The sequence below is a fragment of the Clostridium sp. LS3 genome (assembly GCF_055330225.1).
The window spans coordinates 117,843-579,215 of record NZ_CM143921.1 but is presented as its reverse complement, the minus strand read 5'-3'; the positions used below and the strand labels follow the sequence as shown (position 1 = coordinate 579,215).

General features: G+C 29.4%; 425 protein-coding genes, 17 tRNA genes, 3 rRNA genes, 3 pseudogenes, 6 riboswitches and 5 other annotated features (1 of these 459 cut by a window edge). Of the genes and pseudogenes, 53 read left to right on the top strand and 395 right to left on the bottom strand.

Going from position 1 to position 461,373, the window contains the following annotated elements; genetic code table 11:
• Window positions 1-204 precede the first annotated feature (204 nt).
• From ACZJV1_RS02780 to ACZJV1_RS02740, 9 genes are all read right to left on the bottom strand, one after another.
• The gene (locus ACZJV1_RS02780; protein WP_463651339.1) at window positions 205-1,374 is read right to left on the bottom strand and encodes a M20 metallopeptidase family protein; all 1,170 of its coding nucleotides are present in this window, start codon (window positions 1,372-1,374) and stop codon (window positions 205-207) included.
• 83 nt (window positions 1,375-1,457) lie between these two features.
• On the bottom strand, window positions 1,458-2,279 hold the full coding sequence (locus ACZJV1_RS02775) for a MetQ/NlpA family ABC transporter substrate-binding protein (protein ID WP_463651338.1): 822 nt from the start codon (window positions 2,277-2,279) through the stop codon (window positions 1,458-1,460).
• A 51-nt stretch (window positions 2,280-2,330) separates the two neighbouring features.
• Window positions 2,331-3,011: a methionine ABC transporter permease gene (locus tag ACZJV1_RS02770; RefSeq protein ID WP_463651337.1), complete on the bottom strand. Its 681-nt coding sequence runs from the start codon at window positions 3,009-3,011 to the stop codon at window positions 2,331-2,333.
• Entirely contained in the window at window positions 2,980-4,038 is a 1,059-nt protein-coding gene (locus ACZJV1_RS02765) for a methionine ABC transporter ATP-binding protein (RefSeq protein ID WP_463651336.1), read from the bottom strand. The genes ACZJV1_RS02770 and ACZJV1_RS02765 overlap by 32 nt, the downstream gene beginning before the upstream one ends.
• Before the next feature lie 88 nt (window positions 4,039-4,126).
• A riboswitch (SAM riboswitch) is annotated at window positions 4,127-4,250 on the bottom strand.
• 200 nt (window positions 4,251-4,450) lie between these two features.
• Window positions 4,451-5,389, bottom strand: coding sequence for a type I phosphomannose isomerase catalytic subunit (locus ACZJV1_RS02760; protein WP_411169747.1), 939 nt, complete (start codon window positions 5,387-5,389; stop codon window positions 4,451-4,453).
• Between the two features lie 147 nt (window positions 5,390-5,536).
• Complete coding sequence (locus ACZJV1_RS02755; RefSeq protein WP_460286060.1) at window positions 5,537-6,295, bottom strand: HAD-IIB family hydrolase; 759 nt, start codon at window positions 6,293-6,295, stop codon at window positions 5,537-5,539.
• Window positions 6,296-6,435: 140 nt separating this feature from the next.
• A complete protein-coding gene (locus tag ACZJV1_RS02750) occupies window positions 6,436-6,885 on the bottom strand; it encodes a PTS sugar transporter subunit IIA (RefSeq protein ID WP_460286059.1) in 450 nt (149 codons plus the stop codon).
• A 116-nt stretch (window positions 6,886-7,001) separates the two neighbouring features.
• Window positions 7,002-8,414 (bottom strand): PTS fructose transporter subunit IIC, encoded by a 1,413-nt coding sequence (locus ACZJV1_RS02745; protein WP_460286058.1) that lies wholly within the window; start codon window positions 8,412-8,414, stop codon window positions 7,002-7,004.
• A 115-nt stretch (window positions 8,415-8,529) separates the two neighbouring features.
• Entirely contained in the window at window positions 8,530-10,470 is a 1,941-nt protein-coding gene (locus ACZJV1_RS02740) for a BglG family transcription antiterminator (protein ID WP_411169743.1), read from the bottom strand.
• A gap of 223 nt (window positions 10,471-10,693) precedes the next feature.
• On the opposite strand from ACZJV1_RS02740, the gene ACZJV1_RS02735 reads away from it, so the two are divergent.
• The 3 genes from ACZJV1_RS02735 to ACZJV1_RS02725 all read left to right on the top strand — a co-directional run bounded on the left by ACZJV1_RS02735 (window position 10,694) and on the right by ACZJV1_RS02725 (window position 13,018).
• Window positions 10,694-10,909 carry a hypothetical protein gene (locus ACZJV1_RS02735; protein ID WP_411169742.1) on the top strand — a complete coding sequence of 72 codons (216 nt, stop codon included), beginning with the start codon at window positions 10,694-10,696 and terminating at the stop codon, window positions 10,907-10,909.
• A gap of 20 nt (window positions 10,910-10,929) precedes the next feature.
• Entirely contained in the window at window positions 10,930-11,088 is a 159-nt protein-coding gene (locus ACZJV1_RS02730) for a hypothetical protein (RefSeq protein WP_411169741.1), read from the top strand.
• A gap of 154 nt (window positions 11,089-11,242) precedes the next feature.
• Window positions 11,243-13,018, top strand: a complete 1,776-nt coding sequence (locus ACZJV1_RS02725; protein ID WP_460286057.1) for a methyl-accepting chemotaxis protein — start codon at window positions 11,243-11,245, stop codon at window positions 13,016-13,018.
• Window positions 13,019-13,228: 210 nt separating this feature from the next.
• Here the strand turns inward: ACZJV1_RS02725 and ACZJV1_RS02720 are convergent, their stop codons facing one another.
• From ACZJV1_RS02720 to ACZJV1_RS02700, 5 genes are all read right to left on the bottom strand, one after another.
• A complete protein-coding gene (locus ACZJV1_RS02720; RefSeq protein ID WP_460286056.1) occupies window positions 13,229-13,594 on the bottom strand; it encodes a hypothetical protein in 366 nt (121 codons plus the stop codon).
• A 134-nt stretch (window positions 13,595-13,728) separates the two neighbouring features.
• Window positions 13,729-15,096, bottom strand: a complete 1,368-nt coding sequence (locus ACZJV1_RS02715; protein WP_460286055.1) for a sensor histidine kinase — start codon at window positions 15,094-15,096, stop codon at window positions 13,729-13,731.
• Window positions 15,096-15,764, bottom strand: coding sequence for a response regulator transcription factor (locus ACZJV1_RS02710; protein ID WP_463651335.1), 669 nt, complete (start codon window positions 15,762-15,764; stop codon window positions 15,096-15,098). The genes ACZJV1_RS02715 and ACZJV1_RS02710 overlap by 1 nt, the downstream gene beginning before the upstream one ends.
• Before the next feature lie 232 nt (window positions 15,765-15,996).
• Window positions 15,997-16,452: a hypothetical protein gene (locus ACZJV1_RS02705; protein WP_463651334.1), complete on the bottom strand. Its 456-nt coding sequence runs from the start codon at window positions 16,450-16,452 to the stop codon at window positions 15,997-15,999.
• 255 nt (window positions 16,453-16,707) lie between these two features.
• Entirely contained in the window at window positions 16,708-17,052 is a 345-nt protein-coding gene (locus ACZJV1_RS02700; RefSeq protein ID WP_411169736.1) for a cupin domain-containing protein, read from the bottom strand.
• Between the two features lie 311 nt (window positions 17,053-17,363).
• Between ACZJV1_RS02700 and ACZJV1_RS02695 the strand changes: the two genes are divergently transcribed.
• Window positions 17,364-18,668: an alkaline phosphatase family protein gene (locus ACZJV1_RS02695; RefSeq protein ID WP_463651333.1), complete on the top strand. Its 1,305-nt coding sequence runs from the start codon at window positions 17,364-17,366 to the stop codon at window positions 18,666-18,668.
• 237 nt (window positions 18,669-18,905) lie between these two features.
• Entirely contained in the window at window positions 18,906-20,201 is a 1,296-nt protein-coding gene (locus ACZJV1_RS02690; RefSeq protein WP_463651332.1) for an MFS transporter, read from the top strand.
• Window positions 20,202-20,489: 288 nt separating this feature from the next.
• Here the strand turns inward: ACZJV1_RS02690 and ACZJV1_RS02685 are convergent, their stop codons facing one another.
• The 15 genes from ACZJV1_RS02685 to ACZJV1_RS02615 all read right to left on the bottom strand — a co-directional run bounded on the left by ACZJV1_RS02685 (window position 20,490) and on the right by ACZJV1_RS02615 (window position 46,172).
• Window positions 20,490-22,742, bottom strand: coding sequence for a YhgE/Pip family protein (locus ACZJV1_RS02685; RefSeq protein WP_463651331.1), 2,253 nt, complete (start codon window positions 22,740-22,742; stop codon window positions 20,490-20,492).
• A gap of 380 nt (window positions 22,743-23,122) precedes the next feature.
• A complete protein-coding gene (locus ACZJV1_RS02680) occupies window positions 23,123-23,686 on the bottom strand; it encodes a sugar O-acetyltransferase (protein ID WP_460286050.1) in 564 nt (187 codons plus the stop codon).
• Between the two features lie 32 nt (window positions 23,687-23,718).
• On the bottom strand, window positions 23,719-24,294 hold the full coding sequence (locus ACZJV1_RS02675; protein ID WP_411169731.1) for a TetR/AcrR family transcriptional regulator: 576 nt from the start codon (window positions 24,292-24,294) through the stop codon (window positions 23,719-23,721).
• Between the two features lie 16 nt (window positions 24,295-24,310).
• Window positions 24,311-24,763, bottom strand: a complete 453-nt coding sequence (locus ACZJV1_RS02670; protein WP_411169730.1) for a methylglyoxal synthase — start codon at window positions 24,761-24,763, stop codon at window positions 24,311-24,313.
• Between the two features lie 278 nt (window positions 24,764-25,041).
• Complete coding sequence (locus ACZJV1_RS02665; protein WP_463651330.1) at window positions 25,042-33,603, bottom strand: GH36-type glycosyl hydrolase domain-containing protein; 8,562 nt, start codon at window positions 33,601-33,603, stop codon at window positions 25,042-25,044.
• Between the two features lie 320 nt (window positions 33,604-33,923).
• Window positions 33,924-34,772, bottom strand: a complete 849-nt coding sequence (locus ACZJV1_RS02660) for a MurR/RpiR family transcriptional regulator (RefSeq protein ID WP_411169728.1) — start codon at window positions 34,770-34,772, stop codon at window positions 33,924-33,926.
• A 26-nt stretch (window positions 34,773-34,798) separates the two neighbouring features.
• A complete protein-coding gene (locus ACZJV1_RS02655) occupies window positions 34,799-35,878 on the bottom strand; it encodes a DUF871 domain-containing protein (protein WP_460286048.1) in 1,080 nt (359 codons plus the stop codon).
• Window positions 35,879-36,021: 143 nt separating this feature from the next.
• Window positions 36,022-36,852: an alpha/beta hydrolase gene (locus tag ACZJV1_RS02650; protein ID WP_463651329.1), complete on the bottom strand. Its 831-nt coding sequence runs from the start codon at window positions 36,850-36,852 to the stop codon at window positions 36,022-36,024.
• A gap of 117 nt (window positions 36,853-36,969) precedes the next feature.
• Window positions 36,970-38,331, bottom strand: a complete 1,362-nt coding sequence (locus tag ACZJV1_RS02645) for a PTS transporter subunit EIIC (RefSeq protein ID WP_460286046.1) — start codon at window positions 38,329-38,331, stop codon at window positions 36,970-36,972.
• Between the two features lie 86 nt (window positions 38,332-38,417).
• Complete coding sequence (gene murQ / locus ACZJV1_RS02640) at window positions 38,418-39,323, bottom strand: N-acetylmuramic acid 6-phosphate etherase (protein WP_460286044.1); 906 nt, start codon at window positions 39,321-39,323, stop codon at window positions 38,418-38,420.
• Between the two features lie 318 nt (window positions 39,324-39,641).
• A complete protein-coding gene (locus ACZJV1_RS02635) occupies window positions 39,642-40,952 on the bottom strand; it encodes a 2-hydroxycarboxylate transporter family protein (protein WP_463651328.1) in 1,311 nt (436 codons plus the stop codon).
• A gap of 21 nt (window positions 40,953-40,973) precedes the next feature.
• Window positions 40,974-42,146 carry an NAD(P)-dependent malic enzyme gene (locus ACZJV1_RS02630; protein ID WP_460286042.1) on the bottom strand — a complete coding sequence of 391 codons (1,173 nt, stop codon included), beginning with the start codon at window positions 42,144-42,146 and terminating at the stop codon, window positions 40,974-40,976.
• 324 nt (window positions 42,147-42,470) lie between these two features.
• Window positions 42,471-43,145, bottom strand: coding sequence for a response regulator (locus ACZJV1_RS02625; protein ID WP_460286041.1), 675 nt, complete (start codon window positions 43,143-43,145; stop codon window positions 42,471-42,473).
• Between the two features lies 1 nt (window position 43,146).
• Window positions 43,147-44,748 carry an ATP-binding protein gene (locus ACZJV1_RS02620; protein WP_460286040.1) on the bottom strand — a complete coding sequence of 534 codons (1,602 nt, stop codon included), beginning with the start codon at window positions 44,746-44,748 and terminating at the stop codon, window positions 43,147-43,149.
• Window positions 44,749-44,876: 128 nt separating this feature from the next.
• Window positions 44,877-46,172, bottom strand: coding sequence for a M18 family aminopeptidase (locus tag ACZJV1_RS02615; protein WP_463651327.1), 1,296 nt, complete (start codon window positions 46,170-46,172; stop codon window positions 44,877-44,879).
• Between the two features lie 178 nt (window positions 46,173-46,350).
• On the opposite strand from ACZJV1_RS02615, the gene ACZJV1_RS02610 reads away from it, so the two are divergent.
• On the top strand, window positions 46,351-47,529 hold the full coding sequence (locus ACZJV1_RS02610) for a cation diffusion facilitator family transporter (protein ID WP_411169718.1): 1,179 nt from the start codon (window positions 46,351-46,353) through the stop codon (window positions 47,527-47,529).
• An 83-nt stretch (window positions 47,530-47,612) separates the two neighbouring features.
• Here ACZJV1_RS02610 and ACZJV1_RS02605 read toward each other — a convergent pair whose 3' ends face one another.
• From ACZJV1_RS02605 to ACZJV1_RS02560, 10 genes are all read right to left on the bottom strand, one after another.
• Complete coding sequence (locus ACZJV1_RS02605) at window positions 47,613-48,569, bottom strand: N-acetylglucosamine kinase (RefSeq protein ID WP_463651326.1); 957 nt, start codon at window positions 48,567-48,569, stop codon at window positions 47,613-47,615.
• 14 nt (window positions 48,570-48,583) lie between these two features.
• A complete protein-coding gene (locus ACZJV1_RS02600) occupies window positions 48,584-49,678 on the bottom strand; it encodes a DUF871 domain-containing protein (RefSeq protein ID WP_463651325.1) in 1,095 nt (364 codons plus the stop codon).
• Window positions 49,679-49,747: 69 nt separating this feature from the next.
• Window positions 49,748-51,085, bottom strand: a complete 1,338-nt coding sequence (locus ACZJV1_RS02595; protein WP_460286036.1) for a PTS sugar transporter subunit IIC — start codon at window positions 51,083-51,085, stop codon at window positions 49,748-49,750.
• A 67-nt stretch (window positions 51,086-51,152) separates the two neighbouring features.
• Window positions 51,153-51,461 carry a PTS sugar transporter subunit IIB gene (locus ACZJV1_RS02590; RefSeq protein ID WP_322412841.1) on the bottom strand — a complete coding sequence of 103 codons (309 nt, stop codon included), beginning with the start codon at window positions 51,459-51,461 and terminating at the stop codon, window positions 51,153-51,155.
• A 154-nt stretch (window positions 51,462-51,615) separates the two neighbouring features.
• Window positions 51,616-51,948 carry a hypothetical protein gene (locus ACZJV1_RS02585; protein ID WP_411169714.1) on the bottom strand — a complete coding sequence of 111 codons (333 nt, stop codon included), beginning with the start codon at window positions 51,946-51,948 and terminating at the stop codon, window positions 51,616-51,618.
• 47 nt (window positions 51,949-51,995) lie between these two features.
• On the bottom strand, window positions 51,996-52,313 hold the full coding sequence (locus ACZJV1_RS02580) for a PTS lactose/cellobiose transporter subunit IIA (protein ID WP_322388348.1): 318 nt from the start codon (window positions 52,311-52,313) through the stop codon (window positions 51,996-51,998).
• Between the two features lie 174 nt (window positions 52,314-52,487).
• Window positions 52,488-54,995: a tetratricopeptide repeat protein gene (locus tag ACZJV1_RS02575; protein WP_463651324.1), complete on the bottom strand. Its 2,508-nt coding sequence runs from the start codon at window positions 54,993-54,995 to the stop codon at window positions 52,488-52,490.
• Between the two features lie 341 nt (window positions 54,996-55,336).
• A complete protein-coding gene (locus tag ACZJV1_RS02570; protein ID WP_460286034.1) occupies window positions 55,337-56,059 on the bottom strand; it encodes an amino acid ABC transporter ATP-binding protein in 723 nt (240 codons plus the stop codon).
• Complete coding sequence (locus ACZJV1_RS02565) at window positions 56,046-56,693, bottom strand: amino acid ABC transporter permease (RefSeq protein ID WP_460286508.1); 648 nt, start codon at window positions 56,691-56,693, stop codon at window positions 56,046-56,048. Before ACZJV1_RS02565 ends, ACZJV1_RS02570 begins: the two co-directional genes overlap by 14 nt.
• 167 nt (window positions 56,694-56,860) lie before the next feature.
• Window positions 56,861-57,682 (bottom strand): ABC transporter substrate-binding protein, encoded by an 822-nt coding sequence (locus ACZJV1_RS02560; protein ID WP_460286033.1) that lies wholly within the window; start codon window positions 57,680-57,682, stop codon window positions 56,861-56,863.
• 438 nt (window positions 57,683-58,120) lie between these two features.
• Between ACZJV1_RS02560 and ACZJV1_RS02555 the strand changes: the two genes are divergently transcribed.
• Window positions 58,121-59,209: a PRK06851 family protein gene (locus tag ACZJV1_RS02555; protein WP_460286032.1), complete on the top strand. Its 1,089-nt coding sequence runs from the start codon at window positions 58,121-58,123 to the stop codon at window positions 59,207-59,209.
• Window positions 59,210-59,277: 68 nt separating this feature from the next.
• Here the strand turns inward: ACZJV1_RS02555 and ACZJV1_RS02550 are convergent, their stop codons facing one another.
• The 42 genes from ACZJV1_RS02550 to nagA form a co-directional block, all read right to left on the bottom strand.
• Entirely contained in the window at window positions 59,278-59,562 is a 285-nt protein-coding gene (locus ACZJV1_RS02550; RefSeq protein WP_463651323.1) for a hypothetical protein, read from the bottom strand.
• Window positions 59,563-59,568: 6 nt separating this feature from the next.
• Complete coding sequence (gene ligA, locus ACZJV1_RS02545; protein ID WP_463651322.1) at window positions 59,569-61,560, bottom strand: NAD-dependent DNA ligase LigA; 1,992 nt, start codon at window positions 61,558-61,560, stop codon at window positions 59,569-59,571.
• 200 nt (window positions 61,561-61,760) lie between these two features.
• Window positions 61,761-63,986 (bottom strand): DNA helicase PcrA, encoded by a 2,226-nt coding sequence (pcrA, locus tag ACZJV1_RS02540; RefSeq protein ID WP_463651321.1) that lies wholly within the window; start codon window positions 63,984-63,986, stop codon window positions 61,761-61,763.
• Between the two features lie 212 nt (window positions 63,987-64,198).
• Window positions 64,199-65,020 (bottom strand): DUF5692 family protein, encoded by an 822-nt coding sequence (locus tag ACZJV1_RS02535; protein WP_411169706.1) that lies wholly within the window; start codon window positions 65,018-65,020, stop codon window positions 64,199-64,201.
• Window positions 65,021-65,528: 508 nt separating this feature from the next.
• Window positions 65,529-66,245: a pseudouridine synthase gene (locus ACZJV1_RS02530; RefSeq protein ID WP_463651320.1), complete on the bottom strand. Its 717-nt coding sequence runs from the start codon at window positions 66,243-66,245 to the stop codon at window positions 65,529-65,531.
• Between the two features lie 257 nt (window positions 66,246-66,502).
• Window positions 66,503-67,249, bottom strand: coding sequence for a lytic transglycosylase domain-containing protein (locus ACZJV1_RS02525; RefSeq protein ID WP_463651319.1), 747 nt, complete (start codon window positions 67,247-67,249; stop codon window positions 66,503-66,505).
• Window positions 67,250-67,306: 57 nt separating this feature from the next.
• The gene (locus ACZJV1_RS02520) at window positions 67,307-69,358 is read right to left on the bottom strand and encodes a triple tyrosine motif-containing protein (protein ID WP_463651318.1); all 2,052 of its coding nucleotides are present in this window, start codon (window positions 69,356-69,358) and stop codon (window positions 67,307-67,309) included.
• A gap of 127 nt (window positions 69,359-69,485) precedes the next feature.
• Window positions 69,486-69,929, bottom strand: coding sequence for a YaiI/YqxD family protein (locus ACZJV1_RS02515; RefSeq protein WP_411169702.1), 444 nt, complete (start codon window positions 69,927-69,929; stop codon window positions 69,486-69,488).
• Window positions 69,929-71,281 (bottom strand): glucose-6-phosphate isomerase, encoded by a 1,353-nt coding sequence (locus ACZJV1_RS02510; protein ID WP_411169701.1) that lies wholly within the window; start codon window positions 71,279-71,281, stop codon window positions 69,929-69,931. Before ACZJV1_RS02510 ends, ACZJV1_RS02515 begins: the two co-directional genes overlap by 1 nt.
• A 338-nt stretch (window positions 71,282-71,619) precedes the next feature.
• Complete coding sequence (locus ACZJV1_RS02505; protein WP_463651317.1) at window positions 71,620-72,432, bottom strand: peptidoglycan recognition protein family protein; 813 nt, start codon at window positions 72,430-72,432, stop codon at window positions 71,620-71,622.
• A 437-nt stretch (window positions 72,433-72,869) separates the two neighbouring features.
• Window positions 72,870-73,211 carry a YmaF family protein gene (locus tag ACZJV1_RS02500; RefSeq protein ID WP_411170651.1) on the bottom strand — a complete coding sequence of 114 codons (342 nt, stop codon included), beginning with the start codon at window positions 73,209-73,211 and terminating at the stop codon, window positions 72,870-72,872.
• Window positions 73,212-73,735: 524 nt separating this feature from the next.
• The gene (gene gltS / locus ACZJV1_RS02495) at window positions 73,736-74,932 is read right to left on the bottom strand and encodes a sodium/glutamate symporter (protein WP_463651316.1); all 1,197 of its coding nucleotides are present in this window, start codon (window positions 74,930-74,932) and stop codon (window positions 73,736-73,738) included.
• Between the two features lie 275 nt (window positions 74,933-75,207).
• Window positions 75,208-76,749, bottom strand: a complete 1,542-nt coding sequence (gene guaA, locus ACZJV1_RS02490) for a glutamine-hydrolyzing GMP synthase (protein WP_463651315.1) — start codon at window positions 76,747-76,749, stop codon at window positions 75,208-75,210.
• A 189-nt stretch (window positions 76,750-76,938) separates the two neighbouring features.
• Window positions 76,939-78,387 carry an IMP dehydrogenase gene (gene guaB, locus ACZJV1_RS02485; RefSeq protein ID WP_463651314.1) on the bottom strand — a complete coding sequence of 483 codons (1,449 nt, stop codon included), beginning with the start codon at window positions 78,385-78,387 and terminating at the stop codon, window positions 76,939-76,941.
• Between the two features lie 158 nt (window positions 78,388-78,545).
• A riboswitch (purine riboswitch) is annotated at window positions 78,546-78,643 on the bottom strand.
• Between the two features lie 177 nt (window positions 78,644-78,820).
• Window positions 78,821-79,531 carry a response regulator gene (locus tag ACZJV1_RS02480; protein WP_463651313.1) on the bottom strand — a complete coding sequence of 237 codons (711 nt, stop codon included), beginning with the start codon at window positions 79,529-79,531 and terminating at the stop codon, window positions 78,821-78,823.
• Window positions 79,506-82,211: a DUF4118 domain-containing protein gene (locus ACZJV1_RS02475; RefSeq protein WP_463651312.1), complete on the bottom strand. Its 2,706-nt coding sequence runs from the start codon at window positions 82,209-82,211 to the stop codon at window positions 79,506-79,508. Before ACZJV1_RS02475 ends, ACZJV1_RS02480 begins: the two co-directional genes overlap by 26 nt.
• A gap of 12 nt (window positions 82,212-82,223) precedes the next feature.
• Complete coding sequence (gene kdpC, locus ACZJV1_RS02470) at window positions 82,224-82,817, bottom strand: potassium-transporting ATPase subunit KdpC (protein ID WP_463651311.1); 594 nt, start codon at window positions 82,815-82,817, stop codon at window positions 82,224-82,226.
• A gap of 12 nt (window positions 82,818-82,829) precedes the next feature.
• Window positions 82,830-84,896, bottom strand: a complete 2,067-nt coding sequence (kdpB, locus tag ACZJV1_RS02465; protein ID WP_463651310.1) for a potassium-transporting ATPase subunit KdpB — start codon at window positions 84,894-84,896, stop codon at window positions 82,830-82,832.
• 12 nt (window positions 84,897-84,908) lie between these two features.
• Entirely contained in the window at window positions 84,909-86,648 is a 1,740-nt protein-coding gene (gene kdpA, locus ACZJV1_RS02460; RefSeq protein WP_460286014.1) for a potassium-transporting ATPase subunit KdpA, read from the bottom strand.
• Window positions 86,649-87,006: 358 nt separating this feature from the next.
• Window positions 87,007-89,799, bottom strand: a complete 2,793-nt coding sequence (locus ACZJV1_RS02455) for a VWA domain-containing protein (RefSeq protein WP_463651309.1) — start codon at window positions 89,797-89,799, stop codon at window positions 87,007-87,009.
• Between the two features lie 14 nt (window positions 89,800-89,813).
• Entirely contained in the window at window positions 89,814-90,419 is a 606-nt protein-coding gene (locus tag ACZJV1_RS02450; protein ID WP_463651308.1) for a PilW family protein, read from the bottom strand.
• Between the two features lie 14 nt (window positions 90,420-90,433).
• Window positions 90,434-92,497 carry a hypothetical protein gene (locus ACZJV1_RS02445; RefSeq protein ID WP_463651307.1) on the bottom strand — a complete coding sequence of 688 codons (2,064 nt, stop codon included), beginning with the start codon at window positions 92,495-92,497 and terminating at the stop codon, window positions 90,434-90,436.
• A gap of 22 nt (window positions 92,498-92,519) precedes the next feature.
• On the bottom strand, window positions 92,520-93,434 hold the full coding sequence (locus ACZJV1_RS02440; protein WP_463651306.1) for a type IV pilus modification PilV family protein: 915 nt from the start codon (window positions 93,432-93,434) through the stop codon (window positions 92,520-92,522).
• A gap of 9 nt (window positions 93,435-93,443) precedes the next feature.
• Complete coding sequence (locus tag ACZJV1_RS02435) at window positions 93,444-94,715, bottom strand: hypothetical protein (protein WP_463651305.1); 1,272 nt, start codon at window positions 94,713-94,715, stop codon at window positions 93,444-93,446.
• Window position 94,716: 1 nt separating this feature from the next.
• Window positions 94,717-95,265, bottom strand: coding sequence for a PilN domain-containing protein (locus tag ACZJV1_RS02430; RefSeq protein WP_463651304.1), 549 nt, complete (start codon window positions 95,263-95,265; stop codon window positions 94,717-94,719).
• Window positions 95,266-95,278: 13 nt separating this feature from the next.
• Entirely contained in the window at window positions 95,279-96,484 is a 1,206-nt protein-coding gene (gene pilM, locus ACZJV1_RS02425) for a type IV pilus assembly protein PilM (protein WP_463651303.1), read from the bottom strand.
• A 97-nt stretch (window positions 96,485-96,581) separates the two neighbouring features.
• Window positions 96,582-96,998, bottom strand: a complete 417-nt coding sequence (locus ACZJV1_RS02420) for a prepilin-type N-terminal cleavage/methylation domain-containing protein (RefSeq protein WP_463651302.1) — start codon at window positions 96,996-96,998, stop codon at window positions 96,582-96,584.
• Window positions 96,999-97,294: 296 nt separating this feature from the next.
• Window positions 97,295-98,497, bottom strand: a complete 1,203-nt coding sequence (locus ACZJV1_RS02415; protein WP_463651301.1) for a type II secretion system F family protein — start codon at window positions 98,495-98,497, stop codon at window positions 97,295-97,297.
• Between the two features lie 16 nt (window positions 98,498-98,513).
• Window positions 98,514-100,205, bottom strand: a complete 1,692-nt coding sequence (locus ACZJV1_RS02410; protein ID WP_463651300.1) for a GspE/PulE family protein — start codon at window positions 100,203-100,205, stop codon at window positions 98,514-98,516.
• 128 nt (window positions 100,206-100,333) lie between these two features.
• Window positions 100,334-101,083, bottom strand: a complete 750-nt coding sequence (locus ACZJV1_RS02405) for a prepilin peptidase (protein ID WP_463651299.1) — start codon at window positions 101,081-101,083, stop codon at window positions 100,334-100,336.
• Between the two features lie 124 nt (window positions 101,084-101,207).
• Complete coding sequence (locus ACZJV1_RS02400; RefSeq protein WP_463651298.1) at window positions 101,208-101,624, bottom strand: type IV pilin protein; 417 nt, start codon at window positions 101,622-101,624, stop codon at window positions 101,208-101,210.
• Window positions 101,625-101,891: 267 nt separating this feature from the next.
• Window positions 101,892-103,517, bottom strand: coding sequence for a chaperonin GroEL (groL, locus tag ACZJV1_RS02395; protein WP_463651297.1), 1,626 nt, complete (start codon window positions 103,515-103,517; stop codon window positions 101,892-101,894).
• 14 nt (window positions 103,518-103,531) lie between these two features.
• Window positions 103,532-103,816 (bottom strand): co-chaperone GroES, encoded by a 285-nt coding sequence (gene groES, locus ACZJV1_RS02390; protein ID WP_322389777.1) that lies wholly within the window; start codon window positions 103,814-103,816, stop codon window positions 103,532-103,534.
• 563 nt (window positions 103,817-104,379) lie between these two features.
• The gene (locus tag ACZJV1_RS02385; protein WP_460286000.1) at window positions 104,380-105,870 is read right to left on the bottom strand and encodes a 4Fe-4S dicluster domain-containing protein; all 1,491 of its coding nucleotides are present in this window, start codon (window positions 105,868-105,870) and stop codon (window positions 104,380-104,382) included.
• A 177-nt stretch (window positions 105,871-106,047) separates the two neighbouring features.
• Window positions 106,048-107,361 carry a class II D-tagatose-bisphosphate aldolase non-catalytic subunit gene (locus tag ACZJV1_RS02380; RefSeq protein WP_463651296.1) on the bottom strand — a complete coding sequence of 438 codons (1,314 nt, stop codon included), beginning with the start codon at window positions 107,359-107,361 and terminating at the stop codon, window positions 106,048-106,050.
• Window positions 107,362-107,487: 126 nt separating this feature from the next.
• Window positions 107,488-108,345, bottom strand: coding sequence for a tagatose bisphosphate family class II aldolase (locus ACZJV1_RS02375; protein ID WP_411170650.1), 858 nt, complete (start codon window positions 108,343-108,345; stop codon window positions 107,488-107,490).
• Between the two features lie 75 nt (window positions 108,346-108,420).
• A complete protein-coding gene (locus tag ACZJV1_RS02370; protein ID WP_411169674.1) occupies window positions 108,421-109,584 on the bottom strand; it encodes an SIS domain-containing protein in 1,164 nt (387 codons plus the stop codon).
• 61 nt (window positions 109,585-109,645) lie between these two features.
• Complete coding sequence (locus ACZJV1_RS02365; RefSeq protein WP_460289083.1) at window positions 109,646-110,374, bottom strand: GntR family transcriptional regulator; 729 nt, start codon at window positions 110,372-110,374, stop codon at window positions 109,646-109,648.
• Between the two features lie 300 nt (window positions 110,375-110,674).
• Window positions 110,675-115,984, bottom strand: a complete 5,310-nt coding sequence (locus ACZJV1_RS02360; RefSeq protein ID WP_463651295.1) for a discoidin domain-containing protein — start codon at window positions 115,982-115,984, stop codon at window positions 110,675-110,677.
• Between the two features lie 160 nt (window positions 115,985-116,144).
• Window positions 116,145-122,798: a discoidin domain-containing protein gene (locus ACZJV1_RS02355; protein ID WP_463651294.1), complete on the bottom strand. Its 6,654-nt coding sequence runs from the start codon at window positions 122,796-122,798 to the stop codon at window positions 116,145-116,147.
• A gap of 698 nt (window positions 122,799-123,496) precedes the next feature.
• Window positions 123,497-124,027 carry a hypothetical protein gene (locus ACZJV1_RS02350; RefSeq protein ID WP_463651293.1) on the bottom strand — a complete coding sequence of 177 codons (531 nt, stop codon included), beginning with the start codon at window positions 124,025-124,027 and terminating at the stop codon, window positions 123,497-123,499.
• Window positions 124,027-125,166, bottom strand: a complete 1,140-nt coding sequence (gene nagA / locus ACZJV1_RS02345; RefSeq protein WP_463651292.1) for an N-acetylglucosamine-6-phosphate deacetylase — start codon at window positions 125,164-125,166, stop codon at window positions 124,027-124,029. The genes ACZJV1_RS02350 and nagA overlap by 1 nt, the downstream gene beginning before the upstream one ends.
• 171 nt (window positions 125,167-125,337) lie before the next feature.
• Here nagA and agaF point away from each other — a divergent pair, with 171 nt between their 5' ends.
• Together agaF and yajC are read left to right on the top strand one after the other, a co-directional pair.
• Window positions 125,338-125,769 carry a PTS galactosamine/N-acetylgalactosamine transporter subunit IIA gene (agaF, locus tag ACZJV1_RS02340; RefSeq protein ID WP_463651291.1) on the top strand — a complete coding sequence of 144 codons (432 nt, stop codon included), beginning with the start codon at window positions 125,338-125,340 and terminating at the stop codon, window positions 125,767-125,769.
• 2 nt (window positions 125,770-125,771) lie between these two features.
• Entirely contained in the window at window positions 125,772-126,050 is a 279-nt protein-coding gene (yajC, locus tag ACZJV1_RS02335; RefSeq protein WP_463651290.1) for a preprotein translocase subunit YajC, read from the top strand.
• A gap of 36 nt (window positions 126,051-126,086) precedes the next feature.
• Here yajC and ACZJV1_RS02330 read toward each other — a convergent pair whose 3' ends face one another.
• Complete coding sequence (locus tag ACZJV1_RS02330) at window positions 126,087-127,256, bottom strand: helix-turn-helix domain-containing protein (RefSeq protein WP_463651289.1); 1,170 nt, start codon at window positions 127,254-127,256, stop codon at window positions 126,087-126,089.
• A 377-nt stretch (window positions 127,257-127,633) separates the two neighbouring features.
• Here ACZJV1_RS02330 and agaV point away from each other — a divergent pair, with 377 nt between their 5' ends.
• From agaV to ACZJV1_RS02315, 3 genes are read left to right on the top strand one after another with little or no spacing between them, the layout of a single operon-like run.
• Window positions 127,634-128,110 carry a PTS N-acetylgalactosamine transporter subunit IIB gene (gene agaV / locus ACZJV1_RS02325; RefSeq protein WP_463651288.1) on the top strand — a complete coding sequence of 159 codons (477 nt, stop codon included), beginning with the start codon at window positions 127,634-127,636 and terminating at the stop codon, window positions 128,108-128,110.
• A gap of 19 nt (window positions 128,111-128,129) precedes the next feature.
• Window positions 128,130-128,942, top strand: a complete 813-nt coding sequence (locus tag ACZJV1_RS02320; protein ID WP_463651287.1) for a PTS mannose/fructose/sorbose/N-acetylgalactosamine transporter subunit IIC — start codon at window positions 128,130-128,132, stop codon at window positions 128,940-128,942.
• The gene (locus ACZJV1_RS02315) at window positions 128,932-129,759 is read left to right on the top strand and encodes a PTS system mannose/fructose/sorbose family transporter subunit IID (RefSeq protein WP_463652137.1); all 828 of its coding nucleotides are present in this window, start codon (window positions 128,932-128,934) and stop codon (window positions 129,757-129,759) included. The genes ACZJV1_RS02320 and ACZJV1_RS02315 overlap by 11 nt, the downstream gene beginning before the upstream one ends.
• A gap of 174 nt (window positions 129,760-129,933) precedes the next feature.
• Here the strand turns inward: ACZJV1_RS02315 and ACZJV1_RS02310 are convergent, their stop codons facing one another.
• Complete coding sequence (locus ACZJV1_RS02310) at window positions 129,934-130,887, bottom strand: N-acetylglucosamine kinase (protein ID WP_463651286.1); 954 nt, start codon at window positions 130,885-130,887, stop codon at window positions 129,934-129,936.
• 375 nt (window positions 130,888-131,262) lie between these two features.
• Between ACZJV1_RS02310 and ACZJV1_RS02305 the strand changes: the two genes are divergently transcribed.
• Complete coding sequence (locus tag ACZJV1_RS02305; protein ID WP_460289071.1) at window positions 131,263-131,958, top strand: YetF domain-containing protein; 696 nt, start codon at window positions 131,263-131,265, stop codon at window positions 131,956-131,958.
• A 49-nt stretch (window positions 131,959-132,007) separates the two neighbouring features.
• Here the strand turns inward: ACZJV1_RS02305 and ACZJV1_RS02300 are convergent, their stop codons facing one another.
• From ACZJV1_RS02300 to ACZJV1_RS02215, 18 genes and pseudogenes are all read right to left on the bottom strand, one after another.
• Window positions 132,008-132,949: a DNA-3-methyladenine glycosylase family protein gene (locus ACZJV1_RS02300; protein ID WP_411169661.1), complete on the bottom strand. Its 942-nt coding sequence runs from the start codon at window positions 132,947-132,949 to the stop codon at window positions 132,008-132,010.
• 235 nt (window positions 132,950-133,184) lie between these two features.
• Window positions 133,185-134,528, bottom strand: coding sequence for a magnesium transporter (gene mgtE, locus ACZJV1_RS02295; protein WP_463651285.1), 1,344 nt, complete (start codon window positions 134,526-134,528; stop codon window positions 133,185-133,187).
• 183 nt (window positions 134,529-134,711) lie between these two features.
• A riboswitch (M-box (ykoK) riboswitch) is annotated at window positions 134,712-134,874 on the bottom strand.
• A gap of 198 nt (window positions 134,875-135,072) precedes the next feature.
• Window positions 135,073-135,915: a 3-hydroxybutyryl-CoA dehydrogenase gene (locus ACZJV1_RS02290; protein ID WP_463651284.1), complete on the bottom strand. Its 843-nt coding sequence runs from the start codon at window positions 135,913-135,915 to the stop codon at window positions 135,073-135,075.
• Window positions 135,916-136,058: 143 nt separating this feature from the next.
• The gene (locus tag ACZJV1_RS02285; protein ID WP_463651283.1) at window positions 136,059-137,066 is read right to left on the bottom strand and encodes an electron transfer flavoprotein subunit alpha/FixB family protein; all 1,008 of its coding nucleotides are present in this window, start codon (window positions 137,064-137,066) and stop codon (window positions 136,059-136,061) included.
• Between the two features lie 21 nt (window positions 137,067-137,087).
• The gene (locus tag ACZJV1_RS02280) at window positions 137,088-137,867 is read right to left on the bottom strand and encodes an electron transfer flavoprotein subunit beta (protein WP_411169657.1); all 780 of its coding nucleotides are present in this window, start codon (window positions 137,865-137,867) and stop codon (window positions 137,088-137,090) included.
• A gap of 17 nt (window positions 137,868-137,884) precedes the next feature.
• Window positions 137,885-139,024 (bottom strand): acyl-CoA dehydrogenase, encoded by a 1,140-nt coding sequence (locus ACZJV1_RS02275; protein ID WP_460289067.1) that lies wholly within the window; start codon window positions 139,022-139,024, stop codon window positions 137,885-137,887.
• Between the two features lie 108 nt (window positions 139,025-139,132).
• Window positions 139,133-139,915, bottom strand: a complete 783-nt coding sequence (locus tag ACZJV1_RS02270; protein WP_463651282.1) for a short-chain-enoyl-CoA hydratase — start codon at window positions 139,913-139,915, stop codon at window positions 139,133-139,135.
• A gap of 288 nt (window positions 139,916-140,203) precedes the next feature.
• The gene (locus ACZJV1_RS02265; protein WP_460289065.1) at window positions 140,204-140,845 is read right to left on the bottom strand and encodes a redox-sensing transcriptional repressor Rex; all 642 of its coding nucleotides are present in this window, start codon (window positions 140,843-140,845) and stop codon (window positions 140,204-140,206) included.
• Between the two features lie 415 nt (window positions 140,846-141,260).
• Window positions 141,261-143,516, bottom strand: a complete 2,256-nt coding sequence (locus ACZJV1_RS02260; protein WP_463651281.1) for a heavy metal translocating P-type ATPase — start codon at window positions 143,514-143,516, stop codon at window positions 141,261-141,263.
• Window positions 143,517-143,532: 16 nt separating this feature from the next.
• Window positions 143,533-143,892 (bottom strand): ArsR/SmtB family transcription factor, encoded by a 360-nt coding sequence (locus ACZJV1_RS02255; RefSeq protein ID WP_411169652.1) that lies wholly within the window; start codon window positions 143,890-143,892, stop codon window positions 143,533-143,535.
• Window positions 143,893-144,079: 187 nt separating this feature from the next.
• Window positions 144,080-144,673: a zinc dependent phospholipase C family protein gene (locus tag ACZJV1_RS02250; protein ID WP_463651280.1), complete on the bottom strand. Its 594-nt coding sequence runs from the start codon at window positions 144,671-144,673 to the stop codon at window positions 144,080-144,082.
• A 160-nt stretch (window positions 144,674-144,833) separates the two neighbouring features.
• Complete coding sequence (locus ACZJV1_RS02245) at window positions 144,834-145,256, bottom strand: NUDIX hydrolase (protein WP_460289062.1); 423 nt, start codon at window positions 145,254-145,256, stop codon at window positions 144,834-144,836.
• Window positions 145,257-145,303: 47 nt separating this feature from the next.
• Complete coding sequence (gene ytvI / locus ACZJV1_RS02240) at window positions 145,304-146,377, bottom strand: sporulation integral membrane protein YtvI (RefSeq protein WP_463651279.1); 1,074 nt, start codon at window positions 146,375-146,377, stop codon at window positions 145,304-145,306.
• 376 nt (window positions 146,378-146,753) lie between these two features.
• Window positions 146,754-147,572: pseudogene (locus ACZJV1_RS02235) on the bottom strand (mannose-1-phosphate guanylyltransferase); the annotation flags it as partial.
• A 41-nt stretch (window positions 147,573-147,613) separates the two neighbouring features.
• Window positions 147,614-149,170, bottom strand: coding sequence for a recombinase family protein (locus tag ACZJV1_RS02230; protein WP_463651278.1), 1,557 nt, complete (start codon window positions 149,168-149,170; stop codon window positions 147,614-147,616).
• Window positions 149,163-149,333 (bottom strand): hypothetical protein, encoded by a 171-nt coding sequence (locus ACZJV1_RS02225; protein ID WP_463651277.1) that lies wholly within the window; start codon window positions 149,331-149,333, stop codon window positions 149,163-149,165. The genes ACZJV1_RS02230 and ACZJV1_RS02225 overlap by 8 nt, the downstream gene beginning before the upstream one ends.
• 305 nt (window positions 149,334-149,638) lie before the next feature.
• Complete coding sequence (locus tag ACZJV1_RS02220; RefSeq protein ID WP_463651276.1) at window positions 149,639-151,807, bottom strand: Ig-like domain-containing domain; 2,169 nt, start codon at window positions 151,805-151,807, stop codon at window positions 149,639-149,641.
• A 167-nt stretch (window positions 151,808-151,974) separates the two neighbouring features.
• Window positions 151,975-152,232, bottom strand: a pseudogene (locus ACZJV1_RS02215) (sugar phosphate nucleotidyltransferase); the annotation flags it as partial.
• 387 nt (window positions 152,233-152,619) lie between these two features.
• Here ACZJV1_RS02215 and ACZJV1_RS02210 point away from each other — a divergent pair.
• Window positions 152,620-155,283 carry a cation-translocating P-type ATPase gene (locus ACZJV1_RS02210; protein WP_463651275.1) on the top strand — a complete coding sequence of 888 codons (2,664 nt, stop codon included), beginning with the start codon at window positions 152,620-152,622 and terminating at the stop codon, window positions 155,281-155,283.
• 48 nt (window positions 155,284-155,331) lie between these two features.
• Here ACZJV1_RS02210 and ACZJV1_RS02205 read toward each other — a convergent pair whose 3' ends face one another.
• The 4 genes from ACZJV1_RS02205 to ACZJV1_RS02190 form a co-directional block, all read right to left on the bottom strand.
• Window positions 155,332-156,015 carry a DUF3298 and DUF4163 domain-containing protein gene (locus ACZJV1_RS02205; RefSeq protein WP_463651274.1) on the bottom strand — a complete coding sequence of 228 codons (684 nt, stop codon included), beginning with the start codon at window positions 156,013-156,015 and terminating at the stop codon, window positions 155,332-155,334.
• Window positions 156,016-156,341: 326 nt separating this feature from the next.
• Window positions 156,342-157,121, bottom strand: coding sequence for a 23S rRNA pseudouridine(2604) synthase RluF (gene rluF, locus ACZJV1_RS02200; RefSeq protein WP_463651273.1), 780 nt, complete (start codon window positions 157,119-157,121; stop codon window positions 156,342-156,344).
• A 22-nt stretch (window positions 157,122-157,143) separates the two neighbouring features.
• Window positions 157,144-158,139: an anti-sigma factor domain-containing protein gene (locus ACZJV1_RS02195; protein WP_463651272.1), complete on the bottom strand. Its 996-nt coding sequence runs from the start codon at window positions 158,137-158,139 to the stop codon at window positions 157,144-157,146.
• A complete protein-coding gene (locus tag ACZJV1_RS02190) occupies window positions 158,139-158,744 on the bottom strand; it encodes a sortase (RefSeq protein WP_411169643.1) in 606 nt (201 codons plus the stop codon). The genes ACZJV1_RS02195 and ACZJV1_RS02190 overlap by 1 nt, the downstream gene beginning before the upstream one ends.
• Window positions 158,745-159,310: 566 nt before the next feature.
• On the opposite strand from ACZJV1_RS02190, the gene ispF reads away from it, so the two are divergent.
• A complete protein-coding gene (ispF, locus tag ACZJV1_RS02185) occupies window positions 159,311-159,790 on the top strand; it encodes a 2-C-methyl-D-erythritol 2,4-cyclodiphosphate synthase (RefSeq protein ID WP_463651271.1) in 480 nt (159 codons plus the stop codon).
• A 104-nt stretch (window positions 159,791-159,894) separates the two neighbouring features.
• Here ispF and ACZJV1_RS02180 read toward each other — a convergent pair whose 3' ends face one another.
• The 4 genes from ACZJV1_RS02180 to ACZJV1_RS02165 all read right to left on the bottom strand — a co-directional run bounded on the left by ACZJV1_RS02180 (window position 159,895) and on the right by ACZJV1_RS02165 (window position 162,458).
• Window positions 159,895-161,172 carry a Na+/H+ antiporter NhaC family protein gene (locus tag ACZJV1_RS02180; RefSeq protein ID WP_463651270.1) on the bottom strand — a complete coding sequence of 426 codons (1,278 nt, stop codon included), beginning with the start codon at window positions 161,170-161,172 and terminating at the stop codon, window positions 159,895-159,897.
• A gap of 110 nt (window positions 161,173-161,282) precedes the next feature.
• Window positions 161,283-161,389, bottom strand: a riboswitch (SAM riboswitch).
• 178 nt (window positions 161,390-161,567) lie between these two features.
• A tRNA-Lys gene (locus ACZJV1_RS02175) sits at window positions 161,568-161,643 on the bottom strand.
• Between the two features lie 3 nt (window positions 161,644-161,646).
• Window positions 161,647-161,720, bottom strand: a tRNA-Gly gene (locus tag ACZJV1_RS02170).
• Window positions 161,721-161,783: 63 nt separating this feature from the next.
• Window positions 161,784-162,458, bottom strand: a complete 675-nt coding sequence (locus ACZJV1_RS02165) for a hypothetical protein (RefSeq protein WP_460289054.1) — start codon at window positions 162,456-162,458, stop codon at window positions 161,784-161,786.
• A 264-nt stretch (window positions 162,459-162,722) separates the two neighbouring features.
• Here ACZJV1_RS02165 and ACZJV1_RS02160 point away from each other — a divergent pair, with 264 nt between their 5' ends.
• A complete protein-coding gene (locus tag ACZJV1_RS02160; protein ID WP_411169639.1) occupies window positions 162,723-163,133 on the top strand; it encodes an HNH endonuclease signature motif containing protein in 411 nt (136 codons plus the stop codon).
• A 241-nt stretch (window positions 163,134-163,374) separates the two neighbouring features.
• Here the strand turns inward: ACZJV1_RS02160 and ACZJV1_RS02155 are convergent, their stop codons facing one another.
• From ACZJV1_RS02155 to ACZJV1_RS02130, 6 genes are all read right to left on the bottom strand, one after another.
• A complete protein-coding gene (locus tag ACZJV1_RS02155) occupies window positions 163,375-164,739 on the bottom strand; it encodes an amidohydrolase (protein ID WP_463651269.1) in 1,365 nt (454 codons plus the stop codon).
• Window positions 164,740-164,802: 63 nt separating this feature from the next.
• Window positions 164,803-166,515 carry an adenine deaminase gene (locus ACZJV1_RS02150; protein ID WP_463651268.1) on the bottom strand — a complete coding sequence of 571 codons (1,713 nt, stop codon included), beginning with the start codon at window positions 166,513-166,515 and terminating at the stop codon, window positions 164,803-164,805.
• An 18-nt stretch (window positions 166,516-166,533) separates the two neighbouring features.
• Window positions 166,534-167,580: an ABC transporter substrate-binding protein gene (locus tag ACZJV1_RS02145; protein ID WP_460289051.1), complete on the bottom strand. Its 1,047-nt coding sequence runs from the start codon at window positions 167,578-167,580 to the stop codon at window positions 166,534-166,536.
• Window positions 167,581-167,608: 28 nt separating this feature from the next.
• Window positions 167,609-168,640 carry an ABC transporter ATP-binding protein gene (locus ACZJV1_RS02140; protein ID WP_463651267.1) on the bottom strand — a complete coding sequence of 344 codons (1,032 nt, stop codon included), beginning with the start codon at window positions 168,638-168,640 and terminating at the stop codon, window positions 167,609-167,611.
• Window positions 168,641-168,675: 35 nt separating this feature from the next.
• The gene (locus tag ACZJV1_RS02135) at window positions 168,676-169,458 is read right to left on the bottom strand and encodes an ABC transporter permease (protein ID WP_463651266.1); all 783 of its coding nucleotides are present in this window, start codon (window positions 169,456-169,458) and stop codon (window positions 168,676-168,678) included.
• Window position 169,459: 1 nt separating this feature from the next.
• Window positions 169,460-170,290 carry an ABC transporter permease gene (locus ACZJV1_RS02130; protein ID WP_460289048.1) on the bottom strand — a complete coding sequence of 277 codons (831 nt, stop codon included), beginning with the start codon at window positions 170,288-170,290 and terminating at the stop codon, window positions 169,460-169,462.
• Window positions 170,291-170,641: 351 nt separating this feature from the next.
• Window positions 170,642-170,854: a binding site (T-box leader), on the top strand.
• Between the two features lie 69 nt (window positions 170,855-170,923).
• Here ACZJV1_RS02130 and thrS point away from each other — a divergent pair.
• Complete coding sequence (gene thrS, locus ACZJV1_RS02125) at window positions 170,924-172,861, top strand: threonine--tRNA ligase (protein WP_463651265.1); 1,938 nt, start codon at window positions 170,924-170,926, stop codon at window positions 172,859-172,861.
• A gap of 44 nt (window positions 172,862-172,905) precedes the next feature.
• On the opposite strand, the gene ACZJV1_RS02120 is transcribed toward thrS, so the two are convergent.
• The 6 genes and pseudogenes from ACZJV1_RS02120 to ACZJV1_RS02095 form a co-directional block, all read right to left on the bottom strand.
• Window positions 172,906-173,088, bottom strand: a complete 183-nt coding sequence (locus tag ACZJV1_RS02120; RefSeq protein ID WP_460289046.1) for a hypothetical protein — start codon at window positions 173,086-173,088, stop codon at window positions 172,906-172,908.
• A gap of 513 nt (window positions 173,089-173,601) precedes the next feature.
• On the bottom strand, window positions 173,602-174,177 hold the full coding sequence (locus ACZJV1_RS02115; RefSeq protein WP_463651264.1) for a 5-formyltetrahydrofolate cyclo-ligase: 576 nt from the start codon (window positions 174,175-174,177) through the stop codon (window positions 173,602-173,604).
• A gap of 38 nt (window positions 174,178-174,215) precedes the next feature.
• Window positions 174,216-174,482 carry a hypothetical protein gene (locus tag ACZJV1_RS02110; protein WP_463652181.1) on the bottom strand — a complete coding sequence of 89 codons (267 nt, stop codon included), beginning with the start codon at window positions 174,480-174,482 and terminating at the stop codon, window positions 174,216-174,218.
• 12 nt (window positions 174,483-174,494) lie between these two features.
• Window positions 174,495-174,629: pseudogene (locus ACZJV1_RS02105) on the bottom strand (hypothetical protein); the annotation flags it as partial.
• Window positions 174,630-174,742: 113 nt separating this feature from the next.
• The gene (locus ACZJV1_RS02100) at window positions 174,743-175,696 is read right to left on the bottom strand and encodes a metallophosphoesterase family protein (protein WP_463651263.1); all 954 of its coding nucleotides are present in this window, start codon (window positions 175,694-175,696) and stop codon (window positions 174,743-174,745) included.
• Window positions 175,697-176,068: 372 nt separating this feature from the next.
• Window positions 176,069-177,754: a PTS transporter subunit EIIC gene (locus ACZJV1_RS02095; RefSeq protein WP_463651262.1), complete on the bottom strand. Its 1,686-nt coding sequence runs from the start codon at window positions 177,752-177,754 to the stop codon at window positions 176,069-176,071.
• 773 nt (window positions 177,755-178,527) lie between these two features.
• Between ACZJV1_RS02095 and ACZJV1_RS02090 the strand changes: the two genes are divergently transcribed.
• Genes ACZJV1_RS02090 through ACZJV1_RS02075 form a run of 4 tightly spaced genes read left to right on the top strand, consistent with a single transcriptional unit; the run spans window position 178,528 to window position 181,234 of the window.
• Window positions 178,528-179,193 carry a DUF969 domain-containing protein gene (locus ACZJV1_RS02090; protein WP_460289042.1) on the top strand — a complete coding sequence of 222 codons (666 nt, stop codon included), beginning with the start codon at window positions 178,528-178,530 and terminating at the stop codon, window positions 179,191-179,193.
• A 9-nt stretch (window positions 179,194-179,202) separates the two neighbouring features.
• Window positions 179,203-180,132: a DUF979 domain-containing protein gene (locus ACZJV1_RS02085; RefSeq protein ID WP_460289041.1), complete on the top strand. Its 930-nt coding sequence runs from the start codon at window positions 179,203-179,205 to the stop codon at window positions 180,130-180,132.
• Between the two features lie 20 nt (window positions 180,133-180,152).
• On the top strand, window positions 180,153-180,794 hold the full coding sequence (gene pcp / locus ACZJV1_RS02080) for a pyroglutamyl-peptidase I (RefSeq protein ID WP_411169624.1): 642 nt from the start codon (window positions 180,153-180,155) through the stop codon (window positions 180,792-180,794).
• Window positions 180,794-181,234 carry a gamma-glutamylcyclotransferase family protein gene (locus ACZJV1_RS02075; protein ID WP_463651261.1) on the top strand — a complete coding sequence of 147 codons (441 nt, stop codon included), beginning with the start codon at window positions 180,794-180,796 and terminating at the stop codon, window positions 181,232-181,234. Before pcp ends, ACZJV1_RS02075 begins: the two co-directional genes overlap by 1 nt.
• Before the next feature lie 110 nt (window positions 181,235-181,344).
• Here ACZJV1_RS02075 and ACZJV1_RS02070 read toward each other — a convergent pair whose 3' ends face one another.
• From ACZJV1_RS02070 to ACZJV1_RS02035, 8 genes are all read right to left on the bottom strand, one after another.
• Window positions 181,345-182,046 (bottom strand): M15 family metallopeptidase, encoded by a 702-nt coding sequence (locus tag ACZJV1_RS02070; RefSeq protein WP_460289039.1) that lies wholly within the window; start codon window positions 182,044-182,046, stop codon window positions 181,345-181,347.
• A 670-nt stretch (window positions 182,047-182,716) separates the two neighbouring features.
• The gene (gene def, locus ACZJV1_RS02065) at window positions 182,717-183,169 is read right to left on the bottom strand and encodes a peptide deformylase (RefSeq protein WP_411169621.1); all 453 of its coding nucleotides are present in this window, start codon (window positions 183,167-183,169) and stop codon (window positions 182,717-182,719) included.
• On the bottom strand, window positions 183,169-183,405 hold the full coding sequence (locus ACZJV1_RS02060) for a helix-turn-helix transcriptional regulator (protein ID WP_463651260.1): 237 nt from the start codon (window positions 183,403-183,405) through the stop codon (window positions 183,169-183,171). Before ACZJV1_RS02060 ends, def begins: the two co-directional genes overlap by 1 nt.
• 147 nt (window positions 183,406-183,552) lie before the next feature.
• Window positions 183,553-184,509, bottom strand: coding sequence for a hypothetical protein (locus ACZJV1_RS02055; RefSeq protein ID WP_463651259.1), 957 nt, complete (start codon window positions 184,507-184,509; stop codon window positions 183,553-183,555).
• Between the two features lie 45 nt (window positions 184,510-184,554).
• The gene (locus tag ACZJV1_RS02050; protein ID WP_411169618.1) at window positions 184,555-185,061 is read right to left on the bottom strand and encodes a DNA topology modulation protein; all 507 of its coding nucleotides are present in this window, start codon (window positions 185,059-185,061) and stop codon (window positions 184,555-184,557) included.
• Window positions 185,062-185,218: 157 nt separating this feature from the next.
• Window positions 185,219-185,737: a GNAT family N-acetyltransferase gene (locus tag ACZJV1_RS02045; RefSeq protein WP_411169617.1), complete on the bottom strand. Its 519-nt coding sequence runs from the start codon at window positions 185,735-185,737 to the stop codon at window positions 185,219-185,221.
• A gap of 322 nt (window positions 185,738-186,059) precedes the next feature.
• Entirely contained in the window at window positions 186,060-186,452 is a 393-nt protein-coding gene (locus tag ACZJV1_RS02040; RefSeq protein ID WP_411169616.1) for a helix-turn-helix domain-containing protein, read from the bottom strand.
• Window positions 186,442-187,368 carry a lysostaphin resistance A-like protein gene (locus tag ACZJV1_RS02035; protein ID WP_463651258.1) on the bottom strand — a complete coding sequence of 309 codons (927 nt, stop codon included), beginning with the start codon at window positions 187,366-187,368 and terminating at the stop codon, window positions 186,442-186,444. Before ACZJV1_RS02035 ends, ACZJV1_RS02040 begins: the two co-directional genes overlap by 11 nt.
• A gap of 579 nt (window positions 187,369-187,947) precedes the next feature.
• On the opposite strand from ACZJV1_RS02035, the gene ACZJV1_RS02030 reads away from it, so the two are divergent.
• On the top strand, window positions 187,948-188,685 hold the full coding sequence (locus ACZJV1_RS02030; protein ID WP_460289034.1) for an NAD-dependent protein deacylase: 738 nt from the start codon (window positions 187,948-187,950) through the stop codon (window positions 188,683-188,685).
• A gap of 90 nt (window positions 188,686-188,775) precedes the next feature.
• Here the strand turns inward: ACZJV1_RS02030 and ACZJV1_RS02025 are convergent, their stop codons facing one another.
• The 9 genes from ACZJV1_RS02025 to ACZJV1_RS01985 all read right to left on the bottom strand — a co-directional run bounded on the left by ACZJV1_RS02025 (window position 188,776) and on the right by ACZJV1_RS01985 (window position 201,248).
• Entirely contained in the window at window positions 188,776-189,186 is a 411-nt protein-coding gene (locus tag ACZJV1_RS02025) for a GtrA family protein (protein WP_463651257.1), read from the bottom strand.
• A gap of 14 nt (window positions 189,187-189,200) precedes the next feature.
• Entirely contained in the window at window positions 189,201-190,160 is a 960-nt protein-coding gene (locus tag ACZJV1_RS02020) for a glycosyltransferase family 2 protein (protein WP_463651256.1), read from the bottom strand.
• A gap of 55 nt (window positions 190,161-190,215) precedes the next feature.
• The gene (locus tag ACZJV1_RS02015) at window positions 190,216-192,018 is read right to left on the bottom strand and encodes an LTA synthase family protein (protein ID WP_463651255.1); all 1,803 of its coding nucleotides are present in this window, start codon (window positions 192,016-192,018) and stop codon (window positions 190,216-190,218) included.
• Window positions 192,019-193,482, bottom strand: a complete 1,464-nt coding sequence (locus tag ACZJV1_RS02010) for a glycosyltransferase family 39 protein (RefSeq protein ID WP_463651254.1) — start codon at window positions 193,480-193,482, stop codon at window positions 192,019-192,021.
• A gap of 142 nt (window positions 193,483-193,624) precedes the next feature.
• Complete coding sequence (locus ACZJV1_RS02005) at window positions 193,625-195,130, bottom strand: glycosyltransferase family 39 protein (RefSeq protein WP_463651253.1); 1,506 nt, start codon at window positions 195,128-195,130, stop codon at window positions 193,625-193,627.
• 346 nt (window positions 195,131-195,476) lie between these two features.
• On the bottom strand, window positions 195,477-199,004 hold the full coding sequence (nifJ, locus tag ACZJV1_RS02000; protein WP_463651252.1) for a pyruvate:ferredoxin (flavodoxin) oxidoreductase: 3,528 nt from the start codon (window positions 199,002-199,004) through the stop codon (window positions 195,477-195,479).
• A 298-nt stretch (window positions 199,005-199,302) separates the two neighbouring features.
• Window positions 199,303-200,010, bottom strand: a complete 708-nt coding sequence (locus tag ACZJV1_RS01995) for a pirin family protein (RefSeq protein WP_463651251.1) — start codon at window positions 200,008-200,010, stop codon at window positions 199,303-199,305.
• Window positions 200,011-200,145: 135 nt separating this feature from the next.
• On the bottom strand, window positions 200,146-200,745 hold the full coding sequence (locus ACZJV1_RS01990; RefSeq protein ID WP_463651250.1) for a nitroreductase family protein: 600 nt from the start codon (window positions 200,743-200,745) through the stop codon (window positions 200,146-200,148).
• Window positions 200,746-200,825: 80 nt separating this feature from the next.
• On the bottom strand, window positions 200,826-201,248 hold the full coding sequence (locus ACZJV1_RS01985; protein ID WP_460289026.1) for a MarR family winged helix-turn-helix transcriptional regulator: 423 nt from the start codon (window positions 201,246-201,248) through the stop codon (window positions 200,826-200,828).
• Between the two features lie 236 nt (window positions 201,249-201,484).
• Between ACZJV1_RS01985 and ACZJV1_RS01980 the strand changes: the two genes are divergently transcribed.
• On the top strand, window positions 201,485-201,973 hold the full coding sequence (locus ACZJV1_RS01980; protein ID WP_460289025.1) for a DUF892 family protein: 489 nt from the start codon (window positions 201,485-201,487) through the stop codon (window positions 201,971-201,973).
• An 81-nt stretch (window positions 201,974-202,054) separates the two neighbouring features.
• Here ACZJV1_RS01980 and ACZJV1_RS01975 read toward each other — a convergent pair whose 3' ends face one another.
• From ACZJV1_RS01975 to ACZJV1_RS01940, 8 genes are all read right to left on the bottom strand, one after another.
• Window positions 202,055-203,107 carry a DUF4179 domain-containing protein gene (locus ACZJV1_RS01975; RefSeq protein ID WP_463651249.1) on the bottom strand — a complete coding sequence of 351 codons (1,053 nt, stop codon included), beginning with the start codon at window positions 203,105-203,107 and terminating at the stop codon, window positions 202,055-202,057.
• Window positions 203,104-203,619 carry an RNA polymerase sigma factor gene (locus ACZJV1_RS01970; RefSeq protein ID WP_463652136.1) on the bottom strand — a complete coding sequence of 172 codons (516 nt, stop codon included), beginning with the start codon at window positions 203,617-203,619 and terminating at the stop codon, window positions 203,104-203,106. The genes ACZJV1_RS01975 and ACZJV1_RS01970 overlap by 4 nt, the downstream gene beginning before the upstream one ends.
• A 372-nt stretch (window positions 203,620-203,991) precedes the next feature.
• Window positions 203,992-205,011 carry a sensor histidine kinase gene (locus tag ACZJV1_RS01965; protein WP_463651248.1) on the bottom strand — a complete coding sequence of 340 codons (1,020 nt, stop codon included), beginning with the start codon at window positions 205,009-205,011 and terminating at the stop codon, window positions 203,992-203,994.
• Entirely contained in the window at window positions 205,001-205,669 is a 669-nt protein-coding gene (locus ACZJV1_RS01960; RefSeq protein ID WP_460289086.1) for a response regulator transcription factor, read from the bottom strand. Before ACZJV1_RS01960 ends, ACZJV1_RS01965 begins: the two co-directional genes overlap by 11 nt.
• Window positions 205,670-205,683: 14 nt before the next feature.
• Window positions 205,684-207,735, bottom strand: a complete 2,052-nt coding sequence (locus ACZJV1_RS01955; protein WP_463651247.1) for an FtsX-like permease family protein — start codon at window positions 207,733-207,735, stop codon at window positions 205,684-205,686.
• Window positions 207,725-208,507, bottom strand: a complete 783-nt coding sequence (locus tag ACZJV1_RS01950; RefSeq protein ID WP_463651246.1) for an ABC transporter ATP-binding protein — start codon at window positions 208,505-208,507, stop codon at window positions 207,725-207,727. Before ACZJV1_RS01950 ends, ACZJV1_RS01955 begins: the two co-directional genes overlap by 11 nt.
• 122 nt (window positions 208,508-208,629) lie before the next feature.
• Entirely contained in the window at window positions 208,630-208,851 is a 222-nt protein-coding gene (locus ACZJV1_RS01945; protein ID WP_463651245.1) for a hypothetical protein, read from the bottom strand.
• Window positions 208,852-209,104: 253 nt separating this feature from the next.
• Window positions 209,105-209,578: a MarR family winged helix-turn-helix transcriptional regulator gene (locus ACZJV1_RS01940; protein ID WP_463651244.1), complete on the bottom strand. Its 474-nt coding sequence runs from the start codon at window positions 209,576-209,578 to the stop codon at window positions 209,105-209,107.
• 266 nt (window positions 209,579-209,844) lie between these two features.
• Between ACZJV1_RS01940 and ACZJV1_RS01935 the strand changes: the two genes are divergently transcribed.
• Together ACZJV1_RS01935 and ACZJV1_RS01930 are read left to right on the top strand one after the other, a co-directional pair.
• Window positions 209,845-210,471, top strand: coding sequence for an FMN-dependent NADH-azoreductase (locus ACZJV1_RS01935; protein WP_463651243.1), 627 nt, complete (start codon window positions 209,845-209,847; stop codon window positions 210,469-210,471).
• A gap of 164 nt (window positions 210,472-210,635) precedes the next feature.
• Window positions 210,636-211,766, top strand: coding sequence for an MFS transporter (locus ACZJV1_RS01930; protein WP_463651242.1), 1,131 nt, complete (start codon window positions 210,636-210,638; stop codon window positions 211,764-211,766).
• 88 nt (window positions 211,767-211,854) lie between these two features.
• On the opposite strand, the gene ACZJV1_RS01925 is transcribed toward ACZJV1_RS01930, so the two are convergent.
• The 7 genes from ACZJV1_RS01925 to ACZJV1_RS01895 all read right to left on the bottom strand — a co-directional run bounded on the left by ACZJV1_RS01925 (window position 211,855) and on the right by ACZJV1_RS01895 (window position 217,741).
• A complete protein-coding gene (locus tag ACZJV1_RS01925; RefSeq protein WP_460289018.1) occupies window positions 211,855-212,154 on the bottom strand; it encodes a (2Fe-2S)-binding protein in 300 nt (99 codons plus the stop codon).
• Between the two features lie 334 nt (window positions 212,155-212,488).
• The gene (locus ACZJV1_RS01920) at window positions 212,489-212,731 is read right to left on the bottom strand and encodes a hypothetical protein (protein WP_463651241.1); all 243 of its coding nucleotides are present in this window, start codon (window positions 212,729-212,731) and stop codon (window positions 212,489-212,491) included.
• Window positions 212,732-212,967: 236 nt separating this feature from the next.
• Window positions 212,968-213,753 (bottom strand): ABC transporter ATP-binding protein, encoded by a 786-nt coding sequence (locus ACZJV1_RS01915; protein WP_463651240.1) that lies wholly within the window; start codon window positions 213,751-213,753, stop codon window positions 212,968-212,970.
• A 10-nt stretch (window positions 213,754-213,763) separates the two neighbouring features.
• Window positions 213,764-214,786 (bottom strand): FecCD family ABC transporter permease, encoded by a 1,023-nt coding sequence (locus ACZJV1_RS01910; RefSeq protein WP_463651239.1) that lies wholly within the window; start codon window positions 214,784-214,786, stop codon window positions 213,764-213,766.
• On the bottom strand, window positions 214,779-215,786 hold the full coding sequence (locus ACZJV1_RS01905; protein ID WP_463651238.1) for a FecCD family ABC transporter permease: 1,008 nt from the start codon (window positions 215,784-215,786) through the stop codon (window positions 214,779-214,781). The genes ACZJV1_RS01910 and ACZJV1_RS01905 overlap by 8 nt, the downstream gene beginning before the upstream one ends.
• 54 nt (window positions 215,787-215,840) lie before the next feature.
• Window positions 215,841-216,785 carry an ABC transporter substrate-binding protein gene (locus ACZJV1_RS01900; RefSeq protein WP_463651237.1) on the bottom strand — a complete coding sequence of 315 codons (945 nt, stop codon included), beginning with the start codon at window positions 216,783-216,785 and terminating at the stop codon, window positions 215,841-215,843.
• A 110-nt stretch (window positions 216,786-216,895) separates the two neighbouring features.
• On the bottom strand, window positions 216,896-217,741 hold the full coding sequence (locus ACZJV1_RS01895; RefSeq protein ID WP_460289011.1) for a helix-turn-helix domain-containing protein: 846 nt from the start codon (window positions 217,739-217,741) through the stop codon (window positions 216,896-216,898).
• A 67-nt stretch (window positions 217,742-217,808) separates the two neighbouring features.
• Between ACZJV1_RS01895 and ACZJV1_RS01890 the strand changes: the two genes are divergently transcribed.
• Window positions 217,809-218,543, top strand: a complete 735-nt coding sequence (locus ACZJV1_RS01890; protein WP_463651236.1) for an alpha/beta hydrolase — start codon at window positions 217,809-217,811, stop codon at window positions 218,541-218,543.
• Between the two features lie 62 nt (window positions 218,544-218,605).
• On the opposite strand, the gene ACZJV1_RS01885 is transcribed toward ACZJV1_RS01890, so the two are convergent.
• From ACZJV1_RS01885 to cdaA, 18 genes are all read right to left on the bottom strand, one after another.
• Entirely contained in the window at window positions 218,606-218,770 is a 165-nt protein-coding gene (locus ACZJV1_RS01885; protein ID WP_322379274.1) for a hypothetical protein, read from the bottom strand.
• A gap of 26 nt (window positions 218,771-218,796) precedes the next feature.
• Window positions 218,797-220,623: a glutamine--fructose-6-phosphate transaminase (isomerizing) gene (glmS, locus tag ACZJV1_RS01880; protein ID WP_463651235.1), complete on the bottom strand. Its 1,827-nt coding sequence runs from the start codon at window positions 220,621-220,623 to the stop codon at window positions 218,797-218,799.
• 683 nt (window positions 220,624-221,306) lie between these two features.
• Window positions 221,307-221,567 carry a GIY-YIG nuclease family protein gene (locus ACZJV1_RS01875; RefSeq protein ID WP_411169585.1) on the bottom strand — a complete coding sequence of 87 codons (261 nt, stop codon included), beginning with the start codon at window positions 221,565-221,567 and terminating at the stop codon, window positions 221,307-221,309.
• Window positions 221,568-221,662: 95 nt separating this feature from the next.
• The gene (locus tag ACZJV1_RS01870; protein ID WP_460289008.1) at window positions 221,663-222,298 is read right to left on the bottom strand and encodes a CatA-like O-acetyltransferase; all 636 of its coding nucleotides are present in this window, start codon (window positions 222,296-222,298) and stop codon (window positions 221,663-221,665) included.
• Between the two features lie 263 nt (window positions 222,299-222,561).
• Window positions 222,562-223,014, bottom strand: coding sequence for a hypothetical protein (locus ACZJV1_RS01865; protein WP_411169583.1), 453 nt, complete (start codon window positions 223,012-223,014; stop codon window positions 222,562-222,564).
• A gap of 220 nt (window positions 223,015-223,234) precedes the next feature.
• Complete coding sequence (gene menA, locus ACZJV1_RS01860; RefSeq protein WP_463651234.1) at window positions 223,235-224,191, bottom strand: 1,4-dihydroxy-2-naphthoate polyprenyltransferase; 957 nt, start codon at window positions 224,189-224,191, stop codon at window positions 223,235-223,237.
• A gap of 79 nt (window positions 224,192-224,270) precedes the next feature.
• The gene (locus ACZJV1_RS01855) at window positions 224,271-224,690 is read right to left on the bottom strand and encodes a hypothetical protein (RefSeq protein ID WP_322412729.1); all 420 of its coding nucleotides are present in this window, start codon (window positions 224,688-224,690) and stop codon (window positions 224,271-224,273) included.
• A 71-nt stretch (window positions 224,691-224,761) separates the two neighbouring features.
• Window positions 224,762-225,538, bottom strand: a complete 777-nt coding sequence (ygiD, locus tag ACZJV1_RS01850; protein ID WP_463651233.1) for a 4,5-DOPA-extradiol-dioxygenase — start codon at window positions 225,536-225,538, stop codon at window positions 224,762-224,764.
• A 66-nt stretch (window positions 225,539-225,604) separates the two neighbouring features.
• On the bottom strand, window positions 225,605-226,228 hold the full coding sequence (locus ACZJV1_RS01845; RefSeq protein WP_463651232.1) for a DsbA family protein: 624 nt from the start codon (window positions 226,226-226,228) through the stop codon (window positions 225,605-225,607).
• A 135-nt stretch (window positions 226,229-226,363) separates the two neighbouring features.
• Complete coding sequence (locus ACZJV1_RS01840) at window positions 226,364-226,792, bottom strand: Rrf2 family transcriptional regulator (protein ID WP_463651231.1); 429 nt, start codon at window positions 226,790-226,792, stop codon at window positions 226,364-226,366.
• 117 nt (window positions 226,793-226,909) lie between these two features.
• The gene (glmM, locus tag ACZJV1_RS01835; protein ID WP_463651230.1) at window positions 226,910-228,253 is read right to left on the bottom strand and encodes a phosphoglucosamine mutase; all 1,344 of its coding nucleotides are present in this window, start codon (window positions 228,251-228,253) and stop codon (window positions 226,910-226,912) included.
• A gap of 113 nt (window positions 228,254-228,366) precedes the next feature.
• Complete coding sequence (locus ACZJV1_RS01830) at window positions 228,367-228,666, bottom strand: YerC/YecD family TrpR-related protein (protein ID WP_322389793.1); 300 nt, start codon at window positions 228,664-228,666, stop codon at window positions 228,367-228,369.
• Window positions 228,667-228,766: 100 nt separating this feature from the next.
• A complete protein-coding gene (locus ACZJV1_RS01825) occupies window positions 228,767-229,600 on the bottom strand; it encodes an AIM24 family protein (RefSeq protein WP_411169569.1) in 834 nt (277 codons plus the stop codon).
• A 151-nt stretch (window positions 229,601-229,751) separates the two neighbouring features.
• Window positions 229,752-230,822 carry a butyrate kinase gene (gene buk, locus ACZJV1_RS01820; RefSeq protein WP_463651229.1) on the bottom strand — a complete coding sequence of 357 codons (1,071 nt, stop codon included), beginning with the start codon at window positions 230,820-230,822 and terminating at the stop codon, window positions 229,752-229,754.
• Between the two features lie 25 nt (window positions 230,823-230,847).
• Complete coding sequence (gene ptb, locus ACZJV1_RS01815) at window positions 230,848-231,756, bottom strand: phosphate butyryltransferase (protein ID WP_463651228.1); 909 nt, start codon at window positions 231,754-231,756, stop codon at window positions 230,848-230,850.
• Between the two features lie 238 nt (window positions 231,757-231,994).
• Window positions 231,995-233,596 carry an NAD(P)/FAD-dependent oxidoreductase gene (locus ACZJV1_RS01810; RefSeq protein ID WP_463651227.1) on the bottom strand — a complete coding sequence of 534 codons (1,602 nt, stop codon included), beginning with the start codon at window positions 233,594-233,596 and terminating at the stop codon, window positions 231,995-231,997.
• A gap of 211 nt (window positions 233,597-233,807) precedes the next feature.
• A complete protein-coding gene (locus ACZJV1_RS01805; protein WP_463651226.1) occupies window positions 233,808-235,067 on the bottom strand; it encodes a CdaR family protein in 1,260 nt (419 codons plus the stop codon).
• Entirely contained in the window at window positions 235,040-235,891 is an 852-nt protein-coding gene (cdaA, locus tag ACZJV1_RS01800) for a diadenylate cyclase CdaA (protein WP_463651225.1), read from the bottom strand. Before cdaA ends, ACZJV1_RS01805 begins: the two co-directional genes overlap by 28 nt.
• 151 nt (window positions 235,892-236,042) lie before the next feature.
• Here cdaA and ACZJV1_RS01795 point away from each other — a divergent pair, with 151 nt between their 5' ends.
• A complete protein-coding gene (locus ACZJV1_RS01795; protein WP_463651224.1) occupies window positions 236,043-237,038 on the top strand; it encodes a hypothetical protein in 996 nt (331 codons plus the stop codon).
• Window positions 237,039-237,102: 64 nt separating this feature from the next.
• Window positions 237,103-237,693: a cell wall hydrolase gene (locus ACZJV1_RS01790; RefSeq protein WP_411169562.1), complete on the top strand. Its 591-nt coding sequence runs from the start codon at window positions 237,103-237,105 to the stop codon at window positions 237,691-237,693.
• 114 nt (window positions 237,694-237,807) lie between these two features.
• Here ACZJV1_RS01790 and iadA read toward each other — a convergent pair whose 3' ends face one another.
• The 10 genes from iadA to ACZJV1_RS01740 all read right to left on the bottom strand — a co-directional run bounded on the left by iadA (window position 237,808) and on the right by ACZJV1_RS01740 (window position 249,845).
• Complete coding sequence (iadA, locus tag ACZJV1_RS01785; RefSeq protein ID WP_463651223.1) at window positions 237,808-238,980, bottom strand: beta-aspartyl-peptidase; 1,173 nt, start codon at window positions 238,978-238,980, stop codon at window positions 237,808-237,810.
• Between the two features lie 17 nt (window positions 238,981-238,997).
• On the bottom strand, window positions 238,998-240,143 hold the full coding sequence (locus ACZJV1_RS01780) for a tetratricopeptide repeat protein (protein ID WP_463651222.1): 1,146 nt from the start codon (window positions 240,141-240,143) through the stop codon (window positions 238,998-239,000).
• A 21-nt stretch (window positions 240,144-240,164) separates the two neighbouring features.
• Entirely contained in the window at window positions 240,165-240,689 is a 525-nt protein-coding gene (locus tag ACZJV1_RS01775; protein WP_322545415.1) for a chromate transporter, read from the bottom strand.
• Window positions 240,689-241,225 (bottom strand): chromate transporter, encoded by a 537-nt coding sequence (locus ACZJV1_RS01770; protein ID WP_460288987.1) that lies wholly within the window; start codon window positions 241,223-241,225, stop codon window positions 240,689-240,691. The genes ACZJV1_RS01775 and ACZJV1_RS01770 overlap by 1 nt, the downstream gene beginning before the upstream one ends.
• Before the next feature lie 282 nt (window positions 241,226-241,507).
• Window positions 241,508-243,127, bottom strand: a complete 1,620-nt coding sequence (gene ptsP / locus ACZJV1_RS01765) for a phosphoenolpyruvate--protein phosphotransferase (RefSeq protein ID WP_463651221.1) — start codon at window positions 243,125-243,127, stop codon at window positions 241,508-241,510.
• Window positions 243,128-243,462: 335 nt separating this feature from the next.
• A complete protein-coding gene (locus ACZJV1_RS01760) occupies window positions 243,463-244,497 on the bottom strand; it encodes a ribonucleotide-diphosphate reductase subunit beta (RefSeq protein WP_463651220.1) in 1,035 nt (344 codons plus the stop codon).
• Window positions 244,498-244,524: 27 nt separating this feature from the next.
• Window positions 244,525-246,756 carry a ribonucleoside-diphosphate reductase subunit alpha gene (locus ACZJV1_RS01755; protein WP_463651219.1) on the bottom strand — a complete coding sequence of 744 codons (2,232 nt, stop codon included), beginning with the start codon at window positions 246,754-246,756 and terminating at the stop codon, window positions 244,525-244,527.
• Window positions 246,757-246,980: 224 nt separating this feature from the next.
• On the bottom strand, window positions 246,981-247,337 hold the full coding sequence (locus ACZJV1_RS01750) for a Spx/MgsR family RNA polymerase-binding regulatory protein (protein WP_411169555.1): 357 nt from the start codon (window positions 247,335-247,337) through the stop codon (window positions 246,981-246,983).
• Window positions 247,338-247,390: 53 nt separating this feature from the next.
• Entirely contained in the window at window positions 247,391-249,166 is a 1,776-nt protein-coding gene (locus tag ACZJV1_RS01745; RefSeq protein WP_463651218.1) for a sensor histidine kinase, read from the bottom strand.
• A complete protein-coding gene (locus ACZJV1_RS01740) occupies window positions 249,150-249,845 on the bottom strand; it encodes a response regulator transcription factor (RefSeq protein WP_411169553.1) in 696 nt (231 codons plus the stop codon). The genes ACZJV1_RS01745 and ACZJV1_RS01740 overlap by 17 nt, the downstream gene beginning before the upstream one ends.
• 200 nt (window positions 249,846-250,045) lie before the next feature.
• Between ACZJV1_RS01740 and ACZJV1_RS01735 the strand changes: the two genes are divergently transcribed.
• Window positions 250,046-250,906, top strand: a complete 861-nt coding sequence (locus ACZJV1_RS01735; RefSeq protein ID WP_463651217.1) for a YitT family protein — start codon at window positions 250,046-250,048, stop codon at window positions 250,904-250,906.
• A 147-nt stretch (window positions 250,907-251,053) separates the two neighbouring features.
• Here the strand turns inward: ACZJV1_RS01735 and cwlD are convergent, their stop codons facing one another.
• The 43 genes from cwlD to ACZJV1_RS01520 form a co-directional block, all read right to left on the bottom strand.
• Window positions 251,054-251,743 carry an N-acetylmuramoyl-L-alanine amidase CwlD gene (gene cwlD, locus ACZJV1_RS01730; protein WP_463651216.1) on the bottom strand — a complete coding sequence of 230 codons (690 nt, stop codon included), beginning with the start codon at window positions 251,741-251,743 and terminating at the stop codon, window positions 251,054-251,056.
• Between the two features lie 129 nt (window positions 251,744-251,872).
• Window positions 251,873-253,489 (bottom strand): Na/Pi cotransporter family protein, encoded by a 1,617-nt coding sequence (locus ACZJV1_RS01725; RefSeq protein ID WP_460288980.1) that lies wholly within the window; start codon window positions 253,487-253,489, stop codon window positions 251,873-251,875.
• 766 nt (window positions 253,490-254,255) lie between these two features.
• The gene (locus tag ACZJV1_RS01720) at window positions 254,256-255,836 is read right to left on the bottom strand and encodes a C40 family peptidase (protein ID WP_463651215.1); all 1,581 of its coding nucleotides are present in this window, start codon (window positions 255,834-255,836) and stop codon (window positions 254,256-254,258) included.
• A gap of 203 nt (window positions 255,837-256,039) precedes the next feature.
• Window positions 256,040-257,470, bottom strand: coding sequence for a triple tyrosine motif-containing protein (locus ACZJV1_RS01715; protein ID WP_463651214.1), 1,431 nt, complete (start codon window positions 257,468-257,470; stop codon window positions 256,040-256,042).
• Between the two features lie 160 nt (window positions 257,471-257,630).
• Window positions 257,631-258,467 carry an N-acetylmuramoyl-L-alanine amidase gene (locus ACZJV1_RS01710; RefSeq protein ID WP_463651213.1) on the bottom strand — a complete coding sequence of 279 codons (837 nt, stop codon included), beginning with the start codon at window positions 258,465-258,467 and terminating at the stop codon, window positions 257,631-257,633.
• A 47-nt stretch (window positions 258,468-258,514) separates the two neighbouring features.
• On the bottom strand, window positions 258,515-258,766 hold the full coding sequence (locus tag ACZJV1_RS01705; RefSeq protein WP_463651212.1) for a phage holin family protein: 252 nt from the start codon (window positions 258,764-258,766) through the stop codon (window positions 258,515-258,517).
• A 1-nt stretch (window position 258,767) separates the two neighbouring features.
• Window positions 258,768-259,052, bottom strand: a complete 285-nt coding sequence (locus ACZJV1_RS01700) for a hypothetical protein (protein ID WP_463651211.1) — start codon at window positions 259,050-259,052, stop codon at window positions 258,768-258,770.
• Window positions 259,053-259,214: 162 nt separating this feature from the next.
• Window positions 259,215-259,364 carry a hypothetical protein gene (locus tag ACZJV1_RS01695; protein ID WP_463651210.1) on the bottom strand — a complete coding sequence of 50 codons (150 nt, stop codon included), beginning with the start codon at window positions 259,362-259,364 and terminating at the stop codon, window positions 259,215-259,217.
• A gap of 3 nt (window positions 259,365-259,367) precedes the next feature.
• Window positions 259,368-259,664: a hypothetical protein gene (locus ACZJV1_RS01690; protein WP_463651209.1), complete on the bottom strand. Its 297-nt coding sequence runs from the start codon at window positions 259,662-259,664 to the stop codon at window positions 259,368-259,370.
• A gap of 12 nt (window positions 259,665-259,676) precedes the next feature.
• The gene (locus tag ACZJV1_RS01685; protein WP_463651208.1) at window positions 259,677-260,324 is read right to left on the bottom strand and encodes a gp53-like domain-containing protein; all 648 of its coding nucleotides are present in this window, start codon (window positions 260,322-260,324) and stop codon (window positions 259,677-259,679) included.
• A gap of 12 nt (window positions 260,325-260,336) precedes the next feature.
• Window positions 260,337-262,178, bottom strand: coding sequence for a Gp37-like protein (locus ACZJV1_RS01680; RefSeq protein WP_463651207.1), 1,842 nt, complete (start codon window positions 262,176-262,178; stop codon window positions 260,337-260,339).
• Window positions 262,169-262,777 carry a hypothetical protein gene (locus ACZJV1_RS01675; protein WP_463651206.1) on the bottom strand — a complete coding sequence of 203 codons (609 nt, stop codon included), beginning with the start codon at window positions 262,775-262,777 and terminating at the stop codon, window positions 262,169-262,171. Before ACZJV1_RS01675 ends, ACZJV1_RS01680 begins: the two co-directional genes overlap by 10 nt.
• 11 nt (window positions 262,778-262,788) lie before the next feature.
• On the bottom strand, window positions 262,789-263,646 hold the full coding sequence (locus ACZJV1_RS01670; protein ID WP_463651205.1) for a phage tail family protein: 858 nt from the start codon (window positions 263,644-263,646) through the stop codon (window positions 262,789-262,791).
• Between the two features lie 8 nt (window positions 263,647-263,654).
• Complete coding sequence (locus tag ACZJV1_RS01665; RefSeq protein WP_463651204.1) at window positions 263,655-265,805, bottom strand: phage tail protein; 2,151 nt, start codon at window positions 265,803-265,805, stop codon at window positions 263,655-263,657.
• A gap of 14 nt (window positions 265,806-265,819) precedes the next feature.
• A complete protein-coding gene (locus tag ACZJV1_RS01660; protein WP_463651203.1) occupies window positions 265,820-266,146 on the bottom strand; it encodes a hypothetical protein in 327 nt (108 codons plus the stop codon).
• On the bottom strand, window positions 266,104-266,436 hold the full coding sequence (locus ACZJV1_RS01655) for a hypothetical protein (RefSeq protein ID WP_463651202.1): 333 nt from the start codon (window positions 266,434-266,436) through the stop codon (window positions 266,104-266,106). Before ACZJV1_RS01655 ends, ACZJV1_RS01660 begins: the two co-directional genes overlap by 43 nt.
• A gap of 42 nt (window positions 266,437-266,478) precedes the next feature.
• Window positions 266,479-267,315 carry a chitobiase/beta-hexosaminidase C-terminal domain-containing protein gene (locus ACZJV1_RS01650; protein ID WP_463651201.1) on the bottom strand — a complete coding sequence of 279 codons (837 nt, stop codon included), beginning with the start codon at window positions 267,313-267,315 and terminating at the stop codon, window positions 266,479-266,481.
• A 4-nt stretch (window positions 267,316-267,319) separates the two neighbouring features.
• Window positions 267,320-267,688, bottom strand: coding sequence for a hypothetical protein (locus ACZJV1_RS01645; protein ID WP_463651200.1), 369 nt, complete (start codon window positions 267,686-267,688; stop codon window positions 267,320-267,322).
• Entirely contained in the window at window positions 267,678-268,124 is a 447-nt protein-coding gene (locus tag ACZJV1_RS01640; protein WP_463651199.1) for a hypothetical protein, read from the bottom strand. The genes ACZJV1_RS01645 and ACZJV1_RS01640 overlap by 11 nt, the downstream gene beginning before the upstream one ends.
• Window positions 268,111-268,425, bottom strand: coding sequence for a phage head closure protein (locus ACZJV1_RS01635; protein ID WP_463651198.1), 315 nt, complete (start codon window positions 268,423-268,425; stop codon window positions 268,111-268,113). The genes ACZJV1_RS01640 and ACZJV1_RS01635 overlap by 14 nt, the downstream gene beginning before the upstream one ends.
• A 4-nt stretch (window positions 268,426-268,429) precedes the next feature.
• Window positions 268,430-268,696, bottom strand: coding sequence for a hypothetical protein (locus tag ACZJV1_RS01630; RefSeq protein ID WP_463651197.1), 267 nt, complete (start codon window positions 268,694-268,696; stop codon window positions 268,430-268,432).
• A 9-nt stretch (window positions 268,697-268,705) separates the two neighbouring features.
• Complete coding sequence (locus ACZJV1_RS01625; protein WP_463651196.1) at window positions 268,706-269,971, bottom strand: phage major capsid protein; 1,266 nt, start codon at window positions 269,969-269,971, stop codon at window positions 268,706-268,708.
• A 22-nt stretch (window positions 269,972-269,993) separates the two neighbouring features.
• On the bottom strand, window positions 269,994-270,581 hold the full coding sequence (locus ACZJV1_RS01620) for an HK97 family phage prohead protease (RefSeq protein WP_463651195.1): 588 nt from the start codon (window positions 270,579-270,581) through the stop codon (window positions 269,994-269,996).
• A complete protein-coding gene (locus ACZJV1_RS01615) occupies window positions 270,574-271,770 on the bottom strand; it encodes a phage portal protein (protein WP_463651194.1) in 1,197 nt (398 codons plus the stop codon). Before ACZJV1_RS01615 ends, ACZJV1_RS01620 begins: the two co-directional genes overlap by 8 nt.
• A 56-nt stretch (window positions 271,771-271,826) precedes the next feature.
• Window positions 271,827-273,551, bottom strand: coding sequence for a terminase large subunit (locus ACZJV1_RS01610; protein WP_463651193.1), 1,725 nt, complete (start codon window positions 273,549-273,551; stop codon window positions 271,827-271,829).
• Window positions 273,544-273,858 (bottom strand): zinc-binding protein, encoded by a 315-nt coding sequence (locus ACZJV1_RS01605; RefSeq protein WP_463651192.1) that lies wholly within the window; start codon window positions 273,856-273,858, stop codon window positions 273,544-273,546. The genes ACZJV1_RS01610 and ACZJV1_RS01605 overlap by 8 nt, the downstream gene beginning before the upstream one ends.
• Window positions 273,859-273,988: 130 nt before the next feature.
• Window positions 273,989-274,696, bottom strand: a complete 708-nt coding sequence (locus tag ACZJV1_RS01600) for an HNH endonuclease signature motif containing protein (protein WP_463651191.1) — start codon at window positions 274,694-274,696, stop codon at window positions 273,989-273,991.
• On the bottom strand, window positions 274,696-275,172 hold the full coding sequence (locus ACZJV1_RS01595; RefSeq protein ID WP_463651190.1) for a Xaa-His dipeptidase: 477 nt from the start codon (window positions 275,170-275,172) through the stop codon (window positions 274,696-274,698). The genes ACZJV1_RS01600 and ACZJV1_RS01595 overlap by 1 nt, the downstream gene beginning before the upstream one ends.
• Before the next feature lie 272 nt (window positions 275,173-275,444).
• Window positions 275,445-276,089 (bottom strand): tyrosine-type recombinase/integrase, encoded by a 645-nt coding sequence (locus ACZJV1_RS01590; protein WP_463651189.1) that lies wholly within the window; start codon window positions 276,087-276,089, stop codon window positions 275,445-275,447.
• A complete protein-coding gene (locus ACZJV1_RS01585) occupies window positions 276,086-276,250 on the bottom strand; it encodes a hypothetical protein (protein WP_463651188.1) in 165 nt (54 codons plus the stop codon). Before ACZJV1_RS01585 ends, ACZJV1_RS01590 begins: the two co-directional genes overlap by 4 nt.
• Before the next feature lie 291 nt (window positions 276,251-276,541).
• Window positions 276,542-277,222, bottom strand: coding sequence for an Abi-alpha family protein (locus ACZJV1_RS01580; protein ID WP_463651187.1), 681 nt, complete (start codon window positions 277,220-277,222; stop codon window positions 276,542-276,544).
• 194 nt (window positions 277,223-277,416) lie between these two features.
• Window positions 277,417-277,809 (bottom strand): ArpU family phage packaging/lysis transcriptional regulator, encoded by a 393-nt coding sequence (locus ACZJV1_RS01575; protein WP_463651186.1) that lies wholly within the window; start codon window positions 277,807-277,809, stop codon window positions 277,417-277,419.
• Window positions 277,810-278,000: 191 nt separating this feature from the next.
• Window positions 278,001-278,441, bottom strand: coding sequence for a hypothetical protein (locus tag ACZJV1_RS01570; RefSeq protein ID WP_463651185.1), 441 nt, complete (start codon window positions 278,439-278,441; stop codon window positions 278,001-278,003).
• 155 nt (window positions 278,442-278,596) lie between these two features.
• Window positions 278,597-279,004 (bottom strand): single-stranded DNA-binding protein, encoded by a 408-nt coding sequence (locus ACZJV1_RS01565; protein ID WP_463652135.1) that lies wholly within the window; start codon window positions 279,002-279,004, stop codon window positions 278,597-278,599.
• 3 nt (window positions 279,005-279,007) lie between these two features.
• Window positions 279,008-279,202 (bottom strand): hypothetical protein, encoded by a 195-nt coding sequence (locus ACZJV1_RS01560; protein WP_463651184.1) that lies wholly within the window; start codon window positions 279,200-279,202, stop codon window positions 279,008-279,010.
• Window positions 279,203-279,292: 90 nt separating this feature from the next.
• Window positions 279,293-279,493 carry a hypothetical protein gene (locus tag ACZJV1_RS01555; protein WP_463651183.1) on the bottom strand — a complete coding sequence of 67 codons (201 nt, stop codon included), beginning with the start codon at window positions 279,491-279,493 and terminating at the stop codon, window positions 279,293-279,295.
• 3 nt (window positions 279,494-279,496) lie between these two features.
• Window positions 279,497-280,807: a replicative DNA helicase gene (dnaB, locus tag ACZJV1_RS01550; protein ID WP_463651182.1), complete on the bottom strand. Its 1,311-nt coding sequence runs from the start codon at window positions 280,805-280,807 to the stop codon at window positions 279,497-279,499.
• The gene (locus tag ACZJV1_RS01545; RefSeq protein WP_463651181.1) at window positions 280,808-281,620 is read right to left on the bottom strand and encodes a hypothetical protein; all 813 of its coding nucleotides are present in this window, start codon (window positions 281,618-281,620) and stop codon (window positions 280,808-280,810) included. It lies immediately after the preceding gene.
• 2 nt (window positions 281,621-281,622) lie between these two features.
• Complete coding sequence (locus ACZJV1_RS01540; RefSeq protein ID WP_463651180.1) at window positions 281,623-282,675, bottom strand: ParB/RepB/Spo0J family partition protein; 1,053 nt, start codon at window positions 282,673-282,675, stop codon at window positions 281,623-281,625.
• Window positions 282,663-283,415 carry a ParA family protein gene (locus ACZJV1_RS01535; RefSeq protein ID WP_463651179.1) on the bottom strand — a complete coding sequence of 251 codons (753 nt, stop codon included), beginning with the start codon at window positions 283,413-283,415 and terminating at the stop codon, window positions 282,663-282,665. The genes ACZJV1_RS01540 and ACZJV1_RS01535 overlap by 13 nt, the downstream gene beginning before the upstream one ends.
• A gap of 85 nt (window positions 283,416-283,500) precedes the next feature.
• A complete protein-coding gene (locus ACZJV1_RS01530) occupies window positions 283,501-283,689 on the bottom strand; it encodes a hypothetical protein (RefSeq protein WP_463651178.1) in 189 nt (62 codons plus the stop codon).
• Between the two features lie 15 nt (window positions 283,690-283,704).
• On the bottom strand, window positions 283,705-284,139 hold the full coding sequence (locus ACZJV1_RS01525; protein WP_463651177.1) for a helix-turn-helix domain-containing protein: 435 nt from the start codon (window positions 284,137-284,139) through the stop codon (window positions 283,705-283,707).
• Between the two features lie 66 nt (window positions 284,140-284,205).
• Window positions 284,206-284,412 (bottom strand): helix-turn-helix transcriptional regulator, encoded by a 207-nt coding sequence (locus ACZJV1_RS01520; RefSeq protein ID WP_463651176.1) that lies wholly within the window; start codon window positions 284,410-284,412, stop codon window positions 284,206-284,208.
• A 158-nt stretch (window positions 284,413-284,570) separates the two neighbouring features.
• Here ACZJV1_RS01520 and ACZJV1_RS01515 point away from each other — a divergent pair, with 158 nt between their 5' ends.
• The 4 genes from ACZJV1_RS01515 (at window position 284,571) to ACZJV1_RS01500 (ending at window position 287,629) form a co-directional block, all read left to right on the top strand.
• On the top strand, window positions 284,571-284,912 hold the full coding sequence (locus ACZJV1_RS01515) for a helix-turn-helix domain-containing protein (protein ID WP_463651175.1): 342 nt from the start codon (window positions 284,571-284,573) through the stop codon (window positions 284,910-284,912).
• Between the two features lie 94 nt (window positions 284,913-285,006).
• Window positions 285,007-285,909 (top strand): hypothetical protein, encoded by a 903-nt coding sequence (locus tag ACZJV1_RS01510; RefSeq protein WP_463651174.1) that lies wholly within the window; start codon window positions 285,007-285,009, stop codon window positions 285,907-285,909.
• Between the two features lie 99 nt (window positions 285,910-286,008).
• Window positions 286,009-286,506, top strand: a complete 498-nt coding sequence (locus ACZJV1_RS01505; RefSeq protein ID WP_463651173.1) for an ImmA/IrrE family metallo-endopeptidase — start codon at window positions 286,009-286,011, stop codon at window positions 286,504-286,506.
• Window positions 286,507-286,606: 100 nt separating this feature from the next.
• Complete coding sequence (locus ACZJV1_RS01500; RefSeq protein WP_463651172.1) at window positions 286,607-287,629, top strand: tyrosine-type recombinase/integrase; 1,023 nt, start codon at window positions 286,607-286,609, stop codon at window positions 287,627-287,629.
• A 43-nt stretch (window positions 287,630-287,672) separates the two neighbouring features.
• Here ACZJV1_RS01500 and ACZJV1_RS01495 read toward each other — a convergent pair whose 3' ends face one another.
• The 64 genes from ACZJV1_RS01495 to ACZJV1_RS01180 form a co-directional block, all read right to left on the bottom strand.
• Window positions 287,673-288,329 (bottom strand): hypothetical protein, encoded by a 657-nt coding sequence (locus tag ACZJV1_RS01495; RefSeq protein ID WP_463651171.1) that lies wholly within the window; start codon window positions 288,327-288,329, stop codon window positions 287,673-287,675.
• A complete protein-coding gene (locus ACZJV1_RS01490; protein ID WP_463651170.1) occupies window positions 288,322-289,518 on the bottom strand; it encodes an AAA family ATPase in 1,197 nt (398 codons plus the stop codon). The genes ACZJV1_RS01495 and ACZJV1_RS01490 overlap by 8 nt, the downstream gene beginning before the upstream one ends.
• 285 nt (window positions 289,519-289,803) lie before the next feature.
• Window positions 289,804-290,196: a 30S ribosomal protein S9 gene (gene rpsI, locus ACZJV1_RS01485; RefSeq protein WP_463651169.1), complete on the bottom strand. Its 393-nt coding sequence runs from the start codon at window positions 290,194-290,196 to the stop codon at window positions 289,804-289,806.
• A 25-nt stretch (window positions 290,197-290,221) separates the two neighbouring features.
• Entirely contained in the window at window positions 290,222-290,656 is a 435-nt protein-coding gene (rplM, locus tag ACZJV1_RS01480) for a 50S ribosomal protein L13 (protein WP_411169548.1), read from the bottom strand.
• Between the two features lie 170 nt (window positions 290,657-290,826).
• Complete coding sequence (gene truA / locus ACZJV1_RS01475; protein ID WP_463651168.1) at window positions 290,827-291,561, bottom strand: tRNA pseudouridine(38-40) synthase TruA; 735 nt, start codon at window positions 291,559-291,561, stop codon at window positions 290,827-290,829.
• Between the two features lie 27 nt (window positions 291,562-291,588).
• Window positions 291,589-292,392, bottom strand: coding sequence for an energy-coupling factor transporter transmembrane component T family protein (locus ACZJV1_RS01470; RefSeq protein WP_463651167.1), 804 nt, complete (start codon window positions 292,390-292,392; stop codon window positions 291,589-291,591).
• 11 nt (window positions 292,393-292,403) lie between these two features.
• Entirely contained in the window at window positions 292,404-293,264 is an 861-nt protein-coding gene (locus ACZJV1_RS01465; protein ID WP_463651166.1) for an energy-coupling factor transporter ATPase, read from the bottom strand.
• Window positions 293,249-294,094, bottom strand: coding sequence for an energy-coupling factor transporter ATPase (locus ACZJV1_RS01460; protein ID WP_411169544.1), 846 nt, complete (start codon window positions 294,092-294,094; stop codon window positions 293,249-293,251). Before ACZJV1_RS01460 ends, ACZJV1_RS01465 begins: the two co-directional genes overlap by 16 nt.
• A gap of 206 nt (window positions 294,095-294,300) precedes the next feature.
• Window positions 294,301-294,642, bottom strand: a complete 342-nt coding sequence (gene rplQ, locus ACZJV1_RS01455; protein ID WP_322459178.1) for a 50S ribosomal protein L17 — start codon at window positions 294,640-294,642, stop codon at window positions 294,301-294,303.
• A 14-nt stretch (window positions 294,643-294,656) separates the two neighbouring features.
• Window positions 294,657-295,604 carry a DNA-directed RNA polymerase subunit alpha gene (locus tag ACZJV1_RS01450; RefSeq protein WP_463651165.1) on the bottom strand — a complete coding sequence of 316 codons (948 nt, stop codon included), beginning with the start codon at window positions 295,602-295,604 and terminating at the stop codon, window positions 294,657-294,659.
• Window positions 295,605-295,706: 102 nt separating this feature from the next.
• Complete coding sequence (gene rpsD, locus ACZJV1_RS01445) at window positions 295,707-296,327, bottom strand: 30S ribosomal protein S4 (protein WP_411169542.1); 621 nt, start codon at window positions 296,325-296,327, stop codon at window positions 295,707-295,709.
• A 23-nt stretch (window positions 296,328-296,350) separates the two neighbouring features.
• The gene (gene rpsK / locus ACZJV1_RS01440; RefSeq protein WP_411169541.1) at window positions 296,351-296,743 is read right to left on the bottom strand and encodes a 30S ribosomal protein S11; all 393 of its coding nucleotides are present in this window, start codon (window positions 296,741-296,743) and stop codon (window positions 296,351-296,353) included.
• A 15-nt stretch (window positions 296,744-296,758) separates the two neighbouring features.
• Window positions 296,759-297,124 carry a 30S ribosomal protein S13 gene (gene rpsM, locus ACZJV1_RS01435; protein WP_317274669.1) on the bottom strand — a complete coding sequence of 122 codons (366 nt, stop codon included), beginning with the start codon at window positions 297,122-297,124 and terminating at the stop codon, window positions 296,759-296,761.
• 219 nt (window positions 297,125-297,343) lie between these two features.
• The gene (gene rpmJ, locus ACZJV1_RS01430) at window positions 297,344-297,457 is read right to left on the bottom strand and encodes a 50S ribosomal protein L36 (RefSeq protein ID WP_016205879.1); all 114 of its coding nucleotides are present in this window, start codon (window positions 297,455-297,457) and stop codon (window positions 297,344-297,346) included.
• Window positions 297,458-297,497: 40 nt separating this feature from the next.
• The gene (gene infA / locus ACZJV1_RS01425; RefSeq protein WP_322412699.1) at window positions 297,498-297,716 is read right to left on the bottom strand and encodes a translation initiation factor IF-1; all 219 of its coding nucleotides are present in this window, start codon (window positions 297,714-297,716) and stop codon (window positions 297,498-297,500) included.
• 7 nt (window positions 297,717-297,723) lie between these two features.
• Window positions 297,724-298,035, bottom strand: coding sequence for a hypothetical protein (locus ACZJV1_RS01420; protein WP_411169540.1), 312 nt, complete (start codon window positions 298,033-298,035; stop codon window positions 297,724-297,726).
• 51 nt (window positions 298,036-298,086) lie between these two features.
• A complete protein-coding gene (map, locus tag ACZJV1_RS01415) occupies window positions 298,087-298,836 on the bottom strand; it encodes a type I methionyl aminopeptidase (RefSeq protein ID WP_463651164.1) in 750 nt (249 codons plus the stop codon).
• Window positions 298,836-299,486, bottom strand: a complete 651-nt coding sequence (locus ACZJV1_RS01410; RefSeq protein WP_463651163.1) for an adenylate kinase — start codon at window positions 299,484-299,486, stop codon at window positions 298,836-298,838. Before ACZJV1_RS01410 ends, map begins: the two co-directional genes overlap by 1 nt.
• Window positions 299,487-299,508: 22 nt before the next feature.
• On the bottom strand, window positions 299,509-300,783 hold the full coding sequence (gene secY / locus ACZJV1_RS01405) for a preprotein translocase subunit SecY (protein ID WP_411169538.1): 1,275 nt from the start codon (window positions 300,781-300,783) through the stop codon (window positions 299,509-299,511).
• Window position 300,784: 1 nt separating this feature from the next.
• Window positions 300,785-301,225 (bottom strand): 50S ribosomal protein L15, encoded by a 441-nt coding sequence (gene rplO / locus ACZJV1_RS01400; protein ID WP_411169537.1) that lies wholly within the window; start codon window positions 301,223-301,225, stop codon window positions 300,785-300,787.
• Window positions 301,226-301,246: 21 nt separating this feature from the next.
• A complete protein-coding gene (rpmD, locus tag ACZJV1_RS01395; RefSeq protein ID WP_322412614.1) occupies window positions 301,247-301,426 on the bottom strand; it encodes a 50S ribosomal protein L30 in 180 nt (59 codons plus the stop codon).
• A gap of 12 nt (window positions 301,427-301,438) precedes the next feature.
• On the bottom strand, window positions 301,439-301,936 hold the full coding sequence (gene rpsE / locus ACZJV1_RS01390; RefSeq protein ID WP_411169536.1) for a 30S ribosomal protein S5: 498 nt from the start codon (window positions 301,934-301,936) through the stop codon (window positions 301,439-301,441).
• A gap of 19 nt (window positions 301,937-301,955) precedes the next feature.
• Entirely contained in the window at window positions 301,956-302,318 is a 363-nt protein-coding gene (rplR, locus tag ACZJV1_RS01385) for a 50S ribosomal protein L18 (protein WP_411169535.1), read from the bottom strand.
• A 20-nt stretch (window positions 302,319-302,338) separates the two neighbouring features.
• Window positions 302,339-302,881 (bottom strand): 50S ribosomal protein L6, encoded by a 543-nt coding sequence (gene rplF, locus ACZJV1_RS01380; RefSeq protein ID WP_411169534.1) that lies wholly within the window; start codon window positions 302,879-302,881, stop codon window positions 302,339-302,341.
• A 60-nt stretch (window positions 302,882-302,941) separates the two neighbouring features.
• Window positions 302,942-303,340, bottom strand: a complete 399-nt coding sequence (gene rpsH / locus ACZJV1_RS01375; protein WP_411169533.1) for a 30S ribosomal protein S8 — start codon at window positions 303,338-303,340, stop codon at window positions 302,942-302,944.
• Between the two features lie 31 nt (window positions 303,341-303,371).
• The gene (locus tag ACZJV1_RS01370) at window positions 303,372-303,557 is read right to left on the bottom strand and encodes a type Z 30S ribosomal protein S14 (protein ID WP_008681179.1); all 186 of its coding nucleotides are present in this window, start codon (window positions 303,555-303,557) and stop codon (window positions 303,372-303,374) included.
• A 15-nt stretch (window positions 303,558-303,572) separates the two neighbouring features.
• Window positions 303,573-304,115: a 50S ribosomal protein L5 gene (rplE, locus tag ACZJV1_RS01365; RefSeq protein WP_411169532.1), complete on the bottom strand. Its 543-nt coding sequence runs from the start codon at window positions 304,113-304,115 to the stop codon at window positions 303,573-303,575.
• A 22-nt stretch (window positions 304,116-304,137) separates the two neighbouring features.
• On the bottom strand, window positions 304,138-304,452 hold the full coding sequence (gene rplX / locus ACZJV1_RS01360) for a 50S ribosomal protein L24 (protein WP_322458564.1): 315 nt from the start codon (window positions 304,450-304,452) through the stop codon (window positions 304,138-304,140).
• Window positions 304,453-304,469: 17 nt separating this feature from the next.
• Entirely contained in the window at window positions 304,470-304,838 is a 369-nt protein-coding gene (rplN, locus tag ACZJV1_RS01355) for a 50S ribosomal protein L14 (RefSeq protein ID WP_411169531.1), read from the bottom strand.
• A gap of 28 nt (window positions 304,839-304,866) precedes the next feature.
• Window positions 304,867-305,121, bottom strand: coding sequence for a 30S ribosomal protein S17 (rpsQ, locus tag ACZJV1_RS01350; RefSeq protein WP_016205891.1), 255 nt, complete (start codon window positions 305,119-305,121; stop codon window positions 304,867-304,869).
• A 22-nt stretch (window positions 305,122-305,143) separates the two neighbouring features.
• A complete protein-coding gene (rpmC, locus tag ACZJV1_RS01345) occupies window positions 305,144-305,356 on the bottom strand; it encodes a 50S ribosomal protein L29 (protein ID WP_032117032.1) in 213 nt (70 codons plus the stop codon).
• Window positions 305,356-305,790, bottom strand: a complete 435-nt coding sequence (gene rplP, locus ACZJV1_RS01340) for a 50S ribosomal protein L16 (RefSeq protein WP_008681186.1) — start codon at window positions 305,788-305,790, stop codon at window positions 305,356-305,358. The genes rpmC and rplP overlap by 1 nt, the downstream gene beginning before the upstream one ends.
• Window positions 305,791-305,807: 17 nt before the next feature.
• On the bottom strand, window positions 305,808-306,476 hold the full coding sequence (gene rpsC / locus ACZJV1_RS01335) for a 30S ribosomal protein S3 (protein WP_411169530.1): 669 nt from the start codon (window positions 306,474-306,476) through the stop codon (window positions 305,808-305,810).
• 19 nt (window positions 306,477-306,495) lie between these two features.
• Entirely contained in the window at window positions 306,496-306,831 is a 336-nt protein-coding gene (gene rplV / locus ACZJV1_RS01330; protein WP_016205894.1) for a 50S ribosomal protein L22, read from the bottom strand.
• Between the two features lie 21 nt (window positions 306,832-306,852).
• Window positions 306,853-307,137, bottom strand: coding sequence for a 30S ribosomal protein S19 (rpsS, locus tag ACZJV1_RS01325; protein ID WP_136006846.1), 285 nt, complete (start codon window positions 307,135-307,137; stop codon window positions 306,853-306,855).
• A 68-nt stretch (window positions 307,138-307,205) separates the two neighbouring features.
• Entirely contained in the window at window positions 307,206-308,039 is an 834-nt protein-coding gene (gene rplB, locus ACZJV1_RS01320) for a 50S ribosomal protein L2 (protein ID WP_411169529.1), read from the bottom strand.
• A gap of 64 nt (window positions 308,040-308,103) precedes the next feature.
• Complete coding sequence (gene rplW / locus ACZJV1_RS01315; protein WP_411169528.1) at window positions 308,104-308,394, bottom strand: 50S ribosomal protein L23; 291 nt, start codon at window positions 308,392-308,394, stop codon at window positions 308,104-308,106.
• Complete coding sequence (rplD, locus tag ACZJV1_RS01310; RefSeq protein WP_411169527.1) at window positions 308,394-309,014, bottom strand: 50S ribosomal protein L4; 621 nt, start codon at window positions 309,012-309,014, stop codon at window positions 308,394-308,396. The genes rplW and rplD overlap by 1 nt, the downstream gene beginning before the upstream one ends.
• Window positions 309,015-309,038: 24 nt before the next feature.
• Entirely contained in the window at window positions 309,039-309,668 is a 630-nt protein-coding gene (gene rplC, locus ACZJV1_RS01305; protein WP_411169526.1) for a 50S ribosomal protein L3, read from the bottom strand.
• A 78-nt stretch (window positions 309,669-309,746) separates the two neighbouring features.
• On the bottom strand, window positions 309,747-310,055 hold the full coding sequence (gene rpsJ, locus ACZJV1_RS01300; protein ID WP_322413296.1) for a 30S ribosomal protein S10: 309 nt from the start codon (window positions 310,053-310,055) through the stop codon (window positions 309,747-309,749).
• A gap of 644 nt (window positions 310,056-310,699) precedes the next feature.
• Entirely contained in the window at window positions 310,700-311,893 is a 1,194-nt protein-coding gene (gene tuf, locus ACZJV1_RS01295; protein WP_411169517.1) for an elongation factor Tu, read from the bottom strand.
• A 187-nt stretch (window positions 311,894-312,080) separates the two neighbouring features.
• Complete coding sequence (fusA, locus tag ACZJV1_RS01290; RefSeq protein WP_411169525.1) at window positions 312,081-314,144, bottom strand: elongation factor G; 2,064 nt, start codon at window positions 314,142-314,144, stop codon at window positions 312,081-312,083.
• A 75-nt stretch (window positions 314,145-314,219) separates the two neighbouring features.
• The gene (rpsG, locus tag ACZJV1_RS01285) at window positions 314,220-314,690 is read right to left on the bottom strand and encodes a 30S ribosomal protein S7 (protein ID WP_411169524.1); all 471 of its coding nucleotides are present in this window, start codon (window positions 314,688-314,690) and stop codon (window positions 314,220-314,222) included.
• 151 nt (window positions 314,691-314,841) lie between these two features.
• Entirely contained in the window at window positions 314,842-315,222 is a 381-nt protein-coding gene (rpsL, locus tag ACZJV1_RS01280; protein ID WP_322458589.1) for a 30S ribosomal protein S12, read from the bottom strand.
• A gap of 64 nt (window positions 315,223-315,286) precedes the next feature.
• The gene (locus ACZJV1_RS01275; RefSeq protein ID WP_322458590.1) at window positions 315,287-315,526 is read right to left on the bottom strand and encodes a ribosomal L7Ae/L30e/S12e/Gadd45 family protein; all 240 of its coding nucleotides are present in this window, start codon (window positions 315,524-315,526) and stop codon (window positions 315,287-315,289) included.
• A gap of 154 nt (window positions 315,527-315,680) precedes the next feature.
• The gene (gene rpoC / locus ACZJV1_RS01270; RefSeq protein WP_411169523.1) at window positions 315,681-319,214 is read right to left on the bottom strand and encodes a DNA-directed RNA polymerase subunit beta'; all 3,534 of its coding nucleotides are present in this window, start codon (window positions 319,212-319,214) and stop codon (window positions 315,681-315,683) included.
• 21 nt (window positions 319,215-319,235) lie between these two features.
• Window positions 319,236-322,943: a DNA-directed RNA polymerase subunit beta gene (rpoB, locus tag ACZJV1_RS01265; protein WP_463651162.1), complete on the bottom strand. Its 3,708-nt coding sequence runs from the start codon at window positions 322,941-322,943 to the stop codon at window positions 319,236-319,238.
• Between the two features lie 353 nt (window positions 322,944-323,296).
• Window positions 323,297-323,662: a 50S ribosomal protein L7/L12 gene (gene rplL / locus ACZJV1_RS01260; protein WP_411169521.1), complete on the bottom strand. Its 366-nt coding sequence runs from the start codon at window positions 323,660-323,662 to the stop codon at window positions 323,297-323,299.
• Between the two features lie 31 nt (window positions 323,663-323,693).
• Window positions 323,694-324,197 (bottom strand): 50S ribosomal protein L10, encoded by a 504-nt coding sequence (rplJ, locus tag ACZJV1_RS01255; RefSeq protein WP_411169520.1) that lies wholly within the window; start codon window positions 324,195-324,197, stop codon window positions 323,694-323,696.
• A gap of 37 nt (window positions 324,198-324,234) precedes the next feature.
• Window positions 324,235-324,363, bottom strand: a sequence feature (ribosomal protein L10 leader region).
• A 42-nt stretch (window positions 324,364-324,405) separates the two neighbouring features.
• Complete coding sequence (rplA, locus tag ACZJV1_RS01250) at window positions 324,406-325,095, bottom strand: 50S ribosomal protein L1 (RefSeq protein ID WP_411169519.1); 690 nt, start codon at window positions 325,093-325,095, stop codon at window positions 324,406-324,408.
• A gap of 52 nt (window positions 325,096-325,147) precedes the next feature.
• Window positions 325,148-325,573, bottom strand: a complete 426-nt coding sequence (gene rplK / locus ACZJV1_RS01245; RefSeq protein WP_008681208.1) for a 50S ribosomal protein L11 — start codon at window positions 325,571-325,573, stop codon at window positions 325,148-325,150.
• 69 nt (window positions 325,574-325,642) lie between these two features.
• Entirely contained in the window at window positions 325,643-326,164 is a 522-nt protein-coding gene (gene nusG / locus ACZJV1_RS01240) for a transcription termination/antitermination protein NusG (RefSeq protein ID WP_460288962.1), read from the bottom strand.
• 34 nt (window positions 326,165-326,198) lie between these two features.
• On the bottom strand, window positions 326,199-326,432 hold the full coding sequence (secE, locus tag ACZJV1_RS01235; RefSeq protein ID WP_322458501.1) for a preprotein translocase subunit SecE: 234 nt from the start codon (window positions 326,430-326,432) through the stop codon (window positions 326,199-326,201).
• Between the two features lie 51 nt (window positions 326,433-326,483).
• Window positions 326,484-326,633, bottom strand: a complete 150-nt coding sequence (gene rpmG, locus ACZJV1_RS01230) for a 50S ribosomal protein L33 (RefSeq protein ID WP_008681213.1) — start codon at window positions 326,631-326,633, stop codon at window positions 326,484-326,486.
• A gap of 174 nt (window positions 326,634-326,807) precedes the next feature.
• Entirely contained in the window at window positions 326,808-328,001 is a 1,194-nt protein-coding gene (tuf, locus tag ACZJV1_RS01225; protein WP_411169517.1) for an elongation factor Tu, read from the bottom strand.
• Between the two features lie 138 nt (window positions 328,002-328,139).
• Window positions 328,140-328,215 (bottom strand) — tRNA-Thr (locus ACZJV1_RS01220).
• An 86-nt stretch (window positions 328,216-328,301) separates the two neighbouring features.
• Complete coding sequence (sigH, locus tag ACZJV1_RS01215; protein WP_463651161.1) at window positions 328,302-328,949, bottom strand: RNA polymerase sporulation sigma factor SigH; 648 nt, start codon at window positions 328,947-328,949, stop codon at window positions 328,302-328,304.
• 50 nt (window positions 328,950-328,999) lie between these two features.
• Window positions 329,000-329,512, bottom strand: coding sequence for an NYN domain-containing protein (locus tag ACZJV1_RS01210; RefSeq protein WP_411169515.1), 513 nt, complete (start codon window positions 329,510-329,512; stop codon window positions 329,000-329,002).
• A gap of 20 nt (window positions 329,513-329,532) precedes the next feature.
• Window positions 329,533-330,429, bottom strand: a complete 897-nt coding sequence (gene rlmB / locus ACZJV1_RS01205; RefSeq protein ID WP_463651160.1) for a 23S rRNA (guanosine(2251)-2'-O)-methyltransferase RlmB — start codon at window positions 330,427-330,429, stop codon at window positions 329,533-329,535.
• A gap of 40 nt (window positions 330,430-330,469) precedes the next feature.
• A complete protein-coding gene (locus ACZJV1_RS01200; RefSeq protein WP_463651159.1) occupies window positions 330,470-330,886 on the bottom strand; it encodes a Mini-ribonuclease 3 in 417 nt (138 codons plus the stop codon).
• Window positions 330,887-330,935: 49 nt separating this feature from the next.
• Window positions 330,936-332,336: a cysteine--tRNA ligase gene (gene cysS, locus ACZJV1_RS01195; RefSeq protein ID WP_463651158.1), complete on the bottom strand. Its 1,401-nt coding sequence runs from the start codon at window positions 332,334-332,336 to the stop codon at window positions 330,936-330,938.
• 11 nt (window positions 332,337-332,347) lie between these two features.
• The gene (locus ACZJV1_RS01190) at window positions 332,348-334,060 is read right to left on the bottom strand and encodes a proline--tRNA ligase (protein ID WP_460289424.1); all 1,713 of its coding nucleotides are present in this window, start codon (window positions 334,058-334,060) and stop codon (window positions 332,348-332,350) included.
• A gap of 345 nt (window positions 334,061-334,405) precedes the next feature.
• Window positions 334,406-335,074, bottom strand: a complete 669-nt coding sequence (ispD, locus tag ACZJV1_RS01185; RefSeq protein WP_463651157.1) for a 2-C-methyl-D-erythritol 4-phosphate cytidylyltransferase — start codon at window positions 335,072-335,074, stop codon at window positions 334,406-334,408.
• A 15-nt stretch (window positions 335,075-335,089) separates the two neighbouring features.
• Complete coding sequence (locus ACZJV1_RS01180) at window positions 335,090-336,181, bottom strand: PIN/TRAM domain-containing protein (protein WP_411169509.1); 1,092 nt, start codon at window positions 336,179-336,181, stop codon at window positions 335,090-335,092.
• Between the two features lie 257 nt (window positions 336,182-336,438).
• Here ACZJV1_RS01180 and ACZJV1_RS01175 point away from each other — a divergent pair, with 257 nt between their 5' ends.
• On the top strand, window positions 336,439-336,834 hold the full coding sequence (locus ACZJV1_RS01175) for a nucleoside triphosphate pyrophosphohydrolase family protein (protein WP_411169508.1): 396 nt from the start codon (window positions 336,439-336,441) through the stop codon (window positions 336,832-336,834).
• 70 nt (window positions 336,835-336,904) lie between these two features.
• Here the strand turns inward: ACZJV1_RS01175 and disA are convergent, their stop codons facing one another.
• From disA to ACZJV1_RS01155, 4 genes are all read right to left on the bottom strand, one after another.
• Entirely contained in the window at window positions 336,905-337,969 is a 1,065-nt protein-coding gene (disA, locus tag ACZJV1_RS01170; protein ID WP_411169507.1) for a DNA integrity scanning diadenylate cyclase DisA, read from the bottom strand.
• A 16-nt stretch (window positions 337,970-337,985) separates the two neighbouring features.
• Complete coding sequence (gene radA / locus ACZJV1_RS01165; RefSeq protein WP_463651156.1) at window positions 337,986-339,353, bottom strand: DNA repair protein RadA; 1,368 nt, start codon at window positions 339,351-339,353, stop codon at window positions 337,986-337,988.
• A 141-nt stretch (window positions 339,354-339,494) separates the two neighbouring features.
• Window positions 339,495-340,220, bottom strand: a complete 726-nt coding sequence (nagB, locus tag ACZJV1_RS01160) for a glucosamine-6-phosphate deaminase (RefSeq protein WP_463651155.1) — start codon at window positions 340,218-340,220, stop codon at window positions 339,495-339,497.
• Window positions 340,217-340,939, bottom strand: a complete 723-nt coding sequence (locus ACZJV1_RS01155) for a GntR family transcriptional regulator (protein ID WP_460289419.1) — start codon at window positions 340,937-340,939, stop codon at window positions 340,217-340,219. The genes nagB and ACZJV1_RS01155 overlap by 4 nt, the downstream gene beginning before the upstream one ends.
• 444 nt (window positions 340,940-341,383) lie before the next feature.
• On the opposite strand from ACZJV1_RS01155, the gene ACZJV1_RS01150 reads away from it, so the two are divergent.
• A complete protein-coding gene (locus ACZJV1_RS01150) occupies window positions 341,384-341,611 on the top strand; it encodes a glutaredoxin family protein (protein WP_411169502.1) in 228 nt (75 codons plus the stop codon).
• Between the two features lie 80 nt (window positions 341,612-341,691).
• On the opposite strand, the gene ACZJV1_RS01145 is transcribed toward ACZJV1_RS01150, so the two are convergent.
• The 5 genes from ACZJV1_RS01145 to ACZJV1_RS01125 form a co-directional block, all read right to left on the bottom strand.
• Window positions 341,692-343,152 carry an NADP-dependent glyceraldehyde-3-phosphate dehydrogenase gene (locus tag ACZJV1_RS01145; protein ID WP_463651154.1) on the bottom strand — a complete coding sequence of 487 codons (1,461 nt, stop codon included), beginning with the start codon at window positions 343,150-343,152 and terminating at the stop codon, window positions 341,692-341,694.
• Between the two features lie 8 nt (window positions 343,153-343,160).
• The gene (locus ACZJV1_RS01140; RefSeq protein ID WP_463651153.1) at window positions 343,161-343,388 is read right to left on the bottom strand and encodes a glutaredoxin family protein; all 228 of its coding nucleotides are present in this window, start codon (window positions 343,386-343,388) and stop codon (window positions 343,161-343,163) included.
• Between the two features lie 26 nt (window positions 343,389-343,414).
• A complete protein-coding gene (gene trxB, locus ACZJV1_RS01135; protein ID WP_463651152.1) occupies window positions 343,415-344,350 on the bottom strand; it encodes a thioredoxin-disulfide reductase in 936 nt (311 codons plus the stop codon).
• A 207-nt stretch (window positions 344,351-344,557) separates the two neighbouring features.
• Window positions 344,558-346,996 carry an ATP-dependent Clp protease ATP-binding subunit gene (locus ACZJV1_RS01130; RefSeq protein ID WP_463651151.1) on the bottom strand — a complete coding sequence of 813 codons (2,439 nt, stop codon included), beginning with the start codon at window positions 346,994-346,996 and terminating at the stop codon, window positions 344,558-344,560.
• Between the two features lie 66 nt (window positions 346,997-347,062).
• A complete protein-coding gene (locus ACZJV1_RS01125; RefSeq protein ID WP_411169499.1) occupies window positions 347,063-347,518 on the bottom strand; it encodes a CtsR family transcriptional regulator in 456 nt (151 codons plus the stop codon).
• Between the two features lie 158 nt (window positions 347,519-347,676).
• On the opposite strand from ACZJV1_RS01125, the gene ACZJV1_RS01120 reads away from it, so the two are divergent.
• Window positions 347,677-348,312, top strand: coding sequence for an MBL fold metallo-hydrolase (locus ACZJV1_RS01120; protein ID WP_460289416.1), 636 nt, complete (start codon window positions 347,677-347,679; stop codon window positions 348,310-348,312).
• Window positions 348,313-348,542: 230 nt separating this feature from the next.
• Here ACZJV1_RS01120 and ACZJV1_RS01115 read toward each other — a convergent pair whose 3' ends face one another.
• The 7 genes from ACZJV1_RS01115 to ACZJV1_RS01085 form a co-directional block, all read right to left on the bottom strand.
• On the bottom strand, window positions 348,543-348,713 hold the full coding sequence (locus ACZJV1_RS01115; protein ID WP_322458838.1) for a DUF362 domain-containing protein: 171 nt from the start codon (window positions 348,711-348,713) through the stop codon (window positions 348,543-348,545).
• Between the two features lie 106 nt (window positions 348,714-348,819).
• Window positions 348,820-349,023: a heavy-metal-associated domain-containing protein gene (locus tag ACZJV1_RS01110; protein ID WP_322458837.1), complete on the bottom strand. Its 204-nt coding sequence runs from the start codon at window positions 349,021-349,023 to the stop codon at window positions 348,820-348,822.
• A gap of 14 nt (window positions 349,024-349,037) precedes the next feature.
• Window positions 349,038-349,943 carry a PSP1 domain-containing protein gene (locus tag ACZJV1_RS01105; protein WP_411169497.1) on the bottom strand — a complete coding sequence of 302 codons (906 nt, stop codon included), beginning with the start codon at window positions 349,941-349,943 and terminating at the stop codon, window positions 349,038-349,040.
• Between the two features lie 2 nt (window positions 349,944-349,945).
• Complete coding sequence (locus ACZJV1_RS01100) at window positions 349,946-350,881, bottom strand: DNA polymerase III subunit delta' (protein ID WP_411169496.1); 936 nt, start codon at window positions 350,879-350,881, stop codon at window positions 349,946-349,948.
• 18 nt (window positions 350,882-350,899) lie between these two features.
• The gene (locus ACZJV1_RS01095; protein WP_322413024.1) at window positions 350,900-351,229 is read right to left on the bottom strand and encodes a cyclic-di-AMP receptor; all 330 of its coding nucleotides are present in this window, start codon (window positions 351,227-351,229) and stop codon (window positions 350,900-350,902) included.
• A 92-nt stretch (window positions 351,230-351,321) separates the two neighbouring features.
• Window positions 351,322-351,951, bottom strand: coding sequence for a dTMP kinase (tmk, locus tag ACZJV1_RS01090; RefSeq protein ID WP_460289415.1), 630 nt, complete (start codon window positions 351,949-351,951; stop codon window positions 351,322-351,324).
• Window positions 351,952-351,966: 15 nt separating this feature from the next.
• Window positions 351,967-352,176, bottom strand: a complete 210-nt coding sequence (locus ACZJV1_RS01085; protein ID WP_460289414.1) for a sigma factor G inhibitor Gin — start codon at window positions 352,174-352,176, stop codon at window positions 351,967-351,969.
• Window positions 352,177-352,321: 145 nt separating this feature from the next.
• Between ACZJV1_RS01085 and ACZJV1_RS01080 the strand changes: the two genes are divergently transcribed.
• Window positions 352,322-353,473: a zinc-binding metallopeptidase family protein gene (locus ACZJV1_RS01080; RefSeq protein WP_463651150.1), complete on the top strand. Its 1,152-nt coding sequence runs from the start codon at window positions 352,322-352,324 to the stop codon at window positions 353,471-353,473.
• Window positions 353,474-353,493: 20 nt separating this feature from the next.
• Here the strand turns inward: ACZJV1_RS01080 and ACZJV1_RS01075 are convergent, their stop codons facing one another.
• Window positions 353,494-354,012 carry a hypothetical protein gene (locus ACZJV1_RS01075; protein ID WP_460289412.1) on the bottom strand — a complete coding sequence of 173 codons (519 nt, stop codon included), beginning with the start codon at window positions 354,010-354,012 and terminating at the stop codon, window positions 353,494-353,496.
• 285 nt (window positions 354,013-354,297) lie between these two features.
• Between ACZJV1_RS01075 and ACZJV1_RS01070 the strand changes: the two genes are divergently transcribed.
• On the top strand, window positions 354,298-355,245 hold the full coding sequence (locus ACZJV1_RS01070) for a magnesium transporter CorA family protein (protein WP_460289411.1): 948 nt from the start codon (window positions 354,298-354,300) through the stop codon (window positions 355,243-355,245).
• Window positions 355,246-355,326: 81 nt separating this feature from the next.
• Window positions 355,327-356,247 (top strand): S66 peptidase family protein, encoded by a 921-nt coding sequence (locus ACZJV1_RS01065; RefSeq protein ID WP_463651149.1) that lies wholly within the window; start codon window positions 355,327-355,329, stop codon window positions 356,245-356,247.
• A 34-nt stretch (window positions 356,248-356,281) separates the two neighbouring features.
• Here ACZJV1_RS01065 and ACZJV1_RS01060 read toward each other — a convergent pair.
• The 7 genes from ACZJV1_RS01060 to ACZJV1_RS01030 form a co-directional block, all read right to left on the bottom strand.
• Window positions 356,282-356,355: transfer RNA gene (locus ACZJV1_RS01060), tRNA-Cys, on the bottom strand.
• A gap of 5 nt (window positions 356,356-356,360) precedes the next feature.
• Window positions 356,361-356,436 (bottom strand) — tRNA-Phe (locus tag ACZJV1_RS01055).
• A gap of 7 nt (window positions 356,437-356,443) precedes the next feature.
• Window positions 356,444-356,560, bottom strand: a 5S ribosomal RNA gene (gene rrf / locus ACZJV1_RS01050).
• Window positions 356,561-356,615: 55 nt separating this feature from the next.
• Window positions 356,616-359,522 (bottom strand): 23S ribosomal RNA (locus tag ACZJV1_RS01045).
• 119 nt (window positions 359,523-359,641) lie between these two features.
• A tRNA-Ile gene (locus ACZJV1_RS01040) sits at window positions 359,642-359,718 on the bottom strand.
• A 3-nt stretch (window positions 359,719-359,721) separates the two neighbouring features.
• Window positions 359,722-359,797: transfer RNA gene (locus ACZJV1_RS01035), tRNA-Ala, on the bottom strand.
• Window positions 359,798-359,901: 104 nt separating this feature from the next.
• Window positions 359,902-361,417: ribosomal RNA gene (locus ACZJV1_RS01030) — 16S ribosomal RNA — on the bottom strand.
• Together the 16S, 23S and 5S rRNA genes with 4 tRNA genes alongside form the textbook arrangement of a ribosomal RNA operon.
• Window positions 361,418-361,913: 496 nt before the next feature.
• Between ACZJV1_RS01030 and ACZJV1_RS01025 the strand changes: the two genes are divergently transcribed.
• Entirely contained in the window at window positions 361,914-362,915 is a 1,002-nt protein-coding gene (locus ACZJV1_RS01025) for a DUF5050 domain-containing protein (protein ID WP_463651148.1), read from the top strand.
• A 29-nt stretch (window positions 362,916-362,944) separates the two neighbouring features.
• On the opposite strand, the gene murD is transcribed toward ACZJV1_RS01025, so the two are convergent.
• The 40 genes from murD to purR all read right to left on the bottom strand — a co-directional run bounded on the left by murD (window position 362,945) and on the right by purR (window position 399,461).
• On the bottom strand, window positions 362,945-364,324 hold the full coding sequence (murD, locus tag ACZJV1_RS01020; protein WP_463651147.1) for a UDP-N-acetylmuramoyl-L-alanine--D-glutamate ligase: 1,380 nt from the start codon (window positions 364,322-364,324) through the stop codon (window positions 362,945-362,947).
• Between the two features lie 201 nt (window positions 364,325-364,525).
• A complete protein-coding gene (locus ACZJV1_RS01015; RefSeq protein ID WP_463651146.1) occupies window positions 364,526-365,917 on the bottom strand; it encodes a glycine--tRNA ligase in 1,392 nt (463 codons plus the stop codon).
• A gap of 43 nt (window positions 365,918-365,960) precedes the next feature.
• Window positions 365,961-366,127 (bottom strand) — a binding site (T-box leader).
• A 102-nt stretch (window positions 366,128-366,229) separates the two neighbouring features.
• A tRNA-Asn gene (locus ACZJV1_RS01010) sits at window positions 366,230-366,304 on the bottom strand.
• Between the two features lie 31 nt (window positions 366,305-366,335).
• Window positions 366,336-366,410, bottom strand: a tRNA-Asn gene (locus ACZJV1_RS01005).
• A 27-nt stretch (window positions 366,411-366,437) separates the two neighbouring features.
• Window positions 366,438-366,512 (bottom strand) — tRNA-Asn (locus ACZJV1_RS01000).
• A 138-nt stretch (window positions 366,513-366,650) separates the two neighbouring features.
• Window positions 366,651-368,156, bottom strand: a complete 1,506-nt coding sequence (lysS, locus tag ACZJV1_RS00995) for a lysine--tRNA ligase (protein WP_411169488.1) — start codon at window positions 368,154-368,156, stop codon at window positions 366,651-366,653.
• A gap of 14 nt (window positions 368,157-368,170) precedes the next feature.
• On the bottom strand, window positions 368,171-368,653 hold the full coding sequence (gene greA / locus ACZJV1_RS00990; protein WP_411169487.1) for a transcription elongation factor GreA: 483 nt from the start codon (window positions 368,651-368,653) through the stop codon (window positions 368,171-368,173).
• 208 nt (window positions 368,654-368,861) lie between these two features.
• Window positions 368,862-369,839, bottom strand: coding sequence for a tRNA dihydrouridine synthase DusB (gene dusB / locus ACZJV1_RS00985; protein WP_460288448.1), 978 nt, complete (start codon window positions 369,837-369,839; stop codon window positions 368,862-368,864).
• A gap of 6 nt (window positions 369,840-369,845) precedes the next feature.
• Window positions 369,846-370,625, bottom strand: coding sequence for a type III pantothenate kinase (locus ACZJV1_RS00980; RefSeq protein WP_463651145.1), 780 nt, complete (start codon window positions 370,623-370,625; stop codon window positions 369,846-369,848).
• 133 nt (window positions 370,626-370,758) lie between these two features.
• Window positions 370,759-372,429: a formate--tetrahydrofolate ligase gene (locus ACZJV1_RS00975; RefSeq protein WP_460288449.1), complete on the bottom strand. Its 1,671-nt coding sequence runs from the start codon at window positions 372,427-372,429 to the stop codon at window positions 370,759-370,761.
• 337 nt (window positions 372,430-372,766) lie between these two features.
• Window positions 372,767-374,569 carry an ATP-dependent zinc metalloprotease FtsH gene (gene ftsH / locus ACZJV1_RS00970; RefSeq protein WP_411169483.1) on the bottom strand — a complete coding sequence of 601 codons (1,803 nt, stop codon included), beginning with the start codon at window positions 374,567-374,569 and terminating at the stop codon, window positions 372,767-372,769.
• A 48-nt stretch (window positions 374,570-374,617) separates the two neighbouring features.
• Entirely contained in the window at window positions 374,618-375,157 is a 540-nt protein-coding gene (hpt, locus tag ACZJV1_RS00965) for a hypoxanthine phosphoribosyltransferase (RefSeq protein WP_411169482.1), read from the bottom strand.
• Between the two features lie 4 nt (window positions 375,158-375,161).
• Window positions 375,162-376,556 carry a tRNA lysidine(34) synthetase TilS gene (tilS, locus tag ACZJV1_RS00960; RefSeq protein ID WP_463651144.1) on the bottom strand — a complete coding sequence of 465 codons (1,395 nt, stop codon included), beginning with the start codon at window positions 376,554-376,556 and terminating at the stop codon, window positions 375,162-375,164.
• A gap of 158 nt (window positions 376,557-376,714) precedes the next feature.
• Window positions 376,715-379,099 carry a stage II sporulation protein E gene (spoIIE, locus tag ACZJV1_RS00955; protein ID WP_463651143.1) on the bottom strand — a complete coding sequence of 795 codons (2,385 nt, stop codon included), beginning with the start codon at window positions 379,097-379,099 and terminating at the stop codon, window positions 376,715-376,717.
• Window positions 379,100-379,602: 503 nt separating this feature from the next.
• Window positions 379,603-379,689: transfer RNA gene (locus tag ACZJV1_RS00950), tRNA-Leu, on the bottom strand.
• 5 nt (window positions 379,690-379,694) lie between these two features.
• A tRNA-Met gene (locus ACZJV1_RS00945) sits at window positions 379,695-379,771 on the bottom strand.
• Between the two features lie 6 nt (window positions 379,772-379,777).
• Window positions 379,778-379,853: transfer RNA gene (locus ACZJV1_RS00940), tRNA-Met, on the bottom strand.
• A 22-nt stretch (window positions 379,854-379,875) separates the two neighbouring features.
• Window positions 379,876-379,962: transfer RNA gene (locus ACZJV1_RS00935), tRNA-Leu, on the bottom strand.
• Between the two features lie 5 nt (window positions 379,963-379,967).
• Window positions 379,968-380,044 (bottom strand) — tRNA-Met (locus ACZJV1_RS00930).
• Between the two features lie 6 nt (window positions 380,045-380,050).
• Window positions 380,051-380,126: transfer RNA gene (locus tag ACZJV1_RS00925), tRNA-Met, on the bottom strand.
• 22 nt (window positions 380,127-380,148) lie between these two features.
• Window positions 380,149-380,235: transfer RNA gene (locus ACZJV1_RS00920), tRNA-Leu, on the bottom strand.
• Between the two features lie 187 nt (window positions 380,236-380,422).
• Window positions 380,423-380,833 carry a S1 domain-containing RNA-binding protein gene (locus tag ACZJV1_RS00915; RefSeq protein WP_460288453.1) on the bottom strand — a complete coding sequence of 137 codons (411 nt, stop codon included), beginning with the start codon at window positions 380,831-380,833 and terminating at the stop codon, window positions 380,423-380,425.
• 82 nt (window positions 380,834-380,915) lie between these two features.
• Complete coding sequence (locus ACZJV1_RS00910; RefSeq protein ID WP_322379399.1) at window positions 380,916-381,200, bottom strand: FtsB family cell division protein; 285 nt, start codon at window positions 381,198-381,200, stop codon at window positions 380,916-380,918.
• Between the two features lie 83 nt (window positions 381,201-381,283).
• Window positions 381,284-381,673 (bottom strand): spore cortex biosynthesis protein YabQ, encoded by a 390-nt coding sequence (gene yabQ, locus ACZJV1_RS00905; RefSeq protein ID WP_411169478.1) that lies wholly within the window; start codon window positions 381,671-381,673, stop codon window positions 381,284-381,286.
• Window positions 381,674-381,681: 8 nt separating this feature from the next.
• Complete coding sequence (gene yabP, locus ACZJV1_RS00900; RefSeq protein ID WP_411169477.1) at window positions 381,682-381,975, bottom strand: sporulation protein YabP; 294 nt, start codon at window positions 381,973-381,975, stop codon at window positions 381,682-381,684.
• Between the two features lie 51 nt (window positions 381,976-382,026).
• Window positions 382,027-382,287: an RNA-binding S4 domain-containing protein gene (locus ACZJV1_RS00895; protein ID WP_411169476.1), complete on the bottom strand. Its 261-nt coding sequence runs from the start codon at window positions 382,285-382,287 to the stop codon at window positions 382,027-382,029.
• Window positions 382,288-382,349: 62 nt separating this feature from the next.
• Window positions 382,350-382,625, bottom strand: coding sequence for an HU family DNA-binding protein (locus ACZJV1_RS00890; protein WP_016206851.1), 276 nt, complete (start codon window positions 382,623-382,625; stop codon window positions 382,350-382,352).
• 204 nt (window positions 382,626-382,829) lie between these two features.
• Window positions 382,830-384,302, bottom strand: a complete 1,473-nt coding sequence (yabN, locus tag ACZJV1_RS00885; protein WP_463651142.1) for a bifunctional methyltransferase/pyrophosphohydrolase YabN — start codon at window positions 384,300-384,302, stop codon at window positions 382,830-382,832.
• 15 nt (window positions 384,303-384,317) lie between these two features.
• Complete coding sequence (locus tag ACZJV1_RS00880; RefSeq protein WP_460288460.1) at window positions 384,318-385,856, bottom strand: putative polysaccharide biosynthesis protein; 1,539 nt, start codon at window positions 385,854-385,856, stop codon at window positions 384,318-384,320.
• A gap of 107 nt (window positions 385,857-385,963) precedes the next feature.
• A complete protein-coding gene (gene spoVT, locus ACZJV1_RS00875; protein WP_411169473.1) occupies window positions 385,964-386,512 on the bottom strand; it encodes a stage V sporulation protein T in 549 nt (182 codons plus the stop codon).
• A gap of 171 nt (window positions 386,513-386,683) precedes the next feature.
• On the bottom strand, window positions 386,684-387,664 hold the full coding sequence (locus ACZJV1_RS00870) for a peptidylprolyl isomerase (protein ID WP_411169472.1): 981 nt from the start codon (window positions 387,662-387,664) through the stop codon (window positions 386,684-386,686).
• 96 nt (window positions 387,665-387,760) lie between these two features.
• Window positions 387,761-391,267 (bottom strand): transcription-repair coupling factor, encoded by a 3,507-nt coding sequence (gene mfd / locus ACZJV1_RS00865; protein ID WP_460288464.1) that lies wholly within the window; start codon window positions 391,265-391,267, stop codon window positions 387,761-387,763.
• 20 nt (window positions 391,268-391,287) lie between these two features.
• Window positions 391,288-391,863, bottom strand: coding sequence for an aminoacyl-tRNA hydrolase (pth, locus tag ACZJV1_RS00860; RefSeq protein WP_411169470.1), 576 nt, complete (start codon window positions 391,861-391,863; stop codon window positions 391,288-391,290).
• Between the two features lie 117 nt (window positions 391,864-391,980).
• On the bottom strand, window positions 391,981-393,120 hold the full coding sequence (locus tag ACZJV1_RS00855; RefSeq protein WP_463651141.1) for a S1C family serine protease: 1,140 nt from the start codon (window positions 393,118-393,120) through the stop codon (window positions 391,981-391,983).
• A gap of 29 nt (window positions 393,121-393,149) precedes the next feature.
• A complete protein-coding gene (locus ACZJV1_RS00850) occupies window positions 393,150-394,571 on the bottom strand; it encodes a sensor histidine kinase (protein WP_460288468.1) in 1,422 nt (473 codons plus the stop codon).
• Window positions 394,571-395,257 carry a response regulator gene (locus ACZJV1_RS00845; RefSeq protein WP_460288470.1) on the bottom strand — a complete coding sequence of 229 codons (687 nt, stop codon included), beginning with the start codon at window positions 395,255-395,257 and terminating at the stop codon, window positions 394,571-394,573. Before ACZJV1_RS00845 ends, ACZJV1_RS00850 begins: the two co-directional genes overlap by 1 nt.
• Window positions 395,258-395,615: 358 nt before the next feature.
• Complete coding sequence (locus tag ACZJV1_RS00840) at window positions 395,616-396,575, bottom strand: ribose-phosphate diphosphokinase (RefSeq protein ID WP_411169466.1); 960 nt, start codon at window positions 396,573-396,575, stop codon at window positions 395,616-395,618.
• Window positions 396,576-396,623: 48 nt separating this feature from the next.
• The gene (gene glmU, locus ACZJV1_RS00835; RefSeq protein WP_463651140.1) at window positions 396,624-397,994 is read right to left on the bottom strand and encodes a bifunctional UDP-N-acetylglucosamine diphosphorylase/glucosamine-1-phosphate N-acetyltransferase GlmU; all 1,371 of its coding nucleotides are present in this window, start codon (window positions 397,992-397,994) and stop codon (window positions 396,624-396,626) included.
• A 233-nt stretch (window positions 397,995-398,227) separates the two neighbouring features.
• Window positions 398,228-398,512, bottom strand: a complete 285-nt coding sequence (spoVG, locus tag ACZJV1_RS00830; protein WP_322459703.1) for a septation regulator SpoVG — start codon at window positions 398,510-398,512, stop codon at window positions 398,228-398,230.
• Between the two features lie 133 nt (window positions 398,513-398,645).
• A complete protein-coding gene (purR, locus tag ACZJV1_RS00825) occupies window positions 398,646-399,461 on the bottom strand; it encodes a pur operon repressor (RefSeq protein WP_460288475.1) in 816 nt (271 codons plus the stop codon).
• A gap of 279 nt (window positions 399,462-399,740) precedes the next feature.
• On the opposite strand from purR, the gene murC reads away from it, so the two are divergent.
• The 3 genes from murC (at window position 399,741) to ACZJV1_RS00810 (ending at window position 403,488) form a co-directional block, all read left to right on the top strand.
• A complete protein-coding gene (gene murC, locus ACZJV1_RS00820; RefSeq protein ID WP_463651139.1) occupies window positions 399,741-401,114 on the top strand; it encodes a UDP-N-acetylmuramate--L-alanine ligase in 1,374 nt (457 codons plus the stop codon).
• Between the two features lie 278 nt (window positions 401,115-401,392).
• Window positions 401,393-402,211: a purine-nucleoside phosphorylase gene (locus ACZJV1_RS00815; RefSeq protein ID WP_411169462.1), complete on the top strand. Its 819-nt coding sequence runs from the start codon at window positions 401,393-401,395 to the stop codon at window positions 402,209-402,211.
• A 56-nt stretch (window positions 402,212-402,267) separates the two neighbouring features.
• Window positions 402,268-403,488 carry a NupC/NupG family nucleoside CNT transporter gene (locus ACZJV1_RS00810; protein WP_463651138.1) on the top strand — a complete coding sequence of 407 codons (1,221 nt, stop codon included), beginning with the start codon at window positions 402,268-402,270 and terminating at the stop codon, window positions 403,486-403,488.
• 83 nt (window positions 403,489-403,571) lie between these two features.
• Here ACZJV1_RS00810 and ACZJV1_RS00805 read toward each other — a convergent pair whose 3' ends face one another.
• Entirely contained in the window at window positions 403,572-404,648 is a 1,077-nt protein-coding gene (locus ACZJV1_RS00805) for a M24 family metallopeptidase (RefSeq protein WP_463651137.1), read from the bottom strand.
• A 144-nt stretch (window positions 404,649-404,792) separates the two neighbouring features.
• Here ACZJV1_RS00805 and ACZJV1_RS00800 point away from each other — a divergent pair, with 144 nt between their 5' ends.
• Window positions 404,793-405,491 (top strand): metallophosphoesterase family protein, encoded by a 699-nt coding sequence (locus ACZJV1_RS00800; RefSeq protein WP_411169459.1) that lies wholly within the window; start codon window positions 404,793-404,795, stop codon window positions 405,489-405,491.
• Window positions 405,492-405,534: 43 nt separating this feature from the next.
• Here ACZJV1_RS00800 and ACZJV1_RS00795 read toward each other — a convergent pair whose 3' ends face one another.
• Window positions 405,535-405,963 (bottom strand): cytochrome b5 domain-containing protein, encoded by a 429-nt coding sequence (locus ACZJV1_RS00795; RefSeq protein WP_463651136.1) that lies wholly within the window; start codon window positions 405,961-405,963, stop codon window positions 405,535-405,537.
• Between the two features lie 93 nt (window positions 405,964-406,056).
• Window positions 406,057-406,362 (top strand) — a binding site (T-box leader).
• 53 nt (window positions 406,363-406,415) lie between these two features.
• Between ACZJV1_RS00795 and asnS the strand changes: the two genes are divergently transcribed.
• Window positions 406,416-407,810 carry an asparagine--tRNA ligase gene (gene asnS / locus ACZJV1_RS00790; RefSeq protein WP_463651135.1) on the top strand — a complete coding sequence of 465 codons (1,395 nt, stop codon included), beginning with the start codon at window positions 406,416-406,418 and terminating at the stop codon, window positions 407,808-407,810.
• A 104-nt stretch (window positions 407,811-407,914) separates the two neighbouring features.
• Here the strand turns inward: asnS and ACZJV1_RS00785 are convergent, their stop codons facing one another.
• The 12 genes from ACZJV1_RS00785 to ACZJV1_RS00730 form a co-directional block, all read right to left on the bottom strand.
• The gene (locus ACZJV1_RS00785) at window positions 407,915-408,607 is read right to left on the bottom strand and encodes a CDGSH iron-sulfur domain-containing protein (protein WP_460288487.1); all 693 of its coding nucleotides are present in this window, start codon (window positions 408,605-408,607) and stop codon (window positions 407,915-407,917) included.
• 360 nt (window positions 408,608-408,967) lie between these two features.
• The gene (gene hypE, locus ACZJV1_RS00780) at window positions 408,968-409,972 is read right to left on the bottom strand and encodes a hydrogenase expression/formation protein HypE (RefSeq protein WP_463651134.1); all 1,005 of its coding nucleotides are present in this window, start codon (window positions 409,970-409,972) and stop codon (window positions 408,968-408,970) included.
• Between the two features lie 21 nt (window positions 409,973-409,993).
• On the bottom strand, window positions 409,994-411,022 hold the full coding sequence (gene hypD, locus ACZJV1_RS00775; RefSeq protein ID WP_463651133.1) for a hydrogenase formation protein HypD: 1,029 nt from the start codon (window positions 411,020-411,022) through the stop codon (window positions 409,994-409,996).
• On the bottom strand, window positions 411,019-411,252 hold the full coding sequence (locus ACZJV1_RS00770) for a HypC/HybG/HupF family hydrogenase formation chaperone (protein ID WP_460288492.1): 234 nt from the start codon (window positions 411,250-411,252) through the stop codon (window positions 411,019-411,021). Before ACZJV1_RS00770 ends, hypD begins: the two co-directional genes overlap by 4 nt.
• A gap of 4 nt (window positions 411,253-411,256) precedes the next feature.
• On the bottom strand, window positions 411,257-413,539 hold the full coding sequence (hypF, locus tag ACZJV1_RS00765; RefSeq protein ID WP_463651132.1) for a carbamoyltransferase HypF: 2,283 nt from the start codon (window positions 413,537-413,539) through the stop codon (window positions 411,257-411,259).
• Window positions 413,540-413,547: 8 nt separating this feature from the next.
• On the bottom strand, window positions 413,548-414,213 hold the full coding sequence (gene hypB / locus ACZJV1_RS00760) for a hydrogenase nickel incorporation protein HypB (protein WP_463651131.1): 666 nt from the start codon (window positions 414,211-414,213) through the stop codon (window positions 413,548-413,550).
• Window positions 414,173-414,457 carry a hydrogenase maturation nickel metallochaperone HypA/HybF gene (locus tag ACZJV1_RS00755; protein WP_460288495.1) on the bottom strand — a complete coding sequence of 95 codons (285 nt, stop codon included), beginning with the start codon at window positions 414,455-414,457 and terminating at the stop codon, window positions 414,173-414,175. Before ACZJV1_RS00755 ends, hypB begins: the two co-directional genes overlap by 41 nt.
• Window positions 414,450-414,929 (bottom strand): hydrogenase maturation protease, encoded by a 480-nt coding sequence (locus ACZJV1_RS00750; protein ID WP_463651130.1) that lies wholly within the window; start codon window positions 414,927-414,929, stop codon window positions 414,450-414,452. The genes ACZJV1_RS00755 and ACZJV1_RS00750 overlap by 8 nt, the downstream gene beginning before the upstream one ends.
• Window positions 414,929-416,335 carry a nickel-dependent hydrogenase large subunit gene (locus ACZJV1_RS00745; RefSeq protein WP_460288497.1) on the bottom strand — a complete coding sequence of 469 codons (1,407 nt, stop codon included), beginning with the start codon at window positions 416,333-416,335 and terminating at the stop codon, window positions 414,929-414,931. The genes ACZJV1_RS00750 and ACZJV1_RS00745 overlap by 1 nt, the downstream gene beginning before the upstream one ends.
• A 15-nt stretch (window positions 416,336-416,350) precedes the next feature.
• Complete coding sequence (locus tag ACZJV1_RS00740; protein ID WP_463652134.1) at window positions 416,351-417,166, bottom strand: hydrogenase small subunit; 816 nt, start codon at window positions 417,164-417,166, stop codon at window positions 416,351-416,353.
• Window positions 417,167-417,429: 263 nt separating this feature from the next.
• The gene (locus ACZJV1_RS00735) at window positions 417,430-418,497 is read right to left on the bottom strand and encodes an SIR2 family protein (protein WP_463651129.1); all 1,068 of its coding nucleotides are present in this window, start codon (window positions 418,495-418,497) and stop codon (window positions 417,430-417,432) included.
• A gap of 263 nt (window positions 418,498-418,760) precedes the next feature.
• Window positions 418,761-420,236, bottom strand: a complete 1,476-nt coding sequence (locus ACZJV1_RS00730) for a leucyl aminopeptidase (protein ID WP_463651128.1) — start codon at window positions 420,234-420,236, stop codon at window positions 418,761-418,763.
• A 410-nt stretch (window positions 420,237-420,646) separates the two neighbouring features.
• Between ACZJV1_RS00730 and ACZJV1_RS00725 the strand changes: the two genes are divergently transcribed.
• Window positions 420,647-422,659, top strand: coding sequence for a penicillin-binding transpeptidase domain-containing protein (locus ACZJV1_RS00725; RefSeq protein ID WP_463651127.1), 2,013 nt, complete (start codon window positions 420,647-420,649; stop codon window positions 422,657-422,659).
• 73 nt (window positions 422,660-422,732) lie between these two features.
• Here the strand turns inward: ACZJV1_RS00725 and ACZJV1_RS00720 are convergent, their stop codons facing one another.
• The 6 genes from ACZJV1_RS00720 to nrdD all read right to left on the bottom strand — a co-directional run bounded on the left by ACZJV1_RS00720 (window position 422,733) and on the right by nrdD (window position 431,153).
• A complete protein-coding gene (locus tag ACZJV1_RS00720) occupies window positions 422,733-423,305 on the bottom strand; it encodes a xanthine phosphoribosyltransferase (RefSeq protein ID WP_463651126.1) in 573 nt (190 codons plus the stop codon).
• A gap of 87 nt (window positions 423,306-423,392) precedes the next feature.
• A riboswitch (purine riboswitch) is annotated at window positions 423,393-423,494 on the bottom strand.
• A 69-nt stretch (window positions 423,495-423,563) separates the two neighbouring features.
• Window positions 423,564-424,073: an anaerobic ribonucleoside-triphosphate reductase activating protein gene (gene nrdG, locus ACZJV1_RS00715; RefSeq protein WP_463651125.1), complete on the bottom strand. Its 510-nt coding sequence runs from the start codon at window positions 424,071-424,073 to the stop codon at window positions 423,564-423,566.
• 18 nt (window positions 424,074-424,091) lie between these two features.
• Entirely contained in the window at window positions 424,092-425,369 is a 1,278-nt protein-coding gene (locus ACZJV1_RS00710) for a CapA family protein (protein WP_463651124.1), read from the bottom strand.
• A 118-nt stretch (window positions 425,370-425,487) separates the two neighbouring features.
• Window positions 425,488-427,410 (bottom strand): aconitate hydratase, encoded by a 1,923-nt coding sequence (locus ACZJV1_RS00705; RefSeq protein WP_463651123.1) that lies wholly within the window; start codon window positions 427,408-427,410, stop codon window positions 425,488-425,490.
• A 21-nt stretch (window positions 427,411-427,431) separates the two neighbouring features.
• The gene (gene nifV, locus ACZJV1_RS00700) at window positions 427,432-428,595 is read right to left on the bottom strand and encodes a homocitrate synthase (RefSeq protein ID WP_463651122.1); all 1,164 of its coding nucleotides are present in this window, start codon (window positions 428,593-428,595) and stop codon (window positions 427,432-427,434) included.
• A 440-nt stretch (window positions 428,596-429,035) separates the two neighbouring features.
• Window positions 429,036-431,153 (bottom strand): anaerobic ribonucleoside-triphosphate reductase, encoded by a 2,118-nt coding sequence (gene nrdD / locus ACZJV1_RS00695; RefSeq protein WP_463651121.1) that lies wholly within the window; start codon window positions 431,151-431,153, stop codon window positions 429,036-429,038.
• A gap of 329 nt (window positions 431,154-431,482) precedes the next feature.
• On the opposite strand from nrdD, the gene ACZJV1_RS00690 reads away from it, so the two are divergent.
• The 3 genes from ACZJV1_RS00690 to ACZJV1_RS00680 all read left to right on the top strand — a co-directional run bounded on the left by ACZJV1_RS00690 (window position 431,483) and on the right by ACZJV1_RS00680 (window position 433,069).
• Window positions 431,483-432,328 (top strand): DegV family protein, encoded by an 846-nt coding sequence (locus ACZJV1_RS00690; protein ID WP_463651120.1) that lies wholly within the window; start codon window positions 431,483-431,485, stop codon window positions 432,326-432,328.
• A 1-nt stretch (window position 432,329) separates the two neighbouring features.
• Window positions 432,330-432,791, top strand: coding sequence for a PadR family transcriptional regulator (locus tag ACZJV1_RS00685; RefSeq protein ID WP_411169445.1), 462 nt, complete (start codon window positions 432,330-432,332; stop codon window positions 432,789-432,791).
• A 77-nt stretch (window positions 432,792-432,868) separates the two neighbouring features.
• Window positions 432,869-433,069 (top strand): hypothetical protein, encoded by a 201-nt coding sequence (locus tag ACZJV1_RS00680; RefSeq protein ID WP_411169444.1) that lies wholly within the window; start codon window positions 432,869-432,871, stop codon window positions 433,067-433,069.
• Between the two features lie 175 nt (window positions 433,070-433,244).
• Here ACZJV1_RS00680 and ACZJV1_RS00675 read toward each other — a convergent pair whose 3' ends face one another.
• The 14 genes from ACZJV1_RS00675 to ACZJV1_RS00610 form a co-directional block, all read right to left on the bottom strand.
• On the bottom strand, window positions 433,245-433,433 hold the full coding sequence (locus ACZJV1_RS00675) for a ferredoxin (RefSeq protein ID WP_411169443.1): 189 nt from the start codon (window positions 433,431-433,433) through the stop codon (window positions 433,245-433,247).
• 71 nt (window positions 433,434-433,504) lie between these two features.
• Window positions 433,505-434,347: an Mrp/NBP35 family ATP-binding protein gene (locus ACZJV1_RS00670; protein ID WP_463651119.1), complete on the bottom strand. Its 843-nt coding sequence runs from the start codon at window positions 434,345-434,347 to the stop codon at window positions 433,505-433,507.
• A gap of 12 nt (window positions 434,348-434,359) precedes the next feature.
• Entirely contained in the window at window positions 434,360-435,199 is an 840-nt protein-coding gene (locus ACZJV1_RS00665; protein ID WP_463651118.1) for a hypothetical protein, read from the bottom strand.
• A gap of 138 nt (window positions 435,200-435,337) precedes the next feature.
• Window positions 435,338-435,853: a hypothetical protein gene (locus ACZJV1_RS00660; protein ID WP_463651117.1), complete on the bottom strand. Its 516-nt coding sequence runs from the start codon at window positions 435,851-435,853 to the stop codon at window positions 435,338-435,340.
• 45 nt (window positions 435,854-435,898) lie between these two features.
• Window positions 435,899-437,260 (bottom strand): hypothetical protein, encoded by a 1,362-nt coding sequence (locus ACZJV1_RS00655; RefSeq protein ID WP_463651116.1) that lies wholly within the window; start codon window positions 437,258-437,260, stop codon window positions 435,899-435,901.
• Between the two features lie 155 nt (window positions 437,261-437,415).
• Window positions 437,416-438,261, bottom strand: a complete 846-nt coding sequence (gene rsmA, locus ACZJV1_RS00650; protein WP_463651115.1) for a 16S rRNA (adenine(1518)-N(6)/adenine(1519)-N(6))-dimethyltransferase RsmA — start codon at window positions 438,259-438,261, stop codon at window positions 437,416-437,418.
• Window positions 438,261-438,815 (bottom strand): ribonuclease M5, encoded by a 555-nt coding sequence (gene rnmV / locus ACZJV1_RS00645; protein ID WP_411170647.1) that lies wholly within the window; start codon window positions 438,813-438,815, stop codon window positions 438,261-438,263. The genes rsmA and rnmV overlap by 1 nt, the downstream gene beginning before the upstream one ends.
• 143 nt (window positions 438,816-438,958) lie before the next feature.
• A complete protein-coding gene (locus ACZJV1_RS00640; RefSeq protein WP_463651114.1) occupies window positions 438,959-440,011 on the bottom strand; it encodes a 3D domain-containing protein in 1,053 nt (350 codons plus the stop codon).
• Between the two features lie 258 nt (window positions 440,012-440,269).
• Complete coding sequence (locus tag ACZJV1_RS00635) at window positions 440,270-441,055, bottom strand: TatD family hydrolase (RefSeq protein ID WP_463651113.1); 786 nt, start codon at window positions 441,053-441,055, stop codon at window positions 440,270-440,272.
• 164 nt (window positions 441,056-441,219) lie between these two features.
• Window positions 441,220-442,836, bottom strand: coding sequence for a Na/Pi cotransporter family protein (locus tag ACZJV1_RS00630; RefSeq protein ID WP_460288513.1), 1,617 nt, complete (start codon window positions 442,834-442,836; stop codon window positions 441,220-441,222).
• A gap of 325 nt (window positions 442,837-443,161) precedes the next feature.
• Window positions 443,162-444,703: a methionine--tRNA ligase gene (locus tag ACZJV1_RS00625; RefSeq protein WP_463651112.1), complete on the bottom strand. Its 1,542-nt coding sequence runs from the start codon at window positions 444,701-444,703 to the stop codon at window positions 443,162-443,164.
• 29 nt (window positions 444,704-444,732) lie between these two features.
• Window positions 444,733-444,960: a DUF2164 family protein gene (locus tag ACZJV1_RS00620; protein WP_411169434.1), complete on the bottom strand. Its 228-nt coding sequence runs from the start codon at window positions 444,958-444,960 to the stop codon at window positions 444,733-444,735.
• A 107-nt stretch (window positions 444,961-445,067) separates the two neighbouring features.
• Window positions 445,068-447,011: a methionine--tRNA ligase gene (metG, locus tag ACZJV1_RS00615; RefSeq protein WP_463651111.1), complete on the bottom strand. Its 1,944-nt coding sequence runs from the start codon at window positions 447,009-447,011 to the stop codon at window positions 445,068-445,070.
• A gap of 75 nt (window positions 447,012-447,086) precedes the next feature.
• Window positions 447,087-447,326: a binding site (T-box leader), on the bottom strand.
• Between the two features lie 54 nt (window positions 447,327-447,380).
• The gene (locus tag ACZJV1_RS00610; RefSeq protein ID WP_463651110.1) at window positions 447,381-447,722 is read right to left on the bottom strand and encodes an SdpI family protein; all 342 of its coding nucleotides are present in this window, start codon (window positions 447,720-447,722) and stop codon (window positions 447,381-447,383) included.
• Between the two features lie 251 nt (window positions 447,723-447,973).
• Between ACZJV1_RS00610 and ACZJV1_RS00605 the strand changes: the two genes are divergently transcribed.
• Both ACZJV1_RS00605 and ACZJV1_RS00600 read left to right on the top strand, forming a co-directional pair.
• Window positions 447,974-448,495, top strand: coding sequence for an FUSC family protein (locus tag ACZJV1_RS00605; RefSeq protein ID WP_463651109.1), 522 nt, complete (start codon window positions 447,974-447,976; stop codon window positions 448,493-448,495).
• A gap of 27 nt (window positions 448,496-448,522) precedes the next feature.
• Entirely contained in the window at window positions 448,523-449,014 is a 492-nt protein-coding gene (locus ACZJV1_RS00600; protein ID WP_411169431.1) for an FUSC family protein, read from the top strand.
• A gap of 57 nt (window positions 449,015-449,071) precedes the next feature.
• On the opposite strand, the gene ACZJV1_RS00595 is transcribed toward ACZJV1_RS00600, so the two are convergent.
• Window positions 449,072-450,838 (bottom strand): aminopeptidase P family protein, encoded by a 1,767-nt coding sequence (locus ACZJV1_RS00595; protein ID WP_463651108.1) that lies wholly within the window; start codon window positions 450,836-450,838, stop codon window positions 449,072-449,074.
• 167 nt (window positions 450,839-451,005) lie between these two features.
• Here ACZJV1_RS00595 and ACZJV1_RS00590 point away from each other — a divergent pair, with 167 nt between their 5' ends.
• Complete coding sequence (locus ACZJV1_RS00590; protein WP_411169429.1) at window positions 451,006-451,461, top strand: DUF5680 domain-containing protein; 456 nt, start codon at window positions 451,006-451,008, stop codon at window positions 451,459-451,461.
• Between the two features lie 133 nt (window positions 451,462-451,594).
• On the opposite strand, the gene ACZJV1_RS00585 is transcribed toward ACZJV1_RS00590, so the two are convergent.
• The 6 genes from ACZJV1_RS00585 to ACZJV1_RS00560 all read right to left on the bottom strand — a co-directional run bounded on the left by ACZJV1_RS00585 (window position 451,595) and on the right by ACZJV1_RS00560 (window position 456,945).
• A complete protein-coding gene (locus ACZJV1_RS00585; protein WP_463651107.1) occupies window positions 451,595-453,322 on the bottom strand; it encodes a Na+/H+ antiporter NhaC family protein in 1,728 nt (575 codons plus the stop codon).
• 118 nt (window positions 453,323-453,440) lie between these two features.
• Window positions 453,441-453,616: riboswitch (Lysine riboswitch) on the bottom strand.
• 85 nt (window positions 453,617-453,701) lie between these two features.
• A complete protein-coding gene (locus ACZJV1_RS00580) occupies window positions 453,702-454,934 on the bottom strand; it encodes an aminopeptidase P family protein (RefSeq protein WP_463651106.1) in 1,233 nt (410 codons plus the stop codon).
• An 18-nt stretch (window positions 454,935-454,952) separates the two neighbouring features.
• A complete protein-coding gene (locus ACZJV1_RS00575) occupies window positions 454,953-455,393 on the bottom strand; it encodes an ACT domain-containing protein (RefSeq protein WP_411169426.1) in 441 nt (146 codons plus the stop codon).
• Between the two features lie 91 nt (window positions 455,394-455,484).
• Window positions 455,485-455,697: a hypothetical protein gene (locus ACZJV1_RS00570; RefSeq protein ID WP_411169425.1), complete on the bottom strand. Its 213-nt coding sequence runs from the start codon at window positions 455,695-455,697 to the stop codon at window positions 455,485-455,487.
• Window positions 455,698-455,829: 132 nt separating this feature from the next.
• A complete protein-coding gene (locus ACZJV1_RS00565) occupies window positions 455,830-456,354 on the bottom strand; it encodes a spore maturation protein (protein ID WP_411169424.1) in 525 nt (174 codons plus the stop codon).
• A 15-nt stretch (window positions 456,355-456,369) separates the two neighbouring features.
• Window positions 456,370-456,945, bottom strand: coding sequence for a nucleoside recognition domain-containing protein (locus tag ACZJV1_RS00560; protein WP_411169423.1), 576 nt, complete (start codon window positions 456,943-456,945; stop codon window positions 456,370-456,372).
• 115 nt (window positions 456,946-457,060) lie between these two features.
• Between ACZJV1_RS00560 and ACZJV1_RS00555 the strand changes: the two genes are divergently transcribed.
• Window positions 457,061-457,246, top strand: coding sequence for a hypothetical protein (locus ACZJV1_RS00555; protein ID WP_411169422.1), 186 nt, complete (start codon window positions 457,061-457,063; stop codon window positions 457,244-457,246).
• A gap of 407 nt (window positions 457,247-457,653) precedes the next feature.
• On the opposite strand, the gene ACZJV1_RS00550 is transcribed toward ACZJV1_RS00555, so the two are convergent.
• Both ACZJV1_RS00550 and ileS read right to left on the bottom strand, forming a co-directional pair.
• Window positions 457,654-458,652 carry a LacI family DNA-binding transcriptional regulator gene (locus tag ACZJV1_RS00550; RefSeq protein ID WP_411169421.1) on the bottom strand — a complete coding sequence of 333 codons (999 nt, stop codon included), beginning with the start codon at window positions 458,650-458,652 and terminating at the stop codon, window positions 457,654-457,656.
• 177 nt (window positions 458,653-458,829) lie between these two features.
• Window positions 458,830-461,373, bottom strand: partial view of an isoleucine--tRNA ligase gene (gene ileS / locus ACZJV1_RS00545; protein WP_463651105.1) — the 3' portion only. The gene runs 567 nt beyond the window's last position; the window shows 2,544 of its 3,111 coding nt (coding positions 568-3,111); its start codon lies off the right edge, out of view; its stop codon occupies window positions 458,830-458,832.

Sequence of the window (461,373 nt, the reverse complement as noted above, 5' to 3'; positions counted from 1 at the left end):
CTAACATCTTATAATTTATTATATAGTGATATTTTTTATTTACTATTCTAATTTTTAGAAAATGAACTAGATAATTCTTAAAACGATTTTCCAAATAAAATTGCTAAAGGCTTTCTATATTAACATTTTCAAAATTTTAGACTTTTATAATTTCCTAAAAAAATTTCCCTAGGAAACAACTGTTTTGAACCTAGGGAAATTTTTTTATAATAACTTATTTAATACATAATCTACTTCTATATTTGTAACTACTAATAATCCCGCTTCATCTATATCAAATAAATCATTATGATGTGCTACAGCAGTATTTGAATTACATGAATTTTTAGTTCCCACTTGTATATAGGTACCTGGTACTTCTATTAAGAATTCTGCGAAATCATCTGCTCCTAGTTTCTTTGGATAGTTGGTTATTACATTTTCTTCTCCCACAATATTTTTTGCAATAAGAGCAACTTCCTTACTAACTCTTTCATCATTTATTAAAGGTGATGCATAATCTCTAAACTCAACTATAGCCTCTGCCCCATAGCTTTCTGCTATATTTTTCGCTATTTTTTCTACTGACTTATTTGTCTTTTCTCTTGATTCAAAAGTAAAAGCTCTCGTTGTTCCTTCTAATGTGACTTCTCCTGCTACTGTATTGTAAGTAGTTCCCCCTTTGATTAATCCAACTCCTACAACTACTGTATCAATAGGATCTGTTTGCCTACTTACTATTGATTGTAGATTTACTACTATTTGGCTAGCAATATATAAAGCATCTGTTGATAAATGAGGTGCAGATACATGACCACCTTTGCCTTTAATAGTTATCTTAAAATAATCACAAGATGCACAGCTAGGCCCACTAGTTACTGATACCTTACCTAAGTCTATTCCTGAAGCTACGTGAGCTCCTATTATTTCTTCTACTCCATCTAAGCATCCTTCTTTAAGAAATATTTTAGCTCCTTGTCCAATTTCTTCTGCTTGTTGGAAGAATAATCTTACCTCTCCTACCAGCTCCTCTTCCTTTTCTTTTAATATTTTTGCAGTTCCAAGAAGACTAGCCGTATGTCCATCATGACCACAAGCATGGTTATATCCATCATTTTCAGATTTATAGTCTTCCTTCTTTAAATCTGGAACCTTAAGAGCATCTATATCTGCTCTTACAGCTAAAATTCTATTTGATGCTTTTTTACCTTTTATTATTCCTAAAACCCCAGTTTCCCCAATTCTTTTATGTGGAATATTTAGTTTGTCTAGCTCTTCTTCTATCTTCTTTGCTGTATTATATTCTTTTAAACTTTCTTCTGGATACTTATGAAAATATCTCCTTAATCCAGTAATATAGTCCTTTTCCTTTATTACATAATCTTTTATATTCATAAAAATGGCCCCTTATATTAATCACTCACAGTATTTTACTTATTTATATTCATATTGTTATAAATAGTTTTATTCTTTAATTTCTATTTCCAAGTTGGTATATAAGCCCCTTTATATACTGCCTCTATAACCTTAGCTACTTCATCTGATCTAAATGCTTCAACAACTTTTTTATAAACTTCATTATCTTTATCTTCAGTTCTTGCAACAATTACGTTTATATAAGGATTATCACTACCTTCTTTAACTTGTTCTAAGTAAATAGAATCTTCTTTTGGATTAAGTCCTGCATCAACTGCATGTCCACCATTTATTAAAGCTGCAGCTACATCTTCTAATAATCTTGGAGTTTGAGCTGCTTCAACTTCTACAAATTTTATATTTTTAGGATTTTCAACTATATTATCTAAAGTTGGAGTGTATCCTGCTGCCTCATCTACCTTAATAACTCCTGCTGATTCTAAAACCTTTAAAGCTCTTCCTCCATTAGTTGCATCACTTGGTATAGCAATAGAATCCCCATTTTTTAGCTCATCAACAGATTTTATTTTATTTGAATATACACCAAGAGGAGCTATTAAAGTTTCTCCTATAACTGATAAATCAAATCCTCTATCTGCAATATCTTTATTTAAGTATGCATAATGTTGGAATGAGTTTAAATTTATTTCTTCATCTGCTAAAGCCTGGTTTGGTTGACTATAATCTGAGAAAGGAACAAGTTCTACAGTTATCCCTTCTTTTGCAAGATTTTTTATTACAGGTTCCCATTGATCACTGCTTTCACCAACTACTCCTACCTTAACCACTTTATTTTCTGCTTTAGATTTTCCTCCTTGGCATCCTGCTAATGAGAAAAGTAATGCCCCTGATAATATTATACTTAGTAAATTTTTAGCTTTCATATTTTACGTCCCCTTTTTATTTATTATTTATTTTTGCTTATTGCTTTAATTTTAATGTGTTGTTTTTTTAATTACTCTATCCCCTAGCCCTTGAATTATATTTACTACAATAAGTAATATTATTACTGTTACAAAGGTTATATCTATTTGATTTCTTTGATATCCATATCTAATTGCTAGATCCCCAAGACCTCCGCCACCTACTGATCCTGCCATAGCTGTTAATCCAACTAAGCTTACAAAAGTTATTGTTGTTGCTCTAATAATATTTGGTACACTTTCTTTTAGATACACTCTAAATATTATTTCTAAAGGTGATGACCCCATTGCCTCAGCTGCCTCTATCACCCCCTTATCTATTTCTGATAAAGCACTTTCTATTTGCCTTGAAAAGAAGGGTATAGTTCCTAAAACTAGTGGTACAAAAGAACCCTTTGTTCCAATTGCTGTCCCTACTATGGCCCTGGTTAATGGTATTGCTGCTGCTAATAAAATAATAAATGGTATTGATCTTGTTATATTTATTATCTTATCTAAAACATAATAAACTGGTTTATTTTCTAGTATGCTTCCCCTCTTAGTTACCACTAATATTACTCCTAATATAAGACCTATAACAAATGATATAGCTCCTGATACTAAAAGCATAATCAAGGTTTGTCCAGTTGCTTCATAAATTTCTGGTATTTTTTTTACTGCATTAGGCAATAATTTTTGTATTAAGTCTGCCATCTTTAATCACCTCAACTTCCACATTTTTTTCTTTAAGATAGTTTATAACATTATGAATCTGTTCTTCTTGACCTTTAATTATTACAATAAGTCCACCAAGTGGAGATTCTTGAATTATCTCTACATTTCCAAAGATTATATTTGCATCTACATTAAATTCTCTAGATATTATTGAAATTATTGGTTCAGTTGTACTATTTTCTAAGTATTTGAGTTTTAGTATCTTTTCATTTTCCTTAATTTCTACAACTGAAGATTTATCTTCTATTAAGTCATATATATTACTTAATAGAGAAGTACTATCTATAAAATTCTTTGTAATCTTTTCTTTAGGCTCTGAGAACACCTTAAATATATTTCCTTCTTCTACAACTCTTCCATTTTCCATAACAGCAGCTCTTGTGCATATTTCTTTAACTACTTGCATTTCATGAGTTATTATTACTATGGTTATTCCAAATTTTCTATTTACCTCTTTTAAAAGTTTTAGTATGGATTTTGTAGTTTGTGGATCTAAGGCACTGGTTGCTTCATCACAAAGTAATACTTTTGGATCATTGGCTAAAGCCCTTGCAATGCCTACCCTTTGTTTTTGTCCTCCACTTAATTGAGATGGATAAGAATTTGCCTTATCTTCTAATTCAACAAGTTTTAGTAGTGATATAACTTTATCTTTTATTTCATCTTTTGAATATTTACTTCCCTTCAAAGGATAGGCTATATTTTCAAAAACTGTTCTAGACTTCATAAGATTAAAATGCTGAAATATCATTCCTATCTTTTCTCTTTCTTCTCTAAGTTCTTTATTTGATAATGTATTAAGGTCTTTTCCATCTATAAGTACTTGCCCCTTAGTAGGTCTCTCTAAAAAGTTTATGCATCTAACTAGAGTTGATTTTCCAGCTCCACTAAAGCCTATAATTCCATAAATTTCACCTTTGTTAATGTTTAGTGTTACATCCTTTACTGCTTCTACTTTTCCACCTTCTGTATCATAAGTCTTGTACAAATTTTTTAATTCAATCATGTTCCCCCTCCTTCTACCCTAAAAAAGGTAATAAAAAAACTGCTTTCCTAAAAAATAAGAAAGCAGTGTAATACACTTCTATATTTCATTCTTATCTTTCAGACGCAGTAAACATCTGCAGGATTTAGCACCTTAAATCATAACTAATTTAAGTTCGTAATTCAGGTTGCCAGACTTCACAGGGCCAGTCCCTCCGTCTTTCTTGATAAAAATCTATTCATTTTTTTGTTTTTCATTTCTTGTTCCTCATTATATATGTATATATTTCCACTGTCAATAGTATTTTTACTTTTTTATAAAAAAGTGGACATATGTAAGAAATCCATTATATTTTGCTAAGTCATTTTAATTTAAAATAAAAAACTAAAATTAAACCTCTAAATAATTAATTACTTAGAGGTTTTTTATTTAACTATATAACTGGATAGCTCTTTAAAACTGTAACATTACCTTTTATTGAATATTCTCCTAAAGTAGCTGGGATTAAATAACTATCTCCAGTCTTTATTTTTTCTGTGAAGTCTTTTCCTTCTATTATTCCTTCTCCATCTACGCAAGTTAACATATCAAACTTTTCTATATCACTTGCATCATTGTATTGTGAATCTATAGTTATTTTTTCTATTCCAAAGTATTCATTTTTACATAGTAAGCTTTGCTTATAGCCTTCATGCTTTATTTCTTCTTTTTCACTAAGGTTTTCACATTGAAGATCAAAGTTTATAACATCTAATGCTTTTTCAACATGAATTTCTCTTGGTCTTCCATAGTCATATACTCTGTATGTTACATCACTATTTTGTTGAATCTCTGCTATTATAACACCTTCGCATATAGCATGAACTAATCCACTATTAATTAAAAAGCAATCACCTTTTTTAACTTCTATTTTATTTAAATAACTTTCCACATTATTATTTTTTATAGCTTCTTCAAATTGTTCTTTACTACAATCTTTAGTTCCCACTATTAAACAAGCACCTGGTTTAGCATCCATAACATACCAAGCTTCTGTTTTACCATAATCCCCTTCATACTTTGCAGCATATTCATCTCCTGGATGTACTTGTACTGAAAGTTTTTCTTTTGAATTAATAAGCTTTATAAGTAATGGAAATTTTTCTAAAGTAACCTTCGCTCCTACAAGTGTATGTCCATACTTTTTAATTAAATCATCGAAGCTAGTTCCTTTTAATGAACCATTTTCTACAATTCCAGTCCCATTTGGATGACATGCTATATCCCATGTTTCACCTATTTCACCTTCTGGCATATTATCTCTAAAGGATTCAAAATCTCTTCCACCCCATATTTTTTCATAATATAAATTCTCAAATCTAATTGGATACATAATCTTTCTCCTTCCTTAACAACACTTCTTAAGTAAAATATATATTTCAATATATAGATTATTAAATTAATTGATTTTTTTAAATAAAAATTAATTAATATTCTTCAATTATTCTATTTTATTTATAATATTTATTTTCTATAATATTTATAATAAATAATTTTCTATACATTCTCCTACGGAGTTAACTAAATATTTAACATGTTTCTTTAGTTCTTCTTCTACATGGTTAAATGTAAATGAATTTTTAGTTATCTTAAACATAGTTACGTCATTCCATGAATCTCCTATGGTATATAGATCTTCATTTTCTATTAATTCTTGTTCTGCTAAATATTTTACTCCACTTCCCTTTGAACATCCCACTGGAACTACATCTATATAAATATCATTTCTATATGCTACTACTGTATCACCATATTTTTCATTTATTTCATCTTTTATTTTTTCTATTTCATCCTTCTCTTTATTTGGATTATATATAGAAATTAAGCTTAGCTCCTCTTCTATTTCACATATTGAATTTACTCTTTTTTTATTTGGATATGGTAAATTATCTCCATCTGTTAATAAATATGTGTCAAATCCAGATTCTACTGAAATATATACATCATCTTCACTTATTCCATTTATTATACTTTCTATTATTTTTTTATTAATTACTTCTTGCTTTATTTTTCTTCCTAATGAATCTACTATTAATGCTCCATTTAGTAATACATAATAATTTGCAAATATCTTATAGTCATCCTTTAGCATTTCTACTCCATTGTATGGTCTTCCCGTTGAAACTACTAATAAATTCTTTTCTCTTTGAAGTCTAAGTATAAACTCTTTATCCTCAATGGTAACCTCATTATCATTTATTAATGTTCCGTCAAGATCTGTTGCTAATAATTTACTCATTTATTCCTCCATTATTATATCGATATTTTTTTAATATTTTATCACTATAATTTTATCATATAATTGAATAAATTTTCACAAATAAATTTATAGACTTAAAAGATGAAACTTTTAAGTCTATTTTATTGCTTATATTCTTTTTACATTTCAGTTCTTTGTAATAATAACTCTTCTATTACTTTTTTATCATTAGCTTTTTCTATTTCTGCTTTAAAATCATCATCCATTAAGCTTACTGCTAATATTTGAAGAATTTTTAAATGCTCATTTCCTTCACCATCTGGTACTGCTATTAAAAACACCATATTTACTGGTTCATCATCTAAGCTTTCCCATTCTATTCCTTTTTCACTTTTACCAACTATAACCGTTGGTATGTTTACCCATGGTGATTTTGCATGAGGTATCGCAACTCCATCACCTATACCTGTTGTTGATATAGCTTCTCTTCTTTTTACATCTTCAACATACTTATCAACATCTATTAATCTATCTTTTGCTAGTTGTGCTAGATGATTTATTGTTTCAAATTTTTCGTTAGTTTCTAAGTTTAAATCCATGTATTTTACATCAAATATTTTGCTATTCATTGCTATTACCTCTCTTTGAATTTTGAATTTAATATCAAGGAAATTAAAACTGTTAACTCCCTTGATATTATTTATGTTTTTACTATTTATTTTATTATAATATATTTCTTATTAATTTACTTAGCTGCTTTTCTATCTCTTAAAGATTTTAAATAGTTAACCATAAGTGCTGTTACTAATGAGCCTATCGCTATTGCAGCAAGGAACATAACTACTCCATCAACAGCTCCCATTAAAGCAACTATTGGACCTCCATGAGGTACTCTATCAGCTACTTTTGCAAACATTGCTATGTTAGCTCCAACTATTGAACCAACTATTAATGATGGAATAACTCTTAGTGGGTCAACTGATGCAAATGGTATTGCACCTTCTGTTATTCCACAAAGTCCCATTGTAAATGCAGCTTTACCTGCATCAAGCTCATCTTGACTGTAATGTTTCTTTCCTAAGAATGTTGCTAATCCCATTCCTATTGGAGGAATAGCTATTGCTGCTGCTATAGGTCCCATTATTTCTGGTCTACCTTCTGTAATCATTGCAACACCAAATAAGAATGCAACTTTATTTACTGGACCACCCATATCAAATGCAACCATTGCACCTAATACTGTAGCTAAAACTACTGAACTTGCTCCTGATAATCCTGCTAAGAAGTTAGTTAATCCTTCAAATATTGAAGTTATTGGTCCACCTAATACTAATATAAATGCCAATCCTGTAACTAATGTTGTTATTATTGGAATTATGATTATTGGCATTATTGGTTTAATCATATTTGGTACTTTTATTGATTTTAATCCTTTTGCTACATAACCTGCTAAGAAACCAGTTACTATACCACCTAAGAAACCAGCATTTGCTTCAGATCCATAGAATGAACCATTTGCTGCTATATATCCACCGATTAACCCTGGAACTAAACCTGGTCTATCTGCAATTGAATAAGCTATAAATCCTGATAAAACTGGAACCATAAATGTAAATCCTGCTCCACCTATCATTTCTATCTTTTTCCAAAATGAATCTGCTGGTATTGCTAATCCGTTTGCTGTTGGCTCTCCACCGAAAGCTAAAGCTATTGCTATTAAAAGACCTGCAACTACAACTACTGGAATCATGTAAGAAACTCCACCCATTAAGTGCTTATAGAAAGTAGGTTGCTTTGATTTCATTTCTTTCTTAGCTTCATCAACTGATTTTATTTTTGAAGACTTTTTCTTTTCAACTTTTCCATCTAAAAACATTTGAATTAAAACATCTGGCTCCTTTATAGCCTTAGCTATAGGACATTCATAAATTGCCATTCCTTCAAATCTGTCTAAGTTTACAGCTTTGTCTGCTGCTATTATAACACCATCTGCTCCTCTTATATCTTCGTCTGTTATAATATTTTCAGCTCCTGTTGACCCTTGAGTTTCTACCTTTATTTCTACTCCCATTTTCTTTGCCATCTTATTTAGCTTTTCTGCTGCTATATAAGTATGAGCAATTCCTACTGGACATGATGTAACTGCTAATAGTTTCATTTTTTATTTCCTCCTAAAACTCACTTTGAATTTTGTTTGTCATTTGATGATTTAATTATATTGCCTATGAAAACATATTCACAGTTAGATAATTGCACTTAGTAGAGGAAATTTTTTAATTAAATACTTTTATAAATTCATTAAAGCTGTTAACTTTTATTAACTCTAGTATTAAATCACTATCTATAATCTTCTTGTATATTTGCTCTAAAATTGACTTTAATAATTGTTGATCTTTTTGAGCTATACCTACCATAAATACAATTTGAACCTTTTCCTTTTCCCATGTAATTGATTTTTTTAAAATAGCTACTGATATAAATGACTTTTCTATTCCTTCTTGCATAGTATGAGGAATAGCTACTAAATCACCAATTTCAGTGCTAGCTAATTCTTCTCTTTTAAATATCTCATCTTTCACATTTTCTTTTATGTAACTTAAATCTATTAAATGGTTTGTCATCATCTCAAGTACATCATACTTATTTGCTGCATCTACCGACTTTATAAATAATTCCTCTTTAAATATATCTAATATATTTTTACCATCTAGATTTGTATTGTATATACTTTCTTCTATTAATTTCACTTCATTTTTATCTAATAAATTTTTAACATATATTACTTTCTTTGACTCTATACCTAAAGGTATTGTTGTAATTATTAGATCTACGTTTTCAAATAAGTTTTCATTGAATTCATACCAAGGAATAGTATCTACAATATCTAATTTATCTTTAAATCTATCCCCAAGCTTTACTTTTAGTAAAAGAGAAGTTCCAACTCCCGTAGTACATACAAGAATTACTCTCTTTACTTTTCCCTTTTTTCCCTTCATCCTCTCTAGGGATGCTGCAAAGTGTAAAGTCAAAAATCCAATATCATCTTCACTTAAGCTTATTCCTATACTTTTGCTAATTATTTTATTAGCTAAAACGCCTAATTCAAAAGCAAATGGATAATTATTTTTTATTGTTGAAAGCATATTATTTTCAATTTTAATTTCATATTTTGCTCTATTTATAGATGCACTTAAATGACTTCCCAAGAAACTTCTTAAAATATCGTCTTTACTTAAATCAATATAATAAACCTGATAAATTTCTTTTAATATTTCATTTATTAAATTATAATTTGCTTCTTCATTTGTTAACTTGTATTTTTCTACTTCTGTAATTATTAAATTACTTGAAATTATATATTGAGTTATATAATAAACACCACATACCTCTAATTTTATTTTTAATTTTTCTTCTAAATCACTACATATATTTTCTGCTATTTCTATTTTACTTTCTTTATTTAATGAACTGATTATTTCTTCTGTGTAATTTATGTGTTTTCCCATTAAGCTTCTAATAATCATTATATAAGTAAGATTTAATAAATTACTAAAGGCTATATCAGTTAACCTAAGCTTATACTTTAAAAGATTTTCTTTTAATATATTTTCTATAATTAATAATGTATCATTACCTACTTTTTCTTGGAAAATCTTTTTAAATTCATCAAAGAAAAATTTATTATAAGCTTTTAAATATATTGATATACATTTTCTTATATCGTCCTCTTTTCCACTTATTATTATTCCTTTATTTTTATTTTTAACAATATCAAGCTTAATTTCACTTAGTATAGTTTTGCTTAATTTAATATCGTTTTTTAAAGAAGATAAACTAATAAAAAGTTCATCAGCTAAATCTATTTGTGTAACACCATCTAAGCCTTTAATATCATTTAAAAGAAGCTTCATAACTATATATTCTGCTCTTTCTTTTATAGTTAAATTTATATAACCACCTTTTTCATCTACTTTTAAAAAATCTAAAAACTGTTTAAAATCATCTTTATCAGTTATTTCTATACTATAACCTTTACCTTTTTCGGATAAAATAAAAGCTCCGTGCTTTTTTAATACATCATTCAGCTCTTTTATATCGCTTCTTATTGTTCTCGATGAAACCCCTATTGTAGTACATAAATCTTCACCTTTAACAATTTTATTTTTGCTTATTAAGATATTAATAATTTGTTTTTGTCTTTCGCTACTTATCATAAAAAATCACCTTTTAAAATTATATACTTAGTGAAAACATATTCATATATATATAATTGCCTCATACAGAGGAAATTTCATATCTAAATTTTAAAATTTTATATATTTTTATCTGTTTTAGTTTACCCTAAATTTTATAAAATCTTTATGCATTTTTAGAAGATAATACTAGGAATTAAATAAGCTATAATTCAAATAATATAATTATAAGGAGGGATTATTTATGCCAACTAAACTAAACAATAAAAAAATTTATACACCTCATGAAAGAACAGGATATGCTCCAGAAAAACATGCTTTGATTAGCCATGGGAAAATTGAAGCACCATCAAGTCCATTACCTAGTCCAGTGGAAGATGCCATAGTTGCAAATAATATATCTAATGCGGAGTTCGATTATACAGAACAATCTAATATAGATATAGAATTAGATAAATAAATTTTAAGGAGAGATGTAGTATGTCTAACAAGAAAAAAAGCAGAACAGACGGAGTAATTCCAATGAAAAATAAAACTGTTGCAACACCTGTGAATCATAGCAATGTAGCCTCTTCATCTTATGAATATACAAGGAAACAAGAAGTAAATAAAACATCAAAAACAAATCAATTATATTAATTATTTGTACATTATTATATTAATTATTTGTACATTATTATAATATTTATATGGACAACTACTAAATTATTGGATTAATTTTCCGATAATTTAAGTAATTGTCTTTTTTGTTATTTTACTAAATAAATTTATTGTATAAATAGGAGAGAATTAAATGAGTACAGAAACTAAATTCCAACTAATTAAAAAAGAAAAAATTCCAAAAGAAAAAGTTAAAAAGGCTAATAAAAAATTACATAAAATATCTCATAAACTTATACAGTCATATGGATTAATTATAGCTTTGTTATTATTTATATGGGGACTTGGGCTCTATAATATGAATAAAGTTAATAAGGCCTCCGAAAACCTTTACTCCGATAATACTTTAGGAGTAATTTATATTAATGAATTAAGTGAAAATACTACTTATAATTATCTAAGTAGCAAATTACTACTTTCAACAACTGATGAATCAGAAAGAAAAACTTTAACTGAAAATATAGCTTATAATATTAAAAGAAACTCACAAATTGCAGAACTCTACGAAAGTTCAATTGTAAAAGAAGAAGATAAACAACGTTTTGATGAAATAGTAAAATCTTTAGATACTATTGATGATTTATCAAATAAAATAATTACATTAGTAAATGAAAATAAAATTAATGAAGCCAAAAACTTTGTATATGATTTAGATAAAACATGTGGATATTTTACAATTAAACTAGATAGATTGGTAGAATTAAATAATACATGGGCAGAAGAATCTCTAAAATCAAATAAAGATATTTATAATAGCTCATTAAGAATTACATCCATAGTTCTAATTTTATCAATAATTCTTGCTCTAGCATCTGCAATTCATATTATACTTAGAATTAGTAAGTCACTAAAGAGGATAATGTCCTTATCTAATAGACTAGCTACATATGACTTATCTGAATCTATAGTGGACAAATATAATGATGAGTTTGGAGTTATAGGTAATTCCCTTAATACAGCTCAAGAAAATTTAAAAGGAATAATTCATACTGTTATAGATAGCACTAACAAGGTTAACTTTGCTACCGAAGATTTATCTATGGCTATTGAGGAAGTTACATGTCAATTTGATCAAATAAGTGATTCTTCAAGTGAAATTAACTCTATAGTTCAAGAAACTAGTGCTATAACAGAAGAGTTATCTGCTTCTATTTTAGAAGTAAGTTCAAGCATAGATGTCCTTTCTGAAAAAGCTACTGATGGAAATATGAATTCAGAAAAGATACAAAAAAGAGCTACTAATATTAAGGAGAATACTGAATATGTAATTGAAAATACAAACAATTTATATAAAGATGTTGAAAGTGACATAAAATCTTCAATTGAAAAAGGTAAAATTGTAAATGAAATAGTTTATATGGCAAATTCTATTGAAGAAATTGCTGAACAAACTAATCTTCTCGCTTTAAATGCTGCAATAGAAGCTGCTCGTGCTGGAGAGCAAGGCAAAGGATTCGCAGTAGTGGCTGAAGAGGTAAGAAACCTTGCTGAGCAATCCAGAGCCTCAGTTCAAAATGTTAAAGATACTGTTAAACAGGTACAAATAGCTTTTAATAGTATAACTGATAGTAGTAATACTTTACTGGAATTTATGAACAATGAAATAATGAAAGAATTTAAAAACTTTATTGAAATAGGCAGTAAATATGAAAGTGATGGAGTATTTGTTAGAAAAATGAGTGAAGATATTGCATCTATGTCTGAAGAAGTATCTGCAACAATGTCTCAATTAAGTGATGCTGTTCAATCAGTTGCTTCAATGACTCAAGGCTCATCATCAAATGTTAATGCTGTTAAAGATAGCATTAACGAAACTATAGGTGCCATAACTAAAATTGCTGAAACAGCTCAAAGTCAAGCTGAGCTAGCACAAGAACTTTCAGAAACTCTAACAAAATTTAAATTCTAAAATCAATATAGAACCTTAAATATTATAATATTATACTTAATATTCTATTAATCGGAAATTAATAAGATTTTATATAATTATGATTTTTTTATTAGAAATTACACTAGGTAGTGCCATATAAAAATGATTCTACCTAGTGTAATTTTTAAATAAACCTTATTCTCTATAAACTATCAAATCATCTACATAAATATAACTAATAATTATATTCTACTTTTGCATTCCGCCTCTAAAGCCCATTCTTTGACCTGTTCCATCACAGTTTCCTCTTTTTTCACCATTTTCTAAACTTTGATTTCCAGATCCTCCTTGACAATTCCTTCTACCTAATCCTTGCCCATCAGTTCTACATTTTCCAGATCCTTCACAGCCTTCTCCATTATATGGACAATTCTCATTGTATTGGCAGTAAGTATTTGTATCTTGGCTATCTATAGTAGCTTCATCAACTTGTGTTATTGTAGTAGTATTTTCATTTGTAGTTGTTGCTGCCTCCCCATCAGCCGCAAATGCCATAGCACCAGTACCTACTGTAAGGGCTGCAATTAATGATAAAGATAAAAATATTTTTTTCATGATTATACCTCCAACTTTAATATAATTTGCCACTTAAGATTATTTTTAAAACTCTCCTCTTAAGCAACTTTAATTATATAATAAAGGTAATATTTAATAGTTTAATGATAAACTTGTGATGGATTTGTGAAAATTTATTGTATTTCTATTAGTTTCTTTGGAATAATAAAATAAAAATCACTCCCAATTCCAACTTCACTTTCAACTCCATATTTAAATCCATGAGCTAATATTATTTCTTTAGAAATAGCTAAGCCTAACCCCATTCCCCCACTTTTTTCTCCTTTATAATATCTATCCCAAATATATTTAAGTTCTTCTGAATCTATCCCTTTTCCATAGTCTCTAATAGATATTTTTATATCTTCATTTAACTCTTCTACCCTAAAAAGTACACTTCCATCCTTTTTTCCTGAATGCTTCATAGCATTAATAAAAAAATTAGATACAACTCTAAATAAATAATTCTTATCTATTAAAACAAATATATTTTTATTAATTAAATTATCATCTATTTTTAATTCTAATTTATAACCCAAATTTTCATCATTTTTCAAATAGCAAATTAATCTACTATGACTTTCTTCTATAAACTCTTTTAAGCTACATTTTGAAAGTTTAATTAATTTATTATTATCCTTTAATCTAGATAATGTTAATATTTCACCAACAAGCTCTGTTAAGTTATCCACTTCTTTAATTATATTAGAAGCATACTCATTAACCTCTTCTCCAGATACTAATCCATCTTTTATAACTTCACTATTAGCTCTAATTACACTTAAAGGAGTTTTTAAATCATGACTAACATTTGCAATAAATTCTTTTTGCATATTATCTTTTATTTCAAGTTCTTTAGCCATTTCATCTATACTATCATTTAATTCTTGAATTTCATCTCCTGTATTAACCAAAAATTCCCCTTTATATATTCCTTTTGAAATATTGCTAGCTCTTTTTTGTAAAATTATAATTGGCTTTGTAAATTTATTACCTAAATAACTAGCTATCAAAGTTGACACAATTAATGAAAATAAAAATATTGATATAAGAATTAAATTAACGCTTTTTATTAAAGATTTTGTACCTTCATAACTTTTATAAACAACTATATCTCCATAATCTGTAGTCTTTTTAAGTCCTATGTATGTATCTCCATTTCTAGACTTAAATATCTCCTTTCCTTTTATGCTTTCAAAATCTATAGATTTCATCTGAGCCATTTGTCCCATCTGACCCATTTGTCCATGCCCATTCGCTGGTCTACACATATTAGAAATTTTTCCCTCATTTATTAACACAGCTGATATATTAGCTAGATCTGTAACAGTATTATTTTGAGCTGCTTCCAAAACATATTCACTTGCTTTTTCTAAATCTTTATACTCATTATTTATATAAATCTTTGGTAAAATAAAAGAGGTTAAAAGAAATCCTACAAGTGCTACTGCTAGATTCATAGCAAATAGATACTTAACCATTCTTTCAGTTATTTTATTCATTACTCTATTGTAAGGCTATAGCCTACCCTCCATACAGTTTTTAAGTTTTCTTTAAAGAAATCTATTTTTTCTCTAAGCTTTTTAACGTGAGTATCTACAGTTCTTGTATCTCCATAAAAATCATATCCCCACACACTTACTATTAAATCTTCTCTTGTGAAAACTCTATTTTTATTCTTAATTAAAAATATCATTAAATCATATTCTTTAGGAGTTAAAATAACTTCACTCTCCTTCTCAAATACTCTTCTATTTTCTTCTTCTATTTTTAAATCATTATACTTAATATCCTTAAAGTATTCTTTCTTATCACTATTAATTCTTAATGAAACCCTTAATACCAACTCTCTCATACTCAATGGCTTAACCATATAATCATCAGCACCAAGTTCAAATCCAAAAATTCTATCCTCTTCTTCCCCCCTGGCACTAGTTATAATTACTTGTGTTTTACTATTTAAAAATTTTATTTTCTTTAAAAGATACCATCCATCCTTATTAGGTAGCATTATATCTAATACAACCAAATCATATATATTATCTTCTATTAAACCTTCAGCTATCTTCCCATCATTAGCTAAAGTAACATCATATCCTTCTCTTTCCAGGTATAACTTTATAATTTTACTAAGTTGTTTTTCATCTTCCACCACTAATATCTTTTTCATAAAATCCTCCAAGGATTAAACATAAATATATAATCCCTTTTCTTAAATATCTGAATATCCAAATTAGCTAAACATTTTATAAATATTTACCTATATATTAATCTCATATTTTATAAAGATTATCAACTATATAATTATCCACAAATATCAATTTATTTATTTTTATCTTATCTAACATATTGAAATATTATAAACTAAATTCCCATTATTATATTTAACATCTAATATAATTTTAATTTTTATATTTTATAGCTGATTTCATAGGTATGGTTTCAATTTCTTCTTTTTCTTGTCCATTAATTTTATATTTTAATTTTGCTTCTATTACTGAATTCTCTTTTATTTTTATTTTATCTATTATTCCAAATAAATCTCTTGTAATATTATTTATTTTGGGATATATGTCTCCCATTGAAACTGTTAAGGCTTGCTTACCATCTACATTAATTTCTAAATATAAATACTCTATATTTTCTATATCATGTAACGCGTTAATTTCAAATCCATCTTGAATGTATATAACTTTTCCGATAGAAACTAACGTTATATTGTTAATTTCAATATCATCACTTAATATATTTGTTTTATAAATAGCGACTCTTTCTTTTCTAAAAATTATACTAAATAAAACAGTATTCACAATTATAGAAATTACTAGCATTATTGTTAAAATTTTTTTATTTTTCATTATCCTTCCCCCATAAAATAATTCTTAATCATAGTTTTTTATACTAAACTTTATACTATTATAAATATTTAAGATAATGTTTTAGAACCTCACATTTCAGAATATATTTTCACAATAGTATCACACCTGGAAATTTATTACTATAAATACATTTCATTATTTTACACTCTCCATAAAAATCATATTTTAACAATAAAGATTAAAAGAGTAAGGATAACTAAAATATTATACTTACTCTTTTAATTTATTTTAACTTTAAGATTTATACTCTGCTCCTGCACCTACTTTAGTTACTTGAACAGCAGTCATTTTATTTTTGCTTCCGTTAGTTATTTCATGCCACTCTCCAGTAGGTATAAATACTGTGCTTCCTTCACTTACATCAAATTCATTTTCTCCAACCTTAATTTTTCCTTCTCCCTTTAGAAATATAAAAATTTGCTCTCCACTTGGATGTCTATGACTTTTCAAAACTTGTCCTGGCTTAAAAAAGTAAACTTCTGAAGTAATATCATTTCCTGTAAAAACTGGAATCTTTGGTACGACCATATCATTGTATTGTTCTAATACTCCATTTAAAAGATGATTGTTAATATCCATCTAAATAACCTCCATATTAATAAAATTTAAATTTACTTAATTTTACTTAAATTTAGTATTACTTTTTAATCAGATATTATTCTATATAAATACTAGCGTTAAATTTTAAAAATATTATTATTTGATTTTTGTAGATATATAAATATATTATTTAAATGTAACTTATCAATATTTATATTAAATTAGCTTAACTTTTTATTAAGTATTATTGGCTTATTTAACATTAATATTACATATACTTTATTATATTTTTAACTTTTATACGATATAATTAATATATAATTACTAATTAAAAGGTAGGTAAATATTAAATGAAAACTAAACATTTGATAATTCTATCCTTTGATGCTGTTTCATCTGAGGATGTAGTTAAACTAAGAGAATTTAAAAATTTTAAGTATTTAATTGAAAATGGAAGTTTAATAAATAATATTGAAAGTGTTTATCCTACTTTAACTTATCCTGCACATTCTAGTATCATAACAGGAATGTATCCTAGTAAGCATGGAATTGTTAACAATACTTTAAATAAAGCATTTGATGCTAGCCCTGACTGGTATTGGTATAGTAAATATATTAAATCAAAAACTTTATTTGAATTAGCCAGAGAAAATGACTTAACCACAGCATCATTATTATGGCCTGTAACTGGTAGAAGCAGTATAGATTATAATTTACCTGAAATTTTCTGCACTAAGCCTTGGCATAATCAATTGGTAATGTCTATCTTATCTGGCTCTTTAAAATATCAACTTGATTTAAATAAAAGGTTTGGCCATATTAGAGATGGAATTTCTCAACCTGCTCTAGATAACTTTGTTCAAGAATCTGTAAAATATACAATATTAAAATATAAGCCTAACTTAATGCTTATCCACTTTACTGATGTTGATGCTCATAGACACTACCATGGATATAATAGTGTTGAAGCGAATGAAGCTTTAAAAAGACATGACATTAGACTAGGTGAATTAATAGATACCCTAAAAGAGGCTAATATACTAAAGGATAGTACAATTGTAGCTTTAGGGGATCATAGTACTATTGATGGAAATAATATGATTAATCTTAATGTGCTACTTAAGGAAAATGGATTGCTTGAAGTTGATTCAAAAGGTAAGTTAAAAAGTTATAAGGCTATAGCTAAAAGTTGTGATGGCTCTTCTTATATTTATTTAAAAAATAGAAACGATAAAGAAATATTGAATCTTGTTTCTACTATATTAAATGACTTCAAAAATACTTCTGACTCACCTATAGAATTTATATTAAACAATGAAGAAGCTGTTAATTGTGGTGCTGATCCGGAATGTAGCTTTATGCTTGAGGCAAAAAGAGGATTTTACTTTGTTGATGAGCTTTGTGGAAATGTTGTTGAAGAAGTTAATGAATGTGATATTGGAAAATTACCTCATAGAACTAAATCTACTCACGGATACTCTCCTACTAAAGATAACTATGGAACATTTTTAGTTGCCTTTGGAAAAGGAATTAAAAAAGGTATTGTTTTAGAAAGCGGAAAAATAATAAATCATGGACCTACTTTTGCAAAATTATTAGGATTAAATTTAGTAAATACTGATGGTATGGTAGAAGATAGAATTTTAGACTTATAAAAAAGTTCACCTATGTAAATTTTGCTTATTCCGTCGCTTTGCTCCAAGTCATCGCAAAATTACATAGGTGAACTTCAAAACCGAAGGATGGAAATTATAAAAAGTTATTCACAGGGTAAACTTTTTATAATTTCCTATATAGTAAATAATTTATATTATAAATTTAATTTAGGAAAATAGATCAATTAATGTTAAGTGTATAAAAGGTTAAAATCTATAAATTATGGGGGATTAATTATGAAATATTTAACCAAACAAGAAAAAAGCTGGGCTCTTTATGACTGGGCTAATTCTGCATACTCAATGACAATAACTTCATCTATATTGCCAATGTATTTTAAGTCTGTAGCTGAGGCTGGAGGTATGTCACCATCAAATTCTACAGCTCTTTGGGGATACACAATTTCTCTTTCTACTATGGTAGTATCTCTCCTTGCCCCTATTTTAGGAACTATCGCTGATTATAAAGGAAATAAAAAGAAGTTCTTTAAGTACTTTTTCTCTATTGGTGTTATTTTCACTATACTTCTTGCATTTATTCCTGCAAACAACCCTATACTTTTACTTCTTTGCTATGGATTTACTCTTGTTGGGTTTTCAGGAACAAATATATTTTATGATGCCTTTTTAGTAGATGTATCTACTAAAGAAAGAATGGATAAGGTTTCATCCTATGGATTTGCACTTGGATATATAGGAAGTACTATTCCTTTTATAATTTCAATAGGAGTTGTTTTGCTTACCCAAATGAAGATACTACCAATTACACTTCCAGCAGCATGTAAGTTAACATTTTTAATTACAGCTATTTGGTGGCTAATATTTACTATTCCTATACTTAAAAATGTTAATCAAGTATATTATATTGAACCTGAAGATAATCCTATTTCTAATTCCTTTAAAAGACTCTTTTCAACTATAAAAGAAATTAAAAATCATAGAAATATATTTTTATTCTTAATTGCATACTTTTTCTATATTGATGGTGTAGATACTATAATAGGAATGGCTTCTTCCTATGGTACAGATCTTGGAATATCTATGATTTCTTTACTTGTAATACTTCTTATTACACAATTTGTAGCTTTTCCATTTACAATCTTATATGGTAAGATGTCAGAGAAATACGGTGGAAAAAAGCTTCTTTATATTGGAATAATAACTTATATGATAATTTGTATATATGGATATTTTATTAAAAATGCCATAGGTTTTTGGATACTTGCAATGGCTGTAGGCTCTGCTCAAGGTGGTATCCAAGCAATATCTAGATCCTTCTATGGCAAAATGGTTCCTAAAGAAAATGCTAATGAATTTTTTGGATTCTATAATATATTTGGAAAATTTGCAGCAATTATGGGGCCATTCCTTGTTGCAATAATAACTCAAGGAACAGGTCAAACTAAAAATGGTATATTGAGCTTAATAATTTTATTTTCTATAGGCTTTTTCTGTTTAACTAAAGTAAAGGATGATAAAGATATTAATAAAGATTCCATTAGTAATGTGAGAAAGCCCAATAAAAATATTTAATATGTAATACAGGTTTCAATTTAATTTATATAGTCACTATAAAAAGTTCACCTATGTAAATTTTGCTTATGACCTTGCGACCCTCCAAGTCATCGCAAAATTACATAGGTGAACTTCAAAGCTGAATAAAGGAAATTATAAAAGTTATTCACAGAGTAAACTTTTTATAATTTCCAAAGAATAAAAAAAGATGTAGAAATTATTAAAAACTTCTACATCTTTTTGTTATTCATTTCATAGTAATTATTTATTTAGTTATTACATTTTAATTTTATAATCTAGTTAATCCTATGCTGTCATTTCTGATTTTCTTCCTTCTATCTTTTCGGCTATCTTTTCTCCAACATTTTTTAGAGCTATAGACATAATTAAAAATACTACTAGTATTACGCCTAAGATTAAGAAGTCTTTTCCTATTATGCTATAGTTGATTACTTCTGCAGATATAACTTCTCTTAAAGCCTCAACTGCATAAGTAAATGGCATAAATGGATTCAATGCTTTAAAGAATCCAGGTACTACTTCTAGTGGGAATGTACCTGCACATGAAGTAAGTTGAAGTATTAGTAATACTATACCTAGTAATCTTCCTGCATCACCTAATAATGAAATTAGGAATTGAATAATTGAAATAAACACTAGCGATAAGAATATATTTGTTGCTACATAAGCAACTACATTGCTTGTCTTTAATCCAAGCATTAATACTACCACACTTACAAGCACTGCTTGTAAAACACCTACAAATGCGTAAGATAAATATTTACCTGCTACCTTATCAAACTTAGATAAATTTTCTTCATCTCTAACATTTGCTGGTATTACAAAGAACATCATTATTGCACCTATCCATAATGAAAGTGGTATAAAGTATGGTGCAAATCCTGTTCCGTAATTTGGAATTTTATTTATTGACTCTAAATTCATATTAATTGGTTCTGATACAAATTCACCCATCGTATCTGCTGGATTTACTAATCCTTTTTCCATCTCATCTGCACCTTCATTAAGCTTAGTTGCTAATTCATTACTTCCATCATGAAGCTTTGTAACTCCATCGCTTAACTCTGGTACCTTTGATGTTAATTGAGATACTCCATCATTTAATGCTTTTTGTCCACTTACTAATTGGTTTGAACCATCAGCAAGTTTAACTGAACCGCTTACTAATTCATTTGAACCATTATAAAGTGCTGTTATTCCTGAACTTAATTCTGGCATATTAGATTTTAAAGCAATAGTTCCATCATTTAATTGTGTAGCACCTGCATTTAACTTATCTAATCCAGCATTTAAGTTTCCTGTGTTATCAGCTATAGCTTTTAATCCTAATCCAAATTCACTAGTATTAGGATCTAAACTAGCGTATAACCCATTTAATCCATTATCTAATTTTGAAGCTCCTTCTATTAATTTCTTAACTTCTGGTGCACTTTCAACAGCACTAGCTTGTATTCCTTGAGTTATTTGCATTGCTTGTTGTATCAATTGATTCTTTTCATCATTATTAGTAGATTTAGATGCTCTATCTAAAAGATTTTGTATCATTGCCGTTGCTTTAGTTGAATCTGATACACCACTTACTAACTGATTAATCCCTTTATTTAGTTCATTTGCTCCTGCTTTTAATTGACCAACACCTGGATATATTTTTCCTGTATAGGCATTATATATATTTTTACTTCCATCAGCTAATTGGTTTGCTCCTGATGAAGCTTCAGAAATTCCTGCCTTTAAGTCTCCCGCTCCTTTTGCTAAAGCATTTACTCCATTACTTAGTGTTGGAACTTTTCCGTATAATTGTCCAAGTCCTGAATTTAAAGCCTTAGAACCATTTGCTGCAGCTCCAATACCATCATTAAGTGCAACTTGTCCATTTACTAGTTGACCTGAACCATCGCCTAATTTGTTTGCTCCATCAACTAATTCTGGTACTTTTTCATTCATTGTGCTTAAACCATCATTAATTTGTTTACTTCCATCAGCAGCTTGAGTTAATCCGTCCTTAGCTTCGTATAAACTATCAAATGCTACTTCTACATAATTATTTGTTATTGTTTTAGTTATATTTGCCTTAAGTTCACCTTCTACTTTTGAGTTTATTTGTGCTGCTAAGAAGTTCTTTTTATCATTTGTTATAAACTCAATCTTTGCAACCTTTGGTGCTCCATCCTTAGCTGCTATAACCTTTGATGAAAAATCCTTTGGAATAACTACTTTTGCATAGTATTCTTTACCTTCTAGGCCTTCTTTAGCATCCTCTTCAGATGTTATAACCCATCCAATTTCGTTATTTCCCCTTAATTCTTCTTCAATATCCTTACCATAGTTAACCTTGTCCCCATCTAAGATGGTACCTTCATCTTTATTTACTACCGCAACGTTGACATCACTAAGTTTTGCATATGGATCCCAGAAAGCATATAAGTATAATAATGAATATAATAGTGGTACTATAATAATTGCAATTATCGATACTCGTATGAATCGGTTTTTAAATATGCTCTTGATGTCTTCCCCTGCAATCTTTAGGAAATTCATACAATCACCCTCTGTTTAATTTTTTGTACTGATTAGTCAGTTAATCAGTATGATATATTTATACTACTTTTGTACTGGGTAGTCAATATAATTTTTGAAAATTTTTTTAGGTTTTTTCATTAATTTTTAGAATAGTATAATGAAAACATTTACCAATAAATTCGAAATAAAAAAGTGGAAATATATAAATTTGCTTCTTCCGTCGCTCCGCTCCAAGTCAACGCAAACTTACATATTTCCACTTACAAACTGAAGATAAGAAAAGTATAAAAAAAGACTAGTCTATAGCTTTAAGTGCTTATAACTAACCTTTTTAAGAAATATTTTTAAATTTTTTGTATATTTATCACTTATATTATCAATTTATTATTTTTTATTATTTATCTATTTTTTAGTTCTATGTTTTTTATTATTTTAGCCGGATTTCCTCCTACTACAACATTATCTGGAACATCTTTAGTTACGACTGATCCTGAAGCTATTACAACATTATTTCCTATTGTGACTCCTGGATTTATAGTTGAATGCCCTCCTATCCAAACATTATCTCCTATAGTAACACTTTTCCCAAATTCATATTTTAGCCTTTCATTTGGATCTATTGGATGAGTTGCTGTATATATATGTACTCCTGGTGCAATAAAGCAATTTTTACCTATCTTTATTTCACATACATCAAGCATTATACAATCAAAATTTGCATAGAATCCTTCTCCGACATGTATGTTATATCCATAATCACATTTGAAATTGGGCTCTATATAAATATTTTCTCCTGTTGAACCGAAAAGCTCCTTTAATATTTTTTTACGCTCATCCAATTCTGTTTCTATAGTTGAATTAAATAATCTAGTTAGCTTTCTGGCTCTTAATCTTCCATTTACTAATTCTTCATCATTAGGATCATACGGTAATCCTTTAAGCATTTTTTCTTTTTCTTTCATGTCATACTCTCTCCTAAATCACAATAACTATTTCAATCTCTTTTTACATTTATTCCATATTGAAAATACTTCATAAATTTCTCAACTATTTCTTCATGGTCGTATTTATCTTCATTTAAAATTTCATAAAGAGCTGAAGAAACTAATACTCCAATTAAACCGTAGCTCAAGAAAGCTGGATCATCATTTTCGATAAATCCTCCATCCATTACAGCTCTAAACTTAAGTGAACTTCTATCTATAAGAGTTTTTATTTCTTCTCTTAACATATTATTTCTATCACCAGTTCCCCAAAGCTGGCTAACTATTACCTTAAATAAATCTTTGTTTTCATAAACATATTTAAGTTGAACCTTTGCAGAAACTTTTATTATTTCATATGGATTATCAATATCCTTTGTTGCTTCTTCTATTTCTTCATTTATAAGATTTATTCCTTCTTTAATTATAAACATAAAGAGTTCTTCTTTACTTTTAAAGTGATAATACAAGCTACCCTTAGCTACTCCAGCTCTAGCTACAACTTCATCCATTGTTGCTCCAGTATAACCATAACTAGAAAAAACCTTTATAGCTGATTCAAAGATAGCTCTTTTAGTTTTATTCATTAAGATCTCCACCTTCTTAGAAATTATCTTTTCTTATTTTGTCATAATAATCTACAATATTTTTCTCATACTCTTCATTAAACCTATCTGAACTTAGAAGAAAATCTGCTGCAGATTTATTCATTGCAATTGCTACGTCATATAGTACCCCTATTCTAAGTAGTGCTTTTACATCTGGATCATGAGGTTGAGATGTTAATGGATCCCAAAAGAAAATCATTAAATCTATTTCTCCATTTACTATGGCTGCTCCAATTTGTTGATCTCCTCCCATTGGTCCACTTTCAAAACCATGTACACTTAATCCAGTTTTTTCACTAATAAGCTTAGCAGTTGTTCCAGTTCCACAAAGTATATGTTTTTCTAATAACTCTTTATTTTCATACACCCATTCAATTAAAGCAGATTTTCTATTATCATGAGCTACAAGTGCTATTTTTTTTCTTTCACCCATTTTATATTTACTCATACCTCTCCCCCTAATCAACCAAAGGTTTATTTTTATTTAAAACTAAGAATAAATTTTTATCATCTCAGTTATTACTAAAATTATACATAACTAAATATTAATTTACAATGGTATATAACTTTTAATATTTTTTAAATATTCTGTAGTTTCATTATAAAATTATAGTTTACTAATAAAAATATAACCTTCTAAAGAGTTAAAAACCTTTAAAATAAAGCTATATTACTGATAAGTAGAATTTCAGTAATATAGCTTTTTATAATTTTATATGAATTTTTTTATATTATAACTTCTATATTTAGGTTTCCTTTGTCTTTAGGAATTAAATCATCTTTTGACTTTTCTCCATTTATAATAAGACCTTTATTTTCACCTCTTTTTACTTTTATACTATATTGCTCTTTTTCATTTTTAATGTTTATTTCGTATTCATTCCACGCCTCAGGAATACATGGTTTTATTTTATATCCTTTTCCTTCTATCTTCTTTAATCCTAATATATCCTCAAGTCCTACTTTATACATCCATCCTGATGCTCCTGTATACCAGCTCCATCCACCTCTTCCACCATGAGGCTCTTTTATATACACATCTGCTGCCATTACATATGGTTCTACTTTATAGCTTCTTGCTTCAAGCTCTGTATTAGAGTGATTTATTGGATTTATCATATTGTAATATCTCCATGCTTTATCACCTAATCCAAGCTTAGTTAAGGCTAAAATAACCCATACTGCTGCATGCGTATATTGACCACCATTTTCTCTAACTCCTGGTACATAACCTTTTATATATCCTGGTTCTAAAGTAGATTTATCAAAAGGTGGTGCTAGTAATTTTATAAGCCCCTTATCCTTATCTACAAGATGTTTATCAACTGCTTCCATAGCTTCTTTTACTCTTGTAGACTTTCCTGCATTAGAAATTATTGACCAACTTTGTGCTATTGCATCTATTTTACATTCATCATTTTCCCTTGATCCAAGAGGCTTTCCATCATCAAAGTATGCTCTTCTGTACCATCCTCCATCCCAAGCATTTTTCTCTAAGTTCTCTTGTATAAAGCTTTGGAATGTATTATATTCTTCTTCTTTTTCATTGTCTTTTCTATAATTACAAATTTCTTTAAATCCATCTAATATTTTATATAAGAACCAGCCTACCCAAACGCTTTCTCCTTCTCCTTTATTTCCTACAGTGCTCATTCCATCATTCCAATCTCCACTACCCATAAGAGGAATATTATGTTTTCCAAATCTTAACCCTTTATCTATAGCTTTTAAGCAGTGTTCATATATGCTTCCATTTTTTCTTGACTGATTTACTATTGTGTACCTTTCATCTTCTCCATCTCTTAATGGTTCATCCTCTAAATAAGGTACCTCTTCATCTAAAATACTATAATCACCTGTTGACTTTATATATTCAATTGTTACATAAGGTAACCATAATAAATCATCTGAAAATCTAGTTCTTATACCAGAATTAATTATTGGATGCCACCAGTGTTGGACATCTCCTTCAATATATTGTCTTGAAGCACTCCTTAAAATTTGTTCTCTTGTTATATTTGGATCTAGTACTCCTATTGCCATTGAGTCTTGAAGTTGATCTCTAAAGCCATAGGCTCCACCACTTTGATAAAATGCTGTTCTTGATAAATATCTACAAGCTAATGTCTGGTACATAAGCCACCCATTTAACATATAATCCATAGATAAATCTGGTGTCTTTACTTGTATATTTCCTAGGAAATTTGACCAATATTCTTTTATATTAGCTAATTCTTTATGAACATTCGCCATATTGCTATATTTATTTATTTTTTCTTCGATTAATTTCTCATCCTCTTCTTCACCAAAAATTATTACAATTTCCTTTTCTTCTCCGGCATCTAAATCTATATTTAATTGAGCTGCTAAACAAGGATCATAGACACTTCCATACACATTATTTAATTTATCTAAGGATAATGCCTTAGGAGCACTTAAGTCTTCACCTACACCTATAAAACTTTTTCTATCTCCTGTAAAGCTTTGCTCTTTATCACCATTAATAGATAAATAAGCCTTTAACTTGCCAAAATATTTTGAATAAGGATTTTGGCCATATATATATTTGCCTTGGGCATGGGTGCTTATATATTTAGCACTTCCATAATTATATACACCAAGTACTAACTGAGCGTAGTAAAATATAGATAAGCTTTTATTTGCATTTGATAAATTTTTAAGAGAAACCTTGCATAATTTCAACTTTTCTTCTTGTGGACAGAAAATCTTCATTTCACCACTAATGTTATATGCAGTATGTTTAAATGTTGAAACTCCAAAGCTATGCTCAACAATATACTCTCCACCGTCTCTTATTGGCATAGGAGTAATTGTAAAATATGCTCCTGTATTGTTATCTCTTATATATAAAGCTTCTCCTGTTGGATCCACAACCCAATCATTGCTCCAAGGCGTTATTTTATTTTCCCTACTGTTTCCACACCAGGTATAAGTTGAACCCACCTCGGAAATATGGAATCCAAAATCCTTATTAGAAATTACATTTATCCATGGTGCCGGAGTGTTTTCATAATCTTTAAGTCTTATAACATAACTTTTATCGATTTTATTAAAGCCTCCATAACCATTGAAGAAATCTAATTCTTCTATGTTTAAATGTTCATCCATAAGTTCAGTATTTCTTAATTCGCCTAATTTATTCTCATTATTCTTATTAAATTTTCTTAAACCATACTCTTTTAATGCTTTATTTGAAGCCTTATCTTTTTTATTTATTTCCTTATCTACAAAGCTCTTTATATAATCACTTTCGTTTATATTTACTCTTATTCTATTAATATGTGATAACTCTTCTTTATTCTTATAATCATCATATTTGTATTCTATTGATTCTATTAATTGCTTTGCTAAAGTGCCTTCAGATGAATTTATATAAATTTTTGCTATTCCTATTATAAATCTTTTTACATTATCATCCATTGTTGATTTGTTATGAATAAAAATTCCACCTGATTTATTTAAGCTTTCTCTTTCAACAGAATTTTTCACTGTAGACATAATATTTTTTTGTAATGGTTCTTCATATGATATTTCTTCTTCATTGTAAATTATTAAATCTGATTTTATTCCTTTATTTCTAAAGTAATAATGCATATTAATAACTTGCCTTAATAAATCAATGTCGTCTTCTGTTTCTAATACTAAAAATATTATAGGTAAATCTCCTGATATTCCATAAGACCATAAATTTTCTTGATTCATACTAATATTCTTTATATAATATTCTCTATTTTTTCTTCCACTGTGTAAGTATAAAATATAAGATGCCAAGCTTTGATATATATTAGCTTGAGCAGATCTAATACCCATATGCTTAATCTCTAATTGATTAGCATAATTATAAGCTTCATATTCTTTTTCTATCCTTGGAATATCCTTATATTTTTTAATAATATCTATTACTTCTTCCTTTGATTCTCCAACTCCTGTTAAATAGTAAATCTCTTTTTCTTCTCCTGCTTTAAGAGTAACTGCGCTTCTTATACTCATTATAGGGTCTAGTACTATTCCAATTGTATTTTGAAGTGGTGTATCATTATCCATAACTTCTGGAGATTTTAAACTTCTATTTCTTCCTATAAAGTTTAGCCTTGATGTTTCATAAGTTAAGTCCCCATCTAACTCATAATTTGTAGCTACAGTATGGAATATGTATGGAGTAACTGCTCCTTTAGCTCTAGGTCTTCTATTACCTATTAAGCTTTTGGTTTCTTCATCATATTCTGTGCTTATGAAAAGATTTGAGAAACTTGGATGAACTGCATCTCCTTCAAATGATTGTAAAGTTACTTCTAAATAACTTGTTACTTCTAAGCATCTTGATTTATCACCAGTATTTTTTAATGTTAATTTCCTTATTTCTAAATTATCTTCACATGCTAAAGTGATTTCATAATTAGTTTTTATGCTTCCATCTTTTCTTTCATATTTTGCTTTATCTAGAGTAAATTCAACTAAATAATCATCATTCTCTTCCTTACAAGGTTCATAAGCAGCACTCCAGTAATCATTTGAGTTTAAGTTCTTTATATAAAAGAACATTCCACTTGAATCAGATGTACTATCACCTTTCCATCTGTATACTGTCATATCATCCTTTCTAGAATATCCACTACCACTATCTGCAATCATAGTAGAATATGTACCATTTGATAACAGTAATACTTCTGAATTTTCTCTTTTAGTTCCTTTAAATCTTCTTGGGATGAAATCTTCTTTTTCTATCTTTATATTATTTTTATTAGTAATATCTACTTCTCTTTCAAAGGTTATATTTTGAGGGACCTTTTCCTTTAGAAGAATTTCAACTGCTTTTATTTCTGGTATATTATGAAACCTCTTCTTTAATATATTATTATTTAATATATTATCTAAAGCCAAAAGGGACATTCCTAAATGGTGAACCATATAACATCTTACTTGTTTTGCTTCGTCTTTAGATTTTTCATCACTATAATCAATTGATTCTATAAACCCATATCTACCAAATGCTTTAATGTCATATAATTTTTTAAGATTCTCTATTGATCCTTTTCTATCATAAGGTAACGTCATTATTGAAGAATATGGAGATACAACAACATCTTCTTCTAGCCCTCTCTTTAAACCTATTCCAGGTACTCCAAAGGCTTTATATTGATAGTTTTGGTTTATATCAAATTCATAATAAGCTGACTCTGATATTCCCCATGGAATGTTTTTCTTTTCGCCATAATTTTTTTGAGCATTTATTACTGAGGAATATGTTAAATCCCATATAGTCTTTTTAAAACTTTTCATTATTTGGAATGGCATGAAATACTCAAACATAGTACCACTCCATGAAGCCAAGCTTTTTTCACCAAAGGCCTTTGTCATATTTCTACTTAAGTTATACCAATGTTCTTTTGGAATCTCACCTCTTGCTATAGCTAAAAATGAGGATATTCTTGCTTCTGATGCCATTAAATCATAATAAGAATTTCCTAAGGATTTTTCTTCAACATTATATCCTATAGCAAAAAGACCTCTGTTTTTGCTGTATAAGAAACTAAAGTTCATATCTTCCATTATGCTATCTATTTCTGAATAAATAAGCTTAAGTCTTTCATCAAATTCTCTTAAATTATTTATTTTTTTAGATAATATTTCTCTAAACTCTTCACCTGAAGAATTCTTTATATCTTCTAATCTATCTATTAACTCCATTAATGTTGGTGATTTATAATTTTCAAAAGAATCTATAACTATTTTTTCTATACCATCAAATATATAATCATAAAAATCTATTTTTATTTCTATTTCTTTTTTCAATTTTTTTAGCCAATAATATTCACTCTTGTCTTTTTCATTATTTTCTTTATTTTTCTCTAGTTTATCATTTACTCTCTTTAGCTCATCTAATAAAATATTTTTATAATCCTTCAAATCTATATTATCAGGTAAACCATCGTAAAATTCTTCTTTTTCATCTTTTCTAATTAAGCTATAGGTATCTTTTATTGCAAAAATTTCTTTTTCTCTAACTATTGGATCATTATTGAAATCCTTTATAGTTTCTTTAATTATCCACAGGTATCCTAAAAGATTTCCACTATCTACTGTTGATACATATCTAGGCCAAAGTGGTTCTTTTGTTTTTGTATCATACCAATTTAAGTAATGACCTTTAAACTTTTCTAAACCTCTCATACCATCTAGTATTAATTCTGTTCTATAAACAACTTCTCCTATTGATATATATCCTAAGTCATAAGCTGTTAGATTAGTAATCAATCCCATACCTATATTAGTAGGTGATGTTCTATGAGCTAATCCTTTAAATGGCTTTTCTTGATAATTGTCTGGTGCTAAATAATTATTTTCTTCGTTTATAAAATCTTCATAATAAGCCCATATTCTTCTGCTACTTTCTCTTAAAAATTCTTCATCCTCTAACTCTATTCTATCCTCTACAAATATCGCTTCTTTTGATATTTTGCATGCTATTGCAGGCGCTATAGCCCAAAGGATAAAAATTACTATTGTTGCTATTAAAACTTCTATAGAATTATCTAAACTAAGTAATAATACTACTAAAGATACGCCTACTGATATCCACATTTTTTGATAATACCACATATATGTATTTTTTACTGACTTCTCAACTCTATCAGCAGTTTTCCATTGAAGTAAATTCTTTTTAGATATAAGTAATCTATAAATTGTTCTAAATATAGCATCAAACATTAACCACGCTTGATATGGGATAAAACTTAATATCAATATTATTTGTTTTGAATTTTTAAAGGTTCCCATAAGCTTATTTTTAGGAGTTACAACAAAATCTGTTACTGTAAATACTAATGGTGTTATTAAAGCTAAGAATAGCAATATTGATATTTGCACTGCTCCATTTAATACTGTTAAGACTGCTAGTAAAGCTATTAGTAAGCTTGGTGCTAATAAACTTCTTCTAAGATTATCTATAATCTTCCACTTAGATATTGCTGATAATTTCTTTGAAAATATCCAACCTGATATTTGCCAGTCTCCTCTTACCCATCTATGAAGTCTTAAAGCACTTGAAATATAACTAGATGGATATCCATCTATAACTTCAACATCTGTTATTAGTGCACATCTTGTTAAGACACCTTCTATTAAATCGTGAGATAAAACCTTATTCTCTGGAATTTCATCTTTTAGAACATCATAGAAAGTATCTATTTCTATAATTCCCTTTCCGGTAAATATTCCTTCTCCAAAAAGATCCTGATATGTATCTGATGAAGCTGTAGAATAAGCATCTACCCCTGCTTCACCTGCAAAAACTTCTGAAAAATATGTTTTATGTTTATCTTCTAAGTGTACACCTACTTTTGGTTGCATTATTCCATACCCTCTAACTACAACCTGATTTTCTGTGCAAGGAGTATTTAATATATGGCTCATAGCTCCTATAAGTTTTTTAGCTGCTCCTATAGGTAAAAATGTATCACTATCTAAAGTTATAATATATTTTGCACTTTTTAATGAGTCTATCTTACTGCTCAGTACATTATATGTAGTTTCTTCACTACCTCTTACAAGTGCCATAAATTCCATGAGCTTTCCTCTTTTTCTTTCATAGCCCATGAAAACTCCTTCTGCCTTATTGTATAATCTCTTTCTGTTAAAGAAGAAAAATCTATCTTCTCCATCTATTGAATATTTTTTATTTAATTCTTTTGTAAACTTTATTGCTTCATCATTTATAGATTTATCTAAAGGTTCACTTTCATTATTACTGTCACATAAATCTCCAAGTAAAGCGAAAAATATATTTTTATCTCTATTAGCTAAATAATAAATTTCTAATTTTTTTAATAATTCAACTGCACCTTTTCCTGAGCTTAATATTGCAGGAATAACTACTATAGTTCTTTGACTTTCTGGAACTCCCTTTGAGTAATCCATTTTAGATATAAAGCTAACAGGAGTTACCTTTGCTATAAACCAATTAAATAATGATATTACAACCTCACTTGATGGAATTATCATCAATATAAATGCTAATATATATTGTCCTATGTTAAAGTTTAATGGTATTAAGTATGTTAATAGTAAGACTACTAAATCTATTAACATTGTTCCAAAAAATATTGTTGATAAATATGTCGCTCTTGAAATTTTTCTATCTATATTCTTATTAATATTAAACCTTTTTAATACATCCTTTATTCCTTCATCTACTATGTAATAACCTATATGCCTTTTATATGGATCCTTATCTTCAAGATACAAAGTACTAAGCTCTAACGCTGTTTTAACTAACTCTAGTTCTTTTATATCTATCTTTCTTGAAATTTCTTCTATCTTATGTCTATAATAATCTTTTGTTTCAAAGTCCATTTCTTCATAAATTTCTGCTGGGTCTTGTTGTAATATTTTCTCCACATTTGATGTTTCTGAAAAGAATCTCTTCCAATTTACAGAATCCATTATTCTTAGCGAACTTATAATCCGTCCTATTGTTGTAGCTATATTCCCTTCTCTTATATGATCTTTTATTATTTCCTTTTCAAAGCTTGTATTTTCCTTGTCCTTTAATCTATCTAGAGCAAATTTATATATTCTTTCATCATCTATTGAGTTATTTCTTAAAATATTAAAAAACTTATCTAAAAATTCTGGTGAAAATAGACCATCATGGAGAATATCCTCATCTCCCATATAATTAATTTTAGAAATATCTTTTGTAGTATCTTCTACTTCAATTGGATATTTACTTTCTAACTTAGATAATAATATATCTAACTTTTGATTATTGTAAGAATCTATAACTGTATTTGCTAAGTCCTTTGCTCCTAATCGTTGTTTTTGAAGAACTACCATATCATTGGTTATAATTGCTAAGTTTGTAATTAATGCAATTCTAAGCATTAACGGGAAAGCCCAAAGTTCTCCTATTGTAAATATTTCTCCTTGCTCATTTATAAATTTTATTATTTCACTTTCTTCTATTGTATTTTGATTTTTTTCAATATAATTTTTTGCTAAAATATATACTCTTGGATATTCTATATCTTCCATTGTAACAGTTGGTAAGTTATCAAAATAATTAATTGGTAAATTGAATTTTATTGCTTTATATTCCTTTTCTATTAAATATACATTATCTAATAACCATTCAGCTGAAGAAATTACATCTTCACCATGCTTTGCAAGCTTATTTAAATATTTATGATTATGAATTATACCTTTAAAGGCTTCATTTAACTCCATTAATACTGTTTTTCTGCCACTTTTTAAAACCTCTTCCTTCATAAATAAATACTCCTCTACTCTTTAATTTAAATAAATTTATTGTTATACTAAAATGAATTTTTCTTGTTAAAAATATACTTAAACTTATTCATTTTAGATTTTTCTATAATTTCTTTTATTAAAAAATCTTCTTTAAGAATTATACCCATAGGATAAGTTTATTATTTGCAGAATTAAGGATTTTTACTCATGAAGAAAAAGAAAGTCTAGTGAAAATTAGATAAATAAAAAAGTGGACATAAAAATTGGCTTCTGCACAATGAACTAATTTAGTTCATTGTGCAGAAGCCAATTTTATTAGTAAAGTATTTATTAACTCTTTAATTTTTTAACTCTTCTACAGCTTTTCTTGTTATTCTAAGCTTTTCTTCTACTTCTCTCAAATTATTTCTTGCCATTCCTATAAATAGCATATCTATTATTGCAAGCTGTGATATTCTTGAACTCATAGCACCTTCTCTTAAAGATTTTTCTACAAATGGGACATGTAGAACTATATCTGATATACTTGCTAATGTATTATTTATACTAGCCTTTGTAATCGATATAACAGGAACGTCACTTTTTTTAGCATTTTCAATGCATCTAATAACTTCTTTTGTTTCTCCAGAATAAGATATAGCTATTGCCACATCTCCTTTTTCCATAAGAGCAGAAGAAGTCATCTGAAGATGAGTATCAGTATGAGAAATACATCTCTTATTTATTCTACTTAACTTATAATAAAAATCCAAACCTACTAAATTAGAAACACCTACACTAAATATATATATATTTTTAGCTTTATTAAGTACATTTATAGCTTTTTCTAGTTGGTCTTCTTTTAAAGTCCCCACTGTTTGATTTACTATTGAATCTATAGATCTTTTTATTCCATGGATTATATTTTTTGTAGATAAATCACCCTCTAAATATTCAAAATCTGAAGCCTTCTCATGATTTTTTATATTTAATGACAATTGCAACTTCATTTCATTTAAAGTATCAAAACCTATTTTTTTAGAGAATCTAACAACTGTTGGAGCTGATGTATTTGTAATATCTCCAATCTCCTTTGCTGACATACCTATAATGCTTTTTTTATTACTAAGTAAATATTCAGCTATTAGCTTTTCCCTATCTGTAAAACTATCATAATTTTGTTTAATATACTGCAATACGTTCATCATTAACACCTTACTACTCTTTCATCAGCTTATTTATTGACTATATTAAAGTTAAATTTTTTACCACCATGTATATATTTTAATAAATAAATATCTTTTTGTAAAACAGAAGCTACTATATTTGTTCTAAAATCTTCACTTTGATTTATTTTTAATATTTGAAGTTCTCCCATATATCTCATATAGTTCTTATTGTCTATTGAAATATCTCCATATTCTTTACTAGTTGTATTAAAAGGTTCTATAGTGTCACCATTTAATAGCAATCTACTTTCACTTGCCCTTATAGCATCTCTAGCTTCATCTGTTCTTGCTGTATAGGTTTCACTTAGAAGTCTAATTATGACTTCACTATTAGTCTTTACATTTATATCTAATTCTATAACTTCAGGATCTAAATTTGCTAAGTCTTTTAGTTCATCTATACTTGGAAGAGAATCTCCTATAAACACTGATTTGTTTCCTAGTGCAAATAAGTGATTAGCAGCATCCCTTACCCCTACTCCTCTATGATCTTCAAGAGTTGGTAAGCCATCTTTTAATGGACTTCTTTTTCTATTATTTGACTGTACAAATGCACAAGGTTTTATTCCTCTTTTGCTAAGAATACTATTTTTATCTACCATACACTCTTCAGAAATACCTGTTCCAATTCTTGGATAAAAGTTATGCAATGCATCTACATTACTATAATTAGGAGAGTATTTATCAAGTTCATTAAAGAATTCTTCAGTTATAGTTGATGCATTTAATTGAATTTTAATTCCATATTTATTGTTACTCATTTTAGCGATTTCTTCTTCACTGTAGCCAAAGTCTATCCTTATAGTTTTAACTCCCAGATCCCTTAGTCCTTTTAAGTCCATATCTTCCAAATCTAAAAATTTAAAAGTGTTAGGTGATATATCACTTATTATATCCATGTCATAGTTTTTAGCTATATCGAAAAATTCTTTAACTTCTTTTTTCAAAACTTCATAATTAGCTTCTGGTATATGAAGAGATGTAAATATTCTAGTAAATCCAAGTTCATGTGCATCTTTTAATAATTGAATATTTTCTTCTTTAGTATTATCAAGTCCAAAATAAACTGAAAATCCATAACTCATATTAATCCTCTCCTTAATTAACTTATTTTTATAATTAATGTTATTTTTTAATGTAAATATCTCTTAAAATTAACTTATAAAAAATCAGGCATATTAAGAAACCTATCCTAATATGCCTACTATTTTATATAAATACAAACATTTTACTTATTAAAATTATTGCTTATATCATTTAGCACTTTAGGATACATTTCTCGCCATGTTGGCCAAGAGTGAGTTCCTTGATTTTGTAGCTCATATTTAACATCAAATCCAGAATCTCTAGCATAAGAAACAAAATTTTCAATATTATCATAAGATATTACTTCATCATCTTCTCCATGATATAAAAAAATATTTATATCCTTTGATTTAACTTCTCTAATTAAGTTTTTATAAGAATTTTCATAATACTTTTCTACTAATGGACTTCCATAAATGATATTATTTTCTTCTATAGTATCCCAAATAGCCGGTGACATTAATCCAACTGAATCAAATTTATTACTATTGCTTAATGCTATATTTAATGATCCAAAACCGCCCATAGAAATCCCAGCTATCGCTCTATTACTCTTATTATTTAACGTTCTATATTTAGAATCTATTAATGGAATTAAATCATTGACTATTGCACTTTTCATTTTGAATGTTGGCCCATCTACATAAAAACTATTAAATCCATCTACAAACACAACTATCATAGGTTTAATCTCTTTATTAGTTATTAAATTATCTAATATTGATTTTGAATCTATTCTAGTTTCATCAATTGTATTAGTAACATTTCCACCCCATCCATGTAAAACATAAAGTACAGGATACTTTTTATCTAAATTTTCCACATATTCTTCAGGAAGGTAAACTCCATAGTTCCAATGTATTTTCATTGTATTAGACCATTGAGTATCTGCTATTACCTGAGATGTCTTATCCTCAACTTTTATTTGATCTTCTTCTTTTACTTGTTCTTCGGCTTTTATATTATTATTCATTTCACACCTTCCTTTTTACTTTTCTTAAAGTAAAGTGTAGAAATTAAGTAATACCCAATTACCTTTAGTAACTAAGACTTACATAATATCTACACTTATTGTTTAATTATTTCTATATTATTCTACTGGATCTTCAAATCCAAGCATCTCTGTAAATAAGTATCCTGCTACATATGATGTAATTACTCCAATTAAGAATACAAACATTTTTCCATCTGCTATTAATAATGCTAGAGGTAATCCTGATACTCCCATAGCCACTGCTCCAACCTTGAAGATTGCCATTACTGCTCCACCAACTCCAGCTCCTAAACAAGCTCCTAAGAATGGTTTTCCTAGTGGTAATGTTACACCATATATTAATGGTTCCCCAATTCCTAAGAATCCTGGAACTAGTCCATTTTTAGCAGTTTTCTTTAATCTTTCATTTTTTGTTCTTCTAAGCACTGCTATAGTTGCTCCAACTTGAGCCATACCTGCTGTTGCTAATATAGGAAGTAATACTGTATATCCTGCAGTAGCTATTAAATCGGCATGTATTGGAGTTAATGCTTGGTGCATTCCTGTCATAACTAATGGTAAGAATAATGCCCCTGAAACTGCTCCTGAAATAACTGAAACAAATGTATTATCTGATGCTATTGTTTGTGCAACTACCATACCAATTGTATCTGAAATAAATCCACCTACTGGTTGAAGTATAAATAATGCTGCTAACACTGATAATGTTAAAGTTACTAAAGGTGTTACAAATAAATCTAATACATCTGGTACAAACTTTCTACAAGCTTTTTCAATGAAAACAGCTAGTAAAACTACTAATATAACTGAAATAACTCCTCCACGACCTGGTGTTAAAGCTTTTCCAAATAAATTAATATTTGCTAGTGCTCCTGATGAAAGAATACCACCTAGTACTCCACCCATCATAGGCATTTGTGAACCAAACTCTTTAGCTGCATTTACACCAACTAAAACTGATAATACTGAGAATACTCCACCACCTATAAGCCCAATTATTTGGGATGCTGTAGTTGTTTTATAAACATCACCAAAATAAACATTACAAATATTATTAACTGCAAGAACTAAACCACATGCTACGAATAAAGGTATTAATGGAATAAATATATTTCCAAGCTTTCTAAGTCCATTTTTAAAACCTGTATTATTTTTTTCTTTTAATTTTGCTTTTGTAGCTTTAAGTGCATCTTCGCCTAAAAGTATAGGCTTTCCAACAATTTTACTCACTTCATCAGTCACTTTATTAACTTTTCCTGGTCCATATATTACTTGTAGTTGACCGTCTGCTTTAACTACTCCTAAAGATCCTTCTAACTTTTTAATTTTTTCTATATCAGCCTTTGAATAATCTTTAAGTTCTAATCTACAACGAGTCATACAATTAGCTACAGACTGTATATTGTCTTTTCCACCTACTAATTCTACCAAATTTTGAGCAATTTCTTGATTTGTCATTCTCAATTCCTCCCACATTTTTTAATTTTAACTTATTCTTCTAAATACCCTTTAATTGTTGTTCTAAATACCCTTTAATTATTGCTTTAAATACCCTTTAATGCTTCAGCTATATACCCGTTTTTATCATCCAATATATTCTTAGCTTGGTTTTTATCAAGCTTTGATAATATCATAAATATTGAAAGTTTAACATCAAACTCTGTTTCATTTAATGTTTTTTCTACTTCTTCCCTATCTGCTCCAGTAGCTTCACAAACTATTTTTTTTGATCTTTCAACTAGTTTTTCATTAGTAGCTTTTACATCTACCATTAAGTTACCGTAAACTTTTCCAAGTTTTATCATGGCTCCTGTAGATAACATATTTAAAACCAACTTTTGAGCTGTTCCAGATTTTAATCTAGTTGAGCCCGTAATTACTTCAGGTCCTACTACTGGTGCTATTGAAATCTTAGCTGCTTTTGAAACTTCTGAATTTGCATTACATGTAACTGATACTGTTAAAGCACCTATTTCATTTGCATAATTTAATCCACCTATTACATAAGGTGTTCTACCTGATGCAGCTAGTCCAACTACTGTATCATTTTCGTTTAGTTTCTTTAACTTTAAATCCTCAACAGCTAATTCCTTAGAATCTTCTGCTCCTTCTTTTGCTCTAAATATAGCTTCTGTTCCCCCTGCTATAATCCCTTGAACTACTTCTTCTGAAACTCCATATGTTGGAGGACATTCAGACGCATCTAATATTCCAAGTCTTCCTGAAGTTCCAGCTCCTATATAAATTAATCTTCCTCCTTTATGCATTCCTTCTACTATTCCATTTATAGCTTCTGCTATTTTAGGTAATTCCTTTTCAACAGCTTCTGCAACTTTTTTATCTTCATCGTTAATCTTTTTAAGCATTTCTAAGGTTGAAACCTTGTCTATGTCTATGGTATTTGGGTTTCTACTCTCTGTTGTTAAATTTTCTAAGTCTATTTTATTCATATAAATACCTCCAAAATAAAGTATGCCTACCAGTGCATTTGACTACGTTTTCACTTTAATATTATATTACCATATTTGAAACAATATTTCAACGCCTTTATTCAAATTCCTTATTTCATTTCATTGGATTTGTTTTATTCTTATTAGTTATTTCATTAATTCAATATTTCTATATTAAATTTATAACTTATTACTTTATATCTTTAATTTGCAAATAATTTTGAACAGTAAAAGAGACTGTTCAAAATCAACTAACCAAGTCAATTTTATAACAGTCTCTTTTATTCTTATTATAAAATTTAAATATCTATTCTTTTACTACATAAGTATCTGCAACAGTACACTTGCTACTATTAACATCAAAGCTCCACATATACGAGTTGCTATTTGTGCAAATGGTATTAATTCCATTCTATTAGCTGCTGATAGTACTGCTACGTCTCCTGTACCTCCCATATTAGTTGTACAAAGACCTGCAGTTAGTGATGATTCTATTGGATAGAATCCAACTAGCTTTCCACCTACTCCAGCTCCTATAGTTACACCTGCAATAACTACAAATACAAGAACTAAGTATAAAGGACTTATTGATTCTGCAACGGCTTTTAAATCTATCATTGAAATACCTATTCCAACTAGAAGAGCACTTGTTAAATTTGTCATTACAAATTGTCCCCATTGCTGAGCTGCTTGCTCAAATTTCTTTGGCAATATTCCAAGTATCTTAGCTGCCGCAACACCTATTATCATCCAAGCATATGCATGAATTGAAGGAATTAACTTACCAACTATTGTACCAAAAGTAAAGAAAGTCATTGCTAATAATAATCCCATTCCTAACATTTTAAGATCTAGTTTATTCTCTGTCTTTTCTTCCAAATCTCCTGAATCACTTTTCATTAGTTTTCCATTACCAGTCCAATTTGGTTTTACTGTAGCTACTCTTCCTAATACACCAGCCATTATTATAGCCATAACATTTCCTAAGGTTGATGCAGGTATCATTACAGAAAGCATCTGTGAAACATCAGTTCCTAATGCTTGTGAATACATATTAGATAAAGGTATAACACCAGCACCCATTCCGCCACCCATCATAGGTATTGCAATAAACATTATAGCTTCTTTAAATCCATATCCTAAAAGTGCTCCAGCTGTTCCAACCAATAATAATGCAACTGTTATAGAAGCTACTGCTACTGGTAAGAATCTAACAGATGCCTTTATTAATAGTTTTCTTCCCATTCCTAATATACTACCTGTTATTAAGGCAGCTATATAAAAATTTAAAAATCCAAAATCATTCATAAAACTGTTTACATTTGATATAACGCCTTCAGGTATTAGGTTAAAAGTTACTAATGCAGCTGATGCAAATATAGCAACTATTGCACCTCCACCTAAATAAGTCCTAACAATAGGAGTCCTATTTCCTATTTCATTGAATAAAGCACCTAAAACCATCATTATAGATAGAGCTCCAACTATTCCACTTGGTAAGTACCCCATAACTGTGGCCCCTAGTATTACTGTTGCTACCCCTAAAAATGCTAGTAATGGCATTCCCATTATTTCTATTTTCTTTTTTTCAGTAGCTTGACTTGAGTTTTTATTTAATATGCCTTGCATAATATATCCCCCTAATTGTTTTTATATTCTAGCTATTCCTGTTTCTTTAGCAACTCTAGCAACCTCTTTTGCCACAACTTCAGCTACTCTACTATCAAAAGCTCCTGGAATTATATACTCTTCATTTAGCTCTTCATCAGTTATAATGCTTGCTATAGCCTTTGCAGCTGCTATTTTCATTTCTTCTGTTATATCTGTAGCTCTAACATCTAAAGCTCCTCTAAATATTCCTGGAAATACAAGAACATTATTAATTTGATTAGGGAAATCTGATCTTCCTGTTGCTATTACTCTAGCTCCACCTTTTTTAGCTTCTTCTGGCATAATTTCTGGAATTGGATTTGCCATAGCAAATACTATTGCATCTTTATTCATTGTTGAAACCATTTCTGCATCCATAACATTTGGTGCTGAAACTCCTATAAATACATCTTTCCCCTTTATTATTTCCTTTAATGGTCCTTTTTCATTATTCTTATTTGTAACTAAAGCCATTTGAGCTTGTGCTTCATTCATCCATTCTTCTCCAACAGCAACTGCTCCTTGAATATTTACAAGAATAGCATTTCCTACTCCTAATTGTAGAAGTAATTTGCATATAGATATACCTGCTGAGCCTGCACCATTTATAACTACTTCTGTATCTTTAATATCTTTTCCTACAAGCTTTAAAGCATTTATTAATCCTGCAGCTACTACTATTGCAGTTCCATGCTGATCATCATGAAAAACTGGTATATCTAATTCTTCCTTTAATCTTCTTTCTATTTCAAAACACCTTGGTGCTGATATATCTTCTAAATTTATTCCTCCAAATGTAGGTGCTAAATATTTAACTGTCTTAATTATTTCTTCTACATCCTTTGTATCTAAACAGATAGGAAAAGCATCAACCCCAGCAAATTCTTTGAATAATATAGCTTTACCTTCCATAACTGGCATTGCCGCTTCTGGTCCAATATCTCCTAAGCCTAAAACTGCTGTTCCATCTGAAACTACTGCAACTAAATTTCCTTTTGCTGTATATCTATATACATCTTCTTTATTTGCACTTATCTTTCTACATGGCTCTGCAACTCCTGGTGTATAAGCTGTACTTAATTCTTCTCTATTAGTTACTCTTACCTTTGAAAGTACACCTACCTTACCTTTGTTATTTTCATGCATTTCTAAACTTAATTTGTTATAATCCATAATATTCATCTCCTAAAGGTTAATTTGTTTTCTTGATATTATTCTACTGCTAACGTTTTCAAATTTATACTTTTAATAAGTATTGAAAACCTTTTGTAAGTAAAGTACATGTTAAAGATTTAACTAAAATTTATAGATTTTGAAATAATTTTACTATTTTTTATATAATAAATGAACTTCTTAACATTAATTATGTTTTCACTTTAACAATAATATATGTATCTGAAATAGATATTTTTTTAATTTTTCAAGGTATAATAACTAAATCAGTGCCCTTATAGAAACTAAAAAGAGTGGATTATTACACCACTCTAATAAATCATCCTACATATTCCACTTATACTTTATACTAGGTCTTCCCCCTGTTTCGTAGTCTATTTCACTAGTTATTTCTTTTATTTCCATCATGTAATTCATATACCTTCTTATTGTAACTCTTGATAATCCTAAGCTATCAGCTATTTCCTCACTGGTATATAGTTTATTTTTATTATTCTCCATAAAGCTTCTAACATTTTTTAATGTTTTTTCTTGAAGTCCTTTTTTTATATTACAACTATTTAAATTTATACTATTGCCAATAATTTTATCTATTTCCCCTTGATTTAATTTATTATTAGTATTAAACATTTTATACTTTTCAAGAAACTTATTTATTGCTTCAATAAATCTGTTATATTCAAATGGCTTTATTAAGTAATCTATAATTCCTAGTCTTAAAACTTCATCTATATTTCTGCTTTCATGTTCTGCTGTAACCATTATTACTTCTGTATTAATTTCTCTTCTTCTTATTTCTTTTAATAACTCTATGCCTGTTAATTTTGGCATATAAACATCTAGAATAACAAGATCTATATTATTTCTATTTAAAATTTCTAGTGCGTCTTTTCCATTATTACATATCCTTACAACTGTAAGCTCCTGAAAGTCTTGTATATATCTTTTATTAATATCAGCAACCATTGGATCATCTTCTACTATCAAAACCTTAATCATATTATTTCTCCCCACCTATTCTTATAGTAAAACAAGTTCCTACTCCTTCTTCAGTTTCTAAATTTATTTCTCCCCCAACACTATCTACTATTTCTTTTATTAAATACATACCTATTCCAGTATTTTTTTTCTTTGTAGAGAATCCTCTTTTATATAAAGATAGTTTATGTTCTTCTCTAATCCCCATACCTGTATCATCAACCATTATTATTAAGGATTTAGCATCTTCTGAAATAAGTAAATTTATTTCTTTTATTTCATCATCTTTTTCATTTATTGAGTCTATGGAATTTTCTAGTAAATTTCCTACTATAGTCACTAATGAATTACGATTTAAAAGCTTATTATCTCTATTTAAGCAACTATTATTATACAGTCTTAGCTTTATTCCTAGTTCTTTAGCTCTACTCATTTTTCCTAGTATTAATGCTGCTACTGTAGGCTCTTCTATTTGGTTCATAACAAGACTTACTACTTCTCTCTGATCTTCTGTTATATCAACTATGTATCTTTTGGCATCTTCTATTCTATCTATTTGTATAAGTCCTAATATTATATGAAGCTTATTCATAAATTCATGAGTATTAGCTCTTAAAGCATCTATTATTTGATTTACTCCTGTTAGTTGTTCTGCAAGCCTAGTTACCTCAGTTTTATTTCTAAATATAGCTACAGCTCCCATAACTTTATCATTTTCTCTTATTAATATTCTATTACTTATAATTACCTTGTCATTTATTATCATATCTTTATTGTATTGGCTTTCCTTATCTTTAATAACGTTTATTAACTCTGTCTTAGGAAATACATCAATTATATATTTTCCTTCTGGATTCTTTTCTTCTATATCTAGCATGTTAATAGCAGCGTTATTAAAAAGTGTTACTATTCCTTCATGATTAATAGCTATTATCCCTTCTTCTAGGGTAGATAAAACTTCTTCTCTTTGTAAATACATTTTAGCAAATTCTTCTGGCTCGTGACCAAGTAATGACATCTTTATATTTCTAGAAAGATACATAGATACTATTATAGTTATACTGCATAAAAACCCAGCTACCATTATATATATACTAAGTATATCTATTTTAAGCTTATTTAAATTTTTAAGAAGAGTACTAGTCATAACAAAGCCTATTTGATTACCATTTTTATCTTTTATTGGAGCAAAAGCTCTTTTTTGATTTCCTAAAGTCCCTTTAGCTTCAGATATATAACTTTCCCCATTAGTTAATACTCTCTCCTCATCACCTCCAGTAAATGACTGCCCTATCTTTTCTTTATCTGGGTGATAATATCGTTTACCATTATTATCTGCAATAACAATAATATCAACATCATTTAACTTTGGTATTAAATCATCTATATATGTAATCAAATTATCCTTTACTTCATTATTTATTAAAGAATCTCTAACCATGTCTGATTTAGAAAGCATTTCAGAAACATTTTTTATATTGCTTGTAATATTTCTTTCTAATATGTTTACACTTAACATCAATGTTATGATTACTGTTACTGTTATTGCAATAGTTATTAATGTAACATTTATAAATGTTATTTTTCCTTTAAGAGATGCGCTTTTCTTCTTATTTATTTGCATATTCTCCCCTCTTTAACATATTTTATTTCATTTTAAATACCCTATGATGTAGACTTTACTATAGTATTGTCTAAATTCATAGGGTAACTTTTAAATATTAATATCTATCATTATTCTTAATTTCGATATTAAATATTAAAGAATTCTGTAAATAATTTTATTGTATAGTAGTTATCTTCTACTGCTGCTAATTCCCTTATTGAATGCATTGAAAGTAATGGTGCACCCATATCCATAACTGGAATAGTTAAGTTAGCTGAAGTTATTGGACCTATAGTTGTTCCACCTCTTACGTCAGATCTATTAAAGAACTTTTGATATGGAACTTCTGCAGATGCACAAAGGCCTTCAAAAATAGCTGCATTATAGCTATCTGTACTATAGCTTCCAGATGCTGCACTCTTTAATACTGGGCCTCCTCCTAAAACTGGTCTGTTAGTTGGATCATGCTTTTCTTCTGCATTTGGATGAACTGCATGAGCTAAATCTGCTGATATCATTATTGAGTTTGATAAAGCTCTATGGAATCCTTGTCTATCTTTTCCTAATGCTAGAGTTATTCTTTCTAAAATATTTAATAATAGCATTGAATTAGCTCCTTGAGCTGTAAGACTTCCTGTTTCTTCATTATCTATACAAACCATAACTTTAGTAAAGGTATTTACTTTGCTATCTATTAAAGCTTGAATACCTGTATAAACCATCCACATATCATCAAGTCTTCCTGAGGATATGAATTCTTCATTTAATCCTGTTAAGCATCCCTTTTCAATTTCATATAACCCTAAATCAAATCCTAATATTTCTTCTGAAGAAACATTTAGCTCTTCTGCTAATAGCTTAACTAAATATCCATTTTTCTCAAACTTTTCATTTATTAAGCTTAATAATGGCAATGTATCCTTTTGTCTATTTATATTAAAGCCTTCGTTTACTGTTCTATTCATATGAATTGCAACACTTGGTATTATAAGAATTGGTTTATTAATATTTACAAGCTTTGTCTCTGGCTTAATAGCTGATTTTCCTTTTACAGTTACTTTTCCTGCTAATCCTAAAGGTCTATCAAACCATGTATAAAGAATTGGTCCCCCATAAACTTCAGTATTTAGCTTTAAATACTTTCCTTCTGAAACCATCTCTGGATTTGCTTTTATTCTAAAGCCTGGTGAATCAGTGTGTGCTCCTATTAATCTAAATCCGTCTTTATCAATCTCTCCATTACCAACTGTAAAAGAAATAAGCGCAGAATCATTTTTTATAACATAATACTTACCTGTTTTTTGTAAGTTCCATTCTTCACTTTCTTTTATTTCACTAAAACCATTTAAATCCAATCTTTCTTTAATAGTTTTAACTGAATGATATGCTGTTGGACTTTTATATAAAAAGTCTATTAAATCTAATGCTAATTCTTTTTTCATTTCAATTCCTCCTAAATTAAGACTATTAATATTATACCATATTTATAAAATTTTCTTATTATTTATAAAATTAATTATAATTGAATTTAGTAAATTTTAGTATATAATAGTGATTATATCTATTTTGAATAGATATATATTTTCCATGAAACAATATTAAATAGATAGGAGTGATACGGTGATTGCTAATTTTTTAGTTAAATCTTTCATAAAAAATAATGAAGATACAAAAAATCAAAAAGTTCGTAATGCTTATGGAACCTTAGGTGGAATTATAGGAGTTATAATAAACGTTATTTTATTTTTAATTAAATTTTCAGTAGGTATGTTGGTTGGATCAATTGCTGTTTCAGCTGATGCATTTAACAATTTATCTGATGCAGCTTCTTCAATAATAACCATAGTTGGATTTAAAATGGCAAGTAAACCTGCTGATGCTGAACATCCTTTTGGACATGGTAGAATAGAATATTTATCTGCACTATTAGTTGCCTTCATGGTAATGCTTGTTGGATTACAGTTTATAAAATCTTCAATAGAAAGAATTTTAAACCCTCAAGCAATAACCTTTGAAATAGTTCCATTTATACTACTTTTAGTATCAATTGGATTTAAAATATGGTTATCATCTTTTAATAAATTTATAGGTAATAAAATAAATTCTTCTGCTTTAAAAGCTTCTGCTGCAGATGCAATGGGTGATGTTTTCACATCTAGTACAGTTGTAATATCATTTTTAATTGCTAAATTTACAACACTTCCTATAGACGGATATATAGGTGTGTTTGTTGCATTAGCAATCTTATATGCAGGTTTTCAAATAGTAAAAGAAACATTAAATCCATTGCTTGGAGAGGCTCCAGATCCTGAACTTGTAAATGAGATATGTGAAAAAGTATTATCTTATCCTAATATTTCAGGAGTACACGATCTTATAGTTCATAATTATGGGCCTGGTAGAATAATTGCTTCTTTACATGCTGAAATTCCTTCAGATATAGATATAATGGAAATTCATAATGTAATAGATAAAGCTGAAAGAGAAATTTCAAAAGATCTTAATTTACATTTAGTAATACACATGGATCCTATTTGTGTTATTACAGATGAAATTAAAGAAACTTGGGACTTCGTAGAAAAAGTTCTTAGAAAATATCCAGAAATAAAATCGATGCATGATTTTAGAATAGTTGGTGAAGGTGAGATTAAAAACCTAATATTTGATATAGTTTTATCTTCAGCTGATTCTGGTAATAAAAAAGATCAAGAAAAAATGCTATCAAGCATTAAATCTTCTATAAAGAAAGAACATCCACAATATAACTGTGTTATAACAGTTGATTATGACTTTATGTAATACAATAAATTTTAAAGAGTTAAAGAATTAAAGAATTTGATAAATTCTTTTATAATTCTTTAACTCTTTCATTTTTTAACCCTTTAACTATTCTTCCTCATGTTTTCTATAAACTCTTCTGTTTTTTCATTTCCTGACTTTATAAATGCTAGTAGGCAAGCTCCCAAGTCTGGTGATAATTGTGGTTCCACTAGTTTAACATTGTATCCCTTTAATATGTTTCTCAATGGATTAAGTATTAAATCCCCACAATTAAATACTCCACCTGTATAAGAAACTTTTATCTCATCTTTTTTATCATAGTTCTTTAATAAAGCTTTTATCATTTCTCCAATTTCTATTGCCGCTTCATTAAATATTGCTATTGCTCCTTCATCCCCGCTTTGGGCTGCATCTGAGCATAATTTAGCGAGCTTAGCTATCTCGCCTCTATCACCTTTTATCTTTTCATTTACATAAGAAACTATTTCATAATCACTATTTAAGCTTAAATTAGTTTTAAATATTTCATATAAAGGAGCCTTATCTAACCTTCCATCACTTTGCTTGCTAAATAATGCTAGTGACTTTTTACCTATCCAATAAGCAGATCCTTCATCCCCTATTGAATATCCCCATCCACCGCATCTTAACACTTTCTCATCTTTTAAAGCCAACACTATGGATCCTGTTCCTGAAACAACATTTATTCCATCTTCTCCAACTAAAGCTCCTGCTATTGCAACTCTTACATCATTATTTAGAATATAATCCATTCCAGCAAATACTTTAGAAACAACTTCACTTATTTTATCTGCAATTTCTTTAACTATCCCATATCCAGCTAGCCCTAAATAACTTTTTGAAATTTGCTCTTTAGAAATATTACTAGACTCTATTATTTCTTTTAGTCCATCTCTTAATAATATTTCCAAATTATTAAAGCCTATTTGAGTTGGGTGAGAGGTTCCTTTTATAACTCTACTAATAACATTTCCATCTTTATTTATTAAAGTGAAACAGGTTTTAGTGCCTCCTCCATCTATCCCTAAAAAATACATAAATTGTCCTCCAATTATTTAATTAAGTTGAAGTTGAATTTTTGCCATGGTTTTATATAGTCTAGAATAAATATTTCCTCTTCCTTAATATGTCCTACTACATTTGATTTGCCACTGTTAAGCATATCTGATAAAGCAATTTGTAGTTCTCCAGCATAATGTCCATATTCACTACTTTCTATTACTATATCACCTTTCTTAATTATTTCTGGCGCATTAAATAATTTAAAGTCATGTCCTTTATACTTAACTCTACTTTGAGTAGATCTAATTAAATTATCTGAGAAATCTCCACGATTAAAATGTCTTTCTTTAAATAATATTTTTCTCTCTATTTCTGGAGTTGATTCTTCAAGATAAACATCGAAAGTAACCATATCTTTTCTCATAGAGCCTAGCTTTTTCATTTCTTCTTCTGTTGGATAGCAATTTGATATTATTATATCGTTTATATTGCCTAATGCTATTAAGTGCTTAGCTTGAACTTCTATTGGTAAATTACGATGTAATTCTAAAGTTGGAAGTCCATCTGCAACAGGCCATGGACCAAATGTTCCTTCATTTTGACTTGTTATAAATGCAGCTGTTCTTAATCCATGCTTATTAACTTTTTCTGTACATTTCATAAAATGATCAAAATTTAATCCGCTATATCTATGTGGATAAAAATTATGACAAGCAATTAAGTTATCTTTATTAGGCATATAATCCATTATTGTATCTATATAATGAGTATTAATACTCATATTGATTTCAATTTTAAGATTTTCATCATTAAATGTCATTAATGACTCTTCTGAACCTGTGAATCCCATATCTAGTCTTAAGCCATCTGCCCCAATTTCCTTAAAGAAACTTAGGTCTTTATAGCTTATACCTAACTCATTAAAGACTCTTGGACTAACATCAACTATTATTTCAAAGCCCTTTGATTTTGCATATTCATTTGTCTTTCTAAATTTATTAGCTATATTTTCTTTAGTATCATTTACTGAAAGTAGACAGGAAAATATTCTGCTAAATCCGTTTTCACTTGCTATATCTATATATTTGTATATTTCTTCCTCTGTAGTTTTTTCTTGATAAATTGATATTCCTAATTTTCCCATAATATTCACCTCTAACTTTAGTTTAAAATAAAGTGGTGAATTTCTTCACCACTTTTATAATTATTAATTTTATTGAGCTTGTTCGCCTTGTTCTTCTTGTAATAATTTCTTATCATACATCATAGCAAATGGATAGTACATTACTATTGATATTAAAATACAAATTATATTTAATACTGCCGCTCTCCAGTCTCCTCCTGTAGCTAGATAAGCTCCAATTGGTCCTGGTAACGTCCAAGGGGCAATCAATTGAACTCTATTGACCAATCCCCATGATGTAGCAAACCATGCTAAAGTACCTGTTACTAAAGGTGTAGTTATAAATGGTATAATTAATGTTGGATTTAATACTATTGGAGCACCAAATACTATTGGTTCATTTATATTAAATATACCTGGTACTAAAGCAGCTCTACCTATTGTCTTACCATAAGTAGATTTACTAAATATTGATAAAACTGTAATTAAACCTATAGTACATCCTGAACCCCCAATATATAAGAACCATTGGAAGAAAGGTTCTGCTGCTATTGCTGTTAAAGGAGCTCCAGCAGCTGCTGCAGCTGAGTTTTGTTCCAATAAAATTAACCATATTGGTCTTGCAATAGATCCAACTACTGATGCACCGTGAATACCAAATGACCAGAAGAAATCTTGTAAAATTGCTAATATCCAAACACTTGGTAAACTATCACTTGCAGATACAAGTGGAGCAACTATTTTTCCAATAAATCCATGCCAATCGAAATGAAGGTAATATGTTATAGATCCTATTAATAAAACTATAATTGCAGCTGGTGTTAAAGCTTCAAAACTTCTTGCAACAGATGCTGGAACTTGTTCAGGCATTGTAATCTTAAATCCACTCTTATTAGTAAATCTAAATATTTCAACTGCTAGTATTGATACTATAATACCAACGAACATTCCGCCTCCACCCATGTTTGCCATAGGCATTTGGAAACCTTGTGGTACTCCTTGATACCATTTTAAAAGATCTGCATTTCCTTTAACTATTTCCATTAATTCTGGAGTTAATGCAGCTGCACTCTTAGGAACAAGAGTTAAGAAAAATGCTGCTGCTGATAATGTACCACCAGTAACTCCATCAAGTTTATATGATCTAGCTAAACTATATCCTATACCCCAACATGCATATATTGTCATTATATACATTGTCATTCTAAATGGAAGCACTATAGTTGCTGCATTAGCTTTAAGAGTTTTGTAAATCCCCCAACTTTGTGGTAGCGGTGGATTCGCAAGTATTAAGAAAAATGATCCTACAATAATTAATGGTAATGTAGCTATAATACCATCACGCACAGCACGTAAATGACGTTGCTCTGCCAATTTTGCCATTGGAGTAGATAACTTCTTGTCCAAGAAATCAGCAAAATGATTCATAATTTAATTCCCCCTTAGATAATAAAATAAAAAATAATTATTATTTCAAACTTACATTTAGTTTAAATTAACTTTCTGCAAGTTCTTTAACTTGTTTAAGTAGTTTTGGACCACCTAGTGGACTATATGCTTGAGGTTGTATTAAAGCACATGGAACCTTTGCTTCATCTGCATATGCTTTTAAATAATCAAAACGGTGTCTTACTTGAGGAGCAACCATTGCTACATCATATCCAGCTTTAACTTCTTCCTCAAACTCTTGTGTACTTACAGCTTTCACTTCCATATCTACACCATTTTTTTCAGCTTCTTTTTTAAGTGCATTTACTGCTATAGCACTTGACATACCTTGTGAACATACAAATAATACTTTCATCATAAATAATACCTCCAATTTTTTATTAATAATTTCAACAATCATTAATATTTTTTTATAATATCTTTCTTAATTAATATTATAAATCGTTTTCAAGAAATATTCAATGTTTTCTTTCATTTTTTTTAAAATTTTATGAAATATAATTTCATATTTATATGAAAAACTTTAAATACAGCCATAGATAAGACATAATTCCCAATGAAAATGCAAAGAAAGCATAGCTTAACCAAAAAGACTTACAATATCCTTTTTTTGTTTCTATAAAATATCTTGAGTATGCAATAACAAAACTTGTTATAAATGTATTTCCTATTAACACCCCAAAATTAGTATTTACACCAAATATACTTAAAAACATTGGAAATATTATAGTTCCAACTACTCCACCTAAAAGTATCACTAAAGCACTTTTAAATCCAAAGGTTGGTATATTATAATCTGTTTTCTTAGCTCGCAACTCACTTGTAACAGAATTTCTTTTCATAAGCTTTAATACCTCCTTTTACTATAGACTTCATATATTTAAATTAATTACTTATCTGCTATCTTCTTATGTAACTTTATAATATGTTCTATTAATGTCTTAGCTTCAATAGCTGTCATTAAATGATCTTGAGCATGTACAAATAATACTGATACTTCAGTTTTTTCTCCTCTTGCTTCTGCTTGGATTATATCTGTTTGAATTTTATGAGCTTCTCCTAAACATACATCAGCTTCTTTTAATAATTCTTCTGCCTTTTCAAAATCACCATTTTCAGCTGCCATTAAAGCTTCATATGCTAGTCCCTTAGCTGTACCACCTTGACTTATTATTTCGAAAATTATTAGTTCCATATTTTGTGCCATATATATTACCTCCTAATATAAGTTTTACGTTTACACTAAATCTTTTTCTTAGTATAATTATATTATACACTATTATTTTTTTATTTCAATATTTTTTTTATTTTTTGAAATTTTATTTTACAAAATGAGTATATTAATAAAAGAGTATAGAAATTCTACACTCTTTTATTCAAATTAATTATCAATACCATAGTACACTAATTTTTCTTTATACTTGTATAACTCTATTAAGTTTTTACTGTTTTTTTCAGCTTCCTCATAGTATGATATTATATCTCTTACCCCCTCGTAAAATCCTAAATGCACACTTTTTTTCAGCTTCCTTAATCCTTCATTTATAGCTTCTTCATTGTTATCTATTTTTCCCTCTATAATTTCAATTTTTCCTTTTATAAATACACTTTTACCCTGTTCCAACAAATAATTTTTTCCGCATATATTATCTATTAAATTTTTAAATTCACTTATATCTCTTCCTCTTTTATATAGATAATACTCTAAATTAGAATAAGCTTTAATATATCCTGTAGAAATTGACTTTAAATAATATTCAACTGCCTCTTCTTCATTTTTATTAATTAGACCTTCTTCTGCTAATTCACCTAATAAATTAAGAGCTTTACCTTTATTTAATACTAACAATTCTTCTATATATTTGTTTACAGTTTCATTACACACTTCTACACCAATTCCCTTAGCATGATAATATGCTAACTTTATATTTCCCTCAACTATGTTAATATCTCTTAATAAATAAGCTCCTTCTAATGCTTTTTTATAATCTTTATCTATTCCAATTCCTTTTTCATGAATTTCTATTATATTTAACAACGCTTCTGTATTATACTTTTCAGCAGCTTTTCTATACCAAATTATAGCTTCTTTTGAATTCGCTTTAACAAATACTCCATGTTTATACCAGTTTCCTAACTTTATCATTGCCTTTTCAGATCCCTTTTCTGCGGCTTTTATGAAATATTTGAATGCTTCTTCATTATTCTTTTCTACACATACTCCATAAACATGAAGTAATCCATAATAATATATTGCTTCTGTAACTTCATTATCCATAGCTTTAGTTATATATTGTAACAATTCTTCTTCATTTATATCTTTTTCATTTAATAAATCTAATAAATATTCACTTGCAAGAGCTTCTGCTGCATAATGAGATCCCTTTCTATAAGCTTTCTTCAAGTACTCTAAACCTTTTTCTCTATTCTCATTTAAATATGCAACCCCTATAACATATAAAGAATGTGGATCTTCTCCTTCTGTAGCTAACTTCATATAGTATAATGCTTTTTTCTTATCTATTTCCACTCCTTCACCATTATAGTAGATTATCCCTAGCCTTTGAGTAGATTTTAAATCTCCGTTATTGTGACCTTTTAAATAATTCAGTAATGCCATTTCAAAATTTTTATCTTCTTCATATAATTTTCCTACTTTATAATACAGTGCTATATTTCCTTCTTCTATACTTTTAAAGTATAGTGAAAATGCCTTTTCTTTATCTTCATCTACATATAAACCCCAATAATACATATCTCCTAGACTGTCTAAACAATTTAGATCATTTTTTTCTGCTCCCTTTGATAAATAAAAGAAAGCTTTCTTATAGTCAGTTTCTATATGAGTTCCTTCTAAATATGATTGTCCTAAAACATAATAAGCGTCCTCAAAATCATTTTCTGCTGACTCCTCTAGCCAATAGTACGCTTTAAATATATTTTTTTCGCAACCCTCTCCGTTTTTATATAAATATGAAAGAGCATACTGAGCTGGTGCAAATCCATTTTCTGCAGCCTCTTTATACCACTTAAATGAGCATTCTAAATTTTGCTCTACCTCTTCCCCCGAAAAGTACATATATCCTAAAGAATATTGAGAAAATGGATTTCCTTTCAAAGCTGCTTTTTTATACCAATATAGTGCCTTGTTTATATCCTTCTCTCCACCATATCCTTTTTCAAAGAATAGTCCTAAATAACTTTCTGCGTATTCACTTCCCTCTTCTGCTGCCTTTTCGAAATATTCTTTTGCTTTATAATAGTTCTTTCTAACATTTTTACCTAGATAATATAGTTCTCCAGCTAACAAATACTCTTCAACTGAACTAGTTTCTTCTTCGCAACTTCCTTCTTCATATTCAGTTTCATCTAATAAATTTAATTCATCAAAATCGTCTACATGCTCTTCAACTTCATTATAATTTAAATATTTATCAAATATCTTTCTTTCATATTCACTTAGCCTATCATAAAATAATGAATAGTCCTCTTCACCACAATTTATAACTAACCAAACAGAAGCCTCATAAATTGCCTTTTGATCATATAATAATTCTGATAAATCTTTCTTTTTATCAACGTTTATTTCATAATCATTTAGCATATCTCCAATATAATATAAATCTTCTACATAATTTACTAGGTATTTCATAAGTTCATATGGAATTACGTCTTTTCTTGAAAGATATTTAATATTTTCTACTAATGAATTTTCACTGTTGTAAAATAACTTATTATTTAAATGTATTGTTATTATTATTTCCTTTATTGTTTTAATTAGTTTTAAGCATATATCTTCTAGATTTGTTTCTTCGTTTATTTTGTTTAAAATATAATATAAATCTTTAAATTCAAGTAATAAAAAACTAAAGTCAAATTTAAGTTTCATCATTCCCCCACAAACTCTATCTATTTAATTTCTTATTACTATTTTATTTAATTGAAATTTATATAGAACATTTAATTAACTATAAAATTCCTAAAAATGAAAGTGCTATCGCCATTATAAAGGTTATAAATATTAGCACTACTAGACTTATTTTTTTGTTTTTTATTAAGAAATACATTAATAGTGTGTACCATAAAAAATAAAACCAGTCTTACTATAAAGCAAAACTGGTTTTGTTTTTATAATTTCATTCCTTCAGTTTTCAAGTGGACACATGTAGGTTTGCGTTGACTTGGATCAAAGCGACGGAATAAGCAAACTTAAATATGTCCAATTTTTTATTAAAGCACCTTAGATAAGAAATCTATAGTTCTTGGATTTTTAGGATTCGTAAATACTTCTTCAGGAGTTCCTTGTTCTACTATATTTCCTCCATCCATAAATAATATTCTATCTCCAACTTCCTTAGCAAAACCCATTTCATGAGTTACTACAACCATAGTCATTCCTTCTTTTGCTAAACTTTTCATAACATTTAATACTTCCCCGACCATTTCTGGATCTAATGCTGATGTAGGTTCATCAAACAACATAACATCCGGCTCCATAGCTAAAGCTCTTGCTATTGCTATTCTTTGTTTTTGTCCTCCAGATAAAGAAGCTGGATAAGCATCAGCTTTTTCTAATAGTCCTACTTTTGTTAATAAATCCTTTGCCTTTTTTTCTGCTTCATTCTTGGACATATTTTTAACTTTAATAGGTGCTATTGTTAGGTTTTCTAAGACAGTTTTGTGTGGAAATAAATTAAATTGTTGAAACACCATTCCCATTTTCTCTCTTATCTTATTTATATCAGTTTTTTTATCTGTAATACTTTTACCTTCAAAAATTATTTCCCCATCAGTTGGTTCCTCTAATAAATTTAAGCATCTTAGAAAAGTACTTTTACCTGATCCTGAAGGTCCTATAACAACTACAACTTCACCCTTTTGTATATTTTCATTAATTCCCTTTAATACTTCATTGTTCCCAAAATATTTGTGTAAATTATTAACGTGAATCACCGGCCTTCATTCTCCTTTCTATATAATTCATAAGTCTTCCTAGTGAAAATGTCATAATAAAATAGAATACTGCTGCAACTATTAATGGTTCAAATCCTCTAAAAGTTACTCCTCTAACTACTTGTGCACCATACATAAGTTCACTAACACCTATTACAGATGCCATTGAAGACTCTTTAATTACAGTAACAAATTCATTACCTATTGCAGGTAATATATTTCTAACTGCTTGTGGCATTATTATAAGCTTCATTGCCGTAAATTGACTCATCCCTAAGCTTCTTGCAGCTTCTAACTGCCCCTTATCAACAGCTTCAATACCAGCTCTTATTATTTCTGAAACATAAGCTGCTGAATTTATAGATACTGCTATTATACCTGCTGTTAAAGCTGGTATATTAACACCTAAAAGTTCATCAAATCCATAATAAACTATCATGATTTGTAGAAGCATCGGAGTTCCTCTAATTATTTCAATATATATAGTTGCAATAGCGTTTAAAGGATTGATTTTCCATATTTGAAATTTTGATCTTTTCATAAAACATAATAAAGATCCTAAAATAACACCCATAAGTACGCTTATTAATGATATCAATAAAGTCCATTTAACACCATTTATAAAATATGGCATATATTCAGATAAAAAACTAAAATCTAAAGTCAAATTTTACACCCTTTCTCTTAACTTAAATTTAAAATTGACAATTGATAATTATTTTTACAATTCCATAAATTAAATTGCTTAACTTAATAAGAATATAATTCGTAATTGAAACATTATCAATTGTCAATAATTAACTAATTTGCTTGCCCTGCTAAATCATTAGCATCTATTATAAATTTATCTAATAATTTTTCTTCTTTTATTCTTTTTATTGTACTATTTAATTGTTCTGCAAATTCCGGTGAATTTTTCTTAATAGCAATAGCTGATCCACCTTCTGTATCTTTTAATTTTTCTTGTCCTACAACTAATTCTGGATTATTTTTAACTAGCATTTCAGCTACTGGTAATTCAACCACTAAAGCATCTATTTTTCCTGATTTCAATTCAAGAATTAAATCATTAACATTTGATAGTAATTGCATTTGAGCATCTGCAATTTTTTCTTTAGCTAAATCGGCTTGAATTGATCCCATTTGAGCTCCAACTTTTTTACCTTTTAGATCTTCAAATGTCTTATATTTATCTTTATCTTCAGCTCTTACCACCATTCCATGTTCTGCAACATAGTATATATCTGAAAAGTCTACAGCTTTTTTTCTTTCCTCAGTAGGACTCATTCCTGATATAACCATATCTATTTTCCCTGTTGGAACAGCTGCTACTAAAGAATCAAATTTCATATCTTTTATTTCTAATTCAACTCCCATATCTTTAGCTATTTCTTTAGCTATCTCGACATCAAAGCCTACTATTTCATCTTTTCCATCTTTCATAATATGAAACTCATATGGAGCATAATCCGCACTTAGTCCAACAACTAATTTTCCTTTTTCCTTAACTTCTGCTAGCTTATTTGCAGATTTAGAACTTTTTCCCCCACAGCTTATTAAACCAAATGACATAACCCCAACTACAGTTACAGCTAATATTTTTTTTATTATTCCCTTTTTCATTTTTTAATCCCCCTCTTTATGATTAAATATGCAAATTGTCTTTCAAATAAACTAGCATAATTATACACCATAATTTTATTTTTATGCAACACTTTTTTTAAAATTTTTTTATATTTTTCATGAACCATGTTATTTCAGTAAATCCTCCTTGTTTCTATACTTTTCTTGTTTATAAAAATAAATTTCATAATATTTATTATTTTTCAGAGCCTGAAAATTTATGCATTTTTATAAGTTGTTAGTTGTAATTTATACATAATATATAAGTTTGTCACACTTAATTACTGAAGCTATAGAAAATTGTATCTACTTTAACTAAATGAATGCACTTTATTAGAACATATATATAAATTCAAATTTATTGTTTCACTTTTTTAGTATAAGCATACATTATTATTGGAACTTAAATAAAAGAAGCAATAATTAGGAGTGATATAGTTGATTTACCAAAAAGAAAGGCATCTTTTTCCAGGGGGTAATACTTATAAAGGCTTTTACTCTTTTTATAAGTATATATTGACACAAGAAGATGCAAATAGAATTATATGCATAAAAGGTGGGCCTGGAACAGGGAAATCTTTTTTGATGAAAAAGGTTGGAGCTCATTTTAAGAATATGGGTTATTCAATCGAATATCACCACTGCTCTTCTGATAATAATTCCCTAGATGGAGTTGTTATAAAAGAACTTGGCCTTGCAATTCTAGATGGTACATCACCTCATATGGTTGATCCTATTCACCCAGGTGCTGTAGATGAAATTCTTAATATGGGGGATGCCCTTAACATTGATGCTCTTTCTTTAAACAAGAGAGAAATTATCGATGTTTGTAAGATTATTAGCAATAACTTTAAAAGGGCTTATACATTCTTAGCTTCAGCTAAGTATATCCATGATGATTGGAGTAGATTAAATTCTGAGGCTTTAGATTATAGTAAAATAGTAACAATTTCTGAAAGTTTAAAAGAAGAAATATTTACTAAGCAAAAGTCTGGTTTTGGTGATGAGAGACATTTATTTGCAACGGCATTTACACCTAATGGAATAATCACCTTTGCTAAAGATCTCACTTCTGAACTTAAGCGCAAATTCATATTAAAAGGCGGTCCTGGATTTAGCAAAAGCACTATTTTATTAGAAATAGGTAAGCTTGCTCAAAAGAAAGGCTACTTCGTGGAATATATGCATGATCCTTTTATACCTGAAAGAATTGAACACATTTTAATACCTGAAATATCTACTTGTGTATTAACTGAAAATGAAATTAGCCAAGCTTCTTTTAATGGTAAGACTTATAATATTGAAGATTTCTGTAATGCATCTATACTTTCAAGTAATAAAAGTGATGTAGATTATGATAAGCAAATTTTCTATGAGCTTACAAACAAAGCTTTATCTTACATCTCTGAGGCTCATAGAATTCATGATGAATTAGAAGCTTATTATATAAATGCTCTAGATTTTAATATGTTAGATAATATTTATGCTAATGTAATTAAAAAATTTGAAAATTATATACCTCTATAAAATTTATAAATTAACTATATAGTAAAAGGAGTAGAATTTTGAAAACCCTACTCCTTTACTAATATATACTATTTCACTAAATTTACTATAAAAAATAAACTTATAATTGATATTATTATACATATTAATGAATACATATACTTTTCCTTACCTATCCTATAAAGAAAAAATCTTATTGCCCATAGCATCATAGTTACGCATATACCTATTTGTAATGGTAAGTATGAATTAAACATATGCATATTAATGAAATGGTATGTTGTTAAGAATGTAAGAACTATAATCACACTAGCTGCTATTGAAGCTAAAGTACATATTAGTGTAAAAAAATCCTTAAATCTAAATTTACTCATTTCTAATTACTCCTTTATTATACCCTCAAAATCCTCTTCACTTAGAACCTTTACTTCAAGTTCAATTGCTTTATCTAACTTTGATCCTGCTTCTTCACCAGCTATTACAAAATCAGTTTTTTTGCTTACACTCCCTGAAACCTTAGCACCTAATAGTTCTAGTTTTGCTTTTATTTCTCCTCTAGAGTAGTTTTCTAAAGTTCCTGTTACAACAACTGTTTTACCTTCAAAAGGACTGGATATTATTTCTTGTTCTTCAAAACTTGGAGATACCCCAAGCTCTAAAAGCTCATTTATCGTATTTAATGTCTTTTCTTCCTTAAAAAATTCTAAAACACATTTAGCAACTATTCCGCCTACATCTTGAACAGATACTAAATCGTCAAAGCTAGCATTTTTTAATCCTTCCAAAGATTTAAATTTATTAACTAAATCCTTAGCAGTTTTTACTCCAACATTAGGAATACCTAATGAATATACAAATCTATATAATTCACAATCTTTGCTTTTTTCAACTGCATCTAATAAATTTTGTGCTTTTTTAGGTCCAAACTTTTCTAACTGTACAAGCTCCTCTTTTTTAAGATTATATAAATCTGCAATTGATTTAATATCTAGCTTTTCAAATAACTGTTCAGCTGTCTTTTCTGAGAAACCTTCTATATTCATAGCATCTCTTGATGCAAAATGAACTATCGTTTTAACCATTTGAGGTTTGCATGAAAGAGTGTTTTCACAGAAATAATGAACTCCATTTTGTACTAAATGAGCTCCACAAGCTGGGCAAATTTCAGGAACATTTATTTCTTCTGTACTTTCTAAGGATTCTTCTACTACTCCCATTATTTCAGGAATAACATCATTAGATCTTCTTACAAAAACTTCTGCTCCTATTCTTACACCTTTTCTTCTTATATCATCTATATTATTTAAAGTTGCTCTTTTTACAGTTACTCCTGCAAGTTCTACAGGTTCTAGAATAGCTGTAGGGCCAACCCTACCACTTCTGCCAACATTCCACTCTACATCTAAAAGCTTTGTTGTGGCTTCTTGTGCTTCAAACTTATAAGCTATTGCCCACTTAGGAAATTTCACTGTATATCCTATAAGCTCTCTTGTTCTTATATCATCTATTGCAATAACAACACCATCAATATCATAATTTAAGTCAAATCTACTATCATTTATATAGTTAATTTCCTTTTCTATTTCTTCAACTGTAGTACAGTATTTAACATAGCTATCCATAGGTAAGCCTTTTCCCTTTATGAAATTTAACATTTCTTCATAAGTCTTAAAAGGTTCCCCTTCTTTATAACCTACATCATAGAAAAAAGCTGAAAGATTTCTCTTAGCGGTTTCTTTTAAATTAAGGTTTCTTAAAGCTCCTGCAGCACCATTTCTTAAATTCTTAAGAGGAACATCAGCATTTTTATTGTAATTTTCAAAGGCCTCTGTAGTCATTATAGCTTCACCATGAACTTCAAACAAATCCTCTGAGGATATTTTTAATGGTACTGATTTTATAGTTTTAACTTGAGCTGAAACCTCTTCTCCAACTTCTCCATTACCTCTTGTAGCAGCAGATACTAATATTCCATTTTCATCATAAGTTAAGTTAACTGTTAATCCATCAAATTTCTTTGTTAATACATATCTTGGTTCTGGTAAATTTTCGCCCCTAGAATTCATTTCTTTTATAAATTTAAGATTTCTATTATGCCAATCTTTTAATTCTTCTAAACTTTGAGCCTTATCTAAGCTCCAAAGCCTTGATTTATGAGTGTATTTATTAAATCCTTCTAATATTCTATCTCCAACTCTTAAAGTAGGTGAATATGAAAGAATATAGTTTGTTTCTTCCTCTAGTTTTCTAAGTTCATCATACTTTTTGTCATAATCTTTATCAGATATGGATGAATTGTCTAAGGAATAATACTCATAAGCATATCTATTTAATTCTTCTACTAATTCCTCTATTCTTTGCTTTTTATCCAAATAGAACACCCCTTTTTTATAAAATTTCCAATTTAATACATATAATTAATGAGGCTAATTCATCATTTAATAATTTTAAGTGGAGAAATATAAGTTAACGAAGATAAATAGAATATGTGAAATAAGCCTAGTACTTCTTCGCACAGCTATTTAGCTTATGGACCATATCTATTTATCGTAGCCTTTATATTCGCAATTTATTACATTAGTTCTAGGTTTGCTAATGATAACATTAATATCTTTATTCCTTGATTATCAAAAGCTATTGTAAGCTTTTTATCATTTCCTGTATTAGCTATTGATACTACTGTTCCAATTCCAAACTTGCTATGTTTTACTTTTCTTCCTATAGTTATCTCATCATTTGAAAGAGATGATTCTATATTTTGTGACTTAGGTTTTGTCATTTGTACTGAATTACCTCTTAAGCTATGTGGATTATTATATCTATTATCTCTTGGAAACATTGTAGCTCTAGCTGTTTGTGCTGAATTATTTCCTGAAACATATTCCTTTAAATCGCCTTTTATTTCTGCTATAAAATCTGATTGAGGGTAGGCAACTGTTCTACCAAATTGTCTTCTAACCTCTGCTGAAGTCATAAATAGTTGTTCTTTTGCTCTTGTTATCCCAACATAACATAACCTTCTCGATTCTTCCATTTCTGCTTCACTTTCAAAGGATGCATTACCTGGGAATATTCCATTTTCCATTCCAACCATGAAAACTACTGGGAACTCTAGCCCCTTAGCACTATGAACAGTCATTAAAACTATAGTGTCATCTTCCGCTTCTAGCTTATCTGTGTCTTGAACCAAGGAAACTTTTTCTAAGTATGCTGACAAACTCTTATCTTCACTACTTCTTTCAAAATCAACAGCATCAGAAACTAATTCTTTTAAGTTTTCTATTCTACTCTTATCTTCTATTTCCTTTGATTTTTCTAGCTCTGATATATACCCTGTTTCCTTCAATATAGTTTCTATTAAAGTAGATACAGGCATTACTTCGCTCATTTCCATGAATTTATCCATCATTTCCATAAACACTTCTATTCCTCCGCAATTTCTTGCAGTTAATGTAGGAATATTTCTTACTGTACTTAAAGCATCCCATAATGGCAATTCATAATCATCAGCGAAATCTACAACTTTATTTACTGTAGCATCTCCAATCCCTCTCTTTGGAACATTTATAATTCTTCTTAAACTTATACTGTCAGTTGGATTAACTAGAACTTTTAAATATGAAAGCATATCCTTAATTTCTTTTCTATCATAGAATCTAGTTCCACCTAAAATTTTATAAGGAATTTCTTTTCTTCTTAGGCCTTCTTCAAATATACGTGACTGAGCGTTAGTTCTATAGAGAATTGCAAAATCCTTATATTTTTTATCTTCCTCTTCTTTTATTTTATTTATTTGGGTTGCAACAAAATCACCTTCATCACTATCTGAATAGGCTCTATATACCTTAATTTTATTTCCTGATTCTTGTTCTGTTCTTAAAACCTTGCTTTTTCTATTTGCATTATTTACTATAACTACATTAGCAGCATCTAATATATTACCTTTTGAACGATAATTTTGCTCAAGCTTAATTACTTTAGCATCAGGATAATCTTTTTCAAAGTCTAATATATTTCTTATATCTGCTCCTCTCCACTGATAAATACATTGATCATCATCTCCAACAACACATATGTTCTTATATTTATCTGCTAGAAGTCTAATCAATTCATATTGAACCTTATTAGTATCTTGATACTCATCTACCATAATATATTGGAATTTTCTTTGATAAAACTCCAATGTTTCTTTATCATTTTTAAATAACTCTACAGTTTTAAATATTAAATCATCAAAATCTAAAGCGTTATTTTCCTTTAATCTCTTTTGATACATTTCATAAACATCTGCTATTTTCTTTTCTCTAAAATTACTTTCATTCTCTCTCATAAAACTTGCAGGGCTTTGCATATTATCCTTAGCCTTACCTATTTTACTCATGATTTCTTGTTCAGTTATATCTTTATCATTTATATTTAAAGCTTTCATACACTCTTTTATAAGTGTCTTTTGATCTGAAGTATCATATATTGTAAAACTCTTTTTATATCCAAGCTTTTCTATTTCTCTTCTAAGTATTCTTACACAAGTTGAGTGGAATGTAGAAATCCACATATCCTCTGCTCTTTCTCCTATTAAAGCCTTGACTCTATCCTTCATTTCCTTTGCTGCTTTATTAGTAAAAGTAATAGCTAGTATCTTATATGGTAAAACTCCTAAATCTTCTATCATATGGGCCATTCTGTGTGTCAAAACTCTGGTTTTTCCTGAACCAGCTCCTGCTAATATCAGCACTTGACCATCTATAGTAGTAGCCCCTTCATATTGTTCTTTGTTAAGTAATGACTTTAAATCCATCTATACAGACTCCTTTCATATTACCAACATATTATAACATACATATCATTTATATTGTTGCCTAAAAGCACTAAATAGATTATATCAAATATATTCTCCTAATCATAAAAAATAGATATACCATTTAAAAATCACAGTATATCTACTTTACTATTTATTTAATTTATAAACACTTTAATTTCATAATAAAATCTATATATAATTTCTAATAACTAAGAAATTATAGCATTTACACTTTTTATTTTTTCTTGATTTAATTTATTAAACCACCATATAGTATATACTACACCAAATACTAAGTTTAATATACCTATTATAGGAATTATACTTTCATTTCTCCATGCTTCTGAACCCATTATAGGTGCAAACACATCTCCAAATGTTCCTCTTATAAACATATGAATTGCTAATGTGTAAATTCTTGCATGTAACCATAAATCTGACCTTTTTCTAATTAAAGAATAAATTTCTGGAACTATTAATATACAAATAGAGCTTGCAAAGAATCCTGTATTTTCTGCATAAACGAATCCAGCATTCCAAGTAGTATAGAATAAGCACCACATTAATGGAAGATCACTAATAAGTTCTGCAAAGCCTTCTTTAGATCCAAATCTCCAATGCTTTGGTGGAAATGGTATTGTTATGGCACATAGAATACCTGCTCCAAAGTTAAAATAATTTCCTAATGTAAGGTCTTTAATAGAAGCCTCTAATATGTTTAGAAAAAGTACTACATAAAAAAACCATAATACCCAATTCTTTTTTAAAAAACTTAAACCTTTGTCTTTATATTTATTACTCATTCTACAAATATTAACAAAGCATGTTGGAATAATAACTATTAATACTTTACCTAATCTAAACCAATCATTTCCGAAGGTCTTAATCCAAAAAGGAAAAGCTAATATTGCTAGAACACCTACAACTGTAGTAGTTTTAAGATACTTTCTAGCTAATTCTACTAATAAGTATAAAACAGCAATATATGCAGTCATAGAAATTAAATATTGCCACCATGGTATAATTTTCATAATAATCCTCCATAAGTTTATTATTGTATATTTTTCCTATTTAATTATACTACGTTTAACTAGCTAGTCAATAAATTTTAAATGTGATTTCAAACTTGCAATTATTATAGATTTAGGAATTTTATATTTCATATATTTTTTTAAAATATATACATATTGCAATTTTTTTGGTTTCATAAACTCATTTTCCATCTTATTATACATTTTCATTCAAATTTTATTATGATTTAACACTTAAATTTTAATCGTTTTCTATTATTAAAATAGTAAATTCTCCCCATTAGTAAGCGATTTCATCTGTTTTTTTCCAAACAAAAAACGCAACCCTTGGGGCCAGGTTGCGCTTTAGCAATAAGCAATAAATAAAAAGGGGGCTATTTATTCCTTTTATTTATCCTTGCAGAATTATTATAGTGTATCTTTTTCTAAAATGCAAGATATTTTGAAAATATTACTGTAAACCTGATTCATTTATGAATGTTTAAGCTTCATTTTAATTAAATATTCGCTAAAAACTCTTTAAAATAGAGACTTCTTCTTCTGTTAACTCTCTATATTCGCCTTCTTCCAGATCATCATCTAGCTTTAAAGTTCCAAATTCAACCCTTTGTAGATAGGTAACACTTTTATCGACAGCTTCAAACATTCTCTTTACTTGATGATACTTTCCTTCTTGAATAGTAATCATAACCTCTGAACCTTCTTCAGATGCTTCTATAATTTCAAGCTTAGCTTCTTTACAAGTGTATCCATCATCTAAAGTTATACCATTTTTAAATTTCTTTATATCTTCATCAGTAACTTTTTTATTTATCTTAGCATAATAAATCTTGTCAACTTTCCATTTTGGAGATATTAATCTATGATTCAGATCACCATCATTAGTTAATAGTAGCAATCCTACAGTATCTTTGTCTAATCTTCCAACTGGAAAAGGATTAAATACTTGATGTTCTATTTCTAATAAATCAATAACTGTTTCATCTCTATTATCATGAGTTGCAGAGACTACTCCATCTGGCTTATTCATCATTAAATATATGTATTTTCTATAAAATATTTCTTCTCCATTAACACAAATCTTATCTTTCTCTGGATCTACTTGCATTCCATTATCTTTAACTAATTCCCCATTTACCTCTATAAGACCTTTTCTTATCGCTTGCTTAAGTTCTTTTCTTGTTCCATATCCTAAATTAGCTAAAACTTTATCTAATCTTTCCATTTAAGCACCTTCCTTCTCAATTAATATGTTGAGCCTTTACGATTTATTTTATTACTTTAATAGGAGATAAACAAGTGAAATAGTCAAAATTTAAAAAAGTAGATAACCTCATAAGAATTTATCTACTTTCTTCCTTTATACTTTAAGTAATCTTAATTATTTAATAAGGACCTAACGTTTCGTTAGGCCCTTATTACTTAGAATTAATTTAATAAATATATAACTAATTATTATTTATTAATTATATATTACTTATTTTATTCATTACTACTATAATGTCTATAATTATCTAATATTTTCGGAACATAGTTTTGAGTTTCTTGTGGCATCTTATATAAATCACTAGGTGACTTCACTCCTCTTCTTTCCATTGTTCCTGGTCCACCATTGTATGCCATAAGTGCCATTTCTAAATTTCCACCAAACATATCTAAGTATTCTTTAATGTGTCTTACTCCAGCTTCTACATTTTGATTTATATCAAATGGATTTGTTACTCCATAAGCTTCTGAGTTAAAGTCCATTAATTGCATAAGTCCTTTCGCTCCTGCATATGAAACTGCATTAGGATTAAAGTTTGATTCTTGCTTTATTATTGAAAGAACTAAAGCTCTATCTACTCCATATTTACTGCAATATTTATCAACAGCTTCATATATTTTTTCCACATCATTTCCTGATTCTTGACTTATATCTTTACTTAACTCATTAAAGCTTATGTTAGAACTTGTATTATTTCCTACTCCTTCTAACAATTCTTCTTCTTCTTTTTGTACTGTCTCAGACCTAAATCTAAGGGGTATTTCTTCAAGCTTCTGTCCTGCCCCTGTAGGTGTATAACTTCTTGTATTTTTTTCATTATCGCTAGCTGAAGCCTTAGCTTCATTATTCTTTAATAAAGCTTCATATACTATCTCAAATTCCGGGCCATCACCCATAGCTTTTTTCAAAACTTCTTTACTAATCATGTTTCCCATAAATTCTTCTACTTTAGGAATATTCACTTTTGTTTCCTCCGAAATTACACTTTTGCTATTAATATCGTACAATTTTTAATATACTTAAGGCTCAACTTCAAATTCTATACTTGTATAATCTTCATAATTAACCTTTTTGTAATAGCTTTTACTTAGAACTAGCACTCTATAGTTACCAGGTGAAAATGGTACAAATGTATAATAATTTTTTCTACTATAGGCTTGGACTCTTATCCAATTTCTTTTTTCCATGATATAAAATTCATAGCAAACTTCTTTTCCACCTTCACTACTTGCTTCGAAAGTTATTTCACTATTCACCTGAAGATTTTCATTTTTAACTCTAATCTTTGTATTCGTAACTGGTGTAGCTTCATTTACATAAAGAGATACTTCCTTTTTTACATCATAGTCCTCAGTGCATAATACATTTTTCCCATAAATCTCAAAAGTATATTTTCCTGAACACTTAGGCTTAAACCTAATTCTTTTGCTTTCTATATAACCTGTATCTTCTATTTCACGTCCATTTATTTTTGTTATATATCTTAGTAAAACGTTTTTAGTATTTTGTACTATAGTTTCTAAATCTATTATATCTCCTACTAAATAAATTTCATTTTGAGATAATAATACATAATCTATTTCTGCTTCTTGATAATCTTTAACTTTAAAATATATAAAGCTATGGGAATCATATTCTTTAGATGAGTACTTATCTAAAACTCTTACCTCAACCTCATACTCTCCACTTTCTTCTGGAGTAAAGTTTATCCAATTAGTAATTCCATAACTACTTCTTTCCTTTTCCTTTTTGTCTTTATAGACTATAAATGAATATTTAAGTTCTGTTCCACCCTCTGCTTTAACCTTTATGTTTATAGGCTCATTTTTTATACAACCTCTTGTTTTGCTTGCTAAAACATCTATTATCTTTACTGGCTTTTCACCTTTTTTATCTATTTTAAAGTCTAGTTCTCTTATATCCTCATAATCTCCATCAAAAGAAATATCCTTTGTTTTAAGTACTATTTTATATTCACCTTCAATTTTTGTTTCCCAATTAAAGTTTCTTGACCTTATATAACCTGTATCTTCTGCAACTGGACCTTCAACTATATATCTATACAGAATTTCTTTTCCACCTATAACAAATGATTTAAAGTTTATATTAGCTCCAGAAACTTGAGGCGAATTTAAATCTGATGAAAAATTCCTTATTTTTATTTCATTATAAGGATTAATAGAATAAATCATGCATGCTCTATCATCATATTGCTTGTTGGAAAATATATCTCTTACATAACATAAAAGCTTATAATCTCCCTTTTTCCTTTCATAAAGTGATACTATATTTTTAGTTGAATAGTCTTGAATACATGTTATTCTTCCATTAGTATCTACTCTTAAAAATTTATATAGTATAGTTCTACTATTATCATAATTTACACCAACTTTAAATATTAACTCTTCATTTACTAAAAGATTTTCTGATAAACATTTAAATGAATTTATCTCTATAAGCGGCTGTTCTTTTACTTTAAATATTACAGTTATAAAATCTTCAACATTTTCTTGGGATGATGGTCTTTTACACTCAATAAGCAATTCACCATCTACAGCTTTTGTAGTAGTATATGTTAACTTATTTTCTGTACTGTAATCTTTAAGAGGCTCCCATCCTTGTGTTCCTTTTATCCAAAATCTGTATAATAAAATTTCTTCATCTTCTGCTGCTAGTACTTCTATATTTAGTTTTTCCCCTATAATTAAAGAAGTCTTATCTATTATTACATCCTTGATTAACTTACTACTTCTATGATTTAGTTCTAATGCATCACTTTCTTCTATCCCTTTAATTTCATAATTTGCTTTGGCATTGCCTTGCTTATTTGAATCTTTATGTTTATATTGAACCATTATCATATATTCTCCAGATTTATTAGGCCTCCACAGACACTCATTCTTAGGTGAATAATCTTGAATTGGTTTCCAAGTCAAATGCCTCTCCACTGGAATCCCTTCTAAGAACTTATATTCCATACAATCATTACCATCTGAAATTGCTTTTATATTTATTTTCTCATCTATTAATGATGGACTTTCTTTATCAAAAGTTATTAATAATTCGCTCATACCCTCACACCCTATTTTTTCTCAATTCTACCTAATATTATTATACAGTTTACATAATGAAATATAAAACGAAATTTGTCACCAAAATAAAAAAATAAGAATAAACTATATTTGATATTTCTACAGTTTATTCTTTAAAATTACATTCTATCGTCCTTATTAAGTTTTTTTCTAAGCGTAAATCATCTTCTGCAGTTCTTTTTTTAGGATTAGATGTTCTTCCACCAGCTCTTCTGATTTTTTGAGAAATATGTCTTTCCTCTAGCATTCTATCTATATTTTCTTCTGTGTACAAATATCCTTTTGGATTCAATATATGAGCTTTTTTTCCTAAACAAATTGCTGCAACTCCGTAATCTTGACTAATTACTACATCATTTGACTTACAGGTATTTACTACATACATATCCACACTTTGAAATCCGCTATCCACAACTTTAACTTCACCATAATCTAAACTTATAAAATGATGAATATCGCAAAAAACTATTAGCTCTAATTTATACTTTTTGGCTATACTTTTAATAATAGAGATGCCTGGACAGGCATCTCCATCTACTATAATTCTCATTATTTTAATTTAGCTTCTAGTTTAGCTTTTAATTCTTCATATCCAGGCTTTCCAAGTAAAGCAAACATATTTTTCTTGTAAGCTTCAACACCTGGTTGATCAAATGGATTAACTCCTAAAATATATCCACTTATTGCACAAGCTTTTTCAAAGAAATAAACCATATAGCCAAAGTAGTATGGGCTAAGCTCCGGAATATTTAATACCATATTTGGAACTCCACCATCATTATGAGCTAATAAAGTTCCGTTAAATGCTTGCTTATTAACGAAATCCATAGTTTTTCCAGCTAAGAAGTTTAATCCATCTAAATCACCCTTAGCTTCTTCTATAACAACTTCTCTCTTTGCTTTTTCTACATTAAGAACTGTTTCAAATAAGCTTCTTCTTCCTTCTTGAATGTATTGTCCCATTGAGTGTAAGTCTGTTGAAAAATCAACTGCCGCTGTGAATATTCCCTTTTGATCTTTTCCTTCTGACTCCCCAAATAATTGCTTCCACCATTCATTGAAATAGTGTAGACCTGGTTCGTAGTTAACTAATATTTCTATTTCTTTTCCTTTATTATATAACGCATTTCTCATTGCAGCATACTTGTAGCAATCATTATTCTTAAAATCTGGAGTTGAATATGCTTCTCTTGCATCTGCAGCTCCTTGCATCATTTCATCTATACTAATTCCAGCAACAGCTATTGGTAATAAACCAACTGCAGTTAAAACAGAGAATCTTCCTCCAACGTCATCTGGAATTACAAACGTTTCATATCCCATTTCATCAGCTAGTGATTTTAATGCTCCTCTACTCTTATCAGTAGTTGCAAAAATTCTTTCTTTAGCTCCATCTACACCATATTTATTTTCCATGTAATCTTTAAATACTCTAAATGCTATTGCAGGTTCTGTTGTAGTTCCTGACTTTGAAATAACATTTACACTTATATCAATTCCTTCAATTGCATCTAAAAGATCAGCTAAATATGTTGAACTTATGTTGTTTCCAACAAAGAACACCTTTGGAGTGTTTCTCTTATCATTGCCTAACACATTATAAAAATTACTATTTAGCATTTCTATAGCAGCTCTAGGTCCTAGGTATGAACCACCAATTCCTATAACTATTAATGCTTCTGAATTCTTTTTAATTTTTTCAGCTGCATTCTTTATTCTTGAAAATTCTTCTTTATCATAGTTAACAGGTAAATCTAACCACCCTAAAAAGTCATTACCTGCGCCACTTTTATTATGAAGAGTTTCATGAGCTCCTTTTACCATTGCTTCCATGTAGTCTAATTCATGTAGTTTCGCATATGGTTCTACCTTAGATAAGTCTAATCTTAAACCTTTATTCATAATCATACCTCCGAATCTTTCTGGGAATTTTTGCTGATTTAATCAACATCTATTATAACATATTTTAAATTATATGACTTAAATTTTTTATAACGCCATTTTATTTTGTTATTTTATATAAAAATTCATATATTATTTTTTGTTATTATTTTAATAATATGTGCTTAATTCTTAATTTAAAATTAAACATTGAAAATTTAGGTTAAAGCTTTTCCTAATTTTCTTATATAGAAATAGGTAGTTAAATTTTTTAAATTTAACTACCCTTCTTTTAATAATTCAACATGTTTGAATTATTTTCCCCAATTTTAAGTTTTAAATTCTAAACTTAATTTTTATTATGCTAACTTTAAATCTTTAAGATATACCCAACTTGTTATCTCTTCTAGCAATGCTTTATTATCAGTTATTTTGCTAACTGTGTACACATTAGCCTTAACCCAATCTGGAATTATTTCTCCTGTAGCATAGTTAGTACCTATAACTTTTACTTTTGAACCTACTACTATAGATACAGGATATACTTTAACTCCACTGCTATTGAATACACTATAGCCTGGATTTTGATCTGCACAAATCTTAGCATTTTCTAGGCTACTAAAGGCTCCTACTTGTGAAGCTGCATCTTCCCAGTTTTTTCTCACTCTATACAATTCTGTTGGTGGATTTAAGTTATCTAATTCTGCTTTAATCATATCTAAAAATCTTTGCCATCCCATATCTAAAGTTCTATGAGGGCAATATTTTCCACTAAAGTCTTGATGTTTTCTAATTTGTGCAATTCCCCATCCGTATTGCTTTAATAATGCTGCAACTTCTTTAGCAGCTCTTTTTTCTGCATTTATAAATCTAGTTCCACCTGATTTTGAATAACAAATTTCAACTGATATATAATTTCTGTTACCATCACCAGTTGATCCATCTCCTGCATGCCAAGCATTACGATTAAATGGTATTGCCTGAATTGCTTCCACATCGTCTATTGCAATGTGGTAGGATACACTGTTAGTGTTAGAAACCATATAAGATATTTCATTATTTGCACTTGCATCATTATATGTGTTATGAATGCAAATCCCCTTTGGTGTCATAGAATATGGACACTTTATACTGTATTTGTCTGAAGATATAAGTCTTTGTACTAAAGCCATTTTAAAAATCCTCCCTTTTAATTTATTTTTTATTATTTTTTGAAGCTAGCTCCTTACAACTATTACATATGCACTAATTATAGTTTTTTAAAAATTTTTCAAAATATTTTTAAAAATATTATTTCTTTACTTGAAAATAATAAATAATAATAGATACTTTATTGAAAAAGATTCTAGAGATAGCTTTAGTACTAAAGAAACTGTAAGATATGGTGAAGAAAAGACGCTGACGATTTATGAAAGGTTAATCCTTGGAAAGCTCAGAGCAGAAATGGGTTTATTTACAAACATAGAAGGAATGAAAAATAGAGGATTTATTGAATAAATAAAATTTGTAATCAACTAAAAAAATAAAATAATTAAGGTAGTTATGATTCTATTTCTACTTTTATAAAAATCATAACTACCTATTAACTCTATTTTTTAGTTAATTAAATTTAACATTTCTTAATTTTTCCTATAGGATTTTCTATTAAAGTTGCAACTATAAATGCATGCCTATGACCATCGCTCTCTTCTGTACATGCATAAACAAAATGAACATGTCTTCCAGCACCTACTGGTATTGCTGGTCCTGTAATTACATTAATTTCATGAAAGTGATCATTAAAGAAATCTGTTCTTGTACATAGACGGTGTACATGTCCACAACCTGATGGAATAACTTGTCCAGAAACTCCTGCAAAACGGTGATTATGAGGATCTTCCCCAAGTTCAGCTAACCTTACACTTCCAACAAATTCATGAACGTGAGTTTGTTTTTTTTCATTACATGACATTGACATAACTTAAATTCCTCCTCTTTTGTTTCATAATATATAGTATTGAAGATAGGTTAATTTTGTTACTATATATGTATATATGTTTAAAATTCTTTATTTTTGAATTAAAGTTAAGTCTATTAAGTTTTATCTGTATATTATTAAACTCTAACTAAATTTTTCATAAATAATTAAGTAATATAGTATTATATGAAAGTAACGATTTGTTGTTTCTAAAAACTTTATTGAATAAGTCACAAATATTCCAAAATCAGAGTTTTCTATTATTATCGGTTCTGAATATGCTGGAATGTTTTAAAGCAAATTCTACCTATTAATTCTTTATGTTTATAAAAAGCTAGGTTTTGGACAGTTAAAGACAGGTATGAGTCTATTTACAAATATGAAAAGAATGAAAAATAGAGGTTTTGTAAAATAATATTATTGAAAATTATAATACAAAAAGAACCTATAAATAATATTAATATTATTTATAGGTTCTTTTAAATCCTAAAATTACACTACCTTAACCATAATAAATATTAACTAAATATATTTATAAATAATGTAATTATTGCCGAATTTATAAAGTCAATAAATAATCCACCTACAATTGGAACTACAAGATAAGGAGTTTGACTAAATCCATACTTATTCGTAAGTGCATCCATATTTGCTATTGCATTTGCTGTTGAACCCATACCAAATCCACACATGGCTGATGAGAAAACTGCTGCTTCATAATTTCTTCCCATAGTTCTAAATACAACTATATATGCGAAAATCCCCATAAGAATTGTTTGTGAAACAAGCATAACAATCATAGGAAGTGCTAAGTAAAATAACTCCCATAACTTTAATCCCATTAATGCTAATGAAAGATAGAAAGAAAGACTAATTCCTCCTATAGTTTCTATTTCTTTATCTTCAATCTCGAAATTCTTATAATCACTTATATTTTTAATAATAGCTGCTGAAATCATCGCACCTATATATGATGGAAAAGTTAGTCCTAAACTTTGTATATAATTAGTTATAATTGACCCAATCCCCATTGCAATAAAAATCCAGGAAGCAGCCTTCATAAGCCTATTATAATTTAGTATTGCAGACTCATCATGATGAAAATCACTTAAAGGAATATCTTTGTCATGATACTCCTTGATAGTCTTAATATTATTCCTTTCTATTAATGACTTTGCAAGAAATCCCCCTAAAATACTTCCCATTACTAATCCAAAAGTTGCTGATGCAAAAGAAACCGTTGTAGCTCCTTTAACCCCAATGTTCTCCAATAAAGGACCAAAGGATCCTGATGTTCCATGTCCTCCTACTAAGGGAATTGAGCCTGTTGCTAATCCTAATAATGGATCAAGATTAAATAATTTAGCTAGTGATACTCCAATTAAATCTTGGAATGTTACTAGTAGTATTGATAGTGTTAAAAAAAATGCTACTTTTACTCCTCCATTTTTTAATACTTTAATACTAGCTGTATATCCTATACTAGTAAAAAATGCAGTCATAAAAACATTTTGAAGTGTTGTATCTAATGTTATTGTTGCTACATTAGTTATTTTTAAAATTAGCATTATTAATGCAAAAGTCATTCCCCCAACTACAGCCGACGGTATACAATATTTGTCTAATATTTTTACCTTTTTTCTTAAGTATACTCCAAAGTAAAATACAGCTGTCGCTAATGCCATTGTTTGAAATATATCTAGTTTAAATTCCATGTATTCACTTCTCTCCTCTTTAGTTTATATTTAATAGTATGATACATTATTTTAATTTTTATTAAAATGTAAAATTACTATAAAATATTAATGTTGTCAACCCTCTATAATTTTTTATCACTTTATCATTGATATAAATTAAGTATATTTAAATTACTACTTCCTTAAATCTAATAATATTATATTTGTAACACTACTAAAAATAATTATAATATAAAATGACAGATAATCTCATAGACTACCTGTCATTTAGAATATCTCATATTAAATTAAAATTATTCAAACTCTATAGTTGCTGGTGGTTTTCCTGTGCAATCATACATTACACGGTTAACACCTTTAACTTCATTTACAATTCTAGTTGTTACTTTTCCAAGTACTTCCCATGGAAGATCTGCTGATTCTGCTGTCATAAAGTCACTTGTAGTTACTGCACGAAGCACTACTGCATAGTCATAAGTTCTTTCATCTCCCATTACACCTACTGAACGCATATTAGTCAGTGCTGCAAAGTATTGACCTAATTCCTTATCAACTCCAGCCTTTGCAATTTCTTCTCTATAAATTGCATCTGCCTCTTGAACTATTTTAACTTTTTCAGCTGTTACTTCACCTATGATACGTATTCCAAGACCTGGTCCTGGGAATGGCTGTCTGTAAACTAACTTTTTAGGAATACCAAGTTCTAAACCTGCTTTACGTACCTCATCTTTAAATAATAATCTTAATGGTTCTATTATTTCTTTAAAATCTACATAATCTGGAAGTCCTCCAACATTATGATGTGATTTTATAACTGCAGATTTTCCAAGTCCGCTTTCAATTACATCCGGATAAATAGTTCCTTGTACTAAGAAATCCACTGCACCTATCTTTTTAGCTTCCTCTTCAAATACTCTAATAAACTCTTCACCGATTATTTTTCTCTTTTGCTCTGGCTCTTCTACTCCTGCTAATTTTTCATAGAATCTTTCTTGAGCATTTACACGAATAAAGTTTAAGTTGTATTGTCCATTAGGTCCAAATACTTCTTCAACTTCATCTCCTTCATTTTTACGAAGTAAACCATGATCAACAAATACACATGTTAATTGGTTTCCAACAGCTTTTGAAAGTAATACTGCTGCTACAGATGAATCAACACCACCTGATAATGCACACAACACCTTACCATTTCCAACTTTTTCACGGATTTCTTCAATTGTCTTCTCTACAAATGAATCCATTTTCCAGTCACCAGAGCATTCACAAACATTATATAAGAAGTTTGATATCATCTTTGTTCCTTCTTGTGTATGCATAACCTCTGGATGGAATTGAACTGCATATAAATTCTTTTCTGAACATTCCATAGCAGCAACTGGACATACTGGAGTATTAGCTACTGTTTTGAATCCTTCTGGTGCTTTTTCTATGTAATCTGTATGGCTCATCCAACAAATAGTAGATGATGATATTCCCTCAAAGATTTTTGAATCTGCATTTACATCAACTTTTGTCTTTCCATATTCACTTACAGGAGCAGTAGCAACCTTACCTCCAAGCATATGAGCCATTAATTGCGAACCATAACAAATTCCAAGTATAGGTATTCCAGCTTCAAATAACGTTTTATCACATAAAGGAGAATCTTCACCATAAACACTGTTTGGTCCTCCTGTAAATATTATTCCCTTTGGATTCATTTCTTTTATTTCATCAACACTTAAAGTATGTGGGTGAACTTCACAATAAACACCACATTCTCTAACTCTTCTAGCTATTAATTGGTTATATTGCCCACCGAAGTCAACAACTAAAACTAATTCTTTATTCATGAACTACCTCCAACTTTCGTTAATATAAGTTTCTAATTTAGGTATAGTTTAGTATATCATAATTTATAATTAGTAGTTAAGAGTCAAAAAGTTATTAAATTAATTTGAAACTCTTCACTTTTTTTTACTTTTTAACTCTTCTATTTAATAAACTATATAATAGCTTATTAGTTAATTCTATATTGTTTTTTATTTACTGTAGTTTGGTGCTTCCTTAGTTATATTAACATCATGTGGATGACTTTCTCTTATTCCTGATGATGTTTGAACTACGAATTTTGCAGTTTCATATAATGTATCTAAATCAGCTGATCCTAGGTATCCCATTCCTGATCTTATTCCGCCTATTAATTGGTATATTGTATCTGCAACATATCCTTTGTAAGCAACTCTTCCTTCAACACCTTCTGGCACAAACTTCTTAGTTCCATTTTGGAAATATCTATCACTTGATCCCTTTTCCATTGCTCCAAGTGATCCCATTCCTCTATAAACCTTATAGCTTCTTCCTTGATATATCTCCATTTCTCCTGGTGCTTCTTCACAACCTGCAAACATTGACCCCATCATTGCAACAGATGCTCCACCAGCTAATGCTTTTACTATATCCCCTGAATATTTTAATCCACCATCTGCTATTACTGGAACTCCATATTTTCTACCTTCTTCTGCACAATCCATAACTGCAGTTAATTGAGGTACTCCAACTCCTGCTACTATTCTTGTTGTACATATTGATCCTGGTCCTATCCCAATCTTAACACAATCTGCCCCTGCTTCTATTAAATCTCTTGTAGCTTCTGCTGTTGCAATGTTACCAGCTATTATTTGAAGGTCTGGATACTTAGCTTTTATTTTTCTTACTCCATCCATAACGCCTTTTGAATGTCCATGTGCTGTATCCAGTGTTATAACATCAACATTAGCCTTAACTAAAGCATCTACTCTATCCATCATATCTTTAGTTATACCAACTGAAGCTCCACATAATAATCTACCTTTTTCATCTTTTGCTGCATTTGGGAAAGCCTTTGCTTTTTCAATATCTTTAATAGTTATTAATCCCTTTAAGTTATTATCACTATCTACTAAAGGAAGTTTTTCTATTTTATGCTTCTTTAATATTTCAAGTGCTTCTTCTAATGTAGTTCCTTCTGCTGATGTTATTAATGGACTTTTTGTCATAACTTCTGATACTAATCTATCATAGTTTGTTTCAAACACTATATCTCTATTAGTTATTATACCAACTAATTTATTTCCTCTTGTTATTGGAACTCCTGATATTCTATATTGAGCCATAAGTTCTTGAGCCTGTCTTATTGTGTGATTTTCTGATAAAAATATTGGATCTGTTATTACTCCATTTTCTTGTCTTTTTACTCTATCAACTTCTTTTGCTTGCTCTTCTATTGTCATGTTCTTATGTATTATTCCTATTCCGCCCTCTCTAGCCATTGCAATAGCCATTTTGGATTCTGTTACAGTATCCATACTCGCACTCATTAATGGAATATTTAAAGTTATCTTTTTTGTTAATTTAGTTTTTAAGCTAACCTCATTAGGTAAAATCTCTGATTTATTAGGTACTAGTAATACATCATCAAAAGTATAAGCAGTTTTAATTATTGTTGCCATTTGTCTTCCCCCTTGAAAAATGATTTTTCTCTTGCATATTTGTTGTGTTATGATGTTATTTATTCTTTTTTCTTTCTATTTTTGAGTATAAAAAAAGACATACTAATCTTCTAAGTGAAGTTAATATGCCTAAAACCCTATATAAATAACTATAGGTATAGTATATCAAAATCACTCATAGTCGGAAATTTAAGGTTTCCGGTAGATACTCCCTGCCATATTCAGGGTATATACGAGTACTAGACGTATGACTAATTTAAATTTATAGTTATTATATATCTATGCCTTATACTTGTCAATAAGTTTGCAATTTATAATTCAAATATTTTTTGTATTTTGATTTATATCATTCTCCTGAATCAATTTTATAAATTCCACTATTATATAATGAAGTTCTCTTTAAATTATTTTCAACAGTATTTCTTGTAATTAGCTACTCATTATCACCATCTTGTATTCTAACAAGTCTATATCCCACTCCTATATGAGTTTGTATATAACTACTTTTAGTTCTATTTTTTTCTATCTTTTTTCTTAATGTAGCCATAAATACCCTTAAAGAAGGTATATCTCCCTCATAGGTGGCTCCCCATATTTCTTTTAAAATGTAGGTATGAGTTAAAACTTTACCAACATTTTTAGCTAATAAACAAAGTAATTTGTATTCTATAGGAGTTAAGTGTATTTCTTCTCCATCTATAAAGGCACACCCTGAGATGTAATCTATTTTTAGTCCACCATTTATAAATTCAGTGCTTTCTTCTTTTTTGCTATTATCATAGTTCATTTTACGAATAGCAACTCTTATTCTAGCTAAAAGCTCATCTACACTAAATGGCTTTGTAAGATAATCATCTGCGCCAGAATCTAATGCCTCTATTTTATCTCTATCTTCACTTCTTGCACTAACAACTATTATTGGGCAATTAGACCACATTCTTACTTTTTTTATTATTTCTATACCTCCTATATCAGGTAATCCTAAATCTAATATAATTATGTCTGGTCTATGAGATGTTGCAAGCAAAATTGCTTGCTCTCCATTTTCTGCTGTAAAGCAACTATATGAATGAACTTCTAAAGTAGCAGATATAAAATTTCTTATTGCTTTATCATCTTCAACTACTAAAATTGACACTGCCATTGTTTACCTCCACTTGTAATAAAGTAAATCCGATCACTGTTCCATGAGGTTTGTTATTTCTAACATAAATTTCTCCTCCATGAGCATTTATTATTGATTTGCATAGTGCAAGCCCTAATCCAAGACCTCTTCTGCTGTCTCCCTTATTATCATTTGCTGTAAAGAACATATCAAAAATACACTCCTGATCACTCTTACTAATTCCAACCCCATTATCGGCTATTTCTACTATTACTTTTTTCCCTTTCGTAAATACATTTATTTGAATTTCCGTTCCTTGTTTTGTATATTTTATTGCATTATCTAATATATTTATCATTACTTGAACTATTAACCTTACATCTACATCAACCATTAAAAATTCATTTGTTAAATTAACTTTTACTTTATACTCTGAAATTTTACGATTAACATGTTCAAGAGCCTCATTAACTATCTCTTCTATTAATTGTGGCTCTGTATTTAACTTTACATTACCATTATCCAATCTAGATACTGATAATAAATTCTCCACTAAATTTATTAACCAAAGAGAATCATCATATATATCTAATATTAATTTTCTCTTTACTTCTTCATCAAATTCATTATTTAATATCGAACTAGCACTTCCTGAAATACTTGTAAGTGGTGTTCTAAGATCATGCGAAACTGCTCTTAAAAGGTTAGCCCTAAACCTTTCATTCTCAGCTTGCATTAAAGCATTCTTTTTAGACTCATTTAATAAATACTTTTCTATTGCAAAGGAAATTTGACTTAGCATTGCCTCTAGTAAAGATTTTTCACTACTATCTATGCTTTCATTTTCTCTCATTACTATTCCTATTACAACCATAACATTATTTTGCCCTATTAATGGTATATACATTGCCTTTGAACCTGGAAGTGTATCAGTACTAGCACCTGCCCTTTTCTTATTTCTTATTACCCAGCTTACTACTGCCTTTTCTTCCTCACTTATATACTTTTTATCTATCTCACTTCCATCATCAAATTTATAATTATATACACTTTTTATATTTTCATCTATAGCTTCATACACTATAATAGGCTTTTTTAAAAACTTATATAACTGCATTTGTGAAGTAAATATAATATCTTCTAAATTACTTGTTCTCTCTAAATCCCTACTTAATTCTAATAAAATATTGGTTCTATTTGCAGTTACAGCTGATAAATTTGCTTGATATTTAACCTTATTAGTTAACGTGCTTGTAACTAATGCAGATGTAAGCATTGTAATAAATGTGACCAAATATCCAGGATCATAAAAATTCAGTGAAAACCTTGGTACTGTAAAAAAGAAATTAAAAATCAATACACTTGCTAATGATGATATCGCCCCATAAACCATACCTTCAGTATTATTAGAAATAAGTAACACTCCTAATATAAATACAGTTATTATATTAGCTTCACTAAATCCAAGAGTATATAAAAGACCACTTATTACTAAAGACAATAGCAATATTAAGATTGTCTTAGCTATGTCTTTAGGTGAAAGCTGTATATTTTTTACTGGATATTTCCTTTTAGCAACAATATCTTCATTATCTGGTATAACATAAAGATCTATTTCTGGAGCAAGCTCTACTATTCTATCTACATATCCAATTTTATACCAAAGAAGAACCTTTCTTCTTTTTGTTCTTCCAATAATTATTTTTGATATACTACTTAATTTTGCAAACTCTGCTACTTGGTATGGTATATCATCTCCATAAACAGTTTCTACATTTGCTCCTAAATCTTCAGCAAGCTTTAAATTTTCTCTTAGTTTATCAATACTTTTTTCACTTAAATCTTTTGAAGATATAGTTTCAACAAAAAGTGCTGTAAATTCAGCATGAAAAGCTTCTGCCATCCTTGCTGCTGCTCTTATCACCTTTGCATTAGATGGTGATGAGCTTAAGCAAACTAAAATGTGTTCATTTGTATGGTACATACCTTTGCTATAACTTTTATTAATTGCGACTTCTTTATTTACTCTATCTGCAGTTTCTCTTAAGGCTATTTCACGTAATGCTACTAGATTTTCTCTTATAAAAAAATTATTTAAAGCTTTTTTTGCTTGTTTTTCTTTATATATTTTACCTGAATTCAATCTATCTATAAGATCTGATGGTTCAATATCTATTATTTCTACTTGAGATGCCTCATTAAAAAATCTATCAGGAACTCGTTCTTTTACTACAACATTAGTAATTGATGCAATTATATCATTTAAGCTTTCTATATGCTGAACATTTACTGTAGTATAAACATCTATCCCAGCATTTAACAACTCATCTATATCACTATACCTTTTCTTGTGTCTTAACCCTATCGCATTTGTATGAGCTAATTCATCCACAAGTATAAGCTCTGGCTTCCTTTTTAAAGCTCCGTCTAAATCGAATTCATTTAATGTTATTCCTTTATATTTAACTTCAAGTTTTGGTAAAAGTTCTAATCCTTCTAAAAGAGCTAAAGTTTCTGGTCTTGTATGAGGTTCTATATACCCTACCACTACATCTATTCCTGCCTTTTTTGCGGCATGAGCAGCATCTAGCATAGCGTAGGTTTTACCTACGCCTGCTGCATAACCAAAAAATATTTTAAGCTTACCTTTTTTATTCTCTTTTTCTTCATCTTTTATTTTTTTCAGTAACTCTTCTGGATTAGGACGAGTTTCATTCATTTTGACACCTCATTATTTTAATATTCCATCTAAAGCAAGGTTAACTTGTAATACATTTACCATTTCTTCTCCAAAGACCCCAAAAGTTCTTCCTTCAGTGTATTTTTCTATTACTTTTTCTACTTCATCAGTACTCATATTACGTGCTTTTGCAATTCTATCTACTTGATAATTTGCTGCTGCCACTGATATATGAGGATCAAGTCCGCTTCCTGATGATGTAACTAAATCTACTGGAATAGGTTCATCTTTTTTATCTGGGTTTGCTTCCTTTATTTTATTTACTCTATCATTTACTATTTTTTCATACTCTTCACTTGCAGGACTTAAATTTGAAGGAGAAGCATACATTAATGCTTTTCCATTGTCATCTTTAAATGTATTTGTATCTATATTCATTATACGTCCCCATAAATAATCATTTCCTGTAAATTCTTGAGCAAGTAATACGCTACCGTACTTCTTTCCATCAATTTCTATGATACTACCATTTGCCTTATCTTTAAATAGTAATTGGGAAACACCTGTTATAAAAACTGGATATACTAATCCACATATTATTGTAAATATTAGTATAAATTTAAATGCTTTATTTATAACTTTCATAATTTATACCTCCTAAACTAATCCTATTGCTGTTATTAGTATATCTATAATCTTTATTGCTATAAATGGAGCTATTATACCTCCAAGTCCATATACTAAAAGATTTCTTGACAATAACTTACTAGCTGGAACTTCTCTATATTTTACACCTTTAAGTGCTAGCGGAATAAGTGCTACTATAATTAAGGCATTATATATAACAGCTGAATATATTGCACTTTCTGGACTCCTTAAACCCATTATATTTAGCTTTGATAATTCTGGATAAAGACCTATAAATAATGGTGGTATTATAGCAAAATACTTTGCTATATCATTTGCTATACTAAATGTTGTTAATGCACCTCTTGTCATTAAAAGTTGCTTACCTATACGAACAATTTCTATAAGCTTTGTTGGTGATGAATCTAAATCTACCATATTACCAGCTTCTTTAGCTGCTTGAGTTCCTGTGTTCATAGCAACTGCAACATCTGCTTGTGCTAATGCTGGAGCATCATTTGTTCCATCACCTGTCATAGCTACTAAATGACCCTTCTTTTGAAAATCTCTAATCATATCTAGTTTTCCTTCTGGGGTTGCCTCTGCAAGGAAATCATCTACACCAGCTTCTGCTGCAATAGCTGCTGCTGTAAGTGGATTATCTCCAGTTATCATTATTGTTTTAATTCCCATTTTTCTAAGGTCTGCAAATTTTTCCTTTACACCTTTTTTAACTATATCTTTTAAGTGTATTACTCCAAGTACTCTGCCGTTTTTGGCTACAACTAACGGTGTTCCCCCTAGGTTAGCTACTGATTTTACTTTTTCTTCACATTCCTTAGAAAAAACTCCACCTTTTTCTATAACATATTTTTTTACAGCATCTGCTGCACCCTTTCTTATTTCATTCCCTTTAAAGTCTACCCCACTCATTCTTGTTTTAGCTGTAAATTCTATAAAAGTTGCATTTAAGCTTCCCATATCTCTTCCTCTAATGCCAAATTGCTCTTTAGCTAAAACTACTATACTTCTTCCTTCAGGAGTTTCATCTGCAAGTGAAGATAATTGAGCTGCATCTGCAAGTTCTTTTATATCTACTCCATCTACAGGAATAAATTCACTAGCTTGACGATTTCCAAGTGTTATTGTACCTGTCTTGTCTAGCATTAATATATCAACATCCCCTGCTGCCTCTATAGCTCTACCACTCATAGCAAGTACATTTGCTTGATTTAATCTGCTCATACCAGCTATCCCTATAGATGATAAAAGAGCTCCTATAGTTGTTGGCGCTAAACAAACTAATAACGCTATTAATGAAGTTATTGATGTGCTGTTTACCATACCTGCTTCATTAGAAATAAACTCTGAATAAGTGTATAAAGAAACTGTTACTATAAGAAATATTATTGTAAGTGAAACTAATAATATTTCAAGTGCTTTTTCATTTGGTGTTTTCTTTCTAGCTGCACCTTCTACCATTGCTATCATCTTATCCATAAAGCTTTCACCCGGATCATTACTTACTTTAATTATAAGCCAATCTGAAATTACTGTTGTACCACCTGTTACTGCACTTCTGTCTCCACCACTTTCACGAATTACTGGTGCTGATTCCCCAGTTATAGCACTTTCATCTACTGATGCTGCACCTTCTATTACATCCCCATCTGCTGGAATTTGTTCTCCTGCAGAAACGACCACTATATCACCTTTTCTAAGCTCTGTAGAACTTACTTTTATCAATTTATCTTTTTCTTCTAAAGAATTTATTTTATTCGCCATAACATCTTTTTTAGCAGAACGTAATGCATCGGCTTGAGCTTTACCACGTCCCTCTGCTATTGCTTCTGCAAAGTTTGCAAATAGAACTGTGAACCATAATAAAATAGTTATACCTAATATAAAGCTTGATGAATTATCTTTTATTCCAAATAAAGATATAAAATATAGAATAGTTGTTATAATTGAAGCTATATATACTATAAACATTACAGGATTCTCTTTTTGTGTTTTAGGATTTAATTTTATAAAAGAATCCTTTACTGCTCTTTTTACCATTTTTTTATCAGATAGAAAACTACTATTACCCTTCATATATTATTCCCCCTATCCTATCATTTTAAGAAACTCAGCTATTGGTCCTAATGCAAGTGCTGGGAAAAAGCTTAATGCTCCAACTAAAAGTATTACAAATACTAAAAGCCCTATAAACAAAGCATTATGTGTTGGCAGTGTTCCTGCACTTACTGCTACTTTTTTCTTTTGAACTAATGATCCTGCAATGGCAAGTGTAGCCATCATAGGAACAAACCTAGCAAATAACATTACTAAACCTATACTTATATTTATAAATGGTTTATTTGCTGCAAAACCTGCAAAGGCTGACCCATTATTTCCACCTGCTGAAGAATATGCATAAAGCATTTCTGAAAATCCATGTGCTCCTGGATTAGCAATACTTTCCGCTACACTTGGTACTAAGGCTGCTATAGCACTTCCAACTAATGTAGCTATTGGTGTTGCAAGACATACTAACATTGCCATCTTCATTTCAAATGGTTCTATTTTCTTTCCTAAATATTCTGGCGTTCTTCCTACCATTAATCCTGCAATAAATACTGCTATTATTGCAAATGCAATCATTCCATATAATCCACATCCAACTCCACCAAATATAACTTCACCTAATTGCATTAATAACATTGGAATCATACCACCTAAAGGAGTATAACTACTATGCATTGAGTTTACTGAACCATTAGATGCTGCTGTTGTAAATGCTGCCCATGTAGAAGATGCTGCAATACCAAATCTTGCTTCTTTACCTTCCATATTTCCACCAGCCTGATGGATAGATGATATATCTACAGCTCCATTTTGAGCAAGTTGTGGAGTAGCATTTGCTTCATTTACTGCTATTATTGCAAGAGCTATAAGTAAAATACTAAACATTGCAATAAATATAGCTCGTCCTTGTTTTTTATCTTTTATATTTCTACCAAATGTAAAACATAATGCTGCTGGTATTATTAATATTGAAAGCATTTCTACTGTATTTGTAAAAGGTGTAGGATTTTCTAGTGGATAAGCTGAGTTAACTCCGAAGAATCCTCCTCCATTTGTACCTAATTGTTTTATTGCTATTTGACTTGCTGCTGGTCCTTGTGGTACTACTTGCTTTGTTATAACAGTTCCATCTTCAAGAGTTATTGGTTCTAAAAGCTCAACTTCTTGATAAGATGAAAAGTTTTGTACAACTCCTTGAGATGCTATTAATATTGATACTACTATTGAAAGAGGTATTAATACATAAACTATACTTCTTGTAGCATCTACCCAAAAACTACCTACTGTCTTTTCTTTAACTCTTGTAAAACCTCTTATAAGTGCAAATAAAACTGCAATTCCTGCAGCTGCTGATACAAAGTTTTGAACTGTAAGCCCTAACATTTGTGTTAAATAACTTAATTGGCTTTCACCTGAATAAGCTTGCCAATTTGTATTGGTTACAAAACTTGAAGTTGTATTAAAACTTAAATCTAGACTTACACCTTTAACTCCTTCTGGATTTAAAGGTAATACACCTTGTACAATTTGTAATAAAAATAAAATTACGAATCCTATAATACTAAAAACAGCTACTGATAAGGCGTATTTTTTCCAATTCATTTCCTCATTTTTATCTATCTTTAATACTTTATATATAAAGTTTTCAACTGGACTTAATATTTTAGTTAAGAAAACTTTTTCTCCATTCATTACTTTGCCAATATACTTCCCCAAAGGAATAGCTAGTACAACTAAAATTATCAAGTATAATGAGTACTGTATTATTGAGTTAATCATTCATTATCACCTCTTAGTAAAATGTAACTTAAATAAATAAATAGCACTAAGGCTACTAAACCAATAAGACTTATAATAACTGACATTATTTCCTTCCCCCTTCTATCTAAAATTATATAAAATTACATATAAAGATAGTGTTAGGATTATATATGTAGACATTAAGATTGTATAAAGATTTTATATTTTCCTTACACAATAAAAAAGTGGGCATATGTAAGGTTTTTTATTCCGTCGCCCTGCTCCAAGTCAACGCAAACTTACATATGTCCACTTACAAACTAAAAGCAAAGAAAGTATAAAAAAAGCAGGAGCTTTTATGTTTAAGCTCCTGCTTTTATATGATTTAAATTTAATTTTAGAATAGGTCTGGTAATTCTCCATTCTTTGAATTAGGAGTGAAAATACTTACCTTTGATGAAGCATTTGTAAACTGAATGGTGTTTTCAAGCCTTTCAGTTTTACTATCTTCTTTAATCTTTCCTTTATATACAACAACCACTTCATTTTCTAATACTGAACTACTATTATTTTCATTTAAGTTTTCTAACTTTATATTAAAGTTATTATTATTTGGTGATGTCTTTGTTTTAATTACATCTAATAGTTCCACTAAAGAAATATTCTCACCATTCTTAACAACTTTATAAATCTTTATATCATCATTATTTAATTGTTCAAATTTAGAATCTATATTTAAATTAAATTCTGATTTATTGCCTGTTAAAGTAAACTTACCTCCAAAGGTCACTGTTGATCCTGCAGCTATTTCAAATCCATTAGCATTAGTTTGAATATCTACTAAGTTATTTCTAATTCCATTATACAGGCCATGAGTTAAGTTTTTTATTTCCTCTCTTACTGTAACTTTTGGTGTTTCTAATAAAACTTCTGCAACTCCACCTTTTAACTTATTATAGATCATTATGTTTTTCTTAGCTTCACCGAAATTTAGCTCTCCTATCTTTCCCTCTTTAACTGATATAGTAAACTCCACTAAAACCTTATCTGATGAATATTTTCCATCTCCTACGGGATTATAAGTAATTTCTGGTACTGCTATTGTTGCTACTCCTCCATTTACACTTTGTATTCCGCTTATAGCATTAAAATTCTCACCTAAATTTATCTTTAATGATGGTTTAAACTTATAAGATTTATACTTAGTGGTAGAAATTATTCTATCAGCTATAAGATTCATTAGAGTTTCTTCTATACTACTATAATTATTATTATCTACATTAAAATAGTCTTCATCTTTTCCTGATAAATCTTTATGCAACCTATATAAGCTATTATTATCCTTACTATTATCCATAGACAAACTTAATATATTATATCCTTGTTTTTTTAACAATTCTAAGGAATCAGTATTATATGATACTTTTCCCATGGATATAAATATTATATTTTTTCTTGCTTCTCGTCTACCTCTTGATAAAATATCTACTGCTTCATCAAAAGCATGTCCTATATTGCTAGCATTAGAATTATCAAACTCTATATTTTTTATATATTCTTCATTAAGATTAGCTATATTCTTAGTTAAATCAACCTTTTGTTTTGCTTGACTACTAAATGTTACTAATCCATATTGTGTTTGACTACTTATTAAAGTATCATTATTTAAAAGCTTACTCCATAGTGAGTTTTTTATTGGTATTAATTTGTCCTTCATATCTTTAGACACATCTAAAACAATAACAACATCATTTGATACTGTATTTGTTACATCTTTAAAAATAAAGTCATCTGGCTTAATTTCATACTGAAGTTTAAATTCTTCATTTTTATTAACCTGAACTTCCTTAGAGCTAATAAGTTTCGCTTCTATAGATGGTAGCTCATTATCCTTTATTGTTATAGATATATTATTTGTAGGATTTATTGTAATAGTATCATTTTTCCATTGGAATTTAATATCTATTTTATTATAGATTTTTTGAACACCTGGTATTCTTCCCTTTACCGTAAATTTAAATGATTGTGGATTAGCTTCATACCTTGCCTTACCATTACTTTCTGAAACTTTCTTATAAATAACATTATCTAATCTTACAGTATTTCCTCCTGCATTTAATGTAAAACCTTCTGTAAAGTTTATATTTAAATCTATATTATTAACAGGATAACTATCTAATATTTTATCTGCAATTTTATTAAAAACACTATCTATTGCATTATCACTTGTTGGAAAGAATCCTTTTGCTTCATCCGTAGTACTTTGGTCATTCATATTTAACCCAGTCATAGCTCCTTGTATTTCTCTCATTTTGCTATTTCCTGTATCGTTCATACCATATCCTATTGAAAAGGCATTATATCCTTTAATATTAATAATTTTACCGATTTCTTTTGCATATTCTGTATTTAAGCCACCATCATCTGAACTACCTGCGCCACCAATACGGGCATCCCTAGGATTTTCAATACTAGTATCCCTATAATAATCCCAATATCGACCATAGTTCCAGTATTCATAAATTGTTCTATAAGTTGGAATTCCATCTGACATTACTACTATGGATTTATTAGCATTTGAATTACTTTCACCACTGCTATCTAATAAATAAGTTGCCTTTCTCATTCCTTCTCCTGTATTAGTTCCTCCATCAGGCCTTAATCCATCTATTATTGAGTTTAACTTATAAATTTCATTTGAAGGTATTAATGCTACATCCTTATTATTAATTCTAGCCCTTCTAATATCTGCATTTGTAGAGTACGTAACAATACCAATCTTAAGATTAGGTACATTTTTCATTTTCTCAACAAAATTTTTTGCAGCCTTTTTTAGCTCATACATTTTTGTTGTATAATGCCTATTATATGAATTATGCTCTTCACAATATCCTGTATTATTACATATAACTCCTCTGATTTGATCTTTCATACTTCCAGACACATCTAAAACTAATACTATTTCCTTTGGAGGTATTTCTGTTTCAAATGGCTTTGGTATTATTTTTCCACTAACTACTATATCCTCGCCTACCATAGCTGGGTTTGGAGAAGCTGAAATTTCCATATCAAAATCTGGTCTATCTGGAACTTTTGCCTTTACATCTAAACTTTTAAGGGATATTAAGGTTCCTATAACAAAAAATATTGTTATTAAACTTATTATTTTAAATTTATTTTTCTTAATCATTTTATCCCCCTTTTTTAAATATTATTTTTATTTCTAAATTTAACTATTACACTTACAGGAATAGTTACATTTGAATAACCCTTTTTCTTATTTAGAACTAATGAAATTTCTAATCCTGGAGCATCTTTAAAATTTCCTGTTGGGTTCATCCTATAATCTAAAGGTCTAACTTTAAATTCAGAAACATTATTTGACAACTCTTTTGGTAAATTTAACTTTGAGTCTATAACTTCTCTATCTTCTTCATTTACTTTTCTTATAGTTAACGTATTATTAATTTCGTTGTATAAAAAAGTAAAATAATCTGCTCCAACTTTTAGCTTTATTTCTGTAACATCAAGTTTTCCATCGCTAGCTGCTATAGAACTATACTCCATGTCCTTAGGGATTATTAACTCCACTCCATTAATTTTACTTATTCCCTCAGCTTGTGTTCCATACATTAACAACTCCTTTTGAATTGCTTCAGCCTCTAATTGCAGGTCAGAATTAATTTCTGTAGTAGTTAAGGTTTTGCTATTACTAAAGAAAAATGTATAAACTACTCCTAAAACTAAAACTGTTAAGCTTAAGGTTATTATAAGTTCTAGTAAAGTAAATCCTTTTGCTTTTGTTTTCAATAATTCCACCTCTTTTATTTAACAATTCTCCATAAAGATTTTTTTAGAAAACTATCTGTATTATATAATTCTGAAGATGCATTAACTTTTATCTCCTCACCCTTACTTATACTTTCTTTAGTTTTAAATATATCCTTTAAAACATCATAATTACTAGATAGTACATTTCTTACAACTTGAGGACTATAAGTAATTTTCTTAGTTCCATTGTCTTTAAAATTAATATTTCCTGTAGTTATTATGTTTCCAGTGAAATCAAATTCACCTTCTATGGTTATATCTCCATTTGTTACTATTAAACCTTTGTTTATTTTTTGTGATGCTTGTCCATTTATTTTATTATTTTCTATTACGAGATTTTGTTTATCTCCTATTAAAATAACTGATCCTTCCTTTTCATCAAATGCATTATTTTGAATATCTCTTACTTTATTAAAATCTATTTGATTATTAACAGTTCTAACAACGGTTTGCTCGTCATATAAATCCTTAAAACCTGTAGAATCCCCCATAGCAAATACATTTCTTGCAAATTCACTTTTTTGATTATTTATTACGTCTAAATCTTCTTTACTTATATTTGCTTTTTGAATAGTACCATCCATCTTAATGCTTGCCCCTACTGAATGTATATTTCCATTAAGATTTACTCCCCCTTGTTTTAAAGAATAATCATTAGACTTAGAATAATAGTCTTCAAAATATTTAGCCTTCATATTTGCTGACTTATCTCCATTGATACTTTCTAATAAATGAAGTGGGTTATAATATTTTAAAGTAACATTACTACCTAAATTATTTACATCTGTATAAGCTAAATAGTTCCCTTTTACTGCTACAGATTCACCAGTTTGATATTTATTACCTTTATCATCAGTTGCATTTAGATATGCAACTCCCATAATATAAGAATCCTTATCTACTGTTATTTTAGATGTATTACTTAGATCATTTACGATAATACTACTTGAATTTAATGCTTTTTCAGCCGTATCCACTTCTGTTGTCTTATCATTAATTCCATAAAAATTATTTTTAATCAATATACTACTTTTTATAGCATTTAATGCTAAATCATTATTTACAATAACATCTTTTTGAAAAGAAATATTATTATTCTCTGAAATGATTGAATTTGCAGATTTTCCTACATAAATATTTTTTGCATATATATTTTCATTTACAGATGAGCCTTTTTCTACTTTATTTTTTAAATGAAAAGTATTGTCAGTATATATGTTTCCATCAATATTAAACTGTGTATTTTCTAAGCTTATTCCTCCATTATATTTATCAAAAGTAAATGCTGGATTATCTAAATTGCTAGGATTACCTTTTATCCATATATCCCCTTTTATATCAATGTTACCTTCTGAAACAGTCATATTTCCATCTGCTGTTATCGCTTTACCATCAAATACAGGGTATATATTTATACTAGTTATTTCCGAATTATAATCTGGTGCCTTTACTGTAAATTCTGTAGAAACTGTTTTTTTATTTCTAAGTGTTCCTTCTTTTGTTTCAAAAGTAGAATTAACTTTTACTTTAATATTATCTATAATATTTCCACTCTTATTTACAACATACCCGCCTTCAGGTATTTCTATTATTATATTAGGATCTATTCCACTTGAAGTGTACTCCATAGCATCATTAGATATAGATTTTATATATTTCTTATCCTTTATTAAATACTCTAGAATATACAATTCCTTTGAGTTACCTTTTAAATTTAAAGTCTCTTTTTTAGATAGAAATTCATAGAATTTTTCTTTAAATAATTTATTTAAATTTTCCTTTCTTCTATCTTCTTCCTTTGTATTAGTGAATTCTTTTTTAACTTCATTATCTGCATATTTTATGGCTTCTTGTGAGGTTTTTATTATTATGTTTTCTACTATATCTAGACCTGAATCTGCTTCATAAAGATTTTGAAGCTTCTTACTTTCATTTATTCTCATTTTATAGTCATTGGCTGTAACAGCTAATATTGTTGTTCCTGTTGTAAAAATAATTGCCATAACTATAACTACTATCATAAAGGTTGAACCTTTTTTCTTTTTTCTTTTTTTCACCTCTTATTCACCACCAATAAATTTATTTTATATTTATGTTTTTGCTTGAGTTACCTTCAAATAAGACTTTATTACTTTTGTCTTTAACTGTTACCTTGTACTTATACATATCTGCAATTAAGCTTTTTTCTATTTCATTTTCTTCATATAGCATCACATTGCCTTTACTTGATGTTACATTTAACTTACCAAAAGAATTATTTTCCTTAACTACATGTATTTCTATAAACTCTTCTGTATTATTTTTTATATCAACATTGATATTTTCACTAAAACTATTTGTAATATATAAAAGAATCTTATTATTAATCGCTTCTTTCTTTGTAGTATCTATTATTGGACTTTTATTATTTTTACTATAAACCCTTAAATTTAGGTTGTTCGAGCCTTTATTTAATTCAACTATTAAATCTCCACTAACTGATGGAACACTATTTTTATCAGAATCTAATTCTATTTTATTTACATTATCTTTTCTAAAAAAATTAAGCTTAAAGTCTGCATCACTATTTTTATCTAAATTATCTGTGTCACTATATTTAAAATTAGAATCTTGAGTTATCTCAACATCAACATTATAAACTTCTTCATTTTTACTTGAGTCTTCTGAAGTAGCTCCATATATAGTTCTTTTAAAGCTTCCTGTAAACTTATTCTCTGATAAGCTCTTTTTTTCTATTTTATCTCCATCTAAAAGCTGAAAATACTTTACTCCAGTATCATCTTTTAATGTTATTTCATCATAAGCCTTCAGCTCTTCTAAAACCTTTTGCCCTATGTAACTTGCCTTTTGTTTATGTTCCGCATCTTTATTTGTTTTTAAGCTTGAAATTACCAATGCTGATAAAGGTACCACTAATATTGATAAAAGGGTAACACTAATGATTACCTCAATTAATGTCATCCCTTTTTTTGCTTTTAGTTTTTCTTTTTTCATATTAAACACCTACTTTTTAGTAACATTTACAGTGTTACCTTCACTTGTTACTGCAACTCTAGGATTTGAAGAATCGTCATCTTTAACCATTACTTCAACCTTTTTAGATGTATTATTTATAACCTTTAATTTTATTCCTGAATTATCTGAACTTCCTACTCTTTTTTCACTTAATATTTCAAGAACTATATTTTCTGATTTTGACTTAATCTCCTTACCTGTTCCTGAATTTTCTTTAGGATAATATGACGATGAGGTTTTATATTTATAATAAATTTTTCCTCCTTCTTCATTAAAAGCTATTTCTACTTCCTCAGTTTTGTCATTATCTGAGTATATATAACTTTCCCGTGAATCATCTTTAGCCTTTCCTATTGTTACTGTAGGTAATTCTGAAGATGGTGATCTAAGCATCATAGCAAAATCATTAATATCTTTTTTATCTTTTTGCTCTTCTATAGTTGAAGAGTATGCTCCACTTGCTGCTCCATTACTAAATAAAATTTCTTTTCCATATACATTGTTTAATGTCCATATTAGATATTCCATATCTGTATCAGATAACTTAGGAACTGCATGAAATTCTAAATTCATAACTCCTGCTAACTCTTCCTGAGATTTTGATGATATTGATATATTTGTAATTACAACTTTTCTTTCATAGTTTTGTACTAGCTCAATAAATTTTTTTAAATTTCCATAGTTTCCAGAAAAGTTTATTGCAACCTTGAGTTGTTCTGATGTTGCTCCACCTTCTTGACTCTTAACCTCTTGCTGGTCTTGTCCAGAGTTTTCTGTTGTATTATTTGTATTGTTATTAGAATTATTGGAATTACTATTTTCAATGTTTTTAATTTCTTTGCCATTATATTCATCAGCCATAGGTTTTAATGAGCTTTCTGGCTTTTTTACTTCTTTAGATATCATCTTTTCTACTGGTGATACTTCTATTGGACTAAAAGCTATATTTCCTTTAAGTCCACTATCACTTAAAAGCTTGTCTATCTCAATTATTATCTTCTCTTGTAAAATAGTTGGATATAACTTTTGTGATTTATCTAAAACAGTTGATTTTAATATTTTTAGTTCCTCTTCTTTTGAGTCTAACTTTGCTATTGCTGCCATTACTTCATTATATCTTTGCTCAACTTGATTTTTTTCATTTCTTTTTACATTTAGCTTTTCAATTTGATTTTTATAAATAAATTGATAGTAAACAAAGCATACTAATACAGTTATTAAAATACCTAATAAATATTTTTCTCTTTTACTTATATTCATACTACTCAACATCCTTTAATACGCATTTTATATCAAAGGTATACTGTCCATCCCCTGATATTCCACCAATATATACATCTTGTATATTATTTAGCTTCTTTAAATTATGCTCTATTTCCCCTATCGCAACCCTACTTGTTGAAACAGCCTGAATAGAAATTTCTGTATTAGTTATGTTTATGCTACTAAAAGTTACTTCTGTTGGTAAGCTAGAACTTAGTTTATCTAATAAATTAGTAGTTACTACTTTTCTAGTTTTTAAAGCACCAACTATTTTGCTTAACTCTATATCATATCTCTTTAAGATATCACTTTTTCTACTTATATCATCCCATTTAGTAATTTTCTCTTTTATATTTTCTTGTTCTAATTTTTCATTATAACTCTTAATTTTTCTATTAAGTAAAAATAAGCTTGTACTGTTCCAAGCTAAGGTTCCTAATATAACAACTGCTAAAAAACCTGTTAAGGAGTAAACATAAATATTTTTATTTTTTTGTTCCTTTTTTTGCCCTTGGTAAGGGGTAAAAAAATTCATATCTTTTACCATATAATGTTCCTCCTTATAACCTTATAATTGCGCCTATGGCATTTAAGTATTCTCCAAGATTTTCATTAGTTAATTCCTTGGATGTAAATTCTATATTTCTAATTTCTTCAATTTTATGAACATTAGTATTTAACCTATTTTGAATATATGTACTTATATTAGTTAAATTAGAAGTCCCACCATATAAATATATTTTATTTATTACATTACCAGATTTGTTGCTATAAAACTGAAGTATTCTTTCTAGCTCTTCTAATATATCATCAACAGCTTTTTTTATAGTTAAATTGGAAATATCATCTTCTTTAATGTTTAATAAATTTCCATCCTTTATCTTTATAGATTCTGTTGATTTTATTGACATATTTAAGCTTTGGCTTAAGGCATAATCTATATTATCTCCACCAGATTTTATCATTCTTGTAAAATCTAATTTGCCATTTTTAAATATTGCCACACTAATAGAGGTTGCTCCCATATCAATAAAAGCAACAGTACCTCCTATAACTTGTCCATCATTTGATGTATACTCTGAATAATTAGCTAATTTATTTATTGAATTATAAGTAACATCTAATGCATATGGGTTTAAATCTAAAGAATTTATTATATTATAATAAGCAAGAGCCATTCTTTCTGGGAAAGAAGTTACATTAACCTTTAGCTTTGCTCCTGAATCTTCAACAATTTTGTCTAAAACTATAAATTGAATAATATAATCATCTAAATTTATAGGTAAGTATTGTTGTATTTCATACCTAATTACAGTCTCCATTTCCTCTTCTTGAACTAATGGTATTAAAATATCTCTGTTTATTATTGAGGAAGAGTTAGTTGTAAATATAACGTCCTTAGCCTTTATGTTATTTTCCTTTATTAAAAAATCTAATACATCTATAACACCTTGAGAATTTATTATCTTACCATCAGCTATACATCCTTCTGGAGTTGGAATTTCAATAGCCTTGTTTAAACTAAGCTTATTTTTTTGATACTTTCCTTCTACTAGCTTTATATGATTAGTTCCTAAATCTATAGACAAAACTAATTTTGCTTTTTCCTTAATTCTGATTTTCTTTTCAACTTTATTTACTACTTCATAAGAAGAATTTATATCATTAGATTTTTCCTTTTTAAAAAGCTTACCAATGTCCTTTACATCCATACTTCCTCTATCTTTTAGCTTTGATAAATTGAATTTACTTTTTTCCTGTGACATTTTCTCACCTCCGGAGTTTAGTTGATAGTTGATAATTAATAGAAGTAAAATGCAGAGGTCATCTACATTTTACTCTTTAATTAATATTACATTCTTGTTATTGTTTTGCTGTAGCATCTTTTACTTCTGGGAAGAACTCTTTATTTCCAGCTTCTATAGTTACTCTACCATCAGCTGCAACTTTAACTACGAAGTTAGTTGCTCCTGAAACACTTTTTGGTGTTGGTACATTTTGAAGATAATCTTCTATGTCTTTTACATCACCAGTACCACCTTTTGCAACATTAATATCACCAGCACCTAATTCAATTTTTCCTTCAGCTATTAATGCTGTAACAGCATTTGCTATTGTTTTAGCATCTGCTATATCTGCTTTTTCATTTGCATTCTTTCTTACTTCCCCAAACTTTGGAATAGCTATTGCTGCTAGTATAGCTATAATAGCTATAACTATAATAAGCTCTATTAAAGTAAACCCTCTCTTTTTCTTTTTGTTGTTAGCATTTTTAATCATAATAAAATCCTCCTTTTATTTTTGCTTTATATTAATTTTTAAATATAAACCTATTTATATTTTGCGAAGCAAAATAATATAGAATTAAGGAAAAAATCCTTAAAAAAATTTTAAACTAGAATCGCTTTGCGATTATATAACCCTAAATTTTACATAGCAAAACATCATCTTTTCAATTCTACATATCCCTATTTTTACCAACTATGGTTATAAATATACTGTCGCTGATAAATAGAATATGTGTAGTAAACATATAGCGAGCAGCTAGAAGTACTTTCTGAAAAAAGATCAAAATCCTACATTTGTGTGTACATATCAAACATTGGAAGCATTATTGAAATTACTATACCTCCGATAACTATTCCCATAACTACTATTAGTAATGGTTCTATAAGAGCTGTTGTTGTTTGAATAGCTTGTTCAACTTCATCATCGTAGAAGTCTGCTGTTTTGTTTAATATGTCATCTAAGGAACCTGACTCCTCCCCTATTTTTATCATTGAAGATAGCATTTTAGGGAAAATATCATTTTCTCTTATTGGTGAACTTAATCCATCTCCTCTTACAACTCTTTCTCTAACTTTCAAAATGGCATCTTCTGCTACTTTATTTTCTAGTACTCCTGCAACTATTGGAAGGGCATGTACTAAAGACACTCCCGATGCTATTAAAGTAGATAAGGTTCTTGTAAATCTTGAAACTATTATTTTTTTATTTAATGTCCCTATTATAGGAAGCTTTAACTTTAAATAGCTAATTCTTAAAATCCCACTTGAACTTTTTTTGTAAATATTAAATATTAACACTATAATGATTATCGATATCAATATTAGAAATAAATTATTACTTAAAAACCTACTTGTCCCAAGCATGATTCTAGTTATTAAAGGAAGTTCTATTCCTTCCCCTTCAAACATCTCTATAAAGGTTGGCATTACAAATGTCATTATAAAAACAACAGCTGCTATAGCAACTACACTTAATATAGCTGGATATGTCATTGCTGATTTTATCTTGTTATTAATTTTATTTTCCTTTTCAAAATGTACCGACATTCTAAGCATCATTTCATCAATATTACCACTAACTTCTCCTGACTCTACCATACTTATTAAGAGTTGTGGAAAAACCTTATTATGCTTTGCCATTGATTCTGACAAAAGCTCTCCCTTTTTAACATCATCCTCAATTTTTGATAGTATATCTCTTAATTTTTTATTTGGAATTTCATTAGATAAAATATTCAAACAATTAGTTATAGGAACTCCTGCATCTAGCATAGTATAAAATTGCCTACATAAAATGGCCAAATCTTTTGTTGTTATTCTATCTAAAAATTTAAACTCTATAGACTTACTTTCAACTACCTCTTCAATCTTTAAAGGATAATATCCACTTGAAGCTATCATATTTATTACTTCTTCTTTCGAACTACCTTCAAACTTCCCCTCTATCTTAGTTCCATCTGCCTTCATAGCTCTATATTTAAAAATTTTCATAACTTCTTATCACCCCTTATATATCCTTTAGTAGTGTTATAGTGGCAAGTTCCTCTATAGTTGTTACTCCTTCTAAAACTAGCCTTTTACACTCTTGTGCAAGAGTTGTCATTCCATGCTTAATCGATATATCTTTAAGAATATTAGAATCTCTAGTTTTATTTATTATGTCTCTATGCTCTCTTGTTATTTCCATTATTTCATATATACCGATTCTTCCAATGTATCCAGTATTATTGCAATGTCCACAACCTTTACCCCTATATAATTTTAAATGCTCATTATCTTTTCCATTAAATATCATCTTTTCATAATCAGAAGCTATGTATTCTTCTTTGCAATTAGGACATATTTTCTTTACTAGCCTTTGAGCTATTATCCCTGATATAGATGTTGCCACTAAGTAAGGTTCAACTCCCATATCAACTAATCTAGTTATTGAAGATGGTGAGTCATTAGTATGAAGAGTACTTAAAACTAAGTGACCAGTTATAGCTGCTTTAATTGCTATTTGTGCAGTTTCTTCATCTCTAACTTCCCCTATCATCACTATATCTGGGTCTTGTCTTAATATACTTCTAAGACCATTTGCAAAGGTTAATCCAGCTTTGGTATTCACATTAACTTGATTTACACCACTTAATGTATATTCAACTGGATCTTCTATTGTAACTATGTTTACATTGTTTGAATTAAGTTCACTTAAAATTGTATAAAGTGTTGTTGATTTTCCACTTCCTGTAGGACCAGTTACTAGGACTATTCCATTAGGGCTAGCTATTATATTTTCTAGCTTTTTAAGATTTTCTTTACTTAAACCAAGCTTTTCTTTGCTAACCTTATAATTATCTCTATTTAAAATTCTTATAACTATTTTTTCACCACTTACAATTGGAAGGATAGATACTCTAAGATCTACTTCAGTATTTCCAACTTTAGTTATTATTCTTCCATCTTGTGGAAGCCTTTTCTCAGCTATATTTAGTCCTGCAAGAATTTTTATTCTAGTCACTAATGGTGCTAAGCTTTCTATCCCTAAAGTATTTATTGTAGTAAGTTCTCCATCTATTCTATATCTTATTCTTATTTCCTTTTCATATGGTTCTATATGTATATCTGATGCTCTCATTTCAACTGAGTTTCTAAATAATTGCTCTATCATCTTTACAACTGGGGCATTTTTTACATCATCAAGTTCTTCTACATCTAAAGTTATACTTTTTGACTCTAATGCTTCTTTTAAAAGTTCTTCTGCTGCTTTGCTTACTTCTTCGCTACTATAGTTTATTTGAACAAATTTTTTTATATCATTTTTTGGTGCAATAAATGCCTTAACTTCTAAGCCTGTAGATATGGAAATATCATCTATAGCAAAAATATTTAATGGATCAGAAAGCGCTACTGTTATTTTATCTTCTTCAAATCCAAATGCTATTAAATTATACTTATCGCATAAATTTTGAGGCACTATCTTAATAGCTTTTTTGTCGAAATTTATATCATTTAAATCTACTTTTTTTATTCCAGTTTGTGTTTCTATAGCATCTATAATGTCTTCTTCGGAAACAATTCCACCTTCAATTAAAACTTCTCCTAATTTTTTACCTAAAATTTTTTGAGATTTTAGCGCACTTTGAAGTTGAAAAGGAGTTATCTTATCTGCTGCTACTAAAATATCCCCTAATCTTTTCTTTTCAACTATAGCCATAAGCTCCCCCTAAATTTAATTTCCTTCTAAAAAAAATTTCCTTTTTTGTCCATTTACCTCATATTTTAATATTAATATAGCTTTCTTCCTTTTGCAATCAGAATATTAATTTTAATTTAACTTACTTTTCACCAAAAAAATTTTAAATATAATGACAATAACTCATTCCCTAAAAACATATATATAATAGTAGCAATAGCTATATATGGTCCAAAGGCAATTTCTGCTTTCTTATCTTTCAACTTAAATAAAAGTATTAGTGAAGCCACTATTCCTCCTAATAGTATAGCTATAAACAATGTTGTTAAAACACCTTTTACTCCTAGAAATAAGCCACAAACTCCTGCTATTTCAGCATCTCCTTCTCCCATCCCCTTCGTAATTATAACTATTAGATATATAATTCCAAAACCTAAAATACCTCCAAATAAATTATTTAAAATATTTATATGGCCAATATACCATCCTATTAATATATAAATAGCTCCTAAGACTACACCAAATATTATTGTAGATGAATATACATATTTACTTTCTAAATCTATAAATGAAATAACAATTAGCAGGGAAACTAACAAACTAAAAAATATAAAATTTAAGCCTAATCCATATTTAATAAATAATAAAATATATAAAAAACCATTTAATAATTCTACTAAAGGATATTTTAATGATATTTTTTTACTACACTTTCTACATTTTCCCTTTAAAAACAAATAACTAACTATAGGGATTAAATCACTCCATTTTAGTTCATATCCACAATTGGTACAATGAGAAGCTGGAAAAGCTATAGACTCCTCTCTTTGAACTCTATATATACATACATTTAAAAAGCTCCCTATACATAACCCTATTATAAATACAAATAACTCCATAATTATCCTCCTTAAATTTGTAAAGTTGACCTAGTTTTAATTCTACATAATGTTAATATATTCCTTTAGATATATAAATTTATAAAAAATAAATTAAGCCAAGATATTTTAATCTCGGCTTTAATCATTTTTCTATTATTCTTAAAAAATTCCCTTTTTTATCTATCTCAAAATCCTTTTCATAATTAGCTATCTTTTTTGCACCCTCTATATTTAAGTTATTTATTCTATTTAAGTCATCTGAATTGCTTATGTACTTATTTATAGATTTTGCCTTTTCTCCACCTTCACTTAGTATACTTGCTACAGAATCACTATTTGAAAACTTAATTTTATCACTTATTTCAGCTGTTTCTACTGCCATAACAAACTCTCTTATAATTGATTTTACTTCCACCTTTTTAGAGTCAACTATATATTTATTAAAATTAGGTACTAATATACCCGCTAATATTCCTATTACAACTAGTACTGTTATTATTTCAATTATAGTAAAACCATATTTTTTCTTCTTTTTCCTCGTATTATAATTATTATTCATATCAGTACCTCCAAGTATGATTTTAAAAACTATTATAATATTATTTACTTTAAGATTTTTTTAATTCATATAATTAATTCCTACTGTATAGATTATAATATTATAATACACTTAAAATCAATAAAAAAGTGGATATATATAAGTTTACTTATTCCGTCGCTTCTCTCCAATTCAAGGCAAACTTACATATGTCCACTTGAAAACTGAAGAAATGAGATTATGAAAAATAGAGAACTTAGAAATCTAAGTTCCCTATAGATTAGAATTTTAATACATTCCGTCCATTCCCATTCCTGGTGCTCCTGGCATTGGAGTTTCTTTTTGAGGAATGTCAACTACTGCAGCTTCTGTAGTTAAGAATGTTGATGCTACTGATGCTGCATTTTGAAGAGCTGATCTTGTAACCTTAGTTGGATCTACTATACCAGCTTTAATCATATTAGTGTAATTTCCTTGTAATGCATCATAGCCCATTCCAACTTCTTTATTTTTAACATTTTCTATAATAACTGAACCTTCAACTCCTGCATTAGTTGCAATTTGTCTCATTGGCTCTTCTAAAGCTCTTACTATTATATTTATACCAACTTGCGTATCTGGTACATCTGAAGTTATCTTTGCTACTTCATTAATTATATTTGCATAAGCAGCTCCACCACCTGGTACTATTCCTTCTTCAACTGCTGCTTTTGTTGCTGCTAAAGCATCTTCAATTCTTAATTTCTTTTCTTTTAATTCTGTTTCTGTTGCTGCTCCAACTTTGATTACTGCAACTCCACCTGCAAGTTTTGCTAATCTTTCAGTTAATTTTTCTTTATCAAATTCTGAAGTTGTTTCTTCAATTTGAGCTCTTATTTGTGATACTCTTTCTTTAATAGCTTCGCTACTTCCTTTTCCATTAACTATTGTAGTAGTTTCTTTTGTAACTTTAATACTTTCACATTGTCCAAGCATATCAACAGTTACTTCTTTTATGTCTATACCAAGTTCTTCTGATATAACTGTTCCTCCAGTTAAAGTAGCTATATCTTGAAGCATTTCTTTTCTTCTATCTCCAAAACCTGGTGCTTTTACAGCTACACATGTGAAAGTTCCTCTTAATTTATTAACTACTAATGTAGTCATAGCATCACCTTCAACGTCTTCAGCTATAATAAGTAGCTTTCTGCCTTGTTGAACTATTTGTTCTAAAATTGGAAGTAACTCTTGAATATTTGAAACCTTTTTGTCTGCTATAAGAATTAATGGATTATCTAAAACAGCTTCCATTTTTTCAGTATCAGTTACCATATATGCTGATACATATCCTCTATCAAATTGCATACCTTCAACTACATCTAATTCTGTTCCCATTGATTTTGATTCTTCAACAGTTATAACGCCTTCATTTCCTACCTTTTCCATAGCGTCAGAAATTAGCTTACCTACTTCTTTATCATCTGCTGATATCGCTGCAACTCTAGCTATATCTTCTTTTCCATTAACTGGCTTTGAAATATTTTTTATTTCTTCAACAGCTTTATCTACTGCCATTCTTATACCATTTCTAATTAGTATTGGATTTGCTCCTGCTGTTACATTTTTTAAACCTTCTCTTATTATAGCTTGTGCTAAAAGAGTTGCTGTTGTAGTACCATCCCCTGCAACATCATTAGTTTTAGTTGCTACTTCCTTAACTAGTTGAGCTCCCATGTTTTCATATGGATCTTCAAGTTCTATTTCTCTTGCTATAGAAACTCCATCGTTAGTAATAAGTGGTGATCCAAATTTTTTATCTAAAACTACGTTTCTTCCCTTTGGTCCTAAAGTTACCTTAACTGTATCTGCTAGTGTATCAACACCAATTTGCATTGATCTTCTTGCATCTTCACTAAACTTAATCATTTTTGCCATAATTAATTCCTCCCTTATTCAACTATTGCCAAGATATCATCTTGTTTTAAAATAGTATATTCTTCTCCATCAACTTTAACTTCTGTACCTGCATATTTTGAATAAAGTACTTTATCTCCAACTCTTACTTCCATAGCTATTCTATTTCCATCTACTATAGCTCCTGGTCCGACTGCTACAACTTCTGCTTCTTGTGGTCTTTCTTTTGCAGTTCCTGTTAAAACTATTCCACTCTTAGTTGTTTCTTCTGCTTCTAACTTCTTTATTACTACTCTATCTGCTAGTGGTTTAATGTTCATAAAAAAATCCCTCCTATTTATACCTCTAATAATAATTCTCTTTATTAGCACTCATCATATTCAAGTGCTAATAACTTTATAATAATGTTTTGCTTTGATTTTTTCAAACGCTACTTCATATATTATTACCCTGTATATAATAAATATTACCACTTTTCATTAATTATTTTATATTTCCTCACTCTTTTACTTATTTTCTTTTAATTTCATATATGTCCATATATTATTTAATAATGATTATATTTGAATTTGTTTCTTTTACATAATACTTCAAAAACATCCAATAAATTGTATCTATCATTGTTACACTTATATTAAAAAATATATAAGAAAATATATTAAAAAATGGCTAATAAAAACACTAATGCTATCTTATGCTGAATATTAAAATCTGTGAATTTTAGCTTTACTAGTTAGAATATGGCTACCACTCTCGTAATATATCTTATAAGTACATAATATTTTAAAATATAATATAACGAGGTTTATATCATATAACGTAAAATGTTATTATCATATAAAAACCTCGTATATATTAACTAATTTATATTTTTATATTTAATTTATCTTTCTAAGTCTATATTCTTATACTCATCAAGATTATCATTATCTATAACTGACTTTTTAGTTGCTTGTGCATTTATTTTATTAAAAATACCTTTAGATTTAAAAGGAGTAACTAGTGCTCCTGCACCATTTATACATCCTCCTTCGCACATCATACCTTCAATAAAGTTTCCTTGCAGTTTTCCTATTTTAGCCATAGTCATAGTTTTCTTTATTTCTATTCCGCCAGATACTTTAACAGGATTAAAGTTAACTTCTAATCCTTGACTTCTTATATAATTTTCTATAGCAGCTGTTAACCCACCATGAGCTCCAAATCCTCTTCCATATATTGATGCATCATCAACTATAGTATCTTCACACTTTTCAACTTCTATATCAAAGGCACTAAATAAGGCTAAAAGCTCTTCAAAAGTTATAACATAGTCAACAGCATCCTTTACTGACTCTCTAACTGCTTCGCTTTTTTTAGCAGTACATGGCCCTATAAATACAACCTTTGCATCTGGATCATTATGCTTTATAAATCTTGCTGTTGCAATCATCGGTGATACAGTTCCTGATATCTTTTCTACTTCTGTAGGAAACATTTTTTCCACATAACTTAGAAAACCAGGACAGCAGGAATTTGTCATGTAATTTTGACCTTCTTCTAATCTTTCTATAAATTCACTACTTTCATGTACAGTTACTGCATCTGCTCCACAAGCTGCTTCTATCATATCTACAAATCCTAGCTTTTTAATTGCATTTTTAATTTGTCCATATGATATTTTCGCCCCAAATTGTCCTGTTATAGCTGGAGCAACTACTGCATACATCTTTCTACCTCTTGCTAGTCTCTTTGATATTGGAACTATCAAGCTCTTATCTGAAATAGCACCAAAGGGGCATGCACTCATGCAGCTTCCACAATTAACACATGTTTCTTCTTTTATCATAGCTCTTCTATCATCTGGATCTATATCTAAAGCACCCGTAGGACATACTCTTTTACATGGTCTCATAACTTCTGCAATAGCATTATAGGGGCATGCTTTTTTACACATTCCACATTCCTTGCAAATTTCTTGATTTATATATGCTCTTCCAGCTACGTAAGTTATCGCATTAAAATTACAAGCTTCATTACATTTGTGAGCTAAACAGTTTCTACAAGAATCTGTAACACTATATTTATTTATAGGACATCTATCACAGGCAGCTTCAATAACATATATTATTTGATCGTCCTCTTTAATATCAACAAATTCATCATCTATATTATCTCCATTAGCTAAATACCCTGCTGCTAATTTTGCTCTCTCTAAAACAATAGCTCTTTCCTTATATACACAGCATCTATACATAGCTGTTTCCCCTTTTATAATCTCATAAGGAATTTTTTCTATTGATTCTGTTGTTAGATTACCTTCCTTAGCCAACTTAGCTACTTCTGTCAAAACCTCATGCTTAAGCTTTTTTAACTGAGTTTCAAATTGAAACATACCAAAATCCTCCTATATAAATAAATTTAAACCAATATTCCCCAATACTATTATAACAGTTAATTAATTCCAATTAGCTTTATTCTAAATATTCAGAAAACTGTTTTGGTAATTATAAAGGACATGTCTAAGTGCATGTCCTTTATTAAAAATAATTTATATTAGAAAGTCTTTTTCTTATTCTTCAACAGCATATAAATAGTCGTCTATATATTCACCTATTCTATCTTTTAATAAATCCTCTGCTGTTGGATTTAATATTCCATCCCTAACCTTTTTATATTGTTCATGCATAAATTGACTTATAATAGTCATAGGTATTTCTATACCTTCTAAATTGCTCATTAATTTTTCTAAAGCAAAGTTTACCTCATCCTTTGGCATATAGTATCTAGCTCTATCAGATAAACTATATTTTCTTTCTAGCTTAATTTTATCTCCTGTTCCTGAATAGTGATTTATCCAGTCTTTAGTTTCTTTAAGCATACTAAAGTCTAATATTTCAATAAAATTAGACAACTCTACATCTGGATTATATCTTAATAATTCATTTTCTATAAGATTTAATGCAAATATACCTTCTCTAAAACCAAAAGTTAATGCTGGTCCAACTTTTAATATTATAAATCCATCCTCTACCATTTCTCTTAATGCTTTTGGAGTTTGATAATCTGTTGAGTGAGCTTCAAATATTAATTGAGGATAATCCTTTAGTGCATCTATTAGCTCTTTAGCTTCTTCCCTATTATATTTCCATACATAATCACTACTAAACTCAACTCCTGGTTGAACAACAACACCTATTACATATTGCCATGCTTCTCCTACTCCAAAGCTTTCAAAAGCTACTTTAAATGTTTCTACAGTGTTCTTAAAGCCTTCTACGCTAGTTACTTTAGGACCTTCTTCCTCTTCTTCTACTTGCGCTCCACCTGGTATAGGAACTTCACTACCTATTATATAAACTGGGTGAATAGCATCTTCATCATTTTCTTTTAACTCTAAATATGCTTCTTCTGCTATTTTACATAATACAGATGCTCTATTTGCTATTAAACTATCGTCAAATAAACCATTTTCAATATCACCTTTTAAAGGCATACTAGTGTCTAGGTGAATTTTAGTAAATCCAGCCAAAACATATTCTCTAATTAAATTTTTAGCATTTTCCATAGCTTCTCTTGGATCTATATTTTTCCAAGTTAATGGTCCTAAATGATCCCCACCTAAAATTATTCTTTCTTTTGGAAATCCTACTTCTTCAGCTATTTTATAAATATATTTAACGTAATCTTTTGGCTTCATTCCTGTATATCCACCAAATTGGTCAACTTGATTTGCAGTTGCTTCTACTAGTAAAGGTATATTTTTGTTTAAAAGTTTTTCCATTGAAGCTTCAATTACATGCTTATTTGAACAACAAACTGAAAATATTCCAACATTTTCTCCACTTTTATATCTTTTTACAATTTCTTTCATAGGATGTACCATCTTATCACCTCTTAAAATTTTTGAATATAAACCCTACCCATATATGAAAGAAAATAATATTCTAGCTCTTGCTTTCATATTATCTTCTTTCGTATTTACTATATTATTTTCTTTTAAATATTTAAATTAAGCTTTTCCATTACTTCCACAAACCATTATTTTGTGAGCAACTATTTTTTTCATAGCTTCTTTACCAGGAGCCATATATTTTCTTGGATCATTAGCATCTGGATTTTCAATAAAGTATTTCTTTACTGCATCAGAAAATGGTATTTTTAAATCTGTTGCTACATTAACTTTGCATATTCCAAGCGAAATAGCCTTTTTAACTAATTCATCTGGTACATCTGATGCTCCATGTAAAACTAGTGGTACATCTACCATATCTCTTATTTCCTTTAATCTATCAAAGTCAAGCTTTGCTTCACCTTTATATAATCCATGAGCTGTTCCAATAGCTACTGCTAATGAATCTATTCCTGTTCTTTCTACAAATTCTTTTGCTTGTTTTGGATTAGTGTACATAGCATCTTTTTCATCTACTACTAAGTCATCTTCTTGCCCACCTAGTCTTCCAAGTTCAGCTTCTACTGTTGCATCAAATTTATGTGCATATTCAACTACTTCTTTTACTGTTTTTACATTGTTTTCAAAATCTGAATGTGATGCATCTATCATTGTAGATTTAAAGCCTAAGTCTACGAAATGCTTAATTTCTTCAACTACTTCATAGTGATCTAAATGTATTGCTATTGGAATGTTATGCATTTTAGCTGCAACTTCTGCCATAGCTACTATATACTCTCCACCTGCATAAGCTATTGTTGATGGTGTACCTGCTAAAATTACTGGTGATTTTAATTCAGCTGCTGTATCTACCACTACTTGTAATGTTTCTAAGTTATGAATATTAAATGCTGGTACAGCATATCCTTCTCTTTGAGCTTTCTTTAACATTTCTCTTGTTGATAATATTTTCATAATTTACTTCAACTCCTTATGTATTTTTTATATTCCATTTTTCATATCAAGTTCAATTTGTTTATTTAATATATTCTTTTACTTATTATATTTGTGAATTATTACACCTTTAACAACTCTGTTAACTGTACCATCCGGTCTTGGATTATCAGGAGAAATTCCTAATTTTAAAGAACTAAATAATCCAAACACTTGCCCAAATAACATATAGTTAAATACTGTATAAACCTCTGGAATTTCTTCACCATCAATATTTAAATATTTATCACATAAACCATTTAATTCATCATTCTTTTTATAGCTAATAACAGCTAATTTATGCTTACCTGTATCTCCATGTATTTCTTTTATAAGATCCATATCATAAAGATTAGTATACTTATTATTAGAATTCATAAATATTACTAATGTATCATCGTTTATTATTGATTTTGGACCGTGTCTAAATCCTAATACAGATTCACAAACAGTAACTACTTTTCCACTTGTAAGTTCTAAATTCTTAAGTGCCATTTCTTGACATAACCCCTTTAGTACTCCTGATCCTAAGTAAACTACTCTTGAAGCATTGTAATCAACTAAATCCTTTATATCTTTCCACTTGTTATCTAAGATATTGTTTCCTTGATTAACTACTATATCAACATACTTTTTATTTTCGTCTAAGTTATTAATATCAAATACTAATAATGAAGCTAATAACATACAGCTAAATGAACTTGTCATAGCAAAACTTTTATCATTTGATAGTTCTGGCATTAATAAGCAAAGGTTATTATCACTTTTAGCTGCCTTTTTCGCAAGTTCTCCATCTTTATTACACGTAATTACCAGTTGAGATATGTCTTTTACATTTTCTCCGAATATATCATAAGCTCCAACACTCTCTGGACTATTTCCTGATCTTGCATAAGAAACTAAAATTGTCGGTGTGTCTTCTTCTATAAATTCTGCTGGATTTGATACTAAATCTGTTGTAGCAATAGCCTCTACTCTTAAATTTAATTTCTTTGCTAAATGTAAGTAAATCGTATCTCCAACATAGTCAGAAGTTCCTGCACCAGTTAATATTATTCTTGTATTACTCTTTAGTTTTCTATCTAAGAAGCTTTTTATTGCTTCTTCATTTTCCTTTACTATATTATAAGTTTCTCCCCATAATTTAGGCTGCTGTCTTATTTCTGTAGCTGTGTACATTGCCCCTAATTCATTAATTCTTTCCATTTCCATTCCAAAAAACATCTTAATACCTCCTACATCTGTTAATGTCATCATTACCAGTTTAATTAAAAAATTTTTGTTTTTAATTGTTATTTAATTTTACTCTATACTTAAATTTGTCCCCTCTAGCTACTCCAACAGTATATTCTATTATATCTTTATTTTCATATGTTAGTCTCTCTATTTTTAAACTTGGAGCACCTTCTTTAATATCTAAGTATATACTTTCTAACTTATTAGTTAATATAGGTTGAAAAAATTCTTCTGCTGCTGTTAGCTTAACATTAAACTCCTTAACAAGTACATCATACATAGGTTTTTCTATTAATTGATTTTTTGTTAAGTCTTTAAACCTATTAAAGGGAAGATAAGTAGTTTCATATATCATATGAATACCATCAGCCATTCTTATTCTTGATATCTTGTAAAGTAAATCATCATTATCCATTTTGAAAATGGATCCAACTTTCTCTTCAGCTTGGACTATCTCAAATCCAGTTACTTCTGAGCTAGGCTTTTTCCCAAGCTTTTTCATTTCTTCTGTAAATGAATAAAAAGAAATTAAATCTTGATTGACTCTTTTGGGAGATACAAAGGTTCCTTTACCATGAACTTTATATATATATCCCTCTTTTTCAAGCTCATCTAAAGCCTGCCTAACTGTAGTTCTACTTACATCATACTTTTCACAGATTTCTCTTTCAGAAAGTATTCTTTCATTTTCCTGTAGAGTGTTCTCTATCATTTCTATAAGTATTTCCATCAATTGTAAATATAGTGGTATTCTAGAGCTTTTATCAACAATATTCATTTTTTCACCTCATTGATCATATTCTAATTATACCATAGTTTATTATATTAAAAAACATATTTAATTTAAATACTTCTTTAATATAATTTCTGATTTCAAAAAAATATATATATTTCTATTATTCAATCTACATTGTAAACGCTAAAATAAAACATGTCAAATATCTATTTCGATATAAATTAGTTTTTACCAAATGTAATTAAAGCTATAATAAGCAAATAGTCTGTGTTTGCTCTTATGGTGATTCATTCCATTTTCATAAGAGCTCTCACAGACTATAACTCATTTTATTATCACCTATTATTTATTTCTTTTTCTCATAATAGATATTCCTAATGCTGTTGTTAATGTTCCCAGTAATGTCATTAAACTGGCTGGTGTTCCTCCTGTACTTGGTAGGTTATTTGCATTATTTCCTTTTCCAGTATTATTATTTCCATTGTTTCCACTAGCCCCGTTATCAGCCCCATTATTCCCTGTATCTTCACTATTACCTTGTGCAATTTCTAAGTTAGCTAACGCTAATTCTAATCCATTTGCTGCTTCATCTACTTCTTTTTGAGTAGCTTCTTCATTAGCTAAAACAGCTTTAACTTCTTTTAATTTTGCATTAAGAGTATTAACAGTTTCCTTAGTATATTTAGATGTGTATATTGCTTCAGCTTTATTTATTAATGCTTCAAGTTTAGACTTATCAGGTATTAATCTTAAATCTAAATAAGCTTTAACTAATTTATTATAAGCATCCTTTACTTCTGCTTCCATTGCATTTTCATCTGCTATTACATTATTAGCTTTTTCAACTTCAACTTGAAGTGCAGACCAGGTAGCTTCTTTATATTTGCTTCCATCTAAAGCATTTATTATTTGAATTAGTTTTTCAAGTTCTGCCTTATCACCTTTTTTGAATTCTAACATATGGATTGCCTTAACTAATTTCTTTATAGCTAATTCTACTTGAGCTTCTGTAGCATTTTCATCAACAAAAATAACTTTCGCTTCTTCTAATGCTTCTTCAAATTCCTTAACCACTACTGGAACAACATTGTCAAGTGCTCCATTTGCCTTTACATCTTCAGCATATTCTATAACCGTTTCTAATACTGCTTTATCAACCTCTTCAGTATTTTCATCTTTAATAATAAGGCTATCAATTGCATTTTTCAGAGTGTCCATGGCTTCATTAACATCTGCTTCAGTTGCATTTTCATTATTCACTACTGATCTTGCCTTATTTAATTCGGCTTCTAATAATATCCATGATTCTTCTGTATAATATTCCTTATTTAAACCTTCTACCTTTATTAATAAGTTATTTAAATCTTTAGCTTCTAATAATGAAGAATATGCTAATTCTAAATCATTTTTTAATATGCTTAAAGCTTGTGTATTAATAACATCTAAAGAAGTAATTTTTGAAGCAATTTCCTTATATTTATTTACAGTTGCTATTGTGTAGTCACTTTCATTTATCTTTTTAACTAATGCAATAGCCTCCTTTATTTCATCTTGTGTTGCTAACCTATCTTTTTTAGAAACATATATTTCCTTTACTGCTGCAAAATTGGCTCCATTAAATGTAGAAAGTGCAGTTAATCTAATTCCATTAGCTATTATACCTTCTTCCAATTCTATTTTGTCATTTTTACCGTCTACAAATTCTCCTTCTTTGATAGACTTCCATTCTCCACCAACTTTAGCTTCTAATTTATATTTTTTAATAGTTCCATTTGACCCTTTACCACGTGATAATACATTTACACTATCAAATGAAATTTCTTTTCCAAAATCCATTGAAATCCAATGGCTTCCTGAATGATTATCTCCACCTACATAATTTGTATGCCACCAGCTATTTTCATTTTCATCAATTGCTGATGATGCAGGGCCATCTCCAGTTGGTGATGTCATTCCTGAACATGCACTTGCCTTCCAATCTTTTCTGTCATATTCAATTATAGGTGCCTTACTATATAAAGAATAATTCGCCTTTACTTCATCGTAATAAATTGAAGTATTTTTTAATCTTATTTCCCCTAAAATTCCGCTGAAGTTATTATCAGCTAATTCTATTTCACCACTTACAATTGATTGGTTAGTTTTTGATTCATCATATACAGAGTTTGCAAGCTCTCCATCAATATAAAGCTTAATCATTCCATTAACTTCACGAACTGCAGTAATTTGATGTAAATTCCCATCATTAATTTTACCTACTACAGTAGTTTTTGTTGATGTTGGCACATATTCATCTGTTCCAAATGTTCCATGAGCTTTTTCAACAACAGTAGTTACATCTGACTTTGAATTAACATTTAAGTCTTTTACTTTAAAGCTTAAATACCCTTCTTCATTAATAGATAAATTAATATCTTCACCTTGCTTAAATAAGTTAACTCCACTTGATTTAGTATTTACAGCCATACTAATTGCAAAATCAGTTGTCCCTTCAAATGCTTTATTTGTATTTACTTTATAAGCTTTATCAATATCAAAGAAGAATGTATTTAAATTCCCATTGTATTTCTTAGTTACATTCTCTCCATTTACTAAATCCTCGCCTGATTTTACAGACATAATCTTTAAATCATTATATACTGGAATTGTTAATGTTACTGATGATGTATTACCTACATCATCTTTTTCTCCATTAATACTTAATACCGCATTATCTACTAATTTATTTTCAGTATTAATTACAACAGTTCTATAATCATCTAGTAATTTAGTTTCTGTAACTATATTTCCTTCAACAATATAAGCTTCCTTAAGGTTTTCTATACGTTCATTATACTTAATAGTAATTTCTTTATCTCCAGTTACTTTAGAAGATATAACTTTTGCTCCTTCATTATCAATTTTTCCATATTGGATAATTCTAGTTTCATATGGTTTTAATTTAACTATAACATTATCTCCATAAGATACTGTACCAGCCTCACCAGCAACATATGGCAATACTTGATTTGCCTTAAGGTCTTTAACTGATTTAGGAACTCCAACAACATCAGTTAATTGTAATGTAAATTCTTGTTCTTCTCCTGTTGGATTTCTAAAAGAAATAATTCCTTCATTTCCATCCCAAGATGAATACCCATATACTCCTTGAGTTGCACGATTACCAAACAACTTAGCTTTTTCTAAAATATGAGCATTTGTTTGTGCAAAATCTAATGCATCTGCGTTTACTCGCCATTTTTCTTCATCCATAATTGATGGAGAATAATATAGTTCCCAAAATGCTGTTCCACGAACTGAATTTGCAAATAAGAAATCTCTAAAATCCTCTGTAGTTGCTGAACTTCTATCTGATACCCCATAAATAGGATCATGGTTATATATATTTTTTAATGGGAATTGAACTTGATTTACTTTAAATAAGTTATAATAAACATTATCTCTATATGTGATTTTTTGTTGATGTCTTGCACCAGTACCTGCCTCACCTGTATCTCCAGAGTCTTGTACCCACACAGTATTTACCCATTGTAAAATCCAAGGGCTTAAATTTACATAACAAGTAGCATTAATAAATAAATCCTTACCTTCATCTTTACGACTTGCCCTCATTTCTTCCCAAGCATTTGTCCACTTTTCCCATAAATCTGTTGTATAATATGAGTTATTAGTACCACCAGTCATATGGTCATGGCTAGCATTTGTACACGGTCTTACTGCAAAACCATCTATTTTCCAATAATCAACATCAAATCTTGTTTGATAGTCAATAAACATACTTGTTAAATTCTTTACATATTTATCAGAACCTACACAAACATTTGCCCAATAATCCTTTTGCATATATCCAGTTCCCATTTTTTCTAGATATTTTGCAAAATTACCAAAATAATTATAACCACCTTGTGGTCCTACCCAAACTCCAAATTTTGATTGAAACTTTTGAGTTAATTCAGTAGATGTATATAATTCATTAGGGAACTTATCATTAAACTCCCAAAAACCAGTACGATTCATACTTTCCCCAGCATCTGGTACTGAAATATTTGGATTAAATTCTGGATCTCTATAATTGTTCCATCCATCATCAACAACATAGGAATCAACAGGTTCAACACCATTTTGAGTTAATCCCTTTTCTGAACCATAAAATGACTTTGCAATACTTTCATCCGTTATTGCTAACATATTATCATACCATGAATTATATTGCTTTCTAAATTCAGTTGGAGTTGCAATTTCTGATATATATTCATAAAAATCAGTTTGTACAACATCTGTATCTGTCCCTTTTGCAGCACCTATAACATTTTGCCATGACACAAATTTACCATCTGTTGTTAATTGATTGTCTTTAGCTAGTCTATCAAAAGTTTTACCACTATAATATCTTATTTGCATCTCATTATTAATCATATCTGTATCTGCTGCTGGAAATTCTGAACCAAAGAACATACCATTTGCATATATAGGTTGCCCTAGCATCAATTCATTTTTACCAATCCACATTGATGATACATCTTTTAAATCTGGATGAGACCAAACAGTATTCTTAATTTCATCAGCTAATACAAAATGATCTAAATCTATATAATCTATTTGAGCATTATTGTTATTAGTTTTTATTTCAAGGAATGACCTCATATAGTGATCATTACTTTCAAGAACAGTAATCATGTCAATTTCATATTCAATATTTTTGAAATTATATGGTTCATAAGCTATAGTAAGCTTTTTACCGTTTTCAATATCTTCTACTTTAGTATTTTTAGTATCAATCTTTAAGTTTGTTGATTTAATTTTATTATCCTTAGTTGGAGCTTCGGGAGCTTTATAACTATCTGAAAATAAATTAATTTCTGCTCCTGTAAATTCTTGAGTACCACCTAATCCATCAGATAATTGGTCTATTCTTACATATCTTGTCGTATGGGCTTTATCCAAATTACCATAAACAACATCCCCTACATTATATAATTGTCCTTCTTTGTGTAAGTTGTAATCACTTCTTTTAAGTTCTCCACTACCAGCTTCTGTCCAAGCTGTTCCATCACTACTTACATAAAGTTTATATTGCCCCATGCTTCCATTTATCCCATATGCAGAATCTTGATATCCTGGCCTCTTTAAATATGAAAAAGATGATATAGTTTTTTCTTCTCCTAAATCAACTTTTAATGAAATTGGATATCCTGCAATTTGATAATCGTCAATATAGGTATCCTTATTTCCATCAAATAATTTTAATACACTTACCTCTGAATATGTTTTACCACTATTTGCAGATAAAGTTGCCTTCCAATTAGTACGATTTAATATTTCTGTTGGTATAGTTGGTTTAGGGCTTTCTGGTTCTTGTCCTTCTTGTTGTATTGTGTTAATTATAAAATCCTCTGAACCTGATTTTGGTATTAATTTTGTATTAGCTCTGTTGTTTTCTATTAAGCTTGTTAATACCTTACCTTCAACTATTGAAAACTCTCTTTTAATATAGTCATTACCAATGATGATTTTATTGTTATCTAAACTAGCTATAATATTTCCTTCTCTAATACTTTCAGCTTTTACTACAAATGATGTATTAGTTAAAACTATATTAAAGCTTAAAATTATAGATAATGATATTCTTGAAAATCTATTCAATTTCATCATTTCTCTTTCCTTTCTAATATTAACTTAGATATAATTTTCAAAATATTTGTATATGTGTAAAAATGTTGTCGTTATTTTAAAATAGTTTGCTCTGATTTAATAAAATAGTTTAGTTACTATTCTATTAAATCTTTGCAAACTAATTTATCATTTTAATCTCTTATTCTTCGTTTCTTTTTCTTTTTTTCATTATAGAAACTCCCAACAATGAAGTTAATGTTCCAAGTAATGCCATTGCACTAGCTGGTGTTCCCCCTGTACTTGGTAATTTCCCTCCATTATTGCTGTTGTTATTATTGTTATTTCCGTGGCCATTACCATTGTTATTTCCATTTCCGTTACCATTATTATTTCCGTTGTTATTTCCATTACCGTTGCCGTTATTGTTTCCATTGCCTTCATTATTAGTGTTTCCACCGTTTCCGTTACTTGCAATTAAACCTTCTAAAGCTAACTTTAATCCATTGGCTGCTTCATCTACTTCACTTTGGCTAGCTTCTTCATTGTTAAAAACAGATCTAACATTAGCTAATTCTAAACTAACCTTATTAGCACTTTCCTTAGTATATTTAGATAAGTCTATTGCTTCAGCCTTCATTATTAAATCTTCAAGAATAGATTTATCTGGGATTAATCTTAAATCAAGGTAAGCTTTTATTAACTTATTATAAGCTTCATTTATTTCTTCTTGACTTGCATCCTTATTACTTAAGATTCCCTTAGCATAATCTAATTCTGCCTTGAACTTATTAACAGTTCCTGTTGTATACTTAGATAAATCTTTAGCTTCTAATTCAGCTACTAATTCTCTAAGTTTAGAATTATCAGCTACTAATTCTAATTCAGCGAATGCCTTATTCAAGCTTTCATAAGTTTTAGCAACTTCTTCTTCCATTGCATTTTCATCTGCAATTACTTTATCAGCTTTTTCAAGCTCAACTTGCAATGCATTCCAAGTTGAAGTTGTATATTTACTTTCATCTAAAATTTTAATTATTTCAACAAGTTCTTTAAGCTTTGTCTTATCTCCTACTTTGAACTCTAGCATATGAATTACGTTTATTAATCTCTTTTCAGCTATATCTACTTGAGCTTGTGTAGCATTTTCATTAGCTAAAACTTCTTTAGCTTCTTTTAATGCAGCCTCAAGTTCTTTAATTACTGCTGGAACAACACCTTCAAGCTCTCCATTTGCCTTTAAGTTTTGAACATATTCTATTGCCATTGCTAGAATTGTTTTATTAACTTCTTCAACATCGTCTTTCTTAACAAGATTATCAATTGCATCACTTAAAATATTAATTGCTTCATTAACTTGCTCTTGAGTTGCTGAATTATAATTTAATATTCCCTTAGCTGCATCAATTGCTACCTTAACTGCATTAAAGCTTTCTGCTGTGTAATCAGCTTCAACTAATGCCTCCGCCTCGCTAATCTTACTACTTAAGTTTGATTTATCTACTTCTGACTGTTCATAGAATTTAAGTTCAGCTATACTTGCATATTTATCACGAGTATCACCTAAAGTTTTTACTGCAGTAAATCTAACATATTGAGCCTTAGTAGTATTGAAACGTATTGGATTATATCCCCTATTTTCCAATCCTGAACCATTACTTGCTTCTTTAAAGGTTCCTTTTCTAGCTTCTGTCCAATTTTCGTTATCTAAACTAGTTTCAACAATATATTCAGTTACATGTCCATTTTTACTGTTTTGTCTTGGTAAATAATCAATTTGATTAAGGTTATAAGGTTTGTCTAACTTAACTACTATTGAAACTGGTAGCTTATGAATACTTTGATAACCCGAATGCCATATTGTATTTTCATCACCATCTACAGCATTTTCCATAAAGTCACTATCAGCTTCAGAAGTTGCAAATATAGCTTCTAATTTACTAAAGTCAATTACATTTAAGTTAGCATCGTCACGTTCTTTTAATCCATTTATAGCTACTCTTATTGATATAATCGCAGAACTTAATTCTGATTCTGTCTTTGCTGTTTCTAATACTTTTTCAGCATTTTCTATAGCTTTTAGTAATTCTGAATAAGTTTCCTCTGTATAAATTTCACTATTCTTTGAGTATGACTTACCCTTTTCAATAGCTTCAATTAATATAGATTTATCAAATCCATCAAGTACTGTAACTTCATGCTCAACGCTAAGATTTCCATCAGCAGTTGTAGCTTTTACCTTTGCTGTACCAGGCTTAACCCCTCTTAAATAATAAGTGGCTGAATTATCATTATCTACACGTATAACCTTTACTACCTCTTCATTCTCTGAAGTAAGTTTATAATTTAAATTTGCAGTTTCAGGTAATACTTTTGCAAATATAGGTGCTATCTTATTTACATAAAGATTTGTTGGTGCATTTTCTAAGAATTCTATTGATGATGGTGCTTGTTGCTTTTCTTCATAGAATTCTATTTCATTTATTGCTAAAGTGTACATATCTTTATTAGATTCTAAAGCTGTAATTACTATTTTATCAAAGGATTTACCTTCTAAATTGTATATAGTTTTTGCTGTCGTAATATTAGATACTTCACCTAAATCTGTTGAAACACCATTTAAGTATCCAACTGCTTTTACTTTTTTCATTGCTGCAATATTATTTTTACCATCAGCATTAGTTCTATTGTATATTGTAAAGTTATTAAACTTCTTAGCTTCATTAAATGTAAATGTCATTTCAAATGGAAGCTTTCCTTTATCTACTTGATCAGCAGAATATACCCATTTTAAATCCATACGAGAACTATCAGCACTACTTGTAGTTCCATCTATTAACCTGCTTAATCCCATTCCTGTTTGTAATTGTGACTCATCACCAGTTACAGTAATACTTTCTTTTCCAACCTTCACTACTGAATCTTTATTCCCTGGTAATGGATCTTCTGGATTAGTAATATTAGCAACTGCATTTTTAGAATTTAGGTTACTATCAACTACTAATGCATCACTTAATACTAAGTCAAAATTAATATCACTCTTTGCTTTTAAAGTAATTGTTGCAAGGGTATCTGTTCCGTTAAGTCTAACGTTATCACCAATATTAGTAAACACAGTGTAAAGATCTTGTGAATTATCACTATGAACCCTAATCTTTGAGAAGTTCTTCATAGAAGCTGTTGAGACTGCACCTTCTGTTTTTATAAATTCATACTTACTTGAATCTAAAGGAACCTCTGCACTAAAGGCATTAACATCTGTTAATCCAGTACCTACAACATCAACAGTAAAAGTTTCACCTGCTGAAATACTTGTCTTATTAGGAACTAGCATAATTTCTCCAGCAACATTTCCACCTTCTGTTGGTACTATACCACCTTCTAATTGGCTTGCTACATAACTTATATCGTAAGCATCAATAACATTATTAAAGTTTAAGTCAGCCATTGATACATAATCCCAATCTGCATCTACAGATGATAAGCCAGTGTAATTTTGAAGGAATGTTAAATCTCCTTCTTCTATTGTTCCACCATTGTTCCAGTCACCAACAAGTTGACCACTAGTTCCATCTACCTTATATGGTCTAAACTCTCTCATTGCCAAGAAGTTACCAATTGATTCTTTTGTTACAACTTTAAAGTAACGTGCTTTAATTGGTGAAGTAAAGTTTATAGTCTTTACTTGTCCATCTGTAGCCCAAGCTGCATTTCCTGAATCACTTGCATTACTAAATACTTTTTGATAATTTACTCCATCTAAGCTACTATAAATTTCAGCTCGTTTTACAGACCCATTTCCATAATTTCTAAATAACAAATCTAACTTTTCAATTTGATAAGCTTTTTGCATATCAATTATAAATGGCTTACCAATTGCATTTCCTGCTGAGTGGAATTGAGAGTTATCATCACCATCTATAGCATTGGAAGCTACCTCACTACCATAGTTTCCTTCTGTCCACTTAACAGTCATATCTTTAGGAACATTACGATATGGGTCTAAATCTGTTTTAACTATTAATTTTTCACTCCAGTTTGAATAACCATCCTTATTTACACTACGAATACGATAGCTGTAATTAGTATCAAAATCTAAATTTTTATGAGCATATTGTGTTGCTGTTATATTTTTTTGTATTGTTCCATCAATTTCAATTTCATAAGATTCTGCTCCTTCTACTTTATCCCAAGTTAAATTTATTGAATTTGAAGTTATTGAATCTTCTGGAGCAATGAAATTCTTAGGAATACTTAACTTTGTATTAACTTCATTTTTAGAAATGTCTTGAGTATTTATAAAGTCGTTAATAGTTAATTCAACTTCATTTTCTTTCACATTTGTCTTTTCTGTTTTTATATAAAGCTTAGGTGTAGTATTTATTTTTACATTCGCAAATTCTGATCCTTCTGTTGAGTATTTATTTAAATTTGGAGTTTCATCATAAAAATAAAGATTTGTTCCCTTTTCAAACTCTTCTAAAGATGCTGCTTCTTTTAGTGAAACATTTCCATTTCCAATCTTTAATGCCAAATCTGTTGGCTTTTCACTAACATTTACTATGAATTCTGTTGATCTATCATTTACAATTCCTTCATAATCTCCAGTTAGTAAACCTGCTTTAATTACAGCTTTTCCTTTTCCTTCCTTAGGAGCTGATGAAGTTATCATTGTTGTTGCTGATTTTCCTTCTTTATAGTCTGTAGTTAATCCATCATCTTCATAAATTTCAAAATTAGTGTCTCCACTTGGATATACTTCAAATTTTCTTTGTGAACGATCTATCTTTTCTGGAGTATTATTTTCATTATTCATAGGAATAATAGCTCCGTTTTTAACAAATAGAGGAAGCTTCCAAATAGGTGTATCAAAGTTATTTAATACTCCGCCACCTCTATATTGCTTTCCTGTAAAGTAATCAATCCATATCTGATCTTCGTCTGGAAGATATATATCATTACGTATATCATTACCCTTTGCATCAGCTGCAGTATTTTGATATACAGGTGCTACCAATAGGTTTGGTCCCCACATATATTGATATTGAGTATTTGCTCCATAAGTGTATGCATTAGGATATTCTAACATCATTGCACGTATCATAGGAGTTCCTTTAGTAGTCGCTTCATTTGCAATAGTATAGTTATAAGCCATCATTTCTGCTTTTAATTTTAAATACATACGGTTAATTGAAGTAGTTGGCTCACCAAATTGATAAGGTTTCTTAGGGTATTTTCCCCAACCATCCATGTCTATTTCAATTGGAGTAAATGCCTTCCATTGAATATCACGAGTTTGAATTAAACTATCTCCACCAAATATTCCATCTATATCTGAACCTACGTTAGGTTGTCCTGATAATCCTGAACCTATATAAGTTGGAATATGGAAACGAATATATTCCCAGTTACCCCCTGTTTGGTCTCCAGACCATATACCCGCATAACGTTGGGTACCAGCCCATCCATCTAATGATATAATAAAAGGTCTAGCACGATCCTTGGAGTTATTTACTATTCCTTCTGCTGCTTGTCTTACCGCATTAAGTGCAAAAGAATATCCTGCTCCTACCCATGCAACGTCTGTTTTAACTGCATTTGTTCCAGCAACTCCAACTTCTTTATCTATATCACGTTGTAAATAAACTTCTCCAATACCATTTGGTTTTAAGTCACTTTGTGTCCAAAGCCCAGTTTGTATTCCTTTACTTCTTGTATAATCAACAAACTCTTTTAAAAGAGCTATATTCCCATCAATAGTATTTGCACGCCCATATCCAGCACCATATCCATCGTTAGGTAAGAACCATCCAATAGGCATATCATTGTCAACATGTTCATCTACAACTTTTTTAGCATCTACCATTAAAGTTTCTTGACGGTCGAATCCTGGTTTTTGAGTTTGGGATTCTTGTCCAGTTTCATCGTTAATCCAGTCACGAGCATATGCATTTGCATGTCCTATATAAAATGCATACTCTGGTAATAATGCAGGTTTACCTGTTAAATCAGTAAATTTATTTATAATCTTTGTTGGAGTATCATCTACAAAATAATAGGCATCAAAACGTTTTTCTTCATGTTTTGTAATAACTTTTCCTTTTTCAGTTGAACTAAAAGCGTATTGTCCAGGTTTAAATGTATGACGCATTACTCCATATCCATTAGTTGATAAGTAAAATGGCGTTGGACTTGATACCCCTCCATCAACCCAATTATTTTCATTCTTTATATTTATAGTCTTACCTTTATGGGAGAAACGTCCGTTTTGTTGACCTCCACCATAGAAATATTCTTCATCGTTAGTTTCTAGAGTTTGAACCGTTTCATTAGCTTTATATTTTAGTGGCTCTGCTTCTTTCCAAATTGTCTTATTTGTTTTTTTGTTGAAAAGTTCCATTTTACCTGTTTCTTTTTCTACTTTTAATTCAATACTATCAGTAGAAACCTTTATAATATCGCCATTTTCTACTGTTGGAGTTATCTTACTATATTCATCCTCCGCTTTATCAATAATCTTTGTTATGTGATCCTTAGAATTTGGAGTTGGATCCTCTTGGAATTTACCTTCAGGATCCATGTATAGTCTAAATATATCGTTTTCTAAGAATGATACTCTGACTTTTTCACCAGTAGTCATTTCAAAAGTAACTTTATTACCTAACTTATCGAAGCTCTTAACTCCTCCAATTGTATTGTAGTCACTTGCTCTTGATTGTATAGATAAGTTTTCTTCATTAGAATTAGCTGTTATTGAGTACGCATAAGCTGATGCTGTTTGAATTGTAAGACTTGATGCCAAAGCAGTGGTTAATGCAAGTGCAGTTAGCCTTGCTATTATCATTTTTCTCTTCATAATTCCTCCTCAAATTTTTTCATTTTATTTTCTAATTAGTTTTATATAATAAAAATAAATTTAATAGTATAAACATATTGTTTATACTTATGTACTACTAACTGATTTTATCTTTAGGAATTAACTTTTTATGAATTTGAGATCCACATACTATGAAGTCTATTATTACTTATATTTATGTTTATAAGATATGAGCTTAGATGTCATGTCAATTAGATATGATAATCTGTTGTCTATTCTTGTTAGTAAAATATTGTACATATCATCACTTTACTTTTTTGTGAAAACATTTCGTTTTACTAATATAGGAAAATTATACAATTAATATAAATATTAATCTTTACACTTTTTAGTATTTGTCTTACTTTTTTTAACAACGTTTACAAATTAAAGTTAATTTTAGCTTTGTAAAAATATGATTTTAGTATTAATATAATTCTATATAATATATTAATACCTACTGCTAAGTTCTCTTTTAAATTCAAAACAAACTAGGAGCTGTCACATTAACGGATTTTAATCCGTTAATGTGACAGCTCCTTTTCTTATTTTATAAATTATATTTTATATATACTATTTCTTTGATTGTAAATTCTTATAAATATTTATACCTAGATTATTTTTAGACCATGATTCTTTTATTATAATCTAATATTCCATACAGTGCACAAAATAGAAACTTTAAAAATTTAAAATATCTATTTTATTAGTTTTTTTATTTTACTAAAAGCAACAATATTAATAATTCCTATATAAAAACTATATACTGAAGCTAATATACTTAAGACTAAAAATAATACATTAAAATTTTGTTGTATTGCATTTATAATAAGAAGAACACTTAACAAAACATAAGCACATGCTTTCATTATTGTCTTTTCTTTTTCCTTACTATTAATTATACTTTCTAACCTCGATGTCTTACGTTCTCTTTTAAAGTCCTTAATTACTTTTAGCTTCTTTAAAAAGCTAAGTCTAAAGTATAGTTCTACTAAAACTATAGCTCCAACTCCAACTAAAAACGTATTTTGCAAAGATTTAAAATAATCTCCTAATAAAATCATAACAATAAATATAGTTAAATATCTATGATAAAATATTCTAAATTTTTGTTCCATTTGCTTAGATACAATATATCCATTTTTATCAAAAACATTATAATAGACTGTATCTCCATACCTATCCAAGTATATGTTATTTCCGGCTAAATTTATAATATTCTTTTTCACTATAACATCGCCTTTCCTAAACAATATGTTTGATGTACTGAATAGTCACTATTAAGAATTACTAAATCACTATCATATCCAACTCCTATCCTTCCCTTACGTTTATCAGCACCTAAACACTTGGCCGGATTAATAGTGCATGAATTAACAGCATAGTTAAACGGTACCATAGCCTCTTCGACTAATATCCTAAGTCCATCATTCATCTTTAATGTAGAACCTGCTAATCCTTTTGTTTCTACTAAGTGAGCACTTCCATCCTCATAAATTTCTATTTCATTTCCTCCAAACATAAATTTAGAACCTGGCTTATACCCCTTTGCCATTAAGGCATCTGTAATCATAATTCCATAATCTGATCCCTTTGCATTAAAGAAATTATATAGAGCTGTGGTAGTAGAATGATTTCCATCACAAATTATTTCACCATACATTCCCTTAACCCTCAGTGCAACTCCAACTAATCCATTTTTTCTATGATTAAACGGTGTCATGCCATTATATACATGAGTTTGTGATCTAGCCCCATGCGCAAAAGCAAATATTGCATCTTCATATGTGGAAGCTGAATGTCCTATGCTTACTACTATATTATTGTTAAATAAATATTCTGTAAGTGAGTAGTCCTCATCTATTTCAGTTGCCAAAGTTACATATTTTATTAACCCTTTTGCTGCTTTTTGGTAACTTTGAAATTCCTTAATAGTAGGCTTAACTATATATTCTTTTGGTTGAGCCCCCTTATATTCCATATCAAGATAAGGTCCCTCAAAGTGAATTCCTAATATTTCTGCTCCTTCATATCCCTCTTCTACTACCTTTGCAACATTGCTTAAAGCTTTAATAAGCACTTCTTTGCTTTGAGTTATAGTAGTAGGTAATATTGAAGTAACTCCTTCACTTGCGATCATCTTTGTCCAATTTCTTAATCCTTGCTCATTTGCATCATTTGTATCAAACCCATAAGCTCCATGACAATGGATATCTATAAATCCTGGTAAAATTCTCTTATCAGCATAATCGTAAGCATCTTGCTTTTCATTATAAGCATAAATATTAACTATTTTATTATCATCTATCTCGATTTGAGCTGGAATAAATTGATCAGCAATCCAGACTCTCTTACTTTGTATTAACATGATATACCTCCTAATTAAACTTATATATAATTATACCTAAGTTTACTTGTCTAATATTTGCACTTTTCAACATATATCTTATATCTTTCACCAAGCTTATTGAATTTAAGCTACTCTTCATTATAATTATAATTATTAAACATTGTATAATCTATTTTAGGAGATGATGAAATGATAGGATTAATAATTAGTGGACATGGTAACTTTGCATCAGGATTACGTACATCTTTAAAGCTAATTGCAGGAGAACCTTGCAACGTAGAATATATCGACTTTGAGGAAACGGATTCAACAGAAGATTTAAAGAAGAAATATTATGCCTCATTAGAAAATTTAGATAATTGTGACAGTATTTTAGCTCTTAGTGATTTAGCTGGGGGATCACCATTTAAAACTTTAGTTGAAGTTAAAACAGAAATAGAAAAAACAATGGAAGTAATTGGTGGCACAAATTTGCCTATGCTTCTTGAAATATCTATGACTAAAGATATTATAGATGATTTGCATTCTCTATCTGAGTCAGCCATTGAAGTAGGTAAAAGTGGAGTTGTAAAATTTGAATTTATACTTCATGAAGATGATGAAAGCGAGGATGGTATCTAGCAATGATAAATTGGGAAGTAGTTATATGGACATGCATCACTGTTGCAGTATTATTAGGAATAGGTGCCTTAATATTACTATTTATATCAGCTAGAAACATAAAAAAAAGAACCTCTGAACTTAAGGATGTTCATGTTGAATTAAAGCCAGGTATGAAAGTAATGTTCTGTTGTGGAGTTTATGGTAAAGTAATATCTGTAGGAGAAGAAAAGATAGAAATTGAAATTGCTAAAAACACAGTAATAAATGTATCTAGATATTCAATTCAAAATATTTTATAAATAATAAAAAGAGCTTCCGAAAAGGTAGCTCTTATTTTATGATTTAAATAATCTTTGCGCATATTCACTAGGGCTTATTTCATAATGTTGTGTGAAAGCTCTTGAAAAATAATGTATTGAGTTAAAACCTAACATAAATGCTATTTCACTGATAGTATATTTATTTTCTTTAATCAATTTCTTACTCTTAGATAATTTCAAATCATTAATATATTTCTTTGGTGATGTATTTAAATTATTTTTAAACATCATTTGCAAGGATGATCTTGAAATTGAAAATTTAATACAAAGCTCTTCTATAGTTATTGGAGAAGAAATCTTCTCTTCAATATATGCTAATATCCCTTCTAATAATTCATCTTGGAAATGCTGATATGACTCTTTATGTAGCTTGCTATCATCAATCTCTAAATAATCATATTGTAATAATCTAATTATAATTTCATGAAAATTGCTCAAAATAAGATTTTCTGAGTATGGTATTGTACTTGATATATTTTTTGCAAAAGTTCTTACAGCCTTGTATAATTCCTTTCTACAATGAAACACCCTATTGCATATTAAACTAGCATCATCACATTCCATATCAAACATAATTGTTAAATATGAACAAGCTGAATCAATATTTACAGATTGTGTGTGAAATTGATTTTTACCGTATACAATTAGATCAGATGAGTTTAATGTGTAATCAACACCATCAATAGATGTATTTAAAGTTCCATTATCAACAAATGTCAATTCAAATAAACTGTGACTCTCTCCTTTAAAATTGTAATTTGGACTTTTAATTGTATAATAATAAGCTATTATTTCAGGGATATTTATAGTAGGCAATATTCTATTATAAACATATGGTGGATTTAAAAATTCAAGTTTAAGGTTATATCCTGATGGTATTATTAAATTAAAAGTGACTTGATCTGTCATTGAAACAATATTAAAATACATATTAGGCCTAATTTCTAATTTTCTATGAACTGCAAACAGTTTAAAATCACCATTACTTGAATCACTTATTAATATAGATGCCATTCCTTTAACAATTTCTATATATGTTGGTTCTGAGAAATTGTATAGGCTAGAAATAACTTTATCACTAGTTACAATTTGCTTTAATATTAAATCATCCTTATGTATATCCTTAGCTTCATCATAAACAGAACCATACTTTCTAAATTGAGCACTAGTTGTTTTATCATACATAAAAATCACCTCAATATAAATTACTAATATTACTTTCTAATAAGACTTTCGCTAATCCTTAATTAATATCAATTTTATTTTGCTTATATACTTTTATATTATAAATATTAATTCACTAATTAATACTTAAATTAAAGTTATTGATATATTATATCATAGTTTTTTTTGAATTTAAAAGAGAACTTAACCGTAGCTTTAATATACTATATTAATATTAATATCATATTTTTACAAAACTAAATTTAACTCCATTTTGTAAACGTTGTTAAAAAGAATAAAACAAATACTAAAAAGTGTAAAGATTATCATTTATATTAAGTATATAATGTTCTCATATTAGTGAAAATAAAATGTTTTCACAAAGAGGAGGTGATAATATGCCAAATATTGTATTAACAAGAATAGACAATAGATTAATTCATGGACAAGTTGCAACTCAATGGTGTGGTTCTATTGGTGCAAACTTAATTCTAGTTGCAAATGATGTTGTAGCTGAAGATAAACTTAGACAAGGACTAATGGATATGTGTGCACCAGCTTATGCTTCAACTCGTTATTGGACAGTAGAGAAAACTATAAATACTATTCATAAGGCTAGTGCTAAACAACTTATATTTATAGTTTGTGAAAATCCTTCTGATGTGTTAAGACTTGTTGAAGGTGGAGTTCCAATAAAAAAAGTTAATATTGGAAACATGCATATGGCTGAAGGAAAAAGACAAGTTGCTGGTTCAGTTGCAGTAGATGACAAAGACGTAGAAGCATTCAGAAAGTTAAGAGAATTAGGAGTAGAGCTTGAAATAAGAAGAGTTCCTACTGAAGGTTCTGAGAATATCGAAAAGATTTTTAAATAATACGGAAGGGGAATGCCACATGGATTTTAATATTGTACAAATTCTGTTGGTTGCGGTATTTGCATTTATAGCAGGTATCGACCAATTTAGTTTCTTAGAGTCATTATATCAACCAATCGTATCCGGAGCTGTTATTGGTGCAATTCTTGGAGATTTACAAACTGGACTTATTGTAGGTGGTACTTATCAATTAATGACAATCGGAAATATGCCTGTTGGAGGAGCTCAACCTCCAAATGCTGTTATCGGAGGAATAATGGCAGTAGTATTTGCTATTTCTTCTAAATTAGATCCAGCGGCTTCTGTTGGACTAGCAGTTCCATTTGCATTACTTGGACAATATTGTGTTACTTTCTTATTCACAATAATGGCACCATTAATGTCAAAAGCTGACAAATATGCTGAAAAATCAGATACAAAGGGTATCGAAAGACTTAACTATGGAGCAATGGCTGCTTTAGGAGGATTCTTTGCACTTGTAGTTGTTATAGGATTAATCGGTGGTAGTGCTGCAGGTAAGACATTATCAGAATTATCAACAAAATATGTTTGGGTCATGAATGGACTTAGCGCTGCTGGTGGAATGATGCGTTATGTTGGGTTTGCAATTTTATTACGTATCATGTTATCAAATGACTTATGGGGCGTTTACTTTGCAGGTTTTGCACTTGCAACTATTATAGGAAAAATACAAGGTTTAGCTGGCTCAGCATTATTATTAATTGCATTTATTGGAATTGCAGTATGTGTCTACGACTTCCAAACTAATGTAAAAATGAAATCTTGTACAGCCGACATAGCGAGAGGAGGAGATGACGAAGATGGAATCTAATACTACACAATATAAAGATTTGACTCCTGCCAAACAACTTGATAAAAAAACTTTAAACAAAATGGTTTGGCGTTCATTATTCTTACAAGCTTCATTTAACTATGAAAGAATGCAAGCTGCTGGATGGCTATATGGAATATTACCTGGATTAGAAAAGATTCATACTGATAAAGATGACCTTTCAAAATCTATGAAACACAACTTAGAGTTCTTTAACACTCACCCATTCCTTGTAACTTTTGTTATGGGTATAATTTTATCATTAGAGCAACAAAAAGCTGATACTAATACTATCCGTGCTGTCCGTGTTGCTGCAATGGGACCTTTAGGTGGAATTGGAGATGCTATTTTTTGGTTCACATTAGTTCCAATTACTGCTGGTATTACTGCTAATATGGCTATTAATGGATCTCTAGCTGGTCCAATATTATTCTTATTAATATTTAATGCTGTTCAATTCCTAATTAGATATTGGTTGATGCATTGGTCATATAACTTAGGTTCAAAAGCAATTGATATTCTAACTAAAAATGCTAAAGAATTTACACGTTCAGCCTCTATGCTAGGTGTATTCATCGTTGGTGCACTTACTGCAAACTATGGTGCAACAAAATTAGCTATTGAAATACCAAATGGAGAAGCTCCAATTAATATACAAAATATATTAGATGGTGTTCTTCCTAACATGGTTCCACTAGCTCTAACATTAATGTTATTCTACTTAATTAAGAAAAGAAAATGGACTCCTGTTCAATGTATAGGTCTATTACTTGTAATTGGCTTAATTGGTGGATTCTTCGGAGTATTCGCTGTATAATATAACTTAAAAGCTTAAAGAGGACATGCTATTTACTAGCAGTCCTCTTTTTTTATTAATTTAATTTTATTATTATTTAACTTATTCAACATATAAGCTATTTTATCTAATTTATTATTGACTACAGAAACGAAACGAGGCTATCTCAGACAGCCTCTTTTTATTTATATTCTTTTACTTAAATATTTCTTTAACGTTATCTGGAACTTTATTTCCTGCTAAAGTATATGCTAATAATACTGAACCATTCCATGGGTCTAATGCTGGTTCTTGTAATTTGCATTTCAGTTTTGAATTATTTATCATTTCTTGTAAAGGCTCTAAAACGTATTTTCCAGACTTAAATACCCCACCTGTATATGATACTACAAATTCATCTTTAAAATTTAATTCCTTTGATATAGCATTTATATGCTCAAATATAGCCTCTGCAACATCCCTAAATATTTTTTTACAATCTGGACATCCTTCTTCCGCTGCAAGGAAACATATTTTAGAGAATTTAGCTAATTCCGTTCTATTAAACTTCAATCTATTAAATACTACGTCAACTATTTCATATTGGTATGTTATATTATACTCTTTTTCTAATATATCGTATAAAGCAGTTCTTTCTTTTCTTCCATCTTTTTGCTTTGTATATTCATTTATAGTCCTTAAGGCAATCCAATATGCACTACCATCATCACCTATCCCTGGTCCAAACCCACCACATCTAGCAAGCTTGCCTTCTGCATTTCTTCCATAAGCTATACTACCTGTACCAGCAACTACATTTATTCCTGGCTTGCAAGCAGTTCCCCCTGCCCATCCATTAACAGCATCATTGTCAATAGAATATGGTACTTCCATAACTTCTTTTATTGCTTTATCAATCTTTTCCATGTCATCTAGACTTTCTCCATATCCAGGAACTCCTGCAAATGCATATGCTATATCCTTAAATTCTATATTGGCTTCTTCACATACCTTTGAAATATTTTCTATTAACTCTTTTTTTATACCATCCACACCAACTTGATGAATGTGTATAGTTGAACCTTCCTTTTCTGATACCTTTTCAAGCTTGTCATTAACTAGTAGATACTTTGTTTTAGTTCCGCCTCCATCAATACCTAAATAATACATTTTTCCTTCCCCCTATACAACTTGTCTTATATAATTCTTTTTACTATAATAACATATTATAAACCTTACTAATTTTAAGCTATGTCTAGTATATTATTAATAACTTCCTCTACTATCTAATTATATCTTTATTATTATTAAATTCCAATATTATACTCTATTAAAATTAATAGATATCTCATATTAATTTTTAATACATATCTTTTCTTAACTTCTATATACTTCTATCATTTATGCCATCTTTCAACTGATAAAAAAACATTCTTGAATAAATTAATTAGCTTTGGAAAACATAAATTAAGTTATTATAGATGAAAAGGTTATTTTTTATTCTTATTGTCTTAAAAATTCATATTTTTAGAGGAGATGTTTAATATGAATATAGGAAATGTAGACATACTTAATTTATTATTCAGAACAACCGTTATATTTATTGTATTGTTAACATCAACAAGAGTACTTGGAAAAAAGCAAATGAGTCATCTAACATTTTTTAATTATGTTACTGGGATTACAATTGGTTCTATTGCTGCCAATGTAGTTAGTGATATTCATAGGCCCATTACGGATGAAGTTATTGGTTTGATTTGGTGGTGCGTACTAAGTAGCCTTGCTTCATACATAAGCTTAAAATCAGGAAAAATAAGACATATACTAGACGGACAACCAACTATCTTGATAAAAAAAGGTAAAATTATGAAAGATTCTTTATTTTCAACCGGTCTTAATATTGATGATCTTTCAATGCTACTTAGAAAGAATAGTGTTTTCTCTATTTTAGAAGTGGAATATGCTATATTAGAGCCAAACGGAAGCTTAAGTGTAATGAAAAAACCTGAGCATCATCAACCAACTAAGTCTGATATGAAAATACCTGTTTCCGAGATAAAATATATTCCTTCTGAAATAATTAGTGATGGTAAAATAATAAAGCATAATTTAAAAGAATTTGATTTAGATGAGAAGTGGGTAAAAGATGAACTCGCTAAGCAAAATATAAATTCAATTAAGGATGTCTTTTATGCTGAAATTCAAAGTGATGGAACTTTATTTATTGATAAGAACCCATAATAAAACAAAATAAGGTTGGATGCATCCTTGCTATTCCAACCTTATTTTTTTATACTTCTATTTTGTTTTCCCTTGCATAGTAGAACAAATATTGTTGTGCCATCCCTGATAAGGCACCAAATTTATCCCTAGCAAATACTCTCATTTTATTTAAAGATACATCTGGAGCAACATAAAAATGAATCATTGCTCTTTTAACCCATACATCTACAGGAAAAGATGAATGTTTTGCCATTGAAAATAACATTATACAATCAGCAACTTTTGCTCCTACTCCCATAAACTTTTGAAGTGCTATATGGCATTCATCATCATTTAATGATTTTATGTACTCTAAATCAAAATCTAATACTTCTGGTCTTTCTTCATACTTAGTAGGATTTAATTCTATATCCTCTTTAATTACTAGAGCTTCATTAACTTTTTTAATAGTATCAACTATATACTTACTTCTAAAAGATGCACCTGTTTCTTGTATTTCCTCTAGTGTGGATTCCTTAATTGCTTTTGGAGTTGGGAATGTATAATATTCATTTCCTTTGTATTCTACTTTTTCTCCCCATTTTTCACATATCTTTTTAACTGTTTTCTTTATTGATGGAATACTATTTCTAGCTGATATTATAAAACTTATAAGCATTTCAAAAGGATCTTGATTTAATATTCTGATTCCATACCCAAACTCAACACTTTTTCTAAGTATTTCATCCTTTGCAAGAACATCCTTTATATCATCATAGCTTCTTTCTAAGTCAAAATAATTTAACCATATGTTATTAAAGTCTTTTTCATTAGTATTATATATTGTAACTTCATCATCTTTTTGAATTACTTCTATAACTTTTCCATAGGCAACAATTATGTAATTACAATCATTTATCTTATCCCATCTAAAACATTGCCCACACTCTAATATTTGCTTTATATTAAAGTTTTTAACTCCTTGTATTATAGCTTTATCTTCTTCAAATATAACATTTTTAAAATCCATTTCTTCACCTCTATATATCTCATTAATATATTATTTATCCCCGAGACATAAACGAACTATTCCCCTCTTCTTTTAATTAATTATAACACAATATAAATTAAAATAAAAAATTGCAAATTGATAATTTTAAAATAAACCTTATTTAGTTTAAAAAAATAGAGAAATTCAATGAACTTCCCTATAAATTTAATTTTATAAACATTTTACTATTTTTGATTGTCAATATGATCACTCTTTAAATTAAATAATTTAATAATAAGGTAGCTAATCCTAAGAAGAAGAAGAAACCTAATACATCTGTAAATGTTGTTACAAATATGGATGAAGCTAATGCTGGGTCTATATTAAGCTTTTTAAGCACTATTGGTACTACATAACCTGACATTGTAGCAACAACCATATTTAAAACCATGGCTACACCTATAACTATTCCAAAAACAATATTTCTTTCCCACATATATCCTAATATAGATATTATAATAGCTATTACAGAACCTGTTATAAGTCCGATTCCGACCTCTTTAAAGAATGTATGCTTAATATTGCTAAAGTTTAATTCCCCTAATGCTAATCCTCTAACAATTATAGTTAATGTTTGTGTACCCGCATTTCCGCCCATTCCTGCAACTATTGGCATAAATGTAGCTAAAGAAACTACTCGTCCTATTGTACCTTCAAACATCCCTACAACTGCTGATGCTAAAATAGCTGTAACTAAATTAATAACAAGCCAAGGTAATCTACTTTTTACTGACTCTCCTAATGTTCCATTAATCTTTTCTTCCTTGTCTATTCCCCCAAGACGATGAATATCTTCTGTACTTTCATCCCTTAATATTTGCATCACATCATCAAAGGTTATTATACCAAGTAATCTTTTTGCATTATCTACTACAGGCATAGTTAAATATCCATATTTCTCAAACCTATGTCCAACTTCTTCTTGATCCATATTATAGGGAATCCATTCTACATTAGTATTTAAAATATCTGATATCTTAGTATTAAACCCTGAGACTACTAAATCTTTTAATGGAACTATTCCTTTAAGCTTATCAAAATTATCTATTACATATAAGTCATATATATTTTGAATCTCTTCTCCATATTGTTGTAAATATTTTAAAGTTTCCTCTACAGTCATATTCTCTTTTACTGATATAAATTCCGTAGCCATTATCCCTGCAGCAGTGTCTGGATCATAGCTTAATAATTGCCTAACTTTTCTAGCATCTGCATCAGTCATCTTTGCTAAAATCTTATTCGCTTGTCCTTCATCTAAAATCCCTAGTAAATCTGTTAATTCATCTGAAGACATTTCTTCAATAATATTTTTTTGTTTGTTCTCTGAAAACTGACTAAGTATTTCATACTTTTCTTCATTCTCAGCTTCATCTATTATTGATGCAATAAATTCCTCTGGTAATCTATATAAGATATCAGTTATATCTTCTTTATTATCACGTAATACATCTAATATATCTACTGGATGTATATCTTCTATATACTTAATAATTTTATCTTGTGGAGCATGAAGTAAAAATCTTCTTAACTCTTCCTTATTCATATCTAACTTCATAAATTTTCCTCCTAAAATTAGATAGGAGAAAATCCTTCAATAGAGATTACTACTATTAAGACTTTCCTATCTTTTTTATATCTAAATCTATTCAATTCATACATTGTCCCCAGATACGAGTCCATAGTAACATCTCCCTTCAAAATAAAAAACTTTTGCCCTCTACGACAAAAGTTAATAACATTAGCTTTATAATCGTAGAGCTTTAGCACTATAAAGCGTAGACATAATGTCAGCTACATTAAAAATCACCTTAGCGATGATTCTTGCTAACCCATTGGAATCTCTAGATTTTTCTGGGTAGTAGCATTTTTCTTTATAGGAACCTCACCTAACAATTTGTATTATATATTTATTCCTAATAATATACTATGCAATAAAAATCTACATGTCAATAAAATGAATATTATTTTATAACAAACTATACTTTAAACTATTATGAACCTCTAATATTATATACAATATATTAAATAAAAAAAAGTGAAAGAGCTTAGGAATTTATTCCTTTACTCTCCCACTAGTTTTAATTCTTTATTATTAAATTCTAATAATTATAGAATCCTTTTCCTGTTTTTCTTCCAAGATATCCAGCTCTAACATATTTTCTTAAAAGACTACTTGCTCTATATTTACTGTCTCCTGTTTCATTATATAAAACATCCATAATAGCTAGGCAAACATCTAATCCTATAAGATCTCCTAAAGCTAAAGGTCCCATTGGATGATTTGCGCCATATTTCATTGAAGTATCTATATCTTCAACTGAAGCTATTCCTTCTTGTAGTATAAATGTAGCTTCATTTATCATTGGAATAAGTATTCTATTAACTACAAATCCTGGAGCTTCTGCAACTTCTACAGGCTCTTTTCCGATTGCAACTGATAAATTTTTAACAGAATCAAAAGTTTCTTGAGATGTAGCTATACCTCTTATAACTTCTACTAGCTTCATTATTGGAGCCGGGTTAAAAAAGTGCATTCCTATAACTTTATCTGGTCTTTTTGTTGCTGATGCAACTTCTGTTATTGATAATGATGAAGTATTAGAAGCTAAGATTGCTGATTCCTTACAAATTGAATCTAGTTCAGCAAATATACTCTTTTTAATTTCCATATTTTCTACTGCGGCTTCTATTACTAAATCACAATCCTCAGCAAGAGATAAATCAGTAGTTCCCGTTATTCTTGAAAGTATAGCTTCCTTATCTTCTTCAGTCATTTTTCCCTTAGAAACTAATTTGCTTAAGCCTTTATTTATTCCAGCTATTCCTCTTTCAACAAATTCATCTTTGATATCTCTAACTATAACTTCATATCCTTTTTGAGCGAAAGCTTGAACTATTCCAGCACCCATTGTTCCTGCGCCTATTACAAAAATCTTTTCCATTTTTACTAAACACCCCTTTATAATTGATAGTTGTCAATTAATAATTAACAATTCAAAAAAACTAAATTAATAAATATTAAATTTACTCTTTAATTGTCTATTTTCTATTGCTAATTGTCAATTATATTTATTGTATGTTAATTCTATTTCTCTTCTTTTAACTCTTTTACTTGTACTGTCATTTCTGGCACAACTTTTAATAAATCTCCAACTATTCCATAGTCTGCTGACTTCATTATTGGAGCTGATGAATCTTTATTTATAGCTATTATCATGTCAGAGTCTTGCATACCTGCAACGTGTTGTATTGCTCCTGAAATACCACATGCTATATATATATTTGGTCTTACTGTTTTACCTGTTTGACCAACTTGATAATCTCTTTCTATCCAACCATTTTCCACAGCTGCTCTTGATCCTGCAACAGTTCCTCCTAAGGCTTCTGCTAATTCTTCTAGTATAGCAAAATTTTCCTTAGAACCAACTCCTCTACCTCCAGCTACTATAAAGTTAGCTTCACTTATATCAACTATATCCTTAGCTTCCTTTACAATTTCAACTATTTTAGTTCTAATATCTGCCTCTTCTAGCTTAACTTCAACATTTTCTACAGTAAACTCTCTATCTTCATCTGGAAGCTTTGAGAACACTCCCGGTCTTACTGTAGCCATTTGTGGTCTATGATCAGGGCAAGCTATTGTTGCCATTAAGTTTCCACCAAAAGCTGGTCTTGTAGCTAGTAAATCTGCTTTTTCAACATCAACATCTAAGACTGTACAGTCTGCTGTTAATCCTGTTGATAATCTAGCTGCTACTCTAGGCCCTAAATCTCTTCCAATGAAAGTAGCTCCTATAAATAATATTCCTGGTTTTCTTTCATTAGCTATATCGCAAATAACTTTTGTGTATCCATCAGTTGTATAATGCTTTAATAACTCATTCTCAGCAACGATAACCTCATCTGCTCCATGTCTTCCTAATGTGTCTGCTAATCCATTAACTTTATCTCCTAATAGCAATGCTGTTAGTTTTACTCCTAACTTATCAGCAATCATTCTACCTTCACCTAATAATTCTAGAGAAACCTTTTGAAGTTCCCCTTCTCTTTGCTCAGCAAATACCCAAACTCCATTGTAATCTGCCATACTCATATTTTTTACCTCCCATATATCTTAGATATAGTGCTTTTCCTTTAATTTTCCTAATACATGCTTTACAGCTTCTTGTGGAACTTCATTTATTATTTCTCCAGCTCCTTTAGCTTCTTTAGTCATACTCTTTTTAACCTTAGTCGGCGATCCTTTAAGTCCTAATTCATCTTTATTCACATCTATATCATCAGCTGACCAAATCTTTATTTCCTTATTAGCTGTGTCAAAGATATACTTAACATTCATATATCTTGGCTCATTTAATTCCTTTATAGCTGTTAAAAGAACTGGTGCCTTAACTTTTATTAATTCATACCCATCTTCTAATGCTCTATTTACTAATAATCCATCTTCTTCTACTTTAACATCTTGAACATATGTTACTTGAGGTATATTTAAATGCTCTGCAATTTCTGGACCTACTTGAGCAGTATCTCCATCGATTGCTTGTCTTCCTGCAAATACTATATCATACTCTAACTTTTTTAAAGCTCCTGCTAAAGCCTTTGAAGTTGCTAATGTATCTGCTCCCGCAAAAGCCCTATCAGTTATAAGAATGGCTTCATCAGCTCCCATACATAAAGCTTCTCTTAAAGCATTTTGTGCTTGAGGAGGTCCCATACTTATTACTGTAACTTTCGCTCCTGTATTGTCTTTTATTGTTAATGCTTCTTCTAAAGCATGTTTATCCTCTGGATTTATTATTGATGGAACTCCATCTCTTATAAGTGTTCCTGTTTTTGGATCAATCTTAACAGCTGTTGTATCTGGAACTTGTTTTAAACAAACTACTATATTCATCTATAAATCCTCCCTTATTATCTTAATGCATTTCCTGAAATAACCATTTTTTGAACTTCTGATGTTCCTTCATAGATTTCAGTTATCTTAGCATCTCTCATCATTCTTTCAACTGGATATTCCCTAGTATATCCGTATCCACCGAATATTTGAACAGCCTTAGTTGTTACATCCATAGCAACTTCTGCTGCATAAAGTTTAGCTCTTGCTGCTTCTACTGAATATGGAAGTTTAGCATCCTTTAAGCATGCTGCTTTATAAACTAAGTGTCTTGCAGCTTCTATTTTTGTATCCATTTCTGCAATCATCCATTGTAAACCTTGGAATGCTGCTAATGGTCTTCCAAATTGTTTTCTTTCCTTCATATAAGCAACTGCTTCGTCAAATGCTCCTTCTGCTATTCCTAAAGCTTGAGCTGCTATACCTATTCTTCCTCCATCTAGAGTTTTCATAGCTATACCAAAGCCTTTACCTTCTTGTCCAATTAAGTTCTCCTTTGGAACAATACAATTACTCATAACTAATTCTGTTGTTGAAGAAGCTCTAATTCCTAGTTTTTCTTCTTTCTTTCCTATTGAGAATCCTGGAAAATCCTTTTCAACTATAAATGCTGATATTCCCTTTGTTCCTTTACTTCTATCTGTCATAGCAAATATTATAAATGTTTCTGCTACTCCTCCATTAGTTATAAATATTTTTGATCCGTTTAATATATAATTATCTCCATCTAATACTGCTACTGTTTGTTGACCTGCCGCATCTGTACCTGCTCCTGGTTCTGTTAAACCAAAAGCACCAAGTTTTTTACCTGTTGCAAGATCTTTTAAATACCTTTCTTTTTGATCTTTAGTTCCAAACTGCTCTATTAAAGATGCACAAAGAGAAGTGTGGGCAGACACTATAACCCCTGTAGTTCCACAAGCCTTTGATAGCTCCTCTACAGTTAATATATAAGAAAGCGTGTCTCCACCTGCTCCACCGTACTCTTTAGAAAAAGGAATTCCTAACATTCCAAGCTTGGCCATTTTTTCAACGTTTTCCATTGGAAATCTTTCAGTTTCATCAATTTCAGCAGCAATTGGTTTTACTTCATTTATAGTGAATTCTCTAGCCATTTGTCTCACTAATTCTTGCTCTCTAGTTAATTGAAAATTCATTTAATATACCTCCTTGATATTGAACCTTTTTTGATTATATGAATTTACTTAATTTAAATATTTTTAATTATTTAAATTTGAATTTTTTTTATATTTTATTTTTTCTGACTATTTGTTAGAAAAATTTTTGGCTCTCTTTTCCATAAATGCTTCCATGCCCTCTTTTTGATCTTCTGTAGAGAAGCATTTACCAAAATCTTCGGCTTCAATTTCTATAGCTTTATCTATATCTACTTGCATCCCCCTATTTATAGCATCTTTACATAACCTTACTGCTATAGGAGCATTTGATATTATGGTCTTTGCCATATTTTTAGCTTCTTCCATTAAACTTTCTAGTGCCACAACTTTATTAACTAAGCCTATTTTTAAAGCTTCATCTGCCTTTACAGTTGCACAAGTATAAATAAGCTCTTTGCCCTTTCCTTCACCAACTAATCTTGGTAATCTTTGAGTTCCTCCAAATCCTGGTGTTATTCCAAGACCAACCTCTGGTTGAGCAAATCTAGCCTTTTCTGAAGCTATTCTTATATCACAAGCCATAGCTAATTCACATCCACCACCTAAAGCAAATCCTGATATAGCCGCAATAACAGGCTTGTCTAATTTTTCTAATCTTCTGAAAACTCTGTTTCCTAAAAGACCAAATTCTCTTCCTTCATCTTCAGTTAAGTCCTTCATTTCAGAAATATCTGCTCCAGCAACAAAAGCTTTTTCCCCAGATCCTGTTAGTATGACACAGTAAATATTTTGATCATTTTCTAAATCATCTAAAACTGCATCTAAATCTTTTAAAGTCCCTGAATTTAAAGCATTTAAAGCTTTAGGTCTATTAATTGTAACAATAGCTAGATTTCCCTCTTTTTCAAGAATTACATTCTTTAACTCCATAATAAAGTCCTCCCTTTAACTATACTTATATAAAATTATTCAATTTTTCATTAATCTTTAATTATATAAGCTTCTCAAACCTATACTTTATACCCTTTAATGTGACATATTTAACTAAACATATCAAAAATTCTTTAATAATCTATATGTTTAATAAATAAACCATTTGTTAATCTTGTAACAATTAATAAAAAAAATAATTGAAGCCCCCGCTTCAATTATTATTATAAACTCTTAAATTTTCTTTTGCAATAAATATTTCTAATTTTAGGCAATTTTTTAATGTAACTACTTACTTTCATCTTTATCATGAAGTAAATATATTAATGTTAGTAAACTTTCTGATAAATGAACATTTTCAACTGTAACTTCTTCAGGTACAGATAAATCAACTGGAGCAAAATTCCATACGCCTGTTACTCCACCTTCTACTAAAGTATCACTAACCTTTTGTGCATTTATTCTAGGAACACAAATTATTCCTATATCTATACTGTTATCTCCTAAATAATATTTTAAGTTATCAATATCTTGTATTTCTATATCTCTTATTTTCATTCCAATAAGCTTAGGATTTGCATCAAATATAGCTTCTATAGTTAACCCTATTTGAGAAAATCTACTGTAATTTGCTATTGCCTGACCTATATTTCCTGCTCCAACTATGATTCCTTTGTATTCTTTATTTAATCCCAATATTAGGCTTATTTGATTATATAAATCTTTTACATTATATCCATAGCCCTGTTGGCCAAAGTCTCCAAAACAATTTAAGTCTTGGCGTATTTGTGACGCTGTAAAGCCTATCTTTTCTCCTAACTCTTTTGAAGAAATTCTATCTACATCATTTCTTAACAACTCTTGTAAGTATCTATGATATTTTGGCAGTCTTTTAATTACAGCCATAGAAATATTCTTTTTCTTATCCATAACCTTCATTCTCCTAATCAAATTTATTTTCATATATTAAAACTTTATTATTACCAAATTTATAATATATATTTTAACACTTTTATTAAAATTTTAAAACAACTTGAGTTACGTATTTAACAAAGTTTCAAAATTTTCTTTTATTTTTCTTAAAATCTAAAAATAGATTATATACTTAATAAACATTTAATAAAATATTTTCCAATAAAAATTAATTTAATTATATTTAGTTATAAAAAATAGACTTATGTATAACGTAGCAGATCCGTTATACATAAGTCTCAAATTTATACAAAGCTTCTCAAAGCTTTGTAAACAAGATAATGATCTTGTATGCTTCCCTTACGCCTGAAAATTTTCAACCTAATTCATTATATTTAATATGATGAAATTTGTCAATAAAATAGTTATAAAATTATTTTAAACATCTAGTTGAATTTAGAACTGCTATTAAAGTTACTCCTACATCTGCAAATACTGCTTCCCACATTGTTGCTACTCCAAAAGCACTTAAAATCAATACTAATACTTTTACTCCTAATGAGAATATTATATTTTGCCATAAAACTTTATTTGTCTTTCTTGCAACTTTAATGGCTGTAACTAAAGCTTCTGGATCGTCTTTCATTAAAACTACATCTGCGGCTTCAATAGCTGCATCTGAACCTATTCCTCCCATAGCAACTCCTATATCAGCTCTTGCTAAAACTGGTGCATCATTTATTCCATCTCCAACAAATATAACTTTTCCTTGAGTTGAATTATCTTTTATTAAACCTTCTACCTTTTCAACCTTATCTCCTGGTAATAATTCTGAAAATACCTTATCAACGCCTACTAGTGATGCTACCTTTTCTGCCACGGATTTATTATCACCTGTTAACATAACAGTTTGAGAAACCCCAACTTCCTTCAAGCCTTCTATGGCTTTCTTAGCGCCTTCTTTTATTTCATCGGATATAACTATATTACCTTTATATTCATTATTTATAGCAATATGAACTATTGTTCCAATTGATGCTATATCAGTATAACTTATATTAAACTTTTCCATCAGTTTATAGTTACCTACTAAAACTTCTGCTCCGTTAATTAAGGCTTTAATTCCATGTCCTGATATTTCTTCATAATCACTTAACTCTTCATTTTTTATATCTTTTCCATATTCCTTTATAATAGATTGAGCTATTGGATGATTTGATAAGCTTTCTGCTATAGCCGCAACCTCTATTAATTCTTCTTTTGAAATATTATTATTATTTATTTCTGTTACCTTAAAAACTCCTTTAGTTAAAGTTCCTGTTTTATCAAAAACAACTGTATTAACATCTTTAAGAGCTTCTAGGTAATTTCCACCCTTAACTAATATACCTTTTTTAGATGCTCCTCCAATCCCTGCAAATAATCCGAGAGGAATAGAAACTACTAATGCACAAGGACAAGATACAACTAAGAATATTAAAGCTCTATAAATCCAATCTGAAAAACTTGCATCCTTTATAACTAATGGAGGTATTATAGCCAACGCTAAAGCTGAAAATACAACTATTGGAGTATATACTCTTGCAAATTTAGTTATAAACTTTTCAGTTGGTGCTTTTTTATTAGATGCATTTTCCACTAATTCTAAAATTCTTGATACTGTTGATTCTTTAAAGTTTTTAGATACCTTAACTTTTAAAACACCATTTGTATTTATAAATCCTGCTAGAATATCTTCTCCCACAGAAACTTCCCTTGGAACTGATTCACCAGTAAGTGCTGATGTATCTACAAAGCTTGTTCCATCTAATACAACACCATCTAAAGGTACTCTTTCACCTGGCTTAATAACTATTATATCATCTATATTGACTGTTTCTGGTTTAACTTTTTCTTCTTTTCCATCTACTAAAATATTAGCATATTCAGCTCTTATATTCATAAGAGATGTTATTGATTTTCTAGATCTATTTACTGCATAAGATTGGAATACCTCTCCTATTTCATAAAATAACATAACTGCTACCCCTTCTTTAAAGTCACCTACAAAGAAGGCTCCTAAAGTAGCAACTGTCATTAAGAAGTTTTCATCAAATACTTCTCCTCTGAATATATTTTTTATAGCTGTTAAAACTACTTCTCCTCCAATTAAAACATAACTAAGAGCAAAAAGTATTATTGATATCATTGAAGCCTCTTTTGAAATGATAGCAACTATATATATTATTGCACCTATTATTAATCTAATATTCTCCTTTATATCAACTTTTCCTCCATGTGAATGATCATGAGAGTGTCCGTGTGAATCATCATGAGAATGTCCATGATCTTCTCCTCTTAAATGGGTATGAGAATGTTCCTTCCCATGATTATGATTTTCTTTATCACTATCACTTTCTATAGAACAGCAACTACTTGTACATCTATTAACATTTTCAGTAATGTTATTATTATCATTTTTATCAAATACCTTAACTTCTGGCTCTAGCTTTTTAATTATTGATTTTGTTTCTTCTATTACCTCTTCTCTTGATATATCTCCATTTAATTCTATAATCAAGTTTGAAGTTGTAAAATTCAAATTGGCTTCTTTAACTCCATTTAAGTTATTAACTCTAGTTTCAATTTTATTTGCACAATTTGCACAAGTTAATCCAGATAAAATCAATTTTATTTCATTACTACTCATTTCTATCCCCACTTTCTTATTCAATAATATGCTTAAATCCTTCATTAAATATATGCTCAATATGATCATCTGCTAATGAATAATATATTACTTTTCCAGCTCTTCTAAACTTAACTAATCTATTTGATTTTAATACTCTAAGCTGATGTGAAATCGCTGATTGAGTCATATTTAATAAAGCAGCTAAATCGCATACACATAACTCTTCTTGAAATAAAGCACATAATATTTTTATTCTTGTAGAATCGCTGAAAGCCTTAAATAAATCAGCTAAATCATATAAAGTTTCTTCATTTGGTATAGAACCTTTTACTTTTTCAACTACATCTTTATGAATTATAGTACAATTACAACTTTCCAATTTATTTTCTTCCATAATTCCCCTCCAAACTCATATGAACAATTGTTCATATGTTTATTTAATAATATTATATGCTATTCTTATTAAATGTGTCAACTTTAAATAAAAATCTTTTGTAAAAAAGTGGACATATTTAATCATATTTTCAAAACTTTAAGCTTTTATACTCGCCTAAACCTAAAAAAGAGAGCTTTACAGCTCTCTATATTACCAATGCAATATGCTCTTTTAATTTTTGATTTAAAACAACTTCATTCAAAACCATATTTACAACAGTACTGCAAATATGACTAGCATAAATTAGATCTTTTTCATATGAGGATTTTCCATTATATTCTTCCTGTAGCTTCATTATATATTTTCTTATTTCTTCTGAAGTCAAATGTAAATTTATATCTTTTTTAATAGTATAATTCTTTGTAAATTTATTTAATTCATTTTCATATAATACATGTTCTTTCATAGCATTAGCACTTTTAAATTCCCATCTTTGAAAATGTGGAATACAGAAATAATCACATAAAAAGTGACATACAACTCCTAATTCCTGATTAAACTTATTAGGTGAATATCTAGTATAGATATCATCTAAAGTTAGAGAAGATAAAAATTCTATTTTTTTTACAATCATTTCAAAACTTTCATCAATATAATGTTTTTTAAACTTATATTTTGATACAGAATCAGGTTTTAAATTTCCCCAAATAAAATGACCATCATTTATTATAAAAACTTTATCTTCTTCAACATTGTTTATAAATTGTTGTGCTAAAGCTTTGTGAGTATTCATCATCATAATTGCCTCACCTCGCTTTTATTTTTATATCTTTATAATAATACTATAGATGATAAAAAACAAATATGTTTTTTTGTTTATATCTCCATTTATTATCATATTAACTTTTAATTCTCTTTATTAAATATAATAATTTTATATTCATGTTTTGTTAATATTTTTATTTAATTTTCTTTATTTCTTTTATTCTTTTAATTAATAAAGGCTGTATTGAAGGATATGTTAATTCTTTTGGTTCTTCTTCAAATAACTTAACTTCTCCTATTTCAAAATTTGGTAATTCTCCTAAAGATTTTATTTCTGCGTAGAATAAAGAAGCAAAACTTTTTTCTCCTTCTATTATTAAAGAATAATCATTTATATATGTTATTTTAAATTCTTCTGCTCCTGTTTCTTCTATTAACTCCCTTTTAGCAGTAAAATTTATATCTTCTCCAACTTCTCTATGCCCTGCTGGTATTTCCCAAGTTTTTCTTTTTTTATGTTTTACATAAACCCATTTATCTCTATACCTAGAAACTATTATTGCATAAAGTAACTTTTCATTTTCTATTGTATTTTTTTCATAAAATTCAATTTCCATATGTTTCTCCAATTTTAAAGTATCAGTTAATTTAATTTTTATTCAATTTATTTAAATATATGTATTTTCCCACTATCATTTAAATTTTTTAAAATAATAACTATAATTGGTAAAATAAATAATCCAAGGAATCCAAATATTTTAGCTCCCATAAACATACATACTAACATTACTAAAGGATGCAATCCTACTTGCTGACCAACAATCTTTGGCTCTAATATATTTCTTATTACAGTAATAGTTACATATAATATTGCAAGTCCTATTGCTAATCCAAAATTTCCCTTAATAGCTTCTATTATAACCCAAGGTATCACTACTCCACCTGTTCCCAGCACTGGAAGTATATCTACTAATGCTATTAATGCTGCTATTGTTATAGCACTCTCTACTTTTAAAATAGACAGCCCTATTGATAATTCAATAAAAGTTATACTTATGATTATTGCGTATGCCTTTATAAGTTTAAATAAAGTTCCTACTATATAATCCTTAACATCTAATATTATGCTAGAAACCTTATCTGGAAATTGCCTAGTTATGAAACTTGTAATATTTGTATAGTCCATTGCACAAAAGAATGATGAAATGATAGATAATATAACTATAATAAAAAATGTTGGAACTGATGATACTGTAGAAGATACAAATTTAACAACTCCTGATGATATGTTAGTAATTATACTTCCTAATGACTCAACAAGTGAGGAAGTTATATCATTAATTCCCTGTACTAATGCAGGATCAAGTTTTGCTATTAAAATCTCTATTCCATCAAGTAAATCATATACAGCTGGTTCTATATTGGTTAAATAAATATTAGGCAAACTAATAAATACTGATTTTAAAGCTACAAACAATTTAACAACAAGTAAAGCAAAAAGTGCACCAACAGTTGCATAAAAAATTAGAACTGTTATTCCAGCTACTAACTTTCTATTTATTCTAAACTTACTTGATATGAAATTAATTAGCGGCTTTAATATAAATGCTATCCCAAACCCTATAACAAAAGGCATAAACCATCCAAGCCCATATTTAATAGTAATGTATATTATTGCTCCAACTATTATTAAGTATATAGTATTTATAATAAACTCTCTTTTTTTCTCTACTCCCATTTTTTATCTCCTTAATTTTTTATTTAAATTATACAATAAAAAATTTGTATTTTAAATTTCTAACTTTAATATTAAGCTAAAATTCAGAATTTAATTTCAATTTATTTTTGATTTCTAGAAAAATAAGAGCTCTCTATATTCTAACTAATCTAATTTTAATAATGCCACCCATGTAATAATTTCCAATTTAATATATTACTGTTAACAGCTATTATTTAAAAATTTCTTTATTATATATTTTTATATAATAAAATAGAGAAGACAATGCTTCTCTATTTATAATTAATAATCGGTACTTAATAATTAAGGCAATAATCTAACTAGCCAAATTACAAAATATATTTATTAACTTCATTTGGAATTTTTATCTTAATTTTTAAATATAGTCGTCATATTCTGGCTTATTGGTTAAGTCACCCAATAAATGTTTTATTTCTTGATCCTTATTTTTATCCATTATTAATATTACATCTCCAGCATCCACTATAACTAAATCCTTTATTCCCAGACCAATTATTAAATTTTTATCTCCAAAGATAGCACAATTCTCACTATCCTGAAGATATACATTATTACTTATTTTATTATTTCTATCTTCTTCTAAATACCTACTTAAAGCTGAAAAGCTTCCTATATCATCCCATATAAAATCACTTTTTATTACAAAAGCTTTTCTAGTTTTTTGCATAATTCCAAAGTCTATTGATATTCCATCTATTAAAGGATATTGTTCATTTATAACTTCCTCTTCATCCTCTTCTCCAATGTGTTTGTATATTTCCATTAATGATTTATATAATTGAGGTAAATATTTTTCTATCTCTCTTAATATTACATCTGCTCTAAATACAAACATCCCAGAGTTCCATAAATAAGTTCCTTTTAATAAAAAGTCTTTTGCAACTTCTATATTAGGCTTTTCTGTAAACCTCGCTACTTTATAAGTGGGTATTTCCGATTGTATTCTTTGTCCCATTTCAATATATCCATAACCTGTTTCCGCTCTAATTGGTGTTATTCCAAGGGTTACTATTCCTCTTCTCTTATTTGCAATATCCACAGCTTGTGATAATGTTTCTATATAAACCTTCTCAGATTCTATATGGTGATCTGAGGGTAAAACAACCATAACAGCATCCCCATCTTTTTTTAAAAGCTTAACAGCTGATAGACCTATACATGTAGCAGTCTCTTTATAGACGACAAAGGTTATTTATATGAAAAATAATTAACATTTTAATATTTGCTAAATTTAAAGTATATATTAACCTCTTTTTCCTTACTTTCACCAACTTCATTTATAACAATCTTATCTATTAAAGTCTCAACTAATTTTCTATCAATACACTCCCCATCAAGTAAAGCCTTTAATTCATTTTTATATATTGATGATAAATCATTTTTTATAGATTTCTCACTTATCAAAATAATAAATTTTTCTCTCTTTTGAAGTAATTGCTCTTGCTCTATTTGTAACAAATTCAGTATATTATTAAAATTATATTGAGAAATTATACCATCTATTTTATCCTCATAAAGCTTCTTAACTTTAATATTTAACTTTGATATTTTCTCGTTAATACTATCTAGTTGTTTCTGCAAATCATCAGAAATCTTTATTCTATCATAATTTTCATATATAGATTCTTTATCTATACTTTTATATATTAACTCTTTTAAATTACTGGATACTATTTTGATTAGATCTTTTTCCTTAATACTATGAGAGGTGCATCTTTTTCCACCCATTTGACTATTTACACATTTATATCCCTCATATTTTCCTCTATAGGTCATAGAACCTATACAGCCTCCACAAACTAATACAGTAGAAAATGGATGTATTACTCCATTCTTATATCTATAGTTTCTATTACTTCTCATAACTATCATTTCTTGAACTCTATCAAAAACTTCTTTATTAATAATTCCTTCAAATTCATCCCCATATATCCATTCCTCCTTAGATGTGAGTACAATTTTTTTAGATTTATAAGAAGGTTTTTTATACCTTCCCTGAACCATGTAACCTCCATACTTAGGATTCCTTAATATACTTATTATTGTATTGTTGTTCCATTTACCAAACCTATTTCTACCAAAACTTTTTATATTTTGAGCAGGAGTTGGTACCTTTTTATCATTTAAATATGTTGCAATTTTTCCTGCACCCCACCCCTTTAAATATAATGAATATATTTCTTTAACTACCTCAGTTGTATCATCTAATTTAGGGATTAAAATAATCTTCTTTTGATTTTCTTCGTAAACTTTACTAAATTTATATCCATATGGAGGTTTTGAGGCTATACTACTTCCATTTTGCATCCTCGTATTAAGTGCTGATTTTACTTTTCTGCTACAATCCTTTATATACATCTCATTAAGTATATTCTTAAACGGTATAATATCATTAAATTCATATATAGTATCTACATTATCTAATACAGATATGAACCTTATATTTTTAACTTTGAAATAGTCCTCAAGATAATATCCTGCTAAAATATAATTTCTTGAAAACCTTGATAAATCTCTAGTAATAACCATATTGATTTTCCCATTTTCAATATCATTTTTCATTCTTATGAATTCATCTCTTTCAAAGTTTGATCCTGATCTCCCATTATCTTCATATATATCCACCATATTGTATATTGCATCAGTATCACTCTTAGACTTCTCAAGCAACCACTTTTTTAAATTATCTACTTGTACTGGTATTGATTCTGATTGTTCTTTTTTATCAGTACTAACTCTAGCATATATTGCTACATTCCATATTTTATTCATCTTTATCCACCTCTGATTCTATAGTGGATATATATCTATTGTCATTATAACGTAAATCGCAACTACTCTTTGCTCTAAGAATTAAATCATTTATTTTATCATTTACTAAATCTTTAAATAAATCTTCAAACCTTTCTTCTCCATAAATAATATTTATTCTCACACTTTCACCTAAATTTAATTGCTATAATATATACTATTAATATTTAAAAATTTAATTCACAAAATGCTAGGAAATAACCTCCTAACTTCATCTTACAAAAACTGTCATCTAACATTTTTTCTCTACTTAATTAATTATGGATTCTCTATTCTCAAATAATCACTTTAATTATTAATATTAATTCCTTAGATTTGTATAATAAAAATAGAATTTTTATCTTAACATATTTATTTTAAAAATAAGTAAACCATCTATGCCTGTATATTGACACAGATGGTTCACAATTATAAGTTATATATAATATTTTATTTAGCGTTAGTTTTAAAATGTAAATAATAATCCTTAATAAATTTATCATTATTAGCATTAGTTATTGCATTTTTGGGCACTACTAAAAAATACTCAGTTGAATAACTATATTCATTTTTTGGTGTAACCCTTAATACATTACCTTCAATAGTAACATCTTTAGGTATTTCTACACCATTAATAGTTTTAAGGGCTATATTATCAAACTTTTCTCCATTTATAATATTACTATCAAATATTAAAGATATAGGCTCAATACTATCTGCTGACACTTTATCTGCATTTCCCCTTTTAGGTATTGAATCCTTAACTAATAGTACCCCTTTAGAATTATTAAAATATTTATTTGATCCTCCAAATTCCAAAGTATTTACCTTATTATCTAAACTTCTTACTACTACTGACACTCTACCACCAGCTGGTACATTTAGCTTGCTATTTGAAGACATTTCACCCTTTTCTTTTTCACTACCATCTTTATTATATATCACGTAATCTATTAATCTAATATTATAACTGCTTGTATTTAATATATTATGGGCTACTGTATCACTATTTACAAACTCATACTTCTCGTTTAAATTTAATGATACTTTAAACAATGCTTCTTCTGTAGTAATACATCCAGTAAAATACTTATTAGCACCACCAAAATCTATAGATGTAGACTTATTATCTAGACTAGCTACAGTTACTACTAATTTTCCTCCTGCTGGTACATTTAATTTTTTATTATCGGACATTAAACCTATTTCTTTTTCTGTACCATCCTTGTTGTAGATTGAGTAATCTATTAATCTACTATTATAACTGCTTGTATTTAATATATTATGAGCTACTACATCATTATTTACAAACTCATAGCTTTCTCCTAACTTTAAAGCAACTCTTTCCATAGCTTGTACTTCTGTTGTCTTACCTGTAAAATATTTCTTAGCTCCGCCAAATTCTATAGATGTAGACTTATTATCTAAACTAGCTACAGTTACTACTAATCTTCCTCCTGCTGGTACATTTAATTTTCTATTATCAGACATTAAACCTATTTCTTTTTCTGTACCATCCTTGTTGTATATTGAATAATCTATTAATCTACTATTATAACTGCTTGTATTTAATATATTATGAGCTGCTACATCATTATTTACAAACTCATAGCTTTCTCCTAACTTTAAAGCAACTCTTTCCATAGCTTGTACTTCTGTTGGCTTACCTGTAAAATATTCCTTAGCTCCGCCAAATTCTATAGATGTTCCATCATTTGACATAACTACAGTTACTACTAATCTTCCTCCTGCTGGTACATTTATTTTTTTATTATCAGACATTAAACCTATTTCTTTTTCTGTACCATCCTTATCGTAGATTGAATAATCTATTAATCTACTATTAAAACTACTTGTATTTAATATATTATGAGCTGCTACATCATTATTTACAAACTCATAACTTTCCCCTAATTTTAAAGCAACTCTTTCCATAGCTTGTACTTCTGTTGACTTACCTGTAAAATATTCCTTAGCTCCGCCAAATTCTATAGATGTTCCATCATTTGACATAGCTACAGTTACTACTAATCTTCCTCCTGCTGGTACATTTAATTTTTTATTATCAGACATTAAACCTATTTCTTTTTCTGTACCATCCTTATTGTAGATTGAATAATCTATTAATCTACTATTAAAACTACTTGTATTTAATAGATCATGAGCTACTACATCATTATTTATAAACTCATAGCTTTCTCCTAATTTCAAAGAAACATTAGATAATACAGCTTCATTAAGAATTTCTGCCTTAATATTATTGCTATTTTGCTCATAAAATACTACCGAGTTTACATTCTTACTAGTATTTTCAATAGTCACATTCATCTTTCCTCCAGCAGGCAATTCTATTGAAGAAAAATCTCCTAAAAATACCTTACTTATCTCTTTACCATCTTTATCATATATTATGTAACTTACTGTTCCACTACCGTTTTTATATAATTTTCTTTTATTATTTAAATCAGTATTGGTAAACGAATAGCTCTGCCCTTTATTGGCGTTTTGAACTATATTATTACTAGTACTAGCCCAGGATACAACTATATCAGTCTGTGACATAAGAAAGAAAAAGAGCATCCCCAAAGACATTATTCTTCTAATTAATACATTTTTCACACCATCTCCACCTTTAATTAGATAATTTTACATAATAATACATACAGTGTTTATTTTACCACAAATTCTCCATATTGTTAATTTAAAACATAAAATTATAGAGCAAACTATAAATTAATTTTTAATTTTAAACTACACATAAAAAAGACCCATATCATCTACTAAGGGGTCTCTTTATTCATAGGCTCTGTAAATATATTATTAGAATTTATATTACCTAATTCTTCTTTTATTTTATCTTTATACTCCTTGTTAGTAACCACATAAATATTTTCCTTCTTAATTAAAGGAGTTATTCTATCTACAGTATTTTGTAAAAAACTTTTGTTATTTATAACCTTCAAAAATTGTTTAGGCTTACTTGACCTTGACAAAGGATAAAGTCTAGTTCCTTTTCCTCCTGCTAATATTAGCCCGTATATCAATAACTTTCAACTCCATGTAATACTATAATACATTCTATGCTATTTATTTTTATTTTGTGAAATTTTTAATATTTATAAAAGTTTTTTCTATTTAGTATCCCCTCTTTAGACAAATTTTATGTATTGACATTTTTCTAAAATAAGTTTAAAATTAGTCTATAATTTAATATTTCCATTAAGAGGGAGTAGTAAAAAATATAACGTCAACATTCGCGACCTTACGGTCTGGTGTTATATACCAATTTGGTTACGAGACTTTTAATACAGTTTTTCATAACTTGAAAATTGTATTAAGAGTCTCTTTTTGTTTATAGGCTCATATATTTCTAGGCTAATTTTTATATAAAAACACAAAATATTAATACTAAATAGTTTGGAGGAATTATTATGGAAAAATTTTTTTCTAAGCCATATGAAGAAGTGTTAAAACAGTTTAATGTATCTAAAAGTGGTTTAAGTGAAAATCAAGTAAAAGAAAATTTAGAGAAATTTGGGTACAACCAATTAACTGAAAAGAAAAAACAAACTATGCTACAGGTTTTTTTAAGCCAATTTAAGGATTTACTTGTAATAATATTAATTGTAGCTGCTATTATATCAATGGCTACAGGCAATGTTGAAAGTACTTTAGTTATTTTTGCTGTTATAATTTTAAATGCTATATTAGGTACAGTTCAACATTTTAAAGCAGAACAGTCATTAGATAGCTTAAAAGCACTTTCTTCCCCTTCTGCAAAAGTTTATAGATCTGGTAAAAAGGTTGAGATTCAATCTAAGGAAATTGTTCCAGGAGATATTTTAATATTAGAAGCTGGAGATATGGTCGTTGCAGATGGTAGAATAATTGAAAACTTCTCACTTCAGATTAATGAAAGTTCTTTAACTGGAGAATCTGAAAGTGTAAATAAATTTGTTGATTTAATTGAAAGTGAAGAAATAGCTTTAGGTGATCAAAAAAATATGGTTTTCTCTGGCTCTTTAGTTACTTATGGTAGAGCTTTAGTTGTTATAACTGGCACTGGAATGAATACTGAAATAGGTAAAATAGCTCATTTAATGGAAGAAACTCAAGAAAAACAAACTCCATTACAAGCTAGCTTAGATGATTTTAGTAAAAAATTAGCTATAGGAATATTAATAATCTGTGCTTTAGTTTTTGGTCTTAGTCTTTATAGGGGCACTAATATGTTAGATTCTCTTATGTTTGCTGTTGCCTTAGCTGTTGCTGCTATACCTGAAGCATTAAGCTCTATAGTTACAATTGTACTAGCCTTAGGAACTCAAAAGATGGCTAAGGAAAATGCTATTATTAAAAAACTTAGAGCTGTTGAAGGCTTAGGTTCAGTATCTGTAATCTGTTCTGATAAAACAGGTACTCTTACTCAAAATAAAATGACTGTAAAAAAAGTTTATATTGATAATAAATTAATTGATGGTGAAGAAATAGATTTAAATGACGAAGTTTCAAATTATTTAATTAATAGTTCAATTTTATGTAATGACTCTACTTCTAAAGAAGGCGTTGAAATTGGAGATCCTACTGAAGTAGCTCTTGTTAACTTAGGTCATAAATTATCATTGGACGAACTGTCTATAAGAAAATCTTATGCTAGATTATCTGAATTACCTTTTGATTCTGATAGAAAGCTTATGAGCACACTTCATCACTTTAATGATAAGTACTTAATGTTTACTAAAGGTGCTTTTGATGTATTATTAGATAGAGTTAAAACTATTAAAACTTCTGAAGGTGTAAGAGAAATTACTTATGAGGATAAACAAAATATAATTAATTCAAATAAACAATTATCTCAAAGTGGATTAAGAGTTTTAGCATTTGCTTATAGAGAATTTGAATCTTCTCAAGAATTAACATTAGATGATGAAAATAATTATACATTTATAGGTCTTATTTCAATGATAGATCCTCCAAGAGAAGAATCTGCTGAAGCTGTTAAGGATTGTATCACTGCTGGAATAAAACCTGTTATGATTACGGGAGACCATAAGATTACAGCATCTGCCATTGCAAAACAAATAGGGATTTTCAAAGATGGCGATAGAGCTATTGAAGGAATAGAACTTGATAAAATGTCAGATGAAGAATTAAAAAATAACATAGAGAAAATTTCAGTTTATGCAAGAGTTTCTCCTGAACATAAGATACGAATAGTTAGAGCATGGCAAGAAAAGAATCAAATAGTTGCAATGACTGGAGATGGGGTTAATGATGCTCCTGCTCTTAAACAAGCCGATATTGGAATCGCAATGGGAATTACAGGAACAGAAGTATCTAAAGATGCAGCTTCTGTAATATTAACAGATGACAACTTTGCTACAATAGTTAAATCTGTAGCTAATGGTAGAAATATATATAAGAATATAAAAAATTCTATTAAATTCTTGCTATCAGGTAACGCATCTGGTATATTATCTGTTTTATATACTTCATTAATGGCTTTACCGATGCCATTTGCAGCAGTACATTTATTATTTATAAACCTTTTAACAGATAGTTTACCCGCTATTGCAATAGGAATGGAAAAATCACAAAAAGATTTATTAAAAGAAAAACCTAGATCAAGAAATTCATCTATATTATCAAAAGATTTTATATATGAAATAGCAAGTGAAGGATTAGTTATTGCAATATTTACTTTAATAGCCTTTTATATTGGATTAAGAACAGATAAATATGTTGCATCTACAATGGCTTTTGCAACACTTTGTTTAGCAAGATTATTCCATGGATTTAATTGTAGAGGAGATAGATCAATATTTTCAATTGGATTATTTTCAAATAGATATAGTTGGATGGCATTTGGTATAGGATTAGTATTATTAAACTGTGTACTATTTGTTCCATTCTTAGAAAACTTATTTGAAGTTGCTAATTTAACAGGTACACAAATCGGATATATTTACTTATTAGCATTTATACCTACTTTAATAATACAAGTTGTTAAAGTAATTAGAGATTCAATAAATGATAGAAAGCATACTAATCATACTTCTTCACAAGAAAAAGAAAATGTAGAAAAAGTAGCTTAATAAAAAGTTTCATAAAAAGCAGTTTGTACTACGTACAGACTGCTTTTTTTAATAAACTTCATATGGTATTTCAAATTCTGGCATTCCTCCTGCATAAGGCGCTATTTCATAATAAGGAAAATGAATTATAAGCTTTTCATTATCTATATAAAAGCTTTGATCATCTTTTATCCCATTAAATCCATCTTTACCAGTGAAATAATACTCTGGATTTTTATTTATTTCCTTTTGTATAACTTCATTTATAAATTTCTTATAGTCATATCCTTTTTTAAATAAATCTTTTAGTTCTAATTTTTCTCCTGTAGAAATATCTACATTATATGTTTTTCTAGTAGTAATTCCATGTGCCCCACCACTAAACTGATAGTAATCTATAAAGAAGCTTAATATTTTCTTATCATTAGTTAAAGTATATCTTGCATTTAATTGATATGGAATTGTTGGATTAAATTCTTGGCTAACATCTTTTACATCTTTTATCCACATGTCAGTCCAATCCAAAATTTCCTTGTTGATAACTTTTTCTTTATCTTTATTAGCTAATCCTACTATTTGTGGGATTTCGACATCTATATTTATGAAGTTTGTATTTTCTTTTATAACCTTATCCACAAGCATTGGATTTTCGACAATATTACTATTAAAATTTATTAACAATGCTTGTGGATAAATGTGGACAACCTTTAACAATAACACTGTAATTAATAACCCTCTACAAACTTTTCTCATATGACTATATCTCCTGTTTTTATAAATTATAATAATTTTCTGCATTTTCAATAATTATATCTACAATATATTATCTACAATAGTGTTAATAATTATTAACACTATTTTCAACATAGTTTGCACAACTTATCCACAGGGACATGTGGATTATGTGTGTAACATACAGATTTTTACTGTAATTTATTTCTATACAAATCTATAAAGTTCACAGACCTTTGTATTATAGCCATTTACACGTCTGTGGATAACTTTTCAATATTTTAATAAACATCCTAAATTAATAAGAAAAAGCTATAAGCTGCAATAATTTAACAGCTTATAGCTTTCTAATCATCAAAATCCTTTGTTCTTCCTGAATTACCAATTAATAAATTTAACTTTTTTAACTCTGTATATGTTAAGTCTCTCCACTCTCCAATTTTTAAATTATCTAATTTTATATTCATAATTCGTATTCTATTTAACTTAACTACATTATAACCCAAAGCTTCACACATTCTTCTTATTTGTCTATTCATACCTTGAGTTAAAATTATTCTAAATGTATTTTTATTTTCTTTTGTGACATAGCATTTTTTAGTTACTGTACCTAATATTCTTACACCATTTGCCATGGAGTCTATAAACTTTTCATCAATAGCTTTATCAACAGTAACTATATATTCTTTTTCATGATTATTTCCAGCTCTTAATATCTTATTTACTATATCACCATCATTTGTTAGCAATATTAATCCTTGTGAATCTTTATCTAATCTTCCTATTGGAAAAATTCTCTTTTTATGATTTACAAAGTCAACTATATTTCCCTTAACCTTTTTTTCTGTAGTACATGTAATTCCTACTGGTTTATTTAATGCTATATAAACTAAATCATCAATTTTCTTTATAGATTTACCATCTACTCTAACATCTGCTTCTTCTGTTACCTTCGTACCCATAACTGCTTTTATTCCATTTACAGTAACTCTACCGCTTTCTATAAGCTTATCTGCTTCTCTTCTCGAACATATTCCTGTTTCACTTATAAATTTATTTAATCTTATTTCATTTCCTCTATCATTATGTACTATTACATACTTTTTCTCACTATTCTTTTGCTTCATAATTTATCACCTTTTACAGATTTTATGGACTTACCTTATGTTCATCTCCTGAATTATTTAACATAACTTTAAGTTTCTCTTCTTCAATAAAATTTTCTGTTTTCTCTAAAACTCCATATTTTAAAGGATTCCCAGCTACAGTAACTATTACTCCTGATTCAGGAAACATTTCATTGCTAGCAGCATAATTTAATATATTTTTTATTGAATCATCTATTTCAGAGTTATTTACATTTAATTCTTTTAGCATATTTCCGCCTTTTTCTGTTTTACTATAAGAATCTATAACTCTATTAAAGCTGTTTACCTCTAATGTAATTTCAGAAGTAGTTTCTATTACTACAGTTTTATCAATGGATCTATACTTAAATATTGATATCATAAGTATAACTACAATTAAGCTAATTAATATTGAAAATTGTAATTTATACTTCTTAATAGAAATAGCTTCAGTACTAATTAAATCTTCTCCAACTTTATTTTCCTTACCGCACTTAACCTTTACAAACTCACCTTTAAAAGTTAATACTATAGCCTTCCTAATCCTCTTTTCTAGTATAATCCCCCTATGCTCTGTTGACTTTATAAGCTCAGAAACCTCATCTACTCCCATTATGTTAACAGCTTCAACTATTTGTATATACTCTTGTAGATACTTGTAATTAGGATTTGATAATATAACAACATATGTTATTATATGCTCTTTCCAATTGTGAAAAAATTCTTTTTCTATTGGTGTTCTTTTGAAAAGTCTATTTATTGGAAATTTCTTTGTTGTATTTAAGTATTCAAAAAGTTCTACATCTTCTATCATAAAATAGGCTATATTTAAAATTTTGTTTCTTACATTATATGATGGCTCTTCATGTGTTAAATCTTTAATAAGTATTTTATAGGTTAAAAGTTCATTTTTTAACCTTCCTATTTCTTCTGACCTTTTCTCAACAACCTCTTCTAAAGCTAAATTTGATGGAGCCTTAGTTGAGAATTTATATTTATCACTTTGAAAATTGCTCATTATTCTCCTCCACTTTGTAGATCCTTTGTTTCTATAAGCTTACCTTTTACTATAACTCTTTCCTTAGCTCCAACAGTACAAGTTATTAAGGTAATTGTTGCATCATCTGTTTTATCTAAAACATCAACCCTACTTGGATCAACTATAAAATTTTCATCTATTTTGTATATATACTCTTTCTTATTTGCCTTAACTATAATATCGTCTCCTGCTTCAACTTTGTACAAGTTTACAAATGCTTCTGAATAATCTGATACCCTGTGACCAGCTACCACGAAATTTCCTTTTTCTCCTGGTTTTGCTGAATCTTCAAAATGACCTAAGTAATACTGAAGTACATTATCAGACATTCCTTCCACTAAGCCTTGAGATAAGTTTATACTTGGAATTTCAATTAAAGCAATAGGTTTATATCCATTAATTGATTTATCACCATTATCAGATCCCTCACTTTTCGGATCTTCATTTATTACTTGTTCTAAAATATTTTGAAGCTCTTTTTGTTTCTTTGAAGTTTCCATTTTTTTATAAACAATTGATATTATCAATGCTAGTCCAACTATTATTAAAATAATCCCTATTACTCTTCTAATCTTTTCTTTCAAATTCATCATCTCCCATTAAACATTTATACCACTCTATCATATATTATATCATAAACATTATGGACTTTTATAATATATATGTTCTAATTATTAATTTACATTACATTTTGTATTATTTATTTTATAGTAAAATCTCATTAGCAGTATATGAAGAAAATTTAAAAGCATATATATTTTTGAATTTTATATATAAGTTCCTGTAATACCGAATTACTTATACTATAACAAAGTGTATTTACTTTAATTAAATTAATGCAATTTATTAGAACTTATATATGCTTTTTATAGTCTATTAATATTTTAGGAGCAACTTATGAATAGAAAAATAATTTATGTAGATTTCGTCCTTAAACGTAAGAAGCTTTCATCTAGGACCATTCACTTTATTTACAAGCTTAATATTAAATTAAATCATCTTATTAATAAAATATTTAAGAAAAAATCTGTAAAAAATAATTCTAAAGTCTATCCCTTTAAAAAAGTATTATAGTTCTAAAAAATAAATTTTAAATATATCTTCTATATTTATGGTAAAATAATTCTATAATTAATTTAGAGGTGATAAAGTGAGGATAGGATTAGGATACGATGTACATCGTTTAGTTGAAGAAAGAGACTTAATAATAGGAGGAGTTAAAATTCCTTATAAACACGGTTTACTTGGACATTCAGATGCTGATGTATTACTTCATGCAATTATGGATTCATTGCTTGGTGCTTCAGCTCTAGGTGATATAGGCAAGCATTTTCCTGATACAGATAAAAGATTCAAAGGTATTTCAAGTTTAAAACTTTTAAAACAAGTAGGATTACTTCTTTCAGATAATGGTTATTCCATAAACAATATAGATGCAACTATTATTGCTCAAAAACCAAAAATGTCTCCTTATATACAACAAATGAGAGAACACATAGCACAAGCTTTAGAAATTGATTTAAGTCAAATTAATGTTAAGGCAACTACTGAAGAAGGACTTGGATTTACTGGCAGTGGTGAGGGTATATCCTCTCAAAGTATATGCCTTCTTACAATGGATAATAAATAATTAAAAAGTTAAGAATTAAATTAAGGCTTATAAAAAGCAAGGAGATAACTAAAAAAGTTATCTCCTTGTTTTTTGGTTTATATATTTAAATTTTTACAACAGCCTTATTTATTTCTCCAATGAATGTATATAGCTATTATAGCACATATCCCCATAAGATATGGATAAAATAAAAATTTCATTATTGCAAATGGTGATAAAGCTGCAAGACCTGCTGCTGATATTAGTTGAGCTCCATATGGTATTATGCCCTGAAATACACACGAAAACATATCCATTATCCCTGCAACCCTCTTTGGTTCTAAATCAAATTCATTTGAAATATTTTTAGCTATTGGTCCAACAGTTACTATTGCTACTGTATTATTAGCAGTACAAATATCTACTAAACTTACTAGGGTTGCAATACCATACTCAGCCCCTCTTTTACTTTTAAAATTCTTCAGTCCTTTGTTAAGTATAAAGTCTATTCCACCATTAAACTTTATTATCTCTATTGTTCCAGCTATAAGTAATGAGATTATTATTAGCTCACTCATACCAGCTATTCCATCAGATATAGAATTAAATAATCCCAATAAGTCAAAGCTTCCAAATATAAATCCTATTATACCTGAAGACAAGATTCCAAGTAATAAAACTATTATTACATCAACTCCAAGTAAAGCTGTTATTATAACTATTATATAGGGTAAAATTTTGAATATATTAAAACTTAAAGAATCTAAACTAACTACATTTGCATTTCTTGTTAATACCATGAATATTAACGCAGTTATTATTGCTGCTGGAAGAACTATTATAAAATTCATTTTAAATTTATCTTTCATTTCACAACCTTGAGTTCTTGTTGCTGCTATAGTTGTATCAGATATTATTGAAAGATTATCTCCAAACATAGCACCACTAACTACTGCTCCAACTGCCAATGCTGTTGCTATTCCTGTCTTGTCTGCTATTCCAACTGCAATTGGAACTAATGCAACTATTGTTCCCATTGATGTTCCTATAGATAAAGCTATAAAGCAACCTATAATAAACATTCCAGGTATTAATAGACTACTTGGTAATAAAGATAATCCTAAATTTACAGTTGAGTCTACTGCTCCCATATTTTTAGCAACTTCAGCAAAGGCTCCTGCTAATATAAATATTAATATCATTAATAAAATATTAGTGTTTCCTGCTCCCCTGCAAAAAACTTCTACTTTTTCATCAAACTTTACTTTTCTATTCATAATTAATGCTGTTAGAGCTGCTACTAAAAAAGGAACAATAACTGATACAGCATAAAAATCTTTTGCTATTATAGATGTACCTAAATACACTAATAAGAATACTCCCAATGGAATTAAAGCTAGTCCATTACCTTTGTTTTTCAAAATTTCTTCCTCTCCTTTTAAAAATATAAATTATTTATAATTACAAAAATTAAAAAGCTCCTGTAGAAATACAGAAGCTTTACTCACACATATAAAAAATTATAGTTCGCCTCTTATCTACCAGGTTTACCTGCAGGATTTAGCACCTTAAGAATTAATTAAAATTCTTGGTTGCTGGGTTTCATAGGGCCAGTCCCTCCACCACTCTTGATAAGACTTTTAAATTTTGCACTATAATAGTATCAATTTAATATACTATTGTCAATATGAAAAATATTCCTAACACCTTATATAAGTCTTTTATTTTTAAAGTTACTATTAACAATAAAGTATTTAGTGTTAAATGTTCTATAAATAGAAAAAAAGAGATTACATAAAATTAATCTCTCTTTTAATGGTGCGTTATCAGGGGATCGAACCCGGGACACCCTGATTAAGAGTCAGGTGCTCTACCAACTGAGCTAATAACGCATATGGAGCGGGTGATGAGAATCGAACTCACGTAACTTGCTTGGAAGGCAAGGGCTCTACCATTGAGCTACACCCGCAAATATTATTGACAGTAATATTATATATTTAGTAATTATTACTGTCAATAATTAGTTTTACCTTTAAATTATTTCTGTAAGGGATTTTAATAAAATATCTCTAAATCGCTCTCCATGGCTCTTATTTTTATCAGCTTTTTCACATACTTCTTTCCAATCTGAAATAATTAAGCTAGTTCTCTCTTTAAATTCTCTTTCACTTGTTGTCATATAGCTTGAATTTATAACAAATTCCCCTAATTCTTTTGGTGTATTAAAAATTTTTAAATATAAAAATTCTCTATTGTCTCCGTACCAAGTTCTATTAAAGTCTCTAGCAAACTTTTGAAGTGCCCTAATTAATTTATCTTTAGGTAAAGCCCAACACTCCTTTATCATTTTTACATGTCTTCTCATATTATCTGCTTCTTCTTTAGATATTTTTTTATTTTTTTCTCCATCTGAAATTATTATTTCTACTGGAATGTTTGGAACATTAACAACTAACCTTTCCTTTCCATATATCCATTTATAAAAGGCTTCTTGTAAAAATGAATATTGAATATATCCTAACAATATTTTTTCATTTGGAAAGTATGCCCATGTATTATTAAGTCCGTTATTCTTGCAAAAAACTAAGCTATGGATATATATACTTTTTTCATTAGGTAACTTATCCATAAACATATGTCCTCTTATAGTTTTATTTTCATTAATTAATTCTTCCCAGTAATCAAATGAATCATAACTATGTCTCACTGTATCACCTTTCCTTCAGTCTCGTAATATAATATACTATATATATATTATATAGTATATTATACCACCTTTACAAGTATTTTTTAAGAATATAACAAAGTAAATATAAACACTTTATTATAACAATATAATTCTATGTATTAGGATGCACGTATTTTTAGCGTAAAATACCTACTCACCCAATGATATACTTTTATATCTAATTTGAAATAAAAATAAATTTATTTTATAATATTATTAAAGATATAAAAAGGAGGCATGACTTTGTACCACTGTGAAATTTGTGGATCAAAAGCGGATATTCATCATATAGTTCATAAACACGAAGGTGGCTACGATATTAAGTTAAACTATAAATATCTTTGCAACTACCACCATAGAGGGAAACATGGTCCTCATAACTGTATAGAAACTGATTTAAAGTATAAACTTGAATTACAAGATAAGCTTTTTAAGCTCTTACCAAAAGATTACTATACAGCTAAGGAACTTTACAATATTTTAGAAATATCTCATTCTTCTTTAAAAAAGTTAATCAAAAACCTTAAACTATTTAAAGAAGGATACTCTAAAAAAGAAATAATAAAGAACCTCATGGGTGGTAAACTCTACTCCTATGCTATGCTTCAAGAGCTTGAGTTAGAACGTCTTTTCCATAATATTAATATTAGCTAAAATTTAACTTTATATTCAAGTTACCATTTATTTGTATATGTAATTAAATTATAGATATTTTTAATGAATTTTAATAACTTTATATAAATTTTTTCCAATTAAAAAAGCTTCTTAAAGATTATACATTTCTTTAGAAGCTTTTATTTTATTCAATACCTAAAATTTCTAATATATTCTTTTTGTTAAATAATATCCTGAATCTTTAATACAACAATATGCTTTCTAATTTAATAGGCTATCCTTAAAGTTCTTTAGCAACCTTATTTATTTTTTCTTTTAAGCTCATTAAATTTTTTCTAATTTCTGTGAATTCCTCACTTAACAGAATCTTATCTCTAACAACAACCTTTCCATCGACTACTACCGTATCTACATTACTAGGATTAGCCGAATAAACTATAGTAGCATAATAATCATATATTGGTTGCATATTAACAGATTTTGTCTCTATTAAAACTAAATCTGCCTTTTTTCCTATTTCTATGGATCCAACATCTTCACTCATTCCTAATACTCTAGCTCCACCTATGGTAGCCATCTCTACTAATTCTATTGATGGTAGTAACGTTCTATCCTTATTAAATAACTTATGTATCTTACCTACTTGTGACATTTGAGTTATTATATCTAAAGTATTTCCACTCATAGGCCCATCCGTTCCAAGCCCTATGCTTATTCCTTCTTCTTTCATCTTGACAATAGGCGCTACACCTTTTGCCCCCTTAGAATTTGCACCTATGTTATGGGATACACCTACTCCTCTTTCTTTTAATATTTTTATATCTTCATCATTAACTAACACTGTATGTGCTGATATAAAATTAGAATCTAATATACCCAAGCTATCTAAATATTGAACTGGAGTTAGATTATACTTTTCTCTATATTCACTTATTTCATAATCCATTTCAGCTACGTGCATAGTTATAGGAACATTATATTCTTTACTTATTTTATATGCTTCTTTTAATGATTCATCTGTATTAGTATATGGTGCATGTGGTGCTATTCCTGGAGTTATTAAAGTATCATTCCTCCATTTTTCAATAAAACGCCTTGAATAATCTAATCCCCCAAAAGGCTCTTTAGTATCTGGCGCGACGAAGTTTACTATGGTTTCACACAATACTCCTCTTATATTTACTTCTTTAGCTGCCTTTGCAACTTCATCTTCAAAGTAGTACATATCACAAAAAGTAGTTACTCCCCCTAATAGCATTTCAGCTATAGCATATTTAGCACCTATATAAGTTAACTTTTCATCAACTAACTTTTGCTCTAATGGAAATAAATATCTTTTTAATCTATCCTTATAATCATCTGCCAAACTTCTAAAAGGAACCATTGATGAATGAGTATGACAATTTATCATTCCTGGCATTAAAATTCCTTCTTTTCCATCTATAACCTCAAATTCACATTCATTTGAACATCTATTTTTATTTATATATCTCTCTAGAGAATCATCCTCTAAACTAGCATCTCCAATATATGTTATTTTATTTCCTTCAAAAGCAACTACTCCATTTTCTATCATGTCTTTATTTTCATTCATAGTAATTATAGTAACATTCTTAAATATAGTTACCTTACTTTTTACTTTCATATTGTCCTCCAAGTTATATTTTTATATTAAATTAGACTATGCATAACATAGTCTAATAATTTATTACTTAAATAACGAAACAAACTTCTGAGCCTTTACATCTATTAATCCTTTATCTGTAATTTTAAGAGCTGGGCTAACAGGTAATGACAATGTACTAAATGACATTATTTCATTCATATGAGTATAGCCTAAATCCTTCATCCCTTGCCTTACTTTTTCTAGATTTTTCCCTACTACCTCAATTGGCTCATCACTAACTATTCCACCTATAGGTAAGCTTAACTCAGCTAATACACTACCCTTATTTACAACAACATATCCTCCTCCAGAAGATATAACTTGATTTACAGCTAAAACCATATCCTCAACAGTTCTTCCCATCACCATAAGATTATGGTGATCATGTGCCCATGTAGTTGCTATTGCACCTTCTTTTATAATTCCACCTTCTACTAAGCCAAAAGCTACATTATTGTTTTTACCATATCTTTCAAATACAGCTATTAAGCAGCAGTCTTTATTTTCCCACTCTAAAATGTTATTAGCTATATTTAGTGTAATTTCACCTTCTTCTGTAAAGGTCGTATTCTCAAATACTTTAATAGTCCTACATGTAACTTTATTATTGTATAATTTAGGCACTTTAATTAGTAAATCTTCTTTAGTAATTGGTTTTACTTTTATACTGTTATAAAATCTTTCACTAAATCTGCTCTTTGTTTTAAAATACTCTTCTTTTATTCCTTCTGATTTACTAAATACAACTTCTCCATTTTTATAAACTTCTTCAATCTCAAAGCTATATAAATCACTAAGTAGAATAAAGTCTGCAATTTTTCCCGGTGCTATTATTCCTCTATCTAGAAGTCCCATTCTCATAGATGGAGTATAAGTAGCTACATATACTGCATTTTCTAGTGACATTCCTAATTTCATTGCTTTTTTGACTAATTCATTAAGATGTCCTTTTTTTAACGTATCTGCCATTACATCGTCTGTAGCTAAGCAAAAATGCTCATATAAATTATTCTCTATTAAAAAATTTATATTTTCACTAGTCATTGATTTATGTTGCATTTCTATAAACATACCATTTCTTATTTTTTCTTCAAGAGATGATACGCTTTGTTGAGTATGGTCTCCATTTACACCTCTATAAATATACAAAGATAAATCTACTCCATCAATTTTAGGACAATGTCCTTCTAAAGGAATGTTTCTTTTTTTATTTTTACTAATATTGATTATCTTATTTATAGTAGAATTTTCATCCTCTATTAAATCCTTAAAGTTCATTACTTCTCCGAGACAAAGAACTCTATCACAGGATAATAGTTCTTCTACCTCTCTCACACCAATTTTCCCTCCAGTAGTCTCTAAATCACTTGAGGTTGAAGGTACAGAGCTTGGTATGCCATAAAATATATCTACTTTTTCCTCAGACTTCATAAATTCCTTTATTCCTTCGATTCCAAAAACATTTGCAATCTCATGAGGATCAGCTACAACTGTAGTAACCCCATGTTTTATTACAGCCTTTGAAAATTCACTTGGAATGGTCATTGAGCTTTCTATATGCATATGTATATCTATTAATCCTGGAATCATGTACTTATTATTACCGTCTATAACATTTTTAGATGTTAACCTGTTCTCATAATTATGTCCTATATGAACAAATTTACAATTATGTATTACAACATCACCTTTTATGAATTTTTTAAAATAACTGTTATATACATTTAAATTTTTTATGATTAATTGTACTTCCATTCTCTCACCCATTTAATACTAGTTCATTATTCTGTTCCAAGTATTAATCCATTGCTCCATTAATGGATTTACAAATTTGAAATCTATTATTTTTGCATTATCAACTACTGCTCCATATGTTAAATTCTTAGAATCTTCTTCGGTTAATTTAACTTCTGTATTAACTGGCGCTTCCTTTAAAGCTTTAGCTGTTTTCTCTTGAACTTCTGGACTTAAAGCATAATTTATAAACTCATACGCTAATTCTTTGTTCTTTGAATTCTTATTTATATTAATTGTGTTGAAGTTTAAGTAAGTTCCTGATTCTGGAACTATATTTTTAACTCCTGGCTTAGCTTTTGCAATTGTATCATATGCGAAATCTGATGCTACAGCTGCAACTATTTCTCCACTTGAGAACATATTAGCTAAATCTGATGATTTGCTATAAGTCTTAACAACATTTGGCTTTAAAGCCTCTAGTTCTTTAAAGGCTGCCTCACCTTTATCTGATTTGATATCAACCCCTGCTTTAATTGCCGCAATATCTACTATTGCTGGCCCATTAGTAGTAGTTATATCTGGTATAGCTATTTTATTTTTTAATTCCGGTTTCCATAAATCTTCCCATGAATTTATCTCTATTCCAGCCGATGGATCTACTACTATTCCTATACTGTTTAATGTATAAGCTGGACCATATCCTCTTTCTACAGTAGCTTTAGCTTTTTCATTCATATTTTCAGCATTTGGTATTTTTGAGTAATCTATTTTTTCAAATATACCTGCTTCTATACCTTGTTCAGCAAATGACTCTGCTAAATAAGTTATATCTATATTAGAATTAGGATTGTTCTTCATTTTAGTTAGTCTTTCAGAATTATTTCCAACCTCTAAAACAATCTCTACTCCATGTTCCTTAGCAAAAGGTTCAAACACTGTTTCTTTTAATACATCCTCATTTAGTCCCCATGTTGAAATTACAAGTTTTTTGTTTGATGCAGCATCTCCAGATTTGTTACATCCTACTAAAGCTGTTGATGAAATTAATCCTGTTAATAATAATGCTAAAATTCTCTTCTTCATAAATATTCTCCTTTATCTTATGCAAATTTTATAATATAACTATTTTATTTGATGGTAATTGAATCTTTACTTTATCTCCTTTTTCATATATAAGGCTATTTTCACTATTCACAATTATGCTACCCACAGATGTTTTAACATCATATTGGTATGCTTTCCCTAAGAATGTTCTTATTTCTATGATACCGTCTATTGTATTTTCTAGGTCTTCATTAACTATCTTTATATCATCTGGTCTTATAGTTGCTTTAACATCTATTTGATCCTTTGATTTGTCCACCTTAAATTCAGCTCCACATTCACTAGAATAAGTATCTTTTGAAACCTTTTTTAAATTAATGAAGTTTTCAAATCCTACAAATCTTGCAACAAACTCTGTAGCTGGATTTGAATAAATATTTTCCGGAGTATCAAATTGTTCTATGACTCCTTTATTAAGTACTGCTACTCTATCTGAAATTGAAAAGCACTCTTCTTGATCATGAGTAACAAATAATGTTGTTATTCCTAGTTTTTGTTGAAGTTTTCTTATCTCAACTCTCATTTTAAGCCTTAACTTCGCATCAAGATTACTTAAGGGTTCATCTAAGAGTAAAAGTCTTGGTTCTATAACTAACGCCCTTGCTATAGCTACTCTTTGTTTTTGTCCCCCAGATAATTCTTTAGGATACCTCTTTGCTAAGTGAGTCATATCTACAGTTTCTAATATTTCATCTACCTTCACTTTTATTTTATCCTTAGGCATATTTTTCATCTTTAAGCCAAAGGCTACATTTTCTTCAACTGTTAAATGTGGAAATAATGCATAACTTTGGAACACTAGTCCAAAATTTCTATTATGAACAGGTATCTTTGTATAATCTTCATTCTCTAATAAAAACTTACCTGCAGTTGGCTCTATAAATCCTGCAACAACTCTTAAAGTTGTAGTCTTTCCACATCCACTTGGCCCAAGAAGAGATACCAGTTCTCCCTTTTTAACTTTTAGATTTAAATTTTCTAATATATTATTTTTTTTATCATATGAAACATTTATGCTTTGTAAATTTATTAAATCCATTTTACTTGTCCTCCAACTCTTTATTAGTCATAACTTTATCCTGCAAAATTATTAAGACCTAAGGTCTTTTCTAATATGTACATAATTCCAATAGTTAATATCATTAATATTACTGATAATGCTGATACTGTTGGATCATAATTATACTCAACATAGTTCATCATTGTTATAGGTAATGTACTTACCCCTGGTCCAGTTAAAAACATAGATACTGGAACATTATTAAATGAATTTATAAAAGCTAACATAAATGCTGCCATTACTCCTGATGTTATATTAGGTAATACTACTTTAAAGAAAGTTAATGATTTTTTGCATCCTAAGCTCATAGCTGCTTCTTCTATTGAATAGTCAAATACTTCTAAACTAGATCCAATAACTCTTATTATGTAAGGAATAATTACTAATGTATGTCCAATAAATAAACTAATATGTACTGAAAGACTTAACTTTACTAATAAGAATTGGAATAGTGAAAATCCAACTACTATACCAGGTATTATTAGTGGTGAGAAGAAGAAGCTTTTAATAGCAGCTTTTCCTCTAAAGTCATATCTACTTAATCCATAAGCTGCAGGCGTACCTATAATTAAAGCTGCTAATGTAGCTACTCCCGATATTACAAAACTGGTAATCATACTGCTTATAAAAGCTTCTGATTTAAATACTGTTAAAAACCATTGTAAAGTAAATCCTTTTGGTGGGAATGCTATATAGTTTTCTGTTCCTATACTTGTCATAGCAATAATAACTAATGGCGCAAATAAGAATATATATACTAATACAACAAAAGCTGTTAGAAATTTATTTTTTTTCATCTTATGAAACACCCCTCTTATCTAGTTTTGACGCTAGGAAGTTGATTCCCTTTATAACTATTAATGTAACTACAATCATTATAGTGGCTACTACTGCAGCTCCTTGCCAATCCCCCAATGTCATGGTTTTTTGATATATTAATGTGGCCAAAACTGTATTTTTGTTTCCACCTAATAGTTGTGGAGTCGTATATGCAGTTAAAGACCCTGTAAATACTAGAACCGTTCCAACTATTAATCCTGGTAAACTAAGTGGGAATATAACCTTGAAAAATGCCTTTAATTTACTTGCTCCCAAGCTTTCTGCTGCTTCTAATAAATCATTTTCTACATTTTCCATAACCCCAACAAGAGAAATAATCATTAAAGGTAAGAAAATATATACTGTACCAACTATAATTGCGCCTTCTGTATACAAAAGTGATAGTGGTTCATTTATCATATTTAACTTTATAAGTAAGCTATTTATAACACCATTCTTCCCTAAAATGCTCATCCAAGCAAATGAACGAACAACTGAATTTGTTAAAACAGGAAATACTGTTAATGCAATAAGTAAACCTCTTAACTTTTTAGATATTCTTGATATGTAATACGCTACTGGTACACCTATAATCATACAAATTGCAGATGATATTAATGATATCTTAATGGTCCTCCAGAATATTAACATCATATATGAATCTTTAAAGAAATTTGTATATTGGCTAAACATTCCTCCAGCTGTATTTGTCAATGTAGGAATTATTGTGCCTAATAGTGGAACTATCATAAAGTATGCTACTAATACTACACATGGTATAAATAGTATATAATGACTTCTTCGCTTCATTTTTTCATTTCTCCTCTAAATAATTCGTTAATGTACGAACCTTTTCACGTTTTTTATTCATATTATAAGTTTATTTTACTTTTTTATACGAACAATGTCAACTTTTTATTTTTTATATTTCGTTTTGAGTCTATTTTTAATATTAATTTTAACTAAAATTATGTTTCAGAATTACATATTTATGATTTAATTCAATTTCTACATTTTCTTTCCATAGCCAAATCACGAATATTCTTTTCTTATATATAGATTAAAATAGCTTTATACTACTTTTTTATAAAAAATTTTAAGTTTAATTCTTTTTTGTTGACATTAGCATATTATATAACTATAATAATTAGTAATAAATATTTGAACACGTTGAAGAGAAGAGTAAACTACGTTTCATTTTCAGAGAGAGATATGTTTGGTGAAATTATCTTACTTGAATTTAGTTGAAGACCACCTCTGAGTGACTCTAATAAAGTCCGTTTATATCACGTTACGATATTCTTAAGAGGCCTTATTTTAGGCAATTAAGGGTGGAACCGCGGGAAAATTAGAATTTATACTCTCGTCCCTTCTATTTATATAGAAGAGACGGGAGTTTTTTTATTTACTTTTTAAATTTGTATTACGAAGGGAGAAATAAATATGATTAAAATTACTTTAAAAGATGGATCAGTAAAAGAATTTGAAGCTAGTATTTCTGTTTTAGATATAGCTAAATCAATTAGTGAAGGCTTAGCTAGAAATGCTTGTTGTGGAATAGTTAATGGAGAGGTTGTAGATTTACGTTATGTTGTAAATCAAGATAGCGAACTTGCAATTTGCACATTTGATTCTCAAGAAGGAAAAGATGCATTAAGACACAGTATATCTCATGTTTTAGCTTATGCAGTTAAAAGATTATATCCTAATGCAAAACTAGCTATAGGACCTGCTATAAGTGATGGTTTCTATTATGATTTTGATGTAGAAAATTCATTTACAGCTGAAGACTTAGTTAAAATAGAAGATGAAATGAAAAAAATAATAAAAGAAAATCCTTCTATCGAAAGATTTGAATTACCAAGAGTTGAAGCAATAAAGCTTATGGAAGAAGCTAATGAACCATATAAGGTTGAATTAATAAATGACTTAGACGAAAATGAAGTTATATCTTTCTATAAAATGGGTGACTTTGTTGACTTATGTGCAGGTCCTCATTTAATGTCATTAAAATCAGTTAAAGCTATTAAACTTATTAGAAGTGCAGGTGCTTACTGGAAAGGTAATGAAAAGAATAAAATGCTTTCAAGAGTATATGGAACAGCCTTCTTAAAGAAAGCTGATTTAGATGCTCACTTAGAAGCATTAGAAGAAGCTAAAAAGAGAGATCATAATAAATTAGGTAGAGAACTTAAAATATTTACAACTGATGAAAATGTAGGTCAAGGATTACCATTAATAATGCCTAAGGGAGCAAAAATGATACAACTTCTTCAAAGATGGGTTGAGGATGAAGAAGAAAAAAGAGGTTATGTATTTACTAAAACTCCTTCTATGTCTAAAAATGACTTATTTAAGGTTTCAGGACACTGGGATCACTATAAAGACGGTATGTTTGTTTTAGGTGATGAAGACCATGATCCAGAAGTTATGGCATTAAGACCTATGACTTGTCCATTCCAATATACTATTTATAATGCTGAGCAACACAGCTATAGAGAGTTACCAATAAGATATGCTGAAACTTCTACTTTATATAGAAACGAATCATCAGGTGAAATGCATGGATTAATTCGTGTAAGACAATTTACTTTATCTGATGGTCATATAGTTTGTAGACCTGATCAAATTGAAGAAGAATTCAAAGGTTGTGTTGAGTTAATAAATCATATAATGTCTACTTTAGGAATTGATGAAGATATTTCATTTAGATTCTCTAAATGGGATCCAAAGAACACTGAAAAGTATATAAATAACCCTGAAGCCTGGGAAGATACTCAAGTGTTAATGAAAGGAATATTAGATCATCTTGGCATTAACTACGTAGAAGCTGAGGGTGAGGCTGCATTCTACGGACCTAAACTCGACATTCAATTTAAAAATGTTCATGGAAAAGAAGATACAATAATCACTATTCAAATCGACTTTGCTCTTGCAGAAAGATTTGGGATGACTTATATAGATAAAGATGGTAATAAGAAACGTCCATATATAATTCATAGATCTTCAATTGGATGTTATGAAAGAACTTTAGCTATGCTTATTGAAAAATATGCTGGTGCATTCCCAACTTGGCTTGCTCCTGCTCAAGCAATAGTTCTTCCTATTTCTGATAAATATAATGACTATGCCGAGTCTATAGTTAAAGATTTCAAAAATGCAGGAATAAGAATTTCTGGAGACTACAGAGCAGAAAAGATCGGCTATAAAATTAGAGAAGCTAGACTTGAAAGAATCCCTTACATTTTAGTTGTTGGTGAAAAAGAAACTGCTAACAATGAGGCTTCAGTAAGAAGCAGAAAAAATGGAGAAGAAGGTGCAATTCCAGTTTCAGAATTAAAGAATAGATTAATCTTAGAAATAGCAAATAAAGAAAAATAATATAAAGCAGGTATTTGATTAACTTCAAATACCTGCTTTTTTCATTATTTATTTTCTTCAATAAGTTTTTTCATCTTATTTTGAAGTAACCATATTTTCTTTTGCTTCCTATTATAAGCTACCATTCTATCTTTATTATTTGTACTTGATTCTAATAATTTTGTACAATTTTCTTCAGCCATTTTTAAAGCATCATTAAGAATTTGAAGTTCTTCCTTTGTAAACATAACAAACCACTCCCTATAATTAATTTGTATTCTATATTTAATAATTAAATCAATTAGAATTTTATTTCTTATCACTAATAACTTTCATTGCTTTTTCTTATTTAATATTATTTATTATATCAAAAGTATTGCTAAATTTAAAATATAAAACTTTAAAGAACTAAATAAGAAAAAGTTAGATTGTTTTGTATTATATAATCTAACTTGTATGAACCACTTTATTATATCTTTAATTTATAAAAAGGGGTGCACGTTTCGTTCCCCCCATTCATATTATGAACTTGTTTCAAGGTATGAATAATTTTAACCTACTTTATTTTAAGATGTTTTTCTAGACATTTAGCCAATTCTAAAGCATTTTGAGAATACATTTCCGTTCTTAAATGAGAAGTTTCTAAAACCTAAATTTGTTAAGTACGCATTAAATAGACTTTGACACTCCCCAAAATCTTATCCTAATGTAACCCTTACCTTTGTTATATATGCATCATTCTCAAAATTTTCAACTACTAATTAAAATTTATCTATAATTTTAGTATTAGTAACTATATAATCTATCTTAACATCGTGTGCCTCGGCATCTATACTTTCTACTATTTGAAGATCATAAGCTAAGGCCACTTTATTATTTTTATATTTTATATCTTCTAAATATCTATCGTAATAACCTCCGCCATATCCTATCCTATTTCCTTTATTATCAAAGACTACTCCTGGAACTATTATTAAATCTATATTTGTTTTTTCTATAAAATTAGAATCATCGTATGGCTCCAATATTCCCATGGAGTTTTTCTTTAATTCATTAAATGAATTAAACTTTATTGCTTTCATAGATTTATTACCCTTATATATTTTAGGAATAAAAACCTCTTTTCCATCATTTAATGCTTTTTCTATTATGTTTATTGTATTTATTTCATTACTAAAATTTATATAAATAAAAATACTCTTGGCATTTTTATATAGTTCACTATTTACTAACTTATTAAATATATTATTATCCATATATTCTTTTTTGTTCTTAACTAAAGTATCTCTTATTGATAATATTTCATTTCTTAATTTTCTTTTATCTTCTTTATTCATAATATTCTCCTTAAGTCAGATAGTTTGTAAATATTTAGTCAACTATACTTTCTAATTCCCTTTATAATATAGGATAATCCAAGTCCCAAAAATGCCGCTACTGCTCCAAACATAAGATTACCTGTAAGCAATCCAATTGCAGTACCTACAATAAATCCTCCTACCATTATAAATTCATCCTTTTCTTCAGAATCTTCATAAATCTCATTTTCTAATTTAATTTCATCATTATCTTTATTCTCACATGTAATATCTCCATCTCTTACTAAATCATCTAATGTTATTTTAAACAAATCACTTAACACTATTAATTTCTCTATTTCAGGATATGTTTGACCAGACTCCCATTTCGAAACTGCCTGCCGAGATACAGATAATAAATTTAAGTACACTTCATTCAAAATTAAATACAAATGCCTTTTGATATATTTATTACATCTCTTAAAATACATGCTGATGCATTTATAGTTCCTAAAGCTCCCCCAAGACCTATTATTCCTATATTTATAAATCATGCACATTATATTATTATAATATATATATTGACACTATTTAATCAAGTTCACTAATTAACAATCTCCGTATTAAATATCCATTGTTTTTCTTCTATATTCCTACCTTTAATGGTAACATTATTACCATTTACTTCAATATAAATTCCTTTAATATAGTCTGCTTCTCTCTTGTAACCCTTTTCTTCATTTTGATCAGGTATAATAGTATAATGAACAGCTCCTGTATTAACTATTGTAAATGGTTTGTTTAAAATTACACTGTTTTCATTCAAGTCACTATGAGTGTGAGATGCAAACATTATTACTTCTGGATATTGTGCTAATATCTCTTTAATTTCTTCACTTTGTTTAACACCAATCCATGAATTATTACCATAATCTAAGTGTTGATGTAGAAATACAAATATCGGCTTTCCTTTTTGATGATTTTCAGCTAGTTTTTCTTTGAACCATTCTAATTGCTTACTAGATATAAATGCTGTTACTGAATTTAAAGTTTCAGAATTACCATCTTCAGATCCTAGCGATATAAAATGATAGTCTTTTACCCATTTATCATGATATACCTTTTCTTCTCCAGAAAACTCAAGATATTTATTTATAAATATTTGAACTTGCTCTGGAGAATTCGTTTCAATATTATAATCAAAAAATTCATGGTTCCCAATATTTTTAATAATTGTTCCAGGTAAGAACTCTTTATTTTTATCTAAAGCTTTTTGTACTGAATCATATTGTTCATCTAATCCTTGATCTACAACATCACCATTTAACACTAATGCATCCATATTAGGATTTATTGTATATAAATCATTAATAGCCTTTTGAAAATGATCAATATTCTCATGAACATCTCCTAACACAGCAAAAGCAAGATCTGAATTTGATGTTGTTGTTGCTGTTGTAATCTTAGGAATTGCTTTAGATTTATTTATATATGTAACTGATATTACTCCTAAAAAGATTATTATAATTGTAATAATGATTAATTTAAATTTTTTCATTTTTAATCACCCCTACTTTAAAATTAGTTCTGAATCTAAAATCTTAATTAAATTTATTTTTTTCTATAACTTATATAATATTCACTTCTATTCCTTAAAAGTTTGCTAATTTAATATATCTATAATATAATTTCTACTTATCTTTATCACTAATTTAACATTTAGCAATAATTATGTCTAATACTTAAATCCAATATATAATGATTAAAAAGCATTATATATATTGAATTTAAGCAAATCAAAGTCATCTAACTAAAATTTATTATAAAAAGTCCATCATAAATCTAACATTTTATATAAAAAAATCGTTAATTCTATTTATAAGAATTAACGATTTTTTACTCTTTATTTAAAAGCCATATGCACTAACTATTAATCAAGATCTAAGATATTTTTAATTTCATTTTTATAAGCATCTGCTTTAGCTCCAAATATAGCTTGAATTCCATTTCCAACTTCAACTACACCTGCTGCTCCTAAAGATTTTAATTCATCTTTATTTACATTTGCTTTATCTTTAACTTCAACTCTTAATCTAGTTATACAAGCATCAACACTAACTATATTTTCTTCTCCACCTAAAGCTGCTAATACTGCTGGAGCTTTTTCAACTATTTCGTTGTTTTTACCCTTAGCTTTTTCATTTATATCAGCTTGAGGGATTCCAGCTTTAGCTTGGTAATCTGCTTTAGTGTAAAGCTTAGTTTCTTCTTCACTTTCATCTCTACCTGGAGTCTTTAAGTTGAATTTCTTGATCATGAATAAGAATAAGAAGTAATAAACTACTGCATATACTGCACCAACAATTATAACCATTATCCAGTTAGTTGGTACTCCAGCTCCTGCTGGTAATAAACCGAATAAAGTAAAGTCTATTAGACCACCTGAGAATGTCATACCTATGAATACATTTAATATATCCATTAACATAAATGATAAACCTGCTAATATACAGTGTACTCCGTATAATACTGGAGCAACGAATAAGAATGTAAATTCAATCGGTTCAGTAATACCTGTTAACATTGATGTTACTGCTGCTGAAATTAATAGTGATCCAACAATTTTCTTCTTGCTTGGAGCTGCTGCCTTATACATTGCTAAAGCTGCTGCTGGAAGACCAAATATCATAAATGGGAACTTACCAGCCATAAATCTTGTAGTACCTGCAACTACTGTTGCCATATCTGCTGATGAAGCACCAACTAAACTACCCATATTTGATAATTGAGCAAAGTAAGCTGTATTAGCTCCTGCAACTGTTTGCCATGTTCCATTTACTAAAATATTTCCTTCAACAAATGATCCAAACCAGAATGGTGTATAGAATACATGGTGTAATCCAAATGGAACTAATGCTCTTTCAATAACTCCATAGAAGAATGTTCCAACTGCTCCTGCATTTCTAACTAATTCTGAAAGTCCTACTATACCATTTTGTACTACTGGCCATGCGAAAGCTAAAAGTGCTCCAACTAAAGCCATAACTAATGATGTTATTATCGGTACAAATCTTGATCCTGAGAAGAATCCAATAACTTGTGGTAATTGTATTGTGTGATATTTATTATGTAATAATGCTGTAACTATACCTGCTATAATACCACCAAATACTGACATATTTAATGTGAATATACCTAAGTTAGTAGTTACATAAGTTCCATATGCACCAACTTCTTTTGCAGTAACAACGCCTAATTGAGTTAATCCTAAAGTTAACATTGAAGAGATAACTTGGTTCATTACTATGAATCCAAATACTGATGCTAATGCTGCTGTTCCTTTATCTTTTTTAGCTAGTCCAACAGCAACACCTACTGCAAATAATAATGGTAAATTTCCAAATATTATATCCCCAACATTTTTCATTATTGTTAATACTGCTGTAACAGCTGGAATACTAACAAAAGCTATAAGTGGTTGATAAACTGCTGGTGGATTGTTTAATCCTGATATTCCTAATAATGCACCACCAACTCCTAGTAAAATACCTGCTATTGGTAAAGCTGCTATTGGAAGCATGATTGCTTTACCGATTCTTTGTAAAAATTGTAGCATTTATAATTCCTCCTTAAATAAATTTTATATAAATATAAAAATAAGCTGCTAAGTAGTTTTTGCTACTATGGATTTATTATTTCCATTTTGCCATAAAGTTATGAAACCTTTTTTAAATAGTATTATAAAAAATAAAAAAAGGACCAAAACCTTATAGATATAGCTATATCTATAATATTTTTAGTCCTTGCCTGCATAACCAGTAACACACTACTTATTTAATTACGTTTTTATAGTATCACAACTTTTTTATAATGTAAATGTTTTTTTATTATTTTTTTCTAATTTATTTTTATTTATTAAATTATTTATCATATTATTTAGTAACTTATATTGATTTAAATCTTTTGTTTCCTTCTTCATAAAATCAACTCCCTGTTACTTTATCATTATATATTGTACATAATAAAAGCACTAGCTTTATTATAAGCAAAATATATTTCTTTTAGTCAATTATTACATGTAACTATCTAACACGACCATTAACCTCATTTTTTCTTTCAATACATAATTCTTTCTAAGAAATAGATATTTTACTTAAATATTTAAAATTTCCAATATATATTATATGTTCAAGCACTCTAAAATAATTCCTAATTTTCTATTTTAATATTAAATTAATATATTAATACTAAGAATCATAATAATTCCAAATTATAAATTTTTATCTTTTTCTATGGATTTTATACAAAATTAGTTGTATAATTAAACAAATGTTCAATATATAACAAATTTATTTAATTAATTATAAATTTCGAAAGGATTCGATAAATATGGCATTAATAGGAATATTAATAATAATTGTAGGATTCGCTCTAAAGTTTAATACAATAGCAGTTGTAATTGTTTCTGGTATTGTAACTGGTTTAATTGCTGATATGAGTGTTTCTGAAATACTTACAACTTTAGGTCAAACCTTCGTACAAAAAAGAGAAATGAGTTTATTTCTTTTAACATTACCTGTAATAGGATTATGTGAAAGATACGGACTAAAAGAAAAAGCAATTATGCTAATAAAGAAAGTAAAAGGTTTATCCACGGGTAAACTTATCTCTGGATATTTATTGATTAGGGAAGTATCTGCTGCCCTTGCAGTTAAACTTGGTGGACATCCTCAATTTGTAAGACCACTAATTAATCCTATGGCTCAAGGAGCTGCTATCTCTAAATATGGTGAACTTGATGATGAAGATGAAGATTTAATTAAAGCTCATTCAGCAGCCGCTGATAACTATGGTAATTTCTTTGGACAAAATGTATTTTTAGCAAACTCAGGAGTTCTTCTTATAGCTGGTACATTAGAGACTTTAGGCTATAATGTTGATGCATTACAAGTTGCTAAAGCTTCAATTCCTATAGCTGTAATAGCTTTTATTTTAGGAGTTATACAAAACTATTTACTAGATAAGAAACTAGCTAAAAAATATAAAAATAGGTAGGAAAAATTTATGGATATTAAGATGTTTTCAAATATACTATTAGAAATATTCTACATTATAGTAGGTTTGTTTTTTATCCTTACTATGATGTTTACTTTAAAAGACAAGAATCATAAAACTAAATATGGTACTGCTTTATTTTGGGGAATACTTGGTGTTATATTTATACTAGGCAAATACATTCCTTCAGTTGTAACAGGATTCCTTATTGTAATAATAGGTATCCTAGCTGCCTTTAATCAAATTAATATTGGAAGCATAAAAGAATTAGACAGTACCTTTGCAAACTTAAAAGCAAATGAGATAGGTATAAAAATATTTATCCCTTCATTAATAATTGCTTTAGTTGCTTTAATTATTGCTCAATTTACACCAATTTCAGGCGTAGCTGCTGTAGGTATTTCAGCAATAGTTGCTTTAATATCTACCTTCTTAATAACTAAGGCTAAACCTAGTGAGTTTATAGAAGATAGTGATAGAATGTTCCAAGCTGTTGGAGCTACTGCAATATTACCTCAACTTCTAGCTGCTCTTGGCGCGTTATTTACCGTTGCTGGTGTTGGAGACATTATATCAAATATGATTTCAAGCGTTATTCCTGAAGGTAACGTATTAATAGGAATAACAGCTTATTGCTTAGGTATGGCTATATTTACTGCTATTATGGGTAATGCATTTGCTGCCTTCTCAGTTATAACAGTTGGTATAGGAGTTCCTTTTGTATTTGCTCAAGGCGGAGATCCTATAGTTGCATCAGCGTTAGCTATGACAGCTGGTTTCTGTGGAACACTATTAACACCTATGGCTGCAAACTTTAATGTATTGCCAGTAGCTTTATTAGAAACTAAAGATAAAAATGCTGTTATAAAAGCACAAGCTGTATTTGCAATTGTCTTACTTGCAATTCATATACCACTTATGTACTTCTTAGCATTTTAGATTTTAAAGGAGGCTTTTATATGAAAATATTAATTACAGGATTTGATCCTTTTGGTGGAGAAAATATAAATCCAGCTTTAGAAGCTGTAAAAAAATTACCTGATACTCTTTTAGGGAGTGAAATAATAAAATTAGAAATCCCAACTGTATTTAGAAAATCATTAGAAACAATTGAAAAAAATATAATTAAGCATAACCCAGATGTAGTGATATCTATAGGACAAGCTGGAGGAAGATTTGGAATTACTCCAGAAAGAGTTGCTATAAATATGGATGATGCAAGAATTAAAGATAATGAAGGCAATCAACCAATAGATATATCTATTTACGAAGATGGTGAATCAGCATATTTCTCAAACCTACCTATTAAAGCTATGGTTAAAGAAATGAATGATAATGGTATTCCTGCTTCTATTTCTAATAGCGCTGGAACTTTTGTTTGTAATCACGTTATGTATGGAGTTTTATACTTAATAGATAAAAAATATCCAAATATAAGAGGTGGATTTATACACGTACCATATATTCCATCTCAAGTAACTACAAAGCCTAATATGCCATCTATGTCAATAGATGATATAGCTAAAGGCTTAGAACTTAGCATAAAAGCAGTTATAGAAAATTCATCAGATATAAAAACTATAGGTGGAACTATTTGCTAATGAATCAAAATGTAAATATTTTTGTTTATGGTAGCTTAAGAGAAGGCTTTTTTAACTATGACCTTTACTTAAAAGGAAAAGTTAAATCTATACGACCTGCTGAGATAAGTGGCTTTGAATTATACCATATGCCCTATAAAGGTTATCCAGCAGTATTGCCTGGTGACACTACTATAGTAGGAGAAGTTGTTGAATTTGAAGATTATGATTCAACACTAAAAGCTATTGATAAAATGGAAGGATTTTCAGATGAAAATAATCCAAATAATGAATACTTAAGAAACCTTGTAAAGGTTAAATTAAATGATGATGAAAGCTATGAAAATTGTTATTCTTATTTTTATAATGAGAATATAGATCCAAAATTCCAAGATGAAGCTATTTATATTGAGAATGGTGATTGGAAAGAATATATGCTAAGAGAAACAACTGATAATTAAGAATTACTAATGAATAATTAAAAATAAAACTCAGCTATATCGCTGAGTTTTTTATTTTGAGGACATACTTTTCCCTTAGAAAATATTATATAATCACCTAATTATAACGATTATCTTTCTAAATACTCTTCTAATGTCAAGCCATTGTCAGTTATTTCTTTTGCTGGTCCTACACCTACATATCTTAAATGCCATGGTTCATAATTATATCCAGTTATATCCTCTTTCCCCTTAGGATATCTAATTATAAAACCATAGTTACTCATATTTTGTGAAAGCCATCTAAATGCATCTGACTCTTCAAAGTTACTATCTAAAGAAAAATAACCTTCTGATGCTACATCCATAGCTAATCCAGTTTGATGTTCACTAGTTCCAGGTATTGCTACATATTTATTCGTATAATCTTGTCCTTGCGTAGCTACACTATTGTCATATACACTCTGTTGATACTCATAAGATCTATATCCTGAAATTCCAAAAAGAATTATTCCATCTCTCTCAGCATCATTAAACATATTTTCTAATGCATTAGCTGCCTCTAACCTCATATTCTTATCCATATCACTAGAAGCATTAAATCTAACATATGGCACAGTTAAATCATTTGGTGTATGTTTATAACCAACTTTATTCTGTTTATTTACTAAAATTAAATATTGATCTTTATCATTATATAACTTAGTCATCGCTATGGTAAGCAATGCTAATCCACACAAAATAGAAACTATTAATTTAACTTTTCTTCTTTTTTTTCTCTTTATTCTCAAATTTAAATTTCTCTTACTTATATTTCTCTTTTTAGTATTCATATAAAACATCCCCTAATTTCTAAATCTTAAATTCTAAAAATTATATTATTAATGAACTTATCGAAAGTATATCCTGATTGTTTCAAAGTTGTAAATTAATTAATCTACTATAGAGTTTAGCATGTCTTAAAATATACATTATGTAAAAAAACTAATCAATAGAAGTAATAAAGAAATCAGAAAAACACAAGAAATTTTTAAGAAAATAAACTAAATGTAATAACGAAGCTGTGTAGTTTTTTATTCCAATACAAAATATTGATAGTTGAATATCTAAATATATTTTAATATGGCAAACATGATCAACAATCAGTTGATTATTAATTTAAATAATAGCAACTTTAGAAAATTTGCACACTTTGTTTAAAATGCTTTAAATTGGATATAAATTAAATGAGGTGATATATTTGGAAACTAATAACAGTAGTTCTCTAAGAATAGATTTATCAGTTATTTTATTATTAATTAGCATATTATTTTCTTTAATATATTGTATAAGCTTGTAATAAAATTTTATAAATAAAAAAGATAGTATATAGGATTATTTAAAATCCTATTACTATCTTTTTTGTATTTGTTTTATTTAGATTATTAAATATCAATAAGCTAATATAAAAATTATTCAAAATTATTAAAACTTAAAAATACTAAAATTAATTTTTGCTATTTATTAATTTATAAACTCTGTAACTAAGTCTGTAAATAGAATTCCATCTAAATGATCTATTTCATGGCAAAAACATTTTGCTAAATCTCCTGTAGCTGTTATTTCTATTTTTTCTCCATTTTCATTTAATGCTTGCAAAGTAACTTTTGCTGGTCTTTTTAATTTTCCCCATACATTTGGAGAACTTAAACATCCTTCTATAACTTCTTGCTCTCCTTCTCTTTTTACTATTTTAGGATTAATTAATTTTATAAGACCTTGCCCCATATCTATAACTACTAATCTTTTTAATATACCTACTTGTGGAGCTGCTAATCCACCACCATTTTCAGTATTATACATAGTATCTGCCATGTCATTTAATATTTGTCTTATTCTTTCATCTATAACTTCAACTTCTCTACTCTTTTTTCTTAATATTTCATCTTCAAAAGTTCTGATTTGTCTTATAGCCATTAAACAACACCTCTACTTTGCTGAGATCTAGATTTTTTCTCACTTTCTTCAAAAAGAAATACTTCTTCAATAGTGCAATTAAAAACTTTAGATAAATCATAAGCAATCCATATTGATGGCTCATATTTTTCTGTCTCAATTGCATTAATAGCTTGCCTTGATACTCCAATAAGATTTCCTAACTGTTCTTGAGTTAACCCTAAAGTTTCTCTTAATTCTTTTAATCTATTTTTCATAAAAACCTCCGTAAAGTTTACCTTACATCAATTTTAAACTATTGGCTCTAAATGTCAAGTTAACATTACTAAATATATTCTTAAATAATTTATTTTATATATTTAGTAACAAAAAAATGTAGCTATTATTTATAGCTACACCTTATTTTATTTTCCGTATTTAAACCCTTTATATAAAGATGTTAATATATCTATAACTGTAGTAATTACTATAATGATTATAGTAATTAAAATAACTCTATCCCATGGTACTTTAATAAATCCCTCTGCTTTTTGTATTATATCATTATTCCAAATTAAATCATTTAATATTATTTTTATTAACAATATTGAGGTTAAAGTTGTTAATAATGAATATATAACAGATAACTTAATCGTCCATTTTCCTATAACTAATTTAATTAATTCTTTAACTATTCCTATTATAAATATTATTAAAATTATTATCTTAATAGATTCAAAAGTATCTAAATTAAATATTGACTTTATAGCCAATCCGCTTTTTTTATAATATATTCCAAAATATTGAGGTTGAAAATATAATATAGAGAAAAATATAGTTGAAAATATAATACTAAAAATAGGCTCACTTTTTGGTATTATTGACTTTTTATTTGGTAAATCCGGCAATTCTGATGGATTCCATTTTTCTTTGCCTTTAACATTATCTATAGCTACTCCATTATATTCTAAAAGAGCAAAAATACCTGTTACCCATGCAGCTCCTTGCAATAAAGCTGACATTAAAGTAGCTATATAACTTCCTATAATTCCTCCAATACTATCTCTAGATGATATTCCACCTACTACTGTAGATATGGATATGCCTATAAATATAGAAACTAGAACTATTTTCATAACAAATATATACTTATTAAAATAATTTGGTCCAATTAAATATCTTTCTTTTCCCCTATATTTATTAGCTAATACATCAGGATCTCCTAACTTTTCTAATGCCTTATATATTCTTTGTTCCTCTGAATTAAAGTCATGAATATCTTCCATCATATCGTATATTAATTCTCTAATTTCATCCCCAACTTCTTTTCTTACGTTCTTAGGTAACTTGCTTGTAACTGCATAGATATACCTATCTATCATCTTTTCCCTCCTTTATTTATAATAAATATTTATATGTATTATTAATTAAAATTTCGTTAAAAACTCATTACACTCTTTTCTATTTTTAAAAATATATATTTTTTTATTTTCTATCTCTTTAAGTAATTGATAATACTTATCTCTATGCTCCTTATTAAAGTTCCATATCCATTTTAAGAATTCAAAATCAAATTTTTCTGGACATCCTTCTCCCATATCGGGACGAACTTTCCCATAATTACTTATTACCCTCTTTATTGCACTAATTAAACAAGTTCTTCTCGGATAATCTAAGAAAATAACAGTATCACATCTATTAAGACGTTCTTCTATAGTTCTATCAAAATTTCCATCAATTATCCACTTATCTTCTTTTAATTTTATTTGCAATAATTTATTAAATTCTTCCCTTGATATTGATTGCCATCCTTTTCGCCAAAACAATTTATCAAGATGAACTATTGGTAAATTTGTTTTTTCATATAATTTTCTTGCAAGAGTTGATTTTCCACTTCCTCCGCATCCAATAATTATTATCCTATTAAAATTCATTACAAACTCCTTTCAAGATAATATTTTTTACAATTTTAAATTTGAATTATAATATTCTTAAATAATAAAGATATACTGAAAGTCTACTTACTAAAACCTTTTGTATATCTTTATATGAATTATTATAATTTAAATTTTCCTAATAATATAAACTCTTTTAATCTAACACTCTCTCAAAAAGTATGCTATCATGCCATTTATCTCCTTGATAAATATACTTATTATATTTACCAACAAATTGAAATCCATTTTTTATTAATACTATTTGAGAACCTATATTGTCAGAGCTTGTTCCTGCTTCTATCCTGTGTAGTTTATGTTCTTTTAGTGATTTTTCTAATACTATTTTTGCTGCATTTGTTGCAACTCCCTTACCTTGATAATCCTTACCTATTCTATATCCCAATTCAGCTTTATTAAAACTACCCCTTTGTATTGATGTAATATTTATTCTTCCTATTACTTTTCCTTTTAAATCTTTTATTAAGTACATATATACAATATCATTTTTTTGTTCTTCAACTAATTCCTTTATTATTTCCTTGAAATTTTCCATCTCATAATACTCATCACCTCTTGGTGGAAGTGTTTCCTCAAAAAAAGCTTTATTTTCTATTTCAAAAGCTAATAACTCATTTAAATCAGATTCTTCAAGTAATTTAACTATAATCTCCATATTTTTCTCCTTATAAAATACAATTAATCTTTATTAATATAATACCATATGTTATACCAATATTATCCTTTTTATTTTTACTTAATTTATATAATTGTTTATGCCATAATGCAACTAATGATAGTAATTAGAAGATGTTAATAATTAGTGTGAAAATTTATCTTAAATAAGAATATTATTATTTTCTTTATAGATGTTAATACATTAATAGAATCTCATTGAAAACTTCACACTATAAAATAAAGACATACAGAATATTTTAAAATTCATGCATGTCTATAACTTAATTCTAGATTGTACAGATAGTCTAATATATAAATTTTTATGATGGAAAACCATAAAATATAAAATATACAATAATTGAAATGAAATCAATCACAAAAATTATTCCTATAATTATCAGCACTACTTTAGATATTTTCTTCGTAGATATCTTAACTTTTTCTCTATCAATACTATCAATTATTGTTTCTAAATTACTCTTTCTTGATGAATCTATTTTTGTACTCTCTCTTTCTTTTGCATCCATTACTAATTCATCTAGAGATATTTGAAAAAAATCACCTACCGCTATTAATTTCTCTAACTCCGGTGTAGTTTCTCCAAGCTCCCACTTAGAAATTGTCTGCCTTGAAACATTTAACTTACTACCTAATTCATCTTGAGACAAACCTTTCTGCTTCCTCAAGGAATATAATTTATTGCTAAATGCCATATCTCTCCCCTTTACCCTTTCTTAATAACATTATAATGAATAAGCTTAATACCACTGTACAAATTAATCCGGCTTCAAATCCATATTGACCACCACTTAATAACTCTATACTTTTGTTAACATTAAAGTTAAAAACTGACGATGTTTTATTTGAGCCGCTTACATTAATACCTATTATAATTGCAAGCACAAAATTCCAAACACTATGAACAGCGCATGACACCCATATATTATTATACTTAATCATCAATAAAGATACCATAATTGAAAATAATAATAAATTAACTATTCCTATTATTCTAACTAATATACTAAATTGAAAAAGCGTTGATAAATGCGGAAAAGTAAACATAAAAGAACTAATTAGTATTGCTATTTGTATAGATACTTTACATCTAAGTGAATTCATTAAAAAACCTCTACACATAACTTCTTCCATTGCTCCTTGAATACCAAATCCTCCAAGATACAATAAAATTAAAATAACACTTATATCATTGTTTTCTCCATTATAGAAAATAGAACCACTTATTAAGCATAAAGTAAATATAATACTAAGTAGCATCATTGCTATTCCTGTACCTAAAAAATATGACTTTACTATGTTAGCTTTTTCAATCCCCATACTTTCTACGTCTCTATTTTCTATAAACTTACAATATAAAATTGTTATTATTAGATGAATTGAAAATCCATAATACTTAATTAACATCATAATATCATCATTAGGCATTTCACCTTGTAAAAAATCATATCCTGCTAGATTTAATCCAAATACTACTATAACTTCTCCAATAATCATAGATGATATATATACTAAAAAAAATCCAAGTAACTTCTTAATCACATATAATCCTTTACTAATATCACCCTCATCTTTTTTAAAAGGATTAATCCTAATTATAATTTTTTTCATAAATTCTGTCCCCCAATTCTTTTTTAAGAAAATAATATATCTTCTCTTACAACAAAGTTTATATTTTATCTTTAAAACTTGCGACCAATTATACTTGGAAATTTGTCAACCAAACTTAACATTCTTGATTTTTCAAGGACTTAAGGGATATATCAGTAATGAATACCATACCATTTACTCTAATCAGTATCCCATCAGTATTTTATAAAGACATACAAAGTATTCTTTAAAACTCTTATATGTCTTTAAAATCTATATATAAACCTCACTTCACAAATTATTTTATATATATTTAAAGGGGTACGCGTTTCGTTACCCCCTTTGTAAACCCTTGATTTTACTGATTTTATCAATAATTTTATTAAGCAAAAAAATTTCTATCTACTATTTAAATATGCAGAAAGTTATATGTTTTTAAAATTTTTCTTATTTCATGCACCTCATATAATATAAAGCATCTTACTTAATTCATTATAAATTACATTATATTTTTTCCATCCAATACCATCTTTTTTTAATTTCCCTTTCTATTATCTTATGTCATAATAAAACTAATAAATATAATTTGGAGATGATTTAATGTACAATAATATAGAGAAGCTAACACAAATTTTAAAAGAAAGTAACAACATAGTTTTCTTTGGTGGTGCAGGTGTATCCACTGAATCAGGAATTCCTGACTTTAGAAGTTCCAATGGATTATTTAATGAAAAGCTTAATATAACTTTTACTCCTGAACAATTAGTATCTCATAGCTTTTATATGAGATATCCTAAAGAGTTTTTTAACTTCTATAAAGCTAAGCTTATTTACCCTGAAGCTAAACCTAATGGCGCACACATTGCATTGGCTAAGCTTGAAGAAATGGGAAAATTAAAAGCTGTTATAACTCAAAATATAGATGGACTTCATCAAGCCGCTGGAAGTAAAAATGTTTATGAACTTCATGGATCAGTTCATAGAAACTACTGTGTCAAATGTCATGCTTTTTATGATGCTGACTTTATTTTAAATTCTAAAGAAGTACCAACTTGTACTAAATGTGATGGAACTGTCAAGCCTGATGTAGTTCTTTATGAAGAAGGCTTAGATGATGATGTAATTAGATGTGCAGTTAATGCTATTTCTCATGCTGATACTTTAATTATTGGTGGAACATCCCTTGTTGTTTATCCAGCTGCTGGACTTATAGACTATTTTAGGGGTAAGAATCTTATTTTAATAAATAAAAGTTCTACATCTGCTGATAATAAAGCTAATTTAGTAATTAACGATTCTCTTGGAAAAATTTTAAGTGAAGCCCTAGAACTCCTTTAAAAACAATTATCGTATTTATTTATAATTAAGTTTACTTAAAAAGGCTTATTCAATTTATATTATTGATATAAATTAAATAAGCCTTTTTAACTATTCATTTTGTTCTTTTTTAAATGCAAAAAATTTTAACAATATAAAAGTTACTGGAATTCCTAATATTGCTGCTAGTATATATGCTATAAGCTTATCCAAACCCATAATGTTAAAGGTTATTATTACTACTATGTTTTGAATTATAAAATTAGGTATATATGATATTGTAAATTTTATAAACTTCTTAAAAGCCAGCTTTTCCTTAAAAGTTAGATAGCTATTTAGTATATATGCTACGATTAATCCTGAAACATATCCAAACACAAAAGCAATATTTTCATTTAACATATTTGAATATACATAAGAAAAAATTACTCCATTAAAAGTATTAATAACACCTATTATTAAAAACATTATAAACTCTTTCGTAATAAATATTTTTTTAATTTTATCTATTAAACTATTCAATTAACTTGCACCTACTACTCTTCTTTATCATCAATTAATATCTCTTTTATAATATATCTTGGTCTACTCTTAGTTTCATTATATATCTTTCCAATATACTCCCCTATAACCCCTAATGAAAGAAGTTGTATTCCTCCTATCATCCAAATTGAAATTGTTAACGATGTCCAACCAGCTTGAGTTTTTCCCATAAATTTTACTACTAAAGAATATACTAATGCTATTAAACTAAGTATAAATATAGAAAACCCTAAGCTTGTAATTATCCTTATTGGTTTTATACTAAAAGATGTTATTCCATCCCACGCAAAAGCTAACATCTTTTTTAATGGATACTTAGATTCCCCTGCAAATCTTTCATGTCTTTCATACTCTACAATAGAATACTTATACCCAATTAAAGGAACTATCCCCCTTAAAAACAAATTTACTTCTTTAAATTCACTTAAACCTTCAATAGCTCTTTTGCTCATTAACCTATAATCAGCATGATTATAAATTAAATCTACACCTAACCTATTCATAACTTTATAATATCCTAAAGCTGTTGTTCTTTTAAAAAAAGTATCTGTTTTTCTTGAGCTTCTAACACCATATACTATATCACTTCCAGAATAATATTCTTTAACAAATTCATCTATTACATTAATATCATCTTGTAAATCTGCATCTAGTGATATAACCATATCTGCATGTTCTTTTGCAACCATAAGTCCTGCTAATAGTGCATTTTGATGCCCTTTATTTCTTGAAAGGTTAACTCCGCTAAATATACTATTCTTATTATATAAACCTTCAATTATATCCCAAGTCTTATCCTTTGATCCATCATTTACAAATAGTATTTTGCTTTCTTTTGATATATCTTCATTGTTAATCATTGTATTTATCTTGTCTAGAAGTCTCGTACTTGTCTCAGACAAAACTTCTTCTTCGTTATAACAAGGAATAACTAAATATAATATCTTATCCATAAAAATCCTCCGCTCAAAGTATAAACTATATATTTTAGTTTACAGCATAATCTAATTATTTTACTTTATTGGTATTTACATAGTAATTATTTTTTATAATTTTATCAGCTATATCATAAGCCTGCTCTAATCTTACTTCTTCTTCTTTAGATGGATTACCAACTACTATTCCACCTTTTATAACTGTTGCATTTCTTTTGGTTGTTAATAAATTTCTTCCCATATAATAATCCTTTGTATCAATACCTAATAAATATGAAACTGTTGGCACTATATCTATTTGTCCTCCATAAGTACTTATAGTTTTACTTGGTATATCTTTTCCATATATTATAAGAGGAACTTCGTTATCTTTTGCTTGCCACCAATCTCCTGGCATATCTGTACTTTCAACATCTTCCATATAGTATTTATGCACTCCACCATGATCGCCATATATTACAACTATTGTGTTGTCTAACATATTATTTTGTTCTAATAACTCAAAAAATAATCCTATTTGCTTATCTGCATAATTAACACTTTGAAAATATCCGCCCAACTTATTTTCATCTAACTCTTTTGGTAAATCTAGTTCTCTATATTTCTTATCTATATCAAAAGGCCCATGGCTTGTTAATGTTGGTACGACTGCTAAAAAGGGCTCTTCTAATTTTGAAATCTTTCCACTAAATTGAGTATACAAACTTCTATCTGATAAACCAAATCCTGCATACTCATCTATCTTATATTTCTTTATATCCCAAACTTCATTATAACCTGCTGCTGATCTTCCAGCCTCTGCCCAATTCCAATCACCAGCTCTTTCAGCATGAGTTAAAATAGTATTATATCCCTCTTCCTCTAAAAGCCTTGGAAAGGACTTATACTTTACTTCTGGATATTCTAAATATGTTATAACATCCCCTAAAGGTAATACCCCTGATGCAGCCATCATATCCATATCAATACTATTTCCAGCATTATTTTGCTCATGAATATTATTGAAATATAATCCTTTTCTTATAATTTCATTCATATTAGGTGCTATCTCTTGGTCATATACCTTTTGATTTATAACGAAGTTTTCTAAGGATTCAATTTGAAGAAACACAATATTCTTACCTTTTGCTATTCCTTTATATTCATTATCTTCAACTGTTTCCTTATTCCATGCTAACCATTCATCAATTTCTTTTATTTCATCATAATCAACTTTTTTATTAACTTTCTTTAAGGTTTTATAAGATTCATATATATGATGTCCAAGAGGTGATCTATTAGAAAGCCTTTGAGCTGGACTCCAGGAAGCCTGCCAATCCTCTTGAAAGAATCTTATTTTCCCATTTAAAACTCCTTTTATATCAAATAAATAATGAGATGAACATATTATTGCTATGCAAGTAATTAACCCTAATATCGCTCCCCTAAAGTTTCTTTTAAAATTAACATTTCCCTTTAACCTTTTACAATAAAATATCATTATTGGAATATCTATTATATAAACTATATCTATAAATCCTGGATTAATGATCCTTCCATTTAAAGGGTTAAATCCATCTTTGAAAAATAAATACTTTAACTCTAACAAATACCCTGTACCTCTATATGACCATATGTCAAAAATCATAAAAATAGAGTATATTAAATTTATAGCAATTAGATATCTTATTGAAGCCTTACCTTTAAATATTAAGCTAGGAAATATAATTATTCCTAATATAGCTAAATGAGCTATCATAAGCCTTATATCAAAAGGGATACCATAGAAACTAAAACCACTATTTGAAGCACTCATAAATGTTAAAGTCAAACTTTTTATATATAAAATACTAAATGTTATACTTATCCATAATATTCTTTTATTAATTTTTTTCATTTAAGCAACTTTCTCCAATTTCTCTTCTTTCTCAAACTTTTCATTAGGTCTTTTATTAAATATTTTTAATAAAAAGTTTATTCCTTCTACTTCTAAAATTATAAATACCCATGAAATAATATAAGAATATCTTCCTTGTGATTCTGTTACTAAATACATAACACCATACCCACATAATATTATGTAAAATAAATTCATCTCTTGATTTTCTCTATTATTCTTTCTATTTAAAATTCCTAAAAATATAAGAATCATCATAATTAAATAAATAATTTGTGGAGCTTCTAATGAAACATCTACTATTATATCTTCCTCTGGAACATCTAATTTTGTCCAATAGATTCCTCCGAAGTCCCCCTCATTCCATTGCAATGCAAATTTCTTAATATAAAATTTTACTAACTCTATAGGCGAAGTTGTAGTTAATCTATCTTTAATAATTTGAGCACTAGCTTCCTTCACCTTTTCATAATCATAATTGTATTTTTCAGGGATAGATGCATCTTCTTCATTCCATCTACCGCCACTTTCAATGTTAGTTCCCTTTAATATGTTTGTTATTTTAGGCTCACTTCCTTTCCATAATGGAAATTCTGTAATTTTTAAGCTTTGTAATGTGAAGCTTATTAAAAATAAAAACATAAAATAGGGAACACTATATAATGCTATATTTCTTATTTTATGAACTATTTTATCTTTTGAATAAATTATTATATACACTCCATACGCAATTATCATTATTAGTGCTACCATTCTAAATAAATTCCCAAAAGATAATATTACTCCTGATAAAATTAGATAATATTTATTTTTCTTTCCTTTAAGAACAAGTATAAATATATATGCACTAAGCAAATATAATGGTATTGCTATATTCTCTGTACAAAAAACAGCTGGATAAGCTACAAATGGTGGAAATACTGATGCTAATGCAGCTGCATAGACCCCTTTTTTATTTGAATTAAATATTTCTTTAACTATTAAATATATAATGTATATTGTTAAAACACTTAATGATAAGTTAACAACTTTCATCATTAATATATTATTAATTGGAAATATTTTAATCATTAAAGCCATATAAAGTACCATTGCTGTTAAATGTGGAAACCTGGCTATATATGAATCTCCCCAAAACATACTTGTACTTTCATTTAAAAAATCTTGTGCAGATTCATAAATAACTCTAAAATCTGATACTGGAAAGCTATTTACATTTAATAACCATAAGCTTCTTAAAATAAATCCACAAAGTAATATTAATAATATTTGTTTTTTATAACTTATATTCTTTTTTATAATATAAAACTCTATAGCTATGATGCTTAATAAAAAAATTCCTATCATCATAGAATTTTTATTAAAACCCTCAATATATTTACTACAGGCAATTATAACTATTATCATTAATACTTTTAGTATAGTTAAAAAGAATTTAGTAAATCTCCCCTTAATTTTCTCCAAACCTGTATCCCCCTCTAAATTTTTATAAATGTATTATTTTTGCTAATATAATCATAAATATTATTTTTACAAAAAAATAAATCTTTAATATTATATTAAGATACACTTATTAAGAATTTATTAAGGATTATCTAAGATCTAATTAAAGGTTTCTTTCATATTTTCTAATATCTCTTTTACTAAAACCTTTTTTAATATCTATATCAAACTTATTTAATATAAAGTTTATTCCTTCTACTGCTAGAATTATAAATACCCATGAAATAATGTAAGAATATCTTCCTTGTGCTTCTGTTACTAGATACATAATGCCATATCCACATAGTATTATATAAAATAAATTAATTTCTTCATTTTCTTCATTTTCTTTATTATTCTTTCTATTTAAAATTCCTAGAAATACAAGAATCATCATAATTGAATAGATGGTTTGTGAAACTTCTAAGGAAACATCTAATACTATATCTTCCTGTGGAACAAATGATTTTGTCCAGTGAGTCCCTTCAAAATCCCCAATACCCCATTGCATTGCAAATTTTTTAACATAAAAACTTATTAACTTTAAAGGTGGAGTTGTTGTTAGCCTTTCTTTAATAATTTCAACACTAGCTTCTTTTATTTCTTCATAATCGTAATTATATTTTTCAGGAATAGATGCATCTTCCTCATTCCATCTTCCTATACTTTCTATATTAGTTCCCTTTAATACATTTGTTATCTTAGGCTCGCTACCTTCCCATAGTGGAAATTCTGTAATTTTTAAGCTTTGCAATGTAAAGCTTACTAAAAATAAGAGCATAAAATAAGGAATACTATATAATGCTATATTTCTTATTTTATGGACTATTTTATCCTTAGAATAAATTATTATATAAATTCCATATGCAACTATCATTATTGTTGCTACCATTCTAAATAAATTCCCAAAAGATAATATTAATCCTGATAAAATTAAATAATATTTATTTTTCTTTCCTCTAAGCACAAGTATAAATATATATACACTAAGCAAATATAATGGTATTGCTATATTTTCCGTGCAAAAAACACCTGTATAAGTTACAAGTGGTGGAAATATTGTTGCTAATGAAGCTGCATATATTCCTTTTTTATTTGAATTAAATATTTCTTTAACTATTAAATAGATAATATATATCGTTAATACACCTAATGCCAGATTAACAAGCTTCATCATTAATATGTTATTGATAGGAAATATCTTAATCATTAAGGCCATATAAAACACCATTATTGTTAAATGTGGAAATCTAGCTATATATGAACTTCCCCAAAACATACTTGTACTACCATTTAAAAAATCTTGTGCAGACTCATAAATAATCATATAATCTGATGTTGGAAAGCTATTTATATTTAATAACCATAAAGCTCTTATAATAAATCCACAAAATAATATTAGAGATATCTGCTTCTTATAACTAAAATTCTTTCTTATTATATAAAATTCTATTAATATGATACCTATCATAATTAATGTTACTATTATAATGCTCCTAATTAAATTCTCAGCACTAAGAAAAATATGAGCAAAAAATATAGCACCAATACTAGCAGGTATAAGTATTATCATTAAAAATTTTAATACTGTTAAAAAGAATGTAGTAAACTTATCTTTAAAGCTTTGCAAATTATGCACCTCCTAAAACTATATAAATATACTTAATCTAAATTATATATTTATATGTATCCCAATGTTTAAGTAATATTAAGTCAAATTCACATCATACACATTTTAACATTTAAACCTAAAATACTAACTTTTAATATATACCTCCCAGTTTAATAAGTCTACCTTTTTTTACTAAACTTAACCAAATCTTTAATAATATAGTAATGTATACTTCTTAATTATATCTTATATCTATCTTATATTTTTCTAAAGAGTAAAAAAGCTATTTGTTTAACTTTTATACTTAAACAAATAGCTTTTTATTTCTTATAATCTTAATTTATTTATATATTAATTTTAAATTTTACAATATTGAATTTTCAGATAAACTCTTATATCTTTGATATCTTTCTTTAGCATTTTCTTCTGTCTTTTGGAATAACTCTTCTGCTAATTCTGGGAAAGCTTTTGCTAATGATGAGTATCTTACTTCTCCCATTAAGAAATCTCTAAGACTTGAATTAGGCTCTTTTGAATCTAATGCAAAAGTATTCTTTCCTTGTACCTTTAAATCAGGATTATATCTGTATAAATGCCAATATCCAGAATCTACAGCTCTTTTTTCTTCATGAGGAGTATTTCCCATTCCAATCTTTATTCCATGACTTATGCAAGTTGAATATGCTATTATCAATGATGGTCCATTATAAGCCTCAGCTTCTGCAATAGCCTTAAGAGTTTGATTTAAATTAGCTCCCATACAAACTTGGGCTACATATACATAGCCATAAGTCATAGCCATTAATCCTAAATCTTTCTTCTTTGTTCTCTTTCCTGTTGCAGCAAATTTTGCTACTGCTGCTTCTGGAGTTGATTTTGATGATTGACCACCTGTATTTGAGTAAATTTCTGTATCAAACACAAGGACATTAACATTTTCACCAGATGATAATACATGATCTAAACCACCATAGCCTATATCATAAGCCCATCCATCTCCACCAAATATCCATTGAGATCTATTTACAAAGAATTCTTTATCTCTTAATATTTCTTTTGCAATTTCAGAGTTATCCTCTTCTAAAACTCTTCTTAAGTTATCTGACCTTTGTCTTGTTCCATCTCCAGTATCTTTATGATCTAACCAATCTTTTAATACCATTTTTGTATCTTCTGGCATTTCACCTTCTAATGCTATTTTAATGTTATCTGCAATTCTCTCTCTAATTGTTCTAACACCTAAGTACATACCTAATCCATACTCTGCATTATCTTCAAATAAGGAGTTCCCCCAAGCCGGTCCATGCCCATTATAATTTGCTCTATATGCTGTTGCTGCTCCTGAAGCTGCCCAAATTGATGAACAACCTGTTGCATTTGCAATCATCATTCTATCTCCAAATAATTGAGTAACTAGCTTAGCGTATGCAGTTTCTCCACAACCTGCACATGCTCCTGAGAACTCAAGCAAAGGTTGTTCAAATTGGCTTCCTTTAACTGTATTTTTATTCATAGGGTTTTCTTTTGGAGTAACCGATTCAATCGCATAATTCCACGCTTCTATTTGCTCACTTTGACTATCCATAGGCTTCATAACTAGTGCCTTTCCAGGTGCTGGACAAATTTGAGCACAGTTTCCGCACCCAGTACAATCTAAAGGAGTTATTCCTATTGTATAAGAATATTCTTCTTTACCTTTTATACCATTTGCTTTTACGCTTTTATAACTACTTGGTGCATTTTTTATTTCGTTAGATGTAGCTAAAAATGGTCTAATAACAGCATGCGGACAGACAAATGAGCATTGATTACATTGAATACAATTCTCTGGTATCCATTCTGGCACATTGATTGCAATTCCTCTTTTCTCAAAAGATGTAGTACCAGCCATAAATGTACCATCCTCTATTCCTGAATTAACAAAGCTTGAAACAGGTAAATAATTACCTTCTAACTTATTTATTGGAATACATATTTCTTCAACGAATTTTGGAAGATCTACTTTTTCTTCTAGTTTATTATCTTCAGCATTTTTCCATTCTTCTGGTGGGTTTATTTTAACTAATGATTCTATCCCCTTATCTATAGCTTCAAAGTTCATATTTATAACTCTTTCACCTTTTTTGCCATAAGATGTAACAACTGCTTCTTTCAAATATTTAACAGCATCTTCAAGTGGAATAATATTTGCTAATTTAAAGAAGGCTGCTTGCATTATCATATTTATTCTTCCACCAAGACCTATTTCTTGAGCTATTTTTATTGCATTTATAATATGAAATTCTATATTATTTTCTACAATATATCTTTTAACACTTGCTGGTAATTTCTTATTTAATTCTTCTTCGCTCCAAATTGTATTTAGAACAAATATGCCATTTTTTCTAAGTCCCTTTAAAACATTATAATTATAAACATAAGATTGATTATGGCATGCTACGAAGTCTGCTTGATCTATCTCATAATGTGATTTTATTAGAGTTTTACCAAATCTTAAGTGCGAAATTGTTATTCCTCCTGATTTTTTAGAATCATAAGCAAAATATCCTTGTGCATACATGTTTGTATGATCACCAATTATTTTTATAGCACTTTTATTTGCTCCTACAGTTCCATCTGATCCTAATCCCCAGAACTTACAAGAGGTTGTTCCTTCTGGTGTGGCATCAATTTCTTCCTTTGGTGAAATAGATAAATTGGTAACATCATCTTCTATACCAATAGTAAATCTATTCTTTGGTTTATCTTGATTTAAGTTTTCATAAACAGCTACAATATATGATGGATATGGATCCTTTGACCCAAGTCCAAATCTTCCTCCATATACTTTAGGTGGATTATCCATTTCATTAACTGCTCTAACAACATCTAAATATAATGGCTCTCCAATTGATCCTGGCTCCTTTGTTCTATCTAAAACTGCAATTTTTTTAACAGTCTTAGGTATAACCTTTAATAACTTTTCTATTGAAAATGGTCTATAAAGTCTTACCTTTACAAGACCTACTTTTTCTCCCCTTGCTCTTAAATAATCTATAGTTTCTTCTATAACTTCCGTTACAGAACCCATAGCTATAATTATTCTATCAGCATCTTTATCTCCATAATAATCAAAACAATGATATTCTCTTCCTGTTAATTCTGTTATTTTTGACATATACCCTTCAACAACATCTGGAATATCATCATAATATTTATTTAATGACTCACTTAATTGGAAATATACATCAGGATTCTGTGCTGTTCCTCTTATAACTGGATGATCAGGGTTTAGTGAATTTTTTCTAAAATTATTAAGTGCCTCATAATCAACTAATTTAGCTAACTCATCATACTCTAAAACCTCTATCTTTTGTATTTCATGAGATATTCTAAATCCATCAAAGAAATTAACAAATGGCATTCTTGCTTTAATCGCTGTTAAATGCGCAACTGGTGCTAAGTCCATAACTTCTTGAACTGAACCTTCTGAAAGCATAGCAAAACCTGATTGTCTTGTAGCCATAACGTCTTGATGATCGCCGAAAATACTTAATGATGATGTAGCAAGAGCTCTCGCTGCTACATGAATAACTGCTGGTAACCTTTCACCTACCATTTTATACATATTAGGTATCATTAATAATAATCCTTGAGATGCTGTAAAAGTTGTAGTTAATGCTCCTGCTTGCAAAGATCCATGTACAGCACCTGCTGCTCCTGCTTCTGATTGCATTTCTACTATTCTAACAGGTTTCCCAAAGATATTTTTTCTTCCTTGAGCAACCCATTCATCCATATGTTCTGCCATAGGTGAAGATGGAGTTATTGGATAAATTGCACTTACTTCTGTAAATGCATAGGATATATGTGCTGCAGCTGTATTTCCATCCATTGTTTTTGTCTTTCTCATATCTATTCTTATGCCTCCTTTGTAAAATTAAAAATTATTTGTTCTTATATAATTAATTTATAATAATTTAAGTATTTGCATAGACATGTCCTATTATTCAATTAATAAAAATATCTATTAAATTACTATACCAAAATTTTCATAATTTTAAAAGTTAATTGATTATAATTATCATAATCAAATCTTTATCTATATTTTAATAAAATTTAATTAAAAAGTATGTATAGTAATTTTCTATACACTAAAAAAGAACAAGCATAATAAATCTGCTTGTTCTTTTTATTATATATTAATACTTTTACCATCTTGTTGATTTCTTCATCTCAATTGCAAGTACATGTGATTTTTTATTAGCTTTTATTAGAATATTTTCTTCTACTATTTCTAATGCATCTCTTTCGTCTAACTCTATATTGCTTATTGTTGAATTTCCTTCTACTTGAACTAAATAAGCTTGTCTTCCAGATTCTACTGAAAAATCTATTTCTTTTCCTTCATCTAATTCTACTACATAAAAGTTTGCATCTTGATTTATTTTAATTGGTGCATCACCATCTTTGCTTGATACTATATTAAGCCATTTGTTTTTTCTATCTTCTGCATTAAATCTGTAATCTCCATAAGCTGGCTTATAATCTTTTTTATCTGGAACAACCCATATTTGTAATAGCCTTGTTATGCTATCCCCCAAATTATGTTCACTATGATATACTCCTGTACCAGCACTCATATATTGAACATGTCCTCTTGAAATAGTATTTTTATTTCCCATTGTATCTCCATGAGTTAATTCTCCATCAACTACATAAGATACAATTTCCATGTCTTTATGTGGATGTAAATCAAAACCTGTTTTACCTTCTATTAAATCATCATTTATAACTCTTAATACTCCAAAATTCATGTTATCTATATTAAAATATTCTGCAAAGGAAAAATGGAATGTACTCTTTAGCCATCCTAAATTACTTTTCCCCATATTTTTATGATCTAATTTTCTTAACATAATAATTTTCTCCTTTCATTAATAATTACTATTTACTTAAACATTTAAAATTCACTATATTACGATATTATAATTAGTAGATATATGTATCCTTAACATATATCTACTTAATGAAAATACAAGAAATTTTTTATTCTATTTTACTATCTTTACTCTATCTTCTATTGGCATAAATTCTTTTTCTCCTGCCGGTGCAACACCTTTACCAAAAGGCATTTGTGCAATCATCTTCCAGCCGCTTGGAATATTAAATTCTTTTTTAACTTCTTCTTCTATTAATTCAGTATAATGTTGTAATGTTGTTCCAAGACCTTCAATAGATAAAGCAGTCCAAATAGCAAATTGTAACATTCCTGAAGTTTGCTGTGCCCAAACTGGGAAATTATCTTTATATAATTCAAACTGCTTTTGCAATGATTCAACTACATTGAAATCTTCAAAATATAATACTGTTCCATATCCTGCTTTAAATGAATTTATCTTTTCTTCAGTAGAAGAGAAATTATTTGCTGGAACTATTTTTCTTAAAGTCTCCATTGTAATATCCCATAGCTTATTATGATTTTCCCCAAATAATACAACTACTCTTGAACCTTGTGAATTAAATGCAGATGGAACATGCTTTACTGCTTCTTCTACTACTTCTTGAATTCTTTCATCTGATACTGGTGACTCCTTGCTTATTGCATATATGCTTCTTCTTTCCTTTATTGCATTGTAAAAATCTTTATTCATATTAAATCATTCTCCTATCATATTTTTAATTTTTCTAAATTTTAATATTAATATATACATCTTATATATTATTTAATTAGTCACTTTAATACTTTTCTTAATTGAATCAAATTATCTAGTAATTCTTTTTTAGTTTTCTCATCTAAATTGATGAATAAACTATCCAAAAACTCCTTATGTTTTGGGAATATATGTGCAATAAAATCCTTTCCCTTTTCTGTTAAAGAAACGTAAAATATTCTTTTATCCTTCTCACACTTTCTACGAACAACAAGCTCTTTCTTTTCTAGCTTATTTATTACATAGGTTATTGTTCCACTTGTAACTAAAATTTTCTCAGCTACTTTTTGTACAGGTTGATCTCCTTTGTGGTATAGCATTTCTAAAACACCAAATTCACTAATATTTAATCCAAACTCTTGTACATTTTTTTCTATTTGAAAAAATAAATCATCATAAGTTCTAGCCATTGCAATTACTAATTTTAAATTTATATCACTCATAATTTCACCTACATTATCTTGATTTCAAGATAATTATATATCTAAAATATCTTTGAGTCAAGATATTTTTTGATATTAATTATCAATCCCCTTCCCCCTCTGTATTTATACAATTTTTCAATATAATCCTCTATTCTCTCTCCATATTAATAAAATTATTCTTAATTATTAATTCAAATTCTTTAATAGTATAAAATAATAAGTTTTACACAAAATAAAATTGGAGGTGTAGTAATATGGAAATAACATTAACACAAAAGGAAAGATTATTACTTGAAGATCAAAAAAGCCATGAACAAATTTGCATAGAAAAATATACAAATTACGCAAATCAAGCACAAGACCCCCAATTAAAGCAAATATTTAATTTACATGCTCAAGATGAAAGAACTCATCTTGATAGCATTAACCAATTATTAAGTGGCAAAATCCCTCAAATGGGTCAACAACAAAATCAAAATTCAAGTCAGAATATGACTAATCAAAATTCAGCTCCTACTATGAATAATACACAGTCAAATGTGGGAAATGTATCAGATGCTGATATGTGTAAAGACTTAATAATGACAGAAAAATATGTTTCAGGAACTTATGATACTACAATTTTCGAATTTAGAGATACTAGGGTTCGTGATGTATTAAACCATATACAAAAAGAAGAACAAAAACATGGGGAAACCATATTTCAGTATATGGAAAGCAAAGGGATGTATACTCCTCAATAATGGTATATAATATAAAAAAGCAGGTAGTTTTAATCTAGAAACTAATTAAAACTACTTGCTTTTCATATAAAAATTTTATTACTATTTATCTTCTTTTATTAAATCCAATGTTATATCTTTTCCTTGGATATCTTTAACTATCATTTTTAATTTATCTAAATTATCAAATGTAGTTACATCGAACATCATTGAAAGCTTAGCTCCTCCCCCTGGAATATCCTCCATGCTACCCCCACTAAAGTTATAGTACTCATTTCCATTATCATCAGTTATAACAACTTGATTTACTATATTTTCATCTACTGTAGCATTTATATTAAACTTTATAAGCATTCCAGTTGGAAGGACTTCTACAGAGTCAACTTTTACAATTTGATTATTATTTTCAGCTGTATATTTAATTTCTTCTTTATTTTTAATATTCTCATCTAATATTAATTTAAAGTCCCAACTTCCACCTATTTCTTCAATTTTAGTTTGTCCTTTACTACTTTCATTATATAAAGAAATAGAATCTATTCTTAAAGATAATTGATCTATATTAACAAGTTCTCCTTCCCTTGAATACATTATTAAATAATACTTTGTTTCTCCATTATCTTTATTTGAAAGATCTGTATTCCATTCTGATCCAATAAGAAGTGGACTATGAATTCCTTCTTGTAAATGTTCAAAAATAACTCTATCATTATTATCCTTTATATTTAATCCTAATTGTATATCATTAATATCTTTCAATTTATTAATATCATCAAATTTTAAAGTAAATGAAACTGCTATCTTATTTTTATCTGCTACAATATCATCAGCTTTTATGCTTACTCCATTATTTTTTACTTCATTATCTAACGCTTGAATATATCCATTATTTGCTGCCTTTTGAACTCCTTTATCTTTGAAAAAAGAGCTTATACTAGCAAGCACTTTAGGATTAATTGCAATTAAACTAAATACTGATATTGCGATTAATGATGCAATTAATTTCTTATTAAATTTATATACTCTACTTATCTTTTCATTTTCCCCTACTCTAATTTCATCAAAAGTTTCATTTACCTTATTTAATACAGATTGTGGTATTTTAACATCTTTCTTTAATTCACTTTCTATTTTTTTATCAAAATTTATATTCATTTCACATTGCCCCCTAAATTTAAATTAGTTGAACTATTTTTATTATCATCTTTTAAATAATAATCTCGTAATTGTTGCCTTGCTCTACTAAGTCTAGATTTTATGGTTCCTTCTTTTTCATTTAATATTTCACTTATTTCTCGTATATTAAATCCATTAACATAATATAAAATTACAACGATTCTATAAGCTTCATTTAAAGTCTTTAATGTTTCTGTAAATACTAAATTATCCTCAGCATTTTTATAAACTGATAAATTAATACTATTAGAATCATCATAGTAATCATCAACATATACAATCTTCTTATTTCTAGCTATAATATCATTACATTTATTAATAAGTATTCTAACAAGCCATGTTTTGAAATAACCTGCCTCTTTTAGTACACATATATTTTTATAAGCTGATAGAATAGTTTCCTGTATAGCATCTCCAATATCATCATCTGAATTTAATCTAGTTTTAGCAACCTTATACATATCTTGAATATACTCATTAATTATTTTTATAAATGCTTCTTTATCTTCTTTTTATGCTCTTTTTATCATTAACTCCATCTATTTACCTCCTGTAACTAGTACCCATATGCGCATATGTTTTTTGTTACATATATTAGACCTTAAGATTATAGAAATGGTTGCATAAAAATATGAGAAAGAATATTCTTTAATTATCCCTTCTCATTATATATTTAAAATTAGTTTTGAGCTTACAACTATTTCCCCAAGTAATGTTATAGGGTAAACTATTAATATAAAACTTATTATAAATACTAAGGCTTCCTTTAATGTATAAGCTATCTTAACATTTAAAAATTTATTAAGCATAAAAAAACTATACATTTCTTTAAATTAAGACGTATAGTTTCATAATTGATTTTATTACTTTATATTTGGAAAAATAAATTTTATAGAAAATCCTTTATTTATAATTGAATCAATTTCTATACCTATTTTCATTAAGTCACAATATTTCTTAACTAAATATAGCCCTATTCCTGTTGATTTCTTTACATTATTATAATTTCCTGTAAACCCTTTATCAAAAATAAATGGTATATCTTGTTCTTCTACGCCAACTCCATTATCTTTAACTTCAAGATATACTCTCTCATTTTCTTTACATATTCCTGATTTTATCCAAATATATTTTTCTTTATCTTTTGAATATTTTAAAGCATTTTCTATAACTTGAGATAAAATAAATTTCATAGTTCTTTCATCTGTAACTATACTTTTATTTTCAACTTCAATTTCTAAATTCACATTATTTTCTTTAATTAAGCTATTTAAATCCATTATTACATCACCTGTAATTTCATTAATATCACTTTTTTTAAGTTGAAAATTTATATGTGAAGATTGAAGTCTTGCATAATATAAAATAAGGTCTAAATTAGAACTAATTCTATGAATGATATGGCTAAATCTAGCATGCACTAAAGGCGACATTTCATCCTTTCTATTTTCAAGTAATAAGGTTCCTAAATGAATTGGAGTTTTTATCTCATGAATCCAGCCATCTATTAAATCTTCATACTCCAAATATCTTTCTTCATTTTCTTTTATAGATTTTTCTAAGCTTCTTAATCTATCCCCAATATTTTTTATTGGATCTATATAATTTTCATTAAAAATATTTAAGAGCTTTCCTTCATTTTCTTCGCTTGGTTCATATAAAAATTTTTCAAAATAAACTTTTTGTTTATTTATTTTATTTCCTTCAAAAAGCAATCCAATTAAAATAACTATTAAAGTAAAAAGAATCATTACACCAACTAGAATTTTAAAGTTCTTTGGAGAAACTAGCCATATCATAAAAATAAAAAATAAGTTTGTTAATATTAAAAGGAAAATCCATGTTCCTGATTCTATAAAACTTTTCTTAAGTTTATTCTTCATTTAATTCCTCCATTTTATATCCAATCCCTCTAATTGTTGTAATGATATTATCTAATTTAATTTTAGATAAGCTTTTTCGTAGTCTTGTCATATTAACCTGAAGAATATTTTCATCAACAAAATCTTTTGTTCCCCAAAGTTCAATAAATAAATCTTCCTTTTTTACTATATTAGGATAATTAATCATAAGAGCTCGAAGTATTTTCCCTTCATTCTCTGGAAGTATTATAGAATTATCTACGTATTTAGCTTCATAAATTCTCTCATCTAAAATCAAATTACCAACAGAAATAATATTCATAATTTTTCCATACATCTTAATTATTTTTTCTGCTCTTGCAATTATCCTATCTGGATGACAAGGCTTGGTTAAATAATCATCTGCACCTAAATCTAATGCATGTAACTCATCTTTCATTTGATTTCTAGATGTAAGTATAAGAACTGGAAAAGATGTTCTTTGCTTTACTGATTTACATATTTCAAACCCAGACATTCCTGGTAAATTCAAATCTAAAACTATTAAATCAGGATTAGATTTTTTTATATCTTCTAAAGTATTATTAAAATTTGTTATGCTTTCTACTACATATCCTCTCTTTTCAAAAATACTTTCAAGTTCTTCTCTAATATATAAATCATCTTCTATTATTAACACCTTTTCCAAGCCACTTACCCCCTATTGAATGAATTTAATGAATTTATTTCTTTATAACTTGTTCTATCAATTATTTTTATATAAATAAGTTCTACTATAACTAACATTATAATTATAACAGAAGCTATCGGCCCAATATATACCAATAGTTTTTTACTTTCCTCATTTAAAAAACTATTAAACATTGCCCATATTCCAAATATTGAACTTATTAAAGAAACTCCTATAACTAATCCAAAAAATATTCTTACTTGAGATTTTGCAGATTTAAATACTTCTGATTTTTTTGCCCCTAAATTCAATAGGATTTTGTATCTTTCTTTTGTAGAACTAAGTTGTATTAAGAACTTAATACCAATCATTGTATTTCCTATTATTAAGAATATAATTCCTAAATATAAAGTTAAATAACTACCTGCTACAATATAAAACAGATTTCTTCCCATACCTTGTAAATAACTCTCATATTGTAATCCACTTTGAGATAAAATTTCATTAACTTCACTTATAGCTTGCATTAACCCATTCTCTTCTACCAAATTATTATTTATATTTAAATTCCAAATTGAAGGTTCTCTATTTTCTACAAGCCTCTTATATAAATCCTCCGAAACAATAAATGCATTTGATAGAGTTATAGTTCTATCAGCTACAATATTATCTACATAATACTCATTAACTAAATCATATTTTTCTCCTTGAATCGTAATATATGGATTACCTTTTAAAACTTCCTTTATAAAATCTTCAGAGTAAAATCCTGCATTAGAATAAAAGGCAACTTCATTATTTTCTAAAATAAGATTTTCTTTTCCTGATGCTTTTCTCATATTATTAAAAGATTCTAAAGAAATTAGATAAGGATAATTATCAGGTGTTAAATACTGCAATATTGAATACTTACTCTTTGATTCTGGCATTTTTTCTATTTCTTTTCTAAATCCTTCCCAAGAAAATTCTAATGCTTTGCTATCATCTGAATGAAGTGATGTTCTCATATTTTCTAAATAAACAGGATAATAATTTTCTACATAAGAATTTAAATCTAAAGAATTTATAGTTTCCTTAACTTCCTCTTCAGAAGCTGTTATTGAAAAATCTACTGTTCTATTAGTATTATCTTGCCTTGATATAGCTACAGATGAACCAAAAGCAATACATATCATTGATAACAAAACTAGTAAAGAAGAAAAGGCTAAAGTATTTGATTCAAAAAATATATTTTCTTGAATTTGTCTCATTGTAAATGTGAATAATCCACTAGATTTCTCTGACTTTTTATTTAATCTATTTCCAATTAAAGCACTAATTCCTTTAAAGAACATAAAAGTCCCAGTAATTCCTGTAACTAAAACTATAAGAGCAACAACTAAATTTAAAGATTTTAAAAGAAAAATAGCAACTAAGTAAGCTATTACTAATAAAACGCTTCCTATAATTAAATAAATCCATCTAGATTTTTCAGAGGAAATAACTTGTTTTTTAGAACTATCCTTCTTTATTAAATCAAGGGGTTCTTTCTTAGCTATAGATATACTTAATAAAAGCATAGCTATAATTTGTACTAACAAAAACCCTATAAAAGTTCCTATAATTCCCATATATGAAAATTTGAATTGATGTCCTATAATACCTATTCCAATTATTTTTATAGTAGCTAAACTTATTAGCTCAGTTAAAAATAAAGCTATTGGTATTCCTATTAGAAGAGAAATCAAACTATTGTATATTGTTTCACCCATAAGTAATCCAAAGATTTTTCCTCTTCTCATACCTAACATTTGATACATTCCAAACTCTCTTTTTCTTCTTTCTAAATGATACCTACTAGAAAAATAAATTAAGAAAAATAGGAAAAATAAAGATACTACATATACAAGCTTAATTAAAACCATTAGCTTTTGAATTCCATCACTCTCCATAGTTTTTAAAAAGCTAATTACATCTTGATCTTCTAAAGAAAGTAAAACATAAAAAGATACTATAGCTACAATTAAAGAACCAAAATACAATCCATTTTCTTTTCTACTCTTCTTTGCATTTTTTAAAATATGCTTAAAGAACATTTGCACTTCCTCCTCCTAATTGAGCCATTACCATTAAAATCCTTTCATAAAAGTCCTCTTGACTCTCTTTTTCTTTATTTCTTCTAAGCTCATGAAAAATAACTCCATCTTGTATAAATAAAATTCTTGAACAAAAACTCGCTGCATTAGCATCGTGAGTAACCATTAAAATAGTTGATTCATTTTCTTTATTTATAAGCTCAAGCTTACTCATTAGAGATTTAGCATTTTTCGAGTCCAAAGCTCCTGTTGGTTCATCAGCTAATACAATTTCAGGATTAGTAATTAAAGCTCTAGCTGCTGCAACCCTTTGTTTTTGTCCTCCTGACATTTCATTTGGATATTTATTTAAAACAGATTCAATATCTAATTGACTAACTATTTTTAATAACTTTTCCTTAGCTAACTCATAACTTATATTGTGAATAGACAAAGGTAAAATAATATTTTCTCTGGCTGTTAAATTATCTAATAGCTCGAAATCTTGAAATAAATAACCAATTTTATTTCCTCTAAAATCAGCTAATTTACTTCCCTTAAAAGAACAAATATCTTCCCCATTTAATAAAACCTTACCAGAAGTAGGCTTTAACATAGTGGAAATACAATTAAGCAAAGTTGTTTTGCCAGATCCACTTGCTCCCATTATTCCTAAAAACTCACCCTTTAAAACATCAAAAGTAATTCCCCTTAAAGCTTCAGTCTTGCTTTCATTACTTCCATATACCTTCTTAATATTTTCAACCTTTAATAATTTATCATTAATATTCATTTATTTTCCCTCCCACTCTTCTTATATATAATTCTAATAAAGAGTAGTTTAAATTTAAACTTACACTTAGTGTAAGGTTCTAGTTTTAAAGCAAAAATCATAAAAAAACTAGAGAATAATCTCTAGTCTTTATATTTTTCTAAAATTTGAAGTCCTTTATTTGTTAAGGTTGAGCTTTTTAAAGAATAGGAACCAGATAATATTATTCCTCCCTTTATATAGTCATTATCATATAAATATCTTAATAATTGCCTAAATTCATACTCTTGCATAGCATATAATTTTTTACCATTATCTAAAGTTTTATTGTTTATTTCTTTTAATAAGCTATATAAAATTTTCATCCCCCCCTTTACAAATCTAGTAAAATGTTATAGTGTGTTGCTACTATAAATTAAACAAAAATATTTTTCAATTTAATTATTATAACTATTTTCATACTTATTTGTGATATGGTTCTCCTTATCACAAATAAGTGATAGTTTTATATTATTTAACTCTAAGGATTAAAAGTGTTAGGTTTTCCCACTCTCCTTGCATATATCCCAAAATCCTACTGCCCATACCTTAAAGTTAATATTTTGAAGCATTCTATATTTACCAAACCGGTCTTAACTTCGATGGCAATTTACCTCCACTGGTTTCATAAACTAATTTAGTTAAATCTTCTTTAATCATTTGCATTCGCTCGGTACCTATATTCTCACTCCAACGTTGCTCAATTTCATTTAATATCTCATCTTTTACTTTCATTACTGCGGAGCCTCGTTCCGTCAAAACAATAATTTTTCCTCTCTTATCAGTAGGGTGAGTTTTGCGTATTACATAATTATTTTTTTCAAGATAATCTATTATTTTACTCACAGCTTGCTTTGTAATTCCTAAATACTCAGCTAATTCTATACCTGTTGCCCCATCAGGGCTAATACAACTAAAAATAAAGCCATGTACAGGTCTAATATCTTCAAATCCCAATTCCATCAATCTGTCATGTAATTCGTTAATAGATGTACTAAATGATAATAAAAAAAGTGATGTAAGATCTAATCCGTTAAATGCTTGATGATTCATATATACCCCCTTAAAAGTCAATTAAGTTGACTTTTTCTTATTTTTATTATACTATATTCAATATAGTCAATCAAATTGACTATATTGTTTTTGCTATGAAAGAACCAGACTAACTAAAAAATCAATAAACTAAAATAGTCAAGTAGATTTTATTCTCTTTAATTTTTTTCTAATCTACTTAAGGTGTACATAATAATAACAATTACAATACATATTTTAAATGATTCATATAGCAACGTAATATGAATTAATAGGAGGAAAAGAAAATGACAACAGTTTTATTTGTAAAAGCAAACAATCGTCCTGCTGATCAGGCGGTTAGTGTAAAATTATATGAGGCTTTTTTAGCAAGCTATAAAGAATCACATCCAAATAATACAGTGATAGAACTTGATTTATACAATGAAGAATTGCCATATGTAGGAGTAGATATGATTAACGGTACTTTTAAGGCTAGCAGAGGACTTGAGTTAACAGAAAATGAAGCAAAAGTAGTTGCTGTTGCTGATAAATATTTAAATCAATTCCTTGCGGCTGATAAAGTTGTATTTGGATTCCCACTATGGAATTTAACAATTCCAGCGGTACTACATACATATATTGACTACTTAAATCGTGCTGGAAAAACATTCAAATATACACCTGAAGGTCCAGTGGGTCTTATTTCTGATAAGAAAATTGCATTATTAAACGCAAGTGGTGGTGTATATTCTAAAGGTCCAACATCTGAAATGGAAATGGCAGTTAGATATGTATCAAACATGATGGGCTTCTTTGGAGTAAAAGATATAGAGACAGTAGTAATTGAAGGACACAACCAATCACCTGATAAAGCCGAAGAAATTATTTCTTCTGGACTTAACAAAGCTATTAAACTAGCAAGTACATTCTAAGTAAGAAAATACTTGTCAATCTCTATAGCAGTACTAATACTTTTATAAAGTATGTACTGCCTTTTTATTTGCTTACCATGCTATTTGGGAGTAATAATAACCCAATTGCTGTGAGCTTTTCATTTTCAATTTATTAAAATAAAAGAAAGCGAGGTTTCAATGTAATGGAACGTTTATGGACAAAAAGCTATATAAAGCTGACAATTACAGCAATACTGCTATTTAGTGGTTTTTATTTACTAATGCCAACACTACCTATGTTTATTAAAGAATTAGGTGGAAGTGAATCTCAGGTTGGATTTATTATTGGAGTATTTACAATTTCTGCAGTAATTATTCGTCCTCTTATTGGAGGATTAATGGATAAATATGGCCGACGAGTATTTATAATAAGTGGGCTATTATTTTTTGCAATTACAATGTATTTTTATAATTTAGTGATAGGAATTGTTTTCTTAGTTATTTTACGTATCTTACATGGAGTTAGTTGGGCAATAGCTACTACTTCTATAGGAACAGCTGTAACTGATGTTATTCCAGAATCCCGTCGTGGAGAAGGAATGGGATGGTATGGACTTTCAATGACTTTAGGTATGGCTCTTGGACCAATAGTAGGCCTTTGGGTAGCAGAATCATTTTCATTCAATTATCTGTTTGTACTATGCACAGTATTAGCACTTATTGCATTTATTCTTGCATTTAGTACAAAAATTCCAGTAATTAAACATACACATAAAAGTAAAATATCATTTTTTGAAAAAGAATTTTTACCGATGGCTATTGTTACATTTTTCCTATCAATAACTTTTGGTGGAATTACAACATTTTTACCACTGTTTGCGGCAAAAATTCAAGTTAATGCTGGTACATTTTTCTTAGTCTATTCTATCACGCTAGCATTAATTAGACCAATTACCGGAAAAATATCTGATAGATATGGAGAAGATCTCATTATTGTTCCTGCACTTTTCATACTAATTATAGCACTATTAGTCTTAACATTCACAAATGGAATTGTTGGACTAGTTATTACAGCTGTTTTATACGGAATTGGATTTGGATCAGCACAACCTGCTCTTCAAGTAGCTACTCTACGATTAGCTAAACCTGAAAAAATAGGAGTAGCTAACGCTACATTTTTTACTGCCTTTGATTTAGGGATTGGTTTTGGATCTATTATTCTAGGATTTGTTTTACAACTCATAGGATATAAACTGTTATTTATTGTTTGTGCTACATCCGGTTTTATCAGTCTATTAATTTTTATTTTCTTTGTAAAAAAGACATTAAAATAGTTACAGTTTATTATTTATAATTCTAAAATAATAACCCTCGACAATACATTTCTGTACTTTCGAGGGTTTCATGGTAAAGGTAAAGTAATTATCTTTTATTTTCTATGATATTTGATATAATACCTTGACATCTTCCACAACCTGTACCTGCTTTAGTAACTTCTCCAACTTTTTCAACAGTATCTGCTCCATTTTTTACTGCTTCTACAACTGTATCTATTGATACAGATTTACATTTGCATACGGTTTTTATAAGAGCTTCTACTTCTTTAAGCTCTTCTTCATTTTCAATAACTATATCAGATATTTCTTTAAGTTCTTCAATAGTTCTAGCTCCTTGTACTTGAGCCTTTCTAACTTGTAAGTATTTACTCATTTCTAGTGTCATATGTATTTCTCCTCATATTTAAATTTATTGTTTAATATATTAATTCCATAATCTCATTATGTAACAATATATTTTAATGCTATATAATATACTTAATATTAATATTTTATAAATATTAATATTATAATCAACTTAATTGACTATATTATATATAATACAATATAATTCACATGAGGTCAACTTAATTGACTTTATTTAAGAAGGTGTTATGTATGAATCTTTCTTTGATTTTGCTTTCTCATATTATTTATTTTTAATTTCATAACTTGAATTATCTACCGTCCCTAACACTATCAACTTTTTCTGATATATCTTCTTATAATTAAAACTTCTGTTAAATAAAATTTTTTTTAAAACTATACTTAAATTTATATACATTCTCCATATCTAAATATGCTTTATTATCTCTCGTAACTATTAATACGCCTTCTCTAAGTAGTATTTTAGTAGTACGTGAGTATTTAATTTTTAACTCATTGTAATCTATAGCTTTTTCTTCGGATACCACATTAGCCTTTATAAACTTATTGATACATATATTTTGTTTTAATGTAATAGTTTCAGCTCCAAATGCCATTTTACTTCTCCTTTTAAATTATATTGCTATTGATTCTTCAAATAACTGAATTAATGAATTTTCTTGAACTTTAATATCATAAAATTTTATATCTTTATTAATTAAAAAACTTATTATCTCGTAGAGTTGACTCTCATATTCAAAACTAATAGTTTTATCATTTATAAAAAATAGAGAATGGATATAATGAAATTAGAGAAAGCATCCATTTACCTTGGATGCTTTCTTTAATTTCATTATAATAGCTCATAATTTAAACATAAAGGAACATTATAATTTTCATTTGTTATAAGTTCCGCATCTATATTATAAATATCTTTTAATACTTTCTTATTCATTATTAAATTTGGCTTATCTTTATAAAGTATTTCTCCATCCTTCATTGCTACAATAAAGTCAGAATACTTTGCTGCATGATTTATATCATGTAAAACCATAACTATTGTACATTGATGTCTTTCATTTAGGTTTTTTACAATATTAAGCACCTCAAGTTGATGAGACATATCTAAAAAAGTAGTTGGTTCATCTAATAATAATATATCTGTTTCTTGAGCCAATGCCATAGCTAACCAAACTCTTTGTCTTTGACCTCCTGACAAATCAGATAATTCTCTATCTCTAAAATCAATAGTATTTGTTACTTTTAGTGCCCATTCAATTTTATCTTTATCTTTACTAGATAATTTATTTATATTAGTTCTATGAGGATATCTTCCATAAGAAACTAACTCTTCAACTTTTAACTGAGAAGGCGCAGTAGGATTTTGAGATAATATAGCTAATTTTTCTGCTATTTCTTTACTATTCATATCATTAATATTTTTATCTAGAAGAAATATTTCTCCTTTTTCTTTTTTAAGTATCCTACCTATGCTTTTTAAAAGAGTTGATTTCCCACATCCATTAGAGCCAATAATACTAGTTATTTTTCCTTTTTCAAGACTAAGGTTTAACTCTTCTATTATTATTTTTTTATCATATCCTATTTTTAAATTCTTTATATTAATAGCATTTTTCATATCTTACCTCTTATGATTTGTATAATAAATATATAAAATAAGGAATTCCGATTATAGATATCACTATTCCTACAGCTAATTCTGATGGTGCAAAAACAGTTTTAGCAATAAAATCTGATAATATTAAAAGAAAAACTCCAACTAAAGCAGTTACTGGCATAAGTTTTCTATGCTTTATACCTACTAATTGCCTAGCTATGTGAGGTGCCATTAACCCAATAAATCCAATATTTCCAGCAACACACACACAAGAACTAATTAGCCCAACACATGCAAATAATAATTTTCTTTTTTCTTTCTCTAAATTTATACCTAAACTAACTATACTACTTTCTTCTAGTTGAAAATAATCTAGTAAATGAACTTTCTTATAAAGATAGAATCCTAAAATTATTATCCAAGGAAGCATCATATAAATAAAACTCCAATTTGCATTATATATTGATCCTGCTTGCCAAATAGCTGCAAATTCAAAATCTGAAGCATTCATTTTCATAGAAAAAAGCATTGAAATAGCTGAGAATCCACTATTTACTGCTATACCAGTTAAAATAAGTCTTTGCATATCCATCTTACTATTATTTCTTGAAAATAATAGTATTAATATTGCAGCTAAAATACCACCTATAAACCCAAATATAGGCATAGCGAAGATGCTGAAGAAATTACTTCCATCAGATACTGATGAATTAAAATTAACAAAATACATATATATAATTACTGCTGCACTTGCACCAGAATTTATTCCTAATATTCCTGGATCAGCTAATTCATTTTTTGTAATTCCTTGAAGAAAAAGACCAGCTATTGATAATCCTATTCCGATTAATACAGATATAATTATTCTTGGAAGTCTAAATTCAAATACTACTAACCTGAATTTTTCATTATCATTTAAATTAAATAGTGTTTGAAACACTTCAATTACACTTATATTAAACATCCCATTAGTTAAATGTAAATAAAAAGCAGATAATATTAGTAGAAGCAGTACTATTATCACAAAAGAATATTTAAGTTTTTTCTTATGCATTTTTTGAGCCTCCCTTAGTTTTTATCATATATAAAAAGAAAGGTACACCTATAATAGCTGTTACAGTTCCAATAGGTGTTTCAAATGGATATTCTATGTATCTACTTAATAAATCACATAATCCTAAAAAGAAGGCTCCTCCAATTAAGGAATAGGAAATAATATATTTATAATCATGTCCTACTAAAAGTCTTATTATATTAGGTATTACTAACCCAACAAAAGCAATCTTTCCAACTAATGCAACAGAAGTAGCTGTAAGTAGTACTACTGATCCCATAGATAAATATTTTACTATATTTGTTCTTTGCCCTAAGCTAATAGCTATATCTTCTCCTAGTGAGCTTATAGTAATATCCTTAGCTATTATTATTGCTATTAAAATTCCAATAACGCCTATTGGAATTATCATTTTTAATAAATCATTATTTACAGTATGAACTTTTGTATTATACCAAGCTGAAATAGTTTGAGACACTTGAAAGTACATTGCAATAGTAGATCCTAAACTACTTAAAAAACTACCTACTATTGTTCCTATAATGGCAAGCCTAACAGGTGATAGACCATTTTTTATTGATGAACCTATTCCTAATACTAATAAGGCTCCAACTATAGACCCAATTATTGAAACTAAAATTAAACTTCCATTTGAAAGCCCTGGATAAAAAACCATAGCTATGGTAATAAAAAAAGCTGATCCATCATTTACTCCCATTAATGAAGGCGAGGCTAAGTAATTTCTTGTTATTCCTTGCATAATTGCTCCAGCAACTGCTAAAAACCCTCCAACAACTAATACAGCAATAGCTCTTGGTAACCTATTATTTTTTATTATTAAATGATCTACATTATTTTCATCAAATTTAAATATAGCATCATAAACCACTTCTTTTGGTATATCTTTAGTTCCCATCCTAACAGATAAAATAGTCACGCTAATTATTCCTACTATACATATTATAAATATTAATAAAAACTTTTTATTAAAACCCTTCATATTTGTCCCCTTAAAAAATTATCCAGTCATAATTATATGACTGGCATAATTTTGTTATTTTAATAAATTATCTACAACCGCATCTAGGAACCTAACTTTTGACCAAGCTGTTCCTCCTTGAGCTAAAGGATCAATAGTATTAACAAATACTTTATTATTTTTAGAAGCTTCTATACCTTTAAATATAGGATTTTCTAATAACTCACTTAAAGCTTTAGGTGCATCTGAATTCTCTGAATCATCAAATTGTAGAAAAATTGCATCTGGATTCATTTCTGCTAAAGTCTCTAAAGTTAATTCAGCTTGTGCTTTTGCCTGAGTAACTACTTCAGGAACCTTTAGACCTAAATCATTATATAAAATTGGATTTAAATATACACCTTCCGGATATACATACATTAATCCACGTCTAATCCTAATAACTAAAACATTTTTATCTTTATATTCATTTGAAAGTTTTTCTTTAGTCTTTGAAGCTTTTTCCTCATAATCTGAAATTATTTTATTACCATCTTCAACTTTATCTGTTATTTCTGCTAATGCTAAAAGATTATCTTTCCAGTTAGCTGATATGTGTGAGTATGGTAATGTTACTGCTATCTTATTTAACTTAGTCATCGTTTCCTCTCCAAACTTTGAAGTTCCCACAATGACATCAGGATTTAAGCCTAAGATAACTTCTGAATTAGGATTCATTTTATCCCCTATTAAAGTTGCATCTTTAAAGTCTTCTTCTAAATATTTAGGTACCTTGCCAGCAACATCTAATACTCCTACTGCTTCAACTCCTAAAGTTGCTGCATCTTCCATTCCTTCTAAGCTTGCAAGAACTACATTCTCAACCTTTTTATCAAAAGAATATTCTTTACCTAAATAATTTATTGTAAATGCTGTATCTTTATTTTCTGCATCATTTTTTTCTGAAGAACCTTTCTCAGTACAAGCAGTTAAGCTTACTAATAAAACTGTTGATAATAATAATGTTAAATATTTTTTCATAGCAATCCCCCATTGTTATTGATAATCATTTTCAATTCATAATTATTTTAGCAAAATCTTATGAAATGTAAAATGGACTTTCGGGATATTTTTTTGTACTTTTGCCGAATCTACTTCTTAATTATTATACTTGTAACAACATTATTATTAATCTCTCTATATTTTCTAGGGCATATCCCTACATTTTTTTTAAAAGTTTTACTAAAATAAAAACAATCATTATATCCAGTCATATCAGCTATCTCAGAAATTGTATAAGAAGAAAATTTTAATAATCTTTTAGCTTCTTTTAATCTATATTCTGTTAAGTATTTTACAGGCGACAATCCTGTAACCTCTTTAAAAACATCACTAAACCTTCTTCTATCTATTTCTAAAATATCTGATATTTCACTTACTGTTATTAATTCATTAAAATTTTTATTTATATATTCAATTCCTTTATTCACCAGCTTTAATTTATCACTATATTGTGACACTCTTACATTCTTTATTAGTGAATTTATTAAATTTATAAAATCTACTTTACAGGAAAATTTTGAGTAATTATCTGGACTTAATGATTTATCAGTAATAGTTTCACAATACTTTAATAAAGATAGCCTGTCCTCAATTTCTAAATAAAAAGATTCTTTTTCTATGTTTTCGAACTTTTCTGTAGTCAAAATATTTTTATAATGAACTACATAGTATTCTATACCTAATTCCTCTGTTTCAACTTTTATATTCATATTTGATCCACAGTGCAGTATTGTATTTTTATTTAAACTATATTTTTTATCATTTACAGAAAATGAACATTCTCCTCGTACAGGTATTACTATTCCACATAAATTTTTTGCAGTTTTTCTATTAATATCTTTTTCTTTAGGAGGTAAACTGCTCTTAAAAATATCAACAAACTCCATAGAATTTTCAGAAAAATATTCAATTAACCAATTAATACTTCGTTTCATAATCGTTGACCTTTTCCTTTTGTTATTTTATACTTATTACTAAATCTTAGCACAAGGGGGTAAATTTATGAATAATTTTAAGATAAAATCGAATTATACTAATAATTTTTATGATATTAATTTCTATCTTCCAGAAGAATCAAAAACTAATAATTTACCATTAATAATAGTCCTAGACGGTGGAAATTGTTTTGAAATAGTTAAATCTTGTGTAAAACAACAAGGTCAAGTACACGTTAAAACTGGAGTTAGGCCTTCAATAGTTGTAGGTATATTTCATCAAGAATTTGAAAAGAAAGAAAAAAGATTTTTAGACTTTACAGCCCCAGCAGAAAAATACTTCGTAGATGAAAAAAGAAAATTTATGATACCAGATAATCTTGGAGGTAGTGAGAATTTTAATTCTTTTATAGAAAAAGAACTTCTACCAATAATTGAACCTAATCTTAACTTTGATAAAAATAATATTACTATAATTGGCCATTCTTTAAGTGGATATTATGTATTATGGAATTTATTAAAGGGCTCAAATATATATAAAAATATAATTTCCTTTAGTCCTTCAGTGTGGTGGAATGACTATGAACTTTTAAGCTTCCCTAACTTAGAAAATAGCGAAAAGAATATATTTATAGGTGTTGGAGAAAAAGAAGGTTATATGGTTGAAGGAGCTCAAAAAATATACGATAAAATTAAAAGCTTTAATAATAACTGTGATATCTATATTGCACCAGAAGAAAATCATGGTTCTGTAGTAGTTACTAGTATAAGTAGGGCTCTTAGATATATTTTTTCACTTTAATAAAAAAACTGCACACTCATCCACTAATGGTGAGAGTGTGCAGCCTTATATTATACTTATTACTAAATTTCTTTAGACAGCTTTTCTAAATCATCTATTATTACTTTTACTAAATCTAACTTTCCTTTAGCATAATCTTTATCATCTAGCCAATCCATTCCTAATTCTAATGCTTTTTCAGTTTCTTTGTATTCATTTAATAAAGTATTAATTAATTCTTGACTCATAATTATTTATCTCCTTTATAATAAATTTATTCAACAGTAACTGATTTTGCTAAGTTACGAGGCTTATCTACGTCACAGCCCTTTTGCTTAGCCATATAATATGATATTAATTGAAGTGGAACTACTGATAATACTGGTGTTAATAAAGAGTTTGTCTTTGGAATGTATATTACATCATTACAAACTTCTTTAGCATCATCATCTCCTTCATTTGCTATTGCTAAAACTCTTGCCCCTCTTGTAATTACTTCTCTGATGTTACTTATCATCTTATCTTTTAATCTGTCTTCTGTTAATAAAGCTATTACTGGAGTTCCTTTTTCTATTAATGCTATTGGACCATGCTTTAATTCTCCACCAGCATAAGCTTCTGAATGAATATATGATATTTCTTTTAATTTTAAAGATCCTTCTAATGCTACTGCATAATCTAATCCTCTTCCTAAGAAGAAAAGATCTTTATCCATATAATTTTTTGAAGCAAATTTTTGAAGCTCATCTTTTCTTTCTATTATTTCTTTTACCTTTTCTGGTAAGTTTAATAACTCTTCTTTAAGACTTTCTGATAAATCATTATTTAATGTTCCCTTAACTTCTCCAAAGTATATTCCTAAAATATACATAGCTATTAATTGTGTTTCATAAGCTTTTGTTGAAGCAACTGCTATTTCTGGACCAGCCCAAGTATAAACAACATGATTAGCTTCTCTTGAAACTGAACTTCCAACAACATTTGTAACTGCAAGAACCTTTGCTCCTATTTTCTTAGCATCTCTAAGAACTGCTAATGTGTCAGCTGTTTCTCCTGATTGACTTACAACTATTAATAATGATTTTTCTGTTATTAATGGATCTCTATATCTAAATTCTGAAGCTATATCAACTTCAACTGGTATTTTAGCTAATTTTTCTATAATAGTTTTTCCAACTAAACCTGCATGGTAAGCTGTTCCACATGCTACTATAAATACTCTATCAAAAGCTTCAAGTTCTTCTTTTGTAAGATTTATATTCTCTAATTGTATAGGTGAATTCTTTAAAACTCTTGATGTTAATGTATCTTTTATTGCCTTTGGTTGTTCATGAATTTCTTTTAACATGAAATCTTCATATCCACCTTTTTCAGCTGCATCAACATCCCAAGTAACATGGTAAATTTCTTTATTTATAGTTTCTCCATCTTCTGTTTTTATTTCTATTCCATCTCTATTTATTATTACAAACTCTTTGTCCTCTAATAAATAAATATCTCTAGTATGGTTAAGAACTGCAGGTATATCTGAAGCTATAAAGAATTCTTCTTTACCTAATCCAACTATTAATGGACTGTCTTTTCTAACTGCAATTAGTTTATCAGGTTCATTTTTGCAGATAACACCTATAGCATAGCTTCCTTCCATTTTAGTTGTTGCCTTTGTTACAGCTTCAAATAAATCACCTTTGTAATAGTAATCTATTAAATTAGGAATAACTTCTGTATCAGTTTCTGAATAAAATTCATATCCCTTCGTTTTAAGCCATTCTCTTAATCTCATATAATTTTCTATTATTCCATTATGAACAACACTTATTGTTACGTTCTCATTTGTATGAGGATGTGAATTTATATCAGACGGTTCTCCATGAGTCGCCCATCTTGTATGTCCTATTCCTATAGTTCCATTTAAAGGACTCTGCTTTAAATTATCGTCTAAATTCTTTAAACGTCCTTTAAACTTTCTTACTTTAATATCTCCATCTTCTAATATAGCTACTCCTGCTGAGTCATATCCTCTATATTCAAGTTTTGATAATCCTTCAACTAATATTTCAGACGCTTGTTTCTTTCCTACAAATCCAACTATTCCGCACATATATTTTCTTCCTTCCTTTTCTTCAACTGTATTTTTAATTATTAATGCTAATAAAGAATTTACTTCTTTATTGAAGGTTTTAACACCAAGCTAATGTTGTCCTGTAAATCACTTTACAGTTTTATTAGCTGTTAACGGTAGTGTGCATACCGTGGGGCACCCGCCGAAGTATCGATACTCCCCAACCTCGTCAACTTAAGTGAGCCTCCAAATTTTACATTTGGCAAGGTGAACTTACTCCTTGGAATGAATATGAGAAGGAGTTTCCTTTTTCCCTTTAAATCTAAAATATTATTAAATCTATTTTAAACAGGAAACTCAACTCCTTTTAGTCGTTGAGTAAGTTCCACCAACCAAATCGTAGATTCGGGGTGTCACTTAAGTTCTGGCGCTTTAATATTATTAATTAATTTTCATCTCCTTTAATAGCAATTTTTAACACTATATTTTATGCATATAAAATTAAAAGCTACACTAATTCTATCATATTTTTTCCTAAAATCAATGATTTTTATTTAAATTCAATTAATTTTAGCTATTTATTCAAACTACTTTATTATTTCTTTAGTTTACTCCTGTTTACTCCTATTAATAACTATACATGTAGATGTCTAGACATATATCTTTATACTATTTGTAATTTCTAATATAAAAATAGCAATATAAGACTCATTAACATAGTTTTATATTGCTACACTTTTATTAAAATATTCTATTAAATTTAGCTTCTCTTTTCTAGACAACTTCTTTATTTCACATTCTCTTTTCATTGCATCTTTTTTATTATCAAATTCTTCAAAATATACAATCTCGACTGGAAGCCTAGCTCTTGTATATTTGGCTCCTTTTCCATTATTATGAGTTTTAAGTCTTTTGTCTAAATTGGTTGTCCACCCTGTATATAAAGTATTATCTGAACATCTTAATATATATACGTAATTCATTTTCTTCTCCTAATATTATTTAATGTTATTATCAGCTAAGTTATATAAACGTACTCATATAAGTAAATTATACATTGAATAATATTATTTATATACTATAAATGTATTTCTGGATTATCTAATATTTCTTGAATTGTGTTAAAGTATTGTCCAACATGCATACCATCGGCTAAAGCATGATGCAACTGAATAGACAATGGCATTTTAATTTTTCCGTTTTCCTCAAAATATTTACCCCATGCTATTCTTGGAATGCTATCAACAGGATTCATATGAATTGGCTGAGTTATACTGGTAAATGAAATCCAAGGAATACTTGTAATATATAAGACATTATCACAACCTGGCTCGTCTTCCATAACTACAGTCTTCTTTATTTTCTCCATTTCCATTAATGTATTGATTTTAAAATCATTAAATCCATCTATAAATTTTACCTTGCAAAAACTAAATACTTCACTTTCAGTCATTAAAGTAAAGGAGGGATCTATAGTTTCATGCTCAATTACCTTATCTTTTCTTATCCTAAATCGAAACTCTTTTATATTATTTGCTGTTTTTGTGGCAACATACAAAAATGATATAAAAAACGGTATTTCATTTTCCTTAATGTATCTATAAAATTTTGTAATATCAACATTCCCACAAATACTAAAATGTGGATAGTCAAGTTCCTTAAAATGATTATAGTGCTTTTTTCTATTCCAATTTTCCATATCTATAAACTTCATTATATATCACTCTCCATGAAAATATTAGTATGTAAATCTCTTAATATTATCTTTCTGTTAACTAAATCGCATTACATTTTATGTAAATTATAACATAAATATATTCTTACTGACTAATTATTTCGATAAAAGTAATTTTAAATAAGATATAAATAAACTTATATTAAAAACGCTATTAATTAATATTCATATATACATAATAATAAAACAATAGGGCTAATCCAACTTAGAAATTGCTTTCTATTTTAGAGTAGCCCCTTAACTTATTTCTTTAGTGTTTCTTCTATCTTATTTTTCATTTCTGTAATTTTTTCTTTGCTTACATCAACACCTTGTCTAATTGCAGTATCATATTCATTAGATAATTTCTCTAAATTATCTACAGCTTCATTTAAATAATTGTCCTCTACTGAGCCTTTTACAGAATTTAATTTATTATTAAAGTCAGTTTTAAATTTTTCCCACTCCTCAGGATTAAGTTTTTCCTTTTGCTTTTCTACCTCATCCTTTAAACTTACATATAACTCATTTATATAAATTTTACCAGATTGCAACTTACTATCTGTATCTGATTGTGGTGTAGTTTGATCAGGATTTGATTGGTCACTTGATTGTGGTTTTGTATTATCTATTGCTGGCTTATCTATATTTTTCTGTTTACATGAAACTAATCCTATACTAAAAACTATCATTAATCCAATTATTATTTTCTTCATATAAATCTCTCCTTTCTAGCTTTAATTTTATTTTTCCTTTAAATTTATAAATTATGCTATGAAAAGTTTTATATGGATTAATCACTATATTTTTATTTAGATCCTGTTATGCAGTTTTCTCTAATGCATCTTTTAATTTAAAATGAAGGCAATAACATTTAAGTTACTGCCTTTTTATTATAAGTTTTTGATATGCATTTTAGAATAATTTCATATTATTCTAAATATAAGATAATAGTAATCCTAATATTATGGTTACTAAATATACTACATTAGTAGCCACAAAGTTCTTTACTGCTAATATAAAAGTATCCTTCTTAGTTTGAATTTTATTAAACTTATTTATATTTTCTTGTACAACTTTTAAGACTAATAAAGTAACTATTGAAACTATAGGTAATACTTTAAGTAATACCCCTATTATTATTGCTATAAAACCAATATAATAAAGCCATTTAAATACCTTTAACGCATTCTCTTTACCAATATATATTGGAAGCGTGTACCTTTCATTTACTATATCTTCCTCTATATCACAAATATTATTTGCAAGCATTATATTTGATATTCCCATAATAGCTGGTAAGCTTATTAATAATATATAAATTAATTCAATTACATTAAAGCTAAGACTTATATTTTTAAAATTTGAAATATTAATTGATAATATTCCTAAATCAAATATATGTATATATATAGTTAAAAATGTTATTATAAATCCCATTGTTAATCCTGAGAATATTTCTCCAAATGGTGTTCTTGATATAGGAATTGGGCCAAATGAATATGTAATCCCTATAATAAAAGAAACTATTCCAATTAATAAAACTATTATATTAGTGTTTTTTACTAATAATAATCCTAATCCAGAAGCTACAACAAGCATAATATAAATAGTTAATCTAACTATTCTTGGATTTAATTTATCTCTAACTATAGCGTTATGAGTTTCATATCCATAGCCTTCTTTTTTAATAGCTTTTTTATAATCCATATAATTGTTAATTGCAGTAGTAGTCATATCGAATATAATCATTGATAAGAACATTATAATTGCATTTTTAATATTAAAATTATCGTATCTGTACATAGTGTAAAAAGTTCCTAATAAAAATGGAATTACACTTGCTACTTTAGTTTGTATTTCTACTAACTTTAAAAAGCTTTTTATATTCAAAAATATTCCTCCTTAAAAGCATTTTAAATATAGGACTTTTTAATTTATTTAAAAAATAAAAAGGGGCTATGCCTCCTTTTTACTTCAAAAATGCTTGTGCTTCTAATCTAACTGCTTCTTGATTTTCTTCATCGTATTCTGAATGCTTATAAAAATATTCTGCCATTTGGAATCTCTTAACTCTTGAGATGTTAAGTTCTTCTGCTAAGCTATCTAAAAATCTAACTTCTGACATTTCATATTCTGCATCTGCTAATGCAACTCTAGTTAACTCAAAAAATACTATATTTATTATTCTCTCACCAGCATTTTTTAAAGTTTGTATAGTTTCTTCATGTGTAACCTCTTCTAACTCAAAGTCTTCTAGGCTCATTTCTTTTAAAGCTCTCTCAATTAACTCTCTTTCCTGTTTCTCTATTTTATCATCAACTAAAGCAAATTCTATAAGTAAGTTGATATATGCTGTTCCTATCTCTTTATTAAGTTCATTTAAAAACATATCCCCATCCTCCTTTGTTTTTGTTATATGTATTATATCACACTTTAATTGTGTAGAAAATAAACTTATTGTTAACCTATCTTTATGCACCTCATAGACATAGAACCATGTTGTATACTTTCATGAATAAACTCTACTTTATCATTTTCTTCTTGTAATCCTGCTATATATAGTAATGGTAAATAGTGTTCATCTGTTGGAACTGATAATTCAGCTTCGACTCCATTTTTTTTATAGTCTATCAAGCTCTTATGATCTCTATTTTTAATTGCTTCTGCAATATCATTGTCAAACTTTATAGCCCAATCAAAAGGTTCTGAATACATGTCATAATTCATTTCTCTTAAGTTATGAACTATATTTCCACTAGCTATTATAAGAATTCCCATATCTCTAAATTTTGATAATTTCTTTCCTATTTCATAATGTTGTTCTTCATTTAATAATCCATTTATGCTTATTTCAAATGTTGGTATATTAGCATTAGGATACATATATTTTAATACTCCCCATGCAGCATGATCCAATCCCCATTCATCTGTAAGCATTGCTTTATTATCAACCAATTCTTTAGCAACTAACTCAGCATACTCTTTACCTCCATCAGGATTATATTTTATATTATATAATTCATCTGGAAATCCATAAAAATCATAGATTTGCTTTGGTTTATTACTGTAGGTTAAATAAGTTCCTCTTGTCTTCCAATGTGCTGAAATTATCATTATTGCCTTTGGTACTTCTAAACTCTTTCCTAATACTTTTAATGCTTCTGTATAATCATTATCTAATATCACATTCATAGGGCTTCCATGTGAAAGAAATAGAACTGGCATTTTCTTATTCATATTATTTTCCTCCTTATTTATAATTTTATTAATAAGATCTAAGTTAGATCATCTTTTATTTATCATCTATATAGATAGTATTTTGTCTAATTCTTCAAAGCTACTGTAACCTTGTGCTATTATTGTTCCTTTATTACCTTCTACCATAATAACAGTTGGAAAACTCATTGCTCCCATTGAAGCTACCATATTAAAAACTGAGTAAGTTTCATTTGTTAATTCTTCTGATAAAAATTTCTTTTCAAACTCATCTTTATCTATTCCAAACTCTTCTGCTATTGTAGTATATATTTCTAAGTTATTAGGATCGTTTCCTTCAATAAAGAATGATTCTTGAATCTTTTTAAGAAAATCAAATGTAATATCTTTCTTCAGCTGTTGTGCTAAAACTACAGCTTTTGCTCCAGGTAAACTATCTAAAACTATATTTTTATTACCTAACACATTTTCGTTAAATTCTTCTCCGAACTTTCTTCCTGTTAATCGCTCTATATTTATATTATGGCTCTTTATATAATTTCCTAAATCATCATTAATAACCTTAACATTTTCGTCTATCCACATTCCTCCTGGTAAAATTACAAAATCATATTTATCAGTGTATTTTTCTTGTATTTCAGTTATTACATTACTGAAACCATAGCACCAACCACACATTGTATCCATAATATAATATATTTTTTTCTTCATATTTACTTATTCCTCCTAAATTCAAATATTTTTTAAATAGTAACTATATAAACTTTGAATATTCTTTATATAATCTCTTAAACAATTTCGTTGTAACTACAGAAGTTACAACTACTATAAAAAAATAGAATATATTTATTCCATCTTTTTAATTAGTCCTTCAACTATATCCCTCATAGTAACACTTTTTAAAACATTTTCCATGGCATCTTGAGCTTTAAAAAGTATAATCTCTAATACAAGCTGAATATTAGCACCGATTGGACACTTAGGATTAGGATTTTCATGCATTTGAAAAAGCTGACCTTCTTCAACAACATCAACTGCTCTATATACATCTAATAAAGAAATTTCTTCTATATCTTTTAAAAGATATGCTCCTCCACTTCCTGGATTTACACTAACTATACCAGCTTTTTTTAACATACCCGTGACTCTTCTTATAATTACTGGATTAGTATTTACACTTTCAGAAATCCATTCTGAAGTACATAATCTATCTTTTTCTATAGATATTATTGATAGTATATGAACAGCTACAGAAAATCTGCTACTTATTTTCATAATAACCCCTCCTGTTGTAACTATTATAGTTACAACTAAATAAAATGTCAATATATTATTTACAATCAAAAAAATATTACTAGTATTTTTTTACTAGTAATATTTCTTATTAATATATTATATTTTACTTAATATTAAATCTACTAAGCCATGTGCCATTTTATCTATTTCTTCTTGGTTTTCGCCTTCTAACATAACTCTAACTAATGGCTCTGTTCCTGAAGGTCTTATTAAAACTCTTCCTTCTCCATGTAAAGTTTCTTCTATTTTCTTTATTTCATTTACTATTTCTTCATCTTCTAAATATATGTTTTTCTTATCATTTGGAACTTCGGCATTAACTAATACTTGTGGAAGTTCTTTCATTATTCCTGCAAGTTCACTTAAAGTTTTTCCGCTTCTCTTTCTTATTGCTGAAACTTGAAGTGCTGTAACTAATCCATCTCCAGTTGTGTTGTAATCTAAGAATATTATATGTCCTGACTGTTCTCCACCCAGAATATATCCATCCTTAACCATTTCCTCTAACACATATCTATCTCCAACTTTAGTTTTTATTGTATTTATATTTTCCTTTTTACAAGCAATATCTAACCCTAAGTTACTCATTACTGTTACAACTAAAGTATCATCTTTAAGCTTTCCTAAATCTTTAAGGTGTTTTGCACATAGCATTAATATGAAATCTCCATTTATAAGATTTCCTTTTTCATCTACAGCTAAACATCTATCTGCATCACCATCAAAAGCAAAACCTAAATCACATTTCTTTCTTACAACGTAATCTTGTAATTCTTCTGGGTGAGTTGATCCACAGTTTTCATTTATGTTAGTTCCATCTGGATTGTCATTTATAACATAAACTTCTGCACCAAGTTCTCTAAATGCTTTAACAGCAGCTTTGTAACAAGCTCCATTTGCGCAGTCTAAAGCAACTCTTAAGCCTTTTAAATCTACTGGAATTGTTGATAAAGCATAATCAGTATACTCATCAAGAGCTCCAACCTCAATAGATGATCTACCTAAATCGTGTCCTGTTGGGCTTGGTACTCCTTCGAATCCACTTTCTATAACTCTTTGTATTTCATCTTCTAATTCATCTTGCAGCTTGTATCCTTTGTTATCAAAAAACTTTATTCCATTATATTCAACAGGGTTATGTGATGCTGAAATCATTATACCTGCATCAGCATTATATTCTCTTATTAAATGAGCTACTGCTGGAGTTGGTACAACATCTAAAATAACAGCTTCTGCTCCTACTGATAGTATTCCTGATACTAGTGCAGCTTCTAGCATATCTCCTGATATTCTAGTGTCTTTACCTACTAATATCTTTGGTTTATGAGTTCCTTCTGTTAGTACATAAGCTCCTGCTCTACCTAACCCATACGCTAAGTTAGCTGTTAACTCTGTATTAGCAATACCTCTAACTCCATCAGTCCCAAATATTCTACCCATATTTTTTACCTCACTTTTTCTACTAGTTTATTGATTTCACATAATGTCATAGTAATAGTATACATTTTTCAATTATATATTACAACTTTTATATATTACAACTTTTATAATTTCTATTTCTCATTTAGTCTATCTAATATTAAGTTGTATCCTCCAGTTCCATAGTTTAAGCACTTGTTAACTCTACTTATAGTTGCTGTACTGGCCCCTGTTTTTTCTGCTATTTCTGTATATACCTTTTTTTGTTTTAACATTTTAGCAACATACATTCTTTGTGCTAATGCCTTAATCTCATTTATAGTTGCAACATCTTCAAAGAAGTTATAACATTCATCTATATTTTCAAGCTTTAATACAGCTTCAAAAAACAAATCCAGTTCAGGATTCTTAAGTTTACTTTCAACTATTCCCAAATATCTCACTCCTTGTTTTATTTCAAATAATTATTACAAATTAAATTATAACTATCTTTTTAGCAGTTTACAACTTTATTAATATGAAGTGAAAGTTATTTTAAATTTCTGTATCAATTCTTCCTTCAGGAGATTTTAAATCCTTTAGCCCTGTTTCTTTAAGCTCTTCATATATAGCCTTAGTTGGTACTAACCACACTTCTCCTGTTCCCTTATAAACATTAAGTAATCCTTCTCCATTAAAGGCTGTTCCTATTAATGTTGTTCCTGATTTCTCTACTGAAAATTCTATATTTCCACTTCTTAAAATAGCAAAGTTTCCATCAACCTTTAAAGTATCTCTAAACATTTTACATCTTAATATTTCTTTATCTGGTACTGGTATTTCTAATACTACTATTCCACTACCTCTTAGTCTTGTTTGATAAACTCCTTCATTTCCAAAAAGCATTGAAGATACAGTTTTTTGCATTGCTGGCTCTACTTCTATTCCTTCTTCACAAGCATAAAACAAACCATCATCTACTATTATTTCTTCATCTTCTAACTCTATTAATGTAAAATGTCCAAACCTTGGCTCTAGAAAAACTTCACCAGTTCCTTTAAGAGTTGGCTTAAACATTGGCTCTCCTGTTACTTTACTGGAAAAAAACTTTTTTCCAATTCCTAAGATCCCCCCAGTTTTATTTTCTATTTCTACATTTCCTTTCATATAGCTTAATGCTCCTGACTCTATTTTAACTGCACTATCATCTAATATTATTCTTACTTGTCTCAGTTTAACTGTGGATTCTTTCATAAAACTAAGATATATTGATAAGTTTAGATCATCTGATCCTTCTAGATCATCATATTCTAATATCTGAAATATACTATCATTTCTCATTTCTGATAGCATTGTCATTTTATTATTTGTATTAAACGAAGTTCTCATAAAACCCCTCCCTTATCTATATTTTACCATAAATTTATATTTGTAAACTACTATGTAAATTTAGGTATATTATATATAAAGTTAATACTAAAGCCTTAATAAAAAGCTACTATAAATATCAAATGTTAATATTCATAGTAGCTTTGTTCCTTTAGTTATATTCCTTTGCTTCTTCTTCTCCAGTCATTACTCTTATTGCTCCCTGTGCTAAAGCTAATAATTCATCTTCTCCTGGATATACTGTAATATCTGCTATCCAATCTACTCTCTTTTTTAATTCTTCTACAACTTTTTCTGAGTAAGCTATTCCTCCTGTAAAAATCATTCTATCAACTTTTCCGTCTAAAACTGTTGCCATTTCACCAACTGATTTAGAAATTTGATATATAAATGCATCAAAGCATAACTTCGCTTCTTTATTTCCTTCTGCTGCTAATTTTAGTACATCTCTTGCATCATTTGTATTCAAGTATGCTACAAATCCACCTTTTCCAAGTATCTTATTGTATACTTCTTGTTCTGTGAATTCTCCACTATAGCACATTTTTATAAGAGCTCCTACTGGTATTGATCCCGCTCTTTCTGGTGAAAATGGCCCTTCTCCATCTAATGCATTATTTACATCTACTACTCTTCCATTTTTATGGGCTCCTACTGAAACTCCGCCCCCCATATGAACAACTATTAAATTTAAATCTGAATATTTAGTTCCTGATTCCTTTGCATATCTTTTTGCTACAGCTTTTTGATTTAAAGCATGAAACTTACTAACTCTTGGTAACTCAGGAACGCCTGAAACTCTTGCTACATCATTAAGTTCATCTACAACAACTGGATCTACTATAAAAGATGGTATGTTCAGTTCATTACCTATTTGACTTGCAATTATTCCTCCTAAATTTGATGCATGCTGTCCTTGAATACCTTCTTTTAAATCTTCTATCATCTTTTCATTAACCTTATAAGTACCACTTTCCATTGGCTTTAGCATTCCACCTCTACCAACTATCGCATCTAAAGTTTTTAAATCAATATTATTTTGCTTTAGTACTTTTATAATTATCTCTTTTCTAAATAGAAACTGATCATAAATACTTTCATACTTTCCTATTTCTTCTGCAGAGTGTCTTAAGGTTTCTATAAAAACCTCTTTTTCATCTTGGTAAACACCAATTTTAGTTGAAGTTGATCCTGGATTGATGATTAATAATTTGTAAGACATAACAAAGCTTCCTCCATTCCTTATTTTACTTTTTAGCTTCTGCAACTAATGCTGCTAAAGCAATGGAGTTTACCTTCGTTTCAAAACTATCGGCTCTTGATGTTAAAATTACAGGTGCAGATGTTCCAACCAAAAGTCCTCCATTTCTTGATTTTGATGTATATGTTAAAGTTTTATACATAACATTAGCTGTATCAATATTTGGAAGTAATATTATATCTGCCTTTCCTGCTACTTTTCCTGTTATTCCTTTATGATGTGCTGCTTCTTCTGATAGCGCATTATCAAGAGCTAAAGGCCCGTCTACTACACACCCTTTAATTTGTCCCCTATCATTCATCTTTGATAATAATGCTGCATCTACTGTTGCTGGCATATCTGAATTTACAACTTCTACAGCGCATACAGGTGCTACTTTAGGAACTTCTATTCCACAAGCATGTGCTACATCTACTGCATTATTTAATATTTGAACCTTTGCCTTTAAATCTGGATAAGTATTAAATGCTGCATCTGTTAGTAAAATTAATCTATCTACTCCTTGTATTTCAAATACAGAAACATGTGACATAAGCTTTCCTGTTCTTAATCCTATTTCTTTGTTGAGAACACTTCTTAAAAATGTGGCTGTATCTACTAATCCTTTCATAACCATATCAGCTTTACCAGTTGATACTAATCTTATTGCTTCTAAAGTCGCTTTCTTTATATCTGTTTCGTGAACAACCTCAAATTGTGAAAGATCCATATCAATCTTTTCTGCTATTTCTTTTACCTTATTGGAATCTCCTACTAAAATGGCATCTGCAATTCCTCTTTCTTTAGCTGCTTTAACTGCTTCTAAAACTGGTTCATCTTGAGCTACAGCAACTGCCACCTTTTTCTTAGTACAACCATTAATCTTCTGTAATAAATCATCAAAATTCTTACTCATTTTAGCACCCCTCATACTCATTATGTAAATTTTTATTTTAATAATTAATGACTATTCTAAAAATTAAGAATTTTCTATCTTTAATGCTTATTATAGTCCTTAATTAATCTTTACCCTCAACCCTTTTTTGTTAAAATTATATCAATTAGTGATATAAACTACAAATATTTCCTTTTCTCTTTTATATTGTATCAAAAAAAATTCTGAAAACTTGAATTTTCAGAATTTTCTCTAATATTTATTTTATTGGCTTATATTCTTCCATTATTTTTTCTGCAACCTTTAATCCATCAACTGCTGCTGATATTATTCCGCCTGCAAACCCAGCGCCTTCCCCTGCTGGGGATAGACCTTTTATTGATATACTTTGAAGCTTTTCATCTCTAGTTATTCTTACAGGAGCAGATGTTCTTGTTTCTATACCTGTTAAAACTGAATCGAAATCTCCATATCCTTTTATTTTCTTATCAAAATCAGCTATTCCTTCTTTTAAGGCTTCTATTACATAATCAGGAAGACACTCTCTTAAATCCTTAAATACATAACCTGCTGTATAGCTAGGAATAACTTTTCCTAATTTTGTGCTTACTCTGTCTTCCATAAAATCTCCAACTAATTGTACTGGAGCTTTATATTTTCCTCCACCTACTTTAAATGTTAAGCTTTCATAGTGTCTTTGGAACTCCATTCCTCTAAGCGGTGAATCTCCTTCAAAATCATCTGGTCCTACAGTTACCACTAGAGCTGAATTTGCATTAGCTAAATCCCTTGCATGATAGCTCATTCCATTTGATACTAATCTTTCATTTTCTGAAGCTGCTGCAACTACAACACCACCAGGACACATGCAAAATGAATAAACTGCTCTTTTTAACTTTTCACTTTGATAAGTTAATCTATATTCTGCTGCTTTAAGCTTTGGATGTTCATGCATATCTCCATATTGACTTTTATTTATAAGTTCTTGAGGATGCTCTATTCTAACTCCAACTGCAAAGGCTTTTGGTTCCATAAACACTCCTGTTTTATGTAACATTTCATATGTATCTCTGGAACTATGTCCAATTGCTAATATAAGATTTTCACATTCTATTTCTTTTCCATTAACTATAATTGATTTTAGTTCACCAGCTTCACTTTTTATCTCTTCTAATTTTGATGAAAATAATACCTCTCCACCTAATTCTTTAATTCTCTCTCTTATATTTTTAACTACACCCTTTAAAATATCAGTTCCAACATGAGGCTTTCCTACATAGGTTATATCTTCTGGTGCACCAGCTCTAACTAACCCTCTTAATACATAGTCACATCTTCTATCTTTGATTCTTGTAGTTAATTTACCATCTGAAAAGGCCCCTGCTCCCCCTTCTCCAAATTGAACATTAGACTCTGTATTTAATTCACCTGTTTTCCAGAACTTATCAACAGTCTCTGTTCTCTTATCCACATCTTCTCCACGTTCTATTACCAAAGGCTTATATCCTTTTTCTGCTAATAATAAAGCTGCAAATATTCCTGCCGGTCCAAATCCAACTACTACTGGCCTATTTTTTAGTTCTTTTCCACCAAAAACTATATCGGCATCATAATGAGGCTCTTCTAGCTTTACATCTTTATCTCTTAATTTATTGACCAATTTCTCTTCATTTTTGTGCTCTACTTCTACGCAATATATATACTTTATATCATTTTTCTTTCTTGCATCTAGGCTTTCTTTTACTATTTTGAAATTTTGCATTTCATCTATAGAAATCTTTAGTTTTTTAGCTACTTTTTTTATTAATAAATTCTTATCTTCATCTATTTTTAAGGCCATATTATTAACTCTAATTGCCATAATTAAATCTCCTCTCTATTGGATATTTATAATATATCTATCAATTATAATACTCATTTGATAGCACCTTATTTTAACATATATTTATTCTTATTAGAATTATTTTTATATGTATTATCTACTACTATTTCAAAACTTTAAACTTTTATACTTTCCTCGATATTAAAAAGATACATAACCAAATTAGCTATGTATCTCTTTATTTAGATTATTAATTATTTTCTGAATTATTATTGTTCTCTGAAGGCTTTTGAGCTACTTCCTTAGAGACAGTAAATGTTGCATTCTCAAAAGATACTATACTAAAATTACTATTTAGTCCTTGCATTGCAACCTTTGGAGTTTGTTCAAAAGTCCCATCTTCTTTAAAGGAGCTTACATCTAATGTTGCTTTAATATTATCTGGAGTAACATTAGGCATTTCGTCTTCATATCCCCTTATTGTAACCCTTATGGTATCTTTGTTTAATTTAATTTTCAAACCTTGAACAGCTCCAAGTAAATCATACTTTACATTAAAGTCCTTTGTTATAAGTTTTATTACACTTACTTTAGCTGTTACATACTCATCCCCTTGAGCGACTTTTACTCCATCTGGAACTATTATTCCAAGTGAAACATCTTTATTATCTGTTATTGAGCTTAAATCTAAAGGGGTTGTTGTTACTTCATTTATAGTATCTAATATCTCTTTAGGTCCTAATATTTCTACTGCTTTCTTATCGCTTTCTATTGATTTCATTTTAAATTGATTAGGTAGCTGTCCACTGGTAGCAATATTAACTTTTACAGCTTTCCCTTTGCTTACCTTTATTTCTACATTAGCTACTTTATCCGATATAGAAATATCTGTTACTTCTTTTCCACTTTCATCTATGGCTTTTATATCATAACTCTCAAGGATACTCTCATAAACATCTTCCTTTGTTCCCGATACTACTAATTTAGAAACTCTGCTAACAGCAGATTCTGCTCCACTAATTTTAACCTCATTTGGCTTTATTGTTGCTTCAGATGCAAAGTATCCTTCACGTGTATTAACTTTAATATTTGAAGTTACTGGCATAGATTTTTCTACCATATCTTCTATTCTAATTGACACTGTTAAGGCGTTATTATTTTTTAGGCTTACAGTAATAGGATAATCTACTATAGTAACCGGCACCTTATTTTCACCCTTTTTCCAAGCATATTCGCTTAAGTCAACTTGAACTTTAAAATCACTTTTCTTTATTTTATTTATATCGCTTGTGTTTCCTTCAACCTTTAAAGTTACATATAGTTCTTGATTTGGAGTTAATGCTAACTTAGAGTTAGTTAAAGCTTCTGTATTAATTAATTCAACTGGTATTTTACTTATTTCTGTAGTTCTTATTTTATTTTCTACATTGGTTACATAAACCCATAAGCCTATAGATAATAAGAGGCATATTATTGGTACTACTAATTTGGTTTTTTCCTTCTTATCCAAGCCTTCACCTTCTCCCCAGCTGATTTTACATTCTTTTTATCATTATGCTGCATCATTTTCAATAAAATTACTCTTAATTTCTCTTTATCATAATTTCTTGTTAATCTACCATTTATAGCTAGCGATACAATACCAGTTTCTTCTGAAACAACTAATACCATAGAATCTGAAACTTCGGATAGTCCAATGGCTGCTCTATGCCTAGTTCCAAGCTTTTTATTTATAGTATTATTATTAGTTAATGGAAGAACACATCCTGATGCTAGTATTCTATCCTTTCTTATTATTGTTGCTCCATCATGAAGTGGTGTGTTAACTACAAATATATTTTCTAATAAATTTGAAGATACTTTTGCATCTAAGATAGTTCCTGAATTTAATATCTCACCTAATCTTGTTGCTTGTTCTATAACTATTAATGCTCCTGTTTTAGACTCTGCTAGGTTACTGATAGCATTAATTATTTCATTTACAGTTATATCTCTTTTTTCCTCATCTTGAATATTGTGTATCTCTTCAAATGCACTTCTCCCTATATGTTCCAACGCCCTTCTTATTTCTGGTTGAAATATTATAACAACAGATAAAAGTCCAATTGTTAAAGTCTTGTTTAAAATAAAATTAAGCATTTCTAGTTTTAAAATATAGCTTATAGGTATTAATGCTATCATCAATATAATACCTTTTAAAAGTTGCTCTGCCCTTGTTTCTTTTATTAATATATACCCCTTATAGAATATATAAGCAACTACTATTATATCTAAAACTGACCATATAGATATGTTTTTTATTGTGTTTGTTATTAACGTACTGATCTCCTGCACAAAGGGCACCCCCCTAACTTTCATATACTTTAATTATACACCAATTAGTAAAATCTTAGTATAATACTTTAAAATTTTTTAATTATATAATATTTTCCACTTTACTATAATATAAATTTATGTAAAGAGATTAATATGGGGGAATGGTTTTATGAAAGAAAAATTTACTATTTTAATAAAGGAGCATAAGTCTTTGTTTGTATCTTTAATATCAGCATTATTACTTTTATCAATTGTGTCTTTTTTTCTTATATACAATTCAGATTCAAATAAAACTAAAAGAAATTTAAAACATATGATTGTTGAACTAAATGAAGTTAATGCAAGTCTTGAGGATGGCATAAAGGATATGACAATTGATACAAATAAATCCTACGAACTTTTAATTTCTGGTTCAAATAAACTTAAAGAGATTTTGTCATCTCTTTCTGAAGTAGAAAATGTAAATGCAGAAGTTTCTTCTATGAAAAATGATTTAAATAATGCTTTATTATCAACAATAAATTTATATGATAATTGTATATATATATTATCTAATCCTAAAGATATAAGATCTAGCAATGATTTAGATACCTTTAATAATCTTAAAGAAAAATGTCTAAAAGATTATTCTATTGTAAATGAAAGCAAAATACGTATAGAACTTTCGGATAAAACTCTTGAATTTTTTAATAATACTTATAATTATGTAAATACTCTTATTAAATTAAATAGAGATTCTGAATTTCAAAATACAAAACAACGTGAATTTATTATTAAACTTGAATCTTTTAAATCAACAATAGATACACTTAATGAAGACTTAATACCTGCTATAAATAAAATAAGAGAAGATAAGAGAGACTTACAGGTTATTATTGACGATTTATATAAAAAAGAAAAATCTTATGAAAGTTTGAAAAAAGAAGTTATATCTTTATCTATACCAGATGGTTTTATGAACATATATAACTCTTTAGATGAATATTTAAAAATATATCACATTTATTTAAAATCAATTAAAGAAGCTGTAATATATGAAAAAACTTGTTCTGATATAAGTAAATATTCTAAAGAGATAGATAAAAATTATCAAAATGCTTCTTCTAAGAGAAATGATGTCTTAGATGCTTATTCTTCTTATAAAAATAATCTACAAAAAAATTAGTATTATATTTTTTCTTTTGGCAATACTAATTTTGGATTATATATTATCCAAAAGGAGGTTATTTATGAAATATTTAAAAACAATACCTATTTTATTTTTAACCTTTTTATTTTCAGCAGAAATACCTGTGTTTGGTTATAGAACTACTACCACATCCACCAGTGCTAAAATTAGTTCTAATAACCTAATAAGCAATGACTTAAATGTAGCATTCAATAGTACTTTTATAAATATTCCAGAAGAAAAGGTGGTTGAGGTTTTCAATCACAACGACAACCAAATATATCTAACACAAGATGACTTAAATTTAATGGCTAAAATTGTTTATGCTGAAAGTAAAGGTGAGCCCTATGAAGGCAAAGTTGCCGTAGCGTCGGTTATTCTAAATAGGGTATTAAGTCCAGGATTCCCAAATAGCATTAGAGATGTTATTCTTCAACCAAATGCTTTTTCATGTGTGGTAAATGGTGAAATATCAGTTACTCCAACTGAAGAATGCTATAATGCTGTTTACGAAGCTATAAAAGGTAATGATCCAACAAATGAAGCTTTATTCTTCTATAATCCTTCTATAGCGACTTGTTCTTGGATGCAAGGTGTTGAAAAAACTGATAGCAAAGCTATAGGGCAACATTTATTTTTTAAAACAAATTAAATAGGTAGATAGTTTAAAAGAGTTTCTAGAAAAATTCCTGGTTTTTAAATAGGGAGTTTTCAGTAAACTAAAACAAAAAAAGAAGTGATATTTTATCATATCACTTCTTTTTTGTTACTCAAAAGTACCTTTTGCTATCGGCTCACCATTTTCAACCATTATTTTACCCTTAGCTATAACTGTATCTATTTCTAATGAATTTTCATTTACTAAAACTAAATCTGCATCTTTTCCTGCATCTATTGACCCCTTATTTGAAAGCTTTAATACGCTTGCTACATTAGATGTAATAACTTTAATTGCATCCTCTATTTTTAAATTATGAGTTTTTATACATTCTTTTACCTCTCCATATAGAGTTGATACAGAACATATTCCAAGCCCAGTTAAGTTACCATTATTATCAAAAATAGGCATACTTCCATTTCCATCTGATGAAAAAGTAACATTAGATATATTTACTCCATTCTCTAATAAAAGCTTTAATGCTTCACTTGCTCTTAATTCTTCTGGTTCTAAAAATTTAGGATCAGAACTTGTAGTAAGATCTATGAATCCACCTTCTTTTGCATAATCCTCTCCAACCTTAAATAACTTTCTACTTCTATTTATATGAGTTGGTAACAATTGAGTTGGAGGAATTTCTGTTTCTTCAATTAAAGAAAATAAATAATCTAGTTTTCTTGCTCCATCACCTAAATGAATATTAACTATTCCAGCTTTTCCTGATAGCAATCCTCCTACTCTGGCTTGAGCAACTGTATTTGCAAACTCATTATATGTAGCTTGAGAACTTCTATGATCAGATAAAGCTACTTCACCTACTCCAATAACTTTATCCATTAGCATTATATCACCTTTTATATTACCAGTTATAGTTTTTACTGGTATATCATAAGAGCCTGTATAGCAATATGTAGTTATTCCCTCTTCTTCTAAAGCTTTTGCTTTTGCTAGCAAACTTCTCATATCTCTGCAAATTGCATCTGTACCTATACATCCTACTACAGTAGTTATTCCTGCTCTTGTTAAATCTGTTAGCTTTATCTCAGGAGTTCTAGTTTTAAATCCCCCTTCACCTCCGCCTCCATTAATATGTACATGACAATCTATAAATCCAGGAAAAAGTAGCTTCCCTTTCCCCTCTATAACATTTATATTTATAAAATTCTCAGGAATTTTTAAATTTTCATATATTCCTTCAATTTTATCTGAAGATATTACTACATCCTTTTCTCCTTGATATTCAGGAGAGTAAACTTTAATTCCTTTTATTACTGTTAGCATATTGGTCACTCCTATAGTTAAATATTTAAAATACCTTTTATAATATTGTTATTATAAATTGAATTTTGATGCTTATTTACTAAAGCCTGTGCATAAAATTTACTTTTTTCTATATTTATCTCTTTATACAATAGGGCTATTTTATAATAAGCTTCTTCTATATAGTTCCCATTTTCATATATATATATATATTGCTCAAAATATTTTATTGCCTCTTCATTCTTTGCTATCTTTTCGCTTGCAGAGGCTAGTAAAAATAATATATCATCATTTAGATGACTTTTCTCAGAATAAATAATAGTTTTTTCTAATAATACTTTTGCATCATTATACTTTTCTTGTGAAAAAAGATTTGTCGCATTTATGTAATTAGTAGTTATATCACCTTCTGTTAATGGATTTTCTATTTTCTCATTGTTTTTATCTTGTATATTATTTTGCTTCTCTTCATCCTTTGAGCTGGAATTTTCACTTTCATTAATTGTATTAGAATTCTCTATATTATTTGAAGCGCTTAAATTATCACTTAACAGTTTTTCTTCAACTAAAGGTGTATTTTTAAGCTTTCCCATAACAATTGCTCCTGTTGATACAATCATAAATATAATAAATGTTATTAGTATAGACTTAAAAACTATTTTATTATTGTCTTTTATATCTAAAATTTCATTTATCTCTTTATTTATGCTCTTTGCAGTAATATTATTTTTATCTACTGCAAATACTTTCTTAATATAAAATTTACTATTATCATAAAGCCCTTTTTTCATATAGCATATAGCTAAATTATTGTTTACTCCTATTAAGTTAAAATCACTTTCATTACATATATTTAAAATCTCTATTCCTTCATCTATATTAAGATTTTTTATTAATTCTTCGGCCTCTTCAAATAATTCTTTTCTACGGAAATCTTTTTCTATATCTATTAAATATGATTTTGAAATATTGTCGCCATTATAATCTTTATTTATTTTCCATAATGAAACTGCTTCTTCTATATTTCCCTTTAAATATAAAAGTAGTCCCTTTAAATTTAATAAATTTGAATCTTTTAAATTTCTTGATATTCCTATCTCACATTGCTCTATAGCTTTATCTATATAACCTTTATTATATAAATCAAGTGCCTTTTCATAGACCTTTTTATCTTTATTCTTCATACTTTCGTTACCTCATTAGATTTATGAATAAAATATTAATCCTATAATTGCAGCTATTACTATAACTAATATAGGATGAACCTTTTTACTTAATAGTACTAATCCTATTATCGTAGTTATTATAATACTCTTTAAATCTAAATAAGATTCTTTTGCTAAGTCTAGAAAAGCTTTTAGTATTAATGCAATTAATACAGGCCTCATTCCCATTAAGGCTGATTTTACTATTGTAGATTCTTTAAACTTTTCTAATGTTTTACTTATAATTGATACTAATATAAATGACGTTATTACAACTCCTAAAGTAGCCATAATACTACCTACAACTCCTGAAACCTTATAACCTACAAATGTGGCAGAATTTATTGCAACTGGTCCAGGAGTCATTTGAGATATACCGATTATATCCATGAATTCATTTATATTAAGCCAATTATTATTTTCCACTATCTCTCTTTGAATAAAGGGAAGCATAGCATATCCCCCTCCAAAACTAAATGCACCTATTTTGAAGAAAGAAAAAAATAATTTTATTAAAAGCTGCATTAGCTCACCTTCTTTCTTAAAAATATAGCTCCATATATAGCGGATAATAATATTACTATAACTGGATGAATATTAAAGAAAGTTAATGCTATAAGCGCAATTATAATTGTAATTACAGTCCTTGTGTTTTTTGGCAAGCCCTTGCTCAAACTTACTGCTCCAACTAATACTAGCATCGGAACTGCAGCCGTTATACCCTTAAAAGCCGCATTTACATAATAATTATCTCTAAATTGCATAAAGAAAGCTGCAATTATAATTATTATTAAGAAGGATGGTAATACTACTGCTAAAAGAGCCATTATTCCCCCTATAACTCCTCCTATTTTATATCCCAAAAATATAGAACAATTAACTGCTAATGCCCCTGGAAGACTTTGCGAAACTACCAATATATCTATGAACTCTTCTTTTTCAATCCACTTTTTATTTTTTACAACCTCTTCTTCTATTAAAGGTATCATTGCATAACCTCCACCGAAGGTGAAAGCTCCTATTTTAAAAAAAGAAATAAACATTTCTAAAATTTTTCTCATTTGCTCCTCCTCTTATTAAAAATAACTCTTATATACATAATTTTAATATAGCTTTTACAACATTAGTTTACTTTTAATTATATGCTTTTATTAAAAAAAGTCGATATATATAGGTTTACTTATTCCGTCGCTTTGCTCCAAGTCATCGCAAACCTATATATCGATTTGAAAACTGAAGGAAGGAAATTATAAAAAGTTATTGATAGGGTAAACTTTTTATAATTTCCTAAAGAGTAAAAATAAAAAGCCGCATTTATATGATGCGACTTTTCATAAGTTTAATTATTCTTGTTCTAATATTATCTTCTTAGCTGTTAACATTGATGTAGCACTCATTGAGAACTCATCTAATCCATATTCAACTAATGTTGGGATAGCAGTTTCGTCTCCTGCCATTTCTCCACACATTCCTACCCACTTGCCATGCTTGTGAGCTCCATCTATAGTCATCTTGATTAATCTTAATACAGCTGGGTGCATTGGGTTGTAAAGGTATGATACCTTTTCACTCATTCTATCAGCAGCTAATGTGTATTGGATTAAGTCATTTGTTCCTATAGAGAAGAAATCAACATGCTTAGCTAATTCATCAGCATATACAGCTGCAGCAGGAATTTCTACCATTATACCCCATTGGATTTTTTCTGAGTATTCTTTTCCTTCTGCTTTTAATTCAGCCTTACATTCTTCAACGAATTCTTTAGCAGCTTGGAATTCTTCTAAGCCTGAAATCATTGGGAACATTACTGCAAGGTTTCCATAAACAGAAGCTCTTAATAAAGCTCTAATTTGAACCTTGAATATATCTTTTCTATCTAAACATAATCTAATAGCTCTATATCCTAAGAATGGATTCATTTCTTGTGGTAATGGTAAGTATGGAAGTGTCTTATCTCCACCGATATCTAGTGTTCTTATAACAACTTGCTTTCCATCCATTATTTCAAGAACTCTTTTATAAGATTCGAATTGCTCTTCTTCAGTTGGAGCAGAATCTCTGTCCATATATAAGAATTCCGTTCTAAATAAACCAACACCATCTCCACCATTTGCAACAACTGCTTCAGCATCTGCAGGTGATCCTATGTTTCCACAAACTTCAACTCTTCTTCCTGACTTAGTAACTGTTTTAACAGTTATTAATTTCTTTAATTCTTCTTGCTCTGCTAAGAATTTTTCTCTCTTTGCAGTATATTCATCTATAACTGATTGTTCTGGGTTTATGATACATATTCCTTCAATACCATCAACTATAACCATATCTCCATTTTTAACTGATGTAGTTATATCTTTTAATCCAACTATTGCAGGAATTTCTAATGTTCTTGCCATAATAGCAGAGTGAGAAGTTCTTCCTCCAATGTTAGTTAAGAAACCAACTACCTTACTTCTATCTAATTGAGCTGTGTCTGATGGAGTTAAGTCATGAGCTACAACTACAGTGTTTGCTTCTGTAATTGCAAAAGCATCTCCGCCTTTACCTGCTAAGTTAGCTATGATTCTCTTTGAAACGTCCTTTATATCAGCAGCTCTTTCCTTCATATATTCATCTTCCATTGAATCAAAAATCATTACAAATGTATTTGTAACGCCTTCAACTGCTCTCATTGCATTTATACTATTTGACTCTATTTCTAATAACATTCCGCCAGTAAATTCTGGGTCATCTAATAAAGTTAAGTGAGCTTCGAAAACTTGAGCTTCATGTTCTCCAATCTCTGCTAAAGCTTTATCTCTAATTGCAGTTAATTGAACCTTTGCTTGCTCTAAAGCTTTTTGTAGTACTGCCTTTTCTGCTTCTACATCAGAAACCTTTGTGTCTGTTATTACTATTTCTTCGTGTTCTTGTAAAAATACTTTTCCTATTGCATAACCTTTAGACGCAGCTATACCTTTTTTCATTTCCGAGATTCCTCCTTAATAATGGCTATAAATTCAAATTAATATATGAAATTTATAGAAGTACTAATCTGTTTTATAAATTACAACTACAATGTATTATATCATATTTTTTCTGTATGTTAATAATAATGCACATAATTTTTATTATTTTCTCTTACTAATTTTAATTTTCTGTTTATTTTCTTTTGCGATTTTCTATATGAGTATAATTATACTAAAAATTTTTACAATAATTTCAAACTGCTTCATTTTTTATACTTTTATATTTTCAAATTTTATAAATATAAAAGCTATCTATAAACTAAATTTAAAAATTTATAGATAGCTTTTGTTTTTTATAAATCGTCAATAAGTGCTCCAGCTTTTGCATAAGCAGTTGATTTTGCCTCAAAAAAATCTGTTTTAACAGAATTTGCATCTGCTAATATATCTACCCATGCAGCTGGATTTTTATCATATCCAGGATAAATTTCTTCTAATCCAATAGCTTTCATTCTTAAATTTCCTAAGTACTTTATATAATCATTGATTAGGTCTTTATTTATACCTTGAATATTATCGCCAATAACATAATTTCCCCATGATATTTCATGTTCGACTGCAGTTCTCATCATTTCCTTCAATTGATTTTTTATATCTTTAGTAAACATTGCTGGTTCTTCTACTTGTAACTCTTTTAATATATTTCTAAATAACCAAAGATGGGTGTTTTCATCTCTATTTATATATCTAATTTCTTGAGCTGAGCCAGGCATTTTACCGTTTCTTTCTAAATTATAGAAAAACATGAATCCTGAATAAAAATATATTCCTTCTAATATATAGTTAGCCATTATAGTTTTTATAAGATTTTCTTGAGTTGGTGCTTCTAAAAAGTTATTATACAATTCACCTATAAATTTATTTCTCTCTAATAATATCTTATCATCTTTCCATTGATATAATATTTCATTTCTCTTTTCTGGAGAACATATTGTATCTAGCATATAACTATAACTTTGGGAATGTACTGCTTCTTGAAAAGCTTGTATTGTCAAACATAAATTCACTTCACTAGCTGTTATGTAATTATTTATATTGGATAAATTCGCTGTCTGTATTGAATCTAAAAATATTAAAAATGACAGTATTTTATCATAAGCTGTTCGTTCTTCATTAGCTAACTTATTATAATCCTTTAAATCTTGAGCTAGATTTATTTCCTCTGGTATCCAGAAATTATTCATTGCTTGCCTATACCAATCTGAAACCCAAGTATATTTCATATTATTAAAGTCATTTAAGTTAGTAGTATTTCCATTTATCATTCTCTTTTTAGATGTTTCAATATCACCAAACTCATTAAAAAGAGGTTTTTTATTTATAAGCATTTTCTTTCCTCCAAGACTCTATTCCTATTATGCTGAACAACTCTCACAATCATTTACTGTTAATGACTTTGAACGCACATAGTATATTGATTTAACTCCTGATTTACATGCTTCTATATATAGATTCATGATTTGTCTCATAGTATAGTTTGTTGTTATATATAAATTAAATGATTGCCCTTGATCTATATGTCTTTGTCTTATTCCGTTAATTTGAACACACCATTTTTGGTCAATATTATAAGCTGAATTATAATACCAATAGTTTTCTTCATTTAAGTTTGGTGCTGTCTTAGGTATTATGCTGCCTTTCTTTTCTTCAAGCCAAAATCTAGCCATTACTGGATCTATTCCTTCAGAAGTTCCTGCTATAGTTGCCGTTGAACCATTTGGAGCTACAGCTATTAAGTAACCATTTCTCATTCCATAAGTATTTACTTCTTCTCTTAATAAGTTCCACTTCTCTGATTTATATTCTCTAAGTTCAAAGTAGTTTCCATTATCCCAATCTGACCCTTCAAAGCATGAATATCTTCCTTTCTCTTTTGATATAGTCATACTTGCCTTTATTGCATGATAGTTTATTCTTTCATAAACATAATCTGCAAATTCCTTGTGTTCATCTTCCGTCCAATGTATTAAATTATTTGCAAGCATATGATGATATCCACTTGTTCCAAGCCCTATTGCTCTATACTTTTTATTAGTAACTTCAGCAAATGGTACTGAATAATAGTTTAAATCTATAACATTATCCATAGCTCTTATTTGTGTTTCTACAACATATCCAAGTTCTTCATCATTTTTGACATCAACATTTCCTAAAACTACTGATGATAAATTACATACCACAAAGTCTCCTGGTTTTGTTCTTTCAACTATTATTGTATCTCCATTTTCATCTGTTATTTCTGATTTTTGAATATCCATTGCACTCATGTTTTGCATTATTTCAGTACAAAGGTTTGATGAATAAATCATTCCCTTATGCTTATTTGGGTTCATTTTATTTACTGTATCTCTATAAAAAGCAAATGGAGTTCCCGTTTCAGCAGCACTTTTTATTATTAATCTAACAATTTCTTTAACTGTCATAACTCTTTTGCTTATTCTTTCATCTTCAACACATTCATAGTATCTCTTTTCCCACTCTTCTCCATAGGAATCTTCTAGTGAGTACCCCTTTATTAATCTAATTTCATGTGGGCACATCATATACCAATTTGAATCTATATCATTTTCTGCAAGCTTCCAGAACAAATCTGGATAACAAAGACCTGGGAAAACATCATGAGCTTTTTTTCTATCATCACCATTATTAGTTTTTAGTTGAAGAAACTCTGGTAAATCTTTATGCCAAGCATCTAGCCATATAGCAACTGATCCATTTCTTACACCTAATTGATCAACCGCTATTGCTGTATCATTAAATAGCTTAACCCAAGGGATTACGCCTCCTGAAGCACCTTTAAATCCTCTTATTGGTGACTCTAAAGCTCTAATCTTACCAATATATATTCCCATTCCACCACCAAACTTTGAAACTTCTGCAAAGTTATCTAATGATTTATATATCCCCTTCAAGCTATCTTCTACTGTATCTATAAAGCATGAACTTAATTGATAAAATGGCTTTCTAGCATTTGACATTGTTGGAGTTGCCATGGTCGCCTTAAGTGAGCTTAGAACATCATAAAATCTTTTCGCCCAATTTACTCTAGCTTCCTTTTTCTCTGGAATTGCTAAATGCATAGCGATTCCCATAAACATTTGTTGAGGTAACTCTAATGTACTTCTATCAAAATCTTGAATTAAGTATCTTTTTGCTAAAAGATTTATACCACTATACGTAAATAAAAAATCTCTTTCAGGTTTAATTTCCTTTTCTAATTCTAAAATTTCTTCTTTAGTATAATTTTCTAGTATGTACTTACCATAAAGTCCTTTATCAGTTAGTTCACTTATAAATCCATATAAATTACCATATAAATTTTCTTCCTTTTTAAGATCCCTGTTTTTTCTTATTTTATCATAAAGCTTAAATACATAAAGTCTTGCTGCAACATATTGCCATGCTGGTTCTAAATCAGATGTAAGCTCTAATGCTACTTGTATTATTGAATCTCTAATTTCTTCTTCTTTTACATTAGGTCTAATTATATGTTTTAATGCATCTAAAAGTCTTTCCTCAGTATAAATTCCCTGGCTATTATCTATTCCATCTAAAGCTAACTTGCAAATATTAAACAAATCTATCATACTTATCCCCTTCCACTATATATGGTATATAACCTTACGTCTCTTTCCATAATATACAACATATAGTTAATTATAATTTCAATTCTTACCTTTGTAAAATTTAATAATCTAATATTAAGCAAAGAAAAATGGAGATATTCATTTAATATCTCCTTATTTCACCTCTAATAATAGTTTTTATCAATAATTTTTATTATCTACAATTAATAATCAAATACTATTTATTACTTCAACTTTTCTATCCATTCTGCTTCTTTAAATCCTACTAATACAGTATCATCTTTCACTATTATTGGTCTTTTAACTAACATTCCATTAGATGCTAAAATATCTAGAAGTTCATCTTCTGGCAGTACCTTAACCTTATCCTTTAATTGCATTTCTCTATATAATACACCTGATGTATTAAAGAATTTATTAATTCCTAAACCACTTTTAGATATCCAATTTTTTAATTCATCTTTTGTTGGATTTTCTTCTGCTATATGCCTATCTATAAATTCTATATTGTTTTCAGTTAAAAACTTTTTTGCCTTTTTACATGTAGTACATTTTGGATATTCAATAAATAAAACTGACATTTTACCACTCCTATATTTAATTATTATTATTTACTTAATACTATTATAACATATTATTTCTTAGGTATGATTAAATATATTTTAAACATGTCACCCTCTACTTCAATGTTTATCCTTCCACTATGAAGTTCAACTATACTTTTAGTAATAGCTAATCCCATTCCACTACCTTCTATTGATGAATTTCTAGATTTATCAGCTCTTGTAAATCTTTCAAATATATCTTCAGTATTAAAATCCATTTCATAATTTGATATGTTTTTAAAGGATACTTCAACTGAATTTTCTCTAGAATTTATATCTATGTAAACTCTAGTATTATTTAAAGAATATTTTAAAGAATTTACTATTATATTTTCAAAAACTCTTGACATTAATTTGCCATCTAACTCAACAAATATTTCGTCTTCATTTGAGCTTACTTTAAACTCTAAGTTCTTTTCTTCATATAAATTTGAATACTCTCCAACCCCTTGATGTACTAATGAAACTATATCTATTTCTGTTTTTTCTATTTTCATCTTGCCGCTATTTAATTTAGACACTTCAAATAAATCCTCTATAAGAGTTTTTAATCTTTTTGAGTTCCTGTCTAATATAGTTAAATAGTCTTTTCTTTCCTCTTCTGTTATATTAGGATCATTTAATATATTTACATAATTTATTATTGATGTAAGTGGTGTTTTTAAATCATGAGAAACATTAGATATAAGCTCTGTTTTTAACTTTTCATTTCTTACTTTTTCGTTTAAAGCTATTCTATATCCATCTTTTATTTGGTTTATATTATCTACTAATTCTTTAACTTCTCTTTCACCAATATTTTTTAAACTGTATTCTAAATCTCCTGAATTAATTTTCTTTAAACCATCATTGATTACCGATATATCCAAACTCTTCTTTAATGAATATAGTACACAAACTAATGGTATTAACACTAAAATTAATGTTCCTTTAAATGGATATCTAGTTAAAAATGTTACTAATACATTTTGATTTCTTATTCCTGCAACTAAATATAAATAAACAAGTATTACTGCTATTGCTCCACTAAAGGAAAATATTATTTTGTTTCTTGTATTTTTGTACTTAAATCCATATCTTAATACATAGAAAAGTCTTTTTAATATTTTAATTTCTAAATAAATCTTATCACTATTAAATATTGAGTTAACTATTATCTTTAATAAAAGAAGTAATGTTAATATAGTTGACAATATCATAATCTTCGCTGTTAGTGATTCTGTTTTTATAAGATATGTATACATACTAGGATCCCTATAATATATTTCTATATAATTATCAATATTTTGACTATTTACTTTATCAGTAGTACTTTTAACATAGTAATTATATTTATCTTTATTATCTATTCTAACTGATGAAAATCCAAGTTCTTTAAGATATGCATTTATTTTATCTTCTAACAATGCCACATTATTATCATACTTTTGTGTAAACTTATATAAATTTATATCGCTTGTTGTAAAATCGCCTGTTTCTTTATTTATTAAAACATAGAATAAGTTACCATAAGAATAAGCATTTTCTGATAAATGCTCGTTTTCATATTCTATAGAACTAATATCATTTAAATTATTTGTACTCTTATATATATATTTAGATATATCTCTACTTTCATAATATATCATTGAATCTATATACTTTTCTTTATTTAATAGTGCATCAAAGGTACCTGCACCTAATTCAGCAAATACATTATTAAAAGATTGATAATACCCTATAGTTAAGGTTACTAATAAGACACATACTGTTAAAATTTCTATTCCCCATACTCCGGTTATATAGTCTTTAATCTTCTCTTTCAATTTTATATCCAACTCCCCACACTACCTTTATATATTCAGGGTCCTTTGTATTAATTTCTATTTTTTCTCTTATTCTTCTAATATGAACAGTTACAGTATTTTCGCTTCTATAAAATGGTTCTTCCCAGACCTTTTCATAAATCTCCTTTATAGAAAAAACTCTACCTAAGCTTGAAGCTAGTAATTGAAGTATTTTAAATTCTGTAGCTGTAGCTTTTATCTCTTCTCCTCTTAAAAATATCGTCTTTTCTTTATTATTTATTACTAAATCTTTTACCTCTATTATATCTGGACTTTCCCCTTCTAGCTCTAATGGCTTTTGATATCTTCTAAGTTGAGATTTTACCCTTGCTACAAGCTCTAAATGATTGAATGGCTTAGCTATATAATCATCAGCACCAACATTTAATCCTAATATTTTATCACTATCTTCTCCTTTGGCTGATAACATTACTATAGGTAAATTTCTTTTTTCTCTAATTTTTAGACAGGTTTTTATTCCATCCATTCTAGGCATCATTATATCTAATACAATCAAATGTATCTTTTCTTTATCTAGAACTTCTAAGGCTTCAACTCCATCCTTAGCTTTGAAAACCTTCATGCCTTCTCCTCTTAAATATATATCAATGGCATCTCTGATTTCTTTTTCATCATCAACAACTAAAACGTTAAACATAACTTCACCTCTTAATTTATAATACCTTATAACTATAATATCTTATATTATGAACTTTTACTAATTATAAAAATTACATTTTTATTAAAATAATTAAATATCTTATAAGTTATTATTAACATATCTACCTATTTGATATATAATTTTAGTGATATAATTTTTAACGTATATTTTTAACAGATAAATTTAAGGAGTTTGATATGTTACACAAGTTCACAATCAACAAGCATATGATTCTAGATTTTTTTATAATTTTTATTGGGTGCTTAATTGCATCTCTTGGTGTTAATTTATTCTTAGTTAACGCCAAACTTCTTAGTGGTGGTGCTACTGGAGTCGCGCTTATATTACAATACTTATTTGAGGTTCCTTCAGGTATAACTGTTTTTGTAATAAATATACCATTATTTTTTGTAAGTTATAGGATGTTAAATAAAAGATTTACTCTATATTCAGCAGTTGGTATGGTATCTTTATCCCTTTCTCTTATCTTAACTAAAAGATTTTCTCACTTAGTTAAAGTAGATGATATATTACTTTACTGTATCTATGGAGGAGTATTATGCGGACTTGGATATGGATTAGTATTTTCACGAAATGGCTCAACTGGTGGTACTGATATAATTGCAATGATACTTAGAAAGAAGTATTCAAATTTTGAAATAGGTAAGCTAAGTTTTGGAATTAACTGTATAATAGTTTTTATAGGCGCTTTAATATTTGGCCTTCCTAAAGCATTATATACATTAATTTCTATGTTTGTTCAAGGAACTATAGTAGATAAGGTTATTAATGGATTTAACAGTAAAAAACTACTATTAATTTTAACAGAAAAAGAACAAGATATAATTGAATATGTTATTAAAGATATGAATAGAGGAGTTACCTCACTTATTGCTGAAGGTGAATATACTCATGAGTTAAAGAAAATGCTTTATATAGCTGTAACTTCTTCTCAAATGGTGCATTTAAAAAATAAAATATTAAGAATAGATCCTAAGGCATTTATTACAATAATAGATGTTTCTGAAGTTAATGGAAAGGGGTTCCAAAGAATATAAACTAATTTATTTTAATAAATATATTATTATGCAAAAAGAAACAAGATATATTATTTTTTATAAAATATATCTTGTTTCTTTAATTTATTATAGAATTAAAATATCTTCGACAATAAGTTTTGATATATTTCCCCGGAAATTTATCTATTAATTATTTTGCTTATTAATTTCTTCAAAATATTTTTCTATTCCAAGGGATATTCCTTTAACTATTAAATTTTGATGTTCTTCTGTTTGTAACTTTTGTTCTTCTTCAGGATTAGATAAAAATCCACATTCAACTAATACTGAAGCTCCTTCATAATTATCTCTTAGAATTAAATAAGAATCTCCTGCTGGCTTTGATACTCTTTTATTATTATCTTTAACAGTTTCCTTTAATGATTCTTGTATATTGTCTGCTAACTTTTTACTTACATCATTTGATGAATGCCATACCTGTGCACCAAAACACTTTGATTGTGGGAACATATTTTGATGAATTGAAATAAAAACATCACATTTTGTTTCCGGTTTAAGATCTCTTCTCTTTTTCAAGTCTTCTCTTTTCTTTTCTTTTATAGTTGAACCTTTTTCTTCTAAACCTGTATCACTATCTCTAGTTAAATAAACCTTATATCCTTTACCCTCTAAGGCACCTTTAAGTTTTAAGCTTATTTGTAAATTTATATCCTTCTCTATAATACCTGTTTTTGATTTAGCTCCACCATCAAATCCACCATGCCCTGGATCTATTAAAATAATTTTTTGATCTGTTTCTTCTGCCAAAACTCTAACAGATGTAAAACATAAAAGTGACATAATGATAGATAAAAATATTAAGTTAAATTTCTTCATTAGTATGCCTCCATAATATTTATAAAATTGGTTATAAAAATATTATGTCCAATTTATTTATTTTTCTTACTAATAAAAAAATCTCTAGTTTAGGAACTTATATCCTTTACTAGAGATTTTTTATATTTTTTAACTATTTTCTATAACACTTTCTGCTATATTAGTTGAATGATCACCTATTCTTTCTAAGTTACTTAATAAATCTAAGAATATAGCTCCTGCATATGCATTGCATGTACCATCGTAAAGTCTTTTTATATGAAGCTCTCTATATTTCTTTTGTAATCTATCTACTTCTGCTTCTATAGGCTCTATACTTTTAGCTTTTTCTACATCCTTTTTAGCATAACTGTCTATTGCTACATCTAAACATTCAGTAGCCTTATTATACATATTATGTAATTGTTCTATTGCTTGATTACTATATTCAAACTTCTTAGAAATTTTTTGTTCTGTTAAAGCAGCTATATTTTTAGCATGATCTCCTATTCTTTCTATATCATTTATAACATGGAAAGTTGCTGCTACAATACTTAATTCTTTATCAGATAAATCACATTTTGAAAGCTTAACTAGGTAAGTTGTAATTGCTTCATTTAAAGTATTTACAACAACTTCATTATCATATACTTTTTTAATTAACTTTTCATCATTACTTTCAAAAGCTTCTATAGCTAAAGCTAATCCTTTTTTAGCTTTATTAGCCATTCTTAGTGTTTCTTTTGCAACTTGTCCAGCAGCAATAACTGGAGTTTCTAATAATCTATCATCTATGTACTTTGGTCCTGGTTTGTCTTCCTCATCATCTCCTGGTATTATTCTATTTACTATTTTAATTAATACTCCAGTAAGAGGTAGCATTATAGCAGTATTTACTATATTGAATACTGTGTGAGCATTAGCAATTTGTCTACTAACATCTCCTGGGCTTAATGTAGATACAAAATTACCTAAAATTCCACTTAATAGTACTGGTATAAATATTAATGTTCCACCTAAATTAAATATTAAATGCATTATTGCAGCTTTATGTGCTGTTTTATTTGTTCCAACAGATGCTATCATAGCTGTAATACATGTACCAATATTACATCCAAATACTATTGGAAGCGCATTATGTATATTTATTGCCCCAGCAGTTGCTAAAGCTACTAAAATTCCTGTAGTTGCTGATGAGCTTTGAAGTACGGCAGTTATAACTGCTCCTGCAATTATCCCTAAATACCACTTATCACCTACTGTTGCTAATATTTCTTGGAATATAGGTGAAGCTGTTAGAGGTTTCATTGAATCACTCATTTGTCCCATACCAACAAATAAGATACCAAATCCTAATATTATGTTTCCTATATCTTTTCTCTTTTTGCCCTTTGCAAACATAACCATAAATGCCCCTACAAAAACAAATAGCGGAGCAATTTCATCTAACTTAAAGGCAACTAATTGTGCAGTAATTGTTGTACCAATGTTAGCTCCCATTATAATTCCTGCTGCTTGCGCTAAGTTCATTAATCCAGCATTTACAAATCCTACCACCATTACAGTTGTAGCACTACTGCTTTGTATTACGGCTGTAACTATTGCACCTACTAATACAGCAACTATTGGATTTCTAGTTACTTTTTCAAGTATTGACTTTAATCCATCTCCAGCTGCATTTTCTAGGCCATCTCCCATTAACTTCATTCCATAAATGAACAGCCCTAATCCACCAACTAACTTTATAATAACCATTAATGATTCCAAAGTTATTCTCCTTTTCAACATTATTTTTACAAGTTTAGTTTACATTATTTTTTAACATTTGTTAAGTAATTAAACATATTTTTAACTTAAATTTAATATAACTACTAAACTTATTAAATTAATATAATTAAAAAAGATGTTTATTATAAATTACTATACTTTATAATTTAAGAAATTATAGTCATCTGTTAGCTATCGTTAAAAAGCATAGATTTCTATAACTTTTTATAAAAAAATAAATCCCACAACCATGCGGTTTGTGGGATTTGTGAAGTTCCATATATTATCTCTTTGAGAATTGACAATGGCTTATATACTGCACTTAAATTATATTTGTTAGTTATGTGTTAGTTACTTATTTTTATTTATATGTCTTTATAAAACTGTATAAATAGTCTCTATTTTTAAAGGTATATTTTTTACTATATATAAAGGAAGTAATTTTTTAAATTATAATAAACTTTGCATATTGTTTAACTTATTTACTATAGCTTGTTTAAAAATCTTCATACTAGATATAAATTAAATGAGGTGATTATATGGTATATGGTATTTTTCTGCATGTATTATTAATTCTATCTGTCGCTTTAATAGTTCTATTAAGTTATAAATTATTTTATTATATTATAGCAATTAGAAATAGCCTACTAGGCATAAAATGAAGTGAAAAAGAGCTTATTGATAAATTTAAATTTTATAAATAAAAAAAAGTACCTAGATTTTACTCTAAGTACTTTTTATTATAGTTAATTTTATAATCAGTAAATTATAATACTCTTCTTGCAGTATAAAAATCAGTTATATTACTTTCGATTACATTAACACCTTCCCTAGAATTATGAATCATCTTACCATTCGACGTGTATATACCAACGTGATTTCCGCCTAATGTAAATACTAAGTCTCCTGCTCTAAGATTAGCTTGTGAAACTTCGACTCCCTGCTCCATTTGATTCCAAGTAGATCTTCCTAACGATATTCCTTGATGTGCAAAAATATGTTTTGTAAATGACGAACAATCAAATATATGCCTTGCTGCATCATCTGCACCATACACGTATGTTACAAGAGTCTTATGAGCTCTAGCTTCAGCAATTACTTTATCAGCCTTTGTTTGTGCTACATATGCTCCATCTTTTCCTAGATATTTCCCATCAACTGTAGTATCAGTAGCCATTGATCCAGAGCTAGGCCAGAAATAATATTCTTTACCACCTATTTTTTGCCATCCTGTTAACATATGCCCATCATTTAAATCTAGAAAATAAGTTTTTCCATCAACTTGTTGCCAGCCTTTTTTAACATATCCACCTGGATCTAATAAATACCATATACCATTAATTTGCTGTAATCCTGTTAACATATGTCCATCATTTAAATCTAGAAAATAAGTTTTCCCATCAACTTCTTGCCAGCCTTTTTTAACGTATCCACCTGGATCTAATAAATACCATGTACCATTAATTTGCTGCCATCCTGTTAACATATGTCCATCATTTAAATCTAGAAAATAAGTTTTTCCATCAACTTGTTGCCAGCCTTTTTTAACATATCCACCTGGATCTAATAAATACCATATACCATTAATTTGCTGCCATCCTGTTAACATATGTCCATCATTTAAATCTAGAAAATAAGTTTTCCCATCAACTTCTTGCCAGCCTTTTTTAACGTATCCACCTGGATCTAATAAATACCATATACCATCAATTTGCTGCCATCCTGTTAATATATGTCCATCATTCAAATCTAGAAAATAAGTTTTCCCATCAACTTCTTGCCAGCCTTTTTTAACGTATCCACCTGGATCTAATAAATACCATATATTATCAATTTGCTGCCATCCCGTTAACATATGTCCATCATTTAAATCTAGAAAATAAGTTTTCCCATCAACTTCTTGCCAACCTTTTTTAACATATCCACCTGGATCTAATAAATACCATATATTATCAATTTGCTGCCATCCTGTTAACATATGTCCATCATTTAAATCTAGAAAATAAGTTTTCCCATCAACTTGTTGCCAACCTTTTTTAACATATCCACCTGGATCTAATAAATACCATATATTATCAATTTGCTGCCATCCCGTTAACATATGTCCATCATTTAAATCTAGAAAATAAGTTTTTCCATCAACTTCTTGCCAGCCTTTAAGTAATATATTGTCTTTATAGAAATACCAATTACCATCCATACTCACCCATCCATTTTGTACTATTGAATGAATAGCTTGTAGACTATTAATACTTCCAAGAGCTTCAGCATTTACTTTTACTACAGGTAAAATAGTATTATTAATCATCAGTATTCCAATAATCAAAGCAATACTTCTTTTTTTCATATTCCTCATCCCCTCGTGTTGTATTTCGTTTACATAATATCATCTTATAAATATTTTGTCAATTAATGTATTAATATAATTTTTCTTACATTTTATTTATAAATATGTATTTATGGAAATAAAAATAGCACCTAGGATATTACTCCCAAGTGCTACCTTTTTTTTATTTATGCTTTATATTATATAGTGTAGTATATAATTTTCTACTGCTTTACAACTACATCCATAAATTTATAGTCTTGGTAATTTTCAGTAGATCCCTTTGTTCTTGCATGTACTACAAATCTGTATTCTCCACTTTCTTGCAGTGTATATTCGAATATACTTCCATCAGCATAATCTCTAATAGTAACCCACTCACCTTTTGGAGTTCTCATAGCAAATTTGAATTCTGTATCTCCTGTATAGGATATTGCATGAAGCCTTATTGTCTTTCCTTTTACTAATTCATCATATACGTTTAACTCTGATAGTCTAGCCTTAGGCTTTACATTCACGTCTACAAATTTATAATCTTCATAGTCTTTATAAGATCCCTTCATTCTTGCATGTACTACAAATCTGTATTCTCCACTTTCTTGTAATGTATACTTATATATACTTTCATCTCCATAGTCCTTGATAGTTATCCATTCACCGTTTGGAGTTCTTGCAGCAAATTTAAATTCAGTATCTCCTGTATTAGATATAGCATGAAGTCTTACTTCATTTCCTTCTACTAAATCATCATACACTTTAAGTTCTGATAAGTTAGCTTTTTGGCTTGGTTTTACAAAGGCATCTACAACTTTATAGTCTTCATAGCTTTCAGTTGATCCCTTTAATCTTGCTTGTACTTCAAATCTATATTGTCCACTCTCTTGTAATACATATTGGTATATACTTCCATCTTCATAATCTCTAATTGTCATCCATTCTCCCTTAGGATCTCTTACACGAAATCTAAACTCAGTATCTCCTGTATTAGATATAGCATGAAGTGTTATTTTTCTTCCTTCTAATAGTTCATCATATACTTTAAGCTCTGATAAACTAGCTTTTGGTTTATTTACAACTCCTATAACTCTTCGAATAGATATAATACTATTTCTTATAACTCCATATCCAGCTCCCCAGTTAGTATTAAGAGAGTCTACTCTAACATTTCCTCCTCTTTCGTTAGTACCTGACTCATGTACAATCTCTCCATTTCCTATATACATTCCTACATGATCTCCTGTAGGATTATATTCGCCTGGCCATGAAAATATAATTAAATCTCCTGGCACTAAATTACTATAATTCCCACTCTTTGGACCTTCTATTGCTATGCCACTACCTACACTCATTTGAGAGCCTGTCCAATCTTGAAATCTAATACCTAGTGCTGTTGCATATACTGCTGATGTAAAGTCAGAGCAATCCATACTTTTTGGCCAATTATTTTTATCTAAAATTCCAGTTTGCCAATTGTATGAACTTGGGCTCCAATAAGGTATTTTTCCTTTCCAATATAAGGCTTCATTAACTAGCTTCTGCTGATTAGTTATTGTATCTGCTTTTGCTTTAATTGGAGAAGTAATTCCAAGTAATAAAACAAGACTTAACATTGTAGCTACTACCTTATTGATTTTTTTCAGTCCTTTTTTTAACATAAGTTCATCTCCCCTTAATATATTTCGTTTACATAATATCATTTTATGTTTAATATGTCAATTAATGTATTATTATATTTTATTTTACATATTATCAATTAATTAGAGTTTTATATAAAAAATAGCACCTAGGATATTACTCCCAAGTGCTACCTTACTTTTATAACCTATTTATAAACTTTAAAACTTCTTTTACTGTTTCATATCTGTCATTACCTTTTAAATATTTAGTAGTATATCCACTAAATCCAACTTGTCCATTTTCTCCCTTTCTAGGATTATCTCCACCTATTGCAATTATATTTTCTGCTACATTTGAATAATTGAAAGGTAGCGTCGCATCTATACAAGGACATTGTAAATAGTCTGCTAGATACTCAGCTGCTCTCTTATCAACTTGATTGCAATAACATACTAAATTTTTCATATCGCATTTTCTCTCCTCTACTACATTATTAATTTTTTTATTGCTTATTGCTTCTGCAATTACTTTTCCTATTAAATCACTTCCACGTCTTCTGTAAAGTTCTACATCTTCATTTGCTTCTACAAAGCATACTTCAACAATTATAGAAGCCATCTTAGTTGCTTTTAATTCATATAAGTCGGTTCTTTCCTTTACTCCTCTATTTACAAATCCTAAATCACCTATAGCATTTACTATTCTTGAAGCTACTTCTTCATCTAGCTTAATATTATCTGATTTACTATAAACCCAAGCTTCTGTTCCTATCTTCCCTTCATAGTAGCTGTACGCTTTATTAAAGTGTATCGAAATAAATAAATCTGCTCCCCAGTCATTAGCCCTTGAAACTCCATATACTAAATCATTATCACTATCCATATTACCTGGTGTAACATCTAAAACAGTATGACCTAATTGGTTTAAGTATTTAATAACACTATCTTTTACTTTTCTATCTTCTGTAGTTTCATCAATTAAAGCTGAAGCTCCTTTTGCTAGAAAGTTATGTCCGCCCCTTACTGCTATTTTCATAATAAATTCCTCCTTTTAAATAAAAAGAACAGGATTAATCCTGTTCCTTATTCTTGCTTATTAACTTGCTTAAATAATTGATTAGTATAAACTGCTGCACCAGTAACTAAAATCCCTTGAATTATTGCATTTATATTAAATCCTAATAAAGCTATTGCTCCTAAAACACCAAATACTAATAATATAACTGGAATATACTTATCTCCTATTTTTTCAGTTCCTTTTATAATTAGTCCTATAACATATAATGCAGGTACCAATATTAAAGCATTTTCAATTATAAATTTTACAAATTCCATTTTATACATCTCCTTTTTCTATATTATCAATTCTTTTATGTGCTGATTTACAGCTTTCCTCTACTCTTATAAGTCTTTCATTCATATCTGATACTGACTTATTTATTCCTCTAACATCATATTTAATATCATCTACACCTTTAGAAACATATTTCATTTCTTCTCCTATTTTAGTTATTCCTTCTGTTTCTTCTTTAGTATCCTTAGATTTATTTCTACTAATTGTTATTAATGTTCCTACACATCCAATAATAGAACATATAAGAGCAATACTTATTGTTTCCATACTTAACCTTTCTTTCCAATAAAAAAAGAACCTACACTGTAAATTCTAATTGACTTGAATGTTTATTTAATTTATTATTTTTTATGGTAGTTAACTATTTTACTAGGTGGATTTCATTAACACATACTTTATATCCTTAATCCACCTAGTTTTTTAATATATTTATTTTCCTTCTAGTAAACTAACTAATCCATTATACTCTTCTTGATTAATTCTATTATTAAGTAAAAATACATCTAACTTTGAACACATTTCTTCTTTAGTTCCATAAGTACCTTTATTAATTACTGTTACACATAATTTATAAGTCATTGATTACACCCCCAACTCTATTTTACTTAATCTGTATTCTACATCTAAAAGATAATCTTCTATTCCTGGCTCTTTTGGTACTTCTTTAATTTCTGGAGTATATTCTTCTATATAATTAAATAATTCATTTCCAGCTGGTGTCTCTTTTAATCTAAATTGCTTACCTTGACTTTGCAATAAAAAATAATTATCAAAGTCCTCTGTACTTATTTCTATATCAGTATCCAATATCAAATCTGTTTCATCTTTAAATCCAAACTGATTTTCTTGTTTATTTATAATGGATAAATAACGTTTCAAAATTACCCCTCCTTAATAGCCTAAAGCTCTCCATTTAAATTTTAATGTTCCATTAGCGCCTACTTTGCAATGGTATTGGAATGTGTTTGTATTTTCTGTTAGATATGGTAAAACCCTTAAATCTGCATCATGATTATTGCCATCAGCTAAAATTTGTATATCTAAGCTTACAACTGTATTAGGAAAAAGTTTTGGATATTGTATACTCCATCCTGTGCACCATGCATTAGCTGCTTGTCCTGTAATAGTTACGACTCCCCATTGCTCTATAAAACCATCTGCAGTTTGCTTATGACCGGTTGTAGCTTTTATACTTATAAAGTCTTTTAAGCACACTATCGGATTAGCTGCATTATTCTCCCACACGGAAGGTCTTTCTGCCCCTACTAGGAAAGTTGGATTTAATGCATCTCCTAATGTTACTGCTCCGTTATTTTGCATATAAACAAGAATCACTTCTCTACCACTACTCATTTTACTTTTAACTTTTTTTGTTGGTGGCAGTTCAATATCTCCGTTTACTTTTCCACCTTTATCAAAAAAATCTTTCAATGAAGTTCCATCTTCAAGTTTAACTTGTGCAGCTACAGTTTCAAAGCAATGCGTGTCCCAATCTATGCCATTAAATGTTTTAAAAGCCCTTTTTATTGTTTGTGCCATTATATCTCCTCCTTATATCCATACTGTACCTATAGGTACGTTACTTGGTTGTGTAACAGATTTAATTATTTGTGTTCCATCTTTTCCTGGAGGTCCTTGTAGTCCAGTTGCCCCCGTATCTCCCGTCTCGCCTTTAGTCCCTTGAATACCTTGTATTCCTCTTGATGGCTTTCCTGTGTCTACATTTCCAAAATACCAATTACCATTTGTTCCTATAGTAGGAGTTACTCCATCTGTTCCCTTAGGACCTTGTAAATTAACATAATTATAATTAATCTTCCCTTGTTGTCTAACTCCTAGTTGAGTACCATTCCATATAAACTCTAAGTTTTTTCCATCTGCCCCTTGTTGGCCTGGTATTCCTTGAAGTCCTTTTTCTCCTTGTATTCCTTGCTCTCCTTTTTCTCCTTTTAACTCCACATAAGTATAGCTTGTTTGTCCTTCAACTCTAATACCTAACTTAGTACCATTCCAATTAAATTCAATTGATTTTCCCTGAATACCTTGATCTCCCTTATCTCCTTGAGTTCCCTTCAAATCCACATATTGATAAGTTGATTCATTTTCCTTTTTTACTCCGAGCTTAGTACCATTCCATATAAAATTAAGTCCTACTCCTGGCTCTCCTTTAGGTCCTATATCCCCCTTGCTACCTTTTAAATCTACATAAGTATAAGAAGTTTCATCTTCTCTCTTAATTCCTAATTTACTTCCATTCCAAAGATATTGAACGCTATACCCCTGTGGTCCTCTTTCCCCTACTTCACCAGGAGGCCCTTGTACACTTTCTTGCAAAGGGATATCTGTAGTTTGTTTGATTTTTTCTCCGAGAGTTGGGATAGAAGTACCAAAGGTAGGTTCTACTTTATACCCACTTCCTTCCCAGACTTCCCTAATTTCTGTTACTCTATTATGCATTATTAACTTCATTTTTTTGTTCGCAGTAGTTACTACGTCCCCTAAATTCCAAGTTTTTTTATAATCATTAACATCCACTTCACACTCGAAGTTAGTTACTTGTGGAGTTTCAGATAGTTTAATCTTACCTCTATCTGCTAGGCTTCCCCCCTCATTAATATCTCTTGCATCTATAAAAGTTTCCCTTCTATTAAAACCACTTAAGTTACTATTAAGAAGCTCAACTTCTCTATTAGCTCCTTCTCCTTGCCCAGCTACATAAGCCATATTTTTATATCCTATATTACTTTCTAAATAATTCTGTTTACGTATATTATCATAATCTACGCTAAAAATCTGTGGGGGATTAATATTCTGCTCTGTACTTAAATCTTTACCTTCTAGTACTTTAAAAATAAATTTTTTTAATTTTATATCTAAAGTTATAGTCCAACCTAAACCACTTGTTTTTGAAAGTTTAGTTAGTTCATCAGCAACGTTTTTATATCTAGTTTGAAATTCTAACTTAATCCCTCTATTCTTAGAAACTTCTATCATTAAATTTGGTATTTTTCTATTAACATCTAATGGATCTACTGCATTAAATTTAACTAACGCCAACATTATATCTTCTACTGTAGTATTAAAAGAGTGATAAGTATAACCTATTGGTGGAACTGTAATTCTATTAGTAAGCCAATAACCTAAACCAAATCCTTTTACAATTATATTCTCAATATCTTCCTGATTATCTTCTATATGTTCAATAACTCCAGTTCTATATCCATCTTTATCGAGCATTATAATATTACCTTTTTGAATTAATTCACTATTAAAATTCTTGATGTGAAATTCAAACTCTCCAAATGTTTCCCATTTAGAGATATAAAAAAGAGAAGTAAAAATATCTACTTCTCCAAGAAAATTAATATCACTATCAAATATTCTTATATCCATATCGATCCTGTCACCGCCCCTGTTGGCTTCTGTTCTTGAATATATATATTCCTCCAACCTTTAGCTTGTTGAGAATTAAACCATCTATCAAAATTCTCTGTAAACCCCTTTAGCATTTGATTAAACTCAGTTAAATTTTTAGGTCTTATTGCTCCACAAAGTTCTTGTCTATATCTTTCATCAGTAACAATAATATCTCCAATTCTAGGAACTAGAACTTGTGCTAAAGATAATTCATAAACTAAATTATCTCTTTGTAAATTCGGAGCAATTGGCTTACTCCCTGCTACCCCTTGCTTTAACTCAGTTGTTACTTTGCTTGTACTTAAATTTAGCCTTATTACAATTCTATCTATTCTATCATAATTTACATCCCTAGTTATATTTAATGTTTTAATACTATCGTTATAAAGATAAAATCCTTTTATAATAGAGAATCCTGAATCAACTTTAACCCCTGTGGATGTAGCTGAAATACCTAAAGTCATAGTATTATCAGAGTTAATACTTACTCCACTCTCATAAATATTATCGAAATATCTATTAAACTCTTCTTGGCCATACTCTTGCTCCCCATTGAAAAAACCACTGTATTCCACTCCAACACCTCCTATACTCCTATATACCTATTTCTATATCTAATTTCAACGCTTTGTGGCTCTAGATTATTATCTGTTGTGTATTCTATCATATTATCGCCAATTTTAAGATTAAAAAAAGTAGAATCTAAGTCTATATAATTAAAGGCATTTGTTCTAATTCCATTACGCTCGATTTCTACTTTCTTATTTCCATATTCAGTTGTTATATATAATGTATCATCACTTGTTAGCTCCCTTGTAACTCTGATAAATTCGCCTGTTCTATTGTTAATTATACATGGATTTAATGCTGGTCCTTTAAATATTACCTCTATAGGAGTTTCAACATGACCATCATTATAAATATTTTTCTTAGGCTCACCTCTTTGCTTGAATCTGAAAGGAAGTTTAAACTTAAATTTCCAACCACCAATCCAAGTAGAAATAATTTCACCTTCATCTATTAAATCTCTCCAATATGGATCATATGCTAATAATGTTATTTCACCTTCACAATATTTTTGATTACCTTTTATAGGCATAAATGCTGATCCATCTGGAATACATTTTATCTCCCTTTCTATACTTCCATAAGAATATATAAGCTTACCTTCACCTAGTTTTGGATTGAGTACTCTATTAACCTTCTCTCTTAAACTTAATATCTCATTCTTAGCATCAGAAATTATTAAAAATTTAATTATTAACTCTCTAGTTTCTAAGTTACTACTTTTATATATTTCTCCATCCTGATTTACGCCTTTATAAGTAGTATGATTAGCACCTAGTTCACTTAATCCATCAATCTTTTGAAGTAAAAAAGGCCTAGATATTGAAAATTCTACACTTTCATCATTTGCATTTATAAATTTTATTATTTGTCCCATATTTAACCTCATGCTAGCTCTAAGGCTAACCTCTTCTGACTATTTTTGAATTGTCTTGCTAACTCGCTTGGACTATCAGTTTTAGAATAAATATTAATATTTTGAGTTATATTGCCTTTACTTTCCTCTCTAACAATACCTCTTATATTTTCATACATAGAATCAAGTGGAATTACTGCTTCTGAATTTGAGCCTTTACCATTAAATTTATCTCCTACTCCTATCCCACCTGGTAAAACAGTTGGTTCTGTAAAAATTCCACCTTTATAATACCAATCAACACCTATTTTAGGCATACCTTGGTCTATCCATTTCAATGGATTTAATGAACCATCAAGTGTGAAATGTGGTAATTTAAATACAGATTTAATACTACTCCATATGTTTCCTATTGAATCTGCCGCTTGTCTAAATGGTGATACTATGCTTTCAACTATTCCTCCTATCTTATCAATTACCCATTCTATAGGACTCCAAATAACCATTTTAACGGCTCCCCATATTCCTTTTAGAATTCCAACTATCCCATCCCAAATTTGTGACCAGTTACCACTAAATATTCCTCCAATGAAATCTATTATTCCATCAAGTATTGGCTTTAATACAGTATTCCATAATGTACCTATAAAACTAAAAGCACCTTTTACTATATCCCCTATATTAGAGAATGAGCTTGACCATTTAGGTAGTAATACTGTCTCAAGAAATAATCCAATCGCTTCAAAGATAGGCTTTAATACACTGTCCCATAATTTTTTTAAAGTATCACATATCCCACTAAATATATCTACTAATATAGGAAATACATGATTAAATACCTCAGCTACTTTCTGTATAGCTTCTATAAAAAATTCCCAAATAGGTTTCCCAAAGTTTTCCCATATGGTAGCTAATGCACTAATTGTAATACTAAATAAATCTTTTAATCCCTCAAAGATAGGTCCTAAATTTTCTATTACTGTTCTTATAACAGATTCTATGCTTTCAAATATGTTTTTACAGTAATCCATAAGATCTATTAACGCATTCCCTATACCTGAATCTCTCCACTCAAATGCACTTCTTAAAGCTTCACTAATACCTTCCCCATTCCTAACTCTTGCTATTATTTCATGAATTGCTGACATCACCTTTCCTATTTCATCAAAAATAGGTAAATCTCCTATTGGTCCTGTTATTACCTCTATCATAGATTTAAAGGCTTGCCCATAATCATCAAACTCTTCCATTGATTTATTAAATGTATCTTTCATTTCAATTACTTTGTCTATTATCCAACTGAATTTATCACTTATAGATTCTGCTAGATTAGTAACTCCCTTTACTGCAAGTGACACAAAAATTTCTATTCCTTTAAAAACACCACCCAATACAGCTTGGATTATTGGCATTTTATCTAATATAAAGTCAAGAAACTTCTGAATTATTGGCATTACACTTACACCTATTTTAGTTGTTATTGCTGAAAATGAAGCTTTAACATCATCAATTGTATCTCCTAAAACAACTCCAGCTGTTACTGCTTCATCAGAAATTACAAGGCCTAAATCATGTGCTCTTTGTCTTAGCTCTTCTATTCCTTCAGCTCCATTATTTAGCATTGGCATCATTTCAACTCCTGCTTTACCAAAGAGTTCAGTGGCCAATCTTGCTTTTTCAGTTCCATTTTCCATACCTGCTAAAGCTAACATTGCTTCATTCATCATAACTTCTTGATTTTTTAATTTTCCATTTCCATCTTGCCAAGTTAGTCCAAGTTTATTAAACGCTTCAGTAGCATTTTTACTACCACTTGAAGCTGCATCCATTTGTGAAACTAATGTTTTTACTCCAACTTGAAGTTTTTCAACATCCATTCCATTTTGGCCCATTATATAATCCCACTCTTGAAAGCCTTGTTTAGATATACCTATTTTATTGCTTAGTTTGTCAATCCTATCAGTTACCTCTGCTGACTTAGTTGCCATCCCTAATAACGCTGTTCCTCCTGCTACTGCTGCTCCTGCAATTGCAGCTCCCCACTTAGCAGCAGTTCCAACACCTTTTACAAATTTACTTCCAAGCCCTTCAGCTTTTTCATCAGTTTTTGATATACTTTCATTAGCGGCATCATTATTTACTAGAATGGAACCCATAAGCTTAAATATTTCTATTGCCATGCTCTCCCTCCTTTCTATAAAGTTAGTTCAATAATACCTTTTACCTTATCTTCTATTTGTTCTTTGGTTAGTTCTTTCTCTACATTAGCACTTGTTGATCTACTTTTATTCTTATATTCTTCAAAACTTATAAATGTTTCTTTATCCATTAATCTATAATCAACTAACCATTGTTCCCAAAGCCTTCCTTCAGCTTCTTTTTCATAAGCTTTTGATATTAATTCACACCCTTCTTCAAATGAAAGATTTAATATATATTCTATATTGCTATATCTTTTTAATAAAAGCTCCTCAGTTTCTACTTTGTCAACTGTGAAGCTTTGGATAAAAAAAGCTTCCACTTATCTACACTTGCTACTTGCATAAGCTTTTCAACTAATTCTAATGGGTCCATTTCTTCAACCTCTTCTGGTTTAATTTCTAGTGGTCCTGATAAGAATTTATATATTTTCTTTTCTGAATCTTCATCAACACATTTTTCAAATATAGTGAAAATTACTTCATATCCTAATTCTTTTACATTTGTATTTTTTTCAGCTTTATCAGCAATTTTCTTTAACTCTTCTTTTAAATTTAATGACATTATTAATCTAGACATAGAAAATATGTCTTTTGTTTGTAAATTTCTCATTTAAATACCTCCATATATAAAATTAAGAGAGTAAATACTCTCTTAATTTGTTTCAATTATATAAGTTTCTGTTAGTGTTATACTATCAGGGATTCCACTTTTAAATGCTTTTGCTTTTAATATTGTATTTTTATCTATTGCTATTGCAGTAGAGTAAGTAGTATCTTTTGAAGTTGGTTCAAAACCATTAGTAGTGTACTTTATAGTTGCTCCTTCTGTTACTGTTGAAAGAGTTATTGATTTACTTCCTGCATAAGTTCCACCTTTAATATTAGCTACTGGAGTAGCTACATTTTTCTTTTTAGGATAATATATTCTATAAGGTGGCGAATCTAAATCATCTTCTGTATAATGGCCATATACTGTTATTGCAAGTACCGCATCTTTTTTATCTTCTGTTTTTATACTTAATCCATCTGTACTAAGAGCATTAAATATTTGTATTATTACTGGAGTATTTGAACCTGTTATAGTTCCAATATAAGTTAAATTATCAAGATAATCTTCATCTTTTATCTCACTTCTACCAGTAATAATGTTATATTCTCCATTACTACTTGTATCTATATCAGCAGCTCCAAGTGCAAGTTTAATAGTCTCTTCTGTTGTTTCTAATAAATTTACAGATTGGCTTACTTCCCAGCTATCTATTAATTCTAATCCCTTAGCTTTTCCAGAAACTCCATCAACCTCAATCTGCCTAATTGTTGTTACAGCCTTAAATTCTCCACCACCTTGTGTTGCACCAATTAATTTCCCTGCTTCTTTAGCACTTTCATAAGTATCAACACCTACACGAAAATTCTTAAAAAAAGCTCCTGCACCTGTTAGTATATTTTCTTTTGTTTGCTTATTAAATCCACTTTTTGCCCTTCCCATAATATTACTCCTTTCCGTAATATCTTATTTCATAACTAAAATTAATTCTTTGAAGTCTCTTATCTTCATCATCTAACCACTTTCTATCCTGGTTATCATATAAAATTATGGTATGATTTTCATTTGCTAATATAAAATCATTTAATATATCCTGTAAATTATCCGAAAGATTCTCAATTGTCACTGTGCTATCTTCAGGATCAATATTCCATACATTAATTTCTAGAATTTTTGCTCCATATATATCCTTTATTAAATAAGTTACATAAGGATATATTACTTCATCATTTGCCTTTCTATAAAAAATCCTTTCATGGACTTCTGATAATATCTTTTTTATATCTTTTCTTAATTCAATAGTTCTACTCACCATCTGCACCACCTTCGTATTCATTTTCTTCTATCATAGATAATGCAGTTGCTTCATTTTCTAAAGCACTTAAATACTTTGATTCAATCTCTACTATTTCAGGAATACTTTCGCTAACTACTTTTTGTAATAATCCATACTTTTTAGATTTACTACTACCTAGCTCCTGAAATCCTCCATAGAAAGCAAAAGGCTTTAATCCAACTTGTAAATCACATTCCTTTTTTCTAACCCAATATTGAGTATACCTACCAACCTTGCCTTTTCTTCTTTTAAATAATCCATAATATCCACTTCTAAACTTATTACAAATAAATTTACCTACATCCCTTAATGCTGCTCTGCTTAATTCTTCTATTGTATATTGCACTCTATCAACATTGCTTATATACTCAATGTTTCCTTTTTTCATTTTAACAATTGACTTAGGTACTGGCATTATTAACAACCCCAATACAAACTAATTCAACATTCCCATCTGGCCTATCAAAGGATCTAAGTAATTTATAATTTTTCTTTCCTTGTCTTATAGACTTCTCATTTTTGTATTCAAAACTTCTAATTATAAAAGTAATTTCAGGCTTTAAACCATTAGCTTGAGCTTGATAGAATTCACTTTGTTTTATTGATGAAATATGAGCTAATACTTTTCTTTCCTTTGGAATGCTTCTTGTATCCCCATTATCATCCGAAGTATAATTATTACTTTCAACTAGATAAATTGGATTAATAAACTGCATACCTTCACCCCCTACATATTTGCATTGCAAGCATATTAAAAGCTGGAGAAAGTTTAGTATCTCCAGCTTTATTATTTAACAAGTCATTTACGCCCGTAGCAATGCATGCTATAACTTCTTCACTATAATTTGTAGTATCCATATTTGCTCCACCTTTAATTAAATAGTTTTTTACAGCATTAGATTTAATAGAAATATTCCTTGTCACATCTTCGTCATCTGTTGTTATTCCTAAGTAATCTTTAACACTTTCTACAAGCTTATTATCCATTTAAATCACCTATACTGTTGTCTTTTTCTTTAAATATATTAATCCTTTTGCTCCAACAAGTGTTGAATCAACTTCACCAATAGCCATTTGACCGTCAGCTATCATTAAAGCTTTGTGGATCCATTTATTCTTATCTTCATTAAAGTATTTCTTGTAATACATTGCTAGGTTAGAATTTAAAATATAGTCTTCTAAATTTACTAAAGCTCCAAAAATATCTCCTGCTGCAGCATTGTCAAAGCCAGGGAATTTATCAGTAGTTAAAACTTCTCTACCATTAAGTATTTTTTGACCCTTTTCATTTATTTTCCCAAGTCCTATTTTTTGACCATTTGTATCAGTCATTCCATTTAGATACATTTCCCAAGTTTGTTTATTCATTAAGTATATTTCAGTATCTTCATAAGCTTCTGGAATAGCTGCTTCAGCTCTTGCCCACCCTTTAACTGTTCCAATTTCTTTATCTGTAAATTCAATTACTTGATCTTCTGGTAATGAATATTTAGTTAATCCTTTTGGTTGACCTGAACCAGTACCACTAATTACTGCAGTTTCAATAGCTTTTATCATAGCCTTTTTAAGTTGCTTAACTACAGTTGCTTCAAATACGCCTAGAGTTACTGTTGCTGTTAATAACCCTATAGCAACCTTTGCTTCTAAAACATGATAGCTGAATTTTATATTTGCTTTCATTGCTGCTTTTTGCTCATCTGATACTGCTTCTTCTGATGCTAACCATGTAGCAGTTGGATTAATATCTGATATTGGAATTTGAACTCCTCCTTGGAATGTAGTTTGAGTAATTCTATTAATTATTTTACCTTCAACAGTTAAATCTTCTATTACTTTATTCATAATAGTTGTTGGAATCACTGCTCCTACATCGCCTACTACTGTTAAAGCATCTGCTCTTTCTTCAACATTTCTATATTGTTCAGGAATAGGAGTCCCACTAACAACATAATTTCTAAAAGCTTGTCTATACTCCATTGTTCCAAATATGTCTTCTTCTGAATTTCTTCTTTCAGGATTTTGCGAACCATTTCTATAAGTTACTATAGGATTAAATCCACCTTGTGGATTATTACCACCTGCACTTCTTTTAGATGCCTCTTCCTCTGCAACCTTTACTTCTAAGTCCTTTATTTCTATATCTAATTTTCTTAACTCTACTTCTAGAGTATCTAATTCATCATTTGTATTAGCTGACCTAATACTTTTAGATAGCTCCTCTCTTTTTTCTCTAGCCTTTTGTAATTGTTCTAAATAATTCATTCCTTCTACCTCACTTTTTAATTTATTTAAATAAAATTTCTAACTTTCTTTTACGTAAGTCAAAGCCATCCAGCTGCTTTAAATTATTCTCCAATAATTCAAAGCTCCTTGCATAAACAGAAGTTGTATCATAAAACGGAGTATCCACCACGCTGACATCATAAAGCTTATTAATGTTTATCACTTCTCTAACAGTTTCATTTGCACCATAGCTCCAGTTATCACCTCTATCTGATACAGTAAAAGCAAAAGACATCTTATCAATCAATCCTTCTTGAATTGATTTATAGATGTCTCTGTTGCTTTGAGTATCAATTAACTCTGCTACTATCTTTAAGCCTTTTTCATCTTTTATAAGCTGTAAACTATTATTCCTAGTTCTAGCCATAATACACCAGGTATCATTATGATTATATCTAAGTGGCACATCCTTCATATCAGTATAATCTAATGCACCTTTTTTAATAATTTCAGTGAACTTTCTACTGCCATATTCATGAGTAGCTGGTTGATCATATGTTATTGCATAACCTTCAACAATCATCTTTCCTTCTTCATTATCAACAGTTCTCATTTCTACTAGTCTTTGCTCATTTTTGAACTTACTCAACTTCTTCACCCTTTCTTGGATTAGTCTTTGATAACTGATAAGTATCAGCAATATCTCTATTTATATAGTTAAGAGATTTATTTCTAGTATTTCCACCTTCAAATGGAGGATAACCAAATATCGCAAGTATTTCATTGTCTGTAAGAGTTCCTACTCTACTTAGTATATCAACTGCAGCTATTTTATTTTTAGTATTCATATACATAAGTCCCTGGTTATAAAATATAATTTCATTGCCCACATCTAATTCTCTTTGAGTAAATAGCTTAAAGAAAGCTCTACCTAAGCTTATTATCATAGCTTCTAACTTTTGTTCATAGAAAGCTTGATATTCCTCTTCTGTAAAATCACCATTAAATATTTTTAATGATACTCCGTAATTAGCGAGTATTCTTTTTACTATAAATTCTATAGTATCTTTATCTATTACTTTAGGATCTATTGTTATTGGAGTAAAATCACTTTTTAAGTCTATAGGCAAGATTCCGTTTTTCATATCCATCATCTTAACCTCAAACTTTTCTCTTTCTTTTTTCTGCTCATCATCATCAAGAAGAGTATTTATTTTTAATACTCCTTTAATAGTAAGACCAGCCTTAACTCCTTTATCTATTCCCTGAATTACTACATCATCAGTTTGTAATAGCTTAAGTAAAGCCTTATTGTTTACTTCACCGTTAGCGTCTCCCCCAACAAAGTCATTTGCTGTATAGTCTTTTCTCCAATGGATTATATCCGAGTATGGAAATGTATGTGGCTCACCATCTGCAAAATAAAATCTAATAAATAGAGTTCCTTTTTCATCTTCTAAATACTCTACTAACCTTGGATTCAATGGATAAAGTCCAGTATATTCTCTTTTATAATTACCATCATTTAAAGGTATTGTTCTATAAGTAGGATAGATATAAGCATTCTTGTTTATTTCCCTTAAGTAAGTTATCTTTTCTAAGAAATCACTTGTTGTCATCAATGGATTAGGACCGAATTTCAGAAGCCTTCCTATATCGCTATTAACAACTGTTTGTAACCCAGTAGCACTGTCAGTTCTAATATGTTTAGGATTTAATTTACTCATTTCAGTACAGATACGACCAATTGCTATTTGAACTAAATCACTCGAATATATATCTTCTCCAAAGCTTGAAAAAACAGGTGAATACCCATTCATCATTTTTGCATAAGTCATAGCTGCCTTTTTCTCTTCTCTATTTTTCTTAAAGTTACTAAAGATACCTATTTAAATCACCTCCTACTTACAATATCCATGTATTCTTTCCTATATCTATCTAAAGTTTCATAACATATTAGCATGGTAACTGCTCCATCTATCTTCTTGGTTACATCTCCTTGAACTTTTATTGGCATTCTTTTAGTTCCTGCTGAATTCCACTTTGCAGTAACATTCTCTAAGCAATACTTATCTATTGGATTTTGATTATAATTAACTAGATTTTGTTTCAAATCCATTTCTAAACTATTCATAGCATTAGATAAGTCAAATCCTTGACCTATTTTCTCTAAATCAAATCCATAATCTTTCATTTCATTAACAAAAGCTTTTGCTTGCCATTTATCATATCCACTATATAAGCATCTAATTTTATATTTCTTATATAACATAACAAACCAAGCAACTACATCTGATTGATTTACCTCATTATCTTCACAAATATATAAATAATCTTCTTTTGCCCACTTTTTGAATTTTGCTCTATCCTCGTCACTTGCTTCTTCAAACTTAGAGTATGGAATAAAATACTTACTTATAAAATACTTTATCCTTGTCTTTGGATTGTAAATAAGAGCTCTAGCACAAGTTAAATCTCCTGTTTCAGATAAATCAACTCCACCTATTGATATAGATCCTCTTAATTCTTCAATATCAAAAGTTAAATCATTTTCTATATCCTTACTTGATAACCAAGCTTGAGCATTATTTTGTTTAACATTAAAATCTTTTGCTAATACAAAGGCTTTTTTACTCGTACTTGTCCTAGACTCTTCTATCATTCTTCTTAAGAAAGACCATTTTTTAATTTTTCCTATACCTGGATTAGATTTATACCAAGACTCTTCATTCTGCCATATTTCTTGCTCATTATCTTGGGTATATATCCATATTAGCCATCTTTCATTTTGCATTTCTCCCTTAAGAACTTTTCTGGCATCTCTAAGTCTTTCATCTAAGTATCCATCATTAGTAAAACCTTCCGTAGTAAGTTCAAAATACAATGGCTCATCTTGAGTTGATAGAGCTTGTCTTATCGGCATTACTGTGCTATCGTCTTCCATTTCAAAAACTTCATCTACTGCACCAATACCAATATTTCTTCCTTCTTTAGCTCCTGTCTTAGCACTAAGTTTTTTAATATTCCCTTTATTTTGCTTACTAAACTTACCTTTCTTTTTCCTTTGCTTAGGATTACCAAAGAAAATCCCTTTAAGATTCTTTCTAGTTACTTTTTCAAGAGTTTTACTTTCTTCCCTCATAGCATTTATTGCCTGAAACATTAAATCTGCTTGAGTATCATCATTAGATGCACATAATATCTTAAGTCCAATTGGTCCACAAAACCATTCGCTTAAGCAAATAGCACTTATAAGTGGAGTCTTGCCATTTTTTCTTCCAACTAAAAAAAGTATATCCTGATATTTACGGACATACCTTCCTAATTCTTCATCAAAAATCTTTATAGCAAATATGGCTTCAACAAAAGCTTTTTGAAATAGTTCTAATAAGAATGGTTTACCTGCATAAGGAGCTTCAAAGTGTTTACACTCACTTTCTATAAACCTTATTCTTTTTTCAGATTCTTCTAAATCAATTTTTATTTTATTTACATTTTGATAAATAGGATCTCTAATTTCTCGAATTAATTTTTCTAGTTGAAGCATTAGCTCATTACCGACTATAATTTCTCCTGATTTTATAGCATTATAGTATTGAATTATATAACTATTATTCATATCCACTTAGATCATCGTCTTCATCATCAATATTCTTACCAAGTAGATTAGATAACTTAGAAATATAGTTTAAGTAATTAGCTCTTGCCTTAACTATTAATTTAGAGACAGGCAATTCTTTTTGTAATGCTGAATTTTGAGGATGAACTTTAATTAATCCACTTGATTTTACTATTTCATGGAGATCGTTCAGTTCAACTCTAAGTCTAGCACATTCCCAAAGAACTCCATCTATCAAATTGAGCTGATGCTCATCTACTCCATCAAATAAAGATTTAATTCTCTCGTATTCTTTCTGAACATCCATAAACCTCACCAACTTTCTAATTTTCTTTCAAAATTTTTCAGAAAAAAGTCAAAAATTTAATTTGCACTCTAATTGTGTATCACCTCCAACGGTCCTAGGGAAGTGATAATAAAAATTATATGGGGGGATATTATTCTACAAAGTTATCAAACCATTTGTTAATATAATCTTTCCATTCTTCTTTATGTTCTTGTCTATAATCATTACAAGTATCTAGCCTGTTAATACATTCTTCTTTAGTTGCATTAATCAATAGTAACTGTGCTCCTAGTTCATTAGCTAGCCTTTCCCTTTCAACTTTATTAGCATAACCACCTATGATCCAAGCGGTTCTAAAACCACCATATCTAGTTCTAATATTATCTATGATATGATTCCTAATGGAGAATACATTATACTTAAGATTATCAGGCTTATCATATTTATCAAGGAATGATACTGCTTCATATAACTTATCCATATCAACTACTATATCTCCTGATTCCATATGTTCAATAACATAACTAGACTTACCACTCATTGGTGGACCATAAACAATATAGACAGCTTTCTCCCTTCTCTTATGACCGCCACCACAAAATCTTTTATGATGTTTGTTATGGCAATTATGACACCACACTTCTACATTATCAGGATTAAGACTAATATTAACATCTGTATAATTATCTTCAGTAAGCTCTTCTAAATGGTGTACTTGAATATGCTTTGATACTACTATCTTCTTTCCACAATTCTGACATATTACAGCTCCATTCTTTCTTCTACTTAATATTATTTGCTGCCTAAATATCCTCCAAGGCTCTGAGTTATAGAACTTCTTTAATACTCCTGTACTCATTACCATTCACCCTGCTCTGCTTGTTTTTTCTTAATCTTAGTAAGCTCCTTATCATTAGCAACCTTATGAGGATCATCTTTCCAAATAGCTTTCTTTTTATTATTCAACCAATACTTCTGTGCTACAATATCAGGACCCTTATATTTCTTTACTTTAGATATCTTAACATCTTCCTTAACTAGCACAACTCCATTTTCACCTTCAACTTCTTCTTTAACTTTTGTAACTACATCCTCATAATAATGATATCCAGTACAACATTTAAATAGGGCTTCTTCTACTTCTTGATTCTTCTCATCAGTTATTTCTTCTATGACCTGCTTTATCTTTTTATTTTGGACCTTTTTACGTTTCCAAGTGGTACTTCCAATACCCAACTTTTCAACTATTTCTTTATCAGTACAATTGTCCTTAAGCATAGATATAATCAAAGGTAGCTGACTTTCCAATTCCTCATCTAAAGACTTTCTTCCCATAATATCACCTCGTTTTTTTGGTCTTTTTATTTTTTCATAGACTTTTATTTTAAAAGAGCTTTAAATAGGTAATAATCGAGAACTACTAATAATCCTATCTAAGCCATTGATATTTCAAGGCTTAAAGGTAATTTATTAATTTAATCTAAATAGGTAATAACAGTATAGATTACCCATTCCATTTTTAGTACACATATATTAGTAAAGATTTTTTATTTTCTCTTTTAATTGACCTAGTGTACTTTTTAGCCTATTTATACTTTTTAAAAAAATTAAAGCCTATCATCAGCTATTGATGCAGCTCCTTCTTTAACTTCATCATTTAAGCCTAGATAAACCTTCGTTGTTTCTATACTCTTATGTCCTAATGCAATTCTTACATACTCTAAGTTCCTAGTTGATTCCCATAATCTAGATGCATAAGTCTTTCTTAGGCTATGTCCACTAATATTTTTTAGCTTGAGTTCCTTGCCCACTTCTGAAAGTAAATTGCTATATGACTTTGGAGATATATGATTACCTTTCTTGTTACTTTCAAATGCATATGAGCTTTTAGGCTTTCCCTTACAATAATCTTTTAATAACTTTCTAAGATTAGACTTTATAGGTGCTTCTCTTTTTTTAGGCGGTTTTCTATTTGAATTAGGATTATCCTTTATATACTTTTGCCATGCTTTATATTGCTTTTGTTCTTGAATAGAAAATTTATCCTCAGATAAAGCTTCTAATATTTCTCCAATAGTTAACCCACATATATCACCTAATCTATAACCAGTCCCAACTCCTACATAAAAAATCATTAAGTTCCTATTAGCATATTTCCCGCTTTTTTCTTCTAGTCTATATTTAAATTGTTCATATCTTCTTTCAGGAATAGGATTAGCAGGAACTTTTTCACCTCGAATTATTTCATTCATTGCCTCACCTGCTTAATTGCACCTCCTGAACTTCGCTTATAAGAACTATGACTCATAAGCTCCTTTAAATCTTTTTCAGTAAGCTTTTCTTCTTTTCTCATCGAATGTAATTTACTATATTCTGTAGGTTGCTTTTCTTTGATACTATCCTCTATTCTCATATTCTCACCCCTTTTAAATAAAATAGAAGGACTTATTACTGTCTCACGACATGTGTCTATTTTTTTGCATAATAAAAGGACTAATAATATTTCTATTACTAGCCCTTAAATGGCAAACGCACAAGATATTAACTTATGCTTTAATAATTTATTTTTATACACTTTTCTCACTATACCATAATCTTAGCAATTAGTTTTTCACCTGTCTATAATATTTTCCTTGTATTTTCCCGATTTTTTCACTTTTTTCTTTATTATTTCAATTCATAAGATAAAGAGTATATATTTATATTATTTTTTTAGAGTGAATGATTCTACTAAATATCTACCTAGTACAGTTGGCATTGCAATGTCAAAAATATCTCCACCTCCAATATTCTTTTGTGGATATATACATCCTAAACGAGATAAGTTAGCAAGTGCAAATATTATATTTTCATCTTTAATTTTATACTTATCTCTATTTTTTGTATATTCATCATGTATGTAAGGAGTTACCTTTTCAGGTAAATCTATTGTAAGAACTCCTCTAGGTTCACTCTCCTTAAACGGATAAGAATAAATAACTAATAAAATTTTTGCTTCTAACGGACTTAATTTCTCTAGAATATCTATATATGTTCTGCATATTTTTACATCACTATCTTTATTACTAAAGTTTACAAGCAATTTTGCCCATAAATCTTGTAGATAGTCATTATCCTCTAAAGTAGCTGCTTGAAATAATGGAATTGCAAATTTTAATGGTATTGGTTTTATTGAATTTTCCGAACCCATTTCCTTCATAAACTCTTCTGATTTTTTCATTAGACGCACTTGTCTTTCCCATCTAATATATTTTAATTTGTCTTGAACAATTCCCATTCCTTCTTCTAAAGATCCAGATATAAATTTAGATATAAATCCTCCAAAATTATTAGCTGTATCTAAAGCTTTGCTTGTTGCTTTAGCAACTTCCTCAATATCACTCATAAAAAATACCTCCGTCAAATATTTACCCATTCTAATTTATCATTAATTATACTACATATTTCCATTATTATCTATATTCTCACACTGATATTAATTATCTCCTTAATATCATTTTATTTGTTTTAAATAAGTCATTATCTTGCTTCTTGCAACAAATTAAATTATATAATAAAAAAGACTGCTTTTCAGCAGTCTTAACAAAATCCAAAAGCCATCATAAATTTATATAATGCTATTTTCTTTAATTCATAATATCTATTTTTACTTATTTTTAACTCAACCATAACCTCGCTAGGATTTGTTATATTACCCTCAAAATAATATGTTCTAATTATTGTTTGTGACTTATCATCCAGCTTATCAAATACACTATCTATAACATTAACTAGAGTTCTTTTATACTCATCGTCAATTGCTTTCATCGCAGTAGGATCTGATGGTGAGCAACTCTTTTCAAAAACCTTATCCCACCTTGTTGCTTCTCCTAGACCAGGAGTTTCTAAACTTATTACATAATAACTATACTTTTCTAAGTTGTCCTCAACGTGTTTTTTAAGCTTTCTATAGCAATCTTCATTTATTAACATAATCTACTCTCACTCTCTTTTAGTTTTTAGTTATTAAGGTGTTCGTGATGAACACCTTAATAATTATTATCTTTACTCTCTCATTAACTTTGCATTTATTTTGAATTGCTAATTAAAAAATACCGCATATTCTTTTTGAATAATACGGCATTTCCAATAATTTTATATTCTTAATATTTTAATGTAGTAAATTAATTGGTTAATAAATTATAAACTTTATTTATAGAATCTTTATCCTCAAAATTATCTGATATTTTAAACATTAATTCTGAACCATTTTCTCTTTCAAATACTTCTTTAAATTTTTCTTTATCATTAAGCATTACTTTTTTTATTTCAATAAACAATCCCGGCAAACTAGATGCCCATTCATCAGATGGAATTCCATTCTCGTCACTTAACACCATATATGACTCTTGAGCTGCTACTATACTTGCATATTGTTCAGCATAAACTGTTTCCTTTTCTACATTTCCTCCATAACTAGCAAACCTTTGTATATTACTTCTCACCACATTGGCTAATCCTTTCTTATAATTATTTATCTTATTTTGTTGATAGCAATTATAACCTAATGAAAGTATAAGAAGCCCGATTATTAAACTAAAGATAAATTTTGATTTGTTTTTCAATTTATCCCCTCCAATTTAAATTATTAAAAATTATTATCTATACATTAGTTTATATCTTAACCTACTTACATTTTAAAATAATTATAACATATTTTGTAAATACCGTATTATTCAATTCTCAAAGAACATTTTTGTTACTTGCAATTATTCAATATCTAAAAAGGCATATCCCCATCATCCACCGGTGTCATATCTTCATCAAAATTATTATCTTTATGTAATGAATTGTTTTGATTATTATTACCTTGTCCATTACCTATAAACTCAAATGAATCTACTAATATATCTGTTGTGTATCTCTTAGTTCCATCCTTAGCATCATAGCTACCAGTTTGTATTCTTCCCACTATTGCTACTGGTCTCCCCTTTGTGAGATACTGTGCTATTGTTTCTCCTGTCTTTCCAAACGCTATGCAATTAGGAAAATCTGCTTGTTGTTCTTTACCTTCTACTTTTTTTCTATTTATAGCTAAAGTAAATCTTGTTACAGCTATTCCACTTCCTGCTGCAAAATTTAAATCTGGATCTTTGGTTAATCTACCAATAAGTATTACTTTATTGATAAGTCATTCCCCCTCATTCACTAACTTTATTTGATTTATTTTTAGCCATTCATGGTAACATCTTCGTCCATGTTTAATTACTCTAACTCTTGCTATTTTCCCATTTGGACTTATTGAAGTTATTATTCCAATTAAAGGCTCATTATCTATTTTAAATTTAACTTTATCTTCTATTTTGTAACCGCACTTCTCAGGCATTCTATCACCTCATCTTTATTGCTAGGTAGTTCAATTTCATTAATTGCTTCTTCAACTGAATAACCTAAGAAATATAAATGTATTACTGCATCAATATAATCCGTTAGGATAGACTTTTTTAATTTCTTCTTCGTCCCCTACCTCCTTTAATGCCTTAGTTAATAAAATTCCATACTGACTATAATTAAAGTCTTTAGGCTTGTAGTTTGTTGCCATCTGCATTGATTGAGTATGATCTATTAATTCTCTGCTCTTTCTAAAAAATTCAATGGTTTCTTTACTTAAACTCATTACCTACCTCCAAGATAATTCTAATGGTGCAAATCTTTGATACTGTCCTACCCATCCAAGTTTTATAGTCTTGACTTCTCCATTTCTATTTTTACCGACAATTACTTCTGCAATATTTTTATCCTCAGTTTCCTTGTTGTAATATTCATCCCTATATAAAAACATAATTACATCTGCATCTTGCTCTATTGATCCTGATTCCCTTAGATCAGATAACATTGGTCTGTGATCTGCTCTTTGCTCAGGAGCACGTGATAGTTGTGATAAAGCTATTATTGTTATTTCTAAGCTCTTAGCAAGTTTCTTTAATTCTCTTGAAATCTTTGCTATTTCTTGCTCTCTTGAGTAACTTTTTTCAGCTACTTCTATAAGTTGAAGATAATCAATAATTACTATATCAAGTCCATTTTTTCTCTTTAAAGTTCTACATTTAGCTTTTATATCTGCTAAAGAAGTTGATTCATCATCAATGAAAATATTTCTATTTGCTAACTCATTACTTGCTGGTGCTATTTTCCCAAACTCTGCATCATTTAACTTTCCAGTTTTAATATTCTGTAATTGCACTAATGCCATAGATGAAAGTAACCTTTGAGTTAGTTGTGCTTTAGGCATTTCTAATGAAAATATAGCTACATTAGATTCTTTTGCTGAATATTGCCCTATGTTTAATGCAAAAGCTGTTTTACCCATAGATGGTCTAGCAGCTACTACTACAAAATCACCTTTTACTAGTCCTGATAAACATTCATCCAACTCTTTATATCCTGTAGTTTTACCATTTATCTTCCCACCATTTTTATAATTAATTTCTATTTGATTTAAAACATCGCTTACTACATCTGAAATTCTAACGACTTCTCCATCGCTACTTTTGATTACTGCTTGATATATAGCATTTTCAGCTGAATTAACTATCTCATCAACCTCATTATCTTCATAAGCTTTTGTAACTAGCTCTCTTCCTGCTTTAATCAGTTTTCTTCTATCTGATTTATCCCTTACTATTTCTGCGTAACTTGTTACATTATTGCTATATATTGCATCTGTACTTAACTCAGTAATGTAGGATATCCCCCCACATTCTTTCACTATATTTTTCTTATTAACTAAATCAAGTAATGTAATTAGATCTATCTCTATCTCTTTACTTTCAAGTTCTCTTATTGCTCTATATATTTCTTTGTGTTTATCATAGTAAAAATCTTCTGTTGATATTAATGCTTCTACCTCATAAATCTTTTCTTTATCGTTGATTACACATCCTAGCAAAGCTTTTTCAGCTTCAATATTTTGTGGTGTTGCCATATTCATTTAAAAGTCCTCCTCAAGAATTATTTTAGGTTTTTCAGAAATATTCTTTTTAGGCTTCTTATCTTCTTTAATGGCTGTTTTATCGTCATAGTTTCCCTCTAACACCTTTATATAATTACTAGGACTTATAAGCCAATCAAAGCCACAATTCTCCCATGTACCACTCCTACCTGATAGAAACGGACTATCTTCAGCCTTCTTAAAAACTATCTTAATATTTTCAAGTCCTAACTCCTTAAACATATTTTTTATTTTTTTATCCCTAGCTTTATTCCTAGCCTTAACTTTAGGTAAGGACTTACAAGTAGCATTGAATAATTCAATAATATTTTCATAAGGTGTTCGACTGTCAGATGTCTCATCTGATGGAGTATTATTATTTTTAATAGATGAATATATAATAGATGAATTATTTGGTACGGATTTATTTCCGTACCCCCTCGGATTTACTTCCGCACCCCCTACGGATTTATTTCCGATAGCTTCATTTATTAATTCATAATACTTTTCACCTATACCAAAGTAAGAATATGTGCCATTACTTTTTATAGTTTTATGTTTTAAAACTCCTATAACCACCATATTTTTCAACTTCCTATATAGGCTATCTTTCTTCTTTAACTTTATTATTGGAATTGTATTAATAACAGCTTCATATTTAATCCAGTAATAAGTCTCACCCTCAATAACTTCTGCTCTCATAGACTCAGTATCTCTAAAATCAATAAAATATCTTAATATGAGAGCATCATCATTATCTAAACCTAGTTCTATTAATTTATCTTGTTTAAAACCATGTACCGTAAATCTCATATCTATTCCTCCATATATGAAAACCATATAAAGCATTCCGGTGCTATTTCATATGCTTTCTTAGGATTTAACTTTTTATCATTTATATTAAGTTTCTTAACTTGTTTTATATCTTTAGCAATGATATTAAGCTTACTTACTTTCCCAAAGCCTGATAATGTAACTTCAAACTTTTCTCCATCAAAGATAACTTCTTTGGTAAAGAAATTTCCATCTATATATTTGCTTGAAATTATAATTTTAGGAGTCTTATGTTGCTCTAACAGATTATTTATTTCATCAACAATTTTGATATCTTTATCCACATCTTTATCAACATCTAGTTCTTTTAATAGCTCTATATCCTTCTTGCTTGTTAATGGCTGCTTAATACCTTCTACTAAAATATCAATTTCAGTATTAGAAATTTTACTATTTGTATTGCTTATTTGATTTAATATTGATTTCTGCTCGTTATCTTTTAGGCTACTTAAAGTATCTGCTTGGGTTAATGTGATAGTACCCTCGTCTAGCTTCTCTTTAAGTGGCTCTATTAAGTTCTTAGCTACTTTACTATAACGACCTACCTGAACTCCTGAAAGTCCTATATCTTTGCCTATAATATCTCTTGTCTTGCCTTTAGGAACTTCTTCTCCATTAGCTTTTTTAAGAGCATAAAGCTGTTCAAGTCTCTCTATACTTTTCATCTTTTCAGAAGGTGTCAATTCTCTTTGCTTAGCATTCGCTTGAATAAGAAGAATTTCTCCATCTGTATTATTTAATTCTTTAACCTGGCATGGAACTTTCTTATAATTTAGTGACTTTAGTGCATGGTATCTTCTTTCCCCTGAAAGGATCTCATAACTTTCATCATTAATTTTTCTAACAACTAAGTTATGCATAAGTCCACTTTCTTTTATACTGTCTGCTAGCTCTTCTATTTCTCTAATACCATAGAAATTATTACTAGAAGGTACTAGATTATCTATATCTATTAACTGTAAGTTAAAATTCTTTTCTGCATCTAATTTATTTACTCTATCTGCAATACCTTTTAATCCATTTAAATAAGCCATTCTTCTATCTCCTTTACTAAAGCCTTATAATCCTTAGTAGCATTGGCTTTCTTATTAAAATAGATTACAGGAGTTAAATTAAAGGTGCTTTTAACTACATCCACATTTTCTCTTATGCTTGTTTTAAATAACTTATCTCCAAGAGATTCTCTAAGCTCTGCTTTGATTTCCCTATTAATAGTTGTTGCTCTATCCATAGTAATAAAGACACCTAATAAATTTAAGCTTGGATTAAATTCTTCTCTTATTTCTTCTATAGATGATATAAGGTACTCAAATCCATCTAACGCAAACATATCTATCTTTACTGGAACTAAAACAGAATCCGATGCAGCAAGTGCATTGGTTGTTAATACACCTAAAGATGGTGGGCAATCTATAAGTACATAATCAAAGTCATGTTCCAGATTCTTTAAATACTTTCTAAGCCTTAATTCCCTAGATCTTTTAGTATCTGCTAATATTTCACTTTCAGATAAAATCAGTTCTATGTTCGATGGTATTAAATAAACTCCATCATACTCAGTAAAAACTATATTCACATCTTCCCCATTTAGTAATTCATAAGTTGATGTACCATTTATGTTATAACAGTTAAAATACTTTGTAGCATTTGCTTGTGGGTCCATATCTATTACAAGAACACTCTTTCCTAATCTTCCTAATTCAGCTGCTGCATTTACAGTAGATACTGTCTTAGCAACTCCACCTTTTATATTTAAAGTTGATATAATTTTCATTTTACTTATCTCCTTTTTATGTTATAATGGAGATACGGATGGCAGTCCGCATCTATTTGCTGGAACCTTAAATAAGGTTCTTTTTTTATTGCTCAATTTTATATTTCCCTACGTACTCTTCAAAAAGCTTTGGTGAAATATAATAAGTATAAATAGTGCTTATTTTAATTGCATGACCAATAGGTAATATTCCTCTTTGTAAACCTATTCTTACAAACTGTTCTGACTTACCCATTATTTTAGCTGCTTCTTTTACTGATATTGCCTTGCTCATTTCTTAAAACTCCTTTCATTTTGCGAACTTCAATGCCATAATTGCATCTGCAACATCATTAAGTTCCTTTGTTATTACTTCCCATCTATCTTTTTCAGTATCATCTATTATTCCATCACAAGTTATGTCTATCATTTCATCTCTAAGTTTTATGAAATCATTAACTTCTTTTTGTAGTCTTAGCATAGCTGATGGTAAATCTTTAATTTCAATGTTTGGTAAATAAGAGTTTCCAACTAAATCACTAGTTTTCAAATGCTGATACGCTAGATATTGAGCATCGTAAATTTCAATCATTTTTATAACTACTCTATCCGGGGGTATTCTTTTAAATCCCTCATACGCTCTTAAGCTATCAACACTTATATCCATTAGTTCTGATGCCTTTTCTTGAGTTAAACCAGTACTCTCACGAGCAATTTGGTAAATATTTCTGTATTGTTCCACCATTTTATATCCTCCTAATATGTGTAATAATTAAAATATAGTAATCAAACTTAATAATGTGATTTTAAGTCACATGTCACTTAAAAAAATATCTATTATTTTCTCATTAGATAATATTAAAATATCTTTCAGTTGTTTAATCTCATTTATTGTAAATGGGTTTATTCCATTTTCTTTTTTTGTATATGTTGTTGTATTAATTTGTAATCTTTCTGCTAGGTTCTGTTGTGTTAATCCTCTTTTTGCTCTTATAGACTTTAATTCTAAAACTTTCATTTAATCACCTCCCGTGATTTTGAATCACCTTATACTTATATAATAGTGATTTTAAATCACTTTGTCAATAAAAAAGTAACCTTTTTTATGATTTTTAATCACATTATTTGATTACAGGTCATCTTTTGGATATAATTAAATTAAAGGAGTGATTGAATTTGGCTACATTTGCTGAAAGAATGAAATATGAAAGACAAAGACTAAATCTGAATCAAGAAGAGTTAGCTTATAAAACCGGCTTAGGTAGAACATCTATATCAAAATATGAAAATGGTAAACAAATACCTGAAATGCCTACATTAGAGAAGTTATCTAGCTTTTTCAATGTTTCTATTGATTATCTCCTTGGGAAAACAGATATAAGAAATTATGAAAAGCGTGAAAAGGAGAAAACTATAGCTCTTCATAGTGACCATGAATATGATGAACTTCCAGATAAAGCTAAAGAAGAAATAAATAACTTTATTGAATATATAAAAAATAAATATAAAGATAAATAAGGTGTTCGTCACGAACACTTTTATTTTATTATCTATGTGTAACTATTTTACATAATATGATATTAATACTCTATTTCTTTAGGAGGTTTCATCAATGAATATAGATCCAGTTAAGGTTGGAAAGTCAATTTATGATATTATTCTTCAAGTCATTGATTATTTTAAAAAAGATGATGTAAGTAATTTTAAATCTTTATTTTATTGGTTACTTATTATATGTTTTATAGTAATACTAAAATTTATTTATTCCAACGGATTAAAAACATCTGAAAAGCAATATGTTTTTAATAGCAATGCATTAAGTGCTCATATAAAAGCTAGAAATGCTATATATCTGTTTAGAAATAAGAAAATAGATATATCTGCTTTGATAGAATCATTAAATTCTTTAATATCTTTTAATGATATATCTTACTTAAATTTATTAAATGAATTAAATTATTTAGATGATAAAAATTTTTATTCAACTCTCAAGAAAGTTGAGGATTTAGTTAATAATAATATTTCATTATTAAAATATGAGCAACCACATTTACTTTCAAGTAATAAGACCCTAGTCGATAAGATGCATATATTTATTAAAAATAATAATATAAAAATTTTAATAGAGTCTAGTCTTATATCATTTTTTCTGATATTTACCATTCTAGTAACATTTACATTTACTATAAATGTTGTATATCTAGAAAATAACCTTTTTAGATTTTTTAGTATTAGTATTTTGATTTTAGCTGTATTCGCATCAGTAATGTTAATGAAAAAAGTAGATTCATTATTAAAAGAAAATAAATTTAAGCATGTGGCATACATTATTATATTAACTATATCAATTTATCTCATATTCGAGAATCTTATAAAAATAGACGCTATAAATCAATCTAGAGTTATTAAATTCATACTAAGTATAACTTTATTCTCATCAATTTTAATTTTGTCATTATTCTTTGAAAAAATCATGTTAAAAATAGATAATATTAAATCAAAACATAGTAAATAAGGTGTTCATAACGAACACCTTATTTTAATTTTCTCTTGTACGAACCTACGTTCGATATTATAATAATATTAGCATAATTTTACACGAGGTGAAATATTTATGAAAAAAACTTATGATGTTTTCAATATTATTGAAAGAGAAAATATTCTTCTTGAGGAAACTAATTTAAAAAATATATTATCAAAAGGAATATACGTAAAAGTTGATGGTATTCCTCCAGTGATTGCAATAGATAAATCTTTAATGAATTATAAATCATTATATATTTCTATATTGGCTGAAGAACTTGGACATCATTTCACAACACAAGGAAATCTACTAGAAGCATCTAAAAATTACTCTGAGAAATTAATTAAGAATAAAAAAGAAAACCTTGCTAAAACTTGGGCAGCAAATTTTTTAATAAGTGACGAAGAATTTGTACAAGCATTAAATAAATGTATCTCTTCTAGGTGGGATATGTGTGAACACTTCACTGTTACTAATGAAATCTTGCAATATAAAATTCTTTCTATAATTCATGATGAAAACAAATATTTTAAGATTAAAAATGAATTTGAATTAAAAGAAGTACAATTTGAAGCTTGTAATATTTAGTTTAAGTAAATAATCAACAGTTTAAATATTAGTTATACACACTATACACATATGTATGCTTATTATATTATAAGTAATTAAAGAAATGGAGGAATATTATATGCGATTACCGAATGGATATGGAAGTGTATTTAAGCTTTCAGGAAAGAGAAGAAAGCCATTTATAGCCCGTAAAACTATTGGTTGGGATGATAATGGTAAGCAACTATTCAAACCTATTGGTTATTACGAAACTAGAAAAGAAGCCTTACAAGCATTAGCAGATTTTAATACTAATCCTTTTAATATAGAATCATCAATGATAACATTTTTTGAAGTCTTTGATAAGTGGAAGGAACAAAAATATAATGATATATCTCAATCAGCTATAAATGGCTACAATGCAGCTTTCGAAACTTCAAAGGCCTTGCATGACACAAGATTTATTGATATAAAAACAATGCATCTTCAATCTGTAATTAATAATTGTAATAAAGGATACGATACATTACGTAAAATAAAAGTCCTTTATAATCAGCTATTTAAATATGCTATGGAAAATGATATTGTTAGCAAAGATTATTCATCATACGTGGATATTGGTAAGAAGACAGAAACAACTTCAAGAAAACCTTTTACAGATAAAGAAATAGAAAGATTATTCTCTGTAGAAAATAGCATACCTTATGTTGATACAATGCTCATAATGATATATACGGGTCTAAGAATTGGTGAATTACTAATCTTAAAGTCTAGCAACATAGATTTAGAAAATAGGACTATAACAGGCGGCATAAAAACAGATGCTGGTAAAAATAGAGTTATACCAATTAATCATAAAATTATGCCTTTTATAGAAAGGAGAGTATTAGAACGTAAAGAATATTTAATAGTCAACGATCTAGGTAGAAAAATGAAATATGATAATTATTACAAAGAAAAGTTTATTCCTATAATGGAACAACTAAATATGAATCATAAGCCTCACGATTGCCGACATACTTTCGCTACTCTTATGAGTAATAGTGATGCCAATAAAACTTCTATAAAGAAAATTATAGGACATAGTAGCTATATTACAACAGAAAAGATATATACACATAAAGATATTGAAGAATTGAGAAAGGCTATTGATTTAATTTAATAATATTCAAAGTATAAAATTTATACTTTGAATATTTATGTAATTACTCTGATATTACTGCTTGTCCAATAATATCAAAGAAGTCATTCATATTAGAATTTTTAGCCATTTCTAAGCTGTCATTTATATTAATTTTTGTATTTTTAATAATTATATCTCCATATTTTTTGGTAGGAGGCTTATATATATTATTAATATAAGCCTGCTTCTTACTTAAAACCTTTACTGCTATATCACTACTTCTTCCATTAGAGTTTAAAAATTGAAATATTTTACTATCTGCCTTAAACTGATCTATACTTCTATACTTATAATTTTTTAGTATAAAATTATTTGTATCCCCATTTTTGTAATCTTTAGAATGTAAGCAAGCGAAATATTCAAAATCTTTAAAACTACCTATAATAAAATATGGAACTGGTGACCTTTTGTTTTGATTCCTACAGTAATCTAGAAGTTTTTTAAAGTTATCTTTATCACAATGAACTTTATCTAAGTCTATTATTATAAAAATAATAGTACATCCTAAAAAACCTTTTTTCTTAACCTCTAACAAAAAGTTTTTGTATCCCCCACCCTTCATATCAATTGGCTCTATTGCAAAATCTATATTAATGATTTTCCCTAATTCTTTGAAATAATTATATTCTGTATTACCCTCAACAAAAAGTCTTGCTTTAGGCCTAATAGATTTAATCATTCGGCACTCCCCCAAATAACCCTTTTAGATATATCTCATATACCTTAGGTTTATCATATCTATATTCTTTAAATTTAGATAATGAATACATTTCTGATGAAAGTATTTCCTCATCTTTATTTATAAAATATATTTGTTCTTTCATAAAATCAATAGTATTAATATGAAGTATATTGTGTGTACTAAAAATAAACTGACCTTTATTGGTCATTGTTTTTACATAATTTAATACTTTTGTTGCTAAAATCGAGTTAAAAACTTTATCTAACTCATCTGCAAACAATGTAGCATCATCATAAATTACTTTCCAAATTTCAACTGCCCAAGCAAAAAAATCTCTTACTCCAGATGAATCATCTTTAAGTTTAATTGAAAAATTAGTTTTATCTGCTCTTTTTCTAATAATTATAGTATCCTCAAAAGGTAATTTCTCATCTATTTCAATATTAACTATTGATGGATCTACAATAGAGAATATATCTAAGAATTCCTTTTTCTTTAAGATGCTCAACTCTTCTTCATTTTTTTCCATTTGTTTATAAAAGTTTAATGAATGTTGATCTGGTAATTTAACAATCAATTTATTATTCACCCAATCTACAAAAGGAAATACAGGTTCTAATCCTAGCTTATATAACTTATTTAAAAATAGCCCTTGTATTTTATTAGTTGTACTATCTAAAATATTCTTGATTTCTTTACTAAAATACTTGCCATTTAATTTTGCATCTACTTCTACAATACGGGTTTCTTCATTAAAACTTTTTCTGGTTAAGCTAAATAATAACTCACCCTGTTTACGTTCTTGATTAATATTTCTTACATATAAAGCTTCATATAAATTAACATACTTATCTTTTCTAATAATATACAAGTATATTTTATCTTCTATTAATGCCTCTATTTTAAATTCTTGTGGTACATTGTCATCATTATTATAGCATAGTTTTTTTAATGTTCCATAACTTACATCATCCTTTATTAAATAACAAAGATAATGAAGGCTAGTCATGAAATTAGTTTTCCCTCCTGCATTTTCACCAACTATTACTGCAACCTTTGAAACCTTTCTATTTTTGACTTCTATAATATTATCTTCAAATCTACTCATTGTTTTACCTGGTTTCATAGAGAATTCAAATCCATTTTTGAATGAAGCAAAGTTTTTCACTTCCAAGCTTAATAACATATTCATTCCCTCCTTTTCTTATAAATATATTACTCTTAATTATATTATATTACTTTAAACGATTTTTTCCACTATAATATTAAAATAAACATATTTTTTTTAATATTATTATATTTATAACCAAATATCACGTTTATTATTCATTATATTTTTTAAAATCAAATTTGTTACTTGTATGCTACTTATGTGTTACTTGTATATAATAAAATATAGGTTTTTATAACTTTTTATAAAAAAATAAATCCCACAACCGTGCGGTTTGTGGGATTTGTGAAGTTCCATATATTATCTCTTTGAGAATTGTGGAGCTCTTCTTGCCTTTTTAAGACCATATTTCTTTCTTTCTTTCATTCTTGGATCTCTAGTTACGAAACCTGCCTTCTTTAATTCTGACTTTAAGTTTTCGTCAGCTTTTATTAAAGCTCTAGTTATTCCGTGTCTTATTGCTCCAGCTTGACCTGTGAATCCACCACCATGAACGTTAACTAAAACGTCGAATTTATCTTTAGATTCAGTTAAAACTAATGGTTGATTAACTATCATTCTTAAAGTTTCTAAACCGAAATAGTTTTCTATTTCTCTGTTATTTATAACTACTTTACCATTTCCTGGTACAAGTCTAACTCTTGCAATTGATTTTTTTCTTCTTCCAGTACCCATGTATTGAACTTTTGCCATTTTTATTCCTCCTCCCGAGCTTGTATTAGTACTTTAATTCAAGTACTTCTGGTTTTTGAGCATCATGTCCGTGCTCAGTACCTCTATATACTTTTAGCTTCTTAAGCATTTTTCTTCCTAAAACGCCTGTTGGAAGCATTCTTCTTACAGCTTCTTCGAAAGCGAATTCAGGCTTCTTAGCTAATACTTCTCTATATGGAGTTTCCTTTAATCCACCTGGATATAAGCTGTGTTTTCTCATTAATTTTTGATCTAACTTCTTACCAGTTAAAACAACTTGTTCTGCATTGATTACTATAACGAAATCTCCACAGTCAACATTTGGTGTAAATGTTGGTTTATTTTTTCCTCTTAAAATTGAAGCAACTTGGCTAGCAACTCTTCCTAGTGGCTTTCCAGCAGCGTCAACAACATACCATTTTCTTTCAACTTCTTGTGCCTTAGCAATGTATGATTTCATGTTTTTCCCTCCCTGAACTTACATTTGTGCTTTACTTATTAAGTACTGCTTTTATGTCAAGACCCGGGGCTAGTGGATCTTATATACATAAATTATTCTAACAAACATACATTATTATAATACACGCTTACGGGCGTGTCAACATGTTTTTTAATTTATTATTGTTAATTTTAATAATAAACTTTTTCTAATACTAAACCTGTTGCTGGAACACATATTCCAGCTTTTGTTCTATCTTTATCATATATTATATTTTGTATATCTTCAGGATTTATTTTATTAGTTCCTGCCATTAACAATGTTCCAACTATTATTCTAACCATATTATATAAAAAACCATCACCTGTTACATAAATTTTTATTATGTCGTTACTTTCTTCAATATATAATTCTGTTATTGTTCTAATAGTTGTTTTTGTAGAGCTTCCACTACTTCTAAATGCAATGAAGTCATGAGTCCCAATAAAATATTTACAAGATTCTTTCATTGATTCTACACTTAGTTTTCTTTTTACATGATATAAATAATCTTTTCCTATTGCAGATTGAACCTCTCTGTTTAATATAGAGTAAGAATAAGTTTTTCCATCTGAACTATATCTTGAATGAAAATCTTCATTTACCTCTTCAGATTTTAAAATAACTATATCATCAGGCAATCTATAGTTAATTGCTTCTCTAAATTTTTCTGATGGTATTTTGCTTTCTGTTTTAAAATTTGCAACAAATCCTTTTGCATGTACACCAGCATCAGTTCTTGAGCTTCCTATAACCTCAATATCCTCATTAGTTAAGAGGCTTATGGCTTCTTCTAATGTTTTTTGTATAGTACTTCCTACTTTTTGTTTTTGCCATCCCAAATAATTAGTACCATCATATTCTAAAGTAAGCTTAATATTTCTCATAACTTAAATCACTTTTACTCATTTTTTCTAAATAACAAATCTCACTGCTAAGCTTCCGATAAATAAAATAGAAAATAAAGCAAATGCAATAGTGTCCTTTCTTGTAAACTTTAATTGTTTCATTCTAGTTCTACCATTTCCACCCCTATATGCTCTAGCTTCCATGGCCATAGCAAGTTCATCAGCTCTTCTGAAGGAACTTATAAATAATGGTACTAATAATGGTATAAGACTTTTAGCTTTTTGAATCATTCCCCCTGTTTCAAAATCTGCTCCTCTTGCTTTTTGTGCCATCATTATTTTATCTGTTTCATCCATTAATGTTGGTATAAATCTTAGTGCTATAGTCATCATCATAGCTAATTCATGTGCAGTTTCTTTTCCAATAGGTTTTAATAATCTTTCGATTCCATCAGTTAGCTCAATAGGTGATGTAGTTAATGTTAATACTGATGTACCCATTATTAAAAATATTAACCTTAAAGCCATAAATGCAGCAGTTCTTAATCCCTCTTGATATATTTTTACAAATCCAAGTTCAAATATTAATGTACTTGAAGTACCTTTTATCATAAAAATATTTAAAATAGCTGTGAAAATAATAAGGAAAAATACTGGTTTTAAACCTTTGTATAAGTACCTAGGTGGCAATTTAGCAACATATACAGTTAATGCTAAAAATGCAACTATTAATATATATCCAATAAACTTATCTACTACAAATAGACAAATTATAAATAGTATTGATAATACTATCTTTGTTCTAGGATCCAGCTTATGAACAAAAGTTTCACCTGGTATATACTGACCTATAGTTATATCTTTTATCATCTTTGTTCCCCCTAGTTTTTAACTTCCTTTAATATTCTTAGTAATTCTTCTTTTCCCTGACTTATAGTATAAACTTCATCTGAAACATTAAATCCCTTATTTTTTAATTCTCTCATAAGATAGGTTACTTGTGGAACTGCAAGCCCTATACTTTCTAAAGTATCCACTTCTTTAAATACCCTAGATGGGGTTCCCTCTAAAGCCACTTCTCCCTTATTCATTACTATTATTCGTTCTGCAAGTTTACCCACATCTTCCATACTATGGCTTACAAGTATAATTGTCATTTTATACTCATTATGTAAAACCTTTATTTGAGCTAAAATATCATCTCTTCCTTTTGGGTCTAGTCCTGCAGTTGGTTCATCTAGTATAAGTATTTTAGGTTCCATAGCAATTACACCAGCTATAGCTACTCTTCTCTTTTGTCCCCCACTTAAATCGAATGGAGATTTATTCTTATATTTATCATAATCTAGGCCAACCATTTCCATTGCTCTTTTTACTCTTTTTGTTATTTCTTCATTAGATAATCCTAAATTTCTTGGCCCAAACTCTATATCTTTTTCTATAGTTTCTTCAAATAATTGATACTCTGGGTATTGAAATACAAGTCCAACCTTTTTTCTTATATCAGTAAGTTTTACACCTTCTTTTGTAATATCCTCTCCATCAACTATTATTCTACCTGAACTTGGCTTAAGCAGGCCATTCATGTGTTGTATTAATGTTGATTTTCCTGAGCCTGTATGGCCTATAAGTGCTACAAACTCACCTTCATTTATTTCAATATTAACATTATTTAATGCCATTTTCTCAAAAGGTGATTTGGGCATGTATACATGTACTAAGTTTTCTATTTTAATTGACATAACGCATTCACCATCTCATCTACATTTAAAATATTTGTATCTATATCTATACCATCTTTTTTAAGTTCATAACATAATTCTGTAACTTGAGGAACATCTAATCCTATTTCTTTCATTTCTTTAACATTAGAAAACACTTCTCTTGGATTTCCTTGTAATATTATTTTTCCATTATCCATTACAATAACTCTATCTGCTTGTGCTGCTTCATCCATATAATGAGTGATAAGAACTATTGTAATCCCATATTTTTTATTTATTTCTTTTATATTATTTAATACTTCTCTTCTACCAGAAGGATCTAGCATAGCTGTTGGCTCATCAAAAATAATACATTGAGGCTTCATTGCTAAAATCCCAGCTATTGCGATTCTTTGTTTTTGCCCACCCGAAAGCAAGTGTGGTGCATGTCTTTTATATTCATACATTCCAACCTTCTTTAAGCTCTCATCTACTCTTTTCCTTATTTCTTCTGGTGGTACTCCTAGATTCTCTGGTCCAAAAGCAACGTCTTCTTCAACTATAGTAGCTACTAACTGGTTATCAGGGTTTTGAAATACCATTCCAGCCTTAGCTCTTATTTGCCATAAATTATTAGGATCTGAAGTATCAAGTTCATCTACTATAACAGTTCCTTCTGATGGTACTAAAAGTGCATTAATATGTTTTGCTATAGTTGATTTACCAGATCCATTATGTCCTAAAACAACTAAAAATTCTCCTTTTTCAACCTCAAAATTTACGCCATTAACTGCGTATCGTTCCTCTTCTCCCTCATGTACTCTATATTTAAAAGATACATTATCACATTTAATCATTGTTTCTTTCATATATAGCCCCCTCCTTTTATCGCTTAACTTCTGCTCTTAAGTACTATATAAAAATTCATAGTGTATATACATTCAGCATAAGAATATTATAATATACATTCATTTAATTACAATTACTTTAATATTAAATTTATGAATTCTTATATACTAGTTAAATTTCAATATGTAAAAATGGGGACTAAGTTTTTAACTTAATCCCCTTTATATTATACTAATTCAAGTATAACAACTTCCGCTCCGTCCCCTCTTCTTGGGCCTTTTTTGTACATTCTAGTGTATCCACCATTTCTTTCTGCGTACTTTGGAGCAACATTGTCAAATAGGTTTTGAACTACTTCTTCTTCGTTAACAAAAGCTAAAACTTGTCTTCTAGCGTGAAGGTCACCTCTTTTTGCTAAAGTGATCATCTTTTCAGCTAATCTTCTAGTTTCTTTTGCTCTTGTTTCAGTTGTTTCGATTTTACCATGCTTTAAAAAGCTTGTAACAAGGCTTCTAAGCATAGCTCTTCTTTGGTCAGTAGGACGACCTAATTTACGATAACCTGCCATGTGGATTTACCTCCTTACTCATCGTTTAGTCTTAATCCTAAGCCTAATTCCTTAAGCTTTCTTTCGACTTCCTCTAAAGATTTCTTTCCTAGATTTCTTACCTTCATCATGTCATCCATTGATTTTCCAGCAAGTTCTTGAACTGTATTTATTCCAGCTCTCTTTAAACAGTTATATGATCTAACTGATAAATCCAACTCTTCTACAGTCATTTCTAGTACTTTCTCTTTTTTATCTTCTTCTTTTTCTATCATAATCTCTACATCATTAGTACTATCTCCTAATGACATAAATAATTTAAAATGTTCTATAAGAATTTTTGCTGATAAGCTTATTGCTTCATCAATCTTAATAGTTCCATTAGTCCAGATTTCTAAAGTTAATTTATCATAGTCAGTAATTTGACCTACTCTTGTATTTTCTACAGTGAAATTAACTCTTTTAACTGGCGTATAAATTGAGTCTACAGCAATTGCTGATAATGGAAGATCTTCACTCTTATTTTTATTTTGAGTTACGTATCCTCTTCCTCTATTAACTGTTATCTCCATATATAACTTACCATTATCATCTAATGTTGCAATATGAAGATCTTTGCTTACAACTTCAACATCTCCATCAGTTTTTATATCTCCACCTGTAACTACTCCTGGTCCTTGAGCATCTATATATATAGTCTTTGGACCTTCACCATTCATTATTAAAGCTAAAGATTTAATGTTTAATATTATTTCTGTAACATCTTCTTTAACTCCCTGTACAGTTGAAAATTCATGTAGTACTCCGTCTATTTTTACTGATGTAGGAGCAGCACCTGGAAGTGATGATAAAAGTATTCTTCTTAAAGCATTTCCAAGAGTTATACCATATCCTCTTTCTAGTGGTTCAACTACATATTTACCGTAAGTACCATTTTCATTTGACTCTATACATTCTATTATTGGCTTTTCTATTTCTAACATGCACAAACCCTCCTTAAATTTTAAATGGCAACCTTATTCTGAGGGCAACTGCTTATATATTTGTATTGTAAGATTGCTCTTACAAATACAAATATTAAACTATTACTTGCTGTATAACTCAACGATAAGAGTTTCATTAACTGGAACGTCAATATCTTCTCTTGCTGGTTCAGCAACTACTTTACCTGAATAATTTTCAACGTTTGCTTCTAACCATTTTGGTAATGTCTTTGGATTTTCAACAAATGTCTTGAATTTTTCAGTTCCTCTACTCTTTTCTGTAACTGTAATTTCATCATTAACAGAAACTTTAAATGAAGGAATGTCAACTTTCTTACCATTAACTAAGAAATGTCCATGATTAACTAATTGTCTAGCTTCATTTCTTGAAGCACCATAACCTAGTCTGTAAACAACGTTATCTAATCTCATTTCTAATAATTTAAGTAAATTTTCACCAGTAATACCCTTCATATGATCAGCCTTTTCATAATAAGTTCTGAATTGGCTTTCTAATACTCCGTATATTCTTCTAGCTTTTTGCTTTTCTCTTAATTGTACACCGTAGTTAGATATTTTTTTCTTAGCTGCTCCATGTTGTCCTGGCGCATAACTTCTTCTAACAAAAGCACATTTATCTGTATAACATCTATCCCCTTTAAGGAATAATTTCATACCTTCTCTTCTACATAATCTACATGTAGCTCCAGTATATCTTGCCATTAATTACACCTCCTATATGAATACTAGACTCTTCTTCTCTTTGGTGGTCTACATCCGTTATGTGGGATTGGAGTAACGTCTTTAATTAAAGTTACTTCTAATCCTGCTGCTTGTAAAGATCTTATAGCCGCTTCTCTTCCTGCGCCTGGTCCCTTTACATATACTTCTATACTCTTTAATCCGTGTTCCATAGCCGCTTTAGCTGCTGTTTCTGCTGCCATTTGAGCTGCGAATGGAGTGCTCTTTCTTGATCCTCTGAAGCCTAAAGCTCCTGCACTTGACCATGATAAAGCATTTCCTGTAGCATCAGTTAAAGTAACTATTGAGTTATTGAAAGTTGATTTGATGTGTGCAGCACCATGCTCAACGTTCTTTCTTTCTTTTCTTCTTCTAGTTTTTTTAACTTTTTGAGCCATCGAATTCCCTCCTCACTACTTCTTCTTATTTGCGATAGTTTTCTTTGGACCTTTTCTAGTTCTTGCGTTAGTTTTAGTCTTTTGACCTCTAACTGGAAGACCTTTTCTATGTCTAATTCCTCTATAACATCCAATTTCTACTAATCTTTTAATATTTAAAGCAACTTCTCTTCTTAAGTCACCTTCAATTGTTAAAGTTTTTACATATTCTCTAATTTTTGTTACTTCTTCTTCAGTAAGATCTTTAACTCTTGTATCAGGATTAACTCCTGTTTGTGCTAAAATCTTATGTGAAGTAGAAAGTCCTATACCATATATATATGTTAGACCTATTTCAACTCTTTTTTCTCTTGGTAGGTCTACTCCTGAAATTCTTGCCATTAAAACTTACACCTCCTGATATTGAAATGCATACAACTTAATTATATGTGTATTTTATATAATAAAATCATAGGTCAATAGAGATTCACTCTACTGTCAGCCGTACCTAAAATTTATCTACTTAATTAAATGCCTATATAATCATATTTGACTTTAAGTTAAAAGTCAATAAGTTTTACATAGTTAAATAATACTTTTTTTGCCTATACTTTGATTGTATTAGCCTTGTTTTTGCTTGTGCTTAGGATTTTCACAGATAACCATTACTTTTCCTTTTCTTCTTATAATCTTGCACTTTTCGCAAATAGGCTTAACTGATGGTCTTACTTTCATCGCTAACCCTCCTTGTAATACTTGACGGTAATCTCTACCTTTATTTAGCTCTCCATGTAATTCTACCTCTTGATAAATCGTATGGAGAAAGTTCAATTGTAACCTTATCTCCCGGTAGAATTCTTATGAAATTCATTCTTAATTTTCCTGATATATGTGCTAGAATTTTGTGACCACTCTCTAGTTCAACTTGGAACATAGCATTTGGTAATGATTCTAGTACTATACCTTGCATTTCTATTACATCATCTTTTGACATAAGGTAATCAACCCTCCTTAACAATGCCTTTAAGTTTTAGAAATCTTTTTATTTTTAAATCAGTACCTCTATCTTTTGATATGATAGATTCTTTAATCTCATCATCTACATCATCTAAAACATTTATATGTTTTAAATTCTTTTTTTTAGGCATCTGAACTGTTTTAGTACTCCCATTACTAAGAATTGCATAATTATCACTTAAATGGCCTATTATTACATATAAATGATTTTTATCTCTTCCTGTTTTTGAAAGAACCACTTTCCCAATTAAGTCATTGTTTTGCAAACTTTTCACCTCGATGATTACCTTAGTCATAAATCTACAAGCCACCTTTTGGTATCATGCGAATTTATAACTAAGCAACACTTATTTAATTAGTGTTAATATTTCGGGTCCATCTGGTAAAATTACAATAGTATTTTCGTAGTGTGCAGATAGACTTCCATCACTAGTTACTACAGTCCAGTCATCATTTAATGTTTTAACTTTATAGCTTCCTACGTTAACCATAGGCTCAATAGCTAGTGCCATTCCTGAAGCTAACTTTGGGCCTCTGCCAGGCTTACCAAAATTAGGCACTTCTGGATCTTCGTGTACAACTCTACCTATACCGTGTCCTACGAAATCTCTTACTACAGAGAAACCTGAAGTTTCTATGTAGTTTTGTATTTCATGTGATATATCAGTAAGCCTGTTACCGATCTTAGCATATTCAATTCCTTTAAAGAAACTTTCTTCTGTTACTTTAATTAACTTACTAGCTTCCTCTGTTACGTTTCCCACTGCAAAAGTCCTTGCAGCATCTCCGTGAAAGCCATTAAGAAAAGCACCACAGTCTACACTAATTATATCTCCATCTTTTAATACATAACCTCCTGGGATCCCATGAACTACTTGCTCGTTAACAGATATACATAGTGAAGCTGGAAAACCATATAGCCCTTTAAATGAAGGCTTTGCTCCATGCTTAGTTATAAATTCTTCTGCTATTCTATCTAATTCAGCAGTAGTTATTCCTGGTCTTACTTTTTCTTCAACTAGTAGTAATGTTTCAGCTACTATTTTACCTGATAATCTCATTAGGTCAATTTCTTTGTTATTTTTAATGATTATCATTATTTAACTCTCCCTAAGATATTACAGATACCTTCGAATACTTCGTTAATAGCTTTTGTTCCATTTACAATTGAAAGTAAGTTTCTTTCTTTATAAAAATCAATCAGTGGTTGTGTCTGTCTCTCATACACATCAAGTCTTTCAGATACAGTTTCTTCTGTATCATCTTTTCTTTGGATTATATCACTTCCACAAACATCACATTTGCTTGTAACAGTTGGTGGATTAAACTTTATATGATAGCTAGCTCCACATGATGGGCACACTCTTCTACCTGTCATTCTTTCTAATATAAATCCAGTAGGTACTTCAATTAGTAAAGCAGTATCAAGCCTTTCATTTCTTTCAGAAAGAAAATCTTGAAGTGCTTCTGCTTGAGCGACTGTTCTTGGGAATCCATCTAATAAATACCCATTTTTACAATCTTCTTGCTGCAGTCTATCTTTTACCATATCAATAGTAACTTCATCTGGTACTAACTGTCCTTTATCGATGTGCTTCTTAGCTTCTATTCCTAATGGAGTGTTTTCAGAAATATTTTTTCTAAATATATCTCCTGTAGAAATATGTGGTATTGAGTATCTATTACTAATTGATTTTGCCTGTGTTCCCTTTCCTGCTCCAGGAGGACCTAATAATACTATCTTCACGGGCATCATCTCCATTACTAATCTATTTTAAGAATCCTTGATAATGTCTCATTACTAATTGTGAATCTAATTGTCTTGAGAAATCAAGTCCAACACCAACCATAATTAATAATGATGTACCACCAAATTGAACTCCTTGTAACTGTGTATTTGAAATTAGTATTGGTAGTATCGCTAGTAAAGCTGCAAATACTCCTCCAACTAATGATACTTTAGTAAGTACTTTTTCAAAATACTTTTCAGTTGCATCTCCAGGTCTTATTCCTGGCACAAACCCTGCTGATTTATGCAGATTCTCTGCCATTTCATCTGGCTTAAATGTAATTTGTGTATAGAACCAAGTAAAGAATATAGTTAATATTGAATACATTACAGGATACATCCATGTTTTTTCATTAAATACACTATACTTACTTCCTGTTATCCATACAGCCCAGTCATGACCTGGGAAAAATTCTGCAATTGTTTTAGGAAACATCATAACTGACATAGCAAATATTATTGCTATAACAGCAGATCCTATTATGCTTAAAGGTATGTGAGTACTTTGGCCTCTCATAACTTTATTTCCAACAGCTTTACCAGCATATTGAACTGGAATTCTTCTTTCTGCTAATGAGAAGAATATTACTACTCCTAATAAAGCAATTGCAAAAACTACAAATAATAAAATTTCAACTATAGTAATTTTTCCTTGATCCTTTAATGTAAATAATGACATTAAAGTTACAGGTAACTGAGATACTATATTTACAAATATTAATATGGATATACCATTTCCAAAGCCTTTAGCTGTAATTTGATCACCTAGCCACATACAGAATGTTGAACCTGCAACTAATGCTACTAATACAACGATTATTCCAGTCCATTGCATTCCTTGCGCTGCACCTCTTGCTGCAACCATACTATATGTTCCGAAAGCAAGAATAAATCCTATAAATATTGATAATATTCTAGTTATCTTTTGTATCTTCTTTCTTCCTTCTTCACCTTCTTTAGATAATTGCTCTAGAGAAGGAATTGCTATAGTCAATAATTGAACTATGATTGAAGCATTAATATATGGTGTTACGCTTAAAGCAAATATACTAAACTGTCTAAATGCTCCACCAGATAACAAATCGTAGAAACCAAATATAGTTCCGCTACTAGCTAAATCATTTAGAACTTCTGTGCTAATTCCAGGAACAGGAATATGTATTCCTATCCTGAAGATTGCAACTAAAAATATAGTCCATAAAAATCTTTTCTTTAATTCGGGAACCTTCCAGGCATTACGTAGGGTTGATAGCATACTAAATCACCTCAACTTTTCCTCCAGCTGCTTCTATCTTTTCAGCCGCTGATTTTGAGAACTTACATCCTTTAACAGTTAGGCTCTTCTCTAATGTCCCATTTCCTAAAATCTTAACTCCGTCTTTTACCTTACTTATAACTCTTCTTTCAAGTAAAACTTCTGGTGTTATTTCTGTTCCATTTTCAAATATATTTAATCTATCTACGTTTATGCTAACATATTGTTTAGCAAATATATTTGTAAATCCTCTCTTAGGAAGTCTTCTATATAGTGGCATTTGACCGCCTTCAAATCCTGGTCTTACTCCACCGCCTGATCTAGAATTTTGGCCTTTTTCACCTTTTCCGGCATTTCTACCTAATCCTGAACCAGTACCTCTACCAACTCTCTTTGGAGCTTTCTTACTTCCTGCTGCTGGTTTTAATTCATGAAGTTTCATTACTCAATGCACCTCCTCTTATTAAACTTCTTCTACTTTTAGTAGATAGTCAACTTTGTTGATCATTCCTCTGATTTGAGGAGTTTCTTCATGTTCTACTGTCTTACCGATCTTTTTTAGTCCAAGGGCATGTGCAGTAGCAATATGGTCTTTCTTTCTTCCAATTAAACTCTTCATTAGAGTAACTTTAATTTTTGCCATTGCTTTTCCCTCCTAACCTAAAATTTCTTCTACAGTTTTGCCTCTTAATTTAGCTATATCTTCAGCTGTTTTTAAGCTTGCTAAACCGTTAATTGTAGCATTCACCATATTTTTAGGATTGTTTGAACCTAATGACTTAGCTCTAACATCCTTTAATCCTGCTAATTCTAATACAGATCTTGCTGGACCTCCAGCGATAACTCCTGTACCTTCTTTTGCTGGCATTATAAGAACATTACCAGTTCCGAATTTTCCATATATTTGATGAGGAACAGTAGTTCCAACTATTGCAACACTTACTAAATTTTTCTTAGCGTCTTCTATTCCTTTTTTAATTGCTTCTGGGATTTCTATTGACTTACCCATACCAACGCCTACGTGTCCGTTTTCGTCACCTACAACTACTAAAGCGCTGAATCTGAAGTTTCTACCACCCTTAACAACCTTAGTTACTCTGTTTATGTTAACAACCTTTTCTTTAAGGTCTAGTGTGCTAGGATCGATTCTCATGTATTTCCCTCCTTATTTATTAGAATTTTAGGCCTGCTTCTCTAGCAGCTTCAGCTAAAGTTTGAACTCTTCCGTGATATACGTATCCACCTCTGTCGAATACTACTTCTGAAATTCCTTTTTCTAAAGCTTTTTTAGCTATTAATTCACCAACCATTTTAGCTGCTTCTTTATTTCCACCTGATTTTTCATCAAATGCTTTATCTAAGCTTGAAGCTGAAACTAAAGTTACTGAATTAACATCATCTATAATTTGAGCATATATATTTTTTTCACTTCTATATACTGAAAGTCTTGGTCTTTCAGGAGTACCAGAAATTTTCTTACGTACTCTTAGGTGACGTCTTTCTCTACTAGCTTTTCTGTCTACCTTCTTGAACATAAAGGTTTCACTCCTTTCTATTATTTCTTACCAGTTTTACCTTCTTTACGTCTGATCACTTCGTTATCATACTTAATTCCTTTACCCTTATATGGTTCAGGCTTTCTCCATGATCTTATATCAGCCGCAGCTGCTCCAACCTTTTCCTTGTCGATTCCCTTTACTACAACCTTAGTTGCAGCTGGAGTTTCGAAAGTTACACCTTCGATTGGTTCTATTTCAACTGGATGTGAATATCCTAAGTTCATTACAAGCTTCTTACCTTGTAATTGAGCTCTGTAACCAACACCTATTAGTTCTAAGTTCTTTTCAAATCCCTTTTCAACTCCGATTATCATGTTGTTGATTAATGCTCTAGTTAAACCATGAAGAGCTCTGTGCTCTTTTTGATCGCTAGGTCTAGTTACAACAACTTGGTTGTTTTCAACTGCTATATTCATGTCTGTATTCATAGCTTTAACAAGTTCGCCCTTTGGACCCTTAACTGTAACAACATTGTCTGCTGAAACAGTTACAGTTACGCCTGCAGGTATAGCTATAGGTAATCTACCTACTCTTGACATAATCGCACCTCCTGTTTTACTTGTTCTATATGTTAATTTAGTTACTTTCTATTTTGAAAATTACCAAACGTAGCAAACTACTTCTCCGCCTAATCCAGCTTTTCTTGCATCTCTATCAACTAATAAACCTGTTGAAGTTGATATTATAGCAATTCCTAGTCCACTTAGTACCTTTGGAATTTCATCTTTCTTGCAGTAAACTCTTAGTCCTGGTTTAGATATTCTCTTTATACCAGTTATAACTCTTTCTTTATCTGCGCCATATTTAAGAGATATTCTTAACATTGGAACAACACCATCGTTATATTCCTCTAACTCTTTAATATATCCCTCTTGTAATAATATATTTGCAACAGCCTTCTTCATATTTGATGAAGGAACTTCTACTACTTCATGTCTTACAGCATTTGCGTTTCTAATACGTGTTAGCAAATCTGCGATAGGATCTGTCATAACCATTTAATGTGCCTCCTTTCACTACATCAGTTTTTTACCAACTTGCTTTCTTACAACCAGGTATTTGACCTTTATAAGCAAGTTCTCTAAAACATATACGGCAAATACCGAACTTCTTTAATACTGAATGTGGTCTTCCACATATTCTGCATCTTGTATAAGCTCTTGTTTTATATTTAGGTTCTTTTTTCCACTTTTCAATAATAGCCTTACGTGCCACAGTTTTCCCTCCTTATTATTGAGCAAATGGCATACCAAGGAATCTTAATAATTCTCTTGCTTCTTCGTCAGTGTTTGCTGATGTAACGAAGATAATATCCATTCCTCTAACCTTATCGATTTTATCGTATTCAATTTCTGGGAATATTAATTGCTCTTTTACTCCTAGTGAGTAGTTTCCTCTACCATCAAAAGCTTTGCTTGAAACTCCTCTGAAATCTCTAACTCTTGGAAGAGCAATAGCCATTAATTTGTCAGCAAATTCGTACATTTTTGCTTTTCTTAATGTAACCTTACATCCTAAAGCCATATTCTCTCTTATCTTAAAGTTAGCAACAGATTTCTTTGCTCTAGTTAAAATTGGCTTTTGACCTGCAATTATGCTTAAATCGTTAACTGCAGCTTCTAATATTTTTTGATTGTCCTTAGCTTCACCAACTCCCATGTTGATAACTACCTTTTCAAGCTTTGGAACTTCCATTATATTTTTATATCCGAACTTTTCAATCATAGCTGGAATTACTTCTTTTTGATACTTTTCTTGAAGTCTTGTTGTCATAATTAGTACCTCCTTTCAGATTCTAGAATGTTTCTCCGCACTTCTTACAAACTCTAACCTTAGTACCATCTTCTAAGATTTTACTGCTTATTCTTGTAGCATTTTTACATTTTGTGCAGTATAACATAACTTTTGAGCTATAAATAGCTCCTTCTCTTTCAATTATTCCACCTTGAGCATTAGCTCTAGTTGGCTTTTGGTGTTTTTTAATTATATTAACTCCTTGAACAATAACTTTACCTGTTTTAGGATATACCTTTAAAACTTCACCAGTTTTCCCTTTATCTTTACCTGAAACAACTACAACTGTGTCGTTCTTTCTAACATGTACCTTCAAATGAGACACCTCCTCTATTATAGAACTTCAGGCGCTAATGATAAAATCTTGTTAAATTCGTTATCTCTTAGCTCCCTAGCAACTGGTCCGAAGATACGAGTTCCTCTTGGTTGCTTATCATCCTTTATAATAACAGCTGAATTTTCATCAAACTTAATGTATGAACCATCAGCTCTTCTTAATCCTCTAACTGATCTAACTATAACAGCTTTTACAACGTCTCCTTTTTTAACAACTCCGCCTGGTGTTGCACTTTTAACGCTAGCAACTATTACATCTCCAATGTTACCGAACTTTCTTTTTGATCCGCCTAAAACTCTTATGCACATTATTTCCTTTGCGCCTGAGTTATCTGCTACCTTTAGTAAGGTTTGTTGTTGTATCATTGAATTACCCTCCTTTCAGTCTTAAAGCCTATTTAGCTTTTTCAACTATTTCAACAAGTCTCCATCTCTTATCTTTAGATAATGGTCTAGTTTCCATAATTAAAACTCTATCATTTATTTTAGCTTCATTGTTTTCATCATGAGCTTTAAACTTAGTTGTTCTATTAACTGTTTTACCATATAATGGGTGTCTAACCTTAGTTTCAACAGCAACAACGATAGTTTTATCCATTTTATCTGAAACAACTCTACCTATTTTTTTCTTTCTTAATCCTCTTTCCATTAAGAGTTACCTCCTTTCAGATTTACTGCTCGAAAGCCCTGATCTCTTCTTCTCTTATGATGGTTTTGATTTGGGCTATAGATTTTTTTACTTCTTTTATTCTCATAGGATTTTCTAATTGACCTGTAGCTAATTGGAATCTCAAGTTGAATAACTCAGCCTTAAGGTCATTTAATTTAACCTTTAAATCTTGAGGATTATTTGCTCTTAATTCTTTTAATTCTCTAGCCTTCATTATTCTTCACCACCCATTTCCTCAAAATCTCTTCTTGTAACGAATTTACACTTTACAGGAAGCTTGTGTGATGCAAGTCTCATAGCTTCTCTTGCAACTTCTTCATTAACTCCTGATAGTTCGAATAAAACTCTACCAGGTTTAACTACTGCTACCCAATATTCTGGTGAACCTTTACCTGAACCCATTCTTGTTTCAGCTGGCTTCTCAGTTACTGGCTTATCTGGGAAAATCTTTATCCAAAGTTTTCCACCTCTTCTGATATATCTGTTTATAGCAATTCTGGCAGATTCTATTTGGTTACTAGTTATCCAACCACAAGTTGTAGCTTGAATACCAAAATCTCCGTATGCAAGGAAATTACCTCTAGTAGCTTTCCCTTTCATTCTACCACGTTGTACCTTACGATGCTTAACTCTTTTAGGCATTAACATGACTAATTCCTCCTTTCTTACGCGTTAACTTCTTCCTTCTTTTCAACTTTTTTAGTTGGAAGAACTTCTCCATTATAAACCCAAACCTTTACGCCGATTTTTCCGTAAGTTGTATCAGCTTCAGCAAATCCATAATCTATATCTGCTCTTAAAGTTTGTAGTGGAATTGTTCCTTCATGATATTGTTCAGTTCTAGCTATTTCAGCTCCACCTAATCTACCTGAGCAAGCTGTCTTAACACCTTTAGCTCCAAGTCTCATAGCTCTTTGAATGCTTTGTTTCATAGCTCTTCTGAATGATACTCTCTTTTCTAATTGTGCAGCTATATTTTCTGCCATTAATTGAGCATTTGCTTCAGCATTTTTAACTTCTACTATATTGATTAATAAGTTCTTTCTATCAACTAAGTTAGCTAATTTACCTTTTAATGCTTCTATTCCTGATCCACCTTTTCCAATTATAACTCCTGGTTTAGCAGTATATATATTTAACTTAACTCTTTTAGAAGCTCTTTCAATTTCAATCTTTGAAATACCAGCTGAGAAAAGTTCTTTCTTTACGAATTCTCTGATTTTGTTATCTTCTATTAGATTGTCTGCAAAATTCTTCTTTGAAGCATACCATTTAGCATCCCAATCTTTGATAACTCCTACTCTAAGTCCGTGAGGATGTACTTTTTGACCCACTTGATTTCCCTCCTTCTTTCTAAGCTCTTTCTTTAACCACAAGTGTTATATTACTTGTTCTTTTGTTAATTCTAAACGCTTTTCCGTGATCCATCGGTCTAAATCTCTTTAGTGTTGGACCTGCACCAACGAATGCTTCTGCTACATATAATCTTTCTACGTCCATTTCATGATTATTTTCTGCATTAGCAACAGCTGATTTTAAAACTTTGTTTATAGCAACAGCTGCATCTTTCGGAGTATATTGTAAAATAGCGAAAGCCTCTTGAATATTTTTTCCTCTTATTAAATCAAGAACTACTCCTACTTTTGTTGGAGACATTCTAACATATTTAGCTATAGCTCTAGCTTCCATTTATGTTCCTCCTTTCCGGGATTACTTTCTTTTTCTTGCTGCTTTTTCGTCATAATCGTGTCCTCTGTAAGTTCTTGTTAAAGCGAACTCACCAAGCTTGTGTCCTACCATGTCTTCGCTAACGAAAACTGGAACATGCTTTCTTCCATCGTGAACAGCAATTGTATGACCAATCATTTGTGGGAAGATAGTTGAACTTCTTGACCAAGTTTTAACAACCTTCTTATCTCCACTAGCATTCATTTCTTCAATTTTCTTTAAAAGTCCTTCATGTACAAAAGGCCCTTTTTTTGTTGATCTACTCACTATAATTTGCCTCCCTTCATAATCTATAGGCTGACAAGCCATGAAGAGAAATTTAGATTCTCTTCATACTACTTATCGTTTCTTCTCTTTATTATGAATCTGTCAGAATACTTCTTATTCTTTCTTGTCTTGTATCCAAGTGCTGGTTTACCCCATGGAGTAACTGGACTCGGTCTACCGATTGGTGATCTACCTTCACCACCACCATGAGGGTGATCGCAAGGATTCATTACAGAACCTCTAACTGTAGGTCTCCATCCCATGTGTCTCTTTCTACCTGCTTTACCGATATTGATTATATCGTTAGTAGTATTTGATACAGTACCGATTGTAGCTCTACATTCGATTCTTACATATCTCATTTCTCCTGAAGGTAATCTTAATGTTGCATAGTTACCTTCTTTAGCCATTAATTGAGCTGTAGTTCCAGCTGATCTTACCATTTGAGCTCCCTTACCAACTTGTAACTCAACGTTGTGAACGAAAGTACCTACTGGTATATTCTTTAATGGAAGAGCATTTCCTGCTTTAATATCAGAATCTGGACCTGAAACTATAACATCTCCAACTTTTAATCCTACTGGAGCTATTATATATCTCTTTTCACCATCAGCATATACTACTAATGCAATGTATGCTGTTCTGTTTGGATCGTATTCTATTGTAGCAACCTTTGCTGGAACACCATCCTTATTTCTCTTGAAATCTATTATTCTATATTTTCTCTTAGCTCCACCACCGTGGTGTCTAACAGTTATTTTACCTTGAGCATTTCTACCACCACTTTTGTTTAATGATACAAGAAGTGATTTTTCTGGTGTACTTGTTGTTATTTCTTCAAAAGTAGCCATTGTCATTTCTCTTCTTGATGGGGTAGTTGGTCTAAACTTTTTAACTGCCATGTAAATTCCCTCCTTACTTTAAGCTTCTCTGGTATTTTCATACCAATAATACGCTTTATTTGCGTTATTGCATTCCTTCAAAGAATTCTATGTTCTTGCTATCTCCTGCTAAAGTAATGATAGCTTTTTTGAAGTCTGCTCTCTTTCCTACATGTACGCCCATTCTCTTTGTTTTTCCCATAGTTCTTACTGTTTGAACTTTTTCAACTTTAACGCCGAATATTTCTTCTACAGCTCTCTTAATTTGAACTTTGTTTGCATTAATTTGAACTATGAAAGTGTACTTTTTGTCTGCCATAGCAGTCATAGTCTTTTCAGTGATAACAGGCTTTCTTATAATATCATAGCTTGTCATTATGCGTACACCTCCTCAATTTTTGATACAGCATCCTTAGTTATGATTAATTTCTCAAATTTTAATAAATCATAAACATTGATGTTGTTAACTGGCATTATTTCAATATCAGCAATATTTCTAGCTGACTTGTAAAGAACTTCATTAGCTTCTCCAGTTATTATTAAAGTTTTCTTAGCTTCAAATGCTTTTAAAACTTCAACCATTTTCTTAGTTTTTGGAGCTTCAAATGCTAATGTTTCAAGTACTACCATTTGTCCGTCTTGAACTTTGCTAGTTAATGCAGACTTCATAGCTACTCTTCTCATGCTCTTTGGCACTGACATTCTATAATCTCTTGGTTTTGGTGCGAATACAACTCCACCTTTGATCCATTGTGGAGCTCTAATAGAACCTTGTCTTGCTCTACCAGTTCCTTTTTGTCTCCAAGGCTTAATTCCGCCTCCTCTAACCTCAGCTCTTGTCTTAGCTGATTGAGTTCCTTGTCTCTTGTTTGCTAATAAAGCAACTACAACTTGATGCATAGCATCAGTGTTAACTTCAACTCCGAACACATTATCATTTAATTGGATATCTCCAACTTGTTTTCCTTCTTGATTAAATAATCCTACTGTAGGCATCCTGTTTCCTCCTTTCTACAGAAATTAAGCTTTAACTGCGTTTCTTATTACTACTGTACCTTTATTAGGTCCTGGGATACCACCCTTGATTAGTATTAAGTTCTTTTCAGTTATAACCTTAACTACTTCTAAGTTTAATACTGTTGTGTTAACAGCTCCCATATGTCCTGGCATGTTCTTGTTCTTGAAAGTTCTTGATGGATCTGATGAAGCACCCATAGAACCTACTGCTCTGTGGAATTTAGAACCGTGACTCATTGGTCCTCTGCTAGCATTCCATCTTTTGATAACCCCTTGGAATCCCTTTCCTTTAGAAACTCCAGATACATCAATTTTATCTCCAGCTACGAATAAATCAGCTTTGATTTCTTGACCAACTTCATAAGCTGAACAATCTTCTAATCTGAATTCTTTTAGCTTTCTTCTTAAAGAAACACCTGCTTTAGCAAAATGTCCCTTCTTTGGTTTGTTAACTAATTTTTCTCTAACATCTCCAAAGCCTACTTGTATTGCTTCATAACCATCTTTCTCGATAGTTTTCTTTTGAACAACAACACATGGACCAGCTTCTACTACTGTTACAGGAACAACTTTTCCATTTTCATCGAAAATTTGAGTCATACCTATTTTTTTTCCTAATATAGCTTTTTTCATGTATTTACACCTCCTAAACGTATTAGCGGACTGCTTAGCAATCATAACCGTTCAAACTGTTTATTTAATAAGTATCAACTATAGCTTGATTTCGATATCAACACCAGCTGGTAAGTTTAATCTCATTAATGCATCAACTGTTTTTGGTGATGGATTAACGATATCGATTAATCTCTTGTGTGTTCTGATTTCGAATTGTTCTCTAGAATCTTTGTATTTATGAACAGCTCTTAATACAGTAACAATATCTTTTTCAGTTGGTAGTGGTACTGGACCTGCAACCTTAGCTCCTGTTGATTTAGCTGTTTCAACAATTTTTTCAGCTGATTGATCTAATATTGTGTGATCAAAAGCCTTTAATCTGATTCTTATTTTTTGTTTTGACATCTTGGTTTCCCTCCTTTTCATGTACGCTTTACTTCTAACGCACAACAGCGGATGTTCTATAAACTGTTCCTGGTGTTTCATATTTGAAAACACACTTTTATAAAACCCCTGTCGTTGGATTCTAGATCCTAACATACTCATCAAGAATTAACCCGGAAGTCCGGCAACCTCTTGATTCATCGCTGTTTGCTATACAACTTCTTTATTATACTATCTTTACATAGCATTTTCAAGAGTTTTTTAGCCTTTTTTGATAATTTTTAAAGTATGCTTTTTTATACCTTCAAAACATATTTTATTTTGCAAATATATTTTATATGTGTTTTCGATATTTATCAATATATTTTTTTATAGTATTATTTTACATATTAATATAAATTAAAATTTATATTAATATTATTGACTATTCAACATATATTAATCCTTTACAATAAAAAGAAAATATTTTTATAAATTTCTTTAATTATATTATCTACATATTATAAAAATATATATGCAATAGCATTTATTTATCATGCATATTCTATCTATTAACTCTTTTCTATATTATTATAAAAAAAGAGAGCAAGGGCGTCCCCTTACTCTCTAAATGTGATCACACTTAATATTTAAATTTACATTCAAATCTATTTTATAAGAAATTATTACTCTATTATGCTAGTAACAACTCCTGAACCTACAGTTCTTCCACCTTCTCTGATAGCGAATCTTAATCCTTCATCCATAGCTATTTGATTGATTAATTCAACGTTCATATCGATGTGGTCTCCTGGCATAACCATTTCCATTCCGTCTGGTAACTTAATTGAACCAGTAACGTCTGTTGTTCTGAAATAGAATTGTGGTCTGTATCCATCGAAGAATGGAGTATGTCTTCCACCTTCTTCTTTTTTAAGTACGTAAACTTGACCTACGAACTTTTTGTGTGGCTTAACCGTTCCAGCTTTTGCTAAAACTTGACCTCTTTCGATGTCTGTTCTTTGAACTCCTCTTAAAAGAACTCCAACATTGTCTCCAGCTTGCGCTTCGTCTAGTAACTTTCTGAACATTTCTATTCCTGTTACTACTACTTTTCTGCTTTCTTCTTGTAATCCAACGATTTCTACTTCGTCTCCTACCTTAAGAATTCCTCTTTCAACTCTTCCTGTTGCAACTGTTCCTCTACCAGTGATCGTAAATACATCTTCTACTGGCATTAAGAATGGCTTATCTGTTGCTCTTTCTGGAGTTGGAATGTAGCTATCTACAGCATCCATTAACTCAAGTATTGGAGCGATTGCTTTTTCGTCTGTTGGGTTTTCTAATGCTACTAAAGCTGATCCCTTAACTACTGGAATATCGTCTCCTGGGAAGTTGTATTCTGATAATAATTCTCTAACTTCCATTTCAACTAATTCTAATAATTCTTCGTCGTCTACCATATCTGCTTTATTTAAGAAAACAACTATGTAGTCAACTCCAACTCTTGATGCAAGAAGAATGTGCTCTCTTGTTTGAGGCATTGGACCATCTGCAGCTGAACAAACTAATATTGCTCCATCCATTTGTGCAGCACCTGTGATCATGTTCTTAACATAGTCAGCATGTCCTGGACAGTCAACGTGAGCATAGTGTCTGTTTTCTGTTTGATATTCAACGTGAGAAGTATTGATTGTAATACCTCTTTCCTTTTCTTCTGGAGCTTTATCTATTGCAGCATAATCAAATGCTTCTGCAAATCCCTTTTTTGATAAAACAGTTGTGATTGCAGCTGTTAAAGTTGTCTTACCGTGGTCAACGTGACCGATTGTTCCAATGTTTACGTGTGGTTTACTTCTTTCGAATTTTTGCTTTGCCATTGTAAAATCCTCCTTTATGGAAATTAATTATATGAACCTTCTTAATTATTATATCTAATTTACTTCTAATTTTCTAGAGTTATATAAATTTTCATCATATTATTTCATAATACTAAAATTTATATAATGTAACGTTGCTCATACTTTAATTATCAGCAACATTACCTAAATTTATTACTAAAGTGAATTAATTTCTTTCACTCTTAATTTTTTCTTGAACACTCTTTGGAACTTCTTCGAAGTGATCGAATACCATTGAGTAAGTACCTCTACCTTGAGTTCTTGATCTTAAAGTAGTTGCATATCCAAACATTTCTGAAAGTGGAACGAATGCTCTTATTATTTGTGCACCGTTAATAGCTTCCATACCTTCGATTCTTCCTCTTCTTGAGTTAAGATCTCCCATTACATCTCCCATGTATTCTTCTGGAACTGTAACTTCAACCTTTTCCATTGGCTCAAGTAATACTGGATCTGCTTTAGCCATAGCGTTTTTAAATGCCATAGAACCAGCAATCTTAAATGCCATTTCTGATGAGTCAACTTCATGATATGAACCATGAACAACTTTAACTTTGAAGTTAATAGTTTCATAACCAGCTATAATACCATTCTTAGCTGCTTCTTTAATACCATTATCTATAGCTGGAATATATTCTCTTGGAATAGCCCCTCCAACTACAGCATTTTCAAATGTGTATTCTCCTTCAGTAGGTTCCATTTCAATAACACAGTGACCGTATTGTCCTTTACCACCTGATTGCTTAGCATACTTAGCTTCAGCTTTAACAGCTGTTCTAATTGTTTCTTTGTAAGCAACTTGAGGAGCTCCAACATTACACTCAACTTTGAATTCTCTTGTTAATCTATCAACAATGATTTCTAAGTGAAGTTCTCCCATACCAGCAATAATTGTTTGACCAGTTTCTTGATCAGTATGAGTTTTGAAAGTAGGATCTTCTTCAGCAAGTTTAGCTAATGCTAAGCCCATCTTTTCTTGACCAGCTTTTGTCTTTGGCTCTATAGCTACAGATATAACTGGTTCTGGGAATTCCATTGATTCTAATACTATTGGATTACTTTCTAAACAAAGAGTATCTCCTGTTGTAGTATTTTTTAATCCAATAATTGCTCCTAATTCACCTGCTTCTAATGCTTCTACTTCTTCTCTTGAATTAGCATGCATCTTAACAAGTCTTCCTATTCTTTCTTTTTTACCCTTTGTTGAGTTTAGTACGTATGTTCCACTTTCCATAATACCTGAATAAATTCTTGTAAATGCAAGTTTTCCAACGAATGGGTCAGTTGCTATTTTGAATGCTAAAGCTGCCATTGGAGCTTCATCAGACGCTTCTCTTGAATCTTCTTCACCTTCTAAAGTAGTTCCTTTAATAGCTGGAATATCTAACGGTGATGGTAAGAAAGCAACAACTCCATTAATCATTTGCTGAACACCTTTATTTTTATAAGATGAACCACATATACATGGAACTATTTCATTAGCTATAGTAGCTTTTCTCAATCCAATCATTAACTCTTCTTCAGTTAACTCTTCACCTTCAAGATATTTTTCCATTAAATCTTCGTTATTTTCAGCTATAGCTTCTAATAAAGCCATTCTGTATTCTTCAGCTTGATCAGCTAAATCAGCTGGTATTTCTTCAATTCTAACGTCTTTTCCTAAATCATCATAGAACATAATAGCTTTATTAGTTATTAAGTCTATCATTCCCTTAAATTGGTCTTCTGATCCAACAGGAATTTGAATTGGAACTGCATTAGCTTTTAATCTATCTCTTACAGTGTTTATACATCTGAAGAAGTCTGCACCTGTAGCATCCATCTTATTAACATATATCATTCTTGGAACACCGTATTTGTCTGCCTGTCTCCATACAGTTTCAGTTTGTGGTTCAACCCCACTCTTTGCATCTAGAACTGTAACAGCTCCATCAAGTACTCTTAATGATCTTTCAACTTCAACTGTGAAATCTACGTGACCTGGAGTATCTATAATATTTAATTCATGTCCTTGCCATTCACATGTTGTTGCAGCAGAAGTAATTGTTATACCTCTTTCTTGTTCTTGAACCATCCAGTCCATTGTAGCTGCCCCTTCATGAACTTCTCCAATTTTGTGGCTTCTTCCTGTATAGAATAATATACGCTCAGTAGTTGTAGTTTTACCAGCATCTATATGAGCCATTATTCCAAAGTTACGGAATTTATCTAACGAATATTTTCTAGCCATTTGTATGTCCTCCTCTCAACGAGTAATTTTAAATTCGACAAAACTGTTTTGGCAAAAGCCAAAACAGTTTGTATATTAGTATCTGTAATGAGCAAATGCTTTGTTTGCTTCAGCCATTTTGTGAGTATCTTCTCTTTTCTTAACAGCTGCTCCAGTGTTATTAGCTGCATCCATTAATTCCCCAGCTAATCTTTGAGCCATTACTTTTTCGCCTCTTTTTCTTGAAGCATCTAAAAGCCATCTTAATCCTAATGTCTGTCTTCTTTCTGGTCTAACTTCGATAGGAACTTGGTAGTTAGCACCACCTATTCTTCTAGCTTTAACCTCTAATAAAGGCATTACATTGTTCATAGCTTCTTCAAAAACTTCTAAAGCATCTTTTCCTGTTTTTTGCGCCATTATTTCAAACGCGTCGTAGCATATTTTTTGTGCTACTCCTCTTTTACCATCTTCCATTACATTGTTTATTAACTTTGTAACAACTTTTGAGTTATATATTGGATCTGGTAATACATCTCTTTTTGCGATATGTCCTTTTCTTGGCACTTTTCTTCCCTCCTTAACATTGTAAATTTAAGTTCATTGGTACTCTGCAATTAAACATTGCCGTAAAGTGCTTCGCCTTTTCATCTATATAAACTTAATTTATAAATCTATGTAAATGCTGAAGACAAGCACTACTGTAGTTTAGTTTAAACTACTTTTTTGCCTTCGGCTTTTTAGCACCGTATTTTGATCTTCCTTGCATTCTGTTAGCTACTCCAGCACAGTCAAGTGCTCCTCTTACGATATGGTATCTAACACCAGGAAGGTCCTTTACTCTACCACCTCTTATAAGAACAACACTGTGCTCTTGTAAGTTGTGTCCTACACCACCAATGTATGCAGTTACTTCGAATCCATTTGTAAGTCTTACTCTCGCTACTTTTCTTAAAGCTGAGTTAGGCTTCTTTGGAGTAGTTGTTTTAACAACTGTACAAACTCCTCTTCTTTGTGGACACTCGTTAAGTGCTGGTGACGCTGACTTGTTGATAATAGTTTTTCTGCCTTTTCTTACTAATTGGCTAATAGTTGGCATTTTTTCACCTCCTGAAAATTTTTATCTATATATCTAATATTTAAGATAAAAGCTTATTAATGAATTAGTCTAATATAAGTACTGAAGATGCTTTAACATCTATACCACACATTTTTCCTAATTCTTTCATAGTATTAATAATAATAATTTTAACTTTTTTTTCATTCGCTAATTCTATTAACGGATTAGTTAAATTACTGTCTGCATCTTTAGCTACATATAAAATAGTACCTTTTCCATTTAGTATAGATTTAGTACATTGTTTTATTCCAATTACTTTATTACCTACAATTCTATCTATCATGAAATCACTCCCTATATAAAAGTTCATAGAGGCTAAGTTCATAACTTTGCCTCCATGAATTCATGTAGACAATTATACTGTAGTGTAGCTTTTAAAATCACACATCTCGTATTTTATCATTTAAGCATACACATGTCAATAAAATTGCAATGTATTATTCAATTGATTCTAATGCTTCATTTTCTACTAAAACATCGTCAACATCTAGTTTTACATCTCTATATCTCATCATTCCAGTACCTGCTGGTATTAACTTACCAATAATAACATTTTCTTTCAGTCCTACTAATGGATCTATCTTTCCTTTAATAGCAGCTTCTGTAAGAACTCTTGTAGTTTCTTGGAATGATGCAGCTGATAAGAAACTATCTGTTGCTAAAGCAGCCTTAGTTATACCAAGTAATGCTTGCTCCCCTTTAGCTTCTTCTCCACCAAATTCTCTTACTCTTGCATTTTCTTCTTCGAAGTCAAACATATCTATCATAGTTCCTGGTAATAGCTCAGTATCTCCTGAATCCGAAACTTTTATTTTTCTAGTCATTTGTCTAACAACAACTTCTAAATGTTTATCATTAATATCAACACCTTGAAGTCTATAAACTTTTTGAACTTCAGATAGTAGATATTTTCTAGCTCCATCTATGCCTTTAATTGCTGCTATATCATGTGGATTTACTGAACCTTCAGTAATTTCATCACCAGCTTCTATAAAGTCATCGTCTGATACCTTTAATCTTGAACCAAATGGTATTTCATAACTACGTTCTTCACCATCATTTGAAGTAACAAATACAGTTCTCTTTTTCTTAGTTTCTTCAATTTTTACTGTACCTGTAATTTCACTTACTATAGCTAAACCTTTAGGTTTTCTAGCTTCAAATAATTCTTCAACTCTAGGAAGACCTTGTGTTATATCGGCTCCAACAACTCCCCCTGTATGGAAGGTTCTCATTGTAAGCTGAGTTCCTGGTTCTCCTATTGATTGAGCTGCTATAATACCAACAGCTTCACCTATATTTATCTTTTGTGCAGTGGCCATATTCATACCATAACATTTAGAACACACACCAACTTTACACTTACATGTAAATACAGATCTAATTTTAACTTTCTTAACTCCTGACGCTGCAACTTTTTCTGCAACATCTAGTTCCATATATTGATCAGCTTCAACCATAACTTCTCCTGTTGTTGGATTAATTATTGGTTCTGCTGTATATCTTCCGTATAGTCTTTCTGCTAATCCTTCGATTGCTTCGTTTCCTTCTTTTATTTCAGAAACATATATACCTTCTGTTGTTCCACAATCTATCTCTCTTACAATAACATCCTGTGATACATCAACAAGTCTTCTTGTTAAGTAACCAGAGTCAGCAGTTTTAAGAGCTGTATCAGCATTACCTTTTCTAGCTCCATGAGTAGATATAAAGTATTCTAGAACTTCAAGTCCTTCTCTAAAGGATGCTCTAATAGGTAACTCTATAATCTTACCTGTTGGACTCGCCATAAGACCTCTCATACCAGCTAATTGCTTAATTTGAGACTTAGATCCTCTGGCTCCAGAGTCTGCCATCATGAATATTGGATTAAACTTATCCAAACTTTCCATTAATGCATCAGCAACATCCTCTGTTGTCTTGGTCCATTTTTCTATAACTCTTTCATATCTTTCATCTTCTGATATGAATCCTCTCTTATACATCTTCTCTATTTTATCAACAGTTTCATCCGCTTCTTTTAATAGTGTGTACTTAGCTTCAGGCACTATCATATCAGAAGCTGCTACTGTTACAGCTCCAATAGATGAATAATGATATCCTAATGCTTTAATTTTATCAAGCATTATTGATGTATTAGTTGGACCATGTACAGTATAACATTTATCTATAATTGTTCCTAAAGACTTTTTAGTTATTAAGAAATCTACTTCTAAGTTGAACTCTTCCTCTTCCTTAGTTCTATCTACAAAGCCTAAATTTTGAGGTATTGATTCATTGAATATTATCTTTCCAACTGTTGTCTTTATTATTCCCGATTTCTTTTCTCCATTTACTTCTTTAAACATTCTTACATTAATTAATGCATGAATTGCTATTTCACCAACTTGGTAAGCCATTATAGCTTCATCCTTAGAAGCAAATATCTTACCTTCTCCCTTAGCATCACTTTTATCCATAGTTAAATAATATGATCCTAAAACCATATCTTGCGTAGGTACACAAACTGGTTTACCATCAGAAGGTTTCATAATGTTTCCTGCTGCAAGCATTAAGAATCTTGCTTCTGCTTGTGCTTCAACTGATAGTGGAACGTGAACAGCCATTTGGTCTCCATCAAAGTCAGCATTATAAGCCGTACATACAAGTGGATGTAGCTTTATTGCTCTACCTTCTACTAAAATCGGTTGGAATGCTTGAATTCCAAGCCTATGTAGTGTAGGTGCACGGTTTAATAAAACTGGATGATCTGTAATAACTTCTTCAAGTACATCCCATACTTGATTATTTACTCTTTCAACCATTCTCTTAGCACTCTTTATATTATGTGCTACCCCATCTTCTACTAACTTCTTCATAACAAATGGTTTGAATAATTCTAAAGCCATTTCTTTTGGAAGTCCACATTGGTACATTTTCAACTCTGGGCCTACAACTATAACTGATCTACCTGAGTAGTCAACTCTTTTACCAAGTAGGTTTTGTCTAAATCTACCTTGTTTACCTTTAAGCATATCTGATAAAGATTTAAGAGGTCTATTTCCTGGTCCTGTAACAGGTCTTCCTCTTCTACCATTATCTATAAGCGCATCTACAGCTTCTTGAAGCATTCTCTTTTCGTTTCTAACAATTATATCTGGTGCTCCTAAATCTAAAAGCTTCTTTAATCTATTATTTCTATTTATAACTCTTCTGTATAGATCATTTAAGTCTGAAGTTGCAAATCTTCCTCCATCTAATTGAACCATTGGTCTTAAATCTGGTGGAATTACAGGTATTACATTAATAACCATCCATCTTGGGTCGTTTCCTGATTTTCTAAAAGATTCAACTACTTCTAATCTTCTTATGATTCTAACTTTCTTTTGACCAGTGCTTGTTTTTAGTTCTTCTTTAAGGTCTCTTGATTGGCCTTCTAAGTCAATTTCTCTAAGTAACTCTTGAACTGCTTCAGCACCCATTCCAGCTACAAAGCTTTCTTCACCATACTTATCAACAGCTTCTCTATATTCTTTTTCATTTAAAAGTTGTTTCTTTAATAATGGTGTTTCCTTAGGATCTATTACAACATATGATGCAAAGTATAATATTTTCTCCAAAGCTCTTGGTGACATATCTAAAAGTAATCCCATTCTTGATGGAATCCCTTTAAAGTACCAAATGTGAGAAACTGGGGCAGCCAGTTCAATATGCCCCATTCTTTCTCTTCTTACTTTAGCTTTAGTAACTTCAACTCCACATCTGTCACAAACTATTCCCTTATATCTAACTCTCTTATATTTACCACAATGACATTCCCAGTCTTTAATAGGTCCAAATATTCTTTCACAGAATAAACCATCTCTTTCTGGTTTTAAAGTTCTATAGTTTATAGTTTCAGGCTTTTTGACTTCTCCTCTTGACCATTCTCTTATTTGATCAGGTGAAGCTAAACCTATTTGTATAGCATCAAAATTATTGAATTCAAACAAGGGTATATCCTCCCTTCAAATTTAGTGTTCATCATTTACAAAATCATCAAGTTCTAAATCTTCTTCTTGGAATCCATCTAATGCAAAGTTATCAAACTCAACATCTTCCTCAACTTCTTCCTCTGATATTGTATAACTATCATCTACATTTATATCATCAGATACAACATCTTCTGTACCCTCAATATTAACTTCTAAATCTTCCATATCTTCTTCAGCGAATTCTTTAAGTCTAACTTCTTGATTCTCATCATTTAATACTTTAACGTCTAAGCATAAAGCTTGAAGTTCTTTAATCAGAACTTTAAATGATTCTGGAACTCCTGGCTCAGGTATATTTTCGCCCTTAACGATAGCTTCATATGTTTTAACTCTACCTACTACATCATCTGATTTAACGGTTAATATTTCTTGTAGTGTATGAGCAGCACCATATGCTTCTAACGCCCAAACTTCCATTTCTCCAAATCTTTGACCACCGAATTGTGCCTTACCACCAAGTGGTTGTTGAGTTACTAATGAATATGGTCCTGTTGATCTTGCGTGAATCTTATCATCAACTAAGTGAGCTAGCTTTAAGATATACATTATACCAACAGTTACTTCGTTATCAAATGCTTCTCCTGTTCTACCATCATATAAAACAGTTTTTCCATTTGCATTATATCCTGCTTTTTCTAAGCATTCTTCAATATCTTTTTCAGTAGCTCCATCAAATACAGGAGTAGCTATATGCCATCCTAATTGACTTGCTGCCCATCCTAAGTGAACTTCAAGTACCTGACCGATGTTCATACGAGATGGAACCCCAAGTGGGTTCAAGCATATTTGTAATGGTCTACCATCAGGTAAGAATGGCATATCTTCTTCTGGTAATACTCTTGAGATAACCCCCTTATTACCGTGACGTCCAGCCATCTTATCTCCAACAGAAATCTTTCTCTTTTGAGCTATATAACATCTAACTAGTTCATTAACTCCTGGATTTAATTCATCGCCATTTTCTCTAGTAAATACCTTAACATCTACTATGATTCCAGCTTCTCCATGAGGTACTCTTAATGAAGTATCTCTTACTTCTCTAGCTTTCTCTCCAAATATAGCTCTTAGTAATCTTTCTTCTGCAGTTAATTCAGTTTCTCCTTTAGGCGTTACTTTACCTACAAGAATATCTCCTGATCTAACCTCAGCTCCAATTCTTATTATTCCTCTATCATCTATATCTTTTAATGTATCTTCACTTACATTAGGAATATCCCTAGTTATTTCTTCTGGTCCTAGTTTTGTATCTCTTGCCTCACATTCGTATTCTTCTATATGAATTGAAGTAAAGACATCTTCTCTAACTAGTTCTTCAGAAATAAGCATGGCATCTTCATAGTTATAGCCTTCCCAAGTTATGAATCCCATTCTAATGTTTTTACCTAGTGCTATTTCGCCTAAATCAGTTGATGGACCATCAGCTAAAACTTGGTTCTTAAACACTATTTCACCCTTATCTACTAAAGGTCTTTGGTTTATACATGTACCTTGGTTACTTCTCTTAAACTTCAGAAGTCTATAAGTGTCTATACCACCGTCTACGTCTCTCTTAATTCTTATTTCATTAGAGCTTACGTAAACTACTTTCCCTGCATTTTTAGCCTTTGGAAGAACTCCAGAGTCTACAGCTGCTTTAAATTCTATCCCAGTACCTACTATTGGCGCCTGAGGTTTTAATAAAGGAACAGCTTGACGTTGCATGTTAGATCCCATAAGCGCTCTTGAAGCATCGTCATTTTCAAGGAATGGTATCATAGCAGTAGCTACTGAAACTATTTGTCTTGGTGAAACATCAATTAAATCAACTTCTTCAGCATTTACTACTAATACTTCATCTAGGTATCTAACTGTTACTCTTTTATCAACAAACTTTCTGTCCTCACTAATAGGCTCTTTAGCTTGTGCTATAAGATATTGGTCCTCTACATCAGCTGTAAAGTATTCTATTTCATCAGTTATTATACCTTTTTCCTTATCTACAACTCTATAAGGAGTTTCTATAAATCCATATTCATTAACCTTAGCATATGTTGCTAAAGAGTTAATAAGCCCTATGTTTGGTCCTTCTGGAGTTTCTATAGGACACATTCTACCATAATGGGAGTGGTGAACGTCTCTAACTTCAAAACCTGCTCTTTCTCTCGAAAGACCTCCAGGTCCTAAAGCTGATAACCTTCTTTTATGTGTTAATTCTGATAATGGATTTGTTTGATCCATGAATTGTGATAATTGTGAACTACCAAAGAATTCTTTTATAGCAGCTGCAACAGGTCTTATGTTAATTAACATTTGAGGTGTTATAGCTTCTTGGTCTTGAATAGTCATTCTTTCTTTAACTACTCTTTCCATTCTTGATAAACCAATTCTAAATTGGTTTTGTAATAGCTCTCCAACTGATCTTAATCTTCTATTTCCTAAGTGGTCTATATCATCAACATAGCCAACATTATATGGTAAACCCAATTCGTAGCTTATTGTCGCAAATATATCATCCCTTATTATATGTTTAGGAATAAGTCTGTTTATGTTTTTCTTTATTTCTTCTTTTATAACATCTTCATCTTCATAATTATCTAATATCTCTTTTAATGTTGGGTAGTGAACAAGCTCTCTAACATTTAAATCATCAATATTAAATGATATAAATTTCTTAATGTCTACAAAATGGTTACCAATTACTCTAACCACTTTATCTTCTACTAGTATGTCTGCTGAGTTAATACCAACATTTTGAATTTCTTCTGCAACAGATCTGCTAATCTTTTCACCTTGCTCAACCATAATTTCCCCTGTTTGAGGATTAATTATGTCTGTAGCTGCTACTTGATTAACTAATCTTAAATTTAAAGCTAACTTCTTGTTAAATTTATATCTACCAACTCTTGATAAATCATATCTCTTCGCATCGAAGAATAATGAATCTATAAGAGATATAGCACTATCTACTGTAGGTGGTTCACCAGGTCTTAATCTCTTATATATTTCTAATAAAGCTTCTTCTTTAGTCTTAGTATTATCTTTTTCTATTGTAGCTTTAAATCTTTCATCTTCTCCAAAATAGTCTAAAAGTTCTTGATCACTTCCAAATCCCATAGCTCTTGCTAATATAGATATAGGAAGCTTTCTTGTCTTATCTATTCTTACATAGATAATATCGTTAGAATCTGTTTCATATTCTAACCATGCTCCTCTATTTGGAATTACTGTTGATGAATATAATTTTTTACCAGTTTTATCAACATTAAAATTGTAATAAACGCCTGGTGATCTTACTAATTGACTTACAATAACTCTTTCAGCACCATTTATGATGAAAGTACCTTGCTCTGTCATTAATGGGAAGTCTCCCATAAATACTTCTTGTTCTTTAATTTCTCCAGTTTCATTATTTTGTAATCTTACTGAAACTTTTAATGGTGCAGCATAAGTAGAGTCTCTCTCCTTACACTCTTCCACTGAATACTTAATATTATCCATATCAAGCTTATAATCAATGAATTCAAGCACAAGATTACCAGTAAAGTTTGTAATAGGATTGATATCATCAAAAACTTCATGAAGTCCTTCCTTTAAAAACCACTGATATGAATCTAATTGTACCTCAATAAGATTTGGCATTTCAGTTACATCTTTAACTTTACCAAAACTCATTCTAGTTCTTTTTCCGACTTGGACAGGATGTACCATGAATTTTCACCCCTTGTATAAAACTAAAATAACCAAAAGCACACTTTCCCTAAGGACTTATGCTTTCGGACAGCATCACTTATTAGTATAACCATCTTCTGTTCGATTATACATTTTTTTCATATGAATATATAGCTATCCATATTGAATAGTACATTTAATGATACTATCATACTATTCTTTTAATGTCAATTAATTTATTGTATAACTTATGTTAATCTATAATAAATTACATTTCAAGTAATTTTTATATAAAACTATATAAAGTATCCCAGGATTTTGATATTTTATATAGTTTTATTTGAGCAATTAAAAAGGTGCCTTTAACAGCACCTTTTCAATTTAAAAGTTAATTACTTAACTTCTACTTCAGCTCCAACTTCAGCTAATTTAGCTTTCATGTCTTCAGCTTCTTCTTTTGATACAGCTTCTTTTATTGTCTTAGGAGCTCCATCAACTATTTCCTTAGCTTCTTTTAATCCTAATCCAGTTAATTCTCTAACAACTTTGATAACTTTGATCTTTTGTGATCCAGCGCTAGCTAATACTACGTCGAATTCAGTCTTTTCTTCTGCAGCTGCAGCACCTGCAACAGCTCCTGCAGCAGCTACTGGAGCAGCCGCACTTACACCAAATTCTTCTTCACAAGCTGTAACTAGCTCGTTTAATTCTAAAACAGTCATTTCTTTTATAGCTTGAATTATATCTTCTCTTGTCATTTTAATTGCACCTCCAAATTTTTATCAGTTATTATTCAGCTGACTCTGATTCTTTTTTTTCTTTAATTGCATTTAATAAATATGCAACGTTTGATAATGGAGCTTTGAAGCTTCCAAGAAGTTTTGCGATAAGAACTTCTTTTGATGGTATTGTAGCAAGTTTTTCAACTTCTTCTTTATTGTATAAAGTTCCTTCTACCATACCAGCCTTTAATTCTATCTTCTTATGATCCTTAGCAAATGTATGTAATACTCTTGCTGGAGCAGTAGCATCTTCATATCCGAATGCTATAGAAACTGGTCCTTCTAAATATTCATCAAGACCTTCGATTCCTAATTCTTTAGCTGCTAATGTTACTAGGTTGTTCTTATAAACCTTATATTCAACACCAGCTTCTCTTAAAGATTTTCTTAAAGCTGTATCTTCTTCAACTGTTAAACCTTGATAGTCTGCTAAAACGATCGCTTGAGCTTTTTCTAATTTTTCTTTAATCTCAGCAACTTTAGCTTCTTTAATTTGTCTATTCTTGTTCATTACTGTGTGTCCACCTCCTCACAGTTTTCAACTGCAAATTTATATTAAGAAAGGCCTTCCCATAGACATAGGAAGACCAAATAATTACTTACCTTGGTATTCCTCGGTAGGCAATTATTTTAAACCTTTCGGCACCTACTGTCTTTGGAATCAGTATTCTCTTTAACAACAGATAAAATTATATTACACAACTATCCGTTTGTCAATACTAATCTAAAACTTTTGTTGGGTTAACCTTTGCTCCAGGACCCATAGTGCTTGAAACAGATACTGACTTAACGTATTGTCCCTTAGCAGCTGCTGGTTTAGCTTTTATTAAAGCATCCATTAAAGCACGGAAGTTTTCTTGTAATTTTTCTACACCAAATGACTTCTTTCCAATTGGGCAGTGAACTATAGCAGTTTTATCTACTCTATATTCAACTTTACCAGCTTTTATTTCAGCAATTGCTTTAGCAACATCAAATGTAACTGTTCCTGATTTTGGGTTTGGCATTAATCCTTTAGGTCCTAAAACTCTACCGATTCTACCAACAACACCCATCATATCTGGCGTAGCAACTACTACATCGTAGTCAAACCAGTTTTCGCTTTGGATCTTTTGAACTAATTCTTCCGCTCCTACGAAATCTGCACCAGCTTCTTGAGCTTCTTTAGCTTTTTCTCCCTTTGCAAACACTAAAACTCTTACAGTTCTACCTGTTCCATTTGGAAGAACAACAGCTCCTCTAACTTGTTGATCTGCATGTCTTGGGTCAACCCCTAATCTAACATGTAGTTCTATAGTTTCATCAAATTTTGCCTTAGCAGTCTTTACTGCTAAATCTAAAGCTTCAGATGGAGTGTATAATGCACTCTTATCTATTAATTTTGCGCTTTCAATATAATTCTTTCCCATAATTTGCCTCCTTTGTGGTATTAGCGGTTTTTACCTCCCACTTTTTTACGAATTACTCTTCAATAGTTACTCCCATACTTCTTGCAGTACCTTCGATCATGCTCATAGCAGTTTCGATTGTAGCTGCATTTAAGTCAGGCATCTTTAACTCAGCAATTTTTCTAACTTGATCCTTAGTTAATTTTCCAACTTTAGTTCTGTTTGGAACTCCTGAACCACTTTCGATTCCTAATTCCTTCTTTATAAGAACTGCTGCTGGTGGAGTTTTTAGTATAAAACTAAAAGATCTATCTTGGTAAACTGTTATAACAACTGGTATTATTAATCCAGCTTGGTTAGCAGTTTTTGCGTTGAACTCCTTACAGAATCCCATGATGTTAACACCGTGTTGACCTAATGCTGGTCCTACTGGTGGTGCTGGTGTCGCCTTACCTGCAGGAAGTTGAAGTTTAATCATTCCTGTTACTTTCTTAGCCATGTATTATTCCTCCTATACTGTGGTAATACGGACCTTAGTCCTCCCACTTTATTAAAACATTAGCTTATATTAAACTAATTTTTCAACTTGTGTAAATTCTAGTTCAGCTAAAGTTTCTCTGCCAAACATATCAATTAACGCTTTTATTTTGCGTTTTTCTAGATTTATCTCTTGGATTATAGCAACAAATTCTTTTAATGGTCCAGAGATAACTCTTACACTTTCCCCTACCTCCAAATCTATTTCTACCGGAGTTTCTTGAACTCCCATAGACTCAACTTCTTCATCGGTAAGAGGAACTGGTTTAGAAGCTGGGCCAACAAACCCAGTTACGCCTCTAGTGTTTCTAACCACATACCATGACTCATCAGTCATTAGCATTTTTACTAACACATATCCAGGAAACTTCTTTTTAAGAGAAATCTTTTGTTTCCCATCTTTCTCTTCTATTACTTCTTCCATAGGCACTTGAATGTCTTGAAGTAAGCTTTGAAGATTTCTATTTTCAATGGTTTTTTCAAGATTTGCTTTAACTTTGTTTTCGTAGCCTGAGTATGTGTGTACAACATACCATCTTGCTTTTTCGCTCATATTTCCTTATAGGTGGTTAACCACCTAAACCTCCTTACTTTAGTTTTAAAATGAATTTAAAGAGGTTTTGAAAAATATAATCTAACCCGCCTACTAATACTATATATATTAGTACGACTACGCCAACTGCAATTAACGCTTTTTTAGTATCATTTTTAGAAGGCCAAGTTATTCTTTTAACTTCTGCCTTAACCTCTCTAAAAAATTTAAATACGCCACCTTTATCAGGTGAATTTTTAGTTAAATTTACATTTTCCTTAACAGCCATTACTTCACATCCTTAATTTTTGTGAGTATATGTCATCACTATATCAGCTAACTATTTAGTTTCTTTATGAAGTGTATGTTTTTTACAGAACTTGCAGTATTTATGCATTTCTAATCTGTCTGGGTTATTTTTCTTGTTCTTCATTGAATTGTAGTTTCTTTGCTTACACTCTGTGCATGCTAAAGTTATCTTTACTCTCACAGTCTGCACCTCCAGTTTACCGTAAATAATATAAAACCTTATTACTTTATGTTAATTTAATTTCGTTAATTACCTAAACACATTATCACAAAACATGCATTATGTCAATATATAAGCCTTTGTAAAGGACTAGGTAATCCCACCCAGCCCTAAACTATATACTAATAATACATATTACTCTATTATGCTAGTAACAACTCCTGAACCTACAGTTCTTCCACCTTCTCTGATAGCGAATCTTAATCCTTCATCCATAGCTATTTGATTGATTAATTCAACGTTCATATCGATGTGGTCTCCTGGCATAACCATTTCCATTCCATCTGGTAACTTAATTGAACCAGTAACGTCTGTTGTTCTGAAATAGAATTGTGGTCTGTATCCATCGAAGAATGGAGTATGTCTTCCACCTTCTTCTTTTTTAAGTACGTAAACTTGACCTACGAACTTTTTGTGTGGCTTAACTGTTCCAGCCTTTGCTAAAACTTGACCTCTTTCGATGTCTGTTCTTTGAACTCCTCTTAAAAGAACTCCAACATTGTCTCCAGCTTGCGCTTCGTCTAGTAACTTTCTGAACATTTCTATTCCTGTTACTACTACTTTTCTGCTTTCTTCTTGTAATCCAACGATTTCTACTTCGTCTCCTACCTTAAGAATTCCTCTTTCAACTCTTCCTGTTGCAACTGTTCCTCTACCAGTGATTGTAAATACATCTTCTACTGGCATTAAGAATGGCTTATCTGTTGCTCTTTCTGGAGTTGGAATGTAGCTATCTACTGCATCCATTAACTCAAGAATTGGAGCGATTGCTTTTTCATCTGTTGGGTTTTCTAATGCTACTAAAGCTGAACCCTTAACTACTGGAATGTCGTCTCCTGGGAAGTTGTATTCTGATAATAATTCTCTAACTTCCATTTCAACTAGTTCTAATAATTCTTCATCATCTACCATATCTGCTTTATTTAAGAAAACAACTATGTAGTCAACACCAACTCTTGATGCTAGAAGAATGTGTTCTCTTGTTTGAGGCATTGGACCATCTGCAGCTGAACAAACTAATATTGCTCCATCCATTTGTGCAGCACCTGTGATCATGTTCTTAACATAGTCAGCATGTCCTGGACAGTCAACGTGAGCATAATGTCTGTTTTCTGTTTGATATTCAACGTGAGAAGTATTGATTGTAATACCTCTTTCCTTTTCTTCTGGAGCTTTATCTATTGCAGCATAATCAAATGCTTCTGCAAATCCCTTTTTTGATAAAACAGTTGTGATTGCAGCTGTTAAAGTTGTCTTACCGTGGTCAACGTGACCGATTGTTCCAATGTTTACGTGTGGTTTACTTCTTTCGAATTTTTGCTTTGCCATTGTAAAATCCTCCTTTAATCTTTGTAATAAACTTTGCCTAGCGTTTTGTATCGTTTTGCTTAATATATTGAGCTTACTACAAAGATTTAAGTAATTTATAAATTACAACAATCATTATTAGTAAGCACTCAACTATACTGGAGCTCACGATCGGGATTGAACCGACGACCTCCGCCTTACCAAGGCGACGCTCTACCTACTGAGCTACGTGAGCATTTCCACATAATATTTTTATAGTTTAATATACCAATTATAAAGTTTACTATTGTTCAAAAAATTTGTCAATAAAAATTTAGTGACTTATTTTTCTGTATATAGACATTTTTCAAGCTTTCGCTTTACTCTTTGTAAAGCATTGTCTATAGACTTAGCTTGCCTATCTAAATCACATGCTATTTCTTGATATGATTTACCATCTAGATAGGATTGAAGCACTTCCATTTCTAAGTCTGATAAAACTTTAGCCATCTCACCTTCTATATGTTTTAGTTGCTCTTTTCCTATTAAAAGCTCTTCTGGGTCTGTTATTTTTAATTCTGATAAAACATCTATTAGTGTTCTATCAGATTCTTCTTCATATATGGGCTTATTTAAAGATATATATGTGTTTAAGGGAATATGTTTTTGTCTTGTTGCTGTCTTTATAGCCGTTATTATTTGTCTAGTAACACATAGCTCTGCAAAAGCCTTAAAGCTCGTTAATTTATCTGATTTAAAATCTCTTATAGCTTTGTATAATCCTATCATTCCTTCTTGATAAATATCTTCTTTATCTGCCCCAATAAGAAAGTATGATTTCGCTTTAGCTTTTACAAAGTTTTCATACTTAGATATTAAATATTCTTGTGCTCTGCTATTTCCTCTTTTTGCTTCATCAACTACTTCTTCATCTAGCTTGTTCTGAAATTCCACAAACAGACTAGTATCTTTTTTGGTATTCTCCACCATATATCACCCCTTTAAGCCCTCTATTATGATAAATATATTAATTAAAATTATTAATCACTTCGTCTTATAGCTTCTAATTTTTTAAATATATCTTCATCAACATTATCTCCCAAATGATTTTTAGATAAAGACATATTTTTTTGTGCCTTTTTGTTAATTCTATTTTGAGTTTCTAAAACTTCATTATAGAACTCAAGAGCAGATATTCTTACTGCACCTCTTTGAAATATAGTTTGTTGTTCAAGCCAATCTGATGTAACAACATAAACTTCAAATCTTCTACCTAAGTTATGTACTTCTCTTTCTATATAAGAATCTGCTGTTTCACCATCTTTTGTAAAAACTATACTTATGTTTTTATTTATATCTTGCTTTTTTTCAATGCTCCTATTAACCTTATGAGCATCAAATACTATTATTATTTTGCATCCTTCATAAACTGAGTAGTTATGTAAACTGTCTATTAAACTCTGTCTTGCTCCATCAAAGCTATAGTCTTTTTGTTTCTTCAAATTAGGCCAGCTGTTTATTACGTTATATCCATCAACAAATATAATTTTCACATGTTACCTCTTTGATTTTGTTATTTTATTAGTCTTCCCTTTAATATTTCATACATCATTATACCACCTGCAACTGAAGCATTTAAAGAGTTAATTTTACCTATCATAGGAATTTTAACTAGTTTATCACATTTTTTCAAGGTAAGCTTAGATATTCCTCTTCCCTCGCTTCCTATAACTACTGCACATGGTCCATTAAAGTTAGCTTGATAACTATATTCTTCTCCATCTATATCTGCACCATAAATCCATAATCCTGCTTCTTTTAATTCATCTATTGCTGAATTTATATTAGTTACTTTTGCTATTTTCATATGTTCAATAGCTCCAACTGAGCATTTATAAACAGTAGAAGTTATTCCTACGTTTCTTCTTTTTGGTATTATTATTCCATGAACTCCACATAGCTCAGCTGTTCTTATTATAGATCCTAAGTTATGAGGATCTTCTATTTCATCTAATATTACAACAAATAGATCTTCTTTCTTCTCTTTTGCTAAATTTAGTATATCTGCAATTTGGCAATATTTAAACGGAGTAACTAAAGCTACAACCCCTTGATGGTTTGTTCCATTAGTCATTATATCAAGTTTCTTTCTATCAACTTCTTTTAATACTAAACCTTTTTCTTTTGCTATATTTATTATAACTTTAATTGATCCTTCCATGTTACCATTAGCAATATAAAGACATTCTATTGTTCTATCACTTTTTAATACTTCCATAACAGCATTTCTACCGATAATTAGGTCTTCTCTCGCTTCTACTTCTACTGCATTATTAATATTTTCGCTTGAATAATCTTTTGCTTTTCTATTTTCTTTTACACCATACTTTTTGCCTTGTGATGAATTGTTTTCAAGCATTTGTCTTTCCATTCTAGCTTTCATTCTAGCTTCTCTATTTCCCTTTGTCATCTTAAATCACTCCTTATGTCTATTATATACTTTTCCTTAGTTATGATAACTGTAATTCTGTAGATTTTTCTAATATATTATATAGTCTTTCTTTATTTCCTGTTAAATATAAATATCCTACTAAAGCCTCAAATCCCGTAGCATTTCTATAGTCTATTACCTCTGCATTTTTAGGTATTGTTGCAGATTTTGTATTTCTTCCTCTTTTGTAAATATATAATTCATCTTCTGTTAAGGCATCCTCTATACTATGCATTATAGTTGATTGACTCTTAGCTTTAACATAACCTATTGCTTTTACATGTATTTTATGAGCTGATAATTCAGTATTGTTAGAAAGTATATAATTTCTTATATATATTTCATATACACCATCACCTATCAGTGCTAACTGCAAAGGATTTAATCTCCTAGCTTCTTCTTTACTAAATTCTCTCACTCTTAAATCCTCTAACATATTTTTTCTCTCCTTTAAATAAAGGCTGCATTAATGCAGCCCTTTAACCTTAATTTACCTTTTTCCACCTTACTCCTTGAGGTGTGTCTTCTAAGATTATATTTCTAGCTTTTAAATCATCTCTAATTTTATCTGCTAATGCAAAATCCTTATTTTTTCTAGCCTGTTGTCTTTGCCCTATTAGATTTTCTATTTCTTCTTCTAAACTTCCTTTAGTGGAATTTTGAAGTATTCCTAATGGTTCCCCTAATTCTCTTATTAAGCTTAGCACACTTTCACAAAGCTCCTTTGATGAATCTATTGATACATTAGTATTTATATCTTTTATAAGATCAAAAATAGCTGTAATAGCATCAGCTGTATTAAAGTCATCATCCATTTTTTCTATATATCTTTGTCTATAAACATCTAAAGATTCTAGATAAGCCTTTTCTTTATCACCCATAGACTCTTTTTTAACTTCATCCATTAAGTTTTCTAAATTAGAGATTGCATTATATAACCTTTCTGTTGATGACTTTGCAGATTCAAGAAGTTCATCGCTAAAGTTTAATTGTACTCTATAATGTCCTGATAACATTAAAAATCTTACTACATCAGCATCATATTGTTTTAATATATCTCTTGCTGTTAAAAAGTTATTTAATGATTTTGACATTTTCTGATTATTTATATTTAAGAAAGCTCCATGTAACCAATATCTAGCGAATGTTTTTCCAGTTAAAGCCTCACTTTGTGCAATTTCATTTTCATGATGAGGGAAAGCTAAATCCATCCCACCAGCATGTATATCTATGGTATCTCCTAATATTTTCTTCGCCATACATGAGCATTCTATATGCCATCCTGGTCTTCCCATGCCCCATGGGCTTTCCCAAGCTGGTTCACCCGGCTTTTGAGCCTTCCATAATGCAAAATCCATAGGATCTTCTTTTCTTTCATCTACATTTATTCTTGCTCCAGCCTGTAGATCTTCTAAATTTTGACCAATTAATTTTCCGTATCCTTGGAATTTCTTTGTTCTAAAATAAACATCTCCATCTACTTCATATGCATATCCTTTTTCAATTAAGCCTTCTACAAACTCTATAATATCAATAATATATTCAGTCGCTCTTGGATTTACTGATGCTCTTTTTATATTTAACCCATCAGCATCTTTATAATATTCATCTATATATTTATCTCCAACATTACTAACTGTTGTACCCTCTTCATTTGCCTTTTTTATCATTTTGTCATCTATATCTGTAAAATTTTGAACAAATCTAACCTTATATCCTCTGTACTCTAAATATCTTCTTATAGTATCAAAGATTATGAAAGTTCTACCATTTCCTATATGAAAATAGTTATACACAGTAGGTCCACATACATACATCTTAACCTCGCCTGGTGTTAATGGTACAAATTCTTCTTTTTTTCTAGTTATGCTATTGTAAATCCTCATCTAATTACCTCCTATCTCACAGATAATTTATTTTTCTTAAACTCTTCTCTTACTCTATCTATAACTTCTTCAAATTTTATATTTTCCATATCTGATGATCTTAACTTAAATTCAACTTCTCCATCAACAATTTTCTTACCAACTGTTATTCTCATTGGTATTCCCATAAGATCTGAATCTTTAAATTTAACTCCTGCTCTTTCGTTTCTATCATCTAGTATCGCATCAAAACCTATAGCTTTTAACTCTTCATAGATATTGTTAGCAACTTTCATTTGTTCCTCATCTTTGATATTTACTGGAATAATATTAACATGGTACGGTGCTACAGATAAAGGCCATACTATTCCATTCTCATCATTATGTTGTTCAATTATTGATGCCATTGTTCTTGTTACCCCAATTCCATAACACCCCATCATAAATGGTTTTTCCTTACCACTTTCATCTATAAAATTAGCATTCATAGCTTCTGAATATTTTGTTCCTAGCTTAAATATATGACCAACTTCTGTTCCCCTTGATATAGTTACTTTACCACCACAAACTGGACAATTTTCACCTTCAGTTATATTTCTGTAATCTCCAACTACACCTTCAAAATCTCTTCCGTAATTTATACCTTCAATGTGGTATCCTGTTTCATTAGCTCCTACAATGAAATTGTACATATTAACAATTTCTTCATCAACTAATAAAGTATCTACTTTTATATTTATAGGACCAGCAAATCCGACTTGTGCATTAGTAGCCTTAAAGACTTCTTCTGGAGTAGCCATATTTAAATTTACTGCTCCACCTAAAGCATTTGAAACTTTAACTTCATTTACTTCTCTATCTCCTCTAACCATTACTGCTACTATTTTACCATCAGCATTATATATTAGAGTTTTTGCAAATTTCTTTTCTGTTGTATTAAAGAATTTAACAAGTTCTTCTATTGTTTTTACATTTGGAGTCTCAGTTTTTATTAATCCCTTTAATTCTTCTGCTTCAGCTCTTTCAACTGTTGATGGAGCCTTTTCTATATTTGCAGCATAATCACAAGCTGTACAGAATACAACATCGTCTTCTCCTACTTCTGATTTAACCATAAATTCTGCTGAGTTTGAACCTCCAATCGCACCTGAATCAGCTTCAACGCATTTTGCATCTATTCCACATCTATTAAATATTTTTATATATGCTTCGTGCATTTTATTATATGATAAATCTAATCCTTCTTGATTCTTGTCAAAGCTATATGCATCCTTCATTATGAATTCCCTTGATCTCATAATTCCAAATCTTGGTCTTCTTTCATCTCTATACTTAGTTTGTATTTGATAAAGATTTACTGGTAATTGTTTGTATGATTTAATCTCATTTCTTGCAATGTCAGTAAATACTTCTTCATGAGTTGGCCCAAGACAGAAATCTCTGTTATTTCTATCTTTAAGTCTGAACATTTCCTCTCCATAAACATCCCATCTTCCAGACTCTTGCCAAAGTTCTGCTGGTAATACTGCTGAAGCTAAAAATTCTTGTGCTCCTGCACTATTCATTTCCTCTCTTATTATATCTTCCACATTTTTTAAAACCTTTAATCCTAAAGGCATGTAATTATAAATACCTGACGCCATCTTTCTTATCATTCCAGCTCTTAGCATTAACTTATGACTATCTATCTCAGCTTCTGCTGGAACCTCTCTTAATGTTGATATTAACATATTGGACATTTTCATTTATGCTTCCTCCTATTATTGTTATTAATTCATATTTATTTTCTAATTCGTATTGAATATTATTTATTTTAAAATAATAAAAAAAGCCCACCCTAATTAATTAGGGCGAACTTATATCGCGGTACCACCTAAATTTGTTCTCTAAAATGATAACGGTATTAAACCGATAGTTTTTACCTACAACTCCAAAGCTGGTTCAAATCCTGTTGAAAATCTTACAGCCTATGAATTTTCTCTCTGATTGGCGGATTTTACTATTCTTCTTCACTGTTTTAAGTTTATTAAATTTCAGCTTAATTAATTATATATTCTACTAAAACTTATGTCAATATAGCAACTTCTGCATTATACTAGCTTTTCTGCAAGTATCAAATCTTCAGGAGTAGTGACTTTTATATTTGTATACTCTCCATTATACAAATATACTTTATTGTTGTAGTGCTCTACTACCATAGTGTCATCTGTAACACTTATATTCTCTTCTTTGATTTTCTTATGGCACTCCTTTATAACTTCCAGCTTAAAAACTTGTGGAGTTTGAATTGCAAATAAATCTTTCCTATCTGGAGTATGTTTAGAAAATCCATTTTCGTCTACAACTTTTATTGTGTCCTTTGGCGTGACTCCTGGTGCTGCTGCTCCATAAAGCTTTGCATATTTTATTCCATCTTTAATTATTTTTTCAGATGTAAATGGTCTTGCACCATCATGAATCAATATAATTTCAGAATCATTAATCTCCATTAAAGCATTAAACACTGAATCTTGTCTCTCTTTTCCACCCTCAACTATCATGTCAACCTTTAAGGAGTATATTTCCAATATCTCCCTTTTGCAAAACTCTATTTCATCCTTTGGTAAAACTAAAATTATATTATCTACTTCTTTACAGTTAATAAATTTAGTTAAGGTATAATATAAAATAGGCTTGCCTTTCAACTCTATATATTGCTTACTAATTTTAGAACTCATTCTTTTGCCTTTTCCACCAGCTAAAATTATAGCACTTATCATATTAACACCTACTAACTATTCTTTTGGTTTTGCAAATATCATTCTTCCTGCTGCTGTTTGTAATACTGATGTTACTAGAACAATTATTTGTTCTCCCATGAACTTTCTTCCACCTTCTACAACGATCATTGTCCCATCATCTAAGTACCCAATTCCTTGTGTTGCTTCCTTACCATCTTTAACAACGATAACCTTCATTTCTTCTCCTGGAAGTACAACTGGTTTTATTGCATTTGCTAATTCATTAATATTAAGAACAGGTACACCCTGAAATTCTGCAACTTTATTTAAATTAAAATCATTGGTTACAACTTTTCCCTTAAGAGTTTGAGCAAGTTTTAATAGCTTACTATCAACCTCTTGTATTTCTGGAAAATCTCCCTCCCAAATTTGTGTCTCTATTTCTAGTTCCTTTTGTATCTTATTTAATATATCAAGTCCTCTTCTTCCCCTATTTCTCTTAAGAGAATCTGCTGAATCTGAAATATGCCTAAGTTCGTCTAGTACAAAATTTGGTATAACTAAAGGACCTTCAACAAATCCTGTTTGACATATATCAAATATTCTACCATCAATTATTACAGATGTATCTAACACCTTAGGATTAACTTTGGCTGCTCCTTTTGACTTTTTTTCTTTAATATTATTTTTTCTTAAATTTACAAGAAGATTTGATATATCATCTTTCTTCTCAATAAATATACTTGCAAATATTATTGCAAATATTAGATTTAATAATACAAACAGTATTGGTCCTAACCCATAAAGGCTTATACTATTTAATGGTAGTCCTACAAGAGACGTTAATATTAAAGATATTAAAGCTCCTAAGCCACCATAAAGAAGTTCTGCCGCTGTAAGTCTTTGAATGTTTTTTTCAATATACTCTATAATTTTAACGATAGAGTCATAAATACGTGGTGAAACAAAGTATAGTATAAGTCCAAATAATATAGTTAAAAAAATACGTAATGATATAATTCCAATTGGTTTAGATAAAAAAGATACGTTACTTAAAAAAGTAATAGTTTGTATTAACCCACTAATAATATATCCGCTTATGAAGCCTATTATAGTAAATATAACTCTTATAATCTTTTTTAACATAATGTCACCTCCCTATTATTTTTGTTTTATTTTTAATATCATTTGTGCCTTCTTAAGAAGTTTATATTATTATACCATATAAAGGTATTATCTAAAATGAATAATTATTAAAATCTTATTAATTTAAAATACCCCCTATAAAATAAGATATTTATTAGATATCATTATATTAAAGTTGATTCACTAAATCATTTTAAATTTTATAAGAATAACTATATTTTATAAACAGCCATAAATTTTCTAAGGAGTTGAAGCATATGAAGGACATAATTTTTGATAATTTTCAAAACGATGTTAACGAATCATTACTAAGACATAAAAGTATTTTAGATATAATAACTAAATATAGTGAATCGAGTGCTAGAGTTAACAGAGCCATAGCTAAAGCTGTAACTAATTGTGGTTGTATTAAAATTTCTGCTCAAAAACAAGATATTCCTTCCGAAAATAATGAAGATGATTTTAGCTATACATTAAGTAATCATATTGAAGGAAAACTTTGTAATAATTGTCTTGAAATTATTGAAAGTGAAATTGGAAATAATCTTTTTTATCTTACTTCTTTATGTAATTGTTTAGAGTTAAACTTGTATGATATCTTATTAAAAGAAGAGGATAAAATGAATATTCTAGGTAAATTTACACTTAGATAAACTCAAAGCAGGTTTTTTTAACCTGCTTTTCTATTATCGGCTATTTCCATTAAATTTATACATAATTTTGTTAAATTTCGTTTTTTAAGTATATTTGTTCTTTTATTCTTCTTAATCCATTTCTTATTGCTTTTGCTCTAGCTTCACCTATTCCATCAACTTTATCTAAATCATCAGTATCAGCCTCTATTACATATTTAAGCTCTTTAAAATGTTTTATCAAATTCTCAATTACAGAAACTGGTATCCTTGGAACTTTAAATAATATTCTAAATCCCTTTGGTGAAATTAAAGAGTCAACTAAAGACATCCCTGAGTACCCCAATATTTTAGCTATTAAATCTAAGTCAACTAATTCTTCAGAACTCATTCTCTGAATTTCATTATATATTTCATTAAAGTCCATTCCTTCTTTACAGTAATCTCTTATTAATAAAATTCCATCTCTCTCTATAAACTTTATTAACTCGCTAAGTTGCATTGAAATAAGTCTTCCTTCATTCCCAAGTTCAACTATATATCGTTGTATTTCTTCTACAACCCTCATTACCATTTCGGTTCTTTGTATTGCTGTTACAACATCAAAAATGGTAGTTAAATCCTGAAACTCTAATAGATTCAGATTATTTATTACTCTTTCTAATACATTTACATATTTTTCCAATGTCTGTATTGCTTGATTAGCTCTTGCTAATATAACACTGCTTTCTTGTAATACATATTTTAAATCGCCTTTATAAACAGTAATTATATTTCTTCTTTGAGAAATTGCAACAACTATATTGCCTGTTTGCTTTGCTACTCTATTAGCTGTTCTATGCCTAGTACCAGTTTCATATGTAGTAAGTGTATGATCTGGTACAAGTTGAGCATTAGCACAAATAATTCTTTTTAAATCCCCACTTAAAACTATAGCTCCATCCATCTTAGCTAATTCATAAACATATGCTGGTGAATATTCCGAATTAATATTAAATCCACCATCAACAAGCTTCATTGAGTCTTCACCATCACCAATAACTACTAAGCCACCAGTCTTAGCTCTTAATATGTTTTCTAAACCTTCTCTTAATGCTGTTCCTGGACTCATAAGTTTTAAAATATTTTTTATTTCTTCATCATCTTTTATTCTCATACACTCACCTATTCTGTTAGAATATCTTACTAATAGCCTCTCTTAAATTGCTTACTCCTATTATATTAATAGAATTACTATTAACTTTATCCTTATTTCTTTCTGGAATAATAGCATTCTTAAAGCCCATCTTCTCAGCTTCTTTAATTAGCCTATCGCAAGATGAAACGGGTCTTATCTCACCAGTAAGACCAACCTCTCCAACTATGACCATTCTTTCTAATTTAAATCCAGTATTTTTTACACTTGATAAAAGTGCTAACGCAAGCCCTAAGTCTCCTGTTGTTCCATCTAAACTAAGACCACCAACTACATTTACATATACATCATACTTATAAAATGGCACTCTTAGTTTTTTCTCTAAAACTGCTAATATAAGTCTTAACCTTTGATTATCTATTCCAACAGCGGTTCTACTAGCCATATGCATATTTGTTTCACTAACTAGAGCTTGCATTTCAACAAGAATTGGTCTAGTTCCTTCCATTATGCCTATAACAGCTGATCCCTCTTGATTAAAGTTAGTATCTTCTAAGAATATTCTCGAAGGGTCATATATTTCCTTTAATCCTTCTTCAGCCATTTCAAATACACCTATTTCGCTAGTTGTTCCAAAACGATTTTTCATAGTTCTAAGAACTCTAAACTCTTCTGTACGTTCTCCTTCAAAATATAATACCGTATCTACCATATGCTCTAGTACTCTTGGCCCAGCAAGTTCTCCTTGTTTAGTTACATGAGCAACTATAAACAATGGTATATTTTGGTTTTTGCCTATTCTCATTATAGCATTAGAGCATTCCTTTACCTGAGACACACTTCCTGGAGCTGATGTAACAGACTCTTTATAAACAGTTTGTATTGAATCTATTATTACAAAAACAGGCTTTAACTCATTTATGTATGCTTCTATTAAGTCAAGATTAGTTTCTGATAATATATATAGTTGCTCTGCATTAGCTCCTAATCTATCTCCTCTTATTTTAATTTGTTCTTCAGATTCTTCACCAGAAACATATAATACTTTTCCATATGTCCTTGATATTGAATTTGCTGTTTGTAGTAATAATGTTGACTTACCTATTCCAGGATCTCCTGATATTAATGTTAATGATCCTCTCACTAAACCTCCACCTAAAACCCTATTTAACTCTTTTAAGCCAGTATTATATCGTTGTTTCTCTCCAGATTTAATTTGTCCTATACTCTTTGGCATATTATCTAAAACTCTTATATTATTTACTTTATTTTTAACTTCTCTTTGAGTTTCTTTTATTTCTTCTACTAAGGTATTCCATTTGTTACAATCTGGACATTTTCCTAACCATTTAGGAGATTCATATCCGCATTCTTGACAAACAAACATGGATTTAATCTTAGCCATAACATATTACCTACCAATCTTGTTTATTTTTATATAATTAATATATCATAACAATATTATAAAAAACAATTTTTATAAAAAAAGAATTGTAATTTATAGTATTACAATTCTTTTGTATTCTTATTATTTTAAAATTTAATTTTATAATAATTTCGCTGCTGCCTCATCAATTATAACTACAACATCTCTATGCATTTGTAACATTGATGCTGGCATATTAGTGCTTATTTTTCCACTTACCATTTCTTTTACAGCTTCTGCTTTTCCTTCCCCACTTGCTATAACTATTATCTTTCTTGATTTCATTATTCCACCAAGTCCCATTGTTAAAGCTTTTGTAGGAACCTCATCTATTGAATTAAAGAATCTGGCATTAGCTTTTATTGTATCTTCTGTTAATCCTGTTAAGTGAGTGCCAGATATTAACACTTCATCTGGTTCATTAAATGCTATATGTCCATTGTTACCTATTCCTAATAATTGAATATCAGTTCCACCTAATTCTGCTATTTTTGCATCATATCTTTTACATTCCTCTTCTATATTTTCTGCTAATCCATTTGGAACATAAGTTTTAGTTTTATCTATGTTAATATGATTAAATAAATTCTCATTCATGAAATATCTGTAACTTTGAGAATGTTCACCTGATAATCCTATATACTCATCTAAGTTAACAGTAGTGATTTGAGAAAAGTCTATTTCTCCTTCTTTATTCATTCTTATCAATTCATTGTACATTCCTATTGGAGATCCACCAGTTGCTAAACCTAATATAGCCTTAGAATTATTCTTTATTATCTCTGCCATTTCATCAGCAGCTCTCTTACTTAATTCTTCATAATTTTTAGTTATTATTACTTTCATCGTATTTTTCCCTCTCTCCTAGATATATTAACTTGCAATATAAATTTATCTGATCTATAAATTGCTTCTTCTAAAAAAATCATTTTATTATTATGATCATAAGTTTTGCTTATAATCTTTAACATAGGTACTTGTTTATCTACCTCAAATGTATTCTTTAACTCATCATTCATTATTACAGACGCTATTGATGACTTAGAATAATCAACTATGTATCCAAAGCCCTCTAGTATTTTAAATAATGACCCATTAAGCATTTCCTCATCCATGTATCCACAATAATCTACAGGTATAAATACTGTTTCTAAAGCAACACACTCATCATCAACTATACGCTTTCTTTTTATTTTATATAGTTCATCTAAAGAGAATATATCTGATAAATGCTCTGGAGTATTTATTTTGCAAAATTCAACAACTTCAGATCTTAAATTTTTACCTATTTGCTTTATTATTTCAGTAAAACTCATCATATCTTGTTGCTTAAAGGTTTGTTCACATACAAAAGTTCCTTTACCTTTAATTCTTAAAAGAACACCTTCTTGAACTAATTCTCCAATCGCTTGTCTTATGGTCATTCTACTTACACCATAAATTTCACATAACTCTCTTTCACTTGCTATACATTCTCCAGGTTTCCATACACCTTCAGATATTTTTGATATTAAATCATTCTTTAATTGATAATAAACCGGAATCGGACTACTTTTATCTATCATTATTAAGCCTCCTATTAATATTATACAAAACATAGTTATAGATGTCTAGACCAGTTGTATAATTTATTTAAACTGTTATAAAAATAATTTTTTTGCAAAAAATAAGTTTATAAATATCAAGGAGTTGATTCTATGATTAATAAAACTTATTTTTCTAATGTTCAATCTAGGAACATAGTTCGAGATACTACCAAGAAAAATTTATCAGAAGAGTTATCATCTAACTATATAGATGTCTCTTTAGACAACATTATTCTAAATTCTAACCTAGAAGATCAAAATATTATTAAGTAGATTTAATTTATATTTTCCCATTGATATAATACCATATTCTTTATTTTAATAAAATATATGTTAGTTATTGTATTTATCATTAAAATGGTGTAAAATTTATATTAAATAATATTAATTATCTATTGATAATAGCAAAGGAGTGTTTAACGAATGGTTAAAGTTTATAGTACAAATTCTTGTCCATGGTGTGTAAAAGCAAAAAATTATTTAAAATCAGTTAATATTGAATTTGAAGATTTAAATGTACAAGAAGATATGACTGCAAGAGATGAAATGATTAATAAATCAAAGCAAATGGGAGTTCCTGTTTTAGATATAAATGGAACAATTATAGTAGGCTTTGATAAAAAAGCTATAGATTCAGCTTTAAATATCTAATATTAAACATAAAAGAAGATATTTTATTATCTTCCTTTTAAATAAAATAGAGAAGTGAAATTTCACTTCTCTATTTTAATTTATCTTACTAAATTAATTACTGTTGCTTTTGGTCTAGACATAGACTCTATTGAATATCTAATTCCTTGAGTACCAATTCCAGAAGCCTTAACTCCTAAGAATGGGAAATGGTCTGGTCCTCTTTCAGTTTTATTATTTACTTGTACTGTACCAACCTCTAATCTATCTGCTACATAAAATGCTTCGTTTATATTCTCTGTAAATACAGATGATTGTAATCCATATTCTGACTTATTAGCAATTTCAATAGCTTCATCCTTATCTTTAACTCTTATTATAGGTAAAACTGGTCCAAATGGTTCTTCCCAAGCTAATCTCATATCTGTTGTTACATTATCAAAAAGAGTTGGATAAATCATATTTTCTTCTCTCTTTCCCCCAACAAGTAAATGAGCACCCTTTTCCCTAGCATCATCTATAAGTTCCCAAACAAAATCTGCTGATTTACTATCAATTAGTGGAACTATATCAACATCTTCTTCTAATGGGTTTCCTATTTTTAGCTTTTCAACTCTTTCTTTAACTTTTTCAACTAGTTTATCTGCAACTTCATTTACAACTAGTATTCTTTTCACTGCTGTACATCTTTGTCCTGAATAAGAATATGCTCCTGCAACTATATTAGATGCTGCAAGATCTAAATCAGCATCCTTTAATACTATAGCTGCATCTTTTCCACCAAGCTCCATAAGTAATGGAACCATTGTTGTTATTCTTGATATTCTAGTACCTATTTCTGTACTACCTGTAAAGTTTATAAAATCTATTCCAGGATGTGTAACAATATAGTCACCTATTTCGCTCCCTCTTCCTGTAACAGTATTTAAAACTCCTGCTGGTACTCCGGCTTGCTCAAATACTTTAGCTAGATATAATCCACATAAGCTACCTTGAGTTGCTGGTTTTAAAACTACTGAGTTTCCTGCAACTAAAGCTGGTGCTATTTTTGATGCTGCTAAATTTATAGGATAGTTAAATGGAGATATAGCTAAAACTACTCCTAGTGGTTCTCTTGTTACTAAAGATATTTTATTTCTTTTAAAACCAGGGAAACTATCTCCTGGAATACTTTCCCCAGATAAGTTCTTTGCTGTATCTGCTGTAAATTTTATATAATCTGCAGATCTTAATATTTCTGATTCAGCACTCTTCCTATCTTTTCCTGTTTCTCTCATCATTATATCTGATAATTCTTCTACTCTTTCTATTAGTATATCAGCTGCTTTATAAAGTATTTCTGATCTTTTACTTACAGGAATGTTTCTCCAACTCTTTTGTGCCTCTTTTGCACTTTTAATAGCAAAATCAACTTCTTCAGTAGTCATTACTGGAACCTTTCCAACTAAGCAATTTCCTATTGGTGAATATATATCTATGAACTTTTCATTTTCGCTAGTAGTCCACTCACCATTTACTAAATTTCTAAATGTTCTTTCCTTACCTTTTATACAACTAAACATCCTATCACCTACTTCTTCTTAGCTAGTTCTATCTTATTTTTATCAAAACCAACTATTATTTCACCATCTATATTAATTACAGGTACAGTTCTTTGACCTGAAACTTTAAATACTTCTTCTCTATCTTCATGCTTATCTGCTACATTAATTTCGTTATATTCCCACCCTTTCATTTCAAAAAATCTTTTAGCTTTTATACATGATGGGCACCATGATGTTGAATATATTTTTATCATAATATCTCTCCTTTAATCTTTCTTAATTATTTTTTCTTTTCTACAACATATTTTTCTGCTTGTAATGCTGCTATAGTTCCATCTGCAACAGCAGTTGTTATTTGTCTATATTCCTTTTCTCTAACATCTCCAGCTGCATATACTCCTTCAACATTAGTTCTCATTCCTTCATCAGTCTTAATATATCCATTGTGAGTTAAACTTATATACTCTTTAAAATGATCTGTTTTAGGTTCTGTTCCTATGAATCCAAATACCGCATCCATAGGAATTTCTTTTTCAGAGCCATCTTTAGAATTTTTTATTATAGCTTTTTCTACAAAATCATTTCCATCAACATTAACTAAATCTTCATTAAATAAAATTTCTATCTTAGGATGATTCATAACTTCTTCAATTGTTGCTTTTTCACCATTAAAGTAATCATGTCTTCTTATCATAACTACTTTAGTAGCAAATTTGGTTAAAAACAGAGCTTCTTCTAAAGCAGAGTTTCCTCCACCTACAACTCCGACTATTTTTCCTTCGTACATTGCTCCATCACATACCGCACAGTAGTGAACTCCTTTTCCTGAGAACTCTCCTTCATTTGGAATAGGTAATTTCTTTGGAGTAGCCCCAGTTGCTATTATTACTGTTTTTGTTTTATATATATAACTATTTGTTTCAATTATTTTTTCTTCTCCACTGAAATCAACTTTTTCAACCATATCAAATTCATCAATTTCAGCTCCAAGTTCTTCTGCTTGTTGTTGCATTAAATCAGCTAGTTCAGTACCAGAAACCTTTTTGAATCCAGGGTAATTTTCTATTGTATAACTATTCCTAACCTGTCCCCCTAATATTTGATCTTCCAATAAAAGCATATCTAACTTAGCTCTTGTTGCGTATATAGCAGCAGTTAGACCCGCTGGACCACCACCTATTATAATTAACTCTTTATGTTTAATTTCCTTACTCATAACTCGCTCCTTCTACCCCCCAGGGGTATATTCTTTAATTTAATTATATGCTTCTACAACCTAAAATGCAACTATTTTTAAATAATAATTTTTATTAATTACTATTTTAAACTTTATTTCTCTTAATATTATTGCTTTTTCTATAGAAATTATTAATAAAAATAAAAAGAAGAGAAGATCTTTATTTTAAAAATCCCCTCATCTATACTATGATATATGCTTAAAATAAAGTTCCTCTCCATTACAATATACTTCTAAATTGTCTCCACCCTTTATGCATCCTTTTAGCATCTCTTCACTTAATTTATCTTCTAATTCTTTTGTTATTATTCTTCTTAAAGGCCTAGCACCATAATTTATATCTACACCTTTATTTACTAAGAACTCTTTACTTTCTTTATTTAAATTTATTGTTATTTTTCTTTCTTTTAATTTATCTATTGTGTTATTTAGCATTAAATTTACTATTTTTAATATATCACTATTTTTTAATTGATGGAAAACTATAATATCATCAATTCTATTTATAAATTCTGGTCTAAATTGTCTTTTTATTTCTTCCATTATATTTTTTTTCATTTTTTCATATTCATTATCTTCTAAAGTAGCCGAAGTAGAAAATCCAACTATACTTTGCTTTTTAATATCATGAGCTCCTATATTAGATGTCATTATTACAATAGTATTTTTGAAATTTACTACTTTTCCTTTACTGTCCGTCAATCTTCCATCCTCCATTATTTGTAGTAATATATTAAATACATCTTGATGAGCTTTTTCAATTTCATCTAGTAAAATTACTGAATAAGGATTTCTTCTAACAGCCTCTGTTAATTGACCACCATCATCATGTCCTATATATCCTGGTGGAGCTCCAATTAATCTTGAAACTGAATGCTTCTCCATATATTCAGACATATCTATTCTAATTAAATTTTTTTTGTCTCCAAACATTGTTTCTGCCAATGCATTAGACAATTCAGTTTTTCCAACTCCTGTAGGTCCACAAAATATAAATGTTCCTATTGGCCTGTTAGGATCCTTTAATCCTACCCTTGCTCTTCTTACAGCTTTAGCAACAGCCATTACCGCTTCCTTTTGTCCTATTACTCTCTCATGTAATGCCTCTTCTAACCTTAGTAGCTTTTCTGATTCTTGCTCTGTAAGTTTTTCTAATGGAATTTTAGACCAAACAGATACTACCTTTGCTATCTTTTCCCTGTCAACTATATACTTAACATTCTCATTACTATTCCAGTTAATTCTCAAGTTATCTACTTTGTCTTTTAATTCTCTCTCTTTATCTCTTAAGTAAGCTGCCTTTTCAAAATCCTGATTTTTTATTGATTCTTCCTTTTCTCTTGCAACTTCTTCTATTTTTATTTGTGTTTCCTTAACATCAGGTGGTGAAGTTAGGTTTTCTATTCTAACTTTTGCAGAAGCTTCATCAATTAAATCTATTGCTTTATCTGGCATAAATCTATCTGTTATATATCTATCTGATAATTCTACTGCCGCCTCTAAAGCTTCATCTTCTATCTGCACCCTATGATGTGATTCATATCTTTCTCTAAGGCCCTTTAATATCTCTAAAGTCTCTTCCTTTGATGGTTCTTCTATATTAACCGGTTGAAATCTTCGTTCTAAAGCTGAATCTTTTTCTATATATTTTCTATATTCATCTATTGTTGTTGCACCTATACATTTTATTTCACCTCTTGCTAAAGCAGGTTTTAAAATGTTAGACGCATCTATGGCACCTTCCGCACCTCCAGCACCAACGATAGTATGAATTTCATCAATAAATATTATTATATTCTGTGAGTTTCTTATCTCATCCATTACTCTTTTTAATCGGTCTTCAAATTCTCCTCTATATTTTGCTCCTGCTATCATTGAAGTCAAATCAAGAGAAATTAATATTTTATCTTTTAGTATTTCTGGAACATTACCACTTATTATTCTTTGAGCTAACCCCTCTATAACAGCTGTTTTACCTACCCCCGGCTCACCTATTAGACAAGGATTATTTTTAACTCTTCTACACAATATTTCTAATATTCTTTTGTTTTCATCTTCTCTACCTATAACCGGATCTAAATTACCTTCCGTAGCCATAGTAGTAAGATTTCTACCATATTGATTTAGTAGAGGAGTTTTTATATTTTTTTTCTTATCTTTATCATCATTTTTTATATTATCTAACCTTTTTTCATATAAGTAGTTACTTATTTCATTTTTTATTAGATTTAAATTTAGTTTTAAATTTGTAAATATAGTATATGCTACACCTTCAGTATCATCTATTAATGCTAGTAAAATATGTTCTGGGTTTATACAGTTATGATCATATATCCTAGCTTTAATTAGACTATCATCAAATAACCTTTTTGTTTTTGGATTTAGTAGCATTTCTCCTACAGATATATCTATATCTCCAAAACCTAGATAGTCTTCTATAACTTTTCTTGCTTTCTCAACTGTAACCCCATTGCTGTACAGTAGTTGTTTTGCATATCCACCTTCTCTTAAAACCCCTAAAAGAACATGCTCAGTTCCTATATATCCATGTTTGAAATATTGTGACTCTTTTTGAGCCTCTACTAATACTAATTGTGCCCTCTCTGTAAATTTCCCAAAAATCATATATACCTCCATACCCTATTGCTAATATTAACAACTATCAGATAAATTTTGGTTTTTAAGTTTATATTACGATAATATAACTGTTATAATTCCCTTAAGTATGTCAGCCCTTAATTTGTTTTTGTATTCACTAGATGATAAAGTTCTATCATTTAAAGATATTTTTATTATTTCATATTCTTTTTCTGTAATATTATTAGTATCTTTTAAATGTTCTAATATAGATAGGGCATTTCCATATGTTATTGTTTCACCGATGGAATTATTAATTAAAGCTAATCTTTCATCTTTATTATCGTATGTTACTTTCTTTATTACTATGCAACCTCCACCGCCTCTTTTACTTTCTATAATATAACCCTTTTCGTAAGTAAATCTTGTGGTTAATACATAATTAATTTGTGATGGTGCACATGAAAATTTATCTGCTAATTCATTTCTTTGAATTAAGACTTGTCTTTTATTTTCTTCACTTATCATATCTTTTATAAAATTCTCTATTGTATCTGAAATTCTTGCCATATTTTCACCTTCTTAAACCATTTTTCAAATTGACCTTCTTTGACTTTTATTATATATTATAAATTTTAATATGTCCATTTTATGATTTTATATATTAAATCAAAAAAGAGAATTATATCGCATATTTTACTTAAACTATATATTAGAGGTGATGAAATATGGAAATTAAGTGGATAGGCAATACTAGTTTTTTAATAAAGAACTCTCTCGGTAAAAGAATTCTTTTAGATCCAATGCAAATATATCCCTATATAGAAAAATATGATTTAAAACCAGATATAATTACATTTAGTCATACTCATACTAATGAAATTATTAATAAGTATATTGATAAGAACTGTACAGTAATAAATTCTTCCTGTTCATTTTCTAATAGTTTTATAAACTTAGAAGGATTTAAAACATTTAAAGATAATATGAATGGATTTAAACGTGGTGAGAACATAATTTATTATTTAAATATTGATAATTTTAAAATTTGTCACTTAGGTTCTTTAGGACATAAATTAGACGACGAATTAATAAATAAATTATCTGAAGTAGATTTTTTATTTATTCCAATAGGTGGCCACTTTTGTTTAGATGGATATTCTGCTGCTAAATTGGCTTTAACTTTAAAACCAAAGTACATAATTCCAATGTGTTTTAAAACTTCATCTGAGTATTTTTATTTGGATGGTCCATATAAATTTTTATCCTCTTTAAAAAATATTTTATCTTATAAATCTAATACAATATATTCTGATGATATATCATTTAAGGACAAATGCTCCGTTATATTGTTGTCTAACTAAAAAAGTTGCCAAGGCGAGCTTGTGGAGCTGTCGACTTTTTTAGCGCATGTGCATTTCCGAAGCTTGTCTGAGGAAAATCTTGCACGCGCACTATATTTAAATTTTTACTCTTTAGGGTATAACTTTAATAACTAAATATTTTACAACGGTTATCCATAATAAATATAAAAATATAATTTCCTAAAGAGCAAAAAATAAAGAACCGCTAATTTAGCGGTTCTTTATGTAAATTATGCTTGAACTGGAGCTCCTACTGGACAAACATTTGCACAGTTTCCACAATCTATGCAAGTATCCTCATCGATAACGAATTGAGTATCTCCTTGACTTATAGCATCAACTGGACATTCTGCAGCGCAAGCACCACAGTTTACACATGAATCTTCAATTTTAAATGCCATAAAAAGCACCTCCTAGTATTATGAATTTATTTCACAATCTATTTTATCATAAGGACTTAAAATTTAAAAGCCTTAAGAAGAATTTATCTAATATTAGTACTAGACTTTATATTATGCTATATCCTATCTCTTCAATTGAGCTTATTATTTTATCTATAGTTACACTTTTATCATCATATACAATATTTACTTCTTTTTTAGATAAACTTACCTCACAAGCAATTACACCTGCATTTTGTGCTATAGCCTCTCTTACGTTAATTATATCCTCATTTGTATTAATATTAGAAACCTTTAATAAGGATTTCATTTAACTTCCCCCTTTTAATTATCTTTAATAAGATCTTTAATTAAATTTTTGTCCTCTGGTAACTCAATTTCTAATTTTATGTCTGACTCATCTATAGAATCCTCATAACTACCTTCAATAAGTTCAATATCATCTATTTTGAACTCTTCTACTACCTCTTCATCACCTCTTCTATACTTAACCTTTACGCTTTCCTTAACTGTATTATTACTTACTACCTCACCCTTAGCTTCTCCTAAGCTGACAATTGATCCAGCCTTAGGTAGTCTCTTTCTTATATCTTCATACGTACTTTGCTCATAGTTTAAACAGCACATAAGCCTTCCGCATATTCCTGATATCTTAGTTGGGTTTAATGATAAATTTTGTTCCTTTGCCATCTTTATAGAAACAGATGCAAAGTCTCCTAAGAATGTAGAACAACAAAGTGGTCTTCCACAAGGTCCTAATCCTCCTAACATCTTAGCTTCATCTCTAACACCAATTTGTCTTAATTCTATTCTAGTTTTAAATATAGTAGCTAAATCTTTAACTAGCTCTCTAAAATCTACTCTACCATCTGCTGTAAAATAGAATATAACTTTATTATTATCAAAAGTATACTCTACATCGATTAATTTCATATTTAATCTATGTTCTTCTATTTTCTTTAAACAAATTTCTAAAGCATCTTTTTCCTTTACCTTATTTTCCTTATGTTTATCTATATCTTCTTTTTCAGCAACTCTTATAACACTTTTTAATGGTGCTACTATATCAGTTTCTGGTATTTCTTTAATTCCTATTACACATTCTCCAAACTCTATACCTCTTGCTGTTTCTACAACAACAAAATTACCTTTTTTTACATCAAGTTCACTTGGATCAAAATAGTATATTTTACCGGCTTTCTTAAATCTTACACCTACAACTTTTATCATTATTAAACCTCCATAAATCCTATAAGCATAACTCTAATAGTTAATGAGAAATTTGAATTGCTTAAAAAAGCTTCTCTAGCCTCTCCAATTTTATCAATAATCTTATTGAGTTTCTTATAAGACATTTCAATAGCTAATTCCTTTATATTTTCTATTTTATCCCCATTTATTACTCCATTAATATTACTTACTTCTTTATAGATAATGATATCTCTTATAAAGGAGGCTAAAATGTTTAATATCTCTTCTTTTTTGTCCTTATATAATAATATTTTATCTTCGAAATCTAATAGATTTTTTATATTTCCCTTCACTAATACATATAATAAATCAATTAACATATTTCTTAAATCTTTTAATGAGGAATTTTTTAAAAAATCTTCTGCTTTGCCAGGAATTCCTTCACTATATGCAACAGCAGCATTTATTTCATCATTACTATAGTTTTCAAGTTCCATGCCCTCTATATAAAGTCTCACTTCATCTTTTTTTAATGGAGTAAGCTTATATATTTGACACCTTGATTTTACAGTATCTAATATCAATTCTAAACTTTCGCATAATAAAATAATAAAAACACCCTTTGGTGGTTCCTCTATAGTTTTTAAAAGAGCATTTTGAGCTTGAACCGTTAACTTATTTCCATTATAAATTATAATTATCTTTTTATCACCTTCAAATGGTTTTTTATTTATCTCATCAACCATTTCTCTTATATCATCTACCCCAAAAGAAGCCTTTTTGCACCTATAATTTATAATATCAACATAATTTCTATCTTCATTTCCACCTAGAATATTTATAGCTAATGTTCTAGCTAATTTACTCTTTCCAATACCATCTTCTCCAACTATTATATGTGCATGGGAAATTTCTCCTGATTCTATTCTTTTTTTAAAACTATTAATTATGTTTTTATGTCCGACAAATTGCCCCATTACACCCTCCAATATAATTTATATCTTAATGAATTGATCTACATCTATAACAAATATAGTGGCTCCCCCAACTTCAATTTCTATAGGGTATGACATGTACATATCAACATTTCCTGTAATAGGTGTTGGTGTTGTTATGATTTGTTTTCTCGTTTTACAAACTTCTTCTACAACATCTATAACACTTTGAACTTTATCTTTTTCAACTCCTATTATTAAGGTTGTGTTTCCTGCTTTTAAAAACCCTCCAGTTGACGCTAACTTAGTAACTCTAAACCCAGCTTCTGTAATTGCATCTACTAAATCTAATGCATCATCGTCTTGTACCATAGCTATTACTAATTTCATATTAACCCCTCCCAATAAAATTATACTCCTCTAATAATATTCTATCATAAAAGAGTTCTAATTGAGCAAAAATTTATCCTATATTATTAATTTTATTCAATGAAATTAATAATTATATCTTTTACAGAGTTAAAAACTTCCTCTATGGATTTTTCTGCATCTACCTTTACAAACTTATCTTTATTAGCTTCATATAGGTCGTTATATCCTTCTCTAACTTTATAATGAAAATCCATTTTTTCTAAATCTAATCTATTAACTTCTCTATCTTCATTTTTAGTTATTCTCCCCAACCCAACTTCCGGAGATACATCAAATAGTATATTTAAGTCTGGCATATATTCCCCTATTGCGAACTTATTTATTTGATATATATCTTCTATACCTATATTTCTAGCATAACCTTGATATGCTAAAGAAGAATATATAAATCTATCGCAAAGAACTATTTTTCCTTTTTCAATTTCTACTATGACTTTTTCTACTAAGTGTTGCCTTCTTGCTGCAGTATATAATAAAGCTTCTGTTTTACTATCCATTTCCGTATTTTTAGTATCTAATATTATTTTTCTTATATCCTCAGATATCTTTATTCCGCCCGGCTCTCTTGTTTTAATACATTCCACATTATTTTGAATTAAATAGTCATACACCATGTCCAAAATTGTGCTTTTACCAGATCCTTCTCCACCTTCAAATACTATAAATTTTCCTCTGTTCATCTGTTATACCTCATACTATTTAAAATTATATTTACCACAAAGCCCTTCTTTAACCTTATCTTTATAATAATCATATTCAAAATCATCTACAGTTATTGTAGATATCTTTCTATGACAACATTGGCATAATAAGCTTTTTTCTATAATTATATCACTATATATTTCTTTTCTACAAATAATACATTTATTTTCATTTATATCTATTCCCTTTATTAATAAATCCATGTAATCCCATCCTTCTTATAATAATTTTATTATAATTCTCACCCAATAATTGTATTTTTATACTTATTTAAAAAGTTCCATTTAATAAATAATTATTTAAGTTTAAGGGAAAATTAAGAATAAGATAATTTGGGAGGAAGATATTATGAAACAAGAAATGATTTCTTATTTATCAAAATGTAAAGATGATATAAAAAAGTTAAATGATTATTTATATAATAATCCAGAAGATAGCTATAATGAGTACAATAGTTACAATTATATTTGTAAACTGCTAACTAATTATAGTTTTGATGTAAAAAAAGAATTTTTAGAAATAAAAACATCCTTCTATGCCTCAAAGGGTAATGGACACCCTAAAATATGCTTTTTATGCGAATATGATGCTGTTCCAAATGAAGGCCATTTAACTGGTCATAATTTATTAACATCAACATCAGTTGCAGCAGCTCTTTCATTAAGTAATATAATAGATAAAATAGGTGGCTCTGTTGTATTAATAGGCTGTCCTGGTGAATATCTTGGTGGAACAAAATCAGTAATGGTTAAACAAGGAGTCTTTGACGATATAGATGTAGTTTTACTTGCACACCCAGATATAATAACATCAGAAAGTGGAAGTTCTTCTGCTGTAGTACCATTAAGTATAAGATTTATAGGCCATGATGGATTAAGCTTTTTGAATAAAGGAGCTTATACATCTTTAGACGGAATTCTTTTAACTTTTAATATATTAAATTCACTACTAAAGGGGTTTCCTGAAGATGTAGAAGTAAACTCTATCTTGTCTAATGGAGGCTTTACTCCTTTATTGTTACCCATAGAATCTGAAGCTAAATTTTATATAAGAAGCAAAGAAATGGATTTAGCCAAAATAGCAGAAAATAAATTAAGAGAAATTGCAATTTATGTTTCAAAACTTATAAGATTGCAATATTCTATTTCATTATATGAACCTGAAAATGAAGAGCTGATAACTAATAGAACATTAAATAGGTTATTTAGTCATAATTTAAAAGAAAATGGAATAATAAATATCTCTGGTCCTAGAGATATTTATTCAGGATTAAGTTTAGGTATCGTTAGTAAAAAAGTTCCTTGTATTCATCCATATATATCTATAGTTAATAATGATAATATAAAATATGGAACAAAAGAATTTTGCAATGCTACAATATCTGATTATGCTTTTGAAGAAGCTATGAAAGCAGCCTTGTCATTGTCCTTTACTGGATATGATATTATACTTAATGAAAATCTTCTTTCAGAAGTAAAAAATGAATTCTATAAAAAATAGGCTGTATCCCAGCCTATTTTTTATATTATTTCTCTTCTAATTAATCTACATTTTAATTCACCATGTTTTATTATCCTACTAATAAATTTATCACTTGGTTGAAATTTTATTCTTTCTATATTGTTACCACTTTTATAAACACAATAGTATGATTTTGAAAAAACTCTATTACATAAATACCTTTTAGACCTTCTTAAAAATTGATACTCTTTAGGCATTAATGACTTTTCACCTATGTACAATATATCAGACATCTTTATGCTCTCTAGATTTTTTTCTTCCTTATTCCTTATTAAATTTATTATTAGCTTGTCTGCTATAATAGCATACTTATATGATACTGAGCAGCTTTTAATTTCTTTAATAATTAAAATTATAGTTATTAATACTAAAGCAATATTAACGATATGACCAATGATATGTCTATTATATTTTGATCTCTCTATAGCCTCAGCTAAATATAACATAGCTGTAACTGTAAATAAAACAACTACAATTGCTGGTACTCTTTTTTTAGCAATAATTTCTCTATGCATCATTTCTTTATTAATCCCCCGTTACGACATTACTTCTATTCATTAAAGCAATACTGAGATTATACTAATTATTTAGGTTTTTATCCACATTAAAATTTATTAATTAATGATTATATTTTTATCATTATTTTAATTTGTGTTGAATTATTTAATTCATATGCACTTTTACTATGAATATCTTCAATTATCTATATTATCAAATATTTAAAATAAAAATTTACTTATTATGTTACAAAAACATATATTAATAGTATAATTAGTTTTGTAATCTACTTAAGGAGGTCCTTTATGATACAAATTTATAAAAGTATTATTGAACAAAATCCTTCATTAAAAGTTCTAGATAATTTAGAACCTGGTTGTTGGATTAACATTGTAGCTCCTTCTGATGAAGAATTAATTCTAATTTCAAAAAAGACTGGAGTTCCATTATCATTTTTAAAAGCTCCATTAGACGATGAAGAAACTTCTCGTATAGATATAGAAGATGATTGTTTACTAGTAGTTGTGGATATACCTTTTACTGAAATGGAAGATAATTCTCTTACATATGATACATATCCACTAGCTATAATTCATACAGAAAAACAAATTATCACTGTGTGCTTAAAGAACAGTCGTATATTGACAGATTTTGTAAATGGTAAGGTGAAATCATTTTATTCTTTTAAAAAATCTAGATTTATATTGCAAATATTAAGTAAAATATCAACTGCATATTTAATTTACTTAAGACAAATTGATAAGAAAAGCTTAATGATAGAGAAAAGACTACATAAATCAATGAAAAATAGAGAGCTTATTCAACTACACTCTCTAGAAAAATCTCTAGTTTACTTTTCTACATCACTTAAAGCAAATGAAATTACCTTAGAAAAAATGCTAAAATTAGATATAATGCAAAAATATGAGGAAGATCAAGATGTATTAGAGGATGTTATTATTGAAAATAAGCAGGCTATAGAAATGACAGAGATATACAGTAACATACTTGCAAGTACCATGGACTTTTTCGCTTCAGTTATTTCAAATAACTTAAATATAGTTATGAAGGTTTTAGCCTCTGTTACAATACTAATGGCTATACCAACCGTTATAGGTGGAATATTTGGAATGAACTTTATAAAAATGCCACTTATAAATAATACTTATGGTTTTGAAATAACAATGATTATAACCTTAGTATTAACTTTTGGAACTGCTTACATATTATATAGAAAAGATATGTTTTCTTAAAAATAAAGCTAGCTTTAAGTCACTAGCTTTATTTTTTTATCGTATATTAAGTATATAAATAATTTTAAGCAGGTGTTTTCATTGTCAAAATTAAAACCATTAAATATTTCATCTACAATAGGAATTATAGCCCCAGCATCCCCCGAAGACAGAGAGTTTATAGATGAAAAAATAAGCAACTTTCAAAAACTAGGCTTTAAAATAAAAAAGGGAAAACATTTATATAGCTCTTATGGGTATTTAGCCGGTAACGATAAAGATCGTGCAGAAGATTTAAACTTAATGTTCGCAGATAAAGATATAGACGCAATAGTTTCTCTTAGAGGTGGATATGGTTCCATGCGAATGGCTCCATATTTAGATTTAAAGCTTATAAAAAATAATCCTAAACCCTTTTGTGGATATAGTGATATAACATTACTATTAAACTATTTTGCAAAAGCTTGCAAATTAACTACATTTCATAGCCCAATGATAACTTCAAATTTTAATGATATTATAACAAAAGAGTATTTTATAAAAGTACTTACAAATAAAGCCCCTAAAATTATCTATAACTTAAAAGAAATTTGTTCTGATAATTATTTTGTATGGAATGAAAAAGATTTTGAAGGTAATTTAGTAGGAGGTAATTTATCAATAATTTGCTCAACTATTGGAACACCTTATGAGATAGATTTTAAAGGTAATATTCTTTTTATTGAAGATGTTAATGAAAGTCCTTATTCTGTAGATCGAATGTTATCTCAACTTATCTCTTGTGGAAAACTTCAAAAGGTCTGTGGAATAATATTAGGACATTTTACAGATTGCACTAATAAAGATAGCGATTTTTCTATAAACGATATTATAAAACAAAAATTAGTGCCATTAAATATACCAATCATTGAAAGCTTTCCCCTCGGGCATGATTATCCTAATATAACAATACCAATAGGTTCAAAATTTGAATTTTTATCTAGCAGTAATTTACTTGTGCAAAAAGAATTATTTTTCAAATAAAAAAATCCTACAAATAAAACTTGTAGGATTTTTTTGGAGGCGCCACCCGGATTTGAACCGGGGATAAAGGTTTTGCAGACCTCTGCCTTACCACTTGGCTATAGCGCCATACCTGGTGGCTCGACCAGGAATCGAACCAGGGACACGAGGATTTTCAGTCCTCTGCTCTACCGACTGAGCTATCGAGCCATATATAACCTGGCAACGTTCTACTCTCCCACACAGTTTCCCATGCAGTACCATCGACGCTGTAGAGCTTAACTTTCCTGTTCGGAATGGAAAGGAGTGTTTCCTCTACGCCATCATCACCAGATATCAGAGTGTTCTCTGAAAATTGCACATGAATTATTGCCAAAATCTTTTAATTATTGGTCAAGCCCTCGACCTATTAGTATCAGTCAGCTAAATATGTTACCACACTTACACCTCTGACCTATCAACCTTGTGTTCTTCAAGGGGTCTTACTAGCTTATGCTATGGGAAATCTCATCTTGAGGGGGGCTTCACGCTTAGATGCTTTCAGCGTTTATCCCTTCCCGACTTAGCTACCCAGCCATGCTCTTGGCAGAACAACTGGTGCACCATAGGTCAGTCCATCCCGGTCCTCTCGTACTAAGGACAGCTCCTCTCAAATTTCCTACGCCCGCGACGGATAGGGACCGAACTGTCTCACGACGTTCTGAACCCAGCTCGCGTGCCGCTTTAATGGGCGAACAGCCCAACCCTTGGGACCTACTACAGCCCCAGGATGCGACGAGCCGACATCGAGGTGCCAAACCTCCCCGTCGATGTGGACTCTTGGGGGAGATCAGCCTGTTATCCCCGAGGTAGCTTTTATCCGTTGAGCGATGGCCCTCCCACGAGGTACCACCGGATCACTAAGCCCGACTTTCGTCCCTGCTCCACTTGTGGGTGTCGCAGTCAGGCTCCCTTCTGCCTTTGCACTCTTCGAACGATTTCCGACCGTTCTGAGGGAACCTTTGGGCGCCTCCGTTACTTTTTTGGAGGCGACCGCCCCAGTCAAACTGCCCACCTAACAATGTCCCGTCACCAGATTCATGGCGTCCGGTTAGAATCCCAATACTGTCAGGGTGGTATCCCAAGGATGACTCCACTAAGGCTGACGCCCTAGCTTCTCAGTCTCCCACCTATCCTGTACAGACAATATCGAAACTCAATGCTAAGCTACAGTAAAGCTCTACGGGGTCTTTCCGTCCAATCGCGGGTAGCGAGCATCTTCACTCGCACTACAACTTCGCCGGATTTGCAGTTGAGACAGTGCCCAAGTCATTACGCCATTCGTGCGGGTCAGAACTTACCTGACAAGGAATTTCGCTACCTTAGGACCGTTATAGTTACGGCCGCCGTTTACTGGGGCTTAAGTTCACACCTTCGCTTGCGCTAAGTATTCCCCTTAACCTTCCAGCACCGGGCAGGCGTCAGCCCCTATACATCAGCTTACGCTTTAGCAGAGACCTGTGTTTTTGCTAAACAGTTGCTTGGGCCTATTCTCTGCGGCCTGCTCTCGCAGGCACCCCTTCTCGCGAACTTACGGGGTCAATTTGCCTAGTTCCTTAACTGCAATTCTTCCGATGGCCTTAGGATTCTCTCCTCATCTACCTGTGTCGGTTTGCGGTACGGGCACTACTTCTCTCTCTAGATGCTTTTCTTGGAAGCATGGAATCAGATACTTCGGCCAAATTGGCCTTCCCCATCACACCTCAGAATTGTTAAGACGGATTTTCCTGTCTTAACTCCCTAAATGCTTAGACTAGCATTTCCAATCGCTAGCACATCCTATCCTTCTCCGTCACACCATCGATAATAACGATAATAGTGGTATTGGAATATCAACCAATTGTCCATCACCTACGCCTTTCGGCCTCGGCTTAGGTCCCGACTAACCCTGGGCGGACGAGCCTTCCCCAGGAAACCTTAGATTTTCGGCCTGTAAGATTCTCACTTACATCTCGCTACTAATGCCAACATTCTCACTCGTAATCAGTCCACCGCTCCTTACGGTACGACTTCAGCCCGATTACGACGCTCCTCTACCGCTCAAGTTAAACTTGAACCCGTAGCTTCGGTGGTAAGTTTGAGCCCCGGACATTTTCGGCGCAGGATCTCTCGACTAGTGAGCTATTACGCACTCTTTAAATGAGTGGCTGCTTCTAAGCCAACATCCTAGTTGTCTTAGAAATCCCACATCCTTTACCACTTAACTTACACTTTGGGACCTTAGCTGACGATCTGGGCTTTTTCCCTTTTGACTACGGATCTTATCATTCGCAGTCTGACTGCCGGACTCATAGTATATGGCATTCGGAGTTTGATAAGGTTCGGTAAGCGATATGCCCCCTAGCCCATTCAGTGCTCTACCTCCATTACTCATATCCGACGCTAGCCCTAAAGCTATTTCGAGGAGAACCAGCTATCTCCGAGTTCGATTGGAATTTCTCCGCTATCCACAGCTCATCCCATGCTTTTTCAACAGCAACGTGGTTCGGTCCTCCACGGGGTTTTACCCCCGCTTCAACCTGGCCATGGATAGGTCACCCGGTTTCGGGTCTACGGCATGCAACTAGTCGCCCTATTAAGACTCGGTTTCCCTTCGGCTCCGTACCTTAAGTACTTAACCTTGCTACATACCGTAACTCGTTGGCTCGTTCTACAAAAAGCACGTCATCACCCTCATAAGGGGCTTTGACCGGTTGTAGGCACACGGTTTCAGGTTCTATTTCACTCCCCTCCCGGGGTTCTTTTCACCTTTCCCTCACGGTACTGCTTCACTATCGGTCATCAGGTAGTATTTAGCCTTGGGAGGTGGTCCTCCCTGCTTCCCACAAGGTTTCACGTGTCTCGTGGTACTCTGGATCAGAACTTAGTAATTATAATTTTCATTTACGTGGCTATTACACTCTACGGCACAACTTTCCAGTTGTTTTCAATTAATTATAACTTCCTCTTAATGTTCTGTCCGCAACCCCAGAGATAAATCTCTGGTTTGGGCTCTTTCCCTTTCGCTCGCCGCTACTAAGAAAATCGATTTTTCTTTCTCTTCCTCTAGGTACTTAGATGTTTCAGTTCCCTAGGTTTACCTTTCTGCAGCTATTTATTCACTACAGAATACATGGGGTTTCCCATGTGAGTTCCCTCATTCGGAAATCTTCGGATCACTGGCTATGTGCGCCTACCCGAAGCTTATCGCAGCTTATCACGTCCTTCATCGGCTCCTGATGCCAAGGCATTCACCATGTGCCCTTTGTAGCTTGACCTTTATGGTTTTATAAATTACAAAGTTATTCACAAAGAATATTTTTGGCTTGTTGTCACTTCTCAATTAACGTTGTTAATTAAAGTTGTTTTTTATTCATGTGCAATTTTCAAAGAACAATGGTGGGTCTAAATGGACTCGAACCATCGACCTCACGCTTATCAGGCGTGCGCTCTAACCAGCTGAGCTATAGACCCATGTGGTGGAGGTAAAGGGATTCGAACCCTTGACCCCTTGCGTGCAAGGCAAGTGCTCTCCCAACTGAGCTATACCCCCACATTAATTTTGAGGTAAATCCCTCAAAATTGAACAGAAGTTAAGTTTAAACCTTCTTTTAAACTATACTAGATAAGCTTCTTGCTTACTAGATTTCTCCATAGAAAGGAGGTGATCCAGCCGCAGGTTCTCCTACGGCTACCTTGTTACGACTTCACCCCAATCGCTGACCCTACCTTAGGTCGCTGCCTCCCTTACGGGTTAGCTCACGAACTTTGGGTATTGCCAACTCTCATGGTGTGACGGGCGGTGTGTACAAGGCCCGGGAACGTATTCACCGCGACATTCTGATTCGCGATTACTAGCAACTCCAGCTTCATGTAGGCGAGTTTCAGCCTACAATCCGAACTGAGACAAGTTTTATAGTTTGGCTCCACCTTACGGTATTGCATCTCTTTGTACTTGCCATTGTAGCACGTGTGTAGCCCTAGACATAAGGGGCATGATGATTTGACGTCATCCCCACCTTCCTCCCGGTTAACCCGGGCAGTCTCGCTAGAGTGCTCAACTTAATGGTAGCAACTAACAATAGGGGTTGCGCTCGTTGCGGGACTTAACCCAACATCTCACGACACGAGCTGACGACAACCATGCACCACCTGTCATCCTGTCCCCGAAAGGACTTCCTCGATTAAGAGTAATGCAGGAGATGTCAAGTCTAGGTAAGGTTCTTCGCGTTGCTTCGAATTAAACCACATGCTCCGCTGCTTGTGCGGGCCCCCGTCAATTCCTTTGAGTTTTAATCTTGCGACCGTACTCCCCAGGCGGAATACTTAATGCGTTTGCGGCGGCACAGAGGTCATGACAACCCCTACACCTAGTATTCATCGTTTACGGCGTGGACTACCAGGGTATCTAATCCTGTTTGCTCCCCACGCTTTCGAGCCTCAGCGTCAGTTACAGTCCAGAGAGTCGCCTTCGCCACTGGTGTTCTTCCTAATCTCTACGCATTTCACCGCTACACTAGGAATTCCACTCTCCTCTCCTGCACTCTAGACTTCCAGTTTGAAATGCAGCACCCAAGTTGAGCCCGGGTATTTCACATCTCACTTAAAAATCCGCCTACGCTCCCTTTACGCCCAGTAAATCCGGACAACGCTCGCCACCTACGTATTACCGCGGCTGCTGGCACGTAGTTAGCCGTGGCTTCCTCCTCAGGTACCGTCATTATCGTCCCTGAAGACAGAGCTTTACGATCCGAAGACCTTCATCACTCACGCGGCGTTGCTGCATCAGGGTTTCCCCCATTGTGCAATATTCCCCACTGCTGCCTCCCGTAGGAGTCTGGGCCGTATCTCAGTCCCAATGTGGCCGATCACCCTCTCAGGTCGGCTACGCATCGTCGCCTTGGTGAGCCGTTACCTCACCAACTAGCTAATGCGCCGCGGGCCCATCTTATAGCGGATTGCTCCTTTAATTGCTTCTTCATGCGAAAAAGCAATGTTATGCGGTATTAATCTTCCTTTCGGAAGGCTATTCCCCTCTATAAGGCAGGTTGCCCACGTGTTACTCACCCGTCCGCCGCTAGGTTTGCTTCCGAAGAAACTCCCCTCGCTCGACTTGCATGTGTTAGGCACGCCGCCAGCGTTCGTCCTGAGCCAGGATCAAACTCTCAATAAAAAGTTTAATCTCTTTGCTCAAATTACTTTGAGTCTTAATTTTAAGACATCTAAAAGAATTGCTGGTTTTTTACTTAACTTATATTCTGTTCAATTTTCAAAGATCTAACTTTTGCCGTCTCAACGACTGCTTAATAATAATAACATTTCATTAATTAATTGTCAACATTTTTTTGTTTTCAATTTTTCTTATTATTTATTGTCTGCTTTTCGCTCCCGACGACGTTATTTATATTATCACGATTATGATTTTATTCAAATATAAAACAATCTTATTTGTTGATTTTATTTTTATTATTCTACTAATTTCTAACTTATTCTTTCTTTTTTATATAATGATACACCAGGTAAAGTTAACTTATATACCTATAAATTTAAACTGTTTTACGCTATTTTTTATCAAAATTTTCTATATTTTCATAGTTTTGTTTTACTTAATTATAATTTTAATTTAATATATTATTATAAAGATATTAATCGACTATTAGGAGGTCTATATGATAAGAAGGATATTTTATTTTTTAATTATATCAACATTATTTTTTACAGGTTGTACTAGTGATAATAAAGAAACCAAAGCAACCCAAAACAACGCTTCATTGTCAACATCTTTTAAGAAAAATGTAGATGCAAGCAAAAGCATTATTCTCTCTGGTAAAACCTTAAGCTATAACAAATATGCCTATATAGGTAATTTACTATTTTTCCCTGATACAAATAACAATAATAAACTTTCAGTAGCTCAACTCTCAGAGAATAGCGTAAGTATAACAAAAGATATAATAATAGATTCATTTGATTACTCAGTAGATTCTTTAGCTTCAGATAATACTACATTATATTTTTCATCAACATCTAAGGATCACGGGCTTTATAAATTAGATTATGAAAAAAAGGATATAGTAAAAATTAATAATGATTCACCTAAAGGAATAGTCTACCAAAACGGAAAGTTATATTATATTGATTTAAATACTAATAATATGTACTCATATGATATTAAATCTAAGTCTAAAACTATCTTATCAAACAATAAAGCAGGAAATTTTATTTTAAATAGTAATAATATATTTTATAAAAATTTAGATGATAACTCTAAATTATATTGTTTAGTAATAGATAATAATAATGGTAAAGATAATAATTTAAAATTAACTGATATGCCTGTAGATAGTTTTATAACTTATAATAACGAAATATTATTTATAAATACCTCTGATAATAATTCTCTATATTCTTTAAATCTTTCAAATAAAGAAATAAAGAAAGTTTTAAATATTAATGCTAGTAACTTGAAACAACTAGAGAATAAAATTTATTTTATTAATAATGATGACCCAAATTCAATCTATACTATTACACAAGCTACACAAAACGATAAATTTGAATATAACAAATTATTTTCAGATTTCACAAATGAATATTTTCCTACTGAAAAAGGAATTTTTATAGAACCAGCATCTAATTTACAAGAAATAAAAATTCTTTATTCAACCTAAAAAATAAAAGGCTATACAGCCTTTTATTTTTATTTTAGTTGATTTACAATTTCTTTAAACCTATTTCCTCTTACTTCAAAGTTAGCAAACATATCAAAAGATGCACATGCAGGTGAAAGTGTCACAACATCTCCATTATTAGATAAATCTTTTGCTTTAAGTACAGCTTCCTCTAATGAACTTACTATTGTTATAGGAATTTCAATTCCTTTTTCTTTTTTAAGCTTTTCAAAAGACTCTTTTATTTTATCCTTAGTTACTCCTAATAATATTAATTCCTTTATATAAGGATACCCTTCTTCTGCTAAAGGCTCAAAGGGAATATGTTTATCATACCCTCCAGCTATTAAAATAACTTTCTTTTCAAAAGCAAATAATCCTGCTAAGGTTCTTGTTGGGCTTGAAGCTATAGAATCATTATAATACTTAACTCCATCTAGTTCTCTAACAAACTCGCATCTATGTTCAACTCCACCAAAGGTTTCAGCAACTTTTTTCATAACATCTATAGATACATCATCTTTCGTTGCTAAAAAAGCAGCTAAATAGTTTTCTATATTGTGGATACCCTTAATTATTATATTATGCTTTTTACATACTTCTTTGTTATTTAAATATAGTATACTATCTTTAAAATATGTGCCATTTTCAACTTCTCTCTTAGAGCTAAACTCTCTAACCTCTCCCCTAGCCTCAGATGTGAAACTATGAGTTATTTCATTTTCTTTATTTAAAACTAAAACTCCACTTTTTTCTTGATACAAGAATATATTTTTCTTTGCATCTATATATTCTTGCATATCTAAATGCATATCAAGGTGATTAGGTGCTAAATTAGTTACTACAGCAACATCTATAGGTGTGTTCATAGTCATAAGTTGAAAACTAGATAACTCTAAAACAACTTTATCATCTTCTTTTATTTCTTCTATGTTAGAAAATAAAGGTGTACCTATGTTTCCTCCAATCCAAGTTTTATACCCTGCTTCTTTTAGAAGCCTAGATATAATTGTTGTTGTTGTTGTTTTACCATCACTTCCTGTTATGCCATATACTTTTCCTTTGCAATATCTAACGAACTCTTCCATTTCTGATGTTATATATGCACCTTCGTTTTTTACTTTTAGCAAAGCATCACAATCTATTCTCATTGATGGAGTCTTAAATACAACATCGAACCCTGATAATTTATCTAAGTATCCTTCACCTAGTTCTAAAGCAACAGATAATTCATTAAACTCTTTTGCTATATCAACTAATTCTTCTCTATTTTTTTTATCAAATGCAGTTACTTTTGCTCCAAGCTTAACCAAAAATCTTATAAGTGGTATATTGCTCACTCCAATACCAACAACAGCAACATTTTTGTCTTTTATAAACTCTTTGAATTCACTAAATTGTTTTTTCATAGCTTTCCTCCAAAACCATATATAAGATATTATATGAAACTCCTCTTACTACGTTCGAATGAGTAAGTTCGCCTTTCCAAATGTGAAATTTGGAGGCTCACTTATCTTTAAGTCTGTCCCAATTCTTTCTAATTATAACATTTAAGATATCCAAACTCAAAAAAGAGAGGAGAATTTTATTATACACTCCTCTCTTTTAAATTAAAACTCTAAACTTTTTTCTATATAAGATTCTAAATCTGCAATCTTTACTCTTTCTTGTTCCATAGTGTCTCTATTTCTAATAGTAACAGCTTCATCTTCTAGAGTATCAAAATCTATTGTTATACAGAATGGAGTTCCTATTTCATCTTGTCTTCTATATCTCTTTCCTATGCTTCCAGCTTCATCGTATTCTATGTTAAACTTCTTGCTTAAATCTGCATATACATCTAAAGCTTTTTCAGAAAGCTTCTTTGAAAGTGGTAATATAGCAGCTTTATATGGAGCTAAAGACGGATGTAAGTGCATAACTGTTCTAGTATCTCCACCTTCTAATTCTTCTTCATCATATGCATCTACTAAGAAAGCTAATGCAACTCTATCAGCACCTAAAGACGGTTCAATAACATAAGGAACATATTTTTCATTAGTTGTTGGATCTAAATAGCTCATATCTTGACCTGAATGGTCTTGATGCTTTGTTAAGTCATAATCTGTTCTGTCAGCTATTCCCCATAACTCACCCCAACCAAATGGGAATAAATATTCTATATCTGATGTTGCATTTGAATAAAATGATAATTCTTCTTCTCCATGATCTCTCATTCTTAAATTATCTTGCTGAACTCCTAAATTTAATAAGAAGTTCCAACAGTAATCTTTCCAATATTTAAACCATTCTAAATCCGTTCCTGGCTTACAGAAAAACTCTAATTCCATTTGTTCAAACTCTCTTGTTCTAAATGTAAAGTTTCCTGGAGTTATTTCATTTCTAAAAGATTTCCCTATTTGAGCTATACCAAAAGGAACTTTCTTTCTTGAAGTTCTTTGAACTGATTTAAAGTTTACAAATATACCTTGAGCTGTTTCTGGTCTTAAATATATTGTACTAGCAGAATCATCTGTTATTCCTTGGAATGTTTTAAACATTAAATTAAACTTTCTTATATCTGTATAATTTAATTTTCCACATTTAGGACATACTATATTATTTTTTTCAATATAATCTTTTAATTGCTCATTACTCCATCCATCTGCACTAGCAACTTCTGCTCCATTTTCAGTCATATGATCTTCAACTATTTTATCTGCTCTAAATCTAGCTTTACATTCTTTACAATCCATTAACGGATCTGAAAATCCACCAACATGTCCTGATGCAACCCACACTTCTGGATTCATTAATATAGCACAATCTACTCCTACATTATAAGGACTTTCTTGAACAAATTTCTTCCACCAAGCTTTTTTAACATTATTTTTAAACTCAACACCTAATGGACCATAATCCCAAGAGTTTGCTAATCCTCCGTATATTTCTGATCCTGGAAATACAAAGCCTCTACTTTTACAAAGAGCAACAATCTTTTCCATAGTTTTTTCTACCGCCATTTTAATACCTCCAATTTTTTATAAATAAAAAAGGCCTCAAACCTAAAGGGACGAAATTTAAATTCCGCGGTTCCACCCTTCTTGGCTTTAGCCCAACTTTCCATATTAATACTCAAAAGCGCCCTTCAACTTAAATTAATAACAATTTTCACCAACCATTGTCTCTCTAAAAGAAATACTAAGTCTACTCCTCTTTCTCATAGTATTTATTAAATTATATATTAATTTTACCAAAAGACTTATATATGTCAAGTAAAAAAGAGTTTTATAACAATAGATAATTTATCTACTCTTATAAAACTCTTTTAAAAATGGCTCCGTGGAGAGGATTCGAACCTCCAACCTATCGGTTAACAGCCGAGTGCTCCACCATTGAGCTACCACGGAATATTTTTATAAATTAATTTTAAAATTAAAATGGCTCCGTGGAGAGGATTCGAACCTCCAACCTATCGGTTAACAGCCGAGTGCTCCACCATTGAGCTACCACGGAATATTCCTATTAATTTTAAAATTAAAATGGCTCCGCGAAGAGGATTCGAACCTCCAACCTATCGGTTAACAGCCGAGTGCTCCACCATTGAGCTATCGCGGAATATTAGTTACATTAGTTATTATAACAATTTTTATTAATAATGCAAGTGTTTTTTTATACTTTTTAAAATTTTATTATTTATACACTATATAATTTAGTTAGATAAGGGAATAGGAATCCCATTCCCTTATAAAAAATCTATTTTTGTGGTTTCATTGTTGGGAACATTATAACGTCTCTTATTGATGCAGAATCAGTTAGGAACATTATCATTCTATCAATACCTATTCCTAGTCCCCCTGTTGGTGGCATACCGGTTTCTAAAGCACTCATGAATTCTTCATCTATCATGTATGCTTCATCATCACCTAGTTCTCTTTCTTTTTCTTGTTGGTTAAATCTTTCTCTTTGAACTATAGGATCATTTAATTCTGAATAAGCATTACATACTTCTCTTCCAAATACAAACCCTTCAAATCTTTCTGTAAATTCAGCATTTCCTCTCTTTTTCTTAGTTAAAGGAGAAATTTCTACTGGGTAATCACAAATAAATGTCGGTTGAATCATATGTTGTTCTGCATATTCTTCAAATAACATATTTAATACTTCACCCTTAGTTACATGCTTAAGATCTTTCTTAAATTCTAAGTGTTTTTCCTTAGCTATAGCTTGAGCTTCTTCATTTGTTTTTATTTCATTAAAGTCAACTCCTGCATGTTCTTTAACAGCATCAACCATAGTTATTCTATTCCAAGGAGGCATAAAGTCTATTTCTGTTCCTTGATAATTAACCTTTGTTGTTCCATTTACCTTTTCACATACATAAGCAATCATATTTTCTGTTATTTCCATCATATCATTGTAATCAGCAAATGCTTCATATAATTCTATCATTGTAAATTCTGGATTATGTCTTACTGACATACCTTCATTTCTGAAGGTTCTTCCCATATCATATACCTTTTCTAAACCAGCAACTATACATCTTTTTAAATATAATTCTGGTGCTATTCTTAAATACATATCTATATCTAAAGTATTGTGATGAGTTATGAATGGTCTAGCTGATGCTCCTCCTGCAATTGGTGCAAGCATTGGAGTTTCAACCTCTATAAATCCTCTATTATCTAAGAATTCTCTTATTCCTTTTACAATTCCAGCTCTCTTAATAAAGTTAGTTTTTACTTCTGGGTTAGAAATCATATCGACTTCTCTTTGTCTATATCTTAAATCTGGATCTTTTAATCCATGCCATTTTTCTGGTAACGGTTTTAATGATTTACATATTAACTCAAAACTTTTAACCTTGATTGATACTTCTCCAGTTTTAGTTTTAAATACTTCTCCTGTAGCAACAACCCAATCTCCTAAATCATAAGTTTTATATGATTTTAAAGCTTCTTCTCCTACTTCATCTATTTTTATAAACAATTGAATTTTCCCGTCTCTATCTTGTACATCTGAGAATACAACTTTACCTTGCCCTCTTTTGGACATAATTCTTCCAGCTACTGTAACTACAGTTCCCTCTAAATTTTCAAAATCATTTTTAACAGCCTCTGACATATGTGTTTTTTCAACTTTGTATACGTCAAATGGATCTTTTCCTTGATTTTGTAGTTCTACTAACTTCTCTCTTCTTAATGCTTCTTGCTCACTAAACTGAGATTCTAACTCTTGTATATTCATTTCCTCAGTTGACATTAAATATCCCTCCGTTACTCTCTTCTTATTCCTAGTATTTCGAATTTATTCACTCCATTAGGTACTGATACTTCAACTATTTCTCCAACCTTTTTACCTAGTAAAGCTGCTCCTACTGGTGATTCATTTGATATTTTAAAGTTCATAGGATCTGCTTCTGCTGAACCTACAATAAAATACTCAACTTCTTCATCAAATTCATAATCCTTAACCTTAACAATTGTTCCTACTGAAACTTTGTCTGTTGGAATTTCTGATTCGTCAACAACACTGGCATTTTTCAACATATTTTCTAATTGAATAATTCTACCTTCTGTAAACGCTTGTTCATTTTTAGCTTCATCATACTCTGAGTTTTCGCTTAAATCCCCATATCCTAATGCAACTTTTATTTTTTCAGTTATTTCTTTTCTTTTAACAGTCTTCAAGAATTCTAATTCATCTTCTAGCTTTTTAACACCTTCGTATGTCATTACGAATTTTTTTGTTTCACTCATGATTTTCTCCCCTTCAAAATTACTACTTTATTTAAATACCTAACACTAGGTCTGATATTCTCCAAATCATTTTAAACATTATAAATCAGCAAGTATTATCTGTCAACTCACCAATATTATAAATAAATATATAATATTATTTTAACAGATATATATTATTCTCGCTTTTAATATATTTATTCCTTATAAAACCTATTAATTACATAATCTAATAAATTCTTCTTAACTCTTCTTTATAATTATTAAGTAATTGGATAACAGCATTGCTTTCATCTAGGGTATTCATTACTCCTCTTATATCATTGCTCTTTGGTAATCCTTTAAGATACCACGAAGCATGCTTTCTCATTTCTCTTACTGATTTATGTTCTCCATCATACTTAAGAGCTAGTTCATAGTGTCTTAAGCACATATCTATTCTATCTAAATATGTTATTTCTAAAGGTGGTTCTCCTTTTAGTTTATGTTGAATTTGTTTGAATATCCAAGGATTTCCCATACTTCCCCTTGCAACCATTATTCCATCACAGTTAGCTCTTTCCTTTAACTCTAGCGCATCTTCAGCTGTAAATACATCTCCATTTCCTAGTACAGGAATTGATATAGCGTCTTTTACTGCTCCTATTATACCCCAATCTGCTTTACCTTCATACATCTGCTCTTTTGTTCTTCCATGAACTGTAACAGCATCTACTCCAGCATCTTCAAGCCTTTTTGCAAATTCAACAGCATTTATATTATTTTCATCCCAACCTTTTCTGAATTTAACTGTTACTGGTTTATTTGATACTTTTTTTATTTCTTTTACTATATTGGCAGCTAATTCTGGATTCTTTAATAAAGCTGATCCTTCTCCATTTTTAGTAATTTTATTTACAGGGCATCCCATATTTATATCTACTATACAAACATCTTCTCTATCATTAAAATGTCTTTGTACTACTTCTGCCATTATTTTAGGATCATTTCCAAATATTTGTGCAGCAACAGGCATCTCTTCATCAGCTATTCTAAGTAATGACTTTGTATTTTCGTTACCATAATAAAGTGCCTTTGCACTTACCATTTCTGTATAAACTAGTCCACATCCCATTTCCTTACATAACCCTCTAAAAGATATATCTGTTACTCCTGCCATAGGTGCTAGAAAAACATTATTTTCAAATTCTAGGTTTCCAATCTTCATATTATACTACTCCTTATTTTTTTCGTATATTATTCTTAACCCCTCTAATGTTAAACTAGAATCTACCTTATCTATAACTTTAGTTTCTTTAGCTATTAAATTAGCCAATCCACCTGTTGCTATAACTAAAGGCTCATCAGAACCAAGATCTATCATTTCTTTTTTTATCTTGTTTACTATATATTCTACCTGCCCTATATATCCATAAATTATACCTGATTGCATGCTAGATATAGTATTTTTACATATTATATTTTTGGGTACTTCTAATTCTACTCTTGGTAACTTTGCAGCTCTATCAAATAAAGCATCCGATGCTATTCTTATACCTGGAGTAATGCACCCTCCAAGATAGTTGGCATCTTTAGTTAGCGAACAGAAGGTAGTAGCTGTTCCAAAATCTATTATTATAAGATCTCTCTTGTATTTATCATGTGCAGCTACAGCATTTACAATTCTATCGGCTCCAACTTCTTTTGGATTATCATATTTTATGTTTATTCCTGTTCTAACCCCTGGTCCTACAATCAAAGGATTTATTCCAAAACTCTTTTTTATCATATTTTCTAATGAATGCATTATATTTGGAACAACGGATGAAATTATTATTCCCTTTACTTCCTTCGGATTTAAGTTGCTTTGAATAAAAAGTTGCATAACTTGAATAGAGTATTCATCAGATGTTTTTTTTGCATCAGTAGAAATTCTCCAGCCAGCAATATTTTCAGAATTATTATATACACCCAAGACTATATTGGTATTACCTACATCTACCACTAAAATCATACAAGCACCACCTTAATACAATTAAAAGCAGCTTTGAAAGCTGCCTTTATTTAAATAAATATAATCACAATAAATTTAACAATTTAATTTTAACAATTACAGAGTATTTGTCAAGTGTTGTAAATTCCATATATTAAAATAATCCTATTATTTCTCCATTATCTAATATATCCATTTTGTTAGCCGCTGGTACCTTTGGAAGTCCCGGCATTGTCATTATATCGCCATTTAATGCCACTATAAACCCTGCTCCATTAGATATTCTTACTTCCTTTACTGTTATATCAAAATTTTCTGGTCTACCCAATAACGCTGGATTATCAGAAAGTGAATATTGTGTTTTTGCCATGCAAATAGGTAATTTATCTAAGTTGAACTTTTCTAGCTCTTTTATCTGCTTTTTAGCATTAGGTGTAATAACTATACCTTTAGCTCCATATATTTCTTTAGCTATTGTAAGTATTTTATTTTCTATACTATCATTCAAATCGTAAATCGGCTTGTATTTAGCCTCATCTTTTTCTAGTGTATCACATACTATCTCACCAAGTTCCACTCCACCTTCTCCACCTTTAGACCATACATCTGATAAAGCAACCTTTACTCCAAGATTATTGCAGTACTCTTTTATAAATTTAACTTCTTCATCAGAGTCTGTTGAGAATTTATTAATAGCTACGACAACTGGAACATTAAACTTCTTAATATTTTCAATTTGCTTTTCTAAGTTTGAAATTCCTTTTGATAAAGCTTCTACATTAGGTATATTTAACTGTTCCTTATTTACTCCTCCATGATTTTTTAATGCTCTTACTGTTGCAACAATAACAACACAATCTGGACTTAACTCTCCATATCTACACTTAATATTTAAGAACTTTTCCGCACCTAAATCTGCTCCAAACCCAGCTTCTGTTACAACTATATCACCTAATTTAAGAGCCATCTTAGTTGCTATTATTGAATTACATCCATGTGCTATATTAGCAAAAGGTCCACCATGTATTATTGCAGGTGTATTTTCTAATGTTTGAACCAAGTTAGGCTTTATAGCATCCTTCATAAGTAATGCCATCGCTCCTTGTATATCTAACTTCTTTGCATATACTGGGTTGCCATCTAAATCATAGGCTATTAATATATTCCCCATTCTTTCTTTAAGATCTGATAAACTATTTGCTAAGCATAATATAGCCATTATTTCTGATGCTACAGTTATCATAAAACCGTCTTCTCTTAAGAATCCATTAAGTTTTCCACCTAACCCCACAACTATATTTCTAAGAGACCTATCATTTATATCTATAACTCTCTTAAATATTATTCTTCTTGAATCAATTCTTAAATCATTTCCTTGATGTATATGATTATCGATCGCTGCCGCCAATAAATTATTAGCACTAGTAATAGCATGCATATCCCCTGTGAAATGTAAATTTATATCTTCCATAGGTACTACTTGAGCATATCCACCACCAGCTGCTCCACCCTTTATCCCAAAAACCGGTCCAAGTGAAGGTTCTCTTAAAGCGATAACTGCATTTTTACCCATTTTGCAAAGTGCTTGCCCTAACCCAACTGTAACTGTTGATTTACCTTCTCCTGCTGGTGTAGGATTTATAGCTGTTACTAATACTAACTTTCCATTTTCTTTGTTCTTGTTTTTTTCAAATATATCTAATGATAATTTGCATTTATACTTTCCATATTGTTCTATATCATCTTCTGTTAAGTTTAGCTTTTGAGCAATTTTAGTTATATGCTCCATCTTAGCTTCTTGAGCTATTTGTATATCACTCTTCATACCAATACACTCCCACTTCTTTTAAAATTATTTTCTATTGTTATTTTATACATAAATTATATCATCTAATCTATAACATTCAAATATTAATTCGAACGTTTATATTTTTATATCAATAATCCTTCGTATATTTTACTGTTTTCGCAATTGTCTAGCTTCATTATTATATATAGTTCGTATTTTATATTGTTTAATTCTTAGAAATCTTTTATAAGCATAAAATAAATATACTTTTCCACATTCGATTATTAAAAATATTATATAATCACATTTTCAAAACTTTAAACTTTTATACTTTTTTATATATGAAAAAGAGCAGTCTATAGACTGCTCTTTATTAACTTTGGCTAAAAATTCTTTCGAATTCTTCTCCATCTATTTTTTCTTTTTCTAATAAAGTTTCTGCTACTGCATGTAATTTACTTATATTTTGGCTTAATAATGTTTGTGCTCTCTCATATGCCTCATCAATAAATCTCTTAACTTCTTTATCAATTTCAGCTCCAACTTCTTCACTGAAGTTTCTACTTCTTCCTAAGTTCCTACCTATAAACACTTCATTATTATCATTTCCATAAGAAATAGTTCCAAGCTTTTCGCTCATTCCATACTCCATTACCATAGCTCTTGCAATAGCACTAGCTCTATCAATATCATTCTTAGCACCAGTACTTATATCTGATAGTATTATCTTTTCAGCTAATCTTCCTCCAAGTAACCCTACCATATCATCTCTTAACTTTTCCTTTGAAGTGTAAGCCCTATCTTCCCTAGGCAAGTGCATTGTATATCCACCGGCCATTCCTCTTGGTATTATACTTATTTCATGTACTGGGTCGGCATGTTCTAATAGCTTCATTACAACTGCATGCCCTGCTTCATGATAAGCAGTTAATTTTCTATCGTGTTCACTTATTGCTCTACTCTTCTTTTCAGGACCAGCTATTACTCTTGTTATAGCTTCTTCAAAATCCAGCATTCCTATTAGCTTTTCATTTTTTCTAACAGCTAAAAGAGCTGCTTCATTTGCTAAATTCTCTAAGTCTGCTCCACTAAACCCAGGGGTTCTCTTAGCTAAAACTTTTAGTTCTACATCTTCGGATAAAGGTTTCTTTTTAGTATGAACCTTTAATATTTCTTCTCTTCCTTTTACATCAGGAGCTCCAACAACTATTTGTCTATCAAATCTTCCAGGTCTTAATAAAGCTGGATCTAATATATCTGGTCTATTAGTTGCTGCAATCATTATTATTCCTTCATTTGCTCCAAATCCATCCATTTCAACCAATAGTTGATTTAATGTTTGTTCTCTTTCATCATGGCCTCCACCAAGACCTGCTCCTCTTTGTCTACCTACAGCATCAATTTCATCTATAAACACAAGTGATGGTGCACTTTTCTTAGCTTGCTCAAAAAGGTCTCTAACTCTTGAAGCACCAACCCCAACGAACATCTCAACAAAATCTGATCCTGATATACTATAAAAAGGAACACCAGCTTCACCAGCTATCGCTTTTGCTAATAAAGTTTTTCCCGTTCCTGGAGGACCAACTAATAAAACACCTTTAGGTATTCTAGCTCCCATTTCAGTATATCTTGATGGTTGCTTTAAGAAATCAACTATTTCTTCTAGTTCTTGCTTCTCTTCATCAGCTCCTGCTACATCATCAAATGTAACTCTCTTTGCATCTGGAGGCATTATTTTGGCTCTACTTTTTCCAAAGTTCATAACACCTCTTCCTCCACCGCCACCTTGTGACTGCTGCGTCATCATAAAGAAGAACACAAAAACTAAAACCATTAACATTAATGTAGGAATTATACTAATCCATATACTACTATTTGAAGGTTGTTTGAATTCTATCTTTATATTGTCCTTAGGATTTTGAGTCATTAACATTTGTACCATTTCACTTGGTGCATATGTAGTAAACTGTTTATTGGATGTAGTTTTTCCTGAAATTATCATTTTATCAGGATGAACCATAACACTCTCAATCTCATCATTAACCCATTTTTGTTGGAAATCACTGTATGATATTTCATCTGCCATCTTACCGCTATTCCATAGGAATGTTGCAGATAAGAAAAGTATTAAAATTACAAATATCCATACTGTTGCACTTGAATATTTTTTCATTCAAGAGCCCCCCTTTCTTCTAGTTTTTTTATTATATTGCATTTTCTTTTAATTTATATATATTTCTTCTTTCAATATACCTATAAAAGGTAAGTTTCTATATTTCTCTGAATAATCTAACCCATAACCAACTAGGAACTCATCAGGAACTTCAAATCCACAATATTTAACATTTATATCAACTCTTCTTCTAGATGGCTTAGTTAGTAAAGATATTATTTCTATACTATTAGCCTTTCTAGTTTTTAGATATTTCAATAGATAATCTAATGTTACTCCACTATCTATTATATCTTCTACTATAATTATGTCTTTTCCTTCAATGCCATGATCTAAATCCTTTAATATTCTAACAACACCAGAAGTTTCTGAAGAACTTCCATAACTAGATACAGCCATAAAATCAATTTCACATGGTATAGTTATATTCTTAATAAGATCAGATGTAAATACTACTGACCCTTTTAAAATTCCTACAATTAATAAGTCTTTTTCTTTATAATCCTCACTAATTTTACTTCCTAAATCTTTAACTTTTTTTAATATTTCCTCTTCACTTATTAATATTTTTTTTATGTCTCTTATCATTCCTTTATTCCTTTCTAGTAAAAGTAATTTTTATTATCTTTTTTGTTTCATTGGTTATTTTAAATTTATCCGAAACCTTATACCCTACTATCCAAGCTATTTCATCATCAAAACATAAAATAGGAATTTGATCTCTTAATTCCACAGGCACTTTTAAGTCTATAAATATATCTTTTAATTTCTTATTGCCTTTCATTCCTAAAGGAGTGATTTTATCCCCATTTTTTCTTTTTCTAATAACTAGCCCTTCTTTTATATTATCATAATCGAAATATTTTATTAATACATTATTAGAAAATTCTATATTATTTTTGTCTTTTATAACTTCAAAATGAACCTTGCAATTATTATAATCAAAAGAATATTTATCTAACTTATCTTTATTTATTAAGACTTCTATATCTTCGTATTTTTCATGGTTATATTCTTTATTTTTTAAATATATATCACCATAAATATTTTCTGCCATTATACCATTAGGCAAATCTATCTTTTTATTAGTCGTATTTTTAGATAAATCAATAACTTCATAAATATGTTTCATTTCAAAGTTGTTGTGCTTTCCTGTAAATTCTATAAATGATTTCTTTATAAGCCTTGTCAATATTGCTTTATCTAGCAAAAAGGCACCCTTTGATATAACTATAAATTTATTTTTAGTTATACAATACTTTTTATAACTATTATTACATTGTTTTTCTATAAAGTCATTATCTATTTGTAATAATCTTGACATTCTATTTATTGTATCTATAATATCTTCGTTAAAATTTTCTTGCATATATGGTAATATATCTAACCTAACTTTGTTTCTACTATATATCTTTTCTAAATTAGTTTTATCTATTCTAGGATTTAAATTGTTTTCTTTGCAATAATTTTCTATTTCACTTCTTGAAAGACACAATATAGGTCTTATTATACCATTATTTCTTTTGCTCCTAATTCCACAAAGGCCCTCTATTCCAGTACCTCTCATCATATTCATAAGCACTGTTTCAGCTTGATCATTAGAATTATGAGCTACTGCAATTTTACTATAATTATGTGTATATTTTATGTCATTAAAAAATTTATATCGTTCATCTCTACCTGCCATTTCATGAGATATATTTTTTTCTTTTGCTATAGAATTTATATCTACTCTCGTAGAATAGAACTGTATTCCCATCTTCTTACATAAACTTTCTGCGTAAGCTTCATCTTTTAAAGCCTCTTCACCTCTTAGCATATGATTTACATGGGCTGCACCAATTTCTATATTTAGGCTATCTTTAATTTTGTAAAGTACATGAAGTAAACAAACTGAATCAGGCCCTCCAGATAAAGCAACTAATACTTTATCATTTTTCTCTATAAGATTGTTTTGTAAGATAAAATCTTTTGCTTTGTTTATCACATCAAAACTCCTTAGTATAATTATTTTAATATATAATATAATAACCTTAACATCTATATATGTAAATATTTATAATTAGTTAATTTTTACAACATTTAAAATTGAAGAAGATGAGACACTAAAATCAGTTCCCATCCTCTTTACTTTCAAATCTTTCATTAATATACAGAATACATCTTAGATACTAGTACAGTCATGTCATCCCATACTTTTCCACCACTTAGAACTACAGCCTTTTCAAGAATATCTCTAGATAACGCCGATGGATTAGTGTCTGAATATCTCAAGTACTCTTCTAACCAAGAATAGCTACCAACATTATTTTTATCTATATCTAATACACCATCACTAATAGAAACTATTATATCACCATGCTTTAATTTCATTTTGTTTGAGCTTACGTCAACACTATCCAATATACCAAAAGGTAAACTGTTAGATTTTATAACTTTTACTTCTTCTCCACTCTTTATAAAGCTAACAACCCCACCAATTTTTATAAATTCTGCTTCTCCCGTATACAAATCTATTATATTTAAATCCATTGTTGTAAATTTTTCATCTTCATTAAATTTCATTGCCATTATAGAGTTTACTGTATTTATAGCTGTTTTTTCGCTAAATCCATTTTCTGTGAATTTCTCAATTAAATCTACAGCTAGCCCACTTTCTACTCCAGCTTCTGGTCCTGATCCCATACCATCACTAACTATAGTTAAATAAGTTCCATCAGTGTTCTTAGAAAAACTGTAGCTGTCTCCTGTAGAAGTTTCCCCCTCCTTAGCCCTAATAGCTGCATATGAAGACATGTGATATTTAGGAGTTTCCTCTATTATAATTGAGCATTCATCTGTATCAGGATTAATTCTACATCCTTCGCTAGATATAGATACAGGAACTCTAACTAAACCATTTATAACAGATAGAATATTTTTACTGCAGTAATTTCCACCTTCACAATTACTTAAAGTAATTTTTATTTTCATTCTTCCTTTTCTATCAAGATAACAAAATACATCTTTATATTCTATTTTATTTTTATTTAAAGCCTTTCTTAAAACCTTATCTATTTCTGAACAAACAGATATATCTTTTTCAAAATCTCTAATCATATCACCCATGGTAGATGATATATTATTTATATGATTTGCTATTAAATTTCTACCTTCACTTAATCTAGTCTTCAAAGCCTCATTTACAGTATAATTATTTACAATCTCTTGAGCGTTTTTAATTAAACTTCTTTTTTTAACACATTTTTTCTCTAAATCCTGAGGAAAATATACATCATTATTTTCACAACTACTTATAAGTTCTGAAAATCCTTCAAACGTAGAATGTAAATTTCTATCCCAACACCTTTGCTTAAGCTCACAATTATAACATACTCTATCTGCTAAACTTTCCACCATAGCGGTTCCTTTATTATTTAGTGATAATATGTCATTTTCACCTAAATTTAATACAGAAGCAGATAGACTTGATAATATAGATTTCATAGAATTTAATCTATCTACAAATTCATTTTTCACACCATTTAAGTGTATATCGTTAATAACTTCAGCCTTTTTCTCTTGATTAAACTCCTTACTTATAGATTCTATAATCATTTTAGGAATAGCAATAAATATACATAAAGCAAATAAAACTTCTAGACCTCCATTGATAGTAAACCTATTAGAATACATAGATATTATAAAGTAACTAACGAAATATGCTAGTGAAGAAAATACTCTCCCAGTATCCTTAAACACTCCAACAATAAGTCCACATAAGCTATATAAACTAATGGATGTAACTATATCATTATTAGTTATTCCTATTACAAATCCCATTGAAATTCCTATTGCAGATCCTAATCCAACGCCTCCTACATATGAAAAAATAGCTATTGTAAATAATGCAAATATATTTCTAATATAAATCCCTAAAATACTTACATTACCTACTCCCGAAATTAATAAACATACTAGTATTCCTATACTTATTAATTCTTCTGTTGAGAAAAAATAATTACTTTCTAATTCATCTATACAGTTAAACGCATAATTAAGTATATATTTTACTGGTATTATACTTAATACCTTTAAAGCAGAAAATGTTAAATTTACACCTACAGGTTGACTATATGTAGCCCAATTATATATAAAAAACGTTAAAAATATTAATCCAAATGTTATTACATCTCTTTGCTTTAACTCTAAATTGTTACATATTTCAATATAACCCATTACAATTACAGCTACTATACAGTATGCTATAGCCCCTTCTAAACTTCTATATATAGATAAATAACCCATTATAATTCCTAATAGTGATAAAAGTATATCTTTGCTCTTTTCTTTTTTTATTCCTATAAGATATGCAATTCCAAAAGGTGCTATTCCCATTTCTATTGTTACAGATAATAAAACTCTACTCAGTAAAAAACCCATTATAAAAAATGCAATTGATTTAATCGGTGTTCTTTGTAACCTTAATTCTTTTTTATTGCTTCTATTCTCCAATCTCTTGTATGTTGATATATCCACTCCGTATTGCATATATTTACCTCCAACTTCCATAAAATGTAATTAAAATTATATCATTGCATTGTAGAAATATATGTCATATGATGTACCCTATTACTTTTTTTCGTTGGACAATAATGTATAAAATTCCTTATACATAGATAAATAATTTCTATATGTATATATATTTAAAATTAATATATACATTCTAAAAATCTATATATTGTAAAGCATTACGTTTATTTTAAATAAAATAGCCTTTGTATTTATATAAACTTTTTTCAATATAAATTTGTCACTATAGCTATTTTTATGAAGAATAAACATTTCAAAAATATTAATAAATATATTTTAGTTATCATATAATTTATTTTACACTTATCACTCATTATAAAAAAGTAGACATATGTAAATTTACTTATTCCGTCGCTCCGCTCCAAGTCAACGCAAATTTACATATGTCCACCTACAAACTGAAGGTAAGGAAAGTATAAAACAAATATAAAAAAAGCACTTAAGAATATTCTTAAGTGCTTTGGTGCTGAAGACCGGAATCGAACCGGTACGGTATCGCTACCGCAGGATTTTAAGTCCTGTGCGTCTGCCTGTTCCGCCACTCCAGCATATATGGTAGCGGAAATAGGACTTGAACCTACGACACCTCGGGTATGAACCGAGTGCTCTAGCCAGCTGAGCTATTCCGCCATATTATGGTTGCGGGGGCAGGACTTGAACCTACGACCTTCGGGTTATGAGCCCGACGAGCTGCCAACTGCTCCACCCCGCGATATTATAAGCTAAATTCAACTTGGTGCTGAAGACCGGAATCGAACCGGTACGGTATCGCTACCGCAGGATTTTAAGTCCTGTGCGTCTGCCTGTTCCGCCACTCCAGCATATATGGTAGCGGAAATAGGACTTGAACCTACGACACCCCGGGTATGAACCGAGTGCTCTAGCCAGCTGAGCTATTCCGCCATATTATGGTTGCGGGGGCAGGACTTGAACCTACGACCTTCGGGTTATGAGCCCGACGAGCTGCCAACTGCTCCACCCCGCGATATTATAAGTTGAATTTAGCTTGGTGCTGAAGACCGGAATCGAACCGGTACGGTATCGCTACCGCAGGATTTTAAGTCCTGTGCGTCTGCCTGTTCCGCCACTTCAGCATATTTTTTCGCCGTCCTTCAACGACAAAATTAATTATATATTATGTTTTATATAGTGTCAACATATTTTTTGTTTTTTTATACTAACATTATGTAATTTACATTATAAAAGGCTATTATGCATAAAGCACTTAGCCTTTTATATAGATTTATATATTAAATTTATATGATGTCTCTAACTATTTAACTAAAAGCTTTTTCTTCCACTTTTAGATTTAAAATCTTGATTCTTCTTAACATCTTGCATTCTTTCTTCACTATCTTTTAAAAATCTTGACATTATATCTTCAAAATTTCCTGCATTAGAACTAGTTTTTTTGTTCTCTGAAGCCCAATCTATTTCGACAGGCTTAATTGATTTTTTTTGAACATTAGCTTGCTTTATTGATAAGCTTATTTTTCCATTATCATCGATTGATATTACTTTTACCTTAACCTTATCTTGTTCATTAAGATGTTGTCTAATATCTTTTACAAATGAATCTGCCACTTCTGAAATATGAACTAATCCTGTTTTACCCTCAATTTCTACGAAAGCTCCAAAACTAGTAATATTAACTACTGTACCCTCTAATATGTTTCCTGCCATTAAGGTCATTTTACAAAGATTCCTCCTTAAAAATTAAATAATATATGTTATTATAATAATAACCTTTTTCTATAATTTTAAAACATATTCTTTAATTTTGCTTCTGGGAATTTACAACTTTTTCTCCTTCTTTTGTCATTCCTAATCTTTCTCTAATAAGCTTTTCTATATATTCATCAGATTCGACTTTTTTTAAATCAGCCTCTAATTTACTATTTTTATCTTTAAGCTCCTCTAATTGTTTTTGACTAATAGAAATATCCTCTTGAATTCTTTTCATTGTAATTTCCTGTTTAATATAATTAAATATAAAAATTGCAAAAATAAAAACTATAACTAATCTTTTAAGAGTTAATTGCTTTTTAATTGCTCTCACCCTCTTTAAAATATATTATATATTATATTTTAAACACTATATATATTTTATTCAAGCTATTTTTTTATGTTCACACTTTTTCCTTATTTTTTTCCTGAAATATTAGAATATATAATTTTTATAGGATAAATTAAATTTTTTAAAATTACTCTTATAACTCTACTTAATTTATCTATTATACTTCTCTCTAATTTTAAAACTATAGGACTAACAAATCTTAAGTAAATAATCAAAGTTATAGTCATGAAAATATATACATATGGTCCTAAGAAGGCATAATTGGTGTATAGTAAAAAAGTAAACACTATAATAGCAGTTAATATCCAAAATAATATATCTTGTATGATAATTATTATCTTAGGTATTTTTACTCCTCTTATTATGTTGTAAAGATCAAACATAATTCCTATTAATATTCCGGAAATAATTGAATACATAACTATGTCAAATTGAGCTTCTATTGATAAAGGCATATAATCTCCTACTTAAATAACTTAGAAATTATATTTTCTTTTTCTTTTTTAACTTCTTTACTACTATATACTATAGAGGATATATTTCCTATAATTATAACATCACCATTTTGCACATCTAGCTTATTCATTTTCAATTCCGATCCCTTGATTGTTAAAAACCCTAATTTTGTATTTAATAATATCTTTTCATCATCGAAACTTATTACTTCTTCTACTCCAGTAAGTATTAATTTTTTTCTATTCTCTAAAGTTATATTACCCCTTGGCTCTTCTAACTTATTTTCATTCTTCTTTTCCATTTTATCTCCTCCACATATTCTTTATAAAAATATATGAATGAGATAGTATTTTTATTCTTTATCTTCTTCTCCTTCTAGTATCTCGTACATTTCTTTTGCATTTTCTTTTTTAACATGCTCTACAATATTTATTATTCTAGCTTTTAATGATCTATTAGCAAATTGAATTTCTATTATATCACCTTCTTTTACAACTGTAGATGGCTTAGCTACCTTATTATTAATAGAAACTCTCCCACCCTCACATACTTCCTTTGCTACTGTTCTTCTTTTTATTATTCTTGAAACTTTAAGATATTTATCTAACCTCATAGTTAATCTCCTTATTAATTTATATTATTAAAAGAACCCGAGAAATCTCGGGTCCTATTATACTATTTATTAACTTTTTCTTTAAATTCTTTACCAGCTTTAAATACTGGAACTGTTGAAGCTGGAATGTTTATAGTTTCTTTAGTTCTTGGATTTCTTCCTTCTCTTGCAGCTCTTTCTCTTGTTTCAAAAGTTCCGAATCCAACTAATTGAACTTTCTCACCTTTTTCTAAAGCTTCTTCAACGCTTTCTATAAATGCTTTTAGAGCTAACTCAGCATCCTTTTTAGTTAATTTACTTTTTTCTGACATGCTAGTGATTAATTCTGCTTTATTCACAATTACATCCTCCTTAAATAACCCGTTATATATTTTTAGTAGTTAACTATTTCTGTTAATATGTACTATAACTACATTCTCTTATTATATATCGTCTTTTAATACTAGTCTATAAGATTATGATTTTTTTGTTATAAAAGCTATTTATTACAATAAGTTATTTATAGTATAGTATAAACCATTATATATTATTCTTCAAACATCTTATAAATCCTTCTTATTTTCGTAAAATTCTTTACTTTTTGCCTTATTCCATAGTTCATCCATTTCTTCTAATGTCATTTCACTTAAAATTTTATTAGATTTTAAAGCTGTTTCTTCTATAAATGAAAATCGTTTTATGAATTTTTGTATAGTTGAATTAACTGCTTCCTCTTCATCAACATTTAGTATTCTGGCTACATTAACACATGCAAATATTAAGTCTCCTACTTCATCTTTTATTTTTTCCTTATTATTGGATTTATATACATCTAATACCTCTTTTAATTCTTCTTTTACTTTTAAAGCTGCATCTTCTACATTATCCCAATCAAAACCTACCTTAGAAGCCTTTTTTTGCACCTTATGTGCCCTAATTAAAGATGGTAGTGCATTAGCTATAGCATTCATTTCTTCCGTTACTGTAGTAAAGCTCTTTTCCATTTTCTTAAGCTCTTCCCAGTTGCTAAGAACCTCCCCACTATTATCAGCCTTATCTTCACCGAATACATGAGGATGCCTATATATCATCTTATTGCATATAGATTCAATTATATCATAAATGTTAAAGTATCCGTCATCCTTTCCTATAGATCCATGAAATACTACATGCAATAAAACATCTCCTAATTCCTCAATCATACCATCTATATCATCATTATTTATGCTATCTATAACTTCATATGCTTCTTCTAAAAGTTGATTTTTTATGCTTTCATGAGTTTGCTCTATATCCCAAGGACACCCATTTTCTCCTCTTAAAGTATCTATTATTTCAACTAAATCATTAAAATCTTTTTTATTATTAATATCTTTAGGTATATATATAGATGTTAAATAATCTATATCATCTTGCATATCTAACTCATATATTGGAATTTTCCTTATAGATTCTTCTGAAACTATTCCAGCTGCTCTAACATAATATATCTCAGTATCATCATTATAATATTCTAATAATTTTAACTTTACCTCAGAGGCTATTAATGGGTTATATACTTGAGTTATTATAGTTCCTATTCTCTTATCTAAAATTTGATTTTTCATATCAAATGCGTCTATAACCTTTAACCCTTCTATAGGATCTATTTTTAATACATCCATCATAGCATCTATAAAACTTACGGCTGGTAATATAGTATATTCTATCCCTTTTTCTTCACATAAATTTATAAGATTAAAAACCGATTTTTCTGCTACTAAAGGATGTCCTGGAACTGCATATATCATTTCTTTAGTATCTAAATATTTACTTACTATATCCTTTGCTATATTTTCATATACCTCATCAAAGCTATCAGATATTTCATAATAATTATCATATGTTTTAAACTCTTTTATTTTTCCTTTTAAATAATCTACTGTAGGATGTTTTTCTGTTCTAAAGTATATATTCTTTCCTTCTTCTAAAGCTTTAACCGCTCCTATTGTTAAGGCTTCTGGTGCTCCTGGTCCCAACCCTATTATCTTTATCATTAGGTCCTCTCCTTACTAATTAATTTTTATGACTTTACTTTTTATTTCATCTATACTAAATACTTTTAATATTAGTATTAATACCATATATATAATAATACCCAAAAATATAGCTACTAAGCAAGAAAATCCATTGCTAGATGTCTTATTAAATAAAAATAAATATGTGGCTAATACGCCAGCTATCATAGCTAAGGAAGCAATAATTGGCTTAATAAATGTTTGATATATACTTAACCTTAGTTTCAATCTCTTTTTTAGTGATACTAAATTTAGTATAGTTGATACTAGGTATGCTGATATGCTTGCTATTACAGCTCCATATATATTAATATTAGCCATTGGTACTAGTGTAAAGGTTAATATAACCTTTACTATACATCCTATAAACAAATTTATTATAGGTCTTATATAATGACCTATTCCTTGCATAATAGATGTTGTTGTTTGAGTTATTATTATAAAAGGAACAGATAAAGATAAATACTTAAGTATTAATATGCCATCCCATTTGCCAGGGAATATAACTTTCATTATAGGTCCTGCTAAGAAAAACAATCCCATAGTACAAGGCATTGCTATTAACATAGATAATTTTAATGACAATTGAACTTTTGATTCTAAATCCTTTCTTTTATTCATTATATAATTTTCTGCTATTATAGGAATTAAAGAAGTTCCTAATGCCATAGATAATGTTAGTGGTATATTGGTTATTACATTTGCTTTCCCTGTTAATTGAGCATATAAAATCGTTGCTCCTTCTGAGGTTAATCCTGCTTGTAAAAGCTTTTGAGGAACTAATATAGAGTCAATTAAACTCATAATTGTTCCAACAGTTGTACCTACAGAAATAGGTAATGCTATCCTTAATATAGAAGTCAATACTTCTGGATTGCTTTTAACTTTTTTATTCCACATTTGTTTCTTTACTTTTTTATATTTTTCATAAAGATATGTTGCTCCTATTACTCCTCCTGCTGCTGCACCAAAGGCTGCTCCCCCTGCTGCATATTCTATTCCCTTTGGTAAAAGTAATATGGCAAGTCCAACTCCTATTATAACTCTTCCTATTTGTTCAAGTATTTGGGATACTCCTGATGGAGTCATATTTTGTAATCCTTGAAAAAAACCTCTATATATTGTCATTATAGATATTATAAATGGTGCAAAGGAGATTCCAAGTAATGCATAATATGATTTTGCATCCCATTGAACAAAATTAATAATAGGTTTAGCAAAAAAGAATAATATAAGGGTTGTACCAACACCTAAAAACATCATTAAAATTGTTGATTCCTTTACAATTTCAAAGACTCCTTGTATATCTCCCTTTGCTTTTTTTTCTGATATCATTTTTGAAATAGCTACTGGTACTCCTGATGCCATAGCAACGAAAAACATATATAGCGGATATGACATTTGATAGTATCCAACACCTTCGTCTCCTATAAGCATTATTAATGGCCATCTAAAAAATAATCCTAGAAATCTTGCAACTATTCCAGCTATTCCAAGTACTAAACTTGCTTTAATTAATGATTGTTTTCTCATAAAATACCTCCAAACTTCAAATAGGCTTTAGTAAATTTGTATTGTAAGTTTAGAGGTATTATTACTTTATTTTATTGATAACTTTATATTTGATTAAATATTTATTTTTATTGCTCCATTTGCTTACCTAAGAAAGCTGAAGCTGTTTCAGATAACTTTAATTCTACTTCTCCCAGTTTTTCTCCAGATTCTTTAGATAATATTATTACTGCTCCAATTGCATCGCCTTCTGCTATTATTGGAGATATTACTTGGCTAGCATATTTTCCTGCCTCATCATCATTATGTAATGGAATAGTTTTTGATTGTTCTGTTATAAGTATAGCTCTTCTATCTTCCATTATTTTTTCTAGTTCTACGCTAACCTTTCTTTCCATATAATCTCGCTTAGGAGCACCGCTAACTGATATAAATGCATCTTTGTCTGCTATTAAAACAATATGTCCAATTGCTTGTTGTAAGCTTTCTGCATATTCTTTAGAGAAATCTGTTAATTCTCCAATCGGTGAATATTTTTTTAAAATAACCCCACCTTCTCTATCAGTGAAAATCTCTAGCGGATCACCTTCTCTAATTCTTAAAGTTCTTCTTATTTCTTTTGGTATAACAACTCTGCCTAAGTCATCAATACGTCTAACAATTCCTGTTGCCTTCATTATTGTGAGATACCTCCTTTTATTAATAATAATTAGTTGCAATATTATTATTTGACTTCTTAGAAATTTTATACCCATATAACCAAATTTTATAAAATTCAATATTTGAAAGTTTATATAAAAATAAGCCCAGCTAATTTTTATATAAATTAGCTAGGCTTATTTAGTTTACTAAAGTTTATCTTCGTATGTCTTTACCTTATAATCTTTTTTCCATTGTTCAAGCGAATCTTTATACACTTCATTCTTCTTTTGATTCTCTAAAGTAGTTTTTATAGAGTCTTTTGATTCATCAAAAGTCTTTTGTTTTACATCTGTTGCTTTAATTATATGATATCCAAACTTACTCTTTACTGGTTCTGATATTTCTCCCTCTTTAAGGTTTTTAACGCCAGCCACAAATTCTGCAACATATTGAGTTGAATTATAAGGTACAACTCCTAAACTTCCACCAGCATCTTTCGTTCCTGGATCTTCTGAAAATTCTTTTGCTAAAGCAGCAAAATCTTCACCCTTTGCAGCTCTTTCCCTTATTTCTTTAGCCTTTGCTTCATCAGATATTAATATATGGGCTACATTAGCCTCCCCGAAACTATCTTTATTTTCATCGTAATATGTTTTTATATCTTCATCAGATATATTTATATCTTTAAATATCTCTTCTGCCACCTTAGTTGATATTAATTGATTTTTCATACCTTCACTAAGCTTAGTAGTATATTCATCTAATGTCATACCAGTAGCTTCAAGAGCTTTATTCAATCCTTCTTCTCCGCCATAATTTGCCTTTATACTATCAATATACTTTTTAGTTTCAGTATCAACTTCTTCTTGAGTTGGAGCTAGACCTAGGTCTTCAGCTTTTTTCGTCATGATTTTTTCGTCAACTAACATGTTTAAAGCTTGAGTTTTCACAGTTTTTATTTGTTCTGCAAGCTGAGCATTTTTTTCGAAATCTTTTCCATATTGTTGTTCCATATATGGATTTACAATTTCATCTACATCTCCCTTTGTAATCTTAGTATTCCCCACCTTTGCTACAACTGTGTTTTTAATTGCTTCTGGTGTCTTTTGTATCATTTCACATCCAACTGCTGAAAAAGCAAATATACTTAAAGCTCCTGCAGCTATAATTTTTTTAATTTTAATCAATGATGTTCCCTCATTTCTCATTTAATTTGTTTCAATACCATTATACTTAATTAGTATATCAATATTGTGACAGTTATTCAATTTATAAAAATATCTTTACATATTTTTTGTTAAATTATCCAACATTTCTTTATAAAATGCTAAAGAAGTTTTCTTAATCTCTGAATCTCTTACTGCAAAATAAGGTTTTTCACCAAACATTAAGAACACTTTATCTTTGTAGTTTTCTAGTAAATACTTATATATACTGTTTAAATCTCTAATTCCCTCTGCAAATATAAATTTAACCTCTTTTGGCGTTTCTTTTATTTCTTCTATAGAAAGAATTTTAGCTCTACTCTTTATATAAGCTATATCCATTAAATTATAAACAGGTTCTGGAACTTCTGAATATCTATCTTCTAATTCAGATTTTATATCCATGTAGTCCTCTAATCCATCTATTGCAGCAATCTTTTTATAAACCTCTATCTTTTGTATTTCATCTTCAATATAAGTTCCTGGTATATATGCATCCACTTTTATATCAACTGTTGTTTCAATAGGTTCCTTTTCTATTTCTCCCTTTATAATTTTTATTGTATCTTCTAGCATTCTACAATATAAATCATACCCTATTGCAGCCATATGTCCATGTTGAGATGAGCCCATCATATTTCCTGCTCCTCTAATCTCTAAATCTCTCATGGCTATCTTGAATCCAGATCCTAGTTCTGTAAAATCTTTAAGCGCCTTCAATCTCTTTTCAGCTACTTCTGTTAAAATTTTATCTTTTGTGTACATAAAATATGCATATGCTATTCTATTAGATCTTCCTACTCTACCTCTTAGTTGATAAAGCTGTGATAATCCCATCTTATCTGAATCATGAATTATCATAGTATTAACATTTGGTATATCTATACCAGTTTCTATAATTGTAGTACAAACTAATATATCATATTCCCTATTCATGAAACTTACCATTTCTTTTTCTAACTGTCTTTCTGTCATTTGCCCATGTATAATTCCAACCTTACATTCAGGCACTAGCTCACTTATATATTTAGCCATTCCTTCTATACTTTCAACTCTGTTATATACATAGTAAACTTGGCCACTTCTATTTACTTCTCTTAATATGGCATCTCTTACCAGTTGATCATTTTGCTCAACTACATAAGTTTGAATCGGATATCTTTCTTCAGGTGGAGTTTCTATTACAGATATATCTCTTGCTCCCGTTAATGACATATGCAAAGTTCTAGGTATCGGCGTTGCACTTAAAGTTAACACATCTACATTTTTCTTTAGGCTCTTTATCTTTTCCTTTTGAGCAACTCCAAATCTTTGTTCCTCATCTATTATTAAAAGACCTAAATCTTTAAATACAATATCTTTAGAAACAAGTCTATGTGTTCCTATTAATAAGTCAACATTTCCTTCTTTAGCAGATTGAAGTGTACTCTTTTGTTCTTTTGCACTTCTGAATCTACTTATCATATCTATTTTTATTGGGAAATCTGAAAATCTTTTTGTCATATTTTTATAATGCTGCTCCGCTAATATAGTGGTAGGAACTAAAAATGCCACTTGCTTTCCATCCATAACAGCCTTAAATGCTGCTCTAATAGCTACTTCCGTTTTTCCATAACCAACATCACCACACAAAAGTCTGTCCATAGGCTTATCTGATTCCATATCTACCTTTATTTCTTCGAGAGATGTTAGTTGGTCTGGTGTTTCTTCAAATGGAAATTCATCTTCAAATTGTTTTTGCCATTCTGTATCTTTTCTAAATTTATGTCCCTTTAATGTGGCTCTTGCTGCATAAAGCTTTACTAAGTCTTCTGCTATTTCATTTATTGACTTTTTAACTTTTGCCTTTGCCTTGTTCCACTCATTACTTCCAAGTTTATTTACCTTAGGAGTCTTACCTTCACTCCCTATATATTTTTGAACTAAGTCAAGTTGATCAACAGGCACATATAACTTATCACCTTTATCATAGATAATATCTAAGTAGTCCCTCTTATGGCCTCCTACTTCAATTTGCTTTATACCTTTATAGACACCCACACCATGATTAGCATGAACAACATAATCTCCAAGTTTAAGTTCTGCAAAACTTTTTATCTTTGCTATACCTTTTCGTGTACTTGCCTTTTGGGATATTTTTCTTTTAGCTTCTCCAAAAACATCTTTATCAGAAATTATGCATAACTTTAAATCTGGGTATTCGAATCCTTTTAGTAAGTTTCCAAAAGTTATTACAACCTCCCCAAATTCTATTGATTTTATATCCTCTCTATATGAACTTTCTATCTCTCTATCTCTTAATGTATTTACAAGTCTCTCTCCTCTTGTTCTTGTTCCTGATAATATTATTGTTTTGTATCCCTTTGACTTCTTATCTTTAATATCCTCTATTAATAAGTCTAATTGACCTTGATAACTATTAAGTGTAATTTCCTTAATTGAATATCTGTCTATTGGATTTAACATCTTGGTATTAACTGCAAATACATCTAAAGTTATAACTTTTTGTGTTTCTAGCTTTTCAGTTAATTTTTCTTTTTCTATTAAAAGCCTATTTTGTGAAGGTAAAATACCACCCCTTTGCAAAAAGGCTTCATAGTTTTCATTAAATTCAAAATAGCAGCTTTCTAACTTTCCTTCACATTTTTTAACATCATCCACTATATATGTATAGTCTTTTACATAGTTAAAAAAGCTATCTGGCTTATCATAAAAATAAGGTAAATAACTATCTAAAGTTTCAAATGTTAAAGTTTCAATTAGTGATTCTATATTAGCATTTACTATAGATTCCAACTTTTGAATTCTTTCATCCTTTTCATTAGAAGAAGCTTTAATAACTTCTAATTCTCTAAGCATATTTTCTTTTCCTCTGCTTAAAGATTCTTCACTTAAGATAACTTCTTTAGCTGGAAATATCTCTACACTGTTAACCTTCTCAATACTTCTTTGAGATTCTGTATTAAAAGTTCTTATAGATTCTATAAAATCTCCAAAAAGCTCTATTCTATATGGGTAAGTAGAAGTTGGTGGAAATACATCTAGTATTCCTCCTCTTAAAGAAAATTCACCTTTTCCTTCTACTGCCTCTACTCTTTCATAACCACTTTCTACTAGCTTTTTAGATAACTCCTTAAAGTTAACCTCATTATCAACCTCAAGTTTAAAAGTGTACTCTAAAAATAATTCCTTTGGAGTATAAATAGAGGTTAGTGAGTCTATAGATGTTACTATTATTTTATTTTTGTTATTTAAAATTTCCTTAATTACTTTTAACCTAGCCCATCTTAAATCTCCTGAAATAGCGTCTATATTATAAAAAACTACTTCTTTTGCAGGAAAGTAGTAAATATCATTTGTATAAAAGCTCAAATCTTCATATATATTTTTAGCTTCCATATCACTATGAGTAAGTATTATCATGGATGATTCTAAGTTTTCGTATATTCCATAAATACTATAGCTTTTTCCTGAATCTGATAATCCATTTATATTAATTGGGTATCTTTTTTTCTTAATACTTGATATTATTTCATTAAAAGCAGAGCTGTCCCTTAAAGGCTGCAATACCCCCTTTAATCTCATTAATCTACACCGTCCTTAATCTATTGTTTTTTTGATGCTTTAAAACCATTTAATTTATTCATTGCTTCCTTAGTTCCATCTTTAATTATTCCTTCTACACCAATTAAAGAAGCTTCTATAACTTCCATTAAGACTTCTGATTCTTCCTTACTAAACCTACCTAAAACATGCGAAACTAAATCACCATTAGGTTGTCCTACGCCTATCTTAATCCTTGGGAAAACATCTCCACCTATGTTAGCTATTATACTTTTAATGCCATTGTGCCCCCCTGCACTTCCCTTTTCTCTAATTCTTAGTTTTCCAATCTCTAAACTAATATCATCATAAATCACTATAACTTCATCATCTTTTAGTTTATAGAAATTCATAACTTCTCTTATACTTTCTCCACTTAAATTCATATATGTAGTAGGTTTTAATAAAATAACTTTATTATTATTTATAAAGCCTTCACCGTATACCCCTTTAAATTTTATCCTATTTATATCTATATTATACTTATTTGAAATATAATCTATAGCTTCAAATCCTATATTATGTCTAGTGCCTTCGTATTCCTTTCCTGGATTTCCTAGTCCAACAATTAAAAACATATCCTGAAACCTCCTAATTACTATCGGCATATTTATTATTATACTATTTTTTTACAATAATAAAAGTCCTTTAAAATAAAATTGCAACCCTTTAATTGAGTTGCAACTATTATACATCTATTGGCTAATACTATCTAGTTTTATTTGTAGATTTCTAACTTCCCCCGCTCTCATTACCTTACAATTTAAAGTATCTCCATTTTTTTTATTTTTTAGTATTTTAGATACTTGACTTATACTTGTTATTTCATTTCCATCTATATTAAATATTATATCAGTAGGCCTTAGCCCTGATTTATATGAATTGCTATCACGCTTTATACGCGCTACATAAAAACCAACTACAGTAAATTTATCTTTTCCATTAATAAAGCCACCTTCTAAAACACCAAGTATATCTTTAACTTCATTTGTAGAATTTATTATCTCCTCTAAGGAGCTTACATCAACAGCATAATATAATCCGTTTTGTTTCATATCACTAGTTATCTTATAGCTAGCAATTCCTATAAGCTCTCCATTTAAATTACTTATTATTCCACCTGTATTTATAGGTGTTATCGGTGTATTAAGCTCCAATAATTCATAAGTATTATCTTTTACTTTTAAATTTCTATTAGTTGATGTAATAATCCCTGGTATTATATTATCTATATAGTCATCACCCACCGAATTGCTGATAAGAGCAATTCTTTGTCCTTCAAATTTCTCTGCTTTTGGAGCAAATTTAATTGGTACTAATTCATCACTATAATTGACTTGTATTATTGCCATATCAAGTTCTTCATTTCCTACAATAAATTCTGCACTAATTGGATCGCTATCCATTGATGATAACTTAACATATATTTGTCTTAAATCTTTTACCTTGGAATAATTCGTTAGTATTTTGCCATCATTATCTATTATTATTCCTGTTGAATTATTATCAAAATATAAGTTTTCAGTTAAATGCTCTTTACTATCACTTATTGTAACTAATGACTTTTTTAACTTTTCTGCCAATCTAGAGTAATCTATAGAAGAATCACCATTTTCTATATTTTTATTTATTTTATTAGACATATCTTTATATTTTTTTTCTATAATTAAATTAGAAAACAATACCCCTGATAATCCAGCTATAATAAATAAACATATAATCTTGCCACCTATCTTAATGTTAGATTTTATTTTTTTCCTTTTAAACTGTATTGAAGGAAAACTTTCATCCATAAATTTTTCTTTATTTTGTTTGTCTTTTATACTTTTATTCATAGATTTCATTCCTCCTATACTTTGTCTCTCTACTTAACCTGTCTTCTAAGAGTAAATGTAAATTTAACACCTTTATCAGGAATATTATTAACCCAAATATCCTGATTATGCTGTGATAATATTAATCTAACAATAGGCAATCCTAGGCCAGTACTTACTTTGTTTGTTCTGGACTTATCCCTTTTATAGAATCTATCCCATATTTTATTTATATCTTCTTTAGAAATATTAGGTCCACTATTAAATATACTTACATAAACCAATTCACCTTTAGCATATGTTTCTATTTGAATTTTTCCACTTTCTATTCCATACTTTATTGCATTTTCAAGAAGATTAGTTACAACTTGTATTATTCTATCTCTATCTGCAATACAATACTCATGACTATTATTAAATATTACTTCAACATTAATTTTCTTTTGCTTTATCTTTCCTTCTAAATTTAAGGTACATAAAGTGATAATTTCATTTATATCTAATTTAACAATATTCAAATTAAATTTTCCTGACTCCATAGATGATATATCTAAAAGATCATTCACAAGTCTTGATAGTCTGCAAACTTCATCATTTACTATATTTAAATAGTAGTTTTCTTTATCTTTAGGAATAACTCCATCTATAATCCCTGTTATAAAACCCTTAATAGATGTTATAGGTGACCTTAATTCATGAGATACATTTGAAATAAATTCTCTCCTTATGTTATCTACTTTCTCTAAAGATTCTGCCATTATGTTAAATGAATTAGCTAGCTCACCTATCTCGTCTTGAGAATCTATATAAACTCTCTTTTCAACTTCTCCTTTAGCTAACCTTTTTGCAGCATTATTTATTTCAGATAAAGGATTTATTAATATTTTCTGAGCGAAGTAATAAGTTACTATGCTAGACAAGATAACTGCAACTATTACAGATATCCAAATTATAATATATATTTTTTTTGATTCACTAATATTTTGATTATTTTCTATAAGAACTACTGATCCATTAAAATTCTCTTCATTAAATAATGGTTTTGAGTATGCTTTAAGTTTTTTGTTATCCTTATCAAAAAACTCTTTTTCTATCATTTGTCCAGATTTTAATAGCTTCATCTCTGAATCTGATATACTTAGCTTACTATATTTTAAATAAGAAAGGTTATCATTAGATACAGCATATACATAACCTTGATTATCTAAAATTATAGAGTCCATATTAACTGATATTTTAACCATCTTCATTGTATTTCTTAAATCATCATATGAAGTTTCATTATTCTGATTTAAATATTCTAATGTAGAATCTTGAATTAACTCTATATACTTATTTGCAAGCTCAGTTCTTTTATTTGAATATTCTCTATTAATAAATGCTGATAGAATCATTCCCACTAATATTAGTATTATTGAAGTAATAGATGAAAAAGCAATTAAAATTTTGTATATAACACTTTTTCTCTTCATTATTTCACCTCAAATTTATATCCAACTCCCCAAACTGTCTCTATTTGCCAGTTATCTCCACCACTAATTTTTTCTCTTAATCTTTTAATATGAACATCCACCGTCCTAGAATCACCTGGATAATCATACCCCCAAACCTCGCAAAGCAATTGTTCTCTTGTGAAGACTTTATTTTTATTACTTGCTAAATAATGAAGTAATTCAAATTCTTTAGGAGGCATTTTTATTTCTACATCTTTATATATAACATTATAAGAAGCTGAATCTACAACTAAGTCAGGATAATTAACTACCTCAGTGTCTTTTTCATCATAGTTATATCTCCTCATAACTGCTTTAACTCTTGCTAACAACTCTTTCGGCTCAAAAGGCTTTACTACATAGTCATCTGCTCCTAATTCTAAGGCTAAAACCTTATCAAAAGTATCTCCTTTCGCAGTTAACATAATTACAGGTATTTGACTAAACTTTCTAATCCACTTTAAAACTTCTATTCCATCCATACCTGGTAACATAATATCTAAAAGCACTAAATCTGGCTCAAACTCATCAAAAACACTACTAGCTTCTCTTCCATTATGACAAATTCTTGTTTCATACCCAGAACTTAATAAATACATATTTATAACTTCACATATATTTTCATCATCATCTACAATTAATACTCTACCTAATCTATTATCCATAATAACACTCTCCTTATTTTTATTATAATTGATTTATATCTTATTTTTAGCTTTTTACATTAATTATAAATAATAATTAATAATTGTAACAATTTATTAACTATTATTTGTAATTAAAAAGTCGCCAAGGCGAGCTTGCCGAGCCGTCGACTTTTTTTAGCGCATGTGCATTTCCGAAGCTTGCCTGAGGAAAATCTTGCACGCGCATTTTATTCTATTTTTTACTCTATAGGGCTAATTTTAATAACTTGTATGCTATAAATAATTTATCCAAAGATTTTAAAAATACAATTTCCTATAGAGTAAAAAAGCCCCTAAAAAGTTTGTGCTTCTTAGAGGGCTTTTATCCTATTATGTATTAAACTTCAAATAGTTTACTTATCGGTTCATCATCATATATTCTTTTTATTGCTTCTGCAAATAATGGTGCAACTGATAACGCCTTAAACTTTACTAAATTATCTTTTTCAGGTAATTTAACTGTATTTAGCATAACTAATTCTTCTATAGAAGAGTCATTTATTCTTTCAAAGGCAGGACCTGATAAAACTCCATGAGTGCAGCATGCATATACATTTGTTGCTCCTAAATCCTTTAAAGCATTTGCCGCATTTGCAATAGTTCCTGCAGTATCTATCATATCATCTATTAATATACATTTCTTGCCTTCAATGTCACCTATTATGTTCATTATTTCTGATACATTTGCCTTTGGTCTTCTCTTATCTATAATTGCTATTGGTGCATGTAATCTGTCTGCAAACTTTCTAGCTCTAGTCACACTTCCTAAATCAGGTGAAACAACTACAACATCATCTCTATCATCAAATCCTTTTTCTACAAAGTATTTTGCTAAAATTGGTGATCCTAATAGATGATCAACTGGTATATTAAAGTATCCTTGTATTTGTGCTGCATGTAAATCCATAGTTAACACTCTGTGAGCTCCTGCTGCTGTTAATAAATCTGCAACTAGTTTAGCTGTTATTGGATCTCTTGACTTAGCCTTTCTATCTTGTCTTGCATATCCATAGTAAGGCATAACAACTGTAATTCTTCCAGCTGAAGCTCTCTTAAATGCATCTATCATTATTAAAAGCTCCATTAAATTATTATTAACAGGTGAGCTAGTTGATTGTACTAAAAATACATCTGTTCCTCTTACAGTTTCTGCTATATCAACTGATATTTCTCCATCACTAAATGTTGAAACTTTAGCTTTACCTAGTGGCAATCCTAAAATATCTGCAATTTCTTTTGCTAATTCTGGATGTGAGTTTCCAGTAAATATTTTAATATTTTTTCCATGGGTTATCATTGTGTGAAGACCTCCTTAAATTTTTGGCACTTTTGTTTATCTAAATAACTATTTGTTAGTAAGACCTTTTTTATCAACCCAACCTTCGATATTTCTTTGTTTTGCTCTTGCAACTGCAAGTTCTCCTTCTTTTACATCGTTAGTTATAGTTGATCCTGCTGCTATATAGGTATTATCTTCTACTTTAACTGGTGATACTAAATTTGCATTACAACCTATAAAACTATTATTCCCTATTTCTGTTTTATGTTTCTTTTGTCCATCATAATTAACAACTACTGTTCCACAACCAAAATTACAGTTTTTACCTACTGAAGCATCTCCTATGTAAGTCAAATGTGATACTTTTGTATTGTCACCTATAGTTGATTTTTTAATCTCTACAAAATCACCTATTCTAGCACCACTTCCAATTACTGATTCTGGTCTTATGTATGCAAATGGACCAACAGTTGTTCTTTCCCCAATTTTACTATCTATAATAACTGACGATTGTATTTCAACATTATTTGAAATAATACTATTGGAAATTCTTGAGTTTGGATATAATATAACACCTTCTCCAATTTTAGTATTTCCTTCTATAACATTACCTGGATATATTATAGTATCTCTTTCAATCTCAACATCATCACCTATATATGTAGAATTTGGATCTATTAACGTTACACCATTTATCATGTGTCTTAAATTTATTCTTTTTCTTAAAATTTCTTCTGCTTGCGCTAGTTGAGCCCTTGAATTAACACCTATAGTTTCCTCATAGTCTATTACAACAGCCCCAACCTTTTTACCTTCTTCTTTTAAAATTCCAATAACATCTGTTAAATAGTATTCACCTTGATTATTATTATTTGATAATTTATCTAAAGAATTTAGTAATAATTCTATATCAAAGCAATATATAGCCGCATTCATTTCATTTATTTTTAATTCTTCTTCAGTGCAATCTTTATGCTCAACGATTTTTAAAACCTCGTCATTTTCTCTTACAACTCTTCCATAACCAGTTGGATCATCAACTATTGAACTTAATAATGTAGCACTATTATTATTTTCTATATGTGTTTTAAATAAACTTTCAACTGTTTCTGGCTTAATTAAAGGTGCATCTCCGCAAAAAACACCTACAACACCTTTTTTTCCTTTTAAAAATTCAATAGCACATTTTACAGCATGACCTGTACCTAATTGCTCCTCTTGTAATGAATAACTAACATTTTTTAAAGCAGTTTTTTCTTTTACTAACTCTGCTCCCTTTCCAATAATTACATCTATATCTTCTATGTTAGCTTTTCTCATAGTATCTATAACATGATTTACCATCTCTTTTCCACAAACTTTATGTAGAACCTTTGGTAAGTCGGATTTTATTCTTGTTCCTTGACCAGCTGCTAAAATTAATGCACACTTATACATAAAAAACACCTCACTATAAAATGTTAAGGACAAATTTATAATTAATTTAAAAAATATTCGTAAACATCTCATTATATTATATTGTATTAGAATAAGTATTTCAACCTTATTTATCCCATTACATATCTTTATATCAATTTATTGCTAAAATACAATTTAATATACAAACACTTCTCTAAAATATGACAAAAAAAATAAAAGGGCATACCCCTTTTATTTTTAAACAATATAAATTAGCCAACTATAACTTCAGCCTCATCTTCAACTCTAGCTTTTTCATAAGCTTCAAGTATTGACGTCTGAATCTTTTCTCTAGTGTCTGTGTTAATAGGATGCGCTATATCCTTAAACTCTCCATCTGGTGTCTTTCTACTTGGCATAGCTATAAATAATCCATTTTGTCCTTCGATTACCTTGATGTCATGAACTACAAATTCGTTGTCAAATGTAACAGAAACTATAGCTTTCATCTTTCCATCTGAAGCTATCTTTCTAATTCTTACATCGGTTATTGTCATTGCACTACACCTCCGTTGCTCTGATAGATAATAAATTCTATAAAAAACATAAAAATCCTTTTTTTATTTTTAAATTTTTTAAATTTTTTCAAATTTTACAATTTTCCATCTATAATTAGCAAAGATTATATTTTTATATAATAATATTTGAAGGCCTAACCTCTAAATCTTTTGACTCTCCTAAATGTTTAAGTTCAACTATAGATATATAATCTGAAACTCTCTTTTGTAATACACCTATATTATCTACTAACACTCCTATTCCTATTAACTCACTTTCAAACTCTTTTAATAAATCCTTTATTCCTTGAGCTGTACCTCCACCTCTTAAAAAGTCATCTATAAATATACATTTACTTTTAGCTTTCATAGACTTCTTTGAAAGTGACATCTGTTGAATTCTTCCACTAGTACCTGATACATAATTTATTGTAACAGTAGATCCCTCTGTTACTTTGCTATCTCTTCTTATTATAACTAATGGAATACCTAAATTCCTTGCAACTTCATAAGCAAGCGGAATACCTTTTGTTTCTACTGTTACTACATAATCTACTTCCTTATCATAAAATTCTGTAGATAAAATAACTCCTGCCTTACTTATTATTTGAGGATTATACATTAAATCTGTCATGTATATAAAATTTCCTGGAACTATTCTACTCTCATCCTTTAAAAGTTCACAAATATCCTCTGCAAATTTTTTTCTGCTTTCAGTTTCTATTCCAGGAATATATTTTATTCCCCCTGCTGCACCTGATATAGTTTCAACTCTTCCCATTTCTAATTTTTCTAAAACTTCTCTAACTATCACTATATCTTCACTTATAGTCGATTTTGCTGCATTTAATAAATCTGAAAATTTATTTAATCCTATAACCTTATTGGGATTTTCAGTTAAAATTTTTGTAATAGCTACTACTCTACTATTTCTGCTTAACTTTTCCAAAATATATCACCCACATCTTTATTTTTTCCGAATTATTCGTTAATTTCAAGCATCTAATATTCATATTTTATTCTATATCTTTCTCAATATCAATACATTTTAAACAGTTATCTCTGTAAATTTATTTATAATTGTCACTTTTTTTAATGTTTTTCACTAAATTATTTAATATACTGCTTTTTTATGTGTTCATTTTCTTAAATTTGTATATAATTATAAGGTGAAAACTATTTACAATAAGTTTGTAAAGAATTCTTAATAATAAAGGGGTTGATTTTTTTGTCTTTTGATCTTAATAAAGATTTAAATAAGAAAATTCATTTTATAGGTATTGGCGGAGTTAGCATGAGCGGTCTTGCTGCTGTTTTATTAACTAAGGGGTTTAAGGTATCCGGTTCTGATTCGAAAGAATCTGGCATTACTAATAAATTAAAATCTGAAGGTGCTGAAATTTACATAGGTCATAATAGAAATAACTTGAAAAATGTTGACTTAGTAGTTTATACAGCTGCTATTCCATCAGATAACCCTGAGATATTAGAGGCTAAGGAAAAAGAAATAGAGATGATGGACAGAGCAGAATTTTTAGGTTTAATTATGAATGGACATAAATATAATGTTGCTGTTTCCGGTACTCATGGAAAGACAACTTGTACATCCATGCTTTCTCATATAACCTTAAAAGCAAATTTAGATCCTACTATACTAGTTGGTGGAGATTTAGATGTAATAGATGGAAACTTTAAAATTGGAAACAGTGAGTACTTCTTAACAGAAGCTTGTGAATATAAAGAATCATTTTTAAAATTCTATCCTTATATAGGAATAATTTTAAATATAGATGCAGATCATTTAGATTACTACAGAGATCTAAATCATATAAAAGAGACTTTTGAAAAGTTCTCTAATATAATTCCTTCTGATGGATATTTAATCGGATATTGTGAAGATGAAAATGTAAATGAAATATTAAATAAAGCTCATTGTAATACTATTAGCTACGGAATAAATAAAGGTGATGTAACAGCTAAAAATATTTCCTTTAATAATAAGGGATGTGCTAGTTTTACTGTATGCAGAGATAACACAGAGTTATTTGATATTACACTAAATACTACAGGTAAACACAATATATTAAATGCCTTATCAACTATTTGTGTTGGATTAATATTTAACTTACCTCATTCTTCAATAATTGAAGGTTTAGCTGAATGTAAGGGAGCTCATAAAAGATTTGAATACAAAGGGGAATTTAATGGATCAACTATAATAGATGACTATGCACATCATCCAGTAGAAATTAAAGCTACTTTAGATACTGCTAATATAATTCCACACAAAAATATTTATGCAGTATTTCAACCTCACACTTATACAAGAACAAAAACGTTATTTAATGATTTTACTGAATGCTTTTCTAACTCAGATGAACTGCTACTTATGGATATATATGCAGCAAGAGAAAAAGATACTGGAATTGTAAGCTCTAATGATCTTGGAGATGCAATAAGGGCTAAAGGTATAAAGTGTATTAATATTCACAGTCACGAAGAAGCTGCTAATTATTTAAAAAGTAAAATCACTAAAGATGACATTGTTTTAACTATTGGTGCTGGAGATGTAGTTAAAGTTGCCGACTTAATTTTAAAATAATAGATATCAAATTTTTACTTATATTATTACTTTATTAGTAAATACTATATGGATATAGAACTTATATGCTAATATTATTTGGTATTGTTCTATTTCCTTATAGTATTTATTTTGTTTTCTTTTGACTAATATCCTAATAATATTGATATTGTTTGCTTTTTATATTTATTTTTATCTAGGTTTATTTTATAATTTACAAGAACTATAAGTATTTTTATATAATATTCTTATATATCTAAAATTATATAAAATACAAATTTTAGAGTAGAGGTGATTTCATGGAATTATCAAACAAAATTCAAAGTGCTGCAGATTTTATATTACAAAAATCTAAATACAAACCTGAAATCGGTTTAATTTTAGGATCTGGATTAGGATCATTAGCTGACTCTATAGAAAATCCTGAATTTTACCCTTATGAAGACCTTCCACACTTTCCAATATCAACTGTTGAAGGTCATGCTGGAAGATTAGTTATAGGCATGTTAAATGGAAAATGTGTTGTTGCAATGCAAGGTAGATTCCATTACTATGAGGGATACTGCTATAACGAAGTAACTTTTCCAGTTAGAGTAATGAAATTAATTGGAGTTAATAAATTAATCGTTACTAACGCTGCTGGAGCTGCTAACACAAGCTTTAAACCTGGAGATTTAATGCTTATAACTGATCACATAAACTTCTCTGGAGATAACCCTCTAATAGGTAGAAACCTTAAAGAGTTTGGACCTAGATTTCCAGATATGTCTACTGCATACGATCCAGAGCTTAGAAGTAAGGCTTTAGAAGTTGCAAAAGATCTAAACATTGATATTAAGCAAGGAGTATATATGATGTTTAGTGGTCCTACTTACGAAACTCCTGCTGAAGTTAGAATGGCAAGAATACTTGGTGGTGACGCAGTAGGTATGTCTACAGCTCCAGAAGTAATAATTGCAAATCATTCAGGAATGAAGGTATTAGGAATATCATGTTTAACTAATATGGCTGCTGGAATTTTAGAGCAACCTTTAAACCACGAAGAAGTAGTAGAAACTTCTAATATGGTAAAAGAGAAATTCACTTCATTTATGAATAAAATAATTGAAGTTATTTAATTATTTTACTATTTTACTAAAGAAAATTTTATAACCAAACGAAGGAGAAATTAAACTTGGAAAGATTTGTTGGAATACTAGGAATTATTGTTATATTAGGAATAGCTTTTTTACTTTCAGAAAACAAAAAGAAAATCAATTGGCGTTTAGTTGTATCTGGTTTAGGATTACAAATAATATTTGCTATATTAATATTAAAAGTTCCAGTTGGTAGAAGAGTATTTGAAAGTGCTAGTAGTGCAATAACAAAACTACTAGACTTTACTAAAGAGGGTACAAACTTCTTATTTGGACCACTTGCCGATGTAAGTGGAATAGGATTTGTGTGGGTAGTTCAAATTTTACCTACAATAATATTCTTTTCAGCATTAATGGGAGTGTTATACTACCTTGGAATAATGCAATTTATAGTTAAATTTATAGCTAAGTTTATAGCTAAGTTACTTGGAACTAGTGGTTCTGAAACATTAAGTGCAGTTGGAAACATATTTTTAGGTCAAACTGAAGCTCCACTTCTTGTTAAGCCTTTTGTAAAGGATATGACTAGGTCTGAACTTTTAGCTATAATGATAGGTGGAATGGCAACTGTTGCTGGTGGTGTAATGGCTGGCTACGTAGCAATGGGAGTTAATGCTGGTCACCTTTTAGCTGCAAGCATAATGGCTGCTCCTGCTGGATTAGTTTTAGCAAAAATTATAATTCCAGAAACAGAAGAAAGTAAAACTAAAAATTCTTCTGATATAGTAGTTGAAAATACTTCATCTAACTTAGTTGAAGCTGCTGCAAATGGAGCAAGTGATGGCTTAGGATTAGCATTAAATGTTGGTGCTATGTTACTAGCATTTATAGCCTTATTAGCTTTAGTTAATTTCTTAATAGGTGCTATAGGGGGGGTATTTGGATTTCCTGAGTTAAGTTTTCAATGGATTTTAGGAAAATTATTCTCTCCATTAGCATTTGTTATGGGAGTACCTTTATCAGATATTTCAGCTGCTGGTAGTTTACTTGGTCAAAAAATAATATTAAATGAATTTGTTGCATACTCTGAGCTTGGAAAATTAATAGCAGCTAATGTACTACAGCCAAAGACTGTGATGATGTTAACATATGCTTTATGTGGATTTGCTAACTTTAGCTCTATTGCAATTCAAATAGCAGGTATAGGTGGTCTGGCACCTGAAAAGAAATCTACTATTGCTAAACTAGGCTTTAAAGCTCTTATAGGTGGTGTATTAGCAACCTGCTTAACAGCAACAATAGCTGGTGTACTATTTTAGTATTTAGCTAAAAATTTTATTATAATTTTATTTAAATATAATAAGGCTGAGTTTTAGATAATATCTAAAACTCAGCCTTATTTTTAAATTATAGTTATCTCCTTACTTACAGAGTTTAATACTTCGCACCCATCCTTAGTTACTAATATTAAATCTTCTATTCTTACACCAAAGTCATCTTTTAGGTATATTCCAGGTTCTATAGAAAATATCATACCTGCTTTTATTTCCTCATTATTTACAGAACTAACGTCTCCAAAATCATGGTCTTCTATTCCTATACTATGACCTGTTCTATGAGTAAAATATTCACCATATCCAGCTGCTTCTATATAAGATCTAGCTGCTTTATCTATATCAGAGAATTTCATTCCTTCTTTTACTTTTCTTATAGCACTTTGATTTGCTTCCTTAACTGTATTATAAATCTTTGCATGCCTTTCATTAGGTGCTTCACCAAAAAATACTGTTCTTGTCATATCTGAACAATATGAATTGTACACACCACCAATATCTAGAACTATACTATGCCCTTTCTTTATAGTATCATTACTAGAATGATGATGCGGGTCGGCTCCATTAGGACTAACAGCAATTATGGGTGAAAATGAAAACTCATTTACTCCATAACTTTCATATAATTCAGTTAAAAGGTTAGCATAATATTTTTCTGTTTTTCCTTCTTTTAAGTTATCCCAAAGTTCAAGCATAACCTTATCATTAATTTCAGAAGACTTTTTCATTAAAGCTATTTCCTCTTGGTCTTTTATCATTCTTAATCTATCTATTATAGGTGATGAATTAACAAAAGCTTTTGCCCCATTATTATTCATAAGTTTTATTAAGAAATGTGCTGGCCAATTTTTATCCACACCTAAGGTCTTTTCTTTATCCACAACTGTGCATAATATGTTTATTGGATCCTCTATATCTGAATACCAAATTAAATCTACACCCAAATCTTCATATATAGGAAATAATTTATTAACTATAAATTTATGATTACCATTTGTGTTTAAATATAAAGCAATCATTCTCTCACCTGGTGAAACCCACTTTCCTGTTAAGTAAAAAATTGCTGGTGGAGATGATACTATTATTTGATTTAATCCTTGTTCCTCCATAGCTTTTAATACATTTTGTACTCTATTTAGCTTCATATCTGTACCTCCTTTTTTTAACCTATAAATATAATATACCTTATGGATGAAATAATATCTATTTATTATAATCATATTAAAATTATTTATCCTAAATATTTTAAGTGATATAATATAGAATATATTATTTAGGAGGATATACTTATGAAAATAGCTGCAATTTCGGATATACATGGAAATATTTACTCACTACTTAAGGTACTAGAGGATATAGATGAACAAAGAGTTGACTTAATAGTTTGCCTTGGTGATTTAGTTGGCTATGGTCCTCATCCAAATGAGGTTATTGCTTTAATAAAAAGAAGAGAAATCCCTTGTCTAAAGGGAAACTATGATGCATCAGTAGTAGATGAAGGCTTTACTTTTATAAGAGATAATTCAGTTAATTCATTTGCACTTCCTTGGGCATGTGAAGAAGTTAGAGCCTCAAATAAATATTATTTATCACAACTGCCAACATTTTTAGACTATGATATAAATGGAGTAAAAATTAAATTTACCCATGGTAGTCCTAATATAATAAATGAATATCTTTTCCAAGATGGGCAAAATACAGAAGATATAATGAAAAATCTTAAAGAAGATGTGTTAGTTTGTGCTCATACACATATTCCTTCTTACAAAAAGTTCGACCAAAAAACCTTTATTAACGTTGGAAGTGTTGGTAAGCCTAAAATAGGAAGACCTAACGCTACATATTGCTTAATTAATATTGATGAAAATAAAAATATAGATGTTAAATTTAGAGAATTAGAATATGAATTTAAAAGAATCGTTAAAGATGCACAAATGCTTAAATTTCCTGCTCAATTAGTTTCATCATATGAAAGTGGAAATGAATAATAAAGATTGCTACACTTTTTTAGCGTAGCAATTTTTATTATTTCTAAGTACATTTTTTTGTGTACTTTACTAGTCCTACTATTCTCAATTTTGATAAAATTTTTTTATCATTATTATGACAATTTTTAAAAGTATTACTATGGTCACGTCCTGCTTTAATACCAAAATGCTTTCCGTCTTTCCATTGAGGTATATCACAAGCATCATATATAGTTCCATTTATAGCTATATACGTTGGCATACCATTTTGTCCATTATATTTAGCTAATTCTTCTATAGTTAATTCAAGTAATCCATTGCCTCTTTTCTTATTGTGAAATGTAACTTCATTCAAATAAGAATTTATTTGATTACAAACCTTGTCCATAACTTGTAATATATTTTCCTTGTATTCTTCAGGATATGTTACTAGCATGCTTTTTAGTTTATTTAATTCAATAAATTTTTCTTCTAAGAAACCTCTATTGCTCATATAATCCTCCATAAAATGCTTTCTCAAATTATCTTATGATTTAAAGTTGCAAATGTTAGTGAATTGGTGTAAAATCGTAATAAACATTATAATTTTATTACTGTGATGAGAAGAGTAGCTATACGGAAGTAGTCTTAGCGAGTAAGGAATGGTGTAAGCCTTATACGAAGCCTCTAGTGAAGAACATCTCTGAGTTTCTAACCGAACAAGTGAAAAATGATCACCTTTTCCTTATATTAAAGGTGTAAGTTCGACTAACAAAATTAAAATTTTTAGTCTCACTTAAGTAGACTTAGACGGAGTCAAACCGTTATAATTTGAATGGCATTATCTGTGTCAATTGAGTGGCTATTTATAGCAATTTGGGTGGTACCGCGAAATTATCCTTTCGTCCCTTTTTAGGGATGAGAGGTTTTTTTATTTTATAAAAATTTATTTTAGGAGGAACAATAATGGATAAAGCTAGTTTAGTAAAATCACTTTACAGAAATCAAGATGAATATTTATCTAAGGAAATAAAAATTTCTGGTTGGATAAAAACTTTAAGAGCATCAAATGCTTTTGGATTTATTGAAGTAAATGATGGTACATTCTTTAAGAATGTTCAAGTTGTTTTTGATAATAAACTTGCTAATTTTAAGGAAGTATCAAAACTACCTATTAGTTCATCAATAACTGTTATAGGTACTTTAGTTGCTACTCCAGAAGCTAAACAACCTTTTGAAATTCAAGCTAATGAAATAGTTATAGAAGGTATGTCTCAATCAGATTACCCTCTTCAAAAGAAAAGACATAGTTTTGAATACCTTAGAACAATAGCTCATTTGAGACCTAGAAGTAATGCATTTTCAGCTGTATTTAGAGTACGTTCAGTATCTGCTTATGCTATACACAAATTCTTCCAAGAAAGAGGTTTTGTTTATACTCATACACCTTTAATTACTGGAAGCGATGCTGAAGGTGCTGGTGAAATGTTTAGAGTTACAACTCTAGATTTACACAACGTTCCAAAAACTGAAGAAGGCGCTATAGATTTTAAACAAGACTTCTTTGGTAAAGAAAGTAATCTTACAGTATCAGGCCAATTAAATGGTGAATGCTATGCATTAGCATTTAGAAACATTTATACTTTTGGACCTACTTTTAGAGCTGAAAACTCAAATACAGCAAGACATGCTGCAGAGTTCTGGATGATAGAACCTGAAATAGCATTTGCTGATTTACAAGATGATATGGAATTAGCTGAAGATATGCTTAAGTATGTTTTAGAATATGTTTTAGCTGAATGTCCAGAAGAAATGGCATTCTTTAATCAATTTGTTGATAAAGGAATACTAGATAGATTAAATCATGTAATTTCATCTGACTTTGGTAAAGTAACTTATACAGATGCAGTTGAAATACTAAAGAAAGCTGATAAGAAGTTTGAATACCCTGTTGAATGGGGAATTGACTTACAAACAGAACACGAAAGATATCTTACTGAAGAACATTTTAAAAGACCTGTATTTGTGACTGATTATCCAAAGGATATAAAAGCATTCTATATGAGGCTGAATGATGATGGAAACACAGTTGCTGCAACAGACCTTTTAGTTCCAGGTATAGGAGAACTTATAGGTGGTAGCCAAAGAGAAGAGAGGTTAGACATCTTAACTAAGAGAATGGCTGAACTTGGACTTAAAGAAGAAGATTACTGGTGGTATTTAGAGCTTAGAAAATACGGAGAAACTAAGCACGCTGGATTTGGATTAGGTTTTGAAAGACTAATAATGTACATTACAGGAATGTCAAACATCAGAGACGTAATACCATTCCCAAGAACTACAGGACAATCTGATTTCTAATAAAACAAAACCTAGTAAACAGCTTGCTTACTAGGTTTGTTTAATTAAGTTAATCAATTTAGAAACATTTTTATTACATAAAGTTTATTGTGTTATTTTTACACTTAAAGTTTTAAATGTGATCCATCACAAAATGGTGGATTTTTAGTGTGATTACAAGCGCATAAATGCGCCTTCTCACTTTTTTTAGCAATAAAAGTTAAAGGTGTGAATGATGTACCTACATGTGCACCATTACAAAATGGTATACTTGAACTTTTTCCACATGTGCACCAAAAGTATGTTTGATCTTCTTTTAACTCCACTAAAATAGGATGCTTTTTCGCTATTAAAGACTTGTCCATAACGATTTCTTGTGAATGTTCTTTAATAATTTCATCATATTCAGCTTTTATTTTATTAGCAAGCTTTTGATCCTGCTTAGCTACATTAACTAGATACATTAATATATTTCCGGGATAAATAACATCATCTTTAAAATATGTACTTTCTAATGATTTTCTACTTAATGATATTATACAATTTTCATCATGATCTTGCTTGCATTCTTTACACAACCTGCATACACTTGCTATGCTTTTAGCAGTCAGATTTTCGTTATATACTTTTATGTCATTTTTAGGTATTAATTTAATCCCATCACTAATTATCTTCAATCCATTTTTCTTGGTAGCTTCTACAGCATTTTTAGCAAATCCTATATTGCACTTGAATGGTATACATTGGTTTGTGTTGTAAAATTTACATTCTAAACAAATTTTATTTAAATTTTCTTCTATTCTTTCATAATAATTCATTAAAAAAACTCCTTTTATATCATAATTAATGGTTAAAAGTAAATTGGTATTTTACAATTTTAAAATACTACATAATGTTATTTGTCATGAAATTGAAGTCATGAGTTTTTAAGAAGAGTTTTATATTATTTGATATTTTTAACATTATATTGAAAAATATCTGTGGTTGTCAAGGATTCATAAAGTTTTATACTATTTTGCATAACTTTAACACAAACTTAGAATTTTATGTTGAAATATCCTTTAAACAACAATTTGATCTAGAAATATTAACTATTACATTGGCATCTCTTTTAATGGTAGGTACTACATTATCAGTATTATAATTAACCTACTAGTTTATTTATAGCAAGCTAGGGGTTAGCATATTCTAGGTATAATATCTTCCTCCAACATACCTAATATTCTTGTACCATTAATTTTAGTTTTTAAATACACCTTTCCTCGGTCATCCTTTACTACTTCTCCTATTAAAGCTGCATTTTTTCCTAAAGGATTATTTTTCATGACTTTAATAACCCCCTCTGAATCTTCCTTTGAAACGATCAATACGATTTTGCCCTCATTTGCTATATATAATGGATCGACTCCTAATATTTCACAAATAGCGCTAACATCCTCTCTTACTGGGATAGAGTTTTGATTTAATAATATACTTATGCTCTTTTCTTCTATTACTTCATTTAAAGTTGTAGCAAGTCCACCTCTTGTAATATCCCTAATAAATTTAACTTTTTTACTAGCCTTTAAAATATCTCTAACTAGTAAATGTAGTGCATTGCAATCACTTTGTATTTCAGACTCTAGATTTAGCTCCTCCCTCGCACATAGTATAGTTATTCCATGATCTCCTAATGTACCACTTGCAATAACCTTATCTCCTTCTTCAATCCTTTGACTAGATAGATTTAAATTATTTTCAAATACGCCTATGCCTGTAGTATTAATATAAACCTTATCTCCCTTACCTCTTTCCACTACCTTGGTATCCCCTGCAACTATTTTAACACAACATTGCTTTGCAGTTTTAGCCATGGATTTAACAATTCTCTCTAAATCACTAATTCTTAACCCTTCTTCAATTATAAATCCAACTGTAATATAAAGAGGTTTTGCCCCACTGACAGCTAAATCATTTACTGTCCCACATATGGATAATTTACCTATATCTCCTCCTGGAAAAAATATTGGATTTATTACATATGAATCAGTTGTTATAGCAATTTTCTCACCTAAATTTTTAATTATACTAGAATCTCCTTGCTCTAGAAGTATTTCATTATTAAAATGTTTATAAAAAATTTTATTAATAAGTTCATTAGTTTTCCTTCCACCACTTCCATGAGATAAAGTAATAATATCCATATTCAACAACCTCTTTTATTATTAGTTTAAATACATATAATGTATTCTACAAGTTCCCTCTCTAGACACCATACAAACTCCTACAGGATTAGAAGGAGTACATTTATTACAAAAAAATTTACAATCCTCTGGAGCTTTCTTTCCCTGTATTATGTATTCACAAATACATCCTTTTAAAGCCTTACTCTCTTTAACTTTTATATTAAACTTAACTTCTGCATCATAGTCACTATATTCACTATTAATCTGTAATCCACTATTTTCAATGAATCCAAGACCTCTCCAGTTGCCATTATAATTATCAAAAACCTTATTCATCAACTCTTTAGCTTTTTTATTTCCTTCATATCTAACAAATCTGCCGTAAATATTCCTTAAATTAATCTGATTTTCCCTTATCATATCTACTAATAAATAAATGGCTGCCATAACATCCTGGTCATCAAAACCAGCTATAACTGATGGTATTTTTAGTTCTTCGCTAATAAAACTAAAGTCTCTTTCACCAATAATAGTACCTACATTCCCTGGACAAATGATACCATCTACCTTGACATCCTTATCACTAATTAAATATTCAATAGCTTGAGGCATAGTTTTTAAAGCACTAAACACACTAAAGTTTCTTAAATTTCTCATATAAGCCTTTTCTATAGCAAGAGCAATAGTTGGTGCTGTGGTTTCAAATCCTATTGCTAAAAATACAACTTCATTATCAGGGTTTTTTCTAGCAACATTTACTGCTTCTAATGGCGAATATATTACTCTTATATCCATACCTAAAGCTTTCTGAAGATTTAGAGAACCATTAGTTCCTGGAGTATTGATCATATCCCCAAATGTTGTTATTATTATATCTTTTCTTTCACTTAACTTTATAGCTGCATCTATATAGCCTTGACTTGTTACACATACAGGACATCCTGGACCACTAATTAATTTTATATTATTAGGTAAAATGTTCTTTATTCCACTTCTTAAAATTGACATAGTGTGAGTTCCGCAAATCTCCATTATTCTTATTTCCCTATCTATTTCTAAACCTTTCATATTTCACCTTCATATTCAGAACTAAATAATTTATCAAATAATTCTTGTGTAATTTTTCCTTGTTCTCTATCTAATTTTTCTATTGCACAACCTGAATGAACAAGAAGGTAGTCTCCTATATCCACATCATCTAAAAGAGCTATATTCACCTTCATCCTAACACCATTATAATGTACCATTGCTTCCTCATTATATATTTCAATAACCTCAAGTGGAACTGCAATACACATGTTTTTAATTCATCTCCCTTTCATTTGCTATTACTAGCTGACCTAATGAAATACCTTGATCGTTACAAGGTATTTGTTTATTTATATAAACACTAAAGGACCTTTTTCTTAAAGCATTATATATTCCATTAAGAAGAATTTTATTTTGAAATACTCCTCCACTAAGTGCAACTTTTTTAATTCCATAATCCTTTGATAACTTTTCACAAACATCTAATGTAAAATTAATTATAGTATTATGAAAGCGCATAGAAATAACTTCCTTTGAAGTTTGTTTTTTTAAATCTGCAATTATTCCAGTAATTATATTATCTGTGTTTATAATATAGTTTTCATTTATAAAATCTATACTAAACTTATAGCTACCTACATTATTACCTGAAGCTATATTTTCTAAATAAATAGCAGCTTCCCCCTCAAAGGTCACTCTTTTGTTAAAACCTAGAATATAAGCAACTGCATCAAACAATCGTCCCATACTTGATGTTTTTGGAGAATTTATATCTTTTTTAATCATATCAATACATATTTCAATTTCTTTTTCTTCTATAGATGACGTTTTATTATAATTTAAATTACATATCTCTTTTAAATTTTCCTTTACCTTATCCCCATAAGTCTTGTAAAGATAAGAAATAGCCATTCTAATAGGATTTCTAGCTGCTATATCTCCTCCAGGCATAGCTACTAAATTTAAATGTCCACCTCTTTTAAAATCCTTACAATTAGCTAATAAAAATTCCCCTCCCCATATAGTTCCATCATTCCCATAACCTGCTCCATCGTAAGCAACACCAATAACTTTATTTTTTATTTTATTCTCAAATAAAACACTAACAATGTGAGCATGATGATGGTAAACACCTATCTTCTTCCCCTTAAATTTTTTTAGATATTCAGATGAAAAAATATTGGGATGAAAATCATAAGCTACTAACCTTGGATTTATATTATAAATATTTTTTAGTGTATCTATAGCCTCGTCATATCTATTTAAGGTTTCTAAATTTTCTAAATCACCTATGTATTGGCTTAAAATTATATTTTCATCCTTACAAAAACAAAATGTATTTTTTAAATGCGAACCAAGACTTAGGCTTTCTTTAAAATTTTCTCCCTTTAAATATAACGGTGAATAACCTCTTCCTAGTCTAACAACCCTTTCCCCTTCTAAAATAAATCTAGTTACAGAGTCATCTACTGAAGTGTAAATATCTCTATTGTTAATAAGATGATAATCTACTATGCTACTTAACTCTACTATAGCTTTTTTGTTATCATAAATTATTGGCATCCCATTAATATTTGCACTTGTCATAATAAGTGTATCTAAATCTTCATCAAAGAGAAGATAGTGCAATGGAGTGTAGGGAAGCATAATACCTAAGGTCTTGTTACCTAGAGCTATATTGTAAGGTAATATTTCTTCCTTTTTATTAAGAATCAATATAGGTTTTTTATTACTCAACAATATTTTTTCTTCATCTATAGATAAAAAACAATATTTTTTTACAGTTCCAATATCTTTCATCATTAAAGCAAATGGCTTCGTTAATCTATTCTTTTTCTTTCTAAGGTTATTTATTGTATATTCATTTTTACCATCACAAACTAAATGAAATCCTCCTATACCTTTAATGGATAATATTTTCCCTTCCTTTATTAGCTTAATAGTTTCTTTAATTGGATTTTCTGTATCTACTTTGTTTCCTTTTTTATCAACTAGCTCTAATTCTGGTCCACATTTATAACAACAATTAGGCTGTGCATGAAATCTTCTGCTAAATACATTATTATATTCTTCATTACAAGATTTACACATTTTGAAATCATTCATAGTTGTTGATGATCTATCATAAGGAAGTGACTTTATTATTGAATACCTTGGTCCACAGTTTGTACAGTTAGTAAAAGGATATAAATATCTGTTACTTTTTTTATCTATAATATCTTTATAGCAATCTTTACAAATCCCTAAATCATGTGTAATAAATGTCATTCCCTTGCTTTCATTAATACTTCCTTCTATATTAAAAGCTTTATAGTTCACTAATTCTCTATCTTCTATTATAAATTTCTCAATATTTAAAAGCTCTAAGGATGGATTTTTTAAATCATTTATAAAGTTATATATAGATTTTTTATTTCCTTCAACATCTATAATTACACCTGTGCTACTATTTTTTATAAATCCATTTACATGATTTTTTAATGCTATTTTATATACGAAAGGTCTAAACCCTATACCTTGTACTAATCCCTTTACCAATATATATTTTCTAATCATAGTATTCTCTAAGAAAGCTCCCTTCTGACATTAATCTTATCTATTAAGTAATGACATAATTCTTCTATTCCCTTCCCATTGCGAGCTGATATAACGAACACCTTAATATCCTTATTTAAAGAGTAAATATCTTCATAAAACTCATCTATATTAAAGTCTATAAAATTTATAATATCTATTTTATTTAAAACAACTGCTTCTGATTGTTGGAATATAAAAGGGTATTTAAGTGGCTTATCATTTCCTTCTGTAATACTTAAAACTGTTATTCTACAGTCTTCTCCTAAATCATAGGAAGCAGGACATACTAAATTTCCTATGTTTTCTATAAAAATTAAATCTAAATCTTCTAAATCCATATTTTCAATAGAATTTTCTATCATAGCAGCATCTAAGTGACATGCACCACAGGTATTTATTTGAACAACAGGTATACCTTGCCCTTCTATTCTTTCTCCATCTTTTGTAGTATATAAATCTCCTTCTATTACCCCAATAGAAATTGTATCTTTCATATTTTTTATTATCTTTTCAAGAATTGAAGTTTTTCCTGCCCCCGGAGATCCAAATATATTTATAGTGAATATATCTTTTTCTTTTAGAAGCTTTCTATTTTTTTCTGCAAATTCAGTATTAGATTGTAGTATCCTTCTTTGTATTGATATACTCTTCATCCTCTTCCCCCTCTATCCTTTCAACAAGTAGTTCAAATCCCCCTACTACCTCTATAATTATTGCTGCACCTTCACACTTTGTTCCTTTACTTAGTGCTCTAAAAGCAAATTTAAGAGATTCCTCATCTATTCCATTAAAACTACCAACTTTAATAATTATTAGGCTTACATTTTTAAGCTTGTATCTCTTGATATTTTCATCTACTATGCTATATATCTCAAATGCTATTGATGATTCATGCACTAGTTTCACCCTTTTCCATATACTCTAAGCTATTATCTTTAATAATTTTATAGACTTCACTACATATTTCTTTAAATTTTGTCTTTAACTCATTAGTAATCTCTAAACTAAAACCTACTTCTACTACCTCAATTCCTAAAATGAAACCTTCGATTTCAGTATTGGAATAATTAATTAGTGAAAGTAGGCTCATACCATGTATTGATAGTAAATTACTTGAATATTTTTCAGCTTCATTTAATGAAATTTTAGTTATTTGTCCACATTCTAATCCTAATAGTGTGCTATCTAAAATAAATAGAAGGTCACCATTTTGTATATTATCTAAAGCATAATTAAAATCAGTTTCTGCTTTTATACACTCTATACTTAAATTTAATTTCTTTAATTCTTCTTCTATTGAATCAATTATCTTAAGTGATATACTATCATCACCCATTAATAGGTTCCCTATTCCAATAACCTTAATCATTAAACAACCCTCATACTAAAATCCCTAAATTTATCACTTATAATATGAGTTGCACAGGAAACACAAGGGTCAAAAGATCTTATTATTCTCCCAACTTCAGAAGGATTTTTTATATCCTCTATATAAGTTCCTATTAATGCCTTCTCTACAACTCCTTTATTTCCTACAGAGTCTTCAGGTGATATATTCCAAGATGATGGTGTTATTATGTTATAACTTTCAATTTTCTTTTCTTTAATTGTCACCCAATGTCCCAAAGCTCCTCTCGTGGTATCACTCACTCCAACTCCATTTGCATATTCTGGTATTTCCCATTGTTTTTGTACAGATGGTTCAAGCTTAACTTTATTTAAAAGATCTTCGATTATATCACATATTCTTTTAGCTTCAATAACTCTGGCCATAGTTCTATCTAAAGTAGATATTCCTTTAGTATATTCCCCATTTAGCCATAGTCTAGCAAGTGGTCCTACTTCCATAGGAAGACCCTTATATCTTGCTGCCTTAACCCAGCTATAAGCATTCTTTTTATTTGTGTCTGGTTTCCAATTTCTATCTTCCTGTGTTAAAACATTCTTAGAATCTGAGTAGTAAGAGTAGACAATATCTTCACTTATATTATTTATATCAAATTTCTCTCTCAAATTATTTATAATAACTCCGCTTTTTACATAGCCGTTAGGCTCATTAAAATCACTATCAAATGCTCCATAACTTAAAAAGTTACCATATCCCCCTCCATTTTTAAAATCCTCAGGATAGTATTTAGAAATTATATTTATATCCTCAATCATTACATTATTAACAAAATTTCTAATTGAATATAATATAGATTTAAGTTCAACCACTTTTGCTACATCGATATTAACTGTTGCACCTCCAACAAAAATTCCATGATTATGTGGAGCCTTTCCTCCTAATATGGCTAACATCTTATGGGCATCTCTACTATATTTAAAAGCTTCAATATAATGATTATTCAATCTATCATTAATATCTTTTGGTAATTTATATTTTCTTCCTTCAGTATTATTTCCAGGTTTAATATCTATTTGTACATAATCAGGTATTGCAAATTGATAAAAATGTCTTATATGATTTTGTAAAAACTCACATGCATGCATTATTTGTCTCAATATACTTCCATTCTCATTTGGGGTAATGTTTAAAGCATTTTCTAAAGAAACTGTTGATACAAACCCATGTGCTGTTGAACATATACCACATATTCTCTCAGTGAAATAAATGGCGTCAAATGGTGATCTCCCCTTTAGCATTTCTTCAAATCCTCTAAAAAGAAATCCAGTATTTCTAGCATTTGTTACTATATTTTTTTCTATAGTAACCTCTATTTGCAAAAAACCACTTATTCTTGTAATTGGATTTATTATAATCTTTTCACTCATATATTTTCTCCACAATTAAAAATTTATAAAGGGCTCAATTTTGTCAGGGAACCCCTCATTTGCGCAACCAATACAAGGTGTATTATCCTCTATAGGCCAATTTACCCTATCATTCCATTTTCTAAGTGGACAATTTGTCTTTGTAATTGGACCTCTGCACCCTAATTGAAACATACACTCCTTATCCCCCAGCTTTGTAGCAAAATTTCCTTTATCAAAAAATGATCTTCTAGAACAATAAGTGTGTATAGTTTCTTCGTATAAAAATAAAGGGCGACCCTCTGAATCCAATTCTGGCAATCCATATGAAATTAGATGAGCTATAGTACTTATTACCCACTGAGGATTAGCAGGGCAACCAGGAATTCTTATAACTTCCCTAGTTAAAAAATTTGAGACGCTTTTGCTTAAAGACGGGTTAGAATTTGCTGAAGATATACCACCATATGATGCACATGTACCAACAGCTAAAACGTGCTTTGCTTTTCCCGCTGCAAGTGTTATAGCCTCTGCCCCTGAAATAAGTTTCCCATTATATTGAGCTATTATATTATAAAACCCATTATCTCTTGATGTTACAGCTCCTTCTACAACTAAAATAAATTCAGTGTCTAATGTTTCAAGAAATTTCTCAAAAGCTCTCTGCCCTTCTGCTCCCATAATACTATTATTGTAAGTCATATTTACTATCTGAGTTAATAAATACGGTATATCTGGAGTATTAGCATCTAAAAGTGAAATAATATTTCCTGAGCAGCCACAAGCCTCTAACCAAATAAGATTTATCTTTTTTAAGCTATTATCTTGTATTCTACTTAAAGTTGAAGCTATTACTTCTCTTGGACATCTTTTCTTCGCCAATGTCACACCTTCTATATTTATTGTTTTATAAACTTTATTCCTATTTTAATAATTTTATGACTATACTTTATACGGCTAAATTCAAGATAACTTTATTTTTAATAAAAAATAAGAAGACCTTACAAGTGTAAATCTTCCTACTATACTTACAAATATTAAATTATGCATTATTATAATTAATTCTTAGTTTATTTAACAATAAATCATAAAGATATATTTTACCTAGTTTTATTCTACACAGATCTAATGCTATCTATTATAGCAGGTATATCATCATGATCTTCTACCCATATAATACTTATTCCTAATTGCTCAAAGGATTTTTCATATAAATCATTATTTATAATATTAAACGATTTAAGAATATCGCCTTTTATATTATCATCCTCTGGAGATTTCTTAAAATCTTTTTTTCTCATAATTGCATAATGCTTTTTCATCTTATTCTTTCTATTGCTTATTGATAAAAGTCTTCTTAAATTAGGATCAGTTAAGGATAGCCCAAGCATTAATGTAGTGTTTTCCCTTAAAAAGTTTAATTGTGTTATATTAGTCCATGAATAAGGATCATTATAAAGGCTATGATATCTATCTTCTGAAAATACCAATAATCCTTCAGATAGTCGCTGATATTTATTAGGATTACGAGGTAAGAACCCATGTACATGATAAATTCCCAATTTATATGAAGTTGTATAATCTAATTCACTATATAATGAGTCATATTGTATATTATATTTGTTAAAGTTTTCTTCTAATAAATCATCAAAATTATATGTAACAATAGCTTTTATTCCAGTTCCATTTTTCCTTGTTAAACATAACCTTGAAATACTATTTAATAGTTCTGAAGTTCCCTTTCCATTATTAATATTTTTATAAAGTAAGTTAGCTAAATTTTCTTCAAAGGAATCTCCTAATGAAGCCTTTATAAATGCTGATTGCAATAAAGGTGATTTATTATTTGTTTCTTTCATTTTTTTTATAAGAAAATCTGCTTCTTTAGGAGAAATTCTAATACTTTTTTCTTTTAACTTATTCATTATCATAAATATTAATAAGTCTGACATCAAATCATTCCAATCGCTTATTCCAGCTTCTTTAGATATTCCTGCTCCCAGGAATAATACCAATTTATCTCTTTTATAAATATCCTTAAGCTCTTTTATTCTTTCTTCTCTTACTTTTTTCCAATTATCATCATTTTCACTTAATATAGCATTTAAAACTAATGACTCAAAATAATTCTCACTATTAGTTAACTCTTTATTATTAAACGTACTTTTATTTTCATTATCCATTTTTCTAGCAAATTCTCCTTTCGTAATTTTATTAAGCATTTATATTTTATTATTTAATATATTATAATTTATTAGATTTAAATTCTCTAAGTACTAATCACTTTATTAGCTATATTAATTTTTCTATTAATATTATAACAAAATCTTTAGATTAAGCTTCTAAATATAAAAAACTCTATAGAGTAGACTTTTTAAATAGTCTGTTCTATAGAGTTTATTTTAAATTGCCAAAATCTCTATTTTATAGTGATTCTCAATTATAATTACTTACTTCTTCTCTTTATTAATTCATATAATGTATGAACTGGAGTTCCTGTTCCACCTTTTACTCCTAAATCACTGTTTTTTGATGCCCAAGCTGTTCCAGCTATATCTAAGTGTAACCAAGGTTTGTCTTGAACAAATGCTTCTATAAATAACCCAGCTGTTATTGTTCCTGCAAATCTTCCACCACTATTTTTTAAATCTGCTATATCAGATTTAATTATTTTTTTATATTCATCAAAAGCTGGTAATTGCCAAATCTTTTCTCCAGTGTATTCTGAAGCAGATTTAAGCTCTCCATAGAATTCATCATTATTTGTAACAACTGCTGTTGTAGTTTCACCTAGAGCAACTAATGCAGCACCTGTTAATGTAGCTAAATCTATAACTTCATCAACCTTTTCATTGTTAATTATATAATGAACTGCATCAACTAAAGTTAATCTACCCTCAGCATCTGTATTAACTATTTCTATAGTCTTACCAGCCATAGATCCTATTACTTCACCTGGCTTGTAAGCTTCTCCAGATATTAAGTTTTCACATGCTGCAACAACTGCAATTACATTTATCTTTAATTGTCTTTTTGCAATAATTGACATCGCTCCTATAACTGAAGCTGCTCCACCCATATCATTTTTCATATCCATCATGCTATCCGTTGGCTTTATTGAGTATCCACCTGAATCGTAAGTTAAACCCTTACCTACTAATCCAATAACCTTATCATTATTGTCTTTATCTCCGAAATATCTCATAACTATAAGCTTTGGTTCTTTTGCAGATCCCTTAGCAACATTATAGAATGCTTCCATTTTTAATTCTTTAATTTTATCTACTCCATGAACTTCTACTTCAAATCCACTTTCATCACCTAACTCAACTACCTTTTTAGCTAAAGTTTCTGGATAAATAATATTTGATGGCTCATTAACTAAGTTTCTAGCAATTATGATTCCATCTGCTATTTCTTTACCTTCATTAATAGCCTCTTCTATTTCCTTAGTAGCTTCTTTTATTCCACATCTTGATATAGATACGTTAAGCTCTTTTTCTTCCTTAGCATCTGTCTTGTATTTATTAAATGTATAGTTAGCTAATTTAGCAGAACAAGCCATAGATTTTATAATTTCCTCTAGCTTTATAGACTCTGTATGTGGAACTCTTAAGAATATATTATTAATTTTTAATTCTTTACTCTTTTTAATTCCCTTACCTGTAGCAGCTTTTATATTGTCTAAAGTTAAATTTTCTTCTTTTCCTAATCCAACTAATATTACAGTTTGTATATTATCATTAACTTCTCTAGTAAATGTATATAATTCTCCATTTTTTCCTTTAAATAATTCTTTATCTTCTGCAAATTTTATATTTTTATTTAGTTCATCATTTGAAACTCTAAGGTTATCTTCTAGTAAATATATAACTAGAGCATCAGCAGTTGAACAAGTTAAACTTTTATATGATATATTCATTTTATCACCTCACGTTAATTGTCTTTTAATCATAATACCATTATTATAAAATCTATTCAATGGATAACAATTATTATTTGTTTGAAAAAATATTTTATTCTAAAAAATTTTTTTAAATTTTCTGTATAAAAATTTTATTTGTGTAAATAATACTAATGTAGATACAAAACCTGTTTAATACAGGTCCCATCCCCCATTTATTTATAAAGCGCTTCGGCGCTTTTTTACTTTGCAAATAAATACTCTAATCTAAATTTCTATTTAAATATATCATCAAAAACTCAATAATTTTTTAAATTTCTTAGTTAATAATATTTTAATTCTGTTAAGTAAATAATATTATGTAACTATATCCAATTAATGCTATAATTTATAATAACTGAATATTTTAAGAAAGGTAGATGAATTTAATGAAAATTAAAAAACTTATTATATTACCTATATTATTATCATTAATAGTATTAATTAACGGATGTTCTAAATTAGATAAAGCACAAAAATCCCTTGATACTTACTCTGATAAATGGGTTCAAAGTGATTATAAAGGTATGTATGAAATGCTAACTAGTGATTCAAAATCAAACATATCTGAGGAAGATTTTATTAAACGATATACTAATATATTTTCTGCCATAGATGCTAATAATTTATCACTAGAAGTTAATGGTGATAAAGAAAAATCTGATGGTATCATAACTATTCCATTTAAATTAAAAATGAATACAATAGCTGGAGCCATTGAACTTACAGATTACAAATTAGTTTTAGTTAAAGAAGATAAAGAATATAAAATTAAATGGGATGAAAGTTTGATTTTTCCTCAAATGGCTAAAGAGGATAAAGTAAGAGTAAATACCTCTCTTTCAAAAAGAGGAAGTATATTAGATAAAGATGGAAACCCATTAGCACAAGATGGCACTCTTAAAACAATAGGGATTTATCCTGCAAAGTTTAATTTATCAAATGTAGATGCTAAAATAACTGAAATTGCAAATATTCTAGATATAAGTGAAGAAAATATAAAAAGTAAACTTAATCAAAATACTGATCCTGAGCACTTTGTTCCTTTAGTAGATATATTACCAGATGATTCTAAAATAGCTAAGGTTTTAAGTATAGACAATGAAGGAATATTAATAAAACAAAAAGCTGGTAGAGTCTATACTGGTGGAGAAGCCTTTGGCAGATTAATTGGTTATATTGGAAGTATAACTGCAGAAGAATTAGAAGCTAATAAAGGTAAAGGATATAGTGATACAAGTCTTATAGGTAAAGCTGGATTAGAACAAGTTTATGAAGAAACTTTAAGAGGAAAAGATTCAGCTGAAATATATATAGAAAGAGGAAAAGAAAAAATTACTATTGCTAATAAAGAAGGAGAAGATGGAAAAGATATTAAAACTTCTATAGACTCAGCTCTTCAAAGCAAGATATACAGTGAAATGACTGGTGAAAAAGGAGCCGCTACAGCTGTTAACCCTAAAACCGGAGAAGTATTAGCTATGGTTAGTGCCCCTTCTTTTGATTCTAATGTCTTTACAACCTATGTAACCAAAACTCAAAAAGCCAAATGGGAAGAGACTAATAACGCTGATGAAATAAATAGATTTAATAAAATATATTCTCCTGGATCAACTATGAAATTAATAACTTCTGCAATAGGATTAGAAAATAAAGTTATAGATCCAAATCAAACAAGAGATATTAAAGGATTAGAATGGCAAAAGGATAGTTCTTGGGGTGACTTCAAAATTACTAGAGTAACTGATCCTGGTAAGCCTGAAAATTTAAAAGATGCGGTTAATCACTCAGATAATATTTATTTTGGACAAGTAGCTTTAGAACTAGGTAGTGATAAGTTTATAAATGGAATTAAAAACTTTGGTATTGGCGAAAAGTTAGAATTTGAATATCCTATGCAAGAATCACAAATTTCTAATGATGGTGCTTTAAGTAGGGAAATTTTATTAGCTGATACAGGATATGGACAAGGGGAAATAATGGTTACACCTTTGCATGTAGCTTTAGCCTACAGTTCTTTAGCTAACAATGGAGATATAATGCAACCAAGGTTGGTAACAAGTGAAAATTCTGAAGCAAAAGTTTGGAAACAAGGTGCTATATCAAAAGATAATCTGCCTACATTAATAAATTCCTTTACTGCTTTAATAAATGATGTTGGTGCAACTATTCCAGATGGGGCTGTCCCAGGATTTAGAGTGGCAGGTAAAACAGGTACTGCTGAAATAAAAAAATCTCAAGATGATACTACTGGAACTGAAAATGGTTGGTTCGTATCTGTTGATCCAGATACATCTAAAATTTCCTTATCAATGATTATTGAAGATGTTAAAGATAGAGGGCATAGCCACGTAACTGTTCCTAAAGTAAGAAATATTATGGAATATTATCTAAATAGATAGAAATAAAGCAGTATATAGACAAACACTATATACTGCTTTTTATTAAAATTATTTTTAATTATTAGTCTATATATTATTTAAATATTACCTTATTATCCTCAAATTTATCAATTATAGCTAGTGATTCAACACGAGCTCCCATATCTTCTAAAACGCCTCTTCCTTCTTGGAAGCCTTTTTCTATAACTATTCCAACTCCAATTAAGTTAGCACATGATTGTTTTACTATATCTATCATCCCTTTAGCAGCACAACCCTTGGCTAAGAAGTCATCTATTATTAGTATGTTTTCACCTTCATTTATAAATTGTTTTCCAACCCTAACTTTATAAGTCTTGTTTTTTGTAAAGGAATGGACCTCTGATTCATATACCTCTTTATCTAAGTTTAAACTTTCAGTTTTCTTTGCAAAAACTACTGGAACATAGTCAAAATATTGAGATGCTATAGCTGCTATACCAATTCCTGAAGCTTCAATTGTTAGTATTTTATCTATTTTTTGTCCATTAAATCTTTCTCTAAACTCTTGTCCAACCTCATTTAAAAACCTTATATCCATCTGGTGATTTAAAAAACAATCTACTTTTAATATATTTCCTTCTCTAACTTTTCCTTCTTTTAGGATTTTTTCTTTTAACTTTTCCATATAATTATCCCCTTTATTACTTAATGATATAGTATTCTCAAAAGCTTGTCTTCCTTAGCAATTCATGTAATAAAGCCAAATAAATACATGGCAACAATTGAATTTCGTAGTTAGGATATTTACGGTTTCCTAGTAGAAACACTTGAACCATATTTTCAAGCATATACGAATACTATTTATATCTTTTTGATTTATTATAGCACTCATATATAAAAAATATCAATAAACTATTCAAATTACAAGTTTTAACCAATGGTATTAATAATCTAATGTATATAATTTATTTTCATATAAGCTTTTTTTAACATCTACTATTCTTTGATTGGTAGAACCTCTAAATCTTAATCCATCTTTTAACTTATCTTTTTCAAATCTACCATCTACTAAAACATCTATGGTTTCAATTAGATCTCTCCATCCATTTTTAGCACTCAAGTTATTAATTATATACTCAAATGTATATCCTGTATAACTCCATACATTAATGTTGTTTTCCTTAAATTTTTTAGCCATATATGCAAACTCTTCTGCTCTCTCAAAAGGATCTCCTCCACTAAATGTTACTCCTTTAATAATAGGATTATTTAGTACATCTTCAATAAGACTATCAATATTTTTTTCTTCTCCACCATTAAAATCATGAGTATCAGGATTAAAACAGCCCTCACAGTTATGTTTGCATCCTTGAGAGAAAAATACTCTTCTTATTCCAGGCCCATTAACTAAACTTTCATAAGCTATACCAGAAAGCCTTATACTACCTTTCATATATAACATCCCCTTCTTCTATTCTCTTAGTTTTATTTTATCATTATAATTCTCTATTATTCCTTTAGTTCTATTAAAGGATTCTACTACTCTTACTTTACCTTCTTCTGTTAAATACTCAGCATTATTAATAGTTGATGGAACAACTTCATAAAATAACTTTCCATCTTTATCATACCAATTAACCCAAGTTGGTATATATGTTGGATATTCTACTTTTATTTCATTCTTATCTATATTCTTGCTTATTTTTACTGATACTATAACACCATCTTCTGTATATGGATTTTGTATTCTTTCGGTTCTTTGGCTAGACAGAAAATTTCCCATGGAATATATAACTGCTGTTTCTTTAGTACCATCAATAGACTTTAAAATATCTATAGGTTGTAATGAATGTGGATGAGTACCAAATATTATGTCTACTTTTTCATTAGCTAAAAATTGAGCAATCTTCTTTTGAGTATTATTTGGCTCTAGCTCATATTCATCTCCCCAATGCATATAAAAAATTATAACCTCTGCTCCAGAGCTTCTCATATCATTTATCTGATCCTTCATTTCTTGTAAATCTAAATCTAATGTATCTTCTCTAAATGTATTCATTAATGGATATATATCCTGAGGAATAACTGCTCCATTTAATCCTCTAGCTCCCCCATCAGCCGTCATAGTGTAGCTATAAGAGATAATCCCAATTTTAATACCATTAACACCTTTTATTGTATACCTATTTTCATTAGTATTTCCTCTTGTTCCTATTATATCAAAATTTCTATCTTTTAAGATCCCTCTAGTTCTATTAAAGCCTCTTACATCTCTATCTAAGGAGTGATTATTCATACTATTAACTACATCTACTCCAGCCCATTTCATTGCATCAGCCAATTCGTCTGGTGCATTAAAACTTGGATAGCCTGAATAGCCATAATTCTCAATACCAGAAAGGGTTCCCTCCAAATTTGCAATAGTTAAATCAGCATCATTTAGATAATTTTTTACATATTGAATAGTATTTTTAAAATCATATGTGTTATCTTTATTATTATACTGGGTTTCTAATATCTCCTTATGTATTAAAAAGTCTCCTGTTGCAACCACTTCAATAGCTTTTATATTATCTTCCTTTTTAATAACATCTTTCTCTATATCCTTGTCTAGATTTTCATTATCTGATTTTTCTAAAATAGTGTTATGTTTACTTAATAATACCTGAAATTTAGGTATGCAAAATATTCCTGATATTATTACAATAATTGTGACCATTAATAAAATTAAAACTTTTCTTCTGCTCATCATAAATATCCCCTTATTTTACATTTTTTAACTTAATTATATAACATTAAGTGTAAAGTAAACATACTATTAGGCAAAAAAAATTGCATGTATTCTCACATGCAATTTTATTTTATATTTAACTATTTAATTTAACATAATTTAATCTTCCACCAGCTTTTATTACATCTACCTCTTTATCTGTTAAATTAACATATACATTAAAACTGGTACCGTTACTTAAATTTTTTATTCTAGCCTTTCCATTTACTAAAGCTGCTTTGATGTCATCCACAATTAGCTCATCTAAAAGATTTACTTTATTATAATCAACTTCTGCTTCAAACTCCATAGGAACAATTCCATTATTAACCAAATTAGCTTTATGAATTCTTGCAAAAGATTTTGCTATTACAGCTTTAACTCCTAAATATAGCGGTGCTAATGCTGCGTGCTCTCTGCTAGATCCTTGTCCATAGTTATTTCCAGCAACTATTATACCTCCATTATTTTCCTTAGCTCTCTTAGGGAATCCTTCATCTAATGTATTAAAACAGTATTCTGCTAAATAAGGTATATTAGACCTAAATGGTAGTAATTTCGAGTTAGATGGCATTATATGATCTGTTGTAATATTATCTTGTACTTTTATAATCACTTTACCTTTTACATTCTCTCCTAACTCTTTATTTACAGGGAACGTCTTTATATTAGGTCCTCTTACAACTTCTACATCATCACCATTTTCTGCTGGCTCTATTATCATAGAATCATCAATTAAAAATTCTTTTGGCATTTTTACTGTGATATCTATATCTAGTTCCCTTGGATCTGTAAGAACTCCATTTATTGCAGAAACTGCTGCTGTTTCTGGACTAACTAAATATACTTTAGCAGATAATGTTCCACTTCTACCATAGAAGTTTCTATTAAAAGTTCTTAATGATACACTATCAGTTCCTGGCGCTTGTCCCATTCCTATGCATGGTCCACAAGAATTTTCTAATATTCTTGCCCCAGCACTTATTATATCCCCTAACGCTCCATTCCTAGCTATCATTTCCATAACCTGCCTTGATCCTGGAGCTATAACTAAACTTACATCTTTATGAACCTTTCTTCCCTTTAATATTTTTGCTACTTTTATTAAATCCTCATAAGAAGAATTTGTACAACTTCCTATAGCTACTTGATCAACTTTTATTTTTCCAATAGATTCAACCTCTTCTACATTGTCAGGACTATGGGGTTTAGCAGCTAAAGGCTTAAGGTTATTTAAATCTACTGTGATTTCTTCATCATATACTGCATTTTCATCAGCTTTAAGTTCTACCCAATCTTTTTTTCTTCCTTGTGCCTTAAAATACTCTAAGGTCTTTTCATCGCTTGGAAATATAGATGTTGTTGCTCCAAGCTCTGCACCCATATTGGTTATAGTAGCCCTTTGAGGTACTGAGAGAGTCTTAACTCCATCTCCTAAATATTCAAATACTCTGGAAACACCTCCTTTAACCGTAAGTCTTCTAAGAACTTCTAATATTATATCCTTAGCTGCAACCATTGGCTTTAATTCACCAACTAAGTTTATTTTACAAACTTTCGGAGTTGTTATATAGTAAGCTCCTCCTCCCATTGCTAAAGCAACATCTAATCCACCTGCTCCCATTGCAAGCATTCCAACCCCTCCAGCAGTTGGTGTATGACTATCTGAACCTATGAGAGTGTCCCCTGGAACTGAAAATCTTTCTAGAAATACTTGATGACATATACCATTACCTGGTTTTGAAAAATAAACCCCATACTTTGATGCTACAGTTTGTATAAATTTATGATCATCAGCATTTTCAAACCCTTGTTGAAGCATATTGTGATCAATAAAAGCTACGGATTTTTTTGTTTTTACTTTATCTATCTCCATGGCTTCTAATTGCAAATATGCCATTGTTCCTGTTGAGTCTTGAGTTAATGTTCTATCTATTTTTATACCTATTTCTTTTCCTGATTCTATCTTTCCTTCTACTAAATGACTTTTTAAAATCTTATAAACTAAGTTATGCCCCATTTATTTATTGCCCCCTTTTAATTAATTGCTTTGTTCTTCACTTAGCCTTAAATATTCTTTATATATTTGAACAAGTTCTTTATCAAATAAGCTTCTCTTAAGCCTTACCGATGTTGCTCTTACCATCTCAAGTATAGCTTGAGCAGACTTTTCATCTAAATTTACCCCATATTCTTTAAACTTATTTACTACTCCAGCTTTTCCAGAATGCTTACCTATAATAATTTGCCTTTCTAATCCAACTATTTTAGGATCAAAAGCTTCATAGTTTTTAGGATTTTTTATTGCCCCATCTGCATGTATTCCTGATTCATGCCTAAACATATTGTCTCCAACTATAGCTTTCCATGAAGGCAATATTCTTCCTGATGCCCTAGAGACATATTCTGAAACCTCTCTAAACATAGTTGTATTTATATTTTTATCATAGTTATAAACAAACATTAAAGCCATTAGAACTTCTTCTAGAGCAGCATTCCCAGCTCTCTCGCCTAAACCATTAACTGTTACTCCAACATGTGATGCTCCAGCCATAACTCCTGCTATAGCGTTAGCTGTTGCCATTCCAAAATCATTGTGAGTATGCATTTCAATATTGAAATTAGTATTTGAATATAAGTGCTTTATATCTTCATTAATTTTAAATGGCTCCATTATACCTACTGTATCACAATATCTAAATCTATCAGCGCCAGCTTGTTTAGCTAGTTCAATAAATTGAACTAAAAACTCTCTATCTGCTCTTGATGCATCTTCCCCATTAACAGATACATATAAGCCATTTTTCTTAGCAAACTCTACTGACTTAACCATATTTTCAAGTACCCATTCTCTAGATGTCTTAAGCTTATGTTGTATATGAATATCTGATACTGATATAGATATAGCTACAGCATCTACACCACAATCTATTGACTCTTCTATATCCTTTATTACAGCTCTATTCCAAGCCATGATACTTGATTTTTTATTTCTTTTAACAATTTGCTTTATAGCTTTCTTTTCATCTCCGCCCATTGTAGGTATCCCTACTTCTAACTGATCAACTCCTATGTCACTTAACATTTCAGCTATTGCTATTTTTTCTTCATTTGCAAAAACAACTCCTGCTGTTTGTTCTCCATCTCTTAAAGTAGTATCCACAATAAAAATTTCTTTACCATTATCTAAATTTTTAATGGACATATTCAATTTCCCCCTTTTCAAAAATAATTACTGCTTATTGCTAATTAACTTAACCCCAATTAATAAATTATACTTTTCCTATAATTATTATTACTAATTTTAGCATACACACTAATTTGAAACAAGTGAAATTCATCTGATTTTTATAAAAATTGCAAGTTTTTATAAATTTATTTCAAATAATGTAACCGAAACACCTAAAAGAAGGTTTGAGAATCATAAAAATGAAATATTTTATAAAAATCCTGCATTGTTAACTTAGTTCAAAAAAAGGATTGTAAATTTATTAAAACCTAAATTTACAATCCTCTACTTATATTTTTTAATATTTATAACTAATATTATCTTTAAATAAATTCTACTTAAAGAAAAAACTAATCTATAATGTAGTACTATAATTTTTTTATAAATTTTAATACATATTATAGACTAACTGTATTTTATAAAACTTTATAGTTATTCTTCTTACTTCCTACATGAGATATTCTATCTGCTCTTTCCTCATACTTCCCAGGTCCAAATCTTTCATCTAAGCTTAAATAACCAGTTACTCTTGATACACCTTGTATATCGTCACTTCCACACTCAATACATTTTCTTTCACTACTATTTAAGTATTTTCCACAATTTTTGCAATATCTTATATGGAAATTTATTCCTAAATAACTTATGTTAGTATTTTTATACGCATAATTTAATATATCCATAATAGCTTCACCAGATGGACAATCATCTACTTCTATATAACTTATATGACCTGCATTACATAATTTGTGATAAGGTGCTTCTATATCAATCTTATCCTTTATAGATATTGGATAATTAACTGGTATATGAAAACTATTAGTGTAATAATCTTTATCTGTTATTCCTTTAATAACTCCAAAGGCCTTCTTATCCTTTTTTATAAATTTACCTGAAAGACCTTCTGCTGGTGTTGCATAACAACTCCAATTTAATTTTGTTTCTTCTGTTGATCTATCAATAAATGCTCTTATATAACTTATTATTTCAGCCCCTAATTCTCTTGATTTAATATTTTCTCCATGATGATTTCCAGTTAAAGCAACTAATGTTTCTGTAAGACCTATAAACCCAATTCCCCAAGTTCCTTGCTTTAATATTGGCTCTATTGAATCCTCTTGCGAAAGTCCCTCAGATCCCTTCATCAAACCCTGACCTGCAACAAAAGGTAAATCTTTAACCTTAAGCTTTTTCAAAATATCATATCTGTGTAATAAGGCTTCTTTAGCCAGCTCCAATCTTTTATCTAATATACTAAAAAATACTTGGATATTCCCCTTTGCCTGAATTCCTATTCTAGGTAGATTAATAGTTACTGGAGCTATATTACCTCTTCCCTTACAACCAGGCTCTCCGTTAACATTTTTCATTAAATAAGTTCTGCATCCCATAGTTGCTGGCATATATCCCATATCATAATACTCTTTATTGAAATCAGCATCTATATTCATAAATGTAGGATTCATTCTCTTAGCTGCAACTTTACAAGCTAATTGATATAAATAGTGGTACTTATCTCCAGGATCCCTATTTACACCTTCTTTTACTCTAAATATTATGTTTGGAAATATAGGTTGTTCTCCCTTACCTAATCCCTTTTCATACTCTAATAGGAATACTTCACATATTAATGCAGCATCTTCAGAGTTTGGTATCCCTAAGTTTATTGAGCTAAATGGAACCTGTGATCCTGCTCTTGAATGCATAGTATTTAAATTATATACGACTCCTTGCATAGCCTGATGCACTCTCTTTTTCAATCTTTCTTCTGTTAATGTCTCTATCTTTTCTTTATCTAAGCTAAGCTCCTCCAACTCTAGCATTAACTCTCTCCTTGTAGGCTCAACAAATATACCCAGGTCATTATCAAAGTCTGGATGTGACTGCCCTCCAAACATATCATTTTGAGTTGATTGAAGTAAAATGCAAGAAAGTTCTGCCGCTGTTTCTATTCTTTTAGGGGGATTTATAGTGCCATATCCAGTATTAAATCCTTTTTCTAAAATCTCTCTAGTTGGTATGTGTAAACAATTAGTAGTTAAATTATAGCTATCTAAATCATGATAATATAAATCTCCATTTTCATGGGCCTTTGCTAAATGTTTAGGCATAACAGCTAAATTGTGCCACTTATTAGACTCTGATGCTATTCTTAGCAACTTAGAGCTAAAATTATTTCCAACATTAGCATTATCTCTATCTGTTTCTATTCCTATTTTTTCTATGGCCCTCATTAAATCCGATTTAATTGCTCTAACCTTAGTTCTTTCTTTTCTGTAATTAGAGTATGCCACTTTAATATTTTCATATTTACTATCAATCAATGCTTTTTCAACTAAGTTTTGAATTTCCTCAACAGTTACTTTTTCTTTTCCTGATAATTCTATATAGCTTATAACTTTTTTAACTATATCTAAAAGTTCAATATCCCTTAAATTAATTCCTATTTCATCTCCTGCTTTTTTTATCGCCGTAGCTATTTTTATTGAATCAAACGAAACCTCTCTACCATCTCTTTTTACTACATATAGCATTTATATAACCTCCGCCATACAATATATTGTATTTAATACTATTATTTATTATACTCTCTAAAAATATTCATATCAAATTATAGGGTACTCATATTTTATAGTTTTAATTTAATTTATGGTATTTTTCTCCTTTTATTTAAACTTTTCTTATAAGTAACTAAAAATTTATAGTAAAGATTCTTATTATAAAAAACTATATCAGTACTGATAACTAAAAATAGTATCAGTATTGATATATATATATTTGATATGATATAATTAAATGTATATAATTTGAATATTTTGAGATTATAAAATTATGATTTTAATTTGATATCGGGAGGATTTTTATGCAAAAAATAGCATTATTAGTTGATAGCGCTTGTGATTTATCTCTTGAAATACTTAAAGAAAAAAATATAAAGTTACTACCACTTAAAATCATTTATTCTGATAAGGAATATAGAGATAAAATAGATATATCTGCTGATGAAATTTATAACAACTTAGAAAAAGAAGTTCCTAAAACTTCTTTACCAAGTGCAGACAATACAGAAGAAATTTTGGTTTCATTAGAAAATGAAGGATATACTCACGTTATTGCTGTAACTATGTCTAGTGGTTTATCTGGAACATTTAACTCTATAAGATTGGCATTAGAGGATCATCCTAATTTAACATCACATGTTTTTGACACTAAAATTTTGGCTATGCCAGAAGGTATCATTGCACTAGAAATTTCTAATTTAATTGAAAGTGGCAAAAGCTTTGAAGAGATAGTAGATTCTATACCAAAAATAAGAGAAAAAATTAGTGGATACTTTACTATAAATACATTAGAATACTTAAAAAGAGGCGGAAGAATTGGTAAAATTTCTGGTACAATAGGTGAAATGCTCAATTTAAAACCTGTTGTATCTGTTGATGAAGATGGTGTTTATTATACTGTTTGTAAAGCTAGAGGAAGAAAACAATCTATACTAAAACTAACAAATATATTAAAGGATGAACTTGCTTTAGGACCTTGTAAGGTTTGGGTTCTCCAAGGTGGAGCTTTAGAAGAGGCTAAAAAATTTATGGAATCTCTAAAGTCATTAAAAAATATAGTTAACCTTGATATGTCTCAAATAAGCCCTGCTTTAGGTGTACATGGAGGACCGGGTTTACTTGGCCTAGCAATTCAAAAGGTTTATTAACATGGATAAGTATAATCTTCACTTAAGCAGTATAGAAGATATAAAAGAAGAGGAAAAAAGACTTCATGAAGAATATAAAAGAAAATTAGCAGAACTAAAAAAGATTCAAAAAGAAAAAGAATCTGTTGGCCAAGTATTTACTAAAGGGCTATTACCTATTTATGTTCTTCATATACTTACCACAGGACCTACTAATGGAAATGATATCGCAAATAAAATAGGCCAGCGTACAAATGGATTTTGGATTCCCAGTACAGGTGGAATATATCCTTTGTTAAAAAAACTTGAAAAAGATGAATATATTACTGGTGAATGGGATGATCCTAAGAAGAAATTTCAAAAGGTGTACTCTCTTACACCTAAAGGACTAAATGAATACAATACTAGAAAACATCTTCTAAAACCCAAAATAGAAGAAGCTTTAAAAGTTTTTAAAATAATATATAAAGATCTTTATAAGTAAAGTAGTTATATTCTCCTTATGTATTTTATTTATAATTTTACACAAAATAATATTAATAATTTCTAGGTGGTGTTATTTTGAAAGGTAAAATTATTGATTATAATTACTTTGAAGCATTTGTAGCATTGGAAGATGATACTGTTGTTAAAGTTCCTCTTTCTCAAGTAAGTGATTATTTAAGTATTGGTGCTTTTGTAAATATAAATTCAAACAGCTTAAGTTGTAATACTAATAGTAATCCTAAAATTACACAAGACAAATTAGTAGATTTTTTCTAACAAAAAATTTCGCCTATGTAATTTTGCTTATTCCGTCGTGTCATCCAAGTCATCGCCAAATTACATAGGCAAACTTCAAAACTGAAGGAAGGAAATTATAAAAAGCTATTCACATGGTAAGCTTCTTATAATTTCCTAAATAATAAAAAGATGCTTGATATCAAGCATCTTTTTATTATGAAACACTTATCGCAGTTACTGGACAACTTGCTTCAGCATCCTTAGCTTCATCCTCGTTGTCGCTAGGAACATCTGGAACCTTAGCTACTGCTTTCCCATCATCATCCATTTCAAAAACTGCTTCACAAATTGATGGACATAGTCCACATCCAATACAAATATCCTTATCTACATGAGCGTTCATATAATTATTACTTCCTTTCTTTTTTAAAATTCAGTAATAATATCCCCAGTAAATATAAATATTATGTATTGTTAGTATAAACCTTCAAAAATTAATGAGTATAAATCATTATTAATTACATACTCTTCTGCTGCTCCCATTTCTAAAGCTTCAGTTAAATCTACATTTATAGGTAGCTCTCCAAGTAAAGGAACTCCTAAATACTCAGCGTGTTCTTCTGCAGATTTTTTACTAAACACCCTCATCTTTGTGTCGCATCCCGGACAAAGAATATAAGACATATTCTCTATAACGCCTCTTATTGGTAATGGCATTTTATTTGCCATCTTTATTACTTTTTTAACTATCATAGAAACCATATCTTGTGGTGTTGAAACAATTATAAGTTCTGTTATAGGAAAACTTTGCATTACTGTCAATGTAATATCTGATGTTCCAGGTGGCATATCTATTAATAAGTAATCCAATTCTCCCCAAATAGTATCAGTAAATAATTGGGTTAATACACTTGTTACTATAGGACCTCTCCATACAACTGGATCATCTTCTTTTGGTATTAGTAAATTCATTGATAATACCTTTACTCCACCCTTAGACTCTACAGGATTATATTTAAAATTATTTTCATCTATCGGTTCTATCACTGCTCTTTTATCATTTATACCAAAAAATCTTGGCATTGATGGACCTGTTATATCTGCATCTAAAACCCCAACTTTATATCCTTTTTTTCTTAGGGTACTTGCTAATATACCAGTAACTGTAGACTTACCAACTCCACCTTTACCACTAATTATTCCAATAACATTTTTTATTTCACCGTACTTCGGCAATAGTTTTCCACAACCTTGTGAGCCTACTGTTTCTTTAGAACTACATTTATTTTTACTTGGACAAGTTGAACAACCTGACATAATTATTACCTCCTACCAGTTTTTTTCTACCTCTTTCGGAACATCTTTTTTTGAGTAAATATCAATGTTCCATTCTTTAAATTCATTTTCCCCAACTACATAGTAATAATCCTCTAATTTATTCTTCTTATCTTCTACTGTTATATTACTTTTATATACAGTTGAATTATGTCCTCTATTCTTAACCTTTATAACTATATCAAATTCACTCTCATTATTCTCTACCATTTCAACATTAGGAGTAATTTTCTTAGCTCTCTCTAAAAAGTCTTCTATATCAGTTGAAAAAATATACTTAAGGCAATCTATATCTCCTTGAATATCAATTCCAACCTTATTATTTCCATCGTTAAGTTCTTTTTTCTTTCGATTCATAACTTCTAATATTGAGTTATAATATATGTATTCAAAATCTCTAGGCTTTCTTATAATAGACAAATTTTGTATTATGCTCTCATCTAATCTTTTAGATACTGTAAAGCTCATATCTTCATCATAAAAATTACCATCATAGGCACCTACTATATAGTTAAACTTTTTAACTTCATCACCTATTTTTATCTCAAATATGTAATCTGGTTGTAAATCAGATTTTTTTTCACTAACTTTTGCCTTTGATAAAAGTTCATACATACTTAATATAGCTTTATCATCTGTTACAATAAATTTAAACGACTTATCCCTAACACTTTGAATACTTATAACATCTACTTTTCCACTTCCTAAGTAGTCAAAATAACCATTATCCCTCTTAAACTTACCCTTTATATTATCCATCACTCCACAGGATGTTAAACTAACCGATAGGATTATTACTAATATAGTAATTATATTTTTTATTGGCTTTTTCAATTGTATCATTCCCCTCTATTTAAAAAGTCAATAGTGTCCCTACAATAAATTATAATTAATTAGGAGAAGCATTAGCTTCTCCTAACTATAAATAAATTATAATACTTTAATTCTTTAATAGCAAATTTTATTAAAGAATTATTGAAAACTCTTAGATATTGTATCAAAGACAACATTTATGCTATTTTTTTCTTTTTCAGACTTATAAAAATATTTGATTATAAGAACTTTTCCCTCTGAGTATTTTCTTATATAGTATTTATTTATGAATCTCTCTTTATTAATACTTACTATATTCCAAGTATAATCATAATCATCAACAACTATAATCTTAGCATCATTAACAGCAATATTCTCTGTAATATCTTCTACATCTCCAGTTATAATAGAAATATTGCCACTTATATTACTTTTATTATTAAAAATAATATTTATATCACTATCATAGCTTGTATTTTCTTCATCTATCTCCCAATCTTCTGGCAATGAAACTTTATATTTTCCATCGCTCAATAAATGATCATTAAATTTTTCTATATTATTATTTGAAATTGCAACTTTTCTTATATCATTTATAAATAAATTCTTCATACAAAGAATAAGAAACATTAGGAATAACATTAGAGCCATTATATAAATTTTTTTCTTATTCATTTAATATACTCATTAGGGTTTGTAAGTACATTCTATTATTATACCTTACTGCATAGGTACAACAACAGTTGAATTTCTAAAATCATAGAACATTAGCCAGCATCCCATACCATCCCTAGTCTCATTACTTATCCAAGTTACAAATCCAGTTTTTCCCTCATAAGGCTGCTCATCTCTATTTTTCTTTCCTGGAATACCATATACTATATATTTTAAATTCCCTTCTTTATCACATTTGTATCCTAACATGAAGTTTCCATACTTTCTTATATATGGATAGTAATTAAGCATTGGATAATATGCTACAGTATATCTATTGTAGTTTGACATATTGCACATTTCGTGTAAATCATGTATTGGAATCTTATACCACTTACAGTATTTTATTTCTCTATACTCACTTCTACAGCACTCAAATCCACTTGCAATTCCTTCAAAGTACTCTCCAACACTTCCTCTAATTTTAAATATATCTGAAGTTTCCTCTATTTTTTCTTCATATTCATCGAATTTATTCTTTTCTCTATTTAATGAGTTCATACCATAGTAATTAGGATCAAAGCCTTTGTTTGCAAATGGATTTTGCCCATAGCCATTGTTTATAAATGGATTGTCTGTATTGTGATATTCCATTTTCATGTTCATTCCATTTTCACTTTGGTTAAATACTTCATCTGTATTTTCTTCTTCTACATTTAAAGTATAATAATTTTGATTTTCCTTTACGTAAGGCTTTTCTTCCCTAACATCTTCTTCTCTTATTTCTTCCTTTATTTCCTCTCTTATCTCTTCTCTTGGTTCCTCTAATTCTTCTATTATTTCATTTACTTCTTCTACTATTTCTTCTTTTATTTCCTCTTCTCTATATTCTTCACACTTCTTATGCTCTTTTTTCTTATCGTCCTTTTTCTTCTCCTTCTTCTTATCATCTTTTTTCATATAATCCATTTTATCTTTTGAATGATCTTTTGCAGATTTAACCATCTTATAATTCTTCCAATTATCTCCCGGTTGTTCTCCATTTATAAATCCACACATAATAATTATAGGCATTTCATTTTTCATTTTAGCTATTGCAGCTCCTGATATTTTATCATAAGATAGTCCTAAGCCTGCTATGTCATCAACAGAATACTCCTTTGTTATTTCTGCTTTTCCCCCATCTGATATAGTGATTTTACCCAAGTCTACTATTTTCTTAGTATCTTTTTTATTGCATATAGCCATAATGCAATAATCATCACCGTCATTTCTTAGATTTTGAGCATAAAATGAAATTTTACATCTATCACCTTTTGCCTCTATCTTTGAATATCCTGATAAGGTTTTGTCATTAGAGCTAGAATAGCCTCTCTCATCTTCTTGTAAAATAATAAAATTTCTATACAATTTATTTAACTGCGACAAACCTCTAGAACCTCCACTTTAGATTAATTCAATACATTATATGCATAGTATAGCTAAATATGTTAAAAATAAAACTCGTGAGATTATTTGATATTACACCAAAATTCTCACGAGTCAGAAATAATTTTATTTCTATATAAATTTATTTAATATAGTTACTTTAACTGCTCATTTATTTTATCTGCTAAATTAGCAAATTCCTGTATAGTTAAAGTTTCACCTCTTCTTTTAGGATCTATATCTGCATTATTGAATGCTAGCTCTAATTTTTCCTTACTTAATCCTATATTTTTTACACCATTCCAAAGAGTCTTTCTTCTCATATTAAAAGAACTTCTAATAATGTCAAAGAATAATTTTTCATTATCTAACTTTACTTTTGGTTCTTGTAGCTTATCTAATCTTATTACTATAGAATCTACCTTAGGTCTTGGTATAAAACATTGTGGTGATACTTTTCTTATTATTTTAGTATTACAATAGTATTGAACTAATAATGAAAGAGCACCATAATCCTTATTTCCTGGCTCTGCATTCATTCTTTCTGCCACTTCTTTTTGTATCATTATAGTCAGTGACTTAAAATTATAACTTTCCTTTAATAATTTAACTATTATAGGGGTAGTAACATAGTAAGGTAAATTAGCAACTAATTTAACGCTTTCTTCGTTTCCAATTATATCATTAAAATTAACTTTTAATGCATCATTATGTATTAATGTAAATTTAGGGTTATCCCCTATTTCCTGATTTAAAATTGGTATTAAGTCATTATCAAGCTCTATTGCTACTACTTTTTTAGCCTTATTTAAAAGCTGTGCTGTTAAGGTCCCAACTCCTGGGCCTATTTCTATTACTAAGTCATTTTCATCAACTTCTGCTCCTAATACTATATCTCTTGGTACAGAATCATCAATTAAAAAGTTTTGTCCTAGACTTTTAGAAAATTTAAAATTATATTTTTTAACCAACTCTGCTGTTTTTATATCTTGTATTTCCATTATCTACTCACCCCTAAGCTTTCTTCTATTTTTTCTATTGCCGAAATAAATTCCTCTTTAGTTATAGAATATTTATTTAATCTGTTTAACATTTGATTTGCATTTCCATATCCTATTCCTAATTCTTTTCCTAAAATAATTCTTCTTCTTTTTGAATCAATATCACCTGTTAGTTTAAAATGAAACATATCTTCTGATGTATATACTTCTTCAACTACTTCTTCTGATATCTTAGCTCTATTTAAAGCTTCTATAATAACTTCTGGAGTCGCATTTTCAACACCTATATCATCACCCTTTATGCCGTCCTCTTGGGCTATATATGCATGTTTTATTCCTTTTACTCTTTTAGATATTATACTCCTAATCTTTTCTCCTGCAAAATCAGGATCTGTTAAAACTATTACACCTTTTCTTCTTTGAGCTTCTTTTATTCTTTCTATTACTTTTGCATTTATTCCAAATCCGCCTACAGCTATAACTTCAGCATCAACTGCCTGTTTTACAGCAGTTATATCATCTCTACCTTCAACAACTATAACTTCTTTAATCAAAATATTAACTTCCTTTCCGTTAATAAAAGTAATTTCCTTATCTTTATTTATTATATCCAAATAATAATTTATCCCTATAAGCTTATTATGTCAAATTAATTGCAAAATAAAAGGATGCTCTAACTTTGAGAGCATCCTCTATTTTACCATTCTCCTGGATAAGCTAAAATATAAACAGGAACATTATATTTTCTTCCCCAACTATTATATGCTTCTTCTTGAGAATTAACATATACATCAATGATATTTCCTTTTATAGCACCACCAGTGTCTGCAGCTACAGCCTTTCCATATCCCTCTACATATACTAAACTTCCTAGAGGGATAACCCTTGGATCAACTGCTATAGTACTTATCCCACTTGGATCTCTTACAGGTACAGTTCCTGTTGCTGTAACTCCGCCTCCACTATATGCAGTAGATTCACAATATATTACGCTCTTATAATTTAATAGTTGACCATCTCTACTTGCAAGGGTTTTCCTTGTTCCTTGCACAACTATTTTGTTAACTGGTTCTGCTACCACTTTGGAACTCTTAATTTCTCTAGAGAACTCCTTGCCATTTTTGTAAACTATTTCATAATTTACTTCTTTTTCTCCTGAAGTTCCATCTTGTCTTACTTGTTCTAGTCCACTATCAAGGCTTGAATCAGACTCTATAACTACATCGAAACCTATAGATTCTTTAGCTAACTCATTTTTCACTTCAACCTTAACAAGGTTAATTTTTAATTCGTCTGAAATTTCTGAATTTAATGTAGGGCTAATTTCATCTATTCCTTCATTAAATTCAACACCTTGATTCTTAAGTTCTTCTTTTTCTGCATCTAGCATTTCTTTTATAGTATCTTCTGCAGTATCAATCTTTAATTGTTTATCTCCTACAGTAAGCTCTACTGAAACAGCTCTTTTAATAGCTATTGTATCGCCTTCAGATACTTTACTATTTAAAGCTGGTTGAACTTTATCTTTAGGGCCAATTTCTACCCCGTTAGTATTCAACACATCTTTAACAGTCCCTTTATATGTGACAAAAGTCTTTTCTTCTCCGTCTATTTTCATTGTTATTGTCTTTCTCATACTTGTGAACGTCACTGATAGAATAATAGTAGCCACTATAGCGCCTATCAGTATTTTTGCCTTTGGACCGTTAGAAAAATTATTTTTCAGGTATTCTTTATATTTTTCTACCATCTACTTTACCTCCCTTGGCAAGAGCGTCTTTTGAATTATAATTGAAATAAACATTTTTGTCAAATTGAGACCTCTTGCATTAATAAAACTGCGAATAAATGCATACTATGCATACTAAAATATAAATTATAAATTATAAATAATAGCCAAATTGCAGTTCTTTATCAAAAGTAGATTGTTCTTTATTCTAGTTTCATCCTTGTGTATCAATAATTATAAATTGTAATTTTTTTCAAGTTATTACTTTTTTATTGTACTTTATATATTATTTCCAATCAACCTCTTAAAATTATCATTTACAGCTAAATTTACTACTTTTGGGTCTAAATCTTTTATTACAGCAATTTGTTCTATTATATAAGCTATATAGTCTGATTTATTCCTCTTTCCTCTATTTGGCACTGGAGCCATATATGGACAATCTGTTTCAACTAGTAGCTTTTCTAGTGGGACATGCTTAACAACCTCTATTATCTTCTTTGCATTTTTAAATGTTACTACTCCAGTTATACCAATATAATACCCTAATTTTATACACTCCATAGCAAATTCCGCGCTTCCTGAAAAGCAATGCACTATCCCCTTAACATTAGGAAACTCTTTTATTATTTCTAAAGTATCTCCATGAGCATCTCTATCATGAATTACAACTGGTAGATTTAACATTTCTGCTAGTTTCATTTGTTCTCTAAATACTTCTTTTTGAATATCTTTTGATGGATTTTCGTCCCAATAATAATCTAATCCAATTTCTCCAATAGCTATTATTTTCTTATTTTTTTCAATTAAACTTACTATTTCTCTTTTAACATTTTCATTAAATTCATTTGCATTCTCTGGATGTATCCCTAATGCTCCGTATATAAAATCTTTTTCTTCAGTTAACTTATTAGTTTTTTCTATACTTTTATAACTTGATGCACAATTTAAAATTCCTATAACTCCATTATCTTTAATTTGCTCTAAAACATTTTCTCTATCTTCATCAAAAGCTTCATCATCATAATGTGCATGTGTGTCGAATATTACATACTTATTTTCCATCATAATTCCTCCAATTTTATCCCTAAATTATTATAAATATTATTATATTACAAAAAATCATATAATACACACTTTATATACTCTTTAAATTAAATAAATATAAAAATATAATTTCCTAAATAGTAAAAAAACCTGCTCAAATAGCAGGCTTTTTCATTTATTAATTATTTTATTTTATGCTTTTTCCCGGAATTCCCAATATTATTTGCATGATCCCCTATTCTTTCTAGATTACTTATTAAATCTAAAAATATTACACTAGAAGCTGCGGAACAAGACTTTTCATTTAATCTCTTTATATTATTTTCTCTGAACTGCTTTTCTAATTTATCTATTTCGTCTTCTATTTGTTCTATTTCTTTCGGTGCAACTAACATCTTACTATTATAACTTTCGATAGCTATTTCGATAGCTTTCATAGTTTTACCAAATATAATTGATAACTCTTCTTTTGCACTTTCGCCAAGATGTATGTTTTTATTGATTTTTTCTATAGCTAAATCAGCAATATTTTCTGCATGATCTCCTATTCTCTCTATGTCATTAATTACATGATAAGTTGAACTAAACAACTTTATATCTTCTTCTGGTAACTCTAATTGTGATAATTCAACTAAGTAATCAGTTATATCTTTTTCTAATGCATTAATTATCTTTTCATTTTGATAAACCTTATCTACTGATTCTACATTATTTTCTGTAAATGCATTCATCGCTAATGCTAAGTTTTCTTTTGCCTTAGTAGCCATTCTTAATGTTTCTTTAAAAACTTGTCCATTTGCAACTATAGGAGTTTCTAATAACTTTTTGTCTAAGTAAATAGCTCCTTCTTTTTCTATTTCAGCATCTCCTGGAAGTATTTTATTAACTATTTTAACTAAATATGCTGATAACGGTAATAACAATACTGTAACTGTAACATTAAATATAGTATGTGCATTAGCAACTTGTCTTGCTACGTTAGTTGGATCAGTTGCTGTTACTAATCTTATAAATGGATCTATAAATGGGAAGAAAATTATAGCTCCTATTGTGTTAAATAACAAATGCACTAGTGCAGCCTTTTTAGCTGTTCTATTAGCTCCTAATGATGCTAATATAGCAGTAACACAAGTTCCTATATTACAACCTAATATTACAGGAAATGCTAAACGCATATCTATAGCTCCTGTTGTTGCTAAAGCAACCAAAATACCTGTAGTTGCTGATGAACTTTGTACAACAGCTGTCATTCCAAGACCTGCAAGTAATCCTAGGATACTATTATCTGCAACTACTATAACAAATTCTCTAAACCAACTTGCTTCTGCAATAGGCTTCATAGCACCAGACATTACGCCCATACCCATGAATAGTATACCAAATCCCAATGCAATGCTAGCTAAATCTCTAACTCTTTTCTTTTTAGCTACAAGTAATATTATTGCTCCTGCTCCTATAAATAATGGAGCAATTGCATCTAATTTAAATGATACCATTTGAGCTGTAATAGTTGTTCCTATATTAGCTCCCATTATTACTCCTGCAGCTTGAAGTAAATTCATTAATCCTGCATTTACAAAACTAACAACCATAACAGTTGTTGCACTTGAGCTTTGTATTATAGCAGTAACTCCAGCTCCAACCAGTACTCCTATGTACTTATTACTTGTTAGTTTTTCTAATATTGATTTTAATCCTTCACCGGCAGCATTTTCTAAGCCATCACCCATAAGTTTCATTCCGTATAGGAATAAGCCTAGTCCACCTATAAGACCTGTTAAAATAGAAAACTTGTCCATTAATGTTTCTCCTTATACATTAAATAATTTTCAATTGTTAATGTGTTAATATTCTATTAACAAAAATACTATACAACTATTAATTAGAATTGTAAATATTAATAATATCGAAATTTAATTTTATTAATAAAATTATTTTTAATGCTAGGAAAAGCTTACTAATTTATTCATATTTTATTTATTTTTTTGACACATTACTGTCATATTATTAATGTATTATAATACTTGTAAAGTAGTTAAAGCATTATTATTTACCCCTAAAACCATCTAATGGTCCCTAGATTAAATTATTCCCCAAAGTAATTTAATCTAGGGTTTTTCCTTTTTATTTTATTTTTTCTTCTTTTAATCTTTTAACTTCTTCAAAGGCCCTTCTCTTATCTATTTTATCAAATAACATCTCTAACTCTGATATTTTGCCACTTTTCTTTTCTACATAACTCCATATAGGTTCATCTAAACCTAATGCTTTTCTAATTTTTTCACATGTATTTGGAATAAATGGCTCTAGCAAATTAGATAGGTTTATAACTGCTTGAATACATTCATATATTGTATTTATACATTTTTCATTATTTTTTTCTTTTTCTATAAATAATTTTTCATCATTAAAATGCTTACTTATCTTTTTTACAAACGATAATATTTGTGAAAGAGCCTTTTTGAAACTTCCTTCTTCTATACTATCTCCTACATCAAAATATAAATTAAGCACTTCATTTTTAAAATCCTCTGATACTTTTCCATTTGGTATATTAGAATTATACTTATCCTGAACAAGTTCAATTGTTCTGTTAACAAGGCCTCCAAAACAATTAACCAAATCTCTATTTACTGTATTTATAAAATCCCTCCAAGTAAAATCGGTATCTTTAACCTCTGGCGAATTTAAGGATAAATAATATCTAAAAGTATCAATATTATAATTGCCGACTATATTGTCGCCCCATATTGCCCAATTTTTAACTGATGAAAAATTTTTCCCTTCTAACTTCATATATTCGCTTGATATTATTCTTAAATTAGGATTCTTTATTCCAATCCCTGCTAATATAGCCGGAAATATAACTGTATGGAAGGGTATATTATCTTTACCATGAACAAAGTAAATTCTTGAATCTTCTCCTTGCCAATATTCCTTCCAATCTTCATTTCTTTCCTCTAAACACTTCATGCTAGCAGTTAAATATCCCATAACCGCCTCAATCCAAACGAATATTTTTTTATCATCATATCCTTCTAAAGGAACATCTACGCCCCAATTAAAATCTCTTGTTACAGCTCTATCCCTTAAACCCTCATCTAAATATCTTTTTACTATCTTTTGAGCATTTTCTCTCCAACCTTTTTGCCTAATTAAAAGTCTCCTAACATCATTCTCAAATTGCGAAAGTGAAAAGAATAAATGCTTTGTTTGTGTAACTAACTTTTCCTCACAATAAGGACATTTTTCTTCCATATATGTCTCAGGTAAAAACTCATTACAGCTTTCGCAATATTTTTGGTCAATTTCCTTTTCATATATGTATCCCTTTTTATATAAATCTAATATAAACTCTTTAACCTTATTCTCATGATAGGTAGAGTGAGTTTTAGCAAATATATCAAAAGAAAATCCTAAGTCATCAAAACACTTTTTAAATTCATTATGATACTTAACTACAGCATCCATAGGGGTTATTCCCTCTTCTTTAGCTCTCATAGTTACAGGAGTTCCGTGACAGTCTGTTCCTGACAAGAACACAACATCATCTCCCATAAGCCTATGATATCTTGCAATAATATCTCCTGGGAGTAATACTGCTATTCTTCCTAAATGTAGTGGCCCATTTGCATATGGCCATGCATTTCCTATAATAATATTCATAAATATCCCCTCACTATTTTCTTATTGCTTTATTTTTGTATTCCAAGTAAATCTTCTGCTCTATCTATAATATATTTATAAGAGTCTTCTATCCCCTGATTATAAAATTCTACTGCTAATTTATCCATAAAGAAATCCAGTATCATATTTGATGCTAAATCACCTAATTCCTCATCTCTTTCTTCATAGAAATAGGTTTTTATTTCATTCTTTAAAGCTTCTCTTTTTTCTTTAGATATATCGAATGTTTTTTTCATATCAATGTCTCCTTATTATAATTATTTTTTTATAAAAATTTGAGGATAGGTTCCCCTATCCTCCTTTATCATCATTTTTAAAATAAACTTAATTAAATTATAAAGATTTATCTTACTTGACTTCCAGTTGGTAATTCTCCTGGATTTACTACCTTTAACAAACTATCATCATCTGTTGATGCTGCTAATATCATCCCTTGTGATAACTCACCTCTTAATGTTACCGGTTTTAAGTTAGCTACTAATACTACATATTTCCCTACTAAATCTTCAGGCTTGTAGTATTGTGCTATTCCTGAAACTACCTGTCTTTCTTCTCCATTTAAATCTACCTTTAATTTTAGTAACTTCTTAGCTTTTTTTATCGGTTCGCAAGCTAATACTTTTACTACTCTTAAATCTATTTTTTCAAAATCCTCTATTGTGATTTCTTCTTTTATTAGAGTAATTTCTCTTTTTTCATCTTTTTTATTTTCTGCTAACTGAGCTTCTCTTAAGGCATCTAATTCTGCCAGCTTCTTATCAACATCTATTCTTGGGAATAAAGCCTCACCTTTTTGAACCTTAGTTCCTACAACAGTACCATTAAAGCTACTTAAGGATTCAAAAGAAATATTAGTTGTATTTATTTGTTCATTTATCTTCTTACTTGTATCTGGTAAGAATGCAGATAATAAAACTGATGCAAATCTTAAACTTTCTACCAAGTTATATAATACAGTACCTAATCTTTCCTTCTTTTCTTCGTCCTTAGCTAATATCCACGGAGTTGTTTCATCTATATATTTATTTGCTCTTCCTATTAAATCAAATATATATTCTAGAACTTCTGGAATTCTTAAATCATCTATAGCTTTATTAACTTTATTTGTAGTTTCTAAAGCTAAGCTTATTAATTCATCATCAACAGCTTCTTTGCTTGAATTTTCTGGTATAGTTCCATCAAAATACTTTTCAATCATAGCTACTGTTCTTGAAAGAAGGTTTCCTAAATCATTACAAAGATCTGAGTTTATCTTCTTTATAAATATTTCATTATTAAATAATCCATCTGATCCAAATGGTATTTCTCTTAATAGGTAATATCTAACTGCATCTACTCCAAAATGTTCCACTAATGTTACTGGGTCAACAACATTGCCTTTAGATTTTGACATCTTTCCACCATCAACAAGTAACCATCCATGACCAAATACTTGCTTTGGTAATGGTAAATCTAAAGCCATTAGCATAATTGGCCAATAAATAGTATGGAATCTTAAAATATCCTTACCAATTAAATGTACATCTGCTGGCCAATATTTATCATATAAGTCTTTATTTTCACTTCCATAACCTAATGCTGTAATATAGTTTGAAAGAGCATCTATCCATACATATACAACGTGTCCCTCATCAAATGTTACAGGAACGCCCCAATTGAAGCTAGTTCTTGAAACACAAAGATCTTGAAGACCTGGTTTTAAAAAGTTATTAACCATTTCATTTTTTCTTGATTCTGGTTGTATAAACTCTGGATGAGACTCTATATATTCCATTAATTTATCAGCATAATTACTCATTTTGAAGAAGTATGCTTCTTCCTTTGACTTTTCTACTGGTCTACCACAATCTGGGCAGTTTCCATTAACCAATTGAGTTTCTGTCCAGAAAGATTCACATGGAGTACAGTATAGACCTTCATATGATGATTTATATATATCTCCTTTATCATATAATTTTTTGAAGATATCTTGAACAGCTTTTATATGGTAATCATCAGTTGTTCTTATAAATTTATCATAATTGATATTCATCATTTTCCATAGATCTTTTATTCCTGCCACTATTTCATCTACATGCTCTTTTGGTGTTATACCTTTTTCTTCTGCTATTCTTTGTATCTTTTGACCGTGTTCATCTGTTCCAGTTAAAAACATTACATCATATCCAGTTAATCTCTTATATCTTGCAAGAGCATCGGCTGCTACAGTAGTATAAGTATTTCCAATATGAAGCTTAGTTGATGGATAGTAAATTGGTGTAGTTATATAATATGTCTTTTTACACATATCTTTTCTCCTCCCTAACATGGTTTCTTCTTTATAATAATAAAAAAAATCTCTATATAGGTATATTAAGACCTATATAGAGACGTATTATACGTGTTACCACTCTATTTCATACTTATTTCGCAATAAATATCTCAATAGGTGAAATTTATTCACCTTGCAATATAACGGTTGCTACCGTATTCCTCTAACTTAATAAGCTCAAAGAATCTGCTCCAAGTCCATATTCATGAAGATTACTGTCACTAGCTTTCACCTTGCCTAGTTCTCTTTTAGACTATATTTCTTCACTACTCTTCTCTTCACTGCATTTTCCATTTATTATTATGATATTCTATATTAAAAATACTGTCAATTATTTTTAACAATTCACTCTTTATCAAACTTTTTCTTTATTATATTATCTATCATCAATCTTGATAAAACAACCATAAATAAATTAAATGCTAATAAAAAAGTAAAAGCACTTTCTCCAATTATAAATAATAATACTGCATTAACTATAAATAGTAATGTTCCTACAGATCCATTTAACTTAGCCACTAACTTATTTGAATATTCCCATGCTAAGCTACTTTGTGTTGAATATTTATTTTTATATCCTATTTTCATATCTGGATACTTTGTAGATTTGGATTCGTACAATCCTCCTACAATAAACAAACCTAATGGTATTATTTCTGTTAATACTAAATAAACCCAAAAATTCATATAATCAATCCTTATTAAACATATTTGTAATATTTATATTTTATAATAGTAATAACTATATCTGCAATATATATTTATAAGTATGTAGTTACTAATTAAAATTAATTAGTAACTACATACCTATAAATATAATACTCAAATTAAAAATACGTACTATTTCATATAGTCTTATAATTTTAAGTCATATTTATAACACTAACCTTATATAAGTTATATGCTATAATATTATAAAAAAGATTGGAGTTGATACTGTGAGAAAATTTGACTTACCTCATATTGGTTATAGAAATATTAAAACAGCTCTTTCTATTTTAATTTGCCTAATATTTTGGCCGAATTCTCTTTTTGCTGCAATTGCAGCTGTAATCTGTGTACAAGACACAGTAGAAAACTCAGTTAAAACAGGCCTTAATAGATTAATAGGTACATTACTCGGTGGTATTCTAGGCGTTCTTTTACTTTTTACAATAAATAAATTTAATTTATCATCATTCTCTGCAATAATAGCTGCAATTGGTGTATCTTTAATTATTTATTTGTGTAATCTAGTAAAAAAGCCAGCTGCCTGCTCTATTGCTTCTATTGTTTTAATTGGTATTATTATATCACCTAATTATGATAGTCCATTAATTTACTCTTTTAGAAGAACTATAGAGACAGCTTTTGGAATAATGATTGCAATTGTTATTAATAAATACATTAACCCACCAGAATATACTAAAACTAATGAAATTAATTCATCACAAGACGATAAAACTAATGAAATCAAATGATATTATAAATATTAAGGAGAACAACATATGAACTTTACTATCCCTAAAGTTGGACTTAGAACTATTAAAACTGCAATTTCAGTATTTTTATGTTTATTGCTATTTCCTCACGAGCCATTTTTTGCTTGCTTAACTGCTGTTATCTGTCTTCAGAGTACTGTTTCAAACTCAGTTAAAATGGCCATAAATAGGGGTGTTGGAACAATAGTTGGAGCAGCTATAGGATTATTATTTTTAATTCTGTGTAGATATTTCAAGTTTAATATTGAATCCGACATTTTAAGCAAATTATTGATTTACTTTACTATAGCTATAGGCATAATAGCAGTTATATACTCATGTAACTTAATAAAGAAGCCAGGAGCAATTAATGTATCTTGCATAGCCTTTCTTGGTGTAACAACTATTCATGCCTTTTCTGATCCAATTTTTTATGCAGTTAATAGAACTGTAGAAACTCTTTTTGGTATTTTTATAGCTTTACTAGTTAATAAGTTTATAGTTCCACCAAAAGAATAGTATATAATTTAATAAAAAATGGACAATTTCCAATTGTCCATTTTTTATTTTCAATTGTTATATTTCTCTAGTTTCATTCTTTAAGAAATCTATCTCTTCTTTATTTAAATATTGATTTAACTTTTCAAATACAGTCTTATGGTAATTATTTAGCCATACTTTTTCTTCTGATGTTAGCATTTCTACAACTACTCCATTTAAATCTATAGGGCAATATGATATAGTTTGAAATTTATAAAACTCACCAAACTCTTCTGATTTAATATCTTTAACTACTAAAAGAGTATTTTCTATCCTTATTCCATGCTTTCCTTCTTTGTACACTCCTGGTTCATTAGTTATTATCATACCAGGCTCTAATACCGTTGTGTTTCCCTCCGGTCTTATTCCTTGCGGCCCTTCATGTACATTTAAGAAATATCCAACTCCATGACCTGTTCCACACTTGTAGTCAATACCGTATTCCCAAAGAGGTCTTCTTGCTAATATATCTAAGTTCATTCCAGTGGAACCCTTTAAAAATATAGCTTTACATAAAGCTATATGTCCTTTTAATACTAATGTGAAATCTCTTTTTTCTTCTTCAGATACCTTTCCTAAAATGAAAGTTCTTGTTATATCTGTTGTTCCATCAAGGTATTGTCCGCCAGAATCTAAAAGGAACATACCCTCTTGTCTTAATTCATAATCAGTTGCTTCCGTTGCTGAATAATGCATCATTGCTGCATGCTCCTTATACCCAGCTATAGTACCAAAGCTATCTCCTTTATAATTTTCTCCCTCTGCTCTAAGGCTAGTTAATCTTTTACTTGCAGATATTTCTGTTATTTTCTCTTTTCCTATATTGTCCTTTAGCCATTTTATAAATCTAACCATGGCAACACCATCTCTAACTTGAGAATTCTCTATATTGTTTATTTCAACTTCATTTTTTATTGCCTTTAGTCTTGTTGTTATATTAACTTCATCTATTATTTCTATATCTTTACTTAAACATGAATATATTTTAGCATTCAATTTATTAGGATCTATTATAGTTGTTTCATTTATTAATTTAACATGATTTTCTATTTCATCATAATCATATATGTTAAATCTCTGAGATATTAAACTTTCCTTTGTTATATCATCAACCTTTTGCTTATCTATATATAAATTAGCATACTTTTCATTAACAATAATGTATGAAAGTGCTACAGGATTAAACTTAACATCATTTCCTCTTATATTACATAACCAGGCTATATCATCTAAAGATGATATTATATAATTTTTAGCCTTTTTTTCTCCCATATGAGTTCTCACTTCTTCTAACTTCTTTGAAGAAGACTTACCTGAATATTCCTCATCATGTATAAATATTTTATTTTTAGGAAGTTCGCTTCTTGTTAACCAAACTTCTTTTAACAAATCATTATCCATATTTATATGGAATCCAACATTTTTTGCTATCTTTAAGAAGCTCTTATATTGATTTACCGAAAATAATCTTCCATCAAATCCCAATACCTCTCCTAATTTAATATTTTTTTCAATCCACTCTTCAATAGTTGGATATCCTATTGTCCTCATTTTCATAAGTGATATTCCACTTCCAATTAATTCTTTATCAGCCTGAATAAAGTACCTTCCATCAGTCCATAAATAAGCAGAGCTTAACCCCACTAAAAGAGTACCTGCTGAGCCAGTAAAACCTGATATAAACTCTCTTCCTTTAAAATAGTCAGATACATATTCACTTTGATGAGAATCACTACTTGGAATAATATAGTAGTCAATATTTTTTATTTTCATTACTTCCCTAAGTTTATCTAAATTGCTCATATTAAATGCCCCCTTAATAATTTTATATTTATAATTATACCCTATATACTTTATGAGATTCCATATATTCATTTAATTCTAAATATATTATATTTTCTGAAAACTCGTTGATTTACCTAAGTTTTTTATATATAATCTAAATGATGTATAAAAAAGGGGGAGCTTACATGGGAGACTTATTAAAATTTAAAAACTTTATAATTGAAGCGAAGAAAAATACTTATGCTTCAGGTGCTAAAAAAGAAACACCTTCTAGGCCAAACTCAAAGGACTATGCCTATAAAAAATTTAATTACTATTATCTAGATAGCCATCTAGGTGATAGAGAATTTATAGGAGAGGAATTAGTTTGGGAAAACGAAAAGGTTTCCTGGGGAATGAATTATAAAGGACAAGTTCTTGTTGATGAATTACCTTCAGGATTTAATAAATTTTTAAAGAAATCTTTAAAAAATGTATCCGATGATTGTCCGTTTAGAGGACCTAAATATTTTAAAGAAGATGATTTTACATATCAATGCAATTGGGATGGTGATTTAGCTTCTTTTAATGGAGTTGAATCAATATCACATAATGGAATTGAAATATTTAAGCTCTACTTTCATGGTGGAAGTCTAAAATAAATATCATTTGTTTTAAAGTAAAAGAAGCTTTACAAATAACTAAATTTATTTGTAAAGCTTCTTTTCATACTCTTAATAGTTATAAGTATATATAAATATCCATTAATAATTATAACCTAAATATATCTTATTATTATTTTGCTTCTTCTACACTCTTACCTAATATTTGGATTCCTACATATACTGCTAATATAGATATAGGTAGTACAATATACCAAGCTAATCCAAAACCCGCTGGAATATATCCAAATAAAATTGTAATTGCAGCTATAAATAGTGAATACCACATTTGAGTGTTAACATGAGCAATATGATTACAACCTGCTCCCATTGATGAAAGTATTGTAGTATCTGATATTGGTGAACAGTGATCTCCAAAAATAGCTCCAGTTAAAACAGCACTTGTACTAACTATTACATAGCTCATATCTGGATTCATTGAATAAGCTAGTGGAATTGCAAGTGGCATTAGTATTCCCATTGTTCCATAAGCCGTTCCTGTTGCAAAAGAAATAACTGCACCTAAGGTAAATATTAAACTTGGAAGCAAGAAATTTGGTAGTGATCCTGAAAGTAATGAAACTAGATATTTAGCAGTTCCTAAATCCTTTATTACAGAACTTAGTGACCAAGCCAATAATAAAATTACTCCTGTTATAAGTAATGGTTTCATACCATCTATCCATGTTTCTATAGCTTCAGAAACAGTAAATATTTTCTTAGATACTCCCATTATAATTGATACTATACTTGCTATTAATGCTGATTGGAATAATGCTACTGATGCATCTGATGCACTAAATGCTTCTTGTATAGCCTTAAATGATACTGGTGAATTAGTCATTATATTTTGAATGGCAACATCTTCACCACCAATTATTACTGTATAACCACTAAAATAGAAACATATTAATGAAGCTATAACCAAAACACCTATTGGTATTATAGCATTCCATATACTTAACTCTACACCTTCTTTTGGTTCAAGGTCTGAATGATCTAAGTTAGAATCTGATGCAACTTCATCAACATTAGAGTTTAACCCTCTTTTTCTTGCCTCTACTTCTGCCTTATACATAGGACCAAAATCCTTTAATAAAACTGAAGTAATAAGTACAAAAACTAATATTAGTATATTATAAAATCTATATGGTATAGTTTGTAAAAACACTCCAAAAGCATCAACTTCTTGCCCTATTCCATTTATAAAAGCATCATTTATTAGCCCTACTTCTAATCCTATCCAAGTAGATACAATAGCTAAGCCTGCTATTGGTGCTGCTGTTGCATCTATTATAAAGGCTAGTCTTTCTCTTGATATTTTCATCTTATCTGATACTGGCTTCATTATAGGACCAACTATTAATGAATTTGCATAGTCATCAAAAAATACAGCTAACCCTAATAATAATGTAACTAATTGTGTGCTTCTAGCATTCTTAGCCCTTCTTGCTAACGCTTCTGCAACAGCCTTAGCTCCCCCCATTTTAGCAACTAAGTGTATAACTCCCCCTATAACTAATACCTGAAGAATTATACCTGCATTCCATGGATCAGATAATGAGTTTAAAACTCTAGATACAAAATCTAAAAAAGATTGTGTAACTGCTCCAAGAAAAGTATTATCAACTAATTGAACTAAAAATGTACCTGATAAAGTTCCGATAAACAAAGATATAATAACATTCTTTGTTATAAATGCTAAAACTATTGCTACCACCGGCGGTATCAAAGTTAATAATCCGTAATGATTTGCATTAGATGTAGATTGATCTACCTCTGCTGCGAAAACTATTGATGTTGACATTAAAATCATCATCATAGTCATTAATATTAATCTTAGATTTCTTTTATTATTCATAATGCTCCCCCTATATATTTCATGAATAATTTAAGGGCAGAAATTAAAAAGAGCCTTGAGTTTTCACTCAAGGCTATAGATACACTTTAATTAATATTCTAAATAAAGTTAAAAATCCTCAAGCGATAGCTCACCACAAATTAAGTTTGTGACAGTGTTACACATATTTTGTGAAACCCCAGCCATATGATATTAAAGCATTAATCATACGCTTCGGCGATAATTCCTTTTCTATTAAATCAAAGTGCTTACCTCATTAATAGTACTATTAATTATCGCGCCTCTACCCTTGTCGTTATTCATATTTAATTTATAGGATTATTATACAATTTTTCACTAGTTAAATCAACCTTTAATCCCAGGCTTAATTCTCTTTAACTTATCTATTAGCCATAAATTCTTCTATTTCCTCTACTGTCTTAATCATTTCTTTAGTTAATACTTCATTTCCGTTATCTGTTATTAAAATATCATCTTCTATTCTTATTCCTATACCTTCATTTTCTATGTATATTCCGGGCTCAACAGTATATACCATTCCAGCTTCAAAGGTTACATCCCTATTTTCTAACTCTATATCATGAGTATCCATACCCAAGCTATGACCTATACTATGATAATAAAATTGAGATACATCTTCCTTTTTAGAAATTAATCCAAGAGATATACATTCCTCTGCAACCCACTCTTTAGCCTTATTATTTAAATCTATGAATTTAACTCCTGGCTTCATTTCTTTAATAACTTTTTCATTTACTCTAAGAACTGCATTATAAACTTCTTTTTGTCTTTCAGTAAACTTTCCATTAATAGGGAAGGTTCTTGATATATCACCATTATAATATTTATATTGAGCGCCTAAATCAAATAATATTAAGTCCCCATCCCTTAATTCTGAGTCGTTATTTACATAATGTAAAACAGTTGCATTTTTCCCTGCTGCTGCAATAGTTTTAAATGCAAAGTCTTTTACACCATTTTTCTTACAAATAAAATCAAAGTAAGCTTCAAGTTCGTACTCTTTTATGCCCGGCTTAGAATTTTTCATTAATTCTTTTACACCTTCTATAGTAATTTCTATAGCTTTCTTAATCCTACTAATTTCTTCTTCAGTTTTTATAAGTCTTAAATTTCCTATAATCTTATATGCATTTTTAATACTTACATTATAATATTTTTTCTTAATTTCATTTATATACTTATATGATGGATTATCTTTTTCTAAATCTAAATATATATTTATGTCTTCTTTATTAATTAATATTTTTTCTATAAACCCGTTAAAATCACCTAAGTACTTAACATCTTCTATATCACAAATGTCTAATACTTCTTCTTTTCTAATAGTTTTACCTTCCCATTTTTCTGTAATAGGATTTATCTCTTTTATAAATAAATGTTCATTAGTTTTTCCATTTATTTTCGATAAAACTAAAATATGCTTTTCTTCATCTATTCCTGTTAAATAATAAAAATTTCTATTTGGTGTAAAAGGATATTTTTCGTCTGCAGTTTTCTTTGGCGAATTACCTGCAAATAATATTAGTAAAGAATTATCTTTAATGTTTTCTAAAACCTTATTTCTATTATTCTTATAAAACTCTTTATTCATAAATTCACTCCCTCTTATTTATTCCATAGCTAACACTTTAACACTGACTACATTTGCTAACCCTCTTAAAGTATTAACTAAGTGCTTTAAATCTTTTTTCATATTAGATATATCTAATGTTATGGTTACATTTGCAGCCATATTTATAGGTATATCTTGATTTATTGTTAGTATATTTCCCTTATTAAAAGCTATACAATCTAAAACTTTAGATAAAGTTCCAGCTTCATGAGATAATAAGACAATTAATGTTATCTTTTTACTATTTATCCCCTCTGACATAGGGAAAATATAATCTTTGTATTTATAAAAGGTACTTCTACTTATTCCTGCTTGCTTTACAGCTTCGCTGATATCCTTTGCCTTTCCAATAAGAAGGTTTTCTTTAACCTCTAAAACTTTTTTAAAAACCTCTGGTAGTACCTTACCATTAACTATATAAAATTTTTCTGAAGCCACTAAATCACCTACCCTATAAAAATTAAAAAGCTATATAATTTATAATTATATAACTTTTTAAAAATAAAATACATATTATTAGTGATGTTATTTATATGTGAATCTTATTTGATTTCTTTATTCTAACAAAAAATGTTTTTAAAAGTGAAATCAATATAGATATAACTCCTCCCAAAGCAAAGCATAGCTGAACATTATCTATAAATAAACCAACTAATACTCCAATTCCTACTCCATATGCTAGAAATATAGCTAAAACTTTTATTTCTTCGTCTGACAAAAATAACCTGTCATTCCACTCCATCTCTAAAACACTTCCCTCCCTTTTTCTATACTATTATTATAGGATATTTTACTATATAACTAGTTACAAAATTATTACGTCTTTATTAAAATTTGTTAAATTTTAAAAGTAAATTTTAGTTTAATAAATTTTCTATAATATGAATTTGCTTACTAAAAAAATAGCTGCTATTATTGCCGTTAAATCTGCTAATATAGCTGCCCATAATGTATGTCTAATTTTTTTAATTTGAACAGCTCCAAAATAAACTGTTATTGTATAAAATATAGTTTCTGTAGTGCCCATAATTACCGAAGCTATTAAACCTATAGCTGTATCAGGTCCATATGTTTTTAATATATCCGTTAAAATACCCATTGCCCCGCTTCCAGATAAGGGTTTTACTAAAACTAATGGTATTACTTCTTTAGGTAACCCTACTACTCTACCTATTGGAGATATAAAATTGTTTAATATATCTAACAATTTAGCTTCTCTAAATATATGAACAGCTATAATCATAGCTAATAAATATGGAAATATGTTTAAACAAACTTGTAATCCTTCTTTTGCTCCTTCTATAAACCATTCATACACCTTTCGTCCTTTAAACATTCCATAGGTAATAATTATTACAACTATTATAGGAATGATACTTTTTGTTAAATACTGAAACATTCTAAATCACTCCTTTTAAAAGTACTTCTGTAAGATTTTACAGCAAATAACTCCCATTACAGCTGCAGTGGTACTTGCTAATATAGCGGGTAATATTATTGCCCCTGGATTACTTGAGCCACAAGCAGCTCTTATAGATATAATGGTTGAAGGTACCAATTGTATACAAGCTGCATTTAAAACTAAGAATAATGCCATGTCATTTGATGCAGTTCCTTTTTCTTTATTAAGTCTATCCATTTCTTGCATAGCTTTTATTCCAAATGGAGTTGCAGCATTGCCAAGTCCCATCATATTAGCTGTTATATTCATAACTATAGCTCCTAATGCTTTTTCATCTTTTGCAGCTTCCTTAAATATTAGTTTCAAAATTGGTCTTAGAACCTTTGCTAGTTTATTAGTAAATCCACTTTTTTCTGCTACTTTCATAACTCCGCACCAAAAACACATCAGCCCAACTAATCCTACAATAAGAGATACCGTTGAATCTGCTGAAGTTATTATTGATTTAGATATTACCTCCCCATTTCCAGTAAATAATCCTACAAGTATTCCTAGAAATATCATTATGAACCAGATATAATTTATCAAAATTTCACCCCTTATGAATTACTTATACAATATATGCCTTGCATCAAATATTTATTAGTGATAGGATAAATATATATAATACTAATTATGTTTATATACATAAAGGAGACGAAATATGAAGGAATCAAACTTAAAATTAGCTCAAAAAGATATTGATGACGCTCTAAAAACTGTAGAAGATATGGTAAGTGTAATAGATAACGCCGATCTTCCTAAGGATGTATTAAAAGAAAAATTTGTTACGCTAACAGAAAAGGTTCAAGAATTAGAAGAAATACTAAAAACTGAAGGAATTCTATAAAGTTTATAATAAAAAAGTTCGCCTATGTAGATTTTGCTTATTCCGTCGCTTCTCTTCAAGTCATCGCAAAATTACATAGGTGAACTTTAAATCTGAAGGAAGGAAATTATAAAAAGTTATTCACAGAGTAAATTTTTTATAATTTCCTAAAAAATAAAATAAAAATTGACTATATAAAATTAATTTTATATAGTCAATTTTTATACCCATAACTCACATTTTTAATTGATTAGATAACCCATTTCTAATCTTATAAATCATACACTCATATTTTCTCTTACACACAGTTGAAATTTGAAAACGTTTAATAACTTATTTTTATTATATCATGGTTTTTATTTCCTGGCAATATATGATTTAAAAAAATAAAAATGTAGTGGTAAGACCACTACATTTTTATCTTATTTTTATTTACAACTTTCTCTTTCAACTAATTCATAATCAAGAATAAATTGTGATTCATCTAGTTCCTTTTTATTCAACATTTTTATAAGCATTCTCATAGCTACTGATCCCATATCATAACTAGGTTGCTTTATTGTTGTTATCTTTGGATAAAATACTGAGGAAACTGCGTTATCATTAAATCCTATAACGCTTACATCTTCTGGAACTTTTTTACCACGTTCTCTTAATGCATTTATTACTCCCATAGCAATTTCGTCTGAAGCGCAAACTACTGCACTATATTCCTTTTTGCTATTTTCGAATTTTTCAACTGCTTCGTATCCAGTACCAACCTTTAAGTTTTTTGTGTACACTAGATTATCATCTAATTTAATACCTCTATCATTTAAGGCATTTTCATAACCTATGTATCTATCTCCCCAAGCGTTCATACTACCTTTTTTAGCTCCTGCAAATGCTATGTTTTTTAAACCTTTATCAATAAGATAGTTTGTAGCTTCTTGCATAGCTTTTACGTTATCTATTGTTACGCTAGGTAAACTTTCTTCCTTATCTTTAGTTTCAACTAAAACTGTAGTTAAATCTAACTCATTTATTATATCCAAAGTTTCTTCTTGTAGTGATGAACTCATATATATAACTCCATCAACCATCTTTTCTTTAAGTACTCTTAAATATTCTTTTTCCTTTTCGTCATCAAAATCAGAGTTGCATAATATTACATTGTAATCATAAATATTTGCAACATCCTCAGCTCCTCTAACTATTTCTGGGTAAAAACCACTTGAAATATCAGGAACTAAAATTCCTACTGTCTTTGTCTTTTGCGTTTTTAAGCTTCTTGCTACTATATTAGGTCTATATCCTAGCTTTTTTATTGCATCTAAAACCTTCTTTTTTGTGTCCTCGTTTACAACATCTATGTCATTTAGAACTCTAGAAACAGTAGCAATAGAAACACCCGCTTCTCTAGCAACATCTTTTATAGAAGTAGCCATACCAACATCACTCCATTTTTATTTTATAGTCTTTTATCCCTATTCTAACTATATATTATACTCTTTAACGGTAATTAATACAACATTCAAGGATTTTCTTTATAAAAATTTATTATAATAGAGTGAAAAAGTTAGAAGTTTAACCAAAACTTCTAACTTTTTAATCTATTTTATAATTTATCCTAATACCTCAACTGTCATATTTAGCTTTTCTCCATTTATAACAGTTTCAATATAATCAACTTCTGCATCTATCATAATCTCTTGAGTTAATGTTTCTCTTTTAATTATATCAGAATACTTATTAGCAACTTCTAATAACATATCATTTCCTGATATATATAGTTTTATCTTATCTGATACTTCAAAACCTTTTTCTTTTCTCATATTTTGAACCTTAGATATTATTTCTCTTAAATGACCTTCTTCTTTAAGCTCTTCTGTAATAGTTGTGTCAAGAACAACCCCAATTTGACCCTCACCAGCAAAAGCATATCCTTCTAGTCCTTGCATTGTTACTAAAACACTTTCACTATTTAAAACTATTTCCGTTCCATCTACTACTATAGTTTCAGTTCCACCATTTTGAAGCTTTTGAGCAAGCTCCATTTGATTTCTTGAAGCTATTTCTTTTCTTATTCCTGGAATAAGCTTTCCATAAGCTCTTCCTAATACAGGTAAGTTAGGCTTAATTTCAAAGTTAACATATTGTGAAAGATCTGCTCCAAACTCTACTGCCTTTATGTTAAGTTCATCTTTTATAATATCACCATAATATTCTGGAATAGCATCTGTTGATAATAGCATCTTTGAAAGTGGCTGTCTATTCTTAATATTAGATCCATTTCTAGCACTTCTTCCAAGTTTAACTATTGTGTAAGCTAAATTCATTTCTTCTTCTAAATTTTTATCAATAGCATTTTCTTTAACTTCTGGCCATGTACATAAGTGAACACTTTCTGTAGCATTTTCATCTAAGTTAACTACTAGGTTTTGATAAATCTCTTCTGATATAAATGGTACAAATGGAGATGTAACTCTAACTAATGTAGTTAATACCCTATATAATGTTACATAAGCACCAATTTTATCATCAGTTAATTCTTCTGACCAATATCTAGCTCTATTTCTTCTTACATACCAATTAGATAATTCATCAGTAAACTCTTCGATAGCTAACGCAGCTGGAGTTATTTGGTATGAATTTAAGTTATCATCTACATCTTTAATTAAAGTATTAAGCTTAGACATTATCCATTTATCCATTACATTTTCTGATTCAAAATCAGAATATTTTAATGGATTAAATTGATCTAACTCAGCATATAATACATAGAATGAATATACATTCCATAATGTACTTAAGAACTTTCTTTGAGCTTCTGAAACATCATCTACTGAGAATCTAGTTGGAAGCCATGGAGCACTTGCAGTATAGAAATGCCATCTAGTTGCATCTGCACCTTGAGCATCTAATACTTCAAATGGATCTACAACATTTCCCTTTGATTTAGACATCTTTAAGCCCTTCTTATCTAGAACGTGACCTAAAACTATACAATTTTCAAAAGGATTAGTATCAAATATAGCTGTTGAAATAGCTAATAATGTATAGAACCATCCTCTTGTTTGGTCAACAGCTTCTGATATAAATTGAGCTGGGAAGTTCTTCTCAAATAATTCCTTATTCTCAAATGGATAATGTAATTGCGCAAACGGCATTGAACCTGAATCAAACCAACAGTCAATAACTTCAGCTGTTCTTGTCATCTCTTTACTACACTTAGAACATTTTAAATGTATATTGTCTATATATGGCTTGTGAAGTTCTATATCTTCTGGAACATTAATTCCTTTTTTCTTTAAATCTTCTATGCTTCCTATACATTCCTTATGGCCACATTCACATTCCCAAATAGGAAGTGGAGTTCCCCAGTATCTATCTCTAGAAATACCCCAGTCAATAACATTTTCTAAGAACTTACCAAATCTACCTGTTCTTATGTTATCTGGATACCAATTAACCTTATTATTATTTTCTAAAAGCTTATCTCTTAAAGTTGTCATTGCAACAAACCAGCTCTCTCTTGGATAGTAAAGAAGTGGTGTGTCACATCTCCAACAATGTGGATATGAGTGAGTGTGCTTTTCTGCTTTAAATAGTTGATTATGTTCTTCTAAGTATTTAACTATACTTTCATCACACTTCTTAACAAACTTACCAGCCCAAGGAGTTACTTCTTCAACAAAGTTACCACTAGCATCAACTAAGTTTATAAAAGCAATTCCATTTTTCTTTGCAACTAAACTATCGTCTTCGCCATAAGCTGGAGCTATATGAACTATACCAGTACCATCTGATAATGTTACGTAATCACCATGAATTACTTCAAATGCCTTACCTTCAACTTTTCCAAATGGAAGTAATTGCTCATATTTAGTTCCAAGTAATTCTGTACCTTTAAATTCTTTTATTATTTCAAAATCTTCCCCTAATACTTTTGCTGCTAAATCCTTAGCTACTACTAATATTTCATCATTAACTTTAGCTTCAACATAAGTGTATGATTGATTTATACATAATGCTAAATTTGATGGAAGTGTCCATGGAGTTGTCGTCCAAGCTAGTATATACTTATTTTCTTCTCCTACAACTTTAAATTTAGCTATTGCAGTTAAGTCCTTAACATCTTTATATCCTTGTGATACTTCATGTGATGA

Coding starts and splice junctions, on each gene's coding strand:
- ACZJV1_RS02535 (WP_411169706.1), bottom strand. CDS start 65,020: ATGAAAATTATACCATGGTGGCAATATTTAATTTCTATGACTGCATAT.
- ACZJV1_RS01460 (WP_411169544.1), bottom strand. CDS start 294,094: ATGAAAGAAACAATGATTAAATGTGATAATGTATCTTTTAAATATAGA.
- ACZJV1_RS00745 (WP_460288497.1), bottom strand. CDS start 416,335: ATGAGTGAAAAGATTATAATAAATCCAATTACAAGAATAAGTGGTTTT.
- kdpB (WP_463651310.1), bottom strand. CDS start 84,896: ATGAAGGGTAATAGTAGTTTTCTATCTGATAAAAAAATGGTAAAAAGA.
- ACZJV1_RS01910 (WP_463651239.1), bottom strand. CDS start 214,786: ATGCATAAGAAAAAACTTAAATATTCTTTTGTGATAATAGTACTGCTT.
- ACZJV1_RS01915 (WP_463651240.1), bottom strand. CDS start 213,753: ATGAAAAATGCTATTAATATAAAGAATTTAAAAATAGGATATGATAAA.
- yabN (WP_463651142.1), bottom strand. CDS start 384,302: ATGATAAAGATAATAGGGTTGGGACCAGGAGCACCAGAAGCCTTAACA.
- ACZJV1_RS01190 (WP_460289424.1), bottom strand. CDS start 334,060: ATGAAAATGTCCAATATGTTAATATCAACATTAAGAGAGGTTCCAGCA.
- ACZJV1_RS02360 (WP_463651295.1), bottom strand. CDS start 115,984: ATGATGAAATTGAATAGATTTTCAAGAATATCATTATCTATAATTTTA.
- rplE (WP_411169532.1), bottom strand. CDS start 304,115: ATGACAACAAGACTTCAAGAAAAGTATCAAAAAGAAGTAATTCCAGCT.
- ACZJV1_RS02665 (WP_463651330.1), bottom strand. CDS start 33,603: ATGAAGGAAGAGGTTTTAAAAAGTGGCAGAAAAACAGTATTAATGGAG.
- ACZJV1_RS02255 (WP_411169652.1), bottom strand. CDS start 143,892: ATGGAAGAAAATAAATTGGAAAGTTGTAATTGTACTATAATTCATAAA.
- ACZJV1_RS02735 (WP_411169742.1), top strand. CDS start 10,694: ATGCCAACTAAACTAAACAATAAAAAAATTTATACACCTCATGAAAGA.
- ACZJV1_RS02035 (WP_463651258.1), bottom strand. CDS start 187,368: ATGAAAAAAATTATAATTAGGATTAATCCTTTTAAAAAAGATGAGGGT.
- ACZJV1_RS02730 (WP_411169741.1), top strand. CDS start 10,930: ATGTCTAACAAGAAAAAAAGCAGAACAGACGGAGTAATTCCAATGAAA.
- ACZJV1_RS02685 (WP_463651331.1), bottom strand. CDS start 22,742: ATGAATTTCCTAAAGATTGCAGGGGAAGACATCAAGAGCATATTTAAA.
- kdpC (WP_463651311.1), bottom strand. CDS start 82,817: ATGAAAGTTATAAATAAAGCATTTAAATTTATACTAATATTTACAATA.
- ACZJV1_RS02500 (WP_411170651.1), bottom strand. CDS start 73,211: ATGTCATGTAATGAAAAAAAACAAACTCACGTTCATGAATTTGTTGGA.
- rplA (WP_411169519.1), bottom strand. CDS start 325,095: ATGGGAAAGAATTATATTGAAAGCGCAAAATTAATAGATAAGAGTGCA.
- nusG (WP_460288962.1), bottom strand. CDS start 326,164: ATGAGCGAAAAAGCAAGATGGTATGTTGTACACACATACTCAGGCTAC.
- secE (WP_322458501.1), bottom strand. CDS start 326,432: ATGGCTGTTAAGGAAAATGTAAATTTAACTAAAAATTCACCTGATAAA.
- ACZJV1_RS01945 (WP_463651245.1), bottom strand. CDS start 208,851: ATGAAAATTTTATATAGCTTATTAAAAGAAATAAACAATAAAACTTTA.
- ACZJV1_RS02120 (WP_460289046.1), bottom strand. CDS start 173,088: ATGTTTACAAAGGAAGAACTTCAAATTCTTAATGATGCTTTAAAAATG.
- ACZJV1_RS02355 (WP_463651294.1), bottom strand. CDS start 122,798: ATGAAGAGAAAAATGATAATAGCAAGGCTAACTGCACTTGCATTAACC.
- ACZJV1_RS02770 (WP_463651337.1), bottom strand. CDS start 3,011: ATGGCAGACTTAATACAAAAATTATTGCCTAATGCAGTAAAAAAAATA.
- ACZJV1_RS02520 (WP_463651318.1), bottom strand. CDS start 69,358: ATGAGCGAATTATTAATAACTTTTGATAAAGAAAGTCCATCATTAATA.
- ytvI (WP_463651279.1), bottom strand. CDS start 146,377: ATGGGAGTAGAGAAAAAAAGAGAGTTTATTATAAATACTATATACTTA.
- ACZJV1_RS01200 (WP_463651159.1), bottom strand. CDS start 330,886: ATGTTAGAGGATTTAAGAGTGAGAGAATTTAGTAAAGAAGAAGCTAGG.
- rplM (WP_411169548.1), bottom strand. CDS start 290,656: ATGAAATCATACATTGCTAAGGCACAAGAAGTTGAAAGAAAATGGTAT.
- ACZJV1_RS01105 (WP_411169497.1), bottom strand. CDS start 349,943: ATGATAAAAGTTGTAGGTGTAAGATTTAAGAAAGCCGGTAAAATATAC.
- rpmD (WP_322412614.1), bottom strand. CDS start 301,426: ATGGCAAAAATTAAAGTTACTCTAATGAAGAGTTTAATTGGAAGAAAG.
- ACZJV1_RS02550 (WP_463651323.1), bottom strand. CDS start 59,562: ATGAGTAAATTTAGATTTAAGGATTTTTTTACACTAATATGTACTTTA.
- ACZJV1_RS02260 (WP_463651281.1), bottom strand. CDS start 143,516: ATGAGTAGTAATGAAATAAAATTGATTTTATCTGGATTAACTTGTGCA.
- ACZJV1_RS00730 (WP_463651128.1), bottom strand. CDS start 420,236: ATGAATATATCATATAAAAGTTTAACTTGTTCAACTGCTGATGCTCTA.
- ACZJV1_RS00580 (WP_463651106.1), bottom strand. CDS start 454,934: ATGAATAAAGAGTTTTATAAGAATAATAGAAATAAGGTTTTAGAAAAC.
- ACZJV1_RS01070 (WP_460289411.1), top strand. CDS start 354,298: ATGATACAAATTTATAAAAGTATTATTGAACAAAATCCTTCATTAAAA.
- pilM (WP_463651303.1), bottom strand. CDS start 96,484: ATGTCACAGGAAAAAAGTAAATTCAATTTATCAAAGCTAAAAGATAGA.
- ACZJV1_RS01555 (WP_463651183.1), bottom strand. CDS start 279,493: ATGAGTTTAAGTAAAGAAACCATTGAATTTTTTAGAAAGAGCAGAGAA.
- ACZJV1_RS02055 (WP_463651259.1), bottom strand. CDS start 184,509: ATGATAGATAGGTATATCTATGCAGTTACAAGCAAGTTACCTAAGAAC.
- ACZJV1_RS02760 (WP_411169747.1), bottom strand. CDS start 5,389: ATGTATCCAATTAGATTTGAGAATTTATATTATGAAAAAATATGGGGT.
- ACZJV1_RS02310 (WP_463651286.1), bottom strand. CDS start 130,887: ATGTATTATTTAGGTATTGATGGAGGCGGAACTAAAACAAAGTATCTA.
- ACZJV1_RS02315 (WP_463652137.1), top strand. CDS start 128,932: ATGGAATCTAATACTACACAATATAAAGATTTGACTCCTGCCAAACAA.
- ACZJV1_RS01465 (WP_463651166.1), bottom strand. CDS start 293,264: ATGTCAATTAAAATAGAAAACTTAGTACATGTATACATGCCCAAATCA.
- spoVT (WP_411169473.1), bottom strand. CDS start 386,512: ATGAAGGCAACAGGAATTGTTAGACGTATTGATGACTTAGGCAGAGTT.
- murQ (WP_460286044.1), bottom strand. CDS start 39,323: ATGAATAAAATAGACTTAGAAAATTTAACAACAGAGAGTAGAAACCCA.
- hypD (WP_463651133.1), bottom strand. CDS start 411,022: ATGAAAGGTTTAGAAATAGATAGGGAAATAAGAATAATGGAGATTTGC.
- ACZJV1_RS02290 (WP_463651284.1), bottom strand. CDS start 135,915: ATGGAAAAGATTTTTGTAATAGGCGCAGGAACAATGGGTGCTGGAATA.
- ygiD (WP_463651233.1), bottom strand. CDS start 225,538: ATGAATAAGAAAATGCCAGTTCTATTTCTTTCACATGGAAGCCCTATG.
- hypE (WP_463651134.1), bottom strand. CDS start 409,972: ATGGATATTATTACTTTATCTCATGGAAGTGGTGGAAGGAAAACTAAT.
- ACZJV1_RS00735 (WP_463651129.1), bottom strand. CDS start 418,497: ATGGATAATGAAAATAAAAGTACGTTTAATAATAAAGAGTTAACTAAT.
- ACZJV1_RS02285 (WP_463651283.1), bottom strand. CDS start 137,066: ATGAGTATGGCAGATTACAATGGAGTTTGGGTATTTGCTGAGCAAAGA.
- ACZJV1_RS02085 (WP_460289041.1), top strand. CDS start 179,203: ATGGATATTAAGATGTTTTCAAATATACTATTAGAAATATTCTACATT.
- rplK (WP_008681208.1), bottom strand. CDS start 325,573: ATGGCTAAGAAAGTAACAGGAATGATTAAACTTCAACTTCCTGCAGGT.
- ACZJV1_RS02630 (WP_460286042.1), bottom strand. CDS start 42,146: ATGGATTATAACAAATTAAGTTTAGAAATGCATGAAAATAACAAAGGT.
- ACZJV1_RS00640 (WP_463651114.1), bottom strand. CDS start 440,011: ATGGTAGAAAAATATAAAGAATACCTGAAAAATAATTTTTCTAACGGT.
- ACZJV1_RS01500 (WP_463651172.1), top strand. CDS start 286,607: ATGCGATTACCGAATGGATATGGAAGTGTATTTAAGCTTTCAGGAAAG.
- ACZJV1_RS02670 (WP_411169730.1), bottom strand. CDS start 24,763: ATGAGTAAATATAAAATGGGTGAAAGAAAAAAAATAGCACTTGTAGCT.
- ACZJV1_RS02070 (WP_460289039.1), bottom strand. CDS start 182,046: ATGAATACTAAAAAGAGAAATATAAGTAAGAGAAATTTAAATTTGAGA.
- ACZJV1_RS02720 (WP_460286056.1), bottom strand. CDS start 13,594: ATGAAAAAAATATTTTTATCTTTATCATTAATTGCAGCCCTTACAGTA.
- rlmB (WP_463651160.1), bottom strand. CDS start 330,429: ATGACAAAGGGAAATAGAGAAGCTAGAATGAAAGCTAGAATGGAAAGA.
- ACZJV1_RS02700 (WP_411169736.1), bottom strand. CDS start 17,052: ATGGATATTAACAATCATCTTTTAAATGGAGTATTAGAACAATACAAT.
- ACZJV1_RS01870 (WP_460289008.1), bottom strand. CDS start 222,298: ATGAAGTTTATAGATATGGAAAATTGGAATAGAAAAAAGCACTATAAT.
- ACZJV1_RS02135 (WP_463651266.1), bottom strand. CDS start 169,458: ATGAAAAAAAATAAATTTCTAACAGCTTTTGTTGTATTAGTATATATA.
- ACZJV1_RS01930 (WP_463651242.1), top strand. CDS start 210,636: ATGGAACGTTTATGGACAAAAAGCTATATAAAGCTGACAATTACAGCA.
- ACZJV1_RS02415 (WP_463651301.1), bottom strand. CDS start 98,497: ATGAAAATTTTTAAATATAGAGCTATGAAGGCAGATGGAACTAAGATA.
- glmU (WP_463651140.1), bottom strand. CDS start 397,994: ATGTATAAGTGTGCATTAATTTTAGCAGCTGGTCAAGGAACAAGAATA.
- ptsP (WP_463651221.1), bottom strand. CDS start 243,127: ATGAAAAAAGGTATAGCTGCGTCTAAAGGTTATGCAATAGGAAAAGTA.
- iadA (WP_463651223.1), bottom strand. CDS start 238,980: ATGCTAACAGTAATAAAAGGAATTAAAGTTTACTCTCCTGAATATCAA.
- ACZJV1_RS01525 (WP_463651177.1), bottom strand. CDS start 284,139: ATGGTGGAACAATACAGAAATATTTACCAAATTGCTCGTGAGAGTACT.
- ACZJV1_RS02370 (WP_411169674.1), bottom strand. CDS start 109,584: ATGTTTTTTGGAATGGAAATGGAAAGAATTAATGAATTAGGGGCAATG.
- ACZJV1_RS01590 (WP_463651189.1), bottom strand. CDS start 276,089: ATGAATGAAATAATTCGAGGTGAAAAAGTTCCTGCTAATCCTATTCCT.
- ACZJV1_RS02475 (WP_463651312.1), bottom strand. CDS start 82,211: ATGAATGAAACTCGTCCTAATCCAGAAGAGTTACTGAAAAAAATAAAA.
- ACZJV1_RS01780 (WP_463651222.1), bottom strand. CDS start 240,143: ATGAAGAATAAAGATAAAAAGGTCTATGAAAAGGCACTTGATTTATAT.
- ACZJV1_RS02705 (WP_463651334.1), bottom strand. CDS start 16,452: ATGAAAAATAAAAAAATTTTAACAATAATGCTAGTAATTTCTATAATT.
- ACZJV1_RS01535 (WP_463651179.1), bottom strand. CDS start 283,415: ATGAAAATTATATCAACTTTAAATATAAAAGGTGGAGTTGCTAAGACA.
- ACZJV1_RS02560 (WP_460286033.1), bottom strand. CDS start 57,682: ATGAAAAAGGGAATAATAAAAAAAATATTAGCTGTAACTGTAGTTGGG.
- ACZJV1_RS00705 (WP_463651123.1), bottom strand. CDS start 427,410: ATGGGGCATAACTTAGTTTATAAGATTTTAAAAAGTCATTTAGTAGAA.
- ACZJV1_RS01595 (WP_463651190.1), bottom strand. CDS start 275,172: ATGGGAAGAAAGTCTTTAGATGAGGAATTGGAAAGTCAGCTACCTTTG.
- ACZJV1_RS00840 (WP_411169466.1), bottom strand. CDS start 396,575: ATGATAACCCATGGAAAAAATATTAAAATATTTACTGGAAACTCACAT.
- ACZJV1_RS01905 (WP_463651238.1), bottom strand. CDS start 215,786: ATGAAGGGTTTTAATAAAAAGTTTTTATTAATATTTATAATATGTATA.
- ACZJV1_RS00570 (WP_411169425.1), bottom strand. CDS start 455,697: ATGGAGTGGAATGACAGGTTATTTTTGTCAGACGAAGAAATAAAAGTT.
- rpsK (WP_411169541.1), bottom strand. CDS start 296,743: ATGGCTCAAAAAGTTAAAAAAACTAGAAGAAGAAAAGAAAGAAAGAAC.
- ACZJV1_RS02625 (WP_460286041.1), bottom strand. CDS start 43,145: ATGATTAAGGTTTTGATAGTAGAAGATGATCCAATGGTTGCTGATATT.
- ACZJV1_RS01855 (WP_322412729.1), bottom strand. CDS start 224,690: ATGTTTTTAAATGAACTTAATAAAGAGATAGGAACAGCATATATCAAC.
- infA (WP_322412699.1), bottom strand. CDS start 297,716: ATGTCAAAAGATGATGTAATAGAAATGCAAGGTATAGTACTAGAATCA.
- ACZJV1_RS01145 (WP_463651154.1), bottom strand. CDS start 343,152: ATGTTTAGTTGTATAAAAGGTAAGGAAAGAACATTTAGAAATTTAGTA.
- ACZJV1_RS01625 (WP_463651196.1), bottom strand. CDS start 269,971: ATGAATTATTTAGAACAATTACAAAAGGCTAGAGAAAAAAGAGAGGAG.
- ACZJV1_RS00610 (WP_463651110.1), bottom strand. CDS start 447,722: ATGAATTTTTGGGTTTATTTAGTATTAACAGAAATAATACCATTAGGT.
- ACZJV1_RS01585 (WP_463651188.1), bottom strand. CDS start 276,250: ATGAGAATAGAGGATAGTATCAAAGAAAAGCAACCTACAGAATATAGT.
- rpmJ (WP_016205879.1), bottom strand. CDS start 297,457: ATGAAAGTAAGACCATCAGTTAAGCCTATTTGCGAAAAGTGCAAGATT.
- ACZJV1_RS02060 (WP_463651260.1), bottom strand. CDS start 183,405: ATGAAAAATAGATTAAAAGAATTAAGAGAAACTTTAGGGTTAACTCAA.
- ACZJV1_RS00980 (WP_463651145.1), bottom strand. CDS start 370,625: ATGATTTTAGTGGTAGATGTAGGTAATACCAATATAGTCTTGGGTGTA.
- ACZJV1_RS02480 (WP_463651313.1), bottom strand. CDS start 79,531: ATGGCAGTGTCAATTTTAGTAGTTGAAGATGATAAAGCAATAAGAAAT.
- ACZJV1_RS01545 (WP_463651181.1), bottom strand. CDS start 281,620: ATGAGATTTACGGTACATGGTTTTAAACAAGATAAATTAATAGAACTA.
- yabP (WP_411169477.1), bottom strand. CDS start 381,975: ATGGAAAAGAAGAATGAAAATAAGTTAGAAGAGCCAAGGGGTAATATA.
- ACZJV1_RS01985 (WP_460289026.1), bottom strand. CDS start 201,248: ATGAGTGATATAAATTTAAAATTAGTAATTGCAATGGCTAGAACTTAT.
- ACZJV1_RS02320 (WP_463651287.1), top strand. CDS start 128,130: ATGGATTTTAATATTGTACAAATTCTGTTGGTTGCGGTATTTGCATTT.
- ACZJV1_RS02210 (WP_463651275.1), top strand. CDS start 152,620: ATGGAAAAATTTTTTTCTAAGCCATATGAAGAAGTGTTAAAACAGTTT.
- ACZJV1_RS01650 (WP_463651201.1), bottom strand. CDS start 267,315: ATGGGAAGGGCAAAAAGTGGATTTAATAAGCAAACAAAAGAAAATATA.
- ACZJV1_RS02205 (WP_463651274.1), bottom strand. CDS start 156,015: ATGAGAAAAGTTTGTAGAGGGTTATTAATTACAGTGTTATTGTTAAAG.
- ACZJV1_RS00725 (WP_463651127.1), top strand. CDS start 420,647: ATGAAAATTAAAAAACTTATTATATTACCTATATTATTATCATTAATA.
- ACZJV1_RS01710 (WP_463651213.1), bottom strand. CDS start 258,467: ATGAAAATAGCAGTAAGGGGCGGACATAACTTTCTAGCAAAAGGAGCT.
- ACZJV1_RS02655 (WP_460286048.1), bottom strand. CDS start 35,878: ATGAGTTATGGATTTTCAGTTTATTTTGGACTTGATAATACTAAAGAA.
- agaV (WP_463651288.1), top strand. CDS start 127,634: ATGCCAAATATTGTATTAACAAGAATAGACAATAGATTAATTCATGGA.
- ACZJV1_RS01755 (WP_463651219.1), bottom strand. CDS start 246,756: ATGATAGATTTGTTTAATATTTGCAAGTTAGCTTTAGATGGAATAGAT.
- ACZJV1_RS00635 (WP_463651113.1), bottom strand. CDS start 441,055: ATGGAAAATAAGTATGTAATATTCGACACACATGCACATTATGATGAT.
- ACZJV1_RS01890 (WP_463651236.1), top strand. CDS start 217,809: ATGAATAATTTTAAGATAAAATCGAATTATACTAATAATTTTTATGAT.
- ACZJV1_RS02380 (WP_463651296.1), bottom strand. CDS start 107,361: ATGGTACATCCTATGAAAGAAATTGTAAAAAGATATAAAAGTGGAGAA.
- ACZJV1_RS01925 (WP_460289018.1), bottom strand. CDS start 212,154: ATGACACTAGAAATGAGTAAATACTTACAAGTTAGAAAGGCTCAAGTA.
- ACZJV1_RS00670 (WP_463651119.1), bottom strand. CDS start 434,347: ATGTCAGGTTGTTCAACTTGTCCAAGTAAAAATAAATGTAGTTCTAAA.
- spoIIE (WP_463651143.1), bottom strand. CDS start 379,099: ATGCAATACGGAGTGGATATATCAACATACAAGAGATTGGAGAATAGA.
- ACZJV1_RS00690 (WP_463651120.1), top strand. CDS start 431,483: ATGCAAAAAATAGCATTATTAGTTGATAGCGCTTGTGATTTATCTCTT.
- rpsM (WP_317274669.1), bottom strand. CDS start 297,124: ATGGCAAGAATTTCAGGAGTAGACCTACCAAGAGAAAAAAGAGTTGAA.
- ACZJV1_RS00720 (WP_463651126.1), bottom strand. CDS start 423,305: ATGGAAAAGTTAAAAGAAAAAATCCTAAAAGAAGGAAAAGTTAGAGAA.
- dnaB (WP_463651182.1), bottom strand. CDS start 280,807: ATGAATATGGCAACACCACAAAATATTGAAGCTGAAAAAGCTTTGCTA.
- ACZJV1_RS01180 (WP_411169509.1), bottom strand. CDS start 336,181: ATGTTAAAAAAGATTATAAGAGTTATATTTACTATAATAGGCTTCATA.
- glmS (WP_463651235.1), bottom strand. CDS start 220,623: ATGTGCGGAATAGTTGGATTTGTAGGAAAGAAACAAGCGTCTGAAATA.
- gltS (WP_463651316.1), bottom strand. CDS start 74,932: ATGGAATTTAAACTAGATATATTTCAAACAATGGCATTAGCGACAGCT.
- cysS (WP_463651158.1), bottom strand. CDS start 332,336: ATGAGGATTTACAATAGCATAACTAGAAAAAAAGAAGAATTTGTACCA.
- kdpA (WP_460286014.1), bottom strand. CDS start 86,648: ATGATTAACTCAATAATACAGTACTCATTATACTTGATAATTTTAGTT.
- ACZJV1_RS01720 (WP_463651215.1), bottom strand. CDS start 255,836: ATGAAAAAAAGAAGTATTGCTTTGATTATTGGAATACTGATGATTAAT.
- ACZJV1_RS00805 (WP_463651137.1), bottom strand. CDS start 404,648: ATGAAGCTAAATAGAGTACAAAATGTATTAAAAGCTATGGAGGAACAA.
- ACZJV1_RS01420 (WP_411169540.1), bottom strand. CDS start 298,035: ATGACTAAGGTAATCATCGAGGTGAAAAGTTTGCAAAACAATGACTTA.
- ACZJV1_RS00590 (WP_411169429.1), top strand. CDS start 451,006: ATGGGAGACTTATTAAAATTTAAAAACTTTATAATTGAAGCGAAGAAA.
- ACZJV1_RS02515 (WP_411169702.1), bottom strand. CDS start 69,929: ATGAGAATTATAGTAGATGGAGATGCCTGTCCAGGCATCTCTATTATT.
- ACZJV1_RS02580 (WP_322388348.1), bottom strand. CDS start 52,313: ATGGCACAAAATATGGAACTAATAATTTTCGAAATAATAAGTCAAGGT.
- ACZJV1_RS02690 (WP_463651332.1), top strand. CDS start 18,906: ATGAAATATTTAACCAAACAAGAAAAAAGCTGGGCTCTTTATGACTGG.
- ACZJV1_RS02150 (WP_463651268.1), bottom strand. CDS start 166,515: ATGGAAGTACAATTAATCATAAAAAATTTAAATGTATATAACAGTTAT.
- ACZJV1_RS01175 (WP_411169508.1), top strand. CDS start 336,439: ATGAAGGACATAATTTTTGATAATTTTCAAAACGATGTTAACGAATCA.
- lysS (WP_411169488.1), bottom strand. CDS start 368,156: ATGTCAACTGAGGAAATGAATATACAAGAGTTAGAATCTCAGTTTAGT.
- ACZJV1_RS02505 (WP_463651317.1), bottom strand. CDS start 72,432: ATGGCTTTAGTACAAAGACTTATATCTTCAGACAAATACAGTATAAAG.
- ACZJV1_RS01775 (WP_322545415.1), bottom strand. CDS start 240,689: ATGCAGCTTTTAATAAAATTATTTTTTTCTTTCTTCAAAATAGGTGCA.
- rpsE (WP_411169536.1), bottom strand. CDS start 301,936: ATGAGAATCGATCCTAGCACACTAGACCTTAAAGAAAAGGTTGTTAAC.
- ACZJV1_RS01865 (WP_411169583.1), bottom strand. CDS start 223,014: ATGAAGAAAATAATAATTGGATTAATGATAGTTTTTAGTATAGGATTA.
- ACZJV1_RS02280 (WP_411169657.1), bottom strand. CDS start 137,867: ATGAATATAGTAGTTTGTTTAAAACAAGTTCCAGATACAACAGCTGTT.
- groL (WP_463651297.1), bottom strand. CDS start 103,517: ATGGCAAAAATGATTAAGTTTAGTGAAGATGCAAGAAGATCAATGCAA.
- tuf (WP_411169517.1), bottom strand. CDS start 328,001: ATGGCAAAGCAAAAATTCGAAAGAAGTAAACCACACGTAAACATTGGA.
- ACZJV1_RS01510 (WP_463651174.1), top strand. CDS start 285,007: ATGAATATAGATCCAGTTAAGGTTGGAAAGTCAATTTATGATATTATT.
- hpt (WP_411169482.1), bottom strand. CDS start 375,157: ATGATAAGAGACATAAAAAAAATATTAATAAGTGAAGAGGAAATATTA.
- ACZJV1_RS02275 (WP_460289067.1), bottom strand. CDS start 139,024: ATGAATTTTCAATTAACTAGAGAGCAAGAATTAGTGAGACAAATGGCT.
- rplW (WP_411169528.1), bottom strand. CDS start 308,394: ATGACAAGCTATGATATTATAAGAAAGCCTGTTATCACTGAAAAGACT.
- ACZJV1_RS01990 (WP_463651250.1), bottom strand. CDS start 200,745: ATGAATAAAGATTTTTACAATGCAATAAAGGAAAGAAGAAGCATATAT.
- hypB (WP_463651131.1), bottom strand. CDS start 414,213: ATGAAGAGTATATCAATACAAAGAAGGATACTACAATCTAATACTGAA.
- ACZJV1_RS02780 (WP_463651339.1), bottom strand. CDS start 1,374: ATGAATATAAAAGATTATGTAATAAAGGAAAAGGACTATATTACTGGA.
- rplB (WP_411169529.1), bottom strand. CDS start 308,039: ATGGCAGTTAAAAAGTTTAGACCAACTACCCCATCAAGAAGAGAAATG.
- yabQ (WP_411169478.1), bottom strand. CDS start 381,673: ATGCCTTTATCAATAGAAGCTCAATTTGACATAGTTATGTATTCAATT.
- ACZJV1_RS00895 (WP_411169476.1), bottom strand. CDS start 382,287: ATGAGGTTAGATAAATATCTTAAAGTTTCAAGAATAATAAAAAGAAGA.
- rpsD (WP_411169542.1), bottom strand. CDS start 296,327: ATGGCAAGATATACTGGAGCTACATGTAGATTATGTAGAAGAGAAGGT.
- ACZJV1_RS01695 (WP_463651210.1), bottom strand. CDS start 259,364: ATGACTTATAAATTATGTGTAACAGTAATTAATAAAGGTACTTATGGA.
- ACZJV1_RS01750 (WP_411169555.1), bottom strand. CDS start 247,337: ATGTCAGTTTTATTTATTGAATATCCAAAATGTACTACATGTAAAAAG.
- ACZJV1_RS02330 (WP_463651289.1), bottom strand. CDS start 127,256: ATGTATGATAAAACAACTAGTGCTCAATTTAGAAAGTATGGTTCTGTT.
- ACZJV1_RS01955 (WP_463651247.1), bottom strand. CDS start 207,735: ATGTTCTTTAAGCATATTTTAAAAAATGCAAAGAAGAGTAGAAAAGAA.
- def (WP_411169621.1), bottom strand. CDS start 183,169: ATGGCTATAAGACAAATCAGAACTTTTGAAGATGAAATATTAAGAAAA.
- ACZJV1_RS01095 (WP_322413024.1), bottom strand. CDS start 351,229: ATGAAATTAGTAATAGCTATGGTACAAGACGATGATGCATTAGATTTA.
- ACZJV1_RS02765 (WP_463651336.1), bottom strand. CDS start 4,038: ATGATTGAATTAAAAAATTTGTACAAGACTTATGATACAGAAGGTGGA.
- ACZJV1_RS01530 (WP_463651178.1), bottom strand. CDS start 283,689: ATGAGCAAGGCAATATCAGTAAAAGAAGCAGCTAAAATAATGGGTAAG.
- map (WP_463651164.1), bottom strand. CDS start 298,836: ATGATAATCATTAAAAATAACAAAGAAATTGACCTAATGAGATTATCA.
- ACZJV1_RS00975 (WP_460288449.1), bottom strand. CDS start 372,429: ATGAAGAGTGATATACAAATAGCTCAAGAAGCTAAGATGGAGCATATA.
- hypF (WP_463651132.1), bottom strand. CDS start 413,539: ATGATTAGAAAATATATATTGGTAAAGGGATTAGTACAAGGTATAGGG.
- pth (WP_411169470.1), bottom strand. CDS start 391,863: ATGTTTTTAATTGTTGGACTAGGAAATCCAGGAAAGGAATACGAAGGC.
- tmk (WP_460289415.1), bottom strand. CDS start 351,951: ATGAACAGAGGAAAATTTATAGTATTTGAAGGTGGAGAAGGATCTGGT.
- ACZJV1_RS02745 (WP_460286058.1), bottom strand. CDS start 8,414: ATGAAACTATTAGCAGTTACATCATGTCCAGTAGGAATTGCTCATACT.
- ACZJV1_RS01110 (WP_322458837.1), bottom strand. CDS start 349,023: ATGAAATCCTTATTAAAGGTTTCTAATATTAATACAAATGAGGATATA.
- ACZJV1_RS00845 (WP_460288470.1), bottom strand. CDS start 395,257: ATGGATAATAGATTAGGTAGAGTATTAATTGTAGATGATGATGAAAAT.
- ACZJV1_RS01470 (WP_463651167.1), bottom strand. CDS start 292,392: ATGATAAAAGATATAACTATAGGTCAGTATATACCAGGTGAAACTTTT.
- ACZJV1_RS01115 (WP_322458838.1), bottom strand. CDS start 348,713: ATGGCATTTAAAATTGAAGATTCATGTGTAAACTGTGGTGCTTGCGCT.
- ACZJV1_RS02605 (WP_463651326.1), bottom strand. CDS start 48,569: ATGTATTTTTTAGGGATAGATGGAGGAGGCACTAAAACCTGTTTCACT.
- ACZJV1_RS02620 (WP_460286040.1), bottom strand. CDS start 44,748: ATGCAAATAAATAAGAAGAAAAGCGCATCTCTTAAAGGAAAAATAACA.
- ACZJV1_RS01655 (WP_463651202.1), bottom strand. CDS start 266,436: ATGAGAAATTTACAAACAAAAGACATATTTTCTATGTCTAGATTAATA.
- ACZJV1_RS02565 (WP_460286508.1), bottom strand. CDS start 56,693: ATGCCATATTTTATAAATGGTGTTAAATGGACTTTATTGATATCATTA.
- ACZJV1_RS02530 (WP_463651320.1), bottom strand. CDS start 66,245: ATGGAAAGATTAGATAAAGTTTTAGCTAATTTAGGATATGGAACAAGA.
- ACZJV1_RS01080 (WP_463651150.1), top strand. CDS start 352,322: ATGAAACAAGAAATGATTTCTTATTTATCAAAATGTAAAGATGATATA.
- guaA (WP_463651315.1), bottom strand. CDS start 76,749: ATGAATAAAGAATTAGTTTTAGTTGTTGACTTCGGTGGGCAATATAAC.
- ACZJV1_RS02755 (WP_460286060.1), bottom strand. CDS start 6,295: ATGAGTAAATTATTAGCAACAGATCTTGACGGAACATTAATAAATGAT.
- ACZJV1_RS02680 (WP_460286050.1), bottom strand. CDS start 23,686: ATGAAAGAAAAAGAAAAAATGCTTAAAGGATTACCGTATGATCCTAAT.
- ACZJV1_RS01760 (WP_463651220.1), bottom strand. CDS start 244,497: ATGCTTATAAATAAAAAACCTCTTTTTAATGAGTTTGGTGATATTGAA.
- ACZJV1_RS01155 (WP_460289419.1), bottom strand. CDS start 340,939: ATGATAGATAAAAGTAGTCCGATTCCGGTTTATTATCAATTAAAGAAT.
- ACZJV1_RS02095 (WP_463651262.1), bottom strand. CDS start 177,754: ATGCTACAATTTTTACAAAGAATCGGTAAAGCAATCATGCTTCCAATA.
- rplL (WP_411169521.1), bottom strand. CDS start 323,662: ATGACAAGAGAAGATATAATTCAAGCTATAAAAGAAATGACTGTTTTA.
- ACZJV1_RS02090 (WP_460289042.1), top strand. CDS start 178,528: ATGGCATTAATAGGAATATTAATAATAATTGTAGGATTCGCTCTAAAG.
- ACZJV1_RS00685 (WP_411169445.1), top strand. CDS start 432,330: ATGGATAAGTATAATCTTCACTTAAGCAGTATAGAAGATATAAAAGAA.
- ACZJV1_RS01075 (WP_460289412.1), bottom strand. CDS start 354,012: ATGATGCATAGAGAAATTATTGCTAAAAAAAGAGTACCAGCAATTGTA.
- ACZJV1_RS01700 (WP_463651211.1), bottom strand. CDS start 259,052: ATGGAAACAATAAGTATTGCTCTTATATGTTCTATTATTGGATGTGTA.
- ACZJV1_RS00600 (WP_411169431.1), top strand. CDS start 448,523: ATGAACTTTACTATCCCTAAAGTTGGACTTAGAACTATTAAAACTGCA.
- ACZJV1_RS01575 (WP_463651186.1), bottom strand. CDS start 277,809: ATGTTAATAAATGAAGATTGCTATAGAAAGCTTAAAAAACACGTTGAG.
- ACZJV1_RS00550 (WP_411169421.1), bottom strand. CDS start 458,652: ATGGCTACTTCTATAAAAGATGTTGCTAGAGAAGCGGGTGTTTCTATT.
- nrdG (WP_463651125.1), bottom strand. CDS start 424,073: ATGAAAGGTAGTATAAGGCTTTCTGGTATAGCTTATGAAAGTTTAGTT.
- ACZJV1_RS01680 (WP_463651207.1), bottom strand. CDS start 262,178: ATGGATATAAGAATATTTGATAGTGATATTAATTTTCTTGGAGAAGTA.
- ACZJV1_RS02030 (WP_460289034.1), top strand. CDS start 187,948: ATGTACAATAATATAGAGAAGCTAACACAAATTTTAAAAGAAAGTAAC.
- ACZJV1_RS01580 (WP_463651187.1), bottom strand. CDS start 277,222: ATGAGTGATATTGAGGAAGTTGCTAAAGCAACAAGCAAAGCTTTAGAT.
- ACZJV1_RS00750 (WP_463651130.1), bottom strand. CDS start 414,929: ATGATTAAGGTTATTGGAATAGGGAACCTATTAATGGGTGATGATAGT.
- ACZJV1_RS01150 (WP_411169502.1), top strand. CDS start 341,384: ATGGTTAAAGTTTATAGTACAAATTCTTGTCCATGGTGTGTAAAAGCA.
- ACZJV1_RS02715 (WP_460286055.1), bottom strand. CDS start 15,096: ATGAATAAAATAACTGAAAGAATGGTTAAGTATCTATTTGCTATGAAT.
- trxB (WP_463651152.1), bottom strand. CDS start 344,350: ATGAGTAAGGAAATTAAACATAAAGAGTTAATTATAATAGGTGGTGGT.
- ACZJV1_RS02600 (WP_463651325.1), bottom strand. CDS start 49,678: ATGGGAAAATTAGGAATATCAATTTATCAAGAAAAAACTACAGAGGAA.
- cwlD (WP_463651216.1), bottom strand. CDS start 251,743: ATGAAGAAATTTAACTTAATATTTTTATCTATCATTATGTCACTTTTA.
- ACZJV1_RS00595 (WP_463651108.1), bottom strand. CDS start 450,838: ATGAGCAATTTAGATAAACTTAGGGAAGTAATGAAAATAAAAAATATT.
- asnS (WP_463651135.1), top strand. CDS start 406,416: ATGGATAAAGCTAGTTTAGTAAAATCACTTTACAGAAATCAAGATGAA.
- ACZJV1_RS01895 (WP_460289011.1), bottom strand. CDS start 217,741: ATGAAACGAAGTATTAATTGGTTAATTGAATATTTTTCTGAAAATTCT.
- ACZJV1_RS02750 (WP_460286059.1), bottom strand. CDS start 6,885: ATGAATAGCAAAATATTTGATGTAAAATACATGGATTTAAACTTAGAA.
- truA (WP_463651168.1), bottom strand. CDS start 291,561: ATGAGAAATATTAAGCTTACTTTAGAATATGATGGTACTAATTATTTG.
- rplJ (WP_411169520.1), bottom strand. CDS start 324,197: ATGAACAAGAATAGACAAATTAAAGAAGCTAAAGTTGCTGAGATTAAA.
- ACZJV1_RS01740 (WP_411169553.1), bottom strand. CDS start 249,845: ATGTTTAACGTTTTAGTTGTTGATGATGAAAAAGAAATCAGAGATGCC.
- ACZJV1_RS02590 (WP_322412841.1), bottom strand. CDS start 51,461: ATGAAAGTATTATTTGTATGTTCACAAGGTATGTCAAGTGCTATAGCA.
- ACZJV1_RS00880 (WP_460288460.1), bottom strand. CDS start 385,856: ATGAGAAAACAATCATTAATTAAAGCAAGTTTAGTACTTGGAATAGCT.
- ACZJV1_RS01770 (WP_460288987.1), bottom strand. CDS start 241,225: ATGAGAAAAATTTTAGAAATGTTTATTTCTTTTTTTAAAATAGGAGCT.
- yajC (WP_463651290.1), top strand. CDS start 125,772: ATGATAAATTGGGAAGTAGTTATATGGACATGCATCACTGTTGCAGTA.
- ACZJV1_RS02195 (WP_463651272.1), bottom strand. CDS start 158,139: ATGAGCAATTTTCAAAGTGATAAATATAAATTCTCAACTAAGGCTCCA.
- ACZJV1_RS02400 (WP_463651298.1), bottom strand. CDS start 101,624: ATGAATAATAATTATAATACGAGGAAAAAGAAGAAAAAATATGGTTTT.
- ACZJV1_RS02100 (WP_463651263.1), bottom strand. CDS start 175,696: ATGAAAAAATTTAAATTAATCATTATTACAATTATAATAATCTTTTTA.
- ACZJV1_RS02455 (WP_463651309.1), bottom strand. CDS start 89,799: ATGATTAAGAAAAATAAATTTAAAATAATAAGTTTAATAACAATATTT.
- rplC (WP_411169526.1), bottom strand. CDS start 309,668: ATGAAAAAAGCTATATTAGGAAAAAAAATAGGTATGACTCAAATTTTC.
- ACZJV1_RS01965 (WP_463651248.1), bottom strand. CDS start 205,011: ATGAAGAATAAACTTAAGAAAAGTTTTATAGAATCAGGAACATGGATT.
- ACZJV1_RS02305 (WP_460289071.1), top strand. CDS start 131,263: ATGAATATAGGAAATGTAGACATACTTAATTTATTATTCAGAACAACC.
- ACZJV1_RS00850 (WP_460288468.1), bottom strand. CDS start 394,571: ATGAAGAGAAAAAGTGTTATATACAAAATTTTAATTGCTTTTTCATCT.
- rpsL (WP_322458589.1), bottom strand. CDS start 315,222: ATGCCAACTATTAGCCAATTAGTAAGAAAAGGCAGAAAAACTATTATC.
- ACZJV1_RS02510 (WP_411169701.1), bottom strand. CDS start 71,281: ATGAATAAAGGTTTAAGATTAGACTTATCTAAGGTAGAACCATATGCG.
- ACZJV1_RS02250 (WP_463651280.1), bottom strand. CDS start 144,673: ATGATGATGAATACTCACAAAGCTTTAGCACAACAATTTATAAACAAT.
- rpsQ (WP_016205891.1), bottom strand. CDS start 305,121: ATGGAAAGAGGATTAAGAAAGAAAAAAATAGGTAGAGTTGTTTCAGAT.
- ACZJV1_RS01665 (WP_463651204.1), bottom strand. CDS start 265,805: ATGGCAATAGAAATATTTAAGCTTATGGGTTCCATTCTAGTAAATAAT.
- nagA (WP_463651292.1), bottom strand. CDS start 125,166: ATGTTAATACAAAGTAAGAGAGTCTGGATTGCTGATCAATTTATTCCA.
- ispD (WP_463651157.1), bottom strand. CDS start 335,074: ATGATAAGTGCTATAATTTTAGCTGGTGGAAAAGGCAAAAGAATGAGT.
- ACZJV1_RS00565 (WP_411169424.1), bottom strand. CDS start 456,354: ATGTTTCAGTATTTAACAAAAAGTATCATTCCTATAATAGTTGTAATA.
- ACZJV1_RS02635 (WP_463651328.1), bottom strand. CDS start 40,952: ATGCAAGGCATATTAAATAAAAACTCAAGTCAAGCTACTGAAAAAAAG.
- ACZJV1_RS01605 (WP_463651192.1), bottom strand. CDS start 273,858: ATGGATGTTCAGAAAGAATACGAGAGAATTAAATCTTTATTTGATGGA.
- ACZJV1_RS01950 (WP_463651246.1), bottom strand. CDS start 208,507: ATGAATATTAATGATAAATTATTAAAGGTTGAAAATATTAAGAAGGTA.
- ACZJV1_RS01845 (WP_463651232.1), bottom strand. CDS start 226,228: ATGAAGAAAAAAATATATTATATTATGGATACAATGTGTGGTTGGTGC.
- ACZJV1_RS01975 (WP_463651249.1), bottom strand. CDS start 203,107: ATGAATATAAATTTTGATAAAAAAATAGAAAGTGAATTAAAGAAAGAT.
- ACZJV1_RS02430 (WP_463651304.1), bottom strand. CDS start 95,265: ATGGTAAAAGATATGAATTTTTTTACCCCTTACCAAGGGCAAAAAAAG.
- ACZJV1_RS01995 (WP_463651251.1), bottom strand. CDS start 200,010: ATGTTAAGAAAATTAGATCATAAAAATATGGGGAAAAGTAATTTAGGA.
- ACZJV1_RS00675 (WP_411169443.1), bottom strand. CDS start 433,433: ATGAACGCTCATGTAGATAAGGATATTTGTATTGGATGTGGACTATGT.
- ACZJV1_RS00660 (WP_463651117.1), bottom strand. CDS start 435,853: ATGAATAAGAAAAAAATTTATATAATGGCTCTAATGTTATTCCTAATG.
- ACZJV1_RS02585 (WP_411169714.1), bottom strand. CDS start 51,948: ATGAAAAGAAATTCTGTTACAAGTGAGTTGCGAGCTAAGAAAACAGAT.
- thrS (WP_463651265.1), top strand. CDS start 170,924: ATGATTAAAATTACTTTAAAAGATGGATCAGTAAAAGAATTTGAAGCT.
- ACZJV1_RS02040 (WP_411169616.1), bottom strand. CDS start 186,452: ATGGCATTTAGCAATAAATTATATTCCTTGAGGAAGCAGAAAGGTTTG.
- ACZJV1_RS01795 (WP_463651224.1), top strand. CDS start 236,043: ATGAAAGAAAAATTTACTATTTTAATAAAGGAGCATAAGTCTTTGTTT.
- ACZJV1_RS01640 (WP_463651199.1), bottom strand. CDS start 268,124: ATGCCAGTACCTAAGTCAATTGTTAAAATGAAAAAAGGAAACATTGAG.
- ACZJV1_RS01920 (WP_463651241.1), bottom strand. CDS start 212,731: ATGGCATTTGGAGCTGAAACTATTACATTAAAACAAAATATATGTATC.
- ACZJV1_RS02435 (WP_463651305.1), bottom strand. CDS start 94,715: ATGAATATAAGTAAAAGAGAAAAATATTTATTAGGTATTTTAATAACT.
- ACZJV1_RS01125 (WP_411169499.1), bottom strand. CDS start 347,518: ATGGCAAGAATTTCAGATACAATAGAGAATTTTATAAAAGATATGATA.
- rpsI (WP_463651169.1), bottom strand. CDS start 290,196: ATGGCAAAAGTTCAATACATGGGTACTGGAAGAAGAAAAAAATCAATT.
- agaF (WP_463651291.1), top strand. CDS start 125,338: ATGATAGGATTAATAATTAGTGGACATGGTAACTTTGCATCAGGATTA.
- ACZJV1_RS02410 (WP_463651300.1), bottom strand. CDS start 100,205: ATGGCTATAGTTGAAAAGAAAAGATTAGGGGATATTTTAGTAGCAGCA.
- rpsJ (WP_322413296.1), bottom strand. CDS start 310,055: ATGTCAAAACAAAAAATAAGAATCAGATTAAAGGCTTTTGATCACACA.
- ACZJV1_RS02385 (WP_460286000.1), bottom strand. CDS start 105,870: ATGTTTCAATTTGAAACTCAGTTAAAAAAGCTTAAGCATGAGGTTTTG.
- ACZJV1_RS01560 (WP_463651184.1), bottom strand. CDS start 279,202: ATGCCTGAGAAGTGCGGTTACAAAATAGAAGATAAAGTTAAATTTAAA.
- ACZJV1_RS01490 (WP_463651170.1), bottom strand. CDS start 289,518: ATGTTATTAAGCTTGGAAGTGAAAAACTTTGCTTCATTCAAAAATGGA.
- ACZJV1_RS00855 (WP_463651141.1), bottom strand. CDS start 393,120: ATGAATAAAAGTATAAAAGACAAACAAAATAAAGAAAAATTTATGGAT.
- rpsH (WP_411169533.1), bottom strand. CDS start 303,340: ATGGTTATGACAGATCCTATCGCAGATTTGCTAACACGTATTAGAAAC.
- ACZJV1_RS02155 (WP_463651269.1), bottom strand. CDS start 164,739: ATGAAAGTAAAAAGTAAGGTAACTATATTTAAGAATGTTACTATAATT.
- ACZJV1_RS02660 (WP_411169728.1), bottom strand. CDS start 34,772: ATGATGAACGTATTGCAGTATATTAAACAAAATTATGATAGTTTTACA.
- ACZJV1_RS02695 (WP_463651333.1), top strand. CDS start 17,364: ATGAAAACTAAACATTTGATAATTCTATCCTTTGATGCTGTTTCATCT.
- ACZJV1_RS02045 (WP_411169617.1), bottom strand. CDS start 185,737: ATGGAGATTATAGTTAAATTACTTGAAGAATCTGATTTAAATGAGTTA.
- rpoB (WP_463651162.1), bottom strand. CDS start 322,943: ATGGTACATCCTGTCCAAGTCGGAAAAAGAACTAGAATGAGTTTTGGT.
- rplV (WP_016205894.1), bottom strand. CDS start 306,831: ATGGAAGCTAGAGCTATAGCTAAATATGTTAGAATGTCTCCAACAAAA.
- ACZJV1_RS02050 (WP_411169618.1), bottom strand. CDS start 185,061: ATGAATTTTAATAGGATAATAATTATTGGATGCGGAGGAAGTGGAAAA.
- rplF (WP_411169534.1), bottom strand. CDS start 302,881: ATGTCAAGAGTAGGTAGATTACCTATAGCTATACCTGCAGGCGTAACT.
- ACZJV1_RS01790 (WP_411169562.1), top strand. CDS start 237,103: ATGAAATATTTAAAAACAATACCTATTTTATTTTTAACCTTTTTATTT.
- pcrA (WP_463651321.1), bottom strand. CDS start 63,986: ATGGATTTAAAGTCATTACTTAACAAAGAACAATATGAAGGGGCTACT.
- rplP (WP_008681186.1), bottom strand. CDS start 305,790: ATGTTAATGCCTAAAAGAGTTAAGCATCGTAAGGTACAACGTGGTAGA.
- ACZJV1_RS02650 (WP_463651329.1), bottom strand. CDS start 36,852: ATGAATAATAATATAAAAGCCGAAGAACAAGTAAAAGAAGAAGATCAA.
- buk (WP_463651229.1), bottom strand. CDS start 230,822: ATGTCTTACAAATTATTAATCATCAATCCAGGATCAACTTCAACTAAA.
- ACZJV1_RS01825 (WP_411169569.1), bottom strand. CDS start 229,600: ATGAGAACTTCGTTTAATACAAATAATAAAATGACAATGCTATCAGAA.
- ACZJV1_RS01935 (WP_463651243.1), top strand. CDS start 209,845: ATGACAACAGTTTTATTTGTAAAAGCAAACAATCGTCCTGCTGATCAG.
- ACZJV1_RS02115 (WP_463651264.1), bottom strand. CDS start 174,177: ATGAATAAAGAAGATAAAAGAAAATTAAGAAATGAAATATTATCAATA.
- ACZJV1_RS02015 (WP_463651255.1), bottom strand. CDS start 192,018: ATGAAAAAAATTAATAAAAGAATATTATGGATAAGTATAACATTTAGT.
- ACZJV1_RS01900 (WP_463651237.1), bottom strand. CDS start 216,785: ATGAAAAAATATTTAACATTATTATTATCAACAGTTTTATTAGTAAGC.
- nifV (WP_463651122.1), bottom strand. CDS start 428,595: ATGTCCATTAAAAATTTAGATAATGGTAAAGAAATTTTTATTGTGGAT.
- ACZJV1_RS01275 (WP_322458590.1), bottom strand. CDS start 315,526: ATGATAGATAGAATTGTAGGTAATAAAGTAATTGGAATAAAACAATGT.
- ACZJV1_RS01840 (WP_463651231.1), bottom strand. CDS start 226,792: ATGAAAATAAGTAGCAGATTTTCTGTAGCTGTTCATATACTATCAATA.
- ACZJV1_RS01100 (WP_411169496.1), bottom strand. CDS start 350,881: ATGGGGCAATTTGTCGGACATAAAAACATAATTAATAGTTTTAAAAAA.
- ACZJV1_RS01540 (WP_463651180.1), bottom strand. CDS start 282,675: ATGGCTTATTTAAATGGATTAAAAGGTATTGCAGATAGAGTAAATAAA.
- ACZJV1_RS02020 (WP_463651256.1), bottom strand. CDS start 190,160: ATGGATAAGATATTATATTTAGTTATTCCTTGTTATAACGAAGAAGAA.
- ACZJV1_RS00710 (WP_463651124.1), bottom strand. CDS start 425,369: ATGAGCAGAAGAAAAGTTTTAATTTTATTAATGGTCACAATTATTGTA.
- ACZJV1_RS01600 (WP_463651191.1), bottom strand. CDS start 274,696: ATGAGTACAGGAGTATTAAAGAAGTTCTATAACTCAGAGCCTTGGAGG.
- ACZJV1_RS00630 (WP_460288513.1), bottom strand. CDS start 442,836: ATGGACAAGTTTTCTATTTTAACAGGTCTTATAGGTGGACTAGGCTTA.
- ACZJV1_RS01685 (WP_463651208.1), bottom strand. CDS start 260,324: ATGGCACAAACAATAAAAAGGGCTTTTAAAACATTTAATGGCATAGAT.
- ACZJV1_RS02725 (WP_460286057.1), top strand. CDS start 11,243: ATGAGTACAGAAACTAAATTCCAACTAATTAAAAAAGAAAAAATTCCA.
- ptb (WP_463651228.1), bottom strand. CDS start 231,756: ATGAGTAAGAATTTTGATGATTTATTACAGAAGATTAATGGTTGTACT.
- nrdD (WP_463651121.1), bottom strand. CDS start 431,153: ATGCTATATGTAGTAAAAAGAGATGGTAGAGAGGTTTCGTTTGATTCA.
- disA (WP_411169507.1), bottom strand. CDS start 337,969: ATGAGAATAAAAGATGATGAAGAAATAAAAAATATTTTAAAACTTATG.
- ACZJV1_RS01705 (WP_463651212.1), bottom strand. CDS start 258,766: ATGGAATTTGTAAAATTTATAATTGAAAATGCTTTAATATTGGTACCT.
- ACZJV1_RS01450 (WP_463651165.1), bottom strand. CDS start 295,604: ATGTTAGAAATAGAAAAGCCAATAATAGAATGTATAGAGTCAAATGAA.
- groES (WP_322389777.1), bottom strand. CDS start 103,816: ATGAACATTAAACCACTAGCAGATAGAGTAGTAATAAAGAAGTTAGAA.
- ACZJV1_RS01085 (WP_460289414.1), bottom strand. CDS start 352,176: ATGGATTTATTAATAAAGGGAATAGATATAAATGAAAATAAATGTATT.
- pcp (WP_411169624.1), top strand. CDS start 180,153: ATGAAAATATTAATTACAGGATTTGATCCTTTTGGTGGAGAAAATATA.
- rplR (WP_411169535.1), bottom strand. CDS start 302,318: ATGTTCAAGAAGGTAGACAGAAAAGCTAGTAGAGAAAGACGTCACCTA.
- ACZJV1_RS00585 (WP_463651107.1), bottom strand. CDS start 453,322: ATGAATAATAAAAGAAATCTAAGATTAATATTAATGACTATGATGATG.
- ACZJV1_RS00800 (WP_411169459.1), top strand. CDS start 404,793: ATGAAAATAGCTGCAATTTCGGATATACATGGAAATATTTACTCACTA.
- ACZJV1_RS01735 (WP_463651217.1), top strand. CDS start 250,046: ATGTTACACAAGTTCACAATCAACAAGCATATGATTCTAGATTTTTTT.
- ACZJV1_RS02145 (WP_460289051.1), bottom strand. CDS start 167,580: ATGAAGAAGAGAATTTTAGCATTATTATTAACAGGATTAATTTCATCA.
- rplO (WP_411169537.1), bottom strand. CDS start 301,225: ATGAAACTTCATGAATTAAAACCAGCAGCAGGAAGTAAGAAAGCTCCA.
- ftsH (WP_411169483.1), bottom strand. CDS start 374,569: ATGAAAAAATATTCAAGTGCAACAGTATGGATATTTGTAATTTTAATA.
- glmM (WP_463651230.1), bottom strand. CDS start 228,253: ATGGGTAGAATATTTGGGACTGATGGAGTTAGAGGTATTGCTAATACA.
- ACZJV1_RS00625 (WP_463651112.1), bottom strand. CDS start 444,703: ATGAATATTATTATAGGAAATGCATGGCCATATGCAAATGGGCCACTA.
- ACZJV1_RS02300 (WP_411169661.1), bottom strand. CDS start 132,949: ATGGATTTTAAAAATGTTATATTTGAAGAAGATAAAGCTATAATACAA.
- ACZJV1_RS02405 (WP_463651299.1), bottom strand. CDS start 101,083: ATGGAGTTATTTGTATTTATAATAGGGTTATGTATAGGGAGCTTTTTA.
- ACZJV1_RS00555 (WP_411169422.1), top strand. CDS start 457,061: ATGAAGGAATCAAACTTAAAATTAGCTCAAAAAGATATTGATGACGCT.
- rluF (WP_463651273.1), bottom strand. CDS start 157,121: ATGAAGCAAAAGAATAGTGAGAAAAAGTATGTAATAGTACATAATGAT.
- ACZJV1_RS02575 (WP_463651324.1), bottom strand. CDS start 54,995: ATGAAACTTAAATTTGACTTTAGTTTTTTATTACTTGAATTTAAAGAT.
- secY (WP_411169538.1), bottom strand. CDS start 300,783: ATGCTATCAACCCTACGTAATGCCTGGAAGGTTCCCGAATTAAAGAAA.
- ACZJV1_RS01635 (WP_463651198.1), bottom strand. CDS start 268,425: ATGCAGTTTATTAATCCAATTTATCTAGTTGAAAGTAATAATTATACT.
- ACZJV1_RS00815 (WP_411169462.1), top strand. CDS start 401,393: ATGGAATTATCAAACAAAATTCAAAGTGCTGCAGATTTTATATTACAA.
- ACZJV1_RS01980 (WP_460289025.1), top strand. CDS start 201,485: ATGGAAATAACATTAACACAAAAGGAAAGATTATTACTTGAAGATCAA.
- ACZJV1_RS01610 (WP_463651193.1), bottom strand. CDS start 273,551: ATGAATAATAGTTATATAATTCAATACTATAATGCTATAAAATCAGGA.
- metG (WP_463651111.1), bottom strand. CDS start 447,011: ATGTGTAAAAAGACATATTATATAACTACACCAATTTACTATCCATCA.
- ACZJV1_RS01885 (WP_322379274.1), bottom strand. CDS start 218,770: ATGAGTCAAGAATTAATTAATACTTTATTAAATGAATACAAAGAAACT.
- ACZJV1_RS01505 (WP_463651173.1), top strand. CDS start 286,009: ATGAAAAAAACTTATGATGTTTTCAATATTATTGAAAGAGAAAATATT.
- dusB (WP_460288448.1), bottom strand. CDS start 369,839: ATGAAGATTGGAAACCTAGAATTTGAAAATAATGTTTTTCTAGCACCT.
- rplQ (WP_322459178.1), bottom strand. CDS start 294,642: ATGGCAGGTTATCGTAAATTAGGTCGTCCTACTGACCAAAGAAGAGCT.
- ACZJV1_RS02595 (WP_460286036.1), bottom strand. CDS start 51,085: ATGAATCATTTTGCTGATTTCTTGGACAAGAAGTTATCTACTCCAATG.
- ACZJV1_RS00620 (WP_411169434.1), bottom strand. CDS start 444,960: ATGAAAAAAACATTCGATATATCTAAAGAAAAAAGAGAAGCTTTAAAG.
- ACZJV1_RS01615 (WP_463651194.1), bottom strand. CDS start 271,770: ATGACTTATGCAAAAATGATGAATGGGTATTCACCTGTTTTTTCAAGC.
- ACZJV1_RS01810 (WP_463651227.1), bottom strand. CDS start 233,596: ATGGCAATTAGAGTTAATAATATGGCCTTAAAAATAGATGAAGATAAG.
- ACZJV1_RS01645 (WP_463651200.1), bottom strand. CDS start 267,688: ATGGTGAGTAGAACTATTGAATTAAGAAAAGATATAAAAAAGATATTA.
- mfd (WP_460288464.1), bottom strand. CDS start 391,267: ATGAGATTAAAGGGGGTATTGCAGCCTTTAAGGGACAGCTCTGCTTTT.
- tuf (WP_411169517.1), bottom strand. CDS start 311,893: ATGGCAAAGCAAAAATTCGAAAGAAGTAAACCACACGTAAACATTGGA.
- ACZJV1_RS02440 (WP_463651306.1), bottom strand. CDS start 93,434: ATGAAAAAAGAAAAACTAAAAGCAAAAAAAGGGATGACATTAATTGAG.
- ACZJV1_RS02270 (WP_463651282.1), bottom strand. CDS start 139,915: ATGGAGTTAAAGAATGTAATTCTTGAAAAAGAGGGAAATCTAGCTATT.
- ACZJV1_RS02230 (WP_463651278.1), bottom strand. CDS start 149,170: ATGAATAAAATATGGAATGTAGCAATATATGCTAGAGTTAGTACTGAT.
- ACZJV1_RS02710 (WP_463651335.1), bottom strand. CDS start 15,764: ATGAAAAAGATATTAGTGGTGGAAGATGAAAAACAACTTAGTAAAATT.
- ACZJV1_RS02245 (WP_460289062.1), bottom strand. CDS start 145,256: ATGGAAATTGAATTTTATGAAAAAAATACAATAGAAAATGAAAAGTTA.
- radA (WP_463651156.1), bottom strand. CDS start 339,353: ATGGCTAAGATTAAATCCATGTTTGTTTGTCAAGAATGCGGATATGAA.
- greA (WP_411169487.1), bottom strand. CDS start 368,653: ATGAGTGAAACAAAAAAATTCGTAATGACATACGAAGGTGTTAAAAAG.
- ACZJV1_RS00770 (WP_460288492.1), bottom strand. CDS start 411,252: ATGTGTATTGCAGTTCCACTTGAGGTTATTGAAATATATAATGAGGAA.
- ACZJV1_RS02365 (WP_460289083.1), bottom strand. CDS start 110,374: ATGAATATTGTTGATAAAAGCTCTAGAATACCACTATATTTACAATTG.
- guaB (WP_463651314.1), bottom strand. CDS start 78,387: ATGGCAACAATAATTAAAACTGCTTATACTTTTGATGATGTATTACTA.
- rsmA (WP_463651115.1), bottom strand. CDS start 438,261: ATGGAAATACAAGATATAAAAACAGCAGAGTTGGTTAAAAAATATAAT.
- ACZJV1_RS02075 (WP_463651261.1), top strand. CDS start 180,794: ATGAATCAAAATGTAAATATTTTTGTTTATGGTAGCTTAAGAGAAGGC.
- ACZJV1_RS01015 (WP_463651146.1), bottom strand. CDS start 365,917: ATGGCGGTAGAAAAAACTATGGAAAAGATTGTTGCTCTTTGTAAAAGT.
- ACZJV1_RS01130 (WP_463651151.1), bottom strand. CDS start 346,996: ATGATTTTTGGGAAATTTACAGAGAGGGCACAATTAGTATTAGTAGAG.
- ACZJV1_RS01520 (WP_463651176.1), bottom strand. CDS start 284,412: ATGAAAGTTTTAGAATTAAAGTCTATAAGAGCAAAAAGAGGATTAACA.
- ACZJV1_RS02645 (WP_460286046.1), bottom strand. CDS start 38,331: ATGACAAATCAAGAAATTGCTCAAAATTTGGTAGAATTAGTAGGTGGA.
- ACZJV1_RS02265 (WP_460289065.1), bottom strand. CDS start 140,845: ATGGATAAGAAAAAGAATATTTCTATGGCTGTAATTAAAAGACTGCCA.
- rpmC (WP_032117032.1), bottom strand. CDS start 305,356: ATGAAGGCTAGAGAATTAAAAGAATTAAGAGCAAATAATCCTCAAGAT.
- ACZJV1_RS00795 (WP_463651136.1), bottom strand. CDS start 405,963: ATGAGCAATAGAGGTTTCTTAGAAGAAAAATTTATTGAATTAAATAAA.
- ACZJV1_RS01875 (WP_411169585.1), bottom strand. CDS start 221,567: ATGAATTACGTATATATATTAAGATGTTCAGATAATACTTTATATACA.
- ACZJV1_RS00915 (WP_460288453.1), bottom strand. CDS start 380,833: ATGACCTTAATGGCAGGAAACATATTAGAGGGTACAGTAGTTAATATT.
- spoVG (WP_322459703.1), bottom strand. CDS start 398,512: ATGACAATAACCGATGTAAGAATTAGAAAGATAGCTTCAGATGGAAAG.
- ACZJV1_RS02615 (WP_463651327.1), bottom strand. CDS start 46,172: ATGAAAAAAGAATTAGCATTAGATTTAATAGACTTTTTATATAAAAGT.
- ACZJV1_RS01630 (WP_463651197.1), bottom strand. CDS start 268,696: ATGGATAATAAGCTTGTAGAAAGTGTTAAAGATTACTTAGGAATAACA.
- ACZJV1_RS01495 (WP_463651171.1), bottom strand. CDS start 288,329: ATGATTAAATCTATTAGGCCTAAAGCAAGACTTTTTGTTGAGGGTAAT.
- nifJ (WP_463651252.1), bottom strand. CDS start 199,004: ATGAGAAAGACAAAAACAATGGATGGAAATACAGCTGCAGCACATATA.
- ACZJV1_RS01715 (WP_463651214.1), bottom strand. CDS start 257,470: ATGTTAAAAAAAGGACTGAAAAAAATCAATAAGGTAGTAGCTACAATG.
- fusA (WP_411169525.1), bottom strand. CDS start 314,144: ATGGCTAGAAAATATTCGTTAGATAAATTCCGTAACTTTGGAATAATG.
- ACZJV1_RS01140 (WP_463651153.1), bottom strand. CDS start 343,388: ATGATAAAAATATATTCAACATCATGGTGCCCATCATGTATAAAAGCT.
- ACZJV1_RS02130 (WP_460289048.1), bottom strand. CDS start 170,290: ATGAAGCGAAGAAGTCATTATATACTATTTATACCATGTGTAGTATTA.
- mgtE (WP_463651285.1), bottom strand. CDS start 134,528: ATGAAGTTAGATATGAATAAGGAAGAGTTAAGAAGATTTTTACTTCAT.
- ACZJV1_RS02775 (WP_463651338.1), bottom strand. CDS start 2,279: ATGAAAGCTAAAAATTTACTAAGTATAATATTATCAGGGGCATTACTT.
- ACZJV1_RS00785 (WP_460288487.1), bottom strand. CDS start 408,607: ATGAATTATTATGAAAGAATAGAAGAAAATTTAAATAAAATTTGTTTA.
- murD (WP_463651147.1), bottom strand. CDS start 364,324: ATGAAAAAACAATTTAGTGAATTCAAAGAGTTTATAAAAGACAAAAAT.
- ACZJV1_RS01025 (WP_463651148.1), top strand. CDS start 361,914: ATGATAAGAAGGATATTTTATTTTTTAATTATATCAACATTATTTTTT.
- ACZJV1_RS02420 (WP_463651302.1), bottom strand. CDS start 96,998: ATGATTAAAAATGCTAACAACAAAAAGAAAAAGAGAGGGTTTACTTTA.
- sigH (WP_463651161.1), bottom strand. CDS start 328,949: ATGGTGGAGAATACCAAAAAAGATACTAGTCTGTTTGTGGAATTTCAG.
- ACZJV1_RS02675 (WP_411169731.1), bottom strand. CDS start 24,294: ATGAATAAAACTAAAAGAGCTATCTTTGAATCAGCTATAAAGGTTTTT.
- ACZJV1_RS02740 (WP_411169743.1), bottom strand. CDS start 10,470: ATGATAAGTAGCGAAAGACAAAAACAAATTATTAATATCTTAATAAGC.
- rplD (WP_411169527.1), bottom strand. CDS start 309,014: ATGCCTACAGTAGGATTATTTAATCAAGAAGGAAAACAAGTTGGAGAT.
- ACZJV1_RS01120 (WP_460289416.1), top strand. CDS start 347,677: ATGGAAATTAAGTGGATAGGCAATACTAGTTTTTTAATAAAGAACTCT.
- nagB (WP_463651155.1), bottom strand. CDS start 340,220: ATGAAAGTAATAATAACTAAAAATTATGAAGAATTAAGTAAGAGAGCT.
- rplN (WP_411169531.1), bottom strand. CDS start 304,838: ATGATACAACAACAAACCTTACTAAAGGTAGCAGATAACTCAGGCGCA.
- ACZJV1_RS01670 (WP_463651205.1), bottom strand. CDS start 263,646: ATGGGACAAATAATAAAATTTATAAATGCAAATGATGAAAGTGTAGAA.
- ACZJV1_RS02140 (WP_463651267.1), bottom strand. CDS start 168,640: ATGGATTTAATAAATTTACAAAGCATAAATGTTTCATATGATAAAAAA.
- ACZJV1_RS01940 (WP_463651244.1), bottom strand. CDS start 209,578: ATGAATCATCAAGCATTTAACGGATTAGATCTTACATCACTTTTTTTA.